Genomic DNA, 461373 nt, shown 5'->3' with positions numbered 1-461373 from the left:
GCTCGTGATCACGGAGATCGTTTGCAGCGGCGTCAAATCATTTTCAGAACAGTCTGCGGTCGCGATCCGCTTGAATTTGACATCAACGGATAACGAGAAGGCTACGCTGGTGATCTCGTTTTCAGGCGTCGCTCTTACACCGCGCTCTGACTACCTCGAGAAATCGAGTCTCGGTGCTTCGCTCGTCCGCGCTTTGGCCAAGCAACTGGGAGGCGATATTGAGAGCACGGAAAGCAATCCCGGCGCGGCAACCATACGCTTCTTCTTGCATGAGGAACCGGCCAATCCCGCCGACATCCGCAAGGAAGCATAAGCAGAATGGGCGCCCACTGTGACAAAGGTCATGGTAAGAAAAACACCAGGCAGCATCCGGCAAGCTTCGCTTCGCTGTGCAGAGAGGGTGCCGATTAATTAAATTGAGTTGAAGCCTTGCAGTTCTGCCGCTTAACTATATGACGGTTCGTTGCGTTCACTGCAAAGACCAAAGGCAGAAACGCCTGCGTTAGACGTCTGAGGGCGGATCTCTTGGGATGCCAGCGCCATGACGATGCATCCCGCTAAAGGCCAACAGGAGCCGCTGGGACAGCCGATACTGCTGAAGTGCTATGAGGGGGCAGATGCAAGGGCACACCATTTTGCTGGTTGAAGACGACGCAATTGTTCGTTTGATTGCATCGGAAGCATTGCAGGATTTGGGGTGGAAGGTTGACGAGGCCGGCAATTCGTCTGATGCGGCGAGCAAGTTTCGCGCACATGCTGATGATATAAAGGCAGCCATCATCGATATCGGTTTACCGGACCGGAAAGGAGACGATTTGGCGCGGGAACTCCGCCGGCTGAATGAGCAGCTGCCGATCGCGCTCGTGACCGGTTACGGTAAGGAAAGTGTGGAAGAAAACTTCAAAGACGATCCTCTCGTCGCCTATCTTGGAAAACCGTACGATCTGGACGAGCTGGAAGCTGTGCTGGAGAAGTTCGGTCTAAAATGTACATGCGATCAGTAACCGCTTCGTCAGAGGCGTGACGCTGCGTCCTCCGCACTGGGGGGCCAGCCTCAAGTGATTTGGAAAAATGACCATGGGATTTCTCGATGCCGCAGGCTTTGAGGCTGTAGCTAGGGCAGGCGCGGAATTTCTTGCCCTGCTGCCGTCTTTGCAATCTTCTCGGCGGTCTCCGACAATATCACCGGCTCGGGCACAACTGCCTGTGCGCGGTTGCTGGGGATGCTTAGGAGATGAATCAGCGCTGCCGGCCAAGCAAAGGCACCGTAAATCAACCAGGTTTCGACAGGTTGCCGTCGCCAATAGGCAATGCCGGCGACGAACAATCCCATCGCCACATTCAGTGAGGCCGCCAGAGCGCTGGCAAAATAGGGAATCTGCAAGATGAAAAGGAAAAAAAGGCATTCAATGATGAATGCCCCGATCGAAAGCGTTGTCAGCCCCAGCCAGAACATCGTGGTGCCTATCGCGTTAAAGAAGACGGGCATCAACACGACGGTCATCGAATGGTTCCATACCCGTAAAAATTAAGATCGCGTATAAAATGCATAAAATCTCATGCGCACCGGAACAGTATCGTCTTCCTTTGGTTACTGCGCAGCTATCCCGTCAGGAGAAGAGCTGTCATGCTGGCTACCGCGTCATCGCATCACCAAGTCCGGTCATTTTCGCGCAAAAAGGACGAGGAAAAAGAGACAGGCGTGACGGCTTTAACAGACGAGGTTTTGGCGGATGAGATCCGGCAACTATCAGACCAAGCCGCGCAAGGCCGTATCCTTTATGTGACCTCGGAAATTGAGGATTATGTGAAGACAGGCGGGCTGGGTGAGGTATCTGCCGCCTTGCCGCGGACGTTGCTGAAATTATGCGACATCCGCGTTCTTCTTCCGGGTTATCGCGAAGTCCTGGCGCGCCATCCGGCGATGGAGATCTTGGCGCATCTGCCTGCTGCGGCCGGCTTGCCCGCCTGCTCGATCGGCCGGGTGCAAGCACCCGATGGTCTCATCCTTTATATCGTCCGGTGCGATGAGCTCTATACACGCGATGGTACGCCTTACCAAGATTCCGAAGGCCGGGATTGGCAAGACAACGACATCCGCTTCGCCCGGCTCAGTCTGGCTGCGGCGGAGATTGGCGGCGGCCTTTCGGGGTTGGAGTGGACCCCGAACTTCGTCCATCTGAATGATTGGCCTTCTGCGCTGACATCGGGATATCTGAATTGGCGCGGCATCAACATCCCGACGATGCTGACAATCCACAATCTCGCTTATCAAGGCCTTTTCGATTACCAGCGATTGCGGACGTTGGATATTCCTCAGGAGGCCTTTCAGGTGGAGGGTGTGGAATTCTACGGCCGCCTCTCTTTCCTCAAAGCTGGTATCTTCTATGCCTCGCATATCACCACAGTCAGTTCGACCTATGCGGAGGAAATCACCTCGCCTGAATTCGGCTGCGGTCTCGACGGCTTGCTGCGCAAGAGAGCACAGGAGGGGCGGCTTAGCGGCATATTGAACGGTATCGACGAGAGCTGGGAACCGAAACAGCGAGCTGGCAAGCCGCTACGTGTAGGCGATTGGGCGTCCAAGAGACGGACTGCATCGCGGGTCCGCCAATCCTTCGGCCTAGCGGTATCAGAGGGGCCGCTTTTCGCCATCGTTTCGCGGCTGGTTCACCAAAAAGGCGTCGATCTTGTGCTGGAAGCCGCAGATCGACTGGTTGAGCAGGGCGGCCAACTGGTGGTAACGGGGCGTGGGGAGCCGCAATTCGAAGCAGCTCTAAAAGAATTGGCCACACGGCATCCCAAACATGTCGGTGTGAAGATCGGCTTCCAACAGCACGAAGCGACCAGGATGTTTGCGGGCAGCGATTTCCTCCTCATGCCGTCTCGCTTCGAGCCATGCGGCCTTAGCCAGATGTACGCTCAACGGTTTGGCTCCCTGCCCATTGCACATAAGACCGGCGGGCTGGCGGATACGATTGAAGATGGCCAAACCGGTTTTTTGTTCGCCGGGCCGACGCTGCCATCGTTCTTCGAGGCGATCAAACGCGGTCTGGATACCTTCGCCTCGAGCCGCCGGCTCAACAAGATGCGCCGCCAAGCGATGACGCGTTCCTTCAGCTGGCAGCAATCAGCCCTGCGCTATCAAGAGATTTACAACATGGAAGGCTGCGGTTGAGCGTTTGCACCGCCATCAAGGCGTCCTCGATCAGGGGTATCTTTTATCCGAACCTTTAGTATCCTTCGACCGACCCGATTCCCGGGCAGGAAAAAGAGATGCCGGTCCGGCTCTTCACAGTCGCGGAAATCGATCGCAATCTGCCGCTTTGGCGGCACGCCTTCCCATCCCTAGCTCATGGGCTGGCGCAATCGGAGAAACTGCCGGCGGCGCTGCGCCAGACCGGCCTGGCGCTTTGGCGAAAGAGCCGGCTGAGCGAGGCTTTGTCACTGCTGACCGCGGCCGTTTCGCTGGAGCCGGACAACCCACTGATCTGGGGCGAGCTCGGGGGCGTCTTTCAGGCATCGGGCCGATCGGCGGAGGCTGAAGATTGTATCCGCGCCTCGTTGGATCTGGATCATGAGCAGCCCCAGGCGTGGTTGCTCCTGGCTACTCTCAGCAGCGAGACCCAGCGGCATGATCTGGCGGAAGAGGCCTTTCTGAAGGCCCTCTCGCTGGCGCCGCATCTCGTGGAAGCATCGTTGGGTCTTGGTATCTTATACTTCGGGCAACGTCGTTTCGATGAAGCTGCCGCGCAGCTGCGGGTTGCGGCGGTGACGGGCGACATGCCATCGGCGCAAGCGCTGCTGGGCCAGGCGCTTTTCCTGACGGGCGATTTCGCTGGCGCCGGGGCTGCGCTCGCGGAAGCAATGCGCCTCATGCCGGATCAACCGCTGCTCCGGCAAAAATTGGCAATGGCGCGGTTCCTGGAGGCTGTGGCGGATACCTCTGTGGATGAAGCGATGACCGTGTATGACGGTACCGCCGGTGCGGACGGAGAAATTCCCGCCGCCATTACCGAAAAAGCATTTCATCTGTTGAGCGGCTTTGGCCAGCATGAGGCCGCTATCCGCGTCGCGCAATTCCGCTTGGCGAACCAGCCAAACGATCCGATGCAGCGTTATCTTCTGGCCGCAGTCAAAGGCGAAAGGATGCCCCAGGCGCCAGCCGACTATCTGCGGGCTTATTTCGATCGCTTCGCCGGCAATTTCGACAAGCAGCTTGTCGAGGTCCTGGGCTACAACGTTCCGGCGGCCTTGCACGCACTGATCGCTCCGGCTAATCGCCGCTTTCGACACATACTCGATATCGGCTGTGGAACCGGATTGTCGGCACCACTTTTTGTGCCGCTCGGCGATCGGTTGACTGGCGTCGATATCTCGCCGGGTATGCTGGAAAGAGCAGCGGAACGTCGGCTTTATGACGATCTCGTCGAGGCGGATGTTGTCGCTTATCTCGCGGCGGCGCCAAATGTCTTCGATCTGATCCTGGCCGCGGATTTGCTGATATATATCGGCGATATCGAGGCGCTGATGGCGAGAGTAGCCTCAGCCTTGGAATCTGGCGGTCTTTTTGCTTTCAGTATCGAAACGACCGATGAGGAGGATTATCGCCTGCTGCCCTCCGGCCGTTTCGCGCACCATCCGATGTATATCGATCGTGTGGCCGCCGGCGATTTTGTTCCCTGTCATGTGCAGCCGACCAGCATTCGGCTCGAAGCCAATAGACCAGTACCCGGCATGCTGTTCGTGTTGCAGCGTCGTTGACGCTCGCCAGGGCGCGGCGGTGGCGGGCTCGGCGAGCCGCGATGGCGAAGCCGGAGCAGGGCAGCGCCTGCCGCGAAAACCCAAATGCTGGTGATGACAACCGCGGGGAGGATTGCTGCAAGACAGGAAGCCAAGCAACAGATCAGCGCGCTCAGGAAATGTAAAATGGCGAAGGCATAACCATGGGTCGGCAGGAGCGAAAAGCGATTGAAAGCGATGGCTGTGACCAGCACGACGATGCTGATGGCAAAGAGTGTGCTGGCGTCCTGGTTGCTGGGCATGACGAGCCTCCAGCTTTAGCCGGGTCGTCCCGACGGATACCACGAGGCAAGGTCGTCCTTGCATCTCCAATCATTCTCTCTCGATTGCGAGATGTCAAATGCCCGGTTCGCTCTGTCGCCGACGTTCAACGGGCTCGATTTCAATATCTGGCGATGATGGTATACAGTGTCCTGACGGAAACGACCGAAGGATTTTATTTTGGCCGGCGATATCAAGCCCCTCATGGACCTGCGCATACGTGAAACACCGAAGACTTTGCGCGAGCTCGCACTGGATCGCATGCGTTCGGCCATCATGGAAATGCGGTTTCAACCCGGTGAACGACTGACCGAGCGTGACCTTTGCGCGCAGCTCGGTGTCAGTCGTTCTGTCGTGCGGGAAGTGATCCGGCATTTGGAAACCGAAGGCCTCATTCAAAATGTACCTTTTCAGGGGCCGGTGATCGCCCGCCTGGACCCGGATCAAGTTGCGGAAATTTATGACATCCGGTCAATGCTGGAATCGGCGGCGGCCCGGGCCGCCGCCGAACGGGCCACGGAGGCGCAGAAGGAAGAGCTGCAAAAAGCGCTGTTGCAGATCGATGCAGCCTATGAGCGGGAGGATTTCCGTGGGGCGCTGAATGCGACGACGCATTTCTACGAGATCATGTTCGAAAGCGGCGGCAAGGCGGTGGGATGGGAGATGGTCCAGCGTCTCAACGGGCGGATCAGTCGCTTACGCGCCATGACCGTGTCCTCGCCGGGGCGGAAGGTGGCCGGTATGATGCAATTGCGTAAAATTTGCGAGGCTATCCGCAAGGGTGACAGCGAGGCGGCAGCCGACGCTTGCCGCGACCACCTGAGGAACGCCGCAGAAATCGCGCAGGCGGTGCTGCGGGCGCAGCAGGAGGCGGCTCAAGATTCTGCTGTTGACCCAGGCTGATCGCTCTCCTTCCGCCGGGCGTCACGGCATGATCGACTTCACGGCTTGCTCATGATCGGATTGCGGATAGCTCGGCATCCAGGACAGATGCCCTGCAGGGGGAGGGATATGTCATGCCGCAGTCGGATTCCGTGCTGGCAACGGCCTATCGGTATTTTCTGTTCGTGGCCGAGGCTGGTTCCGTTCGCGCCGCCGCGCGTAATCTCAATGTCGCGGCTTCGGCGGTCAGCCGCCAACTGCTTCTGCTCGAAGCGCAGCTCGGCATCGAATTGTTCGAACGGCATGGCCGCAGCTTGACGCTGTCTGCCGCAGGGACAGTGCTGCTCAAAACGCTGAAGGTTTTGCAGACCGGTCATGAGGAAGCACTGGCCGTGCTCAGCGGCTTCCAGGAACTGAAGCGCGGGCGGATTCGCCTGGCCACGGTGGAAAGTATCGCCGTCACGATTCTGCCGGATCTCGTAACGGCTTTCAACCGCACCTATCCAGGCATCCAGATATCGATCACCGTCGCTGGATCCGACGCCGTCATTGAACTTGTCCGCGATCACGATGCCGATCTGGGCTTTGCTTTCAATCCGACGCGGCTTGAAGGGCTTGCGGTCGATTTCGAACAGGGTTTCCCCCTGGGTGCAACCATGGCGCCCAGCCACCCGCTGGCCGACAAAGCCAAGCTGACGCTGTCCGACTGCCTACGATTCCCGGTCGCCTGGCCGGCCCATGGCCTCAGCTTGCGGGCAATCCTTGATGAGGCCTTGACGGGTGCGAAAGCGGCCCATCGACCGCCGGAAGCAGCCTTCGAATGCAACTCGCTGCGCCTTATGGCTTCGCTGGCGCGAAGCGGCGGCTGTATCGCCTTTCAGACGCGGATCGGAATCGAACAGGACATTCACGCCGGTAGCCTTCTGTTCCGTCCGCTGGCCGACCGGGGCCTGCCGCCCGACCGATTGATGCTGGTCCCCCGGCCGAGACTGGCGAAGGGGACAGCTGCCAGCGTTTTTGCCGGGCTTGCTAGGCAATATCTTCAGAAAATGAACCGGCGAGGCTCGCTGTCCTGAATATTCGCACACATTGTCATCAAGACTATTCTTTTTCGAACAGCGATCTCATGGTTAAATAGACCTGATCGAAGGGCCCAGGCCGATAAGGGCAGTCAAGACAGGACGAAGAAACCGAGCAACTGAATGTCCGGCTTGAAGGTCCGGACGGGAGGAAAAGTGAGCCGCCTGACGACGCATGTCCTCAACGTGGCGACCGGGAGGCCAGCCGAGGGTCTCTCGATCGAGCTATGGGTGTTGCGTGAGACGTTCGATCTTATCAAACGCGTGACGACCAATGCCGACGGTCGGGTCGATGAGGCCTTGCTCGATGGTGATGCTTTCAAGATGGGTGTCTACGAGCTGCGGTTCTTTGCGGGCGAATATCTGCGCAAAGCAGGGACCGCATTGGCCGACCCGGCGTTCCTGGACGTCATTCCGGTTCGTTTCGGCATCGCCGATCCGGAGCAGCATTATCACGTGCCGTTGCTGCTCTCACCCTATGGCTATTCCACCTATCGCGGCAGCTGAGCCATGACCCGCAATACGATTCGCTTCATCCGGCGTGGCAAAGTGGTCGAAGTAACAGCATTTCCGCCGAGCCGCACCTTGCTCGACTATCTCCGTCTGGACGAAAAATCCCGTGGTACAAAGGAGGGCTGCAACGAAGGCGATTGCGGCGCCTGCACCGTGGTCCTCGGACGCTTGCGTGGCGGCCGGGTGTTTTATGAGCCGGTCAATGCCTGCATCCAGCTTTTGGGGCAGATCGACGGTACGGAATTGATTTCCGTCGAGGACCTCGCCGCCGGCGGTAGTCTGCATCCTGTGCAGCAGGCGCTGGTGGATCATCATGGCTCGCAATGCGGTTTCTGCACGCCGGGAATCGCGATGTCCTTGTTCGCGCTCTACCATCATGGCGAGGCCGCCACGCGGCAGGATATCGTCGATCAACTGGCCGGCAATCTCTGCCGCTGCACCGGATATCGCCCAATCATCGATGCAGCACAGCAAGTTTGCGATGGGAAGGCCTCGGATCGTTGGAGCAAGGAAAGTGACGCGGTCCGGACTCGCTTGGCAGCGCTGCAGGACGATACCGATATTGTTATCGGCGATGCGGATAGCTTCTTCGCGGCACCGGCGAGCGGCGATTCAGTGGCGGCGATGGCGGCCCGGCATCCGGATGCGACGATCCTCGCCGGCGCGACGGATGTCGCTCTTTGGATCACCAAGCAGATGCGTATCCTGCCGAAGATCATTCATCTCGGACGCGTCGCCGCATTGCATCGTCTGGAGAATCATCCCGACCGGCTGTCGCTTGGCGCCGCCGTCACCTATGCCGAAGCGGAAGCCGCGCTTTCGGCAATTGATCCCGATATCGCCGAATTGTTGCGTCGCCTGGGGTCGAAACAGGTGCGTGTATCGGGTACAATTGGCGGCAACATAGCCAATGGCTCGCCGATCGGCGATATGCCGCCCATTCTCATTGCCCTCGGGGCCAGCCTGACGCTTCGATACGATGCGGCATGGCGCATGCTGCCGCTGGAGGATTTTTTTGTCGCCTATGGCAAGCAGGACCGCCAACCGGGCGAACTGGTTTGGCGGATTGATGTGCCGAAGCTCCAAGCAAACGAAGCCTTCCGCTGTTACAAGATTTCCAAACGCTTCGACCAGGACATTTCGGCTGTGATGGGAGCGTTCAAAATTGCAGTGGAAAACAACTGCATCGCCAATGCCCGGATCGCGTTCGGCGGCATGGCGGCAACGCCGAAACGGGCCCTGGCAACCGAGCGCGCTTTGGTTGGCCTGAAACTCACGGAACCCGATTCCTGGAGCGGCGCTATCGCTGCCCTCGGCACAGACTATCAGCCGATCGGCGACATGCGGGCTTCCGCGGATTATCGTCGCGCGGTTGCTCACGGCCTGTTGCAAAAGGCGCTGAGCGAAATTGCCGGGGAGCTGACCGAAAGGACGCGGGTCCTTGGGCAGCGCGAGAGACAAGTGGTGGCATGAGATGACAAGCCGGCCGAGTCCGCATCAGACCGCCAGGATAGAAACCGAGACCGTCGGCTTGTCCTTGGCGCATGACAGCGCAATGCTGCATGTTCAGGGCTCAGCTGTCTATATCGACGATATCCGGGAACCGGAGGGCACGTTGCATGTGGCGCCGGGCTATGCCCCGGATGCCGCTTGCGGGCGCATTCTGTCCTTGTCGCTCGATGCGGTCCGTGCCGTGCCGGGCGTGCTGGCGGTGCTCACCGCCCGTGATATTCCCGGCGTCAATGACTGCAGCCCGTCCATTGGCGATGACCCGGTCCTGGCCGACGATCGCATTGCCTTTCACGGCCAGGTCGTTTTCGCGGTCGTCGCGGAAACCCGCGAGGTTGCGCGTCAGGCGGCGCGTCTCGGCAAGGTCGAGATTGCGGCCGAAACGCCGGCGGTCACGGTAGAAGATGCCCTGGCACGGCGGACGATAGATGTGCTGCCGGACTATGCCTTCAAGCGCGGTAATGTCACGAAGGCGTTGCGCGCATCCCAGACGCGGATCGAGGACAGCTTCCATATCGGCGGACAGGAGCATTTCTATCTTGAAGGTCAGGCCGCTCTCGCGGTGCCGGATGAGCGCGGCGGCGTGACGGTCTATTCCTCGACTCAGCACCCCACGGAAGTGCAGCATTGTCTCGCGAAGATGCTGGCGGTGCCTGATGCGGCGGTCACCTGCGAGTGCCGCCGCATGGGCGGGGGATTTGGCGGCAAGGAAAGCCAAGCGGCGCAATGGGCGGCTTTGGCTGCGCTCGCCGCCCGGATAACCGGCCGGCCGGCCAAATGTCGTCTTGATCGCGATGACGATATGGTCATGACGGGCAAGCGCCATGACTTTCGTGTCGATTACGCAGCAGGTTGCGATGAAACCGGCCGTCTGGCGGCCGTTGACGTGACCTTTCTGTCGCGCTGCGGTTACTCCGCGGATCTGTCTCAAGGTGTGAACGACCGTACCATGTTCCACGCCGACAATGCTTATTTCTATCCGCAGCTTCATATTCAATCGCGGCGCCTGCGGACTAATACGGTTTCCAATACCGCTTTCCGTGGCTTCGGCGGTCCGCAGGGTATGCTGTTTGCAGAGCGGATGATGGAGGCAATCGCCGTTCGCCTGAACCTCGACCCGCTCGATGTGCGCAAGCGCAATCTCTATGAAACCGGCCGCGACGTCACGCCCTACGGTATGAAGGTAACGGATAATATTGCATTGGCGATGATTGAGGAGCTGGAGGCGTCATCGGACTACCGGCGTCGCCGTGACCAGATCGCGCGTTTCAATGCCGGCAGCCGCTTCATCAAGAAAGGCATCGCCCTGACGCCGGTGAAATTCGGGATTTCCTTCACCCTGACGCAGATGAACCAGGCCGGCGCCTTGGTGCATGTATATACCGATGGCTCGGTGCATCTCAATCACGGTGGCACCGAGATGGGGCAGGGACTTTATGTCAAGGTGGCGCAGGTCGTCGCCGAGGAATTCGGTATCGATATTGATATGGTGCGCATCACCGCCACCACCACCGGCAAGGTCCCCAATACCTCCCCTACGGCCGCCTCTTCCGGCTCCGATCTCAACGGCATGGCGGCGCGCAATGCCGGCATGGTGATCAAGAACAGGCTCATCGAATTCGCCGTCAAGGAATGGAAGGTGGCGAGATCGGCAATCCGCTTTGAGCGTGGTCAGGTGATCATCGGCAATCATGCGATTGCTTTCGGCGATCTGGCAAAGAAGGCGCATCAGGCGCGCATATCTTTGTCCTCCACCGGCTTCTATGCCACGCCCGACCTCGTCTGGGACCGGGATAAGGCCAAGGGCCGACCTTTCTATTATTTCGCCTATGGTGCCGCCTGTTCCGAAGTCACCATCGATACGCTGACCGGCGAGATGACGGTCGATCGAGTGGATATTCTTCATGATGTCGGCCGCTCGCTTAACCCAGCCATCGATATCGGCCAGATCGAAGGCGGTTTTATTCAGGGCATGGGCTGGCTGACCATGGAAGAACTTGTCTTTGACGACAGGGGGCGGCTGCGGACACATGCCCCATCGACCTACAAGATTCCCTGTGCCTCGGACGTCCCGGCCGATTTCCGCGTCAAGCTGTTCGAAAGCGCCGGCAATCCGGCAGACACGATCTATCGGTCCAAGGCCGTCGGTGAACCGCCCCTCATGCTGGCGATCTCCGTGTGGTGTGCGGTGCTGAATGCCGTGGGGAGCATTCGGCCGGGCAAGATGCCGCCGCTGGAAGCCCCGGCGACGCCCGAAGCGATCCTGACCGCAGTCAAGGCAATGCAGACATGATGCTCTGGTCGACTATCCTGCGGGCAATCGAGACTGAGGGCCGTTGTGCCCTGGTGTCGGTCGTGAAGGTCGACGGCTCGTCGCCGCGCGAGGTCGGTGCGCGGATGATTGTTCGGCAGGATGACATCGCAGGTACGATCGGCGGCGGATCACTGGAATGGCAGGCGATGATCGCGGCCCGTGAGCTGTTGCCGGCCGGAGCTGCACATCGCCAGACGACGCATGCCTTGGGGCCGGATCTCGGTCAATGTTGTGGTGGCCGGGTCGAGCTGGTGACGGAGGTCTTCGATGCCAGCTCTTTGTCAACCGTCCGGGAATTTGCCGAGCGGGAACGCAAGGGAACCTTTACCGCCACCGGCCGGATCGGGAATGCCGATTTCATCGAAACCTTCGGGCGAAAGGCGCGGCCTTTGTTGCTCTTCGGCGCCGGCCATGTCGGCCGCGCCCTCATTTCCGCCCTGGCGCCGCTGCCATTCGAAATCGCCTGGATCGATTCCCGGACCGATATCTTCCCGGCGGAGATGCCGTCAAATGTCATGCCGCTCCGGCGTGGCGATCCGGTTGGCGCGCTCGCCGGCGCAGAATTCGGCAGCTTCGTCCTGGTGATGACCCATAGCCATGCGCTGGATTTCGAGATCGTTGAATCCGCCTTGCGCGACCGCCGCTTCGCTTATATTGGCCTCATCGGCAGCGCCACCAAACGGGCTCGCTTCATTAGCCGCTTGCGCGCAGCGAAGGTGCCCGATGACCGGATCGATGCCTTGATCTGCCCGATTGGCCTGCCCGGTCTGCAATCCAAGGAACCTGCCGTGATCGCCGCCGCGACGGCAGCGCAATTGCTCCTCGCCGATGAAGCGCTGCATCCGGTCATGCCGCGCAGCAAGACGGCCGTGCTGCGCGATGCCTGCTGCGGCGGAGACGGATCACCCTTCTGTGCGCCCTGCGCCGAAAGCGCAAACGCAATGATCAGGCCGGCAACGAGGGGAGCCAAAGCCGTCCGATGAGCCCGTTTTTTGCCGACTGGCTGAACCTGCTGATCCGGTGGGGCCATCTGATTGCCGGCATCGCCTGGATCGGGACGTCCTTCTATTTCGTCGCCCTCGATTTTTCCCTGAAACGACGCCAGGCTTTGCCGCAAGGCGTGGCGGGCGAAGCCTGGGAAGTGCATGGTGGCGGCTTCTATCAGGTTCAGAAATACACGGTGGCGCCGGCGCAACTGCCCGATGACCTGATCTGGTTCAAGTGGGAAGCCTATCTCACCTGGGTTACCGGCTTTCTACTGCTAATCGTCCAGTATTATCTGAATGCGACCGCCTATCTGATCGATCCGGGGGTTTTGCCGCTGGCGCCTTGGCAGGCGGTTTTGATCTCGGTGGCCGGCCTTGCCGCCGGATGGATGGTCTATGATCTTCTCTGCCGGTCTCCTTTGGGACAGCGCACGGCGCTGTTGGCAGTTCTGGTTTTCTGCCTGATCCTGGCCGCAGCTTACGGCTTCACCCATGTCTTTTCCGGTCGCGGCGCCCTTATTCATGTCGGTGCTTTCATCGGCACGATGATGGCAGCCAATGTCTTCATGGTCATCATTCCGAATCAGCGCAAGATCGTCGCATCCCTGCTTAAAGGCGAAGCGCCGGATCCTCGCCTCGGCGCGATCGGCAAGCAGCGATCCCTGCATAACACCTATCTAACCTTGCCGGTCCTGCTGATGATGATCTCGAATCATTATCCGATGATTACCAATCATCCGCAGGCCTGGATCATTGTCGGCCTGATCGTGATCGGCGGGGGCGCGTTGCGGCATTTCCTCGTGCGCCATGAAGTCGGCGATCCGCTGCGCCAACTGGCCTGGACCTTTCCCATCATCTTCCTCGCACTCTTCGCCGCGTTGATTCTGACGGCGCCCCAGGTCAGGCGGATTGCAGCGCATATCTCCGATCAGGATGCCCTGTCGATTACGCAAACGCGTTGCATCATGTGTCATTCATCGAAGCCGACGCAGCAAGGTTTCGCCGAAGCGCCGAAGGGGGTGAAGCTGGAGACTGTGGCCGAGCTGAAACGTTACGCGCCCCTGATCGATTTGCAAGCCGTCAAAAGCACCGCCATGCCCTTGGGCAATATTAGCGGGATGACGGCCGAAGAACGCAGCAGGCTCGGTCAATGGATCGCACAGCAATAGCGGCCTTGCCATGAAAACAATCGCCGACATCAATCGCATGACAGTAGAGGAATTCGTCGCCGCTTTCGGGGATGTAGCGGAACATTGCCCGTGGGTGGCGCGCAGCGCCGCAGAGGCACGTCCATTTGCCTCGCGGGATGCCATGATCGCCGCCTTTGAAGCTGCGTTGCACAGCTCGGATGAGGCGTCTCAGCTCGCCTTGATTCGTGCTCATCCCGATCTCGCGACGCGTGCCGAACTGACCACGGATTCCAGTCGCGAGCAGGCAGGTGCCGGTCTGGACAGCCTGACGCCGGAGGAATTTTCCCGCTTCACTGACTGCAATAAGGCGCATTGGGAGAAATACGGATTTCCCTTCATCTTCGCCGTGAAGGGGGCAAGCAAGCACGACATTCTGGCGGCCTTCGAAGCACGAAACGGCAATACGACGAGGGAGGAACGCGCTGTCACCCTGGACCAGATCTGCCGCATCTTCCGCTTCCGGATCGAAGATCGGGTGACGCTGTGATGCATGTCATCCGGGGACAACTCGTTAATTTCACCGATTCGACCGGCCAATATTGGCATGAGGAGCGGGGCGCGCTCGTCGCAGGTTCGGATGGTCGCATCCTTTGGCTTGGCCCATTCGACCTGATGCCGCGCTCTTATGAAAGCGCGGCGGTAAGCGATTACGGTGAGTGCCTGATTTTGCCTGGCTTCATCGATGCACATGTTCATTTTCCCCAGTATCGCCTTCTGGCTGCGCCCGGAAAGGATCTGCTGGACTGGCTTCGCCGCTTCACTTTTCCGGAAGAGGCGCGTTACAGCGACCCGGCCTATGGCGCAGCGACTGCCAGCGTGTTCATCGATCGGTTGTTCCAGCACGGCACCACCGCGGCTTCGGCATATTGCTCGGTGCATAAGGTCTGCGCCGACGCCCTCTTCGCCGAAGCAGAGCGCCGTAACATGTCGCTCGTGACCGGCAAGACCTTGATGGATCGCTTGGCGCCGGACGAGCTTTGCGACAATGCCGAAAGCGACATGCGCGAGACGGTCGAACTCTATAAGCAATGGCATGGTCGCAGCCGTCTGCGTTATGCGGTGACGCCGCGCTTCGCAATTACCTCGAGCGAAGGTCAGCTTCAGCGATGCGGCGAGCTGATGGCGGATCTGCCGGACGCCTTGCTTCAGACTCATCTGTCAGAAAGTCCCGCTGAGCTTGCCGCAGTGCGGGCGCTCTTTCCCAACGATCTGGATTATACCGCTATCTATGACCGCTTCGGACTTGTCACCGATCGCAGCTTGTTTGCCCACGGCGTCCATTTGTCGGAGCGGGAATGCCAGCGGCTGCATGAAGCTGAAGCGAGCGTCATTCACTGTCCGACGTCCAACAACTTCCTCGGCTCCGGTCTGATGCGCTTTGCACAATTGCGGGAACAAGCGCGCCCCGTTGCCTATGGCATCGCGACGGATGTCGGTGGTGGCACCAGCTATTCCATGTTGCAGACACTGGGCGAGGCTTACAAGGTCCAGATGTTGTCCGGTTATCGGCCGACGGCAATAGAGCTCTTCCATCTGGCGACGCGCGGCAATGCAGAAAGGTTGAAACTCGGCCATGAGATCGGCGCCCTGGAGAGGGGGAAATGGGCTGACCTCGTGGTGCTCGACCTGCGTGCCACGCCGGTTCTGGCCGATCGCGCCGATCTATCTCAATCGCTTGAGGATATGCTCTTCGCGCTCGCTTTGCTCGGCGATGATCGTGCCGTGCGGGCGACCTATGTTGCAGGGAACAAGGTTCATGAACGTCTATCCGCGTGACCTCAAGGGCTATGGCCGTGTGACGCCAAATCCGAATTGGCCGGGCGAGGCTCATGCCGCGGTCCAGTTCGTGCTTAATTATGAAGAGGGTGGCGAAAACAACATCCTCCACGGCGATGCGGCATCGGAGGCTTTCCTGTCGGAAATCGTCGGCGCCCAGGCCTGGCCGGGCCAGCGTCACTGGAACATGGAATCGATTTATGAATATGGCGCCCGCGCCGGCTTTTGGCGGCTTTGGCGTCTCTTCACCTCGCGGCGCGTGCCGGTCACCGTCTATGGCGTTGCCAGCGCCTTGCAGCGCTCGCCTGAGCAAGTGGCGGCAATGAAGGAGGCGGATTGGGAAATCGCCTCGCACGGGCTCAAATGGATCGAACACAAGGACATGCCACCCGATGTCGAGCGCGAGCAGATCCGCGAGGCAATCCGCCTACATCACCAGGTAACGGGGGAGCGACCGCTCGGCTGGTACACCGGTCGCTGCTCGATGAATACGACGCGGCTGGTGATGGAAGAGGGAGGGTTTCTTTATTCATCGGATTCCTATGCCGACGATTTGCCCTACTGGATCGACAGCGCCACGGGCGGCAAGCATCTCATCATTCCCTATACGCTTGATGCCAATGATATGCGATTTGCCACCCCTCAAGGCTTCAATGCGGGCGATCAGTTCTATGCCTATCTCAAGGACAGCTTTGATTGCCTTTATCAAGAGGGCAGAGCCGGGGCGCCGAAGATGATGTCAGTGGGGCTCCATTGCCGCCTGATCGGGCGGCCGGGGCGGGTGCAAGCGCTGGCGCGGTTCATCGACTATGTGCAGGGACATGAGCACGTCTGGCTGCCGCGCCGCATCGACATCGCACGGCACTGGCATGCGCATTTCAAGCCCTGATCGGGCGGTTATGCCAGCCGGCCGAAAATCCGCAGCCGCGACACGCCGCCATCGGGATAGATGTTCAATTTGACATGGCTGACCGGCCCGAGACCGGCGATCGTTTCACCGCTGAACGCATGGATCTGATCCGCCTGCAGCTTCTGCCTGGCCAGTAATTCCGGCCAGAACATGGCTTCGGTCACGACGGATCTTTCGGTCGCCGAGGCGACGAGTGCCGCCTGCAGCGAACAGGCATCGGGATAATTGCCCTTGTAATGGCAGGTATCGACCTCGATCCGCTCGACGATGCCCGGCGCACCCAGCTTGATGATGATCCAATCATTGCCGGGCTCGCGGCGGCGACGGGTTTCCCAGCCGTCGCCCATATTGACGCCGCGTCCGCTCGTCAACAGCGTCCAGACCGAACCGTAATGGGCATCGTTATAGGCGATGATGCGGCCGCCATTATTGGCGAGCGACAATTCATGTGTCGTATTGCGATCCTTGCCTTCCCAGGCTGGCACCGGCTCGCCATAGACCCGCAGCCGGGCGACGCCGCCATCGGGATAGATGTTGAGCTTGAGATGTGTCCAAGCCCATTCATTGCTGATGGCATGGAAATGATGCGCTGAGGGGCCAAGCGACACCGGTGCGAGGATCGGTGTCCAGATGGTCTTGTCGTCTGGATCCTCGGCGCTGACGCAGGCATCGATCGATGCCGCCGGCGGATAATTGCCGGTGAAATGGCTGGTATCGATGTCGACCCCGCGAATGACGCCTTTGGTACCGAGCTTAACGATGCAATAGTCATGGCCGCCATTGCGTCGCCGCCGCGATTCCCAGCCGTCCATCCATTTGCCGTGATCGTCATATTTATCGGCCTGGAAGACGGCGGACGTGTCTTGCAGCATACGGGACTTATCGGCGAAGAAATCATCGGTGGCATAAAGCGTCGTCGCGCCCAGCCGTGCGGAGGCGAGATTGATGGCATTGATGGCAAAGGCCGGCAAATCGCTCGTCGTCGCTACCATGATCCAACCACCGTCATTTGACCTCATCGAGTGAAGGTAGCAGGGGCCGGTACTTTGTCAAATCGGTGCGGCGCTGCCGATGAGGCAAAGCGCTAAGGGTGTGCGTGACCTTGTGGCGGCGGAACGACTATGCTTTGTTCTTTGCGGAATGCCGCCCGACGGGCGTCTCAAACAAGGACTGTGGAGGATGGAATGGCGAACAAGGAAGAACTGGTGACGATCCCGGCGCGCAAGGGCAAGGCGGCGCGGGTGGCGAAGGGCGGGCGCGTCAAGGTGATCAATACCCATGGCAAACAGGTAATCGATACCTGGGCTTTTAACGCGGCCGATGTGCGAGAATTCATGTCGATGGAGCATAGCCGCGCGCATCTGCTGAAGGTGATCCCCGCCGTCGGCGATGCCATGTTGACCAATCATCGCCGTCCCATCCTGACCATCGTCGAAGATACGACGCCGGGCATCCACGATACGCTGATCGCGGCTTGCGACAGCCACCGCTACAAGATGCTGGGCGTGCATGGCTATCATGAGAGCTGCACGGAAAATCTCGCCTTGGCAATGCGGGAGATTGGCGTGGAAGCACCCGAGACGCCGAGCCCGCTCAATCTCTTTATGAATATCCCCGTGGCGGCTGATGGCTCCCTTTCCTTCCAGGCGCCCGTCAGCAGCGCCGGCCAGTATGTCACCCTGCGCGCCGAGATGGATCTCATCATTGTCTTCTCCGCCTGCCCGCAGGATATCATCCCGGTCAACGACATGATGCCGACCGAGGCGCATTTCGCTATCCTCTGAGGCCGACACGGCAAGTAAAAGGCCCGGCAGATTGCCGGGCCTTTTGTTGCATGTGCTGGAGAGTCCGGCCTGCGATATGCGGCGGCACAGATTGGTTCGCTGGGCTTGGAGGCGGCTACCCCGGCTCTTGTGCCGGCGATCTTGCGGCCGCCATGACGGTTCATCTCCGTCACTCCATTCCTTTTCATTTTCTTGCCTTTCGTGACCATTGCCTGCCGCTCGAGGGCTTGATATATCACCGGTATATATCAACATCGCAGGTGAAGGCGTTAATGAGAGAAGGAGGATTCGGAACCGCATGACTCGCTCGAAAGGCGTACCGCAAGCCAAGATGCGCGCAATAGCGGCTGAGGCCGATGACGAGGGCATGACCTATCGTCAGGCAAGCCAGGTCGATCGTGCCTATCAGCGGCTTGAAGAACTTATCGTCACCTTAGAAATCGCGCCGGGCAGCATTTTGACTGAACAGATGCTGACGCAAATGCTGAATATCGGCCGCACACCGATCCGCGAGGCCTTGCAGCGTCTCGCATTGGAAGGCTTGGTGGTGATCCTGCCCCGCCGCGGCATCCTGGTCTCCGCTATCGATATGCGGAGCCAGCTTGAACTGTTGCGGCTGCGGCGCGAGGTCGAGCGGTTGATGGCGCGATACGCCGCCTTGCGCTGCACGGCATCGGAACGCCAGCATTTCTATAAACTTGCCGAGCAGATGAAACAGGCGGCGCGCGATAATGACGACGTCGATTTCATGCGGCTCGATCAGGAGCTCAATCTGCTGGTTGCAAGGGCTTGCCGCAATGAATATGCGCAGAAGGCGATCCGGCTGATGTCAGGTCTCTCACGGCGCTTCTGGTATCAGCATTATAAACAAGCATTGGACCTGCCGCGTTGCGCCGGGCTGCACGCCGGCTTGGCAGAAGCCATAGCCGGCGGTGATGGCGACGCCGCCGCTGCCAAATCCGATGCCCTGGTCGACTACATCCAGGAATTCACCCGCGCCACATTGGAAGAAGATAACCCCTGACAAAGGGTCTCGGTTGCCAAGCAGCGGCGACATGGCAACAGGTCGTGTTGATATGGCCAATTGCTGGTCATGGAAGGGTGTGAGCCGGCGACACAGTAATTCTCGACCACGCCGACATTACAGGGACAAGGCGGTCGGTCCCTACCGGCAGCTATTGGCCCGCCTTCATCTCCAGTGGTTCTACCGCGCCAAGCAAGCTGCCATGCAGCGAGCCGTCCTTATTGCTCCAGATCACCGCCGATTTGTCGATCGAGACCTGATAACAGTTTTGCTTGCCGGCCAGCATCTTCGACCAGGTGACGCAGACATCGCCCTCTTTATCCAGCATCCAGGTGCCGTGATCAGTGACGCCATTGGCATCCTGGTAAGTCGCCATGCCGCCCGGCAGGAAATAGGTGTTGAAGCGGACGCCATCGGCGTTTGTGCCGCTCAGCGTGTTGCGTTGGACGACGTTGATGAAATTATAGCCGCGCAACGGTTCGGCTTGCGCCGTGGCCGGCAGGATCAATGCTGCTAGTCCAAGCATCAGGATAGTCTTCTTCATCGAAGTCTCCCTCCTCTGGCCATGGAGTGACGCATCCTTTGCATCAAAGCATGCATTGCCGGAATCCTCCACAGGTAAAAGTGTTATTGTGTGGAATTAAGTGCTCAGATATTGCCTTCGCAGATGCCGGCGGAAAAATGCGGGATTTAATGCCTGGTCAGAGGCGTCGCGGAGCATCTCAGCCATGGGCCGGCTGGCGCCTTCACTGTGAATATGCTGGGTCAACCAGGATCGCAGGCCGGTAAAATCACCGACGGCAATGGCCTGTTCCAGATCAGGTAAAGCGCGCGACGCCGCGTCGAAAAGCTGTGCCGCGATCATCGCGCCGACCGCATAACAGGGGAAGTAACCCCAATAGACCGTGTACCAATGGATGTCCTGCAGACACCCTTCGCCGTCATGGCGGACCTCCACGCCAAGCAGGTCCCTGATACCGTCATTCCAGGCGCCAGGGAGATCGGCAACGGTGAGCTGGCCATCGATCAGGGCGCGCTCCAGCCGGTAGCGCAGAATGACATGCAAGGGATAGGTAACTTCGTCCGCTTCGAAGCGACGCGCGGAAGGGTTGATCCTTGTCAGCAGGCGATGGATATTCGCCGGCTCGAAAGCTGCTTCGTGGCCGGGAAATGTCTGGTTTGCGAGCGGCGATAGATAGCGGCAGAAAGCCGGATGCCGATAAAGCTGATTCTCGATCAGCAGGGATTGGCTTTCATGCAGGCTCATGCCGCGCGACCGGCCGACCGGTTGCAAGCGCCAGGCATGAGGCAGGTTCTGCTCATACAGCGCATGGCCGGTCTCATGCAGAATTCCCGGCAGAGACGTCAGCAGGAAGTCGTCATCCTGATAGCCGGTCGTGATGCGCACATCCGACGGTGTTTCCGTGCTGAAAGGATGCAGGCTGGTATCAAGACGGCCGTGACGAAAATCGAAGCCGAGACCGGCCATGATCCGTTCGCCCAGCGCCTTTTGCCGGTCCCGATCGAACGGTCCCGCGGTCGTAATCGCCGGTGCTTGATGGGCCTGATGTTCTTTGACTTCGGCAATGAAGTCGGGGGCGAAAGCCGCGTAATCGTCGAACAGGTGGTCGATCTCGGCGATCCGCGCCCCAGGCTCCCATTGATCCATCAGCGCCTCGAAAGGCAGACAGCCGAATTCCTCCGCCTTGGCTTGAGCGGCAAGACGATTGAGATGCACGACCTCGGCGAATACCGGGCGCAGGTCCGTGAAGCTGCCGCTGACTTTCACCCGATGCCAAGCATCGGTGCAAGCCGAACTGGCTTTGGACAAGGCCGCCACCAAATCGGCGTCCAGCGCCGTTGCATGAATCTGTAGCCGGCGCATCTCCGCCAGATTGGCGTTTTCCCAGTTATCCAGTCCGGTCCGATCGGCTTCGGCCGCGGTCAGCAGGTCATCGATTTCCGGCGCAGCGAGGAGTCCGTGGCCGGCCAGTTCGAGCGCGGCGTTCTGCTCGCTGCGTGCCGAGGCTCCACCGGCCGGCATCATCACTTCGCTATCCCATTGCAGGAGAAAGGCCGCCTCCCGCAGGGCCGACCAACGGCGAAAACGGCCGGCTAGCCGGCGATAGGCAGTAACGGACATGGCGCCGAAATCATCTGACATTGCACAGTTGACTATCTATCGCGGTTATCCGAAGGGCTTGCAATCCTTCGACCTAACTATCTGCGCCAAAATGCAAATATCCCGGGTGGCGGCATAGCGATAGGAAAGCTAGCCATAACTCCATAACAGAGTAGCCATTACATTTTTTTCGCTTCCAATCGACGGACGAAGTCACCAATGTCCCGGACCATTGAAATTCGAGTGTCACACATGGCCAGTTTTTGGGTGTAATGCCTGACAGGCGGGCCGCTATCTGGGGGACTTTCATGAAGACTTTGAATTTGAAGCGACGCCATTTCCTGGCGGGCAGCGCTGCCACCATTGGTCTTGGCATGGTCGGTTTGCCGACCGCCTGGGCCGAAGGCAAGACGCTGAAAATCCGCAATTATGCGGATATCCAGAATCTCGATCCGGCCTTCAACACCGCGCAAGCCGATGCCGTTATCACGGACAGCCTGTTGCTGGGCCTCGTCCGCATGAAGACCGGCACGGAATGGGGCTGGGAGAAGGAAGCGGCTGAGGAAATCGAGCAGGTCGATCCGACCCATGTCCGCTTCAAGCTCAAGTCCGGCCTGAAATGGTCGAACGGCTATGGCACCCTGACTGCCGAAGATGTCAAATACAGCTTCGAACGGGTCGCCAATCCGAAAGTGCAGTCTCCCTATATCGACGACTGGGCGACGCTGGATCATGTGGAAGTGCATGATGAATTGAGCGGCACCATTGTGCTCAAGGAGCCCTTCGCTCCGCTCTGGACGACGACATTGCCGGGCTGGGCGGGCAAGATCGTCAGCAAGGCGGCGATGGAAAAGTTGCCCGACCAGAAATTCACCACAACCATGCCGGCCGTCTCCGGTCCCTATATGATCAAGGAATGGGTGCCGAAGCAGCGCCTTACGCTGGTCCGCAACCCTGACTATACCGGCGGCGAAACGGCCTATTACGATCAGATCGAGGTCTATCCGATCGAAGACGAAAAGGCGGCGGAAATCGCCTTCGAATCCCGCGATCTAGATTTTACCGATATCAGCCTCAGCTCGCTCAAGACCTATAAGGACAAGGGCATGCAGGATGCGACGATCACCGAGCATCCGGCTCTGTCCTATGTCTGGTTCGGCCAGAATCAGGAAAACCCGGCGCTGAAGGATCCGAAGATCCGTGAAGCCATCCAGAAGGCGATCGATGTCAATACGGTATTGGATGCCGCCTATTTCGGGGCCGCGACCCGGGCGACCGGCATCATCGCGCCCGGCCTGGTCGGCCATCGCGAAGCCAATCTGACCAATTTCGATCCCGATGCGGCGCGCGAAGAACTGAAGGCCGCGGGCGCCGAAGGCTTGAAGCTGAAGCTCTCCTTCCTGAACAAAGCGGAATGGGTTGCCGCGGCCCAGGTCATCCAGGCCAATCTCGCCGATGTCGGCGTCGACGTGACCCTGGAACCGTTGGATTCCGGTACTTTCTGGACCATCGGCGATGAGAAGTCCGGCAATTCCTGGAAGGATCTGCAATTGCTGCTCGGCCGCTTCTCGATGAATCCGGATCCGGCCTGGGCGACCGCCTGGTTCACCTGCAAGCAGGTCGGTGTCTGGGATTGGGAGCGTTTCTGCAGCAAGGAATACGACCAGTTGCATGAATCCGGCCTGCGCGAACTCGATCCTGCCAAGCGGGGCGAGATGTATGTGAAGATGCAGGACATCATGGAAAAGTCGGGCAGCTATCTGTTCCTGACTCATGAAGCGACTGCGGCGATCTATCGTAACTCCGTCGCCCCGGCGCTGAAGCCGGATGGCACAGCGGTCCTTTGGCGCTTCGGGGCTGCTGCCTAAGCGTCTATTATCGGCAGACCGGTAATGGCGGTAGGGTATCGGCCCTGCCGCCATTGCCGCTTAAAGAATTGAGGCTCGGTGATGTGGCTTTACGCCCTGCAACGCTTTGGTATGGCGCTTCTGGTCTGCGTGCTGTCGGTCACGGTACTGTTCTGCATCGCCTATGTGATTCCCGGTGACCCCACCGCGATCGCGCTCGGCCCACGCGCGACGCCGGAAATGCGCGAGGCCCTGCGGATCCGCATGGGACTGGGCCAGCCTATCTATATGCAGCTTTATCACTTCTTCAGCAGCCTGCTGCGCGGCGATCTCGGTGTCGATGTCTGGAGCAATCGCCCGGTCATCGATATCGTCAAGGAAACCCTGCCGAAGACCATGATCTTGGCAGTGACCGGGCTTGGTTGGGCGGCCCTGATCGGCATACCGCTCGGCTGTTATTCGGCGGTACGCCGGAACAAGCTGGATGACCGCATCATCGGCATTTTCTCCATCGCGATGATTTCGACGCCGTCCTTTCTCACGGCCATCTATGCCCTTCTGGTTTTTGCCGTCACCTTGAACTGGCTGCCGGCGATCGGTGCCGGCGAACCCGGGAATTTCGGCGATCAGGTCGTGCATCTCATCCTGCCGGCTTTCGCCATCGGCTTTGCCTGGGTCGGCTATCTCTCGCGGCTGGTGCGCGCCACCATGCTGGAAGTGCTCAACGAGACCCATATCCGTTTCTCCCGCGCCTTCGGCCTGCCGGAATGGAAGATCACGCTGAAATATGCGTTGAAGATCGCCGTCCTGCCGACCATCACCTTGCTCGGCATGGCCTATGGCGGGCTGCTCTCCAGCGCCGTCTTTGCGGAAATCATCTTCAACCGTCCCGGCGTCGGCCAATCGGCCCTGGCGGCGGTAAATACCCGGAACTATCCGGTCATGATGGGCCTCACGCTGTCGACGATCTTCATTTTCACCATGTGTACGCTGATCGCCGATCTGCTGGTCGCCGCGTTGGATCCGAAGATCCGAAAGGGATTGTGATCATGGCAGTGGAACAATCGCAATCCGCGCGCCCGCGGCTAAGCATGCGCATTCCGGAATTCTTCAAGGATCCGGTCACCGTCTTCGCTTGCTGTATCGTCTTTGCCTTCTTTTTCCTGGGCTTCTTCGGCGAATACCTGGCGCCTTATAAGATTACCATGCTCGATATGGCCCATCGTTTCGCCAGCCCCAGCGCGGCGCATTGGTTTGGCACCGACAATCTGGGCCGCGATACCTTCTCGCGCGTGCTCGCCGGCACCCGTGTGGCGCTGACGGTCTCCATCCTGGCCATCGGCGCTTCCGTCTCCTGCGGCATCGTGCTCGGCCTGCTCGCAGGCTACGGACCGCGCTGGCTCGACAATCTGCTGATGCTGCTGCTGGATAGCATCTATTCCTTCCCTTATATCATGCTGGCTTTGGCGGCGATCACGCTGTTCGGCTCGAGTCAGTTTATCGTTGTTCTGGTGGTGGCCATCACCACCATGCCGACCTATGCCCGCCTGATCCGCACGTCGACTTTATCGGTGCGCAATCACGAATACATCCTGGCGGCACGGTCGATGAATATCGGGCATCTGCAGATCGTGCTGCGCCATATCTTGCCGAATGTGATCGGGCCGGTCTTCATCCTGGTCAGCATGGATATTCCCGTGGTCATCACCGTCGAGGCGGCGCTGAGCTTCCTTGGCCTTGGTGTGCCGCCGCCGGCGCCGAGCTGGGGCCGAATGCTGAATGACGGCTATACCCTGATCCGCCAGACGCCCTGGCTGGTCATTGCCGGCGGTATCCCGCTGATGCTGACGACGCTCGGTTTTACCCTCCTCGGCGAGAAACTGCGCGATGTGTTGGATCCCAAATTGCAGGTGCGTCGGGCATGAGTGGCAAAATGGAGATGGCAAAAAACGCGCCGGTACTGGAGATTAGAAATCTTTCCGTCGGTTTCAACGGCGCGCGTGGTCAAGCCATTGCGGTGAACGATGTCAGCCTCACCGTGCCGGCCGGCAAGGTGGTCGGCATTGTGGGTGAAAGCGGCTCCGGCAAGACGACCCTGATCTCCGCCGCTTTGGGCCTGATCAGCCGGCAGACAGCGGAAATCACCGGCGAAGTGAAATTCGAGGGCCGCGACATCCTGAATATGAGCGAGCGGGAGCTGCGGGCCATTCGCGGGACCGATATCGCCATGATCTTCCAGGATCCGATGACGGCGCTCAATCCGTCGATGTCGATCGGCACGCTGATGACCGATATTCAGTATCGCGACCAGGGCGTCAGCATGGCGGAGAAGCGGCGCAAGGCGGTCGAGATGCTGCGCCGCGTCGGCATTCCCGATCCGGAATCGCGCCTGACGCAATATCCCCATGAATTCAGCGGCGGCATGCGCCAGCGCATCTGCATTGCCATGGCGCTGCTGGGGCAGCCGCGCCTGCTGATCGCCGACGAACCGACGACGGCGCTCGACGTCACCATGGAAGCGCAGATCATCCACCTTCTGCGCAAGCTGCAGCAGGATTTCCACACGTCCATCGTCTTCGTGTCGCATAACCTCGGCATCATTGCCGAGATCTGCGATTACGTCGCCGTGCTCTATTCCGGCTGCCTAGTGGAACAGGGCGAGGTTGATCACATCTTCCATAACCCGCAGCACCCCTATACCAAGGCGCTGCTGGCCTGCGATCCGGCCTTGCTGCCGGAACATGTGACGGATTTTCCCGCCATCCCGGGCGAAGTGCCGGGACCGTTCGACCGTCCGGCCGGCTGTATTTTCCAAGCCCGCTGCAATCTCGCGGCGGATATCTGCCGTCAGGTATCGCCGCCTTTGCGGCCGGTCGAAGCCGATCATGCTGCGGCCTGCCATATGGCGAAAGGGGTCTGACATGTTGGACGTCAAGGATCTCCGCGTCCGTTTCCGCACCATGGGCAGCCTGCGAGCTTTGGTGAAGGGAAAGAAGGATCCTTTCATCGATGCGGTGTTGAATGTCTCGCTGTCGATTGCGCCGGGAACGACCCTGGGCTTGGTCGGCGAAAGCGGCTCGGGCAAATCGACCTTGGGCCGTGCCATCATGGGGCTCACCAAGACGGCCAGTGGCACGGTCACCTTTGACGGCCGAACCCTGATCGCCCCCGGCCTCGATCGGTCGCAGGAAATCCGCGCCCATTCGGCGATGATGTTCCAGGATCCGATCTCCAGCCTCAGCCCGCGCCTCCGGGTGCGCTCGCTGATCGCCGAAGCGCTCAAGATCCGCAACTGGCCAGCCGGCAAGATCGACGCAGAGGTCGATCGTCTGCTCTCGACCGTGGGCCTGCCGGCGTCGTTGCGCAGCCGTTATCCGCACCAGCTCTCCGGCGGACAGGCGCGCCGTGTCGGTGTGGCACGGGCGCTGGCTTTGCAGCCGAAACTCATCATCGCGGACGAACCGACCGCCGGACTCGACGTTTCTGTGCAGGGCGAATTGCTGAACCTGCTGCATCGGGTGCAGCAAGACACAGGCTGCGCGCTGCTGTTCATCACCCATAATCTCTCTGTGGCGCAGCATTTCTGCGATCAGCTGGCAATCATGTATCTTGGCCGCATCGTTGAAATCGGTTCGGCTGCGGACGTGGCCCGCCACGCACAGCATCCCTACGCCCATGGTTTGTTCTCGGCGCAGCCTTATCCCGATCCCCGGCGGCGGCGCACCGATATCCAACTGACCGGCGAAGTGCCCAGCCTGGCGCAGCGCCCCGGCGGATGCGATTTCCACACCCGCTGTCCGAAGGCCCAGCCGCGCTGTGGCCGGGAAATCCCACTGCTGGGCCAGGCCGTGCCGGGTGCCGACGTGGCCTGCTTCTACCCCGAGACGACGGCCTGCCACGCTGCGCCGCAAGATGTTATCATGGCTGTGAACGACGAAGGGAGCAGCCGCGATGACCGAAGCAGGGGCGAAGTGGAAGCATGACGGCGTGCGGGTCATGCCCGGCAATGCGCTGGACGGCAATACGGCCCAGACGCCGGGGATGGATCGCAAGGCTGCGATCAACTATGCCCGTGTCGGCGCGCAGAAACTCTGGGCCGGTACCGTTACCATTCATGCCAATGCGAAAACCGGCGCGCATCATCATGGCGCGCTGGAAAGCGTGATCTATGTCGTGCGGGGCAAGGCCCGCATGCGCTGGGGCGAGAATCTGGAATTCACCGCCGAAGCGGGGCCCCGCGATTTCATCTACGTACCGCCTTATGTGCCGCACCAGGAAATCAATGCCAGCCGCGAAGAAGTGCTGGAATGTGTGCTCGTGCGCAGTGACGGGGAAGCGGTTGTGGTGAACCTGGATATCGAGCCGGTGGAAAAGCCCGAAGAGGTCTTGTGGATTGATCCGATCCACAAGGGATGAAGATGTCGGCAGGTGAGGCGGCGCGGCCGAAGCCGCGCCGCCGAGCTCTTACTTCTTGCTCTTCGCCGGGGCCGGCGACAGATGGGATTCGATCAGCCAAATCTGCTGGTCGATGCCGCGGGAAATCTCCGTGAACAGATCGGCCGTGTCGGCATCGCCGAAACCGGCACTGTCGTCGATCGCCTTGCGGGCAGATTTGCCGAATTCTGCCAGCGCGGTCGTCAAGGCATCGATATGCGCAGCGCTGTCGGCGATGCCCAGAGGATAGGGCTTCAGGAAGGATTTTTTGGCGGCAGTCTGGACACCGCCTTCGGCCGTACCGCCCAGCGCGCCGGTCCGTTCCGCAATCATGTCATAAAAGCCCACCAGCTCGCCGGCGACTCGATCGAACAGCTCATGGATGCCGATGAAATTCTCGCCACGTACGTTCCAATGCGCCTGCTTGGTCTGCTGATGCAGGTCGATGGCAGCCGCAAGATGCTCGTTCAGCAGGGCAACCGATTTTGCCCGGACATTTTCTGACAAGGTATTCTTCGTGCGATACATAGTGGCCTTCTCCATCTTATTAGCTCGGCAAGGGAAACCCGCGACCGGTCGGCAGGGGAGGGCGATATGTTCCCTGCTCGTCGGGCTGACGTCAATCCTTCGTCGTAATGCCCGCGCGATAATCTACTGGTGCGCGACGCCTCGTCACAGATCGAGCTTCAGCCGGGCGGTCTTTGCCCGCGAACAGCAGACGGTTATACAGTTATTGGCAGATCGCTCTTCATCCGTGAGGATTTGATCGCGATGATCCGGCTCACCTTCCAGGACATTGACGATGCAGGTGCCACAAATGCCTTCCTCGCAGGCGCTGGGAATAAAAATCCCATTATCCCGCAGGACGTTGAGCAGGCTTTCATCGGCTCCCACGTTCAGGACCTTGCCGGAGCTCGCAAGCTCGACCTCGAACGCCTGATCGGGACCGGCCTCGGCAGGACGCAATTCGGGCGACGCGCTGAAGGCTTCGAAATGCACTCGGTCGCTCGGCCAATGCGCCGTCGCGGCCTTGACCGCCGCCATCAACCCGCCCGGGCCGCAGCAGTAAATCCGGCCATTGGTGCGGATTTCGCGCAAGAGCGCGGCAAGGTCTAGCCCCTTTTGGGGATCGCCGCCGTCATGCACGAACTCGACCTTTCCGGCAAACTCCGACTGCGCCAGCAAGTCGCGATAGGCGGTCATCTCGGCAGTGCGGGTGCAATAATAAAGCCGATAGGGCCGTCCCGCCCGGTTCAAGGCGCGGGCCATGGACAGCAGGGGCGTGATCCCGATGCCGCCGGCAATGAGGATATAGGTCTCGGCATCCAGCTTGAGTTGGAAATTATTACGGGGTGCATCGATTTTCAGCAGGTCGCCCTCCTTGACCTGGTCATGCATGAAATTGGATCCGCCGCGGCTGTCGAGCGATTTCAGCACGCCCAGCTCGTAGCGGTTGCCCTCTTCCGGATCGTTGCACATCGAATAGTGACGGATCACCCCGTTTGGCAGATGGACGCCGATATGGGCCCCGGCCGTGAAGGCGGGCAATATCTGACCATCCTGGCTGACCAATTCGAAACCCTTGATGCCCCCGGCTTCCTGCCAGATACGGGCGACACGAACCTTTATAATATCCATATGCGTCTTATGGTTTTATGACTGACACTGAACTTCGATATAGGACCTTGTGGACTTCCCGTCGATGCGAAAGAGCGACGGATGGACCAATCTCCGACAAGTCGGCATAATCTGGCAGCAAAATCCTACGGACAACTTGGAGAGGGCGCAGATTCATGGGTCAGGAACTCCAGATCAAGCCGGTCACGCCGAATTTAGGTGCCGAGGTTAGCGGGATCGATCTTCGCAAGGCCGATGCGGCCGCCATCGCGACGATCAACCGCGCCTTTGCCGACCATTCCGTACTCTTCATCCGGGACCAGGACTTGACGCCGGACGACCTTTTAGAGGCCACGCGTCGTTTTGGCACCGTCCTCCGCGTGCCCTATGTCAACGGCATGGAAAGTCATCCAGACATCATCGCCGTCCTCAAGGAGGCCGACGAGCGCAAGATTTCCACCTTCGGCGGGACTTGGCACAGCGACTTTTCGTTTCTGCCCCAGCCGCCGGCCGCGACCCTGCTTTATGCCATCGAATTGCCGGAACTGGGCGGCGACACGATCTGGTCGAGCCAGTATCTCGCTTATGAGACCTTGTCCGAGGGGCTGCAGCGCTTGCTCGATCCGCTGCGGGCCATTCACACCGGTTGGCCGCATGGAACGACGGGGCCATCGCCCGATGTGCCGGTCAGCCGCTCGATCAAGATGGTGCGCAATGACCCCTCGGCGGACCGCGAGACGGCCCATCCGGTGGTGCGCCGCCATCCGGTGACGGGCCGCAAGGCGCTGTTCGTCAACCCGGTCTATACCCAGCGTTTCGAGAACATGACCGTCGCGGAATCGAAGCCGCTGCTCGATTATCTCTACCAGCACAGCATACGGGCGGATTTCACCTGCCGGCTGCGTTGGCGGCCCGGCACTTTGGCGATGTGGGATAATCGCTCCACCTTGCATCTGGCGGTAAACGATTATGATGGCCACCGCCGCTTGCTCTATCGGACGACCACGATGGGTGAAGTGCCGGTCGCTGCTGGTCAAAATACTGGATCGGCCGTCGCGGCATAGCCTGCACGGTCAGGTTGGCGAAGCGGCGGGACTCAGTCTGCGCCGCTTTTTTCCGGCCCAGACGCGGTCGGCAATCAGTTTCAGGCCCATCATTGCCGATCCGGCGGCCAGTACCCACCAGCTCGGCCGGATGTGATGGGCGAAGCTGAGATTGGCGAGCAGAATGCGCTTGCCGCCAAGCCCGGTCATGAACTGGTACCAGGCGCTCTCGCCGAAAGCCGTGAGCAGCCCTGCCCATACTGCCAGGCCCAGTAAATGCCAGAGGGAGAGTGCGCGATCTCCGTTCAGCCGGTAGGCGAGGCGGTACGACATCAGCCAGATGAAGAAGCCGCTCATCAAGACCGGCTCGGTGACGTTGACTTTCGACTGCAGAAAGAAATGCACCAGCGCCGGGACCGTGATTGGATAGACGAGATAGTGCAAACGCTGCCAAGTCCGACCGCCCAGGCGGCGTAGCGCGCTGTCGGTTGATGTCGCGGCCAGCGTGCAAAGGCCGAGCAGAGCTGCAAAGCCGATTGTCAGATAGATCCGCGAGGCAATCTCACTGGCCACGAAGACCAGCCGATAATGTTGTTGCACGATGTAAAGAAACAAATGTATGGCGGCATAGCTGAAAGCCGCGACGCCCAGCATACGGCGCACCTGGATCAAGCGCGGCCACTGGCCGATCCGCCGGAAGGGTGTCACCGCAAGTGACAGCAGCAGAAAGCGCACCGCCCATAAGCCGATCTGGTGGAGGGCTTCGGTGACAGGCATCGCTCCCAGCGGCAAAGCGCCGGCCGAGGCATTGATGGCTGGCAGGGCGGGTGCGGCAGCGACTGTGCTGGATGCGGCATCGTACCGCCCCAAGGCCCAAGCGACGCCGATCCACAATCCCGGCAGCAAAATACCGCCGAAAATAGACGCTTTGAACCCGGAAAACTGCCGATTGCGATCGTACCAGGGCAACATGCACAACGCCTCTGCGAACGGACGAGAAGCCGTCCTTCGTACCTCATTCGTGCCGACGTTCCACCAGGTTACGGCCAGGCGCTTTAAGCTCCTCGCGTCCTTGTCTGCAACAGCCGGCTCCACGCGCCGAGATCGACCAGCAGCTTGCCGATCAGCTCGCGCGCCGTCGCATCCCGCAATTTGCCGGCTTCGTCGAATTTCGTCGTCGCATGGGCGATCATCACCTCCGGCCTGTTGAGCGGATGCATATCGAGGAAGACACAGATCTGGCGCAGATGATATTGCGCGCGTGCGGTTCCCAACATGCTGGGGCTGGCACCCATAATGGCGACGCCTTTACCAGCGAAAGGCTGGCTCGGCAGGCGCGACACCCAGTCGATGGCGTTCTTCAGGACACCGGGAACTGAATAATTGTATTCGGGCGTGACGAGAAGCAGCGCATCGGCCGCCTGGACTTTGGCGCCCAGCGCCTCAACCGAGGCTGGAAAGCCCTTTGCCTGGATGTCTGCATTATAAAGCGGAATATCGCCGATCGTCGCCGTCTCGATGCGTATGTCGCTTGGCGCCAGCTCGATCGCGGCTTGTAAGGTCGCCTTGTTGAATGATTTATCGCGCAGGCTGCCACATATTCCAAGCACCTTGACGGTCGTGTCACTCATCTCTGCTCTCCTTTCATTCAATCATTCTTCTCAGGTGGTAGGATCACCACAGTTGCCGTCTGGCCGGCAACTAATTTTACGCCGTCGGGTACGTGATCGATTTCGATGCGCACGGGAACACGCTGGGCTAACCTGACCCAGTTGAACGTCGGATTGACATTGGCCAACAAATTGGGGCTCGTGGTGCGCTCTCGATCGACAATGCCGCTGGCGATGCCGGAGACATGGCCTTCCAAGGGCTGGTTGATTCCCATCAATCGGATCGACGCCCGGTCGCCGACCTGGATGCGCGGCAACTTGGTCTCCTCGAAATATCCGCTGATATAGTAGGTCGAGCTGTCTGTCAGTGCCATGACGGCCGTACCGGCATTGACGTAATCGCCCCGCCGCAGCAAGAGATTGGTGATATAACCATTGGCCGGTGCGTGAACTTCCGTGCGGACCAAATTCAATTTGGCGACATCCAATGCTGCCTCCGCTTCGCGCCTATTCGCCTCGGCAACCTCGAGAGCCGATTCATATTGCTCGCGCTGAGCAACGGAAATCGACACAGTGCTCAATTTGGATACGCGATTGAGATCGCGCTGGGCCTGGGCCAGCGATGCCTTGCGGCTTTCAAGGGTCGCCTGCGCCTGGTTCAAGGCCAATTGGTAGCGGTCGCGATCGATCACGAAAAGAACATCGCCGGCCCGCACGGTCTGATTGTCGGTGACCCTGACATCGGTGACGAGGCCCGAGACGTCCGGCGCGATCTGAATGATTTCCACCCGCACGCGGCTGTCGCGGGTCCAGGGCTCCCTCATGTAATAATCCCAGAGATACCAGCCGCAGGCAACGGCTATCAACAGGATGATCAACGTCGTCAGCAGCCGCAGCAGGAGAAGGAGGCGCATCTTTATCTCCGCGACATCAGGAAGGTGATCGCGGCGAAGAAGATGACGAAGGTCGCGGCATCGAACAGGTTGCGATGCCAGATCAAGCGATAGAATCCGACCCGCTCCAGCAGCCGGCCCAGCAGCGTATTGGCCAGCAATGCCAATATGGCCCAGGCGAGGAAAGGCGTGATGAAGACGCCGCCGATATCGATCTCCTTGGTCATGCTGCCATAACTTCCTGTTTTGTCGCTAAGTCCATTGCAGGCTGCCTGCAGAAGAAAGCAGAATGGCTTTCCAGCAACTGCCGAATACCGCCCAACGCCATGACCGCCTGCATTGCCGGCGGTGTCAAGCTATCGCGGGAGATGTCGTCGATGGCAAGTCCCAGGGCCTGGCGGCTGCTATCCAACTGTGCGGATTTGCCATAGCTTCCACGGAACAATTTGGCCAGTTCGGCGCGTGCCCGCCGGATCGATTGCTTGGCGCTCGGCGGCAGGTCCGGCTCGGCGGAATTCAGCAGAAACAGATTCAGGCCAAGGCGCAAAGCAGCAAGACCACCGCGAATGGACTCGATCTGTGCATTCTCGGGGCGACGGCGCGTGACCAAGGTGTTCAGCCGGTCGAACATTTGAGCTTCGAAGGTATTGAGATCGAGGTCGCTGTCGCCAATGGCCGCATGGGCCAAGTCGCGGCGGATCGCGGCGATCAGGCGGAGAAGAATCACATCGCTGCCGGCGGAGCGGAAGATGCGCAAAAGCAGGGCGCCAGCACCGGTGCCGATGATCGTGGCGATGGCGCCATTGAGGAAGTCGTCGAAGGCGAATGTATAGTTGTTCTGGATGGTGATCGACGTGGTAAAGCCGAGCACGACGGGCAGGGCGCCGGGCGCCAAACTGGGGACGGCCAGCATCGTGCCGATCGGCAAGTAAAACATCGCCATGCTGGCGATCAGCAATGGCAGGCCGGAAATCGCCGGCAGGATGCCGAGAACAAAGATGCCGGCGATCAGGATGCCGATGAGGGTCCCTTTCAGAAATTTCACGGCAAGATCGCCCGGATTGTCGGATGCGGCGAACAACGCGCACATCACACCCGCCTGGATGACGGCGCCAGAACCGCTTGGCCAGGCGCTGAAAACCCAGAAGGTATTGCATAGGAGAATTGCGACACAGGCCCCGGCACCGCCGAGCAGTGCCATCATGTGATCGCGATGCACGGCGAGAGGGACCGGCGGTGTCGGTGCGCGGCGATGCTCCGCCACCAATTGCCTCAGATGGCGGCAATCGTCCCAGAAGCGCAGCAGATCTTTCAGCCGTGCAATCACGGTTGCCAGAAGCAGGAGATGGTGATCCTGGGTTACCGCCCGATCGGCTGGCATCGCTCGCTCGATATCGGCTCGCAATCCTTCCCGCAATGCGACATCGTCATCGCCCGCTGCTTGCCTGACATAGGCGGCAGCCCGTTCAAACAGGGAGAGGTGTGGCGTGATCAATGCCGGTTGTTCCCGGCGCAGCAGGGCGAGACGGTCCTCGATCGAGACCAGCACAGCCATTAAGCCATGCATGCGGCGTTGCAATTCAAAGATCCAGGTTTGGGTGTTGCGTAAAGCCGGCGTGTCGAAAACCGCATGCTCCCGCAGTGTATTGAGGGCCAGCGAATCGCTGAGCAACCGATGCTGGTCGGCCAATGCCGCTTCCTCGGTGCTATGTTGCAGCAGGACGTTGACGATGGATCGTTTGGCATCCTCCAGCCAACTGTCGATTCGGCGTTGCAAAGCGGTACCGGCGCTTAAGGGGAAAAACAGCTGATTGGCGACGAGGCCGCAGAGGATGCCGATAATGATTTCCTCGCATCGGGCAACGGCGATATCGAAGATCGCATCGGGCGTATCGACGGCGGGAAAGCAGATAATTGCCGCGGTATAGCCAGCCAGCATGAAGCTATAGCTCCGCGCAGTGCGGTCAAGCAGCGAGAAGTACACGCAAAGACCGAGCCACAGGGCCAGGACGAGAGACAGCAAGGCTGATGCTGATGACAGGTTGCCGAGGGCAATGACGGCAAAGGCACCGCCGACGACCGTGCCGAGAACGCGGTAGAGCGCCTTCGATTGCGTCATCCCCGCAAAAGGCTGGGCGACGATATAGGCGGTGAGCAATGCCCAGGAGGGTTTTTCGAGATCGAGCAGGAAGGAGATCGACATTGCCAGCATCGCGCCAGCAAAACTCTTCAGGGAAAAGATGATTTCTCTGAAGCCGATCGGCATGCTTCCGGAGGCCTTCCTGGGATATGTCGGTCAGGAACGGTACCCTATCACGGGTTATGGCGATAACAAAAGCGATGGCCGAAACGATGGAAGTTCGTCCCGGCCATCAACTTACGTCATTTTCTGGCTACGCTCGTAACCGGCTGGATAGGTTCACCTGGCTTACCACTTGATCTTGAAGCCGCCGGAGATGTTGTGAACCGTCTGGTCGGCACTGACGAAGGCGTCGTAGTCCGCCATCATAGCCACAGCACCGGAGATATCCGACGTGAAGCCAGCGCCGACAAGTGCACCATTTCGCGCGCTGTCGATACCCTTGACGGTGAAATCGCTGCCGGTCAGGCCGGACAGTTCCGTACTGATGCTGGATTGCGTATCGAGGAACTCATGCATCCAGCGGGCCCGCAGTTCCGGCACGAAGAACGTATGCTCGCCGGTCTGGAACTGCTGCGAGATGCGCAAGCCGAGACCACTCTTCAGGCTGTTCATGGTCGAGGCATCGGCCGCCAGATCGGCACCGCCGGCGCCATGTTCCTTGAAACTATCCTGGCGCAGCCAGGTATATTGCAGCGAGGCCAGGGGCTGCAGCGAAGCCTCGCCCAGTCTCAGGACGTAACCCGCTTCGCCGTAAGCAAGATGCGGTTGCCGCTGTAATCGGATTTCGCATGATCCGTGGTAGCGCCCAATACGATATCGCGGTCCGCCTTGTTGCGCAGATAGCTGTAATTGACGATGCCGTCCACATAGAAGGAACCGGTATCGTAGCTGCTATAGAGGCCGATGTCGTAAGAATCGATCTTGGCATCGTCGCTGCTGTCGTCGAAATTGGCGGTCGTCCGGGAATAGCCGATACTGATGCCGCCTAGCAGGTTCTCGGTCAGGTGATGATCGTAGCCGGCGGCGATGCCACCGGTCGAATAATTGTAGCCTGCGGTATTTGAATCGCCGTCCTGACTGCCGAACGTGCCATAGCCGCGCAACCAGAAATCATTGCTGATGGCCGGATGAGCATTGCCCGAAGCATCTGCCACCGAGACCGGCAGGGCAGCCAGTTCACTGTCCAAATCGCTGCCGAGATTACGGGCGGCGAGTTGCAGCCCGGTGAAGGAATTGGCCAGCGAGGCCGTCTGCGGATTGCCAGAGCGTACCGTACCGATCCGGCCGCTGATCGCTTGGCCGAACTGGCCGGCGGTTTCCATCGAGACATTGGTCAAGGACGAATGCGATTCGCCGGTCAGGCTGTCCATGGCTTTGGATAGCGAATGTGCGTCGAGACCGTTCAGTGTAGCGAGTAGCGGTGCATCGACGCCGGCATCCGATGCTTTGTCGAGAGCATCAGCAACCTCCTGCTGGTTATGGCCGCCATCCGACAGGTCATCGAAGGTCACGCCGCTGAGTTCGGCCTGGACCTCGAGGCTGTTGTTGCCGTTCGGCGTCATCGTGAATTTCAGGCGCGGCGCACTGGAGGTAACATCGGCGAAATCGCCTGTGATACCGCCATCCGCGGCGACGATGGTATAAGTACCGCCAACCTTGACGCCGCCCGCGGTGGACAGGACGAGATGGCCGTCGAGATTGGCGGCGCCGGTGGTGTGCAGAAGATCGCTGTCACCGGCCGCACTGATGCGTGCTTTATAGGTGGCGCCGCTGTCGAAAGTCACATTGCCGTCGACATCGAGCGTAGAGCCCGCTGCCGTCGTGCCGCCCTGGCCGAAGCTGCCGCCGTCCTTGACGGTCAGATCGCCAGTGAGCGGGCCGGTCGCGACGAGGGTGGCCGTATCATCGACCGTCATACCGTTGCTGTAGCTCTGCGCGCCGTTCAGTGTCCAGGTGCCGCTTTTCGCTTCGAGCACTTCGAAATTGAGCGGTGCGTCGAAGGTACCGTTTCCGCCTTCGAGGATGACGGTATCGGTATCGTCGCCACCATCGACCGAGCCGACGATGCGTGAGCCGGCGATGATCTCGAGCGTGTCGTTGCCCCCGCCCATATCGATGGCCATGCCGCTGCCGGCAGTGATGAGCCCGCCATTGATAATGGTATCATCCAGGGAACCGACCAGCGTGATGCCATCTGTGCCGGCTTCGATCGTGCCGAGATTCGTAATCTTCGTCACGCCGAAAGCAGCACCGCCGTTGCTGTCATCGACGAACACGCCGCGCTGGGCGCTGCGGATGACGGCCCCGGCGGCATTGTAAAGGTTGCCGCCGCCGAAAGCGACGCCATCGGCGATATTGATGTCGGTGGGGTTTCCGTCATGAACGCCGGTGGCCCCTTTTGCTTCAATAAGTCCGTAGTTTTTGACAGTGACGTCATTGGCACCCATCTCGCCGTCAATATCGACGCCATCGCCATCGCCGTCTTCAGCACCTGCGATGAAGTTGCCGGAAATGGTGCCGTAATTGACGACCGTGCCGTTGCCGTCGACATTCACGCCCGAACCGTTGCGGCCGATAATCGTGCCGCCCTTCTCGTTGAGCGTATTGACTTGGGCACCGGTGACGCCGGCATGTAAACCGTCAATCACGCCGCCGCTTTTATTGATGACCGTGCCGCTGAAATCCTGGAAATCGACGGCATCGCTCGACTCGTTGATGTCGCTATTCGTTGCGGTGATATGACCGTAATTGGTGACCGTGGTGCTCTGTCCCGGACGGATGCCGTCGGCATTATTGGCCTGAATGATGCCGGTTGCGGTGTTGATGATGTTGATCGTGGTTGTGCCCGTACCTGCTCCGGTGCCGGCATCATTCGCTAGCGCATTGAAGTCAACGGCTTGGCCGAATTCCGAAATGATGGTGCCACGATTCTCCAGCGTGACGGTGCCGCCATTGACGTCGAAATCGATCCGGACGGCGTCATCGTCCGAATGGATCAGCCCGGTTGTGTCGTTCAGAATCGAAACGTTTCGTGTCTTGCCAACCGCATCATCATTGGAGATGTCGATGCCGCGGACATCCTGGTCTTCATTGATGGCGAGAATTTTACCCGCATTGGTCAGGTTCAGTGTGGCGGTGTCGCCAATGGCGATGGCATCGTTGCCGTCGGAGCTGATGACGCCGCCGGCCTTATTGGTGATGCTGACCGAGCCGTTGCTCTCGAGCAACGAGCCGAAATCGATCGCCTGGCCCGCATCTCCGCCGCCATTGGAGGCAATCGTGCCGCTGTTCACCAGCGTGATCATGCCTGCGATGTCGAACTTGATTCGGATCGAATCGTCGAAGCCGATAATCGAGCCGTTATTGGTGAGATCGATCGAATAATCCGCGCCGCCGCCGCTGGAGGTATCGAAAGCGCGATCGGTCTTGGACTGGATGGTCCCGTTATTGGTGAGGGTCACTTTTCCAGATGTGCCGTCATCCCAGGTGACTGCCGTCTCGCTGTCGCTGTCCGCGTCGACGGAGAGCGTGACGCCCTTGCCGACCGTTCCTGTTTCGTCGCCGGTGATCGTCTGGCTGGTGGTGGAATCCGTGGTCAGGGAAAAATCATCCGCCAGCGCCAATGAGGGCACGGCGATAATAAAGAGAGAAAGCGCAATTCGACTCGATGTTGAGAGAAGTTCAAGCATGCCCTACCTGCTTAAATTTTAGTTAAAAAGGTGGGGGAACATACAAAGTCCTAATTGCGGATTTATGTCGGATTCAAAGTATCTCTGTGCGCCTTAAAATGTGAGGTTTAGCTGTCGAGCAGGATTTAATACCCTGAAGGCGGAGGGATATAAGCGAATATTCATATAAAGGCCTACGGCCTGCGGCTTGGCGAAGCTGTGCGCGGGCCTTTCAGGATGCGGTCGGTTCGAGAAGACGCAGGCGATAACCAACGCCGGGCTCGGTCTGCAAATAGGCCGGTTGCTGCGGGTCGTCTTCCAGCTTCTGACGCAATTGCCGGACATAGACGCGGAGATATTCGACGTCGTTGCGATGGGCCTCACCCCAGACCGCTGTCAGGAGTTGCTGGTGGGTGATGACCTTGCCGGCATGCTCCGCCAGGAAACGCAGGAGATCGTATTCCCGCCGCGATAATCGCAGTTCATTGCCGCGCAATTTGACGCTGCGCTGGAGGAAGTCGATGCTCAGATCGCCGTTCTGAAAAACCGGTCCATGGCCCTGTTCCTGGAGACGGTGGCGCAAGGCCGCACGGATACGGGCCAGCATCTCCTCAACCCCGAAGGGCTTCGTTACATAATCGTCGGCACCGTTATCCAGTGCCACGACCTTGCCGGATTCGTCGTTGCGGACCGAGAGAACGATGATCGGCACGGAAGAGGTGGCGCGCAACTGCCGGATCACATCCAATCCATCGAGATCCGGAAGGCCAAGATCGAGGATCACCAGATCAGGTTTCATCTGGCGGTTCAGGGTCAATGCGTCGGCCCCCGTCTCCGCCTGTTCCACCGCGAAACCCGCCGCGATGAGCGAACTGCGGAGGAAACGGCGAATGGCCGGTTCGTCATCGACGATCAGAATACGTGTCTCGTTGCTCATCTGTCAGTTGGTCGATTTCGCTGCGTGATACGGTTAATTTGCCGGGGAAAGCGATGATGATACAAGCACCGCTCCGGTCCGGTCGATTCTCGGCGAATATCTGCCCGCCCATCGCCTCGACGAAACCGCGGCAGATCGCCAGGCCGAGGCCGGTTCCCGCCCGCCGGCGATCGCCCCCATGAACGCGAAAGAACTTATCGAAAATGCGCTCAAGATCCTGGGGCGGGATGCCTGGACCTTCATCCATGACCTGGATGCGCAGATTGTCGTCGCTCAGCTGCGCCCTTATGGTGATGGCGGTACCATGCGGCGCGTATTTCGCGGCGTTATCCAGCAGGTTGAACAAGACCTGGCCGAACAGGATGGAATCCAGGCGTAGCAGCGGCAAATCCGGCGCGATCTCGAGAACCAGGCGATGATGCGTCAATAGGCGTGACGCAGCCCTGGTCGCCGCAAAGATCGTGTCTTCCGGATCGACCGGCCCGTCCTTGGGCCGGAGCGAGCCGGATTCCAGTTTCGTCATATCGAGAATATTGCCGACGAAGCGATTGAGCCGTTCCGCTTCCTCCTGGATGGTCAACAGCAATTCGTCCCGGGTTTCGCCATCAAAGCTTTTGCCGAAGGAACGCAGGCTGGTAACCGACCCGATGATCGAGGAGAGGGGCGTGCGTAGATCGTGCGAGATCGAGGTGAGCAGCGCCGACCGCAGGCGTTCCGTCTCGGCGATCACCCGTGCCTGATCGATATCGGTCGCCAGATTGATGCGCTCGATGGCAATGGCGGCCTGATCGCTGATTGCATCCAGGAGCCGCCGTTCATCGGGCGTCAGCAGTGGACCAGCCTGTTCCCGGTCGATACCCATGACGCCGACCAGCCCACGTTCGGTCCGCAAGGGGAGGAACAGGCGGCGCGCGCCAGGCAGGGTTTCGGCATCGCGTCCGGCTGGCTTGCCCTGTGTCCAGGCCCAGGTGGCGGCCGCCAGATCGGCCTCGTTCAATTCATCCTCCGGCGGATATCCCGCGCGGACCTGCAGGACGCCTTCCTCCGGCAGGAGCAGGATGACATGCAGCTTCAACATCGACGCGATCTGGTGGGCCGTTGCCCAGAGCAAATCATCCATCTCGCCGATCGCCGCGATCTTGCGGCTGAAACCATATAGCGCCGCTGTTGAAGCAGCCCGTTGGCGCGAGGCTTTCACTTCCAACCGCACCCGGGCTGCGAGTTGGCTGATCAGCACGGCAACGATCAGGAAGAAGATGAGGGCGACAATATTCGACGGATCGGAAACCGTCAGCGTGAAGAGCGGGCGGAGGAAGAAAAAATTATAGGCAAGCGTGCTGAGCAGCGAGGCAAACAGCGAGGGCCACAGGCCATAGCGGATGGCGCTGAACAACACGGCTGCCAGGAAGACCATCGAGATATTCGGCAGGCTGATACGTTCATTGATCGGAAAACCGATCGCGACCACCAATGCCACCATCGCCGTGCTGACGAGATAGGGCGTGAAACTGACCACCGATGTAGCGGGTGCGACATTGGTCGCTCGACCACCCTCCGCCTTTTCAATGGTGCGATCCATCGCGCTCTCGCCGGTGACGACGTGAACGCCGATATTGCCGGAACGACGCACCAGGTCATGTACCACGGAACCATGCAGCATTTCGAACCAGCGCGAGCGCCGGGACTTGCCGATGATGATCTGGGTGACATTGTTTTGTCGCGCATAATCGATGAGGTCGCTGGCGATGTGCCGTCCAGGAATGGTGACAGCGCTGCCGCCAAGATGTTCGGCCAGCCGCAGTGCGCTTGCGATACGATCACGATCCGCTTCGGATAGCGATTGATGACGTGTCGTTTCAATATAGATCGCTTCCCATTTCGCCTGCATGCGATCGGCTGCGCGCCGTGCGTGGCGGACCAGGCTGAGCGAGCTCGGGTGCTCATTGATGCACACGACGATTCGCTCACCGGCTGCCCAGGGACCATGAATGGCATGGGCCTGCATATAGGACAGCATCTGCTCATCGACGCGCTGGGCCGTGCGACGAAGCGCCATCTCGCGTAAGGCGGTAAGATTGCCCTCGGAGAAGTAATGGGTGAGGGCTCGATCAGCGACATGGCGCGTATAGATCTTGCCCTCGTGCAGCCGCTGGATCAGGTCCTTCGGTGTGAGGTCGATGACCTCGACTTCATCTGCCTGGTCGATGACGTGATCCGGCAGTGTTTCGCGTACGCGGACATGAGTGATCTGGGCGACGACGTCGTTCAGGCTTTCCAGATGCTGAATGTTGAGCGTCGTATAGACGTCGATGCCAGCCGACAGGATTTCTTCAACATCCTGATACCTTTTGGCGTGGCGGCTGCCTGGAACGTTGGTATGGGCGAGCTCATCGACCAAGACCAATTTAGGTTTGCGGGCGAGAATGGCATCGAGGTCCATCTCGCTTAAGGTGCGGTCGCGATAGGGAATTGCCTTGCGCGGCAGGATTTCCAGGCCCTCAAGCAAGGCCTGGGTTTCCACCCGTCCATGCGTCTCGACAAGGCCGACGATGACATCGACGCCTTCACGCTGTTTTGCCTTGCCGGCCAACAGCATTTCATAGGTCTTGCCAACGCCCGGGGCGGCTCCAAGAAAAATCTTGAGCCGCCCCTGATGTCGTTCGGTGCTGGTGGCAAGAAGCGCGTCCGCCGAGGGGCGTCTCTCGGTCTCTTTATGAACCGGATCTGACATCAGAGACGGCTTTCATCTTGTATCGTCTTTACTTCGTCAGTAGCGCGTCTAACGCCAGATTGAGGGATAGCACGTTCACGCGTTTCTCGCCAAGGAAACCAAGTTGACGCCCTCGGACCTGGCTTTCCACCAGGTTCCGCACTTGCTCGGCCGGCAGCCCGCGAGCCTGTGCAACACGGTCGATCTGGTATTCGGCCGCCTCCGGTGTGATGTCGGGATCGAGGCCACTGCCGGAGGTTGTAACGAGATCGATCGGCACCGTTTTGTTGTTGGCCTTCCGCAGTTCGGCGACGCTGTTGCCGATACGATCGATCAGAGCCTTGGATGTCGGACCCAGATTGGAACCGCTGGAGGCTGACGCGTCATAGCCTTGGCCGGCCGCCGAGGGGCGGCCATGGAAGTAGCGTTCGCCGGCGAATGTCTGGCCGATCAGGCTGGACCCGATCACCTTGCCGTTTTTCTCGATCAGGCTGCCATTTGCCTGATCCGAAAAGGCGACCTGTGCGATGCCGGTCACCGCCCAGGGGTAGGCGATGCCCAACAAGGCAGTCATCACCACCAGCATCAGAATGGCGGGGCGTAATTGCGATAACATAACCGGTCTCCTTAGACCTAAAGCAGGTTAGACCAAATGCAGGGCCGAAACGACGATGTCGATGGCCTTGATGCCGATGAACGGAACGATGATGCCGCCGATGCCGTAGACCAGGATATTACGGCGCAACAAAGCGGCAGCACCGCGCGGGGCATAATGCACGCCGCGCAACGAAAGCGGGATCAGCGCAACGATGATCAAGGCGTTGAAGATGATCGCCGACAGGATGGCACTTTCCGACGAACGCAATCCCATGATGTTGAGCAGGCCTAGCTGCGGCAGGAAGGCCGCGAACATTGCCGGGATGATGGCGAAATACTTCGCCACGTCATTCGCGATCGAGAACGTGGTCAAGGCACCGCGTGTCATCAGCAATTGCTTGCCGATCATGACGATCTCAATCAGCTTGGTCGGGTTGCTGTCGAGATCCACCATGTTGCCGGCCTCGCGGGCGGCCTGCGTACCGGTCTGCATGGCGACGCCGACATCGGCCTGGGCCAAAGCCGGGGCGTCATTGGTACCGTCGCCGCACATGGCCACCAGTTTGCCCTTGGCCTGCTCGTCGCGGATTAACTTCAATTTGGTTTCCGGCGTGGCTTGGGCAAGGAAGTCGTCGACGCCCGCTTCCGCGGCAATCGCGGCGGCGGTCAGGGCATTGTCGCCGGTGATCATCACCGTGCGGATGCCCATGCGGCGCAGCTCGTTGAAGCGTTCGCGGATGCCGCCCTTGACCACGTCCTTCAGATGGACGACGCCCAGGATACGGTCATCCTTGGCGACGGCGAGGGGCGTACCGCCGGATTTCGCAATGGTCTCGACGATATTGGTCAGTTCCGCCTGCGGCGTGTACTGGCCGGGTTTCAGCTGGCGGACATAGTCGATTACCGAATCCACCGCACCCTTGCGGATGCTCGAGCCGTCGATATTGATGCCGCTCATCCGGGTCTGTGCCGTGAAGGGCACGAACTCGGCGTGAATCGGCGCCATGTCGCGGCCGCGCAGGCCATATTTTTCCTTGGCCAGGACCACGATCGAACGCCCTTCCGGGGTTTCGTCCGACAGCGAGGAAAGTTGCGCCGCGTCGGCCAGTTCCTGCTCGCTGACGCCGGGCAGGGGGATCAGCGCGGACGCAACACGGTTGCCCAGCGTGATGGTGCCGGTCTTGTCGAGCAACAGCGTGTCGACGTCGCCCGCCGCTTCGACCGCACGGCCCGAGGTGGCGAGCACGTTGAACTTCACCAGCCGGTCCATCCCGGCAATACCGATCGCCGATAGCAGCGCGCCGATCGTCGTTGGAATCAGGGTGACGAAGAGCGCGATCAGCACAATGATCGAGATACTGCCGCCGGCATAAGCGGCGAAGCTCGGGATGCTGGCCGTCGCCAGGATGAAGATCAAGGTCATGCCGGCAAGCAGGATGTTAAGCGCGATCTCGTTCGGCGTCTTCTGCCGCTTGGCGCCTTCGACCAGCTTGATCATGCGATCGAGGAAGGTCGAGCCTTGTGCCGCCGTGATCTTCATCTTGATCCAGTCGGAGAGCACGCGGGTGCCGCCGGTGACGGCCGAACGATCGCCGCCGCTCTCGCGGATCACCGGCGCGGATTCGCCGGTGATCGCCGATTCGTCCACCGAAGCAATGCCTTCGATCACCTCGCCGTCGCCGGGAATGAGATCGCCGGCTTCCACCAGGACGATATCGCCCGGACCAAGAGCCAGCGCTGAGACGGTCTCATAGCTGGTATCCCCCACTTGGCGCAATTTCTTCGCCATCGCCTTGCTGCGGGTCTTGCGCAAGGCATCCGCCTGGGCTTTGCCGCGGCCTTCGGCCACCGCTTCGGCGAAGTTGCCGAACAGCACAGTCAGCCACAGCCAGAAAACGATCTGGGCGGAGAACATTACGGATTTGCCGGCCGCCAGGTCGCGCAGGACCAGGATAGTGGCGCCCACGGCCACCACCTCCACCGCGAACATCACCGGGTTATGCACCATTTTACGCGGATCCAGCTTCACGAAGGAATCGCGGACCGCCGCTTTCAAGATCTCGCTATCAAGGATCGAGATCTGTTTCGCTTTCTGCGTCATAATTTACTCCAGAGATTTCCTGTCAGCCTGGCTCAGAACAATTGTCCGTTCAGCATCATCAGATGCTCGACCACCGGACCCAGAGCCAAGGCCGGGAAGTATGTCAAACCGACGACGATGACGATCACGCCCAGCAGCAACGCGATGAAGAGTAGACCGTGTGTGGGGAAGGTGCCGGCGCTGGGCGGGGTGAGCCGCTTCGCTGCCAGCGATCCGGCGATCGCCATGGCCGGGATGATGATGAAGAACCGGCCGACAAACATCGTGATGGCGCCTGTCGTATTGTAGAAAGGCGTGTTGCCGGTGATGCCGCCGAACGCGCTGCCGTTATTCGCCGCGCTGGAGGTGAAGAGATAGAAGATTTCTGAAAAGCCGTGCGGACCGGCATTCAGAATACTCTTCAAGGCGGAGGGCAGGATGGTCGCAGTGGCGGTGAAGCCAAGCACGACCAGCGGCACGCAGAGCAGTGCCAGCATCGCCATCTTGACTTCACGCGCTTCGATCTTCTTGCCGACATATTCCGGCGTGCGGCCCACCATCAGGCCAGCGATGAAGACGGCGATGATGGCAAAGATCAGCATGCCGTAAAGACCGGCGCCGACACCGCCGATGATCACCTCGCCGAGCAGCATGTTAATCAGCGGCACCATGCCGCCCAAAGCGGTGAAGCTGTCATGCATGGCATTGACCGCACCGCAGGAAGCTGCCGTAGTCACTGTGGCAAAGAGCGCCGAATTGGCGGTGCCGAAGCGGACTTCCTTGCCTTCCATATTGCCGCCGGCCTGCAGGCTGCCCGCGAGCTGATCGACCGGCAGGCTGCTATAAGCAGGGTTGCCCTGGGCTTCCGCCCAGTAGCAGAACAAAGCACCGACAACGAACAGAACCCCCATGACGGCAAAGATCGCCCAGCCCTGCCGCTGGTTGCCGACCATGCGGCCGAAGACATTGGTCAAGCCCGCGCCGATGGCGAAAATCAGGACCATCTGCAATAGGTTCGACAGAGCCGTCGGATTCTCGTAAGGATGCGCGGCATTGGCGTTGAAGAAACCGCCGCCATTGGTTCCGAACACCTTGATCGCGACTTGCGAGGCAACCGGCCCCTGGGCGATCGTCTGCTGGGCACCCTCAATGGTGGTGGCCTGGACGTAGTCGCTCATGTTCTGCGGCATGCCTTGCCAAACCAGGAACAACGCTGCGACGAAGCAGACCGGCAGCATGATATAGAGTGTGCAACGCGTCAGATCGACCCAGAAGTTGCCGACTGCCTGCGCCTGCTTGCGGGCGAAGCCGCGAATGAGGGCCACGGCCAAGGCCACGCCGGTGGCGCCGGAAACGAAGTTGTGCACCGTCAGGCCCGCCATCTGGCTGAAATAGCTGAGCGTGCTTTCGCCGCCGTAATTCTGCCAGTTGGTATTGGTCGTGAAGCTGATCGCCGTGTTGAAGGCGAGATCAGGTGCCATGCCGGCGAAGCCGCGAGGATTCCACGGCAGATAGGCCTGCAGCCGCAGGATCGCATAAAGCGAGGCGAAACAGGCCAGGTTGAAGAGCATCATGGCGACGCCATAGACCAGCCAATGCTGATCCTCTTTTTCGCGTACGCCACAGATCCGATAGATGAGCTTCTCCAGCGGCACAAGGACCGGTGAGAGGAAGGTGCGCTGTCCGTCGAAGACCTTGGTCATGTAACCGCCCAGCGGTTTGACCAGCGCAACGATCAGAACGCAGAAAACTGCGATCTGCAAAAGACCATTGATTGTCATGATAGATGTGCCTTCGCTTCAGAGCTTTTCCGGCCAGAGCATGGCAATGCCCATGTACACGATCAGGCCGACGGTGATGATGGCGCCGATGGCGATATCAAGTGTTGACATGGCTGCCTCCTCACACCCGCGCACAGGCGAAAAGATAGATGATGCCAAGCACAAAGAGGCCGATACCGGCCCCCAGGAAAATCACGTCCAACATGTTAACCCCGAATTCATAGCGCCGACCTGGTCGGCTTTAGCGACAACGCAATCGGTTGCGACTGACGCGTATGAAAGGGTCGTTAAGGGAGCATAAGAAAGCGAGAGGGTTCGATATAAAGGGACGTAAAGACGGTATAAAGAAATGCGGAGCGTTCCTGCTAAGGCATTGCAGGACAACAGAAGAGCCACCCGTCCGCAAAGCCGCCATGCGGATTCAGATAAGCGAATTTGATCGCTAAATCAGTTGCCGTAAGTGGCGAAGGGCATCCCCAGTTCGTCTTGCAGGACGGAAACCCCTAACCCGGCCTCGTCACCAATGGAGATTTTACCATCGCGCGTTTGAGGAATGCCGGTGCCGTTGGGGCGGGTTACCCAGTTATGAAAATCGACCGTATGCAGTCGCTGTCCCGCCGGCGTGGAAAGCGATAGGTGAATCATCGCGGCGGTGTCGATCTCGGCGCCACCGGTGTCTTCGACCGTGACGGCCAGGCCCAGCTCCACCGCCACATCCCGGATGCGGGCGGCGCGGGTGACGCCACCAACCCGGGCGATCTTGATGGTGATGCCGTCGACAACGCGATCATGATGCGCCTGGAGCAGCGCCAGCAAGCAATCGATCGATTCGTCGAGGATCAAGGGGCGGTCGCAATCCGGTCGCAGCGCACGGCAGGCATCATAGGTGGCGCAGGGCTGCTCCAGGTAATAATCGAGATCTCGCGTAGCCCGCAAGAAGCGGCGCGCCTGATGGGTTGACCAACCGCCATTGGCATCGGCGAACAGGGTGACATCGCCGCCCACGGCGGCGCGCACGGCCGCCATGCGCTCGATATCCTCATCCGGGTCGAGCCCGACCTTGACTTGCAGCCGGCGATAGCCTTCCGCCAGATATTTCCGCGCACGTTCGGCCATCCACTCGGGTGCGGCCTGAGGGATCGAGCGATAGAGATCGACGCTCTCGCCGAACCGCCCGCCCAGCATCTCGGCCAGCGGTTGTCCCGCGCTCTTCGCAAATGCATCCCAACAGGCCATGTCGATGGCGGATTTGGCGTAGGGATGCCCCTTGAGATGCAGGTCCATGCGCCGGTTTATCGCTGTGACCTGCCGTGGATCCTGCCCGATCAGCAGCGGTGCGATTTCGATAAAGCCGGCCCGTGCGGCAGCGGAAAAGGACGGATCGTAGAAGGCGCCCAGCGGCGCCATTTCGCCCCAGCCGGTAACGCCGCTATCGGTGTCGAGCCGGACAACCAGAGAATCGAAGCCTTCAGCGCTGCGGCCCCCGGAACAGGTATAGGTGCCGTCCCGGAAGGGCTGGTCGAGGCGGTAGGCTGACAGGCGACGGATACGCATCCCGAATTCCAAGTTAAGTGAGCGGTCGTCCACCCTAACATTGCTGCCCGGCCACGCGATAGGGGCCTATCTCAAACCTCGGCCCATTGTCGCAGCAGGTTATGATAGCAGCCGGTCAGCATGATGATGGACGGATGATCCGGGTGATCGCGGGTCAGCTGGCCGATCGACATATCGAGGTCGAACAGCAAGGCGCGTTGGCCGGTATCGCGAATCATGCTCTGCACCCAGAAGAAAGAGGCGAGGCGCGATCCCCGCGTCACCGGCATGACATGGTGCAGGCTGCTGGAAGGATAGACGATCATATCTCCCGCAGCGAGTTTGACGGCATGGCTGCCATAAGTGTCCTCGACCACCAATTCGCCGCCGTCGTAACTGTCGGGTTCGGAGAGGAACAAGGTTGCCGATACGTCGGTCCGCAGCCGCTGACGCAGCAGATTGCTGCTGCGGATCGCGTTGTCGACATGGGAATCGAATTTCATGGCGCTGTCATAGCGGTTGAACAGCGGTGGAAAAATCTGCTGCGGCAGGACCGCCGAAATGAAGAGCGGATTGCGTTCCAATGCCTGCAGGACGAGATCGCTCAGTTCCCGGGCTGCCGGGCTCTCTTCCGGCAATTGCAGATTCTGTTTTGCCTTGGCCGATTGATGTCCGGCGGTGACCTTCCCGTCCACCCAGTCGGCGGCATCGAAAACCCGCCGGCAATGGGCGACCTGCTCCGGCGTCAGCACCTGGGGAATCTGGACCATCATGGCGCGGTTCTCCTTTAAAAGGGGCCGCCCGGCTGCAAGCGCAACCGGGCGGGACTGAATGCCGGCAATCGGGCGGGAACAGTCGGTATCAGAAGCGGAGATGCGCCGTCAAACTGGCCGATCGACCCGCCGCCGGCACGGCCCGGGAACCGGCAGATTCGGCATAATAGAGCTCGTTGGTGAGGTTATAGACGTTCAACTGCACGCCCATATTCTCGTTCCAGTCATAGCTCGCCATGGCGTCGAACCGCCAGAAGGACGGCACTTTGTTGGTATTGTCCGCATTGGTGTAAACGCCGCTCTGGAACGTTGCGCCGCCACCGACAGTCAGGCCATCGATGATCTGATAGCTGGTCCAGAGCGAGAAGCTGTGCTCTGGCGTATTCGTCAGTTCGTTGCCCAGCTGGTCTTCATCGCTGGTCTTGCGGATCTTGGATTTCATGAAGGTGTAGTTGGCGAAGATCTGCCAATCCTCGGCGATGCGGCCGGTAATGCCGGCGGCGACGCCCTGGACCCGCTGCTTACCGTCGAGCACCTGCGGGCTGGTGGCGACATCCGGATCTTCCGCGACGCGAGCATTGGTCTTGTCGACCCGGAAGACCGAGGCATTCAAGCCAAGCCGGGCATCGAACAGATCGATCTTGCCGCCGATTTCGTAAACATTGTTTTTTTCCGGATCGAGATCGACCGTCCCGTCGCTCAGCGTGCCGAATTCCGACGAGGGATTGGCCGACGTGCCATACATCGCATAGACGCTGGAATTTTCCGACGGATGCAACACCAGGCCGCCGCGATAGCTGTAGATATTATCGGTCTGGCTGAGCGTCACACGCTCGCCCGTGCCGTGGTTGACACTGTGGAAATCCGTGCTGTACCGGTCCCAGCGGAAGCCGCCAAGAACTTCCACATACTCGCCGATCTTGACCTGATCGGAGATATAGAGGGCGACATCGGTCAACTTGGTGTCGTTGGCGGTTTTCGGCGCCTTGGTCGTGTCGAAGTCGTCGTTATGGCTAGGATCGGCGAGATTGGTATTCGGTGTTCCATTGATGTTGTGACGCCCCTGATCGCGATCTTCCCGGGACGCTTCCAATCCGGCGACCAGCGAGTGGCTTAGGAAGCCGGTATCGAAATTTGCCTGCAGATTGGTTTGATTGACCAAGCTCCAATAATCCGTCTCTGTTTGGAAACGCCGGCGCTGAACCTGGATGTCGTCGAGCGGCGTGCCCTTCGCTGGCGTACCAACGACGGAAGGCGGTGTCGGCCGGGAAAAGCGATCGACGCTGCTATATCGCAATGTGTTGGCCAGCTTGATCTCATCGGTGAGTTCATGCTCGATCCGCGCCGTCCCGACATGGGCGGCGACCCGGGTGGTATCGGAATCCTCGATGCCATAGAAATTGCTCCGTTTGACCGGCGCCGGCTTGCCCCACAGGAAGGGAACGCCGTAATCCGGGATGCTATCCTCGCCCTGATAAAGATAATCCAGGGTAATGGTCGTCTTCTCCGATGGAGCGATGCGGATCGATGGCGCAACACCCCAGCGGTTATCCTGCACCACATCGCGGTCGGGCACTTCCGAATACTGGCCCATGGCGTTCAGCCGGACCTGGAACTTCTCTGAGAATTCGTGATTGACGTCCAAGGTCAGCCGGCCCAGCGGGGTGGTGCCACCGGTCAGCGTGGTGTCGATGAAGGACCCTTCCTTCGCTTCTTTTGTCACCATGTTGATGGCGCCGCCGGTCGAGCCACGGCCGAACAGAATCGACGACGGTCCCATATAGACCTCGGTCGCTTCCGTATTGAACATGTCACGCGTATACCAACCATTGTCACGGACGCCGTCTCGAAAGATGTCGTTGCGCGCCGAAAAGCCGCGAATATTGATGGCATCGCCCTGGGTGCCGCCTTCACCTGCCTGGAAGGTGATGCCGGAGACGTTGCGCAGCGAATCCTTAAGTGTGGTGACGTTCTGTTCCTTCACGATCTCCTGTGGGATGACCACGATGGTTTGTGGCGTATCCAGCAGATCGGTTGGCAACCGGTCCAGCTTCGGACTGGTCGTCTTGTAATCGGTCGATTCCTCCTTGTTCTGGTCGGCATCGACCTGAACGGACGGTAGATTGATCTGGTTGTTGTTGGTCGCGGCCGGTGCGCTCTGCGCCGCAGCGCCGGTTGCGACCAGGACCGATGCAAGGCTGCCCGCCACCGGTGCCATGCCGCTGCGCATCAGACCGCGGATCCCACCCAGATTATCGGTTGAAGCAGAAACGCCCTTACCGGTTTTACTCAGTATCCCCATTTGCCCTCTCCAATACGTGATGAGACGGGCGTCTTTTCCCTGGTGGCAAAATCCCCTATGCGCCGACGGCGCGACAACTCCCTCCTCAAGCCAAGACGTCCTGAAAACGGTCACCCCCGTGTGCCGATTTCTGGCCGCCACTCAGTCCATGATTGCGACGGCTGCTTTGTTCTGTTGGTTTTCAGCCTTCTTGCGGTTGCGGCGTTTCAGCAGCCACATGGTGATGCCTGTGACGCTGAAAAGCAGTGGCAGCAGGCCGCTGAAAAAAACCAGGATGCGCCAGATCCAGCCAAGGCCCGCGCTTTCATGCAGGGGCCGCTGCCAAGCGAGAATGCTTTCGCCGAGGCTGTAATCAGCTGGGCTGCGATTGACGAAAATCTTTTGTGACCACGGATCGATATAGAGCGTTGCCAAGGGCGTTCCATCGACTTGATCCGGTTGAGCCAGCATCAGGCGATAGGGCTGATCCTTCCGCTGCGGCAGGGCGATATTGCGAAGCACGGCTGACGGCGCGTTCTGCCGTGCCAGGTCGATGACCTGGTCGATATCGAGAGGCACCTCCCCTGCGATCGGCGAGGCCTTAAGCTGCATATCCTGGCTGCGCAGATCGCGGGCCGGGAAAATGCTACCGATGCCGGCTGTGATGGCTTGTGGGAAGGCGAGGTAGACACCGCTGAAGCTCACCACCATGAAGACAGCCAATCCCCAGATCCCGATGGCGCCGTGCAGATCGCGGTTGAATCGCAAGGGGCGGGTGCCCCATTTGACCATGAAAGCTTGCCGCCAACGTCCGTTGCGCGGCCACCAGATAACGGTCCCGCTTGCTCCCAATACCAGCATGACGACACCTAGCCACCCGACGATGGTCCGACCGTCCCGGCCGGCGATCAGCAGATTGGCGTGCAGCCGATGCACGATCTGCATGATGCCGTCACCGGATTGGCGAATATCCAGCACGCCCAGCGTGATTGGATCGAGGAGGATCTGCCCGCCACTGCCGGGTCCGCCGCCGGCACGCGGTGCCGACATGCGAATAATGGCCGGTTCGCCCAATTCCTGGGGCAGGGTAATAGCAACTACTTTTCTGCCCTCCATCGCCGAATTGGCAAGGGCTTTTTCGGCGACAGCGATCATGGTGCCGATCGGCTGCATCTCGCCGCCCGTCGCAGCATGTGGGATCGGGTTCGTCAGCGCGTCGATCTCTTCCTGAAAGACCAGGATGCTACCGGTCAGGCCGATCAACACAAGCGGCAGGCAGAGGATCAATCCACTCCAAAGGTGGATCTGGCCTAAGAGGCGGCGTGCGGAAAAGCTGGAGGCAGAAGATGTCTCTCGTTTGGCCATACTGTAACCCGTTACGAGGAGAGCGACCCGGCTCGTGCCGAATGGCTGCGTCCCGGCCGAGCGATACTGAACAGCGCATCTCTCGTCGCGACAACCCAACCGCCGGCATCAAGCGCAACCGGCAATCGAGCGGTGTCTAGCGGTAATGCGAATGATTATCAATTGCATTAATGTAAGGATTTTGTAAAGACAGCATTCCCGAACTAACAAGCTATTTTGAGATTGCGAATTGTTCTCATTTGCGATATCCAGCCCGGAACGCGATCGACCGGCCTGCCCGGTAGCCGGTCCGCGAGATCGCTTGGGGAACTGGCAGGGACAAATCCGGCGGTTCGGTCCGGCCGCTATATGCGCCGCCGCTGATCGCGGCAACCTGATCAAGGATGAAGGCAGTCACGATGATGAAAGCGGCGATGATCTCGATCGTCTTATTGGCGGCGGCCCTGTTCATACCAGCCACCGGCTGGGCAAAGGACCAGTCGTGGCAGCCGGCCGCCTCGGCAACGGCGAGCGAGAGCGCTACCCCGTCTCTGATGCCGGGACCGGACAAAGCGGCGACAGCACCAGCTGCCACGCCCGAGCCCATCGAAAACACCGTCCAATCTCGGCCCTGGACTTTATCTGAACCGTCTTCGCAGGATGCGGCTTCGCCCCAAGCATCTGAAGATGCGACGGACGATGAGCCTCTGGCGACGGCTTTGCTGCCCCATGACCTCTCGCCCTGGGGCATGTTCATGAATGCCGATATCGTGGTGAAAGCGGTCATGCTCGGTCTTGCTTTTGCCTCGGTCATCACTTGGACGGTTTTCCTGGCAAAGGCGGTCGAACTCTGGATCACGCGCGGCCGTACACTTGCAGCGCTGGGCCGACTGTCAGAGGCGCGCTCTCTTGGCGCTGCGGCCGAAGAATTGAGCCGCCTGCGTGGACCGGGCGTAACGCTCTTCAATGCGGTTCAGGCGGAGTTCCGCCTCGCGGGTGACGCATCGCCTGACGGATTGAAGGAACGCGTCGCATCTCGGCTGGAACGAGGTGAGGCTGCGACCGCGCGGTCGATGTGGCGTGGGACCGGCATCCTCGCCACGATCGGCTCGACAGCGCCTTTCGTCGGTCTGTTCGGCACGGTCTGGGGCATCATGAACAGCTTCATCGGCATTTCCAAGGCGCAGACCACCAATCTCGCCGTCGTCGCGCCCGGCATCGCCGAGGCATTGCTGGCGACCGCGATCGGTCTGGTGGCTGCGATCCCCGCTGTTGTCATCTACAATCTCTTCGCCCGGACCATCACCGCCAACCGGGCTTCGGTGGGGGATATGTCGGCAGCCATCCTGCGCCTGGTATCGCGGGAGCTGGATCGCAATGCCGCGCCTTATGCGAAGGCGGCGGAGTGAGGCATGGCTGTCCGTCTCGATCACGGTGACAGCGATCTCGCGGAAAACAGCGATATCAACGTAACACCTTTCATCGACGTCATTCTGGTTCTGCTGATCATCTTTATGGTCGCGGCGCCGCTGGCCACGGTAGACGTCCCGGTAGATTTGCCAGGCACTTCGGCAAAACCGCAGCCACGGCCCAGCAAGCCGCTCTTCCTCAGCGTGAAAGCGGATCTCTCCCTGGCGCTCGGCAACGATCCCGTGAAGCGCGACAATCTCGCTTCGTTTCTGGACGGCGCCACTAAAGGCGATAAGGAGCAACGCATTTTTCTCCGCGCCGACAAGACGGTCAGCTACGGCGACCTGATGTCGGTGATGAATGCCTTGCGTGATGCCGGCTATCTCAAGGTGGCGTTGGTCGGCCTAGAGAAGGCGACGCAATGACTGGACCAAAGGCGGCTGCTATGTCCATGGGGCCGCAGGAGCGGGGGCATGATAGGGGCAGAGAGCTCCTGCGCTGGGGCGCTTGCCTGATCGCAGTACTCGCGGTTCATGCCGCCGGGGCAGCGACGATACTCGATTGGAGCAAGCCGGCACCGCCGATGGCAGCGCCGCCGCCCGCCATCATGATCGACCTTGGCGACGCACAACCAGCACCTCCGCCGCCTCCGCCGCAACAGGTCGCGATCGAGCCCCCGCGTCCAACGCCGGCGATCGAGCCACCTACGCCGCCGCAGCCCGAGAGTCCAAAGGTCGAAGTCCCCAAGGTGGAATCCGAAGTTGCCTTGGATCAGGTGAAGCCGAAGCCGCCCGAGGCGCAGAAGAAAAAGAAGAAGAAAAGGGAAAAACCGAAACCGGCTGAGGCGCCACCGCCGCCGGTCCCGGTCAAACCGGTCGAGGACAGCAAGGAAACCGCGCAGGTGCCGATAAAGCCGGCCGAACAGGCGCAGGCCCAGAGCGAGGCCGCAGAGGCGGCCAAGAAAGAGGCTGAAATGGCCAGCTTGGCGGCAGCCATGGAAGCGCAGAAGAATTGGGAATCGCAGGTATCGGCGCATCTGATCAGCTTCAAGCGAAGCCCGCGCATGCGCCACCATCGGCCGATGACGGCCTATATTGATGTCGCGATCGACCGCCAGGGGCAGATTCTCAGCCGCGCGGTTGCGCAGAGTTCGGGCGATCACCGGCTCGATGATGCTGCCTTGGCCCTGGTGGACCGCGCCAATCCCTTGCCGCCGCCGCCGGCCGAATATGATGAGACGCGGCTGCATGCGATCAAGCTGCCGATCGTATTCATGCCGAAGTAGTTTCGGATCGGCCTACGCTCTGTACCTCACTCTGCGGTTGGCTTTTGCCGTCGCAACTGCTTGACCGTCGATTGCCGGGCCTTGCTCTCCAGCCGCCGCTGTTTAGCCGCCTTGCTCGGCTTGGTGGCCCGGCGCGGCGTTGGCGCGACGGCTGCGGCACGGATCAACTCGCTGAGACGGTCAATGGCATCCTGCCGATTGCGTTCCTGGGTGCGGAAACGCTGCGCCGTGATGACCAATATGCCGTCTTGGGTCATGCGCCGACCGGCCAGCCGCATCAAGCGAGTCCGCACATCCTCGCGCAAAGCCGGCGAATGGCGGACGTCGAAACGCAATTGTACGGCTGTCGACAGTTTGTTGACATTCTGGCCGCCCGGTCCTGAGGCCCGGATAAACCGCGTCTCGATTTCCGCCTCATCGAGGGCGATGCTATGGGTGATTCTGATCATGGCGCAATGTAACCAAATAAATTGGCCCGAATATAGCCAGCTACGGCACGCCGATAAAGAGCATAAAATCCAGCGTCCACAACTAAAAGCCTAGACAGGTGAGCGGTGAAATTTCCGCTTGCCAAGGGAAAGGTTATCTCTATTAATTTGATAGAGTATATAGTGATTGGGAGGCGGAGATGGCAGGGCCGTTGCGCAGATTACCGTCCTTGAACGCTTTGCGCGCTTTTTGGGCCTCGGCGCGCCATGGCAGCTTCGCGGCAGCAGCAGGGGAGCTGCATGTCACGGCGTCTGCAGTCAGCCTGCAAGTGCGCCAGCTCGAAGAGGAGCTTGGGGTGAAGCTCTTTCAGCGCACGCCGAAAGGACTTGTCCTCAGCCCGCAGGGGGCCGAGATTTTGCCGGGGGTCAGCGACGCATTTGCGCAATTGCAGGCCACGCTGCTGAAAGGGGATTGGACTGACGATACGCGGACGCTCAGCGTTTCCGTGGCCCCGTCCTTCGCGACGAAATGGCTCTTGCCGCGCCTCGATCGGTTTGTCGGTCAGCATCCGGATATCGATGTCCGCGTCCTTGCGACGATGGAACTGACCGATTTCGCGGCCGAGCCGATCGATCTTGCGATCCGCTACGGCCATGGCCGTTATCCCGGCCTGCAAGCCGATCTGCTGATGCGTGAAAGTGTGTTTCCGGTGTGCAGTCCTAAGCTGCTCGAAGGCCGGGACGCAGCGGATCTGCCGGCCTTGTTGCGGGCCGCGACGTTGCTGCATGACGACAGTCCCGATCAGGATCCCACTTGCCCTGACTGGAAAAGCTGGTTGAAAGCCTCAGGTATCAGCGAAGTCGACTGGCAACGCGGGCCGCGCTTCAATCAATCGAATTTCGTCCTGGAAGGGGCAGCCAATGGCCTTGGGGTTGCTTTAGCCAAAGCGTCATTGGTGCAGTATGACATCGCCGACGGTCGTTTGGTGCAGCTGGGCGACAGAGCGACGCCGATCGAGCTCGCTTATTTCCTGGTCTATCCGCCAGAGCGGGCCGCCAATGCGACCACCGCGATCTTTCGCGACTGGCTCATGGCGGAAATCGCACCCGGCGAAACGGCCGTTACAAGCCGGATAAAACATCGTCGCAAAAGCGATGCCGCTTGACGTCGCCGCGCTGCTGGCAATGATCGCCTGGAAAGTCGTTCAGCGAGTGATGAAATGCGCAGCGCCAATCCTGTTTATGCCGGCCTCGGCACCACCGTTTTCGAAACCATGTCGCGCCTGGCGCGGCAGCATCAGGCAGTCAATCTAGGCCAGGGCTTCCCTGACGATCGCGGCCCGGCGGCAGTACTGGAACGGGCCGCCAAGGCCCTATTGGAAGGATCGAATCAATATCCGCCGATGCTCGGCCTCCCGGAACTGCGTCAGGCCGTCGCCGCCCATGCCCAGCGCTTTTATGGCGTTGCCGTCGACTGGGAAAGCGAGACCATGGTGACCTCTGGTGCGACCGAGGCGCTGGCCGCAACCATCTTCAGCTTGGTGGAGCCGGGCGACGAGGTCGTTTTGATCGAACCTTTCTACGATGCCTATCTGCCGCTGGTGCAGCGCGCCGGGGCGATACCGCGTTTCGTCTCGCTGACACCGCCGCATTGGCGGCTGGAGCGTGCCGATCTCGTGGCGGCCGTGTCGCCGCGAACCAAAGCGATCATCGTCAACAATCCGATGAATCCCACGGGCCGCGTCTTCGATGTCGACGAGATGGCGCTCATCGCCGAAATCGCCGAAGGCGCTGATGCCTTCGTCATCGCCGATGAAGTCTATGAGCATATCGTCTTCGACGGTATGCACCATCGCAGCCTGCTGGCGCAGCCGGGTCTGCGCGACCGGGTGATCAAGCTGGGCTCTGCCGGCAAGACCTTTTCCCTGACCGGTTGGAAGGTCGGCTATGTCACCGCCGTACCGCACGTGCTCGGCGTCATCGCCAAGGCGCATCAGTTCCTGACCTTCACGACGCCGCCCAATCTGCAGATGGCGGTGGCCTATGGCCTGACGCAATCGGATGACTATTTCCGTGATCTTGCGGCAGACATGCAACGCCGCCGAGATCGCTTCATCGCCGGCTTGCAGCATCTCGGCCTCGACGTTCTGCTCTGCCAAGGTACCTATTTCGCCAATATCGATATCGCCAAACTGGGTCAAGCGACAGCGGGGCAGGCGGATGATGTAGCCTTCTGCCGCGACCTCGTCGAACGCCAGGGGGTCGCCGCCATTCCGCTTTCCGCCTTCTACAGTGCCCGCCCGGTGCGTTCCGTCATTCGTTTCTGCTTTGCCAAACAGGACCAAGTGCTCGACGCCGCTTTGGAGCGCCTTGCCGGATTGGCATAAAAATGGGCAGCGCCCAAAATCCCTGGAATGTGGCGCTGCCCGAGTTTAGGGCGATGGTTCTGGGAGGGGGGAGGACATCGCCCGGTGGTTAGACGACGTTGCTACCGCTCGTTGGCCGGCACCGGATGATCGACGAAGTGGCCGACCCGGTTGATCGCGGCCATTGCCTTCTGAAAGCCGTAGAATTTACTGCCGTCGAGCAGACGGAAACGCGGATCCAAGGCAGTGAAACGGTAATTCTTGACGCTGGATTTGCTGGCCTTTTCTTCCGTCAGAACGCCGACGACAGTTTCGTTATGATGAAGAGGGGTCTGGTGGACACGGCTTTGCATGATGTTCTCCGATGGAGCCATGACAGGAACTGAGCGATTGGGAGGGCCGACCACCCGACTGTCTCGGGCGGTCAGATATCGCTACATCGACGGCATACCGTCGAAGGCCGCCGCATGAAGTGAGTCTTGCACATGGCACGATCCCTGTCTGTGATGACGCTCATGTTTGCATCATCGCTATAGCCATAGATCGCTACCTGACCCTTTCGATCAACTGAGATTATCTGTCGTCCGAAGCAAGCATTGCTCGCGCTCTGCAGGCTAGCTGTCGGAGAGCATTTGCGCCACCAGAGCGCCGATGGCCAAGGACGCGGTGAGGCCGGGACTTTCGATGCCGAAGAGTTGTACCAGGCCCGGCTGTCCGTGCACTATCGGACCGTCAATGCGAAAATCAGCATCGCCTTCGCCGGGACCGACCAATTTGGGCCGGATACCGGTATAAGCCGGTTCCAAGGCACCGTCCGGCAGGTCCGGCCAATAACGCCGTATGGCGGGGTAGAAACGATCGGCCCGCGTCGGGTCGATGCGGTAATCCAGATTGCCCACCCATTCGACATCCGGGCCGAAGCGGGCACGCCCACCAAGATCGATGGTCAGGTGGATGCCCAGGCCGCCCGGCTCGGGCACCGGATAGATCAGTCGTTGAAACGGTGAACGTCCCTGCAAGGTGAAGTAATTCCCCTTGGCGAGAGCCTGGTTCGGGATGAGATGTTCCGGATAGCCGCGCAGCCGCCTTGCCAAATCCCAGGCGCCATGCCCCGCCGCATTGACCAAATATTTTGTCTTCAATTGCATGGGCATATCGCCGCCGGTTTCCAGGCGGTAGCCGTCGGCGACAATCTCGCCGCGCAGAACCGGCGTGCGGAAGGCGAAGGTGGCGCCGGCATTTTCAGCGTCACCCTGCAAGGCGAGCATGAAGGCATGGCTGTCGATGATGCCGGTGGACGGGGACAACAGGCCGCCACTGGCTTTCAGTGCAGGTTCCATTTTGCCGATTTCAGCGGCGTCCAGAAATCGCAGATTGTCGACGCCATTGGCGGCGGCGCGGGCGGCGATGGCATCGAGCTGGCCGAGCTGTGCCGGATGGCTGGCGACGATCAGCTTGCCCAGCCGTGCATGTGGCACGGCGCGGCTCGCGCAGAAGTCATAGAGCGCATCCCGTCCGGCCAGGCAAAGGCGGGCTTTCAGGCTGCCCTTGGCATAATAAATGCCGGCATGGATGACTTCACTGTTGCGCGACGATGTCTCGCTGCCGATGATCGGCGCTGCTTCCAGGCCAAGAACTTCCCGCCCCTGACATGCCAAGCCTCGGGCGATAGCAAGGCCGACCACCCCGGCCCCAACTACCACACATTCGACTTCATCCATTGTTCGCCCCGATACTGTCTGGCCGGGATAGTGTTCAGCAGTTCGTCACGCCCCCGTCGCACTCGGCCGCCTGCGACGGCGCAGATCCTGGACCGAAACGGCACCGGTCAGCAAGACCGCCATGCCATAAGTGGCAAGACCGATCAGGATCAGCACCGCCAAGGCGCCGATCCGGTTGATTTCGCTACCGTTCAGATAAGGCTGGCCCAGACGGATTGCGCCCCATAACACGGCCCCCATCAGCGCCGCGCTCAGGATCAGGCGGGGCGCTACGCGTTTGATCCTGGTATCAAGGCTCAGCAAGCCGCGCCGATGCAGACGCATATAAAGCATGGCGGCATTGATCCAGGCAGCGCCCGCGGTCCCGGCGGCGATACCGATATAACCGATGAAGTGAAACAGGCTGATGGCAATCACGATATCCGCGCCGACCGCGATCATGGCAAAGCGGAAGGGCGTCATCGTGTCTTCGCGGGCGAGAAAGCCCGGCGTCAATGCCTTGTTCAGCACATAGGCCGGCAAGCCGGCTGCCACGACTGACAAGGCGGCGGCCACCGCAAAAGTATCCTGGGAAGCGAAGGCACCGCGCTGGTAGACCGCGGCGATGACCGGATGGCTGGCGATGATCAATGCGACGGCCGCCGGGAGAGAGAGCGAAAGGCCAAGCTCGATCGCGCGGTTCTGAATGCGATTGGCATCCACGGGCTGACCGCTGCGCAGGGCGCGGGTCAGCGACGGCAACAGCACGACCCCGATCGCTGATCCGATCAGAGCCAAGGGCAGTTGATACAGGCGGTCGGCGTAATAGAGATAGGAGACGGCGCCGGCTTGCAACGTCGCCAGGATGGTGGCGATCGCCATGTTGATCTGATTGAGGCCGCCGCCGATCAGGCCGGGAACCATCAGCTTCATCAACCGGCGCACATCGGGGCCGAGCCGCGGCCGGCGAAGGCCAAGCCGCATCCCGGCCCGATGGCACGCCCATGCCAGCCAGACGAACTGCAGGACGCCGGCCAAGGTCACTGCCCAAGCCAGAATGATGCCGGCCTGCTCGTCACTATCTGTGGGAATCAGCAAGGTGCCGATCAGGGTCAGATTCAGCATGATCGGGGCGGCTGCGGCGGCGGTGAATTTATGCAACGAATTGAGGATCCCGCCTTGCAGGGCGCAAAGCGACATGAAGAGCAGATAGGGAAAGGTGATCGAGGTCAGCAGGACCGCGAGGCGGAATTTCTCGGGAAAGACATGAAAGCCCGGCGCAAAGACTCGCATCAGCCAGGGCATGGTCAGTTCCGCACCGATCGTTACCAGCAACAGAATGATCAGCAGGACCGAGAGGACCCGTTCAGCAAAGACTTTCGCTTCGCTTTTCCCCTGTTCCTCGATCCGCCGGGCAAACATCGGCACGAAGGCCGAATTGAAAGCGCCTTCCGCGAACATCTGGCGGAACAGGTTGGGTAGCCGCATGGCGACGAAGAACGCTTCCGCCACCGGACCGGTACCCAATTGATGGGCGATCATCATTTCACGCAGAAAACCCAGCGCGCGGCTGGTAAGGGTCAGGCCGCCGACGGTCGCGACAGATTTCAGGCTGAACATAGTACCCAGAGGCTGTTATCGATTACCCAAACAGAATAACATAACCATATCAAAGTCCAGGCTGCCTCAGGGCGAATCACCGGCTCCGTCAGTTCCTGGCAAGCTTTGGCGATCATAGAAGCGCTCGAAATTCGGCGAAATTGAGACTGGATTCGACCGGCGTCGGAATACTCCACGCGCTGGATATTCAGAGGCGACAAGAGGTTCAAGGATGACCGCTCTCGTAACAGGTGCAGCCGGCTTCGTCGGCTCCGCCGTGGTGCGTCAATTACTGGCGCGCGGCGAAACCGTGCGGGTCTTCATCCGGCCCAGCAGCGACCGGCGCAATCTCGAGGGTCTCAGACTGGATGTCGTGACGGGCGACCTGACCGACCGGCAGTCGGTCGAACGGGCGGTCCAGGGCTGCGACTCGGTCTTCCATATCGCTGCGGATTACCGCCTGTGGGTACCGAAACCCGCTGCAATGTTCGCGGCCAATGTTGAAGGCACCCGGCATATCATGCAGGCCGCCGCCGCGGCGGGGGTCCGGCGAATCGTCTATACCAGCAGCGTTGCCACGCTGGGACTCCCGGCTGATGAACTGCAGCCCGCCGATGAGGATACGCCGGCGACTGCCGACGACATGATCGGCCCTTACAAGCAATCGAAATATGCCGCCGAGGCCGTAGTGAAGCGCCTCATCGAGGACCAGGGCCTGCCGGTGGTGATCGTGCATCCCTCGACGCCGATCGGTCCGCGCGACAGCAAGCCGACGCCGACCGGCAAGATCGTGGTGGATGCCGCCCGCGGCCGCATGCCGGCTTTTGTCGATACCGGGCTCAATGTCGTGCATGTCGATGATGTTGCCGCCGGCCATCTATTGGCGATGGATCGGGGCAGGATCGGCGAGCGATACATTCTCGGCAGCGAAAACCTCACCCTGGCGCAGATTCTGGCGATCGTCGCCAAATTGACCCATCGGCCGGCCCCCCGCTTCCAGATCCCGCATGACGTGGTCATGCCAATCGCCGGGCTGGCCGAAGTCTGGGCGCGGGTCACCGGGGGCGAGCCCTTCGCCACCCGCGACGGGGTGCGGCTTGCGCGCAAGAAAATGTATTTCAGCAGCGACCGGGCTATGAGCCGGCTCGGCTATAAACCGCGGCCGGCCGAGGCGGCCCTTGCCGACGCTGTCGACTGGTTCAGCCGGAACGGTTATCTCCATTGAGGATCATTCCTCTGGAGTCGCTACATCATGAATCTGCGTACCGCCATCGGCTTGATGGTTGGTTTGGGTGTCATCGTCGCTATCGTGGCCAAACAGGATCTTACTGCCATCTGGGCGGCCGCGGCCCAGGCGGGCTGGGCGCTTATTCCCGCGTTGGGCTGGCGCGCCGCGTCGATCATTCTCGCCGCCAATGCCTGGCGCAGCCTGTTCGTGGCGCCCTTCCTGCCGCCGCATCGGCGGACCGCGCTGGCCCGCTGGATCGGTGAAGCGGTCAATACCCTGCTGCCGGTCGCTCAAGTGGGCGGTGACGTCATCCGTGGCCGCTTGCTGCGACACCACCTCGCCATCAGGGATCACGCACGGAAGGCACAAAGCAGCCGCGGCTCGCACGGTCATGGGATCCCTGGCGGCGTGTCGGTTGCCGCCACCGTCGTCGCCGATCTCACCCTCAATTTGGTGGCGCAACTCATTTTTGCCCTGCCGGGTCTCTGGCAATTATGGCGCAGCAACGATCTGACCGGCTGGCGTGCCCTCGGCTGTCTTGGGATCGCGGCCTTGCCGCTGGGGCTCCTGCTGCTGGCGCAATCACCGGGCGTGATCCGGGTGACGACCGGTCTCGCGCGACGGCTGGGCCTGATCAAGGAAGGCAAGACCAGTGGCCATCCCGGCCTCGGCTTCGAACAGGCGGTCTGGCATCTTTATGGCCGCCACCGGATCGTGGCGGTGGCGCTGGGCTGGCATCTGCTGGCCTGGACCTGCCGCGCCGGCGAAGTCTGGTTCCTCTTGCGCCTGCTCGGCCATCCGGTCGGCCTGCTCGATGCCGCGGCCATCGAAGGATTGCTCGGCGCCGTCCGAGCGGCCGCCTTCCTTTTGCCGGCCGGATTGGGCGTCCAGGAAGGCGCGTTGATCCTGCTTTGCGGCTGGGTCGGTGTGCCGCCCAGCTCCGCCCTGGCGCTGGCCCTGATCAAGCGGGCACGTGAATTGGCGGTTGGCTTGCCGGGGCTGCTGGCCTGGCTTGCCGCCGAGCAGGAGGTCCGGCGAGATACCCGCCGGATGAGCAGCGTCGCGGTCAAGGCCGACAAGGCACTTTGACTTCAGCCATGTGCGGCCTTGCATGTCTGCGAGCCGCTACGCGGCCATGCTTTCGTCGTGCGGCGTGATGTCGCGGACAGCATGGTCCCGGTACGCCATTTGCGCCGCCCGCTGCCAAGCGGGGAGAAGGTCGCTGCGCAATACCTCGATCCAGCTCGGCCAACTGGCGTCGATCCAGGCGCGGGCGGCCCTGCCGACCGAGTGTCGCCGTGCCGGCTCTTGCAGCAATGGCTCCGCGATTGACACCCAATCCGCCGGATTTTGGCTTGCCAGGACAAAGCCATCGGTGCCCGGCCGACTGATGAATTGCGCGCCGCCATGACTGGCGGCGACCAGTACCGGCAAGCCGCTGGCTTTCGCTTCCAGGACCACGTTCGGCGATACTTCCGTGGTCGAAGGGAAGAGGAAAAGATCAGCACTGGCATAGAGCCAGGCGAGGGTCTCCTGTGAGACATGGCCGGGCAGGCAGACCCGCTCGCCCAGCAGAGCGGCGATCCTGCCGCTATCCTCGCCATCGCCGACGACGAGAAGCTGGATATCTTCCCCTGCCTGGACGAGCTGCCGCGCCGTTTCGGCCACCACCATCGCGCTTTTGCTGGCATCCACACGCCCGGCGAACATCAGGACCGGCCGGCCCGCGGGGATGCCATAGAGCTGCTGCAATCTCGCCCGGTCCCGGTGGCGCGGCGCGAAACGCTCCCGATCGATACCGCGCCGCAGAAGAGCCAGACGGTTCGGTTCCAGGCTCGCCAGGAGACGCTGATAGTCTTCTGGCTTGGAGGCCAGAACCTGATGACAGCGGTGCAAGCGTTCGTCGATCGCCCGCGACAGGCGCGCGGCGATGTAGTCTTGCAGATGCAGCCGGTCGCTCAGCATGCCGCCGAGGCGCATCCCAGCCATCCGGCGGAAGATGGCGCTGGCATAGATCCGGGTGAATTGCGGGATATCCGTGTGGATCGAGGCCGTGAGACCGCTGCCGTGGCGCCGCGCATAGGACATGGCGCTGCGGCCGAAGCTGAAGAAATCGGTCGCATGGACCACATCGCTGTCGGCCAGGGCCGCCGCGACCGCCGGGTGAAACGGCGCGAGATCCGTATGCCCGGCACCTTGGTCCAGAAATCGCAGCCGCCGGGTGCTGAAGACCGCCGGATGCTCACTCAGGCGGACATGCCGGGCCAGATGCTCGACGCGGCTGGTCTTGCCAAGGAAATGCACCGTCAGATCCAGCTCTTCGGGCAGATGGATGGCAGCCTCGGCAAAGCGCTCCCAGCATTTAACATGGCCACCGGCCGTGTCACCGCGCTCCAATGTCACGAGAACAGCGACCCGCAAGGCGGAATTGCGGACCGCGCGATCGCATTTAGTCAAGTTGGCTCCTGAGGACGGACAAGGATGTGAGTACGGACAAGGATGGGCCGGCGGGCCGAAGTGAGGGCAGCTCGCGCTCGCAGCCGGGTGGCTTAACTCCGCCGGCTTACGGCAGACTGACTATTGTACGCTTCGTAGCGCGCGGCCGGCGCATGACCGGGCTTTTTGCCGCAGGTTGCTGTCCGGACAACACCACGCGAGCGGGCGAGCCCGCCGGATATCATCCATCCTGCTTCGCCTTACCTAAAGCCGCATGCCCGGTAACCTCCGACCCGGCATTGGCGGGCAGGCGGAGATAGACCAAGGCGGAAAAGGCAGCGATCAAGCCGACCGTCAGGAAGGGTATCAGGAAGCTGTCGGCGCGAATCTGGCCGCCGCTGCGCGCCGCCAGGGTAAGATGAAGCGACAAAGCGCCGATCCCCACGCCAAAACTAAGGGAAAGCTGCTGGGCGATGGCGGAAAAGCTGGTGGCTTGGCTTAACCGGTCGCGCGGCACTTCGGCTACGGTCAGCGAATTGATGCTGGTGAATTGCAACGAACGGAAGAAACCGCCAATCAGCAGCACCGTCAAGATCAGCAGACCCGGTGTTTCCGGCCTGAACAGGCCGTTGACCAGGATAAAGGCGGCACTGATCAGGGCATTGGCGACCAGGACTTGACGGAAGCCAAAGCGGCGCAGGATGCGTCCGGCCGTCAGCTTCATCAGCATGGCGCCCGCTGCCGAGGCGAAAGTCAGGCTGCCCGAGGTGAAGGCGCTGAGGCCGAAGCCCAGCTGCAGCATCATCGGCAGCAGGAAGGGTGTCGCCCCCACGGCGCAACGAAATAGAAAACCGCCGATCACGCCGGCCCGGAATGTGCCGATCTGCAACAGCGACAAATCGATCACCGGATACAGGCGGCGTCTTGCATGCAGGACGTATAGCAGCAGGGACGCCGCGCCGCCGATCAGCAGGGCATTGACGATACTTTGCGAGATGAGACCGCGCCCGATCGCCTCAAAGCCGAAGATCAGGCCGGTAAATCCGAGGCCGGTCAGGCAAAAGCCACGGAAATCGAAGGGTCGCACCGTGCTGTCCCGGACATCCTCGATGAACAAAGTGGCGAGGACCAGGCCCAGCAGGCCGATCGGGATGTTGATCCAGAAAATCCAATGCCAGGACACATAGGTGACCAGGAAGCCGCCCAGGGGCGGTCCGATGACCGGGCCGATCAGTGCGGGAAAGGTGAGATAGGCCATGGCCCGGACCAGTTCATGGCGCTCGACCGACCGCATCAGGACCAGCCGTCCGACCGGCACCATCATGGCGCCGCCAAGGCCCTGGAAAAGCCGCGCCAAGACAAAGCCCGTCAGCGATTGCCCAAGGCCGCAGAGCACCGATCCGGCCATGAAAATCACGATCGCCAGTCGGAAAATGAGGCGGGCGCCGAACCGGTCGGCCAGCCAACCGCTGATCGGAATGAAGACGGCCAGGCTGAACAAGTAGGAGGTAATCGCCAGATTCAGATGTAAGGGGCTGGTATTCAGCGCCTGGGCGATCGTCGGCAGAGCAGTGGCCAGGACGGTGGAATCCAGATTTTCCATAAAAAGCGTTGTGGCGATGATCAAGGGAACCAGCATCTGGCGCGAAGGTTTAATCGTCATGTTTTGTTAAACTTTTGAAAGACATCCTATTGTTAAAGGCAGAGCCGGGGGAGAAGTGCCGATATGATCTGCAAGTCATGCGATTTTGACAGCGGACGCGCAATTGCCAAGAAATCCCTGTTCATGGGGCATTTCCGCGTCGGCCGGATGCCGTCAACGCTCGAATTGATTTGCGTCCAAATCACCCCATAATAGAATATGGGAATATAGGCACCGACTGTCGAGGCCCTGATCATGAATCTGGCTTTGCGTGTTGCCGCCATCTATGCCGCCACTTCGGCCGTCTGGGTTCTGTTTTCCGACAGGCTGGTCGATCGCCTGCCTCCCGGTTTGATTTCCCAAGTCCAAACTTTCAAAGGCGTCGGCTTTGTCCTGATCAGTGCTGCGCTGATCTTTTATCTGATCGCCCGTCATGACCGTCATCGGCGGTTGCTTGATCTTGCTTTGGAAGCGCATCCTTCCGGTATTCTCATCGCCGACATGCAGCTGCGTGTCACCTATGCCAATTCCAGCATTACCGCGATCAGCGGCTATCGTCGCTCGGAACTGATCGGACGCAATCCACGGGTGCTGGGCTCCGACCTGACCCCGCCGGCGGTATTTGCGGCGATGCATCGCGCACTCGACCGGGGTGAAAGCTGGTCGGGCGAGTTCCTGAACCGGCGCAAATCGGGCGAGCTCTATTGGGCGGCTACCACGATCACGCCGCTGACCAACGGCGGGGGCCGGGTCATCAGCTATGTCGGTGCGATGACCGACGTCACCAGCGAAAAGCGCACGCAATCGGCGATGCTGGAAGCGAAGAATTTAGCCGAAGAAGCCAACCGCACGAAAAGCGACTTCCTCGCCAATATGAGCCATGAATTACGGACGCCGCTGAATGCCATCGTCGGCTTCACCGATCTCTTGCGACGCGGCTATGCCGGGGTGCTGACGCCAAGCCAGCAGGAATATATCGATAATATCGGCAAAAGCAGCGAGCATCTTCTCGGCGTCATCAATTCCGTTCTCGATCTCTCCAAGGTCGAACTCGGTCATTTCCGCGTGGAGCTCAGCGAACTGGAATTGAACCAGCTCGTCGGTGAATCCCTGAATATGTTGGACAGCATTGCCCTCAAGAAGGATGTTGCCATCCGCTTCCAACCAGCTCAGGAGCGCATCACAGTAATATCTGACCGTCAGGCGGTGCGGCAAATCATCGCCAATATCGTCGGCAATGCCATCAAGTTCAGTCCCCGCGGCAGCCATATCGACGTGATGACTGATCAACGGGCGGAAGAATTCATCATCAGCGTGGCTGACCAAGGGCCCGGTATGTCCAGCGAGCAGATGTCGCGCATCTTCGAACCCTTCCAGTCGCGCGCGGCCCATAACGCCAATCAGACCGAAGGAACCGGCCTCGGTCTATCCATCTGCCGCAAGCTGGTTGATGCGCTGAACGGCCATATCCGATTTTCCAGCCGTGAAGGTGAGGGAACCTCGGTGGTGGTCACGCTGCCCGCCAACCGGCAGCTTGCTCGCATTGCTTCCCCCGCCTCGTCATCCGCCAGCCCAAACCGAGCCACCGGTATCTGAGCTCACGCAGCCATCGAGCATTCAGCTTTTCCATTCCACGACCAACATCAGGCAGCCGGTCTCGGTACGAGTATTGTGATAGCTTCCCGGCGCGAAGCTCACGAAGTCGCCGGCTTTCAGGATGCGGCCATCGCTCTCTATCGCTTCACCGTCGATCACAAAAAATTCCTCATAGCCCGGATGCGTATGCGGCGTGGTGACGGCGCCCGGCAGCATCTTGAAATAATAGCTGCCGGTCGCGGTCTTGCGGTCATAGGTAACCGGCAGCCATTGGATCAATCGCAACTGATCCGGACCTTCGAGATCATAGGGGATGAAGTCCGCTTCATTGGTCTTGATCACGATCGGCTGCATGTTCGGCTCTCCCAGGCGGATTTTGCCGCAGTCTAGAAACAGCCGGCGCGCGGAGGCAAGGGCAATTCAACCGCGGCGATCAATGCGCTTCGCCGGTCACGACACCTTTCGGCAGGCGCAGCAGCGGCACCAGTAGAATGGCCGCCAGGAAAATCGCCGCCATGATCAGAGAGACATCGGCGAAGCTCAGCACCTGTGCCTCGCGTGACACCAGACCGGCAAGCTGCTTCAGTGCGCCCTGGTCGGCGGCCATCCCCATGCGTTCGCTCAAGGCCTGCGAGGTGCGGTCGAGATAGCCGGTCACATTGGGATTGGCGGCGGTCATCCGATCGATCAGACGCGACCAATGCAAATTGAGGCGGTCGTTCAGCAGGAAGTTGATGCCGGCGAGGCCGATCGCGCCGCCAAGATTGCGCATGAGGTTATAGAGACCGCTGGCATTTTTGAGCCGGGCCGGCGGCAAGGTCCCGAGGGCCGCCATGTTGACCGGCATGAACAGGAACATCAGGGCGAATCCGCGGACCGCCTGGGGGATGAAGAATTCCCAATAACCCCAATCGGCCGTCAGGAAATGCTGCAGGTAGACGCCGCCGCCGAACATGGCAAGACCGAAACACAGCACCATCCGCGGATCGAAGATGCGTGACAGCCTGCCAGCGACCGGTGCCGACATGAATTGGAAGACGCCGGCCACAAACATGATCACGCCGATCTGCATCGGCTTGTAGTCACGCACCCGCGACAGGAAAAGGGGGATCAGATAGACCGACCCGTAGAGACCGATGCCGATTACGAAACTGAAGATGCAGCCGAGCAGGAAGTTACGGTCGGCGAAGGCGCGCAGATCGACGATCGGTTCTTTCGCCGTCAGGGTGCGCCAGACGAAAAGCAGGCTGGCGACAATCGAGACGGCGACACAAAGCCGGATCGAATCATCGCCCAGCCAGTCGAGGCGCGTGCCTTCCTCCAGAACATATTCCATGCAGCCGAGGAACATCGCCATCAGGACCAGACCGGGCAGGTCCATCACCTTCAGGAGCCTCCAGTTCGGCTTGTCGAAATCGACCAGCAGCCAGACCGCGCTGGTCACCAGCACGCCGGGCACCACATTGATCAGGAACAGCCAATGCCAGGAGATCGCATCGGTAATCCAACCGCCCAATGTCGGACCCAGGGTTGGCGCCATTGTGGCGACCAGGCCGGTCAAGACCGACAGACTGCCGCGGCGGTTGGGCGGGAAAACCGAGAAAGTGGTGGCGAAGACGGTCGGGATCATCGCGCCGCCCAGAAAACCCTGGATGGCGCGAAAGATGATCATCGAATTGATGTCCCAGGCCATGGCGCACAGCGCGCTGCTGAAGGTGAAGCCGAAGGCCGAAAGGGTGAAAATGTACCGCGTCGAGAAGGTGCGCGAGAGATAGCCGGAGAGGGGGATCATCACCACTTCGGCAATCAGATAAGAGGTCTGGACCCAGCTCACCTCATCGGCGCTGGCGGCGAGGCCGGCCTGGATTTCGTTCAGCGAGCTGGAGACGATCTGTACGTCCAGGATCGCCATGAACATGCCGACCACCATGACGAAGAAGCCGATCCAGTCGCGCGCCGTCAATGGGCGCGGCGCCGGATCCGCCGCCGGGCGCGTCACTTCGGGAACAGCCTGGTCAGCCGTGGCGGTTGCCGTATCGTTCATGATGTGTCCGGCTACTATGCAGGGACCTAGTCGTTGCTGGCGCTGGCTTCGATCGGGCTGGCCTGGGCAGCACCGAACAGGCTGCCCTCGCTATCCTGGCCGATCAGCGTCTTATCGCCGCCTTTACCCGGCTCGCCCTGGCCCGGCTCCGGCGTGCCGGAGGTATCGACATTTGCTTCAACCGACAGGCCGGGCCGCAGCAGGCCATGCAACGGATTCTCTGCGGGCACCTTGATGCGGACGGGGACGCGCTGGACGATCTTCGTGAAATTGCCGGTGGCGTTTTCGGGCGGTAGCAGGCTGAACAATGCGCCGCTTGCCGGCGCGAAGCTCTCTACTTCCCCGATCAGCGGTGTCGACGGATAGGCGTCCACATCGATCTCGACCTTCTGGCCGGGGCGCATGCGGGTCAGCTGCGTCTCCTTGAAATTGGCGACGATATAAACCTCATTCGGCACCAGGGAGAGCAATTGCGTGCCGGACCGGACATAATGCCCCACCCGCACGCCACGATTGCCGACCACGCCATCGATCGGCGCCGTGATCACGGTCTTTTCGAGTTCATTGGCCGCCAATTTGGCCGTCGCCTCGGCTTCATGCAACTTGGTCTCGGCTTCCTTGCGCTGTGCCTTGATGACGATCAGCTGGGCCTCTTCGGCATTGATCGCGGCTCCACTGCGAATAACGTCGGCCTTGCCCTTCACCAAAGTGGCGTTGGCATCGTCATATTCCTGGCGCGAGATCACCTTGTCGGTGACCAGCTTGGCATAGCGGTCGAATTGCTGCTGAGCCCGCTTCGCCTCGGCATTGGCGGCCTCCAGCTGGGCCTTGGCCTGATCGACCCGGCTCTGCTGATAATTGATCTGGCTGTCGATCGTATCGATATCGGCCTTCGCCGTGGCAGCGGCGGCATTCGCTTTGTCCAGGCGGGCGCGGAAATCGCGGTCGTCGATCCGGACCAGGACATCGCCGGCCTTCACTGCCTGATTGTCGCCCACCAGGACCGCAGCCACATAGCCATCGATTTGCGGGGCGATTGCCGAAATGTCGGCCTCGACATAGGCATTGTCGGTATTCTGGATGAACCGGCCCTTGGTCCACCACCAATAGCCGCCGACCCCGGTACCGATTACGGCGGCAGGAATGATCAGGCTGATGGCAAGCTTCTTAATCTTTGGCATGGTCGTTGACCCGCTTCTTGAGTTACCTATCAGAGTGCAGTGGAATGGTGCGGCTGGCTGGGCGAAACTAAACCGTCCAGTTCAGTTGCTCTTGACATGCGCTTACAGGCGTCTAATGTCAAGACAGAACTGAACCGTTCAGTTTAATTCGCGCGGAGAAGCGTTTTGGCCGAGATCGCAACAAAGCTACCGGCAACCGGTTTTCCGGCTGCCGACCAGAGTCATGGAAAATATACCCAAGAGCCGCCTGTCAATGCGAAGGCCATGGCGATTATGACCGCTGCCAAGGAGTTGTTCCTGGAACACGGCTTCGGCGCGGTGAGCATGGATCAGGTTGCCCGTCAGGCAGGCGTGTCCAAGGCCACGGTCTATGCTCATTTCGTCAGCAAGGAAAAGCTCTTCGCGGAGATGGTGTTTCGTGCCTGTATCGCGAAATCCCATGCGGTCTTGCCGGTCCTTCAGGCCGATAGCAACATCGAAGGCGTGCTGCAAGAGATCGCCCATATCGTGGTCGATCATTTGCTCTCGCCCGAACCGCTCGCGGTCTATCGCATCATCATGGCAGAGGGCCCGCGCTTCCCGGAATTGCCGCGCGCCTTTTTTGGCAATGGTCCGCTACCGATGATCCGGAAGCTGACCGACTTCTTCGATGAAGCCAATCGTCTTGGCCTGCTGAATGTGCCCGATACGCGCCTGGCGGCCGAACAGATGGTCTGGCTGGTGCGTGGTCCGCTGGGCGTGCGCCGCTTGTTCACCACCGACGTGCCCTGTGATTTTCCAGATGAGGAAGACGTAATCAAAGGCGCTGCGCGCATGATCCACAGGACGTATTGTCCGCAGCCGACCTAATCAAATGCCGGCTCGTTTTCCAGCATCGCCCGTTCAGCTGTACTGACGGGCTCACAGGTCACATCGGGACCGGCATGCGGCCGCCGGCCGAAACGTGATCTGATATAACGGGCGGCGATCAGGGAGAGACGGGCGTTTCCCTCTGCGGCTGCTTCCCGCAGCAGCAGCGTAGCGCAAATGAGATCTGCCATCAGCTCGGTCATCGCGCCGATATGGCAAGGCCCGCTGGCGGGGACCGATCGCAGATGCTCCAGCGTTTGGTGATATGACCGCAGCGCCTGTTGTAGAGGCGGCACTGATGCGGCCATCTCGCCTCCGATTGATATCAGCATTGCCGAGACCTGACGTTCAAAAAGCCCGCCGGCATTGCTCTTGCCCAGGATCAGCCGCAGCACTTCAAGAGCCTGTATATTCGCTGGCCCTTCCCAAACCGGCAGCACCAGTGCGTCGCGCAGCAAGCGGGCTGTCGGATATTCCTCGGTATAGCCGTTGCCGCCCAGGATCTCGACAGCGCGACTGGCGCTGCGGACCGCATCTTCAGCGGTGCGGTATTTCGCCAGGGCGGTCAGCAACCGCAGCCAGACCTGCTGTCCAGCATCCTGCTGCGCCAGATCGAAGCTCTGTGCAGTCGCCAGTGCAAGCACCAGCGAGGCCATCCAATCGGCTTGGAGGTCCAGCAGTTGCATCTCGATGGCCGGATACGCGACGAGCGGCGCACCGAAAGCTTGGCGTTGCCGGGCATGGCCAAGCGCTTCAACGAATGCACGGCGCTGCACGCCGACGGCCGCCATGGCATTGTGAATACGGCTATAGCCCAAAGCCTCCATCATGATCCGCAGCCCCCGCTTCGGCGGTGCGACCTCGAAGCCGATGGCGCCTTGCAACTCGATCTCGCCTGTGGCGAGACCGCGCGTACCGAGTTTGTCCTTTAACCGCCGGACCCGGTATCGATTGAGGCTGCCGTCGTCCAATCTGCGCGGGACGAGATAGAGACCCAACCCGTCACTGCCGCCCGGCGCACCGGCCGGTCGGGCTGTTGCGAGCGCTAGATCGCTTGCCGCGTTGCTGCAAAACCATTTCAGGCCACGCAGCGCGAAACTGCCGTCGTTACGCGGCTCGGCAACCGTCGCATTGGCGCCGACATCGCTGCCGCCCTGGCGCTCGGTTGCCCAAGTTCCGCCGGTTGCGGCCGCGCCATCCATGCGGATGAGATCCGGCAAGTAGTGCGACTTGATCTCTTGCGGCGCGAAGCGATCCAGCACATAAGCCACGGCGCCGGTCAAGGTCACGGGGCAATGGATCGAGATATCCGCCTGCGCCAGCAGATAGCCCATGACAAAGCCCGGCAGAAACGCTGTGGGTTCCGACAAGGCGGCCGGCGCCGCGCTATAGGCCAGCCCGATCATGCCATGCCGGTAGGCATCCCGGTGTATCTCCGCATAGGCTGGATTATGCAGAACCTCGGTCATGAGCATGCCGTCAGCCTGCGGGTCCGACAGGACCGGCTTGCTGGTCAAGATCGGCGGCGCGAAGCGATCGGTATAAGCGGCGGCCTGATCAACATTATTGGCGACCCAGTCGCCGAATGCCGTCAGCCGCGGCGTATGCCGCTGCACGACCTCGCTCGCATGTCGCCGAAGCCAATACTGCAGCGAAGAATCGCCCTGATAGAAATTTCGCCGCCGGCCGGCGGCTGGGGATTGATCGTTCATGCGGCACTCCCGGCACGACCCATCGGCCGGCAGCTTAGCATGTCGAATGTCGGTTCCCCAACCTCAGGATATTTGCGGCGCAGGGATGCGTTGGAAACGCTGTCCGACCCCTTCGATCAGTGTCGCGAGGATGATCAGGCTGGATCCCAAGGCCTGGCGAGCACCGAAAGGCTCGTCGCTGAAAAGAGCGGAGGAGGCAGTGCCGATGACGATTTCCAGCGGAAACAACATGCCGACGAAACCGGGCGATAAGGTCCGCGCACCCCAGATCGCCACCAGATTGGAGGGAATGAAGATGATGAGGGCAATTGCCAGGACCCAGGGCGTGGCGAAGGCTAGAACCTCACCGCTCGGCATGGCACCGGCGACATCGCGCGGCAAGAGCAACAGAGCGATGAAGGAAATGATCAGGCCGCCGAGAAACATCGCAAAGCATTGCGTCATGGCGCGGCTTTCACGCTGCCGTGCCAGCAGGGTCGTGCCATAAGCCCAGCAAATGCCGCCAATCAGCGCCAGCCAGTCGCCCATATTGCTGGGCAGAGGCAGATGGCTGCCCAGGCCAAGGATAGCGGCCAAACCACCGAGACAGCTCGCGAGGGCGAGAATCCGGTAGATATTCAGCCGCTCGCCCAGCATCCAAAGGCCGAACAACGTGCCCCAGACCGGCGTCATGTAAAACAACGCCAACGTCTTCAAGATGTCGGTTAGCAGCAGGCTGATGAAATAAAACGCATAGCCGCCGCCTAGGCACAGCCCGATGAGGATGATCGGCCCTGTCAGGCGAAAACTGCCGCGATTCGGCATGTGTCGATGCCACAGGATCGGCACGAAGATCAGGCAAGAGAAGAGATGGATGCCGAAGGTGACCCAAGCGCCTTCCAGACCGTGCGATTCAAGGAAGCGCAACGGAATCCAGAAGACACCCCAGACCAGCCCAGCGGCAGCAACGGCGATGGCTGGCAGAATTTGCTGATTGCCTTGCATTCGGCACAGCCTCTTTATTCTCCCCACCACCCGTTGCTACAGGCCGTTGCTCGCCGTGGCAATCCACTCTCTGCTAAAGTCCTCCTATAGGCGTTCTAAATCGACCGGAGCGAGGCTTCGTTATTGTGCGGTATAGCCGCCATCCACCACCATCTCCGAGCCGGTCATGAAACTGGATTCGTCAGAGGCCAGGAAGAGCACCGCATTGGCGATATCGATCGGCTTGCCGAAATGGCCAAGCGGATGCAGCTTGGCCTTGCGATCCCATTCGCCCTGGTAATCGCCGAGATCCCTGAGATATTTTTCATGCTGCGGCGTATGGATATAGCCGGGATGGATCGAGTTGATACGGATCTTGTAGCCGGCCTGGGCGCAATGCAAGGCAGCTGCCTTGGTCAGCAGGCGGACACCGCCTTTGCTCGCGCAATAGGCCGCCAGCGGCGATTCGCCGATGATGCCATCGATCGATGAGAGGTTAATGATACTGCCGCCGCGGGTCTCTTTCATCAGCTTGACGCCAGCTTTGGTGCCGAGAAACACGCCGTCAAGGTTGATCTTCATGGTCCAGCGCCAATCTTCCAAGGTGGTGTCTTCGATATTGGCCGCGACGCAGATGCCGGCATTGTTGACCAGGATGTCGAGCCGGCCGTAAAGCCGTTTTACTTCGGCAATTGTCGCATCCCATTGATCGGGCTCGCCCACATCATGGCGATAAAAATTTGCGGTTCCGCCGTTTTCCGTGATGCGTTTGACGACGGCGCGGCCTTGTTCCTCATTGATATCGCTGACCATCACCTTGGCGCCTTCGCGCGCCAACAGCTCGGCCGTTGCCTGGCCCAGCCCCATCGCCGCTCCGGTGACCAGTGCTACCTTGCCGTCGACGCGCCCCATGACTTCCTCCCTGTGATATTTTCCTTCCCGCGATGGAACACCGAAGACGCGATCATCCGTTTGATGCATTGCGCCAGCGCACGGCGTATTTCGTCAAATCGCTGCCGCGTGCATGATCTTATTATCGAAAGCTGCAGAGAGCGCGGCGCTAAGCCGCCGGAACAGGGGAGCGATATGCGTTTTGCCGGCAAGCGTGTTTTGGTGACGGGAGGCGCCCGGGGGATCGGCGCCGCAACGGCTGCGGCCTTCCTGCGCGAAGGCGCCGTGGTCGCCATCGGCGCTCGCACCCAGCAATCCTTCGATGCCTTTGCCGCTGAACATCGGGGTGCCAGGATCATGCCGGCGCTCGGCGAGATTGGTACACAGAAGCAAGCGGCGACTGTCGTTGCCCAGGCCGTCACGGCATTTGGCGGCTTGGATGTCCTCGTCAATTCGGCTGGCTATTTCGCCGAAGTGAAGGTCGAGGATGTTGATCAAGCGCATTGGAACCAAACCATGGATACCAATGTCGCCGGCACGTTTTTCTGCTCGCAGGCGGCTTTGCCGGCACTGAAGGCAAGCCATGGCAATATCGTCAATGTCGCTTCGGATGCCGGTATCATCGGTTATCCGCTTGGTGCCGTCTATTCCGCCTCCAAGGCTGCCGTGGTCAACATGACGCGTGCCATGGTGCTGGAGCTGGCGCAGCAAATTCGCATCAACTGCGTCTGTCCCGGCAATGTCGATACCGACATGATCCGGCAGGCGGCCGAGGCGACCGGAGATCCAGCAACCTACCTTAAAGCGGCCCATGAGCGCTCGCCGATGAAGCGCATGGCGCGGCCGAGTGAAGTGGCCGACGCCATCCTCTATCTCGCTTCGACCGACGCCGGCTTCGTCAATGGCGCTATCTTGTCGATCGACGGCGGCGGGGTCTGCGGTTTCTGATCCTGTCCATATGTCAAGGCTGACCGGTTGGTCAGGGCCATCCGAGCCGGCCAAATTCAAAGTGCACCAACACCGCCACAGGAGCCGGCGCTGTGATCGATGGAATGCCGAAAAGCGTGCGCCAACTTGATGCATTCGGACATGGCTTGGCGAATCTCATCAAACGGCACCTCAGCCTCATGCCATAGATAAACGGTCAGCGGACCACTCTATTTATGCCGGACAATCAGAAGCCGGTGCGCCAGCCGCCTTCCCTCCTCGCCAGCCGTGAGGGAGGACGACCGCGGGGCGATGATGAACACGTTTCTGGGAGAAAATAATGATGATACCGGGCAAATTTTTGCAGTTTACCGCCGCCGCCGTGATCGCTTCGGCTCTGTCCACCTCAGCAATGGCGGCTGATCTCGGTGCCAAGAATGAACCGATCAAGCTCGCCATGCTCGAATGGACCGGCCAGCATGTCAGCAGCTATATCGCTGGGGCCATCCTGCAGAAGATGGGCTACAAGGTTGATTACGTGACGGCCGGTAATTTCCCGCAGTTTTCCGGTCTTGCCGATGGCACTCTCAGCGCCTCGGTCGAAATCTGGATGAACAATGTCGGGGACATTTTCCCGAAGACCCTCGAAGCGAAGCAGATCGAAGATCTCGGCCCGCTCGGCCTGGAAACCAGGGAAGGGTGGATCTATCCGAGATACATGACCGATGTCTGCCCAGGCCTGCCGGATTGGAAGGCGCTGGAACAGCCGAACTGCGTCCAGGCCCTGGCAACGCCGGAAACCTTCCCGAACGGTCGCCTGCTGGATTATCCCGCAGATTGGGGCTCGCGCGGCGCGGCGATCGTGGCGAACAACAAGCTTCCCTTGACGGCGATTCCGGCGGGTTCCGAAGGCGCATTGGTGGCAGAGCTTGAATCCGCCCTCGCTGCAAAGAAGCCGATCCTGATGATGTTCTGGGGACCGCATAGCGCGCTCGCGGATGCCGATGTCGATTGGGTGAAGCTGCCGCCTTGCTCCGGCGACAAATCCCAATGCATCACGCCACCCGACGTCGATAAAATTGTCTGGTCCGGCTTCGGCAAGAAATGGCCGGCTGCCTATGAGTTCCTGAAGCACTTTCAGATGAATGCCCATGAGCAGGAGCTCATGATGGCGCGGATCGAGAAGAAGGGCGAGAAGATTGAGGCGGTGACGGCCGAATGGGTCGAAAAGAACCAACCCATATGGCAGCTCTGGGTCGATGCGGCCCAAGCCTCCGGCAGCTAAGGCGACCTCGATCCCACCCACATGTTCATCCCGGGCGCTTCGTCGATGACTGCCGAAGCGCCCGGCAGATCCGGAGACACAATGAACCCTGGGACTGACGACCGGCCCGTCAAGCTCTCCTGCCGGAACTTATGGAAGATCTTCGGTCCCGATCCGCGCGGTATTCTAACCGCCCTCGATGGCTCGCTCGGCGATCGGACGGTATTGAACCATCGCCTGCATCAAAGCGGTCATCTCGCCGCTGCGATTGACGTCAATTTCGATATCCGCCTCGGCGAAATCTTTGTCATCATGGGACTGTCCGGTTCGGGCAAATCTACGCTCGTTCGTTGCCTGTCGCGCCTGATCGAACCCACCATGGGCGAGATCCTGCTGGATGGCGAGGATCTCCTCACCGTCAGCAAAGCGCGACTGATCGAGCTGCGCCGCCGCGCCATGGGCATGGTGTTCCAGAATTTCGGCCTGCTGCCGCATTTGACGGTGCGTGACAATGTCGCCTTTCCTTTGCGCATCCAGGGAATGAGCGAAACAGAGCGACTGTCCCGGGCGAAGGACATGATCGATCTCGTCGGATTGGGCGGCAAGGAGACAGCCTTTCCGCATCAACTGTCCGGTGGCCAGCAGCAACGTGTCGGCATCGCCCGCTCGCTCGCGGTGGGACCTGAACTATGGTTCCTGGACGAGCCGTTCTCAGCTTTGGACCCGCTAATCCGCCGCCAGATGCAGGACGAGTTCTTGCGCCTGCAACGCATGCTGCAGAAAACCATTATCTTTATTACGCATGATATCGCCGAGGCGTTCCGCCTTGCCGATCGCATCGCCATCATGCGTGACGGCGAAGTCATCCAGCTCGGACGGCCTGCCGAAATTGCCCTAAAGCCGGCAAACGATTATGTCGCCGACTTTACCGAGGAGATTTCGCTAACTCGCGTGATATCGGTTGCGGATGTGATGAGGCCCGCGGGCAGCGAAACCGCCAGCCTGCCGGCAAAACCGGTTTCATCGCGGCTCATGCTGGAGGAACTGGTGCCGCAACTGGCGGCCGGGGTCTCGGCCTTTCCGGTCGTTGATGATGGCGAGCGTCTTTTGGGTCATGTCGCCGCCGCCGACATCGTCGATATTCTGGAACGCGACCGGCTGCGCAGGCGCCGCGCATGATTGTCAGCGATCTTGCCTTGTCGCCGGCAACCTCGCGATCCTGGCGCCACGGGCTGCGGTTTTCGCTGCTGGCTTTCGCCTTCGTCGCGGTGTGCCTGCTGCTCCGCAGCCATCTGCCCTGGATAACTCTCTATCCGCCGACCTGGGTCCTTCCGATTGCCGCCTGGGTCAATCATGTCAGTGATTGGCTTTCCGCCATCCTGCAGCCGATCTGCCGGTCGTTCGCCTGGATGCTTGGCGGCCCGATGGCCTGGCTGCGCGGCTTCCTCGTCTGGCTGCCCTGGCCGGCGGTTGCACTGGCGACGACGCTTGTCGCCTATAAAGCCCAGGGCTGGCGATTGGCGCTGTTCGCCATCGCGGTTGTCGCTTATCTATTGCTGACCGGCTATTGGCCGGCAACAATGAACACGATGGCGCTGGTCGTCCTGGCGGTGCCGATCTCGGTCCTCGCCGGTTTCGGCCTGGGCGTGCTGGCTTTCGCTTTTCCGCGAGCCCGTGCAGTAATCGAAGCCGCGCTCGACTTGATGCAGACCGTGCCGGCTTTTGCCTATCTCATTCCGCTCCTTATTCTCTTCGGCTTCGGTCCGGTCGTCGGCTTGATCGCCAGCATTGTCTTCGCCGTGCCGCCGATGGTGCGCAACACGTTGCTCGGCCTCAACCAGGTCCCGCCGGTCATCAAGGAAGCGGGGCTGATGTCGGGTTGCACCGCTTGGCAGGGCTTCTGGCATACCGACGTGCCGACGGCGAAGCCGCAATTGCTCATGGGCGTCAATCAGACGACCATGGCGGCGTTCAGCATGGTGATCATTGCCTCATTGGCAGGCGGCTCGGCCGATATCGGATGGGAGGTCCTCAGCGCAGTGCGTCAGGCGGATTTTGGGCGCAGCCTTTTATCTGGCCTCGTCATCGCCCTGGTTGCCGTCTTGATCGACCGGATCACCCTCGGTTTTGCGAAAACCGGCGAGATATCAATGAGCCAGGCCGGCAAGCCGTCAGGCCGGCTCCTCTTGGTCATCCTATTCGCTGTTATGTTCAGCGGTATTGCGTTGCGGATGATGGTAGGCAATGCCGATTGGCTGTCCGGCTCTCTCCAGTTCATCAACATGAAGGCCCTGGATGATGGGATTCTCGCCTTGGTGCGTGATCATTCCGGTGCGATCGACAGGATCCGGAACGGCATCATTTCGTTTCTGATGCTGCCGGTCCGCGTCGGTCTGGAAAAAGCAGTGACACCCTTCACCTGGGGCGTGACGCTGACGCCGACAGGCATCGCGTTCTATGTTCTGCTGGTGGCCGTTGTCTCCTTGTTTGCTGGCCTGAAATGGAGCCGGCAAGCAGGTCTCACGGCGATCTGGATCGGTATTTTTCTCTATTTCGGCCTTACCACTTTCCCCTGGCCGGCTTTCATGCTGGTTGTGAGCCTGCTGGTTTGGCGCGTAGCGGACGGCCGGATAGCGCTGGCCGCCTTGGCCGCGATGGCTTTTGCCTTGCTGTCTGGCCTCTGGCTGCAGACGATGATGTCGATCTATCTCTGCGCCTTGGCGGTTTTGCTTTGCCTGTTGTTCGGTGGGGCGCTCGGTCTCTGGGCAGCGCAAAGCGACCGGGTCTCGGCCTTCATCCGGCCGATCAATGACGCGCTGCAGACCATGCCGCAATTCGTCTTCCTGATTCCGGCCTTGATGTTCTTCAAGGTCGGCGAATTGACCGCGCTGATCGCCGTCATGCTCTACGCCATTGTGCCGCCGATCCGCTATGTCGAGCATGGCTTGCGGCATGTGCCGTCCCATGTGGTGGAAGCGGCGGTGCAATCGGGTTGTACAGCGTCACAGCTGCTATGGCTGGCGAAGCTGCCGATGGCTCTACCGACGATAATGCTCGGCGTCAACCAAACCATCATGGCCGCACTTTCGATGCTGGCGATTTCCGCTTTGGTGGGAACCCGGGATCTTGGCCAGCAAGTGTATATCGCTTTGGGTAAGGCCGATGCCGGCATGGGCCTGACCGCCGGCCTGATGATCGCCCTGATCGCTATGGTCTCCGATCGCGCAATCCGCACCTGGTGTCTCAAGCGCCAAGCGCCCGCGTTGCGTGCTGGCTAAGCGGCGGCTGTTAGCGAAGGGTGGGCGATTGCAGGCTGGGCTGACTCTTGCCGGCAAGGTTGGTGACGCCCTTGCGACGGAAGACCGGCGCATTCGTCGTTTGACGACGGTCCGCGCTGGGCGAGCAGCCGAAGACACTGCGATAAACGCGCGAGAAATTTTCCAGCGATGTGAAGCCACACCCCATGGCAACCTCGGTTACCGGCAGATCCGTCTGTTGCAGCAACTGATGTGCCTTGGCTAGACGGATGCGGGTATATTCCCGCGTCAGCGTGGTGCCCAAGTGATGCTGAAAATGCCGCTGCAACTGCCGCTGCGACAAGCCCACCATGGCCGCGATCTCGCCGCAGGATAACGGCTCTTCAATTGCATCCCGCATGATCGCGACGGCGCGCCGGATCGCCTGGCCACCGCTTTCGGCCTTGTTGCCGTCGCTGCGGAGACCATCATCCCGCGCCTCGCTGGAACCTTGCTCTTGTGCGCCGGAGCGCTGGCGGCCCATCAGCATATGCTGGCCGATCTCCTCGGCAAGGTCGGCTTCGCCATGCAGGCTCATCCATTGCAGCATCATGTCCAGAATGGCGGTCGCCCCCGCACAGGTCAGGCGGCCGCGATCGATTTTGTAGAGAATGGGCTTCGCTTTCGTATTTGGATAGCGCTCCTGGAAGCCTTCCAGATTATCCCAATGAGCGGCCACCTCGTAGTCGTCCAACAGACCGGCGGCGGCGAGGATTTCGCTGCCCGTCTCGATGCCGCCGATCTCGACGCCAAAGCGCGCCATGCGCCGCAACCAGTTGGTCACCCGCTGATCCTTGGCATGCTGTTTCGGGTTGAAGCTCGCCAGCACGAAGATGGTCTGGAACGTGTTTTCCGCCGGCAGGCTGCCATCGACCGGTACCTGCATATTATTGCTGGCCCGAACCGGTGCTCCGTCCGCCGAGAGAATCGCCCATTCGAAGACCTGCTGTTGCGCCAGCCAATTGCCGACAAACAAGGTTTCCACGACCAAAGCGAGACCAAGATTGGAAAAATCCGGGCAGAGCAGAAAGGCGACTTTTCGCGGCATAGGACAACCCCTCACTTGAACCGCCCCGGTTCGGCGGCCTCCTTATCACGCTTCATTGCATCGCCGATGACAAGCCGGAACCTGACAAAAAGCGACGGCAATGGACGTTTTTTGTTAGATGGCAATTTTTAAACCACTGGCGGTTCCGCTGCGCAGCTTGGAATGCATCCGGCAAATTACGACATGGCACCGACGCCCGGCATCAAGTCGCGATCCGGCGGCGACAGCAGATTTCGCCTGGACAGATGTGCGGCATGACACGCGCTCAAAAAGGGCTGCAGTAATTGGGAGAACGACAATGTTGGCGAAGAAGACAACTTGGGAAATCGGCGATCCGCAAACCGCATTCACCTTGCCGGCGAAGTTCTTTTACGACCCAGAGATCTTCGATGAAGAGAAGCGGAACGTCTTTTTCAAGAGCTGGCACTGTGTCTGCCATGAAAGCGACGTGCCGGAGGCGGGCTCCTTCATCACCGAGAATATCTTTGAGCAGAGCGTCATTGTCGTGCGCGGCCGCGACAATGAAGTCCGCGCTTTCCACAATGTCTGCCAGCATCGCGGCAACCGTTTGATCACTGAACGTCGTGGCAAGGTCAATGTCGTCTTCCGCTGCGGTTATCATTCCTGGAGCTACGGGCTTGATGGCGCCTTGCGGGCCGCGCCGCGCAGCGAATGCTTGCAGGGCTTCGATAAAGGCGGCCACGGCTTGAAGTCGGTCCGGATGGAAATCTTCGCCGGCTTTGTCTTCATCAACTTCGACAACAACGCGCAATCAGTGGCCGAAATGTGCCCCGGTGCGGAAGCGGAGATCCGCCGCTTCATTCCCGATCTCGACAATATGCGCCTGATCGAGGAAGTCGATGTGTCGGTCAACGCGAACTGGAAAGTCATTCAGGAGAATTCGATCGAAGCCTACCACTTCGATCTGTCCGGCCCGGTGCACAAGCATCTCACCAGCCTGATCGACTACAAATCCTATACGCTGAAGGAATACGGCAATTGGTGGACCTATATGGCGCCGCCGAAAGCCGGGGTGACGGCGGCCTATGGCAAGGCGATCAACGGCGCCAGCTATCAAACCGACTGGTTCTTCAATATCGGGCTCTTCCCGAATACGACTTTTTATTGCTTCCCCTTCACCGACATGCTGGGGACCTTCATCATGATCCCGACCGGACCTGAAACTTCGCTCCTGCGTTTTGGCTATTACGGACCGAATGGCCAGATCCCGGAGCTGACCAAGGCCGGTATCCATTGGATGAATACTGAGCTCGGGCCGGAAGATATCGCGCTGAATCTGACGACCCAGAAGGGGTTGCATTCTTTCGGTTATGATCAGGGCCGTTATCTGGTCGATGCCGAGCGCAGCAACCAGAGCGAACATCTGGTGCATCATTTCCACAAGCTCTATTACCAGGCGCTGCGGCCCTGATAGCCCATCCCCGAGGTTGTTGCCGATTTAGCAAATTGTGATTTGAGCTCAGGGAGTAAGGCATGTCTGGTCCCGGCATTGGGAAAGACGCGAAGTTCGATTACGTCATTGTGGGTGCCGGATCGGCCGGCTGCGTTCTCGCAGCCCGCCTGACCGAAGATGCCGATCGCCGCGTATTGCTGTTGGAAGCGGGGCCGGCGGATAAAGGCTGGGAGATACACATGCCCTCGGGCATGGGCCGCCTGCTGTCCTCGACCAAGTATAATTGGGCCTATGTCTCGGACCCGGAACCCTATCTCGACAATCGCCGGCTGTCGCATCCGCGCGGACGTGTGCTTGGCGGGTCGTCCTCGATCAACGGCATGATGTATGTGCGCGGCCATGCCCGCGACTATGACCACTGGGCGCAATCCGGCTGCCGCGGCTGGAGCTATGCCGATATCCTGCCTTATTTCCGGCGCGCCGAAAGTCATATGAAGGGCGGCGATGAATATCACGGCAAGGACGGCCCGCTGCGCGTCTCTTCGCCGGATATCAGTGGCTCGCCGCTGGCCAATGCTTTCATCCAGGCGGGGCTCGAGGCCGGCTATCCCTATACGCCCGATGCCAACGGGCGGCAGCAGGAAGGTTTCGGGCCGATGGACCGCACCACCAGCAACGGCAAACGCTGGAGCACCGCACGGGGCTATCTCGCCCAGGCGCAAACACGCCCCAACCTCACGATCCGGTCGGGCGCCCTGACGTTGTCGGTGCTGCTGGAGGGGCGGCGTGCGGTTGGCGTCGAATATGCGCGCGAGGGAAAGACCGCAAAGGCTTATGCGGAGCGCGAAGTCATCCTTTGCGGCGGCGCCATCAATTCACCCCAATTGCTGCATCTCTCCGGCATCGGCCCGGCAGATCGTCTGAGATCTGCCGGCATCCAGGTGCGCCATGATCTGCCGGGCGTCGGTGAAAACCTCAATGACCACCCGGATGTTGTGATCCAGCACTGGTGCAAGGAACCGATCACGCTTTACAGCGTCACCAGGGGGCCGCGCAAGATAATGACAGGACTGCAGTGGTTTCTGTCGCAAAAGGGCGCAGCGGCCACGAATCATTTCGAGGCGGGCGCCTTCATTCGCAGCCGCGCCGGAATCGAGCATCCCGACCTGCAACTCACCTTCATGCCTTTGGCCGTCAAGCCGGGCACGGTGGATAGCGTCCCGGGCCATGCTTTCCAAGTGCATCTCGATCTGATGCGGGCTCATAGTCGCGGCTACGTCCGGGCGCGATCAGCTAACCCCAAAGAACCGCCGGCCATTCTCTTCAATTACATGAAAGATCCGCGCGACGTCGCTGATATGCGCCAGGGCGTCAGGCTGGTGCGTGAGATTCTGTCGCAGCAGGCTCTCACGCCTTATCGTGGCGACGAGATATTTCCGGGAATCGACGTGACATCCGATGATGCAATCGATGGCTGGGTGAAGCGGGCGGTGGAAACCTGCTATCATCCGGTCGGCACCTGCAAGATGGGCGGCGATACGGATCGCAGCGCCGTTGTCGACAGCGAATTGCGCGTGCATGGACTTCAGTCCCTGCGCGTGGTCGATGCCTCGATCATGCCCTCGATCGTCAGCGGCAATACCAATGCACCGACCATCATGATCGCCGAAAAGGCCAGCGACATGATCCGCAAGCGCAAGCCGCTGCCCCCGCAACCGTCGCCGGTCTGGATCAATCCGGCTTGGGAAACCGCCCAACGTTGATGCGCCAAGGCGCAGGAGGAAGTTATGAGCTTGGCCGTCATTGCCGATAACAATACCTCGGATGCCGATTTGGAAAGCCGGGGACGGATCGACCTCGCAGCGGCTTTCCGCTGGTTCGCCCGGCTGAACATGCATGAATCGGTTGCCAATCACCTGAGTTTCGCGGTCTCGCCTGCGGGCGACAGGTTTCTCATGAATCCGCGGAGCAAGCATTTCGCTCGGATGAAGGCCAGCGATCTATTGCTCCTTGCCACAAATGACAAAGATGCCCTGTCGCGGCCGGATGCGCCGGATCCGACAGCCTGGTACATTCACGGCCGCTTGCACGCCAAGCTGCCGCAGGCCCGGTGCGTCATGCATCTGCATTCGAAATATGCAACGGCCTTGGCCTGTCTCGAAGACAATAGGCTCTATCCGATCGACCAGAACACCATGCGCTTCTATGACGACATTGCCTATGATAATGCCTTCGGGGGCATGGCCCTGTCGGATGACGAGGGCGATCGGCTCGCTTCCGTCATCGGTACGAAATCGGTTCTGGTCATGGGCAATCACGGCGTGCTCGTCGTCGGCAAGACCGTGGCTCAGGCCTTTGATGCGCTCTATTATTTCGAGCGCGCGGCTGAAACCCTGCTGACCTGCTATGCTACCGGAAAGAAGCTGCAGATCGTCTCGGAAAATGTCGCGATTCTCACAGCGCGCCAATGGAGCGACTACACGCAGCTATCGGAAGATCATCTGCGTGAGGTCAAAGCCATTCTTGATGTCGAGGAGCCGGAATACAGATCCTGACGCCGCCTCAGCGCTTCAGCATCTGCTCGGCTATTTCCAGGTCGCGCTGAAACAGCTCAGTCCAGGATTTGGCAAAGCCGTCGTCCTCACAGACTTCCAGGAACTGCTGCAGCAGCGCTTTTTCGCCCTGGAAAGCATTCTCGAACTCCTCGTCGCTTTTTGCGGCAAGTTCGGCATTGAGCTTCTGCAGTTTCTTGAACGACCCTGCCCAGTCACTGGCAATGAAAGCCGCCAAGGACGCGTCCTTCGACAATGAGGCGGCATAGCTGTCCGTGGCCTGCAGCAAGGAGGCCAGCAATTTGCTCTCTTCCAGAAGCGCTTGTCTTCCCGATTCATAGCTCATGATCGTCTCCTCTGATGGAACGGATCAGCCTCGCACGTGATTGAGTCGCATCGCCAGACAGGATAAAGCCGCGCCGGATTTCATGAATTCCGACAGGTTGAAGATGCGCAGCTCCAATCCATGCTGCACGCTGATTTCCTCCAACCGCGCTATCTTTGCTTTCTCGCTTTCGTAGTAATCATGGGTCCGGCTGATTTCCGAAATCGGTGAATCACACAGTAGATATTGACCGATGATCAGGCTGTTGGTCAGACCCGATCGGACATTCTCGACCGACGCCTCCACCACATTGCATTCCCGCTCAATGGCACGCAGCGTCACTTCGTTCGTCCGATCCCGACACAGTATCACATTTTCCGCGTCGATGACGAAGAGGCAGCAATCTAGGTGATATAAATATTCATCGGCGATCCGATACGGGATTATTTTCATGCCGAAGGACTGGCTGAACCAAGCCAGAGCGTTCAGCGATGTGCGCAGCCCATGTGCGCCGATATAAATGTCGTCCCGCAGATATTTGAGATCGGCTTCGCCTTCGAAATAGAGTGCTTCTCCGTCGGCCCCCCTCTCCGGCGGAAGATGCACATGAAAATGCATCAGATTGAAAAAGTCGATGCCGACCGGCGCCTCGGCGAGACGCGGGGTTGAGCGAAACCGTGAAACGACGACAGTCTCATCTCTCAGATGCGGCAATACAATGCCAAGATTCGCGACATAAGCCTGATCCTGCAGTTTCGGTGTGCTGGGCAGGAGATAAACGACAGCGCGCTGGGCGAGGAAATGATAGAGCTCGGTAAATTGATGCAGTGCCTTCCTGTGATCAATCAGGCGTTCAGCATCGCTCATTTGCTGCATCAGGATATTATTCGGCTCGTCGGTCGCGAGCGATAGTGGCAGATTCATCAGCAGGGCAGGGCGATCAAGCGTTTTTAAACGCGGCGCGACGGTCCGCGGCATCATTGCGGCAATCCCACGCGGGAGAAAGCGGCGATCCAACGATCGATCTGCTGCGGCGTTTTATAAGGCAGCGTCTCTTCGACATATTTGCGGTGGGCGGCCATGGAGAAGCCCGGATCCAGCTTCAGAATTTCTTTGGCTATTCTTTGCGCATCGGCCATGCGATTGACTTTGGGATCTGCATAACAGGCGGCAAGGATGCGCAGCAGCCAGAGTTGTTCCTCCGATGGCTGTGCGTCGATGATTTTCTCCAGTGTCTCGATGCATTCCTGCGGCCTGCCCGCTTCCTGATATGCCCAGCCGAGATACTCGACATACCATTGATCGAAGAACGGGTTGCGCCTCATGGCCTCCTTGATCTGTGTGATGGCCTGTTCCGGACGGCCAATATAGATCAGCAGGCTTGCCATCTCGGCCAGTAGCTCGGCATCGTTGGGATTCATGTCGCGCGCCCGGTTATAGGCCGCTTCCGCCTGCTCGTGCTGCCAGCTATAAAGATAGGCCCAGCCAAGCACCCAATAGCTGCGGTAATCCTTCGGACCTAGTTGAACTGCCTTCTTGGCGAGGCCCAAAGCCTGATCGACGGCATTCTTGTAATCCTCGGTCCAGTCGTATTCGTAATCAAGTGCATAGGTCCAGGCGAGGCCCGCATAAGCGCGCGCATAGCCGGGATCGGCGTTGCGGGCGATTTCGAAAAGGCGCCGCGCCTCACGATTTCCCTCCGGCGTGAATTTGTACCATTCGTGCCAGCCCTGCATCAGGTAATCGTAAGCGATGAAGGTCTGGGGCGGCTTGTCGGAGACGCGCTTCAGTTCCGCCGCCGCCAACATACCCGTCGTGCCGGTCAGGGTGCCGGCGATGGAGGCGGCAACGTCATCCTGGATCTGGAATATCTTATCGACATTGCGATCGTAGCGTTCGGCCCAGATATGTTCGCCGGTCTCGGTATCGATCAACTGTGCGGTAACGCGCAGCGAATTTCCGGCCTTCTGGACGCTGCCCTCGACCACATAACTGGCGCCGAGTTCATCGCGGATCCGCTGCACTTTGACCGGCTTATCCGTGTAGATCGAGGATGAGTTGCGGGCGATGACATAGAGATCGGGGAATTTTGCGAGATTCGTGATGAGGTCTTCGGTGATGCCTTCAGCAAGATAAACTTGCCCCGAATCGCCGCTCAAGTTGTCGAAAGGCAGGATCGCGATTGAGGCCTTGTCTGGCGGCTGCAGGATCGGATTGCGATGCCAGGGCTGCCACCAGGCAATGGCGAGCGCTATTCCGGCGAGGACGACTATAAGCGCCGCCAATGCTCTTGGCCGCCGCCATTGCGGTATCGGGCGGCGGTGGACTGCCGGTCTGGTGCCGGGACCCGGGCGCATGCGATAGACTTTGATCGGCTCGGAGACATTCTTGACGTGGCGCTGGCCGATATAATCAAGATCGAGGTTTACCTGGTTATGAATGTGGTCGACCACCACGGCGGAAACGAAAATGGTGCCGGGATCGGCTAACGCTTGCAGGCGCGCCGCGACATTGACCCCCATGCCATAGACATCCTGTTCGGCAAAAATGACGTCACCGACATTCACGCCGATGCGGAATATGATCGGCCGTTCCGACGACGCGCTGGCATTCCATTCCTGCAAGCTGCGCTGGATTTCGAAGACGCATTTGACCGCATCGACCGCGCTCGCGAACTCGATCAGGGCCCCATCACCCGTGAACTTGAAAATATGCCCGCGATAGGCGGCGACCAGCGGCTCGACGATCTCCCGCATGCAGGCACTGAGGGCGACATGCGTCGCCGCTTCGTCGGCTTCCATCAATCTCGTATAGTCGACCACGTCCAGCGAGGCGATCGCTGCAAGGCGCCGCTCGGTTTTCATGATACCGCCGCCTGCAATTTTCGGGTCTTCCATGAGAGTCGTGCCTGGGCTCTTTTATGGAACGCGCCCAACGTCAAACTATAACCCGTTTCAATGAGGTAGGCGACCCTGCTGCAGGGCTGGGCGCATATCGGATTATGCACCTGTCCTGTGATTAAGGTCATGTGGGTGGCGTGCGGCCAAGCGAGCGATTGCGGTCCGCCAGCTAGGACTTGACACCAATAAGGGCAGCTCCGCTAAGGTCATGGCCGAACAGCGAGGAAGCTCCCATGGCGAAAGCGAGCAAAGCGAAGATCTATGTCGGGATTGGCGGCTGGGTCTACGAGCCCTGGCGCGGTCCCTTCTACCCCGACGGTCTGGCGCAGAAGCGTGAATTGGAATATGCCAGCCGGCAGGTGACCTCCATTGAGATCAATGGCACCTATTACGGCGCGCAGAAGCCCGAGAGCTTCGCCAAATGGCATGACGAGACGCCGGACGACTTCGTCTTCTCATTGAAAGGTTCGCGCTACATCACCAACCGCCGCGTGCTGGCGGAGGCCGAAGAATCCATCGAGCGCTTCTTTACCGGCGGCGTCATGCAGTTAAAGGACAAGCTCGGTGTGGTGAACTGGCAGTTCATGCCGACCAAGAAATTCGATCCCAAGGATTTCGAAGCTTTCCTCAAGCTTTTGCCAAAATCCGTCGAGGGGCGCGACATTCGCCATGCCGTCGAGGTGCGCCATGACAGTTTCAAGGTGCCGGATTTCATTTCTCTGGTGCGGGAATACGGTGTCGCGATCGTCATATCGGGTGATTCCCGGTATCCGCAGCTTGCTGATCTGACCGCACCCTTCGTCTATGTGCGGATCATGGGCACGACAGAAAAGGCGCCAGCCGGTTATAGCCCGGCTGCGCTCGACCGCTGGGCGGAGCGGGCGCGAATCTGGGCGGCCGGAGAAATGCCGGACGGGCTCGAGGCTGTAGACGGTAGCAAGGCACGTAAAATGCCCCGCGATGTCTATCTCTATGTGATCAGCGGTTTCAAGGAACGCAATCCGGCCGCGGCGAAGGCGTTGATCGAACGCTTAGGATAAGCACACGTGTGCAAGCGACCCGCATCAATAATCACGCGTTCTCACTCATTTGGATGAGGCGATTCCCCGTCAAGCTGTGCATCTTGGCTTGAATTGGAAATGCGCAAGGTGCGCGGCCAAGCGAAGCGGTCCTCGCAAGCTGTGGGCGGCGGCGTCAGGTGCTGGACGCGGCTGTCTGCTTATGGCCCGCCATGTAACAGCTAGAGGCGGTGGCAATGTCATCTGTGCTCTCTAAAGTTTATCACGAAATCGGCGCGGGCGGTTTTGCGCATAACGACCAGATCATGTTGTTCTTCCTGCGCGTTCATGCGCTCCTCACGCCCGATATGACGGTGATGGATTTTGGTGCCGGGCGCGGGCGGGTATCAGAGGCTTCGTCCGGTTTTTGCCGGGACTTCAAGATCCTCAAGGGAAAATGCGACAAGGTCATTGGCGTGGATATCGATCCGGCCGTGTTGGAAAATCAAACGGTCAATGAAGCCTGTGTGATAGATGCCGATGGACACATACCGCTGCCCGATCAAGCGGTAGACCTTGTCTTCTCCTGCGCAACTTTTGAGCACATCGAATATCCAGCAAAAACCGCTCAAGAGTTAAGCCGCGTCCTCAGGCCCGGCGGCTGGATCTGTGCCTGGACGCCGGCCAAATGGGGCTATGTGGCGGTCGGCGCCCGATTGGTGCCAAATGCCATGCATCATCATGCCGTCCGGATGCTGTCAAGTGGCGGCCGCCGTAGCGCCGACGTTTTTCCCACCTTTTACCGGCTGAATACGATCGGCGCCGTCCGGCGTCATTTCGTGCCGCTTGGCTTCACGGATTACAGCTACTATCTCGGCGGGTCCCCGTCATATTTCGCCAATCAAGCCGCATTAGCGCGCTTCTGGGCCGGCTACAATTCGCTCATGCCGCCACCGTTGAAAAAGAACCTGCACGTTTTTCTGCAGAAGAACCCCTAGCGATCAGCTCGCCTTCACGCTCTGGATAATGTCGAACCCTTCGAAGTGCGGATGACCGAGATAGAGAGACTTGTTATCGCCGGCATTGCGATGGGCCTGCCGAAAGGCTTCCGATTTCGTCCAGGCGTCGAAATCCGTACGCGACCGCCAGAGCGAATGGGAAGAAAAGAGCGTGTGATCATCGAAGGTTTCGCCGCGCAGCAGGTGGAATTCGACGAAGCCAGGCACATCTTCAAGATAGGTATCCCGGGAAAGCCAGACATTCTCGAAGTCCTTTTCTCTACCCCGAACGACCTGAAATCGGTTCATAGCGATAAACATACCCGTCTCCATTCAAATGAAGCCCGACAGTTGTCGAGGCCGCGATGGTGCCGGGAAAATATGCAGTCTGGCCTATGTGGCTGCAAGCCTCTCTTGGTTCCGGAAAACAGGGAATACCCGGCGGGATCCGAGACTGACCCTGTATGGAAGGCTAGAACTTGTATGCTGTAGAGAACATGACAAAGTCGACATCCTTGCCGCCGGCCGATTTGAGTGCGCTGCCTGCATCGAAATGAACATAGCTGGCCTTGACCTCAATGTGTCGATCGAATTGCCAGTCGACGTCCAACGCCACCTGGTTGCCCGTATAATGGCCGCCATGTCCCGCAGTGCCATCCACGGCACTGTTCGGTTCAATATAGATGGCATCGTTGGTTGTTGTGCGCCACAACGCATCCCAGCTGAGCGAGACGCTTACATTGTCGAAAGGCTGTATCGTAACGCTCGGCTGCACATCGAAGAAATTGCTCGGCGCGATGAGAGACGCCTCGCTGAAATAGCCAAGTCTGGGGAATAGCGGGTTAAAGGTCCCCAGTTTATGATCCTTTGCATCGGTGTCGCCGCTGGCGATATTGGCCTTCACTCCCAAACGGGGCTGCCATCGTACATTCTCGAATGTATAGCCGGTATCGGACGCCGCGGTCCACGCGCGGATATCCTCATTGTGGAAGCTGCCGAACTGACCCACGAACTCCCAGTTCCAATCGAAACCGGAGGTCTCACCGAAGATGCGGGTGCCCAAGGAATGCCGCGTCTCGTCACCCGGAATGTCACCGAAGCTCGCCTGGTTATTGTGGAATCCCAGATAATAGAGATCAAGGTTCAGACCGGGTATCGCTGGAACAGGAATTGTATTGTAGGTTCCCCAAAGCGCCTGATGGCTGTTGGTGTCATCGTCGAAGATATCCTCCCGCAGATTTACCGGTCGTACCGCGAGAGCGCTGAGTTTAACCCCGCCGATATTGTCGTCTAAGCGAAAGCCATCGAAACTCCGCCGCACATTTGGTGGTTCTCGGACGGAGACGAGGCGTTGCGTACCATAGAGAATTTCCTGCCGGCCAAATCGCAGGGTTGGATCAATATCACTGTCCTCCGCAATCGGAAGCTTTGCATCCAGGAATCCCTGTTGGAGATCAAGATGGTTGGCGTCTGTCGGTCCGAGAGGGCTGTCCTTCCACGCCTCCAGCGCACTTCCGAACTGGACAAAGCCTCGAAGAAACTCGCCCAGATGAAGATCAGCGTGCAGCAACAGGCGGTGAAAGAGGTAGGCGTCGCTGTGTTCTCCGTCCAAGGAAAAGTCCGGTGCGGAATAATATTCGAACCGCTCGCGCAACTCGCCGCCCAGGGTCAGATAAAAGTCGTGTGAATCCGACAGCGGGATGTACTTAATCGGGTCCCAGAAGTCGGTATGACGCGATTCATCCTGGAGATAGCGATAATCCTCCTCGAAACGCAGCGTTTTGTAAGCCGGCGGCTCAAAGCCATCTGCATTTGCCATAACGGGCAATAGACTTGCGGCGATACCAACGAAAACGAATGAAGGAAGCGAATTCTTAGTCATCAAATTGCGTGCATTTCTCGCTCTAGCTCGTCGCGATGGAAGAGCTTGCGGCAATTGAAAAGATAAGCGTGGGGTTTAGCTAAGCATACTTGGAGAGATAACCGTCCTGTCCTCATCTTTGCAAAGTCGGCAGGGGTTGTCTTGATTGAAGATGAGATTGCTTGACGAAAAATGCGATCTCAAGATCGGGCCACGGAATGAAATGCCGGGCGCCGATGTTCGGTGCTCCACCTAATGCCGCCTGAAGGAGGAACAGCAGGGGTAGGTGGCTCAAACCTTGTTCTGCCGCCGCCAAGCTGCAGGACTGATTCCCTCGGCCTTAGTAAAGGTCCGGGTGAAATGGCTCTGTTCCGTGAAGCCGCAACTGCTGGCGATTTCGGAGATCGTCTCCTCGGTATGGGCGAGCTTACTTTTCGCGAGATTGATCCGTTCTCGGATAATCCATTGGTGGGGCGAGAGGCCTGTCGATGCGAGGAATGCTCTGGAAAAATGTCCTTTAGAAAGGCCGACCAGATCGGCCAGTTCGTCAACGCTCCGATCTCGCTTCAGATCGCTACAAACGAAAGCGAGAACTTTGCGAATTTGCCAGGGCGCCAGACCCGAGATCGATGATTTATTCGGTTTATCCTTTTGTATTTCGTCTTGTATTTCGTCCTCAGCATCGGCGCGCGCTGAAGGAAAGGCGGAAGAGACGACGACGGAAGGTAGATTATTTGCACGATCGTCATATTTCTCGGTCTGGCTCGAGGCGTAATGATTGATGATATGCTCGACGATGATCACCCGAAGGGCTTTCAGGAAGGCTGGGTCGAACGTAACGCCGCGTGAAATCAATGAGATAATATTTTCGCCGAACGAATATAAAAAACTGTCCCGTACGACATGCATCTCACCCGCGCGTACGACGGCATTTAAAAAGCGCTTGGCATCAGCAAACTGTTCGTCCATGCCAATGTGAAGATTGACGAACTGCGCCGATTTGCGCCAAGTGACGGAATGGGGCTGCTGAAAAGGGACGATTATAGCGTCACCGCGATGCGCCAATGCGCCCGACCAGCAGCCATTCGATCGCTGCCAGGTGATCTCGACAGAGGTCTCCGATATGGGAATGGAGATCTGAATGTTGTTATGCGAATGTTCGCGAACTTCATAAGCTTCGCGAACAGATACCTTCACCCCGAAACGACTCTCTTCATCATAAATAAAATCCGAGAAGCCGCTACCGAGGGGTTTATCCTTTAGCGGAGTGGTAATCATGCTATGTTCCCTCGCGCTGTCCGGTGGGTCTTGGCCCTGTCCGGTCGCGATCGCTAAAGCTAAATATCCCTGGCCGTTACCGCCAAAGGTTGCGCCTCATTCATAACCAGCGCGGCTGCATATGATAATGCTTATCTCGGCTCGGCTTTGTCTAAAAATGATTTTGATTTGCTAATACTGACATTTTCTCGGCCGGTCATCATTCGTTGCCTTGCCGCCCCGATTCCATCTCTTCATGCTGCTGCTCTCGGCTCCGTCCTTCAGCCCTGTCCTCACGGCATTGATGCCGGAACGGGCCGGTGCTAGGTCCAAAGTCGGATCGAGACCCTCCGCGCGCCCTTCCCATGCGCTCATCTCAATGGAGTGAAATCAATGCCCATCGTCGCCAAACCTACGCCCGGCCCTGAGCTTCTGTCGCCCAAGGACCACCTTCTGATCATGATCGACTTCCAATCTCAGATGGCCTTCGCAACCCATTCAATCGATGCCGTCACATTGCGAAACAATGCGGCGCTGGTCGCCCATGCCGCGGCAGGATTTGGAGTGTCGACCATTTTAACGACAGTCGCCGAGAAGAGTTTCTCGGGCCCGATGTTCAGCGAGATAACGGATCCGTTCAAGGAACAAGCGCTTTTGGATCGTACATCCATGAACACCTGGGAAGATGAAGCGGTCATCAAGCGGGTGAATGAACACGGCAAGACGAGGATCGTCCTGGCGGGCCTATGGACCGGCGTCTGTATTGTCGGCCCGGCGCTCTCGGCGATCGCCCAGGGATTCGAAGTATATGTCATTGCCGACGCATGCGGCGATGTATCTACGGAAGCCCACAACAGGGCCATGGACCGGATGGTCCAAGCCGGCGCACGGCCGATGACGTCGCTGCAATATTTGCTTGAGCTCCAGCGTGATTGGGCTCGTGCGGAGACCTATGACCTCACCACGGGCATCGCCAAGCAGTTCGGCGGCGCTTATGGCCTTGGCGTGATCTACGCAAAGACCATGTTCGGTGCGCACGAAGGTTAACTCGGGAGGCGCCGGTCGCGAGGATCGGCGCCTTCATGACGTTAACGGGCAACGGAGGTGCGTATGAAGATGTACTTGGCGTCTCTCGCTGCAGGCGTCCTGGTCGGGATCATATACAGTGTCATCAATGTGCGTTCGCCAGCACCACCGGTTGTCGCACTCATTGGTCTTCTTGGAATCTTGGCTGGTGAGCAAATACCGCCCCTTGTGAAGTGCCTTCTTTCGCGTGAACTGACGGTCCAGTCATGGTTCGGGCATGTTGGGCCACATATGTTCGGCGACCTGCCGAAGGGGCCGAAGATAGAAATGACGACTTCCGATCCTGCGTCTTCAAAGGGCGATGACGCGAAGTCCTGATCTCGGCGGCTAGCCACCGTCCCTTCCCTCATTTTGGAGACACAGTTATGTCGCGTGAGATGGACCCGGAAATCATCTTCTATCACGGCCAAGTGACGACACTTGATCCCGCCAATCCCTCGGCCAATGCGGTCGCAATCAGCAATGGCCGTTTCACGCATGTAGGCCCCAATGACGACGTCATTCGCCTCGCCGGGCCGAAAACCAAACTGATCGATCTCGAAGGGCGGCGCGTACTGCCGGGCCTGATCGATAACCACTTGCATATCATCCGTGGCGGCTTGAACTACAATATGGAGTTGCGGTGGGACGGCGTACGTACCTTGTCCGACGCCATGGACATGCTCAAGAAGCAGGTGGCGGTGACGCCGCCGCCCCAATGGGTGCGCGTCGTCGGCGGATTTACGGAGCTCCAATTTGCCGAGAAGCGGCTGCCTACAATTGACGAACTGAACGCCGCCGCGCCGGATACACCGGTCTTTTTACTGCATCTTTATGACCGGGCCATCCTGAACGCCGCCGCTTTGCGGGTGGTCGGTTATACAAAGGACACGCCAAATCCGCCGGGTGGCGAGATCGTCAGAGACTCCTCAGGCAATCCGACAGGTCTGCTGCTGGCGCGGCCGAATGCAGGGATTTTGTATGCGACCTTGGCCAAGGGCCCGAAACTTCCCTTTGACTACCAGCTGAACTCGACCCGCCATTTCATGCGTGAGCTAAATCGTTTGGGCGTGACCGGCGCCATCGACGCCGGTGGCGGCTTCCAGAATTACCCGGATGATTACGCCGTCATCCAAAAACTCGCCGCGGAAGACCAGCTGACAATCAGACTGGCCTACAACCTGTTCACGCAGAAGCCTAAAGCAGAAAAGGCCGATTTCCTCAACTGGACAAAAACGTCGCAATACAAGCAGGGCGACGACTATTTTCGTCATAACGGCGCAGGCGAGATGCTCGTGTTCTCGGCTGCGGATTTCGAAGACTTTCGGGAGCCGCGACCGGAAATGCCCCCGGAGATGGAAGGGGATCTGGAAGAGGTGGTGCGCATCCTCGCAGAGAACCGCTGGCCATGGCGGATGCATGCCACTTACGACGAGACGATATCGCGCGCGCTCGATGTTTTCGAAAAGGTGAATCGCGACATTCCGTTAACCGGACTCAACTGGTTCTTTGACCATGCGGAAACCATTTCGGATCGCTCAATAGACCGCGTCGCGGCTTTAGGCGGTGGAATAGCTGTGCAGCATCGCATGGCCTATCAAGGCGACTACTTTGTCGAGCGCTATGGCAACGCAGCGGCAGAAATGACGCCGCCGGTCGCCAAAATTCTACAGCGGGGCGTAAAAACATCCGCCGGCACCGATGCGACCCGCGTCGCTTCTTATAATCCTTGGGTGGCGCTTGCATGGCTCATTACGGGCAAGACCGTGAGTGGGCTTACCATCTACCCGCGACGGAATTGCCTGGACCGGGAAACGGCTCTCCGAATGTGGACCGAGAAGGTGACTTGGTTTTCCAATGAGGAGGGAAAGAAGGGGCGCATTGAAGCGGGCCAACTCGCCGATTTGATGGTGCCCGACCGGGATCTGTTCAATTGCCCTGAGAGTGAAATAGCCGACATCACATCTCTTCTCACCGTTGTTGGCGGCAGGGTGGTCTATGGCGCCGGCGACTTTTCCTCCCTTGATGAGACCGACGTGCCGCCGCCGATGCCGGACTGGTCGCCGGTTCGCCAATTCGGCGGCTATGGGGCTTGGGGCGGCGCCTCGTCGCCCGATCAAAAGCTCAAGCGCCAGGCCTCCGTCGCCTGTGGTTGCCACAATAGCTGCGGCATTCATGGACATGACCATGTCCGCGCCTGGTCGGACCGCATACCGGCTGCAGACTTAAAGTCATTTTGGGGAGCTCTCGGTTGCGCTTGCTGGGCCATATAAGCGAGGAGAAACCAGGTCTGCAGCGGCTTGCGACATCGCCGGCCGTTTATTGGATTGCTCTTCTTGCGCTCTGCGGCGCCTATCTGCAGGGTGGCATCACGAAGGCACTCGACTTTCAGGCCGCCGTTGCGGAGATGGCGCATTTCGGGCTGGAACCCGCCCAGCCGTTTGCGCTCGCCGTCATCGTTCTAGAACTGGGTGCGTCATTCCTCATCCTAGCCGGCTTCTATCGCTGGATCGGTGCTTTGGCTCTGGCCGGGTTCACCGCTATGGCAGCTTTTCTGGCAAATGCATTTTGGCTGGCGGATGAGACGGACCGCCTGCGCCTGATGAATGCCTTCATGGAGCATTTTGGCTTGGCCGGCGGATTCATCCTCGTCGCTTGGCACGACATCAAGCAGGGCATCGCCAGGACGCGATCTTGAGCGCTCTTCATGCCGCCATCGTGCTGGCCCGATCAGCAGAAACGTAGCTTTGTTAAGGAAAGGATGGTCGTGTTCGATCAACGTCATGGGCCCTTGCCGCTATACTTACTTGCCTTGACGATATTGACCGGGCTGGTCGATGCAGCCAGCTATTTGGGTCTGGGGCACGTATTCGTGGCCAACATGACCGGCAATGTTGTCTTCCTTGGCTTCGCGGCGGCGCGAATAACGGGTTTTTCAGTCACTGCCTCGCTGGTCGCCATAGCGGCCTTCATGGCCGGCGCGCTTTGCGGGGGTGTGATCGGCCGGGCAAAGGATGGACATCGTGGGCGCATCCTGTGGATAGCGATAGGCATGGAGACGTGTCTAGCGGGGGCGGCACTTGTCATGATCCTCGAACGGGAGCGAATGGCGGCGGACCTATCCATACTGCTTATAATCGTCACGCTTTCGATTGCGATGGGGTTGCAGAACAGCATCGTACGGCGCCTCGCAGTGCCTGACCTTACGACAACCGTCCTGACACTGACGATCACGGGTTTGGCAGCCGATCGTGGCGCAGCAACCGGGGCAGTGACACGCCGATTCAGTTCCGTGATTTGCATGTTCGCCGGCGCTGCGGCCGGCGGTACGCTGATGCTGGTCCTGGATCTGAAGGCAACATTGATTGCGGCGTTTGTTTTGCTACTCGGCGTGTTTGTCACTGCCTTCGGGATACGGAATTCCACCGCAGCCTGGACCAAGATTCCGTGACGTGACCAGCGTGTAAAGTCTCCTCGACTTGTCGATCGATCGGCAGGCCGCGGGAGCCTTCCCGCAAGTGCATATTTTTGAAGGGACATGAGATGATGCAACATGTAAGCAAGCGCGCTGTCGTAAATGGCGTAAACCTGCACTACATCGTGGCCGGTCAAGGCCCCATTGTACTTGGTATGCATGGCTGGCCGCAGAATCACCGCGAATTCTTGCCTGTGATCGAGAGGCTCGCCGATCGCTATCGATTCATCGTTCCCGACATTCGTGGATATGCAGATAGCGACAAACCTTTCTCAGGTTATGAGCCGAAGACCGTTGCCCAGGACATGCTCGATCTTCTGGCGGTCGAAGGTGTCGAGCGATTCCATATTCTCAGTCACGACCTCGGCGGACCGCATTCGGTTGCGCTGGCTTATATGGCGGGCGACCGGCCGTTTTCCCTGGCGACGATCGAAACCCCGTTCTTCGGGCTGGATTTCCCCGGCTATGTTGATCCCCGCGTGCCGTATTGGCATCTGACCATGCATATGAACATGGATATTACTACCTTCCTGGTCGAAGGGCGCGAGGATCGCTATCTGCGGCACTTCTTCCGCGACTTCGCCTATAATCCCGAGGCGATACCGGAGGAAGAAATCCAGCGCTATGTTACCCAGATGCGCCAGCCAGGCAATCTGCGCGCCAGCCTCAATCACTATGGCTATATTCCGCAGATGGCGGAGCAAACGGCCGAGTTGGCAAAGAAGAAGCTCAAGGTGCCAATGCTGGCTTGGGCCGGTATCCGCTCGTTTGGAACACATTGCATCGACAGCGCGAAAGCGATCTCCGCCAGCGCGGAAGGCGGCGTGATCGAAGAATGTGGGCACTGGGTCTTCGAAGAAAAGCCCGACTTCATTTGCGAGCAACTGGCACGCTTCTGGCAAAAGTACGGCGAAACTAAATGATCCCCGGCCAGACATCGAACGTCACTAAATTTCAAGGTGTGCGCCGTCGCAGCCTTCCGTGCTGCCGCTGAGCGGCAGGGCGTCACGAAGGTTGCGACGGCTGTAATCCGGCGATCGCTTTCCTTTTTTTACAAGCGATTTAGTCCTTGGTATCGATGACGAGCTTCGTGTCATTGGTATCGACTACGAAAACCGCCAGCAAGCTCGCCGGTTCGGTGTCGCTGGCATTGGCGCTGACGCCATGACGGTCGCCCGGCATTTCGAAGAAGTTTTCACCTGCATGGTAGACTTTGACCGAGCCATCGTTGATCTGGCTGCGAATTGAGCCTGTCAGGACCGTCGCATAGATGAAGGCGGAGCGTGGATGGGTGTGTGCGTGAGATGAGCCGCCGGGGCCGTATTCAACCAACACCCCCTTCATGCTTTTTCCCGGTACATTCGGAAGTACATGGTCGAAGACCACGGTGACTTTGGCTTTTGTTCCAGAGTCCTGCGCGAAAGCCGCGCTCCAGCCAAGAGTGGCGAAAATGATGACCCAGAGAAGCCTGACGAGCATTTTTAAGCTCCTTGTTTGTGTTGCCCCCCTCTTTGGGAGAAGGCGCAATGACCTCATGGCCGCCTTTAGCGAGAATCGCACAACCTCGGTACCGATGAGGCCGGTACCTCCAATGACGACGATTTTCATCTTCGTTCCTCACATGCAAAGAAGATGGAGTGACGTTCAGCCGAGGTACCCTTCAATCGACGCCGGCTAAGATGGCTTTTGACGCGTCCGAATAGTCCTGGGTTCTATCCCAATATAGCTCAAATCGCGTCGCTTGAGTTGCCAAATTGGTCTCGGGCGTCGATTGGGTTACAGGTGGCTTTGTTCAAAGTGATTGTTTAATAATCGGAACACGAACCCGCCCTATGAAAGCCGTCGGTGGGAATCCACCTTGAAGACGACATCCTGGATAGTGGTGCTCTATTCGATCAATATTTCCACGATAGGAGTAAGCATTGGCACAAGATCTGTTCGAGAAAGGTCTCATAAAGCGCAAAGAGACACTGGGCGTCGACTATGTTGAGAAGAATCTCGCCCGTGCGGACGACTTCACGAGACCGTTCCAGGAAGCCATGACGGCATGGTGCTGGGGATTCGGTTGGGGGGACGAGGCGATCGACGCCAAGACAAGATCACTCATGAATCTGGCGATGATCGGCGCCTTGGGAAAGATGCATGAATGGGAAACGCATTGCCGGGGAGCAATCAATAACGGCGTCACGAAAGACCAGATTCGCGCCGCGATCCACGTAATAGGCATCTATTGCGGCGTTCCTCAAGCACTCGAATGTTTTCGTGTCGCCAGAGCGGTGCTTGAAGAAAAGGGAATGCTTTAGAAAAAGCGTCCGATGGAGATCGATCTGATCGTCGCTGCCGCAGGCATAGCTTCCTCGCTACATACATCGCCAATGAAAAATTACGATGGCCTTGGTGACTCGGATGTGGACTTTGAAGATAAAAGAGACCGCAACTCAAGAGCTGCCGCCTTCTTGCATCGAATAGCTAGGACTGGAGTTGGGCCTGTGTTCAACATTACCGGCGACCGCCTTGCTCACCGCCTATATCCACTCTAGCCGGTCAGCTGCTGAAGACGAACCGCGTTCCCGTATAAGATCGCAACAGCTTGTCTGGCATCTCTGCTTTGGCCATCTCGTAAAACGCTTCCCCCGTGCAATGCAGTGGAATGATATAATCTATGTCTAGTCCTTTGAGTGTCATGATCGTCTCCCGGACATAGTCTTGCTTGTAGGGGGCAAGATGGAAGCCGCCGATCACGGCATGCACTTTCTGAACGCCTGATGCCGTTTGCGCCTGTTTCACCGCATTGCAGACGCCGCGGTGACTGCAGGAAGTTAGCACGACCAGCCCGCGTCCTTTCACATTGAAGGCGGTCGCAATTTCGTGCCGGAACTGATCCGGGACGGTCGTCTTGGTCCGTTCGTCCTCGGGGAGTTGGTCGGCATAGCAGCCGACGCCATGATCCAGGCCGATTTTCATGGCCGTCGGTGACAGAAGTTTTTCGAAGCTGGTGAGCGCGATCTCGCCGGTCGTGAAGCCGTGATCTGCGACGAGTGAAGGTCCCTCTGCATAGGTCACTGTCAGATCCGCTTCCTCTAAGGCCTTACGGTCCAGCGCTCCGAAATTGCCTTTCACGGGCGGGGCCGTCCATTCACGGGAACAGAAGCATTCTTCGCCACCGATATAGAGCGGCAACTTGGGTTTCAGCTTGCCATGGTAGTGTCGAAGAAAGCCGACCAAACCGCCGAAATGATCATAGTGGCCATGGCTCAGCACGAGCGCGTCGAGACTGGCGGGATCGATGCCGACCAGATCTGTATTATTGACGAGGGCTTCCGGCGTGAAGCCGAAATCGACGAGAATGTTCCGTGTTTCAGTGTTCTGCTGCGTTTCGACATGCATCGATAGGCCGAACTCGCTGATCAGGGTGCGGTCCGGCGGTTTGTCGCTGCTGATGCCCCAGCCGAAATGCTGGATATCGATGCCCTGGGCCTTCGGACTGGGCGCTACAGCGAACTGGTAGCTGTCGGTCACGATGCGGACCGCCAGCTTATCGATTTCCGGGACAGATCCAGAGATCGATGCCGCTCGCGCTGCTGTCGCGCGGCTCAGAAGGGTTGTCAGGATGGCGCTGAACACGACGGCGCCGCCACCACACAGGACGTGGCGCCTGTCGAGCGGAATTTTATCATGGTCGTGATCAGCAGGCATGGCATCTACCTCCCTCGTATCACTTCTACTAACGAGAGGCGGGGCAGGTGGGGCGCTTCCAGGCCAAACATGCAAATACTGGCATCTGTGATCCGCCTCGAAGAACAAATTAACCATACCACGCGCGGCTTCTGGCCAGCAACCCAATCCCGCTGGAGGTCAACACCGAAATCACGCGTGTTAGCCGGCTAAAGCGGCCAGACGCTGTCACCAAACGGCAAAAGCTTCTGGGTAACTGTTTCAGAAACAGGAGGGTGACCTATGGCCAACCAATACCGAACCGATAGCCGCAGCTGGCTGGAAATCGAGCTCGAGGACGATTTGGACGACGAACTCGAACAGGCGATCGACGATGCTCGAGTTCCACCCGAGCTACGCGCTCTGCTCGAGAAGCATCAGAAAAGCACCCTTGATCGCCACGTTTATTTCAAAGAGCTGCTGCGTCTTCAGGGCGAACTTGTGAAGCTGCAGGACTGGGTCCGCTACAAGGGCCTCAAGATGGTGGTTTTGTTCGAGGGTCGGGACAGCGCCAGCAAAGGCGGCGCCATCAAACGCGTAACCCAGCGGATCAATCCGCGCAGTTGTCGCGTGGTGGCGCTGCCCGCCCCCTCCAATCGCGAGAAGACCCAATGGTACTTCCAGCGTTATGTGCCGCATTTGCCGGCCGCCGGCGAGATCGTGCTCTTCGACCGCAGCTTGTACATCGCGCCGGCGTTGAACGCGTCATGGGCTTTGCCGATGAAAGCCAGGTGGAAGCCTTCTTTCGCGACGTGCCGGAGTTCGAGCGCATGCTGGTGCGCTCCGGCATCATCCTCGTGAAGTACTGGTTCTCCATCACCGACGAGGAACAGCAACTGCGCTTCCTCATGCGCATTCACGACCCCATCAAGCAGTGGGAGCTCTCGCCCATGGACCTGCAATCCCGCGTGCGATGGGAGCAATATACCAAGGCAAAAGAAGAGATGTTCGAGCGCCCCAGCATTCCCCGAGTCGCCCTGGCACATCGTTGAGGGCAATGACAAGAAGCGGGCGCGCCTCAACCTCATTTCGCACCTGCTCTCGGTGGTCCCTTATGAGGAAGTGCCGCACGAGTCGGTGATGCTGCCAGACCGTGTCTTCAATCCGAATTATGAGCGCCGCACCCTGCCGGCTGAGCTGTATGTGCCCGAGCGCTATTGAGATAAAGGCGCCGGGCGCGATAACACGCCCGGCGCCGTCTTAGTTATTCCTTTAGCAACAAGAGAAATTTAGACGTCCAGATTCGCCACGTTCAGCGCGTTCTGTTGGATGAAATCGCGGCGCGGTTCGACGACGTCGCCCATCAGGGTCGAGAAGATCTCCTCGGCCTCGTCGGCATGGCTGATCTTGACCTGAAGCAGGCTGCGGACTTCCGGATCCAGGGTGGTTTCCCAAAGCTGTTCGGGGTTCATCTCGCCAAGGCCTTTATAGCGCTGGATGGTCAGACCCTTGCGACCGATCTCCATGACTGCCTCGGCAAGACCGATCGGGCCGTGCACCGCGATCTCCTTGTCCCGGGTCAGCAGCGTCGCGGCGCCGTCATAGGTTTCCATCAGCTCGGTTTTCATGCCATCCAGGCGATGGCATTCGGCGCTGCGAATCAAAGCGGCGTCGATCACATGCGAGGAGGTGACGCCACGCAGCCGGCGCTGGAAGGCGAGCCCGCCATCCTGGTCCGCAAGACCGGTCCAGCCGCGTTCATGGGCCGCCGAAAGTCCATCCAGTCTCTTGGCAATGGCGGCTGCGATATTTGGATCGCTGGCCGCTTGCGGATTGAGCGCGCCGGCGATGGCGGCCTGTTCGACCACATCGGCAGAGCCTACCTTGCGGATCACCGGCTGCATCAGGCTGCGGGCCTGGGCGGCGAGATCGACCAGGCGGCGGAGATCGGCGCTGGCGATCTGGTTGCCATTGGCAAGCCGCAACACGGCATCTTCCAGGCCATTGCCGATGAGATAATCCTCCATCGCCCGGTCGTCCTTCAGGTAACGCTCGGATTTGCCACGGGCGGCGCGGTAGAGTGGCGGCTGAGCAATGTAGAGATAACCGTTCTCGATCAGCGCCGGCATCTGCCGGTAGAAGAAGGTCAGCAGCAGCGTCCGGATATGCGAACCGTCGACATCGGCGTCGGTCATGATGATGATCTTGTGGTAGCGCGTCTTGGCGACGTCGAATTCCTCAGCGCCGATCCCGGTGCCGAGTGCGGCGATCAGCGTGCCGATTTCCGCCGAAGAAAGCATCTTGTCGAAACGGGCGCGTTCGACATTCAGGATCTTGCCGCGCAGTGGCAGGATCGCCTGATTCTTGCGATTGCGGCCCTGTTTGGCCGAGCCGCCGGCGCTATCGCCCTCGACGATGAAGAGTTCGGAGAGCGCCGGATCCCGTTCCTGGCAATCCGCCAGCTTGCCGGGCAGCGAGGATATATCCAGCGCGCCCTTGCGCCGGGTCAGCTCGCGCGCCTTGCGGGCGGCTTCACGGGCGGCCGCGGCCTCCACCACCTTGCCGACGATTTTCTTGGCTTCGGCGGGATGTTCTTCAAACCACTGGCTCAGCCGCTCGTTGACGATATTCTCGACCACTGGGCGCACTTCCGAGGACACCAGTTTGTCCTTGGTCTGCGAAGAGAATTTCGGGTCCGGCACCTTGACCGAGAGGACGCAGGTCAGGCCTTCGCGGGCATCGTCGCCGCTTAGCGTTACCTTTTCCTTCTTGGCGATGCCGCTATCCTCCGCATATTTGTTGATCTGGCGCGTCAGGGCACCACGGAAGCCGGCGAGATGGGTGCCGCCATCCCGTTGCGGGATGTTGTTGGTGAAGCACAGCATCGTCTCGTGATAGGAATCGGTCCATTCGAGCGACGCCTCGACCGTAATGCCATCCTTTTCGCCCAGCATGACGACCGGCTGATGCAGCGAGTTCTTGGCGCGGTCGAGATAGCGCACGAAGGCCTCGATGCCGCCCTCGTAATGCAACTCCACCTGTTTCGGCTCGACGCCGCGCGCATCCGTCAGGATCAGGCGCACGCCGGAATTCAGGAAGGCCAGCTCGCGCAGGCGGTGTTCCAGCGTGGCATAATCGAATTCGGTCTTGGTGAAGGTCGCGCACGAGGGCAGGAAGGTCACCTCGGTGCCGCGCTTCGGCTTGCCATCGACGATCGGTGCGTCGCCGACAACCGCCAGGGGCGCCTCGGCTTCGCCATGGCGGAAGCGCATGTAATGCTGCTTGCCGTCGCGCCAGATATTGAGGTCGAGGAACTCGCTGAGCGCATTGACGACCGAAACGCCGACGCCGTGCAAGCCGCCGGAGACTTTATAGGAGTTCTGGTCGAACTTACCGCCCGCATGGAGCTGGGTCATGATGACCTCGGCGGCGGAAACGCCTTCTTCCTTGTGGATGTCGACGGGAATCCCGCGGCCATTGTCACGCACCGTGACGGAGCCATCGCCGTTCAGCACGACATCAATGCGATCGCACCAGCCGGCGAGGCTTTCGTCGATGGCATTGTCGACCACTTCATAGACCATGTGATGCAGGCCCGATCCGTCATCGGTATCGCCGATATACATGCCCGGCCGCTTGCGCACCGCATCGAGGCCCTTCAAGACCTTGATCGAATCCGCGCCATATTCCGTGCCGTTACCGTTGGTCTCGTTCTCAGCCATGTCACCCACTCGATTCACAACTTCGTCCTTCAAACTAGGCTCGAAGGCACCGATTAAAACCACTCAATCCTGACCGGACGCCGCCGGTCGAAATGCACCAGTCGAAAGCTTAAAGTCGCTCCAACTGCAATCGTCCGTCGCTGACCGCGAAGCCTTGCGCGGCATCACCCAAAGGCTTGAACCAGTCCCGCTCCGTGCCGGTCAGCCATGCCTGTGTGCCCAGTGCCAAAACTTCCTCGAACAATGCCGCGCGGCGGCTGGCATCGAGATGCGCCATCGCCTCATCCAGCAGCAGGATCGGCGCCTCGCCGCGCAAATGCCGGGTCAAGCGCGCCTGGGCGAGGATGATCGACAACAGCAGGGCCTTCTGCTCGCCGCTCGAGCAATCGCCCGCCCGCAGCGGCAGATCGCCCAGCCGCCGGCCCAGATAGGTAACGGCAAGATCGCTGCGATGGGTGCCCCAGCGCGTCGTGCCACTGGCCGTATCTTCTGCGCGGGCGGCCCGTAGACAATCCCGCAGGCGGTCTTCGGCGGTCAAAGCCGGCATGTCCTGCAGCCAGCTCTCGACAGCGCCTTCGATGGCGAGCGAGGCCAGCGGAAAGGCGGTATGCGGCGCGCCGGCCGCCATGAAATCGTTCAGCCGCAGCACCGTTTCGTTGCGCGCGGCGGCGATGGCAACAGCGAGGCCGGCAATCTCTGCTTCCAAGCCATCCAGCCAGGCGGCAAGGTCGGCGCCGCCGGTTGCGACTTCGCCCCGCAGCAGCTTGGCGCGTTCCCGAAGCGTGGTTTCATAGCTACCGATGCGGCTTGCCTGATCGGCATCGATACTGGCTACCAGCCGGTCCAGGAAGCGGCGGCGCGATCCGGTGGCATCGCTCAGCAGCCGGTCCATCTGCGGCGTGAGCCAAAGGACCGACAGCACCTCGGCAAAGCTCGCCTGGCTGCGCACCGGTGCACCGTTCAGCCGATGTAAGCGGCGATCCCGCCCGGTCTGGGCGGGACCCAGTGGATCGCGTCCGGTTCCAAGCAAATGTTCGCCGCGCGGCAGGGTAATCCGGGCATGAACGGCCCAGGCCATGTCGCTCTGATTGCTACCGCCATGGTTGCCGCCGCGGAAATCGACTTCCGCCAGCTTCGCCTGGCGCAAACCGCTGCCGGGAGCAAAAAAAGAAATCGCCTCCAGCAGATTGGTTTTGCCAGCACCGTTATCGCCCCACAACACCACTGGCCGCGGATCGAGATCCAGCGACAATTGGCGATAGTTGCGAAAGGCGGTCAGGCTGAGATGGATGAAGCCTGTTGCTGCTCTCGTCACTGCACCGCTGTCCGTTGCCGCATCTGTTCCAGCGGCGATGACGGGCATGCGATCCTGGACTGGTCCCGGCAACGCCTCACACCCGCATCGGCATCAGGACATAGAGCGCCATCGCATCGGCCAGATCGCGCACCAGGGTCGGTGCGACGGAATCCGCCAGGACCAATTGCAGCCCATCGCCGTCGATCTGATCGGCGACATCCAATAGATATTTCGAGTTGAAGCCGATATCCAGGGGCGCGCCGTCATATTTCACTTCCAGCTCTTCCATGGCGGTGCCGTTTTCGGCGCTGGTGGCGGAAAGCGTGGCGACGCTGGGCCGCAGGCTCAGCTTCACAGCGCGAGACTTTTCGCTGGAAATCGTCGAAACACGATCGACCGCGTCGCGGAAGCTGCGGCGGTCGACTTCCAAGATCTTGTCGTTGCCGGTCGGGATGACCCGCTGATAATCCGGGAAGCTGCCATCGATCAGCTTCGAGGTGAGTACGATATCATCGAAGGCGAAGCGAATGCGCGAATCCGACAGCGAAACCTCGACCATGCCGTCGACTTCCTCGATCAGCTTGCGGATCTCGTTCACCATCTTGCGCGGCACGATGACGCCGGGGATGTTCTCGGCCCCTTCCGGCAGCGGCATCTCGACCCGCGCCAGACGGTGACCGTCGGTCGCCACCGCGCGCAGGGCCATCTGCTTGCCCGCCGAGAAGGCATGAAGATAGATGCCGTTCAGGTAATAGCGGGTTTCCTCGGTGGAAATCGCGAATTTCGTCCGATCGATCAGGCCGCGCAGATCAACCGCGGAAAGCGGGAAGCGATGCGGCAGGTCACTCGCGGCCGTGGCCGGGAAATCTTCCTTCGGCAGGGTCGCCAGGGTGAAGCGGGAGCGGCCGGCCTTCAAGGCCACCTGCGCTCCGTCGGTGCCCAGTTCCATCTGCACTTCAGCGCCGTCGGGCAGCTTGCGGACGATGTCGTACATCGTATGGGCCGGCACCGTGGCGGCGCCCGGGCTGACCACGCTGGCGGCGGTCTGTTCGACGATGGCCAAATCCATGTCAGTTGCCGTCAAGCTGAGGCGATCGCCTTTGGCTTCGACCAGCACGTTCGACAGGATGGGAATGGTATTGCGCCGCTCCACGACGCTTTGCACATGGGCAAGGGAACGCAGCAACGCAGTCCGTTCGATGGTCAGTTTCATGGCCACACACGCTCATCCGATTGGCCGTTCCGAAGGTTGCCGACAGCTTCCGGCCGCCGATCCCCCTGGACGGTCTTTTTCCTATATCCACCTTGCCGGAAGTACCGGGAAACCGCCGAAAGGGCGCGAAAATCGGGCGAATCAGGCCCCCGTTACAGCAAGTGCGGGATTATAGCAGCCGGAAGCAGATGCGACAGCTTTTTTCCCATATCTGAACTCGAACTCGCTGCGCAAAAGATGAAAATGGCGGAGGTTTTGCGCGAAAGGCGTTTTTACACCGCCAACCAAGCGTGCCGCATACCCGTAATCGTGGTCACAACCCCGTTGAGGCCCAATTTTGCCCTAAAATTGCCTAACTTGGCTGGTCATTACGACCGCAGATTAGCTTCGCTAAGTGGATAGACCAAGAATGACGGAATTGCGGTGGCGTCGCCGACCGGCGGCGGCAACAGGCGCCCGACTCTCCATCGGCCTCTTGACGACAGTCTTTCAGACCGCCGGTCTTTCGCCGGCAAGCCGCCTTTCTCGATCACTGCTCGCCGGACTGTTTTCGTGGGGTATTCTTTCCGTCGCACCGGTGCCGGCCTTGGCGCAGCAAGCGGCGACCCAGTCGGCTCCCGAGGCGCCAGTGTCCCAGCGGCCGGTCCCCCACAGGCCCGTCCTCCAGAGGCCCGTTCTTCAGAAATCTACCCAGGCGGCCAAATCTTCCCGCGCGGTGGAAATTACCGTGCGCCAAGGCGATACCTTGACGCATATCCTCGCCCGCCAGGGCATTGCGGCGACCGAACGCCAGGCGGTGCTGGAAGCCTTGGGCGATCTGTTCGATCCGGCGGGTTTGAAGGCCGGCGACAAAATCCGCCTGGCCCTGGACCGGCAGAACCACCGCAAGATCGTGCGAACCATCGCCCTGGCGACCGGCAAGACGGACGACCTGACCGTGGATGTCGAACCGGGGCAGGGCGCTCAGGCAACATCGCTCGAGCAGCCCGCCGCTTCTCGGACCGCCTTGCCCTCGTCGAATGCGAATGTGGAGCAGGAGATCGAGGAAAACCCCGAGTTCGATTCAAGCAATCAGCCCGGCGCTCAAATGGACGACCAGGCCGCACCTTCAGCCGGCCAATTCGTGGTCCGGCGGGTGGCTGGCATTGCCGGGCGCGACTTTCGCAGGGCGCTGGCCGCGACGCGATTGCCGGCGCCGCTCGTCAAGGAGGTGCTCCTGGCTTTCAAATATGACGCCGGTGCGCCGCGCGTGCCGCCGCAAAACGCCGGCTTTTCGGTGATTTATGAAGGGGTGCTCCAGGACGGGAAGTTCCAGGAGCCACAGCTTCGCTATGCCACGATGAATGACGGCCGGAAGACCCACCGGGTCTATCGCTACCAGACCGACGACGCGACGACCGCCTTCATTCACGCCAATGGCCAGGGGATCGCCTTCGTCGATCTCGATAAGCCGCTGCGTATCGATGCCAAGATCACCTCGCCCTATGGCTGGCGCATTCATCCGGTCTTTGGCGACCGCCGCTTCCATGAAGGGGTGGACTTCGGCGCCCCGAAGGGAACGCCGGTCGTGGCCACGGCGGATGGAAGGGTCGATGATATCGGCTGGCGTGGCAATTACGGCGAATATGTCCGCCTCGAGCACGACAGCAGCCTGGCGACCGCTTATGCTCATCTCGCCGGCTTCGCACGCGGCCTACGCAAGGGCAGCACGGTCAAGCGCGGCCAGGTGATCGGCTATGTCGGCCGTACCGGCGTTGCCACCGGCCCGCATCTCTATTACGAGGTCATTGTCGCCGGCAAACGCGTCGACCCGCTGAAAGCGCCGCCGGTCGTGTCGGTCAGCCTCACCGGGACACAGCTCGCCGAGTTCCAGAAATTCGTCGAACGGGCGCCGGAAGAATAATCGCGGCAGAATTACTGCCTGGCGGCTGGAGGGGGTCATCCCTCCAGCATGCGCTTCAGCAGATCGACATCCTCGGCAAAGCTGGAATCGCCGGCACAGAGCTCTTCCACTTTCTTCACCGCATGCATCACCGTCGTGTGGTCGCGGCCGCCGAATTTGCGGCCGATCTCAGGCAGTGACCGGGTGGTCAGCTGCTTTGCCAGATACATGGCGATCTGGCGCGGCCGGGCAACAGTGCGGGCGCGGCGCGGCGACTGCATATCGGCCAGCTTGATATTGAAGTGTTCGGCGACCCGGCGCTGGATTTCTTCAATGCTCACGCGCCGGTCATTGGCCCGCAGCAGATCCTTCAGCAGTTCCTGTGCCGATTCCAGCGTCACCGGCCGGCCGACCAGCGTCGCATGGGCGGTGATGCGGGTCAGGGCACCTTCCAACTCGCGCACATTAGAAGCGATGCGATGGGCTAGGAATTCCAGCACTTTCACCGGAATCTCGACACCGCTCTGCTCGGCCCGCGATTGCAGGATGCCGAGGCGCAGTTCATAGGTCGTTGGATGGATATCGGCAACCAAGCCCCAGCCAAGGCGTGAGCGCATACGCTCTTCGAGGCCCTCCAGATCCGATGGCGATTTATCGGCCGACAGGATCACCTGCCGGTTCTGATCGGCAAGAGCATTGAAGGTGTGAAAGAACTCTTCCTGGGTCGATTCCTTGCCGATGATGAACTGCACGTCATCCACCATCAGCACATCGACGCTGCGGAACTGCTCCTTGAAGGCCATGGTGCTCTTGTTCCGCAAGGCGCGGATGAACTGATACATGAACTTCTCGGCGGAAAGATAAATCACCCGCTTATGCGGCTTGCGCCGGCGGATATGCCAGGCGATCGCATGCATCAGATGGGTCTTGCCAAGTCCGACACCGCCATAGAGGAATAACGGATTGAAAGGAACCGTCTCAGCTTCTGCCACCCGATAGGCAGCGGCATGGGCAAGCTCGTTCGATTTCCCGACCACGAAATTGTCGAAGGTCAGGCGCGGGTCCAACGGCGCGCTGACATCGTCGAATCCGTCGATCTCGTCCCGCAGCATCACTTGGGGCGTCGCCAGAGCAGTATTGCCAGCGAAGGCAGGCGCTGCGCCACTGGCGATGCTGACCACGCGGCCGAGATTGGATGCGGCTCCGCTCGCCACGGCGAGCGAGGCAACAGCCATGGTCGGCGCTGGTTGACCCGCATCCTCAGCCTCCACCAGTGCATCCTCGCCGCCGGCTTCTTCCGGCGAGCTGGTCTTGCAGGCGCTATCGACGATCACCTCGACCGAGCGTATCTCCGGATTTTCCGTCGACCACAGCGCCTTGATACGGTCGCCATAATGGGTGGTGACCCAATCACGCATGAAACGCGATGGTACCGCGACCCGCAAATCGCCGCCGCGCCGGCCTGCCAAGGTCAAGGGCTTCAGCCAGCTGCGAAAGGTTGCTTCGCCGTATTCTGCGCGCAAGCGTCCACGAATGCGTGCCCATTGCGCGTTGAGCAGGGCATCGCTGTTCAGTTCCGACATCACTTTTCCCCGTAACGCTGCACCGATCAGGCCTGTCTATCCGCCCCCAACTGGACCTGATCGTGCCGTGTAACTGTGTAACCTAGTCTCTTAACTCGGGCCGCTTCCCGTCACGGCCTTCATCCGAGCCGACGCCCAGCGCCGGCCCCACCCTGATCAGCACCGGCTTCCCTAAGCCGGCCTCCCATTGATCCCCGCTAATCCTGAATCCAGGGAAGGCCCGCGACCTTCCATCCCCCTGTTGAACCCCGATGTCCTGCAGCATCGCGATCGCCCTCAAACCCGCCGGCGATGTTGAAGCACTGCGTATACCCCGCCGCCGTCATCGCCATGGCAGCCGCTTTGGAGCGGGCGCCGCTCCGACACAGAAACAGCAGCGGCGCGTCTTGCGGCATCTCGCCCAATTGCTCGGTCAGGCGAGAGGCGAAATCCGGATCCACCGCCATTTGCGGATAATGCTGCCAGCTATGCAGCAACACGACCTTGTCGATCGGCTGCAAGTCGGGGCGGCCTACAAAGGTCCATTCCGGCGCCGTGCGAACATCGACAAGCCGCGCCGCAGGGTTGCTGCTCAACAGCTCCCAGGCCTGGCTGGCTGTCACATCTCCGGCATATGCCATTTCTTCGCCTCACCCATTCTACTGGCGCGCCTAAAAGCGGCCTCTATTCACATCTGCTGGTCGCTATTGTTGCCTTAAATGCAACTTCATCCGTCAAACGCGGATCATAGGAAACCAGCAATTCGCTTATTAAAGATTGATCACAAAGCCTCGGCCCGAACGATTGTTCCAGGCATCAGGGCGACGAGGGCGCGATAGTCCCGAACCGCCCAATGGCGGCGTGGCACTACGCGCCCGGACTAGCGCGGATTGCAGTTTTTGGTAGAGGAAGGGAGGGCGCCATGGGGAATGCCAGGGCAATGAATAGCAGTGCGAGTCCGGAAATGATTGGCTTGTTGCATTTTTATCACTGCCCTTCTCGGACTTGGCGCCCCAACGCCTAGCGGCCTGTCGTGGCAATTACCCCACGATCTTGTTGTCAGCCGCAGCGCTTCGGGACCAAGTTCTTAATGTCCTGAAATTGTTGATGTTTTTATTGACCACGGATGTGTGATCAACGCTGCCTCACCCTTCGTATTCTTGGGGATAACTCTACGTTGCGCGGCTGCGGAAGGCAATATGATCGAATCGAGAACGCCAAAAAAGCGGAGTTCCATGACCGTTTTGTGTGAAAAAAGCCACAGTTATACATAGGCGCATGTGAGTTCGCCTTGGGTTGCGCTGCAACGCAAAGTGGCGAATATGGTTTACGAAGCAGGAAAAAACAATCGCTGCGGCCGTTAAGCCGCAGCGATTGTTTAAGCGGTAGGGACGGTTATATGAAGCGTCTGAAGTTAGCTCAGAGCGCTTTCACGCGCTTCGCCAAACGCGACACCTTGCGGGCCACCGTATTGCGATGCAGCAAACCCTTGCTGACGCCGCGGTGCATTTCCGGCTGGGCCGCCCTCAACGCGGCTTCCGCCGCCGTTTTGTCGCCGCTGGCGATTGCCAGTTCGACCTTCTTCACTTCCGTCTTGATCCGGCTGGTGCGGGCGCGGTTCCGGGCGGTGCGCGTCTCGGTCTGGCGAATGCGCTTCTCAGCCGATTTATGATGGGCCATGTTTTTGATCCGTCGAATTCGGTTATATAAGGGCGGTCAATTTTTCAGGGGCGGCTTATACAGGCCGCGAAGCCAAGCGTCAACCACCAGTGGCCCGCGGCAAGCCATGTCTCGGGCGGCATGGCTCGTTTTCGCCGATAGCGGTGGACATCGGCGCCTTGCCGGCTACATATAACCGAACCGAGGCCGGGCTGTCTTATCGAAGAGCTCGGCTTGCGAGCGAAAGCGGTGCCGATGGCACCGGAGAGACTGGATTTATCATGTCAGCCGCGCAACCTCAGTCCAGGCTAATAGCTGCCGATCCGGTCGCCGGATTGGTTAATGGCAGTTTGGCTACTGTTAGTGCGGGTGCGAAACTGCCCTTCAGCAAGATGCACGGGCTGGGCAACGATTTCGTGGTGCTAGATGCCCGCAAACACCCTCTGGTGCTCTGCGAGCATCAATTCCGGGCGATCGCCGATCGGCGCCGTGGGATTGGCTGCGACCAGGTGATTGTCCTGGAATCCGCGCGTCATCCGGATGCGGATCTTTTCATGCGCATTCGCAATCCCGACGGTAGCGAGGCCTCGGCTTGTGGGAATGCCACGCGCTGCATTGCCGCCAGGGTCATGGGTGAAACCGGCCGCGCCCATGCCGTCATCGAAACCGTTGCCGGTCTGCTGATGGCGGAACGAGAGCCGGGCGGTGAAGAAATTTCGGTCGATATGGGTGAGGCTCGCCTCGACTCGAGCGATATACCGCTGGCCGAAGCCTGCAATACGCTGCATCTGCCAATTGCACTCGGGCCTCTTCAAGACGGGGTCGCCGTCAGCATGGGCAACCCACATGCCGTTTTCTTTGTGCCCGATGTGATGACGATCGACCTGCCATCGCTCGGACCGCAGCTTGAACATCACTCTCTGTTCCCCGCGCGCGCCAATATTGAAGTGGTGCAGGTGATCGACCGCCGGCGGCTGCGCATGCGCGTCTGGGAACGCGGCGCCGGTATCACCCAGGCTTGCGGCAGCGGTGCCTGCGCTGTGCTGGTGGCCGCTGTGCGCCGGAACCTGACCGACCGCACGGCCGATGTCGTGCTGGATGGCGGCCGGCTCATTATCGACTGGCTCGATAATGGCCATGTGCGCATGACCGGTGCCTGGGCGCAAAGCTTCAGCGGTGAGATCGATCTGGCCAGGCTCTCGGATCGGGAGGGCGATCATGTCTGATGCTGCCGATGTCGCGGATATGACGGGGCCGCAGCAAACGGGGCAGCCGGGCGAGACGCAGCTGCTAACTTTCGGCTGCCGGCTGAACGCCTTCGAGACTGAGGTGATGCGCGGACATGCCAGCGCCGCCGGTCTGACCGATGCAATCATCGTCAATACCTGTGCAGTCACCGCCGAAGCGGAACGCCAGGCGCGTCAGGCGATCCGCAAGGCGCGCCGCGCCAATCCGGCTGCCCGCATCATCGTGACCGGTTGCGCCGCGCAGATCGCGCCGGCGAAATTCGCCGCCATGACCGAAGTCGACCATGTGATCGGCAATGAGGAGAAGCTGAAGGCGGAAACCTTCGCGGCGCTGAGCGGTCACGCACTTGAAGCGCCGGCCCGGGTCGCGGTTGCCGACATCATGGGCGTCAAGGAAACCGCCGGTCACCTGATCGCCGGCTTTGCCGAGCGCTGCCGCGCCTTCGTCGAGATCCAACAGGGTTGCGATCATCGTTGCACCTTCTGCATCATTCCTTTCGGCCGCGGCAATAACCGGTCGGTACCGGTTGGCGAGATCGTGACCCAGGTCCGCAACCTGGTTGCCGGGGGCGTGCGCGAGATCGTCTTGACCGGCGTCGATATAACTGGTTATGGCGCCGACCTTCCGGGCAAGCCGACCCTCGGCCAGTTGGTGCGGCGGCTGCTCAACCTGGTGCCGGATCTGCCGCGCCTGCGTCTTTCTTCGATCGATGTGGTGGAGATTGACGAGACACTGATGGATCTGATCGGTGATGAGGAGCGGCTGATGCCGCACCTTCATCTCTCGCTGCAAGCGGGCGACGATATGATCTTGAAGCGGATGAAGCGGCGCCACAGCCGTGCCGACGCCGTTCGCTTCTGCACGGAGGCCCGCCGACGGCGTCCGGATCTGGTCTTCGGCGCCGATCTCATCGCGGGCTTCCCGACCGAGACCGAGGAGATGTTCGCCAACAGCCTGGCCTTGGTCGAAGATTGCGGCCTTACTTTCTTGCACGTCTTTCCTTATTCGGCGCGAAGCGGGACGCCGGCCGCACGTATGCCGCAACTGCGGGGCGATATTCGCCGCGAGCGGGCGGCGCGGCTGCGAGCGGCCGGACAAGCGGCGCAGCAGCGCTATTTTGCCGGCCAGCTGGGCCGGACGGCGCAGGTGCTGGTGGAAAAGATCGAGGGTGATGGCAGCGCCTTCGGCCACAGCGATCATTTCGCGCCGGTCCGTCTCGCGCCGGTCTGTTCCACGATAGCGCCACAAGCTTTCATCGCGGGCGGCATTCTTGACGTTCGCTTCACCGCGCATGCCGACACTCACCTGATCGCCGAACCGGCGATCGCGGCAGCCGCTTAACCGATATCCGACAAGTTGATGGTATGACCGATACAAACGGCGAAACTGAAAAGCGCGGCTGGTTTTCACGCTTGAAGGCGGGCTTGAGCCGTACCTCGAACCGGGTCACCAGCAGCATCAGCGGCATCTTCACCAAGCGGAAGCTCGATCAGGAACTGCTGGATGAGCTGGAGGAAGCCTTGATCGCGGCCGATCTCGGTCCAGCCACGGCCGCGCGCCTCGTCAAGGTCCTGGGCAAGGACCGTTTTGATAAAGAGATCACCGAACAGGAAGTGCGGGAAATCTTCGCGGCGGAGATCGCCAATATCCTCCGACCCGTCGCACAGCCCTTTGCTTTGAAGTCGCTGAAGCCGCAGGTCGTCCTGGTCGTCGGGGTCAATGGCAGCGGCAAGACCACCACCATCGGCAAGCTGGCGAAGCAGTTCCAGGCTCAGGGCAAGAAGGTCATGCTGGCGGCCGGCGATACTTTCCGGGCGGCGGCGGTCGAGCAATTGAAGATCTGGGGCGAACGCAGCAACGTCCCGGTCGTGGCTCGGGAGACGGGCGGCGATGCTGCGGGCCTCGCTTACGACGCGCTGGCCCGGGCGAAGGCGGAGAATATCGATATCCTCCTGATCGATACGGCAGGCCGCCTGCAGAATAAGGCCGGGCTGATGGAGGAACTCGCTAAGATCATTCGTGTCATCAAGAAGCTCGATCCCGATGTGCCGCATGACACCTTGCTGGTGCTCGACGCCACGACCGGCCAGAACGCTCATTCCCAGGTCGAGATCTTCAAGGAAATGTGCCAGGTCACTGGCCTGGTCGTGACCAAGCTCGACGGATCGGCCAAAGGCGGCGTGCTCATCGCGTTGGCGGAGAAATTCAAGCTGCCGGTGGTCGCGGTCGGGGTCGGCGAGGGCGTTGACGATCTCCGCCCGTTCGAAGCCGAGGTTTTCGGCCGCTCGTTGATGGGTCTCTGAAGCGCGATTGCGGCAGTCAGCCGTTGGCGGCGCGCCGCAGGATGAGTTCAGACGCTTTTTCCGCCACCATGATCGTGGGCGCATTGGTATTGCCCGAGGTGACTGCGGGAAAAACCGAAGCATCGACCACACGCAACCGGTCGATACCAAAAACCAGCAGATTGGCGTCGACACCAGCCTCGCCCGGTAGACGCCCCATGCGACAAGTCGAGGTCGGGTGGTAACAGGTGCTGGCCCGGTTGCGGAAATCTTCCAGGATTTCCTCATCCGACAGGCCGGCGAGAGCCGGCGGCAAGGGCTCCTCGATAAGAGACTGGAACGCTCGCGTCGCCTCGATCCGTTGGATGAGCCGCCCACCGGCAATAGCTTTTGCCGCATCTTCGTTCGTCGCCAGATAATTGGGATGAATCAGCGGCGGCGATTCCGGGGCGGAATTCCGCAGGTCGATCCGACCTCGGCTGGTCGGGCGGCAGGGCTGGAAGCAAAGAATGAAGCCGGGAAAGGGATCTATCTCATAACGCCGCGCCCCGCCGCGGCCGACGGGCGAATAGGTGATCGGGTTGAAGTAAAGCTGCAGGTCGGGCCTTGCCGCTTGAGGCTGCGACCGCACGAAGCCGCCGCATTGATTGACGCTGAGGCTCAGCGGCCCGCGCCGCGTGGCGACATAACGAAGGCCGGCACGCAGCCTGCCAAATAGAGGCCGCAGCTCGTTGTTCAAGGTTCTCTGCCGCGACTTGTAGGAATAAGTCATCGCGAGATGATCCTGCAAATTGCCGCCGATCGCGGCATTTTCCGTGATGATATCGATGCCATGGCGGCGCAGCACCTCGGCGGGACCGATGCCGGAAAGTTGCAGCAGCTGTGGTGTATTGACGGCGCCGCCGCTGACGATGACCTCGGCCCGTGCCATCGCCCGGTGGGTCTGCCCGTCGCGGCGGTATTCGATGCCGACAGCGCGCCTGCTGTCGATCAGGATCCGTGTCACCAGGGCGTCGGTTTCGACTTTCAGATTGGGGCGGCGCATTGCCGGGCGCAGGAAAGCATCGGCCGCTGAACAACGCCGGCCATTCCGGACATTGATTTGATAGAGGCCGACACCCTCGGGTGCGGGGCCATTCATATCGTCGGTTCGCGGCAGCGCTATTTCCTTGGCGGCATCGAAGAAATATTGCTTCAGCGGATGCGCCTGATCGGTTATCTCGGAAACCGCTAGCGGTCCCTCGCCTGTCCGCCGTCCCTGCCGATCGGTGAAATGGGTGGAGCGATTGAAATAGGGCTCGACATCGGCCCAACCCCAGCCGGCATTTCCCATATCGCGCCAATCGTCGAAATCTTCCGGCAGGCCCCGCAGATAAACCGAGGCATTGATCGAGCTGGAACCGCCCAGCACGCGCCCACGCGGCCAATAGATCTTGCGATCGTTCAAGCCGGAAACCGATTCGGTTTCGTAGGCCCAGTTGACCCGACGATCGAAAAAGGTCTTGCCATAGCCGATCGGTACCTGGATCCAGAGCCGTCGGTCGGATCCGCCGGCCTCCACCACCAGGACGTTGTAACGGCCGTCCGCAGTCAGGCGGTTGGCCAAGACACAGCCGGCCGATCCGGCCCCGATGATGATAAAGTCGAAGCTCGTCATTCAGGTAACTCGGTCACAGGGAAGGGTTTCGACGCCACGGCGCGCCAATGATCGGTGAAGAAACAAGGGGATCGGAACGGAGGCATGCTTATCCGCGACCTGAATTGGAACCCCTCGGACATACGTCCGGACCTGCGCATGCTCGGCTCCTGCGCGGGCGCAACTGTGGCGCGCATCTATGCGACCATAGAGAGTTTCTATTTTTATGACAATTGGGTGGCGTGGCAATCTCTCGACAGAGATGTGGCCGCAGGCCCGTCACCTTTGCCGAGTTAAACGATGTCCGGGCCCCTCACCGTGCCGATCCGTCTCCTTGCCTCGTCCTCGGTCGGGGGAGGGCGGCCATGACGCTTTCTCTCGGGATGATCCTGATGATCCTGGCGGCGGCGCTCATGCACGCCAGTTGGAACGTCATGGTGAAAACCAGCGGCGACAAGCTGCTCAATACCGGCCTGATCATGGTGGGCCTGGGGTTTTGCGGTCTTTTTGCCTTGCCTTTTGTCGGCATCCCCGACGCCGCGAGCTGGCCCTTCCTGGCGGGCTCCTTGCTGACCCATCTCGTCTATTACATCGGTCTGTCGGGTGGATATCGGCATGGCGACCTCAGCCAGGTCTACCCGATTGCCCGGGGCTCCTCGCCGCTCCTGGTAGCGATTGCCGCTTGGCTCATCATCGGCGAGACGCTGACACCGCTGCAGATGGGTGGCGTTGCCGCCACGTCGCTCGGGATTATCAGCCTGACCTTCGACAAGCCGATCGACCGGGCGCACAGCTGGCGGCCGGTTCTGTTCGGTCTGCTGACCGGGCTCAGCATCATGAGTTACACGCTGTTCGATGGGCAGGGTGTCCGGCTGGCGGGCGACCGGCTCGGCTATATCATCTGGCTCTTCGTTTTGGATGCGCCGATGGTGACGCTCTATTGCCTGTGGCGGCGGCCGGCGGCACTCAGTTATTTCCGCGCGAAATGGAAATTCGGCCTGGTCGGCGGATTGCTGTCGGGCGGCGGCTACGGCATCTCGATCTATGCTATGTCCTTGGGCGGGCTGGCCAATGTATCGGCCTTGCGCGAAACCAGCGTTATTTTCGCCGCGTTGATGAGCACGTTCCTATTGAAGGAGCGCTTCCGCCATCGCCGCTATGCGTTGGTAGCGCTGGTCGCCGCGGGCGCCATCTTGCTGCACTGATCAGCCAAGCCGCCCGCGGGACAGGGCGTTCGAGATCTGTGGCGTCAGCTATGCAGGCGGCGCGGTTCCTTCAGCAGGTATTTGCCGCTGGCGACCAGGCCGGGCATCGACAGCGATTTGCGCGAACCGGGTTCATTGACGTTCTGCAGCACCACATGGGGTGTTGCATGCTGATCGGCGTAGCTGTGAATGACCCGCCATTCCGGGAAACGATTGCGCGGGAGGAAACCCGAGCTTTCAACCAAAACTGTGCCGATTTCAAAGGCAGCTTCGTCGCCGTTGATGGCACATGGGTCGGCGGGCTTCCGCCCGAATGGCAATGACAGCAGTTTCACGAGACACACTCCCCAAAGCCGCGTTTGGAAGGCATCGTGGGTTTCTGGGCCCATCGCCGGGATCGAAAGCTGTCTGGCGAACCTGGCCGATACACCGCTGGTTCCAAATGCGGGTTACAACGGAGTGTGATCTTTACAAAGAGTTATTAAAAAATAGTTGTGATTATATAGCAATTTAGGGAATGCCGTTAAGGCGGGCAGACAAGTCCATGCGCTAACTGGCGCAGTCGCTTTTGCCCGCTTATCCGGCAAAAGCGACTGGCAGGGAAAGTTAGCTATCGAAGCGGATTGAGGTGATGTGATCGCCCTTCTTGATCGAGTGCATGACATCGAGACCTTCGATCACCCGGCCAAAAACGGTGTGAACGCCGTCCAGATGCGGCTGTGGTTCCAAAACCAGGAAGAACTGCGAGCCGCCGGTGTCGCGACCGGCATGGGCCATGCTGAGCGAGCCTTCCAGATGCTTATGCGGGTTGCCCTCGGTCTCGCAGGCGATCCGCCAGCCCGGACCGCCAGTACCGACGCCTTCCGGGCAGCCGCCCTGTGCGACGAAACCGGGGATAACGCGATGGAAGGTCAGGTCATCGTAAAAACCGTCTTTAGCCAGGGCGGCGAAATTGGCCACGGTATTGGGTGCCGCATCGGGATAAAGCTCGATCACCATATCGCCGCGATCGGTCGACATGACGCAGCGCGTCAATTTCTTTAGTTCGGCCGGATCGATCTCATGCACCTTCAACGCACCGCGTCCCATTTTTCTCTCCTCATTAGCTTTGCCGAGACCGGACGTTGATCCGACCTCTTATGGCCGCTTCTGCGGCCGATAATGTAACCGGGCGACGAAACTATGCGATCGGTGCCGGTTTTGTCGACTCCCGATCAGTGTCACTTCCGTGATCGCGCCTGGATCATTTTCGACTCATCATACGCGCCAACAAGTCGATATCTCGATGCGAAATATCCAGGTAACGGGCGGTTTGTCTTTTTGCTGGCTTCGCAGTTCGGGATTCGACCCGCCCTGGGAGAGGTAAAACTGAGCCGAGCGTCCCGCCGAAGCGGGCGTCTCAGGGGTTCAAAGTCTTGCCTTCCTGACCAGCTCGCGAAATTCCGCCACCACATCCTGATAAATACCCCGTTTGAAGGGGACGATCAGGTCCGGCACCGTGTCGAACTCGGCCCAGCGCCAGGCGGAGAATTCGGGCGTCTCGGTTTTGATATTGATCTCGCTGTCCTTGCCGTCGAACCGGAATGCGAACCATTTCTGCCGCTGGCCGCGAAACCGGCCTTTCCAAATTTTCGGCACCAGATCGATCGGCAGGTCGTAATGCAGCCACCCCCGGCTTTCCGCGAGCAGGGTTGCCTTGTTGGTGCCGATTTCCTCCAGCATTTCGCGCCGAGCGGCAGTCAGCGGCTCTTCGCCGTCATCGATGCCGCCTTGGGGCATTTGCCAGGCCGGCCCGGGATTGTCGAGGCGCTGGGCGATAAAAACCTCGCCATGGGCATTGAACAGGACGATGCCGACACAGGGGCGGTAGGGCAGCTTGGCGATCGCTTCGGGCGTGAATTCCTTACTCATTCCCATCTTCCATAGCCGGGTGCTTGCCGTTGCCATCGCAGCGTGGGCTTGCTGCTGCTGGCTTACGCAAAATCGGCCGGCCAGCATCGCTGGCCGGCCGAGCAATACAGATATTTATGCCGTCAGTTCGACGAGCTCTGATTGCTGACGAGAGCGAGACCGCGCAGCAAATCAAGCGCCCGACCCAACTGGTAATCCAGCTCGGGCTGGGTGATCCGCTCCTTTTCCGAACCGATCACGGGCTTTTCCTTGCTCTGGTCCTTTTGCGAGGTCTTGGAGTCAGACTTGCCCGGGGTCTTGCTTTCCGGCTGCGCCGCGTTGTTTTCCGGCTTGTTCGGGACCGCATCCTCGCCGCTATCCGGCGCGGTGCCGCCCTTATTGGTAAGAGCACCCTTCAGGTCCGCTTCATGGCGGCTGTTATCCTCGGAGATCTGCTCGATCTTGGCCTGTTCGACGACGATATCCGGATCAATGCCCTTCGCCTGGATCGATCGGCCAGAGGGCGTGTAATAGCGCGCCGTGGTCAGGCGGATGGCGCCATGATTGGGGATGGGGATGACCGACTGCACCGATCCTTTGCCGAAAGATCTGGTGCCGAGAAGGATCGCCCGGTGATGATCCTGCAGCGCCCCGGAAACGATCTCGGAGGCCGATGCCGAACCGCCATTGATCAGCACGACGATCGGCTTGCCGTCGGTCAGATCGCCGGCTTCAGCGTTCCAGCGCTGGGCCTCGTCCGGATTGCGGCCGCGGGTCGACACGATTTCACCCTTTCCGAGGAAATCGTCAGAAACCGCGATCGCTTGATCCAGCAGACCGCCCGGATTGTTGCGCAGATCGAGCACCAGTCCCGCCAGTTTGCCCTTAGAGGCATCCTTCAATTTGGCGATGGCGTCGCGCAGGCCTGAATCGGTTTTCTCGCTGAAGCTGGAAATCCGCACGTAGCCGATATTGCCCTCTTCCAATTCCCAGCGAACCGATTTCACGGTGATGACGGCGCGCTTCAACGTGACCTCGAAGGGATCCTTGTTGCCGCGGACAATCATCAATTTGATGCTGGAGCCGATCTCGCCGCGCATCTTTTCGACCGCATCATTTAGGCTCATGCCCATGACCGGGTCGCCATCGATGCCGGAGATCAGATCACCGGCCTGGATACCGGCTTCCGCCGCCGGCGTGCCATCCATCGGCGAGACCACTTTGACCAACCCGTCCTGCATCGTCACTTCGATGCCGAGGCCGCCGAATTCGCCTTTGGTCTGCACCTGCATATCAGCGAAATCCTTGGCATTCAGATAGCTGGAATGGGGGTCCAGCGAACTCAACATGCCGTTGACGGCGGATTCGATCAGCTTGTCGTCGCTGACCGGTTCGACATAGCCGGTCCGTACCTTTTCGAAGACTTCGCCGAACAGGTTCAATTGTTCGTAGGTGTCGCTTTGCTTGCTGTCGGCGCTGACCAGATGCGGTCGGAGCGCGAAGGTGCCTAAGGCAATGCCGACGGACAGGGCGGTGGCGGCAAGGAGAGTCGATCGGAACATGCGTTTACTGACCTTCGCTGTTGTCTACACGGGTTAGGGTGCCGAACCAGGGCGCCGGATCGACCGGCTGCCCCTTATGGCGCAATTCAACATATAGTTTCGGATGGTCCTGGACGGACGTCCCTGGAGCATCGCCGGATGTTCCCTGGTCGGTCGCCGCAATGCCGGACGATCCCATGACACCCACCGGTTCGCCGGCAAGCAGCCATTGTCCGACAACTGCATCGACCCGACCTAATCCAGCAAGCACCGTATGATATCCGCCCCGGTGTTCAATGATCAATATTTGCCCGTAGGAGCGGAACGGCCCTTCGAACACAACTTTGCCATCGAAGGGGGCTATCACCTGGGCATTGGCGCGGGTGGCGAGCACAATGCCCTTGGTTTCGCCGAATTCCGTTACGGCGGCGCCGAAACTGGCTGCCAGGCTGCCCCGGACAGGTAACATGACGCCCTTACCGTTAGGGGGGAACGGCCGTGCTGACCTGGCCGATTTGATGTTGGCCTCCTTGCCCGCCGCAGTCAGTCCCGGCGTGCCCGCCGATTGCTCGCTTTCCGTCATATCGCCCGCCGGTGCCGCCGAGGATGGCACAGTTGAGGATGGCACGGGGATATTGTCATTTCGATTACCGGGCCGGCGGGCCGCCTTCTTGGCAGCTTCCTGTCGGGCAGCCTCGGCCTGGGCCGCTTCCTGCCGCGCCTTCTCGGCTTTGGCTGCTTCCTCCTGCTTGGCCCGTTCCAGCCGGTCCAAGAGATCTTTCAAGCTTTCGGCCTGGTCGGCCAGCAATTTCAGCCGGTCCTGGGCAGCGGCGCTTTCCGCCAGCGTTGATTTTTGCAGCCGGGATTTCTGCTCCACCATGGCGGCCAAGCGCTGGTTCTCTCCCGCCAGCTGGCCGAGGGTCTGGCCAAGCCGATCGCGGCGGTCGATGATCTGGTCATGAAGATCGTGCAGGTCGGCCAATTCGTCTTTCAGGGCCGCCGCGCGGCTGTCGAGCTGTGGTACCACCAGACCAAGTAGCCGCGCGGCCCGCGCCTGATCGATCGCCGACCGGTCGGCGAACAGGGCAGCCTGGGCCGGCTGCGCGGACAAGCGTTCGAGGGCGACCAGCGTCGTCGTCATCTGCGCCTGCTGCTTGGTCAGCGCCGCATCCTTGTCGCGTTCTTCCATGGTCAAGGTTTGCAAGGTCGCTTCCAATTCGGAGGCCTGCTCCTCAGCATTTTGCACCGCTTCCGCAGATTTGATCATCGCCGCCTGCAACTGGCTAATCTCGTTACCGAGGCTTGCAGCTTTTTCCTGCAATTCCTTGGCGTGCTCTTCGCCGTGCTGCATCTTCTGCTGCAAAGCTTGCAGATCGTCGGCCGATTGCGCCCATCCAGGGCACGGCAAAATACCGGCCATGCCGCATAGCAACGCTGCGCTCAGCCAGCGGCGGCGCATGATTGCTTACGCCGTGGCCTTCGCCGGATGACTCGCAGCGGCTTTGGCCGCCCCGCCGATCAAGGAATGGCCGGTCATCTCCGAGGGTTTCGGCAGGTTCAGCAATTGCAGCACGGTCGGGGCAACATCGGCGAGCTGTCCGTCCGCCAGTTTAACGTCCTGTCCCACAGCACCCGCCAGCACGAAAGGCACCCGGTTCAGCGTATGGGCGGTATGGGCCTCGCCGGTTTCCGAATCGCGCATCATCTCGGCATTGCCGTGATCGGCAGTAATGACGAGGGCGCCGCCCTTGGCTTCCACTGCCCGGCGCAAGCGGCCGAGGCAACGATCCACCGCCTCCACCGCCTTGATCGCCGCCTGCAGATTGCCGCTATGGCCCACCATATCGGTATTGGCGTAATTGACGACGATCATGTCGAAGCGTTCCGCCTCGATCGCTGCCACCAGCCTGTCGGTAACCTCATCTGCCGACATTTCCGGTTTCAGATCATAGGTCGCGACCTTCGGCGATGGCACCAGGATGCGTTCCTCGCCGGGGAACAGCGTTTCCTCGCCGCCATTGAAGAAAAAGGTGACATGGGCGTATTTCTCCGTCTCGGCGATGCGCAGCTGCTTCAGCCCCGCTCGTGAGACAACCTCGCCCAAAGTGTGGCGGAGTTCCGCGGGTGGGAACAGGCAGGGCATCAGCTTGGCGAGAGCGCTGGAATATTCCACCATGCCGAGGACCGCCCCGAACTTGACGATGCGTTTGCGCGGGAAGCCGTCGAAAGCCGGGTCAAGCAACACGGTCAAAATCTGGCGGGCGCGATCGGCGCGGAAATTCGCCATCAGCAGACCGTCGCCATCCTGCATGCCGGCAAAACCTTGGATTACCGTCGGCTTGATGAATTCGTCGGTCTCGCCGCGATCATAGGCTGCGGCGACCGCCGCCTTTGCATCGGCTGCGGTGAAACCGGCTTCGCCCAGGAAGGAAGCGTAGGCCAGTTCAACCCGGTCCCAGCGCTTGTCGCGGTCCATCGCAAAGTAACGGCCGCCCACCGTAGCAAAGCGCACGTTCTTGCATCCGCCCAGTGCGGTAGTGACATCGGCGACGTACTCGGCTGCGGAGGAGGGGGGTGTATCGCGCCCGTCCAAGAAACCGTGCAGCCAGACAGCTATGCCTGCCGCATCGAGGATCTTGGCCAAGGCGATCATATGCGATTGATGTGAATGCACCCCGCCCGGTGAAAGCAAACCCATCAGGTGACAAGCGCGGCCGCTCGCCTTCAGCTTGGCGATGAAAGTCGTCAGTTCCGGATTGGCGGCCAGCTCACCGCTGGCGATCGCCCGGTCGATCCGGGGGAGGTCTTGCATCACCACCCGGCCGGCGCCCAGATTCATATGCCCGACCTCGGAATTCCCCATTTGCCCGCTGGGTAGGCCGACATGCAGTTCCGACGCGTCGACCAGACTATGCGGGCAATCCTGCATCAGAGCGTGCCAGTTCGGTGTCTTCGCCTGGTCAACCGCATTATCCGCCAGCTCTTCGCGGTGCCCCCAACCGTCGAGAATGCAGAGAACGACCGGTTTCGGACGCTGGTTCGAAGAATTGGTTCCGCTCATGATCTGATCTGGTCTCTTGGATTTGGCTGTTTCGTTGGTTGTTGGCGGGTTTGCGGCGCCTAAGCTTACCGCGCAATATGTCAGGATTGTGGCTCTGTGGTCGGGCTTTAAGCCTCGATCCCAGAATAATCGTTAACGTCGGTAGCAGGCTACCCCATTTCAATCCCGATGATAAGGATGACCGGCCAGGATTTGCTGTGCGCGGTAGAGTTGTTCCGAGAGAAGGACGCGCACAAGTTGATGCGGCCATGTCATGGCGCCGAGCGACAGCAGGAGGTCGGCCTTTTCCCGCACCGCCGGATCATGGCCGTCGGCGCCACCGATCAGAAAGGCGATTTCCGCCGCGCCTTCATCCCGCCAAGCGCGGATCCGGGCTGCGAAGTCGCGGCTGCCCAACGATTTGCCGCGCTCATCCAGCACCACAACCACCTGCCGCCCGCCCTTATGGCCGGCCGCCAGGGCCGTCAGCAGCAATTCGCCCTCGCGTTTCTTCAAGGCCGCTGGCGGTAAAGGCCGCTTTTCCTCGACCTCTTGCACTGTCAGCGGCCAGGTCAGGCGCTGGCGATACTCCTCCACCAACATCGCTTCCGCCTTCGCCTTACCGCCGGCTTTCCCCACCGCCAGGATGCGCAGCTTCATGACAGCCTCGTTGCCAGTGAACGCATTGCCCGCAAAAAGCGGATCGGGCAGGTTGCCGTTTCAAAGCGTGAGGAGATCCGCATGACCGTGCACCGACCCGAAGCAAAGCGTAAAGCACTGCGCGACCTGATCGCCAATCCGCGGTGGCGGGTCAAGCTCTATATCGTCGCTGCGCTTTTCTCTTTGGCCGCCTGTGCCGCGCCAAGTCCGGTCGGCATGCCCGATCCTGCTGTTGTTCGCGCCAATCTCCTGAGCCTGGCGGACCAGGAATGGCGCGCCTTCGGGGAACAGGTCATCTATATCGATAACGGTCGCGAACGCATCGATCCGGTCGGCGCGTGGGAGGATGAACGCCGTGGGGCACCGCTGGTCGCGAAATACTGGGAGGCCGTCGGCGAGGACTATAGCGGCTATGATTGTGACAAGCCTTGGTCGGCGGCTTTCATCTCTTGGCTGATGCAGTCGGCCGGCGTGCCGGCGGAGATCTTTCCGCCCAGCGGTCTTCATGCCGATTACCTGCGCGCCGCGATTGCCCATTCGACCCAGGCAAATGCGCTTTTTATTCCTCATGATCCGACAGATTATCCGCCAAAGCCCGGCGACCTTATCTGCGCCAGCCGCGCCGGCACGAGGATCATCAGCTATCTGGACGTGCCGGCAGATGCCCTGCTGCATTGCGATCTGGTGGTGGAAACAGGGGCGGGGCGTCTGGTTTCGATCGGCGGCAATGTGCGGAATTCGGTTTCCAAGACTGTCCGCCCGATCGGCCCGGACGGCAGGCTGGCCGGTGCCGGGGATCGTCCCTGGTTCTTGGTGCTGGCACTGCGCAGCGCGCCCTCGCCAGTTGCCGTCAGCCGGCTAGCTGCGGTGGGGGCTGGGGTTAGGGCTGGGGCTGAATAGCCCGCTATCATCGGCAGCACCCCGCCGTTTCTCAAGTTCTTCGCTGTAACGGCGCAGCGCGTATTTCTCTGTTACATAGCCGATGATGCGCTTATCGTTGGCGTCATTCACCACGGGCAGAGTTTCGACCGCGGCAGTTTGGAAAAGCTGCAAGGCGGTGCGCAGGTTTTCCGCCGGCAGCAAAAAAGCCGGTTCGGCATGTACCAGATCGCGCACCGTCGCCTTGTTGGGGTCGGCAATGGTGTCGGGTGAATGGGCCTCGGCCACGTCGACCACCCCGACCAGACGGTTTTCGCCGTCCACCGCGAAGACCTGTCGCGTACTGCCCAGCAGGAAGGCTTGGCGCAACGTGCTGAGCGGGCTATCGGCGCGGATGATTTTCTGGTCGCGTCGCATCAGCCGGCCGATTTTCAACTCGTTGATCCAGCCGATATCCTCAGCGCTGCGGATCTTCATGCCGCGCAAATGGAAGCGCCAGGTGGCGAAGGAATAGCCGAACCATTGACGCACTGCGGCGGCGGCGACCACCACACCCACCATGACACCGATTGAGACCGAGAAATCGCCGGTCGTCTCGAGCACCAGCAGGATCATGGTGACGGGAGCGCCCACGATGGCTGCGGCCACGGAACCCATGGCCACCAGCGTATAGGCCTGCTGATCGGTCGCTATCCAGGGGAGCGCCCAGTGCATCAACATGGCAACCGCGCTGCCAAACAGGCTGCCAAGGAAAAGAGACGAGGAAAACAGGCCGCCGCGAAAGCCGGCGCCGATGGAAATCGCCGAGGCCAGGATTTTCGCAGCAACGAGGCCGATCAGGATCGGCAGGGCATAGCCTTCCTGGAGATTGTGGAGGATCGCGCCGTGGCCGCTGCCCAGGACCGGCGGGAAACCCATGGCGATTCCGCCGACGATCAGACCGCCGAGCATCGGCCGCAGCCAGACCGGCGTGCGCCATTGCTTGAACCAAGCCTCGGTACTGGTAACGCCCTTCATCACCAGGACCCCGAGCCCAGCACTGGCCAGTCCCAGCAGGGCGAAGGCGTAATAATCATGGGTCTGGAGTTGCAGCGCACCCTGGACGACGAAGACCGGTTCCGTCCCGAACAGCCAGCGGGCGGTGAAGCCGCCCATCAGGGCTGCGATGGCAATGGGCGCCAAGGTCGCCAGCGTATAACTGCCGATCACCAGCTCGAAAGCATAGAAGGCGCCCGCCAAAGGCGCGTTGAAGGCGGCCGCGATGGCCCCAGCTGAGCCACAGCCGACCAGCGTCCGCACATCTTCGCGGCGCAGTTTCAAACTAATGCCAAGACGCGATCCCAGGGCCGAGCTCAACTGCGTATAGGCCGCTTCCAGCCCGACTGAGGCGCCGAAGCCACCCGACAATACCGTGAGCAGCACCAAGCCCAGACTGTCGCGGAACGACATGCGGCCGCCGTAAAGCGCATTGGCCTCGATTGCGTCGACCACGTCGCGCGGGCGAAATTTCTTGAGTACCCAGGCGGTCACGCCGACGGCCAAGCCGCCGATCACCGGCAAGAGGAGAATGCGCCAGGGATCAAGTCCGACGGCATTGCTGAGACGTAGATCGGCCGGCACATTGAAAAGCAACTTATGCAAAAGCCCGACGCCCAGATTGAGCAGGGCTACCACCAGACCTGCGGCGATGCCGATCCCGCCGGCCATGACAAACCGGACCCCGCCGCTCTCGCGCGCTTCCGAACGCGAAAACGAGCGCAGCAGCAAATGCCGCCGAACGGCGATCTGTCGGCCCAAAGAAGAAAGGATGGATTTGGATTTGATCGGACGAAACTTCATGATCGGCGGACAAGACTCACACGCCACCGAAGGTAGCATGACAACTTAAACCCGGCCAGCATCGCGCAATTTTTTACTCTACACAGTTTCGTTGGCGTCTTGTTTCGGTGCACTGCCGTCACGGCAATATGGAAATCGATCCGGATCCCGGGCCATTACTAATCGATTGTTGCCAAGCCCATTGCGCGTCACACTGACAGGCAAAGCTGCTTGCGTCGCACCAAGTGAAGACGGTGCCACCCCTGGTTGCATCCTGCCGTCGCCGGCTTAGGTAAGGAAGCCCATATTCCCGGCCTTTCCTTACGCCGCTGTCAGAATCTGCGAAAGTTGGACTGTCAGCTACTTGCAATCGCGGCTTGTGCCGTAGTTCAGTATCCTTGCAGGAAGCGGGCAGCAAGCCCGCACATACGGGAGGAAACAATGGCACAGGCAAAAGCTCCCTCGGGGAGTAAAAGTTCGCGCCGCAAGTTTCTGAGCGGGGCGGCCTTGGCGGCTGCGGCGTCCGTCGCCACGCCCAGCATTGTCAAGGCGCAGGGTCCGATCAACATGCGCTGGCAAAGCACATGGCCGTCCAAGGATATCTTCCACGAATTTGCGCTCGATTACGCTAAAAAGGTCAACGACATGACCGGCGGCGATCTGAAGATCGAGGTGCTGCCGGCCGGCGCGGTGGTACCGGCCTTCGGTCTGCTCGATGCGGTATCCGAAGGCACGCTCGATGGAGGCCATGGCGTGCTGGTCTATCACTACGGCAAGCAGACCGCCCTGGCGCTCTGGGGTTCCGGCCCCGGCTTCGCGATGGACGCCAACATGCTGCTCGCCTGGCATAAATATGGCGGCGGCAAGGAATTGCTTGCCAAGCTCTATGCCTCGATCGGCGCCAACGTGGTCTCCTTTCCCTATGGGCCGATGCCATCCCAGCCGCTCGGCTGGTTTAAGAAACCGATCACGAAGGTGGACGATCTGAAAGGGCTGAAATTCCGCACCGTGGGCATTTCCATCGACGTCTTCACCGGCCTCGGCGCGGCGGTCACCGCCTTGCCGGGCGGCGAGATCGTCGCCGCGATGGATCGCGGCCTGATCGACGCGGCCGAGTTCAACAATGCCTCTTCCGACCGGGTACTCGGTTTTCCCGATGTTTCGAAGACCTGCATGCTGCAGAGCTATCACCAGAATGCCGAGCAGTTCGAGATCCTGTTCAACAAGGCGAAATTCGACACCTTGCCGGATCAAATGAAGGCCATCATCGCCAATGCCGTCGAGGCGGCCTCGCAGGATATGGCCTGGAAGGCGATCGACCGCTATTCGAAGGATTATGGGGAGATGCGCTCCAAGGACGGCGTCAAATTCTATAAGACGCCGGATGAAATCTTGAAGAAGCAGCTCGAAGTCTATGACGAGGTGGTGAAGAAGAAGGCGGCGGAAAATCCGCTCTTCAAAGAAATCCTGGAATCGCAGATTGCCTTCGCGCAGCGGGCGACGCAATGGGAGCACGACACCACCACCAACCGTCGCATGGCTTTCGATCATTATTTCGGCGCCGAGGGCGCGGCGAAAAAGATCTGAGCAATAGCCGCATCGGCGGGCAGCGGGCGGGCCTTGGCCGGCCGCTGTCCCGTCGCTGGTGCCTGTCGTGTTTCTCTTGCGGTCGGCTGGTGCGTATGAAGCTTCAGCGGTTTCTTTTGGCGGTCGATGATATCAGCATCTGGGTCGGCAAGGCAGCGGCTTGGCTCATCATCGGCTTGATGACGCTGGTCTGTGCCGAGGTCTTCAAACGTTATATCCTCAATATGCCGACCGCCTGGATCTTCGATGCCAGCAACATGTTCTACGGCACGCTCTTCATGTTGGCCGGCGCCTATGCTTTGGCGCAGAACGCCCATGTGCGCGGCGACTTCCTCTACAGCTCGATGCGCCCGCGCTGGCAGGCGGCGCTCGATCTCATCCTCTATATCGTCTTTTTCCTGCCCGGCATCGCCGCCTTGCTCTATGCCGGCTATGACTATGCCGCCTTGTCCTGGCACATCGGCGAGCATTCCACCACGACGGCGGAAGGCCCGCCGGTCTATCACTTCAAGACCGTCATTCCGATCGCCGGCGCGCTGGTGATGTTGCAGGGACTGGCGGAGATCATACGCTGCCTCGTCTGCCTGAAAACCGGCCAATGGCCCGCCCGGCGTAAAGACGTGGCAGAGATCGACGTGGTCGAGCAACAGCTTGCTCATAGCGAATATGTCGATGCCGAAACGCGCAAGGCCGCGATCAAGAAGGCGCAGCAGATCGATGAAGCGGCACGGCAGCGGGGGATGGGGGGAGATTTGCAGACATGAGCGATCCGGCGCTCGGCTTGACCATGCTTGGCCTTATCGTGGTTGTCATCATCATGGGCTTCCCCACGGCCTTCACCTTGATGGGCCTTGGCATGTTCTTCGGCTTCTATGCTTTCTATGATCCGACCGAACACTGGCTGGATAATCGCGTGTTCGACCTGATGGTCCAGCGCACTTACGGGGCGATGACCAATGATGTCCTCATCTCCATCCCCCTTTTCGTGCTGATGGGCTATGTGATGGAGCGTGGGGCGCTGGTCGATAAGATGTTCTACAGCATCCAGCTTGCCTTCAGCCGCACACCGGCCCCGCTTGCCGTTGCGACATTGATCGTCTGCACCTTCTGGGGCATTGCCAGCGGCCTGGTCGGTGCCGTCGTGGTCCTGATGGGGGTGATCGCCTTCAATCCCATGCTGCGGGCCGGCTATGACGTGAAGCTTGCCTCCGGCGTGATCACTGCTGGCGGCACGCTCGGCATCCTCATTCCGCCTTCGGTGATGATCATCGTCTATGCTGCCGTGGCCGGGCAGTCGGTGGTCAAGCTCTATGCCGCCGCCATGTTTCCCGGCTTTTTCCTGGCGCTACTCTATCTGGTCTATATTCTCGGCTGGGCGATACTCAATCCGAAGATCGCCCCGCCTTTGCCGCCGGAACAGACCCGCGTCCCGGTGCCGGACTGGATGGATAAGTTCCAGAACCTCTATTCGCGCAATATGCTGGGCGGATTGACCGCCGCTCTCTTCCGGCCGTCGCCCGCCCTGGCGCTGGAAGCCGAAGGCGGCCGGCTCACTTATCTCGCGCTGCTACGGAACTTCGGTGCCGCCCTCGTTCCTTTCGCTTTCACCGCCGCGATCTTCGCCCTTATCTGGTGGTATGCGGTGATTCACCCCCAAGCCGGAACAGCGAATGCGGCGCCGGAAGGCCTTGAGGAACTAGGCGGGCCGTCCGCGGATGCCGCGGCACCGGTCGTCGTCGGACCGACGACAGCCTTCTACATCGCCTTTGCCGTCATCGCCGTGCTCGCAGCCCTGGTGCTCTTTCGCTACTACCGCAACATGACGGCGGAAAGGCTGCAGCTCATTAAACTGCTGACAGCCTCGGTCATGCCGCTCGGCATCCTCACTATCGTGGTCCTGGCGGTCATCCTTTTCGGTATCACCACCGCAACAGAATCGGCCGCCGTCGGCGCCGCCGGCGCTTTCCTGCTGGCCTTGCAGGCCCGCACCTTGAACTGGCAGCGCACCAAGGAGGCGGTCTTCCTCACCGCCAAGACCACGGCGATGGTCTGCTGGCTCTTCATCGGTTCAGCTTTGTTCTCCGCTGTCTTCGCCATTCTCGGGGGCCAGGGGCTGCTGGAACAATGGGTGCTGTCGCTGGATATCACCCCGGTGCAGTTCATGATTCTCTCGCAGGCGATCATCTTCCTGCTCGGCTGGCCGCTCGAATGGACCGAGATCATCATCATCTTCGTGCCGATTTTCCTGCCGTTGCTGCAGCATTTCAACATCGATCCGGTGCTTTGGGGGGTCCTCGTCTTCGTCAATCTACAGGCGGCTTTCCTCTCGCCGCCAGTTGCCATGTCGGCCTTCTATTTGAAAGGAGTCTCGCCTTCGCATGTCACCATCAACCAGATCTTCGCCGGCATGATGCCCTATATGCTGATCGTCATCCTCTGCATGGTCATCATGTATATCTGGCCGGCGATCACCCTCTGGCTGCCGGAGTATTTGTATGGATGATTGGCTCGACGATCGCGCCTCAGCGCTACGATCCGGCCGGATTGGCGGCGCTGGGATAGGATGTCGTACGAGATTTCGCATTCTTTTGGGGGGTGCTTTTGTCTGTGATACTCGAGACGATTCTGATTCCATTCATGCGCCGCATCTCCCTTATCCTGTGCGTACTCGGGATGATCGTTGGATATCATTTCTGGGGACCCATCGGCGTTTTCGCCGCTCTTGCTCTATTTATCTTTTGTCACGTTCTGGCGGCGCGGTGGCAATTGGATGCTGAGGAACTGGAATATCTGCGGGAAAGACGATCAAGGGAGGATTTGGAACCGTGATAGTGCGGGCGATATGTTCGTGGCAGCCAGTGACGCTTCACGTTTTGCTTGGCGCTTTTGCCAGTGGCGACCTCTGACGCCCAAGCCAACCCTTCGCCGAGAGGGGTTGGCTCGGAGACTTCCACAGGGAGCTTGCGATCATCAACTCTGTAAGATCGCGCCCCGTTGCACGGCCTTGCTAGCGCGTCGTCGCAGCAGACTCCGGGCGGAATCCGCCATGACCAGCAAGCCGCCTGCAAGTATGACCACATCCTTCAGGACCAGCCGGCCGGCGCCGGAGAGATAGGGAAAGCCATGTTCTGCGTCGCCGAGCGCCGGCACCCAGGCTTCCGGCGTTGTCGCCAGGAAGGACAAGGTCACGAAAGGCGTCAGGAAGGCGAGCACGGCACCGAGGAAGCCGAGCGATACCGAAATGGGGTCAAGCAGAACCAGCATGCCGATGGTCAGTTCGACGGTACCCAGGCCAGCCGAGAAGCGATAAGTGTTGTTCTCTGTTTGCCAGGCCCGTTCCGCCGGAACCAATTGGCCTTCATGGGTCAGATGGCTCTTATACTGATCGGGATGGGCATAGAAGAATGACATGACCGGGCTGTTTGCCACGAAAGGCGTGATGCTATCCGCCTCATAGGGGACGAATTTCAAAGCGCCGATCCACAGGAAGACAATGGCGATGGCAAGGCGCATCAGATTGATGCCGATGCGGTCAGCCTGTGCGACGCGCGTCAGCACGGCATTCACGGTTAAATCGAGATATGTCATGACCAACTCCATGGGCTGGTGGGGAGGACCGGGATTATTCGGCCGTAACCTCGGCAAAGGCATCCAAGGTGCGCGCCGAATAGACCATGGCGGCGCCGGCATTGACGGCGATCGCGACACCCAGCGCTTCGGCGATCTCCTCGCGGCTGGCGCCGGCATCCGCAGCGGCTTTCGTATGGACGGTGATACAGCCGTCACAGCGAACAGTGACCGCGACAGCCAGCGAGATCAGTTCCCGGGTCTTCTCGCCCAGGAGATCGGCCTTCTTGCCGGCGCCGCTCAGGGTCTGATAGCCCTTGACGGTGTCCGGGCTCAGCTTGCCGATCTCGCCGATCCGGCCGAAAAGTTGCTGGCGATAGGCGTTCCAGTCATGCATCGACATTTCTGCTCTCCTGATATGGCGTCCCGGATTGGGATGCCGGTTCACAGAAGATAGATCCGATGGTAAGCAAGGTGGATGCTCGCGCGGTGCAAGCTGATGACCGGGCGGCTCAATCTTCGCAGGATGGCAGCCGTCATGAACAAGCGGGGCATGATTGAAAGCCGATCCGAGCCGGATGATGCGCTGAGCGGTCTGGCGCCGCTTTTGCGCGTGCGGCCGGAACTGGAAAGCCTTTGCCTGTTCGGCGCATATTGGGCTGCGCCGCATGGCCCAGCCGCGACGGGATGGGCGCCATTTCACCTGGTGATCCGCGGCACGTGCCGCCTTGAAGTGGCGGGGTTGCCGGCGGTCGTCCTGCAGGCGGGGGATATCGCCATTCTGCCGCATGGCGATGCCCATACGACGCGCAACGGCAATGAAACGCGCGGTCCGGCAAAACCGGCCGATCTCCAGAGCCATCATAATGGCGCGATCCTGGTCAAGACGACGGCGGGGGTGGAGACCGAAACCGAGCTGATCTGTGGTCGCCTGCGTTTCGAGCAACCGCATGAACATCTCATCCTCGCGACCTTGCCGCCGGTGATCGTGGTCCCGGCGGAGAAGGAAGCATCGGCAGGGTTCCATCACCTGATGCTGACGATCCGGGAAGAATTGGAGGTGGCCCGACCTGGCGCTCCCGCCATCGCAAGCGATCTCGCCAGCGCTTTGCTGGTCATGGCCTTGCGGGCGCATTTCGAGCGCGAACCGGCTGACCAGGGGCTTTTCGCCTTGCTGGGACAGCGCCAATCAGCCCGTGCCGTCGCTGCCATGCTGGGGGCGCTCGACCGCGACTGGACGCTGGATGATCTCGCGCAGCAAGCCGGCACGTCCCGGGCAACGCTCGTCAGGTTGTTTCAGAAATCGGCTGGTCTTGCGCCCCTGGCCTTCTTGACTGAATTACGTCTCGGCCTTGCGCGGCGGAAACTCCTGGCGGGCAATGACACCCTGGCGCAGATCGCCGCGGAGATCGGCTATCAGTCGGAAAGTGCCTTCAGCCGCGCTTTCCAACGCCGTTACGGTCAGCGTCCCGGTGAGATGCGGCGCGGCTGACTAGGATGCAACCACAGCTGCTTTCTTCATCGGATTGGCGGTCTCGGCCAGTTTTCTAATGTCGAAATTCGGCTCGGGCGGGCGGCCGTTGCGAGAGGTCTCGGCGAGTTCGCTGATTTCCTGCAGCTTGTTTTCGATGCTTTCCCGCATCTCCTTGTCGATCGCCATCGCCTTTTGCAAAAATTCCTTGGCCTGTTCCTGATCCAGCAGGCCGGCCTTCATCGCCGCCATCAGATTGGCCTTCACCTTATCGGCATTCATCAGGTCGACCAGGGTCAGGCCATAACCGTTGGGCACGCGGGTCAGGATCGCATAGACGTCGTTGGAGGGCAGACCGAACAAGCAGATGCCCAAGGCCCTGAGGTCGTTCTCCAGCATCGCGGCATGGAAGATGGTGTTGTTCTCCCTGTCCCGCTGTAGCAGCAGCGAGAGCAGGGGATTGGTCGGGGCCGGCGAGGTCTGATCCACCGGAATGTCCTGGCGCACCAATTCGCCGCGGACCGACTTCTTGATATGCATGTCGTCATGCAGCAGCAGCGAGACCATCTTGCGCATATGGCCGTATTTCTTGGCATAGAGCGCCTTCAGCAATACGCCCTGCAGCGATTTGTCCCGCCGTAACAGGCGGCGGCAGAGCAGCACCTGACGATAGGCTTTCTTGGTGACGACATCGGGTGCCGCCATCGCCGTCACCGTTTCGTCGACATTCTGCTGCAACAGGTTCAGCAGGTCTTCGAACATGCCGTCATTGGTGATGGAAATCAGTTTCAGGAAAGCAGTGCTGCCATCCTGCACATTTTTGTATTCGAAGAACAGGCGGCAGGTGGTTTCGCGCTGGGATTTGGTGGCCTGCGGCATCACCGCCTGTTTCAGCACATGCTGGCTCAGCAGGCCGCGATTGTCCGCGAGATCGCCGGCGAAGATCATGCTCATGAAATGGGCCCGGATCTTGTCTTCCTTGGCGCGCTCGGCGATCGCCCGGTCGATATGTTCGATGGAGAGATGCTTGGTCTGGATCAGGGCATTGATCGACTGCCATTTCGGTGTCGGCACCAGGATCTTGCCCAGCGGGCTGATGCCCTGCTTGTTGGCGCGGGAGAAGTCGACGTCCAGCGCCAGCAGGGTATGGGCGATTTTCATCGTCTCGCGGCCTTCATTGCCGCGCAGGGTATCGGCCAGGTAGTGCCAGATGCCGTTCTGTTCGCTATCCTCGTGGTTAAGGAAGGTGAAGACGCGTTTGCCCTGCTGCTTCTGCTCCCAATAGGATTTCGCGACTTCGAGGACAACCAGAGCTTCCAGAACGTCGTTCTCGCTCAGCTTGAACTGCAGGTAGTTTTCGCCTTTGGTGCCGAGCGCGTGATAGAGCTTGTCGCTGTTATCCTCGAATTTGATCCAATTGAGGAAAAACGATCCGAACTTCCCCATCGTCTTCCCGAATCGGGCGCGAATATCGGCATCGATCGTGGCGATGGTTGGTTTTGGTTGCGTGCTCACCTATCTGTCCCTCGGAATACCGGCTTAGCTAATGCCGGGATCGCTATGGCGCCCAGTCGCTACAACCTCGGATCACAAGAATCGAGGCCACGCCCCTCGGCCGGTACGGTCCTTAGGACCGCAAACTATGTCAATCAAGGTTAATGAATCGTTGTTGTGCCGATGAGCCTCCCGGCGGGAACCTTCGCGTTCTGTTCCGCTTGACCCGACTGGGCTGCTTCCCGGCTTCATCGTGCAAAAGGCGGCAGAATTGACTATGGGCGCTTTGCCGCTGGTGGCGATCATCACCGGCATCCTTTTCCTGGTGAATCTGGTGGTTTTCTTCGCCATCACCCGGCCGCGCCAGGGACCGATCACCAATCCCAAGCGCGGACCATAGGCGGCTCAAGCTGGCTTTTGATGCGGAGCCCCGATGCCACTCTCGGTGAACAGTGGTCCGGCTGTCGGGGCTGATACCGGCACTGGCACCCCCGGTATCGGACAGCCTATAGTCGGATCGATCTATTGAGAGCTCCGAGAGACCGCCGGTGTACGTTCCGACTGCTTTCCAAGAATCCGATCCCGCCGTCCTGCGCCAAATCATCCGGGAGGCGCGCCTGTGCAACTTCGTCACGGCGACGCAGGAAGGGCTGGTAGCAACGCCCTTGCCGCTTTTCCTCAATGCGGATGAAGGCGAGCATGGCGTCCTTTACGGCCATTTGGCCAAGGCTAATCCGCAGTGGAAGATGACGTCGATCGGCGATGCCCTGGCGATCTTCGTGGGTGGCCATGCTTACATCACCCCCTCCTGGTATGCCTCCAAGGCCAAGGATGAGAAGGTCGTGCCGACCTGGAATTACGAAGCCGTCCATGCTTACGGCCCGGCGGAGTTTTTCGAGGATGCGGATCGGCTGCTTGACGTGGTGACCCGCCTCACCAACCTGCATGAATCGGAACGCGCGAAGCCCTGGGCGGTCTCCGATGCGCCCGCAGACTATATTAAAGCGCAGTTGCGTGGGATCGTCGGAATCCGGATGCCGATCACCCGGCTTCAAGGCAAGCGGAAGATGAGCCAGAACCGCAACGCGGAAGACCGCGCCGGCGTGGCAAGAGGTCTCGCCGAAAGCGACCGCATGATGGACCGCTATGTCGGCGGTCTTATCCCCCTCGAAGATCGCTAGACCCTATGACCACCTCGTTTAGACCGGTGATCGCGCCGGAAGTCTCTGAATTGCGACCCGATTTCCGCCTGCTGAGCGTCGTTGCGCGAAATCTCGTCAACCGGGACGAGGATGGCGATGCCGCGGCTTTCCTCACGGATGCCTGCTCCCGCCTCGACGAAGCCCCATGGGCCGCAAGTCATCTGGCGGCCTGGCAGGAAACGTACAAAGCTTTCGGTGCAAAGCCGCAGCGCACGCCATGCTCGGCCGAGGCCTTGCGGAAACGCGTCGCAAAAGAGGGCCGCCTGCCACCCGCCAATGCGGTGGTCGATATCTATAACGCTGTCAGCCTGCGTTTCGCCGTGCCGGTGGGCGGGGAAAACCTGGCCGCCTATGTGGGCGCGCCTCGCCTCGCGCGGGCAACGGGCGTCGAACCGTTCGACACCGCAAAGGATGGTATCCCCGTTCAGGAACTGGTCGATGCGGGCGAGGTGATCTGGAAAGACGATCTTGGCGCGACCTGCCGCCGCTGGAACTGGCGGCAGGGGCGGCGCACGCGGATCGACGTGGATAGCCGCGATATCTGGTTCGTGCTCGAAGCGCTTGGACCGATGCCGGATACGGCGCTGGAAGAAGCAGGCGAGGTCCTCGTTCGAGAGCTGAAGCGCCTGTCGCCGGGTGCAACTTTCGAGACGGAGACGATCCGCGCGGTAGCGGGCTGACGCGCTTAACGCGCCTCAGCCCTATTGTCGGCGATACCGGTCCTCGGCCATCATCGGCACGGAAATCCGCCGGGCCCCGATTTGCTCAGGCCGCTAAATCCACCCTTGTTGCTTCATGCGGGGCTTCATCAGGTCCACAATGGCAGTCGCCGTATCTCTAGCGCCTCTCTCGATGTCTTGATTCATTTCGGTGACCACGCCCACCCCTGTGCTCACCGCGGCCGCCGTTGCGACACCGGAGAGGGCTGCGCCAATTGGCAAGGTTGCAGCGATGCCCGGTTTTTTTGAACTTTCGGCGCTCACCTCCACCGCACTTAACAGGATCTTACCGCCCGGCGTGATACGATAGGCCTGCGCCAAAACTTTCAATTCCGTTCCGCCGACACCAAAGCCGATGATCATGCGTCCCAGGCGGTTGCCTTCGTCAATGGTCAGGAATTGGCCCATGATGGCATAGCCATTTTCCATCTTGGGCGGTGGACCGGACCATCGTTGGGCCGGCAACCCCAGATCTTTCAATTGGGTAACCAGCTCCTGAGCCAACACACCGGCGATCTGATGTGCAAGCGCCAGATTCTCAGGAGTCGAATGAGGATTGTCGATAGCGACGGACAATGTATCGACCGCGGCGTTGTCAGCTGGAATTTCGCTTGTTGTGACCGCAAAGTCATAGACCAGGATCCGTTGCGGATATGGCAGCTTCGTATCCGTCGCTGCCTTCTGCACGTAATCCGTCGAGGTTGAGCCGCAGGCGCTGCATAGAAATGCGAGCGCCACAATAGCCATTCTGATATGAGTCATCTTCTTCCTCATTCATAAATTTCGGAAAAGCACAACTCTTACTGCATTCGGATACACACGCAGCGACGGTTGATCCGGTGCAATGTGCGAAGGCTGAAACACTTCAAAATCGCACGCTTCGGCGGCTTCGTTTTACTGTAACGCTGGCTTGGCGCCGCTCTCCAGTGCCAATCTAATTAGCGGCGTCACCTGCGGCCGGCGGCCGTGAATTTGGTCGACACGGTAACCGGCTCCGCATTGCCTCTAGAGCTAAAGGCTACATTTTTCGCAGAGAAATCCTACGCCCGTTCGACGACAGCTTGCAATGATCGGTCAATTTTTTGCTGCTGCCGAGGGTTCCGGTTACAGCAAACGATGCGCGCGAGCGCTTCGGGGTGACGCGCTAGCTGGGATGCGCTTACACTTAATGCGCCTCGGCCCAGTTATTGCCGACACCGGTTTCAGCAATCAGCGGCACGGAGATTTCGCGCGCCGGCTTGGGTGCGTCTTCCATCACCTGTTTGACCAAAGCGGCGGTTGCCTCGACCTCGGCTTCCGGCACCTCAAACAGCAATTCGTCATGCACCTGCAGCAGCATGCGGGCCTTGAGGCCGGCTCTGTCCAGGGCGTCGGGCAGGCGGGCCATCGCGCGCTTGATGATATCGGCGGCGGTACCCTGCAGCGGCGCATTGATCGCCGCCCGTTCCATGAAGGCGCGCCGCGCCGGATTCTTGTCGGCGATGCCGGGCATATAGCAGCGCCGGCCGAACAGAGTCGTCACATAGCCATGCTTGCGGGCGAAATCCTTGGTCCGCTCCATATATTCGCGGATGCCGGGATAGCGCTTGAAATAGGCCTCGATATAGGCCTTGGCCTCGCCTTGCGGAATGCCCAGCTGTTGCGACAGGCCGAAGGCCGAGATCCCATAGATGATGCCGAAATTGATCGCCTTGGCGCGACGCCGCACCATCGGGTCCATGCCCTCGATCGGAATGCCGAAGACCTGTGACGCGGTGAGGGCGTGGATGTCCTCGCCCTTGCGGAAGGCTTCCTGCAGCGCCGGAATGTCGGCCATCTCCGCCGCCAGGCGCAGTTCGATCTGCGAATAGTCGACCGAAAGCAGCTTCATGCCCTTTTCGGCGATGAAGGCGCGGCGAATTTTGCGGCCTTCCTCGGTGCGGATCGGGATGTTCTGCAGATTGGGCTCGCTGGAGGAGAGTCGGCCGGTCGTGGTCGCTGCCAGGGCGAAAGAGGTATGCACCCGGCCGGTCTTTGGATTGATCTCGTTCTGCAAGGCATCGGTATAGGTGCTCTTCAGCTTGGAGAGCTGCCGCCAATCCAGCACCTTTTTGGGTACCGGATGGCCGCTGGTCGTCGCCAATTCCTCCAGCACATCTGCGCCAGTTGCATAGGCGCCGGTCTTGCCCTTCTTGCCGCCCGGCAGCTTCAGATGATCGAACAACACCTCGCCCAACTGCTTCGGCGAACCGATATTGAAGTCGATCCCCGCCAGTTCACGGATTTCCCGTTCCAACTCCGCCATGCGGCCAGCGAAATCAGCGGAAAGCCGCTGCAATTCCGGTGCATCGATCTTCACGCCGACGCATTCCATCTGGGCGATCGCCGGGATCAGCGGCCGCTCGATGCTCTCATAAACCGTCAGGAGATGTTCCTGCAGCAATCTCGGCTTCAGCAGCCGGTGCAGCCGCAAGGTGACATCGGCATCTTCGGCGGCATAGGCCAGCGCCTTGTCGAGCGGCACCTTGTCGAAGGTGATCTGCGCCTTGCCGGTGCCTGTGACCTCGCTATAGGCGATCGGCTTATGGCCGAGATGCAGCTCGGACAGCTCATCCATCCCATGGCCATGGGCGCCGCCCTCCAGCACATAGGAGATCAGCATCGTATCGTCGACCGGGGCGACCTTGATGCCCTGGGTGGAGAAGATGCAAAGATCGTATTTGATGTTCTGGCCGATCTTCAGCACCGCCGGATCTTCCAGCAGCGGCTTCAGTGTCTTGAGCGCCACATCCATCGGGATCTGCTGCGGCTTCTCGCCGGCATCCAGCAGATCGCCGCCGCTGCCATGGCCGAGCGGGATATAGCAGGCGCGGCCCGGCTCCAGCGCCATGGAAATGCCGACCAGATCGGCGCGCTGCGTCTGCAGCGAGGTGGTTTCGGTATCGACGACGACCTGGCCGGCCTGCATGGCCGCCTCGACCCAGAGCTGCAGGCTCTCGATGTCCTGGACGAGCTGGTAATTGGCCGGATCGAAGGGAACGCTGACGGCATCGACCGCCGCCGGCGCGGCAAAGGTCGTCGCCGCCGTGACGGCGGCTGGATTGGTCGTCACGAGATTGGGGCTGGTGACGACATCCGGCGCCTTGCCCGGTGCGGCTTCGAGGTTTTGCGCTGCCAGGCTCTTGCCATGGCGGCTCTGCACGCGATTGATGGTGGTGCGGAACTCGTTGGTTTTCAGAAAATCCAGCAGAACCGTTAGATCCAGCTTGCGCCGAACGAAGTCCGCCAGCGGCACGTCGACCGGCACGTCGCGTTTCAGGCAAACGAGATCGCGGCTGATCCGGGCCTTGTCGGCATTCTGAATGAGATTGTCGCGCCGCTTCGGCTGCTTGATCTCGCCGGCTTTGGCGAGCAGCGTATCGAGATCGCCATAGGTATTGATCAGTTCGGCGGCGGTCTTGACGCCGATGCCCGGCACGCCCGGCACGTTGTCGATGGAATCGCCGGCCAGCGCCTGGACATCCACCACCTTGTCCGGCGTTACACCGAATTTCTCCATCACTTCGGCAGCACCGATCGGGCGATTCTTCATCGGATCGAACATCCGCACCTTGTCATTGACAAGCTGCATCAGGTCTTTGTCCGAAGAGACGATGGTGACATCCGCCCCGGCCGCCACGGCCTGTTCTGCATAGGTGGCGATCAGATCATCGGCTTCGAAGCCTTCCATCTGGATCGCCGGTACATTGAAGGCCCGGGTCGCTTCGTGAATCAGGCCGAATTGCGGGATCAGCTCCGGCGGCGGTTCCGGCCGGTGGCCCTTGTAATCGGCATAGATCTCATTGCGGAAATTGCGCCGCGCGGCGTCGAAGATGACAGCGATGTGGTCGGCATCGGTCTCATCCAGCAGCTTCATCAGCATATTGGTGAATCCGAGCACGGCGCCGACCGGTGTTCCATCCGGCCGGGTCAGCGGCGGCAAGGCATGGAAGGCGCGGAAAATATAGCCCGACCCGTCCACCAGATAGACATGCTGCGGCTTTTCGCCCGGCGCAATGGCGGGGGCGGCTTGCGGTATCGAGGTCGGCAGGGCTTGTCCGCTCACGGGTTGACCATTCGCTGGCTGTGCGCTCAATGAGCGTCAGCCATCTGCGCGCCCTGTTTCAGCACATAATGCCGGCCACAATAGGGGCAATCGATCTCGCCTTCCTTGCTGAGGGTCAGAAAGACCCGCGGATGGCCCAGGGCGCCGTCGCCCCCGTCACAGGCGATGGTGGGGCTTTCGACTTCGATCACTTCAACCGGATTCATGACGTCGCCACGTCCTTTACTGCTTATGTCAATTATTTCAAGGCAATAGCCCCGCGGATGCCGGTTGCTGCCGGGCGGGCGGGGCGTCATTGACCGTTTTCGGCGCCGATGATACCTGTGTCCGCCGTCGATAATCAACCATCGGCCAAACCCGCATTTTTTAGCTCGTGATGGCGATTCCGCAATGTCCGAACTTTCCGCGCCGGCCTCCTCCAATTCCTCGGTCACGGCTTTGCCAGACCTGGCGGTATCGATTCGCGGGCTTACCAAGGTCTATGGCGCCAGCGGGGCTGCCGGGGCTAAGAAGGCGCTGGATGATGTCGATCTCGACATTCCCCGTGGCAGCCTTTTTGCCCTGCTGGGACCGAACGGCGCCGGTAAATCGACCCTGATCAATATCCTCGCCCAGCTGGTGGTCAAATCCAGCGGCAATGTGAAGATCTGGGATATTGATCTCGACCGCGATCCGCGTCATGCCGCCGCCGCTATCGGCGTCGTGCCGCAGGAATTGAATGTCGATCCCTTCTTCACGCCCCAGGCCTTGCTCGATCTCCAGGCCGGCATGTATGGCGTGCCCAAGGCTGAGCGCCGGACCAAGGAATTGCTGGCGGCGCTGTCGCTCTCGGATAAAGCGAACTCCTATTCCCGCACGCTCTCGGGCGGCATGCGCCGCCGGCTGATGGTGGCGAAGGCCATGGTGCATAATCCGCCGGTCCTGGTACTGGACGAGCCGACGGCGGGCGTCGATGTCGAGCTGCGCCAGCAGCTATGGGCCTATGTGCGCGAGCTGAATGCGCGGGGCGTCACCGTGCTTCTCACCACCCATTATCTCGAAGAAGCCGAGGAGCTTTGCGACCGCATCGCCATCATCAATCATGGCAAGGTGATCGCGCATGAGACCAAGGAAGCCTTGCTCGGTCGTCTCGACAATAAGGAACTCTTGATCACGCTCGACCGCGATATTGAGCTCTCGCAACTGAGCGCCGATCTGGAGAAATTCCATACGGAAAAATTGTCATCCCGGCGCCTGCGCCTGCGCTACCGTCCCTCGCAAGTCATGGTCGATGAAATCCTCGGCGTGCTGCGGCAGGGAGGGCTTCAGATCGTCGATCTCAGCACGGTCGAAACCGATCTTGAAGACATCTTCCTGCAGCTGACCCGGCGCGGCGCCGGCGAATAAGCCCTGGACGTTCAATACTCCGTCGCGCCCGGCAGTTTGCGCCGCACCTGCATCACGGTTTCCGGGGCAATCGCCTGTGCCGCCGCGAATTCCAGCAGCAGCGGCTCCCAATTCAGCAAATAGTCGAGAACCAGGCCCAAAGCCGCCGGATCTTGCGCCAGACCGCGCAATTGCGTGATATCCAGCCCCGTCAGATTGAGGAACCGGCTCAGCCGCTCATCATCCGCCGCAAGAAAGGCCAAAGCCTGCAAGGCGAGGGTTTCGGCGTCGGGCACCTGGATTTTGGGGCGCATGGTCATTCCTTACACACTCTTGTGTCTACTCCCTTAGTCGGATCGTCCCAGTGATCGGTTGTGATGCGGCCGATACTGACATAAACTTTACAGAAGCATCCCCGTATTCCTAACGCGGCGCTTCTGCGCCGATGACAGCTAGACGGAGGAGATGATGACGGTCGCACATCTGCTGCGTGGCAAGCCTATCCGGTTGGTCACCATTCCATCCTACGAAACCCTCACCAAGGCGACGGAAATCTTGGCCCGCGAGCGGATCGGCGCCCTGATTGTAACCGCACCAGGCGGCGATCTCGCCGGCATTCTCTCTGAACGGGATATCGTCCGGGCGATTGCCAGGGACGGGACGGCAGCGGTGATGGCCAAGGTGAGCGATATCATGACGGCCGATGTCGTCTGCTGCTCGCCCGACGACACGGTCGATGCCGTCATGACCCTGATGACGGCCAAACGCTTCCGCCACGTCCCCGTCAAGGAAAACGGCAAGCTGGTCGGCATGATCTCGATCGGTGACGTGGTGAAGGCCAAGGTCGAGGATGCGGAGCGGGAAAGCGCGGATCTGCGCGCCTATATCGCCGGCACATAGTGCGCGCCACGCCTGTCCGGCGCCGATTGCCGCCCCGTGATCGCGCGCCGACAGGCGTGTTAACCAGTTGGCATTAGGCGATAATTCCATTTTATCTGGCTCTCTCCGCCGCCATCCCTCTAGGCTTGATGTCGCCCCCTGCCTCCTGTATGTTGCGCGCCACGCAATCGCGTTGCACCCGTAGCTCAGCTGGATAGAGCGTTGCCCTCCGAAGGCAAAGGTCGTACGTTCGAATCGTATCGGGTGCGCCAAAATTCCCGTTGAATATCAATGTATTGAGTATCGCCGCTTCAGAGAGGGCGGCGAATAAAGTGTCCAAGTGGGGAAGACGGAGTACCCGCACCAGACGAAAACCTTTGCCACAAGGAAGGGAGGCTCAGGCCTGGGCCACCGACATTGAGAGCAAAATGAACCGCAGCGAGTTCGTCGATCGGTCGACTGCAGAACGATTCACATTGGGCGATCTTCTGCGCCAATACAAAAACGACGTGACCGCGCGACGCCTTGGGCTCGAGGCTAGCCGAGTAAGGCGGCTCGCGTCGATCGCTTCCTGCGAGAAGAGCCAAATCTCTGTGCTCATGCAGTCGCCAATCTGACGCCAGAATTATTTGAAGACTACCGTGACCGTCGCCTGCAACAGTTCGGCACCCGCGGGGAACCGTGTAGCCGGGGCCAGTACAAAGCTGTCGAATTTGCTCAGAAGCTTAGGAAGACGGGACAGCAAGAAAAAACGCTGCGAAGCCTAAAGCTCCACCCAAGGCAAAAAGAAGATCTCTCTCCGCACGATCAAACGGAACTGACGCTTCTGAAAACCGCGATTGAGCATACAAAAGAAAGCTGGGTTAGAAAGAAAACCCTGTAGCAACGCGAATGTTAAACGGCCCACCGTAATCGACGAACGTGATGTTTGGCTTGAGCCGGAGCAACTCGTTCGCCTGATTGAAGAATGCTATAACGGAAAAATTCGTACTCAGGGCCAATCGTGGAAATGGCCCTTGAGGTCGGCCTATCACCGCGAGCGATTGCAGTGCTTCAAGCATTGCCGAAACTTGACGGACAGTTTCGGATGCTTGCGATGACAAGGACTCGCTGAAATCAGACTTCGAATCCGCAAGGAAGCGCGCCGGTGTTGAGCATTTTCGCCTTCATGGCCTCGCCATGAACTTACGTCGAGGTTTGTGGAAGTAGGTTGGAGCGACACGGAGGTGAGGTCCCAAACGGGGCACAGAGATCCGAAATCACTGCGTCGATATGCCAATATTCGCAAGAATTTCCTCACCGCAGAGCTTCGCGAACTCGTGAGAAAAAAAAGAAATGCCAACCTTGAAGTTGACCTTTTGCAGGAAAAAATCAGACAGCTTGAACAGGAGATTGCTCAACTTCAGGGCTCGGTCTCACCGTGATGAGAGCGCTTCCAGCGTGTATTTAGCTCATCGAGCTACTCGAGGCGTTTGGCGCATCTTCTGGAAATCCGGATGACTAGCACGCAAGTCGACCTGTTACTCCCTCAACCAACCTCAATCGCGAGAGTTGGATTGAAAGATGAGTTGAGATAGCTGGGGTAATAACCCCTCGGATCGCAGAGCACACGTGTTTTTCCGATTTGATAGTCCGATGAACTGTGAGTATGTCCATGTGCCCACAGATCAGGTTGGAGTGACTCCATTAGTTTATCCAACGAGGAAGCGTAAGAGCCGGATCCCTGTTCGGAGCTGGCAGCGATATCTTCGTAATGCAAGGTGGGGATTCATCGATAATGTACGGCAGCGATCAGCCGAATGGTCCGGATATTATCCTCGATGCGGATTCTGGTAACCGTCTGGTATGGAATGGATCACGGATTTCGGAAAAATGGGATCCAGTCGCAATCTCTTTCAGATTCCGCCGCCTTCTTCGATCTAACAATGATGGTTTGCAGAAAAGACGGGTTGGGTTGGCTCCGACGACGGGTTCCTCGCAATAGACGGGAAGCAAAATGGTTTCATCGACAATCTGACGGAGCTGTTTGGTAACGAGACCACGGTGGGTCTACGATCTTGTCAGAACTTGACGCAAACAATGACGTTGTCATGACCCTCCAAGATTGAATGGTGTCGGGAGGTCTGCAGCTGTAGAGGTCACAATCTCTTTTTCCAGTGGGCGAAATATAAACCGGGCCTTAGCCCCCTATTGGAAATGATGAAGCCCCCAGTCTCGAGCCAGGAGAAGACAGCAGTTAGTGCACGCCGAAAGCTACAACAGCAGGTAATACAGATTGATTTGACAGCGATCATAAGCTGAGTACTTGATTGTGCGATCTGCAGGACATGTGGGGGATGCCATGTTTGTCCCAGCACGACGCAAGCCTAAAAACCATGCGAGACGAGCTTCGCCATTTCGATCGGGAATGATAGCAACCATGCTTGTTGCCTTCTCGACATCAATGGCATGCGCTAACGGGAAAGATTATCGCGGCGCATCGCAGCCGCCGGAATATTCTGTAAGCGAGGCTGAAAAGCTGGACAGTGCAGCGCCGGGGGACGAGCCACAGGCGGGTCGCACCGAGCGGGGAACGCCGGTCAATAAGCGGATAGAGCTGTGTTTTCCGGCGGAGATGCGGAACGTATTCAATCAAATGGACAGAGTGCCGGATGGCAATGGAAACCTCGTTCCATTCAATTACACGGATGGTAACTCCATCTCTCCCGATGCAAGGAATGCGATCCGTGGCCGCAACACATGGGTCCTGTGGGGCGAAGGGAACGAGACGTTCTGGGGTTGGGTGCAGGAACAGGGATACGGGCTCGCCGATTTCCTCATCCTGATCGACTCGCGCAACCGCGCGGCCCGTTTCGCGAATAGCGGCCTGATCAATCAGCCGGGTTTGACCGCACAGACCGATCCGGCAAAAAAAATTCTTGGCCTATATATCGACCAGGCGGACGGAAAAAATATCCAGCTCCAGAACAACCAACCTGCGGATGACATCGATATCGGAACCGGCCGCATGGCACAGCGCGTGGAACCGCCTAGCGATCCCCAGCATCCGGCCGAAGCGTTTACACCTGGCGACCAGGAACTTTACAAGAAGACGCTCGAGCAACTGCCCAACGATGGTGCCGATCCTAATGTCTATGGTTATCCCACTGGCATTGTCGGGCTCCGCCTATTCCCGAATCCCGACTTCTTCGGCAACACGCAAGCGGCCGCCGCGGCGCGCGATTATTGGAAGAAGCGGGTCATTGATCAGGGCGATGACTATTACACTGACACGTCGATCAATGCCGATCGCAATCTCATAAGACCGTTCCGTGTCAGTATGTCCTGCGGTTTCTGCCATGTCGGTCCGCACCCGCTCGCTCCCCCGATGGATAACGAGAAGCCGGATTGGATAAATCTGTCAAATACCATTGGCAATCAATACTGGACGCCTGTCAAAATCTTCAGCAATCTGAAAAAGCCGGAAAGCTTTCTCTTCCAGTTTCTGGCGAGTCAGCAATGGGGCACCGTCGACACATCGCTTGTCAGCACTGACCACATCAACAACGCAAACACGATCACGCCGATTTTCGATGTGCCTGCGCGCCTCGAACGAGCGATGCTTAACCCACCGGAACGGCAAGGTGCCGAAAACCTCAAAGTTCCCGCCATCGAAGACCCGGCGGCCGGAACCAATCCGCGTCACATGCCACGCATTCTGCTGGATGGTGCCGACAGCATCGGTATTTTTGGCGCCTTATCTCGTGTCTATCTTAATATCGGCACATACTCCGAACAATGGAAGCGCCTGCATAACACGGTAGTAGGCTTCCGCCCGCAAAGCCCGTTCTCCGTCGCTGCCGCAGTCAAGAATTCGGTATACTGGCGCACCGCTGAAAAGTATCGGATCCCCTATCTCGCCGCTTATTTCACCTATAAAAGCAAGGTGACGGGCGAGAGCGTCACGGCGCCAATGCATCTGAGCGATGCGCCCGGAGGAAAACCGATCATCGACACAGAGAGAGGCCTCTCGGCCAAGGGACGGCAGATTTTCATCGACAATTGCGCGATCTGCCATTCCAGCAAGCAGCCGGCAGGTTTCGCTCTCCATTTTTCGCGCGACTGGATAAAACGGACCGATAGTCAGGCCGGTCAGGCTGCGCTTTGGCTTCCAATGGATTACACCGATTGGGATAGCTTTCTGAAGACGCCGGCCTATCAGGGCTATGTAAAGCAAATCGCTGCCATTGCTGGCTCTCCGTCGAATGACGCAGACCCATTTCTCAAGGACAATTTCCTATCCACGGATATTCGGATTCCGATCACGTTAGTCGGCACCAATTCCGGCCGCGCGGTGGGAACCAATGGCATGCGAGGGCAGATGTGGGATAATTTCACGTCGGAGGATTACAAGTCCCTTCCTGCCGTCGGCGAGGTTCATTTTTTCAATCCCTATTCGGGGGTGGCCGTCGACGCCTGGGGCAACAACGATTCTTATGCGCCGCCGGGCGGCGGTCCGGGCTATTACCGTCCGGCATCCTTGATCAGCCTCTGGGCCACTGCACCCTATCTGCATAACAATGCACTTGGTGTCTATACGCACGACCCCTCGGTCAACGGCCGGCTCAAGGCGTTTGAGGATGGCATCGACAAAATCCTATGGAAGAAGAATCGGGTGCCGGGGGCCGAGCACGCACCCGGCGATCTCCGCTGGGATGCGGAGGCTTTTGCTGCCGGTGATCCGGGCTTCATCTACCGGACGACACAGGACAGCTGGATAGACTTTCCCGCACGTTTCATCAGAGAGCTTTTCGTCGGTGTACTGGGCGATGGCTGGACCAGCTTCTTCACGACCTATCTCTGGTATCTACTCGCGGCCATCGCGTTGATCCTCGCGATTTTCGGCCGCACACGCCATGCCGGATTGGCGATCTCGCTGATTGCCATCGCTGCCGCACTTCTTCTGCGGGTTAGCAGGATCGATACGATATATCCGTTTTTATGGATCGCTCCCGCATTCGGTGCCGTGCTCGCTTTGGTTCTTTGGTTCGTCGTCCGGCGCCGCTGGGCCGGTGTCGTTACGTTCCTTGTGCTAAGTCTGGCATTTGTCGGCGTGAGCATCACGGCTAGGACTTTCCTCGATGGCGGGTTTGGCGGTCTGAAGGTCGGTCCCATTCCGAAGGGGACGCCGGTCAATCTGATCATGAATATAAATCCCCAGGCATCGTCGACTGACTTGGCAGACGCCGTCTTCGCCATTGGCCGCGGGCTTCTGCGGATTCGCCGGGACGGGCTGAAGGACGAGGCCGCGTTGAAGGCATTCGAGGCGGAAGCCGGGCTTGCCCTTCTGAAAGTCAGCAAGTGCCCGGACTTCGTGCTCGATCGCGGCCACTGGTTCGCGGAGCATCTGTCGGACGATGAAAAGCTGCAGTTGAAGGCCTTCCTGAAGACGCTTTAACGTTATATGGAGAGCGCCATCCATGGAGCCGATGCCTCTAGAGACCGGCGCCACCGGCTTGATCGATCTCGCGGGTGACCCAGCCAGGACACCGTTCGACTATATCGTGATCGGATCCGGTGCCGGCGGTGGGCCTCTGGCCGCCCGGCTCGCCCTCAATGGCCGCAGCGTTCTACTGCTTGAGGCGGGCGGCGATGTCGCGGTTGACAGCGCCGGTGAGCCACGCGAGGTACATCAGGTGCCGGCCTTTCACGGCGCCGCGACCGAGGACCCCGAAGCGGCCTGGGAATTTTCCGTTCGTCACTATGCCGATGACTTGGCCCAGGCAAAGGACACAAAATACAGCAGCAGCCACGACCCGTCTGCGAGTGGCGGCATCGGCAAGGGCGGCATTTTCTATCCACGGGCCGCCGCGATTGGTGGATGCACGTCGCATCACGCCATGATCGTTATCCGTCCGGATGACTCGGATTGGGATCGAATCGCGGAGCTGACCGGCGACGAAACCTGGCGCTCCGAAAACATGCAGGGCTATTTCCCGAAGATCGAACGCTGCCTTTATTACGCGGTCTATAAGGGTTTTCTGGGAAAGATTCTCGGAGGTGTCCTGCGCCTCATCCAGTATGTCGCCACCTTGATCAATCCGCGCAGCCAACTCGATCCCGGCGGCCACGGCTTCAATGGCTGGCAGCCGACCAGTTTCATCGATCCTTTTGTCATCGCCGGCATAGCCCGCAGCGACCGCACATTCCTGTCGCTCTTGGCGGACGTCATTTGGTCCGCACTCGCAGCCAAAAACGGCAAATCGATGCTCCAGCGCGCATTGGCCCGGTTGCAGATCATTCAGTTTCTTGACCCGAATGCACGCTCACCCATCCTCACCAGCCGCGCGCGTCTTTCGTTGATCTCGATCGGAACCGACGGCGCACAGCGCATCGGCGTGCGGGAGTGGCTGATGCAGGTTCGCCATGCTTTTCCCGAACGACTGGTCATCAAAACACATGCCCACGCTGTGCGGTTGATCTTTACCAACGATACACAGGATTCACCGCCGCGCGCGGTTGGCGTCCGGGTTGCCCTGGGAGAGCATCTCTATCGGGCAAGCCCGAAATCGGGCGACCACGCACAGATCGAGTATGCTGCATTCTACGCTCGGCAAGAAATCATCGTGGCGGGCGGCGTCTTCAATTCGCCACAGCTTCTGATGCTGAGTGGCATCGGTCCAGCCGCGGACTTGCGCCAGCTCGGCATCAAAGGACCTTCCGATGTGGCGGGAAAGGAGATTGCCGAAATTGTCGATTTGCCCGGTGTCGGCGCCAATCTCCAGGACCGCTATGAGATCTGTATTGTCAGCGAGACAAAAAAGCCCTTTACGACCTTGAATGGCGCGACCTTCGATCCGGATGATCAGAGTGACCCGCTCCTCAAGCAATGGCAACGGGATCGGACCGGCCTGTACGCGACGAATGGCGGTGCGCTCGCCATGATGTTCTCGCAGCCGGGCAACAACCCGTCCGCCGAGCCGGATCTCTTCGTCTTCGGCGCGCCAGCGGCATTTCGGGGCTATTACTGGGGTTGGTCGAAAGAGCTGCTCTGCCCGGTAAAAGGCGACGAGGCTATACAGCGCAATCTCTGGTCCTGGATCATCCTGAAAGCCCATACGAGCAACAGCCAGGGCAAGGTCTCGCTGCGAAGCGCCGATTTCCTTGACGTACCCGACATCAATTTCAATTCGTTCTCGGGGAGTGCGGCAGGCGTAAAAAAGGATATCGATGCACTCACTTATGCCGTTGCTCATATGCGGGAGATCAATGCCAAGATCAGGGTAATGCAGAACGAGATCCAGCCTGGCCAGCAGCTATCGGATGGATCGCCTGGCCTGGTCGATTGGATCAAAAACGAAGCTTGGGGGCATCATGCCTGTGGGACCTGCCGGATCGGCGCCGATCCTTGGCGCGCCGACCTGCGGCAGCTCGAAGATCGCGGCGCCGTGCTCGACAGCCGGTTCCGGGTTCATGGCGTCCGCGGCCTGCGTGTCGTCGATGCATCGGTCTTTCCCCACATTCCGGGCTACTTCATCGTCACGCCGGTCTTTATGATCGCTGAAAAGGCGGCGGACACCATCCTTGCGGATTCCGTCACCTATCCAAGCGCGCTGGCTTTTCGCGAAGCGGAGCGTATCCATATACGTCGTGCGGTGGCCGATCCTGGCGGCGATGTTGGCGAGGCGACTCCACATCTGCCTGCGGATTGCATCGGCCTCGCATTGTCCGGCGGCGGCATCAGGAGCGCCACCTATTGTCTCGGCGTGCTCCAGGCCATGGCAAGCCGCAATTTGCTGCGTCGCGTCGACATACTCTCTACCGTGTCTGGCGGCGGCTATATTGGCGGTTTTCTCGGGCGGCTTTATACCCGCCTGACCGAAGAGGTGGCGGACAAGGCCGGGCGCGTCCAGGAGATCTTGGCCGATAACAGCACAGCCGAGCTCTGGTGGTTGCGCCAGCATGCGGACTATCTCGGCGGTGCCGGCCGATCGGATATCGAAAACAGTCTGGCGGTTTTTGCCCGCAACCTCGCATCCGTGCATCTCGCCATTGGCGCTCTCTTCGTGGCGGCTTTTGGTGCCTTGCGATGGATTGCCGATCTCTATCTGCCGGCGGCAGGACAAGGTTGGCAAGTCATGGGGATCGACCTGTCGCCGTGGTGGATAGTCACCGGTGCCATGCTGGTCTTTGTTCTAATACCGCTCGCAGGCAGCTATTGGCTGACACCTGAAGCCGGCGCGAAACGCCCATACCCGGTCTCCAGCGTTCTGCTTTGGTTGGTGCTCGTTGGGGGGATGATTGCTCTTACCGGCCTACCCGATGCGCGATCCTTTGGCTTTCTAGGGGTGGCGATACTGCTGGCGACCTGGCTCTGGCAGGAGGTCGTGCGCTGGCGCATCGACATGGACGGGCTTGACCATCGTGCCGCTGCCTTAGTGCGCAACCGCATCACCAGGCTGCTCGGCGGTGCCATTCTCCTCTTTACGACAATGCTGCTTTTCCTGGCAATCGATTCCCTGGCCCGTGCGGCGTCGGCCGGATCGCTGGGACGGTGGGTCGGGGCGGTGATGCTCTTAATCGCGCCATTCCTGCCAGCGCTACGCACCGTTGCCATCTCACTGGTGCCAGGGCGCGTCACCGCGGTCGGCGGGCCGGTCAACCGGAAAACACGAATGTTGCTGTTTGCCGCTCTCGGCTTTGCCTTTGCCGCCCTTTTCGCGTTTGCCTGCGATACCGCCGCCCAGGCCGCCTTCGATACAAGCCGTGCGCTCGGCATCTGGACTGTCATTGTGACGATATCGGGCTCGGTGGTCCTCGGGCGGGCGACGAATTTTCTTAATCTCTCATCCTTGCACGCGGCTCTGGCGCAGCGATTGATCCGCACGTTTCTCGGCGCGTCGAATGATCGGCGCGTACATCCAAGCGGTACTGATGCGCCAAAGCCCGTGCAGATCGCTGATGAAAATGATGATGAGAGTTTCGGCCGCTATCATCCCGAGGAGCATGGTGGCCCCATGCATCTCATCAATGTGTGCATCAATCAAACGGTCGACGTTCTTTCCGGCCGCGAGCTGCGCCAGAATAAGGGCGTCTCGATGTGTGTCGGCCCGGCGGGCATCAATGTTGGGCGGCGCTATCATGCGATCTGGCAGGGGAATGATCTGCCCCAGACAAGCACGGCTACGGAGCCGGTCACCGCGCTACCGACCGTTCCGGATCCCCATGCCTTTCATGTCCTTGGCCGGTCGGATGGACATCCTGCACAGGTGGAGGAGCTCAGCCTCGGCAACTGGCTGGCCATCTCGGCAGCTTCGCTGGCGACCGGTATCGGGCGATATAGCAGTCTGCCGATTTCGCTGCTATTGGGGCTTGTCAATGTGCGCCTCGGCTACTGGTGGGACAGCTGCATCAAACCCGATGAAAGACCGGGACGCTATCCGCCCAGCCTCTGGCGTCGGTTCAAGTCCTTACCATCGACGATCTTCGGCGTGCAGGCGATGCTGCTGAACGAATGGCGGGGTCATTTTGATGGTCCGTCCGCCCGCCGCTGGTACCTGAGCGATGGAGGACATTTCGACAATACCGCGCTTTATGAACTCATCCGCCGCCAGCTGCCCTTCATCATCGCCGTCGATGGCGGCGAAGACGAGAATTATCACCTGAATGATCTTGCGGTATTGACGCGACAGGTACGCCTTGATTTTGGCGCCACCCTCGATTGGTTGCGACCCGTTGCCGACGAATCGGGAAATGCCTGGAACGCGTTGCTGAATGCCGCGAGTTCCCCGATACCGACTTGGATCCGGAAGCGGTTGCAACCCGAGGCGATCGGCGCAATAGAGGATATCAAGCGCAATAGCATCCATGGCGCGGCCCTGGCCCAGATTTCCTATGACGGTCAACCCGGCAAGATCACCTGGCTTCTGCTTGTTAAGGCTAATCTCGCACCGAAGATTGCGGTCGATGTGCGCAACTATGCCGCTGTGCATCCTCTCTTCCCAAACGAATCGACGCTGGATCAGTTCTTTGACGACGATCAATGGGAAAGTTACCGCCTGCTTGGTGAACAGGCGGGATTGATGGTATTCAGCTGACACTTTATGACCAGCGTCGCGCGATAGGGATGGGTCGGAAGATAGAGTGCGCTTCAGCTTCATCCCGCTACACAACATCACTTTCGTAACGGAAGCGATCGACAGACCGAAAGATCGGAGGCACGTCCGTGGTCTTCATATTGTCCCTCGCATCGGGCTTTGGTGCAATTGACGGGCGAGTTGCGTCGAGTGGCGATATGGGCCGGCGGTTGGCCGTGGCCGATGGAAATGATCAAAGCACTGGCTTGGCCGGCTGTGGTGCTGGTGCTTGCGTTGCGCTTCCGGCCGGAGCTTCAGGCATCGATTCTCCGGTTGTTGAAGTTTGGCAAAGACGGTTTCGAATTCGCCCCAGCTCAGTCTGCAGGAGTGGGTGTGGCCGCTCGCTGGCGGAGCCGTTGTATAGTTTGAGAAATGATTGCGATGTCCTACGCCATCAAGGCTGTTGTGGTCCAGGCCGGCACATTGGAGGGGCTGATGGGAGTGGCCGTCTTTGTCATCCTTGCGAAACATAGGACGACGACTGCCTTATCTGGTTTCCCCGCCGGCGATGCCGCCTGCCATAATCCTGGAGCCTGACGCGGTAGACGACGCTCTATTGCATGATCATTTGGAAGGCCGGCAATTCGCTTGAGATTTATGAATCGTCGACATCAAGCTTTTGCCAACATCGCTCGCCGGATTGCCGAGGGAAAGCGCGCTAGTCATGTGATTGGTGGCCGGGACAGTGCCCAGAGCCGACGTACAGCCATCATTGAGGAGAGATTGATGGAAACGTGCTGCCTGATCGTGAAAAGGCGTGGTTTCATATTCGCCTACATGGATCGAATATATGCAGTCCGCTCTATGCGTGACAGTGAGCGGCGTCCACCGGTCAACCTCCTCATCCGTTAAGGCGAGATCGGGCTGCAGAAATGAGCGTTGAAGGGGCCTCAGGTCGTAGAGGCCGCCGAGCAAGAGGCAGGTTGCGACGCGATAGTCAGGATGCGCATCGCGCTGGTCCACGAGCCAGCTGGCAAGGTGCGCCCCAGCGGAATGACCGCTGACGGAGGTCGAGAACGGATCGCCGCCACGGCTACCTATTTCTCTCGCGACCCAGGCAGTCGCTCGCCTGACCTGATCGATCAGGAGTGCCATTCTCTGTGTCGGCATCAGGGCATAGTCGAGGATGACGGCGATCGCTCCGGCGGCGGTCACGGTATCGGCGATATAGGAAAAGTCGTCTTTAGAAAACATCCGCCAATAGCCACCATGGATGAATATGTGGACAGGGAGACCGGCACGTCCCTGTCGAGCCGCGGGCGGAGGATAAAAGATGTCGAGTTTTTCTGCTGGCCCGTCTCCGTAGGGAACGTCAGTTTCGGATCTCAACTTCTGACGGGTTTGGCGGCTGGATTCCCCGAAGGCATCGACGACGTCGTCAAATTCCGCGACATGGTCGCGCGTTCGGAATGGGTCTTTCGATGCTTCGCTCAGCATGCTTCATGCCTCAGAAATTCGTCGCGATGTATTTTGCTTCCATGAACTCCAGCACGCCATGGACGCCGCCTTCCCGGCCAAGTCCACTTTGTTTCGTCCCACCGAAAGGTGCTGCTGGATCAGAGACGAGACCACGATTAAGAGCAATCATGCCGGATTCGAGCCTGCCGGCAAGGTCGAATCCACGCTTGAGGTCGGTCGTATAGATATAGCCGACAAGACCATATTCGGTCTCGTTGGCCGCCGTCATCATCTTGTCAGTGTCGTGGAAGCGGAAGAGTGGCGCGACCGGCCCGAAAATTTCCTCGCGGGCAATGGCGGCGTCGGCCGGGACTTCGCTAAGTACCGTCGGCGCGTAGAAATAGCCCGGACCCGGGAGTGGATGTCCGCCCAGAAGAACTTTAGCGCCACGTTCAACCGCGTCAGTGACGAGGCGATGGATTTTGGCGACAGCCGCAGCGGTAATCATGGGTCCGCAATTAGTACCGGCATCGAAAGCTCGGCCGACGACCAGCTTCGACATCCGCTCCACAAGGCCGGCCGCGAAGGCGTCATGGATGCCGGATTGGATGTAGAACCGGTTGGCGGCGGTACAGGCTTCGCCGGCATTGCGCATCTTGGCGATCATGGCGCCATCCAGAGCGGCATCGAGATCTGCGTCGTCACAGACGATGAACGGCGCATTGCCACCCAATTCCATTGAGCAGCTGAGCACGTTGCGTGCTGCCGTTGCGAGAAGCTCGCGACCGATCATGGTGGATCCGGTGAAGGAAAGCTTGCGGGTTCGTGGATCGTTCAGCATTGCTGCGACGACCGGGCCTGGCGTGTTTGTCGTCACCACATTGACGACGCCGGCGGGGACACCGGCCTCTTCATAGAGTGCTGCCAAGGCGTAGGCCGTGAGGGGCGTTTCGCTCGCAGGTTTAAGGACGCAGGTGCAGCCCGCCGCCAGAGCCGGTGCGATCTTGCGGGTAGCCATGGCGGCCGGGAAATTCCAAGGGGTGATCAGGACGGCGATCCCGATAGGCTGGTAATCGACGAGGATCCGGTTCTGGCCTGAAGGAGCCAGTCCCAGTTCGCCGCGAACACGCACAGCCTCTTCGGCGTTCCAGCGGAAGAACTCCGCCGCATAGGCGACCTCGCCCCGGGCATCCGGCAGTGACTTCCCGTTTTCCAGGGAAATCAACTTTGCCAAAAGCTCGGCCCGCTCCGTCATCAGTTCGAAGCATCGGCGCAGTATCTCGCTCCGCTTGCGCGGTGGCGTCAGGCGCCAGCCCGTCGCTGCCCTGGCAGCAGCGTCGAGAGCCTTCATGGCATCGCCGATATCGGCATCCGGGACACTCGCGATGACATCCGCCGTTGCTGGGTCAGCGACATCGATCCATCTGTCATTCCTAGGTGATCGCCACTGGCCGTCGATATAGAAGCCGCGTGCAGCACTTAACACTAGGCGATCGAGATCGGAAGCTGCTCTCGCAGGAGCGGCTGGCGGCAAGGTCATGGTGTCAGGCTCCGGTATGGGTGTCGAGCAACTGGCGGTCGCCGGCGAAAGCCGCGCCAACGAGGCTCTTCATGGCGTCAAGATCGATACTGCGCGGATTGTTCTTGATGAGGCGCGCCACGGTGATCGCCTGTTCCGCGGCCCATCCCTGCTGGTCCGCGGGGAGGCCCAGTGTTGCGAGGTCGGCTGGGATGCCGATATCGGCGAATAGTTGTGCGACGCCATCGATCGCGAGATCGGCCAGCATTGCATCGCTTCGGCCCGCACCGTCAATGCCCATGGCCCGGGCGACCTCGGCGAAGTCTTCGATGCAGGCTGGCCGGTTGTAGGCCATGACATAGGGCAGAAGCGTGGCAACTCCCATCCCATGCGCGGTATGGGTCAATGCGCCGATCGGATATTGGATGGCATGCGCGGCGGCCGTGCCGGCGGATCCGAATGCGCAACCTGCGGCCATTGCACCCATCATGACATCTGCGCGTGCCTCGGTGTCGCTGCCATCCGCAACCGCCCGTCGCAGACTGCGCGCCAGGAGTCTAATAGCGAGGAGGGCGAAGTGATCGGTCAATGCGCTTTTCCCCACAAAGACGTGTTGCTGGGCAAGCATGGCGTCTGCCTCGCGCCGCACCGTCGTGAAGGCCTCGATGGCGTGCGTCATAGCATCTGCGCCGGCGATTGCCGTCAGTTTCGGCGGGCATGTGAGCGTCAATTCGGGATCGCAGATGGCGATATGCGGGACGAGATGCGGGCTTGAAATGCCGATCTTCATGACGCGGTCAGGATCGGACAGGACGGCTACTGGCGTGACTTCCGATCCAGTTCCCGCCGTGGTCGGCATGGCGATGACCGGTAGTGTAGGGCCCGGCACTTTGAATTCACCGTAATAGTCTTCAACCCGACCACCATGGGCAAGAATGAGTGCAGCGCATTTGGCCATATCAAGACAACTGCCACCACCGATGCCGATAACTTGGTCCGGCCTCAAGAGCTTCGCCACGTCACAGCATTCGAGCACAGTATCGCGGGGAATATCGGGCTGGACCTGATCGTAAACCAGGGCCTCGACACCGGCTTGCTCCAGCGATCGCAGGAGGTGGGCAAAGGCCGGGTCCGCTGAAAAGCGGGAATCCGTGCAGATGAGCGCACGACGGCCGAGCCCGGCTGCGACCGAGCCTAAGGCATTCCGTTGGCCAATGCCGAAGAGGATGGTTCGCGGCAGTCGCAAAAGACCGAAGAGCGGACCGGCGGTTGACAGCTTAGACACGGGTTCCACGGGTGATGCCTCCTCATCTGCGTTGGCGACGGCGATTGGCCGCCTTGGATCAACATCCTAATTCGGGATTAGAATCGGATCGTATAGGATATCGGATTGCATTGTGCGAACAATCGTGGTAGCAAAAGCCGATGTCAAGAGGGATGCGAATGGCGCGACGGGTATCGACCGGCGATGCAGCCGGCACATCTGAAGATCAGAAACGACCGACCAATTTTATGGCGGCGAGTGCTGCGGAAACGTCCGCGGGCGAAAGCGCTTTCTCGCGCCCTGGCGGACTGGCCAGCAATGTCTACGAAGTCATCCTGGGCCAGATGATGTCGCTGAAGATCTCTCCCGGCGCTCGCATCACGGTCGATGCGCTTGTGCGGGAACTGAATGTGTCGCATACGCCGATCCGCGAAGCGCTCAATCGCCTGGAGGCAGACGGGCTCGTCGTGAAGACGCATCTGATCGGCTATAGCGCGGCGCCTCAGCTGACGCGCCGCCAGTTCGACGAACTCTACGAACTCCGATTGCTGCTGGAGCCGTTCGCGGCGCGCAAGGCCGCGATCGCCATGGATGAGAAAGCCATCGGCAAATTGGCGGAAATCGCTGATCGGATGACGCAGAAAAAGGGTGATGACGATGCGCGCGCCAGGTACAACCAATTTGCCCGGCAGGACGCCGCATTTCACGACCACATCATCATCGGCAGCGGCAATGAACTGTTCCGCGAGTCGCTCGCGCGCCTTCATATCCACTTCCATATCTTTCGGCTGATGTTCCATTCGCGCGTGACAGAGGAAGCCATTGAGGAGCATGCCCGCATCATTGAGGCGCTGAAGAGTGGCGACGGCGATGCGGCCGCGCTGGCGATGACCAGGCATATCCAAAGATCCAGGGACCGGCTTCTGCCGGCCTTCAGGTGAGGCGAGGTCACGGTGGCTCAGGGCTACGCCGGGTAATTGCCTGGCCGGCATTCGGCGAAGGCGTTCACCACGATTCCGGCGTGACGGGGACGGGCGAAGCCTGCATGCGGCCCGACTGAGAAGGCCGCGGCGTTTCTTGTCCGAAGGAGGCTGCTTGCTGTCCTGTAAGCGGTGGGGAGGATTTTGTGACGGCTGTGCTGACGGCAAATGGCCTTTCCAAGGCATTCGGAACGGTCAGCGTTCTGAACGACATCTCATTCGACGTCCGTCCCGGCGAAGTCCACGCCATTATCGGCGAAAACGGTGCGGGCAAGTCGACGCTGATGCGGCTGCTGGCAGGTCATGCGCAGCCGAGCCGGGGTGGACTTGAGTTGGATGGTCAACCGGTTTCCTTTTCCGGGCCGGCGGCGGCCGAGGCTGCGGGCATCGTACTGGTACATCAGGAGATCCTTCTCGCCGAAGGATTGAGCGTTGCTGAAAACCTTTTCCTCGGCCGGGAGATGGTCCGGCGCGGCATCATCGACGATGCGGCCATGAATAGGCTTGCCGCAGGAAAGCTCGCCGAGATCGGCTGCCAGGTGTCGCCCAAGGCACTGGTTCGACAACTGGCGCTCGCGGATCGGCAACTGGTCCAAATCGCGCGGGCATTGCTGGTACCACATCGTCTTGTCATCTTCGATGAGCCGACGGCTGTGCTGACGGGTGGCGAAGTAGAACGCCTTATGGGCATCATTCGTCGATTGAAGGATCAAGGTGTTGCAATCCTCTACATCTCGCATCGCCTGAACGAAGTGGAAGAGCTGGCCGACCGCATCACGGTCCTGCGCGACGGGCAAATGATCGGCACTTTCGACGCGGCCGGCCTGACGCAAGCCGACATGGCACGCCTGATGGTCGGACGTGATTTTTCCGCGCTGTATCCGGAACCGCTGACGCCACCTTCCGTCACGACGTCGGCAGAGATCCTGGAGGTCCAGGGGGCATGCGTACCGGGTTTCGTGAACGACGTTTCCTTTACATTGCGGCAGGGTGAAATTCTCGGCTTTGCCGGCATGATCGGTGCCGGCCGAACCGAGTTGTTCGAAGGGTTGCTCGGTTTAAGAGATGGGTATGCAGCGGCCTTGCGGCTGAACGGCCGGGATCTTCGCATCAGACGGCCAGGCGATGCCATTGCCGCAGGGATCGCTTACCTGACTGAGGACCGGAAGGGCAAGGGCCTGCTGCTGCGCCTCCGCCTTGCGCCCAATCTCACCCTAACCGCCTTATCGTGGATTCACCGGCGCCTGTTTCTCGACAAGCGCCGCGAGGCGCAAGTGCTTCAATCGGCTATCGACGGTTTCGATATCCGCGTGCGGCATTCCGCGATGCTGGCAGGACAGCTGAGTGGAGGCAACCAACAGAAGCTGCTCCTGGCGAAAATTCTCATGACGGACCCCAAGCTGGTCATCATCGACGAACCGACCCGCGGCATCGATATCGGCAACAAGAGCCAGATCTACGGATTCATCCAGAAGCTGGTCAAGGCCGGCAAGGGATGCATCGTGATCTCGTCCGAGATGCAGGAACTGATCGGCATCTGCACGCGCATCATCGTCATGCGCAACGGCCGCGTCAGTGGCGAACTGAGCGGCGGCAGCATGACGGAGGCCAATGTGGCGATGCTCGCGACCGGCGCCCACGATTTGCATCAGTCGCAAAACCACAATCAGCCCGAGCCATCGCGCGGGCCGATGGTGGCGGTCACTACCGGGCCAACCCTCGACCATTCCTTCTCTGTCCAGGGAGCAATGCAACCATGACGATAATGACAGCGGCTGGTGCTGGCGGCCGCGCGCGGCTCGTGCCAAACCTGACGACGGCCGGTCCCTTCCTGGCGCTCTTCATCCTGGTTTGTCTCGGCTATCTGATGAACCATGACTTCCTGGCAATGAGCAATGTGCTCAACGTCGTCACGCGCAGCGCCTTCACGGCAATCATCGCGGTCGGAGCAACTTTCGTCATATCTACAGGCGGCCTCGATCTCTCCGTTGGCTCAATGGCTGCCTTCGTCACCGGAATCATGATCCTTTTCATGAACATGATTGCCGGCGATATCGGTCTGTGGGCGATCCCGGCGGGCATGGCGGTGGTGGTCGTGGCGGGTTCACTCTGCGGCCTGCTCAATGGCGCGATCGTTACCTTAGGGAGGATCGAGCCATTTATCGTCACGCTCGGAACCATGGGCATTTTTCGGGCGCTCATCACCTATATGGCGAATGGGGGGACGATACCTATCGATGCATCGCTCCGGGAGGCTTACCGGCCGATTTATTTCGGTGCAATCGCCGGCATACCGGTACCTATCGTCGTCTCCGCAGCGGTCGCCATCCTTGCTTCCTTCGTTCTCTACAAGACGAAGTTCGGGCGCCGCTGCTCGGCTGTTGGGGCGAACGAGGACGTTGCCCGCTATTCAGGCATTTCGGTGCCGGCCATCAGGACGGCAGCTTTCGCCATTCAAGGCTTGTGCGTCGGCATCGCCGCTATTTGCTATGTGCCGCGTTTGGGCGCAGCGACGCCCACCACGGGATCGCTTTGGGAACTGCAGGTCATCACCGCGGTGGTGATAGGCGGCACGCCGCTGCGCGGCGGAACAGGCCGCATTTGGGGAACGATCGCCGGGGCAATCATCCTCGAAGTGATCGGCAATCTGATGGTGCTCTCAGACTTCGTCAGCGAATACCTGGTCGCTGCAGTGCAAGGTGTCATCATCATCATCGCGATGCTTGTCCAGCGGCTCTCTAAATAGAGGTGAACCATTCCGCGTCAATCCGGCGCCGAAAAATATCAATAAAAACCAACAGGAGGAAAGCATGAAAGGTTCTTTTTGGCGGAAGGCTGCCGCCTTCGGCGTGACGGCACTGGGACTGGCGACAGTCCAATCCGCGGCCGGCGCCGCAGAGGATACAACGATTGCCGTCTCGATCCCGGCAGCGGATCACGGCTGGACAGCCGGCATCGTATATCATGCGCAGCAGGCTGCGAAGGAGATCGAGGCCGCATTCCCACATATCAAAGTCATCGTCAAGACATCACCATCGGCCTCGGATCAGGCCAGTGCGCTGGAAGATCTGGTCGCTTCGCGCAAAGTCGATGCCTTGGTCATTCTTCCCTACAGTTCCGAGGAACTCACTTCGCCAGTGAAGGAGGTGAAGAAGAAGGGCACGTTCATCACCGTTGTCGACCGCGGCTTGACTGATCCGACGATCGAGGATCTCTACCTCGCCGGCGACAATATCGCCGTTGGACGGACGACGGCCGACTATATGAAACAGGCACTAGGCGGGAAGGGCGACATCGTCGTGTTGCGTGGCATTCCGACGGTAATCGACGATGAACGCATCAAAGGCTTTCAGGACGCACTGCAAGGATCAAATATCAAGATCCTAGAGATGCAATATGCCCACTGGAACAGCGACGAAGGCTTCAAGGTGATGCAGGACTTCCTCGCCAAGTACAATAAGATCGACGCGGTCTGGGCCAATGATGATGACATGCTGCTGGGTGTCCTCGAGGCGGTCAAGCAGTCCGGCCGCAAGGATATCAGGCTCGCCCTGGGCGGGAACGGCATGAAGCAGATGATCGAGAAGGTGAAGGCGGGCGACGCGCTGACGCCGATCGAGGTTCCTTATCCGCCCAGCATGATCAAGACGGCTATCTATATGACAGCGGCGCAGTTCAACGGACAGGCGCCGATTCGAGGCAAGGTAAAGCTGGATGCGCCGCTGATTACCAAGGAGAATGCTGACGAATACTATTTCCCAGAGTCGCCCTTCTGACGGCTGTCATCGGCTTTTAGCTAGTTGAAAATTTGGAGGAATTGAGATGCCGGGTAAGAAAATCCTGATGCTTGTTGGCGAATTTAGCGAGGAATATGAAATCTTCGTTTTCGAACAGGCGATGCACGCGGTCGGTCATACGGTGCATGTCGTCTGTCCGGACAAGAAAGCGGGCGAGAGGATCAAGACCTCGCTGCACGATTTTGAGGGGCATCAGACCTACACGGAGAAGCTCGGCCACGACTATATTCTGAACAAGACTTTTGCCGAAGTCCGACCGGAGGAATATGACGCCGTGTACTCGGCAGGCGGTCGCGGACCGGAATATATCCGCATCGACCCACGGGTCCAGAAGATCGTGCGTCATTTCCATGAAGCGCGAAAGCCGATCTTCACCATATGCCATGGGGTCCAGGTCCTGATCGCAGTCGATGGTGTCGTTCGCGGGAAATCCCTCTCCGGCCTCAAATATTGTGAGCCGGAAGTGACATTGGCCGGCGGCAAGTATGTCGACCTCGGACCTACCGAAGCCCACGTCGACGGCAACATGGTGTCAGCCGTCGGATGGACTGCGCTCGCAGCCTTCATGCGCGAATGCTTGAAGGTGCTGGGCACCGAAATTCATCACTCCTAGAATCTGTATCGGGCTCCTGATCGAAATGACCAGGAGCCCACGCCTAGGTCACTACGACATTCGATAGCCCGCGTACTTCCGTTAGTCAGTTCTTTTGAGGACAGCTTTTCGAGTTTGGCTGCGCTGATTCTTAAATAAACTGGCACAGTTGGCACATTTTTGGCACACTGACGCGCGATATGCCGGCGATGCCGAGCGATGCGTAGCAAAGGAAAAACCAATAATCGCATATCATGAATTAACAGAATGTTCGGCGTTGCCTCCGAAGCAAAGGTGACACGTTCGGATCGTGTTGGGTGCGCCATTGTTTTCAATGCAGTAGCTTGTGACCGGCGATGATTTCAGTTGCAGCTGATGCCGGCTGATCGCACATCTGCAGGCATCTGGCTCCATTGCGCATCTGTCCACGCCCGCTCGCAACCCGATCATTACGTGGATATGTCGCACGCTAAGCCGGGTTTGCCAGTGACGTGTGGGAGGAAAGTTATGGGTAAGCGCTTCGAAATCGGCGATCATGTCACCTGGAATTCCGAAGCCGGACATGTAAGCGGGCGCATCATCAAAATTCATCGGCAGGACGTGGATTACAAGGGCCACACGCATCATGCCAGTCCGGATGAACCGCAATATGAAATCAAGAGCGATAAGACGGATCACATTGCCTTGCATAAGGGCTCGGCACTAAAGAAAATCGGACCCTGATCCGGACAGCTGCGAACGAACCCGCCCCCTCTCGGGGCCATCTTCGTCGCGACAATCTTCGCTGCGCGGGACGGTTAGAACAAACTGCCTTGGTCGGGCGGATATGTGATCGACATCCCCTCGACACGCGCGAAAGGCGTCAGTTTGTGCATCCGATAATTCATTTCCGAAAGAATCTCGACTACAGGCACGCCGCGTAGATTGAGCGCATCCGCGACAAGGGAGCGGTGGCAGCGCCACGGTACAGCCTCGGCGCACATGATAGCGGTGCGCTTTTGACGGCTCATCCGAATGAGCGTTTCAAGCGCGTCGCGGAAGGCGGCGGTCTGCATATAATCGGCGTAGCCGCGGAAGCTTTTGTTTCGCCAGCCGGCATTGGGTGAGTCCTTCTGCGCATGGCGCAAGCCGCCCAGGGCTTTCATCGGCACATAGTCAATGCGGGCTGTCGCAAGGCTGCCGGGCAGCTCCTTGCTGTTGAATTGCGGGTTGTGGCGCGACCGTGGCACCGTGCGGATGTCAATGAGCTGCTCGATGCCGTAGGTTGTCAGTAAGGCGATGAAACGCTCGATCGGCAAGGTCGAATGTCCGACGGTGAAAATTGCGTCGTCGGGCCAGTGCGCTTCTTGCGGCGGAGGATGCTCGCTCATCGAAATCCGTTCGCTCGGATATTGCTAGTGTCGCCATCACCTTCCAACAGCAGGCTATCATAGCCTGGCCTATCGTGCATGCCCGACTCATGCAATTTCAGGACACGGCAGGCTCCAGCGGTGCGGTCAGGAACAAGCTCACGCGCAGACCTCCATGCGAGACCGGTCCAACTGGCGGTGCGAAGGGCAGGCCGGTTGCGTTGGCAAGTGATGCATCGGTCGTGATCAGCCCGACACGCCAGCCGACGAAGCGCGTAAGCAGGGTTTGGCCGAGCGATTGGTAAAGCGCATAAAGCGGCTTCTTGTCGCCGATCCGGGTGCCGTAAGGCGGGTTGACGATGACGAGGCCGGGCAGTCCGTCGGGCGCCACAAGATCGCTGATGGCGTGCCGCCGGAACTCTGTCAGGGCAGTGACACCGGCCCGTTCGGCATTGGCGCGGCTCATCTCGATGGCGCCGGCATCGCGGTCGCTGCCGTAGAAGCGGATGGCTGGCGCTGCACGGTCCGGCTTGGCGGGGCTTTTCTTCTCGCGCAGGCGCTGCCAGGCTTTTTTGTCGAAGGTGGCCAGCTGCTCGAAGGCGAAATGCCGCGAGCGGCCGGGTTTCAGGCCGGCGGCGATCTCGGCCGCTTCGATGACGAAGGTGCCCGAGCCGCACATCGGATCCAGGACGGGTGCCGTGCCGTCGAAGCCGCATTGGCGCAGGAAGAGCGCCGCCAGGGTTTCCCGCATGGGTGCCTTGGCGACGGCCTCCTTATGGCCGCGCTTATGCAGCGAGTCACCAGAGGTATCGAGGCTGATGGTGCAGAGGTCGTCCTCGATGCGTGCCTTGATGCAGATATCGGCCTCGGGCGACACGGGGGCGCCGAGGGTTTCCCGGATCGCCTTTTCGATCCGCTGTGCCGCCGCACCCTGATGATAGATCCGGGAGGCCTTGCAGGAGGCCTCGACGCGGAAGGGCACATCGGGGCGGAGAAAATCGCCCCAGGCCAATTTGCGGGCTCGCTTGTCGAGCTGGGCGAGGTGAAACGCCCGGAACTCGCCGATCCGCGCCAGCACCCGGCCGGCGCCGCGCAGCTCGAGATTGGCCCGCCAGACCTCGGGCCAGCCGCCTCTGACCGTCACCCCGCCTTTGACGGCGGCCGGCTCTCGAAATCCCTTCTCCTCTGCTTCGGCGCAAAGTACGGATTCGAGCCCGGGGGAGGTCACGATAAAAATTTCGAAATCGTCAGTCCTATTCATGACCCCTACATATCGCGGGGAAGCGTGCTCAGCGAGCCATTTTTCGGCACACTTCTCGAAACCCGTGCGCTTGAAATGCAATCCCGGCGAGCGCTCGGAAGCAATCGGATGTAGCGGCCTTTTGGCTTGCATTTGGATATCGAGTCCAAATAGATTGATATCCAATCCTGCTTCTTTAGGTAGCCTATCTGACACCAAAACACGGCGGAAAACGCTGGAAAGGGTGGTTAGGCGCGGGGAGACAGCGTGTGAGCGGACGCTCGGAGCAGATTGCAGCGACCATTTGCGAAGCGATTCTCGGCCATCGGTTGAAACCCGGCGCGAAGCTGGGCGAGCGCGATCTTGCCGATATTTTCCAGGTGAGCCGGATCGTCATCCGCCAAGCGCTGATTCGCTTGGCAGAAGACGGCCTGGTGACTGTCGAGCGGAACCGGGGCGCCTTCGTTGCCAAGCCCAGTCTGGCCGAGGCCATCGAGGTCTTCGAAACCCTGACCATGGTCGAGCAGGGGGTGATTGCCCAGCTCGGCAATCGGCCGCGCATGAGCCTGCTAACGGAATTGCGGGCCAATATCGAGCGCCAGAAAGCGGCCCTCGGCCAGGGCAATGAACAATTGGCCGGCGAATTCGGCCTGGAATTCCACGATCTCCTGGTATCCCTCACCCGCAACAGGGTGCTGATCGAGCTGCATGCGCAGTTGAAAAGACGGGCGCGGCTGCTCGAATCGCTCTATCGCTGCGACTTCGATCATTGCCAGCTTTGCGACGAGCACGAACATCTGGTGGCACTGTTCGATCGCCGCCAATGGGCCAAGGCGCAGCAATTACTCGATGACCATTACCGGCTGGTGGCGCGCGGCTACCGCATCGAAGATGATGTGGTGGCGCCGCAGCCATTGCATTTGGCATTCAACCAGCCGGTTCCGGAAAAGCCAGCCGACTTATCGGCCCGCGGCAAAAAGGCGGCGATCGCCGCACGCTACCGGCCCAACGGAAAATCATCGCACCGGATCAAGGGAGAAGCCTGATGAGCAAGTTGAAATCCTTCATCGAAGAGATGCCGAAATGCGAATTGCATGTGCATATCGAAGGCACGCTTGAACCGGAAATGAAGTTGCAGCTCGCCAAGCGCAACCATATCAAGCTGCCCTATAAGAACGAAAAGGCGGTCCGGGACGCCTATGATTTTGACGATCTCCCGTCTTTCCTGGCGGTCTATTACGAGGGCATGAGCGTCCTGCTGACCGAGCAGGATTTCTTCGATGTCACCTATGCCTATCTCAAGAAGGCGCGCTCGCAGAATGTCCGTTATACGGAGATGTTCTTCGATCCGCAGGCGCATACGGCGCGCGGCGTTGCCTTCGATACGGTGATCCGCGGCATCCGCCGGGCGCAGCGCCAGGGCGAGATCGAGCTTGGCATCCACTCGCAACTCATCATGTGCTTCTTGCGCGACTGGAGCGCCGAATTCGCGATGACGACCCTGCTCCAATCCCTCCCTTATAAGGAGTGGATCATCGGTGTCGGCCTCGATTCCGATGAGAAGAACAATCCGCCGATCAAATTCACCAAGGTCTTCAAGCGTGCGCGCCAGGAAGGCTATCTTCTCACCATGCATTGCGATGTCGATCAGGACAATTCCGTCAGCCATATTTGGCAGACCCTGCGCGATATCGGCGTCGACCGCATCGATCACGGCGTCAATTCGCTGGAAGATGAGAAGCTCTGCGACGAAATCAAGCGCCGCCAGCTGGCGCTGACCGTCTGCCCGATATCCAATGCCTATGTGACGGACAGCGCGAAATCCCAGGCGATTGCCGCGATGCTGGAAGCCGGCATGCGGGTCACGGTCAATTCCGACGATCCGGCCTATTTCCCCGGCTATATGACCGAAAATCTGAAGCGCGTCTGGAAGGATGTCGATATCGGCAAGCCGGAACTCGTGCAGCTCACCGAGAATGCTTTCGAAGGCTCCTGGCTGCCGCGTCAGGCCAAGGACCGCTATCTCGCCGAGTTGAAAGCCTACGCCGGCTAAACGGCGGCACCACAAGCAGGACCGAGACGCGACCCGCCGTTCAACGGCAGGCGCTCCGCAGGGGAATTTTGTCGATGGATCTAACCCAGCGTATCAAGGCCGGCCGGGCCGAATTGAAGGCCGATCTCGTCATCAAAGGCGGCAAATTGGTCAATGTGGTCTCCGAGGAGATCTATCCTGCGGATATCGCCATCTATGGCGACCGGATCGTGGCGACCGGCAAGGTGGATAATTACATCGGTCCGAAAACCGAGATCATCGATGCCGGCGGCAAATATCTTTGCCCCGGCCTCATCGATGGCCACCTGCATGTCGAATGTTCCAAATTGTCGATTACCTCCTTCGCCAAGGCGGTCGTTCCCATCGGCACAACCTCCATCATCTCCGGGCTGGACCAGATCCTGGTTGTTGCCGGCTTGCAGGGTGCGCGCGAATTCCTCGATGAGGCCAAAGCCGGTCCGTTGAAGGTCTTCTGGGGCGCCCCATGCAAGACGCCCTATACGCTGCCGCGCTCAAATGTCGGCCATTATTTCGGCCCGGAAGAGCATCGGATCGCCCATACTTGGCCGGAATGTATCGGTATCTGGGAAACCGTCCGGGAATTCGTGCAGGAACTCGACCCCGATGCCCTGCAGGCTTTGGCGATCGCCGAAGAGAACCGCATGCCGGTCTTCGGCTGCTCGCCGATGGCGCGCGGCACCAAGCTCAATTCCTATCTCGCTGCGGGCGTGCGTCTTGATCACGAAAGCTATACCGCGGACGAGATGCTGGAGAAGCTGCGCAACGGCATGTTCGTGGTGATCCGCGAATCCTCGATCTCGCATTTCCTCCAAGAAAATCTCCGCCTGGTCACGGAAATGGGGATTTCCGCGACGCGCCGGATCAGTTTCTGCACCGATGACGTCGTGGCGGCGGATATCCTCAAGCGCGGCCATCTCGACAATATGGTGCGCATGGCGATTGCGATGGGGATCTCGCCTTTGACCGCCATCCAGATGGCAACCATCAATTCCGCCGAGGCCTATCGTATCGATCATCTGGTCGGCTGCATTGCACCCGGTCGCATCGCCGATATCCTTATCGTCGACGATCTCCGGCAATTCCGTATCGAGCGGGTCGTCACCAACGGCAAGCTGGTCGCTGCCAATGGCAAGCTGACAGCACCGCTCAATCCGCCATCGCGTGGCGCGCATCTGACCAAGACCTTCAATGTCGATCCCATTGAGCCGTCGGAAATTGCGGTCAAGGGACGTGGGAGCGGCGCACAGCAGCCGGTCCTGGCGATGGCGGTGACGCCGGAACAGATTTTCGTCCGCAAGCGCCGGGATGTCACCCTGCCGATGCAGGCTGGCCTGGTGCAGGCCGATGTCTCGCAGGACGTGCAATATATCACCGTGGTCGAACGCTATGGCCGGACCCGCAACCGCCCGACGGCATTCGTCTCGGGCTTCGGCCTCAAATCCGGCGCCCTGGCGACCTCGACCGCGCCGGATGACAACAATATCGTCTGCGTCGGCGCCAATGCCGAGGATATGGCGGTGGCGATCAACCATCTCATCGCCAATAATGGCGGTCAGGTGGTGGTCGATAAGGGCAAGGTCGTCGCCTTCCTGCCATTGCCAATCGGCGGCCTGGTTGCCGATATCGAGCCCGCCGAGATGGCGCGGATCGAAGAGGAACTGGATGATGCGGCGCGCGCGCTGGGCTGCACGTTGCCTTGGCCCTTCATGTATATGTTCGTGCTGCAGATCACCGCGATTCCGGATTACGCCATCACGGATCTCGGTCCGATCGATTGCCTCGCCCTGAAGGTCTTCGATCCGGTGGAAGCCGCCTTCTGAGTATCAAGACGATCAGCAGTGAGACGCCAAAAAGACTCGACTGGGAGGACAGGATGTTGAAACGCTTTGCGACTTATATGGCCGCCCTCGCCATCAGCGCGATGGTCGGTACAGCCTCGGCCGACTCGCCGACGAAACTGCATATCGCCGCCGTCTTATCGGCCGGCAAGGAAGCGCCCTGGGAGAAGTCCCTGATTGATTCTTTCAACCGCATCATCGCTGCGAAGCCGCACGGGTTGGAAATCTCGGTCGATTATACCGAAAATGTCTACGACAATGCCGAGGAAGTCTTCCGCACTTATGCGGATACCGGTGAATATGACATTGTCTTCGGCGACACCGCCTATGCCGATGCGATCGACAAGGTGCGCGGTGATTTCCCCGATACCATGTTCGTCATGACCGGTTCAGGCAATCGCGGCCTCGGCGGCAATGCCTATTGGATCTTCATCCACAATCACGAGCCGACCTATGCCATGGGTGTGCTGGCCGGCGAGATGACGAAAAGCAACACGATTGGCGTGATCAGCACCTTCCCCGCCGAAGACACCAACGACCAGATCAATGCCTTCATCGCCGGTGCGAAAGAAGCCAATCCAGCGGCCAAGGCGAAGATCACTTTCATCCAGTCCTGGTTCGATCCGCAGAAGTCGAATGAGGCAACCACCGCCCAGGTGGCGGCGGGTGCCGATCAGATCTTCCAGATGTCCGGGGCTTTCGAGGTCTGCCAGCAGAAGAAGGTCGACTGCTACGGCAACTATATCGACATGTCGAGCGCGGCGCCCGATGCCATCCTCGCCTCGGCGGTCGCCAAATGGGACCCGCATCTCAACTGGCTGATCGATCAGTGGTGGCAGGCGAAGACCAGCGGCGGCAAATTCAACGCGCCCACCGAACCAACCTGGTTCGGCTGGAAGGATGGGGCCGGTGATATCGTCGTCAACAAAGCGCTGGAAGCCAAGATTCCGGCTGATGCCAAGGCGGCGATGGACAAGACCGCCGAAGCAATCAAGTCCGGCAGCAAGAAGGTGCAGCTCGACCTGTCCGAGCCGAAGGCAGAATAAGCCTTTGCTGGCGTGGGAGGATATAGGCAGGGCTGGAGACGGGCGGTGAACATGCCCGTTTCCCCGGCTCACGCCGACGCCACCACACCGCGTTTGCACGTGCAGCGCCTGACGAAACGGTTCGGTGCCCTGGTTGCGAATGACGCGGTTTCCCTAACGGTCATGCCCGGCGAATTGCATTGCCTGCTGGGGGAGAATGGTGCCGGGAAATCGACTTTATCCTCCTGCCTCTATGGGCTTTACCGGCCGGATGAAGGCGATATTTATGTCGATGGCAGGGAGATGCGTTTCGCATCGCCGGCCGATGCCATCGCCGCCGGCATCGGTATGGTGCATCAGCATTTCGTGCTGGTGCCGACCTTCACGGTTCTGGAAAACATTATTGTCGGCACCGGCTCCGGTTGGCGGCTGCCGGCAGCCGAGGCGCGACGGAAGGTCGAGGCAATCTGCCAGCGCTTGTCGCTCTCGCTCGATCTCGATGCCGAGGTCGGCGACCTCTCGGTCGGGCAGCAGCAATGGGTGGAAATCGTCAAAGCGCTTTATCTTGGCGCGAGATTGCTGATCCTGGATGAGCCGACAGCGGTTCTGACACCGCAGGAATCCGCTCTGCTTTTCGCCAGCCTACGCAAAATGCTGGCAGATGGTCTCTCGGTCATTCTGATTTCGCATAAGATGAATGAGGTCCTGCAGGCTGACCGCGTGACAGTGTTGCGCCGCGGGCGTGTCGTCGGCTCTGTGCGCACGGCCGATAGCAGCCGCCATGAACTGACCACCATGATGGTGGGGCGCGCTTTGTCGATCGTCGATGCCGGGGAACGCAGCCATGGTGGCGGCACCATTCTCTCTGTGAAGAATGTCTCTTTGCGCGATGCGCGCGGTGTTTCCCTGCTGCGTGACGTCTCGCTTGATTTCCGCGCCGGCGAGATTGTGGGGCTGGCCGGTATTGCCGGTAATGGACAACGGGAATTGTTCGAGGCGATTTGCGGGCTGCGCCCAATTGATGCTGGCGAAATAACGCTCGACGGGCAACGGCTGGATAGTTGCAATCCGCATGAGATCTACCGCATGGGTGTGGGTCATGTACCGGAAGACCGTTTCAAGGACGGCCTGGTGCCAGATTTCTCCATCGCCGAAAATCTCGTTCTCGGCGATCACCGCGAAAAACCTTGGCGGCACGGCCTGACGCTGGACGTTGGCCGTCTGCGCCAGGCGGCGAATGAAGCGATCAAGAATTTCTCAATTGCGTGCAATGGCGCCGAAGCGGTTGTCCGTCGCCTGTCGGGCGGCAACGCGCAGAAAGTCATTTTGGCGCGGGAGCTGGCCCGGGCCTCGCGTGTGCTTCTGTGCAACCAGCCGACGCGTGGCCTCGATGTCGGCGTGATCGAATATGTGCATCGGCAGATTCTGGAAAAACGCGATGCGGGTGCGGCCATCCTGCTTGCCAGCGAGGAGCTGGAAGATCTGATCGCTTTTTGCGACCGCATTGCCGTCATCTTTCGCGGTGAGATCATGGCAGTGTTGCCCGGCCGGCAAGCTGATATCGCCGAAATCGGCCGTCTGATGGCCGGCGGCACGGATGCGCGGGCCGCCGACAAAGGGATGAGCAACTGATGGCAACGACCGCAATCATGGGATACCGGGTCGAGCGGCGATCCACCCGGTCACCTTTGGCCTGGGCGCTGGCGCTCATTCTGGCCGGTGCCTGTGCGCTGCTCGTCTGCGCAGGCCTCTTCATCGCCGCCGGCGCCGATCCTTGGCAGGCTTTCGCGGCCTTGCTCAAAGGCGGCCTCGGCAGCAAGCGGGCCATTGCCGAAACCATGGTCAAGGCGACACCGCTTATCCTGACCGGACTTGCTTGCACCATCGCCTTCCGTGCCCGGCTGTGGAATATCGGCGCGGAGGGGCAGGTCTTTGCCGGCGCCATGTTCGCCTATTGGTGCCAAAGTACCCTTGGCGATGCACCGGCACCTATCCAGATCGCAGCTGTCATCGTCGGCGCCTTGATCGGCGGCGCCCTGCTGGGCGGGCTCGCCGGTATCCTGAAGGCGCGCTTCCAGGTCGATGAGGTGATTTCGACGGTGATGCTGAACTACATCATCGTCTATGCCCTGTCCCTGTTGTTGCAAAATGGGCCCTGGACCGAGGCCGGCAGTTTCTTCGAACAAACGGCGATGGTGCCGGATGCGGCGCAATTACCCATCCTTCTGGCAAAAACGCGCTTGCATCTCGGCTTCCTGTTCGCTCTCATCGTTGCAGCCTTCGTTCATGTCATGCTGCTGCGCTCATCGCTGGGCTACGAGATCCGGGCCGCCGGGTCCAATCTGCGGGCGCTGGAATTCCAGGGCGTGAAGATCACACGACTGATCATTGTCGTGATGGCGATCAGCGGTGCCGTCGCCGGGCTTGCCGGTGCTTTCGAGGTCTATGGCGTGCAACATCGGCTGAAAAGCGGCACGCTCGGTGGCCTCGGCTATACCGGCATCATCATCGCGATCCTGGGACAGCTCCGGCCTATGGGTGTGGTCGCGGCCGCCTTGGTGTTCGGCGTGCTGCTCAATGGCGCGACGTTGATGCAAATCAAATCCGGCGTGCCGTCGGCGCTCATCTATGCGGTCGAGGCGATCATCCTGATGTTCTTCCTGATTGCCTGGGCCGCGAGCGAGTTCCGGCTGCGGAGGTTGCACCATGTGGGGTGACCTGCTCAATCTCGGCATCATCGTCAGTGTCCTCGCCGCCACCATCCGGATCGCGACGCCGATCCTGTTTTCCGCTCTGGGCGAAGTGACCGCAGAGCGGGCCGGGGTCTACAATATGGGGATCGAAGGCACCATGCTGATGGGCGCCTTCATCGGCTGGCTGGCGACATATGAAAGCGGCTCCTCGCTGGTCGGCCTCGTCGCCGCTTTACTCGCCGGTGCCGTGATGAGCCTGATTTTCGCCGTCATGGTGATCAGCCTGAAGATCGACCAGATCGTGACCGGTCTCGCGCTCAATCTGCTGGGATCCGGGCTCTCGACTTATTGGTTGCGTGCGGCCTTTGCGGATATGGAAAAGGTACCCGGCATCAGCGTCCTCCGCACCTCGCCAGTTCCATTGCTGTCAGATATTCGGGTCATTGGCCCGATTCTCTTCAATCAGGGCCTCCTTACCTATCTTGCCTTCCTGCTGGTGCCGGTGATCTGGCTGTTCCTCTTCCGCTCCCGCCTCGGCCTGGAGATCCGCTGCATCGGCGAAAATCCCAAGGCGCTGGATATCAAAGGCCATAGCGTCGCCGCCCGGCAATATGGGGCGGTGATTTTCGGCGGCGCCATGGCCGGGCTGGGCGGGGCCTGCCTGACGATCGCGTCCACGGCGCATTTCGTGCCAGATATGGTCAATGGCCGCGGCTGGCTGGCCTTGGTGATCGTGATTGCCGGCGGCTGGCGGCCAGGCTGGATCCTCGCGGCCGCCTTGTTCTTTTCGTTCCTCGATGCGCTGCAATTGCAGATCCAAGGGGTCGGCATCGCGATCCCCTATCAGATTCTGTTGGCGCTCCCCTATATCGCGGCGATCGTCGCGCTGATGATCCGCCGGCGGGCCAGCCGGGCGCCGGCGATGCTGGGCGTGTCCTATCGCCGGGAATGAGCTGGGCGCAATGCGGAAAAGATAAAGGCGCGCCCAAGATGATCGCGCGGGCGCGCCTTCGCCTTTTATATGTGCTTCAATTGCCGAGGCTGAGCTGTGGAAAGAGATCGCGGCCTGCTGCTTCGAGAACCGCACCCGCCCGAACCAAAGCCGCTGCCGATTCCAGGCTCGGCGCCATGTAACGGTCGTTCTCCAGGAATGCCACTTCCTTGCGCAAGGCGGCGATGACCTGCGCCAGAGGCTTGCTGGTCTGCAAAGGAGCGCGCAGATCGACGCCCTGAGCGGCAGTCAGCAATTCGACACCGACGATGACTGAGAGATTGATGTTCATATCGATCAGGCGCCGCGCCGCGTGGGCCGCCATGGAGACGTGGTCTTCCTGATTGGCGCTGGTCGGCGTGGAATCCACGCTGCAGGGAGCAGCACGCTGCTTATTTTCCGACATCAGCGCCGCGGCCGTGACCTCGGCGATCATGAAACCGGAATTGACGCCAGCAGCAGGACTCAGGAAAGCCGGCAGACCGTAATTGAGTGCGGGATCGACCAGAGTGGCGATGCGGCGTTCCGAAATCGACCCGATCTCCGCAACGGCGAGCGCGATCTGATCGGCGGCGAAGGCGACCGGCTCGGCATGGAAGTTACCGCCGGAGACGATGCTGCCGTCACTGGTCAGGACCAGGGGATTATCGGTTACGGCATTGGCCTCGATCTGCAATGTTGCGCCGACATTGCGCAGGAGGTCGAGGCAGGCACCCATCACCTGCGGCTGGCAGCGCAGGCAATAAGGGTCCTGCACGCGGGTATCGTTGATCCGGTGGGAGTCATTGATGGGAGAGCCTTGGATCAGCGAAAGCAGGGTCTTGCCCGCATCAATCTGGCCGCGATGGCCGCGCAAAGCATGAATCTCCGGCCGGAAGGGGGAGAGAGAGCCCATGGCGGCATCGACGCTAAGCGCGCCCGTCGCCAGCGCCGTACAGGCAAGATCCCATGCATCGAACAGGCCGGCCAGGGCCATGGCGGTCGAACACTGGGTGCCGTTGATCATCGCCAGGCCTTCCTTCGGGCCCAGAATGATGGGGGTGAGGCCGGCGGCGGTCAATGCTCCGCGGCTCGGCATGCGGCGGCCCTGATAGACGGCTTCGCCTTCGCCCAGCATGGTGGCCGTCATATGCGCCAAAGGAGCGAGATCGCCCGACGCACCGACCGAGCCCTGGCCCGGCACCACCGGCAGTATACCGCGCGCCAGCATGTCTTCCAGAAGGGCGATCACCGCCCAGCGCACACCGGAGGCGCCGCGACCCAACGAGATCAGCTTAAGGGCCATCATCAAGCGGACGATGGCGGCAGGCAGCGGCGCACCGACACCGCAGGAATGGGACAGGATGAGATTGCGCTGCAGCAGCTCGGTTTCCGATGGTGCGATGCGCTTATTGGCGAGCTTGCCGAAGCCGGTATTGATGCCATAGACCGGCGCGTCGCCGGTGGCCGCTTCCTGAACCAAGCGGGATGAGGCCTCGACGGCCTCTTTCGCAGCCCGATCAAGCTGCACCTTCGGTGCGTCTCGATAGATCCTGCGAAGATCCGCCAGCGTGACGGATCCTGGCTGCAAGGTGATTCCCACCATTTTCATCTCTCCGGCTGCTTTGTCGTCTTGTGCGGGCTCCCGAGGCAACGGCATGTCCGTATTCTAGCTCGCCCCCGGACGCTATCGGCAATCGGATATTTTGTACAGACAAAATGACGAGTAGAACACACGATGGCTTCGTAAATTCAGCAATAAACTACCTTTCCGACAGATAATGTGCGGTCATTAACTTAGGATCGGCTCGCTTGTGGCGTGAAGTCGGCCGGAAATTAGCCTCGCGACCAACTCAACCTAGGATCAGCTCAGCTTTGCGGCCAATCCTGGCCCGTTTCCAGGTTGAACCTGCCTTTGATGGAAAACCGGTCCCCGGGATAGACCATATGGACAAAGGTGATCGGTTTGCCGCGATGAAAGGTCTGGCGATCGACCACCAGACAGGATGTGCCGAGCCTGACGCCAAGTTTCTGCGCCAGTTCCTCGGTCGCATTGGTCGCCCGGATCGCATGATCGACTTCCGACCAGGGGATATTCAGCAAAAGCCATTTGCTGGGCGGAATATCGGCAAAGGTCTCCTGCTCGATATCGGGGAAGGTGTCGTAATTGATGTAGCGGGTCTCCAACTGCACCGGCAAGCCGTCCGCCAGATGCAGTGTTTGCAGATAAAGCAGCTTGCTGCCGGACGGCAGCGCCGACCAGCGGATGCCGTTCTTGCCATTCCTCACGATCTTCCGTTCCAGGATGCGATATTCGTAGACTTGGCTGCTTTGCTCCAGATCATCAGCCACGTCCCGGAGAGGCAAGACGAAACGCTCCTGGAACTGCCAGGAGACGACGGTGCCGGCGCGCCGGTTGCGCTCGACCAATCCGTGCTTGGCGAGTTCGGTGATGGCTTTATTCACGGTCTGGCGCGAGGTCGAGAAGATATCGGTGAGTTCCGCCTCGGAAGGCAACCTTTCGCCCTGTTTATAGCGACCCTTCAGAATCTGTTCAGTGACGGCACGACCAATCTGCTTGAACAAAGGTCCCTGGCCATCCAGCACGAATTTTGGCGGTTTCTGCATTCTATCGTCGGTCTGCCTGTGATTGCGCCGGAAGGCCATGTGAACGTTATCTGTCGCGGCACAGAATTGGCCGTTTTAGCCGATGGATCAAGCCCGGTTCATCACCGGCTGTTTCGGCTCTGCTGCAGCGCCGCGGGATTTCAGCAGATTCTGCTCGACGCTTTCCAGATGCACCCGCATGGCGGCGGCGGCGCGCTCCATGTCGCGGTCCTCGATCGCTTCCACAATGGCCGCATGTTCGGCGAAACTATGGTGATCGGCATCCGGCTTGACTTTGTTTGCCCGCAACCGGCCCCAGACAACAGCCCGGCGGACCGCATTCAACGTGTCGAGCAAGGCAAGCATCAGCGAGTTCTGGGTTGCTTCGGCGATGATGCGGTGCAGGCGATTATCCCAGGCCTCGTATTGGCGCCAGGTTTGCGCCTGCCTCATCTTGACCAGACAACCGCGCATTTCCGCAATCTGGGCCGACGTCGCCATCAGCGCGGCGACGCGTGTCACTTCCGGTTCCAGGAGCAAACGTGTGCGCATCACTTCGGTCGGATTGGTGCGCCGGGTGATCGCGGCGATATCGGCCATCGTGTCGATCGGCCGGCTGCCAACGAACGTTCCTTTGCCGACATGGCGCCAGAGCTGGCCCTCGGCTTCCAGCACGGCCAGGGCCTTGCGCAATTCGGCGCGGCTGGTGCCCAGTGTCTGGCACAACTCCCGCTCCGGCGGCAGCCGGCTGTCGAGCGGAAGTTGCGACTGCGCGAGATAGGCCCGCAACTGGGTCAGGGCGCCCCCATGCTCTAAGCCTGTTGGTTCAAAGACCGCGTGTTCCGAGGTTGATACCGTCATGTGGTTTAACCAATTCCGTGATTGGTTTGAGACTATCTATTATCCGTCAGGCCCAATCAATAGTATTTTTCCGTTTTGTCGTTGACTCTCGCCTGCAACCAAATATAACCAATTTTAAATTGGTTTGTTCAAGCCCGATAAGAAAGACTCAACCGTAGGGAGGATGGCATGTTCAAACAGGTCAGGAGCATCACGCGTCGCTGTTCCATGGTGGGCATGGCGGCAGCGATTCTCGGCGGGGTAAGTGCCGGCGGGATAACGGGGGCATCGGCCGCCGATCCGGTCCGTGTCGCCTTTGGCGATATCGCCACGGTTGAAACGCTTAATTTCCTCATTGCACTGGAGCGAGCCAAGGCGCGTGGCGTGGACGTGCAGGTCACCTTCTTCAAATCGGAAGATGTCGCCGCCCAGGCCGTGGTGGGGGGTCAGGCGGATATCGGCGTGGGAACACCCTATGCACTCCTGCAAAAGGTGAAGGCGCCGATCCGCATGTTTTTCCAGATGAGTACCCTGCGCTTCTATCCGATCGTGAATACCGAATACTATAAAAGCTGGAAGGATCTGGACGGCCAGGAAGTTGCCGTGCATTCGCGCGGTTCCGGCACCGAAGCCATCATGAAGCTGATGGCCCAGCGCAATGGCATCACCTACAGCAATATCAGTTATATACCGGGCTCCGAAGTCCGCGCCGGTGCGCTGCTTCAGGGGAATGTCAAAGCATCCATCGTGGATGCTGCCGGGCATCGCATGCTCATGGAAAAAGCGCCGGGCAAATTCACCGTTTTGCCGGTCGAAGGTGTCAATGCCACCGACGAAGCGCTTTATGCCAATACCGAGTTTCTGGCGAAGAACGCGGCTTCGATCGATATCCTGGTTGAGGAATTGCTGAAGACCTGGCGCGAGATCAACGCCAAGCCGGCCAGCATCGCCGAACTTCGAAAGCAATATAATCTTCTGGCGGATCTGCCGGCCGATCTCGAACCGGAAGTGGTGCCGTATTACGAGGAATCCGTCGCGGCAGCCACCTTCCCCAGCAATGGCGGCAGCGAGGTATCGGTGAAGGACGATTTCGCCTTCTATGCGCTGGCCGGGCAGCTCCAAGGCGATCCGGCCAGCCTACAGGTGACGGATTTCTGGACTTTCGAGCCGCTGAACCGCGCGCTCGGTAAACTCGGCCGGCAGTAGGGGCGGCCGATGGAAGCCAGGTTTGATGGAACGGCTGGAGTGTCACGAGTACCAGCGATCGCCGATGCCGAACCCGGCCATGGCGGATCGCTGCTCTGGTGGCGCCTGGCCTCGATCGCCCTGCTTTGCGGCGCCTGGGAAGTCGCCGGGCGAATCCCCATCAACCTGGCTTTTCCACCCTTTTCCGATCGTATCGCCGCCTTTTGGGAGATGCTGTCAGACGGCTCCCTGGTGAAAGCCTATTTCTCTACCCTGCAGCCATTGGTGATTGGCGTTCTCGCTTCCGCTGTTATCGGCGTTTCGGCCGGAATCGCCATGGGCCTGCGCAAGAGCGTGGAGTGGGTCGGCGCGCCGGCCTTCATTGTGCTGCAAGCAGCGCCGGTGGCGGCACTGATCCCTATGATCACCTTTGTCTATGGCATCGGGCTCACGGCAAAGACGCTGGCCGTTTGCATCCTGGCGCTGCCGGTCATTGCGCTGAACAGCTACAAGGCGGTCAGCAACGTCAATCCATCACTGGTCGCCATGTGCCGCTCTTTTCTTGGATCAGGGCCGCAGCAAATCTGGAAGATCATCATTCCCGATGCCAGCCCGGTCATCTTCGCCGGCCTGCGGCTGGGTATCTCTGCCGGTTTCGTCGGCGTCATCCTGGCGGAATTGCTGATCACACCGACCGGTGTTGGCGATCTCATCACCTATCACCGATCGGTGGCGAATTATGCGCATATGTATGCCGTCATCGCCTCAATCATCGTTTTTTCGGCCATGACGCTCGCTGTCCTCCAGCGTGTTGAAACCACCTTGTTCCGGCCGGAAAAGAGAGGGGAGTGACATGATTTCCGCACGACGCATGACGACAACAGATATGAGAGTGGTTGAGCCAGATCGGTCGGGAGAGGTCATGACGCAGGTCGATAACATCGTCGAGGTGCGGCGGATCAACAAGGTCTATCCCGGCGGGCTTCTTGCGCTGCAGGATATCGATCTCGGCTTCCCACGCGGCGCCCTGACCACGTTGCTGGGTCCCAGCGGCTGCGGCAAGACCACGTTGCTGAAGATTATCGCTGGCCTGCTGGACGCAACTTCCGGAGAGATCTGGGTCAATGGCGATGTTGTTGCAGGTCCGGGGCCGGAACGCGCTTTCGTCTTCCAGGATTTCGCCCTGATGCCTTGGGCGACCGTGTTGCGCAACGCGGCCTTCGGGTTGGAACTGCGCGGCATGCCAAAACGGCAGCGGGAGCAGATTGCGCGCGATTACATCGCCCAGGTGGGGCTGACCGGGTTCGAGAACAAATATCCGCATGAGCTTTCCGGCGGCATGCGCCAGCGAGTCGGTCTCGCCCGCGCCTTGGCGGTCAATGCCGATGTCCTGCTGCTGGACGAACCGTTCTCTGCCGTTGACGAACAGACCCGCCGCAAATTCCAGGAAGACTTGCTGCGCTTGCGCGGGATCGAAAACAAGACCTTCATCTTCGTGACGCATAGTATCGAAGAGGCGGTCTATGTCTCCGACCAGATTATCCTGTTGTCGCCACGGCCGGGCCGCGTGTCGCAGATCGTCGCGCCGAAGATCGACCGGTCCGGCACGCCCGATGAAATCCGCCGCGACCGCCAATATCTCGATACGGTCGAAGAGATCTGGCAGGGTCTGCGGCTATATGTCGATTGAGGCGGCACGATGACACTATTCGGCATTCGTATTCCGATGATGGCATCGCTCCTGCTGTGGTGCATCGCCTGGGAAATCATCGGCCGGTCGGGCGTTCTAATGCTGGTGCCGCCCTTCAGCGGCGTCCTCGCCAGTCTGGGTGACTTGCTGAATTCGGCAAAATTCTACAGCGCCACCTGGACAACGCTCAGATGTTTCGCCATGGGCATGGCCTTCGCAGTCCTCGTCGGGATATCGCTGGGAGTCTTGATGGGACGGGTGAAGGCGGCCGACAATCTGATCGGCATGTGGGTCAACGTCTTCGTCAGCGCCCCCCTTTCCGCCCTGATCCCGGTCTTGATGATCGTTTTCGGCATGGGTGAAGCAACGATCATCGTCGCCGTCTTCCTGTTCGCCGTCTGGATCATCGCGCTCGATACCCGTGCCGGCGTCAAACATGTGGCGCCCTCCTTGATCGAGATGGCCAAGTCTTTCGGGGGCAAGCGGATCGATATCTACGCCAAGATCATCCTCTGGGCAGCCTTACCGGAAATCCTGGCCGGCATCCGGCTTGGCCTGATCCGTGGTGTCAAAGGTGTGGTGATCGGGCAGTTGCTGGTCTCGATCATCGGCTATGGCGAATTGTTCGAACTCTATTCCCGGAACTTCCTGATGGAGGAGTTCTGGGCCCTGACCATTCTGCTCTTCGCGTTCGCGATGCTGTTGGCAGAGGGAATGGAGCTGCTTGAAAAACGCGTCGAGTATTATGCAGGAGCAAGGCAATGACCGTGATGAATACCCGTACCGATTACCTCTTTACGCCGCCGGCCAATCCGGTCTTGCCGATCCGTGGCTCCAGCAAGGTCTTCCCAGTGCATCGGATCTATTGCGTCGGGCGGAATTATACCGAGCATGCGATTGAGATGGGGCATGATCCAAATCGTGAAGCGCCGTTCTTCTTTCAAAAAAATCCGGATAGCCTTGTGCTGTCGGGTGGTGACTTCCCGTATCCGGACAAATCGGGTGATGTTCATCACGAACTTGAAATGGTCGTAGCTTGAAATCCGGTGGAAAGGATATTCCCGCCGAGAAGGCCCTCGACCATGTCTTTGGCTATGCCGTCGGGCTCGATATGACGCGGCGTGACCTGCAGGGCGAGGCGAAGAAGGCCGGCCGGCCTTGGGAAGTCGGCAAGGCTTTCGAATATGCAGCACCCTGTTCCGAAATCGTCCCCGCGAGCGAGATCGGCCATCCCAGCAAGGGGAAGGTCTGGCTGAAAGTCAATGACACCCTCAAGCAAGAGGGCGATCTTAATCAATTGATTTGGAAAGTGCCGGAAATGATCAGCTATCTCTCCGGCCTCTTCGTGCTGCAGGCCGGCGATCTGATCTATTCCGGGACGCCTGCCGGCGTCGGTCCAGTGAAGCGCGGTGATGCTTTGGTAGGCGGTGTCGATGGCATCGGCGAGCTTCGGGTCCGCGTCGTTTAGGGAAGTTAGCTCGCTCGTCTCAGCGCATAAAGCCGCAGATTGCTGGCTTTGGCCGCGATACGGATGGCCGGCCGTTCGACGAGCCGGTGGAAAATTGCGGCCGCTAAGCCGGAACCGATCAGCACCAGGAGGCTCGCAACGACGGCGGCGGCCCAATGTGGCCAATGACGGCTCATCGCGATATAGGCTGAGCCGCCGACCGACCACAAAAGTGGAACATGGAGAAGATAGAGCCCGAAAGAGATACGCCCGAGGAACAAGGAGGGCGGCCGCGACAGGAAATCCTGCGCGCTGCGAGACAGAATGAGGCCGCCGACGATCAGAAGCGACCGGGCGGTCCATTGGCTCAGGTGGCCGGCCGGATCGGCGATCTCGCCGAGGCGCTGCATAAAGACGGGTAAATGCAGATCCAGCACCGGGTAGACGCAAGTCGCCAGAAAGATCATGCCGAGACCGGTGATGTCGCGCAGCATTCGATAGTGCTCTTCCTGGTCATCGCGAGTTGACAGATGACGCAGATCGCTGATCGCGACGCTGATGGCGAAGAGGGCACAGAAATTCAACAACCAGGCCGGTGTCGCAATCAGCGCAGCACCTGCGAGCGCGCAGGCCGCGAGCCGGGCGAAGCCGCTGCGCACAAAGAGGCAGAGAGCGAATACCAGAATGGAGCCGAGAAACTCGACGCGTATGGTCCAGAGTACCGGATCATGCAATGGCGTGTTCGGGCCGATGAAAGCGCCTAAGATCGCCTCGTGCAATACTTCCAGCAGATCAGGCCGATAACCGGGCGGAAACAGATCTTCGATCCAGCCCGACCCGGTCAAGCGACCGGTTTCAACCGTGCGATCGCCGAGCAGCGCGAAGAGCGTGAGGACCAGGATGCCGGCGGCGATGATGGGCAGACTGAGACGTAGCCAGCGTTTCAAGATCAGGCTCGTCAGGCCGGTTACAGGATTGGTAACTTCTGTTCGCTTGAGACCCTCGCTCAGCACGATCCCCGAAAGAATAAAGAAGATGGCGACAGCGAGCGGTCCGTCTGCCAAAAAGGAGAAGGGCCCGAGGATAGGCGAGATCGCATCTTTTTGTCCCTGCAGCTCAGGGGCGAAGGTCAATTCCAGATGATGCAGGACGACGACAAGCGCTGCCCAACCGCGCAACCCATCGAAATAATGCAGGCGGCGCATAGGCAGCTCCCTCGTACCGGCTCCATGTCAGATTATTGCGGCCTGCAGAATAGCGCGACAGCTCGCCGCACCGCTTCCGACCGCTCGAGATGTGAACGCTTTTGCACAAAGGCAGTTTCACGCAGACACGTGCTCGTGAATGAGAGCGCCGGATGCAAAGACCGTTTGACGGATCTGGAATCACAGCATTGGGAGATCGTACTTTCGCCCAAGCGCCATGATCGAATCTCTAACGATCATCGCGTGCCTCGCAAAAGAGGAGGAAGCCGGCGACGTGGTACTCATGACCTGGCGCGGCATCCTGGCCCTTGGGGGTATGCCATTGCGGATGCTGGAAGCCAGATGCATGAGTACCACCGCGGGATCGATCTCGTGATCGTCCCACCTCGGCCGGCAGGCGGTCGAAACCTGCCGACAGCTCGCCGGAACCTCCGCGAGGTCAGATTGTGCTGGGCTCGTTCATTGCCCGAGATTCACCTCGCCGACCGCTGCCCCCGATATTGCCTGATGCGGAATGCTCGCCGTGCCGGAAGTCGTGGAGACATTGGCTGCGCCCGAATTGTCGCGGACGTCACCGGTCGCCGCATTGCCGGAAAAGACAGGGATAGCCAAACCGGCGAGATCGAGGTCGACGGTGGTCGCGCTCAGGCTTTGATAGGAAACCCCATCGTTTCGGCCGTTGTAGGATTCACTATACACATCGCCGAAAGCATGCGCGGTGCTGTTGACCACGGTGTTGTTATCATCCGAAAACACATTCTTCGGATTCCCCGAGGCCCCCGACGCGCCCAACACACCCAGTGCCAGTGCCGACGCTCCGATTAAAAGCTTCGTCATGGTCTCCTCCCGATTTACGAAGCCAGCACGACGCAGGCCGGCTGTACGATGAGCCGCCGTTTTTATCCTGCGGCTTCTATGGCTCAGCGACCCGAGTATGAAACCATCAATCGAAGAGATGCGTCATCACTCAAACAAATGAGGTAATAGAAATTTGCATTATCGCTTCTTACTTGAAGCATCTTCCGATTTGATCATGGCAATTTGCGGTGCGCGCGGCCGATATGGGCGATCGGGCAGGTGTTTTCGCCGCCGATCGGAAGGGAGACTATAGCTTTCGATGAAGACGTCCGGGGTTCGGGAGTGCAAGGGGATGTTAAATGCCATGACCGTCCCGGCGTGATGCTCCTGGTTCCCCTTGGGATAAAGAGGATACAGCGCTGCGTAAGCGTTGCATGGACAGGCGACGGTCCTTAGCCGGAATCGGAATCCACGGCAGATAAGAAGCCAGCAGAGCTTGCTGACTGCCGGTTTTCTGGGAGTCGGCCAGCGACAACTGCGTGCGCTAGCGTCTGAATGGCTAGGGGGCGCGAATAGCGACGAGCGCGCGAAGCAACAGATGCACCAGATCTGCTTGGCGTTCGACGCCGGTTTTTTCAAATATGTGTCTGAGGTGAGTCCGCACAGTGTTCAGGCTGACATCGAGCTGCTCGGCGATATCATCCAAATGTGTCCCGTTCGCGATTAATCCCGCGACCCGCGCTTCGGCAGCAGTCAAACGGAATAACCGGCAAAGCGCCTGATCGTCGATCTGCACCTTTTGGTCGGGGCTCAAAATGAAGAAAACCGTGTGCATCCGGTCTTGGCCTTCGGCCAAAATATCCCAGGTCAGTAAGAAGAAATGTTGTTCGCCCATATTGGGCGGCAGCGTCAAGACGTGAGGTCGCGTCCCCTTTCCGCCAGGGCGTCCTGTCTTGGCGCGTGACAAGATATAGGTCTGCATATGCCGCAGCAAGGATCTGGCTTCATTAACGGCACGCCGCGCGTTTTCGTTCATGGACAAGCATGTCGCATGTTCGTCGAAGAAAATGATCCCGAGCGGAAGGCGATCGAGCAGCGTCGCCGCAGTGTTCACGCCGGCAGAGAGACGGTCGATCAGAAGGTGGAGATGAAGGCTTCGGGCGATATGCGGCAGCAGCGGCTGGAGCTGAAGTTCATCAGCCATGGAAAAACCGGGTTCATGCCGGCAGCCAACAGCAATGTAGCGCAACGCGCCGTCATGACGACTGCAGAGCCCGATAAGGGCCTGCGTCATGCCCAGGTCGTGGAACAAGCAAGGCTGGTCGATTGACATCGCCGTGACTGAAGGCGTTTCCAGCGTCAGAAGGTGCTGAAGCGTCGCGATCGGCAAGGCAGACCGCATCGAATTCTCTTTCGATGCTACCGGCATATCGGCCTTACCATCGGCATCTGCCGCCGGCTGAGTGCTTTCGCCCGCCTGAAGGTGAAAGGCATGAAGATGGTCCGCTTCGTCGCCGGATGCGAAGGTCGCGATCGTCGCCACTTTGCCATGCAATAAAGGCGTGACATGACCGAGAAAACGCATCCAATTCTGCGGCGCGCCGGTCACATCATATAGACTGCTCAGCAAGTCCCCGCTGTCATCGCTCCCAGCGGCATGATTTTGCTGATCTTCCTGGCGTTCCGGGACCTCTATCAAATCGCGCTTGAACAGGACGCTACGCATGAGTCACCCCCATCTGTGCGCTACCGAACCGCCTGAGCATGCAAGCCATCCCTCTCGCATCCCTGTCTTGCCGCCTGTCGATGGAACTCAACGAACCCCCAATGGTAATCTTCGACCTATGGTGTAGTAACTCTAACTGGAATATAGAGGCTTGCAAATAGGAAGCCATCCCGGAAACCACGTTCGCTCCGCCCGGAAACGAAAGATGTCCCTGTCCTACAAGGATTATCGTCGGGCGTTGGTGACGGGATGATGAAAAACCGCTGAGCAGGGCCGCAAGAAATTTGCATGCGATTAAAAGTAGCTCAACAGCAGCTAAAAAATTATATCTCGTAATAAGAGCGCCGAGAATAACGACGATGGCCTGGCAATCAAAGTCAATTAAATGTGGACGCCGTCACTCTAATAGACGCTTTTAAGAATTTTCCGGCCATATCTCGACTACAGTCCGGCTGGAAAATTTTGTTATCTCACACACCCATATGACCAAGGCTCATAAGCCCGTCAGCTCCCTGGCTAGCTGACGGTTGAACCAGTGCAACCCGCTGTTCAAACGGAAAGCGCAGGTGCCGGCTCGTTCGGCGTCGAGCATGAAAAGGTTCTCGCAGAGGACCAAATACAGGGAGGGATGACATTATATTTCGATCGAGCAACGCTAAAAAGAGGATGCCGTGGACCGCGCCACCTCTTGCCGATGCTTCATATCCTAGCTCAAGGTGTGGTTCGCTCGATCAGCGTGCCCAATTCTATAAATTGCGTCTAACGCGGCTAGGACCTCGCGCGGCCTTTTGTTGCCACGCGAGGACCGTAGCGTATCAAGCGGGCTTTTATCCCAGCATGAGCTGGTTCCAGCTCTCCTCGTAATCGCGAGAGTATTTCTCGGCTTCTTCCTCATTCAGGATGAGCATGTTCTTGATATTTTCGGGGGCCATCACGAGGATTTTCTGCGTGTCTGCATCGGCTTTAGCGGCAGCATCGGCTAAAACCGGCCCGTAAGTCTTAAGTGAGAGAAGCTTGCTTTGTGGTTCAACCTCCAGAGCATAATTGATGAGTTCATGAGCCACGTCACGATAGGGCGTACCTTTTGGAATCACCCACCAATTCGCCCAGGCAATACCGTCATTATAGGTATAGCCGATAGGGGCGCCTTCGGCGGTGGCGGCAAGGACGCGTCCGCTCCAAGCGGACGACAAAGCGAGCTCTCCCGTCGACAGCAACTGCGGCGGCTGCGCGCCTGATCCCCACCAGACCGAGACGTTCGGTTTGAGTTCTTTGACTTTGGCCAAGGCCATCTCAGCCTTTTCCTTCGTCACGGGAAACACCTCGTCCCGCTTCACGCCGGCCGCGAGCATGGCTGCTTCGTAATTATAGTAGAAATATTTGTAGAGACCTCGCGGACCGGGGAAGCGTTTTACATCCCAGAAATCAGCCCAGGATTGCGGCCCGGCATCCGCTGGGAAAGCTTTGGTCGACCAGGCGAAGATGGTCGCGCCGGTGGAGGTGGCGATTCCGTGGGAGGCCACGAATTGGGACGGGAGTGTTTTGGCATTCGGAATCTTGTTCATGTCCAGGACATCCAGGAAACCGTCGCGCGCACCTTGCCAGACGGTCCGGCCGCCAACATCGACCAGATCCCATTCCACGTTGCCGGCCTGGACCATGGCCTTGATCTTGGCGGTCTCCGTCGGCGAGGTGTTGTTGATGGTTATGCCTTTCATCGCGGCAAACGGATCCATGAAGGATGACTTCTCGGATGCCGACAAAGCACCGCCCCAAGATGTAAAGGTGAAAGGCCGATCAGCTCTCGCCCATTTCGGCAGCCCGGCCAGACCGAGTGCCGCACCTGCCCCTAACCCCGCCAACAAAAAATCACGCCTCTGCATGGCTTCCTCCCATTCTTGAAATTGTCGGTTATTAGGCTATCGGCACGACGCGTAGATGCTCGTCCTGCCAGTTCACGTGAATTGTTGCACCGCGCGCGACCGTTTCTCCGGTTAGTTGGCGTAGCCATAACCGTTCGCCCGCCGGCAATTCTAGCCGGAGCGCCGTCAACTCACCGAGATAGACGACTTCCATCACCATGGCTTCAACGGGACCGGCGTCATCCAGAAACAGATGTTCCGGTCGCATTAATAGGCGGGTGGTTTCGCCTGGCGTGAGCCGCGCGGGGGCGAGCGCCGAGACATGCCGGCGCAAGGCCGGCACTTCAACCTCTGCCCGACCGGCCTCTTGCGATACGAGCCGGGCCTCCAGCAGATTTGATTCACCGATGAAGCTGGCGACAAAGCTGTTCGCGGGATTGGCGTAAAGGTCGGCAACCTTGCCTATCTGCTCAATGCGGCCGTTGCGCATGACCGCCACCCGGTCCGACAGGATCAAGGCTTCCTCCTGATCATGCGTGACATAGAGAGTGGTCCGGCGGTGTTCTTCATGCAGCCGGCGCAGTTCAAGCTGTACGTTGCGGCGAAGCTGCCGATCAAGCGCGCCCAGCGGCTCATCCATCAGCAGGACATCCGGCTCGATGACCAGGGCCCGCGCCAAAGCGACCCGCTGCTGCTGGCCCCCTGAGAGATTCTGGATCGGCCGGGCGCCATAGCCGGCAAGCTCCACCAATTGCAGGGCAGCCTCGACACGCCGGGCAATTTCCGCTGCCGGCCGGCGGCGAACGGTCAGACCATAGCCGACATTTTCGGCGACCGTCATATGCGGAAACAAGGCGTAGCTTTGAAAGACCATGCCTATATTGCGATGCCGGGCGGGGAGGCGTGTGACATCGCGTGAGCCGATCCACAGGCTGCCGCCGCTCGGCTCGGCATAACCGGCAATAAGATTGAGCAATGTGGTCTTGCCGGAACCGGAGGGGCCGAGCAGGGTCAGGAATTCGCCCGCTTCGACGGAGAGGTCGGTCGGCTGCAGGGCAACCATCTCTCCATACGACTTGGTGGCGCCATCGAAACGCAAAGCCTGGCCAATGCCACTCATACCGTTACTCCATTGCGCTTGGCGCCGATCACTCGGGCGAGGATGAATAGGATCCCGGCGAGGAGAATCATCAGCGTCGCCGCGACGGCCACGACCGGCGTGAATTCGAGGCGGATCGATTCCCAGATCTTGACCGGCAAGGTCTTCGCGCCATAGCCAGCCATGAAGACGGCAATGACGACTTCATCGAAGGAAGTGATGAAGGCGAAGACAGCGCCGCCCACCAGGCCCGGCCTGATATTGGGCAGGGTGATGGTGCGGAAGATGGTCCAGGGGGTGGCGCCGAGCCCGGCTGCCGCCTGCAGCCAGCGTGAATCGACGCCACGCAGCGAGATGCCGATATTAATGACGACGAAAGGCAAGGCGAGAGCAGCGTGGCTGAGCGCCATGCCGATCCGTGTGCCATTCAGGCCAATATCGAGTGCGGTTCGATAGATGGCGACGGCGCTGACGATGACCGGCACGATCATCGGCGCCAGGAAAAGACCTGTCATCACAGCCCGCAGCCGTTGTGGCAGGCGCTGCAATCCGATCGCGGCCGGCGTACCGGCAATCAAGGCAATCAGCGTCGCGAGCACAGCGACCTGAACGCTGACCCAGAGGGCGCTCTGCCATTCGGTATCCCGGAAAAACGCTTCATACCAGCGCCACGACCATGCGGTTGGCGGGATCGTAATGAAGCTGGCCTGATTGAACGATGTCGGAATGACCGCCAGGATCGGCAGGACCAGAAACGCAATCACGAGATTAGCGCCGGCATAAGCGATCCATCGCAGCCGGGGAGATAACTGGCTCATTTCGCAAACATGCCCTTGTCGAGCGGCAGAAGCCGCATAGCCAGTCCCATCAGGACGAGAACGATTGCCAGCAGGATGATGGAGCCAGCGGCAGCGAGCGACCAGGCGAGGCGGTCGGTGACGAAGCTGGAAATCAGCATCGACAACGTCATGGCGTTCGCCCCACCCAACAGCGCCGGGGTGATAAAGAATCCAAGACACAGCAGAAAGACGAAGGTGCCGCCGCCGAAGAGGCCGGGCAGGCTGAGTGGCAGATAAACCCGACGAAAGGTATCGAATGGCGCGGCCCCGAGGCCGTCGCTCGCCTGTAGCAGCCGCCGGTCGATGCGATTCATCGCCGAGAACAGCGGCAGGACCGCATAGGGAAGGAGCACATGCGTCATGCCGATCAGGACACCGGTTTCGTTGAACAACAAGGCGAGTGGCTGATTGGTGACGCCGAGCCCCATCAGCAAACGATTGATCGGCCCATTGCGTTCCAGCAGCAGCATCCAGGAGAAGGTGCGGACCAGGACCGATATCCAGAAGGGAAACAGCACGCCGTACAGCATCAGCATGAAACCGATGCCTTTAAGGCGCGTCAGCACATAAGCGACTGGCCAAGCGAGAACGAGCGTCAGCAGCGTGACAATGGTGGCGACCAGGAGGGTATTGATCAGCACCCGCTGATAGACATTGCTGGAGAGCAGGGTCCATAGGCTTTCGGCGCCGCCTGCCTCTCCGGTGAAGGCCAGTGACAGCAGGCGGCAAAGCGGCGCGACGAACCATAGTAGAAGAAAAGCGGTCGCCGGAAGGATCAGGAGGAGGGCGTTAAGACGGTCACCCCGCACGTCACACCCATCCGGCGTAAGTCTCGAAACCGCGCTTGCGAATCTGTCCGGCGATGACCAAACGCTGGATTTCTGATGTGCCCTCCCAGATCCGGTCGACGCGGATATCGCGGTATAGGCGTTCCACCGGGTTTTCCCGCATATATCCGCGGCCCCCCAGAATCTGCAAAGCCTTATCGATCACCCGGCCTGCCATTTCCGAACAATACAGCTTCAAGGCGCTGGCACGGGCGTGGACCAGTTTCCGGTCGAGCTTCCGGTCGATCTCCCAGGCAACGCGGTAAAGCATGGTCTTCGCGGCGAATATTTCCACCGCCATATCTGCCAGCATGAAATCGATCGCCTGGAAATCGCGGATCGGCCGGCCGAATTGGACGCGATTGGCGGCATAGTCGTTGGCGATCTCGGCGGCCCGAATGGCAGCGCCGACGGTGTGCGAGGCGATCTGCAAGCGCGCTTCCACGAACCAATCCTTGGTCAGCTCGAAGCCTTGCCCGATCTCGCCCAGCACCTTATCGGCGCCGAGTTCGACATTCTCAAAACGCAGCTCGGCGTGATCGAAGGCAAAGTTATGCATGAATTTCGGCGAGCGGAGATGCACCAAACCGGCCGCCGGCTTGTCAACCAGAAACAGGGTTGGCTTATCGGGGTCGCCATCGACATGGGCGTGCGCGATGATAAAATCCGACGCATTGTAGGATGTGACGAACCACTTTTCCCCGTTCAACACCCAGCGATCGCCCTTGCGCGTCGCGCTCATTTCAACCTGCCGAGGATCGGAGCCGGCATTTTCTTCGGTGATGGCGAAGCAGCCGCGACGCTCGCCATGGCAAGCGGGTTGGAGATAGGCGCGCTTCTGTGCTTCGGTGCCGAATTTGAGGCTAACCGGTGGCCGCCAGACGCAGCTCCACAGGCCATTGGTGACCCGTCCAAGTTGTTCCTCGATGACGGTTTGCTCCAGCATCGTCAGCCCGAGGCCGCCATCTTCCTTGCTGTGATTGATGCCGGCGAAACCCCAATCGCGCACTTGCTGGCGAACAGCGGCGCGCCGATCCATCGGCAATTCGCCATGCTCATCGACCGCCAGCTCAAGCGGAATGAGCACTTGATCGCAGAAGTCGCGGGCTTTCACAGAAAGAGCTTTTTCCTGCGGCGATAGTTCAAGATCCATTCACATCCCCTGGTCACGATTATCGAGCGACAACCGATGGCACTCGAGCAAAAGCACGCAGACTTAGGGAAAGCGCGAAAGACACCGACTGACGCGGCCGGGTGGTGCGTCTGTCGCTCCCCTGAGCATATGCTCTTATGGCTCGGTCGAAACCGGCTTTCGATGAAGTTAAAAGTTTCGGCAAAGCGTGACACGTCGCTTAATTGTCAGTTGGATATGATGCGGAGGAATGCTGCAACGCGGCACAGGGCTTTTGCGACCATATTCTGAGGGACCAAAAGATGCCAGGGCGTCGTTTTTCCCATGGGTTAGCTTCTCTTGGACTTCTTCGCGTCCAGCCGATCCAGGCCGAGCCATGACTTGATGGAATGAGATGACGCGCCCGACCAGAGGTCCTTATGCCGAATTGGTGATTTCCATCGAACGGCTTGAGCGGAACCATCTCCGGCTGCCCCGTTTTAATTAAAAACAATTGTGGAGCGTAATGTCATGAGCCGTTCAATTCTCCTTGCGAGCTTGCTGCTAGTTGCGCCCCTGCTGCCGGCGGCGGCGCTGGCCCAAACCGGTGATACGACAACACCGACAATCACACCGACCACCAGCACGCTTCAGCCAAGCGGGACGGCCGGCAGCGGGACACCGAAAACCTTTCCGCCGGTCTCCGATTGCGCCGCTTTGGAACCGGCTGCGCGTACGGCCTGTGAAAGCCGCCGCCAACGCGCGGCCAAGGAAAGCCAAAACTACAATCCGGCATTGGATGCAAGCGGTCCAGGTGGTGGAACCGCGCCTGGCGCGTCGAGCGGAGGCGTTACCGGTACACTGCCAAGTACGAGCGGCGTCGGCAATTCGATGGGAACGCGCAATACGCTGAACAACAGCTCAGTTCCAAACACCCGGGGTGTCGGGAATCCAAATGCCGTCGGGAATCCAAATGCCGGGACCCCAAATGAAAGTGGCACCGGCATCTGCACCTCACCTGGCTCCACAGCGCCGCAATCGGGCTCTTCGGGCATTGGTGGCTCCAGCATCGGCGGCTCCAGCTCGGGCTCCAGTATGGGCGGCTCGGGCGGTAGCTCCGGCAGCAGCGGCTCGAGCGGTGGCAGCTCCGGCGGCGGGGGCGGCGGAGGCGGAGGCGGCAGCTGATGGCGAGCTGAACAGTGCTTTGCTTTCGACCTTGCCTCTCGACGTATGTCGCATGTTTTCATAAGCTCTGATTGTTCCGGAGAAGGACGGCAGGCCAACCAAGCAGATACGACGATGTGACCTGATCGGGGGAGGTGCATGGGATGGAGGCGGAGCCGATACTCGCCACGCGAAATCTGACGATCGCATTCGGCGGTTTTCGCGCGGTCGATGGTGTCAGCCTGATAATCAAACAAGGCACCATTCATGCGCTGATCGGTCCCAACGGTGCAGGAAAGACCACTTGCTTCAATCTTCTGACGAAATTTCTCGCCCCAACCAGCGGTTCGATTATCTATAAGGGCCGGGATATCACGTCATTGCGGGCGGCGGATATTGCCAGGCTGGGTATCGTCCGATCTTTTCAAATTTCCGCGGTCTTTCCTCATTTGACGGTCTTGGAAAATGTCCGCATCGCGTTGCAGCGCCAGCGCGGGGCTTCCTTCGATTTTTGGCGGTCTGAGCGAGCCCTCAAGGCGTTCGACAAACCGGCAATGGTATTGCTCGAAGATGTTGGCCTGGAGGATTTTGCGGGTCTGCCGGCCGGTCAGCTGCCCTATGGCCGTAAACGGGCTCTTGAAGTTGCGACAACCCTGGCTTTGGACCCTGACATGCTGTTGCTGGACGAACCGCTCGCTGGCATGGGACATGAGGATATCCAGCGGATGGCAGCCCTCATCCGCCACGTCGCGGCAAACCGCACCATTCTGATGGTCGAACATAATCTCTCGGTCGTTGCCGCCTTATCAGACCGGATCAGCGTTCTTGCCCGCGGACGCCTACTGGCTGAAGGCGATTATGCCTCAATCTCACAGGATCCCCAGGTGATCGAAGCTTATCTCGGAACCGGCCATGGGTGATGTCGCGTCGCATTCGTTGCTGCGAGTCGAGGGGCTGGACGCCTGGTATGGTGAATCACATGTCCTCCATGGGCTCGGTTTCGAGGTGCGCGATGGTGAGGTCGTAACATTGCTGGGCCGCAACGGCGCAGGCAAGACGACGACGCTACGCGCGATCATCGGCATTCTGCGCCAGCGGGAAGGATCGATTCAATTCGCTGGTCATGAAATCATCCGGGCATCGTCGGATGCCATCGCCCGTCTCGGCATCGGCTACTGCCCCGAGGAACGGGGCATTTTCGCGAGCCTGTCGGTGCGGGAGAATCTCCTATTGCCGCCGGTCATCCGCCCAGGCGGGCTTTCGCTCGACCAAATCTTCGCGCTCTTTCCGAATTTGCGGGAGCGTGTCGATAGCCAGGGGACCAAGCTGTCAGGCGGTGAACAGCAGATGCTGGCGATCGCGCGCATCCTGCGGACCGGTGCCCGGCTGTTGCTGCTTGACGAGCCGACAGAGGGCCTGGCGCCGGTCATCATCAAGCAGATCGGGCGGACCATTCATGAGCTGAAGCGGCAAGGCTTTACCATCGTTCTGGTTGAGCAAAATTTCCGCTTCGCCGCACAACTCGCCGACCGCCATTACATTGTCGAACAGGGGCGGGTGGTGGATATGATCGAGAATGCAGTGCTGGACCGGAATATCGACAAATTACACGCATATCTGGGAGTCTGAGATCTAGCGGCCCAATAAACAGGGAGGATTGGCATGAAATTGAGTGCGATCTTGTTAGCCGGCCTTTTTGCCGGCGCATTTACGACGGGTGCTCGCGCCGAGATAGATGTCAAAATCGGCATTCTCAATGATCGCTCCGGCGTCTATGCCGATCTCTCTGGCGAAGGTTCCGTCATCGCCGCCCGCATGGCCGTTGAAGATTTCAAAGCGACAGATAAGGGGATCAGGGTGAATATCGTCTCAGCCGATCACCAGAATAAGCCCGATGTGGGGTCGAGCATTGCGCGGCAATGGTATGATCAGGAGGGTGTCGATGCCATTTTCGACGTGCCCACATCCTCGGTCGCCCTTGCGGTTTCACAAGTGACACGCGAGAAGAACAAGATCTTCATCGATTCCGGGGCAGGTGCCGCGGATCTGACCGGGAAGCAATGCTCGCCCAATACGATTCATTGGACCTATGATACCTGGGCCCTCGCCAACGGCACGGGCGGTGCCATGGTGAAGCAAGGCGGCGACACCTGGTTCTTCATCACGGCGGATTATGCCTTCGGCCATGCGCTGGAGCGCGACACGACGGCACTTGTGGAAAAGTCCGGCGGTAAGGTGCTCGGCTCGGTCAAGCATCCCTTTCCCGGTAGCGACTTTTCATCCTTTCTGTTGCAGGCGCAAGCCTCCGGCGCCAAGGTGATCGGTCTAGCCAATGCCGGCGGTGACACCATCAACACCATCAAGCAGGCGGCGGAATTCGGCATTACCCAGGGCGGCCAGAAGCTCGCCGGATTGCTCATTTTCATCACTGATATCCACGCGCTCGGTCTGCAAGTGGCTCAGGGGCTGGTACTCACCGAGGCGTTTTATTGGGATTTGAATGACGCGACGCGGGCCTGGTCCAAGCGTTTCGCCGAAAGAAGCGACGGAAAGATGCCGAGCATGGTCCATGCAGGCGTCTATGCGAGTGTCCTGCATTATCTCAAAGCGATCGAGGCGACCAACAGCAAGGATGCGTCGGTCGTCATGGCGAAAATGAAAGAGATGCCAACCGATGATCCGCTATTCGGCAAGGGGCAGGTCAGAATCGATGGCCGTGTCACCCACGACATGTATCTCTTTGAAGTGAAGAAGCCCGAGGAATCGAAGGGAGACTGGGATTACTACAAACTGCTGGCGACCATTCCTGCCGCAGAGGCCTTCCGACCGCTCAATGAAGGCGGATGCCCGCTCGTCAAGTAACACTCGACAAAGCGCATGTTCACGATTCTCGGCATCCCATCCCAGGCCTTGTTCGGTCAGCTCCTTCTGGGGCTGATCAACGGCTCGTTCTATGCCTTGCTCAGTCTGGGATTGGCGATCATTTTCGGCTTGCTGAACATCATCAACTTCGCTCACGGGGCGCAGTATATGATGGGAGCCTTTCTGACCTGGATGCTGCTGAGCTATTTTGGGGTCGGCTATTGGTGGGCATTGCTGCTGGTGCCGGTTCTGGTGGGCATATTCGGCCTGGTGCTGGAGCGTCTGTTGATTTCCCGGCTGCATCACCTCGACCATCTTTATGGCCTGCTTCTGACTTTCGGCCTCGCCTTGATCATTCAGGGGCTATTCCGCATCCGATATGGTGTGTCGGGTCTGCCTTACGGAATCCCGCTGACCTTGGCCGGCGGTCAGAATCTAGGCTTCATGTTCCTGCCGAATTACCGGCTTTGGGTGATCCTGCTATCGCTATCGGTCTGCCTCGCTACGTGGCTGGTCGAGAAGACCAAGCTTGGCGCCTATCTGCGGGCCGCAACCGAGAATCCGACCTTGGTTCAGGCTTTCGGTATTAATGTTCCGCGTCTGATCACACTCACCTATGGCGGTGGCGTCGGGCTGGCCGCCCTCGCCGGTGTCATGGCGGCACCCATCTATTCGGTCAATCCCAATATGGGCGCCGACATGATCATCACCGTTTTCGCTGTCGTGGTGATCGGTGGCATGGGATCGATTGCAGGGTCCATCGTGACGGGCTTTGCCCTCGGCTTGATCGAAGGATTGACCAAGCTCCTTTATCCCGAAGCATCCTCGACCGTTATCTTCATCATCATGGCCATCGTCCTGCTGTTGAAGCCGGCTGGTCTCTTTGGGAGGCGCGTGTGACGAGATATACGCGCAGCTTCCTCATTCTAATCGCTTTGCTGGTGATTGGGCCTCACATTCTCTATCCGATATTCCTGATGAAGGTGCTGTGCTTCGCGCTTTTCGCCTGCGCCTTCAACCTCCTGCTCGGCTATGGCGGTCTGCTCTCATTCGGTCATGCCGCGTATTTCGGCATGGCGAGCTACGTCTGTGCCCATGCCGCGAAGATCTGGGGATGGCCGCCGGAACTGTGTATTCTTTTGGGCACATCTGCAGCCGCTCTACTTGGCCTGATCTTTGGCGCTTTAGCTATCCGTCGTCAGGGAATTTATTTTGCCATGATCACCCTGGCTCTGGCGCAGATGATCTATTTCTTTGCCCTGCAAGCAGGCTTCACCGGCGGCGAAGATGGCATTCAATCTGTTCCGCGCGGCAATCTTTTCGGCGTTATCAACCTCGCCAATGATCTGGCGCTTTATCATGTCGTGGCGTTGATTTTTCTCGGCGGATTCTGGATGATTTTCCGCATTGTCCATTCACCCTTCGGCCAGGTGTTGAAAGCCATTCGCGATAACGAATCAAGGGCGATCTCCCTGGGATATCGTGCGTCGCAATACAAATTGCTGGTTTTCGTCCTGTCGGCCGCGCTGGCTGGTTTGGCGGGCGCCACCAAGGTGATCGTTTTCCAGCTGGCATCGCTGACCGATGTGCATTGGATGATGTCGGGCGAGGTCATCCTGATCGTGCTGGTCGGCGGCATGGGAACGATTTTGGGGCCGGTCGTCGGTGCCTTTGTTATCGTCGCCATGGAAAATTATCTGGCGCCCTTGGGTGCCTGGGTGACGGTCATCCAGGGCCTGGTCTTCGTCGTCTGTGTCTTGCTGTTCCGACAGGGCATCGTCGGCCTTTTCCAGCGCCATCCTGCGAGATTGAAGAAATCCACTTGATGATAGATTGCGTTCCATTAGGTGGCCGATGCTGCAATCCGTCTCACCGAAACAGGATCTGAAGCAGGACAATCCGGAGGCGGCACCGATTGCGCAAAAGCCGAGGAAGTGGCAGTCGAGCTGGGCACCGCTGACGATCGAAGCCTTTCGTCTCATCTGGATTACCGATCTTTTCGCCAACCTCTGCACTTGGGCGCAATCCGTCGCGGCGGCCTGGATCGTCACCTCCAGTCATGCCAGCTCGACGACAGTCGCCATGATCCAAGTGGCCGCGTCTCTCCCACTGGTGATGCTGTCGATCGCAGCCGGCGTTCTCGCCGATAATTACGACCGGCGCCGGATCATGCTGATCGGCCAATCGATCGAGATGCTGGGCAGCATCGTCCTCACCGCGATGTCCTTCCTGCATCTCCTTAATCCCTTCTGGCTCATCCTGCTGACCTTCTGGGTATCCCTCGGCAGCGCAGTGACCGTTCCGGCCTGGCAGGCCGCTGTGGGCGAGCAGGTTCCCAAGACCATGGTAGCCGATGCGGTGCTGCTGAACAGCGTCAACTACAATGTCGCGCGTGCCGTGGGACCCGCGATCGGCGGTCTCATGCTAGCCGGGCTGGGGCCAGGCTGGGTATTCTGCGCCAATACACTGGCCTATATCGGCCTGTTGTGGGCCTTGTGGCGGTGGCGACGCCCACCTCATCAATGGCATCTGCCACCGGAGCGCCTCTACGAAGGCATGGTCGCGGCGTTGCGCTTCGCGCGCTATTCCAGCGTCACCCGCCTCGTCATGATCCGGTCGTTTTTCTTTGGCCTGACGGCCAGTTCGATTTGGGCGCTGCTGCCGCTCTTGGCACATCGGCTGCTGGATGGCGGCTCACTGGTTTACGGAGTGCTGCTCGGATCACTTGGCTTGGGCGCCATTCTTGGCAGTACCCAGGTAGGCTATGCGCGGCAAATTCTTGGCAGCAGCGCACTCATCAGCCTTGGCGGCGCGGTCTTTGGGCTTGTCTTGCTGACGGCCGGGCTCGCCACCTATCTGGTCGTGCTGGTGCCGGCTCTGATCATTGCCGGGGGCGCCTGGATCGCCGCTCTGTCGACTTATAATACGGCAGTCCAGGTCCTTGTGCCGGAATGGGTGAAAGCACGCGCCCTCGCACTCTACCAAACGACCCTTTATGGCGGCCTCAGTCTGGGATCGTTCCTATGGGGTGTGGTCGCCGATCTGTTCGGGTTGCAGGAAGCGTTCCTGGTATCCGGCGCGGCTATGGTGATAATCGCGGTTTTTGCTTATCGCCTGAAATTGCCGGAATTGACGGCCTTCGATGTCAGCGCGGCACGGCCGGCTCCAGCAGAACCTGAAAGGGTCGCGGGCGGGCTGGACATGCGACGCGGCGCGGTGCTCGTCATGATCGAATACACGATAAATCAGGACCAGCACCGGGCATTCCTGCGGGCGGTACGCGATCTCCGCCGGGTGAGGTTGCGCAATGGTGCGACGCGCTGGGCGCTCTATCGCGATGTCAATAGGCCCGAAATCTGGGAGGAGATCTATACCGTCGATAGCTGGCTGCAGCATCTTCGGATGCTGGACCGGCTAACGGTTCACGATCAGCAGATCATCGAACGGGTGGCTGGTTTCCATCGCAGCGATAAGCCGCCGGTGGTGCGCCGCGCTGTCAGTTACGTTGCGCGCAGCCTGTGATATGATCGGCGTGCGGGCGGCATTAGTCCCGCACGCCGATTGAACTCATTTCCTTTTACCGCCTTTGACGCAATAGACCCGATATTTGCCGTCTTCCACTTCGACACCGTGGGTGTCGTGGGTGAAGCCGGGGAAGAGATGGTCAAAGGCCTCCAACGATTTAAGATAGCCGAGCAACGGGCCATCCGCCGGCCCGGCATTTTCCCCCGGCATCATCAAGGGAATACCGGGCGGATAAGGAACAACACCGGTAGCCACGGTGCGGCCCACCATTTCGTCCAATGTCACCTGCTCGACATTGCCCCTCACCAACTGCTCATAGGCCTCTACGGGGCTAAGATCGGGGGTCGGCAGCGTTGCAAAACCCTTGGCCATGAATTCGGTGGTGCGCACCTTCTTCATGGCGGCGAACATCGAGCTGGCAAGATCGCGTAATCCCATGTCGCGATAGGTGGCCGGGTATGACGCAACAAGACCGGGCAGGACCTGTTCCAAAGGGGCGTTGGCATCGTAATCGCGTTTGAAATCAAGCAGGGCATTGACGAGCGTGCCCCATTTCCCCTTGGTGACACCAAGCGAGAACAGGAACAGGATCGTGAAGTCCGTTGTCTTTTCGACCACGATTCCCTGCTGTCCCAGATAGGCGGTCAGGACCGTTGCTGGAATGCCGTCTTTCCCGATGCCTCCACTTGGCGTCGCCCCTGGTGTCAGGATCGAGACTTTGATGGGATCCAACATGCAATAGCCGTCTTCGAGATCCCCGAAGCCGTGCCAGTCTTCATTCGGCCGCAAAATCCAGCAATTGGGATCACTCACCAGATGATCTTCTTCCGCCTCATGGAAAGAAACTTTCTTTTTGGACGCGGGATCCTTGACGCTCTCCGGCTGCCAGGCATCGAAGAACCAGTCGTTCTTCTTGGTGAACTCCGCGTATAGTCGCGCCAGCATCTGGCGGAAGGCTACGGCTTCGCGGATCGATTCGGTGGTCAAGGCCTCACCTGAATCATCCATCATTGCCGCGCTGACATCGTTCGACGCGATAATGGCATATTGCGGCGATGTGGAAGCATGCATCATGAAGGCTTCGTTGAAGCGTCCATGATCGATCGGACGCCGGCCGTCGCGTATATGAATGAAGGAGGCTTGGGACAAGGCGGCAAGCAGTTTGTGCGTCGACTGGGTGGTGAAAACCGTCGGGCCGTCCGGCTTGTGATCCTTAGGATCCCCATGCATGCCGAAACGATCGCGATAGATGGGATTGAACCGGGCATAGCCGTACCACGCTTCGTCGAAATGCAGGCGGTCGACCGACGCGCCGAGGATCTCCTCGACCCGGGTCACGTTATAGCATAGCCCGTCATAGGTTGAATTGGTGATGACGGTGTGTACCGGGGTCGGGTCGACGTCCTTGCGGACCAACGGATTGCTGGAGATCGCCCGTTTGAGCGCTTCAGCTGTCAGCCGTTCCGGTGGGATCGGGCCGATAATGCCAAGCTTGTTGCGGGTCGGCACCAGATAGGTGGGTATGGCGCCGGAGAGCGTCATCGCATGTTCGACCGATTTGTGGCAGTTGCGGTCGCAAAGCGCCACCTGGTCGCGGGTCACGCTGGCCATGAGGATGACGCGGTTCGAGGTCGACGACCCATTGGTCACAGTATAGCTGCGATGGGCACCGAAGACGCGGGCCGCATAACGCTCGCCTTCACCGATCGGGCCGGAATGGTCCAACAGAGAGCCAAGCTGGCCTACTGAAATCGACAAATCGGAACGAAACAGGCTTTCGCCGAAAAATTCGAAAAAAGCGCGACCCGCCGGCGCCTTCAGGAAGGCGGTGCCACCGGTATGACCCGGCGTATGCCAGGAATATTCATAGACACGCGAGAACCGTGCCAGGGCGCGGAACATGGGCGGCAAAACCTGTTCGCGATAACGCTGCATGGCGGCAACGATGCGACCGGCGACAAAATCCGTTGTATCTTCCAGGAGCCAGATGAAATCATCGGCCTCCTGCATGGCCTGGGTCGGGATTTTCGACGCTGTGCTGCGATCGGTCGTCAAAAAGATAGGGACCTTGGAGTTTCTCGCCCGGATATGGCCCAGAAGTGCCGTGACATCGGTGTGGTTCTTGTCCTCCTTGATATCCCAGTCGAGCAGCACGCATTGGATCGCTGTATCGGAAGCCGCAATCGCGCGGGCGTCATCCACGGTTACCGCTTCTACAATGTCTACATCGCGCTCGCGAAGCTCTTCCACTAGTGAACGGATTGCTCGTCCCAGCGCTGACTGCTGATTGAGTTCGTCATTGATGACCAGGGCATACATGCCAAGCCGCTGGCCCATGCGTTGATTCGTTGCTCGTGACATAGCAGAGGCTCCTGAATTGTTTTTAAATTCGACCTCTCCCACCTCCCGCTTATAAGTGGGCACGCAACTCACGCTAGAAGGGAAGCATCCATAGATGATGCGCAAAAACAAGAGGCTGCACGCCCCGCTCTGGGCTCTAACGTCCGCAATCTCGCTTCCCCAGTACCGTTTCGGACGTTAACCATCGCTTCCGCCGCTCTCCCGGCGGACGCACATGCATGGTGCAAGACTACACAGCCGCCGGCTCGTTGTCAGACGAATTCGGCTTGCGGCCCGCTGCTGCATCCGAGACATTGTCTCCAGTTGCGGCGACTTTCTTCTTCTTGCGCTCGACGGTGTCCGTCTGGGGTACTTCATCCTCTGGCTTCGGTTGCGGTGCCGTGACGGAGAAGGCGACCTCCCGTTTTTGCTGGTCATAGGTGCAACGGACACTGCTGCCTTCGGTGACCTCCCCCCGCAGCATGGACTTGGCCAATTTGCTTTCCAGAAGTTGCCGTATCTGGCGTTTCAATTCACGCGCACCGAATTCCGGCTGATATCCTTCTTCGGCCAGATAATCGACGAGACTGCCGTCGAAACTGAGATCGATATCCTGGGAGCGGGCCAGTTTGCGGACCCGCTCCAACTGCAATTGGACGATTTCTTTAATCTGTTCCCTGTCGAGCGCATGAAAGATGATGATCTCATCGATGCGATTGAGAAATTCCGGGCGGAAATGCTGACGCAGGGCCGACATCACTTGGCCACGTGTATCTCCCTCGCGATCGTCCCGGGTGATGAAGCCGGGCGGCCGGCGTCCCTGCACGATGACATCGGAAGCGAGGTTGCTGGTGGCGATGATCAGCGTGTTGGTGAAGTCCACTACACGGCCTTTCCCATCGGTGAGACGGCCGTCATCGAAGACTTGAAGCAGAACATTATAGACATCCGCATGCGCCTTCTCGATCTCATCGAGCAGAATGACACTGTAAGGGCGGCGTCGGACGCGTTCCGTCAGTTGTCCGCCTTCATCATAGCCGACATAACCTGGCGGCGCGCCGATCAGACGGGCGACGGCATGCCGCTCCATATATTCGCTCATATCGATCCGCAAAACGGCATCCTCGTCGCCGAAGACAACCTCCGCCAAAGCCTTGGCCAATTCGGTTTTGCCAACCCCGGTTGGACCCAGAAAAAGGAAGGTAGCGATTGGGCGGTCGCCTTGCTGCAAGCCGGCCCGGGACAAACGGATCGCATCGCTGACCGCTCGGATCGCCTCCTCCTGGCCGATCACCCGCTCATGCAGCCGCTCCTCCATCTTAAGCAGCTTGGCTTTTTCCTCCTCGGTCAGATCCGCAACGGGGATGCCGCTCAATTTGGAGACGATCTCGGCCACATCCGATAAAGACACCTCGGCCGTGCTGGTACCGATTTTCTGTTTCCACTTTTCCGTCATCTCAACAAGGTCTTTGGTCTTGGCCGTAATCTGTTCCTCAAAGTTCTTGGCACGGTCGAACCGCTTTCGGGCGCTGACATAGGCCTGCTCGCGATTCAGCTGGGCGATCTCGGCTTCCAGCTCCTGGATCTCCAATGGCCGTGATGTAGTCGACAGACGGACCCGGGCCGCCGCCTGATCGATCAAGTCGATGGCTTTGTCGGGCAGGAAACGGCCGCTGATATAACGATCGGAAAGTTCCGCCGCCCCCACCAGGGCTTCGTCCAGAATCGTGACCTTGTGATGTGCTTCCAGGCGGTCGCGCAGCCCGCGCAGGATATTGATCGTCTGTTCGATGGTCGGTTCGACGACGAAAACCGGCTGGAAGCGACGCTCAAGCGCCGAGTCCTTTTCAATGTATTTCTGATATTCGTTGAGCGTTGTGGCGCCGATCAAATTCATCTCGCCGCGCGCCATGGCCGGTTTGAAGACATTGGCGATATCGAGGCCACCTTCGCCGCCTCCCTGGCCTGCGCCGACAATGGTGTGAACCTCATCGATGAACAGCACCAAGCCGTCGCGCTGCGCGGTGATCTCATCCATCACCTGTTTGACGCGTTCCTCGAATTCACCGCGGAATTTGGCGCCGGCAACAAGGGAATTGATGTTCAATTCGATCAGCCGCTTATTACGCAGCACCTCGGGCACATCACCACCGATGATGCGCTGCGCCAATCCTTCGACAATCGCGGTTTTGCCAACGCCGGGTTCGCCGATCAGAACAGGATTGTTCTTCTTGCGCCGGGCGAGAATTTCCACCGTGGTCTCCACCTCTTTCGACCGCCCGATCACAGGATCGAGCTTGCCATCGCGCGCCAGCTTCGTCAGATCGCGGCTATATTTATCAAGCGTCGGCGTATTGGTGGGCGTGTTGATCTGGCCTTCTTCGGCGCCTTTGCCGACAATCCGCACCGTTTGTTGCCGCAAGGCCTGCGGTGTCAATCCGTATTTGCCAAGCAAGTTGCCAGCGAAACTGTCCGGTACCGAGGCCAAACCGATCAACAGATGTTCCGGGCCGACATAGTTGTGCCCCATTTCGCGGGAGCTCAGGAAAGCCTGGTCCAGCGCGCTCTTGACGCGGGGCGAGATGCCGATCGAGGCGACGCGGGCGGTATTTTCCGCTTCGCCTTTCTGCGCATTCTGCTCGATATAGCCGCGCAAATCCTCCGGCGAAATCTTGAATTGCTGGAGAATAGATCGAACGATATCGCTTTCCGTCAGTTCGTAGAGCAGGTGCTCGCTATCGACATCGCGCTTGCCGAACTGGGTGGCGCGCTCGGCTGCGCGCTGCAGGATTTCTTTCGCCTTCGCGCTGAAATGCTGTTCCAGATTGATCCCTTGCTGGTCGCCTGGACGTGTGCCGCGACGTGGCAAAGCGGGGTCCCCAGCGGGGGATTCATTCAGCAGGTCACTGAGAACACCGCTGCCGAATAATGCTTCGAAGGGAGATATCTGGCGCTGGTGCCGGGTCAATTGTGTGTAATGGAAGTCGCAGACGTCGAGTTGCCGTTGCCGTCCGTTCTGTACGACGGCAACGCGTACGGTTGCCGGCCGAACACCACAGATGTCGCAGAAATTCTGGGCCATGATCGCTCCCATGAAAAGAGATCACATGCGCGAGACTTGCACATCGCCTGATGACGAAGGCCCATGATAGCCGCAGGCGGACTGGATTTGGCAAGACATTACTTATGTGGCTTGGCCAGCTACCACATTCAGCTATGCCGACAACGGACTGACCCAAGAGTCCGGTGACGCAGACCGCTTGGATCTTTCGCGTTTCATTGCGCGGTCAGGCCGGTCCGAATGGCGATTTTTACGGCCTCGATCATCAAATCGAGGGGCAGAGATGGCAGGATCGAATCCGGTGAGATCAAGGTGAGCTCGTCAGGCTTTTCTTCTATCAGCATCGCTGCAACTTGCTGCGTGGCATAGGGCAAATGAATGAAACCGCAGCGGGGCTTTTGCGATTGGTCAGCGCAGATGCGCAGCGCAGAATACAAGGTGGCGTTGCAAAGATAGGCACCCGCGGTGTTGGACAGGCGGGCTGGGATGCCGCTTGCCAGAAGCGCCCGCTGAATCGCATCGCAAGGCAGGGTCGCTATACGTGCGGCCGGACCGGACGGCTCGATCGGGCTCGAACGCAATTTCAGTCCCGCATTATCCGCAAGATCGAAATCTGCGAGATTGAGGCCGATCCGCTCCAGGCGGATCATGTCCTCCCCGCCATAAAGGCCGAGGCTGAGGACCAGAACAGGTGCTGTCTCGCGGATCGATTTTTCAAGCCGCGCAGCGTGACCTTCGAAAGTCACCGGGAGGATTTCACTATGGATCCGCAAATCATCAATGCCGGCGCCGTGGAGCGCCTTGGCAATTTCCAAAGCGGGATTGAAAGTCAGGCCGCCAAAGGGTTCAAAGCCGGTCAACAAGACGGTGCGCGACATCGACGCCAATCCAATTGCTGTGATGAATTTCAGGGCACGGTAATGGTCTCGCGTCGCTCTGGCAATCAGTTACCGCTGCTGGCGGGCTTTCGCTTCAGCAGAAACAGGGCAAGGACGACACCAATCAAGGTTAGCAGGCCGAGCATCATCCAGGCATCGTTGATGGCGGCAACCAGGCCCGCCCGTTCCACCAGCGGCCGTACCAGTTCCTGGGTTGCTTCATCCGGAGCTGCGATCGGTTTGCCGACGAAGCGGTCGGTCGGCAGTCCGACGAGGCGGGCGGCGTTGGCATCGCCTGCCAGCAGGCGGCTGACAAAATGCTGGACATGTATCGGGGTCCGACCCCAGATCACCGTGTCGATCAAAGCAAGCCCGATTGCCCCGCCGAGGTTGCGCAACAGATTGAAGAGCGCGCTGGCATCGGGCACCCGGCTGGCCGGCAGATGGTTGAGCGCTAGCCGCGTTGGGGGCAGCAGGCAGAACATGATCGCTCCGCCGCGAATGACTTGGGGCCAGAACATGCCGGCGAAATCGGTTTCCCAGGTGGCGTAGTAGCTGAAACCGAGGCCGACGGCGAAAATCGCAAAGCCGATACTGCTCAGCAGACGCGCATCGAAACGTCGCTCAAGCGCCACCGCTACCGGTGCCACAAGGAGTTGGGCAACACCGGAAACCAGCATGATCTGGCCGATCTCAAAAGCCGAATGCAGGCGCACCAGAGAAAGGAAAACCGGCATCAGATAGACGGAGCCGTAGAGGCCGAAACCGAGAATGAAGCTGAGCGCACAACCGATTGAAAATCGGCGGTCGGCCAGCAGGCGGAGATCGACGATGCGATTTTCGGCAAGCCAGGTGCGGAAGATGAACAGCGAGCCGCAGGAAATCACGATCAGGAAGAGCATGATCGGTTGGAGCGACAACCAGCCATGATCCGGGGCCCGCTTGAGGCCGATCTCCAGGCTGGCCAAGGTGGCCGCGATCAGTGCGAGGGCGATCCAGTCAAGTTTCTGTAAGGGCTGTTCGACTCCGATACGGCCCGGCAGGCATGTCATGACGACAGCCAGCACCAGCACGCCCGGTGCGAGATTGATGAGAAAAAGCCAGTGCCACGAATAGGTGTCGGTGATCCATCCACCGACCAACGGACCGATGGTTGGTGCAAAGACGGCCAGGGTGCCGGCGATGGTGGTGGCGAGACCTTGAAGGCGAAACGGAAAGATCAGGAAAACCGCGGAAAAGACCAATGGGATAAGACAGCCGCCGGTAAGCCCCTGCACGATACGACAGGCAATCAGGCTCGCAAGGCCAGTGCTGAAGGCGCAGCCGAGAGAGGTCAGGGTGAAGCCCGCGATTGCCGCCAGACAGAGGGTCCGCAAGCCGAGCAACCGCGTGAGCCAGCCGGTCAGAGAAATGGAAATCACTTCCGCGATCAGATACGCCGTTTGTATCCAGCTCATATCCTCCGGCCTCATGCCAAGACCGGTCTGGATATCGGGCAGCGAGGTGGCGACGATCTGGATGTCGAGAACGGCCATGAACAGCCCCAGGCACATTGCGCTGAAGCCGAGCCAGAGGCGGGTGGAAGGTGCGGGCAGTATGAGCGTCGAGCTATCGTGCATGGATGAATCCGCGAACCGTATTCCCATTTCGTCGTTGCGGTTGATGCTCGCCCTATTTTCAGGAGGTTACGGTGCGGACCTGCACCCCGCATACTTGACTACGTTAATTCGATATTTATTCCAATCGCTGACGAAGCTTTTTCCGCCGACAAATTCTTTGCGGATGATAGAATAATCGGTGCTGCGCTGTCGTCTTAATCCCACGGACCTTGTTTTAGCCCGCGGCCACGGCCGCAAAACGCAGTGTGCCATATGACTCTGATCGATCAATTTAGGGACAGATCCCCCAAGGTATACCGTGCGGATGACCAGGACAGGGTCATTCTCGAATCCCGGTTGGACGCTGATCCGACCATTCTCTCCATTGCGACCAGCGTACCGCCTCATCGCCTGCTCCAAGGCGATGTCGAAATGATGGCGCCGGAGCTGTTCGACCAGCGACGATCGAATATCGAGCGGCTGATGCCGGTTTTCCAGAACGCCGGCATTTCCCAACGCTTTTCCTGCGTACCTCTCGATTGGTATCGCGAGCCGCACGGCTGGCAGGAGCGCAATCAGCTATATATCGATCATGCTGTCGACTTGCTGGAGCGGGCGGCGTCAGAAGCATTGATGAAAGCTGGCCGCCAAGCGAAGGATATCGCGGCCATCGTCGTCGCATCAACCACGGGTATCGCGACTCCCAGTCTCGATGCGCTGATCTTGAATCGCCTTAATCTGCCCAGCCATGTCCAGCGTCTGCCAATTTTCGGGCTGGGCTGCGGTGGCGGTGTCGTCGGTCTCGGCCATGCCGCAACCTTGGCGCGGTTGCAGACGGAGGGTGACGTCCTCTTCCTGGCGGTCGAGCTTTGCGGCCTCACCTTCCGCCAGGGCGACATGTCCAACAGCAATATCATCGCGGCGGCTTTGTTTGGCGATGGTGCGGCGGCAATGGTACTCGGTCGCCCGGGGTCACGGGGACCACGTCTCGGGCCCGCGGGTCTCCATACCTGGCCGGATTCGCTGGATGTGATGGGGTGGAATGTCTGTGATGATGGATTAGGTGTCATCTTCTCCCGCGATATCCCGACGATCGTCCGGCAGGAATTAGCAGCGGCGATTGCCGGCTTCCTCGCACATCACAAACTGGAACGGTCCGATCTTGACGGCTTCATTTGCCATCCAGGCGGCATGAAGGTGCTTGATGCTCTGGAAGACTGCCTCGATCTTCCACGCGGCAACCTGGCGGCCGCCCGCGAGATCCTGCGGGAATACGGCAATATGTCGGCCGTGACAGTACTCTTCGTCCTACAGCGTATGTTGGCCGGCGGCCTATCGGGACGATATCTGATGTCGGCGCTGGGACCCGGCTTCACGGCTGCGTTTCAGCTGATCGAGGCCTGATATGGCGATGGAGGGCGCCATTCTCTGGGCCATTCTCCTGCTGCTGTTTGTGACGATCCAGCGCGGCGCCGAGTTGGTCTATGCCAATTACAACACCAGGCGGCTCCGCACCGCTGGCGCTACTGAAGTGGGTGCCGGTCATTACCCGCTGATCGTCTTGCTGCATGGCGCCTGGCTCATAGCCTTGTGGCTTTGGGTGCTGTCGGGTGATGTGGAGCTGCAGCTTTGGGCTGTTGGCGCTTATCTCGTCTTGCAGGCTTTCCGTGTCTGGATCCTGGCCAGCCTTGGCAGCTTTTGGACGACGCGTGTGATCATTCCGGCAGAGGCGCCGCCTTTGGTGAGGCGCGGTCCCTATCGCTTCTGCCAGCATCCTAATTATGTGCTGGTCGTGCTGGAAATCGCCCTTTTGCCGCTGGCGCTTGGCGCCTGGCCGCTGGCGGTGATCTTTTCCATCGCCAATGCCCTGCTGCTCGCTTGGCGCATTCATGTCGAAGAGGCAGCCCTGACGCCGCGCCGGCCGCGCTCCACGACCTGACGAGAGTCACGGTCGGAATTGATCCACTCGCCGAGATTTCTTTCGTCGTGCACCGGCGCTGCCATAGCAGAGTCTCATCGCCGGCAACGGTGGATGATGACGGATGATCGCTTGCAGTTGATTGTTACTACGCTAGACTTGCCGCTCTTATCCCGGCTGTAAATCTACTGCACTTTCCCGTTTCGATCGTTCAGTTGTCAGGAGTCTGACGTGTCTCTCTTGTCTGACCTGCGCTCCCTTACCGCAAAGCAACGCAGTGCCGTCGTGGCCAGCTATCTCGGCTGGACCCTGGATGCCTTCGATTTCTTCATCATGGTCTTCGTGCTGAAGCATATCGCGACAGAGTTCAACACCGATGTGAAGTCGGCCGCCTTCGCCATCACCCTGACATTGGCGATGCGCCCGGTCGGCGCTTTGCTGTTTGGCCTCGCAGCGGACCGCTTCGGGCGGCGGCCGACTCTCATGGCCGACGTGCTGCTCTATTCCGTCCTTGAATTCGTTTCCGGTTTTGCACCCAGTCTGACGGTCCTCTTGGTGCTCCGCGCCCTTTACGGAATAGCCATGGGTGGCGAATGGGGCGTGGGGGCGTCTCTGACCATGGAAACCATCCCGCCGAAAACGCGTGGAATCATCTCTGGCGTATTGCAGGCGGGCTACCCGACGGGATATCTGCTGGCATCGGTGGTGTTCGGCCTGCTTTTTGATCATATTGGCTGGCGGGGCATGTTCATGATCGGTGCGTTGCCGGCCCTGCTCATTTTTTATATTCGCCGTCATGTCGATGAATCTCCAGCCTTCGTGGCGCGACAACATCTTAAGTCGCGGCCAAGCGTGCTGACCGTTGTTCGCCGCGAATTCGGCCTGCTGATCTATGCGGTCCTGCTGATGACGGCCTTCAACTTCTTCAGTCACGGCACGCAAGATCTCTATCCCACCTTCCTTGAGGTCCAGCATGAATTCTCGACCCAGACGGTGAGCTTGATCGCCATTGTCTATAATATCGGCGCGATTATCGGCGGGCTCGGTTTCGGCGCTTTATCAGAGAAGATCGGTCGCCGGAAGGCGATCATCATTGCGTCGGCTCTCGCTTTGCCGGTGATCCCGCTTTGGGCCTATTCCTCGACGCCGGTTCTGCTCGCGGTCGGCGCTTTCCTGATGCAGGTCGCAGTCCAAGGCGCCTGGGGCGTCATCCCGGTTCATCTGAACGAGCTGTCGCCAGATGAAATCCGCGGCACATTCCCGGGCGTTGCCTATCAGCTTGGCAATCTGTTGGCTTCCGTCAATGCGACCTTCCAGGCAGGACTGGCTGAGAGCAACAATAACAATTATGCCTTCGCTTTGGCTTTGGTTGCCGGCGTTGTTGCCGTCGTCGTCATTGTGCTGACTGCCTTGGGCAAGGAGGCGCGAGGCGTGGTTTTCGGAACCAATGCCGGCGAACAGCCGGCAAAATAGGCCTGGAAGGCAGTGCCGCGGAGATCCAGGACGCAGGTCGCGGCGTCAAAGGCGCCCAGCCTGCAGCCAGGAGGAGGGCGGATTGATATTTCAGTCCGCCTTATCATGTCAGGCCCTCAGGCTGTTCCGATTTTCAGGCCGATCGTGCCCATCACGATCAAACCGATCCAGAACAGGCGCATTGGATCGATTCCTTCACCGAACAGGACAATTCCAATCATGACGGTCCCGGCGGCGCCGATACCGGTCCAGACGGCATAGGCCGTGCCGACCGGCAAGACCAGCAGGCTACGGCCCAGAAGCAAGACAAGGCCACCCAACAGCAGCAAAGACAGAAGGCTCCAGCCGGGCTTGCTGAAGCCTTCGGCATATTTCAACGACACCGCCCAGAGCACATCGAGAAGACCCGCGGCCACCAGCATTATCCAAGCAACCGTCATGTTCATGAGCAAACCTTTTGCCGGTTATGTGCCGCTATATGGTGCAGATAGGCGCCGTGCCCGGCGAGAAAGCGGCGCAGGCGATCGGCATAATCCGGTACAACGGCTTGTTGAATGCTCGGTCGTTGTGACAGATGTTCCCGCCAGCGACGAAGCTTGCCCAAGCCGTCGAAAATGCCAAGATCGACGATCGTGTCGAAGACATCGAAATAGCGAAAGACCGGGCCGAAGGCAGCATCGACCAGACCGAAACGGCTGCCGGCAAACCAGGGGCCGCCATCCAGAACCTGCTCGACCTGGTCGAATTTCATACGCAACTCTTCAGCTTTGCACCGCAAGGTCTCGGCATTCTGCGCTGTCTCCAATCCCCAGATGGTAGCAAGAACCGCGGAGCCAAATTCGATCCAGGCCCGTTCCCGGGCGCGGCTCGCAGGATCGTCAGGATGCAGCGAGCGCGGGAAGGCCTCTTCCAGGTAATCGCAAATCACGGCGGATTCGAACAGGACCGTACTGTCGGCCAATTGCAGCAGCGGTACCTTGCCGAGCGGTGATAGCGCGCTGAACCAAGCCGGTTTCTCGGCGAGGTCGATATAGTCGCATTCATAGGGGATGTGTTTTTCCATCAAAGCGATGGCCACGCGCTGCACATAGGGGCAGAGCGGATGGCTGATTAGGCGGAGCTGGCTCATGGCTTGATCGTCACTATGCCGCTTTTTTCAAGCCTTCGGCCGCCATGGCTGCTTCCACGGCAGGGCGGGTTTCAATCTCGTTCATATAGCGCTGCAGATTGGGATAGGGCGCCAGATCGAGCGCGAGGTAATTGCTCCAATTGACGACGGTAAAGCAATAGGCATCGGGCAGGGTAAATGCGTTCCCCAACAGATAACGATGTGTCGACAGATGGTGGTCGAGATATCGGAAACGCCGGGCAAGTATCTCGCGCGCCGTATCCTTGGTCGCGCTGGCGCTTTCGGCGTGCCAGAGCGGGGTGAAGCTTTTATGCAGCTCGCTGTTGATGAAGCCCAGCCATTCCAGGACTCGATATCGCTCAATCCTTCCTTCGGCGGGTAGCAGGTTTCGCTCCGGTCGTTGTGCCGCCAGATATTGCAGCACCGCCGGACCTTCCGTCAGCAGGATGCCCTGGTCGATCTCCAGGGCAGGAACATAGCCTTTCGGGTTAATGGCACTGTAATCGGCGCCACCGGCAGTGATCTTGCTTTTGAGGTCAACTTTCTCCAGGTCCAGATCAAGGTCGAGTTCGTGGGCGATGATATGCGCTGCAAAAGAACAGGTGCCGGGGCTGTAATAGAGTTTCATATCGCGGTCTCCTAATGATGAAGCGTGACGGAGACCAAGATATGGCTTACAATTTTGCAATAAAATTTGTTATTTCGTAAATTGTACTTGCAAATATGCAAATAGATAAGAGATGGACGACTGGAATGATTTTCGCCTGATCCTGGCAATTTCCCGCAGCGGTTCGCTGACCGGGGCCGCACAGGGGCTCGGCATCAACCATTCAACGGCCTTTCGGCGGCTGAATACTGCCGAGGAGCGAATGGCGTCCGCCTCTTCGAACGCCTTCCCGGGGGCGTTTATCTCCCGACCGCTGCGGGCGAGCGCGTGGCGGAAGCGGCGGAACGGATCGAAACCGAGACGGCTTCGCTCGGTCGTGAGATTGCCGGTCGTGATCATCGCCTGACCGGCCAGCTTCGCGTCACCAGTTCCGATACGCTTGCCTCTCGGCTGGTGACCGGCCATTTCGCTCGGTTTAGGCAGATGCATCCGGGCATTGTCGTGGAACTGACCGTCGATAATCGCGTCCTCAGCCTGTCACGACGGGAAGCCGATATCGCCCTGCGGCCGGCCCGGCCAAGAGAAGGAGATCTTTTCGGTCGCAAACTGGCCGACATCGCCTGGGCGGTTTACGGCGCGCCAGCACTTCTCACCAGCCGGTCGCCATTTGAAAACCCGGCCAAGCTCGCCGATATGCCGATGATCGGCTGGAGTGCAGATGCCAATGGCATTCCGGCATCCGAATGGTTGGCGGCACTCGTCACGCCAACAGCATGGGTCTATCGTTCGAACAGCCTAGTTAACCAGTTCATGGCAGCAAAAGCCGGCATCGGCTTGGCGGTCTTGCCTTGCTATCTGGCCGATCCCGATTCCGAGCTGCAGCGCGCTATCGCTGCACCGATCTCCGAACTAATGCGCGAGTTGTGGATCGTAACCCATAGCGATTTGCGCCGTACCGCACGCGTGCGCGCTTTCTTCGATGTGGTTGGAGATGGGCTGGCATCCGAGCGCGCGCTTTTCGCCGGCGAATACCCGCGGCTAGGCTCACATCCTGGCGTTGTCGCCGCCGGCATATAAGCATACCGGTGATTGGCGCCGGGTGCTATGACTAGAGCCACAACGCCGTTCGTTTCTCAAATAGATCGAGGATGCATTGTGACAGCGCAAAAACTGATGACCGGTTTTCCGTCACCCGCCGAGCAACAAGTCTCGCTGGAAAACTGGCGCCGCCCGCCTTTCAATCGGTGGGCTTTCCATCATGTGCGGGAGATCCTGCCGACAGCCAATATCCGGCGTGGCACAGGTGCTCCCTTGGCTCTTCCCGCCGGCAATCGCAAGCTGGGCGATGTAGGGTTCCGCGGTCCCGATGGCCGCGACCGGACGCTTGCACAAATGCTGGAAGAAAGCACAACAGACGGATTCATTGTGCTGCAGCGCGGCCAAATCGTCGCCGAGAATTATTTCAACGGCTTCACTGAAAGCGAGCCGCATATCGTCTTTTCCGTCAGCAAATCCGTGAGCGGCACATTGGCGGGAATTTTGGTCGAAAAGGGACAACTGGATCCCGACGTCCCCGTAACGCGCTACATTCCGGAAGTAGCCAAGTCGGCCTATGGCGATTGCACGGTGCGCCATGTCCTGGACATGACGGTCAGCATCGATTTCGTCGAAGACTATCTCAATGTCGATGGCCCCTTCGCGCGGTATCGCGATGCAACCGGCTGGAACCCGATTTACGATCCGGCACGCCTTAATGATCTGCGAAACTTCCTCTCCAGCCTGCCGCGCGACCGCCATCCCCATGGCGAAAGATTCTATTACGTGTCGCCGAATTCGGATCTCCTGGGGTGGCTGATTGAGCGGGCAGCGAACCGGCCTTTCACCGCGCTGCTATCGGAACATATCTGGCAAAAAATGGGCGCGGAATATGACGCCTATGTCACGGTGGACCGTTTCGGTGCACCGCGCACCGCTGGCGGCATCTGCATCACCCTGCGTGATCTCGCGCGCTTCGGCGAATTGATGCGGCTGGGCGGTGCGATCGGTGGCAAGCAGATCGTACCGGCTGGCTGGGTCAAGGATATTCTGCAAAATGGCGACCCGGTCGCCTGGCAGAAGGGATCGATGGCGAAGTTCCTGCCGCAGGGACGCTATCGCAGCAAGTGGTACATGGTCGGAAATGAGACGAATGCCTACTGTGCCATCGGCATTCACGGCCAATGGATCTATGTCGATCCGGCCTCGGAAATGGTGATCGCCAAATTGTCGTCGCAGCCCTTGCCGGCCGACGATGCGATCGATCATTTGCTGCTCGCCGGCTTCGATGCAATTGCAAGATCGCTAAGAAACTGAAAAGCGTGGCGCGGCACTCGCAATTGTGCGAGTGCCGCATTCTCGTATCAGGCGTTGGAGCGCATCAAAGACTTGATGGCGGGACGGGGACGCCCGGATAATTCGGAAATTTTTCGGTCTTGGGCTTCCAGAGCCGCTTTAGCTGACGCCAACTCGTTGGTATAATCCAGTTCGTCGCTGTGGATTTTGCGGTTGGAACTGCGTGACCCGTCCTCATAGATAATATCGAAAGACAAAAGCGGGCTATCTTTTGTCTTCGGCTTTTTGCGGGACATACCATCTCCTCAATCACCTTGCGGCATAGATATCACTGCGCCATCTGGTGGTTCTATCGCGGATCAGTCTTTCTGTTCCGCAGCGTCGGCGCCGGGCTTTTTTGTCGCCTTGCGCAGCGCCGTTTGTTCTTGTTGTTCGCGGAGCTTCCGATCTTTCTTTTCTTGTTTTGCTCGGTTGCGGTCAGCGCGCTGCTGGCCATAATTTGGTTTTAGCGCCATTGCACCTCCTCCTTGCCCTTCGCCAAATCGTCAGGAAAGCTCGCTTTCGCGGACCACGCGTTCTTGCCCATCCTTGGAGCTCTTGATACGGTACTGACAATCCGCCGTCTCGCTGGGCAGCAATCGAACGATCTGATAGCTCCCGCGCGAGGTCGAGGCGTGATTCATGTTCGGGGTAAAAATGACTGTTTGCCCGATCTTGAATTTGTGTGGCGTCATGTTCCTCTCCTCTTTTGCGCGCGCCTATACCACCGGTGAGGCCGCAAGCAATACGCGGACTCTACCGGAGCCAACGCAAGTGAAATGGGCGAAATACAGTGCGGCAACGCCGTGCGGCGTTGCGCGCGCAAAAATTGTCTCGAAGATGCTTGCGGTTAATAGCAGCCGGGTTCGGTCACAGCTGCCTTGCGCCGGCGCACATTACCGGAGAGCGCCTGCAATTGCATCTACGAAATTGCTGAGCCGGTCTCTCGTCAATTTGCATCTTTCTGGTGCAAAACGATAGTGATCGTAATGAGATACGAGGCGTGGGCTCACTTTTTCTTTAACGGCACCGACCAGTCCGCGATCTTGGAATCATACGTCAGTTCGCCATAATCCTCGATCGAGAGGCATTGCTGAATCTCACCGCCGATGGTCAAGGGAAACAGCCCATAGCACACATGCAGGAAGTAACCTTCGCCGGTCGGCCAGTGATAGGTATTGACCGTGGCGCGGCCGCTGGCGTGACATTTGGCATAATCCTGCTGCAACTGATTCACCGACTCGGCATAGATGCCGACAGCGAATTCGTCGAGATACCGACCTGAAATATTCATGCCCGTCATCTGGTCGACAATCGTGCCGGTCAGCCGATACCGTACCCGGAAAGGATCCGGCTCGATCTCGACCAGCAGCAAATAGGGTAACAAGTCGGTAATGGCCGCAGGGTCGACCTGGTGCCGCTCGGGCGCTTGGCCGCCGGCCAGATTTTCCCAGTATTTCCGCAACCGGTCGATTCTCTCGGGATACTCGGTCATCGTCTCATCCATGGCTCCGATGGCCGTCCGTTCCCGGCGGAAATATCGGGAGGTCCCTTATATATCATCGCCCGGTCAGGTACTACCCCAACGGTCAATGCCCCGAATTGACGCAGCGGCAAGTTGATGCGCGTCATCCGGCATGCTCGAAGCTGCCTTGACCCCGGTGCTAAGCACTGTGCATGCTTTGATTGCCGAGCAGATCAAGCATGGGTGGCCTCAAGGGAGCTTGATTGATGGAACTCGATGCCGTTCTTCTGGCGCGCCTGCAATTCGCCTTCACCATCTCATTCCATATCCTCTTTCCCTCCTTCACCATTGGCTTGGCTAGTTACCTCGCTGTTCTGGAAGGACTTTGGCTGAAGACCGACCGGCGGGTCTATCGCGACCTCTATCGATTCTGGTCGAAAATATTCGCCGTATCCTTCGGCATGGGCGTCGTATCCGGTGTGGTCATGAGCTACCAGTTCGGCACCAATTGGAGCCGACTTTCGGATAGCGCCGGAAACATACTCGGTCCCCTGCTGTCCTATGAAGTGCTGACGGCCTTTTTCCTCGAGGCCGGATTTCTCGGCATTATGCTGTTTGGCTGGGACCGCGTGGGGCGTGGCCTGCATTTCTTCGCCACCTGCATGGTGGCAATCGGCACGCTGTTTTCCGCTTTCTGGATACTCTCGGCCAATAGCTGGATGCAGACGCCAAGCGGCTATGAGATTGTTGATGGCCGGTTCCAGCCGGCCAGCTGGCTGGCGGTCATCTTTAACCCGTCCTTTCCTTATCGCCTGGTACATATGACCCTGGCCGCTTATCTGACGACGGCCTTTGCGGTCGGCGCGGTCGGTGCGTGGCATCTGCTGTATCGCCGGTCGCGCGACAATGCCCGCCAGTTGGATGCCGCACGGGTGATGTTTTCGATGGCGATGTGGATGGCGGCCTTCGTCGCTCCGATCCAGATCCTGGCCGGCGACATGCACGGCCTCAACACACTGGAGCATCAGCCCGCCAAGATCGCCGCGATGGAAGGCCATTGGGAAACCAGCCAGGGCGCGCCGCTGCTGCTCTTCGGTCTGCCCGACATGCAGCGGGAGGAGACAAAATGGGCGGTTGAAGTTCCGCGCCTTGGCAGTCTCATCCTGACGCATGAATGGAACGGGACTTTGCGCGGGCTGAAGGAATGGCCGGCGGACGAACGGCCGAATGCATCGATCATCTTCTGGTCGTTCCGCTTGATGGTGGCGATTGGCGTTACAATGATGCTGCTGGGATTAACCAGCCTGGTTTTGCGTTGGCGCCGACGCCTCTACGAAACCAGATGGTTCCATACTTTCGCCTTGATGATGGGGCCGAGCGGCTTTCTCGCCGTGCTGTCCGGCTGGGTTACCACCGAAGTTGGCCGCCAGCCCTGGGTGGTCTATGGGCAGTTGCGCACCGCCAATGCGGTGTCCTCGGTGCAGGCCGTACATGTCGCCATTTCGCTCGGCTTGTTTCTGGCGGCCTATCTCATCGTTTTCGGTGTCGGCGTCTATTACCTGCTGAGGATGATGGCAACGGGACCGGTGCCACAGCTCGCCGACCAGCCACAGACGGGCGGGCCGGGTCAGCCGCAGCAGCCGATGCGACCTATTTCCGCGGCCTTAGATTCTTTGGAAGCAGGAGAATAGCCATGGACGGTCATTCCTTCGGCATCGACCTGCCGTTGTTATGGGCCATCATCATCGCTTTCGCTGTCTTCATGTATGTGGTGATGGATGGCTTCGACCTTGGTATCGGCATCCTCTTTCCCTTCATGCGCGGGAAAGAGGATCGCGATATCATGATGAATTCGGTGGCGCCGATCTGGGACGGCAACGAAACCTGGATGGTTTTGGGTGGAACCGGGCTCTTCGCCGCCTTCCCGCTCGCTTATGCGACGATCCTCCCAGCGCTCTATTTGCCTTTGATCCTGATGTTGATCGCCTTGATCTTCCGTGGCGTTGCCTTCGAATTCCGCTTCAAATCGAACCGGACACGCCCCGCCTGGGATGTCGCTTTCGCCACCAGTTCAACTATTGCCGCTTTCGTTCAGGGTGCGGCTTTGGGTGCCTTCATCCAGGGCTTCACGATCGTTGACCGGCAATATGCCGGCGGCGCCTTCGACTGGTTGTCGCCGTTCGCAATTTTCACCGGCTTGGCCCTTGTCATTGGCTATGCCGCATTGGGGTGCAGCTGGATGATTATGAAATCGGAGGGCGACCTTCAGGAACGCATGTTCCGAACCATGCCGGTGCTTGGTTTACTGCTGCTGCTTTTCGTGGCCGCGGTCAGTCTGTGGACGCCACTGCAGCATCCGGCGATCGCCGAGCGCTGGTTTTCGATGCCCAATCTCGTCCTGCTCTCGCCGGTGCCGATCCTGGTACTGGCGGTCGCCCTGGCGCTCTGGCGCGCCATCAGGCTGCAGCGCGAGGTCCAGCCCTTCATCCTCACATTATGCCTCTTTCTGCTGTCCTATATCGGCCTGGCGATCAGCCTGTGGCCGAACATCATCCCGCCGGAGATCAGCATCTGGCAGGCGGCGGCGCCGTCGGAGACGCAGGGATTTCTCCTGGTGGGCGTCCTGTTCCTGATCCCCATCATCCTCGGTTATACCGCCTATAGCTATTGGATCTTCCGCGGCAAAGTGCCGGCCCAAGGGGGCTATCACGGAACGGAGCATCATTGATGCGCTGGCGGCTGCCGAATAAGTCGCAATGGTTCTGGTTCGTCGGCTTATGGTGCGCCGGCGTTCTGGCAGTAACCCTGCTGGCTTATGCGGTGCGTCTCGTGACGCCGTGATCTTGCCTCGAGTAACCGGCAGCCAGTGAGAGAGGCCGGCTGCCGGAACCGTATCGATCAGACCTTCAGGATGAATTTGAGCGCGCGCAGGACTTCGAAATAATCGCTGGTTTCGAAGCCGACAGTGCGATTGCCAAGGTGGCGCGCGCCAGGATACCAGGACGTCGCATAAGCGTCGGTGGGGTTGTTGAAGGCGATTTCCAGCTTGAAGGCCGTCGGCAGGGTCAGGCGGCAGGCAGCGCGATTGCCGCGCAAAGCTTCTTCCGCCGTTGCCTCGATCACGCGGACCGCCTTTTGCGGCGCGATGCTGACAGTTGAGCGTCCGATACCTTCGCTGGTGGCGACGGTACTGATATTCGGATTGAGCGCCTTGACGTCCTCACCCAATCCTTTGTCGCCGCTGACCAGCACGACAGGCACATTATGCATGGCCGCCGCATAGCTGTGCAGCAGGAATTCGGATGCGACGACACCGTTCAAGGTGATGTGGCTAACGCGGCCGGTCATGGTATGGGCGAGCGGATTGCCTTCGGCACCGGCTTTCGAGTGATAGCCAATCAACATGACCGCATCGAAGCTGCTATCCAGTTCCTGCACCATGCTGAGCGGATGGCCGCTCCAGCCGCGGATGATCCGTACGCTCTCGGGCAGATCGGCAGTCAGGATGTTCCGTCCGCTGTCATGGGCATCCTTCAGCAGGATCTCGGTGGCGCCAGCGGCGATCGCCCCGTTGCAGGCGGCGATGGCTTCGCGCGTCATCTGTTCGCGGAATTCAGGATAGGTGGGATGGGTCTTGGTCGCTTCATCCCAATGCGTGATGCCGGCGATACCCTCGATATCGCAGCTGATATATACCTTCATAATGACTCCGATCTCCCCTGAGGCTCATGCTTGATGGCGATTGTTGTTTTCTGGCAGGCTCGGTCTGCATGCAGGCTATTCATAGCCAGCGCACGATGAGCGATCAATCCGGCTATTGATGGTCGGTTAAGTTTGGCTGGCGGGTTCGAGAATGCCGATGGCGAAGAGATGGCTGACCCCCTGGCTGTCATCGGAGAGCGGCATGGCAAAGCAATTGACCCGCTTCAACGTGCCGAAATGCGTAAAAACCGCCTTGTCGCAGGTATAGGGCGAGGCGGTGGCGGCGCAACGCCGCTTTACGTCGATGATCGGTTCGAAGGAGGGGAACTCCTTCAGAATATCCGAGAGGACGACGCCTTTGAGGCTGCCCCCGAAATTGGCCTCGACCGTGCTACCGGCCAGACGGTAACGGAAGTCCTGTCCACCCTCCAGCACATCCAGCAGCATGACGTTCGACAGGATACTTGCGACTGCGATGGGGTCGATTTCTTCCCGGCGGGGCAGGCGGCTTTCGGACAATCGCAACCAGTAATCATAGGCGAGGGGGAACAACGGATTGAGGGCAAGTGCCAATTCTTGCTCGCCCGGATCGCGGAAATCGTAGATCATTTCACGGCCGCTCAGGCTTCCTAATCCATCGCCCGGCTTTCCCCCTGCGGTCATCGGCTGCATAGTCGCGGTCGGCAGCCGATGCCGACGGTCGCATGACATGTTGTAGCGGTGAGTAACGTTAATCTTCCGGGACAACGCGGACCGCACCCCGGGAGGCGCTGGTGGTCAAAGCGGCATAGGCCCGAAGCGCTGTCGACACCTGGCGATTGCGCTTCATCGCCGGCTTCCAGCCGTCACGACCCTTGGCATCCATCGCCTTGCGCCGCTGTGCCAGAACCTCGTCGCTGACCCGCACATTGATCTTCCGCTGGGGGATATCGATATCGATCATATCCCCTTCCTCGATCAGCGCGATGGCGCCGCCTTCGGCGGCTTCGGGCGAAGCATGACCGATCGACAGGCCGGACGTGCCCCCGGAGAAACGACCGTCGGTGATCAAGGCACAGGCCTTGCCAAGACCTTTGGACTTCAGGTAGCTGGTCGGATAAAGCATCTCCTGCATGCCCGGACCACCCTTCGGACCTTCGTAGCGGATGACGACGACATCGCCCGCTTTGATCTTGCCGAAGAGGATGCCTTCAACGGCGGCATCCTGGCTTTCAAAAATCCGGGCCGGGCCGGAGAAGGTGAGGATCGACTGATCGACGCCGGCGGTTTTCACGATGCAGCCATCGACCGCAATATTGCCGTAGAGGACGGCGAGGCCGCCATCTTTGCTGAAAGCATTTTCGACATTGCGGATGACGCCCTTCTCACGGTCGAGATCGAGATCCTCGAAATAGCGGTCCTGGCTGAACGCAACCTGGGTCGGCACGCCGCCGGGCGATGCCTTGTAGAATTTGTGGACCTCGGCGGCATCGCTGCGTTTGACGTCCCATTTGGCGAGTGCGTCCGCGACAGTCTTGCTGTGCACCGTCGGCAGTTCCGTATGCAGCAGCCCGGCACGGTCGAGCTCGCCCAGGATGCCCATGATCCCGCCAGCCCGATGCACATCCTCGATATGCACGGTGCTGATTGCCGGTGCCACCTTGCAGACATTCGGCACGTGCCGGGACAGGCGATCGATATCGGACATCTGGAAATCGACCCCGGCCTCATAGGCGGCAGCCAGCAGATGCAGGACGGTGTTGGTTGAACCGCCCATGGCGATATCCAGCGTCATGGCGTTTTCGAATGCCTTGAAGCTGGCGATGGACCGTGGCAGGGCGCTCTGATCATCTTGTTCGTAATAGCGGCGGGTCAGCTCAACCACGGTGCGGCCGGCTTGCAGGAACAGCTCCTTGCGTGCCGCATGGGTCGCGACGATGGTGCCATTGCCGGGGAGGGCCAGGCCCAGCGCCTCGGTCAGGCAGTTCATCGAATTCGCGGTGAACATGCCGGAGCAAGAGCCGCAAGTTGGACAGGCGCTGCGCTCGATCTTGGCGACCTCTTCATCCGAAACCTTGTCGTCGGCGGCGGCGACCATGGCGTCAACCAGGTCGAGGGAATGCAGCTTGCCGTCCTTCAGCATCAGCTTGCCGGCTTCCATCGGGCCGCCGGACACGAAGACGGTCGGGATATTGAGACGGAGGGCCGCCATCAGCATGCCGGGCGTGATCTTGTCGCAATTGGAAATGCAAACCAGCGCATCGGCGCAATGCGCATTGGCCATGTATTCCACGGCATCGGCAATGACCTCCCGCGAGGGCAGGCTGTAGAGCATGCCGTCATGCCCCATGGCGATACCGTCATCGACCGCGATGGTATTGAATTCCTTGGCAACACCTCCGGCGGTCTCGATCTCGCGGGCCACCATCTGGCCGAGATCCTTCAGATGGACATGGCCGGGAACGAACTGGGTAAAGGAATTGGCGATGGCGATGATCGGTTTGCCAAAATCCGCATCCTTCATGCCGGTAGCGCGCCATAGGCCGCGGGCGCCAGCCATATTGCGGCCATGGGTGGATGTGCGGGAACGATACTGAGCCAAATCGACCTCCAAAACCGGTAGCCCGGGCGGGGTCTGTCTGCAACGGGACATGCAGTGCGGTCAGCCAAGGCCAATGACGGCCAACATACGACAATCAGCAGCAAGCGCAAGCCGCTCGCGAGCAGGGCTGGCATGCAGCTGTCCTGCGCGTTTCGGCTGTTTCAAGGCGGATTTCAGGAGGTTACCGAGGAACTGGCGAGGGACGGCTCCCGACCGGGTATCGGCATGGCTATGACCCGCTCCGGCGGAAAATGCAGCCTGACGACCGTGCCTTTGCCAAGCTCGCTTTCAATCTCGATGGAGCCGTCATGCAGCTCCAAGAGCTTGCGGCTGATTGCCAGGCCAAGGCCGGTACCACCGAAACGCCGGCTGATGGAATTGTCGCCCTGGCGGAATGGGGCAAACAGCTTCGGCAGGACATCGGGGGCGATGCCGATGCCGGTATCCCTGATCGCCACGTTCAGCCCGCCATTTCCCGGCAGGAGGACTTCGATATCGACCCGGCCGTTTTGCGGGGTGAATTTCACTGCGTTGGAAAGAACGTTCAGCAGGATCTGCTTGAGCGACCGGCTGTCGGCATAAAGTATCGGCGTGTCTGGCGGCGCGATGAAATTCAGCGTCACCTTGCCTTCATTCGCGCGGGTGCTGACCAGGCGCAGGCAATCCTGGACCGCATCGGAAATCGACAGTTGTTCTTCGTTCAGGACATGGCGGCCCGCTTCGATGCGCGACATGTCGAGAATATCGTTGATCAGTTCCAGCAGCAATTTGCCACTGGTATTGATGTCTTCGGCATAAGTCACATATCGCTCGGGGTTCGCGCCGAATGCCTGATCGCGGATCAATTGCGAGAAGCCAATCACGGCGTTCAAGGGCGTACGCAGCTCGTGACTCATATTGGCAAGAAACTCGGTCTTCGACCGGTTGGCCAGATCGGCCTCGTTCTTGGCCTGGATCAGCTCCTCCTCGCGTTGCCTTTGTTCGGTGATGTCCTGGACGACGCCGATTGCGTGAAGGATCTGCCCGGACTCATCCCGCACCCGCTGTGCGACAGAGCGCAAGGTGAGAACCTCACCATCCAGGCGGATGAAGCGGTAATCAAGGTTATACGAATCGATAGCGGTTCGCCCATAATCCTGGAAGGTCCGCAGCACCAGTTGCCGGTCTTCCGGATGGACATATAATTCGCAGAAGGTCTCGGTCTCGCTGTTGTAGTCTCCGGTATCGACCCCAAGCATCGCCCGGAGCCCATCGGAATAAGTCATCTTGCCATTGCCGGCATCGAGATTGTCGCCCGGCTGCCAGAGCCAATAACCAATCCTGGCCAGTCGATGGGCATGCTGCAGCAGGGTCTCGGTTTGCCGCAGGACCAGTTCATGATACCGCAAGTCGGTAATGTCCTGCACCATACCGATGATCTGCGTGGACGACGGTCTGCCATAGACATTGTCCTGAGCCGCCTGAGCTGGACTTGCGCCGGTTTCGAGCCCGATGCGCTCGCCCATCATGCGGATGATGCGAATGCCACCATCGCTCCGCAGGATACGGAATTCTGCCGACAGGACGGGCGCGTCGCGATGCCAGAACTGCTGCATTTTCTCTAAGGTCTGCCGCTGGTCCTCCGGGGCGACGAAGCGGCTGACAAAGCCATCGATGGCGAGACCGTTGAGGACGGCTGATTGCGTGCCGAAAATCTCTGCTGCTTCTTCCGAATATTGCAGCACGTAAGCCTCTTCGGAGGCTTCTGCCCGGTCGGCATGCCAATGCCCCATGCTGGCAATGCGCAGCGCGTTTCGAAGCTGGTTTTCGGTGCGGCGGAGAGAAACCTCCGATTTATGCATCGTCGTGACATCCTGGGAGATACCCAGGATCATCAGCAGCCGACCTTCCGCTGTTAGCCGTTTCTCACCGGCATCGGAAATGTACCGCACCGATCCGTCAGGGAAAATCAGCCGATAGACGCGCTGATAGGTCAGATCCGGTCCTTCGACGAAAGCGCGATAGGAGCGATAGACGAAGTCGCGGTCGTCAGGATGGATCAGGCGCTCGGCGAAGTCAGTTTCCGGCATGTTGAGCTCGGCGGGGGGCAAGCCGAATATATCTGCGGCATTGTCGGAATAGACATATTGCCCATCGTCATAGCTTTTTGGGTTCGGCGCCGGCTCGAAGTACCAGTGGCACATGCGCGCGATGCCTTGCGCGCGGTCCATCAAAGTTGCATGACGTTCCAGAGAAAGCTGGGTCCGCCGGATATCGGTGATGTCCTGAATGATGCCGATAGATTGGGTCAGGTGGTCGACGCTGCCCGGCAGACGCTTGGTGCCTTCGCGAATATACCGGATTTCACCGACCGCCTTATTGATACGATATTCGATCAAATATTGATCGGCCGTTTCGTTGTTGAACGCACGATAATGCTGGCGGGTTGCGGCGCGGTCGTCCGGATGGATGAAGGTTTCGATAAATTCGTCCTGGTCCGCCGGCAGATCATCGACCGCTATGCCCAAAACCTCCGCCATCTGGGCGCGGAAGGAAAAGGCAGCAGCCTCGACTGGACCGAATTCCGGACTGTGGAAATAATAACGCATACCGGCCATACGCTGCGCATGATTCATCGCGGCCAGACTGCGTTCTTCCAGCTGCCGGGCTTGGGCAGCCGCCGTGATGTCTTCGCCGAGGCCGATCACCAGGGAGATGCGGCCGGATTTGTCGAGGATCGCCACATTCGACCAGCGATAGAGCCGCTTCTCGCCGTTTCGGGCAATCAGATAGTTGTCATGGCGATTGGGATAATCCTGCGGGTTTTGCGACAGGAAAGTTGCCCGTACTTCCTCGCGCTCCTCGGGCAGGAGGATCGACAGCCAGATTTCCTGATCCATCAATTCGACGAGCGAATAGCCGAGTTGCCGCTCCGCCGTGTTATTGACACGGACGATCTGACCCTCCCGGTTGCGCACGAAGATAAGCACCTCGGCGGAATCGATGATCAGGTTGGTGAAATCGGCCTGCGCCAGCAAGGAACGCTCATTGGCGATGATCTTGCGGCCGAGATAGAGCGTAATGGCAACCAGAACCAGACCGGCAGCCAAAATGACGCTGGCGACGATGCTTGCCTGCAGAATCCAGCTGTGGATGACGCCTTGCCGCGTCGTCATGGCAATGGCGAGAATAGGCAAATTCGGAACCGGCCTCGCCGCTACATAATTGAGCATGCCGGATTCGGTGACGAGGTCGAAGGATTCCATGCCGGCATCCGTGCCGGCTTCCGCCAGGGCCTGGGGCAACTGCACCCGCAGGGCTTCCGCGACTGCAGCGGCCGGCATCGTTTTCGCCGTCAAGATCCGGCCATCCCGCTGCACCAGCAAAATATTGTCGCTCGGTGCCGGCGCGATGGAGCGATAGAACTCGCTGAGCAGTTCGGAGTTCAACAGAACGGTGATCAGGCCCTTCAACCGACCATCGCTATTGCGCACGACGCGCGTCACCGGGATGCCGACCCCCTCGACCGTGAAGCGGAAAGCATCCCCGACAAAGGCGTGCGCCTGGGGATTCCTCAGGTAGTCCTGATAGAAATGGTTTGAATCGAAACCATAGATGGGATCGTTGAAATCCCGCGTCACCATCCGCCGCGTGCCGGTCTGATCACTGAAGATCACGCCTTTCATCAGCGGCGTGCCGAGCAATCGCGGTCGGATTTGTTCCTGGAGACGGTTTACATCCGCCCGGTTGATATCCGACGTCCCTTCCAGCAGGCGAACACCGCTATCGAGCAGGGCATCGATCTGCTCGGTATCGCGGTCCATCTGCTGCGCCACCGAAATGGCCAACTGGGCAAGCCGTGTGCGGGTCGTCTGGATTGCCGAATAATCGATCAGCCAGATGGCACCGCCGGCAAGCAGAAGGGTCACGACGACCAACGGCACGATGACCCTGACCCGGACGCGCTCGATCGGCCAGGGATTGGGCCATCGGGCGGCACGGTCAAGAATGCCCCCGGCCAGAATGCCCCCGGCAGCATGGGCGAGGGTGTCGCCATGGCTCTGTTGGTTTGCCGGTCTCTGAAGCACGGGATCAGACTTGCTCATGGAAGGCTGTGGCCGCCTCGGATCGGTTCCTAACTTTCGGAACATCGTGGCAAACAATGCTTTCCAATAAGTTTATAAGAAAATTTGACTGCAACCGCGTTGCAAATTTGTAGCTAAAGCACGAGTCGGGAGCATGCTCCCAACCAGCAATGGATTGTTTTCCCAGCATTTTTTTGCGGAGAAACGCTTGGACGCTCTGGTAGCCGATGTCACAGTGCGCCATATTTTCAGGCGATGGCGTGACGGGCCCCCCAAGAGCCGGCGCGCCATCTTTTCGCGAGAACCGCGTTTGAGCGCATACCGATAGCGCCCGGCCTTTTGGCGCTTCTCTAACCCAACTTCTCTAACCCCAAGAGGAGAGAGAACATGCGCAGGAAAGTTGCCTTCGAAGAACTGCTGGAACTCACCACGCCCATTCAGCTGTCGGACGGCCGGGAGGGCTACATCCTCGGCCGCTATTGGAATATTCGGGCGGGCAGGCAGGAATACGACCTGCACCTGAACGACAACAATGATTTGCGAGGCATCACCGCCGACCAATTCCGGGTCATCGGCCAGCCGCGCCGGGATGTGCTGCGCGTCGCCTAAAAATTAAGTAGCAGCCGGCGCTCCGACCGGCAGCAGCCAGGCCTGGCTTGGCGGAACGGCCGACAATGTGTCGACAGCCGAAGAGAGGCTCTCTGCACCATATTCATGGAGTGTAAAGGCTATTCTGCTATGCCTCCGCAAAAGAGGGCAATGCAGGAACAAAACATGGGATTCTGGGCGAAATTTTTCGGGACCACGGCCAGCAAAAAGTCTCCCCCTGCGCCGGGCACGGCGAAAACGGCGGACGATCTGATGGCGCAACGCCAAGCCCTGGCAAACCGGCTGTTGACGCCGGAACGGCAGGAGCGTTTGGCCCAGGCGATGCAGGTCCAGGCGGCCAAGCAACGGTTGAACCGCAACCTGGCGTCAGATCAGGGGCAGCAGCATTTGACCAGTGCTCTGCGCGACCTGCTGAAAAAGGATTAAAGAAGCAGTAGCCTAGGGCTTGCAGGGATGAGTGGTCGGGTCCGGGATGTCACCCATGCGAGCCTGGATCGTGCTGGCGCGGCTGCGGATATAGGCGGTGGGTTTGCTTGGTGACCAGCGCCGCGGATTTGGCAGGACCGCGGCCAGAAGAGCTGCTTCACGGCGTGTCAACGCCTTGGCAGGTTTGTGGAAGTGAACCTGGGCGGCGGCTTCCGCGCCGTAGATGCCGGGACCCCATTCCACCACATTGAGATAGATTTCCAGAATGCGTTTCTTGCCCCAGAAAAACTCGATCAAGGCCGTGAAATAGAACTCGATCGCCTTGCGAATATAGGTGCGGTCGGGCCAAAGAAAGACATTCTTGGCGGTCTGATTGCTGATCGTGCTCCCGCCACGCATGCGCGGCGAGTGCTGATTGCGCTGCCAGGCGTTCTCCATCGCCGTCCAGTCGAAACCATTATGTTGGCAAAAACCGGAATCCTCGGCAGCGATGACGGCGCGGGGCAGATTCGGCGATATCTCGTCATAAGATACCCAGTCTTTGTGCAGGCCGTTCCCATCCACCAGACGCAGCAACATCAACGGCGTCACCGGCGGTGGCACCAGGCGGTAAACCACACTCAGCATGATGGAACAGCCTATTGCCAGGACAACAAGCCGTAGCAAAAGCCGGCCGAGACGAAGCGGGCGGGCTTTGGGCGTCTTTTCGGGAATGCTGGGCATCACCAGGTTATCGGCCGTAGGCGGCATCGCCGATTGCGACGGATCGGTCGGCTGCGCCGGGCGAAGCTCGCCATCGGCATCCGTATCCGGCTCGGCAGTATCGGGAGACAACCCGGGTTCGTCTTTCATGCCCATTTGATAGCGGGGCCGACGCCTGTGAACAAGGCTTGCTGTTGTAAAGCTTGCTGTTCTCCCGGCCGGATCGGTTAAATTGCAGGCGGGTTCTGCCAAGGCCGAGATCGCCGCAGGAGGTTAAATGGTCGTGACAACTCAGGCGCTGACGGTTTGCGATGTCGGAATTGATGCAGTGCAGCTCTGCCGCGGCGTCACGGCGATGTTTGCCGATTTGGGTTTCGCGGCGGTGGGCGAATTACCCTTGCCGAATGGGCGGCGCGCCGATCTGGCGGCGATCGACGATCAGGGGCAGATCATCATTGTCGAAATCAAGAGCTGCCGCGCGGATTTCCAGACCGACCGCAAGTGGCGGGACTATCTGGAATTCTGTGACCGCTTTTTCTTCGCTGTGGCCCCGGATTTTCCCCGGGACATCCTGCCCGGGGAAAGCGGCCTGATTCTGGCTGACCGGCATGGCGCCGCCATCATTCGTCCGGCCCCGGCGACACCGCTGCATAGCGCCCGCCGCCGCGCTCAGATCCTGCGCATTGCCCAGACTGCCTGCCGGCGGCTGATGCGGGTCGATCTGGCTGATCCGGCTCATCAAACGATTGCCATTTGAAAAGACCGAAGCGCCGATCCCTTTATCGGGACCGGCGTGATTCGTGTTCACCGGCTTTGGCTTAGACGGTTGCTTCTTGCGGCATCGACATGGCGCCGAGATCGGCCCGTCCGCCGTGATTGTCGATATAATTGACGAGAGCCGCGATGACGCGCCGGTCGAAAGCCTTGCCCGAATCCTTCAGCAATCGCTCGATGGCGTCGTCGATATCCAAGGCGGCGCGGAAGGCGCGATTGCTGGTCATACCGACCAGGGCATTGGCGACGGCGATGATGCGGGCGGTCACCAGGATTTCTTCCCCGGCGAGGGCAGGCGTTCCGGTGCCGTCCCAGCGGGCCTGGGCCTGACGCAGCGTATCGACGACCGGGCCGTCGAACTCGATATCCCGCAGCAGGTCGGCACTCATCTGGATGCTGTTGCGAACCAGATTGAGCTCGTCCTGGGTCAGGTTGCTGGTCTTGGCGAGCAGATCGCTGGGGATCAGGATCTTGCCGAGATTGAGAAGATTGCCGGCGATTTCGGCGGTTTCGATCTCGGTTTCGGTCAAGCCCATTTCGACGGCGGTTGCCCGCGCGACCGCTGCCACCCGGGTCGAATGGTTGGCGGCGAAGGGATCGCGCTTATCGACCACCTCGACCAAAGTCTTGACCAATTGCTGTAAGGTACGAGAGCGGCGCTCGCGTTCGGTGACGACATCGGTGATATCGCGTTCGACAGTCAGCACATCATCGCCCATGCCGGCATGGCCGCGCAGCGGGATCTGCTCGGTCTGCACCACCTTGAGCTTGTTGTCCTGCTCCTGCCGTGCAACATCGGTGATGCTGGTGCCGAGTTCACGGACCTGCTTGCTGAGATCGACATACCGCTTGGCAGCAGCAGGCCCCAAGACGGCATTCACTTCCTTGCCCAACAGATCGCCAGACGACAGATTGGCCTGTCGCGCCGTCTGGGCATTGGCGAAGCGATAACGATTTTGGCTGTCGAGGATGAAGATGCTGGTGGGCTGGCTGTCGGTGACGAGCTGCAGCAGTTCCTTCTGCTCCTCAAATTTTCTGGCTACTGATTTGAATTGTGCGGCAGCCAGGCTGGCGCGGCGCGAGGAGCCGTGACGCCAGACGGCGATGATCGCAATCGCCAGGATCAAGAGTGCGAGGCCCAGATAAGTCGCCAATTGCCGGAAGCGGGCATCGGCCGCACCCAGAGCTTCCTGGTAACTCACCGTATACATCAAGACCCAGGGCACCTGGGACAAGTTGCGCGAGGTAACCAGCACATCCTTCGCCCCGTAATCCCGGCGATCCGTGGCGAAGCTGTTGACCTTCTCCACAGCGAAAGCGGCGTCGAGCTTGGGCGTGGCGATATCCATCTCCAATCCCAGCGGTGAGATCGGCTGCTTCTCGTCGGCGATGGGCGACAGATAGACCACCTTGTCTCCATTGCGTTGAAGCAGCGCAGTGACGGCGGTCTGGCTGGTCTCGCCCGGTTGGCGTAGCAGCGGGAAAAGCTCGTTGCCGATTTCCTTCACGCCGACGATCCGCCCGATCTGCGAGGTCGCGGCATTATCTGACTGCACGGCGTAGAGCGGCACGACGAAAACCAGGCTGGGATTGCCGCGGCTGTTGAGATACATCGGGCTGATGCCGGTATCGCCGGCGCGGACATTCAGCACGAAATCCTTCACCTGCCCATCGAAAGGCGGCGCGTCGGCCGAGGTGGCGATCAGGCCGCCCTGCATGTCGGTAATCAACAGGCCGGTGACGCTAGCCGGCTGTTCGTTGGCTTTAACCGGTTGGGACTTGTTGCTGCTGAAACCGGTACGCTCGGCAGTCACCGTGAGCAGATTGCGGAGATATTCCTTGAAGCCGGCGCTCTCATCCTGCTGGTTGGGGTCCTGCTTGCCGGTTGTCGCCGCTGCGTTGAATTCGGCGATGGAGCTCACATAGAGCTGAACCGACTCGTTATCGGCGATGCCCATCAGGTCCTTGGTCTGCCGGTCGAGCCAGCGACTGACCTCCGCCGCCCGGCTGTCGGCGATGATCCCCATGCGCACTTGCCACTGGGTCTGTTCCTGTTGCTGCTCCTGGCGCACGAATTGGTTGATGGCCCAGATGCCGGCCACCGCCAGCAACGCCAGCAATAAGATAGGAAACAAGATGCGAAAGTCGAATTTCGGGCGGGCCCGAGTGTCGTCAAACAATCCGGCATTCTGTCCACCGCCCGAACCGGCCGGGGATGGGGGGTTGCCATGGCTATCCGGCTGGTCGGATCCGATCGTCACGGTCACTCTCCTGCTGTTCCTCAACTCCGCGCACCCCGACATTTCTAGTCAGACGGTGTTCGGCAACCTTGCCCGATTCGGGATGGTCGTCCCAGGCCTCGTTGGCATGGCGCGATCTTTAGTCGAATTTTATCACCATACTCACAGGCCACCAATTAACGAATAATTAATGCTCTCTTGAGCCAATCTGGCCAAAGTGCCGACTTAGCATAACGAATATCAGATATATTGTCCGTAAGGGGCACATTAGATACAACCGAAGCGGTAGAAGGCCTTTTCCCCTGTGACAGGATCCGGATGTTCGCCTTGCTGACCATCGTCCTGATCGGCGGTATCGGGATGGCCGGCTCCTGCGCCATCGCTCTTCGCTTGCGCCGATGGCGCAGCCTGCTGCCCCTCCTGATGGCACCCTTTGTCCTGTTGCTGTTGATCCAACCGGCGCAGCCCGCGGCGGCGCGCAGCTATCCGAAACTTTTCGGCACCTTCGAGCTTCCTTCCAGCAATATGAAGAAGTTCCCCAAATGGACCGCGATGCTGAAACGGTGGAAGGATGGCGTGGCCTGCAACGGGCCGACCTGCAGCACCAAAGGCTGGAACGAGTTGATCGGCAGATTGAAGGGAAAGGACCTGAAAACCCAACTGAAGGAGGTCAATCGCGAGATGAACCTCCATCCCTATATCCTCGATATCAATAATTGGGGACAGGAGGATTATTGGGCGACGCCCTTCGAATTTCTAAAAAAGAACGGGGATTGCGAGGATTTCGCGATTTCCAAATACATGGCGCTGAAAGCCCTGGGCGTGCCGATCGAAGATATGCGTGTCGTCGCCCTGCGCGACCTCAACCTTGGTATCGGCCATGCCATCCTGGTGGTCTATGTCGATAACGTGCCGATGGTGCTGGATAATCAAATCGGCACTGTCGTGCCGGCCAGTTCCATCAAGCACTATCAGCCGGTCTATTCGATCAATGAACAAAGGTGGTGGCTGCATACCCGGTGATACAGGCTAAATAGCTGTAAGCGCCGAATTCTTGGCCCGCCATTAGCACAAAATTTATCTTGTCCCATTAACGTTCGCCGGTTTGCGCTGGAATGATGGGATCGCATGGTCGAGTGGTTCAAGGATACGCGGACGCTATCCGCTGAAGAGGTTTTGCTGGATTATGCCCGGCGTCTCGATCGTCATCGTGCCGGCTGGCAGGCAGTGGAAATCAAGGTCTCGCTGCTGCGGCCCCATCATCAACGCCCCCAGCATCTGCGCATCATCGCCAAAACGCTGGAACCGCTGGTCAAGAAATACGATGCCGGTATCTATCCGATCTACAACAACAATGTGATTGTCCTGGCGAAGGGCGCCACCATCGCCGATATCGACGCCTGCATCCTGAAGGTCAGATTTCTGTTCAGCGAGGATCCGCTTTTTGCCGTGCACGGCGCGGAGCAAAGCGAGGAAGATTTCTGCACCTGGTACGATCTTAACACCGCCTATGCGGACTTTTTCGCTCGCGTCGAGCAGATGAATGACGGCCGCAAGCAGGTTTTGTGCGCAGCCGAAACGGCGCAGCGCCATCTCGACAGCCAGACGCCTGCCAGCAGCGGCGCCGTCCTCGATCTCAACAATCTGGAAGCCCTGGAACGCGCCATTGTGCGGGCCGATCTCGCGAATGTGCTGCGGCGACAGGATATCTGCGCGGTGATCCCCGGTAACCGACCGGCCGTGGTCTTACATGAGATCTTCTTTTCCATGCGCTACCTGGCGGATACGGTGCTGCCCGGCTACGACGTTACCTCGGATAAATGGCTGTTCCAGCATCTGTCGCGGGTGCTGGATCAGCGCATGCTGGCCTTGCTGGCGCAACGCGAATATCGCGACATGCTGAACCATGCCAGCCTCAACCTGACTCTGGCGACCGTGCTCGGCCGCGACTTTCTGGAATTCGATCGCCTTACAAACCAGAAGGACCGGGGTGCGATCTCCATCGAACTTCCGGCGATCGAAGTGTTTTCTGACCCCGGCGATTATCTCTTCGCCCGCGATTTCCTGAAGGAACGCGGCTACAAGCTGATGATCGATGCGGTGCCGCATCTGATGTTGCCGCTGATCGATCGCAAGCTGCTCGGTTTCGATCTGGTGAAAGTCATCTGGACACCGGCCTTCATCGATCATGTCAAAGGCCGGCATGCCGGCGAACTGCGCGATGCCATCGACCGGATCGGCCGTGAGCGCGTCATTCTCTGCCGGGTCGATCATCAACAAGCGATCGATATCGGCCAGGATCTCGGCCTGTCGCTCTATCAGGGACGACTGATCGATAACATGCTGCAGGCGCGTCCGGCCTCGGAGCGGGTGGGGCTGCCGCGCTAATGGTGGCGCAAAAGACTTGGCAGGCGCTGGTGGAAGACTAGAATCGCCATTCCGCAGTGTTCGAAGGCCGATAATAAATGGCGCATCTCTCATTCCGCGTGGATCTCGCAACCGGTGGCCGGTTGGGGCCGGGCAAGCGCCGGCTGTTGCAATTGATCGACGATCTCGGTTCGATCTCGGCAGCGGGGCGCTCGATGGGGATGTCGTATCGGCGCGCCTGGCTGCTGGTTGAGGAAGTGAATGGCGCCTTTCGCGAACCGCTGGTCGAGAAGGCACCCGGCGGCAGCGGCGGCGGCGGCGCCGCGCTGACCTCAGCGGGCCGCGATGTCCTGGCCTGGCTTGCCGATATTGATACCAGGGCCCAGGCGGCGGCGGCGGCGTCGCTCAAAAGGCTGGATGCCCTGGCAGCGGCAAAACCAGACTCCGCGAGCCGGAAATGACAAAGGCCGGCGCCGCCGTTGCGGAGCCGGCCGTATTTTGCCTGTTATCCGTTACTTCAGCGGCGTGAAGCCATAGCCGGCAAAGATCTTGGTCGCTGTCTCGCTGCGCAGGAAATCGGCATAGGCCTTCGCGAGATCCGCACCGCCATCCTGGCGGCCGGCGGCGTATTTCGTGACGGCCGCCGGATATATGATTGCGGGATGGCTGTTTTCGGGGAAGGTGTCGACGACCCGCACGCTTTTGTCGAGCTTGGCATCGCTTTCATAGACAATTCCCATCTTCGCTTCGCCGAGCGAGACCAGCTTCAGGGCCGCGCGTACATTGGCCGCAGCGACGACGCGGTCCTGGACCTTGTCCCAGATGCCGAGATTTTCCAACGCGGCCTTGCCGTATTTACCGGCGGGAACGCTCTTGACCTCCCCCATGGCAAGACGGCCATCGCCCAGTGTTTGATGCAAATCCACGGAGGGGGCCAGTTTGATCTTCACCGGATCATCGGCCTTGGCGACCAAAGCCAGCCGGTTGCCCAGCAGATTGTGCTCTGTTCCCTCGGCGACCAATTGGCGGTTGGCGATATATTTCATCCAGTCCAAATCGGCGGAAATGAAGATATCCGCCTGGGCGCCGGCTTCGATCTGTTTCGCCAAAGCCGAGCTGCTGGCATAGGAGGATTTCAGGACAGCGGGGTATTTGGCTGCGAAGGCGGCATTCACATCGTCGATCGCATTCTGGAGGCTGGCGGCGGCAAAGATCGTCAGGCGGACAGGCTCGTCGGCTCGGACCGAGACATGGATACCGGTCGTCAATCCGGCAGCGATCGCCAAGATGCCGGCGATGCGGGCGACCAGGTGCCGGCGCGTGAACGGCTTCATCATTCCTTCAACGGTTTGATTCTGTGACTGGCGCATAATGGCTCAGGCCTTTGCTTGGTTCCGTTGTTCCCAATCGGATATAACGCCCAACGAACAAAGGCAACCAGAAATTACCGCCTGGAATTGCAAAGGCTTAATGGCGGGCCCACCGTCAGCTGACCAATGGTCAGTTCTTGGGCGCGTATTTCGCCAGGATGCGCTGCAGGGTACGTCGATGCATGCGTAAGCGCCGCGCCGTTTCCGAAACATTGCGATCGCATTGTTCGAAGACTCGCTGGATATGCTCCCAGCGTACCCGGTCCGCTGTCATCGGTTGTTCGGGCGGCGGCGGCAAAGCGGTCTTGTTCTGCAGCAAGGCGGCCTCGACCTGATCGGCATCCGCCGGTTTGGGCAGATAATCGGCGGCGCCCTGCTTGATGGCGGCGACGGCGGTGGCGATGTTGCCGTAACCTGTGAGGATCACAACTCGGCAATCGGGATTGCTCTTATGGATCTCGGCGACGACATCAAGGCCACTGCCATCGGTCAATCTGAGATCGATGACGGCAAAGCGGGGCGATTGTGTCTTGGCCGTGGCGATTCCGGCCATCACCGATTCCGCTTGTTGCACCGCAAAGCCGCGGCGTTCCATGGCCTGGGCAAGACGCTGGCGGTAAGGCGCATCATCATCAACGATCAGAAGTGTCTTGTCGGAATCTTCAGTCATTCTCGAGGCTCTCTCTTGGCCAGGTCACGCGAACTTCGGCACCGTGATAGCTGTTGTTCTGGAAACCGACGGTGCCGCCCGTCCGCTCAATCAGGTTCTGTGCGATGAAAATGCCAAGCCCCATATGATCGCCGGGGCGGCTTTCAGTATCACCGCGGGCTGCGCTGGATAGATAGGGATCGCCCAGCCGGGCCAGCAATGTATCGGAAAAGCCGGGACCGTCGTCGCTAACGACGATCGACAGCCATTCACGGCTCCAGGCGACATTGACCTTGACTTCCCGTTGGGCAAATTCGATGGCGTTCTGCATCAGATTGCCGAAGGCATGCAGGATTTCCGGTCTATGTGGGACCAGCGGCACATCAGGATCGACCGGATCGGGCTTGGTTTCGATGCGCAAGGCGACATGCGGCTGCTGATGCGGCGCGGCAGCCAGTTCCACCATCAAGGTCGCGGGGATCATTTCGAAGGGATGTTCGCCGCTCTCTGCCGGCCGGCTGGACAATTCCTTCAAAATCTCACGGCAGCGGGCGCTTTGGCTGAGCAGCAGATCGACATCCGAGCGAAAGGGGCTGTCATTGGGCAGATCATGCGCCAGCTCCTTGGCGATCACGGAGATCGTGCCCAGCGGACTCCCTAGTTCATGGGCTGCAGCGGCTGCCAACGCACCTAAGGAAGACAGGCGCTGTTCGCGATCGAGTGAAGCCTGCGCTTCGCTGAGTGCATCGGACATGCGGCGCATTTCTTCCGCCACCCGGAACACATAGAAGGTGATGAAGATGACAGCCAAAGCGAGGGCGATGGCCAAAGCGATCAGAAGAATTCGCGGCAGGACAAAGGTGCCGTCGCCCCAGGGCAGCGGCATGTGATAGATCGCCAATACATTGACGCTGAGGATCGATAGCGCGGCGAGACCCATCGTGCTACGCAGGGATAACGCGGCAGCGGCGACCGTCACCGGTGCTAGGATCAGCACTGAAAAGGGATTATGCAACCCGCCGGTCAGATACAGTAGGACCGCGAGCTGAACGATATCGAAGGCAAAGAAAAAGGCTGCCTCGCGGTCTGTCATCAGTCTTTGCGATTGTCGGCGCCTGATCTGACCCAGCAGATTAACCAGCGCCAAGGCGGCAACAGCGATCAAACAGGGCAAGAGCGGGAGTTGATAGCCCAGGCCGAATTGCACCACGAGCAATGCAGCGGCCTGGCCGGCAACGGCGATCCAGCGGATGACGGCAAGCGTTCGCACCCGCAAACGGCCGCGACTGCTGCGCGTCGGTCTCGGCTGGAATGTTGCCGTGGCTGTGGTCACGCTCATCATCAACCTTTATAAGAATTGGCAGGGCTTTGTTTGGCAAGCCCTTGCCGGACCCCTCGGACAAGCAAGGCTGTAACCTCAATCATGGCTCAAAAGACACCGACATCGGACCCTCTGTCCACCCGGCCTGGATCGGCACGCCGCATTTTACCGGGCGCCGAGCCGGAAAAGGTGCCCGCGATCCAGGTATCAGGCCTGGTAAAGACCTTCGGAGCGGTAACGGCGGTCAATGGCATCGATTTCACCGTTCCGGCGGGTCAGACAGTGGCGTTGCTGGGCGGCAACGGAGCCGGCAAAACCACCACGATTTCAATGCTGCTCGGCCTGCTTCAGCCCAGCGCCGGCACCATTCGCCTGTTCGGCGAGGATCTGGCGAGCCGACGCCACTATCTGTTACCGCGAATGAACTTCTCCTCGCCCTATGTCGAATTGCCGCACCGTCTCACGGTGCGGCAAAACCTGGAAGTTTTCGCCAGGCTCTACGGGCTGCTGGACCGGGCCGTCCGGATCAAGGCGGTCGTCGAGGAGCTGGAACTGAGGGCTTTGGCCGACCGGCGCGTCGGCACCTTGTCGGCCGGCCAGAAGACGCGGGTGGCTTTAGCCAAGGCGATGCTGAACCTGCCGGAGCTGCTTTTGCTCGACGAGCCGACCGCCTCGCTCGACCCCGACACCGCCGATTGGGTCCGGGCCTATCTGGAAGGTTATCAGGCGCGGCACGGCGCGGCGATTCTGCTCGCTTCTCACAACATGGGCGAGGTCGAGCGGCTGGCCGATCATGTCCTGATGATGCGCCAGGGCTGCATCGTCGATGCCGGCGCGCCGCAGGATCTCATCGAACGCTATAGTCGCCAGAATTTGGAAGAGGTGTTCCTCGATATCGCGCGGGACCGCCGCGCTGGCTTTTCGGCTGGCCGCGGCGAAGCCGATCTGCTGAGCGGTGGGCCGCCCTCGGACCGCGACATCGGACCGAATTGAAAGGCATGCCGAGATGACCGCTGACCGACATATGTCCGCAACGCCGCGCTTTCGCGATTCTGCGCTCAGCCGGATCGCCGCAATGGTGCTGCGGCATTTCTATGTGCTGCGGACATCCTGGCCTCGGTTGATCGAAATGGCCTATTGGCCGACCATGCAGATGATCATCTGGGGCTTCTTCAGCACCTTCCTTTATGCCCATAGTTCCTGGCTGGCCAATGCCTTCGGCGTGTTGATCTCCGCGGTCATGTTATGGGACGTGCTGTTTCGCAGCCAGCTCGGCTTCTCCCTGTCCTTTCTTGAAGAATTGTGGTCGCGCAATTTGGCCAATCTTTTCTGTAGCCCGCTGCGGCCAATCGAGCATATCGCTGCGTTGATCGTCATGGCGCTGGTCCGGGCGCTGATCGGTGTGCTGCCGGCAATGCTCCTGGCGATTCCGTTTTACGGCTATTCGATCTTTTCGATGGGACTGCCGCTGGGGGCCTTTTTCTTCAATCTTCTAATCATGGGATGCGGTCTGGGGCTGATCGTCTCGGCGATGATCCTGCGTTTCGGTCTCGCGGCGGAAAATCTCGCCTGGTTCCTGGTCTTTATGCTGGCGCCGATTTCATGCGTCTATTATCCGGTCGAGGTCCTGCCGGATTGGTTGCGCGTGATATCCTGGTCGCTGCCCTCGACCTATGTCTTTGAGGGCATGCGGGGTGTGCTGTTCGATCACGTCTTCCGTTGGGATTATTTCGCTGCGTCGATTGGCTTGAATGCCTTGCTGATGAGCGTCGGGCTTGGCATCTATCTCTATGCTTTCGCCCTGGCGAGGCGGCGCGGCCTGTTACTGCAGGTCGGTGAGTAGACTGCGGAGCTATGAGCCCCGCAGCATTCGCACAACGCCGAGAAGCGCGATACCGCCCTGCAGGACTTTGCTTGCCGTACCGGCCAGCCTGACCACGGTACCGGCAGTAACGAGGGTGCCTGCGGTCATGCCAAGGGCGGTGAGTATAGGATGGTCATCGAAGAAGTGTCGGACGCGGTAGACTGTCCGGTCAACTGGCGCGGTTAAAATCAGGTACTCGCTCGCCGCCGCCGCGATCTCCCGGCGTTGCCTTTCCGCTTCATTCTGCAGGGCGGCAATCGCCGTTTCATGCTTAATCATCTAGTCGCGCTCGCCCAATTTTGGCGTGTTGGGAGATTGCCCGGTCAAGGCTATGTAATCCCGTCGCAGGGCGTCTATTGTCGCCGCAAAGGGCGGGGCCTGCCGTTGAATCTTTCGCATAAGTGTGACGACCAAAGCAACCGCCACGATCCAGTAGAAAGCGGCGACGGCGCAGACCGCTGCCAGCCGATGGTTGTCCCAGAAGTAAACAATCACCACGGCAGAGGTGAAAACGAGGCCGAGCAAAACCGCGAAGCTCGCGGCAACGCCAAGCGCCGCCATGCTCCCCAGTTTCGCGCGCTCGGCCGACATTTCGACAAGCAGCAGCTCGGCGCGGGTCTGAACGCCGGCGATGATCGCGCTGAGCATACGCCCGCCGACTCCCAGCAAACGGGCTGCGGGGCCGGCGGGAATAGCTTCGGGTCCGCGGGGGTCGGTGGCCATAGAGACCGCCTGAATCAGCGACGGCTGACCAAGAGGCCTAAAAGGAACCCGACGCCGACACCCAATCCGACGGCGGTCCAGGGATTTGTGTGAACATATTCATCGGACTTGGAGGCAACGTCCTTCGCTCGCTGGAGCGTACCGCGTTCGAAATTACCGAATACTTCCCTGGCTTGTTTTAGCTTCTCTGCCGCCTGGTCACGGAGCTGGGCGAGCTTTTCCGTCCCCGCGCCGCCGGAAGCCAACAATTCGTCAAACGAAGCGGCCAAAGAACGGAATTCTTTCATCACCTGGTCTACCGATTCCTGGGCCGATCCGGATTGCGTGGAACTGCTATGTGTGGAGGAATAAGTCTCTCGTGCCATTGCTTTCCTCGAATGTCGTTGAATCTCGTTAAGCGCGGCGTACTCTAACAACGACTTTTCCGCTTGAGAGTTCCACAGGACCCGACAAAGTTGCTGAATGAGGCAACGCGACGGCTCCTCACGACGCCGTGAAAAAGCCTTTAGAAGGAAATGGTACCGCTCAATCCGCGCCGCCATTTGGCCGCAAGCCGATTGCTCGATTTGACTTCGCCGGCGCCTGCGATTCGGCCCAGGCGATGAATCGCGCCTCGCAGTCCATCCAATGGCACGGGCGCGATGATATCGAGATCCAAGATCTGCCAGATCGCCCCGCCCTTCTTGATGTCGATTTGTCCCACAATTGCATCTCGGTACAGGATCGGGAGGGCGAAGTAGAAGCGACGCTGGTGTTGCGGCGTGTAAGCCTCGAATTTGTAAGTGAAACCGAATAGCTCGGTCAGGCGCCGCCGGCTGAACAGCAAATTGTCGAGAGGCGGAAGAAGGCGGACGACATCATCCTCAAGCGTCGCACGGGACGCGAATGCATCGATGTCGCTTTGCAAAGCAAGATGCATTTCCTTGCCGTCAAAAGGGATCGGCACGATCAGGCCGCGTTCCCGAGCCTTGGCGACCAGCAGTCTTGCCATAGGCAGGCCTCCGCCCCGCCAGGAACCGATATGATGGGCCGTGCGTTCCGCAAGTTGCTGCGGCGTCGCCAGTTTCAGGACCGAGAGCGCCGATTGCACGAAGAACAGACCGCTTTTGCGGCGCCACTCCGGCACCGGCCGCAGCAACTCCGGGGCGATACGCTCGGTCAGATCGAACAGGCGATGGAAGTGGGTGGTCCGGCCTGCAATCTGCACCTTGTCGAGATAGAAAAGATATTCCAGCGCCTTGGTTGTTGCCTTGATGGTGTTGAAGCCGCCGGTCACGCGTTCCGACTGGAAATCGGCGGGCGAGACGGGGCCATGCTCGGCGATATGCCGGGTAAGGCGCCGCATCAGCGGCCGCATCTCAGCCAGACGGTCGGCGCTGATGGTCTTTCCGAAATCCTTGAGAAACCAAGGCAGCCAATCCCGGCGGGTGGCGAAAATCGGATAATGTGTCTCCAGCATGCCGCGGGCGTCGTAGAGCAGGCGGTAGAAATCCGCCACCGGAGCATCGGTCCGCGCCGCCCAGGCGATCTCATGATTACGCAGTCCTGTGACGCGGATGGAATCGATCTGGATCATGCCCAGATCCTGCGCTGACCGCGCCGCCATATCGGCCGCCCATAAAGGCCCGCGCAACCCCAGCCGATCCAGCAGAAAAGCGCGCAGCATCGGATCGGCTGTTACAGGGTCGCTCATCAATCGCTCTCCGCCACGGCGCGACGGCACTGTGGCGTCGAGCCCCCTTCTTAATCCTTATTGCTGACACCGGCTTCTGCGAAACTCGCCATGCCGCTGTGGCACATCGCAGCCGCGCGAATCAGCGGGATTGCCAGGGCTGCGCCCGAACCTTCGCCGAGACGCATGCCAAGATCAAGCAGCGGCTGTTTGTTCATCTTCGCCAGCACCTTGCGATGCCCCGGCTCGGCCGAACAATGCGCCACCAGGCAGTGATCCAGGGCATGACTGTCAAGCTTAAGCAGCGTGGCCGCTGCAACCGTACTGGCGAAGCCATCCAGCAGGACCGGTACGCGGGCCATGCGTGCGGCAATGACCGCGCCGGCGATCGCCGCCAATTCATGGCCGCCGAGGCATTGCAGGATGGCCAGGCCGTCTTCGAACCGGTCGCGGTGGCGCGCCAGGCCGAGATCGATCACCTCGGCCTTGCGGCTTAGGGCGGAGCCATGAATGCCGGTCCCCGGCCCGGCCCATTCCTGCCCGGTCCCGCCGAATAGGGCCGCAGCCATGGCGGCGGCGCTGGTCGTATTGGCGATGCCCATCTCGCCGACGCAGAGGAGATCGACGCCCGGCTCGACCGCCATCATCCCGTAAGCCATGGCCCGGGCCGTCTCTTCCTCGGTCAGGGCGGGCCCTTGGGTGAAATCGGCCGTCGGCTGGTCCAGGCACATTTCATAGACGCGCAGATCGGCATCGGCGTTCTTGCAAAGCTGGTTCACGGCAGCGCCGCCGGACTGGAAGTTCAGCACCATCTGGGCGGTGACTTCCTTGGGATAGGCCGAGACGCCGAGATCCGCCACGCCGTGATTGCCGGCGAAGACGGCGACGCGGGGATGATTGACGGCCGGCGGATGCTTGCCCTGCCAAGTGGCGAGCCATTGGGTGATTTCTTCCAGCCTTGCCAGAGCGCCGGTCGGCTTGGTCAAAAGCGCTTCACGGGTGGCGGTCCGGGTGGCGGCTTCGAGATCCGGGCCGGGAAGGTCGCGCAAAATCTGGCGGATCTCGGCGAAACTGGCGACAGGTTGGCGATCCAACATAGGCTCCATATGCGAGGGTGGTGTTTTTAATCTGGCGCTGTGATAGACCCGGTCGCGGCGGCAGGCAATATGAGGCATGCCCAATGACGCGTGCCCGTCAGGCGCAGGCTAGATTGCGTTGACCCTCAGGTCCTGCACTTGCCCAGCCGCGACATAACTGCGACCAATGGATCGAGCCGATGACCCAGGACAGACCGCAGGACGATGATCAGAAAGGTCAGGACCCAGCCCTTGAAGGTGAGCCGGCCGAGCAGGACCCAGGTCAGCCCTCTGCCGAAACCGCCGTTTCGGCAAGCCACATCGATCGGACGGGCGCCGCCGTAGAAGCCGACGCGACGGCAACCGAATCGCATCCGGCCGCTCATGACACAGCGACGGGCAATGAGAGTGCGACGGCTGAGGCCGGGCGGACGGCTAGTGAGCCGCCGCGCAAACCAGCATCCCCAACCGCTTCCGCTTATGACCGTTTCGCCAGGTTCTGGTGGCGCGATCTGCTGGCGGCACTGGGCTTTTTCACCCGGTTGCCGGTCCGGGCACCGGCCATACCCCTCTCGGAGGCAGTGAGGGCCTTTCCGCTGGTGGGGGCACTCGTCGGCCTGATCGGGTTGCTGGCCTATATTTTTGCTCTGCGCCTTGGTCTTTCCGTCTTGCTGGCTGCTGTCCTTGCCGTCACCGCCACTGCCGTCCTCACGGGTGCGTTGCATGAGGACGGCCTGGCCGACCTCGCCGATATGCTGGGGGTGCGCGGGGACCGGGAGCGCAAGCTCGCCGTCATGCGCGACAGCACGATCGGCAGTTACGGCGTACTCGCGCTGGTGATTGCGACCCTATTTAAAGTGGGAGCCATCGCCGATCTTGCGGTGCTGCCGCAGGTTGCCAGCGCGATGATCTCCGCGCATGTGCTGAGCCGTGCCGTCCTGCCGGTGGCGATGCGGTCGCTGCCTTTGGCGCGGCCCAATGGCTTGGCTGTCCATGCCGGGAAGCCCCCGGCAGATAGCATGTATTGGGCCCTTGGCCTGGGCGTCGTCATTGTGCTGCTGGTTGGCGGGCCCGGTGCGGCGATCGTGGCCACAGTATCGGCGTTGGTTACCGCTTTCCTGGTCGCCAAACTCGCCCAGCGCCATATCGGCGGTTATACCGGCGATGTCCTGGGCGCGATCCAACAAGTGGTCGAGGTCGCCGTCCTGATCAATTTCGTGACCTTTAGCTGATGCGGTTGGAATGACACAGACAGTTACCCGTTGGTGGTTGGTGCGTCATGCCCCGGTGGTGGGGGCGCATGGCCGTATTTACGGCCAGGATGACCTTGATTGCGACTGTTCCGACGCCGCGCTGTTTGCCGAGCTTGCCATCTTGCTGCCGACCGAACCGGTCTGGCTGGTGACGCCGTTACGCCGAACCCATGCCACCGCTGACGCCATCCACCTGGCTTCTGGCGGCATGAAACCTGAGATAGCCATCGAGCCGGATTTGGCGGAACAGCATTTCGGTGACTGGCAGGGTTTGACCTATGCCGATTTGGAGGCGCGACGGGACGGTGTCTATCATCGCTTCTGGCACGCACCGGCGGATCATGCACCGCCGAACGGTGAAAGCTTCCGTGATGTCATCGCCCGGGTTAGCCGAGCGATCGATCGCCACACCCGGCAGCATCCTGGCCGCGATATCGTTGCCGTCACCCATGGCGGCGCGATACGGGCGGCCCTGGCCGTCGCGCTTGAGCTTGATCCGGAGCGGGCCCTGGGCTTTTCCATCGATACCTGTTCAATCACCCGGATTGACCGTATCGACGGTGCCGGCGAGGGAGCTTCCTGGCGAATTGTCGCCGTCAATCGGCATCCGCAAAATCTGGCACGCTAGACCTGTCCACTCAAATTCAGTCGGATTGGGCTTTCAGTCTCCTATTGGCACAGCGAAAGGTTTTTGCCATAGGCTTGCCATAATTTCCTCCTAGCCAGATTCGCGAAGTCATTGCATGACACCGAGTCGGACGATATCTCTTGCGCGCATCATCCGAAGCAATCCAACCGAATCGCCGGAGGTATGATATGAGCCTTGATCGACGCGCGTTCCTGATCGCCGCAGCTGCCGCAGGAACATGCAGTTTCGTGCCGCCAGCTTTGGCGCTCAGCGATCAGCAGGAACTGGTCGAAAAATCGCGAATCAGCTTCGAGAAGCTGATCACCTCGCCCGATTTTTCGCAGCTGCCCAGCTATGTGAAGCGGGCCAAGGCTGTCATGATCTTCCCCAGCCTGTTCCGCGCCGGCGTCATCATCGGCGGGGAAGGCGGATCGGGGCTGCTGATGGTGCGGGATCCGCAGCGTGGATGGAGTCAGCCGGCCTTCTATACACTCGCTTCTGGCAGCATCGGCCTACAGCTCGGCGGCCAGACCAGCGAGGCGGTCTTCACGATCATGAGCGACAAAGCGCTCAATGCCGTGCTGGACAACCAGATGAAGCTCGGCGGCAATGTCTCGGCCGCGGCCGGTCCGGTCGGCCAGGGCATGGGAGCGGATACGACGACGAATTTCGGGTCCGATGTCTATAGCTTTGCCAAGACCTCAGGGCTTTACGGCGGCATTTCCTTCGAAGGATCCGGCATCGTGAAGAAGGACGATTGGAACAAGGCCTATTACGGCCAGGGCGCCACCCCCTATGCCATCGTGATCCAGCGGAAGTTCCAGAACCCGAATACCCAGGCATTAATCAGCGCACTCGCACCCTATTGATGCTGCCTTATTGCCCGGGCCTGTGGTCGCGCCTTTCTCTTCCCAGGTTAGGTCAAGGAAGCCCGCCAGCAGCCCCCCTGCGACATAATTCCGCGTCGTTCACGGGGCACTGGCGGCAGGCGCTAGGCCGGCAGTATGGTAGGCCGCGTGCAGGCTTGGGTAACCAGCCTGGGTAGACAGCGAGAAAGCCTAAATGCCGAAATCGGGAATGGCGCGCGGCCTGGTGATTGCCTGTCTTGTGGCAATTCTGGGTCTCTGCGGCCTTGTTTCTTGGAAACTCTATCAGCGCAGCGTTGGCGCCGAAGCCGGAAGCGTGGCCATCGGCGGGCCGTTCTCCCTGACCGACCAGGACGGCAAACACGTGACCGAGGCCGATCTGAAAGGCAAATTGTCGCTGATCTATTTTGGCTACACCTTCTGCCCCGATGCCTGTCCCACGGCTTTGGGCACCATCACGGCGGCACTGAACAAGATGGGGGCGGATGCCGATCAGGTGACACCGGTTTTCATCACCATCGATCCGGAACGCGATACCCAGCAGGTGATGAAGGAATATGCCAGTAACTTTCATCCGCGTCTGCGCGCCCTGACCGGCAGCGTCGACGAGGTCACAGCGGCGGCCCATGCCTATAAGATCTATTTCACCAAGGAGGGTGGCACCGATCCGCAAAACTATCTGATGAACCACAGTACCCTGATCTATCTGATGGATCGGGATGGCAAATACCTTGCGCATTTCGGGCCGCAGGCCACGCCGGACGACATCGCCACGGAAGTGCGGAAGTATCTTTGATGTATCTTCCGGTGACCACGACCTCGATTTACGCGGTGCTGCTCGCAATCTTGTTTCTGGCGCTCTGTTTCCGGGTCATGTCGGAACGACGGCGGGCCCATGTGTCGTTTGGCGAGGGAGCGAGCGAAACGCTGAGGCGCCGCATCCGTGCCCAGGCGAATTTCGTCGAATATGCGCCGATCACCCTGATACTCATGGCATTGCTTGAATTGCAGGGGGCCGGAAGCTTCATGCTCAATCTGATCGGGCTACTGCTCCTGGCCGGCCGGGGGACCCATGCTCTGGGACTCGGCAGCGTACCTGAACAGCGGCTACTGCGGATCATCGGCATCGCCTTGACCATTCTGGCGATCGTGCTGGCGGTCATCGCTCTCCTGGCCATCGCGATTTTCGGGTAGTCGCAAAAATTCGTTTCAAAACAAGGCCTTCAGCAGCCTCTCCGGCTATTCCTCATACGTTAATCAAAAAACACAATTCTGCACTGCAGCAAAATATTCTTGCGCACCGCGGAACCCGTACTTACCGTTTATAAAGGTCGGAGGCCGACACTTATCGTCAAGGTAGCGGCGAGAGTACCGATTTGGTTGCGCGGCCCGCATGACGGTGCCGTTAGCCGGTGAGCCTAGAACGGATCGGGATTTGAAAATGCTTTATCAGGCGATCGATGCCCAATTGCTGAGTTTGACACCGGCCCGCATGGTCGCGCGATATTGGCAGCATATGCTGACGAATCCCATGATGCCGGCTTCCTATACGGCGGCGGGGCGTGCCACGGCGGCGATGTGCGAGATCTTCGACCGCACGACGAAGCGTCACTGCAAGCCAAGGTTCGGGTTGCACCACACCTTGGTCGGCGGCCAAGAGGTCACGGTCAAGGAAACCGTGGTACTGCAGAAGCCGTTCTGCAATCTGCTGAATTTTCGCCGCGACTTGCCTGCGACGGTCGCGCAGCCGCAGCCGAAGGTTCTGGTGGTGGCGCCAATGTCCGGCCATTACGCGACCCTGCTGCGGGGAACCGTGGAAACGCTTCTGCCTGACAACGATGTCTATATCACCGACTGGGCCGACGCCCGGCTGGTGCCGTTGTCCCAGGGCGGCTTCGATCTTGCCGATTACATCGATTATATCCTCGATTTCATCCGCCATCTTGGCGCCGAAACCCATGTCATCGCCGTTTGCCAGCCATCGCCACCGGTCCTTTCCGCGGTTGCACTGATGGCCGCGGCCGGCGATCCGGCGCGGCCGCGTTCGGTAACCTTGATGGGTGGACCGATCGACACCCGCGTCAATCCCACCGAGGTCAACGAGCTATCGGCAAGCTATCCCCTCGACTGGTTCGAGCGCACCATGGTGCATGCGGTGCCGCTGTGGCATCCGGGGGCGCTGCGGCGGGTCTATCCCGGCTTCTTGCAGCTGGGCAGCTTCGTCTCGATGAATCCCGATCGCCATGTGGGATCGCATCTGGAATTCTTCCAGAACCTGGTGAAGGGCGATGGCGAAAGCGCCGATACGCATCGGCGCTTCTACGATGAATATCTCTCGGTCATGGACCTGTCGGCGGATTTCTATCTCGATACCGTGCGCCATGTGTTCCAGGAGCACAGCCTCGCCGAGGGCACGTTCCGGCATCGCGGCGTCCTGGTGGAGCCGGCGGCGATCGAACGGACCGGGCTGATGACCATTGAAGGTGAGCTGGACGATATTTCCGGTGCCGGCCAGACCAAAGTGGCGCATGATCTTTGCCGCAACCTGCCGGCGGATAAAAAAGTTCACCACCTGCAGAAAAATGTCGGCCATTACGGTATCTTCAATGGCCGCCGCTGGCGCCAGGAGATCTATCCCCGGTGGCGCCAATTCGTAATGGCCCAGGGCGGTTGATCGCAAACGCGGTAGGTCGACAGATTACGATCGAGGCCGCTCGTGGCGGCGCCTGGCCGCTATGCCGAGGATAACATCATGGCCGAGAATCTTCCCTTCTGGAAAACCACCAAGCTGGGGCAAATGTCGCGAGTGCAATGGGAAAGCCTGTGCGACGGCTGCGGGAAATGCTGCCTCAACAAGCTGATCGACGAGGATACCGAAGAACTCTTCTTCACCAATGTCGCCTGCCGGCAGCTCGACCTGCGGAATTGCCGGTGCAAGGATTACGTTCACCGGCATGAATTGGTGCCCGATTGCATCAAGCTAACGCCGCGTAATGTCGGAAAGATCGACTGGCTTCCGGAAAGCTGCGCCTATCGCCTGATCCGCGACGGCAAGGACTTGCCATGGTGGCACCCTTTGGTTTCAGGCGATCCAAAAACAGTGCATCGGGCTGGCATGTCCGTACGCGGCCGCGCCGTGACCGAAACCAAGGCTGGTCCGCTGGAAGATCACATCGTCGACTGGGCTTAACGAAAGCCGCTTCAGGTCGCGAAGATCTGGCTCATATCCTTGAAGGATTTGAATTCCAGGGCATTGCCGCTGGGATCCAGCAGAAACATTGTTGCTTGTTCGCCGACCTGCCCCTTGAAGCGGATATGCGGCTCGATGATGAATTGGGTTTCGGCCTTTTGCAGCCGATCGGCCAGATCCTGCCACTTATCCCAGTCGAGGATGGCGCCAAAGTGGCGAACCGGGACCTGATCGCCATCAACTTCATTGCGTTTGGCCAGGCCGGTTTCCTCAGGCCGCAAATGGGCGGAAATCTGATGGCCGAAGAAATCGAAATCGATCCACTTCTCCGCCTGCCGGCCGATCCGGCAACCGAGCAGATCGACATAGAAACGCTCCGTCGCGGCAAGATCGGCGACCGGGAAGGCCAGGTGGAACGGCGGCATGATGGTTGATGCTGGCGGCATGGCATGGCTCGTCAATGGTTCGCTGCGATCGCTGGAATCGTGCGCCGCGATGGCGGCAGCTTGCCGGCCAGCATACAATCGAGCCGATCCGGCGCAAGCATCGGATAGAGAAAGCGGCGAGAGCGGCCTAAATCGGTGATCCATGAGCAAAGTGAAACCCACAACACAGGATACCGACATGCTGCCCCAGCTACAGGAAGCCGGTGAGACGGGCGGTCTGGCCATGGCGCGCCGCGCGGTCGCCTATATCGAACAACGTGTTGCCAGCTTTCCGGAAGGTCCGGTGACGTTGGATGAGCTGGCTGCTCATTGCGGCCTCAGTCCATGGCATCTGCAGCGTCAGTTCAAACGGCTGACCGGCGTCACCCCCAGGCAATATGACGATGCCTTACGGCTGAAACGCTTGCAGACGGGTCTCAAGGCCGGCAATGGCGGAGTCGCGGGGGCCACCTTCGATGCAGGCTATGGCTCATCCAGCCGGGTCTATGAGCGGGCTGACGCGGCACTGGGCATGACACCAGCCAGCTACGCCAAGGGCGGCCGCGGGGCCAGCATCACCTATGGCATCGCGTCATCCGCTCTCGGCCTCATCCTGGTGGCGGCAACGGAACGCGGCTTATGCCGCGTCGAATTGGGCGATCGGGAAGCGGACCTGATCGCCAATCTCCAAGCGGAATTTCCCGCAGCGTTGGAGATCGAACGAAACGATCGGACAGTCGAAATCTACATGGCGGAATTGATGCGCCGGATGCGCGGCGATCTGCCGCATGCCGATCTGCCGCTCGATATCCAGGCCACCGCGTTTCAGCGCCGGGTCTGGGAAGAGCTGAACCGCATCCCCCGCGGCGAGACGCGCTCTTACGGCGAAATTGCTGCCGCGATCGGCCAGCCGGGCGCTGCCCGGGCTGTGGGGCAGGCCTGCGGAGCCAACCCTGTCGCGCTGGCGATCCCATGCCACCGCGCTTTGCGTAATGATGGAAATATTGGTGGCTACGCCTGGGGAATCGAGCGAAAACAGACCCTTATTTCGGCCGAAAGAGGTCAAGTTTATAGGAATAAGAGCGCGAGATTGAAAAAAGGCGTAAGTGGTTGAATCGGGGCTTCTAGGGAGCCTAGACTGCCGGCATCAGATCTCTTCAGCAATCGATGTAGGCATGCGCAAAGTCCCGAAAAATCGCGAAAAAATCGCACACAAGAAGGAGAGTGCGAAGTCCCCGAAAGGGCGTTCGCGAAACCGCCCGATGGCGGAAGCCACGGATGTGCAGATGCTCAGTTTCACGGCTCGCAGCGTTCCCCTTGTCTTTCAGCAGAACAATCGCGCGCGGCGCATCATCATGCGTCTCGATTATGGCTCTTCGCGTATCGTTGTGGTCTTGCCAAAACGCACATCGCGTGATGAGGGCAAGCGCTTCGTGCTTTCGAACAAGGAATGGATCGCAGAGCGACTGGACCAATTGCCGGAGACGGTGCCCTTTGAACATGGCGCTGTCATTCCCTTTCTCGGTGTCGATCATCGTATCCGTCATCGGCCGAATGCACGCGGAGTCGTCTGGTGCGAGGATCAGGAGATTCACGTCGCGGGGCAGGAGGCGCATCTACGCCGCCGCGTTGCCGATTGGCTTAAACTGGAGGCGCGCCGCGAGATCGAAATGCGCGCGCATGCCAAGGCGGAGCAGATCGGCCGCAAGATCAAGCGCATCACCATCCGCGATACCAAGAGCCGGTGGGGTAGCTGCACCAGCGAAGGTGAACTGTCTTTCTCCTGGCGTCTCATCCTGGCCCCCCGGCATGTCCTGGACTATGTCATCTCCCATGAGATCGCCCATCTCAAGGAGATGAATCACGGCCCGCGTTTCTGGAAGCTGTGCGGCGAATTGTGTCGGACCGTCAATGCGTCGCGCGAGTGGCTCGAAGAGAACGGGACCGAGCTCTACCGCTACGGCCGATAATCTGCTTTAGCCTCACTGCTATCGCCTGGCGCGGGCATCCATGACGTATTGCAGTATCCATAACCCCCGAGCGCAGGCTAGGGGTCAGTCGGGAATCTCCGAAAAATAGCGAACGATATACGGCGATGTGTGGGCTTCATGCATCCGTCATTAATCTGTCGCTGAACACAGGTACGGTCGGCGCGCTGACGATTGATTGGGGCTCCGCACCATGCATTGAGACGATCGGTCGTAGCCGATGGAGCAACCCATGACTGCAAGTCCGCGGCCCGACTGGCAAATGAGGCGCGCTGTAGATACGGAGCGGCCGTCTGCCCGCTGGCAAACTGCTGTTGAGAGCGCAAGCAACGCTCGGCAACATGCCGGCGCAGCGATCGGCAACCGGCTCGGCGCCAACGACTGTGAAGTCCAGGCTAACGATTTAGCAACTCCTTCGGGCGCAGATATTGCAGCGCCCGGTAACGCCCCGGTTCCCCCCAGCTTTCCCCAGATCCATCGTGGTATGCGCGGATTTGACCAGATGCCTGAATTAGCCACGGCAAACCAGCACCGGTTCTCGGTCGAACCGGAAATGGATGAAATCCGGATCACGCGCTATACAGCTCGGGATGTGGCGCTGCCTGCGCCCCCGATCAGCGCTGATTTGACCGGCGGCGAGGTGTTGGATCTGTTTTCCGCCCATCCGTCGTTGCCGATCTTTGCTGTCGTGGGGCCTGATGACGAGCTGATCGGCGTGATCGAGCGAGACCGGCTGCTGTTTCAATTCTCCCAGCCGCTCTGGTACGACGTTTATAATCGCCGGCCGGTCGCACCCCTGATCAATACCCGCCCTTTGGCGGTCGATATGGCGACGACAATCGATCAGTTGAAAGCGATGATTGCGTTTGATCACCCCGAGGCCATCGGCACCGGCTTTGTCATCACCGAGAATGGCCGGTATGCGGCGATCGGCACGATGATGGTGCTGCTGGAACGGACGGTCGAACAGGCGCATCTCCATGCCGCGGAGCTGGAGACTGCGCGCCGCCATGCGGCCTCGGCCAACAAGGCGAAATCGCAGTTCCTGGCGACGATGAGTCACGAATTGCGGACTCCGCTGAACGCTATTATCGGTTTTTCCGAACTTCTGATGATCGATGCCTCGGTCGGCAAGATGCCAGACCGGCTCACCGAATATCTCGACGATATCCGCAGCAGCGGACAGCATCTGCTATCCTTGATCAACGACATCCTCGATTATTCGAAGCTGGAAGCCGACCGCATGGAGATCGTGCAGGAACAGGTCTTCCTGCCGGCGCTGATGATGGCGGCGACCCGTATCGCCTCCGGCCAAGCGACTAAGTCGGAGATCACGCTGGAACTATCGCCCTTGCCGCAGGTGATGCTGATGGGTGATGAGCGGCGTCTCCGTCAGGTTCTGATCAATCTGCTCTCCAATGCGATCAAATTCTCGCCGTTGCAAAGCAAGATCGACCTTGCCGCCGAGATCGACGGCGCCGGTCAGTTGGTCATCTCCGTGACCGACCGGGGCATCGGCATTTCGTCGGAAGATCTCAACCGCATCTTCATGCCGTTCGTGCAGGTGTCCAACACGCTCAACCGCACCACCACGGGAACCGGCCTTGGCCTTTCCTTGAGCCGTCTGCTGGTGGAACGCCATGGCGGCCGCCTGGAATTGGAAAGCGAGGTCGGAAAAGGAACACGCGCGATGATCATCCTGCCGCCGGAAAGGCTTCTGCCGGCCGGGCAATCGACAATTAACTAATTGGGAAAACCGCCTTTCGCGGGGAAACTTGGTTAAAATCGACGTCGCCGCCATTGTTTCCGAACCGTTGCATCCGAGAAAAGGCTGCGCCATGATCTGGGTTTATCGACCATGAGCGGCCGATGCCGGTGCAAACTGGCGCGGCCGTCTCTACATGCGGGGTTAGGAGGCCGTGGCCGATATGCATGTTCTCGTCATTCAAAACGATCATTCATCGCCGGTATCCCTGGTCGGTGATTATTTGATGGCGGCAGGTGCGAAGCTCAGCACCATCCTGCCGCATGACGGCGATAAGCTGCCGGCCGCACCCGGCGATTACGATGCAGCCGTCATTCTCGGCGGACCGCAACATGCCGGTGATGACAAGAACTTCCCCGCCTTCCCGCCCATGCTCGATCTCTTGCGCGCCTTTCACGAGCAAGCCAAGCCGATGCTCGGTCTATGCCTTGGCGGTCAGTTGCTGGCGCGTGCCTTCGGCGCCCAGGTTCGCCGCAATGACGAATTCGAATATGGCTATTTGCCCATCGATATCACGGCGGACGGGCAGAACGACCCGCTGCTGACCGGGCTCGCACCGCGTCAGCGGATCATGCAATGGCATGAGGATACGTTCGGGATCCCTGAGAAGGGCGTCCGCTTGATGACCGGCAGCACCTGCGAAAACCAGGCCTTCCGCTTCGGTCAGACCACTTACGGCTTCCAATGTCACTTCGAGGTCTCGGAAGACCAGGCGCGACATTGGATCGAGAGTTTCGGCCATGTCATCATGAAACGTTTCGGCGATGTCAAAGGCACCGCTGAGTTGGCGCGCGCCAGCGACGAACTCAAAAAGTATGGTCGGCGTGCGGCTGATTTCTGCCGCGTCGTGACCCAGCGCTGGACGTCGGTCATTCAGGAGCGCCGGGGCAAGGCCGCCTGAGCGAGCAGGCGGCGCAAGTCACCGCGTCACGCAGCGGCAGCCGGGCGGGTTCCTAACCGGCCGATTGCCGCATCGAGCGCCAGCAAGCGTTCGAATTCCTCGACATGCAGCTTCTCGATCAGGCGGTTGTCGACGACGCAAATGCCTTTGCCGGCGGCGCGGGCTTCCTGCCAGGCTTCCACAACCTTGCGGGCCATGGCGAGTTCCTTTTCCGAGGGGGCAAAGGCGCGGTTAGCGATATCGATCTGCTTGGGATGGATCAGCGTCTTGCCGTCAAAGCCCATATTGCGGCCCTGCTCGCAGGTGAAGGTGAAGCCTGCCTCGTCCTCAAGATCGAGATGCACGCCATCCAGCACGTCCAGGCCATGGGCGCGGGCGGCCAGCACGGTCAGCGACAAGGCGGTATAGACGCTGTCGCGGCTGGCCGTATGGCGGGCGCGCAATTCGCGGGTCAGGTCCGAGGTGCCGGCGACGATACAGGCCAGGCGATGGCTGGACGCAGCGATGGCATCGATATGCAGAATGGAGCGCGGGGTTTCCGCCATGATCCAGACCGGCAAGCTTGCCGGGGCACCGGCCCGGTCTAAGGCGGCAACGGCCATGCGGACATCCGTGGGAGATTGAATCTTGGGAAAAAGCACGGCATCGGCGCCGGATTTGGCCATGGCCAGCACATCCTCGCTGCCCCAGGGCGTGTCGAGGCCATTGACCCGGACGACGATTTCGCGATGACCGAAAGAGGCCGAGCGCACAGCCTCAACCACCATCTCGCGGGCGGTTTCCTTGGCCTCCGGCGCGACTGCATCCTCCAAATCGAGGATCAAGCCATCGGCCGGCAACGTTCGGGCTTTTTCCAGCGCCCGGGCATTGCTGCCCGGTAAATAGAGGACGGAACGGCGCGGGCGGATACGGTGCAGCGAAGGCATCATGGAAACTCTCTCCAGGCCGACTCGGCGGCTCGTTCTTTTTTGCGATTGCGATATTGCATAAGCTAAGTGCGCGGCGATGCCGCTTCTAGACAAAAAAGCACCGATTTTCGCCAATGAAGCGACTTCCTGCTGGCTGGGCCTCAATAATTTGTTAACGCGGCGTGTCTAGGGTAACGTCCTGTCATCTGGCTGGCGCCGCGCTGATGCCTGTTGCCTGTTCTTTATGGAGTTGCACAGATGGATGTCTCTTCGGTCGGCCATACCACGGCAAATGCCCTGCACGGCCTGAAAAAGGCAGAGAAGCAGTTGACCGACACGGCGCAGAACGTGGCCGCCGGCTCCCTCGATCCAAAGGATGCGGTCTCGCTGAGCGAAGCGGCGAATGCGGTCAAAGCCAATGCTGCGGTGGTGAAGACCGATGGCGAGATGACGAAATCGCTGCTCGATATCGTCAGCTGATCTTTAACCCGTAGCCGTTCGGAACGACCCATGGATATCGCCGCCGCTGGTGCCGCCGCCGTTCAGATGAGCAATGCGCAACGGGCGCAGCAAGTTTCGATCGCCAGTATGCGCCAGGCAAAGGTTCAGGGTCAGACCCTGACGAATCTGCTGGCCCAGGCAGCTGCGCTTGATCCGGCGCCGATAGTTGGTGCGGCGGCGGGTGCGGCACCCAGCTCGGGCGATGGCGCGGCATCGACGCCGCAGATTGATCTTGGCGATGCGCCGCCCAATCCCAACCTGCCGCGCGGCTCCTTGGTCAATATCCTCGTTTGATCTGCCCTCTCCTTATCGCGTATCGCTCTTTGTTGTTTCAAACGGCGATCCATGCGCCTGCCCGATTGGGGATGGCGGCCGACTCGTAACGGGTGGCAGAGTAAATACGGGCCGCTATGCCCTCCGATACCGCGATGAGGAATGAGATGACGACAGAGCCCCAATCGGCCCTGCTGGAACAGGCAATGCGTGCGATTGCACGTATCGATCTGGCAGGCGCCCGGCGGTATTGCGAGGAGGCATTGCACCAGCAACCGGGTGACGCTGCTGCCATGCATCTCATGGGCATCATGATTCACCACGAAGGCGGCAAAGCGCACGAAGCGCTCGGCTGGCTGGAGCGAGCCGCCGCCCATGATGCGACGAACAGCAAATATCAGAATAGCTGCGGGGTCCTGCTATTTGAAATGGGCCGTTTCCAGGAAGCGGCCCAGGCATTTTATCGCTCGACCAATCTCGATGGCGGAGACGGCCTGATCTGGAACAATCTCGGGAATGCGTTGCTGCGGCTGGGACAGGCCGAGGATGCCGAGCGTTGCTTTCGTCAGTCGCTGGCGGTAATGCCCGGCCTGATCAGCGCCATCAATAATCTCGGCCTTGCTTTGAAGTTCCAGGGGCAATTGGAGAAAGCCGCGATCTGCTTTCAGGAAGCGGCGTTGCATCAGCCCGGTTTTGTGGACGCCCATTTCAATCTCGGCGAGCTCGCTTATTATACTGACGACATGGAAGCAGCGACGCGCTATTTCCGGCGCGCCATTGAAATCGACCCCAATTGCCGGCCGGCTTATGCCTCGCTGGCACAGGTGCTGCACGATCAGGAGAAGCCGGCGGAAGCGCTGGCGCTGTTACAGGATGCGGTGCGGCGTTTTCCTGACGATGCGGATCTGGAATTCGCCTTGCGCCTGCAGCTCTCCAGCATGGTACCGGCCTGGCATATTCCAATGATCAACGATACCGAACGCAACAGGGCCTATGACGCGGCCTTGCGAGCGGCGGTGAGTCCGGGCGATTTGGTGCTGGAAATCGGTACGGGTTCCGGCCTGGTCTCGATGATGGCGGCACGGGCCGGCGCCGGGCAGGTCGTGACCTGCGAAGTCTTGCCGGCTTTGGCAGAGGCGGCGGTGGAAACCGTCGCCCGCAACGGCTTTAGCGACCGCATCAAGGTGATCCCCAAGAAATCCACCCAGTTGGAAGTGGGGACCGATTTGCCGGAGAAGGCGGATGTCTTCGTGTCCGAACTGGTCAATATCGGCATGTTGGCGCCCAACATGCTGCAAGTGCTGAGCCATGCGAGGCAAAAGCTGGTCAAGCCGGAAGCGAAGATCATCCCGGCGGCAGCGCGTGTCTATGGCGCCTTGCTGGAGTGTCCACATCTGGCCCGCATCAATCCGGTGCATGAGATCGAGGGATTCGATCTCAGTTATTTCGACCGTTTTCGCTCGCCCGCCTATGCGCAGATCGATCTCGCTGCCGATCCGCACCGGTTCCTGTCGGCCCCCTTTACGGCGCTGGATTTCGATTTCTGCACTGAAATGCCGATGCGGGACCAGCGGCGCCTGCTGATTTCCGTGCGGGAGACCGGCGTGGTGCATGGCATTGCCTTTTGGTTCGATCTCTTCATGGATAACACCACGACCTACCATTCCAGCAGCGTCAGCCGAACCAACCATTGGAAACAGGCCGCAGAATTTTTCCTCGCGCCGATTGCCGTCGCGCCGGGGGATGAATTGGCCGTCGAGGTCGGCTATGACAATACCCGGATCTGGTTCAAGCCGATCCGATAGTGGCGATATGGGGCATAGGAGTACCGGGACGATGAAAGGGCGGGTCAATTGGGTCGAAGGCAATACCTTCGTCGCGGAAAGCAATAGCGGCCATGCGGTGGTGATGCATGCGGCCCCGGCGCCGGACGCACCGACCATTGCACCGAGCCCGATGGAATATGTTTTGCTGGGCGCCGGCGGGTGCACGGCGTTCGATGTGGTGCACATCCTGAAACGCGGCCGGCACGACGTCCAGGGATGTGATCTGCGGTTGGAGGCGGAGCGCGCGACTGAAGACCCCAAGGTCTTCACCAAGATCCATTATCATTTCATTGTCAGCGGCCGGAATTTAAAACCTGACACGGTGGAGCGAGCGATCGCTCTGTCAGCTGAGAAGTACTGCTCGGCCTCCATCATGCTGGAAAAGACCGCGACCATTACCCATGATTTCGAAATCATCGATCTGGGATGATCAGAAAACGGTTGCCCAAATGACGGGCTCGGCATTTCCGCCGGGCCCGTCTTTCGAAGTCGTCAGTGGCCGCTCATGAAATTGGTCCAGAGGCGGGTAATCGCACGCAGGCCCTGATCGCTTTTCGCTTCCATCGGCAGCAGACGCTGTAGGATCTCATCGGTCGGATAGGTGACCGGGTCGTTGCGGATATCCGTGGCCACTAATGTGTCCGCCGCCGTATTGGCATTGGCGTAGTGAACGAAGTTGGTGATGCCGGCAATGACATCCGGCCGCATCAGGTAGTTGATGAAGAGCAGTGCATTTTCGTAATGCGGCGCATCCGACGGAATGGCGACGGCATCAAGGCCGAGGAATGAGCCTTCTTTCGGCACCATATAGGTGAGCTTGATGGGTGACTTGGCGGTGGCAATGGCATCGGTGGCTAGGCGGAAATCTCCGGACCAGATGATGGCAACACAGGCTTCGCCATTGGCGAGGTCGTTATAGATGCCGGGTCCGATCTTCTTCATATAGGGCCTGATCTTCGCCATCATTTCCTGTGCCGCTTTGAGATCGGCGGGATCGGTCGACAGTGGATTCTTGCCGAGATAGCCAAGCGCCATGCCGACGATCTCTTCGGAGGAATCCACCATTTCGATGCCGCATTGGCTGAGCTTCTCGGCATTGGCCGGATCGAAAATCAGAGCGGCGCTATCCAGCGGTGCATCCGGCAAAATCTTCTTCACCTTGTCGACATCATAGGCAATGCCGGTCGACCAGCGCATATAAGGAACCGCATGCTCGTTGCCCGGATCGTATTGGGCCAATACTTTCATGATTGTCGGGTTGAGGGTTGCCGTATTGCTGAGCTTCGATTTGTCTAGCTTGTGGAAGACACCAGCCTTGATCATCTTGCCCATGACCCAGGCCGAGGGGAAGACGACGTCGTAATCGCTGTGCCCGGCCAGCAATTTCGCATAGAGCGAGTCATAGCTCTCAAACAGGTCGTAGCGGACCTTGATGCCTGTCTCTTTCTCAAAATTGGCGATCGTATCCGGCGCGACATAATCGGACCAGTTATAGACATTCAGCACCTTGTCCTCGGCCGAGGCCACGGCGCTGAACGCCGACACCGCCAGACCTAAAGACAAGGCCGCAGAACACAAGAAACGCAACATCATCAAACTCCCCTGAATGGTATTTGTCCCTGCCGCCGTTGTTAGGGCCGCCGTCCGCCCGGACATAAAATCGTGCTCTCCCCGGATTTTTTTAACGTCGCGGCAGCATCGCATGACAAAAATCGCGAAGTCCAGTATTTTTGAATCAATGTTCAAATGGAAGTTACCCGGATATGCTTGAACCTGCGGATGGGCTGCGTTATTCAGGCTTCGCCGGGGTAAAGGAAAAGACGTTACGTGGCCAAGCAGGAAATGAACGGTCAGAAGGCCGGGGAATCGCAGCCGAAAGAGCAACAGCCGAGAAGCCAGCAGGCCAAGGGACAGCGCAAGCGGCGGCATCTGATTGAAGCGGCTATCCGGGTCGTTGGCCGGAAAGGTGTGGCGCGTGCAACCATCCAGGATGTGGCAAAGGAAAGCGGCCTTTCCGTCGGGCTGGCGAATTTCTATTTCGCCGGCAAGGAAGAATTGTTCAGTGCCGCGTTCCAGGATCTGGCGGAAGAATATGAAGCTGTCTGGCGCAAGCGCACGGACGGGCTCAGGGAGCCGCGGGAGATTCTCGATGCGATGGTCATCGCCGCTTTCGATTCGGTCGTTTTCAGTCAGCCGAAAGCGGCTGCCTGGTTTGCCTTCTGGGGTGAAGCCTGTCACGGCGATTCCAGTCTTCAGGCGATCGACCGGATCGAAAAGCGCTGCGCCGACGAAATCCTGCGCCAATGCCGGAATCTCGCGCGCCAGCATGGCCTCTCGCCGACCCAGGCCCGGCAGATCGGACTTGGGCTGGGGGCGATGATCGAGGGACTCTGGTCCGCTTCTGCCGTGCCGGGCAGTTCGATGAAGGCGAAAACCGCGATCCAGATCTGCCGCGATTACATCGCTGCATCATTTGCGAAAGCGGCTGCTAGTCGGGAAGTGGCGGGCCATATGGGACGGCAAACGGCAAAGCGCCAGCGGCTGGCCGCGCCGGACTGAGCTTTATTCGCCCAACATCTCGCGCGCTGTTTCGATATCGGGCGGGACGACTTTTTTCGGCTGGAAGAGCAGCGAGCGTTTTTGCGCCGCTTCGATCTGGGCCTGGGTCATGAGCGCGCCGACAGTATCGCGCTGCTTCATCAGGTTATAGCGCTCGACGCTGCTGGGCAGATTGGCAATGGCGATGTTGTACCACATGTAAGCCTTGCCGAGATCGAGCGGTGTTCCCTTGCCTTGTTCATAAAGCTGCGCGGTGGGCGCATAGGCCTGCATGAGGCCCTGGTTGGCCGCCTTCTCGAACCACTCCAGGGCCCGGCGATAATCCTGCGGCACGCCTTGGCCGGCGAAATAGACATTCCCCATCAGCCATTCCGCCACTGGATGGCCGAGCTTGGCGAGACGGGCGAAGACCGGCACGGCAGCTTGATAATCGCCTTTGCGATAGGCCTCCCAGGCGACATCGGCGCCCTGTTCCAAGGGGCGCCAGCTATGCCGCTCTCCATCGACGATCACGTCGAGGGAACTGGCGGCGCTGCCGGTCGGATTTGGGCTGGCCTGGGTGCTGGCCTGCGCGGTATTGGCCTGGGCCACGGCAATGCCAGGCAGCGACAGAGCGAAACTGGTGACCAGGCTGCCGAGGAAAGCGGCGATGAGAGGGCGATATCTGCGTGGCTTGGACATGATCGGTTCCAGGATGTCTCCCAGGGGTCTCTGTGGGTCTCGCTATCGGCCCGAATAGGCTTTCCTCATAACGCCGCGAGCCTGGTTAATAAATCGTTGCCAGCAGGGCTGCGGGACGGCAGCATCACAGCAAAACAACAATCCAGGGGAGTTTCTCATGGCGGCCGCCCGCAAAGTTATCATCACCTGTGCGGTGACGGGTTCTATTCATACGCCCACCATGTCGCCTTATCTGCCGTTGACCCCGGACCAGATCGCGGCCGATGCCATTGCGGCGGCCGAAGCCGGCGCCGCCATCCTGCATCTCCATGCGCGGGATCCCAAGGACGGCCGTCCGAGCCCCGATCCGGCCATCTTCATGGAGTTCTTGCCCCGCATCAAGCAATCGACCGATGCGGTCATCAATGTGACGACGGGCGGGGGAAGCAACATGACCGTCCAGGAGCGTCTGGCCGCGCCCATAGTGGCGAAGCCGGAAATGTGCTCGCTTAACATGGGATCGATGAATTTCGGGCTCTATCCGCTGCTCAACAAATATCAGGCGTTTCAGCATGACTGGGAACGCGAGCATATCGAGAGAAGCCGCGACTTCATCTTCCGCAATACTTTCGGTGACATCGAACACATCCTGCGGGAACTCGGCGAAGCGCATGGCACCAAGTTCGAGTTCGAATGCTACGATGTTGGCCATCTTTATACCTTGGCGCATTTCCTCGATCGTGGCCTGGTCAAGCCGCCGCTTTTCGTCCAGACGATCTTCGGCATTCTCGGCGGTATCGGTGCCGATCCGGAAAACCTGCTGCAGATGCGCCGCATTGCCGACAAATTGTTCGGCCAGGATTATCACTGGTCCATCCTGGCGGCGGGCCGGCACCAGATGGGTTTCGTCACCATGGGGGCGATCATGGGCGGCAATGTCCGGGTCGGTCTGGAGGATTCGCTCTATCTTGGCAAAGGCGAATTGGCGCACAGCAATGCCGATCAGGTCCGTCGTATCCGCACCATTCTGGAAAACCTGTCCCTGGATGTCGCCACACCGGCCGAAACCCGGCAATTGCTGGCGTTGAAGGGAGCCGATCTCACGGGATTCTGACCGGCTGCATCGGCTTGTAAACCCGCCCAGTCGACTTATATGCAGGACGGCAGGCGCAGAATTGCGCCGCCATGAGCGTCGCGAGGAGATTGCGTCAATGGCGGGTGAGCAAACGGGGCGGGAAGTCGTCCTCTATGATCCCGAGAAGCTGGAACGGGACCAGAAGACGGTTGAAGCCGGCTTTTGGCGGAAGGTGCGCCGTTTCGCCAGCAAGCTGCCATTCCTCGACGAAGCGGTAGCAGCCTATTACTGCGCGATTGATCCCGCGACGCCGTTGCAGGTCAAGGCCGTTCTGTTCGGCGCGCTTGCCTATTTCATCATCCCGATCGATCTCGCGCCCGATTTCCTGGCTTGGTTCGGCTTCACCGATGATGCGGCCGTTATCTATGCAGCCGTCCGCAGCGTCGCCCGGCATATCAAGCCGGAACATCAGGCGCGTGCGCGGGAAAGCCTGGAACGTCTCGCCGAATAAAGCTCTTTTTCAGGCCGCTTCGACTACTTTCAGGAAAACATCGACTTCCTGCCGCAAATGCCGGCCAAGCTCGCTTAGCGCATCGGCCGCGTTGAAGACCTGATGTGCGCCCGATCCCGTTGTTCCGGCGGCGCGCGAGAGATCCTGAATGGTGCTGGAAACCGTCGCGGTGCGGGCAGCGGCCGCCTGCATATTGGCGGCGATGCCCTTGGTCGCCCCGTTCTGGTTTTCCACCGCATCGGCGATGGCGCTGGACAGGCCGGTCATCTGTTGAATGATCGATAGGACATCACCAGTGGAATTGGCGACACTGCTGCAGGCACTGCGGATTTCGCTGATACGCTCGCCGATTTCCGCGACGGCGCGGCCTGTTTGATCCGCCAGGCTGCGGACCTCGCCGGCGACGACCGCAAAGCCGCTGCCGGCTTCGCCGGCCCGGGCCGCTTCAATCGTGGCGTTGAGCGCCAGGAGATTGGTTTGGCGGGCGATGTCACGGATCAGATCGGTGATTTCGCCGACCCGTTCGGGCGGCGCCGGTCAAAGCGTCCATCTGCTCATGGGTGATCCGCCCGCGATCGATTGCGGTATTGGAGATCCGGTGAGATTCCCGGACATGGCGGCTGATTTCCGCCAATGAACCTGCCAGTTCTTCCACGGCAGAGGCGATGGCGCCCACATTGGTGCTGGCTTCGGCAGAGGCGCCGGCGACAGCATCGGCCTGACTGGTTGCGGCACCCGCCGTTTCCTTCAGATCGCTGGCCGAGCCATGCAACTGTTCGACCGCCTGGGCGACATGCCGGACGATGCTTTCGATCTGTTGGCCGAAGCGATACACGGCCTCTTCCAAACGCTGCTGCCGCGCTGCATTGGCGGCGGCAGTGGCGTGTTGTGCCGCGACGAGGTGATGGTTTTCCTCAAGCTTGTTGCGGAACACCAGCACCGCCGTTTCGATCCGGCCCAATTCATCGCGATAATGAGTGCCGATAGCGGCGATATTGGTCTGGCCGGATGCGAGAGTCGTGACGCTTTCGGATAGAATACGCACGCGCCGCACCAGCAAGCGGCCAAGCCAAAAGCTGATCAATGTCATCGCCAGCAGGCCCAAGGCGGCACCCATGGTCAAGCCCAGCTGGATGCGCCCGCTGTATTGATCTGCAGCGTTCTGGCGCTGCTGCGACGCGTCCTGCAGCTGTTTCTGCAGCGAGACGAAGGGGCCTTGCAGCGCCAGGAAGGCTGTGTCGGCGTCGAGAATCTTTTTCATCGCCGAAGCTGAGCCGAGCGACGCCAGATCGGTCACCTTTCTCAGAATCTCGTGATAGGCGGCGATATCGGCTTTGACCTTCTGCAGGCCATCGACCGAGGGCATGGCCGCGGCGAGCTTGGCGACCGTTTTCTCTGCGGCGGTGATATGACTTTCGATTTCGCTCACCGCCGCATTCATGTCGAGCTGGCTTGCATCCATGAAATTGGTGGAGTTCGTGCCCTGTGCGGTGATGCGATAGAGCAAGGCATGGGTGGTGGATATTTCGCGGAAAGCCTGGGCGACGCTGATCACCAGCTCCTGATCGTCACCCATGTTGCGGAGATAGCTAGCTTGCGTGGGAAACCCGAGGGCGCAGGCGGCAAGAAGGCCGATTGTCACGAGAAAAGCCAAAGCAGGCGCGATCAGGAGTTTGGTGACCATCGGTCGATGATGCAGCCACGTTGCAGCGCTCATTTTGCCTTCCTCAGTAGCCGTCACCATATGGCTTTGCCAGATGGCGGTTGTTAAATCGGCGCCCCAGATAAAAGCGCACTGTTACGACACAGCTGATAAATCGATGACTCTTCGGAAAACGCAGTCTTCTATATATTTACGTGTGAGTTTTTCCTCCACCTCGCGCAAATTGCTGGTATGGATTTTGTGAGCTTGGGATGCGATTTGAGGTCGCGGGTAGGCCAGTTTGACAGGAAACAGTCTTTAGGATCGGGGTGATGCGGCCGACCGCAACCATCCCGGATTCGGCTTGTCAAAGGCCGATTGCGACCGCAGATTAGGCGCCCGCCGCGCTACATCGGGGCGTTACATTGCGCCGGATTCAAAGAACACGAACAAGGACTGATGACTGAAATGACCGATATGTTGTGGCAGCCGACGCCCGATCAGATCCTCGATACCAATATGACACGCTTTCGGACGCAGGTGGCGCGCGACTGGCTGATTGATTTGCCGGATACCGCGGCGCTCTGGCAGTGGTCAGTCACGGAGATCGAGCAGTTCTGGCTGTCGCTCTGGCGCTTTTCGGAAGTCATCGCTGATGGTCCCGGTCAAGCGGTTCTGGTCGACGGCCACAAGATGCCGGGTGCGCAGTTTTTCCCCGAGGCGCGATTGAATTTCGCCGAGAACCTGCTGCGCTATTCCCACGTGCCGGCCAATGCCGATAAAGACGCGATCGTCTTCTGGGGCGAGGACAAGGTGAAGCGCCGGCTCAGCCATGCCGAGCTGTGGGATAGGGTGTTACGCCTTGCCAGCCATTTGCGCTCGCTGGGCCTCCAGCCGGGGGACCGCGTGGCTGGCTTCATGCCGAATATGCCGGAAACGGTGATCGGTGCCTTAGCAGCTTCGGCAATCGGTTGCACCTGGTCCTCCTGTTCGCCGGATTTCGGCGTCCAAGGCGTGCTCGATCGTTTCGGCCAGATCGAGCCGCGCGTGCTGCTGACGGCGGATGGCTATTGGTATAACGGCAAATCGCATGACAGCCTCGGTCGTGTCGCGGAATTCCTGAAGGGCCTGCCCACCGTCGAGCAGGTCATTGTCGTTCCCTATCTGGCGGGCAGGCCGGATATCTCCGCTTTGCCGAAAGCTTTGCTGATAACCGATGCGCTAGAGCAGCAGCCGGCGCTGGGCGATGCCGAGTCTTTCGAATTCGCGCGCCTGCCGTTCAATCATCCGCTCTACATCATGTATTCCTCCGGCACGACCGGTGCGCCGAAATGCATCGTGCATGGTGCGGGCGGCACGCTGCTGCAGCATTTGAAGGAGCATAAGCTGCATGGCGATGTGAAGCCGGGCGACCGCGTGTTCTACTTCACGACCTGCGGCTGGATGATGTGGAACTGGCTGATCTCCGGCCTGGCGAGCGGCGCGGCCTTGATGCTGTATGACGGCTCGCCATTTGCGCCGGACGGCAACATCTTGTTCGATTATGCCCAGGCGGAGAAGTTCACGCTCTTCGGGACCTCGGCCAAATATATCGATGCCTGTGCCAAGGCCGATATCCAGCCGATCCGCACCCATGATCTCTCCAGCGTGCGAATGCTGGCCTCGACCGGGTCGCCGCTGGTGCCTGAAAGCTTCGACTATGTCTATGAGAAGGTGAAGAAGGATCTCTGCCTCGCGTCGATTTCCGGCGGTACCGATATCATCTCTTGCTTCCTGCTGGGCAATCCGACCGGCCCGGTCTGGCGCGGCGAGATTCAAATGCGCGGGCTCGGCATGGCGGTTGAGGTCTGGAATGACGAGGGCAAACCAGTGCGGGGAGAGAAGGGGGAGCTGGTCTGCACCAGGCCGTTCCCGGCCATGCCGATCGGTTTCTGGAACGATCCCGACAACAAGCGCTACAAAGCGGCCTATTTCGAACGTTATCCCAACATCTGGCATCATGGCGACTATATCGAGCTGACCGAGCATGGCGGCATCATCGTCTTCGGCCGCTCCGATGCGGTGCTCAATCCCGGCGGTGTGCGCATTGGCACTGCGGAAATTTATCGTCAGGTCGAGCAGTTGCCGGAGGTCATCGAGAGCATCGTCATCGGCCAGGACTGGCAGCATGACGTCCGCGTGGTGCTGTTCGTGCGGCTGCGTGAAGGCGTCAAGCTGGATGAGCAGTTGATGGCGAAGATCAAGACGCAAATCCGCAACAACACGACGCCGCGCCATGTGCCGGCGAAGATTATCCAGGTGGCGGATATCCCGCGCACCAAATCCGGCAAGATCGTCGAACTGGCGGTGCGCGACATCGTGCATGGCCGCCCCATCAAAAACAAGGAAGCGCTGGCCAATCCGGAAGCGCTGGATCTTTACAAAGATCTGCGGGAATTACAGTCATGACCAAAGGCTTGCATTATACCGTCAATCCCCTGCTCGGGCGGGTGGCGGCGCCGCCGATTGCAGAAGCCCATGGCTGGATCAAGGGCCGCGATTTCCCCGCCGACAAACCGCTCATCGATGTCTGCCAGGCAGTGCCCGGTTATTCGCCGCCGCCGGCGATGACCGATCATCTCGCCGGCATCATCGGCGATCCGGCGACCTCGCGTTATACCGATATCGAAGGCATGCCGCTTCTGCGCGAGGCGCTGGCGGCAGATATCACCCGTGTCTATGGCGGCAAGCTGTCGGCGGGGAATGTGCTGATCACCGCGGGATGCAATCAAGCCTATTGCCTGACCACCCTCTCGCTCGCCAAGGCGGGCGAGGAAATCATCCTGCCGCTGCCTTACTACTTCAATTATCAAATGTGGCTGGACATGCAGGGCATCCGCGCCAAGCATGTTGCCTTCCGGCCGGATAATGGCGGCGTTCCCGATCTTGACGAGATCACGGCGGCGATCGGCCCAGCCACCCGCGCGTTGCTGATCATCTCGCCCAACAATCCGACCGGCTCCGTCTATTCGCCAGACGTGTTGCGCCGCTTCTATCAGCTGGCGAAATCGCGCGGCATCGCTTTGATCCTGGATGAGACCTATCGCGATTTCATGCCGCATGACGATGCGCCACATGATCTCTTCCAGGATCCCGACTGGCCCGGCACGCTCATCCATCTCTATAGCTTCTCCAAGGTCTTTTGTTTGACCGGCTACCGCGTCGGTGCCTTGGTGGGGGCGCCGGCACTGGTCGAGGAAGTCGGGAAGGCGATGGACACGGTGGCGATCTGCGCGCCACGTATCGGGCAATTGGCGGCCATCCGTGGCCTCAATGCCCTCAGCGATTGGCGCCGCAGCAACACGCTGCTGATGCGCGATCGCCTCAAGGCATTGCAATCGGCGCCCAGCCGCAACGATCTCGGTTATGAACTGATCAGTGCCGGTGCCTATTTCGCCTATGTGCGGCACCCGCATCGCGGCCAAAGTGCGGCCGAGGTGGCGCGTCGCCTGGTCGAACAGCAGAACTTGCTGGCCTTGCCGGGTGCGATGTTCGGCCCGGACCAGGAAGACTATCTGCGCGTCGCCTTCGCCAATGTGGAGAAGGATTGGATGCCGGAGATTGCGGCGCGGTTGGCTGCCGACGCGGCGTCCTGATTGGGGACCTGTCGGTACTCTATGTGCCGAGGTTGTGCAGCTTCGGCGTTACAAAGAGCACCAGCAGCCAGTTGCCGGCGAGGATGCAAAAGACCATGAAGAACAGCAGCACATAACGTTGCAAATCGGCTTCCTGCCGGCCGGTCAAGCCGCGCACCTGACGCAATGTGCTGGAAAAGCGGTCGGCAATGAAAGACAGTTTCTGGCGCTCGGTCGCCTGCCAGAACTGATAGATCATCAGCGAGTAGATGCCACCGATACTGGACAGGATGCTGAGCCCCAAGGCCGTCTTAAGGGCGAGCGAGGACGGGCCCAGATAATTGCTGTAGATGCCAAGCGCGATGAAGATCAACAGCACGCCACCCATCGTATGCCATTGCTGAGCCTTGGCAAACCGGATGCTGTGGGCGCATTCGGTATACATCATCAGCAATTCGGCATGGGTGCTTTCGGCCAGCTCGCTGGGTTGATCGGGGAGTTCTTCAACATTGTCGACGCTGTCGGCGGCCTCTTTCTGCTTCGCCATGCCGCATCCTCTTTCTGCATTCAATCATATGCACCGGAATAGGCATTCAGACTGCGCCGAAAGAATTAATGAACATTAAACAGATCGATTCAGCACGCAGAGATCAAGCGGCGGCAGGACGTTGCCGCATCTCGACCAAAATATGGCCCATCACCGCGAGGACGACGAGTGCGCCGCCGAGCAGGGTCGTGGCGGTCGGCACTTCGCGGAAGGCGAGCCAGACCCAGATTGGTGCGAGCGGGGTATCCAATGCGCTAATTAGCGCCGATTCCGTTGCCGAGATCAATTGCGTTCCGGTAGTGAGCAACAGCAATCCCAAGCCAAGTTGTGTGACACCGAAAAGCGCCAGATGAAACAGGTCGATATGGCTCGCGGCCATGGGCGTCGCCAGAGGAGCGATGATGAGACTTGTCAGGAAGGATGAGACGCAGGAAACCGACACCATATCCGATTGCTTGAACTTCCTCACCGCCACCATCATCGCCGAGATTGCGCAGACCATGCCCAGCGCCAGCAGGCTGCCATAGAAGTTAGCGGCGCTCGCCGCATTGCCGACCATGATAACGATGCCGAGACAGGCGATGGCACTTGCTATCAGCGTCGCGCGGCTTGCCCGTTCACCGATCGCGAGCCAAGCGAGTAAAGCAGTCACGAAAGGTGCAGCGGCGAAAAGCAGCGCTACATCCGCCACGGTGGTCAGACGTAGCGCATTGATGAAGAACATCATGCCCATGGTGGAAAGTGCGGCGATCATCAGGCCGGGCCATCCCATCCCGCGCAAGACGATGAAACTACGCCGGCCGTTTTGCCAAAACAGGATGGCCGCGATAAAAAGCCCGGCAAAAATGCCGCGCCAGAACAACAGCGTCCATACATCCAGCGGAATGAGGCGGGTGAAGTAGCCGGCCGTGCTATAGGCGACAGCCGAACCGGCCACCATCAAAATGCCAAGCCGATGACGATTTGCCTGCTCCATGAGTTCGCTTTCCCATGATTTTGTTTTTTGCCGTCTTGATGCTGACAATAGTGACAGTCTACTGACATCGTGGTGTCAGCAGGTTTTTGCTAGGGTTAGCCATGCGCCGGGCAGATCGTCTCTTCGATATAATCCAGGCTTTGCGGGTCGCCAAGGCGCCGCTGACCGCGGCCGAACTGGCGACGCAGCTCGAGGTCACGGTGCGCACGGTCTATCGTGACATCGCCACGCTGCAGGCGCGGCGCGTCCCGATCGAGGGTGCCGCCGGGCTCGGTTACATGCTGCGCCAGGGCTTCGATCTGCCGCCGCTTATGTTCACGTTGGATGAAATCGACGCCATCCTCGTCGGTGCGCAACTGATCCAGCGGACGGGCGATCCAGGGCTGCAGGCAGCAGCACGCAGTGTGTTATCCAAAGTGACGGTCGCCTTGCCCGATCACCTGCGTCATCATCTCGATGTGCCACCGATCTACGTCTCGCCTTTCGGCGCGAGCGTGCCCTCATCCATTGATTTGAACGATGTGCGGCAAGCAATCCGCAGCCGGCAGAAGATGGCAATCGACTATATTGATGGCGACGGCGTTGAGACGAAGAGAATTATCTGGCCGCTCGCCGTTGCTTATTTCATCGAAGCGACCCTGGTTTGCGGCTGGTGCGAGTTGCGGCAGGATTATCGCCATTTTCGCGCCGACCGGATCAAAAGCGGACAACTTCTCGGGGAGACCTATCCGGCCGATGACGGCCGGCTGTTACAGGACTGGCTGACCCAGGTCGGGCAACCGCAGCCGGAAAGGATGCGCGAAAGTAGCGGCGGCAAAAAATAACGGCGTCAGAAAAACTGACGCCGCCGTAATCGCTTTCGCAATCGATCAATACATATGCTGGCCACCATTGATCGACAGGGTCGATCCGGTGATGAAGCCCGCATCATCCGCAACCAGGAAAACCACGGCGCGGGCGATTTCCTCGGGCTTGCCGAGACGGCCCACGGGAATCTTGGCAATGATCTTTTCCAGCACAGCCTCCGGTACGGCGCGTACCATCTCGGTATCGATATAGCCGGGGCAGATCGAATTGACGGTGATGTTCTTGGCAGCGCCTTCCTGTGCCATCGCTTTCGTGAAACCATGGATGCCGGCCTTGGCGGCGGAATAATTGACCTGGCCGAACTGGCCGGCCTGGCCGTTGATCGAGCCGACATTGACGATGCGGCCGAAGCCGCGCTCGCGCATGCCCTCGATCACACTGCGGCACATGTTGAAGCAGGATGTAAGATTGGTCCGCAGGACATCGTCCCATTGCTCGGTCGCCATGCGATGCATCGTGGCATCGCGGGTAATGCCGGCATTGTTCACGACAATTTCGACCGGGCCGAGATCCTGCGCGATCTTTGCCAGCGATTCCTCGCATTGCGCCAGGTCGCCAACATCGAACTTGTAAACGGGAATGCCGGTTTCCTTCTGGAACGCCTGGGCCGCGTCGTCATTTCCGCAATAATTCGCCGCGACCTTGTAGCCAGCGGCTTTCAGGGCTGTCGAGATCGCCGCCCCGATACCACGCGTACCACCAGTCACAACTGCCACTCTACTCATGAGTACCTCCCTGCGACGGTAACTCCGCGATCCTCGTCGCTAATCTGTTTGATTGATGCCTACCTCGCGGCAATCTTTAACTAGCGCAACTAGCGGCCGGTCGATGGTCAACGCTCGACACAGAGCGCAATGCCCATGCCGCCGCCAATGCAAAGCGTCGCCAGGCCCTTCTTGGCGTCGCGCTTCAGCATTTCATGCAGCAAGGTCGTGAGTACCCGGGCGCCGGAAGCGCCGACCGGATGGCCGATGGCGATGGCGCCGCCATTGACATTGACCTTGGCAGGATCCCAGCCCATGTCCTTGTTGACCGCACAGGCCTGGGCCGCGAAGGCTTCATTGGCTTCGATCAGGTCGAGCTCGTCGGGTTTCCAACCGGCTTTCGCCAAAGCGGCGCGGCTGGCCGGGATCGGACCGGACCCCATGACCGCCGGATCGACACCGGCGGTGGCCCACGACACGATACGGGCCAGCGGCGTCAGGCCGCGCTTCGAGGCCAGCGCGTCGGACATCAGCACCAGTGCCGCAGCACCGTCATTGATGCCGGAAGCATTGCCGGCGGTCACGGTGCCATTTTCCTTCAGGAAAGCCGGCCGCAATTTCTGCAAGGCATCGATCGTGGTGCCATGCTTCGGATATTCATCGGCATCGACCGTGACATCGCCTTTGCGGGTCTTGATGGTGACCGGCACGATCTCATCCTTGAATTTGCCGGCCTTCTGCGCCGCTTCCGCCTTGTTCTGCGAGGCGAGGGCGAATTGATCCTGTTGCTCGCGGGTGATCTGCCAGCGCTGGGCCACATTCTCGGCAGTGACGCCCATGTGATAGTGGTTGAAGGCGTCGGTCAGGCCGTCATGGATCATGGTGTCGATCATCTCGGCCGAGCCCATCTTCACGCCGTTGCGCAGATGGATGCAATGCGGCGCCTGGCTCATGCTTTCCTGACCACCAGCAACGACGATTTCCGAATCGCCGTTTCGGATCGCTTGATATCCGAGCGCGACGGCGCGCAGGCCCGAACCGCAAAGCTGGTTGATCTGATAGGCGGTACGCTCGGCCGGGATGCCGGCAGCCATCGCCGCCTGGCGGGCGGGGTTCTGGCCGGTGCCTGCCGTCAGGATCTGACCCAGGATGACCTCGGTGACGTCGCCAGCTTCGAGCTTGGAGCGCTTCAGCGCTTCGACAATCGCTACCTTGCCAAGTTCATGGGCTACCAGGCTGGACAGCGATCCGTTAAAGGAACCGACTGGGGTGCGGGCGGCGGCCGTGATGACGACGTCGGTCATGAAAGACTCCCTAGAATTCCGTTGCTGCAACTATCTTTACTGCCAACTGTGCAGTGCAACATGAACGGTAGGGACTCCGCCCGGCAAGCGCAAGGCGTAACTTATCCTATGCGCTGCGGCAAAACCGGGTCCTGCGCCAAAAGCCCGGTCCAGACGGTCGCATGGCTTCGGGGCGACGGTTTACGGGCCGCCAGCGACGTCACGCATCCAGCTTGCGATCTGCGGCCAAATTGCCGTTTTCGCGCGGGCCCCGACCATCATGCCGATATGCCCCGCGGCCGGCGTTTCGATCCGGCAATTCGGCAGCAAACGGCCCAGCGCCAAGGCACTGCCGGGCGGGACGATCCGATCACTGCTCGGCACCATCGCCAGACAGGGGATGGAAAGCTGTTTGGGGTCGATGGCCGTTCCCGCGACCCGCCATCCGCCGCGCATGGTCGTATTGTCGCCATACCAATTGATCAGGCATTCGCTGGCGACGCGCGTTACCAGCGGTACGCCATCATTGAGCCAATCCTCCAGCGCCACGAACCGGCCCGCAGCGGCACTGCCGGTGGGGTCTTGGCGATCGAGAGCGGCAAAATTCTGAAACTTGCGCGTCACGAGAAACGGATCGAGCAAAGCGAAGAAGACTTGCAGCAGATCGACCGGCAATTCATCGAGGATCTGCAATGCCGGTTCCAGTTGCCGGCCCAGCGCGGCGACCATGCGCGCATGTCCCACGGCCTCAGCATGGAAATCCCAAGGCGTTGCCAAAAGGGCGAGGCCGGCCAGATCTTTCGCAGCGGGATCGTTGCCGGCCCGGTAAAGCTGGCTTGCGGCCAAAGCCAACAGTCCGCCCATGCAATAGCCGATGACGATTATCGGCCCGCCTTCTTGCTGCCGCACGATATCGAGTGCTCTACACAGGCGTCCGGCAATGTAATCGCTCAAGGTGAAATCGCGCTCCAGGGAACCGGGTGCATCCCAATCCACCACGAAGGGGTGGAAGCCGGCTTCGGCGAGATAATCGAGAAAGCTGATCGAGGGATCGAGGTCGAGAATCTGATAGCGATTGACCAGCGAGGGAACGACAAGAACGCGCGGTGCAATGCGATTTTCTGCCGACGCGGTCTTGCGACGATAATCCAGCAAGCGCGTGCTGCCCTCCGACCAGAGCACCGCTCGAGTTCGCTCGGTCGGACTGCTGTCGGTCCGCCGATAAGCCAATACGCCGGTCAGGAAAGCATCGAGCCGACGATGACCTTCCTCAGTCAGCGCCTGTGCCAGCGCGGCTGGATCGGCGGCGTCGAGTTGTGGTCCCAGTTCCGCCAGCATTTCTTTCAGGCTTGGCGGGATCGGTAGCGGCGGGTGATTTGCGCTTGCTGCGCGGTCTGGCCGGCCGCTTTGCGCTTCCTGTTCCTTCAAGTTCTGCCAGACGAGATTGAAGCCCGGCAAGATGAGCGCGGAGTTGCTCCAGCTCGCCAGGGCCAGGCTGAGATGCAGCGGCAGCGGGCGCGGTCCCAGCCGGCGCATCGGACGGTTGTCGGCTTGTCGGTTGCTCTGCACCCTGTTGTCCTCCGGCCGGCTTTGGCTGGTGCGGGTTTGCGGCATATGTCTCGGCTGCATGCCGGGCGGCATCGACTTGCGTTGCGAAGGCCTTCTGCCAGGCTTCCATCATGGCAAAGGGATTGCCGGGCATTTGTGGTGCCGTGGGATTGGCGTTAGGCATTGTCATTTGTGGCATGACCGCCGCCAGACGGGCCAATTGCTGGGCGACCGCCGGATCGGCAGCCAGGGCCGATAGCTGATCCTGCCACAGATCAAGCAGCTTTTTCGCCAGATCGGCCGGGTCTATCGTCCGTTTATTTTCCGTCATAGCCGCATCATAGGCATGGGCGGCCTCCCTTCGCAATGCAGCTACCGCATTGCCAAAGCCCGGGCAAAACCTGCTATGCTCGCTCCAAGCCGGCCTTATGGGGAGGCACCGGCGATTGCGCAGGGAAGGAATGAATTCGATGGCTGTCGGCAGCGACACTGGCAACGACACGGCACCGGTTCGGATCAAAAAATATGCCAACCGGCGTCTCTATAACACGGCAACCAGTTCCTATGTGACGCTTGACTATCTTGCACAGATGGTGCGCGAAGGGCTTGATTTCACCGTCGAGGATGCGAAGACGGGCGAAGACATCACCCGCTCGGTGCTTACCCAGATCATCGTCGAAGAAGAGGCAAAAGGGCAGAACATGCTGCCCATCAATTTTTTACGGCAATTGATCAGTCTCTATGGCGACAATCTGCAATTGCTGGTTCCGCGCTATCTGGAACAAAGCATGGAAAGCTTCGCGCGCAATCAGGAGCAGTTTCGCGACTACATGAAGAACAGCTTCGGCGGCATGCTGCCTTACGAACGCCTAGAAGAAATGTCGAAGCAGAATATGACCTTCTTCGAACAGGCGATGCGCATGTGGACGCCGTTCACCATACCGGGCACCGCGCCGGGTAGCAACAACGCGCAGGAAAAGCCGCGTAATCCGGCAGCGACACCGGAGAAGGCGGCACCGGCCTCGGACGAGTTGTCGGACCTGAAATCGCAAATGCAGGCTTTGCAGCAGCAACTGGAAAATTTGAGCAAGAATGGCGGCAAAAGCGAATAAGGCTGCCAAATCTCGGCTTGTCGGGCTGCATGGATTTGGATGTGAGGAAAGCAAAACGCCGCCGGATACCGGCGGCGTTTTCGTTTCCGCTTCTGGACTTGCTACGCGTTCCCCAAAGTGGTCAGCGATTTTGACGGCGCCGGCTGGTCGCGGTCTTTGTTGAGCGAGCGCTCCAGCCAGTTCAAGAGCCGCGTCAGGACGAAGACCAGGGTTACATAGATGAGGCCGGCGGCGATCAGCGGCTCGTAAATGCGGAAGGTTTGTTTCTGGATCCAGCGCGCGGTGCCGAGCACATCCATCACCGTGATGGTCGCCGCGAGGGAGGTCGATTTCAGCAACAGGATGGTTTCGGTGCTCATCGTCGGCAGGCAGATCCGGACCGCGCGCGGCAAGGTGATGCGACGCAGGACCAGCCAGGGTGACATGCCGAACGCTTTGCCGGCTTCAATCTCGCCATGCGGGACCGCCTGGATGGCACCGCGCAGAATCTCTCCGGTATAACCCGCGGTATTCAGGCTCAGCGCCACGATGGCATACCAGAAGCCATCGCGCAGATAGGGCCACAGGAAGCTATGGCGCACCCAGGTCCCGGGCAGGATCTCGCCCAGTCCGTAATAGATGAGGTAGATCTGCACCAGCAGTGGCGTGCCGCGCATCAGCAGGATGTAGAGATAGCTCGGCGTCCAAAGCAGCGGATTGGCGGAGACCCGGGCCAGCGCAATCGGTACGGCCATCAGATTGCCGACCACGCAGGACACAACGGTCAAGCCCAGCGTTACCGGAACGGCCTGGAGCAGTTTTGGCAGGACGATGGTGAAGATGAAGGTGACAGCATCGAGCATCATACTTCCCCTAACGCCGCAGCCCGCGATTAACGCGTCTTTCCAGGATCGCCAGGACCAACATGGAGGCGACGGTCAGGAACAGGAAGCAGGCGGCCGTCATGCTGTAGAAAAACAGATAGTCCTTGGTGGCGCCAGCGGCGGTGGAACCGGCATTCAGCAATTCCTGGACGCTGCCAACGACGACGATCAGGGCACTGTCCTTGGTGATATTCAGCCACTGATTACCCATGCCCGGCAGAGCATAGCGCAGCATCAGCGGAAACAGGATCCGGCGGAAGCGCAAGGGTGGCCGCATGCCGAAAGACCGGGCGGCTTCCATCTGGCCTTTAGGGACGGCGAGAATTGCGCCGCGCAAGATCTCGGTCATATACGCGCCGTAGATGAAGCCGAGGGCGCCGACGGCGGCGGCGAAGCCACTGATCTGGACGTCCTCGCCGGCGATGCCAATTCCGACCAATATGGCCTTCAAGGCGGAGGTGCCGCTGTAATAGAGCAGCAGGATCAGCAGCAATTCGGGGACCGCCCGGATCAGCGTCGTGTAGACATCGGCGATGTGATAGAGGACGCGATTGCCATGCAGCTTGGCGCCGGCACCCAGCAGACCGAAACAAAATCCGACGAAATAGCTGCAGACGGAAATCTGAATGGTCAAGGCGAGGCCGCGAAGCAATTCGTCGCCCCAGCCGGTATCTCCATAAGCCAAGAGTGACCAAGCGGATTGGTCTGGCATCATGCCTCTTCTTCCCCTGTTGAGCTTTTATACATTCGCCGGTTCAATCGCCGGGCTGGCTGTTTTCTTGCCTCTTGTTGAGCGACTGTCAAGCAATACGGCGACCGCCTTTGAAATCCTCGCCCAACCGGCCGCCATTGGAAACGAAAAAGCCAGCGACTCACGGGAATCGCTGGCTTTTTTTATGACGGCCTTCCTTATGCGTCCGGCGCGTTCAAACGCCGGTCAGCTCCCGTAAATGTCAAAGTCGAAGTATTTTTTCGCAATTTCGTTGTATTTTCCGCTATCGCGCACGGCCTTGATACCCTCATTGAGTTTCGCCTTGAGTGCTTCGTCACCCTTGCGAAGGCCCCCGCCGACGCCCGCGCCGAGCAGCGGATTGTCCGGGATCACGACCTTGACTTCCATCTTCTTACCTTGCTCGGACTTCAGAAAGTCGGCCAAGGCGACCGAATCGGCCATGATCAAATCGACACGGCCGGCAACGAGGTCGGCATTGGCGTTATCCTGCGTATCGTAGACTTTGACTTCGGCATCCTTGCCAAAATATTTTTGGATGTAGTTTGCATGAATGGTCGAGGTCTGCACGCCGATGATCTTGCCTTTGGCATCGGCGGGGTTGGCGATCTTGCCGCCCTTGCCGTCGGGATCGTCGATGATGCCGATCTTCACGCCATCGTCTTTCGGTCCGATGATTTCAGCCGGGCTGTTGTAGTATTTGTTGGTGAATTCGATCACTTGCTCGCGTTCCGGCGTAATCGACATCGACGCCCAGATGACGTCGATTTTTTTCTCGTTGAGCGCCGGAATGATGCCGTCCCAGGCAATCGGGACCAGCTCGCATTTTGCACTGATTGCTTCGCAGACCGCATTCATCAGATCGACCTCGAAGCCCACCCATTTGCCGGCGGAATCCTGGCTCGCGAAAGGCGGGTAAGGTTCCTGGGCAAAGCCGAATTTGATGACATCCGGCGTCGCCGTTGCCTGTTGTGTATCGGCCGGGGCCGGGGCGGATGTGTTCGCAGCTTGCTGTTCGGTGGTCGGTTGCTGGCTGGGCTGCGCCTGCTGTTGGGCCTGTTGCTGCTCGTTGCTCTTATTGTCGCATGCCGTCAGAAGCAATGCTGCCAGTCCGATTGCAGCGATCTGGCCGGTCCGAATGGAACGAAAAATCATGTTTCTCCCCTAATGCTGAAGCCGGTGCATCCGATGCTCCTGACAGAAGCGGCCATAAGGCCTACGAGCTTCTCTAAATTGTGGAGAGCGGAGCGGTATAATCCGGTCCAGATTCCTTAGCACAGGCGCGGCTCTATTGAAAGAAATCCTCCCAATAGGGCCGCATCCCTGGATAGCCGTTAAATTGCCGGCTTATTTACCGTAGATATCGAAATTGAAGTATTTGTCGTTGATCGTTTTATAGACGCCATCGGCCCGGATGGCCTTGATGGCGGCCGAGATTTCATCCTTTAACGGATCCCCCTTGCGGACCGCGGCGCCGATATTGGCCCCTGACGTCGGATCGACGATCGGATCGCCCTTCACTTCGAAGTCCTTGCCCTGAGCGGTCGTCAGGAAGCCCTGGATGAGAGCGATGCTATCGGCGAGATCGAGGTCGATACGGCCTGCAGCGAGATCGGCATTGACCTGATCCTGCTGCTCATAGGCTTTGATTTCGACCACATCGCCATAATTCTTCTGCACCCAGTTCTGCTGTGCGGTGGCCGTCTGAACACCGACGATCTTGCCTTTCAAGCCGTCTTTGGAAATATCGATCTTGTCGCTTTTCGGGCCGACGAAAACGATCGCGGTTTCATAGTATTTGTCGGAGAAATCAACGGCCTGTTGCCGCTCTGGCGTGATGCCCATCGAATTGAAGATGACATCGATCTTGTTTTCATTCAGGGCCGGGATAATGCCATCCCAGGCAATCGGGACCAGCTCATAATCCCTCCCCATCTGCTTCATGATGGCGGCGATCAGGTCCACTTCGAAGCCGGTCCAGGTCCCTGCCGCATCCTTGCTCCAGAAGGGCGGATAAGGTTCCGGGGCGAAACCGACCCGCAGCTTGTCGGCCGCTTCGGCCTGATGCGGCGCTTGGGCCACAACCATGCCGGTGACCAAGGCGAAGCCAGCAGCAAGAATTTGGCGGCGACAAAGCCGCCCTTTCGTGAACATCGAGATGCCTCCCTTACATCCGGCCCCCTGACGGCCGATTCCTTAGCAAGATTATTCAATCAGGGCTGTGTACAGCTTAGCAGGCGACAGCCGGCTTCGCCAGAGTGGGCTCAATTTCGGACAAGAAAATCCTCCAGCCGGTTCATCGCTTCCGCCAGGCGGGCCTCGCTCTGGGCATAACAGAGGCGGAGATAGGATTCGCCACCGATCCCAAAGGCCGTCCCCGGCGCCAGGCCGACCCGGCCTTCCGTCACCAGCTTTTTGCAGAAAGCGAGCGGATCGCCCATCTCGGCGATTTGCAGCATGAGATAGAAGGACGCGTTGGTCGGGATGACCGATACACGGTTCATCGCGGGCAACCGGGCCAGCACCAGATCGCGGCCAGACTTGCAGCGGGCGACCATCGATTTGACGAAGCTTTCCCCATGCCGGATGGCGGCGACACAGCCCCATTGCAGGAAGGCTTGGCCGCCCGAGGTGTTGAATTCCGTCAGCCGGTCGAAGACGGCCGATATACCGCGCGGCATGACAATCCAGCCGACCCGCCAGCCGGTCATCGCCCAGGTCTTGGAAAAGCTGTTGACAACGAAAACCGGATCTTCAGGCGCGGCGATCTCCAAAAACGAGGGCGCGACCGGACGGTCATAGACCAGGCGGTTATAGACTTCGTCAGCGATGATCGCGATGCCGCGGCCGCGGGCAAAATCAAGCAGCGCCTGGCGCTGCTCGGCCGGCATCACCCAGCCGGTCGGATTCCCGGGCGAGGCCAGATAAATCGCCTTGGTCTTGTTGTCGCAGGCGGCGAATAAACGCTCGAGGTCGAGATGCCAGCCGGTGGAATCGCCATGCAGCGGCACCTGCCGCGCCTCGCCGCCCATGATCTCGATACAGGCAAAAATATTCGGCCAGACGGGCGTGATGCAGACCGCGTTATCACCAGTGCCGATCAGCGTCTGGATGATCAGCATCATGGCATTCATACCGGCGCTGGTGACCGCGATGCGTTCATCGGCAATCTCGATGCCATAGAGCATGCGATGATAGTCGATCAGCGCCTGGCGCAGTTCCGGAATGCCGCGCTTTTGCGTGTAGAAGGTCTGGCCCTCACGCAGGGCCGCCGCGGCGGCATTGCAGATGAAATCCGGCGTCGGCTGATCGCCTTCGCCGACCCAGAGCCCGATCACATCTGGAACGGTAAAACCCATCTTCCAGACATCGACGATCTGCGAATCCTTCAGCTCGGCGATTTCCGGCCGGATGGAAAAAGGTTTGTCTGACGTCATGTTGACTCTTTCGAAGCTTAGGATTGAGCTGGCGAACCGATGCGACGCAGCCTGACGGCACCACGCCGCCGCAAAACCAGCAAATTGCCGCAGAGGACCAGCGCGATGCCGATGACGGCAAGGATGGTCCAATGATAATTTTCCACGAAGGTGCTGATACCCAGTGCGACGATGGGGAAGAGGACCGTCGTATAGGCTGCCTGCCCGGCACCGAGGCGCTGCACCAGCGTCAAGTAGCAGGTGAAGCCGATCACGGAGGCGAACAAAGCGAGCATGAATAGCGAGATGCTGTAGCTTGGATGCGGATCGTAGGCGAAAGAAGCGCCGCCGATTACTGCCAGCAGCAGAGAACCGATCGCGCCATAGGCCATGCCGATCGTATTGCTCTGAATGACCGGAATTTCCTCAGCCTTCAGTTTGACGCTCACCATATTGCCGAGCGATGCGAGGAAGGTTCCGGCCAACGACAGGAGCAGGCCGATCATGGCGGTCGAACTGGCATCGAAACCGGCAATCTCGGGCCAGAAGACACAGGAAAGTCCGATCAGGCCAAGCAGTGCTCCGGCGCCGACCCGCCGGTCGATCGGGTGACGGAAAAGAATCGCGCCATTGATGAGATTCATCACCGTCATGGTGGAAAAGACAATAGCCATCAGTCCGCTGGTCAGATAGCCGGCAGACCAGTAGAACATTAGATAATTCAGGCAAAACAACGTCAGGCCCTGCGCCGCCATGAGCAAATGCGCGCGCCAGGAGAACCGCAGGGAGCGCCGCGTTGCCAGGCAAAATCCCGCCAGCATGACGCTGGAGAGCAAAAACCGATAGGCAATCGACAATTCGGGCGCAACGACACCGAGCTGATATTCGATGCCGATCCAGGACGATCCCCAGATCAGAACAACGAGGAAATAAAGCAGGCCGGTCGACATCGCGCATATCCTTCAGGGCAGATGGTCCATCAACTTAGCCGCGACTGGCCGCTGGGAGCAATCCGGGGGCCCGGATGAATGCTTTGCTTGGCCATTTCTTGACAGGCGGCCTGGGCGCTCGGCATAAGCGCCCAGTGGAGCGAAAGCGATCGGCTGCTCAGGGACAATACCGGACAAGCGGGGATGATCTTCATGGCGACACCAAGTTCGATGCGTCCTGCTGCGGCGAGAGGAAACCGTCTTCGCGCGACGCTGATCGGCGGCATCGCCGTGCTCCTCTGGGCAACCCTGGCCTTGTTCACCAGCTCCACCGGAGCCGTGCCGCCATTCCTGAAACTGGCGCTCACTTTCGGCATTGCCTTTCTCTGCGCCGTGCTGCGCTGGCTTTGGCTGGTTCATAAAAACGGCATCGGTGCGCTCGGATTTTTGCGCCAGGCCTGGCCGGCCTGGGCCATTGGCATCGGCGGGCTGTTCGGTTACCACTTCTTCTATTTCAATGCGCTGGATCGCGCGCCGCCGGTTGATGCCAGCCTGATCGCCTATCTATGGGCATTACTGATCGTGCTGCTATCGGCTTTGCTGCCGGGCGAAAAATTGCGTTGGGAACATCTGGCCGGCGCGGCGCTGGGCCTGGCGGGGGCGGCCCTGCTGATCGTTCAGCGCGGCGGTGGGGGGCTTAGCTTGAGCGGCGCTTACGTCGTCGGCTATCTCTTCGCACTGGCTTGCGCGTTCACCTGGTCCGGCTATTCATTGCTGAACCGGCGATTTGGGAGTGCCTCGACTGATCTGGTTGGCGCTTTTTGCGGGGCGACGGCCTTGCTTGGCCTGATCGCGCATCTGCTTTTCGAAGAAACGATTTTGCCGGCGGGTGCCGCGCAATGGGGCGCCATCGTCGCGTTGGGCCTGGGGCCGGTCGGCCTTGCCTTTTTCGTCTGGGATTACGGTGTCAAGCACGGAGACATCAAAGCGCTCGGCGCCTGTTCTTACCTCTCGCCGCTCATCTCCACCGGATTGCTGATCCTGTTCGGCAAGGCGGAAGCCAGCCTGGCGGTCGGCCTTGCCTGCCTGTTGATCGTCGGTGGTGCGGTCCTGGCATCGCGGGATCTCTGGATGCGCCGTCCCGTTCGCGCCTGATCGTGAAGACAGGCGCGGACGGAGGACGGTATCAATCATGGGGCCTGGTGCTGGCGAGTGACGGCCGGGCTGAGAAGCTCTTATGCCATGCCGCGAGATGGGGATGGCCGTTGCGCCAGTTCTCATCGCTGAAACGGAAGTCGAGATAATCGAGCAGGATGGCAACCGTCAGATTGCCGATATCCGGTTGCTCGCCAAGCTGGCCGGCTTCCGCTTCGAAGGCGGCGAGACCGCGCGTGACGCGGGCTTTCTGCGCCGCATCCCAATCGCTTGAACGGAGATTTTCCGGGCGGCGTCGTTCATACATCCGCAGGACAGCGGCATCCATCATGCCATCCGCCAGGGCCTGGCGGCGCAAGGCAGTCCAGCGCCGCGGGCCAGCCATTGGGAAGAGCGGCGCTCCCTTATGGCAATTGTCGAGATATTCGCAGATCACCGGCGAGTCGTAGAGCTTCTCGCCGTTGTCGAGGATGAGGACGGGGATTTTGCTGAGGGGATTGTCCTGTGCCAGGCCGCTTGCCGAATCGGTCGTCACCGTCTTGACCAGTTCCAGCGCCGCTTCCTGTCCAGTTTCCAGGGCGACGACCCGGGCTTTGCGGGCAAAAGGGCTGGTCGTGGAGAATCGTAATTTCATGTAGGCGTCCTTCAGAATGAGTCCTTGGCAGCGCGGATCGCGCCGAAAATCGCGGCGGGCTCTTTGCCCACGGCGGCGAAACGTTGCATCAGCGACTTCTCATCGGCGCGGAGGAACGGGTTGCAACGCCGTTCGAGGTCGAGTGTCGAAGGAACCGTCGGCCGGCCGGCGGCGCGGGCCTCTTTGACCTCTGCCGCGCGCCGCGCAAGATCGGCATTATCTGGCTCGACTGTCATCGCGAAGCGGCAGTTGCTTTCGGTATATTCATGCGCGCAGTAGACCCGCGTTTGCGCCGGCAATCCCCGCAGTTTCAGCAGCGATGACCACATCTGTTGCGGCGTGCCCTCGAACAGCCGGCCGCAACCGATCGAGAACAGAGTGTCGCCGCAGAAAAGAGCCTGTGAATCGGCAAAATAATAGGCGATATGGCCGCTGGTATGGCCGGGCACGAAGAAGACCTGGGCATGATGGCCGGCGAAATCGGCGCCGCTCGCTTCATCGACGGCTTCATCCAGGCCGGGGATGCGGGCGCGATCATAAGCGGGGCCGATCACCTTGGCGCCGGTTGCACGCTTGATTTCAAGATTGCCGCCGACATGATCGCCGTGGTGATGAGTATTAAGGATATGGGTGATCTGCCAGCCCCGGCGGCCGGCAGCCTCCAGGACCGGCCCGGCCACCGCCGGATCGACCACTGCGGTTGCGCCGCTGGAAGGGTCATGTGCCAGGTAAACGTAGTTGTCGCTCAGCACCGGAATCTGCACGATCTCCAATGCGGTTTTGTTGTCGGCTGTCGGCATCGCGGACCTCGTCAATTTCTACCCGCAGGATAGTTTGGGATATGCCATAATCAACCACTGACATAGCAAGTTTGTTCGGAAATACCGGCTTCATGTGGCAAGACGTCGTCGATTTACGGGATTTCTACCGCACCGAGTTGGGAAAGGTAGCACGGCAGCTCTTACGCGCCCGGATTCGCGCCATGTGGCCCGATTTGCAGGGGCAATCACTGTTGGGGCTCGGCTATGCGACGCCCTATTTGCGGCAGTTCATGGGGGAAGCGGAGCGCGTCCTGGCGGCCATGCCGGCTGCCCAAGGGGTTCTTCCCTGGCCGGGAGATGCGCCGGGCGTTGTCACGCTGACGGACGAGACCGAACTCCCTTTTCAGGATTATTCCATCGACCGCGTGTTGATGGTGCATGCCTTGGAAGCCGGCGATCACCAAAGCGACATGCTGCGGGAGGTCTGGCGGATCCTGTCCGGCGGCGGGCGGGTGCTGGTTGTCGTGCCCAATCGGCGTGGCCCTTGGTCGCATTCGGATAAGACGCCCTTTGGTTTCGGCCAGCCCTTCACCACCGGCCAGGCAACGCGCCTGCTGCGGCAGCATTCCTTCACGCCGCTGCGAGTCGATCGGGCGTTGTTCTTCTGGCCGTTCCGGTGGCGCACCTGGCTGCGCACGGCGCCCGGCTGGGAGCGGATCAGCCTGCGCTGGCTCCAGGCCTTTTCCGGCGTGATTGTCATCGAGGCGACGAAGCAGCTGTATGGCGCAGTGCCAACCAAGCAGGTCCGTAAGCGCGCCCGCATCACCTTGCCGCTGCCGCAGCAGGCGGTTCCCACCGCCCGCCGCCTATGCGTGCCGGAGGATCAGGGCGCCTGACGAGCGGTAAATCCCGCTTTCCGGCATGTCGATGATTTCGTTGCCTTCCCCAGTTGCTCAGCTTTGCGCCAAGGGCGGAGCCGGGAGGGGCATTTCGCCCTTTGCAATTCTGCCGCCCTGCGTCTATCACTGAGCCGCAGAACCAGATCGGGGCCGATTTCGGTCCGCGATGCAGTCTCGGTCGTGCCTGTTGCAGCGTGATTCGGGGGCGGACTGGTTCGGCAATAATCTGAATGGCAACAACGGATTAGGCGGGTCGATCGCGAATGCCCAGTGTAGAAGAAAAGTTGGCAGCCTTGCGCCAAGAGATCGATGCCGTGGACAATCAGCTGCACGACCTGCTGATGCGCCGGACCGATTTGGCAGTGCAGGTCGGCAAGGTCAAGGCCGAAAGGCAGCCGGTCGGCAAGAACGCAGCCGACGGTGCCAAATTCATCCGCCCCGCCCGGGAAGCCCAGATTCTGCGCCGTCTGGTCGCGCGCCATACCGGTAAATTGCCCAAGGCGGTGATCGTGCGGCTCTGGCGGGAACTGATTTCCGCCCTGCTGCAGGTTGAAGGCCCATTTGCAGTCGCTGTCTATGCTCCCGAAAACGAGCCAGGCTTCTGGGATGCCGCGCGCGACCATTATGGCAGCCGGGTGCTGATCACCGGCTTTGACCGGGTCGGTCAAGTCCTCGGCGCCGTCCAGGATGGCCAGGCGACAGTCGGTGTGCTGCCAGTGCCGCGGGAGGACGATACCGATCCCTGGTGGCGGCATCTGACGGCGCAAAATTCCGGTGCGCCGCATGTCATGGGACGCCTTCCCTTCGGCGATGCCGGTAATCAGCGCGGCAATCCTGTCGAGGCTTTGGTGGTTGGCCACGCGCGGAACGAACCGACCGGTCACGACCGCAGTCTTCTGGTGGTCGACCCGGGTCGAGAGATCAGCCGCTCAGCCCTGAAGGCGGCGCTGACGAAATCCGGCCTGACGACCACTTTGTTTTCCGGCTGGCGCAGCCCGGATCTCGGCCAGGATTTGCATCTGGTCGAGCTGGAGGGCTTTTTCTCCCCCGGACCGCTGCCGATGCGTGATGAAAATGGTGTTGAGAACGGTTTCGCCCCGCTCAACCGCGGCCAGTTCGAGAATGCGCATCTGACCGTTATTGGCAGCTATGCGGTTCCCTTCGCACGCCAGGAATTGGCGTCGCACTGAAGCTGCTTGGAAGCCCGACTGACCGCTAAAGCTCGAATGGTCGGGGGCTCGGCGATTGAGAAAGGATCATCCGTCATGAGTTTGGTCGTGCGTCCCGGCATTCTAGACATCGCCGCCTATGTACCCGGCGAACATTCGCTGCCGGGCAGTGGCCCGATCTATAAGATGTCGTCGAATGAGAGCGCGATCGGGCCCAGCAAGAAAGCGATCGAGGCCTTTGCTGCCGATGCGGCTGTGTTGCATCGCTATTCGGATGGCGGAGCTGTCAAACTGCGCGAGGTGATCGCCAAGAGTATCGGCGCCCAGGCCAATGAGATCGTCTGCGGCGCGGGCTCCGACGAGATCCTGCAATTGCTGACCCGGGCCTATGCCGGTCCTGGCGACGAGGTGCTCTATTCGCGCCACGGTTTCCTGGTCTACCCAATCTCTGCGCAGGCGGTGGGCGCGACACCGGTCGCGGCGCCGGAGCGAGATCTCACCACCGATGTCGATGCCCTGCTTGCCAAGGTGACGCCGCGCACCCGGATCTGCTTTGTCGCCAATCCGAACAACCCGACCGGCAGCTATATCTCGAGCGCGGAAATGCTGCGCCTGCGCGAGGGCTTGCCGGACAATGTCCTGCTGGTGATCGACGCCGCCTATGCCGAATATGTCGGCAAGGCCGATTACAGCGCCGGCCACGAACTGGTGCGGCAGTTCGATAATGTCGCCGTTGCACATACTTTCTCGAAGATCTATGGCCTTGCTACCTTGCGTCTCGGCTGGGTGCATTGCTCGGCTGAGACGGCCGATGTACTCAACCGCATCCGCGGCCCCTTCAACACCTCAGGACCGGCCCAGGCGGCCGGGATTGCTGCCCGGCTCGACGAGGCGCATGTGGCGGCGGCCAAAGCTTACAACGATTACTGGCTGCCCTGGCTGAGCGACCGGGTGCGGGAGATCGGCCTGAAGGCTTATCCCAGCGTGTGCAACTTCCTGCTGGTTGGCTTCCCGAGCGATCCCAAGCTGAGCGCCAATGCGGCCGATGCCTTCCTGAAAACGCGGCGCGTGCTGGTGCGAAAAATGGGGGCCTATGGCCTGCCCGATTGTCTGCGCATTTCGATTGCCGAGGAACCGGCTTTGCGCGTCTGCGCCGACGCGCTGAGCGATTTCGTCAAACAGGCGGCCACACAATGACGGTCCTGTTCGATAAAGTCTGCCTGATCGGCATCGGCCTGATCGGGTCTTCTCTGTCTCATGCGATGCGCGCCGGCAAACTGGCCGGCCGGATCGATGTCTATGACCACGACGCCGAAGCCCGGACGGTCACGGTCGAGTTGGGTCTGGCTGACCAAGTGCATGATAATGTCGCCGGTGCCGTGATGGATGCCGATCTCGTCATCCTTTGCGTGCCGGCGGGCGCGGTCGCCGATCTGGCACCGGAAATCGCCAAATCCCTGAAGACTGGTGCCATCCTCAGCGATGTCGGCTCGGTCAAGCAGGCGGTTGTGCGGGATCTCGGCCCGCATGTGCCGGACAAGGTTCATTTCATCCCCGGCCACCCCATCGCCGGCACCGAATATTCGGGCCCACGCGCCGGTTTCGCCGATTTGTTCAAGGGGCGCTGGTGCATCCTGACGCCGCTGCCGGGGACCGATCCAAAAGCCATCGAGCGTCTGCAACTGCTGTGGGAAAAGATGGGCAGCCAGGTCGAACTGATGGAGCCCGGGCACCACGACCAGGTCCTGGCCATCACCTCGCATCTGCCGCATCTGATTGCCTATACGATCGTCGGCACGGCGACGGGTTTGGAAGAAACGACGCAGCGCGAAGTGATCAAGTTCTCCGCCTCCGGCTTCCGCGATTTCACCCGCATCGCCGCCTCGGATCCGATCATGTGGCGCGATGTTTTCCTCAACAATCGCGAAGCGGTCCTGGAAATGCTGGGACGTTTCACCGAGGATCTCACGGCCTTGCAGCGCGCCATTCGCTGGGGCGAAGGTGAGAAGCTGCAGGAATGGTTCACCCGGACCCGGGCGATCCGCCGCAGCATCATCGACGCCAAGCAGGCTTGAGAATAAGAGTGGGTAGAGCGACATGACGAGCCGCCGCAAAACCTGCGCCGATATGGCGGAAGTGCGGGCATCGATCGATGCCATCGATCGCGAACTGGTCGCCATCCTGGCCGACCGTTTGCATTTCATTGCCGAGGCCGCCCGGATCAAGCCAAGCCGCGATCAGGTACGGGACGACGAACGGGTCGAGGATGTTTTGGCCAAGGTCCGTGCCGCTGCTGCTGAAGAGGGCATCGACCCTGAGCTGATTGCCGGGGTCTTTCGTGAATTGGTGGAGCGCTCGATCGCCCACGAATTTGCGCTTTTCGATCAACGCAACCGATAGGAAATTAAATCACTTATCGGCCCTCGTGACCCATCTGGCCGCGCTCCATCGGCGCGGCCGTAACGAAAAGATAAAATTTCACTTGCTTGTGCAGGCGTTTTCCCATAAGTCGCGCCTGTTGACGCACACGCACGTGCCTATGGCCCAGGTGGTCGATCGGTCAGCCGATCTGCGATACCGCCGGATTCCAGTGGTTATGCAACGACGGGGCGTCCTTTTTGGCGTAACCGGCACGCCGGCCGTTTGATCTTCCCGCCAGTGGATGGAGCGGGAAGGGCGCGGGCGGGTCGATTTCCCGAGAGGGGGCAGTCGATGATGACGACACGGTGGGACCGATCCCAATTGCCATATGCCCGAATCCATCGGGCTCTCCGGATTCAGCCAAGTCTGATCAATGCCGCTGCTGTCTGCGCGCTCCGCGCGCTGGGATCGCAGGCGGCGCCCCGGTCGCCGCTTCTACGCATCTGATTGCGCCGGCGACAAATTTCGCGCGGTGCCGATGGGATGAATCCCGTGCGCCGCGCCGTTTTGCGTTTCACCTATTTGCTTCACGCTTTCACGAATATGAGGTCAAGAATGGCAAAAAAATTCCCCTTTGCCGGGCGCATTCTGATGATCGGCTATGGCTCCGTCGGCCGTTGCACCATGCCGCTGCTGGAAAAGCATTTCGATATGCCGCTCAATCGCATCACCGTGGTCGATGGCGATGATCATAGCGCCGATATCGCGCGTTTCACGCAGAAGGGCGTCAACTATCTGATCCAGCCGATCAAGCCGGATAATCTGGAAGCCACGCTGTTGAAATATGTCGGCAAGGGTGATCTCATCATCAATCTATCGGTCGAAGTCTCGTCCTTCGACATCATGCAGTGGTGCCAGAAGAACGGTACGCTTTACATCGACACCTGCATCGAGCCCTGGGCCAATTACTACGACAACAAAGATATTCCGGAAGAAGAGCGCACCAATTATTTCTTGCGTCACAAACTGCTAGAAGCCCGTAAGAGCTGGCCCAAAGACGGCCCGAGCGCCTTGGCCACCCATGGCGCCAATCCCGGCCTCGTCAGTCACTTCGTCAAGCAGGCACTGCTCGAGATCGCCAAGTTCACCGGCAAGCCAGTCAGCGCGCCGACCGACCGCGAGGGCTGGGCGAAGCTCATGCAGTCGCTGGGCGTCAAGGTGATTCACGTCGCGGAACACGATCTGCAGGTCACCAATGTACCCAAGCGGCCCGGCGAGTTCTGCAACACCTGGTCGATCCACGGCTTTGTTGGCGAAGGCGCCCAGCCGGCGGAACTGGGCTGGGGTACGCATGAAAAGCGTTTGCCGGCTGACGCTGCTGAGCACAAGGTGGGTTGCAAGGCGGGGATCTATCTGCGCCAGCCGGGTTGCACCACCGAAGTGCGTTCCTGGACGCCGCAGGGCGGGCCAATGATCAGTTATCTGATCACCCATGGCGAATCGATTTCCACCGCCGACTATTACACCGTCTATGAGAACGGCAAGGCGGTCTATCGCCCGACCGTGCATTACGCCTATCACCCTTGCGACGATGCGGTTCTTTCGGTGCGCGAATTCCAGGCACGCGCCTTCGAATTGCAGCCGAAGATCCGCCTGCTCAATGAAGAGATCGTCGAAGGCATTGACGAGCTCGGCGTGCTGTTGATGGGTGATTTCGGTGCCTATTGGTATGGCTCGCAGCTCTCCATCGACGAAGCGCGCGAATTGCTCGGCCCGGATTACAACGCGACCTCGATCCAGATCGCTTCGCCGGTCCTGGCCGGCGCCATGTGGTTGATCGAGAATCCCAATCGTGGGGTCGTCGAACCGGAAGAGATCGATTTCACCTACATCCTCGATATCTGCCGGCCCTATCTCGGCCCGGTGGTCGGCGTGCGGTCCGATTGGACGCCGCTCCAGGATCGCAACAAGCTCTTCCCCGAAGCCAATCTCGATACCAGCGATCCCTGGCAGTTCGAGAATTTCCGCATCCGGCGTTAAGTCGAGGAATCGCTGGTTATCTGAGCGGATCGCCCTCGAAGAAGAAAAGCCCCATCCGCGATGTCGGATGGGGCTTTCTCTTGTAGCGTCGCCGTTCTAATAAAGTAGGAACCAGATCAGAAAGGAACGGATCATGCAGCTCGATCAGTTTCCGAGATTCCCGCTCGCCCATCTGCCGACACCGTTGGAGCCGTTGACGCGGCTGCAAGCTGCTCTCGGCGGCCCCCGTCTTTATATCAAGCGCGATGACTGCACCGGCCTTGCCACCGGCGGCAACAAGACACGCAAGCTGGAATTCCTGATCGGCGACGCGCTGGCGCAAAAGGCGACAACGGTCATTTCGGAAGGCGGCATCCAATCCAATCATGTGCGCCAGACTGCAGCGGCAGCAGCGAAGGCTGGGCTGAAGTGCCATCTAGTGCTGGAGCGCAATGTACCGATCGATCGGCCGGTTTATACCGCCGGCGGCAATCTGCTGCTGGACCGCCTGCTGGGTGCAACTATTCATTATTGCGATCCTGGCGAAACGCGGGCGACGCGAAGCGTCAAGGTGATGGAGGAAGTGCGCCGGGCAGGGGAGGCGCCATATTACATCCCAACTGGTGGCTCAAATGCGATCGGTGCGCGCGGCTATGCGGCATCGATGGTGGAGCTGGAGCAACAGGCCGGATCGCAGGGGCTTAGGATTGACCACATCGTGGTGGCCAGTGGATCGGGCGGCACGCAAGCCGGGCTGATCCTCGGCAAAGCAGTGACGCAAAGCAAGGCCACGATCATCGGCATCGATGTCGATCACGACCCGGAGCCGCTGATGGCGGCGGTGCGGAAGATCGTGCAAGAGGGGGCGGCGGAGCTTGGTCTCGGCAAGATCGCTGACGAGGATTTCCAGCTTATCCCAGGCTATGCGGCGCCCGGTTATGGGATGCCCAATGCCGGCATGATCGAAGCCGTCGAGTTGCTGGCGCGGCTGGAGGGCATTCTTCTCGATCCTGTCTATGCCGGAAAGGCCATGGCCGGTCTGATCGACATGGTGCGCCGGGGACGTTTCGGGTCGGAAGAAACGGTTGCCTTCATTCACACGGGCGGAACGCCGGCACTCTTTGCCTACGCCGATATCTTCGCATAACTGGCCGTCATTGCGGCCAGGGGATTGGCGCAAGCCGCATCAGGCGCAAAGGTCCGAAGCTCACGATACTGTCCTGGATGCTGAAGCTCAGGGTGACTTCGGGCCGGCCATTGGTGCCCGGTTTCGCCAGACCGGCGACAACCATTTTCGCCGTTTGCGCATCCTTGCCGACGATCTGCCCGCGCGCGATCATCAGGTCGATCAATTCGCCGAGGCCCGTTGCCGTGACCTTGCTCGCGCCAAGCGGTTGCAAATTCTGGTCCAGCGCAAAGGTGCCGGAACCGGTCAAGCTGAGTGGCCCCTGGGCAAAATCGAAACGCGCGACATCGACGACCCCGCCGATATCCCGCCAACGCGTCAGAATCTCCGTCACGGAATGGGCAGCCTGATCGTCCGCCGCGGCCTCTAAGGGACCCCGTATGGTTCCCCGCAGCCCGGCCTGCAGGATAGGCCCGGGCAGCAATTCGGTCGGACCTGCCGGCAAATCGATATTGGTTGCGGCCAAGGCGATGTCAGCTGCCGGATCATTGAAGTTGCTGGGAGGCGTGGGCGGTAGGGCCAGGCCCAGATGCAAGCTGCCAAGGCCGATCGCATTCTTGCCGTTATCCAATTTACTCCTTCCCGCATCGACCGACAATGCGGCGAGGACGCCGTTGCGCAGATCTACCTGCCCGGCAGCACGGTTGGCGGTGAGCCTGACACCCGCCGTGCCGTTGGTGTTGGTTTCGAGCGCGATCTCCGGCAGGATGACCGTCACGGGTCCGTCCGCCGCAAAACGGATCAAGGTGAGATCGAGCGGCGACAGATTGAGCCTGAGGGCGGCTGTGCGGACGGAAAGATCCGTGCCGCTCCATCTTCCCAATAGGCTGATATCGGAAAAATCCGCAGTAAAGGTGAAGGGGAAGCCGTGGACCTTGCCGCCTTGATATTGCACAACGGCACCCTGGGCACGCTGTTCCGCGGTCCAGGCGGCGATGCCGGCCTCCAGTTGCCGGGCGACCTGCCACCAATAAATGCCGTAGCCGGCGATCAGAAGGATGGCCAGGCAGATTGGCAGAAGAAGCCGGATAACAAGGCGGCGACGCGGGGTCATTGTGCGGCGTGTCTCCCATTGATATGGTTGAGCCGACAGCTAGGAGGCGGTGTCTCAGGTTGTCCAGCAAATTCGACCCACTGACGACAAGGGGCTGGTCACGTTTTCGCGGCAGAATATCCGGCCCGGATTATCGGAACCATGAGCGATATAACCGCGCCGCGGCTTGATGCCGCGTCGCCCAAATTCCTGCAGACGATCGCCCCAGGCTTGTTTGTGTTGCTCTGGGCTACCGGCTTTCTCACCGCCAGATTCGGTATTCCCTATGCCGGTGCGATGACACTCCTCACGCTGCGTTTCGGTTTCGCCGCCGCGATGATGCTTGTGGTTGCGCTGGCGACGGGCGCCCGGTGGCCACGATCGCCGAAGGTCATCCTGCATCTCATCGTCACCGGTATCTTGTTGCAGGCCGTCTATCTCGGCGGTTGTTATGCGGCGATCTATGCCGGGATGCCGGCCGGCATGGCGGCGCTGATCGCCGGCTTTCAGCCGATCCTGACGGCGGTCCTGGCGGGCCCCTTGCTGCAGGAACATCTGCGCGGGCGCCAATGGTTCGGGATCCTGCTCGGCTTCTGCGGGCTAGTGCTGGTGATTTGGGATAAGCTGCAGCTTGACCTCAGTCATCTCTGGGGTCTCTTCTTTGCCGTTCTCTCACTGCTCGGCATCACCGGCGCGACGCTTTACCAGAAGCTGTTCGTGCCGAAGGTCGACCTGCGCAGCAATGCGGTCATCCAATATGCCGCAGCGACGCTCACGCTTCTACCGGTGATCGGCTGGCTCGGCGTCGGTGAGGTGCATTGGGAATTGCCGTTCATTCTTTGCATGATCTGGATGGTGGTCGTGCTCTCTGGCATCTCGATCGCCTTGCTGACCTGGATGATTCAGCGCGGCGCGGCCTCGAAGGTGAGCAGCCTTTTCTATCTTACCCCGCCGGCCGCCGCCTTCGGCGCCTATCTGTGCTTCGGCGAAACCCTCGGCTGGCATGCGCTGCTTGGCATGGTCGTGGTTGCTGTCGCCATCGCCCTGGTGAACCGCCGATGAAATACAGGCCGGTCGCGAGCATGAGCGAGCAGGAACTGATCGAAAGCCGGCGCATCGTGCCGGAGATTGGTAAGGACTTTTTCGTCTTCGCCTATGGGTCATTGATGTGGCGGCCGGATTTCCCCTTTGCCGAGATCTGGCAGGCAACTCTGTTTGGCTATCACCGGACCTTTTGCATTCTCTCGACGCATTATCGCGGATCCTCTGCATGCCCCGGCCTGGTGCTGGGGCTGGACCGGGGCGGCATGTGCATCGGCCGTCTCTACCGCGTAGCCGCAGCGGATGCGCCGGCGGTCGCCACCTATTTGCATGAGCGTGAGATGATTTCCGGTTGCTATCTGCCGAAATGGGTCAATGTGCGGCGGGAGGACAGCGTGCGTCAGACGGCCCTGGCTTATGTCGCCGATCCGCATCACGAACAATATGCCGGCAAACTGGAAGACGATGCGATCATCGAGATGATCGTCAAGGCCTGCGGCTCGGCCGGCAAGAATATCGATTATCTGCGCAATACCGTTTGCCATCTCGATGAGCTCGGTATCCGCGAAACCCGCCTGCATCGCATTCTCCGGCAGGTCGACAGGCTGACCGGCGACGCCGGCTGAAGGATACCGTTATCCGCTCGTAACTTGCCGCGTCTTGGCAAAGAGGGCGGGGCTCGCCTATCTTGCCGGCTGTACAATTTGCCGGAGATATCATGGCTGCGACCGATCACCCGCGCGGATCCTATTACGCCGCATCCGCCAATCCCTTTGCGGCTTTGCCGCCGTTGACAGGGGAAATTGTCGCGGATGTCTGTGTCGTCGGCGGCGGATTCACCGGCCTTTCCGCGGCGCTGCATCTTGCGGAACGCGGCTATAAAGTGGTGCTTCTGGAAGGTGCAAAAATCGGTTGGGGCGCATCGGGCCGGAATGGTGGCCAGATCAATACCGGGCTGCGCAAATCGCCGGTCGATCTGATCGCATCCTATGGCCTGGAACGAGCCAAGGCGTTGTTCGGCTTGGCGGAAGAAGCGCGCGGCATGATCCGCGAGCGTGTCGCCCGGCATCAGATCGCCTGCGATCTCAAATCCGGCACCATGCTGGCGGCCAGCAAACAGCGCGACCTCGCCTGGATGCAGGATGAAATCGACAGCCTGGAAAATCAGATCGGCTATCATCAGGCGCGCTTGCTCGATAGGGCGGAAACGCGACGTATCATCGGCTCCGATCTCTATCACGGCGCGATCAGTGATGAAGGAGGCGGCCACCTGCATCCCCTGAATTACGCATTGGGCCTTGCCCAGGCTGCCATCGCGGCCAGTGCCAGTTTGCATGAACAAAGCAAGGTGACGCGGATCGACAATGCGGCCACTGGCCATGTCGTGCATACCGGCGAGGGGCAAGTGCGCTGCACTTATGTCGTGCTCGGCTGCAATGCCTATCTTGGCGGGCTTGAACCGCGTATCGCCGGCAAGATCATGCCGATCGCCAATTACATCATCGGCACGGAACCTTTGTCGGAAGCGGAGGCTAAAGACCTGATCGCCAATGATGCCTGTGTCTGCGATACGAAATTCGTCGTCAGCTATTATCGCCTGTCGGCCGACAGGCGCTTATTGTTCGGTGGCGGCGAGACTTATTCCTTCACGCCGCCGGTCGATATTCCCGGTTTCGTTCGCCCCTTCATGCTGCGGGTCTATCCCCAATTGGCCAGGAAGCGGATCGATTACGGTTGGGGCGGGATGCTGGCGATCACCATGAACCGGCTGCCGCATATGGGCCGGATCGGCAATCTCTTCTATGCCCAAGGCTATTCCGGCCAAGGGGTCGCGGTGACCGGCATTGCCGGCAAGCTGATCGCCGAGGCCGTTTCCGGCACGGCCGAGCGCTTCGATGTGTTCGCCGGCCTGAAACATCAAACTTTCCCAGGCGGCACTTTGTTGCGCCATCCGCTGCTGGTTCTCGCCATGCTGTGGTATGCGATGCGGGACCGGCTCTAACTGAAGGGACGCAGCCATGCGCATTCTTGTTCTCGGTGCCGGTGCTGTGGGCGGCTATTTCGGTGGCAGGCTGGTGGAAGCAGGGCGGGACGTAACCTTCCTGCTGCGTCCGCACCGGGCGGCCCAGATCGCCCGGCAGGGGCTTATCTTGGAAAGTCCGGTCGGCAATGCCACTTTGCCGGTCAAAGTCGCGACCGACGGAAGTGCCGCGATCGGCAGCGACGTCGTCATCCTGGCTTGCAAGGCTTACGATCTTGAAACCGCGATCGCCGCGATCGAGAAGCCGGTACAGGCAGGTGCTGTTGTTCTGCCCCTCCTGAATGGCTTGGCGCATATCGACCGCCTGCGGCGCGCCTTCGGCCAGGAACGCGTGATCGGCGGCATGTGCCAGATCCTCGCGACACTCAGCAGCGATGGAACGGTGCGCCATCTCGATAAGGGCGCAAGGCTGGTCTATGGGCGTTTTGCCGAGCAGATCGAGCGGCAATCGCTCGCGGTGCTCATGGAAAAGCTTGACCGGATCTTTACCGATGTCAATTTCACCGCGAAGCGCGGCGAGCCGATCGAACGCAGCCTCTGGGACAAGTGGCTGATGCTGGCGACACTCGCGGCCGCGACCAGCCTGATGCGCGGATCGATCGGCCAAATCATGGCCAGTGATGACGGCGCCAAGCTGATCGGCGGAATACTTGCGGAAACCGTCAGCGTTGCTCGTGCGGCCGGCTATCCGCCCAGCGAAGCCTATCTGGAGACCGTTCGCCGGATCGTGCTGGAGCCCGGTTCACCCGCCAAGGCGTCGCTGTTGCGCGATATTGAGAAAGGCGGGCGGATTGAAGGCGCGCATCTGATCGGCGATATGCTGCGGCGGGCACAGGCATTCGGTTTAGAGACGCCCTTGCTCCAGGTGGCCAATTGCCACCTGCAAGTCTACGAAGCCAATCTGCAGCCGTCTTAATCGCCACCGAGAATCTCCAGACCGACGGCATACCAGCGCCCATTGCCCTGATCGACGGTGATGAAGGCGATGCGTTCACCTTCATCGAGATGCCGTCGTCCCGCCGCCACGACATCGCTGATATGGACGAAAAGATCGGGGCCGGCTTCATCGGGTTTGATGAAGCCGAAGCCCTTTTTCTCGTTGAACCAGAGAACCGTACCGGTCGCCACGATCTTATTTGCCGCTGCCGGCAACATCCTGCGTGTCGCGCGTCAGATAATAGGCACCAATGATCGGCAGGAAGGTGATTGCCATGACGATGATCGCCGCGACATTGGTAACCGGCCGTTGATGCGGGCGGATCAACTCATTGAGCATCCAGATCGGCAAAGTGCGCTGCTGGCCGGCGGTGAAGGTCGTGACGATGACTTCATCGAAAGACAAAGCGAAGGCCAGCATGCCACCGGCGAGAAGGGCAGTCGCAAGATTGGGCAGGATGACATGGCGGAAGGTCTGAAAGCTGTTCGCGCCGAGATCCATCGAGGCCTCGATCAGCGCCGGTGATGACCGGCGCAATCTGGCGATCACATTGTTATAGACGACGACGATGCAGAAGGTCGCGTGGCCGAGCACGATGGTCCAATAGGTGAAGGGAACGTCACCCAAGGCAAAGGCGGACCGCAAGGAAATGCCGGTGACGATGCCGGGCAGGGCGATCGGCAACAGGATCAACAACGTGACGGATTCCTTGCCGAAGAAATTGAACCGATACATTGCCGCCGCGGCACAGGTACCAAGAACCATGGCAATCATCATGGCGACCAGTGCTACGCGCACGGAGAGCCAGAGTGCATCCCAGAAATCGGCGCGCGCAAAAGTCACGCTGAACCATTCCGTGGTCAGGCCGGGCGGCGGGAAGGAATAGCTCTTATCGTCGGTGGTGAAGCCGTAGAGGATGATGAAGAGGATCGGCAGGTTGAGGAACAACACGCCGAACCAGGCGGCGGCGGTGAGGCCGAATCCGGCCTTGGCCGAGCTGCGATCCGCGACGAGGCGATTGGGGGCCAGGAGACGATCAGAGCGCATCGAAAGCTCCCAAGCGTTTGGCGATGGCGAGATAGACCGCCATGATGGCGATGGGCACCATGGCGAAGGCGGCGGCCATGGGAATATCGCCGGAGGTTCCCTGGAACTGATAGACCGCCTGGCCGATAAAGGGCCGCGACGAGCCGATCAATTGCGGAATGATGTAATCGCCCAGCGTCAACGAAAAGGTGAAGATCGAACCGGCGGCGACGCCTGGAATGGCGAGTGGCAGGATCACCTTGCGGAAGGTCTCGCCCGGCTTGGCGCCAAGGTCGCTGGAGGCCTCGACGAGCGATCTTGGCACTCGTTCCAAAGCTGCCTGAACCGGCAGGATCATATAAGGCAGCCAGATATAGACGAAGGTGATCATCGTGCCGAGATAGGAGGTCGATAGGGACGAACCTTCAATCACCGGCAAACTCAAAATCCAATCCAAAAAGCCGCCGAGGCCAAGTTGATTGAAAATCCAGTGAATGGCGCCTTCCTTGGCCAGGATCAGCTTCCAGGCGTAAACGCGCACCAGATAGTTCGACCAGAGCGGCAGCATGACGGCGACGTAGAACAGAGCCTTCATGCGCTTGTCGGCATAGCGCGCCATGTAATAGGCAAGGGGAAAAGCGATCATCGCGGAAATCACCGTAACGACGGCCGCCATGCCGGCGGTGCGCAGGATGATCGAAAGATTCGTTGCCGAAAAGAGCCGCAGGTAATTGCCGATGGTCGGCTTCATCACCACCTGGCCGGTGAAATCATCGAGCTGGAAAAAGCTCTGCAACAGCAAGGAAAAGAGCGAGCCGAGATAGATGATGCCGAGCCAGAGCAATGGCGGCACCAGCAACAACAGTAACAGCAGGCGCGGCCGGGTATAGAGATAGGTAGAAAGGCGCCCCAGCGAAGAAGGTGTGCGGATGGTTTCGGTCAAGCTGGCCATGGTCGCCTCAACCCTGGAAACGCATCAGATCTTTGGCGTTCCACCAGAGCAGCACGGACTCGCCCTGGTTCGGCAAATATGAGCTGTCGCGGTTCTGCAGCATGACGGTCAGGTCCCCACCATTGGCCAGCGCCACTTCATAGCGGCTGCCGGCGCCGAGATAGAGGACGGATTTGACCGTCCCGGCCGTCGACATGGCACGATCCGCATGGCTCCTCGGAACACCATTGCCGGCCGGTTCGACATGTATCTTTTCCGGTCGGATAGAACAGGCGCCGGATTCGCCGGTCAGCCTCGCAGCGAAGTCGCCGTTCAGCAGATTGGAAACACCGACGAAGCCCGCAACAAATGCCGTCTTCGGCCGTTCGTAAAGCTCGCTCGGCGGTGCCATCTGTTCGATGCGACCTTGATTGAAGACGGCGATGCGGTCGCTCATTGACAGGGCTTCGCCTTGATCATGCGTAACATAGATGAAAGTGATGCCGACCTGCCGTTGGATCGCCTTCAACTCGACTTGCATCTGTTCGCGCAGTTTCAGATCGAGGGCGCCCAGCGGTTCATCGAGAAGCAATACGCTGGGCCGGTTGACCAACGCACGCGCCAGGGCGACGCGTTGCCGCTGGCCGCCCGAAAGCTGCGAGGGCTTGCGGTTGCCGAAACCGGCCAGCGCCACCATCTCCAGCGCCTCTTCGGCACGGCGCTTCCGTTCAGCCCCGGGAACCTTCTTGATCATGAGGCCATAGGCGACGTTTTCAGCGACCGTCATGTGCGGAAACAGCGCATAGTCCTGGAAGACCGTGTTGACGTCGCGATCATAGGGCGGAACGCCGACCATCGACCTGCCATGCACCGAAATGCTGCCACTGGTCGGGTGTTCGAAGCCGGCAATCAGGCGCAGGCAGGTGGTTTTGCCTGAACCGGACGGGCCCAGCATGGCGAAGAACTCGCCGTCCAATATCTCGAAACTGACATTGTCCACGGCTTTCACCGCGCCGTAATGGCGCGATACCGATTGGAAGGTTACGGCGATGGAAGATCTGGCATTGCTCATGATAGCGATCGGGGAATCCTATGATCCGTCGTTGAAGATAAGGTTTTTGAATTGAGCGGTCAGAAAATACAATGGGGGCGGATCATGGCTGATCCGCCCCCAGATCGCTAGCGGTCTTACTGGCCGCTTTGGATCGACTGATAGGCCGCGACCCAGTCCTTATAGGGCACGCAGGCGTCACTGCCGCTGCCGCATTCCTTAGTGGGGGTCTTCCAGAAGTGGATCAGGTTGAAGAGCTGCGAACCGTTATTGCGGCAGCCAACTTCGCCGATGATCTCTTCCTTGCAGGCCGCCGGGACCGCCGGAACACTGCCGAACCAGGCGGCGACGCCGGCCTGGGTCTTGGGGCTCAGGGAATGGGCCAGCCACTTATAGGCACAGTTCGGATGCGGCGCATCGCTGTGCATCATCGTGGTATCGGCCCAGCCAGTGGCGCCTTCCTGTGGGATGGTCATGCCGATATTGACCTTGCCGGCGGAACGCAGCGTATTCACCTGATAGGGCCAGGAGGTCGAAGCAACAACACCTTCAGAGGTGAAGTCATCGACCTGGGCGGCGGCGTCGCTCCAATATTTCGTCACCAGCTGGCGCTGGCCGCGCAGCAATTCCACCGCCGCGTCGAATTGCGGCTGGGTCAGTTCATAAGGGTCCTTGATGCCGAGTTCAGGCTTATGCGACATCAGGTAGAGCGCCGCATCGGCAATATAGATCGGCCCGTAATAAGCTTCCACCCGGCCCTTGTTGGACTTGCCGTCCGGCAGCTTCTGCGGCTCGAACACCACGCTCCAGCTCTGCGGCGCGTTCTCGAAGACCTTCTGGTTGTACATCAGGACGTTCGGGCCCCACTGCCAGGGCACGCCGTAATGCTTGCCATCGACCGTATGCCACGGCGCCGATTGCAATTTCGGATCGATGTTGTCATAGCCGGGAATCAAAGCGGTGTTGATCTCCTGGACGGTGCCGCCCTTGATCAGCCGCAGCGAAGCATCGCCCGATGCGGTGACCAGGTCGAAGCCGCCGCCATTCATCAGCGACACCATTTCGTCCGAGCTGCCGGCGGTCTTCACCGTCACCTTACAGCCGGTTTCCTTCTCGAAATCGGTAACCCAGTCGTAATTCTTGTCGGATTCTCCGCGCTCGATGTAGCCCGGCCAAGCGACGATCGCCACTTCGCCTTCGCCGTCACCGATAGCCTTCAGCATGTCGGCCATCGCCGCGCCGCTCATCGACAGGACGCCGATGGTCGATGCCAGGGCGGACGCCACCAGCCTCGCCGAATAGGACATAATGCCTCCTCGAAAGATGTTTCCCAGATCTGCTCAGCCGCTCGGGTTGCCGACCGTTTCGCCCTCAATCTGAAACGATCCACCGATGGCTGCGGCGCCGCGTCTTGAGCTTGCACGTACGCCTGACAGGCAAAACCCTAACGCGGCGTTGGGGGAATGTAAAACCGGAAAAGTAGTGAGCTGTCCTCACTCAGGCCGGGCTCATATGACTGCCGATTTTTGGAAATCCGCCAAGGACTTGCCAAGGACGTCGCGGTCGAGGTCGCGGGTGATGAAGACAAGGCGCGATCGCCGATCCTCGCTCGGCCATGCCGGCAGCACGACGGCCGGATGAAACAGATGCTGCACGCCATGAACGGCGACAGGTTTGTCTTCACCGGCAACGTTCAGGATTCCTTTCACCCGCAGCAGATTGGCGCCCTGCGTCGTCGTGAGCATTTCGATCCAGGCGACGAAGCGATCCCAATCCAGCGGTGCGTCATGCGTGAGGCAAAAGGCGCGGATGTGATCGTCATGGCGATTGACGTCATGCGCGTGATGATGATCGCCGGTACGATGGTGGTCATGACCGCCATGCGTATCATCATGATCCGGTGCGTTGTAAGCCTCTTCACGCAGCCAGCGCTGCACATCAAGGCTCTTTGTTTCAGGATCATAGAGGCCGGCATTGAATAAATGCCTGGCGTCGACCTGACCCTGGACGATGCGATAAATCGGTGCCGCCGGATTGAGATCGCGCAGGCGCTGTTCGAGCTTTTGCAGCGTAATCTCATCCATTAAATCGGTCTTGGTCAGCAAGAGGCGATCGGCCACGGCAGCCTGCTTCACCGGTTCCGGCTGGCGGTCCATCTGCGCCATGGCATTGACCGCATCTACCGTAGTGACGACGCCGTCCAGGCGATAGAAGGCGGAAAGCAAAGGGTCGCCGATCAGGGTATGCAGGATGGGCGCGGGATCGGCAAGGCCGGTGGTCTCGATCACCAGCCGGCGGAAGGGGGGAATTTCGCCGCGATCGCGCTGCTTATAAAGTCGCCGCAAAGTATCGATGAGATCGCCGCGCACGGTGCAGCACAAGCAGCCGGAAGAAAGCAGGATCGTATCTTCGCTGGCCGCCTCGACCAGCTCATGATCCAGGCCGATCTCGCCGAATTCATTAATGACGACGGCGGTATCGGCCATCCAATCCTGGGTCAGGAGATGGCGGAGCAAGGTCGTCTTGCCGGAGCCGAGGAAGCCGGTGATCACCGAAACCGGAAGCTTATCCAGCGTTTTCTCCTTCACCGGAGCCTCGGACGTTTGCGCTGCGCTGTCGTTCATATCGCCTCCACCCGCTTCAAGCCGTGCAGTGCGAACAGCGCCAGCGAGAACAGAATGATCGCGCCACCCTGATGAACCGTCGCCAGTGACACCGGCACTACCAGCATCAAGGTCGAGATGCCGAGGCCGATCTGCAGGATGACGCCGAGGATGAGATAATAGGCGCGGAATTGCAGCCGGTCCGGCAGACCGCCGCGACAGACGCGGATGACAAAAGCAAAGAGCGTTAGGGCAACGATCATTGCCATCAGCCGGTGCATGAATTGCGCGGTTCCCGGATTTTCGAAGAAATTGATCCACCAGGGTGATTGGAAGAACAGATCATCGGCGATGAAATGTTCGCCCATCATCGGGAAGTTATTGTAGATCAACCCGCCATGCAGGCCGGCGACGAAGCCGCCGAGGCCGATTTCCAGGACGATGAAGGCCAGCATGATCCAGCCATGCCGGCGCAGGCTCCTCGCCGGTGCTTGCCGCGCTGCCAAGGGTGACGGCTGCAGCAGATCCAGCGCCGACCAGAGAATGTAGCCATAGATCAGCAGCGCCAACAGCAGATGCGCGACCAGCCGGTACTGGCTCACACTGGTGCGATCCTCGAAACCGCTGGCGACCATGACCCAGCCCATCAGGCCTTGCAGGCCGCCCAGCACGAACATGGTGATGAGCTTGCCGCGCCAGGCTTTGCGGATCCAGCCCTTCACCAGGAACCACAGGAAGGGCGCCAGGAAGACGAAGCCGATCAGCCGCGCCCAGACCCGGTGGATATACTCCCACCAGAAAATGCCCTGGAACCCGGCCAGGGTCATGTCCGCATTGATGTCCTTGTACTGCATCGTCTGCTTGTAGAGGTCGAAAGCGTGGGTCCACTGCGCCTCGTTCAGCGGCGGAATGAAACCGATGATCGGCTTCCACTCCATGATCGACAGGCCGGAGCCGGTCAACCGGGTCACCGCGCCGATCAGGAACTGGCCCAAAATCATGAAGCAGATCACCAGCAGCCAGACGCCGACCGCCCGATCGCCCGGAAGGCTGGCGGGCAGTGGCTGGGCATTGCCGGCACGGTTGGCGGAAACGGTCTGGGTCAGGCTCACAATTAACCTCGGCACGGGCCACCAGCGGTACAATCGGCGCAAAGATAGCGCCATGACCCGTAAAGGCCAGTAGAAAAGCGGATAATGGACGGGACTGACTGACGCAGCCGTCTGATAGGATTTACTTAACTTACGGCTGGCGGCGATATTTTTCCGGGAGCAAACTTGCGACTGGCACTCGCCTCAGTCGTGATCCGCCATTTGCCGGCTCCGCCAGAATGACGGCACAGCCGGCGGCGAAATCGGTCAGCATTTCCCGGCAAATGCCGCAGGGCGAAACAACCTTGCAATCACGGTGTTGCTCGCGCGGCCGGGGATGGCGGAGCGAAACGATGGCGTCGATCGCGGTTTCCCCGGCGGTCAGCGCCTGTCCCAAGGCGACGGCCTCGGCACAGACGGAGGCCCGGCCGACATAGGTGTCGAGATGCAGCCCGGTATAGATGCGCCCGGAGGCACCGCGTACTGCCGCCGCGATATGATGCCGGTTTTCGGTATAGCGCGCCATGATCAGCTGACGGGCGGCTTCGATCAGGGCCTCATCGGCCTCGGTCAGTGCCTCTCCATCGAGCGCCGGCTGCGTCTCGCCAGATCGGCCTTTCAGCAATTCCTGCATCATTTCCTCATCTTGACGGGCAGGCATCCTGCGGCCCCCGATCCCAAGGGTCAAGACCAGTCATGGAAAATGAAGAAGGCAGCACTGCAGATCAGGGCAAAGCCCACCAGATGATTCCAGCGGATCGCTTCGCCCAGATACAGCCAGGAGAAGATGCTGAATACCAGCAATGTGACAATCTCCTGGATGGTCTTGAGTTGTGCTGCCGAATAGTAGCTGCTGCCAAAGCGGTTGGCGGGCACCGCCAGGCAATATTCGAAGAACGCGATGCTCCAACTGACGACGATGACCAGAAAAAGTGGGGCGCTTTTGAATTTCAAATGACCGTACCAGGCGAAGGTCATGAAGATGTTCGACAGCAGCAACATGCCGATCGGCAGCAACGCAGCTTGCATATTTTCCTCGGTAATATGTTTCGAATTTACGGATGGGCTTGTTTCAGAAATAGGTGTGCACCGCGCCCGTGACGCTCCAATTGTCATCAACCAGGGGAATGACGCGCCATTTGTCGAAAGTCGTGCAAGGGTGGGAAATGCCGCAGCAGATCAGGTCACCAACCTGCAGATCGGCGGGTTCCGGCAGATGCAGATAGGCGTGCTGATCGTTCATCTGTTTGATCTGCCATTGCCGGTCCAGAGGTGTCGTCTCGGTCGAGCCCGTACGGCCACGCAAAACCGGGATCGGCAATCCGGCATCGTGGGAAGCATCGCGCTTGCCCATGGTCAGGAGCGCCAAGCCGGGTTCCGGGCGCGACTGCACGCAGCTCCAGATGAAAAGGCCTGGCTGCAACGATCCCAGTTGCTGCGCCAGATCACGTGGCAGGCGTCGCGCCAGTTCCGGAAAGCCATCGTCATAGAGACCGGAATCATGGGTCAGATAGCAGCCGCTGCGAATGACGATGCGGGTCGGTCCGGGATCGCGCATCTCCTTCAGCCGGTGCGCGACGATATCGAAGAAGGATGAGCCGCCGGCGCTGATGATGGCTTCGGCCTCATGCGCAAAGGCTTGACGCTCGCGACAGAGCATGAAGGCTTCGGCCATCAAATCCAGGAAGGCGGTAACCCGGGCCTCGGTTTCAGCCTGACTGGCGCCGTGGATCATGCCTTCAAATCCGGCCACGCCACGCAGCTTGATCTCCTTGACCTTGGCGATGGCATGAAGAACGGTGACGGCATCGGCGATGCTGCGGCAACCGGTACGGCCGCCTTTGACACCCATTTCGAGCAGGACATTCAGAGATAAATCGTGATAGCCACGCAACGCTTCCGCCAGTAACCCGACACCGCTGGCGGAATCGACATAGCAATAGAAATCCAGGTCCGGCGTGGACCGCAGCAAGCTGAGTATCTGGGCAATATTCGCCGCGCCGACCAATTGGTTGGCCATCAGGATGCGCCTGATTCCCGCTTCCGCACAGACGATCGCTTGCTGGGCGGTGGCGACCGTAATACCCCAGCAGCCATCGTTTAACTGCTGGGCAAAAAGCTGCGGCGCCATGGTGGTTTTACCGTGCGGCGCGAGCGAGACGCCTGTTGCCGCGAGAAAGCGCTGCATCCAATTGCTGTTGTGCCGCAGCGCTGTTTGTTTGAGGACCGCGACGGGAAAGGGCAGGTCGCCGGCCAGAACATTCCAGGCGGTTTCAGCCAGCTTCGACGCTTCTGCCGCTCCGGGAACGCCTTTGCTGCGCCAATCCAATTTCATGGCGCCAAGTTCGCGCAGTTGCTCACCGATGATCTCGGCATTGGCGGCTTGGGATCGCTTTCCTGCTTGTATCACGCCTTCATCTCCGTATCGGTATGGTATTCTTCAGTCAAGCGGGTGATAACCCGCTCTGCAACGCTTTGAACCCGGGACAACCAGGCAAAAATCGTTTCGACATTATCGGCCGTTGCCGAAATATGGCGAGCCAGATCCGCAAGGCTGCTGGCGCCGATCCCTTGGGCATCCGTTGCCAGACTCTCCAAGGCATGTTGGCAGGCATCGTAGTCGCCAAGGTCGATCGCCGTGTGAAGGCGGCGTAAGTCATGCTGGATGTCGCCGGCCCAAGTGTTCACCATATGACGAAAATCAGCGTTGCGAGGCCGATCTGACAATGCTGCAAATTCGCTCGTGTCGGTGGTGACGAGTCGGGGGGCTGGCGACTGCTGCGTCCATTCGGGCAGCCGGGCGCCGGCCCCTCCGTTGTTCGCGCCATTTGCCGTGCTGAGATGCCGTGAAATCGTCTCCAGCAATTTAACCGCGCGGACGGGCTTTTCCAGATAGTCACTGAAGCCGGCGGCCATGAAGCGCTCGCGGCTTCCCGTCATGGTATCTGCCGTCAGCGCGATAATGGGCGTCTGCGCCCGGTTGTCATCGCGTTCGCGAATCCATTGCATGGCGGTGACGCCATCGACTTCCGGCATTTGTACATCCATCACGATGATATCGAAATGATCGCGTGCGACCGCGGCCAAAGCTGCCCTGCCGTTCTCGACTGTGGTGACCCGGTGGCCGGCGCGACTCAGCATTTCCGTGACCAAGGCCCGGTTCACGGCATTATCTTCAACCACCAGCACATGACATGGTTCAAAGCTTTTGGCGCCGTTGAACGCCGAGGAGGTACCGGCCTCCGTAGAGGCAGTGCTTTCGATGCAAGGCAAGATCACCTGGAAAGTGCTGCCGATGCCGAGCTCGCTGGTAACTGTAATCAGGCCGCCCATCAATTCGATGAGTTGCTTGGAGATGGTGAGGCCGAGACCGGTACCGCCGAAGCGTCGGGTGATGGAATCGTCGGCTTGCCGGAAGCGCTCGAACAAATGCTCGATTTGTGACGAGGCGATGCCGATGCCGGTATCGGCGACATCGATGACGAGATTATGGCTCGGAACGCACGCTGTTTCCGCGGCAAGTTCGTCACCTTGCCGTTCAAGGCATTTCAGGCGAATGACTACATCGCCGGCCTGGGTGAATTTGACCGCATTGCCGACCAGATTCATGAGGATCTGCCGAAGCCGCGTCGGATCGCTGCGGATATGCCGGGGTACATTGCCGTCGATCTCGGCGGAAAGGCTGATGCCTTTGCTGGCCGCTCTGGCAGAGAAAAGAGCCACGATTCCTTCCACCAGAGCCGGGAGGTCGCAATCGATGATATCGAGCGTCAAGCACCCCGCTTCCAGCTTCGAGACGTCAAGTATGTCGTTGATGATGATCAAAAGCTCTTCCGCGGAGGCAAGGGCGGTATTGCCATAGCGCCGCTGATCAGATTCCAGTGGCGTGTCGAGCAACAGGCTGAGCATGCCGATGACACCGTTCAGCGGCGTTCGAACCTCATGACTGACGGTCGCAAGAAAAGCCGACTTCGCCTCATTTGCCGCTTCCGCTTCCCGGCGCTGCAAATTGAGATCACGGGCCAGCCGGGTCAGGGAGGCCGTCTGATGTTCCAGCTCCTCGCGCGCGTTGATCAGATCGGTCAGATCCGTATGCGTGCCGACCAGACGCATGACGTGTCCATTTTCGTCACGGCGCACCGATAGTCGACATAGGATATGCGCGATATGCCCCTGCTTATGGCGGAATCGCATCATGCAATCGCTATGGGTTGCCTGACCGCGATCAATCTCCGCAAATAGGGCAGATGCCGTCTGCCGATCTTCCGGGAGGATCAGACGTTCCCAGGTCTCCAGCTGGTTGGGGAGTTCCTTGTCCTCATATCCCAACTGCTCCTTCCATCTGGGTGACAGCCATAAGTGGCGTGTCGCACGGTGGAAATCGAACAATCCGTCATTGCTGCCATGTACCGCCAGGGATAGAAACTCCTCGCGATCGCGCAAGGTTTCTTCCGCCACGTCTTTCTGTCGCGCCAATCCGCCGAGTAATTGATTCGTGACGTTTAGGGAAAGGATCAGAAGTTGGATGACGAGGATAGCCGTTTCCGGTCCGCCATAGCGAAACGGCCCGATTCCCCATCGTGCGACCACGATGCTTTCGATGGCGAGCAACAAGGTGATGGCGCTGGACAAGCGCAGATCCAGCCGAATTGACGCCCAGGCCACCAGCGGGAAACACAGGAAGGCGACCGCATCCGTTTGATTCAAGTGCTGGAGGATTTCGAGCCGTTGTAGGCCGAGAACAATGATCGACAGCAACCCAAAAATGATGCCGGCTTCGATCAGTGCCGCGGAGTCCAGCGACGGCTTGGCCGGCCGTTCCAGCCAGACGAGAGTTGCCGCGCTCAACATCAACACGCCGCCGGCATTGCCGAGCCAGAAGGTTTCCATGGCAGGCCAAAATTGCGGCCAGGGAATCGAACCGGTCGTCGCAAAAAGCAGGATGGTAAAAAGACTGTTGAGCAAGGGGCCAACCGAAGCCCCCAACAGCATCAAGGCCACCACGTCGCGAAATCTCGGCAGAGCGGAATCGAAAGCGGCGAAACGGCGCAGCAAATAGGCAGAGAGCATCGGTTCGATTGTCGCGCTGAGAGCTGCTCCCAGACTGGCGCCGAGCGGTGTCGGAAATGGTGGCCACAATAATTGCGCGGTGAGGAAGGCGGCGAATATGGCGACCCCGGCGCGGTTGCCGAAACGCAAGGTCATGGCCAGGGCGACGCCGCTTGCCGGCCAGACCGGCGAAATACTGTCTGGCAAGGCCATCATCACGCCGATCTTCGTGGCGATCAGATAGCTGACATAAGTCATTAGGTAGGGCGCCCAGTAAGAAGGCGTCCAGCCAAATTTTCGCGCAGATATGGGGGGCATGGCGCGGTCTTGCCGGGCATTTATCCCCGCTGGACCGTCAGCTGTCCCCCTCACGTGCCGAAGGATATGGCGAAACCAATGAGTAACCGACATGGCCGCCACAATACACGGCGCACCTGACGGGGATAAGGCCGGAATCTGGGAGCGGATGTCGATCCGGCAGGCGGTATCGAGACCGCAGGAAGTGGCAGTCAATAAGAACCCATGGGGAGGATCGGGGTCTCCCCATGGGTTAGGGATGATGCAGTTGTCAGGGAGAAATCGACGACCGCAGGACCGTTATATTGAAAATGAGAATGATTTGCAAGTCGGTTTTGCTGCGCCGCTATAGCAAGCTGCCGCAAGGCTGACGGGTCAATTCCGGTGGATGGAGCGAGGCGGGGATGCCGACCCTTTGATGCGCCGGTGACATGCCAAATTTCCATGGCGGTACGAGGGTAACTCATGCCGGTGCGGTGGTGACGTTTTCCGTTAACGCATGTTACCCTGTTTGCATGAAAGACCTGGGTAACATGAAAGACCACGATTCCACCGACCTGCTGGTGCAGGAAATTTCGCTCGCCGCGCTGCCGCGCGATCCGATCGCTTGGGTGCAGGCCTTCGCCGATTTGCCGGGGCTTGTCTTTCTGGACAGCGCACGCCCGGGCGGCGCCCTCGGACGTTATTCGTTCCTCGCTGCCGATCCGATCCATATGATCGAGGCGAAGGGCAATCAGGTGCGCCTCGACGGCGCGGTGGTGCGGGCCGAGGATCCGTTCCAGGCGATACAGCGAATACTTCGCCGTTATCCTGTCTCACCACGGCCGGACCTGCCGCCGTTCCAGACCGGTCTCGCCGGATTTTTCGGCTACGATCTGCGGCACCATCTTGAGCAGGTCCCGCCCCATGCAGTCGACGACCAGCCCTTTCCTGATCTGATGCTCGGCCTCTATGACGTCGTTCTTGCTTTCGACCACGAGGTGCAGCGCTGTTTCATCATGTCGAGCGGCCATCCGGCAGAAGGTGCGGCGCGTCGGCAGCGGGCCCAGGCACGCCTGGATGCCGCGATCGCACGTTTGCGTGCCACCCAGCAGCCGCGCCGTCCGAGCTTTTGGTCGATCGAACCGCAGCCCGACCTGGGGCGAGAAAGGGTGGAGGCGATGGTGCGCCGGAGCATCGACTATATCGAGGCCGGCGATATCTATCAGGCCAATGTCACGCACCGTTTTCGCGCCGCTTTGCCGGTGGGTTTCGATCGCCTGGCGCTTTATGATGCCTTGCGGCGGCGGAATCCCGCGACTTTTGCCGCTTATCTCGATTTCGGCGACACGGCCATCCTGTCTTCCTCGCCGGAACGCTTTTTGAAATTACGCGACGGCAAGGTGGAGACGCGGCCGATCAAGGGAACGCGGCCACGCGGCCGGACTCCCGCCGAGGATGCGGCGGAGGCAGCAGCGCTTCTGGCCAGCGAGAAGGATCATGCCGAGAATCTGATGATCGTCGATCTGCTGCGGAATGATCTCAGCCGGGTTTGTGAAATCGGTTCGGTAAAAGTCCCCGTGCTTTGCGGCCTGGAGAGCTACGCCACGGTGCATCATTTGGTGTCGGTCGTCACCGGCACGATGCTTCCGGCGCATGATGCCGTCGATCTGCTGCGCGCGACCTTCCCGGGCGGTTCCATCACCGGCGCGCCGAAAATCCGCGCGATGGAGATCATTGCCGAACTGGAGCCGAACCGTCGCGGTCCCTATTGCGGGTCGATCGGCTATCTCGGGGCTGACGGTTCCATGGATACCAGCATCGTCATCCGCACCTATTGCATCCTGGAGAATGAGCTGAGTTTCCAGGTAGGTGGTGGCATCGTCGCGGATTCCGATCCGGCTGCGGAATACCGGGAAACCCTGGACAAGGCACGAGCCCTGATCGAGACACTGCGCGATGGTGATCACGGTGATGATCTGGCGCGCCGGCGCAATAATGGCACGGCTGCTTAAGCGATGACCGCACCGGTAGGCGAGGCCATGGAGCGGCAAGATCTGGTCTGGTTGGACGGCATCCTGCTGGATCGCCCCGCCGCGCGTATCGATCCCGCCGATCGCGGATTGCTGCTCGGCGATGGCCTGTTCGAGACGGTGCTGGTGCGTATGGGACAGGCGGAGCATCTGGAACTACATCTCCAGCGCCTCGCCCGGAGCGCCGACCTGCTGGGCATTCCTTTACCGCTCGATGCGCCCGGCATCGCCGTTGCGGTCGATGACCTGCTCGCGGCCTTGGGGTTGCGGCAGGATCTGGCAGCGTTGCGCATCACCTTGACGCGCGGGATAGGGCGCCGCGGCTTGTTGCCGCCGGACGAGCCGCAATCGCATTTGCTGATGACGGCGGTCCCCTATCATCCGCCCGCCCAGACCGCCTTGGCCGCCTCTATTGTCGATATCAGGCGCAATGAAGGATCGCCATTGTCGCGACTGAAAAGCCTCAACTACCTGGACAATGTGCTGGCCCTGCAGCAAGCGGTGGCGAGAGGAGTCGACGAAGGTTTGATGTGCAACAATGCAGGGGCCATCTGCTGCGCCAGCCGGGCGAATTTCTTTATCATCCGCGGGCGCCGGCTGCAAACGCCGCCGCTTAGCGACGGTGTTCTCGATGGCATTCAGCGGCATCTCGTTCTGCAACACGCCGCTGCCGCGGGATATGAGGTCTTCGAAAAGACGCTGCTGCCCTCCGACCTGCCGGGGATCGATGAAGCCTTCGTCACCAATAGCCTGATGGGTCTGATGCCGCTCTCACAAATCGACGATCTGGCATTGCCGGAATCGACGAGGGCTCAGGAATTGCGCGTCCTGCTGGAAAATATCGTCATCGACTGAACCGCCGGCCGTTATTCTTCCAACGCCATCTGCGCCTCGAGCCAGGCTTCTTCCGCTTCAGCCAGCCGACGCTGCACATCGGCATGTTTCTTCTGCCATTCGGCGACACGCTCGGCCGGCTCGCTGTAGAAGTTGGGATCGGCCAGCTTGTCCTCGATCAGCTTCAGCGCCTGGGTGTATTTCTCGACGGCGATGCCAGATTGCTCTGCGGTCTTCTTAAGCTGCGATCTTCCACTGCGATCGCCAGCGGCCTGTCGCCGCTGTTCCTTGCGGTTGGAATCCGCCGGTGTCGAACCGCGCGCGGCGGATTGGTTGGCGCTTTCCAGCAATTTCCGGTAATCGTCGAGATCACCCTCGAACGGCCGGCAGGTTCCATCTTTCACCAGCCAGAGCCGGTCGATGGTCAGCTCGATCAAGGTCGGATCGTGGCTGATCAACACGACCGCGCCGGCAAAGTCGTTGATGGCCTGCACCAGAGCGCGCCGGGAATCGATATCCAGGTGGTTGGTCGGTTCGTCCAGCAGCAGGATATTCGGCGCGCTATGGCTCATCAGCGCGAGCAGCAGCCGGGCTTTTTCGCCGCCGGACAGATGGGCGATCTTGGTCTCTACCTTTTCGACGCCGAAATCGAAACGACCGAGATGCGCACGGCATTGCTGGGCGGTGAGATTTGGCGCCAGCCGCTCCATCGTCTGCAGCGGTGTCGCCTGCAAGTCGAGTTCCTCGGCCTGATGCTGGGCGAAATAGCCGACCCGCAATTTCGATGACCGGCGCATCTCGCCGCTCATGGCGGCGAGACGTCCAGCCAGCAGCTTGACGAAGGTCGATTTGCCATTGCCGTTCGAGCCCAGGAGGGCGATGCGGTCATCCGGATCCAGCCGCAGATCGAGGCGCTTCAAGATCGGCTTGTCCGGCTCGTAGCCGACATCGACCTTGTCGAGCGTGATCAGCGGCGGCGGCAATTCGGCCGGCACCGGGAAATCGAATTCGATGCCGCGCTCTTCCACCGTCGCGGTGATTGGCGGCAATTTGGCCAGCGCCTTCAGCCGCGACTGCGCCTGGCGCGCCTTGCTGGCCTTGTAGCGGAAGCGGTCGACGAAAGCCTGCATATGCTTGCGCTGCGCTTCCTGCTTGGCGGCCGTGGCCGATTGCAGCGCCAGCTTTTCGGCTCGGGTTCGTTCGAAGGTATCGTAATTGCCGCCATAGAGCGTGAGCTTCTGGTCATGCAGATGGACGATGCGATCGACCGCCTTGTTCAGCAGGTCGCGGTCATGACTGACGATTAGGATCGTGTGGGGATAGCGCCGCAGATAATCTTCCAGCCAAAGCGTCGCTTCGAGATCGAGATGGTTGGTCGGCTCGTCGAGCAGCAGGAGATCCGGCGCCGAGAACAGCACCGCCGCCAAGGCTACGCGCATCCGCCAACCGCCGGAAAAATCGGCGCAGGGCCGGGCCTGGGCCTCGGCATCGAAGCCGAGGCCATGCAGGATCTCGGCCGCACGGGCCGGCGCGGCATGGGCGCCGATATCGCTCAGCCGTTGATGGATGTCGGCGATCCGCGAGGGATCGCTGCAATGCTCCGCCTCGGTCAGGAGGGCCGCCCGCTCGGTATCGGCAGCCAGGACCGTGTCCAGCAAGCTCTCCGGACCGCTCGGGGCCTCCTGGGACAGCATGCCGATGCGGCTGTTGCCGGCCATGCGAATCTCGCCCGAATCCGCCTGCAATTGCCCGGAAATCAGCTTCAGCAGCGTCGACTTGCCAGTGCCGTTGCGGCCTACCAGCCCGGCTCGCTGACCGGCGGAAAGGCTGAGTGAGGCGCCGCTCAGAATGGAGCGGCCGGCAATGCGATATGTCAGGTCCGAAATGGTCAGCATTGAAGGAAGGCTCTCGGCACTCGCTGGCTATATGCTCAGGCCTCTACGCCCCAAACTGGGAGCGGCCGAAGAGCTGGTAACAGTGGTTAACGTGCGATTGTTGCATTGCAATGGCAGCATTGCGGCTCGGGACCGAACTCTATATAAGCCTGCGCCAGTTACGCAATGAGGAGTCTGTTGACGATGGCAACCGAACGTACCCTGTCGATCCTGAAGCCGGATGCGACCCGCCGCAATCTGACCGGCAAGATCAATGCCCGTATCGAGGAATCGGGCCTGCGCATTGTCGCGCAGAAGCGCATTCAGCTGACCAAGGCGCAGGCGGAAAAGTTCTACGAAGTTCATGCCCAGCGCCCGTTCTACAACGACCTGGTGAGCTTCATGACCAGCGGCCCGGTCGTCGTTCAGGTCCTGGAAGGCGACAATGCCGTAACGAAGTATCGTGACGTCATGGGCGCCACCAATCCGGCCAATGCCGCTGCCGGCACGATCCGCAAGGATTTCGCGGAGTCGATCGAAGCCAATTCGGTGCACGGCTCGGATTCGGCCGAAAACGCCAAGATCGAAGTGGCCTATTTCTTCAGCGGTCTCGAACTGGTCGGTTGAACCGGCTCACGCTGCCCGGGTTCACAGCCCCTTAGGCGAATGAAAAAGGCGCCGGAGCGATCCGGCGCCTTTTTGTTTGTCCTTGAGCCGTGTTCAGTAAGCAAAAGCAACAGCAACGGCAACCGAGATGGCGGCCAGGATGGCGCCCCAAAGCATCAGCTTGCAGAAGCCGTTCCAGGTCTGCTGACGACTGGCCAGAATCTGATCGTTGATCGAAGACGACATGGTGTGCTCCCGAGAAACTGAAAACGATATGGCCGAATTTTTACCCGAGGGCCGGGCCGCTTGCAATCCCGGCGAGAGGGCACGGATTCGACACTGGATGGAATCAGGCCTGGAGGCCCGAATCATATCGGCGGCGGATTGATCAGACAGTCGGAAGTCGCTGCCTGCTCGACCTTGGCAACTTCTCCCTCCACCTGGACTTTGCCTGCGGCAATCAACCGCAGGGCGTGCGGATAAAGCTGGTGTTCCGCTGCCAAGACCCGGTCCGCCAGGCTGTCGGGTGTATCGTCCGGCAGGACCGGCACGGCAGCCTGGGCGATGATTGGGCCGGTATCCATCTCGGGGCGCACGAAATGCACGGTGCAGCCATGCAGTTTCAGGCCCCGGTTCAAAGCCCGCTCGTGGGTATGCAACCCCTTCAATGCGGGCAGCAGAGCAGGGTGGATATTGATCATTCGATTGCGCCAGGCATGGATGAAATCGTCCGTCAGCAGGCGCATGAATCCCGCCAAAGCCACGAGTTCCGCACCGGCCGCGCGGATGCGGGTGTCCATTGCTGTATCGAAGCTGGCCCGGTCCGGGAATTGCCGGTGATCGATCACTTCGGTTCTGACGCCGGCCTTTTCTGCCCGCGCCAGGCCGGCTGCGTCGGACCGATTAGACAGGACGAGAACGATCTCGATGGGGCTATCGGCAATAGCCGGGCCGAATTGATCGAGAATCGCCTGCAGATTGCTGCCGCGACCTGAAATCAGCACGGCCAGTCGCAGCTTCTTCGTCATCGGAGGAGAGCCTTACGGCCAGGAATCGGTCTTGGTGACGATGCAACCCGCAGCGCCGGCGGCGCGTCGGCTGATCTTGCCGATCTGGTGCACGGTTTCACCATGCTGCTGCAGGATCGTGCTCACTTTCTCTGCCTGGTCCGGTGCCGTCACCAGGATCATGCCGATGCCGCAATTGAAGGTCCGGCTCAGTTCCTGCGCCTCGATCCCGGCGGTCTTGGCCAGCCAGCGGAAAACCGGCGGCAGCGACCAGGCGCCAGCATCGATTTCGGCCTGCAGATTGTCCGGCAGAACACGGGGGATATTCTCCAGCAGGCCACCGCCGGTAATATGCGCCAAAGCTTTCACGGCGCGCGTCTCGCGGATCGCGGCGAGGCAGCTTTTCACGTAGATCCGCGTCGGGGTCAGCAGGGCCGCACCCAGCGACTTTCCAGGCGCGAAAGGTGCGGGCGCGTCATAGCCGAGACCGCTGCGCTCGACGACCTTGCGAACCAGTGAATAGCCGTTGGAATGTACCCCGCTTGAGGCGAGGCCCAGGATCACATCGCCCTCGGCGACCATGTCGCCGGTGATCGCCTGGCCGCGCTCCACCGCGCCGACGGCAAAGCCGGCGAGATCGTAATCGCCCTTGGCATACATGCCGGGCATTTCTGCTGTCTCGCCGCCGATCAGCGCGCAACCCGCCTGATGACAACCATCGGCAATGCCTTTGACGATGGCCGTGCCGGCGCTGACATCCAGCTTGCCGGTCGCGAAATAATCGAGGAAGAGCAGCGGTTCTGCGCCCTGGACCACCAGGTCGTTGACGCACATCGCGACGAGATCGATGCCGACAGTGTCGTGCTGACCGGCATCGATGGCGACCTTCAGCTTGGTGCCGACGCCATCCGTCGTCGCCACCAGAATGGGATCGCTGTAACCTGCGGCCTTGAGATCGAAGAAAGCGCCAAAACCACCCAGGCCCGCAGCTGTACCGCTGCGCGCGGTCGCCTTGGCCAATGGCTTGATCGCTTCGACCAACGCATTGCCGGCATCGATATCGACCCCGGCATCGCGATAGGTCAGGCCATTGCCGGCTTCACCGCGTCCCTTGCTGCTTGCGCCGCTGGTTATGGCATCCTCCATGGTTTCGGGCTATAAGGCTCGGCTGGACAATACTGGTTTCGGGGCGGTTTGCAATGGGTGTGACAGTTATCGCCGGGCAGTCGACAGGGCGTTGCAACCGACGCCGCCGACATGCATTTTTTCTGGCAAGCGGGCTATGTGCGGCACTTTTCGGCGCTTTGCCGGCAGTGGTCCTGCCCGCTGTTATCAGCCCGGCTTTGGCGCAGCAGGCCGATCTTTATACTGCCAACGGCATCACGGTGGATCTGACCGGCAATATCGCCACCTTGCGCGATCAGGCGCTGGTGCAGGGCCAGCGCCTCGCCTTGCAGAAGGTGATCAGCAATATCGCACCGCCCGACCGCGCCGCCAGCCTGACGCTGCCCGATGACAACACGATCGGCAGCTGGGTGCAGGATTTCGAGATCGAGGACGAGAAGACCTCGGCGACCCACTATATCGGCCGATTTACCTTCCGTTTCCTGGCCCAGCCGGTTCGCGACTTCCTGGCGCAAAGTGGCGTCGATTTCGCCCAGGCGCCATCCAAGAAGATGCTGGTGGTGCCGATCTTTACCGACGAAACGGGAACGAGCGTTCTTTGGGGTGCCAATAATCAATGGCTCCATGCCTGGGCAACACGCCCCGCCTCAGGCGGCCTGGTGCCACTCGTCGCGCCGACTGGCGATCTCGAGGATAGCAATACGGTGAGCGCAACCCAGGCCCTGGCGGGCGATCGCGGCCGGCTGGGACAATTGGCGCAGCGCTACGGCGCCGGCGACATCCTGGTGACTGAGGCGAAATTGTCTCCGGCGGGGCAGGATGGGCAGCGCGGCTTGAATATCAGCGTGACGCAATATGGCGTCGGCGGCACCCGGACCTATCAGGAAACGCTCAGCGGACCGGCGGATAACGTCGATCAGCTCCTGGCACAAGGGGCCGATCGCGTCGCTGCGCAGATCAATCAGGCCTGGAAGAGCGAAAATCTGCTGAATCCCAATCAGCAGCATGAAATGACGATCGACGTTCCGGTCGCCAATCTCAAGCAATGGGTTGAAATCAAGAAGCGCCTGGCTGGCGTCAACTTATTGCGAAGCGTCCGCCTGGTCAGCTTGAAGCCTTCAATGGCGGTGATTGACGTTTCCTATGTCGGTGACGCCGCGCAATTTTCGCGGAGCCTGACGCAGAACGCCCTGGTGTTGAGCGATACCGGCAGCGGGTCGGGCACGCTTGCTTTGGCGCCGGGAAACGCGGCGGTACCGGTCGCCGCACCCTCCAACACGCAATCCAATGAAACGGCGCCTGCCGCAGCTGCGCCGGATGGGGGCGCGCCTGATGCTGCGCCGTCCGACCAGCCGGCTGTCTCCGATCAACCGGCGGTGCCGCAGTGAGCCCAGCGCGGCAGATACGAACCTGGCTGATCGCTCTAGCCGTCTTTATCGTCCTGCTTTACTTGCTGCGCGGCATCCTCTTGCCGTTCGTCGCCGGCATGGCGATGGCTTATGTCCTGGATCCGTTCTGCGACCAGCTGGAGCGCTGGGGATTATCCCGCACTTGGGCAACCAGTGTGGTCACAGTGATTGCTCTTCTCGTGGTCGTGATCATCCTCTTGTCGCTGGCGCCTGTGCTGCTGCAGGAGATCAGTAATTTTCTTTCCAGCTTGCCTGATCTGGTGCATCGCGCTCAGGAGCGTTTAATACCTATCTACGAAGCTTTCCGGCATCGCTTCAATCTGCCGCCGGTCTCCGAGTTGAACACTATAGCGCAATCGCGGCTCGGCGCGGCGGTCAATTGGCTGGCGCAAGCGGCTCAACAATTGCTGGGCCAAGGTCTCGCCTTGGCCAATTTGCTGTCACTCGTCTTCATCACGCCCGTAGTCACCTTCTATCTGCTGCGGGATTGGGACGTACTGGTCGCGCGTATCGACGGTCTGCTGCCGCGCCAGCACCTGCTCGCGATCCGCAGCCAATTCCGCGAGGTCGACCGCACATTGGCCGGGTTCGCTCGCGGCCAGGCGATGGTGTGCTTGACGCTCGGTGTCTTCTACGCTGTGACCCTGGCTCTCGTCGGCCTGCCTTTCGGTATCGTGGTTGGTCTCCTCGCCGGGTTGCTGACTTTCATCCCCTATGTCGGCGCGATGACTGGCTTCATCACGGGCATCGCCATTGCTTTGGCACAGTTTTCCGATTGGACGCATATCGCCATGGTGGCCGGCGTGTTCCTGGTCGGTCAGATATTGGAGAGCAATCTCCTGACCCCCAAGCTGGTTGGCGACCGGGTTGGATTGCATCCGGTCTGGATCATTTTCGCCTTGCTCGCGGGTGGCGCGCTTTTCGGGTTTCTCGGTTTGCTCTTGGCCGTCCCGGCGGCTGCGGCGATCGGCGTGCTGGTGCGTTTCGCCGCCGCGCACTACCGGCATAGTACGCTTTATCTAGGGCCGGAAGCGGCGCCGTCTGGCACCATCCTGAGACCGGACCAGCCAGAAGAGTAATCGCAATGACTGGTGCCCAGCTTGCTCTCGATCTGCCGTTTCGCCCGGCGCTCGGCGCCGCCGATTTCGTCGTCTCCGACAGCAATCGCGATGCTGTCGCCTGGCTCGACCGTTGGCCCGACTGGCCGGGCCGGGTGCTCGCCATTCACGGCCCGGCCGGTTGTGGCAAGACTCATCTGGCGCATGTCTGGCAGGCCCGATCATCGGCGCAGTTTCTCACAACGGCGGATGCCTCGGTCCTGCCACACCGGGCCTCGGTGATCCTGGAAGAAATCGGCGATATGGTATTGCCGCAGGAGAAACAGGTCGCCTTATTCCATTTCCTCAACCGGCTGCGCGAGCAGGAGGGCTATTTGCTGTTGCTCAGTCAGGTTGCACCGGCACGCTGGCCGGCGACGCTGCCGGATCTCGCTTCCCGGCTGGCAGCGATCCCGGCGATCGCCGTTGCAGCGCCTGACGACAAGCTACTCTCCGCCATTCTGATCAAGCATTTTGCCGATCGTCAGCTGACGGTCAGCGATGACGTGATCAATTTCCTGACTCGCCATATTGAAAGATCTTTCGCCGCCGCTGCCCAAAGCGTGGCGGCGGTCGATCGGGCAGCTCTCTCCAGCCGGCGGCGGGTGACTTTACCCCTGGTGCGGGAAATCATCGGCCGGGATAGCGACATGGATCAGGACGCTTAGCGCTGTCGCGGATAAAGCTGCCAGTGGTGCTGAATGAAATCGGCAATGGCGGCGATATCATTGAGATTGATCAAAGGCAGCTGGGTTTCCGGCACCGGGGCGTCCGAAAGGACGGCAACGAAGCTGGGATCGCCGGTTGACAGCAGGGGTTTGCCGAGCGCCGGACGGTAGATCTCCAGCTTGTCATGCGGGTCACGCTTGAAGCCTTCGATCAGCAGCAGGTCCACCGGCGTCATGTGCCGCATCAGCTCGACCGAACTCGGTTCCGGCTCGCCGCGATGTTCGTGCATCAAGGCCCAGCGATGTTCCGACGACACCAGAACTTCCGTGGCGCCGGCTTCACGATGCCGGTGGGAGTCCTTGCCGGGTTTGTCGACGTCGAAAGCGTGATGGGCGTGTTTCATGGTGGAAACCTTGAGCCCGCGCGAAACCAGCTCAGGAATCAACCGCACCATCAATGTCGTCTTGCCGGCACCGCTCCAGCCGGTCAGGCCGAGAATTTTCATCTCGTGTTCGTCACCAGATCACTGCAATGGTCAGACTCTTGATCAGGCAGCACCGCCGCCCCGGTCGTCGACCGCCATATGGCGCAGGCCGACCTGCAGATAGTCGTAACCGGTGATCAGGGTCAGCGCTGCCGCGATCCAGAGCAGGATTTCGCCGATCAACTCGCAGTCGATCTGTGCCGGACCGAAGGCACCGATAATGAGAAAGCCGAGCGCCAGCATCTGCGCCATGGTTTTCCACTTCGCCAAGATGCTGACAGGGACGCCGACCCGCAATTCCGCCAGGAATTCCCGCAAGCCGCTGACCAGGATTTCACGGCACAGGATGATCAGCGCCGCCAAGGTTGCCCAGCCGGCAATATGATGAGTCGCGACAAGCACCAGGATGATCGCAGCGACCAGCAACTTGTCCGCAATCGGGTCCAGGAAACGGCCAAGCGGCGACACCTTCTCCATCCGGCGCGCAATATACCCGTCGAAGAAATCGGTAATGCAGGCGATGGCATAGAGAATCAACGCCAGCCAGGACCAGAACGGTGCGTTCATGTACATGAACGCGACGATTAGCGGAATCGCAGCAATCCGCGACAAGGTCAGAATGTTCGGCAAGCTCGTCATGGTGGCTGCATCCCTTGGCAAACGTCGCCGCACCATAGCAGGAAGACCCTAGCCTGTCATATAGCCTGGACGTCGCAGACTGGCCGTTATTCGCCCTGATCAACCGCCGTGAAAGTGGTCGTATATTTTGCGCGCGACAGCTTCGCTGATGCCCTCGACTTCGCAGAGATCGGCGAGACCGGCACGGGCCACCGCCCGGGCCGAGCCGAAATGCAGCAGCAGGGCCTTTTTGCGCTTGGCGCCGATGCCAGGCACCTCATCGAGCAGTGATTGGCCGATCTGTTTTGACCGCTTGGCGCGATGGGTGCCGATCACGAAGCGATGTGATTCATCGCGCAGTCGCTGGAGGTAATAGAGAACCGGGTCCTTCATGTCCAAGCTGAATGGGTCGCGGTCGGGCATGAAAAACCGTTCGCGTCCGGCATTGCGGTCCGGCCCCTTGGCGATCGCCGCCACGGTGACGTCGCTAATGCCCAATTCGGCGAAGACATCCAATGCCGCCTGCAACTGCCCTTGCCCGCCATCGATCAGGACCAGATCGGGCCAAGTGCCGCGCTGGCGGTCTGGATCTTCCTTCAATGCCCGACCGAAGCGGCGCATCAGCACCTGCCGCATCATGCCGTAATCGTCGCCGGCAACGATATCTTCGGTCAGGCCGGGGATTCCCGTAATCGCTGACGGATCACTGAAATCCGGTGCATCCTCTTCGGCCACCTGCAACAGGCCACCGGGCTCTTCGGTGGGGCTAGCCTCTGCCGTGGCAGCCTTTTCGTGATTGTCGTTACCGGGATTCTTCTCGATATGCTGCCTGATCGAGAACTTGCGGTATTGGTTTTTCAGGAAGCCTTCAGGTCCGGCGACGATCATGGCGCCATAGGCATTGGTGCCGGAGATATGGCTGTTGTCATAAACCTCGATCCGCTTCGGTGCCTGTTCCAGACCGAAGACGGATGCCACCCCACGCATCAATTTCTGCTGTGAACTGCTTTCTGCGCTGCGGCGAGCCAAAGCCTCGCGTGCGTTCAGCAAGGCATGTTCGACTGGTTTGCGCTTATCGCCGCGTTTCGGCTCGACGATCTCCACTCTGCCGCCGGCCCGCAGGCTGAGCGCATCGGTCAGCAGATCGGCTTCTGCCGGCATGTCGCTCACCAGGATCATGCGGGGCGGCGTTTTGTTTTCGTAAAACTGCCCCATGAAAGCGGCAAGAATGTCGGGCAGGGCGGCCTGCTTGTCGTGAGCCGGGAAATAGGCCCGGCTGCCATAATTGCTGCCGTTGCGGAAGAAGAAGACCTGGATGCAGCTCTGCCCGCCTTCCTGCACGGCGGCAATGATATCGGCTTCTTCGATATCGATCAGGTTGATGTCCTGGCGCGATTGGATCATCGTCAGCGCCTGGATACGGTCGCGCAGTTTGGCAGCGCGTTCGAATTCCAAGGCGTCGCTGGCGCTCTGCATCTCCTGGGCCAGCCGGTTCTGCACATCGCGGCTCTTCCCGGTGAGAAAATCGCGCGCTTCGCGCACCAGCTCGGCATAGTCCTCCTCACTGATGCGCTTCACGCAGGGGGCGGAACAGCGCTTGATCTGGTATTGCAGGCAAGGCCGGGTCCGGCTTGCAAAAATGCTGTCGGAACACGGGCGCAGCAGGAAGGCGCGCTGCAAGGCAACGATGGTCCGGTTCACTGCACCGGCCGAGGCGAAGGGGCCGAAATATTCGCCGGGGCGGTTGCGGGCGCCACGATGTTTGGCAATCTGCGGCGCCGGATGGTCCGCCGTGATCAGGATATAGGGGAAGCTCTTATCATCGCGCAGCAGCACGTTGTAACGCGGCATATAGCGCTTGATCAGATTGGCTTCGAGCAGGAGCGCTTCCACCTCGGTATGGGTGGTGACGAATTCCATGGTCGCGGTTTCGGCGATCATCCGCTGCAGGCGCATCGGCTGCCGATAGGGCTGGGTATAGGAAGTAACCCGCTTCTTCAGGTCCTTCGCCTTGCCTACGTAGAGCACATCGCCCTGGGCATTCAGCATGCGATAGCAGCCTGGACTGCCCGGCAGGGTACGGGCCTTCTCGCGGATGACAGCGACGCCGGAGGCAAGCCGGCCGGATAACACCGGAAGCTCCGCCTCGTCCTGATCTTCAGGATCGGCCGTCTCGACGGCGGCTTCGAGTCCAGATTCCACCTCCGGCTCGAATTCCGGTTCACCTGGACCAGTCTTCTCCCGGCCGCCGCTCGTATCGTCCTGCATGATCATGGTTAATCGTCTTCATCGTCGTCAGGGGGCCATACGGGTCCCGGAGGAATGTCGCAAAATCGTCACATAAATATGGACCATTCGCAGATTCGGCGATCTGCAAGTTAAGGCTACGTCGCTTCCTCGACAAGTTCCTCAGATATCCACGATTCCTGTGGATAATTCTGTCAGTAACATTTGGGGCAGTTTCTCCAGGCGCCGGAAAACCGCCATTTTCCCTATATGCCCAAAATTTAGGCACGAAATTCTAAGTTATTGAATAATATAAAAATTTAATGAGGCCCAGGAAAAGAAAGAGTCACAAAAGCGAATCGCCTTGACTCTGTAAACGACTTCGGACTCGAGCACGCTTGGTGTGAACAACTTCTGTCAGGAAGGGCAGCAAGGGCGCTGATTGCATTGGCTTTTTGCGCCCTTGCTTTAACAATCGCTGGAATCCGACCGAAAAGCTTGAAAACGACATTCGAAGTCAGCGCGCAAGGCGCTGACGTTCAATTTCCACTCCGACCGCCTCGGCTTCCGCAAAGACATCGAGCTTTTCCACGCGGACCTTCGCCTGTTGCACCCGATGGTCCTGCAGGCAGAGCGCGGCGATGCGCTCGGCTAAGGTCTCCACCAGATTAATATGCTCGACGCCAATCATGTGTTTGATGCCGGTGATGATCTGGTCGTAACAGACCACATTGACATGTTCGTCGTTGATCGCCGGGTGTTCGGTGCAGGTCAGTTCAAGATTGATGCGAACCCGCTGTTCGCCCAGTTTCTCATGGCTGTAAACGCCGATGCGACATGGCAGGACCAGATCACGCACGAAGACTTTCAGGGTGCGCTGGTTGGCAGACGCCGGTAACGGCGTGATTCGTTCAGCTTGGCTCATAGGCTTGAAGGCCCTCCTCAGGCCTTAAGTAGACGCCGCACCCTGGGGCTGGATTAGAGGGCCGCACTCTGGGGCCCATCAAACAAGACGCTGTTACGCGCCTGACGAAACGAACGTCCAAATCGATCCCGGCGACGGCCGGTATATCGGCGAAGCTCGTCATCCGGCTATTCCTTTGGCTGGAAGCCTTTGCCCGGCACTTGCCAGCCGAGATGCTCGCCACCATCCAAGGCGATCATCTGTCCGGTCATCGACCGGGCGGACAGAATATAAAGGGCCGCCGCGGCAATTTCCTCGGCGCTGGCGCCGTGGCCGAGCGGCATGGCTGCCGATTGCGCGGCGAATTGTTCCGCACTCTGGCGCGGGCTCGCCAAGGTCGGGCCCGGGCCGATGGCATTGACCCGGATCTTCGGTGCCAAGCCCAAAGCCAGCGTGCGGGTCAGTGTCCACAGACCCATCTTCGCTACCGTATAGCTAAGGAAATAGGGCGTGAGTTTCCAGACCCGCTGATCGAGCATGTTGATGATATTGCCCTCGGCATCTTCGGGCAGTTGCCGGGAAAAAGCCTGTGACAGGACCAGCGGGGCGCGCAGATTGGTCTCGATATGCCGGTCCCAGCTGTCCCGGGTGGCGGTCTCCACCTTATCCATCTCGAATACCGAGGCATTGTTCACCAGGCAGGTGACCGGACCGAGCTTTTCCGCTGCCTGCGGCAGGATCGTCTCTACTTCACTCTCACGGCTAAGGTCGGCCTGAATGAGCATAGAACGGCGACCCAGACGGCGGATTTCCGCAGCCGTCTCTTCGGCCTCGTTTGCCGATCGATGGTAATGAACCGCGATATCCCAACCCTGTCCTGCCAAAGCCAGGGCGATGGCGCGGCCGAGGCGCTTGGCCCCGCCTGTCACCAGCGCGATTTTCTGTATCGATTGTGCAGCATTTTGCGACATGGCCGGCATCCTGCCAGATATCCCCGGCGATGCAAGGTCGGGGGCGTCGCCTTTTGCTCTGCCGCCGCCTTCTCGCCAGTCTTTTCACGGCGACCTGTTAACTATAGAAAGAGCACGTAAAATGCCTATCTAAGTCAGAGTCCTGACAGAATAGGGCGGGATAAAGCGGTCCGGCTGGTTTCACGGGCAATCGATTTGCAGCCTGGATCGGCGGTCGCACTGGATTATTAAGCCGGGGCGGCACATTTACTGGGGGCGTTCGTTTTCGGACAATCCGGTCATGCGGCACTGGCATATGCCGACCAGCAGGTGGAGCTGGCCGTCGCCAGTGTCTGTTGCGGTGGCTTTACGTCGCGGAAACCGGTCGGTCAGATCGACACGACTGGGATGAAGGGTAGGTACGATTTCGCATGACCCATCTGGCGGGCTCATCGGTTCTTTGTTTTTCGGCTGGCGCTACGCCGCTCCCCGCTAGCATTGGCGTCTGCACCGGATGGTCACGTGAGTGCCAATGACCGAGCTTGAAGAACGCCCCGCCAAACTGTCCGATGCCTGGTTCAGCCGGTGGTGGCCGATGGCATCACGCTTTTTGGTGCCGCTGCTGGCAGTAGGGCTTTTCGCCCTCGCCGTCTGGACCATCCACCACAGCGTAGCGACGATCCGCTTTTCGCAGATTCGTCATGAGATTGGCGCCATTCCGGTGCGCACATTGCTGATTGCCTGTGGCCTGACAGTGTCGAGCTTTCTCGCCTTGGCCCTCCAGGACTATGTCGCCCTCTGTTCGACGGGCAAGCGCATCTCCTTCCGGCGCGCAGCCCTAGGTTCCTATATCGCCCAATCGGTCGCGCATTCGACCGGCTTTTCCATCCTCATCGGCGGTGCGCTGCGGGCGCGCTACTACATGGCGGAAGGATTGACCTTCGCCGATACGATGAAGGTGCATCTCTCCTTTTCCGCCACCTTCGGCATGGCGACCTGCATCCTGCTCGGGCTTTCCTTCGTGCTCGATCCCAGCCTAGCGGAAACGCAAATGTCGATGATCCCGCAATGGTTGGTGCGGACGGTCGGTGTGCTCTTGTTGTCGGGACCCGCGGCTGTCTTCATCTGGCGCATGGTTCATGTCGGTCCGTTGCGCCTGTTCGGCCGCCAGGTCGATATGCCGGATACCCGCCATCTGCTGCCGCAGACCCTGCTCTCGCTGGTGGATGTGGCCTGTATGGGCGCTGTGCTCTATGTCTTCCTGCCGGCCGGCCTGCATATCAGCTATCCCACGCTGATCGGCCTGTTCGCCATCGCCATGACGATCGGTGTCACCAGCCACGTTCCCGGCGGCCTCGGCGTCTTCGAAGCGACGATGCTGCTGCTGATACAGCCCGCCCCGGCGGTTCTGCCGGCAATGGTCAGCGGCCTGGTGATGTTCCGTTTCGTCTATTATTTCCTGCCGCTTGTTTTCGGTGGCGTGGCCGTCGCCATTGCCGAGGTGACGCGCCATCGCGGTCGCCTGCGCGAATTGACCGAAAGCTTTGCCCAATATGGATCAAGTTCCGCGCCGCTGGTCTTCGGCCTGTTGACCTTCCTTGCCGGCGCAGTGACTCTCGCTTCCGACGCCTTGCCCTCGTCGGGGTGGCGATTGATGTGGGTCAGCACCTATTTCCCCCAGGCCGTCATCGAGACCGCCCATGTGCTGGTGGCGATGATCGGCGCCGCCTTGCTGCTCCTGGGACGCGGTTTGTCGCGGCGTTTGGTTGCCGCCTGGTGGTTGACGGAAATTCTGCTCGCTCTGGGGGCGGCGCTGGCGCTGGTCAAGGGATTGGAATATGAGCTCACGGCCCTGTTAGGCCTGCTGTGCCTCGCCTTGCTGCCTTGCAAATCGGAATTCTACCGGACCGCGCGGTTGATCGATCAGCGTTTCACCGCCGGCTGGATCATGGCAATCCTTCTGGTCGTGCTGGGAATGGGCTGGCTGCTGACTTTCATCTACCGCCATCTCGACTATAACCAGATGGCCCTGATGGAATTCGATTTGCGCCGGGATGCGCCACGTTCATTGCGCGCGGTCGTGGCCGCCTTGCTGACCTTGGCCATGATCGCCCTGTGGCACGGCATTGGTTTGCTGCAACGGCCAAAGCCGAACAAAGCGGTGGATTTGCGCCGCATCCGCTCCATTGTCGGCAATGCCTCGCGGGCCGGGGCCCATCTCGCTTTAACTGGTGACAAGCGCTTCCTCTTCGGGCCGGATGACAACAGTTTCATCATGTATGCCCAGCGCGGCCGCAGCTGGATTGCAATTGGCGATCCGGTCGGACCGCGATCTGCCTGGATCGATCTTATCTGGGATTTCCGCGATCTGGCCGATCGCGACCGGGGCGAGGTGGCTTTCTTCGATATCCGGTCGGACTGCCTGCCGCTTTACCTCGATCTCGGCCTGCAGGTGACGGAGATCGGCGAACGGGCCCGCGTGTCTTTACTTGATTTCACGCAAGAGGCGCTGGCGCCTGCCTTGCGCGAGGCCCATGCCGAGATGGTGGCGCGCGGTGCGGTTTGCGAATTTCATCCGGCGGACACTGTCGACCAGATCATGGCAGACCTGGCGACGATTTCCGATGCCTGGCTGGAGCAGCATCAGGCGAAGGAGCAGCACGTGACGCTCGGCTTCTTCTCGCGGGACTATATCGCGCGCTGCCCCGTTGCTGTGCTGCGGCTCGATGGCCGGATCGCCGCCTTCGCCAATCTATGGTGCGGCGGCGACGAGGAATGTTCCGTGGACCTGCTCCGCTACGCGCCGGATGTTCCCGCCTCGGTGATGCCGATGCTGCTGATCGAGGTGATGAATTGGGCCAAAGCAAAGGGATATCGCTGGTTCGATCTCGGCATGGCGCCCGTGCCGGCCCAGCCCGATCATCACTTGTCGCCGCTTTGGGGGCGGCTGGATCGACACGCTTTCCATCACGGTTACAATTTGCCGGATTGGCAGGCCCTGCAGGATTTCAAACAGGGCTTCTCTCCTGTTTGGGAAGCGTCCTATCTCGCTTATCCGATCGGTAAACTGCCGACCACGCTGATCGATATCGCCGCTCTCATCACCAGCGGTCGGGCTAAAAACTAGATTTCACCAGAGCGAGATCGATTTGGCCGCGCTTCGGTTTGCCGCACCCAAGTGACGAAAGCTGCGGCCAAAGGCGATAACGCGGCGCCATCGAGCTGGGCGAGGACGACCTGCTGTGGGGTCAGCTTTTCCACGATCGGCCGGCAGGCGATCGGCAACCCGTCGTAACTACGATCGCCGGCCGGACGGGTGCAGGAAAGCGCGACACCGCAGCCATGGGCAACCAAGCCGCGCTGCATCTCGAAAGTCTGCGTATACTGGCTGATCTGCGGCTGATGGCCATAGGCCCAGAACAGCGACATGAAATATTCCCGCGACTGCGCCATGTCTTCCAGGATCAGGGGTTCCTTGGCGAGGGCGGCAAGGGACACCTTGCGCCGCTTGGTCAAAGGATGATTTGGCGGCAGCAAAGCATAAGGCGGCAATTCAGCCAGGACCCGGCGGTTCATCTCCCCAGTGGTGCCGAGCTCATAAGTGATAGCCAGTTCGGCCCGCCCCTGCAGCAGGCTGTCCCGCACTGCCGCGAAATCGCCTTCGATCAGATTGAGGTTGATATCGGGATGCTGGCGACGGAAGCCGGCCAGTAGCCGTGGGACAATATAGGGTGCGAGATCCTTGAAGCAGCTCAGCGAGAGGCGCCCTTTCAGCGGACCCGGGCGAGCAGCGGCGCCGCTCGAGATTCCGTTGGCGAGACTGAGCAGATCGCGTGCCTGGTCCAACAAGCGCCGTCCGGCCGGCGTAAGAAAAAGACCGCGCCCTGCCTGTCGATGAAACAGTTTTTCTCCCAGCAGCTCCTCCAACTGGCTGATTGCCATGGAGACCGCCGGCTGTGCCACATGCCGCGCCCGCGCCGCCGCGCTGACATTTCCGTGCTCTGCCGTAGCGACGAAATAATCGAGCTGCCGAAAGGTGAAGGGTATCATCTAAACCTTATGCCAAAGCATCAATATCATATATTTCTCATGATAGCACGGTTGCGGCAATGATGGCGCCAAGCAATGAGACGAGGATTGCAATGATTGCTGCCGATATTGGCCCGGACCAGATCGCTGCCTATCAACGGGATGGTGCGCTCCTGCTACGAGGCGTCTTCCCCGATTGGATCGATATCCTGCGCGAGGGCTGCGCCAGCAATATGGCGGCACCCGGCCCCTATGGCGCCGAGAACGTCCGACCTGGCGAAGGCGGCGGCCGATTCTTCGACGATTACTGCAACTGGCAGCGCATTCCCCAGTTCGAAAACTTTATGCGCGACTCGCCGGCTGGCGAAATTGCCGGTCGTCTGATGAGCAGCTCGGCCTCACAGATTTTCCATGACCATTTGCTGGTCAAGGAGCCGGGAACGGCAAAGAAGACGCCCTGGCATCAGGACATGCCCTATTACTGCGTGACCGGCATGCAGACGGCGAGCTATTGGATCCCGCTCGACCCGGTGACCGAGGCAAATACCCTGCGTCTGGTGCTCGGCTCGCATCTCTGGCCGAAACTGGTGCGGCCGAAACGCTGGGCCGGCGGGGAAGACTTCTATGCCAATGACGAAGACTTCATGGATATGCCCGATGTGGAATCGGGCGCGTTCGATATCCTCGCGCCGGCAATGGAGCTGGGCGATGCTATCATCTTCAATTACCGCACGGTGCATGGTGCTGCCGGCAATACCGGTACCGGCCGGCGGCGTGCTTTCTCAGCACGGTTTCTCGGCGATGATGCGGTCTACATCCAACGCCCCGGACGCACCTCGCCACCTTTTCCCGGCATCGACCAGCGCGATGGTGAGAAGCTGCGTGAGGATTGGTTTCCGACAGTTTGGCGCAGCAGCAATGCGGTAGACGCCTAACTCGTCACGTCGCTTACCTAGTTAGGCGGCGACTGGCGCGGCCAGCGCCTCAAGGAGATCCAGGATGGCGCGCGGATCGATGCGTAATTGCAATCCACGCTGCCCGCCATTGACGTAAACATACTCGTTGCCAAGTGCCGTCTCTTCGATGACGGTTCGTACCTTGCGCGTCTGGCCCAACGGGCTGATACCGCCGACCTTGTAACCTGTCATGCGCTCGGCATCGGCCGGCTTCATCATTTGGGCGGATATGCCGCCGACTGCGGCTGCAAGCTTCTTCATCGCCACTTCCCGATCGGACGGCAGGATGACGCAGACCGGCTTGCCATCAACGAGGGCCATCAGCGTCTTAAGCACGCGGCTAGGAGCCTCGCCGATTGCCGCCGCAGCTTGCAGCCCGATACTGTCCGCATCGGGATCGTAATCGTAGCTTTGAAGCGAAAGGCGATGCCAGCTTTCTGCAGCATCTGTGTCGCGCGTGTCACCTTCGACATGCTGTCTTCATTCGAAAGCGTTCTGCATCAGGTCAACGGCGCTTGCGCGGCCCCTTCTTGCCGGCATTGGAGCCGGCACGGCCCCCGACCGAGCGGCCCCGCACCGTGCTGCCCATCGATGGTTTGCCCGGCTTGTCGCGGTTGTTATAGGGCGAGCCGGGGGCGGAGAGCTTGCTGCCGCCGTTGTAATCGACCGGGATGCCAAGATCGATCGCTTCCAGCCGCTTGATCTCGTCACGCAGCCTCGCCGCTTCCTCGAATTCCAATTCGGCGGCGGCGGTGCGCATTTTCTTCTCGAGATCGGCGATGGTCGCCTTCAAATTGTGGCCGATCAGATGCGATTCGCCGGCGAGGCCGGTATCGACGGTGACGTGATCGCTTTCATAGACCGATTGCAGGATATCGCCGATCTGCTTCTTAACCGATTCCGGCGTTATGCCATTGGCGGCGTTATAGGCCTGCTGTTTCTCGCGGCGGCGGTCGGTCTCATCGATCGCATATTGCAGGCTTTCCGTCATAGTATCGGCATAAAGGATGACGCGGCCATCGACGTTACGCGCCGCGCGGCCGATGGTCTGTACGAGCGAGGTCTTCGAGCGCAGGAAGCCTTCCTTGTCGGCATCCAGGATGCAAACAAGGGCGCATTCCGGAATGTCCAATCCCTCCCGCAGCAGGTTGATGCCGATCAGCACGTCGAAGGCGCCCAGCCGCAGGTCGCGGATGATCTCGATGCGCTCCAGCGTCTCCACATCCGAATGGATGTAGCGGACGCGAATGCCCGCTTCGTGCATGTATTCGGTCAGGTCCTCGGCCATCCGCTTGGTCAGCGTGGTGATAAGGACGCGTTCGCCCTTGGTCGCCGCGTCCTTGCATTCGGCGATGACATCATCGACCTGATATTCGGTCGGGCGGATGATGCAGACCGGATCGATCAGGCCGGTGGGGCGGATCACCTGTTCGGCAAAGACACCGCCGGTCCGCTGCAATTCCCAGGCGCCGGGCGTCGCTGAAACATGCACAGTCTGCGGCCGCATGCGCTCCCATTCCTCGAATTTAAGCGGCCGGTTGTCGCAGCAGGAGGGCAGGCGGAAGCCGTATTCGGCCAACGTCGATTTGCGCGCATAGTCGCCTTTGAACATGCCGCCGATCTGCGGCACGGTGACATGGCTTTCATCGGTGAAAAGCAACGCGTCTTCCGGCAGATACTCGAACAGGGTCGGCGGCGGCTCGCCGGGACGCCGGCCCGTCAGATAGCGCGAATAGTTTTCGATGCCGGCGCAGCTGCCCGTCGCCTCGATCATTTCCATGTCGAAATTGACCCGCTGTTCCAGGCGCTGGGCCTCCAACAGCTTGTTCTCGGCATTCAATTCCGCCAGGCGGATCTTCAGCTCCTCGCGGATCAGCTTGATCGCCTGGGTCAGGGTCGGCTTCGGCGTGACATAGTGGCTGTTGGCGTAGATCTTGATCTCATCGAGCTGCGCCACCTTCTCCCCGGTCAGGGGATCGAACTCATAGATCGCTTCGATCTCATCGCCGAACAGCGACAGGCGCCACGCGCGGTCCTCCAAGTGGGCTGGGAACAGTTCCAAACTGTCGCCTTTGACCCGGAAGGTGCCGCGATAGAAGGCCGCCTCATTGCGCTTGTATTGCAGCTCCACCAATCGCCGCAGCAATTCGTTGAGATTCACCATATCGCCGGTCTTCAGCGTGATGGTCATGGTGGAATAGGTTTCCGGCGCGCCAATACCATAGATGCAGGAAACCGAGGCGACGATTACCACGTCGCGCCGTTCGAACAAAGAGCGCGTCGCCGCATGGCGCATGCGATCGATCTGTTCGTTCAGCGAGGATTCCTTCTCGATATAGGTATCGGTGCGGGGCACATAGGCTTCCGGCTGGTAATAGTCGTAATAGGAGACGAAATATTCCACCGCGTTCTCGGGGAAGAAGCTCTTCATCTCGCCATAGAGCTGCGCCGCCAGGGTCTTGTTCGGCGCCATGATCAAAGCCGGCCGCTGCACCTTCTGGATGACATGGGCCATGGTGAAGGTCTTGCCCGAGCCGGTCACGCCGAGCAGCACCTGGTCGCGGTCCTGCTGTTCGATGCCCTGGATCAGTTCGGCAATGGCCTGCGGCTGGTCGCCGGCTGGCTTGTAATCCGAAACCAGCTTGAACGGCTTGCCGCCGGTCGGCTGGGCGGTTGTGATCGGGCGTTCCTCGATGATCGGATCGACATGAAGCGGTTGTTTCATAGGTCGGTTATAACCTGTTGGTATCGAGGTTTGAAGATGTCCCGCCGAAGACGGGCCTTGTGCCTGATGCAGGGCTGGCGACTTGTCAGTTGCGTGTCATTTGTCACTTGCGCGTCAGTTGCCGCTGCAGGATCTCGAACAGGCGGAGATTGCTGCTCTGGGCGACATTGAACCGCATGAAGCCGGCACAGCTCCGGGTGACGCTGAACACGTCACCCGGCGCCAAGACGATATCGTGTTGCAAGGCTGCCTTCGCAAGGGCGGCGGAATCGTGCCCGTCCGGCAGATGCATCCACAGGAACATGCCTTCGCCCGGTTGAAGCCAGGGCGTGAAGCCGCAGCCTTCCAGCCGCCTTTGGCATTGCGCCATGGCCTGGCGCAGGCGGCGGCGGATCGTTTCGACATGTTTGCGATAGCTGCCATCGATCAACAGCCGGTGCACCAGCTGCGCCGAAGCGTCGTTATTGCCGAAACTTGTCGCCAGCTTGATATCGGTCAAGGCCACCATGCGGTCGGGATGGGCGACAATGAAGCCGCAGCGGATTGCGGCCGAAAGCGTTTTGGAAAAGCTGCCGAGATAGATCACCCGGCGCAACTGATCGAGCGAGGCGAGGCGCGGCCCGGGGTGTTCCTGGAAGTCGAGGAAGATGTCGTCCTCGATGATGACGAAATTATGCGCCTCGGCCAGTTGCAGCAGACGGTGAGCCGCGGCCGGGCTGAGGAGGCCGCCGGTCGGATTATGCAGGGCCGCATTGGTGAGATAGAGCTTCGGCCGATAACGCGCGGCCAGTTGCGTCATCTGGTCGAGATCGGGACCGTCCGGCCGGCGCGGTACGCCAACCACCTCGACCCGGTGGCAGCGCAGATTAGCGAGGAAGTTGAAATAGCAGGGATCATCGACCAGCACGGTGTCGCCCGGTTGCAGCAGATAGCGATGCAGCAGGTCGATCGCCTGGCTGCCGCTATCGGTCAGCATGATCATATTGGGCTCGGCGGGGATATCGATGCCGGCAAGGCGCCGGCTCAGCTGTTGGCGCAGCGGGGCGTAGCCCAGCGGCCGGCTATATTCCAGCAACTGGCTCTGCGGCGCGCCGGCCAATTGACGGAGCGCGCGGCGCAACTGCTCTTCATTCATCCAGCTTTGCGGCAGCCAGCCGCAGCCCGGTTTCTGCGTCTTGCGATCGACCGTCAGGGCTTGGCGCATGATCCAGACCGGATCGATCGCCTGGTCGCGCTGGTCAACGGGCTCGCTGAGATCGAGGGCAGGACGCTGGCCGGCGACGAAAAAGCCGGAGGCCGGACGGGAGATCAGATAGCCCTGCGCGACCAGCCGGTCGTAGGCCTCGATCACGGTGAATTTGCTGACGCCCGCGATGCCGGCGAGTTGGCGGATCGACGGTAGGCGTACGCCGGGCAGCAGGTGCCGCTGGTCGATCCGTTCGGCGATCGCCTGGGTAAGCTGGTCGATCAACGGGCGATTCTCGCCCCGGTCCAATGTCAGTTCCAGCATAACGGTCCACCTTTGGTTCAGGCCGGATTGTAGCGGAATGCTGGCGAACGCTCCTTGCCAAATTTATAAACTGTACCGGTCCAGTTGCCGGTACAGCGTCATGCTGTTCTGGATTGCCGACCCTGTCGGGTCGGCTGGCGGACTGGCTATCTGGCCCAATGCATCAGATAGGAGCGCACTTTGCCTCACGATAAAGATCCCCGGCCCGCCAATGACCAGCATATTTGGGCCGGCCTTGCCTTCGGCTTCGTCGGCTGCGCTATTTTCGCCGGTTCCTTGCCGGCGACCCGTCTGGCCGTCAGTGCCTTCGACCCTGTCCTGGTGACCGCCGGTCGTGCTGCGATCGCCGGTCTGATGAGCGTGGGCCTGCTTGCCTTGCGACGGCAGGCCTGGCCGGGTCTTCGGCTGTGGGGACAGCTGGTCATCGTCGCGATCGGTGTGGTGGTGGGTTTCCCGCTGTTCAGCGCCTATGCCGTGCAGCTGGTGCCGGCGAGCCACGGGATCGTCTTTGTCGGCCTGCTGCCGCTGATGACGGCGACCGCAGCGGTTTTGCGCGGTGGCGAACGGCCGAAGCCGCTCTTCTGGCTTTTCGCGATTGGCGGGGGACTGATCATCATGGCCTATGCCCTGATCCAGGGCTGGCGCGACGGCCACGACCTTCGTCTGCAGCCGGCGGACTTCGATATGTTGCTGGCGGTGCTGTTGTGCGGTCTCGGCTATGCCGAGGGGGCGGTGCTGGCGCGGCGGCTGGGATCCTGGCAGGTGATCTGCTGGGCACTCGTCCTGTCGCTCCCGGTCATGCTGCCACTTTTCGTCTGGCTCTGGCTGGAAACGGGGGAGAGCCTGGCCCATGTGGCGGAAGCCGGCCCCGGCCCGTTGCTCGGCTTTGCCTATGTCTGCCTGTTCAGCATGTTTATCGGTTTCTTCTTCTGGTATCACGGGCTGAAATTGGGCGGCATCGCTCGGGTCGGCCAGTTACAGCTCATCCAAGGCTTCCTCGGATTCGGCCTGGCCGCGCTCATCCTGGGCGAAACTGTGCCGCCGAGCGCGCTCATCGCCGTGGGACTCATCGTCTGCTGCATTTTGGGTGCCCGTAAATTTGCTTAATTCCGCCTCTCAGCTTGTCTCCGCGGTTTTTGGGGGGAGATATGCCCCTAATGCGGTTGCGCCTTTGGGGCGCCGGCAGTAAGGTCCGGGCCGTTTTGGGGCCGCCGCCTGTTCGAGACGGCCGCCGCCGCGCCAACCGCCTGAGATCGAGAGCAAGATGTCTTTCATTTCCGATCGCCTGAACCGCATTAAGCCGTCACCCACGATTGCCGTCACCATGAAAGCCCGCGAGCTGAAGGCCGCCGGCCGGGACGTGATCGGCCTTGGCGCTGGCGAGCCCGATTTCGATACCCCGGAAAACATCAAGGCCGCGGCCATCGCCGCCATCAATGCGGGCGACACCAAATACACGAATGTCGACGGCACCGATGCGTTGAAGAAAGCGATCTGCGCCAAGTTCAAGCGCGAGAACAATCTCGACTACAAGCCGGAACAGGTGACGGTCGGCACCGGCGGCAAGCAGGTGCTCTACAACGCCTTGATGGCGACCCTCAATGAAGGCGACGAGGTCATCATCCCGGCGCCCTATTGGGTCTCCTATCCGGATATCGTTCTGCTGGCCGATGCGAAGCCGGTGATCGTCGCTTGCAATGCCAATCATCAGTTCAAGCTACAGGCCGAGGATCTGGAAAAGGCGATCACGCCGAAGACCAAGTGGCTGATCCTCAATAGCCCCTCCAACCCGACCGGTGCTGCCTATAGCCGCGATGAATTGAAGGCCCTGGCCGATGTGCTTCTGAAGCATCCCCATGTCTGGGTGCTGACTGACGATATGTACGAGCATCTCGTGTATGACGACTTCAAGTTCACCACCATCGCCGAGGTCGAGCCGAAGCTCTATGACCGCACGCTCACCATGAACGGCGTGTCGAAGTCCTATTGCATGACCGGCTGGCGTATCGGCTACGCGGCCGGCCCCGTGCAGTTGATCAAGGCGATCGCCAAGGTGCAGTCGCAATCGACGTCGAATCCGACCTCGATCAGCCAGGCGGCAGCGGTCGAAGCACTCAACGGCCCCCAGGATTTCATCGCCAAGCACAATGTCAGCTTCAAGGCGCGCCGTGATCTGGTGGTCGACATGCTGAATCAGGCGCCGGGCCTGCATTGCCACAAGCCGGAAGGCGCCTTTTACGTCTATCCATCCTGTGCCGGGGTCATCGGCAAGACCACCCCGCAGGGCAAGAAGATCGAAACCGACGACGATTTCGTCACCTACCTGCTGGACGCAGAAGGTGTGGCGGCGGTGCAGGGCTCGGCCTTCGGCCTGTCGCCCTTCTTCCGTATCTCTTATGCGACCTCGACCGAGGCGCTGACAGAAGCCTGCACCCGCATCATCCGGGCCTGCAAGGCGCTGAAATAAGCGCTGGTACAAAACGCGCATCGCAGAAGGGCCGGGCCGAAATCCGGCCCTTCACGTTTTCGTGAGTTGTAAGACAGGCGGCAGGGTTCCCATTCTTAACTAGCTGCGCGACAACGTTTTTATAAGGACCTGATCCCATGCTCATCCGGGTTCCGCGCGGCTGGGAAATTGCCGAGTCACAAGCCACTCCCGAAGCGATTTATCTCCGGCGTCGCCGATTTCTGTCAGGCATGGTTGCCGGCGGATTGGTTGGGTCTGCCTTGCCCGGCCTTCTGATGCAGTCAGTCCGCGCCGATGACGTCGATCCCTCGGCCGGGCTCTATCCAGTGAAGCCCAATCCGACCTATCAGTTGGACGGGCCGATGACACCGGAGCAATTGGCGAGCCATTACAACAACTATTATGAATTCGGTGATTCGAAGGACATCGCCACGGCTGCCCAAGCGCTGCCGATCCGGCCGTGGAGCGTCACCCTCGACGGGATGGTGGAAAAGCCGCAGACCATCGCGATTGACGATCTGCTGAAGGCGATGCCGTTGGAGGAGCGCCTCTACCGGCACCGCTGTGTCGAAGCTTGGTCGATGGCGGTGCCGTGGAGCGGCTTTCCGTTGAAGGCGCTGGTCGCTTTCGCCAGACCCTCGGCTGGGGCGAAATATCTTCGTTTCGAAAGCTTCAGCAATCCCGATGTGGCGCCGGGCCAGACCGCCGACTGGTATCCCTGGCCCTATATCGAAGGCGTCACGCTGGAGGAGGCAGCCAATGAACTCGCCTTCGTCTCGACTGGGCTCTATGGCAAGCCGCTGCCGAAACAAAATGGCGCGCCGATCCGACTCACCCTGCCGTGGAAATACGGTTTCAAATCGGGCAAGGGCATTGTCCGCATCAGCTTCACCGACGGGCGCCCGCATACCTTCTGGGAAGCGATCCAGTCATCGGAATACGGCTTCTGGGCCAATGTGAATCCGGATGTGCCCCATCCGCGCTGGAGCCAGGCCAGCGAACGCGATCTCGGGACGGGGGAGCAGCGGCCGACCAAGCTCTTCAACGGTTATGCCGAACAGGTCGCCGCGCTTTACACCAATCTGCAAGGTGAAGAGCTGTACAGATAGGCGTCCATATCCGGGTTTCAGCATTTGGCAGGCCGGTCGGCCTGCCTTTTTTCTGAGGCTGCTCGGGCGGGTTGTCACGCTATACTACAGCCGCTCGACCGGGTGTGCGACGCCCCGGTGGCGGGAGGGTGGCGCCTGACAGCGGATGACAACCGGCCTCTCAATGCTCTTCTGCCCGTTGCCTTAAGCAGGAGGCTATCGTGATATCACGCCCGTCCATCGATCTGGTCCGTCACGTCCTGGTCGTGCTGGTGATCAGCCTGATGATCGCCGGCAGCCTCTGGGTGATGCGTCCTTTCCTGCCGGCATTGATCTGGGCAACAATGATCGTCGTCGCCACCTGGCCGCTGCTGCTCAAGGTGCAAGCAGCTTTCGGCGATAAGCGACTCTGCGGCGTCATCGTCATGACCCTGGCAATGTTGCTGGTGATCGTGCTGCCCTTCACCGCCGCCATCCTGACGCTGCTGGAACATGCAGGCACCATCGGGCGACTGGTGACCGGGCTGCCGACCTATAGCCTGCCGCCGCCGCCAGATTGGGTACCGGGCATTCCTTTGATTGGGGAAAAGGTCGAGGCCAGGTGGCAGGAACTTTCGGCGGCGGGTCCCGGCAGTTTGCTGGCGCATCTTCAGCCTTATGCCGCGGAAATCCTCAACTGGATCTGGAGCAAAATCGGTTCGGTCGGCATCCTCCTTCTTCATCTGCTGCTGACGCTGATCATTGCGGTCATTCTCTATGCCCGCGGTGAATTTGCGGGGCGCGCTGTCATCCGTTTCGCTCGCCGCCTGAGCGGTGACCGGGGCGAATTTGCCGTGCGGCTGGGCGGTCAGGCGATCAGGGCCGTCGCCCTTGGCATTGTCGTCACCGCTATCGTGCAGTCTCTGCTGGGGGGCATCGGTCTATGGGTTGCCGGTGTGCCCTATGCGGCCTTGCTCTCCGCGATGATGATGATGCTGTGTATCGCCCAGGTCGGTCCGTTCTTGCCGCTGATCGTTGGCGTCGCATGGCTGTACTGGCAGGGGCAGGATATTTGGGCAACCGCCCTGATCGGCTGGACGATCCTGGTCGGCATGCTGGATAACATCATGCGACCGCTCTTGATCAAACGCGGCGCCCACCTTCCGCTTCTCCTTATCCTTTGCGGCGTGATCGGCGGCATGTTCGCCTTCGGCTTGGTCGGCCTCTTCGTCGGCCCGGTGGTCCTCGCGGTCACTTACACGCTGCTGCAGGCCTGGATAAACGAAGCGGTGGACAACCCACTGTCGGTCCCCGATCGTGCGCAGATCGATCCCCGTGCGGAGCCAAATCGCGTCAATCTGCCGGTTGCGCCGGATTCCCCAACCGGCACGGCCCAGTAAGGAGGCGAGGATCAGACAAGCCACCGGGCCGGGGCCGCGCAATTGGCACCTAATGAATTCGCCAAGAAAAAACCCCCGGCCAAACGGTCGGGGGCAAGTTAAACAGGGAGGCTTTACGTCTGGGAGACGTAGGATCCGAAGACCCTCTATCCGGGCGTTGCACCCGAATACACATGGAAGCCAAAGGCTTCCCACACCGCAGAGAACACGGCCTTGCAAGGCTAGTTCCTGCAAAAAACAAGTTGTTGCAAAAACGCCACAGACTTGTTGCTAAATCACACGTTGACAGGATAAGAAATTCGCGAACCGCTACCAGAAAGAAAATCACAGGCGGCCCATGCATGCGCCGCATGGCTAATTAATCAAGTTAAGTCAAGTAGTTAGGTCAAAAATGATGGTGGCATTTAAGCTTGGTAAATGCAGGATCATGGCATTTTTTGCATGGCATTTTAGGTATTGTCGCCTGGGCATGGGCAAGACCCACGCTTGAAATCGGCTCGACTCGCGCGACATGAACTGCGCGGCGCAAACGAAGGCAGCCTTTTTTCCGGAGCCATGAATGATTTATTTGCTCGCCATCTTCTTGCCGCCCTTGGCTTTGCTGCTTTATGGGCGGATTTTTCAGGCGGTGCTCAATCTGCTGATTTGCATCGTCGCTTTGGTGACGGGCTTTATCTGGCTCTTTCTGGCGGGTGGACCGGGCCTGTTTATCTGGTCTATCGCCGTCATTCATGCGGTGCTGGTCATCAATTCGGCCAAGCAGGATCGCCGCGCCCGGTTGATCGCCGCCTCGATGAGGCAATCACAGCAGCCCTAAGGTTCGCAACAGTCGATTTGACCTTGCCAGAGCAAAGCCCCGGCCGCCGGCCGGGGCTTAAACGGAGCGACGGATGCTGTTCAATTGCCGCTGCGCTTCACTGCGGCCGAGAGCTCCGCATTACGCTGCCGCAAGCTGCCTGCGCCCGGCGCCTTGGGCAAAGTGGTGACCGGGCAGACCGCGCGGACGCGGTCGTGGAAATCCTTCAAGGCGACTTCATAAGACGAAAGCGGGCCGGCCTCATAGCCGCGTGACCCGATGCCGAGCTGCACGCGTTCGCAAAGCTCCCGGTCTTCGGCGCCGACCTGGCGATTGATGCGACCATTGAGATAGCGCAACACCCTCTGCTCGCGATTCTCCTTCGGCCGGCGGTAGACCGGATAACGCACGACACAAGTTTCGGCACCGCGCGGCAGGATCTGGAACACATCCATGCTATCGGGATAGATGTCGATACCGATATTGGGCGGCAGGGTGAAGAAGTACCAAGTGCGGCGGATCTCCTCGGGGAGATCGCGCAGCACTTCCGGCGCCATCTGCTGATAGAAGCGCTCGACCCAATTCGGTGACGGCTTGTCCTTCAAGACACTCTTGCTGCCGGCAACGCCGTGGACATTTATGAAGCCTTGCAGATCATTGTCCAGCATCCGGTGATAGCCGGGATGGCCAAGCGGGATATGATAATTCTCCAGATTGTTGTCGACGCCGACCTTCCAATTGCACTGCCAGATATCGGTCCAGGGCTCATCCACCGGTACCATGTCTTCCAGCCGGTAATCGGCGACCAGATCGACGTAGTCGCCCCACATCTCCTTCAGGCTTGGCCCACCGGGAATGACGCGGATGAAGACCAGGCCAAGGACGACTTCCAGCTCGACCGGCCTCAGGCCGAATTCCTGCTTATCAAGCCCGGGGAAAGTATGTTCCGCCGGCACAGCCGCGAGGCTGCCGTCGAAGTTATACGACCAAGCGTGATAGGGGCAGACCAGGCGATGCTTGCAGGTGCCGCTGCCATCGAGCAGTTTGGCGCCGCGATGGCGGCAGACATTCATGAAGGCGCGTAGTGCCTTGTCCTTGCCGCGCATCACGATGATCGAATCGCGCATCAGATCCAGCGTCGCGAAGTCGCCGGGATTTTTCACCTGGTTGATGTGGCAGACGAACTGCCAGGACGGGAGGATCAGGCGTTCATATTCCAGTTCGATCAGCTCGGCATTGCGATAGGTCCAGGCAGGCAAGGCACGCGGCAGGCCGTTTCCCTCATTCCGGAAATTCGCCGGGGTGGTGATGCTGGTCGTTGCCGCCTGGGTTGCCGTCATATCCGATCTCCCTTGTCGTATTCATCCGATTGTCGTGAACTGATGTGGCCTGCAGTCAGTCATGCTTGTCGCCGGCGAAAGAAGCCGAGGCAGCAGTCAATGCGAATTCGTTGGGGAACAGGCCGGCGAGATAGGCCTGCGCCACGCGATGCGCGCGCTGCCGGTCGAAAGTTTCACCGGATACCATGATGTCCTGCCACTGGCCGTCGAGCAGCCCGGCGAGGCCGAGCGCGACAGCTTCCGCATCGAGATGGCGATAGCCGCCCGTCTCGATCAACTGCTGCACCAAACCGGTCAGGTCGTTCTGATAGGCATTGTCCAGCGTGCCGACCCGGTCGAGATAGACGCGGCGCGCCTGGGCCTCGCCCCAGAAGGCAGACCAGACCGCGACCCGGTCCGGATTGCTGACCTGGGGGTTGAGCGAAACCTCGATCAGCGCGGTCAGAGCGGCAACCGGATCCGACCCCGCCTTGCTCAGGGCTTCACGCCGGGCAATTTCGAAATCCTCGGCCACGAGATCGAGTGCCGCGACCAGCAGCGCCTCCTTGCTCTTGTAATGCAGGATCACGGCGCCGACCGAGACGCCGGCTTCGGCCGCGACACGCTGTACGGTGGTGCCCGACAGGCTGTGGCGGGCAATCGTTCTGATGGTGGCATCAAGGATCGCGGCATGGGTGCGCTCATGGTTGCGCTGCGTGCCGGCGCGGCTACGCCGGCCGCGTCGCTCAGTTCCATCCTGGTTGATAACTGCCTGCATGGGTCCGATCCGCCGGAGACCAGTTAAATAAATGAACGTTCATTTATTTAAAGCGAAGCGCTCAGAAATGTCAAGGTGCAGGCGATACCCATAAGAAAAGGGCGAAGCCTGTAGGCGGTCGCCCTTTTTGAAAAAGTCTCGATTCCACAAGCTGAGAAGCCGGCTTTACCCGGTTAATTTGCCTTCGGCCACCTTCCGCAGCAGGAAATCGCGGAAAACCTGGATGCGTTTTGAGGACCGCAATTCCTCTGGATAGACGAAATAGCTGTCGATCCGAGGGCCCTGCATCTCCGGCAGAATGCGAACGAGGGCGGTTGATTCCTGCGCCATATATTCCGGCAGGGAAGCGAGGCCAAGCCCGCTTTGTACCGCCCGCAGGATGGCATAGACGCTGTTGACCTTCAGGATCGGCCGGCGCTGGCCATCGCGCTTGGCGCTGGTATGGAGCAGCCAGTCGATATCCTTGACCGGCGGCTTGGTTGTGTCGTCGCCATAGACGATGATCCGGTGATTGTCCAAATCCTCCGGGCTCTTCGGAATGCCATGGCGCTTGATATAAGCCGGCGAGGCATAGACGTTGAGATGCACCGTCATCAGGTGGCGCTGGATCAGTTCCGGCTGGCGCGGCGGCGCCATGCGGATGGCGACATCGGCTTCGCGCATGGAAAGGTCGAGTTCGCGGTCTTCCAGCACCAGGTCGACCTGAACATCGGGATAGAGCTCGATGAACTCGCCAAGGACCGGGGTCAGCCAGGACGATCCAAAAGCCTGGGTCGCGGTGACCTTCAACTGGCCTTTCGGCTTGTCCTTGCTCTCGGTCAGCTGCGCCTCGGCCATCGCCAGCTTGGAGAAAACCTCATGGGCGGTGCGGTAGAGCAACTCGCCCTGTTCCGTCAGGATCAGGCCGCGCGCATGGCGATGGAACAAAGCAACATTGAGGCTCTCTTCCAGCGAACTGATCTGCCGCGAAACGGCCGACTGACTCAGATTTAAGGTTTCCCCCGCATGCGTGAAGCTGCCAGCCTCGGCCACGGCATGGAAGATACGCAGTTTATCCCAATCCATTCGATCACCGATCGGCCGCGAAGGCCGCGTTGCGCGATCGCCTTACTCCGCGGCGACCGCGTGTTCCCCCTCATTGGCCGCCAGGAAGCGCTCCGCCTCCAAAGCCGCCATGCACCCCATGCCAGCCGCCGTCACGGCTTGCCGATAAACCTTGTCCTTGACGTCACCGGCAGCAAACACCCCGGGAACCGAGGTCGCCGTGCTATCCGGCTTGGTGACCAGATAGCCTTCATTGTCGAGCGGTAGTTTGCCCTTGAACAATTCCGTCGCCGGGCTGTGGCCGATCGCGACGAAGAAGCCGTCGCAGGGAATCTCCTGTGTTTCGCCGGTCTTCACGTTGCGGATCTTGACCCCGGTGACGCCGGCCGGATCACCGCCGCCGAGAACTTCCTCGACGGCGCTGTCCCAGATCACATTGATCTTCGGATTGCGGAACAGCCGGTCCTGCAAAATCTTTTCCGCCCGCAGCGTGTCACGGCGATGGATCAGCGTGACCTTGCTGGCATGATTTGTCAGGTAGATTGCTTCCTCAACGGCCGTATTGCCGCCGCCGACGATGCAGACTTCCTTCTCGCGGAAGAAGAAACCGTCGCAGGTGGCGCAGGCCGATACGCCGAAGCCGCGATATTTCTGTTCGGATTCCAGCCCCAGCCAGCGCGCCTGGGCGCCGGTGCAGATGATCAGCGTGTCGCCGATATAGATATCGCCGGAATCGCCAACACAGTGATAGGGGCGGCGGCTGAGATCGACCTCGACGATCGTATCGAACATCATGCGCGTACCGACATGCTCGGCCTGCTTCTGCATCTGCTCCATCAGCCAGGGCCCCTGGATGACGTCGGCGAAGCCCGGATAGTTTTCGACATCGGTGGTGATGGTCATCTGTCCGCCCGGCTGCAGTCCCTGGACCAGAATCGGCTGCAGATTGGCGCGCGCCGCATAGATGGCGGCGGTAAAGCCGGCCGGGCCGGAACCAATGATGACGACTTTGCTGCGATGTTCCGTGGCCATGAAACGATCCTGAACGAGACGATTTTGGCGCCCGAAGACGCCATCCGATGCTGTCGAAGCCCCCGATTCCACCCGATTCCGGAGCCTTGGCTAACATAAGGGGGTGAGCCATTAGTTACAAGGCAACTGCGCGATCCATCGCCTCGAGCTTTAAGATAATTTTCCCGTGGTGGCTGCCGCGAGGCCTCAGACCCACCCTTGTTGCCGCGATGTTACTTATAATATAGTTGCGCGAAACGCCGTGTGAGACAGGGGCTTTCTTTCATGCGCCGGGCAAAACTGGACAAAATCGATCTGCGCATTCTGGCGGATCTGCAAGCTGATGGCCGCATGACCAATGTGGAATTGGCCCAACGTGCCGGCATTTCGGCGCCCCCTTGCCTGCGCCGGGTGCGGGCGCTTGAGGAGGCCGGCTATGTGCGCGGATATCATGCCGAGATCAATCCGGAAGCCCTGGGCTTCGGCGTCACGGTTTTTGCCCATGTCGGCCTGAACAGCCAGGCCGAACATGATCTCAAAGCCTTTGAGGCGCTGGTGCAGACCTGGCCGTTGGTCCGGGAATGCCACATGCTGGCGGGCGAAACCGACTTCCTGCTGAAGGTCGTAGCCCATGACTGGGATTCCTATCAAAAATTCCTGACCACCTGCTTGACCCCCGCGCCGAATGTCAGCCACGTCAAATCCGCATTGGCGATTCGTACCAGCAAGCAACAGCCCGGCGTCCCGATCGAAGCGGATGAGCCGCGGGACGCGACGCCGCACCACAATCTCGATCCTAAAGCGGCGGAATAGCCGGCGTTATCTTTTCCGTGCGCGCGCATTTGCTGCGGCCGGTTTTGTTGTCGGCGCTTTTGCTGCTTCCCTCTTGAGGCGTTCGATCTCCGCTTCCAGCGCCTCGATATGTTTCAACATCCCGGCATGGGCGGCTTCGACGTCATCGACGCTGAAAAGCTGTGGGATATAGGCCGGGCAATTGACGTCCCAGGCCTCGACGGTGATCCGGATGGCGCGGCGGAGCGGCTTGCGCCACGCCTCCGGCGTGACGGCGGCCAAGAGCTTCGGATCGTCCTCGACGAGTTTGGCTGTGCCCCAGATCTTCAGCCGGCGGCGCTGGCTGTAATCCATGAAAAAAAGCTGGACCCGGGGATTCTCGCTGAGATTGCCGAGGCTGATATATTGTTTATTGCCGTCGAAATCCGCGAAGGCCAGGGTCTGCGGGTCGAGGATCTTGATAAAGCCGGCCGGCCCGCCACGGTGCTGAATATAAGGCTGAGCAGCCTTCGAGGCTGTCGCCATATAGAAGGACACGCGACTGCTGAGATAGCTGGCAAGTGCCGGCGTGATGCTGTTGCGGCCGACGCTATGTTGCAGTTCAGCATTTATCTCGACCGCCTTGTATTTCCGCTGCATCGCCAAGACAGCGTCGCTATAGGCGATCTCGGTGAAATTCTTCGCCATTTCAATCTCTTCTGCACGTTGTAGCGACATGCTACGGGATGGTTCGGGAGGCGAGAAGCGCCCAAGGCCGCTGGGAAGTGCCAATTTTGCCGCGTTTGCTGCCGGAAGTAATATTGGCTGTCTTCGCGTAAGGATTGCGTCCGCATGCGAAACGCCTTGGATTGCGGGTCGCACGCTGTCATGTTCGGGGCGGAAAATGACAGTTCCCGGCGATCGATAGAAGTCCGGCCGGAAATGAGGAAAGAATGCAACGCGACGCCCGACTTGCGGAAATCGTCACGCTGGTGCGCCAGCGCGGTTATATGTCGATCGAATCCCTGGCACAGCATTTCGATGTAACGCCGCAGACCATCCGCCGCGACATCAATGACCTCTCGGCGCAGGACCTGCTAGAGCGGCACCACGGGGGTGCAGGGCTCAATTCCAGCGTCCACAACACGGCCTATGCCGCACGTCAAGTCCATGCCTTGACGGAAAAGCGCCGGATTGCGCGGCTCTGCGCCGCGCATATTCCGGTCGAGACATCGCTTTTCATCAATATCGGCACCACCAATGAAGAAGTGGCCCGGGCGCTGCTGCATCACAGCGGTCTTCGGGTGATCACCAACAATCTCAATGTGGCGGCGATTCTCTGCGAGAACCGCTCTTCCGAAGTCATTGTCGCCGGCGGGGTGGTGCGGTCGGTCGATCGTGCCATCATCGGCGAAGCGACCATCGATTTCGTCCGGCAGTTCCGGGTCGATCTCGGCATCATCGGTATCAGTGGCATCGATGGCGATGGCACGCTGCTCGATTTCGATTATCGCGAAGTTCGGGTCGCCCAGGCCATCATCGAAAATTCCCGTCAGGTTTTCCTGGTGGCCGACCATACCAAGTTCGAACGCCGGCCCATGGTGCGGCTGGGCCATCTCAGCCAGCTCAGCGCCGTCTTCACCGATCAGGCACCGCCGCCGGCAATCCGTGAACTCCTCGCCCAGCACGACGTCCAGCTGCATATCGCCGACGAAGATTAGGACCCCATCAGTACCCAGCCAGAGCTTCCTCGCCAGATTAGGCGATGGGCGAAGCTGCAGCCGTCGTGGTTATGTTCATTATCGAAAATAAGGCATTAAAATATTTTCGATAGAGAAAATAAGCTGGTTATGTTACGACAAAATTGAATGGATACAGCCTCAAGGAAGGCAATAAGGCGCGGGCATGACACAGGATACGGTCGATCTGCTGGTCGTCGGCGGCGGCATCAACGGCACGGGCATTGCCCGGGATGCGGCGGGCCGCGGGCTGAAAGTGCTGCTGGCAGAGCAACGCGATTTGGCCAGTGCGACCTCATCGGCCAGCACCAAGCTCATTCATGGCGGCCTGCGCTATCTGGAGCATTATGAATTCCGCCTAGTGCGCGAGGCGCTGAGCGAACGCGAAGTGTTGTTGGAAAGCGCGCCGCATATCATCTGGCCGCTGCGCTTCATCCTGCCGCACGAAAAATCGCTGCGCCCCGCCTGGATGATCCGGATCGGGTTGTTCCTCTACGATCATCTTGGCGGCCGCAAGCGCCTGCCCGCCTCGAAGCGGGTCGATCTGAGGACGGGACCGCTTCAATCGGGCCTCAAGGCGGAATACCAGATCGGCTTTGCCTATTCGGATTGTTGGGTCAACGACGCGCGTCTGGTGGCGCTCAATGCTTTGGATGCGCGGGAACGCGGCGTTGAGGTCCTGACCCGCAGCCCGGTTCTTTCAGCCAAACGCGAGGGCAAAGGTTGGATCGTGGAGATTGGCGGCGATGCCATGATCGGCAACCAGCCGCGGCTGGTCCGGGCGCGTGCCCTTGTCAATGCAACCGGTCCCTGGGCAGGCAGTTTCATCGATCAGCAGATCGGCGGAAAGCGAGATGGCCAGCTTCGTCTGGTCAAAGGCAGCCATATCATCGTGCCGCGCCTCTATCAGGGCGAACATGCCTTCATCCTGCAGAATGAAGATCGCCGCATCGTCTTCACGATTCCATATGAGGGGCACTTCACCCTGGTTGGGACCACCGACGTCGCTTACGAGGGCGACCCCGCCGGCGTGAAAATTTCACCGGAGGAAGTTGACTATCTCTGCAATGTCGTCAATCGGCATTTCAAGCATCACGTCACGGCTGCCGATGTGGTCTGGAACTATGCCGGTGTACGCCCGCTCTTCGATACCGACGGCAGCGAAAGCGCTTCCGCCATATCCCGCGACTATGTGCTGGATCTGGAGGATGGCGAAGGTGGTGCGGTCTTGCTGAACGTGTTTGGCGGCAAGATCACGACCTACCGCCGTTTGGCGGAACATGCCTTGCAGAAGCTGCAGCCCTTCTTTCCGCAAGCCGGCGGCGACTGGACGGCAAAAGCGCACCTGCCGGGTGGCGATATCGCCAATGCGGATTTCACCTCCTTCGAGGCCGGATTGGCCCAGCGCTTCACCTGGCTGCCATCCGAAATGCGCCATCGCCTGGCGCGCGCTTATGGCACCCGGATCGATCGGATCATCGGCACGGCATTATCCCTGGATGGGCTGGGAACGCATTTCGGCGGTGATTTATATGAATCCGAAGTGCGCTATCTGATCGATCAGGAATGGGCACGCAGCGCTGATGACGTTCTCTGGCGTCGCTCGAAGCTTGGCCTGCATCTGCCGGTCGAGGCGCAGGATAGATTGCGCGCCTGGTTCGCAGCAAATTAAGATCGCTTTTGCCGAGGGATTACGAGGCCAATGTTCCCGCATGCTTCGCCGTCGCCTGTTCTGGCGAGAACACCTGGCCAAGCAATTTGAACTCGTCCTCGCGGGGACTGGTGGCGCGCCAGGCGAGGCCGATCTGCCGGGTTGGGGTTTCGTCGTCGAACCGTCGGGCAACCAATTCGCCACCCTTCAGCAATTGCGCATTGACCGCCATCTCCGGCAGCAGCGTGACACCGAGGCCATTGGCCGACATCTCCACCAACGTGGTGAGGCTGGTGGCGGTGAAATCGATGGCCGGACTGCGCTGCGTCAGCCGGCAGGCGCTGACTGCCTGATCGCTCAGGCAGTGGCCCTCGGCCAGCAGTAGCAACGGCACTTGCGCCAAGTCCTGCATGGTCAGCGGTTTCTTCGTGGCCAGCGGATGATCTCGCTGGCAGACCAAATAAAACGCGTCGTCGAAAAGCGGCAATGTAGCCGCACTGCCGCAGTCGAAAGGCAATGCCAGCAGGACGAGATCAAGTTGCCCTTCGTCTAACTGGTCAAGCAGCCGTGCCGTCTGGTCTTCGGTCAGGTACAGCTTCAGTTTCGGATAACGTTTCCGCAGGATCGGCAGGACCTTCGGCAGCAGGAAGGGGGCGATGGTCGGGATGACGCCTAAACGCAGCGGCCCCGCCAGCGGTTCGCCAGCGGCGGCCGCAAGTTCCACCAGAGCGGCCGCTTCGCCCAGCACGCGCTGGGCCTGATTGGCGATGACCTGGCCCAAAGCGGTGAAAACCACGCTGCGGTTGGTCCGTTCGACCAATGTGACACCAAGCTGCGCTTCCAGCTCTTTCAGACCGGCGCTCAGCGTCGATTGAGACACGTAACAGGCTTCCGCCGCCCGGCCGAAATGCTGGTATTCGTGGAGCGCTGTCAAATACCGCAGTTGTTTGAGGCTATTCAGAGGACTCGCCATGATCGATTTTTCCGATTAATAATCTTAAGATAAGTCGTTTTTGAAATCGATCAAGAGCTGATGGGCGAAGCCGCGGCTGGTGCGACGGGGCTCATGTAAAAATAGCGAAACCGTAGCTTCCTCAGGCCAAAGCTGCATGGCAGAACGAAGATGCGACATGTCGGCCAAGCTGGTATCGCATCGGCAACCTGCTATAGTCGCGCCGATCGGTTCGGCCCTATTGGGGGACGGGCCGGCGCCGTTGTGGGCGCTATTTTCTGCTGGTTCAGGGGGCAAGACTGGGTTTGGCCATGCTCCGGCGCCGTCGCGGGTAGCGCCTGTTGTAGCCAAGAAGGAGCCTCTCATGCCCACCAATGCCAGCCTGCATCAGCGCCGCAATGCCGCCGTTCCGCGCGGTGTCGGCAATGCTTACGGCATCTATGCCCAGCGCGCCTCCAATGCGGAAATCACCGATGAAGAAGGCAAGCGCCTGATCGACTTCGCCGGCGGCATCGCGGTCTTGAACACCGGTCACTGCCATCCGAAGATCGTGGCGGCGGTGAAGGAGCAGGTCGACAAGCTGTCCCATGCCTGCTTCCAGGTGACACCGTATGAAACCTATATCCGGCTGGCCGAGCGGCTGAATGATCTGGTGCCGATCAGCGGCAATACCAAGACGATCTTTCTGACCACCGGCGCCGAAGCCGTCGAGAATGCCGTAAAGATCGCGCGCGCTCATACCAAGCGCGCGGCGGTCATCGCTTTCTCCGGCGCTTTTCATGGCCGCACCATGCTCGGCATGGCCCTGACGGGCAAATATGCGCCATATAAGGTCGGCTTCGGCCCGTTCCCGACAGACATCTATCACGTGCCGTTCCCCGATCCGGCGCTGAAGGATAACGGCGCTGCCTCGCTGAAGGCGCTGGACACCCTGTTCAAGGCCGATGTCGGTCCCGACAATGTCGCTGCCATCATCATCGAGCCGGTGCAGGGCGAAGGCGGCTTCAATGTGGTGCCGTTCGATTTCCTGCGTGCTCTGCGCGACATCTGCACCAAGCACGGCATCGTCTTCATCGTCGATGAAATCCAGACTGGCTTTGCGCGGACCGGCAAGATGTTCGCCATCGAACATGCCGGTATCGAACCGGATCTGATGACCATGGCGAAGAGCCTGGCCGGCGGTTTTCCGCTTTCCGCGGTGACCGGCCGCGCCGAGATCATGGATGCGCCGGCCCCCGGCGGTCTCGGCGGCACCTATGCCGGCAGCCCGATCGGCTGCGCCGCCGCGAATGCGGTGCTCGATGTGATGGAAGAAGAGAAGCTCGTCGAGCGCGCCAATGTCATCGGCAAGAAGATGATCGATCGTCTTTCCGACATGAAGCGCCGCAATACCTTCGGCAACCGTATCGGCGATATCCGTGGCCTGGGCGCCATGGTCGCCTGCGAGCTGGTGAAGGCGGATGGATCACCCGATGCCGATCTTACGAAGGCAGTGACGGCCAAGGCCGGCGAAAACGGTCTGGTGCTGTTGAGCTGCGGTGTTAACGGCAATGTGCTGCGTTTCCTGATGCCGCTGACCGCGCCGGACGCGATCATCGACGAAGGTTTCTCGCTGCTCGAAAAGACCATTGGCCAGGCGGTCGAAGCGGGTGCCAAGGTTGCCTGATCGACTTAGCGCATTTTAAGCGAAGTGGTTACCGGTCGCCTGAAGAAACTGCGCTTTCATAAAGGTCTAGGCCGCAATAACAAAAAGGCCGCGATAGGTATCCATCGCGGCCTTTTCTTGTCTGCTTTCGAGGCTTACAGCCTCGACTTCTGATGCAGCAGGTCGATCAACGCCTGCACATTACCGTTGTTCTTCTGGATCACCGAGGCAAATTCCTGGCGGTGGGTGTCCGAGAGGCTCAAGCCTTCGACCCGAAAGTCGAGAATGCGCAGCTGGCTGTTGACGGTATCGATGATCCAGTCCACGCGGACCGGGTCTTCGTTGTTCAACTGCACGACCGTATAAGCCGTCGTGCGGCCATTCCCGTCGTCATGAATGCGCTTTATGTCCAGTTTGTGGCCGGAATATTTGACGAAACGCTTGCCATAGGTGACCGACAGGTAGTCGGAGAAGGCGCTGATGAATTCCGTCCGCTGTTCCGGCGTCGCCTTGCGCCAATAGCCCGCCAGGACATATTTGGCGATGGCGGGCATATCGAAATACTGGTCCAGGACGGGACGCAGCTTGGCGATGCGCTCGGCATCGGTCTGCTGCTCGGACATTTCCTGAATGGCTTGATTGCTCAGCTTGGTGATGAAGTCTTCAACAGTCGCGTTATCGGCCTGTGCGCGGCCATTGCCGGCAATCAGGCTTGCGATTGTCAGGAAACCGGCAACCAGGACTGTAAGGACGTGGCGTCGACCGATCATACTGCCCATTCTGCTCTCTCCCTGGATCTCACTGCGCATCCGTCACCTGACCGGCTTCCGGGACTGCGCCGTCACCTGGAATCATGTTTTCCGATGTTACGGCCGGCGTCAAATCATCCGACTCCCGGCCGTTCCGGATCGCGTCATTGCGCTGCTGGCGATACAGGCTGCGAATGGTCGCATAAAAATCGATCGAGCCTTTCTTCAGCTCGTCGAGAGCCTGCATATTGCGCGCCCGCGTATCGACGGTATCGAGGCCGCTACGGATCGTATTTATATAGCCGACGTCGTAGATGTAGCCGACCCAGGTAAGGGGATCGAGCACCTTGTCGACGCCGCGGCCCGCTAGGTCACGCGGATTTGAAGGGCCGATCACCGGCAGCGTCAGATACGGGCCTTCCCCCGTACCCCAGACCGCCAGGGTCTGGCCAAAATCCTCGTCATGATAGTTGTAGCCCATCATCTTGGCGACATCGATCAAGCCGCCGATGCCAAGGGTGCTATTGATGACGAAGCGCATGCTGGTATCGCCGGCACGGCTGCCTTCGCCCTGGAAGAGGTCGTTCGCCAGGATGACTGGCGAGTTCAGGTTCCGCAGCGCGTTGCGGATGCTGTCCTTCGCCACGGTGGGCAAGGCGATGTTGTAATAACCAGCGAATTGCTTGAGCAGGATTTCGTCGAAGAAGTTATTCAATTCGAAGAAATACCGATTCATCGGCTCCAGCGGGTCGTTGGCTTCATTGTAAGCCTGGACCGCTGCTTCATCATTGGGGTCCGGCTTCGTCGCGCACCCGCTCACCAAGGTCAAGGCGATAACCCCCGCTACCGCCGCCCGGCCAAACACCTTCATATCAATCATGGATTCCCAACCTTCTTCCCGGTAGTCCGGTGTCCTTTTCGGTTCCAAGTCCGACGAGCCGTTCCACCGTCCCCAATGCAGCGCCAACCGATCAGCGCTGGGCCCCGTTTGATCATACCCTCGGCATCCCCATTACAGGCTTATGCAGAGTCACAGCAACTGATTAATCAACCGTGAGTGACCCCCGTCTCATTCGCGAAATTGCCGCCGCAAAAGGCAGCCGAGGAGAACGGCGTTGTTAGCATAACTATCGCGAAACAGCTAGTTGTCCGGATGGCGCGTCGCCGCAGAGCGATACCGGCGGACCGATGGCGACACTTTAACTTGTGGGAAGCAACCACGACTGCACCGCGGCTGAATAAATTCCTGGAAGTCAGCTCCCTGGCTCAACCGGATGCGAGAACCCGCTCTGCATGATGGCATGCGACTTCGCGGCCGGCTACCGGTCGCAATTCGGGGCGCTCGACACTGCATTCGGCTGTCGCGAAGGGACAGCGTTTGTGGAAGGCACAGCCGGAGGGCGGATCGATGGGAGAGGGCAATTCGCCCTTCACCGTGAGACGCCGGGACCTTGCCTCCGGATCCGTGGACGGGGTCGCGGCCAGCAGGGCCTGGGTATAGGGGTGGACGGGCCGGGCGAAGATCGCCGGCTTACTGCCTTGCTCGATAGGGCGGCCGAGATACATCACCATGACATCGTCGGCAATGTGCCGCACCACGCTGAGATCGTGGGAAATGAACAGATAAGCAAGATTGTATTCGACCTGCAGATCCATCAGGAGATTGAGCACCTGCGCCCGAATCGACACGTCCAAAGCCGAAACCGGTTCGTCGGCGATCACCACTTTGGGCCGCAGCATCAGGGCGCGGGCGATAGCGATGCGCTGTCGCTGGCCGCCGGAGAACATATGTGGATAGCGGTTGTAATGTTCCGGCCGCAGCCCGACCTTGGCGATCATCACACGGGCGGCGTCAGCCCGCTCTTTGGCACCGAGATCGGTATTGATCTCCAATGGTTCTTCGAGGATGCGGCCGACTTGCTTGCGAGGATTGAGCGATCCGTAAGGGTCCTGAAACACCATCTGCACCTTCGGGCGCAGTTGTTGGAGGGTCTCCTTATCAGCCCCGACCACCTTGCTGCCATCGATCGTCAGCTGGCCGGCCGTCGGCGGCTCGATCATCGCCATCATGCGGGCCAGGGTGGACTTGCCGCAGCCCGATTCACCGACCACAGCCAGGGTACGACCCGGCAGCAGGGTGAAGCTGGCGCCGGCCACGGCGCGCAGGGTTAAAGCCGGTTTGAAGAGACCGCGCGAAATCTGGTAGTGCCGCTGCACGTCTCGTGCTTCGAGGACCGGCACCGATGGATCGGCGGCCGTAGGGGCATCCGTCGTCATGGCAACTTCGCTCATGGCCGCACCTCCGCGGAGGCGGGGTGATTTGACTCCGGCCGATACGGATTTGATCGATGCGGATCCGGGCGAACGGAAGGTTGCCCACCGATCAATGGATAATGACAACGCACGAGCTTCGCCGGATCGGGATTTTCCGGCAGCGGCGCCAGCAGCGGGCGTTCCGCCCGGCAGCGTTCGTCGGCATAGGCGCAGCGCGGATGGAAGACGCAGCCGACAGGCCGGTCGCCGATGCCGGGCACCATCCCCGGAATCGTGTTCAGCCGCAAATGCTCTTCACTGCGTTCCGGCAGGGCCTGGAGAAGGGCCGCCGTATAGGGATGATGCGGGTTTGCAAACAGGCTGTCGACCGGCTGTTCCTCGACCTGCTGGCTGGCGTACATGACAGAGACGCGTTGCGCGGTTTCCGCGACCACGCCCATGTCGTGAGTGATCAATACCAGTCCCATGCCGCGCTCGCGCTGCAGCGATACCAGCAGATCCAGGATCTGCGCCTGGATGGTGACATCGAGCGCCGTGGTCGGTTCGTCGGCGATCAGCAGGCGCGGATTGCAGGCAATGGCCATGGCGATCATCACGCGCTGACACATGCCACCGGAAAGCTGATGGGGGAAAGCGGACAATCGGGATTCCGCCGCCGGGATGCCGACCTGCTCCAGGAGCTCAATGGTGCGCCGCCGGCGCTCGGCCCGGCTGCCGCCCTCATGCGCCTTCAAGGCTTCCATGATCTGGAAACCCACCGTGAAGCAGGGATTAAGGCTGGTCATCGGCTCCTGGAAGATCATCGCTATATCCTTGCCGACGATCTTGCGTCTTGCGCGCGGGCTGAGGGCCAGCAGATCGATGCCGTCGAAGGTCATGCGATCGGCCTTCACCTTGCCGGGCCAGGCGATCAGCCCCATCACCGCGAGCATGGTGACGCTTTTGCCGGAACCGGATTCGCCGACCACGCCCAGCAATTCGCCGCTTTCCAACGTGAGGTCGATGCCATCGACCGCGCGGAAAGGACCGCGATGAGTTTGAAACTCGACCGACAAGTTGCGGATATCCAGGAGCGGCGCGGATATGCGGGCCATGATCCGTCTCCTCAACGCTTCAGCTTGGGATCGAGCGCATCGCGCAGACCATCACCCATCAGGTTGAAGGCAAGCACGGTGACCAGGATGGCGATACCGGGATAGGTGACGACCCAAGGTGCCGTCTGCAGGAATTGCAGCGATCCGGCCAGCATCGTGCCCCATTCGGGTGTCGGCGGCTGGGCGCCGAGGCCGAGGAAGCCGAGGGCGGCGGCATCGAGGATCGCGGTGGAGAAGCTGAGCGTCGCCTGGACAATCAACGGCGCCAGGCAATTCGGCAGGACGACATTGAACATCAGCCGGGCCGTGCCGGCGCCCGAAACGCGCGATGCGGTCACATAATCCTTGGATAATTCGCCCATCACGGCTGCGCGGGTGAGCCGGGCGTAATGCGGCACATAAGTAATGGCGACGGCGATCATGGCATTGGTGAGGCCGGGGCCCAGAATGGCGACGATCACCACCGAAAGCAACAGGCTTGGCATCGCCAGAACGATATCCATCAGACGCATGATGGCGATATCGGGGCTGCCGCGGAAGAAGCCGCTCACCAGGCCAAAACCGATGCCGAGTGCCAGCGACAGAGTGACCACGATCAGGCCGATCAAGAGGGAGAGACGGGAGCCATAGATCAGTCGTGACAACAGACAGCGGCCAACGTCATCGGTGCCCAACGGGAAGGCCCAACTACCGCCTTCCTCCCAGGCCGGCGGCTGCAGGATGCGGTCGCGGAACTGCTCGATCGCCCCGTGTGGTGCGACGACATCGGCAAAAACCGCGCAGAGGACCAGCAGGCAAATAACGATCAAGCCCAGCATGGCGCCCTTATTGGCGCGCATCGAGAGCCAAATCTCACGGCGCGGGGAAATCACCTGTCCGACCGGTGCCGGCGCATTGGTCGGGGGCAGGTTGACGGGGATGTTGGCGGCGTTATCGGTCATGGCAATGCCCCATCAACGCTTATGCCGGATGCGAGGATTGAGCAGGCCATAGGCCAGATCCACCAGCAGATTGACGATGATGACGATTGTGGCGATCAACAGGATACCGCCTTGCAGCGCCGGATAGTCGCGACGATAAATCGATTGTACCAGCCAATGGCCGACACCGGGCCAGGAGAAGACATTTTCCGTCAGGATGGCGCCGCCCATCAGCGTCCCGACCTGCAGGCCGATCACCGTGACGACCGGAATCAACGCGTTGCGCAAGGCGTGTACGTTGACGACGCGAAACGCGCTGAGCCCCTTGGCGCGGGCCGTGCGGATATAGTCTTCGCCGAGAACTTCCAGCATGGATGAGCGGGTCATCCGGGCGATCACCGCCAGCGGAATGGTTCCAAGCACGATGGTCGGCAGGATGAGATGGGAGAGCGACGACAGGAAAGCGCCCGTCGGATCATCCTCCGAAAGAAGGGAATCGATCGTCATGAAACCGGTGACGGGGTCGAAGTAATAATCGGCGCTGAGACGACCATTGACCGGGGTCCAACCCAGGTCGACGGAGAACGTCAGAATCAGCAGCAGGCCCCACCAGAAGATCGGCATGGAATAGCCGGTCAGGCTGATGCCCATCACCACATGATCGACGGTGGACCCGCGCTTGGTGGCGGCCAATATGCCGGCCGGTAAGCCGACCGCCACGGCGAACAGCATGGCGCAGAAGGCTAGTTCCAGAGTCGCCGGAAACAGCGTCAGGAATTCGCTCAGCACGGGATTATGGGTGACCAGCGAGATGCCGAGATCGCCCCGCATGACCTGCCCGACATAATCGAAGAACTGCACGTAAAGCGGCCGGTCGAGGCCCATTTCATGCAGCAATTGCGCATGCCTCTCCGGCGCGATGCCGCGCTCCCCGACCCGGACTTCGATCGGGTCGCCTGGCACAAGGCGGATCAGCATGAAGGCGAGAAAGACGATCCCGAGGAAGGTCGGGATGACCAGACTGACACGAGTCAGAAGAAAACGAATCATCGGCCGCTATAAAAAAGAAACATGGCGGGGAATATCCCCGCCATGTCGTGTCCTAATCAGTCGGTCTTGTCGACATGGGTGAAGATCATGATGCCCAAGGGATGGACCTTGAAGCCGGTGACCTTCTTGCTCATGGGAACGGAAACGACCGAGTGAGCAATCGGAACCCAGGGCACTTCCTGATGGAAGATGACCTGAGCCTTATTGTAGAGCTCCTTGCGCTGCTTGATGTCGGGATTGACGCGCGCCTTCACCAGAAGATCGGTGAATTCCTTGTTGCACCATTTCGCGACGTTCTGTCCGCCTTGACGGGCGGCATCGCAGCCGAGCAGCACGAACATGAAGTTGTCGGGATCGCCGTTATCGCCGGTCCAGCCGAACTGCGCCATCTGGTGATCGCCATTCTGCATCCGCTTGCGATATTCGCCCCATTCATAGGAGACGATATGGGTGGTGACGCCGACCTTGGCCAAATCCGCCTGCATCATTTCGGCCATGCGCTTGCCGTCCGGATTATAAGGCCGCTGTACCGGCATCGCCCAGAGATCCGAATCGATGCTGGTCACGCCAGCTTCCTTGAGCAGCGCCTTGGCCTTTTCCGGGTCATAAGGATAGGGCTGGATATCGTTGTTATAGGCCCAGATTGTCGGTGGGATCGGGTTCTTCGCCGGTTCGCCCTGACCCTGATAGATGGCATCGATCAAGGCTTTCTTGTCGATCGCCATGTTGATCGCCTGGCGGACGCGCACATCGTCGAAGGGCTTCTTCTGCACATTCATCGCGAGATAGGCGATGTTCAGGCCCGGCTGCTGCAGCACCTGCAGCTTCGGATCGGCTTGCAGCGCCTTGATATCCGTCGCATTGGGATAAGACATGATATCGCATTCGCCGGCTTGCAGCTTCGCCTTGCGTACCGCAGCGTCGGTGGAAATCAGGAAGACGAGATTATCGATCTTCGGCTTGCCGCCCCAATAATCCTTGAATGCCTTGTAGCGGATCTGGGCGTCCTTCTGATAGGTGACGAAGCTGAAGGGACCGGTGCCGATCGGATCCTGGTCGACCTTTTCCGGCGTGCCCGCCTTCATCATCGCATCCAAGTATTCCTTGGAATGGATCTGCGCGAAATTCATCGCGATATCTGGCAGGAAGGTCACATTGGCTTCGTTGAGCACGAAACGAACGGTGTGATCATCGACCTTGTCGATCGACTTCAGCAGGTCGGGCATGCCCATGTCGTTGAAATAGTCGTAGGCGCCGCCGGAGACCTTGTAATACGGATCGTCCTGCTTCCACATGCGATTGAAGGTGGCGATCACGTCATCCGCATTGAAATCGCGGGTCGGCTTGAAATTCTTGTTGCTATGGAATTTGACGTTCTTGCGCAGATGGAAAGTATAGGTCTTGCCGTCCGGCGCGATATCCCACTTTTCCGCGACGCCGGGAATGACTTTCGTCGTGCCGGGTTCGAATTCGACCAGTCCATTGAAAACCGGCTGCGCCGCGTCAAAGGATGTGCCGGTCGTATTGATTTGCGGATTGAAATTTTCGGGGCTACCTTCAGAGCAGTATTTCAGGGTCTTTTCTTTTGCTTCGGCAGCATTGAACTGCGCCGTTGCCGCAAAGCACATAGCCAGGACGGCGGTCGCCGCCACCCCCAACAGCTGACGTTTCATGAACTGTCTCCCAATGACTATCTTGTGACCGCCGGCGATTTTCCCTGTTCTTGCCGGGGTCATGGAAAAGCCTAGTCACGTTGCGGAAGTGAAGTCAATTCTTCGAAAGGGAACATTGCCAAAAAGCGGGACGGGACGGGAACGGGCCGGCAAAGCGCCGCCAGATCCGGCGAAGTGGTGGCCGCGCATTAAGGGCCCTTCGTCCATGCGAATCACGGGTGCTCTTACTCACTTGCCATCAGGCATCTTGACCATAAAGTCGGGTCCAGCCATTTTGCCGCCATGACCCAGGATCTTTGCATGACTGAAGCCGTCATTGACGCCCCTTTCGTTTCGACCAGCCTGAAGGTCCGGCCGGAATGGATCGATAGCAACGGCCACATGAACGTGGCGTTTTATCCACGTGCTTTCGATCTCGCATTCGATGAGGTTTACGTCCGGCTGGCACTCGGCCAAGAGATGGTCAGCACCGCCAATACCTCGACCTTCGCCTCGGAAATGCACCTGACCTTCCAGGGTGAAGTCTTCGAGGGCGACCCCTTGCGCATCACCACGCAACTGGTCGGTCTGAATGCCAAAAAATTCCATTGGTTCCAGGCGATGTATCATGGCGAGAAAGGCTATCTCGCGGCGACATGCGAATGGATGATCCTGTTCGTCGATATGCTTCAGCGCCGCGTATCGCCCATGCCCGATGACGTCAAAGCACGGCTGGACCGGGTCTTGGCGGCCCATAGTCAATTGCCGCCACCCCCTGAAGTGGGGCGTTACATCTCGATGCAAAATCGCCGCCGCGCCGGTTAAAGCGCGGCGGCCCATCTTCCATCAATCTTCGAGCAACAGGCCAGTCCGATAGGCGAGGCTCTTTGAGCCGACCACCTTGGCGATGGAATCGCCCGGCGCCACCAATTTATGCATGCTGCGCGACAGCACCTTGCCGTCGGTCTGGCAACGGATAAGCTGGCGCGCTGCCGCCTGATCATCAGCCAGCGGATCGATCAGTTCGGCGATGACGTCGCCGGTGCGGACCTCCTGTCCCAGTTGTACCTTATAGGCCAGAACGCCGGCGGCGGGCGAGCGCACCACATCGCAGGCATCCAGCATGGTCGCCTGGCAGCGCGGCGACGGCACGTCCCGCGCCTTGCCGGCGATCAGGCCGCGCCGCTGCAGGAAGGTATAAAGCGCATCGGCATCCTTTTCGCCGATCTCGTCGAAGACATCGGCCCGGCCGCGGAATTCCACCGTTGCCGCAAGGCAGGCCGCCGGCACCGGATAGCCGGCGCCGACAGCTTCCTGCAGCTTGGCCCAGGGCGAGGAAAAGACCTCATCGAAAGAGGCCCCGCCGGAATCTGCTGCCAGCAGCACGGCTTCCGCACCGATCAGCGCGGCCAGGTCCTGGCCGTCGGGCCAATGGTCGGGGATCAGGAAGAGATGTACGTGGGAATCATCATCGCAATGCAGATCGAGCACGAAATCCGCGTCATAGGCCAGCCGCGATAATTCCAGCCGCAGGACGGATAGTTCACCGCTGGCCGTCATTGCCGCGAGCTTGTCGCCGATCGCCTGACGCACCACAGCGACATTGCTGGCGGCATCGGTGCCGAGCTTGCCGGCGGTCGCCTCGATGAGGCCGGCGAACAGATCGGGCCAACGGCGATTGAAATTGCCGCCGCCCCGCAATTCATAGCGACCGGCATGTATCCCATTCACCACCTGGTTCGAGCCGATCGGATTGGCGACCGGCACGACGATGATTTCGCCCTGGATTTCACCGCGCTTATCCGCTTCGTCCAGGCGCCGGATCAGATGATGCGCCGCCATCATGCCGGGGATTTCATCGGCATGCAGCGAGGCCTGCAAATAGGCCTTGGGCCGCGCACCCGGCGTGCCGTAGCGATGAACCTTCAAATATCGATCGGTGCCGGGGCTCATGCTCGGCAGGGCGATGCGGTCAATGCGTTTGCTCATGATAAATGCTAGCTTCCATCCGGCTATTTCAACTGGCGCAAGGGTGGCGAGGGATGACCAGACTGTCAATGTCACGCGAATCAGAGAATCGTTCCGCGCTGCAGCAACTGTTTGTTGCGATCGATCAGCTCCTGTCATCTGCGCCGGACGTAACCGTAGCGTTCCGCGCTTTGGTGCCGCAAGCGACGGGCGGTGTTGGAAGCGACGGTACCGGCACCGAAACGCTGCCGGTTCAGCAATTTTGGCCGGCCTGTCTGGCGGCGGCCGAGAAGGAGGGGCATCCCACTGTCGCATCGGCGGCGCGAGCCTTGCTTGATCTGACCCCCTCCTTTCGCTGGCAGCAGAACCCGAATTATCGCGCGACGCCGCCCTCGCCGCAGTTCCTGGCCAATTACGGCTATGTGGAGATCTGTGGCCCGTCCGGCTTCCAGGCGACGCCGGACCTGCGATTGGGGGTGCTGGTTCTGGGGCCGCACAATTTCTATCCGCCACACCGTCATCCGGCAGAAGAAATCTATCTGCCGCTCAACGCCGGGTTCTGGCAGCGCGGCGAAGATGAGGTGGCGGCAGGAAGCTGGCAGGAGCGTGAAGCCGGCAGCGTCATTCATCATCCTTCCTGGATGCCGCATGCGACCCGGGCCGGGGCCAATCCCTTGGCGGCCATCTATCTCTGGCGAGGCGAGGTGGCAACGGCGGCCAAGCTGGATTGACCCAGGTTGATCCGCTGACACCTGATGGGCCTTGCCTATCCCGATATGAACAAATGACGAATTCTCTACTGACCCTGGTCGGCCTGGCGATGCTATAAGACCGGCCATGAGCGATTTTCGAGATTCATCCGAACCCGGCCTGATGCGGCCCGACATGCCGTTACCGCCTTATTTTGCCGGCCTGAACGAGCGCCAGCGGGAAGCTGTGCTTGCGCTTGATGGGCCGGTCCTGGTTTTGGCCGGCGCCGGCACCGGCAAAACCCGCGTCCTGACAACCCGGCTGGTCCATCTGCTGATGACAGGCAAGGCGCGGCCCGGCGAAATTCTTGCCGTCACCTTCACCAATAAGGCGGCGGCGGAAATGAAGCACCGGATCAGCGACATGATCGCTCGGCCGGTCGAAGGCTGGTGGCTGGGCACCTTCCATGCTTTGGCGGCGCGGATCCTGCGTGCCCATGCCGAACTGGTGGGGCTGACGCCGAATTTCACCATTCTCGATACGGATGACCAGCTCCGGCTGATCAAGCAGCTCATGCAGGCGGAAAATATCGACAGCCAAAAATGGCCGGCCCGGGTCATCCTGGGTGTCATCGAGAGATGGAAGGATCGCGGCCTCCCGCCGGATAAGGTCAGCCGGGCCGAACAGGCGGAATTGGGCGGCGGTCGCCTGCTGGATCTCTACCGGGATTACCAGCAGCGTCTGGCGACCTTGAATGCCTGTGATTTCGGCGATCTGCTGCTGCATAACATCACCATCTTCACCGCCCATCCGGATATCCTCAGCCGCTACCAGCAGCGTTTCCGTTATATGCTGGTGGATGAGTATCAGGACAGCAATGTGGCGCAATATTTATGGCTGCGCCTGCTGGCCCAGACCCATCGAAATCTCTGCGTCGTCGGCGATGACGATCAGTCGATCTATGGCTGGCGCGGTGCCGAGGTCGAGAACATCCTGAAATTCGAAAAGGATTTCCCGGGAGCCAAGGTCATCCGCCTGGAGCAGAATTATCGCTCGACGCCGCATATCCTCGGCGCCGCCTCCGGCCTCATTGCTCACAATGCGGATCGGCATGGGAAGACGCTTTGGACCGATAAGGACGAAGGCGAGAAAGTCGTCGTCGCCGCCGCCTGGGACGGGACGGAGGAAGCCCGGCAGATCGGCGAGGAGATCGAAAGCCTGCAGCGCCGGCAGGTACAGCTCGGCGATATCGCCATATTGGTGCGGGCCGGTTTCCAGACGCGCGAGTTCGAAGAGCGTTTCATTACGCTCGGCATTCCCTATCGCGTGATTGGCGGCCCGCGTTTTTATGAGCGCCAGGAAATCCGCGATGCGCTGGCTTATCTGCGCATAATCAATCAGCCGGACGATGCTTTGGCTTTCGAACGCATCGTCAATGTGCCGCGTCGCGGTATCGGTGACAGCACCATGCGGCAATTGAACGATCTCGCCCGGCGCTTGGAAGTGTCGCTGCCGGAAGCGGCGCGGCGCATCGTCGAGACAGATGAATTGAAGCCGGCGGCACGTCGCTCGCTCGGGACGCTGATGCAGGATTTTGCCCGCTGGCGAAGCATGGCCGATACCTTGCCGCAAGGCGAGCTGGCCCAGCAGGTGTTGGACGAATCCGGCTATACCGCGATGTGGCGCAATGACAAGTCAATTGAAGCTCCGGGACGGCTGGAGAACCTGAAGGAACTGGTCCACGCCATGGAGGAATTCGACAGCCTCGGCGGCTTCCTGGAACATGTCGCCCTGGTGATGGAGAATAGCGGCGGCGAGCCGGGCGAGATGGTGACCATCATGACCCTGCATGGCGCCAAAGGCCTGGAATTTGACATCGTCTTCCTACCTGGCTGGGAGGAGGGGCTTTTCCCGCATCAGCGGTCGCTGGATGAGAATGGCATGAAGGGGCTCGAAGAGGAACGCCGGCTGGCTTATGTCGGCATCACCCGGGCCCGGCGCCGCGCGACAATCTCCTATGCCGCCAACCGGCGGATTCATAACCAGTGGCAAAGCGCCCTGCCGTCGCGCTTCTTGGCGGAGTTACCGAAGGAACATCTGGATCGCCGTGACACTAATCTGTTCCAGCAGTCGCGGATGAATCAGGATGCCGATTGGCAAAGCGGTTGGGGTGGCGGCTGGAGCGGTGGGGTCAGTGATCCGAGTGGCGGCTGGCGCGGTCGGAATGCCGGCGGCCAGGCCGGCTATGGTCCGGGCATGCGCCGGCGCGAACGCGTCATCGATATCGAGCCGGATGCCGTGATGCTGGTGAAGCGCGGCGCCAGCCATCAGGCCGGTGACCGGGTATTCCATCAGAAATTCGGCTATGGCCGTGTGGTTTCGGCCGATGGCGACAAGCTGGAAATCGACTTTGATAAAGCCGGTCTGAAAAAGGTCATGGCCGGCTTCGTGGTCCGCGCCGACCGGGCGTCTTGACGACATTGCTGGAAGATTTTGGGGGATTTGAATGACGAGTCTGTGGTCGATCATCCTGGAACTGCCCTATAAGCCGGCGGAAGAGGATCGGCAGCGTCTCGAATTGGCGTTGGAGCCGTTCGGTGAGGCTTTGTCGAGTTTCGAGGTCGATGATGGCAAGGCGTGGAAGATTGAGGTTTTCGGTGAGAGCAAGCCCGCCCGCCGTCTGGTCGATGCGGCTTTGAAGCCGCTCGGCAAGTTCAAGGCTGCGATCGCACCGGTGCCGGAAAAGGACTGGGTGGCGGAAAGCCAGAAGGGCCTGCCGGCCCTCTCCGCCGGCCCATTCTTCATCCACGGCTCGCATCACACCGGCCGGCTCCCGAAGAACAAGATCGTCTTTGAAATCGATGCCGGCATGGCCTTCGGTACCGGGCGGCATGAGACCACCCGCGGCTGTTTGCTGGCGCTTGGCCGCCTCGCAGAAAGCGGCCAGAAGTTCCGCAAGCCGCTCGATATTGGCACCGGCACCGGGATCCTCGCTTTTGCCATGGCCCGGCTTTTCAAAGTGCCGGTGATCGGTGGCGATAATGATAAGGATTCGGTCCGGGTGGCGCGGGAGAATGCAGCGCTGAACGGGCTCAAGCGCGAGGTGAAGATCCTGCTCTCCGACGGCTATCGCGCGGCAGCGATCCGTAGCCAGGCGCCCTTCGATCTGGTCTGCGCCAATATTCTCGCCAATCCCCTGATCGAGCTGGCGCCGTCCTTGGCGAAGGTGCTCGGCCGCAACGGCCGGGCGGTGCTGTCGGGCTTGCTGCGCAGCCAGGAGAAGGATGTGCTGGCGGCCCATGAAGCCCAGGGCCTGGAACTCGATTTCCGCCTGCGTCTCAAGGACTGGTCGGTCCTGGTGGTGAAGCGCCGGGTGAAGACGGCTGCGGGCAAAAAGCCGGCCAGCAAGAAATCGGTAGTCAAGAAATCCATGACGGGGAAATCAGCCGCCAAGGTCAAGGCTAAGGCTACCAAGAGGAAAGTCGCGCAAAAGAAAACGGCGGCCGGAAAACCGGGCCGCCGTTCTTGAGGTACTCAGGGTAATCTCGTAATCGGTACTCATCTTCTCATACGCGGTACGCGGGTACGCAGGTAATCCGAAACTCGTACGCTTACTCTTTACTCTTACTCATACGCCTACTTTGATCCGCGCCGGGTCCGTGGAAAGACCCGGCTGCCCTGAGGCAGGCTGCTTAGGCAGCGCGCGGGGAATGGTCGTTGGCCGCGTTGATATTGGCCGGAGCCACGGTCTTGCGGGCGATTTCGCCAGCGAGCCAGTCGATGTCGCCACGCACGATGCCGATATCAACCAGCATGCGGTCATCCAGCTTGGAGAGCTGGCGCGCAGTCGCGCGGGCCCGGTTCCAGGCACGCAGCGGCGCGACGATATCCTGTTCCGTCGCGGCGAGCAGCGCCGGAACCCGCTCGGCCTTGGCAACGTCGAGCTTGCGAACATAGCTTGCAATCTCGTAGCGGCTGAGGCCGATATCGGCCAGCATGCGGTCGTCCAGCGCCATCAGCGTGTTATAGATATGGCGGCGGTGCAGGAAGTGCAGCACCGGCTGCACGAACACACCATAGACCGCGCGGCTGAAAGCCTGGAACAGGGTCGGTTCGCCCGAAACCTTGGTCGCCTTCTCGGCAACCTGGGTGATTTCGGTGCGGTTGACACCGATATCCGCCAGCATGCGGTCGTCGAGCAAAGCCAGTTCTTGAGCAACGCCAGCCCGGGCAATGGCCCGGCGGGCAGAGTTTACCACGGTCCGCGCAAATTCAACGATCGCGCTGGTCGCCGTCACCCGTGTGGTCATGGTCGGCGCGAACGCCACCGAACCAGCCACCTTCTCATTTGTCATCATCCGATACATGATTATCTATCCATCCGATTTATCGCGTCTGCAGCCCAATTGCCGCCAACGATCGATGCACTTTATATATGTTAAAGGCGGGTTTTGAGGCAGGGGGTTCGCCGCATCGCAGCAATGCAGCCCGCGCATGAAGAAGCGTGCGTAAAGGTGATTAAGGTCACTTTTGGCACATGACTGGGCGTCTCAGAGGCGCTTGGAGAAGCCAGCGGCCGGGCGGATGTCGGCCCAAGGAGAGAATATGTCGGTTTGCCGAGAAAAGTATCAAGGCGATGAATCGCTCGAATTATTGTTAAAAAAAGGCCGATCTTTCTTTACCTTAGACGAATTGTCGCAGGTAATTCCGGGAATCGCTGCGGCGCCACAAGGGGAATTTGCGGACGATTGGATACATTTGGTGGTGCCCGAAGCAAGTCCGGCCACTAGCGCTCAGCTCCACGCATACCTCGACCTGTGGAAAACCGCAAATGGCGGTATGCGTGACGCCAAAACCGCGGAACGTCTTGCTGCACTGCAAAAGGAGCTAACCTGCCGACGCCTGGATGGCTTCGTTATCCCCCGCGCAGATGAACATCAGGGTGAATATGTGCCGAAGCGGGCCGAGCGGCTCGCCTGGATCAGCAATTTCACCGGCTCGGCCGGCCTGGTGATCGTGCTCAAGGACCGAGCGGCGATCTTCGTCGATGGCCGCTATACCATTCAGGTGCGGGAACAGGTCGATACCAGCTTGTTCGATATCCGCCACATCACCAATGAACCACCGGAAGCCTGGCTCGCCGAGCACCTGCCAAAGGGCGGCAAGCTCGGCATCGATCCCTGGCTGATCACCGCCGATGCCGCCCAGCGATTCCGCGCAGCGGTGCAGCAGCTGGGCGGGGAGCTCATCTCCTGCGACAGCAATCCCCTGGACGCCGTCTGGCCCGATCAGCCGGCGGCCCCGATCGCCCCGGTCTGGCCGCATGACCTGCGCTATGCCGGCCGTGGCTCGGCCGATAAGCGGCAGGAACTGGGGGCCAAGCTGGCGGCCCAGGGACGCGACGCCGCGGTGCTGACGGCGCCGGATTCGATCTGCTGGTTGCTGAATATCCGCGGCGGTGATGTGCCGCGCACACCTTTCGCTCTCGGCTTTGCTATCTTGCACCAGGACGGGCGGGTCGATTTGTTCATGGATCGCCGCAAGTTCCCGCCGGCGACCTTGGCGCATCTCGGCAACCAGGTAACCCTACACGCACCGGACGCTTTCATCGGCGCGCTCGATGCGCTGGGTGCGGCGAAGGCCAAGGTGATTGTCGATGCGGCGACGGCCGGCATCGCCGTCTCCGACCGCCTGCGGGCTGCCGGCGCGGCGGTCACGGTCGGCGAAGATCCCTGTGCCCTGCCGAAGGCGGCCAAGAACCCGGTCGAAATCGCCGGTACGCGGGCGGCCCATCGCCGGGACGGCGCTGCCATGGTGCAGTTCCTTGCCTGGCTCGATGCCGAAGCGCCTGAGGGGCATCTGACGGAGCTGGCGGCGGTGGCCAAGCTGGCCGAGTTCCGTCGCCGCAACGATCTCTTCCGTGATTTCAGCTTCGATACCATCTCGGGCGCTGGTCCCAATGCCGCCATCCCGCATTACCGGGTGACACCCGAAAGCGACCGGCGGATCGAGCGCGACGCCATCTATCTCGTCGATTCCGGCGGTCAGTATCTCGACGGCACCACCGACATCACCCGGACGATCGTGGTGGGCAAGCCGACGGCCGAGATGAAGGACCGTTTCACCCGGGTCCTTAAAGGCCATATCGCGCTTGCCACCGCCAAGTTCCCGCGCGGCACGACCGGTAGCCAGCTCGATTCACTGGCCCGCCGGCCCCTCTGGGATGCCGGGCTGGATTTCGATCACGGCACCGGGCATGGCGTTGGCAGCTATCTCTCGGTGCATGAAGGTCCGCAACGCATCTCCAAAGTGCCGAACCGTATCGCCTTGGAGCCGGGTATGATTCTCTCCAACGAGCCCGGCTATTACAAAGCCGGCGAATACGGTATCCGCATCGAGAATCTGATCGTGGTTCAGCGCGATCCTGAGAGCGAGATGCTGTCTTTCGAAACCATCACCTTCGCCCCGATCGACCTCGCTTTGGTCGAGACTTCGATCATGACGCCGGACGAGATCGCCTGGCTCAATGCCTATCATGCGGAGGTGCGGGAGAAACTGCTGCCGCAGCTCGACGAGGCAACGGCTGCCTGGCTGCAAACAGCGACGCGGGCGATCTGAGCGATGAACTCGTGTGCTAAGCGGCAGTCCTCATTCTGCGCAGGATCTGCCGCTGCACATCGACATAGCCAGGCGCCGTCACCTTCAACTGATGGCGGATCAGTTGATTGAGATGCGGCAGGGCATGGAAGGGCACCGAGGGAAAGGCATGATGCTCGGTGTGATACGGCATGTTCCAGGCCAGGAACCGAATCGCCGCGTTGGTATAGGTGGTGCGGGTATTGGCCAGCATGTCGTCGCTCAGCGGGCACAAGGCATGTTCCGCCAGCAGATACAACCGCAGAAAGGGCTGGCCCAGGAGGGCCGGCAGCAGCCAATAGAAAAGCGCGAAGGCGCTTTGCGCCGCTAGCGAGACGATGAACACCACCCCATAGATCGCCAGCACGAGCCGCGCCTCCCGGATGATATCCAGCCTTTGCTTGTCGCCGTTGTAGAAATTGCCTTCGACCCTGCCTCTCGCATGATCGATGAGCGCACGGCTCTGCCCGGCCCAATAGGGCAGGCCGCTGACATGCCAGAGCCATTGCCGCATCGTGCGTGGCTTTGGAAAGGCGAGTTCCGGATCCCGCACCGGATCCTGGGTGAAGCGATGATGGGCAAAATGAAAGGCGCGGAAGTAATCGCGCGGCAGCAGCAAGAGGCAGCCGATGACAAAGGCAACACCGTCATTCCAGCGCCGGCTGGCAAAGGCGGTGCGATGGATGCATTCATGCAGCGGCGTGAATAGGAAGATGAGCACGATGCCATGCAGCAGCATGGCGGGCAGCACCCACCAGCTTCCCAGGCTCTGCCAGACCAACAGACCCGTTGCCAGCAGGACGGCGAGATGCGCCAGCAATTGCCGCAAACCGGCCTGGTCCGACCGTTCGGACAACTCCCGTAACAGCTGATGATCGACGATCTTGGTGCGGACGAAGTTATCCGGCATGCGCTTCCGTCTTCGATGGCCATCACTTTCTTCATGATGGCGCTATCACCGCACGCTGTCCAGAAAGCTTAACTTGCCGGCGCCGTTCATTTGGCGTCACCAAAGCAAGCAGGACGAGGAGGAGCGACGCTGCCGTGATTACACCGTAGATTGGCGTGAAGCTGCCCATCAGCGATTTCGCATAGCCGCCGGCAAGGTTGCCCAGAAAGCCGCCAAGCCCCAGCGCGATATTGCCGATGCCGAACAGCAGGGTGGCCGTATCGCCGCGATAAATCGCACTGACATAAGCCGGCACCAGCCCGAAGATCGGATAGAAAGCGAGACTGAACAGCACGCCGGCAAGATGCATCATCGCTGGTACCGGTGGCAGCAGATGCGACATGGCGAAGATAGTCGCCGCGGCGGCGGCCAGCAGCAGATAAGTGATTAGCATCGCCCATTTGACCGAAATCCGATCGGCCAGCCAACCGAGAGCAAACCCGCCGACCATACCGACCCCGCCGATCAAGCTCCAGAGCCGGGCCGACATATCGACGGTCCAGCCGAGATCCTCTCGCATCAGCGGCACCAAATAGGTTTGGAATGGCATGCAGGTGAAGCCGTTGAGAAACATCGTGACGATGAGCAGCAGGCCGAGCGGCTGCAAGACCTCACGCAATCGGTCACGGAAGCCATCCAGCCGTGGCGGGTTGCCTCGCGCCTCATGCGGCGTCCCTTCCGCAGCTGCCGGCAGCCGGCGGAGACGCAGCCAGCCGGCGGTGAAGAGCATCAGGGACAAGACAGCAACGACCAGCCAGACACTGCGCCAGCCCCAGGCGGCGACCAATGGCGGCACGATCAGACCGTTGAGGAAAACCCCGTAGCTGGTGCCGCTGGACATCAGGCCGAGCGCCTTGGCCTGATGGCGTGCCGGGATTGCTTGTTGGCAAACCGCGACCATTGGCACCCAGACGGCCGCCGCACCGGCACCCATGACGGTCAGCAACAGGCCCAGCATCGGTGTACCGAAAAGCTGCGACATCGCCAGCAGGCCGATGGAAGTCGTGGCCAGGGCGCCGAGGATCAGGCGCATCGCGCCGATGACCGGCGAAAGGACGCCGCTGAGCAAGGCGGCGATGAGAAAGCCGATCTGTGCGATGCCGGTCACCAGGCCGACCGTGGTGTAGTCGAAACCAAGATCCTGCCGCATCTCCGCCACCAGCGAGGCGAAAAGATAGATGCCAAAACCATAAGTGACGGCCACGAAGGCGGTGAAAAACAGGGTGATTTCCAAGGCGGTTGGTTGGCGTTTCATCTCTGGTCTCTCCGCCTCAAGTCATTTGTCGATGCCTTCAGCTTGACAAAGCCGCCCTCTTCGCCACAAACGAGTTCCAGGGTCATTTGAGACAAGCAGGACTTATGCGAGCGCGGCTGACACGATCGACCTTTCCCGGCAGTGCGGCTTTGCGCAGTTTCGAGAGCGCCGGCCGTCTGTTGAGCTTCAAGCGCGCCGCTCAGGAACTCAATGTCACCGAAGCCGCCATCAGCTTCCAGATACGGCAATTGGAAGAGGAACTGGGTGCTGAGCTATTTGAGCGCGGACACCGTCAGGTCAAACTGACACCGGCCGGGCGCGCCTATCTCGGCACCGTGCAGCAGGCGCATCGCGACCTCATGATGGCGACGCTGTCTCTCACGGGGCAGGAAAAGGCGCAGGTCCGGGTCAGCACGATGCCGGCCCTGGCGGAACATTGGCTTGTGCCGCGCCTCGGAAGTTTCATGCGACGCCATCCCGATATTGCCGTCTCGGTTCTCGCCTCCAGTGACCTGGTGGATCTCGATCGTGACGAAGTAGATGTCGCCATCCGCTATGGCAGCGGCCACTGGTCGCGCGCCGAGATACGGCATCTGATGGATGAAACCATCCTGCCGGTGGCGCATCCGAAGATCGCCCGCAAATTAGCCCGGCGGAAGATCGATGCCTCGACCAACATACCGCTTATATCGAATCTTCAGCATCCGGATGAATGGGCGCATTTTCTCCCCGACCTGCCAGGCGGCCGCCATGCGGCGGGGCTGCTTCGGCTGGAGACCTCGGTCTTGGTCTTGCGTGCGGCGGTGGAGCAACTGGGTATCGCCATCGGCCGACGACCTTTCGTTGACGATTTCATCGCGCGCGGCGAATTGGTGCCGCTGACCGATCAGGAGCAGCCAACCGGCAAAGGTTATTTCATCCTGACGCCAAAAGGCCGGAAGGGCATGCGACCGGAAATAGCGCATTTCGTGGATGCGCTCTGCGAATTTGCGGCGGCAGGACCGGAGAAAACCTAATCGCCGATCAAAGCCAACCAGTCTTCCTCGCTGAGGGTCTGTACGCCAAGCACCGCCGCCTTGGCGGCCTTCGACCCGGCATCTTCACCCACGACGACATAATCGGTTTTCTTCGATACCGATCCAGCAACCTTCGCGCCGAGACTTTCAGCCCGCGCCTTCGCCTCATTGCGGGTCATGCGTACCAGCGTGCCGGTGAAGACCACAGTCTTTCCGGAGATCGGGCTGCTGGCCGTCGCGACAGGTGCGAAGTCTTCGACCTCGATTTGCTTAAGGAGATCATCGAGGACTTCCTGATTGTGCTTCTCGGCAAAGAACTCGATCAGGTCTTCCGCCATCGACGGTCCGATGCCGTTGATCTCGCTAAGGTCCTGTCGCGCCTCGCTGCCGATGGTCTGCGCTTCCTTCATTGCCTTTCGCAAAGCATCGAAGGACAAGTAGTGCCTCGCCAGCAGTTTTGCCGATACTTCACCGATCTGCGGGATGCCAAGGGCATAAATGAAGCGCGGCAAAGGCACGCGCCGCCGCTCCTCAATGGCTGCAACCAGATTGTCGACCGATGTCTGGCCCCAGCCTTCCCGTTCCAACAGCTCCTTGCGGTGGTTCTTCAGGCGGAAGATGTCGCCTGGCGATTTCAGCAGGCCGTCCGTATGGAAGGCTTCGATATGTTTGTCGCCGAGGCCGTCGATGTCGAAAGCACCGCGCGACACGAAATGCTTCAATCTCTCGACCGCCTGCGCAGCACAAATCAAGCCGCCGGTGCAACGCCGTGCCACTTCGCCTTCTTCGCGCGTGGCGTGGCTGCCGCAAACGGGACATTTATCCGGGAAATGATAGGAGCGGCCACGCCCCTTGCGGTCGGCATCCACAACTTCGACAATTTGCGGGATTACGTCGCCGGCACGTTGCACCACCACTTTGTCGCCGACCCGGATATCCTTTCGGGCGATCTCGTCTTCATTATGCAGGGTGGCGCGCGCGACGACCACGCCACCAACGGTGATCGGCTCCAATTCGGCTACCGGCGTCAGTACGCCGGTGCGGCCGACCTGGATGGTGATCTTATTGAGGGTGGTGATGGCTCGTTCCGCCGGAAACTTATGGGCAATGGCCCATCGCGGGGCGCGGCCAACGAATCCCAGGCGGTTCTGCCAATCACGCCGGTCGACCTTATAGACGGCGCCGTCGATATCATAAGGCAGGTCCGACCGGTCGGCGCCCAGGTCCTCGTAGTATTTGATCACCCCATCGAGGTCGCTCACCAATTCACGTCGTGGGTTGATGTCGAATCCCCAGTCTTGCAATTGGTCGACAAAGGCATGATGCGATCCTGGCTGGTCCGGCCATCCTTCGACCTCGCCATAGGCATAGGCGAAGAATTTCAATGGCCGCCTTTTGGTGATCTCCGGATCGAGCTGACGCACGCTGCCGGCGGCGGCGTTGCGCGGGTTGGCGAAGATCGACTCGCCGGCCGCGGCGCGCTGTTCGTTCAATTTGGCGAAACTCGCCCGGGCCATATAGACCTCGCCGCGGATCTCGATCAGCTTCGGCGGGGATTTGTCTTTCAGCTTCATCGGGATGCCGCTGACATGGCGCAGATTGGCGGTGATGTCCTCGCCGACCGCGCCATCGCCGCGCGTCGCACCTTGAACGAAATTGCCGTCCTCATAACGCAGATTGGCGCTGAGCCCGTCGATCTTCGGCTCGAGCGCGAGCGGAATGCTGGTATCGACGCCGAGGCCGAGGAACCGCCGTATGCGATTCAGAAAGTCGTCGACGTCTTCGCGGGAAAAGGCATTGTCCAGCGACAACATGGGCCGTCGATGAGTGACTTTGGCGAAGGCTTCGGCCGGAGCGGCGCCGACCCTTTTGCTAGGGGAATCTGCCCGGATCAGTTCAGGAAAGCGTGCCTCGACCGCCCGGTTGCGCTGGACCAGGGCGTCATAATCCGCATCGCTGATTTCCGGCGCATCCTTCTGATGATAGAGCTTGTCATGATGTGCGACTTCCGCCGCAAGCCGTTCGAGCTCCCGCGCCGCTTCGGGTTCCGTCAGTCGCTCGACAGCCACCGGAGCCGTTCCTGGGGCCGTTTCTTTTGCCGGCTTTTTGCTCATGACCTTACCTCGATGCGATGCGGCCAGTCCTTTGCCGGCCGGGAAATAATTCGATGGGCTGCGATCCTAGCTGGCGCTGGCCAGCAGTTTGGTCGCGGCAGCCCTGGCCTCGTCCGTGATCGTGGCGCCGGACAACATGCGGGCAATTTCCTCGCGCCGGGCGGGCTCGTCCAAGGGGCGCACGGTCGTGGTCGTTGCCGTCTTGCTGCCGCTTTTTTCGACACGCCAATGTTGATGGCCGAGTGCCGCCACTTGCGGCGAATGGGTGATGACCAGCAATTGGACCGCCTTGGCCAGACGCTTCAGCCTTTCACCAACGGCTGCCGCGGTCGCACCGCCGATCCCGGCATCGACCTCGTCGAAGACCAGCGTGGGGACCGGTTGGTTGGCCGCCAAGGTGACTTTCAATGCGAGCATGAAGCGCGCCAATTCGCCCCCCGAGGCGATGCGGTTGATCGCACCCGGCGGGGCGCCAGGATTGGTCGCTACCTCGAAGGTGACGCGGTCCCAGCCGGTCGCCGACCAGTGTTCTTCCGGTGCCGTTTCGATCCGGGTCGCAAAACGCGCCTTCTCGAGCTTCAGCGGTGCCAGCTCGGCATTGACGGCGGCGTCCATCGCTTTCGCAGCCTTCTGGCGGGCCTTGCTCAAAGCCGATGCGGCATCGATATAGAGTTTCCGGCTGGTCTCGACCTCGCCCTGAAGCTTGGCCATGTTCTGCCCGCGATCATCGAGATTGGCCAGGCGCTGCGTCAGCTTCGCCAAGAGATCGGGCAGGGCCTCGACCGGCACCTGATGTTTCCGCCCGAGATCGCGCAGCAGATAGAGACGCTCTTCGATCCTATCCAGGCGCTTGGGATCGGCATCGAGATCGGCGGCCATATGCTGGAGCTGAGAGATTGCCTCAGCCAGTTCGATGCTGGCGCGATCCAGCGCCGCCACGACCGGCTGCAATTGATGCGTTGCCTGATCACCCAGCCGGTCGCCGAGACGGTCCAGCCGCCGCTGCGCCGCAGCGATGGCGCGATCGGCACCCTTGTCGCCGGCCAGTTCCACATTCACCGCGTCGATGGCTTCGATCAGTTGGGCGCGATTGGCCAGCAAAGCGCGTTCGGCCACCAGCTCGGTTTCCTCGGCCGGCAGGGGATGGGCTAGTTCCAGCTCCTCGACGGCATGGCGCAGATAATCTTCATCGGCCTTGGCACGGTCGAGTTCCGCCTGGGCGGTTTCATAGGCAGCAACCGCGTCGCGCCACCGGCGATGCGCCGCGCCGCAAACCGCCGCCTTGCTCTCATTGCCGCCATAACCGTCGAGATGCCGCTGATGGGTGGCGGGGTCGAGCAAGCCCTGGGCTTCGAACTGACCTTCTATCTCGATCAAGGCATCGCCGAGCCGGCGCAGCAGGCCGATACTGACGGGCTGATCATTGACGAAGGCGCGGGAGCGCCCATCGCTGCCCAATTGCCGCCGCAGGATCAGGCCGCCATCGATATCGATTTCCTGTTCCGCGAGGATGGCAAGTACCGGATGGTCATCGGCCAGGTTGAATTCCGCCGTGACGCTCGCCTGCGATGCACCCTGGCGCACCAAGCCGGCATCGGCGCGGGCGCCTAAAGCAAGGCCGAGGGCATCGAGCAGGATCGATTTGCCGGCGCCGGTTTCACCGGTCAGAACGGTGAGGCCGGCATCGAAGGCCAGATCCAGCTTTTCGATCAGCACCACATTTTGGACGGTGAGTGCGACCAGCATGAAGAGGCTCTTAGAAGGTCCCGTTCAGCCAGGAACCTTCCTTCTGCTCGGGTTTCAGATTCTTGGCTTTCAGGAGCTTATAAGCATCCTCATACCACTGGGAACCGGGATAGTTATAGCCGAGCACGGCTCCTGCGGCTTGGGCCTCCTCCGTGACGCCCAAGGAGAGATAGGCTTCGACGAGGCGTTCCAGGGCTTCCGGCACATGGGTCGTGGTCTGGTATTTCTCGACGACCGTGCGGAACCGATTGATCGCCGCCAGGAACTGGTCACGCGTCAGATAATAACGGCCGATCTCCATTTCCTTGCCGGCGAGGTGGTCGCGCACCAGATCGAGCTTCAGCGCGGCGTCGCGGGCGTAATCGGTATTGGGGAAACGGGCGACGACATCGCTTAGTGCGCGTAACGCCTGCTCGGTATTGCCTTGGTCGCGGGTCACGTCAGCGATCTGCTCGTAATAGCAGAGGGACCGGAGATAATAGGCATAGGCGGCGCTGCGGTTGCCGGGATGGAGTTCGATGAAGCTTTCCAGGATCGGCAGCGCGTCGTCGTATTCGTCCACGACGTAATGGGAATAGGCGGACATGATCTGCGCCTGGGTTGCCCATTGCGAATAGGGATGCTGGCGCTCGACTTCGTCGAACAGGCGTGCGGCCGCATGGGGCTCACCGCCTTCCAGCGTATCCATCGCGCTATTGTAAAGCTGCTCCGCCGGCTGATCGGCGATATCCGGTTCGTGGCTGGAACAAGCGGCGATCATGGCAGCGCAGGCGAACGCAGGTAGAAGCCGCCAGAGGTACCGAGAATGCATCGCCGTGATCCGCCATCTTGTTAATTTTTGGTCGCCCGAACTATAGGCGGTGCCGGGTCCGGGCTCAAGCCCGGCAGGATCGCCAAAATCGGCCGATTTTTGAGAAAAATTGCCCGCGGCGCCGCCGCGGGCAAAGTTCTGAGACACCTATCGTGGCCGGCCGACTCGCGCCGGCCGGCCGGGTGAAACCAAGCCGTCACATCGTTCTGTCGGAAACGAGGTGACGGCCGGTCTCGGTCAGTTCGCCTGACGGCGCAGGAAGGCCGGAATATCCAGCAGATCTTCCTCGGCCCGGCTGGCGGACATGCGCTCTGTCGGCTCGAGCTGCAGCTGCGGCTGCTGCATACGGGGTTCAGCCCGGACCTCCGGCTGGCGGAGTTCCGGCTGCGCCATGCCGGGCTGGCTCGGCATCTGATGACCGCCCATGTGATGACCACCCGCTGGATGGCTGTTCACCGGCTGATGCGCCGCCTGGCTCGGGGCGGCTTGCGTCTGCGGTCGCGCAAAGCTCGGCGGACCGTAAGTCGGCTGGCTCAGCCGCGGCGCCTGAGGGGCCGGGCTGGCTGGACGCTGGTCGACCGGCCGGCTGGCTGGCTGGCTGGTGAAACGGCTGGTCACCTTCTCGAAGAGGCTTGGCGCGCGCCTGCGTTCCGGGGCCGCTTCGGTGACAGGCTGCGGGGTGACCGGCTCGGCGATGAAGGCCTGCGGCCGGGTGGCTGCCTCAACCGCCGGCGGGGCGACAAAGGTCTGGCGCTCAGCCTGGCGTTCGACCTGACGTTCCGGCATGCGGACCATCGCGGGTTCCGACTGCAGGGCGGTTGCACCGATGGAAGCCGGCATCGGGGCCGAGGCTGTTGCCGGAGCGGCCGAGGTGGCGGGCTGGGCAGCATAAGCCTGGGCCATGCCACGGGCATGCAGGGCGCTGGCGGTCATCGGTTGCGGCACATTGGGCTGCTGCATCGAGGCCTGGGCCACCGGTTGGGCCATCATCGGCGCGGGGGCCGCCGCTTCCCGGTAACCCGACCGGTCGTCGCCGGCATCGTTGCCTGAGGGCTGCGGATTCGGGTTGCGGGCGACGAGGCTGAGATTGGCCATGGTCGGGCGCGGCTGGGCCTGAACCTCGGCTTCGATGCCGGTTGCCACGACCGAGATGCGGATCTTGCCTTCCAACGACTGATCGAAGGTCGAGCCGAAGATAATATTGGCTTCGGGATCGACTTCGTCGCGGATGCGGTTGGCCGCTTCATCCACTTCGAACAGGGTCATATCCATGCCGCCGGTGATGTTGATAAGCACACCGCGTGCGCCCTTCATGCTGACTTCGTCCAGCAGCGGGTTGGAGATGGCCGCTTCGGCGGCGGCGATGGCGCGGTTCTCGCCGCTGGCTTCGCCGGTACCCATCATCGCCTTGCCCATCTCGCTCATCACCGCACGGATATCGGCGAAGTCGAGATTGATGAGGCCGGGCATGACCATCAGATCGGTGACGCCGCGCACGCCGGAATGCAGCACTTCGTCGGCCATTTTGAAGGCATCGGCGAAAGTGGTCTTTTCATTGGCGATGCGGAACAGGTTCTGATTGGGGATGATGATCAGCGTGTCGACATATTGCTGCAGATCCTGGATGCCCTGTTCGGCCATCCGCATGCGGTGCGAGCCTTCGAAATGGAACGGCTTCGTCACCACGCCGACGGTCAGGATGCCCTGTTCGCGGGCGATCTGGGCGATGACCGGTGCCGCACCGGTGCCGGTGCCGCCGCCCATGCCGGCGGTGATGAAGGCCATGTTGGAGCCGGCCAGCTGCTCAGCGATATCGCGGATCGCTTCTTCCGCCGAAGCCCGGCCGATATCGGGGCGGGCACCGGCGCCAAGACCCTTGGTCACCGTGGCGCCGAGCTGGATGCGCCGCTCGCACAAGGATTGCTGCAAAGCCTGGGCGTCGGTATTGGCGACCAGGAATTCCACGCCTTCAAGCTTGGAACGGATCATGTTGCTGACGGCATTGCCGCCCGCGCCGCCGACGCCGACCACGGTGATCTTTGGCCGGATGTCGAAGGGATCCTGCGGAAGTGAGAGATTCAATGTCATAGGTGCCTCCAATGTTGCTCACTGGTTATGGTCAGAAATTATCCCTCAGCCATGAACCGATGCGTCCCATGACACCCGTTGCCTGGATGTCCGAGCTGCGCGTCGGTTTTGGCTGTTCGGATTCGCTTTGTAGGGCATAGGTCAAAAGACCCGCCGCGGTTGCAAAGGCCGGCCCGTTGGTTGCATCCGCCAGACCGTGGATGCGGATGGGACGACCCATGCGAACTTGTTTGTCCAAGACGAGAGCGGAGAGCTCGCGCACACCGCTCAATTGGCTGGCGCCCCCGGTCAGCACGACGCGCCGGCCGGCAACCTTGTCGAAACCGCTCGCTTCGAGACGCGAGCGAACCAATTCGAAGGTCTCTTCGAGACGCGGCTGGATGACGCCGATGAGGATCGATTTCGGCACCTGGTTGGTCAGGCCGCTTTCTTCCTCGCCGACTTGGGGGACATGAATGATCTCGCGCTCGTCGGCCGGACTGGCGATGCAATTGCCATAGAGCGTCTTCATCCGCTCGGCATGCACCAGCGGTGTCGACAGGCCACGGGCGATATCGTTGGTGACATGGCCGCCGCCGATCGGCACCGAATCGGTGAAGACCGCATGGCCATCGAAAAACACGGACAAAGTCGTCGTGCCGGCGCCCATATCGATGACCGTGACGCCAAGATCCATCTCGTCGTCGACCAGCGTGGAAAGGCCGGCGGCATAAGGTGAGACGACCAGCGCCTTGATATCAAGGTGGCAGCGGCCGACGCAGGTGGTCAGATTCTTGACGGCGCCGGCGGCGGCTGTGACGACATGCATGTCGACACCGAGGCGGTCGCCGTACATGCCGCGCGGATCGCGGATGCCCTTCGAGCCATCGATCGAATAGCCGACCGCGATTGAATGGATGAGGCGGCGTTCATGCGATCCGTTGATCTGGCTGCCCTGCAGCAGCACCCGGTGCAGATCGTGATCGCCGATCTCACGACCGGAAATCGGCACTTCGACGCCGACCGTCTGGGATGCCGGATAGCCGCCGGAGAGGTTCACCACCACGTCCTGGATCGTTTCGCCGGCCATCTGCTCGGCGGCGTGGACGGTAGTCAAGATCGCCATCTCCGCCTGTTCCATATCGATGATGGCACCGCCGCGGACACCGCGCGAAATATGATGGCCGATGCCGACGACAGACGGCCTGCCGTCATCGCCGATGCGGGCGATGAAACAGCAGATCTTGCTGGTGCCGATATCGATGGCAGCAATCAGACCATTGCGGGGCGCGACGCGCGGTTTCTTCATCGGGATTTACCTTGTTCCCTTTGTCTCATGTCTCGTTGCTTTTGCTCTTGCGGGCCGGCTTCTCGGGCGGCTGCGGATGTGCTTGCCGCACGACAACCTGATTGGGCAGGCGCAAGTCGACGATCGTGATGTCCTTGTCCAGCAACTGCTGCTGCCGTTGCAGTGCCGCCAGGCGATGCCAGGCGCTGGCAGGATCTTCTTCCGGCAGCTTCACATCGACATTGCCGTTGAGTCGCAAATTCCAGCGCCGCTCGCCGACGAAGACCGCGGCAGTTACCTGGCGCTGCAGATCCGGTTCGCTCGCCATCATCTCCAGCAGCTTGCCGGCATGCCGCGGCGCTTCATCGCCGACGATCACCAGCAATTTTGCGTATTTCTGCAGATTGTCGGTCTCGATCACCTTGCCGTCGCGGCTGACCAGATAAAGCTGTTGCTGGCGCTGCCACAGTGCTAGCGGCTCGGCCTCGGTGATCTGCACGACAAGCTTGTTGGGGAAACGCCGCTCGACCGTCGCTGCCGCCACCCAGGGCAGAGCGGTCAGCCGTTCGCGCGTCGCTTGAATGTCGATGCCCAACAGGGGTGTGCCCCGCTTCGCACCGATTGCATTCAGCACTTCTTCCTGCGAGGTTTCGCTGCGGCCCGTCACCTGCACTTCATCCAACGCAAGGCCGGAGGCCGCTGTCGCTTCAAGGAACGAGTGGCCGAGATTGCCACCGAGCTCGGCGAACCAGCCGGACTGGGCGCCCCAAAGACCGAAACCGCCAAGAACGCCGGCAATGCCGAAAGCGATGCCGCCGCGCACCATCAGGCGCTCCAACCGGCTGCGCGGCCGCTTCCGCAGCGGCGGACGCGCGACCGCACGTCCTGCGGGGGCCTTGCCCCGGCCGACCGTCGCGGCGCTCACCGGATTGTTGGCGGTCAATGATCGCATGCAGCGTTCTCCACCATCCAACTGACCAGTTCCGGATAGGACATGCCGAGCGCGCGCGCCTGTTCGGGCACCAGCGACAGCGGCGTCATGCCGGGTTGCGTGTTGATTTCCAACAGATAGAGATGTTCCGGCCCGCCGCCGGTCGTATCGTCATAGCGGAAGTCGCAGCGCGACACGCCGCGGCAGCCGATGCTCTGATGCGCCACCACCGCCATCCGCATCGCCTCCGCCGTCACCGCTTCCGGCAGCGGGGCAGGGCAGAGATGCACCGTTTTGCCGCCGGTATATTTGTTGGTGTAGTCGTAGAAGCCGCTATGGGGCCGCAATTCGGTGACCATCATGGCACGGTCGCCATCCTTGCCGCCGATCACCGCGACGGTGAGTTCGCGGCCGGGAATGAAGCGTTCGACCAGCAGCGGCATGTCATCGGACCAGTTGGCTTCGGCAAAGGGATCGTTGTCGCCGATGCGGGCGATGCAGACACCGACGCTGGAACCTTCATTCGCCGGCTTCACCACATAGGGACGGGCCATCACGTCACCGCGCATGACCGCCGCCTTGTCGAGGATGACGCCTTCCGGGCAGCGCAGGCCGGCAGCAGCGAAGACCCGCTTCGCCATCGGCTTGTCCATCGCGATGGCTGAGGCCATGACGCCGGAATGCGTATAGGGAATGCCGATGAAGTTGAGCACGCCCTGGATATTGCCATCTTCGACCCAACGGCCATGCAACGCATTGAAGATGACATCAGGGCGCTGCGCCTCGATGGCGGTGATGAGGGCTTTGAGGTCCTTGCCGACATCGATGGTGGCGACGGTATAGCCGGCCTCGCTCAAGGCGGCCGCGCATTCCGCGCCGCTCGTCAGAGAGACTTCCCGCTCCGCCGAAGGACCACCCATCAATACCGTTACGCGCTTCATGCCTGATCCTTCATCGCAATCGCATTCGGTGCATCGGCGGCAAGACCGATGCGCTTGATTTCCCATTGCAGGTTGATGCCGCTATGTTCTCGCACCCGGCGGCGCACTTCCTCGCCCAATGCCTCGATCTCGGCCGCGGTGGCGGTGCCGGTATTGATCAGGAAGTTGCAATGCTTCTCCGAGACCATGGCGCCGCCCACCTTCAGGCCACGGCAGCCGGCGGCATCGACCAGTTCCCAGGCCCGCTGCGGGGTCGGGTTGACGAAGGTGCTGCCGCCGGTCCTCGCCCGGATCGGCTGGCTCTCGACGCGGCTGCGCTGAATCTCCTGGATGCGTTCGTGTACCGTCGCGGGACTTTCCGGCGCACCGACGAATTCGGCGCCGACGAAAATCCAATCCTCGGCGATCGCCGAATGCCGATAGGTGAAGCCCATGGAAGACCGGTCGAGGCGACGAAGATGACCGCTTTCATCGATGGCGGTTGCGCTTTCCAGCACGGCGGAAACGTCACTACCATAGGCGCCCGCATTCATGCGCAAGGCGCCGCCAATCGTGCCGGGAATCCCCGAGAGGAATTCCAGCCCGCCGAGGCCGGCATCACGCGCTGCCAGCGCGACATTGAGGTCGAGGGCGGCCGCGCCGGCGATGACGCGATCAGCTTCGATGCGGATGTCGGCGAAAGCACGCCCGAGGCGGATGACAACGCCGGGAATGCCCCCATCACGCACCAGCAGATTGGAACCGACGCCTAGCACCGTCACCGGAATATCGGCGGGCTTGGCGGCGATGAAAGCGCGCAGGTCTTCGAGGTCGGCCGGCTTGAACAGCACCTCGGCCGGACCGCCGACGCGGAACCAGGTGACATTGGCCAGCGACGCGCCCTCGGTCAGGCGGCCACGCACCGGCGGTAGCCGATCAAGCAGGCCGGATGTCCGCATCGCCGCCATCATGGTTGCTTCCTGCCGTAAAGGGTAGCCAGTTCGCCCGGCAAGGCATGGGCCCAATAGGTAATGCTGCCGGCACCCAGGCAGACCACCATGTCGCCGGGATGCGCCATCGGCGCCACGGTTTCGGCCAGTTTCTTTGGATCGGATAGATGACCCGCATGACGATGGCCGCGCTCACGCAAACCGGCGGCGAGGGCTTCGGCATTGATGCCGGGGATCGGCGCTTCGCCGGCCGGATAGACATCGGCGACGATGACCGCATCGGCATCGTTGAAACAGGTGCAGAAGTCGACGAAGAGGTTCTGCAGCCGGCTGTAACGGTGCGGCTGGACGACGGCGATCACTTTTCCATGGCTCGCCTGGCGCGCGGCCTTGAGCACCGCGGCGATCTCCACCGGGTGATGGCCGTAATCGTCAATCACCGTGACGCCATTGACCTCGCCGGTGCGGGTGAAACGGCGCTTCACGCCGCCGAAGCCGGCAAGCCCTTTGCGGATCTTGTCGTCATCGATGCCCATCTCATGCACCACGGCGATCGCCGCCAGGCTGTTCTGCACATTGTGCTGGCCGACCATCGGCAGATGCAGGCCGGTGATCGTATGTTCGGTGTCGCGAATGCGATCTGTGATCACGACGTTGAAGCTGGCGCCGCTCGGATCCATTTTGAGATCGGCCGCCCGCACATCGGCCTGGGGCGAGAAACCGTAGGTGATGATGCGCCGGTCCGCGAGACGCGGGATCATCGCCTGCACCACCGGATGGTCGATACACAAGGCCGCGAAACCGTAGAACGGAATGTTCCGGACGAAATCCTCATAGGCCTTGTTCATTGCTTCGACCGTGCCGTAATGGTCGAGATGCTCGGGGTCCATATTCGTCACAATGGCGATGACGGCCGGCAGTTTCAGGAAACTGCCGTCGGATTCATCAGCTTCCACCACCATCCAATCGCCGGCGCCCAAGCGTGCATTGGTCCCGTAATTGTTGATGATACCGCCATTGATGACGGTGGGATCGAAACCGGCGGCATCGATCAAAGCGGCGACCAGCGAGGTCGTCGTGGTCTTGCCATGGGTGCCACCGATGGCGACCGACCATTTCAGGCGCATCAGCTCGGCCAGCATCTCGGCGCGGCGCACCACCGGGAGCCATTTCGCGCGGGCTGCGACCACTTCGGGGTTGTCCGGCTTCACGGCGGTGGAAATGACCACCACCGAGGCATCGGCCAGATTTTCGGCACGATGGCCGAATTCCACCGGCACGCCGATCTCCTGCAGGTGCTTGGTGACATAGCTTTCATTGAGATCGCTGCCGCGCACCTTGTAGCCGAGATTGTGGAGAATCTCGGCAATGCCGCTCATGCCGATGCCGCCAATGCCGACAAAGTGGATGACGCCGATATCGAGAGGAAGGGCGCGCATCAGTGTTGCTCCAATTCTTGGACGGTGCCGGCCGGCAGCAGGCCGGTCACCAGATCGGCCAGCGCGCGTGCGGCATCGCGGCGGCCGAGGCGCCGCGCCGCATCCGCGGCGGCGGCCAGCTTGGCCGGATGTGTCATGAAATCTTCCAGGCGCGCAGCGAGGCCCGACGGATCGAGGTCGCGTTGCGCTACCGCCCAGCCCCCGCCAGCATCGGCCAGAGCCGAGGCATTGGCCATTTGGTGATCATCGATGGCGCCGGGCAGGGGAATCATCAGCGCGGGACGGCCTGCCGCGGCAAGCTCGGCGACGGTCGAGGCGCCGGCGCGCGATATCAGCAGATGTGTCTGGGCAAGACGCGCCGGGATGTCGCGGAAGAAAGGCTGTAATTCCACGGCAAGGCCCATGTCGCGATATTGCGCCGCGACCCTTTCCAGATCTTCGGCGCGGCATTGCTGTGTCAGCTGCAGGCGCCGCCGCAGATCCTGCGGCAGCAAAGCGATGGCCGGCGGGACCAATTCTCCGAAGACCCGGGCGCCGAGGCTGCCGCCGACGACGAGCAGGCGGAACGGGCCCTCGCCCGTCGGCGCGATATAAGGCTCCGCGGCGATGGCGGCAATATCGGGCCGCACCGGATTGCCGGTAACGATACGATGTGCCGCCGATACCTGTTCGAGAAACTTCACGCGCTCGAAACTGGTGGCGACGCTGCTGGCCCGCTTCAGCAGGAACCGATTGGCGCGGCCGGCCACGGCATTCTGTTCGTGGAGCACCGTTCGCACGCCGGCATGCTGCGCCGCCAGCAACGGCGGGACCGAGGGATAGCCGCCGAAGCCGACCGCGACGGCCGGACGCAGGCGCTTCACGAGGCGCCGCGATTGCAGATAGCCGATACCCAGGCGCAGAACATTTTGCAGCCGAGCGGCGGCCCCCTTGCCGGCAACACCGCCGGCAGCGATATGATGAAGGCCGACCTGCGGCAATTTCGCACCGAAACCCTGGCCCCGCTCATCGGTCACCAGGTCGACGGCAAGGCCCCGCCCCAGCAACTCATGCGCCAGCGCTTCGGCGGGAAATAAATGTCCGCCGGTGCCGCCTGCCGCCAGCAGGATGCGCGCCGTACCGGGTTGCATGGAAGCTGCCGTCATAGATCGACGCTCCCCGGGAATCGCTTGCGGGTGAAAGCGAGCAACATGCCGACCGTCAGGGCAATCGCCATGATTGACGAGCCGCCATAGGAGATGAAGGGCAGGGTCATGCCCTTGGTCGGCATCAGATGCAGGCTGGAGGCCATATTGATGACCGCCTGCAGGCCGAATCCCGTGACGAGACCCGTTACCGACAACAAAATGAAGAGATTGTTCTCGCCCACCATGCGCAGCAGGGACCGCAACACGATGAAAGCGAAGATCGCGACGATCAGCAGGCAGACGATCAGGCCGAATTCTTCGGCGGCGACGGCGAAGACGAAATCGGCATGAGCGTCCGGCAGTACCAGTTTCACGGTACCTTCGCCCGGGCCGCGGCCATAGAGACCGCCATTGGAAAAAGCTTCGAGCGCGCGGTCGATCTGGTAGTTGTCGCCGGCCTTCGGATCGAGGAACTGATCGATGCGCTCGGTGACATGGGGGAAGGTGAAATAAGCGATGACCAGACCGCCGACGCCGACACCAATGCCTGCGACCACCCAGATGATGGGCAGGCCGGCGATGAAGAACTGCGCAAACCAGGTCAGCGTCACCACCGAGGTCATGCCGAGATCGGGCTGCTTCATCAGCAGGCCGACCACCACCACATAAGCGGCGATGGAGATGAGATAACCGGGAACGCGCTTGTCGCTATGTTGCAGCGAGAACATCCAGGCGGCGAAGACGGCAAAAGTCGGCTTGAGGAATTCCGAGGGCTGCAGATTGAGCGGGCCGATATTGATCCAGCGCGTAGCGCCCTTGATTTCCTGGCCGAACAGGATGGTCAAGATCGTCAGGCCGAGGAAAATGAAGAATCCGATCACGCCCATGCGCCGGACCTGGCGTGGCGACATCACGGAAACGCCGATCATGATCGCCAGCGCCACCGGCAGCATGGCGTAGTGATGGCGCACAAGATAGAAGCTATCGAGACCGATCCGCACTGCGACGGCCGGGCTGGCGGCCAAAACCAGGATGGCGCCGATGAACATCAAGGCAAGAATGGCGCCCAGGGTCCAGCGGTCGACTGTCCACCACCATTGGCCCAGTTGACTGCGGTCGGTGCGAGAGAAAGTGCTCATGCCTTGCCTCCCGCCAATTGCGCAACAAGGCCCCGGAAGTGGTCACCGCGGACTTCGAAATTCGGATACTGATCCCAGGAGGCGCAGGCCGGCGAGAGCAGCACTGTCGCGCCGTCGCGATTTTCCTTCTGCGCCAGCACATGGGCCGCTGCCAGCGCCTTATCCAAGGTGCCGCATTGGGTTGCCGGCACGGCGCGGCCAAGCTGCTTGGCGAAGGCGGGTGCTGCTTCGCCGATCAGGAAAGCGTGGCGGATGCGGGGATAGAAGCTCTCCAGTCCGGCAAGACCGCCTTCTTTGGCGCGGCCGCCGATGATCCAGTAGATATTTTCGTAGCAGGCTAAAGCCTTGCCGGCCGCATCGGCATTGGTCGCCTTGCTGTCATTGACATAGCGGACCTTGCCAATGGTCGCGACCAGTTCCTGGCGATGGGCGAGGCCCGGATAGCTCTTCAGGCCGGCGACGATCTGGTCGCGGCTAAGGCCGAGGCCACGGGCCGCGACATAGGCGGCGGCGGCATTCTGCCAATTGTGACTGCCGGGCAGGGTGGCGATGGTGGTCAGGTCGATGATCTTCTCGCGCTTGCCGTCGATATCGTCGATCAGCTGGCCCTTCACGGCAGAGACGCTTTTCGCCAAGGTCTTCTCAGCCGAGATTGGGATCAGCCTGCGGCCGGCATCCTTCAAGTCGCCATAGATCTTCCGGCAATGCTCGTCATCGACGCCGATGATACCGACGCCGCCACGCTTCTTGGCGGCCAAAGCGAGTGTCTTGGCGGCGATGTATCCCTCCATGCCGCCATGACGATCGAGATGGTCCGGCGTGATGTTCAGCAGAATGGCGATATCGGCAAAGACAGTCGGTGTGATTTCCAACTGATAGGACGACATTTCGAGGACATAAATGCCGTCCAGCCCCATCGGTTCCAGCGACAATGCCGCCTGGCCAAGATTTCCACCAATTTCGCATTTCTTGCCGGCCTGCCGCAGCAGATGGCCGATCAGGGTCGTGGTGGTGGATTTGCCATTGGTGCCCGTGATGGTGACATAGCGGGCGCCGGGTTGAGCCTGGACCAGAAGCTCGATATCGCTGATCACCGGCACATTCGCCGCCTTGGCCAAAGCGGCCACCGGATGCGGCTTCGGATGGAGATGCGGGATGCCGGGGCTGATCAACAGGAAGCTGATCTGCGACCAGTCAGCCTTGGTCAGGTCGACCAGCCAATCTCCATTGATCGCCGTGCGCGCAGCTTCATTGTCATCCCAGGCCCAGACGGTCGCGCCACTCGCAGCCAGGCTGGCCGCAGCGGTGCCGCCGGAACGACCGAGGCCGAGAACGGCCACGATCTTGCCGTTGAGATTGGGGATGCGAAGCGCAGCGGTCACGACGGTCTCACCTCAATTTCAAGGTGGAAAGGCCGATCAGCGCCAGCACCGCGGCGACGATCCAGAAACGGATCACCACGGTCGGCTCTGCCCAGCCTTTCTTTTCGTAATGGTGATGCAACGGCGCCATGCGGAAGACCCGCTTGCCGGTGGTCTTATAGGAAAGAACCTGGACAATGACGGAGACCGTCTCGACGACGAAGAGCCCGCCGATGATGGCGAGCACCAGTTCATGCTTGGTGATGACGCTGATGGCGCCGAGCGCGCCGCCCATCGACAAGGAACCGGTATCGCCCATGAAAACCATGGCGGGCGGCGCATTGAACCAGAGGAAGCCGAGGCCGGCACCGCAGAGGGCGCCGCAGAACACCGCGAGCTCGCCGCTACCCGACACGAAATGTACCTGCAGGTAATTGGCGAAAACGGCATTACCGACCAGATAGGAAATCAAGGCGAAACAGGCGGCCGCGATCATGACCGGCACGATGGCGAGCCCGTCGAGGCCGTCGGTCAGGTTGACCGCATTGGAGGCGCCCACCATGACGAAAGTGCCGAAGGGAATGAAGAACCAGCCCAGAGGGAGCACCACTTCCTTCAGGAAGGGGACGGCAAGGCCGGTATTGAGCGGCGCCTCGGTAACGCGGGTGACGGCATAGGTCGCGATCAGGCCGATGGCGATCTGGCCGGCCAGTTTCAACTTGCCCGGCAGGCCTTTGGTATTGCGCTTGGTCAGCTTCAGGAAGTCGTCGCCAAAACCGATCAGGCCATAGCCGATGGTCACCCCGAGGACAATCCAGACATAGGCATTGCCGATATCGGCCCAAAGCAGCGTGGTGATCGTCGCCGAAAGCAGGAACATCAGCCCGCCCATGGTCGGCGTGCCCTTCTTGGTCAGCAGATGCGATTCCGGTCCATCGGTGCGGATCGGCTGGCCATCGCGCTGCAGCTTTTTCAGCCAGCGAATCATGCCGGGGCCGATCCACAAAGTGAGGACAAGAGAGAACAGGATCGCACCGCCGCTGCGGAAGGTGAGATAGCGGAAGACGTTCAACACCTTCCAGTCTTCCGCCAACCCTGCCAACAAGTGATAAAGCATTTCCCCGCAGCCCCCTACTGCCCGTTCGCCGCCCGCTTTGCTGTGTCAGCGCCGCCGATTCCCCTTGCGGCGCTGACACTGGCTCCCCCAAAGACGCGTGTTTCTTGCGCGGATGATCCAGCGGATGATCCCAGTGCGCGGATGGCCGCCACGATCGGCGCCATGCGCGTGCCCAACGACCCTTTGACCAGAACCGTGTCCCCGGCCTGTATTTCGCGGCCGATGATCGCTGCCAGCATGTCCGAATCGGCATAGTGCCCAGCTTGCATGGCGGCCGGCAGCCGATCATAGAGTTCGTGCATCAGCGGCCCGACGAGGAAAGCGCGGTCGATGCAAGCGGCAATCACATCGGCAGCAAGGTTCTGGTGCAGGACGCCCGCCTGCGGTCCCAATTCACGCATATCGCCCAGAATGGCGATGCGGCGGCCTTCGGCCTTCGGCGTCATGCCGAGCAGGTGCAGGGCGGCGCGCACGGCCACGGGGCTTGCATTGTAGGATTCGTCGATCAGGACGATCTTGCCGTTCGCCAAGGCCACGACTTCACGCTTGCCGCGTCCCTTGACGGTCTCAACCCGGGCAAAAGCACCCAAGGCCGTGTCGATATCGGCACCCAGCGCCCGGACCGCGCCAAGGACGGCAAGGCTATTGATCGCCAGATGCAGGCCAGGCGCCGCGGTGCGGTAGCTTACCCTGCGGCCGAAGAGTTCGGCTTCGATCCGGTTACCGTCGGCGTGAACCTCGCAGGAGATCAGCCGGATATCGGCATCCGAGGCTTTGCCGAAACCGAGAATGGTGGCGATGCCGCGCGCATGCGCATGCTGGGCCAGCCGTTCGAAATGGGGATTGTCGCTGGGCAGCAGGGCCGTGCCATCGGGCTCCAACCCATCGAAGATCTCCGCTTTGGCATCGGCGATCTCAGCAGTGGATTTGAAGAATTCGAGATGCGCGGCGTCGATGGTGGTGATGATCGCGACCTCAGGCCGGACCAGCTTGGCCAAAGGAGAAATCTCGCCGGCATGATTCATGCCGAGTTCGAAAATACCATAGGTCACGTCGCGCGGCATGCGCGCCAGGCTGAGCGGCGCGCCCCAATGATTGTTGAGATTGCCGGTGCTGGCATAAGTCGGCGCGCCGGCGGCGAGCACGGTCAGCAGCGCTTCCTTGGTACTGGTCTTGCCGACGCTACCGGTTACCGCAGCGATGCGGGCCGGCGTGCGGGCACGTGCGGCGCGGCCGAAATCCCACAAGGCCGCCATCGTATCGCTAACCAGCAAGGCTGGCGCGCTTTCGGGGAGATCAGCCGGGCGATGATCGATGACGACCGCGGCGGCACCCGCAGCTGCGGCGCGCGCGGCGAAATCATGTCCGTCGAAGGTCGGTCCTTTGAGCGCAATAAAAAGATCGCCCGGCGCGATCGACCGACTGTCGATCGACACACCGGTCGCCCGGAAAGTCGCTGTCGCCTGGCCGCGCGTGGCGATCGTCGCCTCCGCTTCAGTCCAGAGAACCTGTGTCGTGTTGGCGTGGCTCACGAGGCCTCGCTTTCAAGCGCCAGCGCGACGTCACGCGCCACCTGGCTGTCGTCAAAATCGTGCTTCACATTGCCGACGATCTGATAGGTCTCATGACCCTTGCCGGCGATGATGAGCACATCGCCTTTGCCAAGTTCCCGCATAGCATGGCGAATCGCTTCGGCGCGATCACCAATTTCAATCGCGCCCGGTGCAGCAGCACAAATTTCAGCGCGAATCGCAGCGGGATCTTCTGAACGCGGATTGTCGTCAGTAACAATGACGCGATCGGCAAGCCGCGTGGCGATCTCACCCATGATCGGCCGCTTGCCACGGTCGCGATCACCGCCGCAGCCAATCACTACTGCTAGTTTGCCAGTGGTGTGAGGACGCAAGGCAGTCAGCACGGCTTCAAGCGCACCGGGCTTATGCGCATAATCGACATAGACAGCGCCACCTGATGGTGTAGTTGCAACATGCTCGATGCGTCCGTGCACGCCCGTCAGCCGGCCGACAAGTTGCGCAACCACGGCAGGCTCCCCGCCACTGCCGATGACGAGGCCCATGGCGGTCAGCAAATTATAAGCCTGGAATAGACCAGCGACGGGAAACTCGATGTCATGGCGCGTGCCGAAGAGATCGATCTCCAGCATCTGGCCGGTGCTGGTCGGGGTCTGCTTGATCAATCTGATATCGCTGCCCTTCGCACCGACGGCGATCAGGCGATGATGCGCGCGGCGGCTGACGGCGAAGACATCTTCCGCAACTTCCATATCGGCATTGACCACGGCGGTCCCGCCGGCCGGCAGAAGGTCGGCGAACAGGCGCAGTTTCGCCTGGAGATACGCCTGCATGTTGCCGTGATAGTCGAGATGATCGCGCGATAGGTTTGTAAAGGCCGCTGCCGTGACCTGCACGCCGTCGAGTCGATACTGGTCAAGCCCATGGCTGGACGCTTCCATGGCCAGATGATCGATGTTCTTGAAGGCAAGCTCGGCGAGGATACGATGCAGCTCCACCGGATCAGGCGTGGTCAATGAATCGGGTAGTTCATAGCCGGGCGCCGTCAACCCGATCGTGCCGAGGCTGGCAGCGCGATGACCGAGCAGCGACCAGAGCTGGCGGGTGAAGACAGTTGTCGAGGTCTTGCCGCTGGTTCCCGTGACCGCTGCTATCGTCTTCGGCTGCGCCCCGTTGAAACGGGCAGCCAGCAAAGCGAGCGCGCGGCGCGGATTGGCCGCCGTCACATGGGCGACATGCGGCGGCAGATCGAGAATCGGTTGATTCTCCGGCGACAGAATCGCGCTGGCGCCCTGGGCGAGAGCGGCGGAAATAAAATCGCGACCATCGGCCTTGCTGCCGGGCAAGGCTGCGAACAGAAAGCCCGGTCGGACATGACGGGAATCGGCCGTCAGACCGGAAATGTCGATCGCCGCTGCCGGACTGCGCAATGTCACAATCGAGTCGAGACCGCCAATCAGCTCATTCATCTGCAATGGACGCTCCTGGATCCGTGTTTTGCGGCGGTCCGGTCACATCCCCCTGATCGTCGATTGAGACCTTCGATTGAGTCGCAGGCGTGGCGCCGTTGGCCGTCGCTTTGACCTGCGTAACCATCGAATGTGGCTTTTTGGAGTCTGGTGAATCATAGTCGGCGACAAGCGCCGCCAGCGGGTTTTGCGACGCCGGATCGTCCGGCGAGATCGGCGCCATGCTGTAAAGCGGGGCCATTCGCTGCACTAAAGCGCCGGCCACCGGGGCGGCCACCCAACCGGCAGTCGCATAACCGTAGCTATGTTCGTTGGGAACGGGTTCATCGACCAAAGCGGCAACGGCATAGCGAGGATTGTTGGACGGGAAGGAGCAGACAATCACCGCCATGCGCGCATTCTTCGCATAGGTGTGGCCCTCGAGTTTATCCGCCGTACCGGTCTTGCAACCGACGAGATAACCGGGCGCATCCGCTTTCTTGGCGGTGCCCTCCTGGACCACCGTGCGCATCAAGGCGCGCATATTGACCGAGGTCTGATCGGAGATGACATGTTCGCCGGCCGGGATCTGATCTGGCTGGCGTTTCAGAATGGTGGGGGCCCGCATATCGCCGCCATTGACCACGGCGGAGATACCGGTGATCAGCTGGGCCAGGCTGACAGCGATACCGTGACCATAAGCAATGGTCATGGTGTTGATGCGCTTCCAGTTCTTGAGGCTGGGAACCATCGGCGGGCCGACTTCCGGCAATTCGATCGGCGATTTTTCCAGCATGCCGAAGCGGCGCAGATAGGTTTGCTGGGTTTCCGTGCCGAAATCGTCGGCCATTTTGGCGGAGCCGATATTGGAAGAATAAGCGTAGATCTCCGGCACCGTCAGGAAACGGTTCTTGCCGTGATAATCGCTGATGGTGAAGCCGCCGATCCGGATCGGCTTGGAGGCATCATAGCCGCCGGTCATCGAGACGGTACCGCTATCGAGCCCGATCGCCGTATTGAAGGTCTTGAAAGTGGAGCCCATTTCGAACACGCCGAGCGTGGCGCGGTTGAAACGAGCATCCGCTGAAGCGGCGCCCGGCTGCGAGGGATCGAAATCCGGCAGCGAAACGAGGGACAAGACCTCGCCGGTCTTCACATCCATCACCATGCCGGCGCCGCCGATGGCGTGGAAATCCCGGATCGCATTGCTCAGCTCTTCATGCATGATGTGCTGAACGCGGATATCGATCGATAATTGCAGCGGACGCGTGCCGCCATTCAAGGCATCATCGAAAGACCGCTCCACGCCGGCAATGCCCTTGCCGTCAATATCGGTGAAGCCAACCAGATGCGCGGTCAGGTTTCCCTGCGGATAGATGCGCTTGGTCTCATACTGAAAATAGAGGCCAGGAATGCCGAGGTTATTGACGGACTGCTGCTGCTTGGGCGTGAGGTTGCGCCACAGCCAGATGAAGGCCCGGTCGCTCGACAGCTTCGTCGCCGTCGCGGTCGGATTGAGGTCCGGCAGAATAGGCGCCAGCTGCCTGGCAACATCATCCGGATTGGTGATCTGCCGGGGATTGGCATAAAGCGAGGCTGTGGTGAGGCTGGTGGCGAGGACAACGCCGTTGCGATCAACTACATCGGCGCGGCCGGTCGAGGCGATCTTTTGATGCGCGGCGCCAGTATCATCTTCGCCCGGCAGCAAGGTGACGGCCGCCAGACGGGCGGTGATGACCAGAAAGGCAACGCAGAACAGGCCAGCGCCCAGCATCAGCCGGGTGTGACCCATTTCCAGGACGCGCTTCTGCCGGCCTTCCGGCTCGGCTTCCAAAGCCATCGGGTTGATCACCGGCTGCGACCGCTGCGCCGAGAAGTTATCCGCGCGCCTATGATCGTTACGCCGCTTCATTGGTCACCCGCAGCGGATGCGTCGGGCGCATCTTGTGCCCGTTGCATATCAGCCAAAATGGCATCGATCACTTCATCCGAACCCGGTTTCTTCGCCGTGGCTGCCGGCTGTTTGACCGCGGGTTTGGCTGCGGGTGTAGCTGCCGGCTTGGCGCTGACCTTGATCGCCGCCGGTCGATCCTGTGGTTTGCTGAGCTGCGCACTCACCGGAACGATGGTCGGCGCGGCCGTGGGCAGCGATTCCGGAAGGGCTGCTTTTTGCGTCTGTATGGTCGTGCCGGCCGCCGTGCTCGCCGCCGCCGGTTGCTGGTGCGGTGTGACAGCCGAAACCATGGGAGGCGTTGGCGCCTGTTCGGGCTGCGACAATTGCGGCGCAGTTTCCGGTGCCGGCGCGGCCGGTGCATCAGCCGGCCGTAGCGGCAGGTCGGCGAAGTTCTTGATCTGGCTGGCCTGCGTTGGCAGGAGATCGGTGTGGCGCCGGGCGAGATCGGCCAGCCGCACCGGGTCGTTGAGATAGCTCCATTCCGCTTCCAACACGTGGATGCTGGAAAGATTGCTATCGATCTGGCGCTTCAGGTGCCGCAATTCGGTTTCCTTGGCCTGAACGTTGTACTTCACCTGAAAGAGGCCGACACCGAGCAAGGCTAGGACGAGAATCCAGATGACGACGCTGATCCGGATCATGCGGCACCTCCCGCCGGATGCGCATCCGCTAGACGTTCGGCAATCCGCAGACGCGCGGAACGTGCGCGCGGATTGCGGGCGATCTCAGCGTCGCTGGGTTCTATGCCGCCCGGCGAGATCAGACGATAACGCGGCGCTTCTGCCTGTGGTGTTTCCGGCAGATGCCGCGATCCGCGCGGCGCGCTGGTGCTGCGGCTGCGCAAGAAAGCTTTGACGCGGCGGTCTTCCAGCGAATGGAAGGAGACGATGGCGAGACGTCCGCCCGGTGCCAAAATGGCATCGGCGGCTTCAAGACCGCGATCAATCTCGCCCATCTCGTCATTGACCGCGATGCGCAGCGCCTGGAAGGTGCGGGTCGCGGGATCAATGCGATTGGCTGGCGTTGGGCCGATCGCGCGGCGCACGATCTCGCCCAGTTGCTGGGTCGTTGTAATCGGTGCCAAAGCACGCGCCGCGATGATCGCCTTGGCCACCCGACGCGCCTTCTTTTCCTCACCGAAGGTGAAGATCAGATCGGCCAGCGGTTGCTCAGCCATTTTATTGACGAGATCGGCAGCTGTTTCCCCTTCCTGTTCCATGCGCATGTCGAGCGGCCCGTGGAAACGGAAGGAGAAGCCGCGCTCGGCCTGGTCGAGCTGCATCGAGGAGACGCCGAGATCGAGCGTCACGCCCTGTACCTGGTCGATGCCCTGTGTGGCGAGCAGTTTTGCCATATCGCCGAAACGTCCCTGCAAAATATGCAGGCGGCCTTTGAAACGATCCAGCAATGGCTGGGCGTCGCGCACGGCACCGGGATCGCGATCGATGGCGAAGACGGTGCAATTGGCCGCTTCTAAAATGGCGCGGCTATAGCCGCCGGCGCCGAAAGTGCCATCGACATAGATGGCGCCGTCACGCGGCGATAAAGCGGAGACCACCTCCGACAGCAGAACTGACTGATGCGGGCTGGCGGGTGAGGACATTATGTCGGCCATTACGCACCTCCACCCGGCCCGCCTGGCGCCTGCCGCAAGGTTCGGCCCTTTTCCAGGGCACGGCGGCGCGCCTCGGCCTTATAGGCTTCGAGCTTGGCAGGTTCCCAGATTTCGAAGCCGCTGCCGCGACCGACAAAGGCTGCCGCTTCGGTGATGCCGGCATGGGCGGCAAGGCTTTCGGGCAGCATGATGCGGCCTTCGCCATCGAACGGCAGTTGTTTGGCATCAGCGAAAAGCGTGGCGGTCAGGTCGTCATGCTCATCGGAAAACAGGTCGACCTGGGTCATGCGGTCGGTCAAAGCCTGCATCCAATCCATCCCGGCGCATTGGATGGCGGCGTATTTGAAAGATGGAAAGGCGACGATGCCCTGGAAAGCCTGATTCGCCAAGGCAGCACGGAACGTCGCGGGGACGGAGATACGGCCCTTCTTATCGATCTTGTTGATGAAGGTATCGATGAACAGGGCCATCGAGTTTCCCGCTGCCGTCCCATAGATGGCTGGCGTCGCCACACTTGTTTTAAGCACCGGACACGGCCCGCCGCTGCCGTCCGGTAAATCTCGATCGTTAATGGGATATCATGGGATGGTATGGGCGTCAATGGGAAGAGCCCGTAAATCTCTGGAATAGCTTGGAAATTTCCGTTTCCTCGCGAAAACGTGACTCCTTGAAGTTGCATTTTTTCAATGAGTTACGCGGCCTCGCTGAGAAAGAAAGTTAGCTTGATGCCGGCTGTGGCGTAGTCCGCTGATTTTTCAACTTTCTTTTGTACCGGGAATGTTCTCATGCTTTCCGTAACAGCGGTGTAATTTCCGGAAATACACGCATCAATTGATGCCAGATGGCCTGTAAGCCGGGTTCTGTCCGGGGCCGCTGGACGAACGATATGGCCGGCTTTCGCCGGTCATCACTCCCGCCCGACCGCGACCCGTGGATGACTATTCATCTGGGACGCCCGTCGCCGGACGCCTCGCGCGACCTACCCGAGGATCGGCGCGGAAAGGCGCCTGAACCGGTTGCCCGGTTCCTGTCCTCCTATCTGGTCTTGCTCCCGGTGGGGTTTACCCTGCCACTGGCGTTGCCGTCAGCGCGGTGCGCTCTTACCGCACCTTTTCACCCTTACCGGCCCTGCGCCCATTGCTGGCCGCCGCCGGCGGTATAGTCTCTGTGGCACTTTCCCTGGGATTGCTCCCGCCGGGCGTTACCCGGCACCGTCCTTCCGTGGAGCCCGGACTTTCCTCCCTCCGCGCCAAAGCGAGGAGAGCAGTCATCCGGCCATCTGGCAGTGCCTAGCTAGGCCTTGAAGCCGGGCGTGTCAATGCCGGTCGCGTCAAGGCCGGCTGCTTGCAGCAGGCCCTTGAGGATCGAGGCTGAGGCGGGCTCGAAGCGGCCGGTGAGATGTTGCGGCCGGAAATGCCTTTCGAAAGCCAGGATCGCCGCATGATGGGCGGTTTCCGGCATCGCGCCGGCCGGCCCCTGGATATCGTAGCCATATCTAGCGAGCGCTGCGAGGAAGGTCGCTTCATCCCAATCGGCGATGATGGGTTTGGGCCACAGGCCGATGCCGCGCGACGCCAGCAAGGCCCAATTGAACAACTCGCCGGGATCCTGTTTGCGCATCGGCGCGACATCGGAATGGCCGAGGACACGGCTCGCCGGGATGCGATGCTGGGCGATGATCTGTTGCGACAGGGCAATGACCGCCTGCATCTGCACTTCAGGAAAGGGCCGATAGCCCCAGTCGTGACCCGGATTGACGATTTCGATGCCGATCGAGCGGGCATTGATATCGCGGGCCCCGGCCCAGGAACTGACGCCGGCATGCCAAGCGCGTTTTCCCTCCGGCACCAGAGAGAGGATGGAACCGTCTTCGTCCACCACATAATGGCTGCTGACCCGGGCAGCGGGATCGCGCAGCCGGGCGATCGCTTCGTCGCCGCTCTGCATGCCGGTGTAATGGAGCAAGAGCATATCGATCGGCCCGCCGGCCGGGCGATCATCGAAATTGGGAGATGGCAAATCGATCAATTGCATGGCGCTGCCCCGACTAAGATTGGTTCGTACTAGGCACCGGGGCCAACCGGTTGTGCGACGGCCTGCGGCCGGCGCAGGACCAGGATGGCGAGGCCGACGAGCGTAATCGCGGTTCCGACAATCAGCCGCCCGCCGACCGGTTCGCCCAAGAGCACCACGGCGGTAGCGGCACCGAAAACCGGTTCCATCAAGGTGAATGGCATGACCAGCGACATCGGATAACGGCGCATCATGCCATACCAGATGCCATAGCATAATGTGGTGACGATCAGAACCTGATAGACCATGGCCGACCAGCCGCGCCAATCCGCCGTGCTGATCGCCTGCCACTGGCCCTGTTCGAGCAGCAGCGACATGACGAAGGTCATCGGTGCCGCGAGCAAGCCGGTCCAGGCATTGAGCCGCCATCCATCCATGTGATCGCTGAGTTTCTTGATCTCCATATTGGCGACGGCCCAGGCAATGGCGGCAATGAGGATCAGGCCGGCGCCGCGCAGCCCGCCGGTGAATTGCGGCGTGCCGACGATCAGGGCGATGCCGGCAAAGGCGATCGCCATGCCGGACCAGCGTCGCCAGCCCATGCGGTCGCCCTGGAAGAAGATCGCCAGCAGGGCCGAGATCGGCACCTGGATTTGAATGATGATCGAGGTGGTGGCGGCATCGGTCAGCAGAAGGCCGGTGAACAGCGTGGCCCAGTGAACGACGCCAAGCAGAAAACACAGCCGCAGCAAGGCTGGCAGATGCGCGCGCTTCGGCAAGCCGACCATCGGCACCAGCAGGAGGGCGACCAAAGCCAGCCGGATACAAACGAAGAAAAGCGGCGGCCAATGACCAAGGCCCATTTTGGTGACGGCAAAATTGGCGCCCCACAAGGCCTGCGCCAGGATCATCAGCAGCACATGGCTTGGGAGCATGATCAGCCGGCCGCCAGTTCAGCGCGTTTTTCTTCCAGTTCCAACCAACGGGTCTCAGCCTCGGCAAGCGCCGTCTTCTTGCCGGCCAGCAGATCGCTGGCCTTGGCGAATTTCTGCGGATCGCGGCTATAGAGATCGGGATCGGCCAAGGCGGTTTCGATCACCTGGATCTCCTTTTCCAGAGTGGCGATCCGGCCCGGCAGATCGTCCAGCTCACGTTGTTCCTTGGAGCTCAGCCGTTGCGGTGCACGTGCCGGCGGCGGTGCTTTTTCGGTCGCCGGCTTTTTCGCCGCCTTGTCGCTGGCCACGGCTTTCGGTTCAGGTCGCTGGATCAGGTAATCGCTATAGCCGCCGGGATATTCGGCCACCTCGCCATCGCCTTCGACCGCGATCACGCTGGTGACCAGGCGATCGAGAAAATCGCGATCATGGCTCACCAGCAGCAAGGTGCCATCGTAATCGGACAGCACTTCCTGAAGCAGGTCGAGCGTATCCATGTCCAGATCATTGGTCGGCTCGTCGAGCACGATGAGGTTGCTGGGCTGCGCGAAAAGCTTTGCCAGCATCAAGCGCGCGCGCTCGCCGCCCGACAAAGTCCGCACCGTCATCGTTGCCTGTTTGTCATTGAACAGGAAGTCCCGAAGATAGGCGACGACATGGCGCTGCTGGCCCCGTACATCGATCGAATCGCCCCCGCCCGGCGCCAGGGTCTGCCACAGCGTTTTGTCGAGATCGAAAACCATGCGCCGCTGGTCGAGATAGAGCGGCATGAGATTGGTGCCGAGGCGGATCGTGCCGGAATCCGGCTGCATCTGGCCGGTCAGCAATTTCAGAATGGTGCTCTTGCCGGCGCCATTGGGGCCGATCAGGCCGAGCCGGTCGCCGCGCTGAATCCGCGTTGAGAAACCATCGACGATCGTAACCTCGCTGCCGTCCGGCCGGATGAAACACTTGCTGATATCGATGGCCTCGATCACCAGTTGGCCGCCGCTTTCGGCTTCCGACAAGGCAAGCTTCGCCTTGCCGCGCGCCTTCAGCGCTTCGGCCCGTTGCTTGCGAAGGGCAAACAAGTTGCGGCGGCGGCCTTCATTGCGGGACCGGCGGGCGGTGACGCCGCGCGCCAGCCAGTATTCCTCCTGCTCGATGCGCTTTTGCAGCCGGTAATTTTCCGCCGCTTCCTGCTCGATGATGCCGTTGGACCAGTCTTCGAACTTCGCAAAGCCGTCATCCAGCTCGAACATGCGGCCGCGATCGAGCCACAACAGCCGTCGCGTCAATTTGGTCAGAAAGGTGCGATCGTGGCTGATCATCAGGATGCCGCCGGGAAAGGCCGCCAGTTCTTCTTCCAGCCATTCAATCGTGGGCAGGTCGAGATGGTTGGTCGGCTCGTCCAGCAGCAGCAGATCCGGCCGCCTTACCAGGACACGTCCCAAGGCTGTGCGGCGGCCTTCACCGCCCGACAAGGTGGAGATATCGCGGCTGCCATCCAGATCGAGATGATCAAGAACCGCATCGATGCGATAGGTTTCGCCTTCGGGATCGGCCAGGCCGGCACCGATATAGCCAGCGACCGTTCCGCCAAGCGAAAGGTCGGGGTTCTGCGGCAAATAGCCGACCGTTATGCCCGGCTGCAGGAAGCGCTGGCCGCCATCCAGTTCGACCTCGCCGGCCAAAGCCTTGAGGATTGTCGATTTGCCAGAGCCATTGGCGCCGACCAGGCAGACCCGCTCGCCTTTGCCGAGGCTCATGGTGATATTGGCGAAAAGCGGCCGCCCGCCGAAGGTGACGGTGGCATTGCGCAAAGTGAGTTGGGGGGGTGCTACGGGCATATAGGATTAAGTCTCAATTGATGCCGCGTTCCTTGGCGATCTTGTCATAGGCGGCATTGATGCGGGCAAGCTTCTCCGTCGCCAGATCGACGAAATCAGCCGGCAGGCCTTGTGCGATCAGCTTGTCCGGATGGTTGTCGCGGACCAGTTTGCGCCAAGCCTGCTTGATGTCGTCATTCCCCGTTTCGCGGGTTACGCCGAGAATAGTGTAGGGATCTGCCTTGTCCGGGCCGACATTGGCTTCCCGGATACGGGCGAAATCGCCTTCGGTGAAGCCGAAAATCTCGGCAACGCGCTGCAGATAGTTCAATTCGGCTTCATGCACATGACCATCGGCGCGAGCGATATGGAACAGGCCGTCAAGCATTTCTTCCAAAACAGGATGTTTCGGCTGGAACATCCGGGCCACCTGACGGGCATAGGTTTCGAAGCCGAAAGTGTCGCGCTTCGCCAGATCGAAGATTCGCGCCACGTTCTTAAGCTCGGCCGGCGGGACATGGAAAACTTCCTTGAAGGCATCCACCTCGGCGCGGGTGACCACACCATCGGCCTTCGCCATTTTGGCGCCGAGCGCGATGGCCGCCACGGTGAAGGCGACCTGGCGGGTTGCCGATCGGTCGTCGCTGTCCGAATCAGGTGGCGGTAATTGTTCATGTTCGACTGTCACATCGACGGCATGTCCCGCCAGCGCGCCAATCAGCGCCCCAATCGGCCCGCCAATGGCGAAGCCGGCAGCGCCGCCGATGATTTTGCCCCAAACGCTCATGATACTCCCAAACAGCGGCCAATATTAGTGGCCCCGGCGAACATATCGGCTCGGCGCCGGTTTTTCCAGCCGGGGAGCGATGTCTTTTGTCGCGCCAGGGATGCGTGAGAGCCATGGAGGCGCCGCGCCTGTTTCAAGGGCTGCATTTTCATGGCACCCGGCTATAAGTCCGATATGATCGGCTTGTGTGCGTTATGGGGAAGAACATGGCGAAGTCAGTGGAACAGCAGATGAAGCAAAAGCAGGCGGGCAAGTGGCAATTCTGGATCGACCGCGGCGGCACCTTCACTGACGTTGTAGCCAAGCGTCCCGATGGCAGCTTAGTGACCCATAAGTTGTTGTCGGAAAACCCCGAACGCTACCGAGACGCGGCGATCCAGGGCATCTGTGACCTGCTTCAGTTGCAGCCCGGCGAGGCGCTGCCGGAAGATGTCCAGGCGATCAAGATGGGGACCACGGTTGCGACCAATGCGCTGCTCGAGCGCAAGGGTGAGCCGACATTGCTGGTGACGACCAAAGGTTTCCGTGACGCCTTGCGGATCGCCTACCAGAACCGGCCGAAGATCTTTGCGCGCCGCATCCTTTTGCCGGAACTGCTTTATGCCGGAGTGATCGAGGTCGATGAGCGGGTGACGGCCAAAGGCGAGGTGATCCGTCAACTCGATCTTGCCGCCGCCAGGCGTGAGATGCAGGCTGCCTATGACCGGGGGTTGCGGGCCGTCGCCATCCTGCTGATGCATGGCTACCGCTTCACGGGGCACGAGAAGCAGCTCGCCGATGCCGCCGCCGCGATCGGCTTCACGCAGATCTCGGTCAGCCATCAGGTCTCGCCGCTGATGAAGCTGGTCAGCCGGGGCGACACCACCGTGGTCGATGCCTATCTCTCACCGATCCTGCGGCGCTACGTGGATCAGGTGGCGAGCGAGATTGGCAATCAGACGACGCGGCTGATGTTCATGCAGTCGAATGGGGGCCTGACCGATGGCCATAGCTTTCAGGGCAAGGACAGCATCCTTTCCGGCCCCGCGGGCGGGATTGTCGGGGCGGTGCAGACGGCCGCCATGGCCGGCTTCAGCAAGATCATCGGTTTCGACATGGGCGGTACATCGACGGATGTTTCGCATTACAACGGGGCCTATGAACGCAGCTTCGATGCCCAGGTCGCCGGCATTCGCATCCGCGCGCCGATGATGCAGATTCATACCGTCGCCGCGGGCGGCGGTTCGATCCTGTTCTTCGACGGCTCCCGCTTCCGCGTCGGCCCGGAATCGGCCGGCGCAAATCCGGGGCCGGCCAGCTATCGCCGTGGCGGGCCGCTGGCCGTCACCGATTGCAATGTCATGCTGGGTCGCCTCAATCCCGATTTCTTCCCCAAGGTCTTCGGCAAGGATGGCAATCTGCCGCTCGACCGTGATGTCGTGGTGCAGAAATTCGTGGCGATGGCAGCGGATATTTCCGCCAAATCCGGCAAGAATATGTCACCCGAAGAGGTGGCAGAGGGCTTTTTGAAAATCGCCGTCGCCAATATGGCCAATGCGATCAAGGAAATCTCGATCCAGCGCGGCTATGATGTCAGCCACTACACCTTGGCTTGTTTCGGCGGGGCCGGTGGCCAGCATGCCTGTCAGGTCGCCGATGCGCTTGGCATGACGCGTATCTTCCTGCATCCCTTCGCCGGCGTTTTGTCGGCCTATGGCATGGGTCTCGCCGATATCCGTGCCTTGCGGCACCGCACGGTGGAAGCATCCTTGGATGCCAACTTACTGTCGCGGCTTGAAAGCGATCTCGATGCGCTTGCCGCAGAGGCCGTTGCAGAGGTCGAGGCGCAAGGTATCGCACCGGAGCAGATCACGCTGCTGCGGCACGTGCATGTGAAATATGCCGGCACCGATGCCGCTCTGGTGGCGGAACACGGCGATCTCGCAACCATCAAAGCGAATTTCGAGGAAGAGCACCGGCAGCGTTACGGTTTCATCGTGCCGAATAAGCCGCTGATCGTCGATTCGGTCAGCGTTGAGGCGATCGGGGCCACCGAGGCCGTCAGCGATCCCACCCTCACTGACGTTAGCAAGGCCGATGCCGAGCCGAAAGCGCGTGTGCCTTTCTGGGCGGAGGGGCAGGAATTGTCGGCACCGGTCTTCGACCGTATCGGCTTGCGGCCCGGACAGTTGGTCAATGGCCCGGCCATCATTCTCGATCCGACCAGTACTACCGTCGTCGAACCCGGCTGGCGCGTGCATCTGACAGAGCTTGGCCATCTCGTTGTCGAACGGTACCAGGCGCTGCAGCGGCAAGCGGCCATCGGCACCAGCGTCGATCCGGTGATGCTGGAGATCTTCAACAATCTGTTCATGTCGATCGCCGAACAGATGGGCTCCACTCTGGAAAAGACCAGCCATTCGGTGAATATCAAGGAGCGTCTGGATTTCTCTTGCGCCGTCTTCGATCAGCAAGGCCGGTTGATCGCCAATGCGCCGCATATGCCGGTGCATCTCGGATCGATGGGCGAATCCGTCGAGAGCATCATTCGGGGCAATCTCGACGTATCCGGCCGAACCACCATGAAGCCAGGTGACGTCTACGTGCTGAATGCGCCCTATAACGGCGGCACCCATTTGCCTGATGTCACCGTGGTGACGCCAGTCTTCGATGAAGCGGGACGGGATATTCTTTTCTATGTTGCCAGCCGCGGCCACCATGCGGATATCGGCGGCATCACGCCGGGTTCGATGCCGCCGGACAGCAAGACGGTGGAAGAGGAGGGCGTGCTGATCGATAATTTCAAGCTGGTCGATCAGGGGCGCTTCCTTGAAGCCGAATTGCGGGTTTTGCTCGCAACCGGTCTCTATCCGGTGCGCAACCCCGATCAGAATGTCGCGGATCTCGGCGCGCAGGTGGCGGCCAATGAAAAAGGCGTTCAGGAACTGCACCGGATGGTGCGCGACTTCGGGCTGGATGTCGTCCATGCCTATATGGGACATGTGCGCGCCAATGCGGCGGAACAGGTGCGACGGGTGATCGATCGCTTGAAGAACGGCGCCTTCACCTATGAGATGGATGATGGCGCGAAGATCGCCGTCACCGTCACGGTCGATCATGGGAAGCGCAGCGCGATCATCGATTTCACCGGCACCTCGGCGCAATTGCCGAGCAATTTCAATGCACCGTCGGCGGTGGCCAAGGCAGCGGTCCTCTATGTCTTCCGGACGCTGATCGACGACGAAATCCCCATGAATGCCGGTTGCCTGGAACCGTTGGAGATCATCATCCCCGATGGCAGCATGCTGAAGCCGGCTTATCCGGCAGCGGTGGTCAGCGGCAATGTCGAAACCTCGCAATGCGTGACCGATGCGCTTTACGGCGCCATGGGTGTCATGGCGGCCGCCCAAGGCACGATGAACAATTTCACCTTCGGTAACGAAAAATACCAGTATTACGAAACCATCGCCGGCGGGTCCGGTGCGGGGCCGGATTTCGATGGCACCGATGCGGTTCAGACCCATATGACAAATTCACGTCTCACCGATCCGGAAGTGTTGGAATGGCGTTTCCCTGTTTTGGTGGAGGATTTCCGCATCCGGCGCGGCAGCGGCGGCAAAGGAAAGCATCGCGGCGGCGATGGCGTGGTCCGGCGCATCCAGTTCCGCGAGGCGATGACCGCGGCGATCCTGAGCGGCCATCGGGTGATCCATCCCTATGGCATGGCGGGCGGCGAGGCCGGCGCTTTGGGACGCAATACCGTCCAGCGTGTCGATGGCCATATCGACGTGCTCAACGGGACTGATCGCACCGAGATGCGGCCAGGCGACTGCTTTGTGGTGGAAACCCCGGGAGGCGGAGGCTACGGTAAAGCAAAAGCGTGATTGAGGAAACGCCAATGGCACAGGAAGCACGCCGTCTCGCCGATCCAACGGCGCTGATCGCCGCTCTGACGGCGTTGTTGGGTGATAATCGGGTCAGCACCAATCCCGGCATTCTCGACCGCCATGGCCATGACGAATCCTATCATCCGACCCATGCGCCGGATGTCGTCGTCTTTCCGCAATCGACGGAGGAGGTGGCGCAGGTCATGCGCCTGGCGCGCCGTCACGCGGCGCCAGTCATCCCCTTCGGCGTCGGCACGTCCCTGGAAGGGCATGTCGCGGCCTTGCAAGGCGGTGTCAGTGTCGATCTCAGCGGCATGAACCAGATCATCGAGGTCAATGGCGATGATCTCGATGTGCAGGTCCAGGCGGGCGTTACGCGCAAGCAGCTCAATGCTCATCTCCGCGATGCGGGCTTGTTCTTTCCGATCGATCCCGGGGCCGATGCGACGATCGGCGGCATGACCTCGACCCGGGCCAGCGGCACCAATGCCGTCCGCTATGGCACGATGCGCGAGAATGTATTGGGCCTGACCGTCGTCTTGGCTGACGGCCGTGTGATCAAAACGGGTGGCCGGGCGCGGAAATCGGCAGCCGGCTATGACCTGACGCGACTGTTCGTCGGTTCGGAAGGCACGCTCGGCGTCATCACCGAGATCCGCTTGCGGCTCTATGGCATTCCCGAAGCGATTGCCGCTGCCGTTGCCCCGTTCCCGACGATCGGCGAGGCGGTCAATACGGTCATCCGCATCATCCAGTCCGGCATTCCCGTCGCTCGGATTGAATTGCTGGACGAGGTCCAGATGGATGCAGTCAACCGCTATTCGCAGCTCGATTATCCGGTGGCGCCGACCTTGTTCTTCGAATTCCACGGCAGCGAGGCCGGCGTCACCGAGCAGTCCGATGCGGTGAAAATGATCGCCTCCGATTTCGGCGGCACGGATTTCCGCTGGAGCACCCGGGCGGAGGAACGCAACAAATTATGGCAGGCGCGGCATGACGCCTATTATGCCGGCATCAATCTGCGTCCGGGCGCCAAAGGTTGGCCGACCGATGTCTGCGTCCCGATCTCACGTCTCGCGGATTGTATTGTGGCAACCAAGGCCGATATCGCTGCAAGCGGTCTGTTGGCGCCAATCGTCGGCCATGTCGGCGACGGCAATTTCCACACCAACATGATTATCGATCCGGCGAATCCCGCGGAGCTGGCCGCGGCGGAAGCTTTCAACCAGCGCCTGGTCGCGCGGGCGCTGGAGATGGGCGGTACTTGCACCGGCGAGCATGGGATCGGCTACGGCAAGATCGCCTTCCTCGAACAGGAACATGGCGCCGAAGCCGTCCAATTGATGCGCCTTCTGAAACAGTCGATCGATCCGGATAACCGGCTCAACCCAGGCAAGATTTTCCGAAATTAGTTTCGCGAAGAGCGGCTTTGCTCAGTCACTTTTCCCGCATGACGGCGCGCCAGCCGATATCGCGCCGGCAGAAACCTTCCGGCCAGTCGATGAGATCGACAGCGCGATAGGCCTTCTCCTGCGCTTCTCGGACGGTCTTGCCAAGGGCTGTCACGGCCAGGACGCGGCCACCATGGGCTTCGATCTCACCCTTGTCATTGGCCTTGGTGCCGGCATGGAAGACCGTGACATCCGCCAGTTTCTTGGCCTCGTCGAGCTTGCGGATGATGCTGCCAGGTTTGGTCTTGCCAGGATAGCCATTGCTGGCCATGACGACGCAGAGGGCGGCTTGGTCATACCACCGTAGATCAAAATCCTTCAGCGTGCCATCGCGCGCCGCCACCAGCGCCGGCACCAGATCGGATTTCAACCGCTGGCACAGGACCTCGCATTCGGGATCGCCGAAACGTGCATTGAATTCGATCAGGCGCGGCCCGTTGACCGTCGCCATGATGCCGGCAAAAAGCACGCCCTTGAACGGCCGGCCTTCCGCCGCCATGCCCCGGACGGCAGGTGTGATGATCAAGTTCATGATGTCACGCTCAAGCTCGGCGGTCGCAATGGGAGCCGGTGCATAAGCGCCCATGCCGCCGGTATTGAGGCCGGTATCGCCGTCGCCGACCCGCTTGTGATCCTGGGCCGAACCCAGCGGCAAGGCATGAATCCCATCGACCAAAGCAAAGAAGCTCAATTCCTCGCCATCGAGAAATTCTTCAATGACGACTTCCGCCCCGGCGGCGCCGAATTGTCCGGCAACGAGAATGTCATCAATCGCTCTATCTGCTTCCGTGTGATCGGCGCAGATGATGACGCCTTTGCCGGCGGCGAGCCCATCTGCCTTGACGACCAAAGGCGTCGAAAGGGTCCTGGCGAAATCCTTTGCTGCGGCCGGGCTACTGCAGCGACGATAGGCCGCAGTCGGAATGTTGTATTTGGCGCAGAGATCTTTCATAAAACCCTTGGAACCCTCGATCTCCGCCGCTTTCGCGGTGGGGCCGAAAGCCGGGATTCCATTTTCCTCAAGGCGGTCGACCAGGCCGGCGACCAGCGGGGCTTCGGGGCCGACGACCACCAGGTCGATATGCTCGTTGCGGGCCAGATCGACCAGAGCGTCTACATCTTCCGCCTTGACCGGCACACAAGTAGCTTCCTCGGCGATGCCGGCATTGCCCGGGGCGCAGAACAATTTGTCGCAGAGCGGCGAGGCAGCGATCTTCCAGCACAAGGCATGTTCTCGACCGCCGGACCCAACCACGAGAATGCGCATATGAAAAGTCCCTTTGACGAAGCTTACGGGTAATCAGGTAGGTGACCTGAAGGCCTCGGATAACATACAATATTTTGCCATGACAGAGATTCGACAACCTGACCAGCCGGCGACGGAACCGCCCGTCTCATCCGCCCACAATCTCGCCGAATACTCGGTCAGCGAATTGGCCTTTGCCATCAAGCGGACCCTGGAAACCGGCTTCGATCGCGTCCGCGTCAAAGGCGAGATTTCCGGCTTCAAGCGCGCCGCTTCGGGCCACCTTTATATGGTGCTGAAAGACGAAAATTCAGGGCTGAAAGCGGTCTGCTGGAAAGGCGTCGCCGGGCGCCTGGGAATTCGCCCGGAAGACGGGATGGAAGTCGTCGCGACAGGCCGCATCACGTCCTATGCCGAACGTTCGGAATATCAACTGGTTATCGAGCGGCTGGAACTGGCAGGCATCGGCGCATTGCTGAAAATGCTGGAAGACCGGCGGCGCAAATTGGCCGCCGAAGGCTTGTTCGACGCCGAGCGCAAACGCAGGCTGCCGCTCTTGCCGCAAGTAATCGGTGTCGTGACCTCGCCGACAGGGGCCGTCATTCGCGACATTCTGCACCGGTTGGAGGATCGCTTTCCCCGCCATGTCCTGCTTTGGCCTGTCCTGGTCCAGGGCGAAGGCGCAGCCGGTCAGGTAGCGGCAGCCATTCGCGGTTTTAATGCTCTGCCGGAAAACGGCCCGGTCCCGCGACCCGATTTGCTGATTGTGGCGCGGGGTGGCGGCTCGCTGGAAGATCTGATGCCCTTCAATGAGGAAATCGTCGTGCGGGCGGCGGCAGAAAGCCGGATACCACTGATCAGTGCAGTCGGGCATGAAACCGATACGACGCTGATCGATCATGCCGCCGATCGCCGGGCGCCCACACCGACGGCGGCGGCGGAAATCGCTGTTCCCGTGCGGGGCGATCTCCTCGCCGAACTCGGCCAGTGCAGTCAGCGTTTGGCCTCGGCGCTCACTCGCCGCCTGACGGAGGGCCGACTGGCAGTGGAGGGCCTTGGTCGCGGCTTGCCGGATCCACAGCGCCTCATTCAAGAGCGGGGACAGCAGCTCGACCAATGGATCGATCGCTGGCTCAATGCAAGGCTGACAAATTTCGATCGGCGCCGCGATCTGCTGGCCAACCTGTCGGCGCGCTTGCGTACACCGCGCGAACAGATCGACGCAGCCGGTACGGCCTTGCGTCATGCGGGCGAGAGATTGTCCGCCTGTTTCGCCCATGGGCTGGATCGTCACGGACGGCAACTCGACAAGGTCGCGCATGGCCTCAGGCCGGTTCTACTTGCCAATCTGATCGAGCGCCGCCGGACGGCGCTGGATCATGCGGCGGCCCTGCTCGACAGCTATTCTTATACCGAAATTCTGAAACGCGGCTTCGTGCTGGTGCGCGATACCGACGGGACGCCGGTCGGCGCAGCCAGCCAGGTTGCTACCGGACAGGCCTTGCATTTGCAATTCCATGACGGCGTGGTCGATGTGGTTGCCGGCGGCGATGCCGTCTCCGACAGTCCATCGTCCCAAGCTGCGCCATCATCGTCCACTGCGGCGGCAGCATCGCGTCGGCCGGCCAAGAAAGCGACGACGCCGGGCGATTCCTCGCCTCAAGGGTCATTGCTTTGATCAAGCCGTTTCGTCTGCTCGCCCTGGCGGGATTCGCCTGCCTGCTGCCGCAACTGGCTTCAGCCGTCGATATCAGGGGTGAGCTGGTCCAAGGCGGGCTTGCCATCGGGCAGGCGAAACCAGGCGATCGCATTGAGCTCGACGGGCAGGAGATCAAGGTCGCGCCGGACGGGCTCTTCGTCTTCGGTTTCGGACGCGACGCGCCGGCCGAGCACAAGCTCACGCTCATCCAGCCGGACGGCAAATCCAGCCAACAGATCCTGATTGTGCGGTCGCGGCAATTCGACATCCAGCACATTGATCACCTCGACCAGAACCAGGTAACGCCTGATCCAGCGACACAGGCACGGATTGTTGCCGACATCAACCAAGTGCGGGATGCGCGCCTTGCTGCGAGCGATAATCGCGACTTTCAAACGCCCTTCATCTGGCCGGCCAGGGGGCCGATCAGCGGCGTCTATGGCAGCCAGCGCATTCTCAACCGGACGCCGAAATCACCGCATTTCGGCGTCGATATCGCAGCGCCCGAAGGCAGCCCGGTCATTGCGCCGGCTGGCGGTGTGGTTACGCTGTCGGCGCCGGGCATGGTGCTGATGGGCAATGCCGTTGTGCTCGATCACGGCTTCGGCGTCTATTCGACCTTCATTCATCTCAACGATATCGCGGTGAAGCCGGGACAGCGCATCGCCCAAGGCGATCTCATCGGCCATGTCGGCAAGACCGGCCGGGCAACGGGACCGCATCTTCATTGGGCGCTCAACTGGCTTGGCGTTCCCTTGGATGCAGCCTTGCTCGTGCCGCCGATGGCGCCCCTCGCTCAGCAGTGATGCCGTCGCGAGAGGGGTCCGACGTCAATCGAGTTTCTCTGCGTTCCCGGCCAGCACCTCACAGAGATCCGCACCGTCATGGAACGCGGCAAGGTCCGGCGGATAGCCGATGCCGCCGCGCAATTTCGGATCGGCGATCGGCTGGCCGATCACTTGGCGAAGCGGAATGACCCCGGCCCAGCAATCCAGCGCATAGTCCTCGTCGTCGTCCTTCGGACCGCCGGTACGGGTCTTGGCGGCTGCTTCCTCGATTTCCATGCGGATCAGGGTGGTCGCCTTCAGCTCCTGGACATTGTTCGGACGCAGGCTGGCGCGGCGGCCGGGAAAAAGGCGATCGATGAAGCGATCCAATTCCCTGCTCTTTTCCGCTGGATCCTCAACGATCTGCGCCGTGCCAAATGCCATGACCGAGCGATAATTAAGGGAGTGATGAAAGCCGGAACGGGCGAGAACGAAGCCGTCGATATGGCTGACCGTCACGCAGACAGGCAATCCGGGGGATTGCCTGCGCAACATCCGGCTGGCCGAGGAGCCATGCCAGTACAGCACCCGTCCGGTCCGCCAATAGGAGGTCGGCGTCACATAAGGATGGCCGTCGATGACATAGGCGATATGGGCAATGAATCCGGCATCGAGCAAAGCGAAGACGGATTCCTCGTCATACTTGCCCCGCTCATGCAGGCGTTTGACGCGGGAGCGGTCGGTCGGCGTGAAGCTGTTCATGATCGGTGTTGTCCTAAGCGGTGAGTCGGCGATATCCTGCGCGATATACCGGTTCCATCAAAAGCGCCGAAATGATAAAAATATAGGAACCAGTATATCGTATTTTGGAGTTTCCATGCCCCGCCGTGCCGGCATCGGCAGCCTGCTGATGCCGCATCTCGATCCCGCCTTGCCGGAGCCCTTGTTTCGTCAGCTTTACGGCGAATTGCGCCAGGCTATTCTCGGCGGCCGTCTAACGCCCGGCGCCCGCATGCCGGCCAGCCGCGCGTTTGCCGATGAGCTCGCGGTTTCCCGCAATACCGTTCTCGGTGCCTATGAGCAATTGCTGAGCGAAGGCTATTTGGAGATGCGGCCCGGCTCCGGCACCTATGTGGCTGCCGACCTGCCGGACTTGCTGCCCGACCGCACCGGCAAACGGCCGATCGGCGAGGAAAAAGCACAAGGGCAATTGGCCGGCTGGGCCCGGCGCGCCGCAACGTTGATCGATCCGGAGGCCAATTCGCGGCAATCGCGCGATCACATCCCAGGCTCGGTCTGGACACCTTGCTTCATTCCAGGCTTGCCCGATTGCAGCGATTTTCCCTTCGCTGCCTGGTCGCGGCTATTGGCTAAGAGCTGGCGCGATCCCGAGCGGGCCTTGGTGATGGGCGGCGATCCCGGCGGTTACCTCCCCTTGCGCGAGGCGGTCGCGGATTACCTTCGGCAAGTGCGCGGCGTCGATTGTGCGGCGGAAGACGTATTGATCGTCAGCGGCATCCGGCAGGCGGTCGATCTCACCTGCCGGCTATTGATCGATCCGGGCGATCCGGTCTGGGTGGAGCGTCCGGGCTTTCCGGGCCTGCGCGCCGCCATCGCCGCCCAAGGCGCGCAGCTGATCCATGTGCCGGTGGATGACGAAGGACTGGATGTCGCCGATGGTTTGCGCCAGGCGGCAAGAGCCAGGCTCGCTTGCGTGGCGCCTTCCCATCAATATCCGCTTGGTGTCGTGATGTCGCTGCAACGCCGTCTGGCCCTGCTCGCCTGGGCGCGGGAAGCCAAAGCCTGGATTTTGGAAGACGATTACGACAGCGAATACCGTTACGCCGGCCGGCCCTTGGCGGCTTTGCGCAGCCTCGATGAAGACGGCCGTGTCATTTACATGGGATCGCTGTCGAAACTGCTTTTTCCCAGCCTGCGGCTCGGCTATCTGGTGACGCCGCCGCAACTGACGGCAGCTTTTCGCCATGCACGATCAGTGATCGACGACCAGCCGTCGATGTCGACGCAGCCGGCGCTCGCCGCGCTTTTCCAGAGCGGCCTGTTGGCGGCTCATGTGCGGCGCATGCGCAAGCGCTATGCGCGGCGACAGCAACTGCTGTTGCAGGCAGCGGCCAAACATCTGGAGGGGCAGATCGAATTGCGTCCGGATGAGGCCGGACTGCATCTGGTCGGGCAGCTTGTTGGCGCTGCGGCGCAACGTTTCGATGACGAAACCGCATCGCATCACTTGCGGCAAGCCGGCTTGGTGGTTCCGCCGCTATCCCGCTATGATGTCGGCCCGCGGCTCCGGCGCGGGTTGATGTTCGGCTATGCGGCGGTACCGGACATGCGGATCGAACCGGCCATCGCCTTGGTCGCGAAAATGCTGAAACCATGAGGGATGCATGTCGCAGATGAATACTTCCGGCCGGCTGCTCGCAGCCTTGTTGCTGCTTCTCGCCGCCGGTTGCAGCAGCAACTCCGGTTCTGGCCGGATGCAATCCACGGCGGCGCAAACAGCATCGTTGTCTCAGGCGTCAGCCGGTCAATCGGCACAGACCGGGCTTCATAACGGGCCGAAACATTGGGTCGCCCTGCTGGTCGCCGGCGATGATTCCGCGCCGGTCTTCGACAACGCTGTCAACCGCATCAAGGCCATGCTCGCGCAAACTAATGTCGTGGCGACGCAAGCGATGTCTTCGGATTTCACCAAAACACCGGCCGATCAGATTGCCACCGTGGCGCGCATGGATGACGCGCTGAGCCGCTTGCCGATAGACGACGATACCGGTTGCTTCGTTTTCGTCACCTCCCATGGGGGACGGCGTGGGCTGCTGATGGCCAACGATCTCGATAGCCAGCGATTTCTGACGCCGGGGGATTTCGGCCGCATGCTGGATGCGCGCTGCGGCAATCATCCAACGGTCGCCATCGTCTCCGCTTGTTTCAGTGGCATCTTTCTCGATCAGATGACGATGGCGCCAAATCGCATTATCCTGACCGCTGCCCGCCGCGACCGGCCTTCTTTCGGATGTAGTGCCGAAGAAACCTATACCTATTACGATTCTTGCCTAATCGATAATTGGCAAAGGGCGCAAAGTTTCGGTCAGCTGCATCGGGACATTTCACGCTGCGTGCATGATAAGGAAGTCAAGCTGGGCGTGAAGCCGTCGGAACCGCAAGCCTATTTTGGCTCGGCGATCGGCGACGTGCCGTTGCCGCGGTAAGGCCCATCGCATTAGGATCGTTGCGACGACAAGGATAGCCAGTCATGTCCGGTGCATGATAGGACTTCGTGTGCGCGATGATCGTTGTGATGCCGATGTCCAAAGTCACCAAGCATTTGAGTTTATTTTTCGCGACGCTACTGCTCGGTTTCGTCATCAGCGGCAAAGACGGTCCGATCGCGATCTATCTCGGCTATTTCAGTTTCGGCTATCTGGCGCCGATGCTTCTGCTGCGCTCGGGTCGGAAATATACCGCCCTGGTGCTCTGGACTTTCCTGCTGGTGATTTTCGCCTTCGTTTTCGAGGCGGACCGCATGATGTGGCCCGATTATCGGCCGACGCGCGACGGCATCGCCGTGCTCTGCGCAGTGCCGATGCTGGCCATGGTACTTGGCTGTGGTTTCATGCTGATCGACCGATTGATGCGGGTGGAGCGGCCACTGGAGAAAGCCGGTGAGGGCAAGGCTTATAACCCGCACGCCAGTCCTGGAATAGCGGCGGCGGCGAAAACCGACAAGGCTTATCCGCCACTGCTCGGTTTTTGGTTTCTGTGGCCCTTGGGCGCTTTGGTGGTGGCGGTTCTCGACGGCAATCGCTGGGACCGCATGCGCTATGACAACAGCCTGCTGGTCAGCATGTTCGGGCCGCCACTGATCGCCACGCTGGCTTTCTTTCTCTATCGTTATTTGCGGGATCGCCAGCGGGCGCGGCAGGCGGCCGCCTTAGAGACCCGGGCGCCCGGGCCTCTAGACGCATCCACCGGCGGAACCCAAGCCGGCTGAACTACAGCAATCATCAACCGCACTTGCTGTAGCCGCAGGAGGTGCAGAGATCGCAGCCCTCCTGACGGATCAGCGAGGGAGAATTGCATTTCGGGCAATGCGCCAAGCGGCGGCCGCCGGCATCGCCGTTGCCCTGGCCATCAGCCAGATTGGCGACTTTGCGGGCGGCCATATGTTCAATCTCTTCGCGGTCCTTGGCTGGATCCGGCATGAAGCCGATATCGATCATATGACGCTCGATCACTTCGCCGATCGCCGCCAGCAGCGATGGCACATATCGCCCCCCGACCCAGGAACCGCCGCGCGGATCGAAGACGGCTTTCAACTCCTCGACCACGAAGGACACATCGCCGCCACGGCGGAAGACTGCACTGATCATGCGGGTCAGGCCGACCGTCCAGGCATAGTGTTCCATGTTCTTCGAGTTGATGAAGACCTCGAACGGGCGCCGCCGGCCATCCTGGATGATATCGTTCAAGGTGATATAGATCGCGTGGTCGCTTTCCGGCCAGCGCACCTTATAGGTTTGCCCCGGCAGCGCTTCGGGCCGATCCAAAGGCTGGGTCATATAGACGACGCCACCCGCCTCGAACACATCTTTCGCTTTGTGTTCCGGCTTGACCTCCAGCGGCAGTTCCGGTTGTGCGGTCTCTTTCGGTTTCACTTCCAGGACGGCGCCGGTGATATCGTTCGGCCGGTAGGTGGTGCAGCCTTTGCAGCCGGTTTCGTAGGCTTGGACATAAACGTCTTTGAAGGCTTCGAAGGGCAGATCGACCGGGCAATTGATGGTCTTGGAAATCGAACTGTCGATATAGGCCTGCACAGTCGCCTGCATCACCACATGGTCAGCCGGCGTCAAGGTCTGGGCATCGACAAAGTAATCCGGCAGGGGTGCGTTTTCCCCTTTCAGGCGGCGGAACAGCCGGTAGGCATAGTCGGTCACTTCCTCCGCTTGGCGCGTACCGTCCGGCAGCAATACATTGCGGGTATATTTAAAGCTGAAGACCGGTTCCAAACCCGACGAGACATTGTCGGCAAAGAGTGAGATCGTGCCGGTCGGGGCGATCGAGGTCAGCAGTGCATTGCGGATGCCATGAGCGGCGATCGCCTCCTGCACGTCCTGATCCAATTCACAAATGCTTTCACCCTGCAGATAGCCGTCGCGTTCGAAAAGCGGGAAGGCGCCTTTCTCCTTCGCCAGCTCGACCGAGGCGAGATAGGCAGCGCGCTGCAGGGTTTTCATCCATTGCCGGGTCAGATCGATCGCACGCCGGCTGCCGTAACGCGCCTCACACATGATGAGCGCATCGGCAAGGCCGGTCACACCAAGACCGATGCGGCGCTTCGCCTTGGCTTCATGATGCTGTTGCGGCAATGGAAAGTTCGAGGTGTCGACAACGTTGTCCATCATGCGGACGGCGATGCGCACCAGCTCTTCCAGTGCCGGGACATCCAGTTCCGCATCCGCCTCGAAAGGATTGCGGATCAGCGTCGTCATATTGATCGAGCCCAGCAGGCAGGCGCCATATGGCGGCAGAGGTTGCTCGCCGCAGGGATTGGTGGCGCTGATGGTTTCGCAATAATGCAGGTTGTTGCGCTGGTTGATGCGGTCGATGAAGATCACGCCCGGCTCGGCATAGGCGTAGGTCGCCCGCATGATCTTGTCCCACAATTCGCGCGCTTGGACGACGCGGAAGGTGGTGCCGCCGAATTTCAATTCCCAGGGCGCGTCTTCCTTGACCGCGCGCATGAAGGCATCCGTCACCAGGACGGAGAGATTGAACATCCGAAGCCGGCCGGCTTCACGCTTTGCCTCGATGAAGCTTTCGACATCCGGGTGGTCGCAGCGCATGGTCGCCATCATGGCGCCGCGACGATGGCCGGCCGACATGATGGTGCGGCACATGGCGTCCCAAACATCCATGAAGGAAAGCGGGCCTGATGCATCAGCGCCGACGCCCTTCACCGGCGCGCCCTTGGGCCGCAGGGTGGAGAAGTCATAACCGATGCCGCCGCCCTGCTGCATGGTGAGAGCGGCCTCGCGGAGGTGTTCAAAAATACCGCTCATATCGTCGGGCACGGTGCCCATGACGAAGCAGTTGAATAGGGTGACGTTCCGTTTCGCACCAGCACCCGCCAGGATCCGTCCGGCAGGGAGGAATTTGAAGCCTTCCAGCGCGCTGTAGAACTTGTCGCTCCAGGCAGCGCGGACATCCGGCGCCTCGCCCTCGGCGATCGCATCGGCCACGCGGCGCCAGCTATCTTCGATCGTCTTATCCACCGGCGTCCCGTCCAACGCCTTCAGCCGGTATTTCATGTCCCAGATCTGCTGCGAAATCGCCGCTACCTGCGCCATTCCAGTCACCCAATTTGTCTTTATGTCATATAGGAAGGGGCGCTGCGGCTGGCCACAGCGCGAACGCCGATTTTACCACAGCTCGTTCTTATTTTGTTTTCAATTTTGTTCCAGGTTTATCACTGTTTTATCCACCGGTGATTTCTCTGTAAGATACTGAAATATAAACATAAATAGAGATATCCACAGACACGCTGCGGCTGTGGATAGTTCCATCCACGGCCGGCTGGGCTGCGACTCGAACAATGGCTGAAGGAAATCAGTTTGCGGACGTCACCAGACGGTCCGTGGCGCTTTCAATACGGCTTTCCAGCTCGCGCATGAAGGTCTTGCGATCGAGGCCCGGCGGAATGGCGGGGAGATATTCGACAGTGATGGTGCCAGCCCGCTTCAGGAAGGCTTTGCGGCCCCAGAACAGTCCGGAATTCAGCGCAACGGGTACCACCGGCACCTGCAACTGCGTATAGAGGGCGGCGATGCCTGGCTGATAGGGTTTGCTCTGGCCGGGGGTTACGCGGGTGCCTTCGGGAAAGATCACCAGCGATTGGCCCGCAGCAAAGGCGTCTCGCGCCTGACGCACCATTTGCTTCAAGGCGGCTGCCTTGCCGCTGCGGTCGACGGCGATCATCCCGACCTTGCGCAGATACCAGCCGAAGACCGGGATCCAGGTCAGTTCCCGTTTGAGGATGAAGGCAGGATGATGCAAAGCGAGCGAGAGATAAAGCGTCTCCCAGGCCGATTGATGCTTCACCGCGACGATGGCCGGGCCAGCTGGATAATGTTCGGTGCCGAGCACGCGGTAGCGCAAGCCAACCAGCACGCGCAGCAGCCAGAAATTGCCTTTGATCCAGATGCGGCCCGCCCTCAGAACCCAGGCGCGGGGGCCCAGCAATAATGGCAAGCAGACCACATGCATGATCGTGGTCCAGGCGATATAGGCGAGGTTGAACAGCAGGGCCCGCAATTTCATCATGGTCTGGATCAGGACCGTTTGAGGCCAGCCAGCAGCGACTGGACCGATGTCATCAGATTGCCGATGGAGCTTCGGACAGAGGACATGGCCGAATGCGTCGCCATCTGGGCAGTCCAGACCTGTGCCCGCGCCACGGCAACCAGATACTTATGATATTCGTTAATCAGCAAAGCCAGGATGCGCGGTTTGACGAACCAGTAGGCGTCGCGGATTTCCGGTGGGAAGACCGGATTGGGCACGACCTGCAAGCCGGGAAGGGCGCGGCGGAATTCCAGCAGGCTGCGATTCATATGATAATTGGCAGTGACGAGCCGGATCGAGGCGATCTTCTGCCCGGTGATCCATTGGGCGCTTTCCACCGCATTGCCTACCGTATTCTGCGCCCGGTCGACGGTTACACAGCATTTCATCGTCGCTTCGTCCGGCATGGTTCCGCCGGCTTCCGCCACCTTGCTGGCAACTTGGTTAAGATCGACGTTCGAGGCAATGCCGGAGATATAAAGGCGCGGCGCCAGGCCTCTGCTCAGCAAATCGAAGGCTTCGCTCAACCGCTCGCCACCGCCGGTCAGGACCACAATGGCGTCCGTCTTGGTTTCCGGATCCCGCACCTTGCCCGGGATCGAGGCGGCAAAAATCAACAGCCCGAAGAACCATGCCGCCACCACCAGCAAAACGGCATGCATGAAGCGCCGCGCTGCCGATGGCCGGTAGTGATGCGGTTCCCGGAAGTTAAGCCGTCGTTCCCCTCTTTTCATGGCGCTGGGTTTTAGCAGGTTGAGGTTGCAATGTCATGAGCCGCTATGGTGGGCGGTTGGGCCGGTCGCCAGCCCGAGAGTCTGGCCGAAATTCTGGACTAGAGACTCCGGTTAATCGAGCGCAGAACCGTCCAGCGTGCCGTCAGCATGGCCAGCAGCGCCATAGCCAATGGCAGGATGGCGAGGGCCGCCCAGTGCCAGGGCGTCAGGCCGAGTCCGCTTGTCAGCCCTTGCATCAGACCATGACCCGCCATAACTCCGCGATCCTCGCCCATATCGGCCATATCGAGCACCGTGCTGCCCAAAACCGGCTTCATTGCGATCAGCGTCAGTACCGCAAGAGCAGTGCCGATGATTCCGCCCATCAGGCTGACGCGTAGCGACTGGGTTTGGAACTGCCGGGCGATATAGCTGTCCTGTGCCCCAACCAGATGCAGAATCTCGATAACCGGTTGATGAACCGCAAGACCGGTTCGGGTGACGAAAATGACGGTCGCTGCCGCCGTGGTCAGGACCAGGATGACCAGGAAGACCGCCAAAGCCTGCATCGAGCGCAGAAAATGCAACGCGTCGTCAACCCAATCGCCATGATCGTCGATCCGCGTGTCGGGGACGATGGCGGTCAGGCGGTTGCGCAGATCGGCACGGTCGATGACCGCATCTTGGTGTGCCGTGACGGCGATCATGGTGGGTAAAGCGACGTCGAGTTCGCCCACCGTGTCGCCCAGCCAGGGTCGCAGCAGCCGTTCCAGCTCGGCGTGTTCCAGAACCGTTGCCCCTGTCACGCCCGGCGTCGCGGTTATCAAGTCGATGACCGCATCCAGGCGGTCGGCGCGCGCTTTGGTGCCGAGTGTTGGATCGATCGGCAATTCGACGGTCAGGTTGCCGGCCAGGCTGGTCCGCCAGTTATCGGCAAGCTGATCGATCATCAGGCTGCATCCCACCATGAGGGCAGAGAGATAAACCAGGAAACCGAGGATCCAGGGGAGGAAGCGGGCCGCCGGGTCCCCATGCAATGGCAGGTCTGAGCGTCGCCAAGCCATCTAATTCGTCCGGATATCAGTCATTGGCGGGGTTGCCTGCCGTGGCAATCGCAGGCCGCGCTTGAGACGAATTAGGCGGCATCGGATCGAAGGCCCTGACAGTATTATTCTCGATGCGCAATTGACGGTGGGTAAAACGACTGACCAGGCGATCGTTGTGGGTGGCGATGACGACGGTGGTCCCCATCTTGTTCAGCTCTTCGAACAGATACATCAGGCGCACGCCGATAACGTCATCGACATTCCCGGTCGGCTCGTCGGCCAGCAACAGGCTAGGACGCGAAATCACTGCCCGGGCGATGGCCAGGCGTTGCTGCTGACCGCCCGACAGGGTCGCCGGCAAATCGTTCAGGTGATCCGCAAGACCCACCCAGCCCAGTAACTCGGTGACATGCTTGCGGATCTCGCTCTCGCGCAGACCCGCAATCCGCAACGGCAAGGCGACGTTGTCGAGCGCCGACAAATGGCCGATCAAGCGGAAATCCTGAAAAACGACGCCGATTCGCCGGCGCAGGGCCGGCAGATCTTGCCGCCGCAGGGTGGCGATGTTGCGCCCGAAGAGATCGACCAGGCCGCTCGCCGGCGTCATCGCCAGGTACATCAATTTCAGCAAGGAGGATTTGCCGGCGCCGCTGGCCCCCACCAGGAAATGGAAGGAGCCCGGCGCCAAGGAAAAAGAGATATTTTGCAGGATGTTCGGCCCGGCGCCATAGCGCACCGCGACGTCTTCAAACAGCACCAAGGGGGCAATCCGTCCGCAGGAATTCCAATCGGCCGTAAGATGGCATAGCAGATAGCGGCTCGTCCAGGCGGGCGAGGTTACAGCATCGCCGATTCGCCCGTAACTTGCAGATGGTCGATCGAACGGCGACTCGGGCATTTTGATGATAACCGAGCGCCCTGCTTGCGAGGTCGCTTCCTCAGACTTATAAAAGTGCCAGATCCTAAAGGAGCATTGTCGAGTCGTGATTGTCAGTTGCCCAACTTGTGGAACGAGCTTCACGGTCGACGATTCCCTGATCGGACCGGCGGGGCGAAAGGTCCGTTGCGCGAAATGCGATCATCGCTGGCGGCAAATGCCGGTTGCGGCCGAGGCGCAGGATACCTCATCGTCTGGCCCCGATTTCGCCGATCAAATTAGCGACGCTGCCGCCGATCCCTTCGCTGCGCTGGCAGAGCCGAGGCAGGCCGCTGGCGACGCGCGAGTCGGTGAGATCCCTGTCAGCGATGTCCCCCTTGGCGATGCCACCGTCATGGAGCCGGTACTGGGAGGCCCCGGCATGCCGGACATTCCCTCCGGCCTCATAAGACCCCGGGAAGCAAGGCCAAGTGGCCCGATCACCGTACCGCCGAAAATGCCGCCGATGGAGCGGCCGAAGCGGGGCGGCTACCGCAGCCTGTTGCTGTTGCTCGGTGTTATCCTTGGCTTGCTTGCTGTTGCATTCTTTCTGCGCGACATGATCGCCCGATCGATTCCCGGTGCCGAGGAGCTCTATAGCCTGATCGGGATTCAAACCGGCAACCCAGCCGAGGATCTGGAAATCTCCAATATCAAGATCGTCAAGCGCGACGTGAACGATCAGCAGGCGCTGGAGATCTCGGGCGATATTTTCAATATCTCGAAGTATCCGATTCACGCCCCGATGCTGCAGGCGACGCCCAAGAATAAGGACGGCCAGATATTGTCGCCGTCCCATAGCTTCCGTCTGGAGCAACAGACATTGGAGCCGGGAGAAACCGTGTCTTTCCGCACGGTATATGAGGGCCTGCCCGACAACACCGCCAGCGTAACCGTCAACTTCGCAGAATAAGCGAAGCGCACCAGTCCACGTTTTATTAATAGCCTCGCTGCATACTGGGCGCAGGCGAATCGGCCCGTCATGAGGCGGCCTGGCGAAGGACACAGACTACGTGCGGAATTGGAATAAGTACGACCGCTTTTTCAACGTTTTGTTTACCACGCCGGTCAACGGGGCGCCTTGTGGTCGTGGTTGCCACGCGCCATATAATTGCCGGGCTCTCGGTAACCGGCCGGAAGCTTGGCGGACTCACGGGGATGTGATGGTGCGAGCTTGACCGGCATGGCATCTTTGATCGGCGGCGGTTCGGTTAATAGTCGGTCCAGGCGCTCGCGAAGTGGCGTGCAAGCCCAAGATGGTGATCACGTGGCTGAGATTTTGTTGGCGGAAGATGATGAAGCGGTACGAGAGTTTGTCTCTCGCGCCTTGTCTTATTACGGGCATCAAGTGACAGCGGTGCCCGATGGGGGCTCCGCGCTTGAAGCGCTGGAGAAATCGCCTTTCGATTTAATGCTGACGGATATTGTCATGCCTGGGCTGGACGGTATCGCCTTGGCTCTGAAGGCAACCAAAGTCCGGCCGGCGATGCCGGTGGTCATGATGACGGGCTTTGCCTCGGAGCGGCAGCGGGCCCATAATCTCGACGCGCTGATCGACCGCGTCGTAGCCAAGCCCTTTTCTCTGAAAGAAATCTGCGCTGCCGTCGACGATGCGCTGGCAAGCCGCAGAGGGGTGCCGGCTTAACCCAAGCCGAGCGCCGCCGGGCGTTCTCTAAATCTTGCCGAAAGAAACCCGTCAGAACTGTCGCAGCAGGCGATCGATATAGTCGCGTTCCAGCTTGGGACGTGACGGATCGTTCCTCCGCTGGCGCAATTCCTCAAAAATTTGCCGGCTGCGCTGCGCGGGGTCCTGGTCCGGCACCTTGACACCCGTCGTCTCGGTCGCATTCGAACCCGAATCTTCTGACCCCGGCGCCGCCCGCCCGAAGGGATCCATCCGATCGCGTTTGCCAGGACCGGTCTGCTGGCCGCCTGATTTCTGACTGAGCATCTGTCCAAGCTGGCCCAGGCCTTGTTGCAAGTGGCTGAGCGCCTCGTTCTGTGAATTTGCCGCGCTGTCGAGATCGCCTTCGCGAAAAGCCTCCCCGGCACCGCGCATCGCTTGTTCGGCTTGGCCCAGGCCCTGCGGTAAGTTGCCGGTCGCGTTACCGACATCCTGCATCAACTTACCGAGCTGGTGGCGCAGGGCCTCCTGATCGGCAGCGCTCATGCCGGAATCGCCTTCTTGGCCTTGGCCACCTTGACCGTTCTGATCGCGCTGCATCCGGAAAGTCTGCTCCAGCAGTTTCTGCTGTTGCTGCATGATGCGGCCGAGATCGTTCATCATCTGCTGGTTCTGCCCGTTCCCCGCAGACATGCTGGGCATGCCAGCCTGCAGGTTTTCCAGCATCTGCTGCAGCCGGTTCAACATCTGCTGGGCAGATTCTTTCGCGCCGTTCTGCGCCATTCGCCGGGCATTGTTCAGCATATCGTTCAAATCCTGCTGCGTTAGCCGGGTGCTGTTGGGATTGACGGGACCGAGCTTCAGTCCCTTCTCCACGGCGCGCTGCAATTGCTGCTGCAGATTCTGAAGATATTGATTCATGGCCTGCTGCAGCTTGTTCATCAGGGCCTCTATTTCCTCCGGCGAGGCATTTCGCGCCAAGGCGTCCTCAAGCTCGCGCTGCAAGCGCCGCAAGTCGCGCATGGCGAGGCTTGTCCCCCCATCCTCGATGGCAAGAGCGGTATCCCAAAGCAATTGCTGCAAATTCTCGCGCCCGGTCTGGTCGATGCCCAGGCTATCGATCAACTGCCGCCAGGCAAGATTGATGGCGAGATAGGCCGCGAGGTTATGGTCATAAGTCTCGGGCTGCTCGCCGATCGTGAAAAGCTCGCGCGCAATGGCGAGCAGGCCTTTGCGATCATCCAGACGTGCTTCGGTCAGTTGCTTGCGGGCGGCAATCAAGGCACGCGCGACGGGATGGAAGAACTGTCGCTCCGGCAAGGTCAAAGCGATCGGCGCGGTTGCGCCGATTTGACCGAGCGCATCGCGCGCGACCAGCCGCATCTCAACCGGCAAACCGGCCCAAGGATGTGAGGTCAAATCGAGATAGCTGGAACCTGTGGCCTTCTTGGAGTCCGAAGATTGCAGGGGAAGGCTGGTTTCGATGGTTTGCCCGTCGCGCTGGATGAAAGCGCGCAGATCCTTGACCCCGTAATCGTCAGAGGCGCGATATTCCAGGCGAAGGACACCGCGATCCGTCGCGCTGGGATTGCCGGCGAATTCGGCTGTCGGGGGGCGATCGGCAACAATGCGGATATGCCAGTCAGCCAGGGTGCTGCCGGCCGCGCGAATGCCAATCCCGTTGCCCTCGGTCAGCTTGGTTTCGATCCGCTGGGTGAGCGGGTCGAGCATCCGGAAATCGCTGGACTGATTATTGGCGGTCAGGACGGCTTTGGCACCGACACCTTCGGCCTGAACCAGCAATTTGCTGCCCGTCGGCACCGACAAGATGGCATCACCGGCCGCCGATCCCGTCGTCAGACTGATGGGCGGCAGGCCGGTATATTCGGGCGGCGTGATCCAGGCTTCGACGGTCACCTTCTCGCTGCTGGCATAGCCCGCGAAATTCGGTGTCAGGGCTTGCAGCAAGCGGCGCGGCCAAAGGTCACCTGCCCCGATGATGGCAATCACCAGCAGCAGTAGCAGCAGCCCCCGCAAGGCGTAGGGATCGCGCGATGACCAGTCGCCACGGGGCGGTGCCACGCGAAGCCGACCGATGGCCGCCAGGAGACGCGCGCGATGTTGTGCCCAGAGCGCGGCGAGGCCCGGATCGTCTTTTCCGGCCGAGAGGGCATCGTTCAAATGGGTCAGCGGTCGATGCGGCAGATTGCTGTCACGTTCCAGGCGACGGATGGCAGCCTCGCGGCCCGGCCAGGTGAAGCGACGCAACTGCAACCAGCCGGTGCCGACCAAGGTCAAAAAAGCCGCGGCCAACAGCGTGGCATGGAGCCAGGCCGGCAAGTAGCGGAACAGCCCGAACAATGCGGCTGTAAGGAAAATGCCGAGAATGAAAACGAGAGTCAGGCTGAGCGGTGCCAGCCGTTCCAGGATCAGGAAAGCGCGCGCAAGCCACAGATAGGGGCGCACATGTCCAGGCAGCACCGCATGGGGACCACCCGCCCGCGCCTCCGGGCCTCCGCTCTGCCGGTCTCTATCCTGCGGTTCGGCTTGTCGTTGCATCATCACGCAGCCTTCAGGTTGCGGCCGTCACCGTCTCGATCCTAGCTCGGCCGTAGCTGCCCTCAGTCGCCTTCACCAGCCGATAGCGGCTCCCGACAGTCTACAGCCAGCTAGGTACGCTGTCTTGCCCGATGATTGCGTCATAAGTTGGGCGTGGCCGCACCACCTGGAACGCATCGCCCTTCACCAGAACTTCGGCCGGCGGCAGCCGGGTGTTGTAGGTGGAGGCCATGACAGCGCCGTAAGCACCCGCCGAACAGATGGCAACCAGATCGCCGGCTTGCAATGGCGACATCGCGCGCTGTTCGGCAAAGCGATCACCAGTCTCGCAAACCGGACCGACAATGTCGACCCGGCTCACGGGGTCGTCATTGGAAGGCTGCATCACCGGAATGATGTCGTGATAGGCGTCATAGAGGGTAGGGCGGATCAGATCGTTCATCGCCGCATCCAGGATGACGAATTTGCGGCTGACACCCGATTTTACATTGATGACGCGTGTAATCAGCAGGCCCGCATTGCCGACAATGCTGCGGCCCGGTTCCAGCTCGATGGCGCAGCCAAGCGGCGCGATGATCTCGCGGACAGCCGCCGCATAGTCCTTGAGATCGATGGTCTGTTCGTTGCGATAAGCGATGCCGATGCCGCCGCCGAGATCGACCCGTTCCACCGGCAGGCCGGCGCGGCGCAAGCTGGTCACCAATTCGGCAATGCGGCTAAAGGCCGCCCGGTAAGGGGTGAGATCGGTCAGCTGCGACCCGATGTGACAGGAGATGCCGGCGACGCGGATGCCTGGCAGCCGGGCTGCGCGGGAATAGATCTGCGCCGCATGATCGATATCGATGCCAAATTTGTTTTCCGACTTACCGGTCGAAATCTTGGCATGGGTCTTCGCATCGATATCCGGATTGATCCGCAGCGCGATCACCGCCTGCTTGCCCAGGGATTTTGCGACCTCGCTCAGCGTATCGAGCTCGCTCTCGGATTCGACGTTGATCTGATGGATGCCGGCCTTCAACGCCTCGGCAAGTTCGTCGCGGGTTTTGCCGACACCGGCGAATACGATCTTGTCGGCCGGAATGCCGGCCTTCAAAGCGCGATACATCTCGCCGAGGGAAACCACATCGCCGCCAGCGCCGAGCCGTGCCAGGGTAGCGACAACCGCTTGATTGGAGTTTGCCTTCAGCGAGTAATAGACCTTGGCATCGAGATCCTGCAGGGCCGAGACATAGGCCTGGTAGTGATCGGTAATGGCAGCGGTCGAATAGCAATAGAATGGGGTGCCGACTTCCTCGGCCATCCGGGCGACAGGCACATTCTCAACATGCAGCTGCCCGTTCAGATAGGGAAAGTGAGTCATGATCGTATCGTGTTGCCGAGGACAAGCGGGCTGGATCAATTGAAGACGCCGGATTGCGGGTCGGTGTTCCTGGGATATTGCGCGGGGAAACCATCCTGCTTCTTGTCGGGCAGAACTGGCTCACCGTTCCTGCCACAGCCAGCCAGGCTGCCAACGGCGATGACAGCCAGCATTGGCAAAAGAATGCGGCGGACGACAGTCTTTGACATGGTCATAGGAAACGCTCCTTGGCTGCGCCAATCGCACGGCGCACATTATCCGGCGCCGTGCCGCCAAAGCTTTTGCGGCTGGCGACCGATTGATCGACGCCGAGCACGTCGAAAACGGCAGTGGTGATTTTCGGTTCGATCTGCTGCATCTCGGCCAGCGGCAATTCATGCAATTGGCAACCGGCAGCTTCAGCCTTGGCAACGATCGAGCCGGTGACGTGATGAGCGTCGCGGAAGGGCAGGCCCAGAACCCGGACCAGCCAGTCGGCGAGATCGGTGGCGGTCAGGAAGCCGCCCTTCGTGGCCTCGCGCAGCCGGGCTTCGTTGACGGTCATGTCGCGGATCATGCCGGCCGTTGCCGCGAGGCAGAGCGCGATCGTATCGGTGGCGGCGAAGGTCGGCGCCTTATCGTCCTGCATATCCTTGCCATAGGCCAATGGCAGGCCTTTCAGGATGATCAGCAACTGATTGAGAGAGCCGATCACCTGGCCAGCCTTGGCCCGCACCAATTCGGCCGCATCGGGATTGCGCTTTTGCGGCATGATCGACGAACCGGTGGTGAAGGCATCACTCAAGGTGATGTAGCGGAAGCCGTCGCTCATCCAGATGACGATCTCTTCGGCCAGGCGCGACAGATGTACGGCGAGGATGGAAAGACCGCTCAGATATTCCAGCGCGAAATCCCGGTCCGAGACCGCATCGAGCGAGTTGGCTGACGGCCGGTCAAAGCCCAAAGCTGTCGCCGTCGCATGGCGGTCGATGGGGAAGGAGGTCCCGGCAAGTGCTGCGGCGCCGAGCGGGCATTCATTAAGGCGCGCCCGACAATCCGCGAGGCGGCCGAGATCGCGGCCGAACATCTCGACATAGGCCATCAGATGATGGCCGAAGGTAATCGGCTGGGCTGGCTGCAGATGGGTGAAGCCCGGCATCACGGTGCCGGCATGCTGTTCCGCCCGATCGAGCAAGGCGGCGACCAGATCGCGGGCAGCGGCACTGACCTCATCGATGGCGCGGCGAGTCCATAGCTTGAAATCCGTCGCGACCTGATCGTTGCGCGAGCGGGCCGTATGAAGACGCCCTGCAGCATCGCCGATCAGCTCGCGCAGGCGGGCCTCGACATTCATGTGGATGTCTTCAAGAGCCGTCTTGAAGGTGAAGCGCCCGGCCTCGATTTCGGCCTTCACGGCATCCAGGCCATTGATAATCGCTTTGCCATCGGCGGGTGTCAGGATGCCTTGCTTGGCCAGCATGCGGGCATGCGCTTTCGACCCTTCGATATCCTCGGCATAGAGCCGCTTATCGATATCGATGGAGGCATTGATCTGCTGCATGATCGCGGCCGGGCCGGCGGCGAAGCGGCCGCCCCACATCTTATTGGCGTCGCCATCGGTCATGGTCAGCTGCGCCGCCTGTTTCTTCTCGGACTTGGTCGTCATGAATGAAAATCGGGCCTTTCCATCGTCCGGCTGCAAACGCAGCCAGGGTCCGGGGCGACTTTAACCTGTTTGACACGGCCACGCCACAACCGCGCTTGCCGGTTCCTGTCTGGTTTCCCTGGTTTGATGGCCGGCTGCGCCCTCCGGTCGCGGGGCGACCGGCACAGGAGATTGGCACAGATGGCCTTAGAGCCTATATGCTGAACCAGGTCTGGCGCCTCGCATGCCGGGCAGATGGTCGCCAGTGACGGAGGAATACAGGTGAAGGGTCGGTATCTGGGCTTTGTTCTGGGAGTCTTGCTCGTGGCCATTGCCGCGGCGCTGGTGGTCTACGGCAATATCGGCGGTCTGATGAGCAGCAAGACCGCGTCGCAGCAGCCCGCCGGGGCGGCATCCACCCAGACGATGGTCCCCGCCGGGACAGCACCGGCCAGCACCGGCCAGAGCGCCGGCAACGATATCCAGCCGGGCTTCTTCCAGAAATTGACACCGGCGCCGGATCTTGCCGGGGTCGTTGTCACCGACGCGGAAGGTAAGAATGTCGATCTCGGCAGCTATAAGGGAAAAGCGCTGCTGATCAATGTCTGGGCGACCTGGTGCCCGCCTTGCGTGGCGGAGATGCCGTCGCTCGACCGTTTGCAGGCACAGCTCGGCAGCGACAACTTTGCCGTCGTGCCGGTCGCCGTCGATGAAAACAGCCTCGATAAGGTTAAGCAGTTTCTGGCCGATCATCAGCTCGACAAATTGCCGGCGCTGCTCGATGCAAACCATGCCTTGGACGGCGTGGTGAAAATCGCCGCCTTGCCGACCAGCCTGTTGGTTTCGCCGGAGGGAAAGATTCTCGCCCGCTTCACTGGCGAGAATAAATGGGATTGCGGCAAGGCCCTGGCAGCGGTGCAAAACTTCGCCAAGGACGGGGCGATTACGGAAGAGATGCTGGAGCCCTGTCCGAACTAAGGGCCGCATCCGACGGAACGTGCAGCCCTACAGGTATCCGATTATCGGGTCGGGATGGGCGTTTCGCCGCTGTAATCGTAGAATCCCCGGCCGACCTTCTTGCCGTACCAGCCGGCTTCGACATATTTCACCAGCAGCGGGCAGGGACGATACTTGCTGTCGGCCAGGCCGTCATAGAGGACCTGCATCACCGCCAGGCAGACATCAAGGCCGATGAAGTCCGCGAGTTCCAGCGGGCCCATCGGATGGTTGGCACCGAGCCGCATGGCGGTATCGATCGAATCCACCGAACCCACGCCTTCATACAGCGTGTAGACGGCTTCATTTATCATTGGCAGCAGGATGCGGTTGACGATGAAAGCCGGGAAGTCTTCCGAGGAAGCGGTGGTCTTGCCCAGCTTCTCGGCGAGCGTCTTCACGGCGGTATATGTTTCGTCATCGGTCGCGAGGCCGCGAATCAATTCGACCAACTGCATCAGCGGCACCGGATTCATGAAGTGCATGCCGATGAATTTGCTGGGACGGTCGGTGGCGGCGGCGAGGCGGGTGATGGAGATTGAGGAGGTGTTGGAGGCGAGCATGGCTTCCGGCTTCAGAACCGGACACAACGCCTTCATGATCTCTTTCTTGATTTCTTCCTTCTCGGTCGCGGCTTCGATGATGAAATCGCAATCCTTGAGAAGTTCGTAGCTCTGGCCGGTGGCGATCCGACTGAGAGCTGCTTGATGATCGTCCTCGGTGATGAAGCCGCGCTTCACCTGGCGGCTCATATTGGTGTCGATCGTCTGCAGTGCCTTCTTGAGCTGTGCTTCGTTGATGTCGATCAGTTTGACGTCGAATTTCGAAAGTGCACAGACATGAGCAATACCATTACCCATCTGGCCCGCGCCGATAACGCCAACCTTCTCAATCATCGCGACACCATCTTCAGTTAAAAATCTGCCGGCGGACCCCCCAAGGATCCGCCGGCGTCATCGTTCTTATTTGGACAATTCGTTGGTCAGTTCGGGCACGGCCTGGAACAGGTCGGCCACCAGACCATAATCGGCGACCTGGAAGATCGGTGCGTCTTCATCCTTGTTGATGGCGACGATCACCTTGCTGTCCTTCATGCCGGCGAGATGCTGAATGGCACCGGAAATGCCGACGGCGATATAGAGTTCCGGGGCGACGATCTTGCCGGTCTGGCCAACCTGATAGGTGTTGGGCACGAAACCGGCATCGACGGCGGCGCGGCTGGCGCCGACGGCGGCGTTCAGCTTATCGGCCAGGCTGTCGAGCAGCTTGAAGTTGTCACCATTCTGCATGCCGCGGCCGCCGGAGACGACGACGCGGGCCGAGGTCAGTTCCGGACGTTCCGACTTTGCCAGTTCCTGGCCGACAAAGCTGGAAAGACCACTATCGCCGGCGCCCGCGACCTTTTCGACCGCGGCCGAACCGCCGGAGGCGGGGGCAGCGTCAAAGGCCGTGGCGCGCACCGTGATGACCTTCACTTTGTCACCCGATTGCACGGTTGCCATGGCATTGCCGGCATAGATCGGCCGCACAAAAGTATCGGCGTTTTCGACGCCGCTGATTTCGGAAATCTGCTGCACATCGAGCAAAGCTGCGGCGCGCGGCATGACATTCTTGCCGGTCGCAGTCGCGGTCGCAACCAGATGGCTGTAATTGGCGGCCAGACCGACCAGCAGTTTTGCCAGATTTTCCGGCAGGCGATTGGCATAGGCAGCATCATCCGCCAGCAGCACCTTCGCGACGCCGCCGATCTTGGCGGCTTCATCGGCGACAGCCGCGGCATTGCTGCCGGCGACCAGGATATGGAGTTCACCGCCGATCTTCTGCGCCGCGGTCACCGCGTGCAACGTGGCCGGGTTCAGCTTCGCATTGTCGTGTTCAGCGATAACAAGAACGCTCATGGAATGATCCTCAACTCAAATCCGTCGGTGACGGTCAGATGACCTTGGCCTCGTTGCGGAGCTTGTCGACCAGCTCGGCAACCGACTTGACCTTGATACCGGCCTCGCGCTTCGGCGGCTCGGCCACCTTCAGCGTCTTCAGGCGCGGCGCGGCATCGACGCCCAGCTGCTCCGGCGTCAACGTGTCGATCGGCTTCTTCTTCGCCTTCATGATGTTCGGCAGGGAAGCGTAACGCGGTTCGTTGAGACGCAGGTCGGTGGTCAGCACGAAGGGCATCTTCACCGTGATGGTTTCCAGGCCGCCATCGACTTCGCGGGTGACATTGGCGGTGCCGTTGTCGTTGACCACCAGTTTCGAGGCGAAGGTCGCCTGGGCGCTGCCCAACAGGGCCGCCAGCATCTGGCCAGTCTGGTTGGCGTCGTCGTCGATTGCCTGCTTGCCGAGAATGCAAATCTGCGGCTGTTCCTTATCGACCACCGCCTTCAGCAGCTTGGCGACGGCCAGAGGCTGCAATTCGACATCGGTCTGAACGTGAATGCCGCGATCGGCGCCCATGGCGAGGGCGGTCCGGATCGTCTCCTGGCACTGTGTCGGCCCCAGGGAGACGGCGATCACTTCGGTCGCCTTGCCGGCTTCCTTCAACCGCACCGCTTCTTCGACGCCGATTTCATCGAACGGATTCATCGACATCTTAACATTGGCCGTCTCGACGCCCGTGCCGTCCGCTTTCACCCGGACTTTCACGTTATAGTCAACGACCCGCTTAACTGCGACCAGAACTTTCATCTCGCAAATCTCGGTTCAAGAAGGTTCAACACATTGCCAGCGGACTGGAGAACCCATGGAAGGGCGGGGACCAGTTCGCTCCCGCTTGTGAGCAACCGGACATTTCTGCCGGGCTGAATTTCGCAGGCGCACAATAAGGGCGTGACATGATCGTGTCAACGTTACCCCCGGACTTGTCCGAATGCGTCCGGCTTGTGCATTTTCGCGAAATTTTCCTGCATTTCCGCTGGCTCCGGCCTGCTCTCCGACTTCCCATAAGGAGCGGGGGCAGAGCGTTGGCGTCACGTCGCCCAAGGTCGAACGCCAGGGGTCAGGCCGTAATGTTAAGGCTCAGGCTGACGTCAACTGTTAGCTGGGTCAGGGTCACCGTGGCGATCGCTGTTCCTGCTATCTCCGGCGCATCGCCGGGCGAGTATTTCCTGGCCGGCGTCAGTGATGGCACGGGTCATCTCCTGTTCGGCAGCTTCGACGGACCGGCTCAATTCCCGGAAGAACTGATCGTCATCGTTCCGTTCACCGGGCCTGCGCTTGGCCCGGGCAGTATTGGATAGGGCGAGCAAACCTTTGGCCTGGGCAATGGCGGTGCCGGCATCGTCGTTCAGGCTGCGCAGCGCTTTCTGGCCCCGGGCCTGCGGATCTTCATCCGCGGATGGTTCCTGCGCATAAACCGGCAGGTCCTCCTGCGCCCTCATCGGGCTGGAATCGGAAGCCAGGCCGGGTGGCAGCATCACCGCCGGCTCATCGCCCGGGCGATCGCGGCGGTGATCGCCGGTGGTAGCGGCAGGGGCGGATTTCGGCAAAGTCTGGCTGCGACAGCTTTCGCTCCGCGTCGTCAGTTGAAACAATCCTTGCCCAGCAATCATGGCGGTTGCTCCCTCGACCACCGATAATGCCATGATCAGATTGATTTCCTAATGAAGACTTAAGGAGATGACTAGGCGGCTTGCTTGCCGTGCGAAGCGTAATTGGACGCGGTATGACGACCGGCTTCGCATTGCCGGGCATAGGTGATCAGGTGATGGGCGACCAGGCCGATATGGATCAGATCCTCGATCCGCCCCTCCCGGAGCAGCGGCCATGCCATGCCCCAGAAAACGCGCCGGTAATCGCCAAGCAGGCCGACATGCAGGAAGATGTTCGAAAGGCAGGTGAGGGCCTTGCGGATGTTCGCCGCGTTGAGCCGGGCGGCGGTCACCGGTGGCTTGATGCGATTGGGAAACGTATGCCGGACATTATGGGCAAAGCGGGCATAGACCGCCTCCGGCCTGTAGGCATGGCGAACGCATTGCAGCCAGCTTCCCACCACATCCTGGTAAGGCAGGGTGAAGGCGACATTCGATTCCCGTGCTGTGTCATCGACCAAACGGCCGGCGGCGGCGAGCCGGTCCCAGAGGGGAGTGCGCGGCAAAGCCTGCAGCAGATTGATGGTCAGGACGGGGATCTGCGAGCGGTCGACAAAGTCGTTAACACGGCCTGCCGTCTCGACCGTATCGGTATCGAGGCCGAGGATGATGCCCGACACCACCTCAAGCCCGTAACTGTTGAGGATTTCGATGCCTTCCAGCATCGGCACGGTGAGATTCTGTTGCTTCGCAATCGCCTTGAGCGCGCCCAATTCGGGGGTTTCGATACCGCAAAAGACTGTGTGGAAATAAGCCTCGCGCATGAGCGCCAGCAGGTCCGGCAGTTTGGCGATATTAAGCGTTGCTTCGCAGGCGAAATGCACCGGGTAGCCGCGCTCCTTCTGCCAGGCGACCAGATGCGGCAACAACTCTCGCACGGCCTTGCGATTGGCGATGAAATTGTCATCGACGAAATAGATGCAGCCGAAAGGTCCCCGCACGATCATTGCGTCCAGCTCTGCCAAAACCTGCTGGGGTTTCTTCAAGCGAGGTTGCCTGCCATAGAGTGCGGGGATATCGCAGAATTCGCAGCGATAGGGGCAGCCGCTGGAGAACTGCACCGATCCCAGCATGTAGCTGCCGCGTTCGATGAGGTGATAGGCCGGGATCGGAAAATCCGTCAGCGGCAGGCGTTCCCGAGTGGCGATGATTTGCTGGGCGGGAGGCGGGGCGGCATCGGCGTCCAGCCGCTCGATCAAGGCGTCGGTGGCATCGCCGATCTCGCCGAGATGAAGATAATCAAAGTCGGGATATTTTTCCGGGCAGGCGGAGGCAGAGGGGCCGCCAAGCACGCTACATCGCCCAGCCGCACGAGCGCGCCGGGCGATGTCATGGATGGCGTCGCTTTGCACATGCATCCCACTGACCAGCACGATTTCCGCCCAGCTAAAATCGCGCTGCGTCGCCATGTGGACGTTCTCGTCGATGAAAAGGATGTTCCAGGCTTCCGGAAGGTAGCCCGCAATGACGAGAATGCCCTGCGGTGGCATGAAGGCGCGGACCCCCATCAGGCGATACGCATATTCGAAGGTCCCGAAAGAGGGCGTGTAGCGAGGGAAAACGCAGAGAACGCGGCGAGCGTTGCGGACCTGAACCGGGCTTTTCATCGATCTGGCCAGCCTCGCTCTCATGCTGAGGGTTAAGAGCCTGCGATCAACAACTTCCGAAATCAATCACATTCCAAATCTGTGAAATGCACCTTTCAACGGCACCGGCGGGCGGCGGACCGCCATCCACCACTGGCAGCACGCTACGAGCCTGCTCGACGTGCACATCCTTGATAGCGACTAGCTAAACAATGTCGGGGCCAGACCGATCCCGCGCTTTTTTCTTATGCCGATTTTTCTACCGTGTGATGGCTCAGCCGATCGATATAAGCGATGCCGATGGCCGACAGGATAAAGACCGTATGAATGACCGTCTGCAGGATGACACCGGTCATCGTATAGGAACTTTCCTCTCCACTGCCGATATTGCCGGCCTCGATGAAGGTCCGCAGCAAATGGATGGAGGAGATGCCGATGATCGCCATGGCCAGCTTAATCTTCAACACACTGGCATTCACGTGGTCGAGCCATTCCGGCTGGTCGGGATGATTTTGCAGGCGCAAGCGGGAAACGAAAGTCTCGTAGCCGCCGACAATGACCATCATCAGTAGATTGGAAATCATCACCACATCGATCAGGCCCAGGACAACCAGCATGATCTGCTGTTCGCTGAAAGTTGTTACATGCAGGACGAGATGCCAAAGCTCTTTCAGGAACTGAACGACATAGATGCCCTGCGCAACAATGAGGCCGAGATAAAGCGGCAATTGCAGCCAGCGAGAGCTGAAGATGATGGCCGGCAGCGGCCTTAGATTGACCGATCGCTGAGGTGCCTGTGTCTTGCCGATTTGCGACATGAAGAATTGTGCTCCCACTGATGTGGCTGCCGGTTCCGGGAGCAAAATAGATAAGGAGAACAGGACGGCCGGACAAGCCGTGCACGGACCTTTTCACTGACCGAAGCGTTTGGTTAGCGGTTCTTGCCCGGTACCCAGAGCACGTCGCGCGCACCCCGATCGTTGACAAAGCGGGAGAGGACGAAGAGATGATCGCTGAGGCGGTTGATGTACTTGATGGCCTGGGGATTGACGGGACCTTGTGCGGAGAGGGCGGTGATGTCGCGCTCGGCCCGGCGGGCGATGGTGCGGGCGAGATGCAGATAGGCGGCGGCCGCCGTGCCGCCGGGCAAGATGAAGGAGTTCAGCGGCTGCAACTCGCCGTTCATCCGATCAATCTCCTGCTCCAGGCGCTCGACCTGGGCTTCGATGATTCGCAGCGGCGGATAGTCGACCGGATCTTCGGGCGTGCAAAGATCGGCGCCGAGATCGAACAGATCATTCTGGATGCGGCCCAGCATGGCATCGATCTCAGCCTGATCGGCGGTATGAACTCTGGCGATACCGATTGCGGCATTGGCTTCATCGACCGTGCCATAAGCGATGACGCGGGGATCGTGTTTCGCCACCCGCTTGCCGGTGCCCAGCGAGGTTTTTCCCTTGTCGCCGCCCTTGGTATAAATCCGGGTCAACTGCACCATGATGCGGTCCGATCTCCGTCAGGCTTCAGCGCACGATCAGGTAGCCGACAAAACTCAGAACCGTCAGGCCCTGGAAGATGACGCGATAGCGCATCAGCTTGTTGCCATGACGTTTATTGAAATCGCTGCCCTTGGCCATGCTGAATAGACCCACCAGCAAAGTGACGAGCGTGGCGACGGCAAAAATCGCCGTCAGGGTGATGAAGATCGTTTGCATCGGGGGACTATATCCTCTCCTTTAAGACAGGGACAAGCTAAACAGGGGCCGGGGATCGGCTCGGGTGGCGAAGCCGGTGTAAACTTGACAGAGCCAGCCGGCGAGGCGTCACTTGGCCGCAGCGTCGGGCTGAAACCTTGGGAGAGAAGAGGCGAGCATGCGGACACTGAGCTTGAAAAATGGCGACCGGGTGCCGGTCCTGGGCCTTGGGACCTGGCGGATGGGCGAGCAGGGCCAGCAGCGGTCAGCGGAAGTCAAGGCGCTTCAAGCCGGCATCGATCTTGGCATGACCCTGGTGGATACCGCTGAAATGTATGGCAATGGCGGCGCCGAAGAGGTGGTTGGAGAGGCGATCCGAGGCCGCCGCGATCAGGTCTATCTGGTCAGCAAGGTCTTGCCGGGCAACGCCAGCCGCAAAGGAACCGTGGCCGCCTGCGAAGCCTCACTGAAACGGCTGGGCACCGACCGGCTCGATCTCTATCTCCTGCATTGGCGCGGGAGCTACAAATTGGCCGATACGCTCGCCGCCTTTCAGGATCTGCTGAAGGCGGGCAAGATCAAGGCTTTCGGTGTCAGCAATTTCGATCTCAGCGACATGCAGGAATGGCTGAGCCTGGCGGAGGGTGACCGCTGCGTCGTCAATCAGGTGCAATACAATATTGCCTCGCGCGGCATCGACTTCGATCTGCTGCCCTGGTGCCGGAAGCAGGATATCGCCGTCATGGCCTATTGTCCCTTGGCGCAAGGCGACATCCCCGCTGAAAACGGCCTGGCGAAAGTGGCCCAGCGCCATGGCGCGACCCCGGCCCAGATCATGCTGGCCTGGTGCCTGCGGCACCCGAATGTCCTCGCTGTGCCGAAATCGAGCCAGCCGCAGCGCCTCGCGGAAAATGCCAAGGCAGCGGAGATTTCCTTGTCGGCCGAAGATTTAGCTGATCTTGATCGGGATTTCCCGGCACCGAAACAGGCGGAACCGCTGGCGATGACCTAACTGCCGCCAAGCCGGCACGGAAATTTGCTTGGCAGGCTGAAACCATCACCCCATATCGAGCGAATATGCAGGTGACAGCAGAGATAGGATGAGGACGCAGATGATATGGTCCGTTCCCAAACACAAATTGGAAATGCCGAAACCCGGTGAGGCTTTGCCAGGCCGCGCCCAGGCCATGACCGTGGCGCCGACGCATCTGGTGACCGGTGGACGCATCGTTCCGCCTTTCCCGACCAGCAGCGAATTGGCCTTGTTCGGCCTCGGCTGCTTCTGGGGGGCGGAGCGCAAATTCTGGCAGCTTCCCGGCGTGCTTGCCACGGCGGTCGGCTATGCCGGCGGCTTCACCCCCAACCCGACCTATGAGGAAGTCTGCACGGGTCGTACCGGCCATAATGAGGTTGTGCGGGTCAATTACGATCCGGCTGAGATCAGTTATGACACCTTGCTGAAGACGTTTTGGGAAAGCCACAATCCGACCCAAGGCATGCGCCAGGGCAACGATGTCGGCACCCAATACCGGTCCGGCATCTATGCGACTTCGCCGGCGCAGCGCGCCGCTGCCGAGGCCAGCCGGGATAGCTATCAACGGCAATTGTCAGCTGCGGGCTTCGGCGCCATTACCACGGAAATCATCGATGCGCCGGAATTCTATTATGCCGAGGATTATCACCAGCAATATCTGGAGAAAAATCCGAATGGCTATTGTGGTCTTGGCGGAACCGGCGTCGGTTGTTCCATCGGTCTCGTCACGCCCGCCTGAGGCCCGTTTATAAAAGCACCCGGCTGTTGAGGCGATGGCGCAGCAGGACGAGGCGGTCATTTCCCCAGAAGACGTCATTGCCGATGACGAAGCTCGGCACACCGAAGATGCCAAGCGCCACGGCATCGGCGAGATGCTGTTGATGCAGCTGGACCGTTTCGGGCTCATCGATGGCGGCAACGATCTTGTCGCCATCAAGGCCGGCCCGTTTGGCGATATGGGCGATATCGCCATCGCTTTTGGGTGTAGCCTGATCCTGCATGACCGCGCCAAAAAGCGCGAAGCTCATGATCTGACCTACGTCGAAACGCAAGGCGGCCACGGCCGCTAAGGCGATCCGGTCCCAGATACCGTCCCAATCCGGCTCGACCAGGGGCACCTTGTAGTAGTTGGCCCAGCGATGCACATCGACGTTGCGATAAGTGGCGTCATATTGGCCATTCCGGGCGCGCCCGTCATAAGGATGATCGCCCCGTGCTTTCATCAACGCATCGAATTGCAACGGCTTCCAGCCAATGGTGACGCCAAACTCCGTCTCCAAAGACGGGATTTGTGTGGCAGCCAGATATGAATATCGGCTGTCGATGGCGTAATAAAAGTCAACCTGCATGTGAGGCAGCCTCTTCAGCCGGCTCAAAACCGACGAGCAGCAAGCGGGAATCCGCGGCCAGCGAGGTCAGCGTCAGCAGGGGCGCTTCGCCCGTGGCGAGATCGAGCCGCAGGCTATCCCAGGGTTTCAGGGAATGGCCGTCATCCTCGAACTTGATATCGAAACTGCCGAGCAGGCAGAACAGCACGGTCGTCCGGCCCGGCGGGCTGAAGATCAAGGGATGGTTCGGCAGCGGCGTAATGATATTGAGCTGGGCCGAATATCGAACGTCATGCATAACATTGAACACGATGCAACGGCCATTCCGCAGGCGACAGGTTGTCGGCTTGTCGCCGCTGAACCGCGCCGGCATATGCCGCTCATGCACCACGATCCCCGGACCTCCGGTAATGTCGAGATCGAAGCCCTCGCCATCCAACAAGGTGATGATCCGCTCGACCCCTTTCCCATAGACGGAAAACGGGCCGTCCCGGTCGATTTCCGCTAAAGCGACGCGCCAGGTGAAATCATCGGCACTGCCGGCGACCGCTGGCTCGACGGCAATATCCATCGCCTGGCCGCCACCATTGCGCCAGGGTACACGGCGATAATTGGCAAAAGGGAGGGACGTAATTTGCATCTATCTCAGTTCCGCCCGCTGAGAAGGCCGCGGGCCACCACTTGCGCCTGAATTTCCGCAGCCCCTTCAAAGATGTTCAGGATGCGGGCATCGCAGAGCACCCGGCTGATCGGATATTCCTGAGCATAACCGTTGCCGCCGTGAATTTGCAGGCCATTATCCGCGTTACTCCAGGCGACGCGTGCCGCAAGCAGTTTCGCCATCCCGGCCGGGATATCACAGCGCCGGTCGCTGTCCTTTTCGCGCGCGGCGAAATAAGTGAGCTGGCGCGCCATCATCGTTTCCACCGCCATCCAGGCCAGCTTGCCGGCGATGCGCGGGAAGGAAATCAGCGGTTTGCCGAATTGGATGCGCTCACAGGCATATTTCAAACCGAGTTCCATGGCACATTGCGCCACGCCCACCGCCCGGGCGGCCGTCTGAATGCGCGCCGATTCGAAGGTCGCCATCAACTGCTTGAAGCCTTCGCCTTCGGCGCCGCCCAGCAGGTTTTCGGCCTTGACCTCGAAATCGTCGAAGCCGAGCTCATATTCCTTCATGCCGCGATAGCCGAGGACGGGGATTTCCCCGCCGGTCATGCCTTTGGCCGGGAAGGGGTTCTCCGGCGTGCCGCGCGGCTTTTCGGCGATGAACATGGAAAGGCCGCGATAATCCTTGCTCTCCGGATCGGTGCGGGCCAACAGGGTCATGACATCGGTGCGGGCGGCATGGGTGATCCAGGTCTTATTGCCGGTGATGCGATAGATGTCGCCGTCCTTAACCGCCCGGGTGCGCAGTGAGCCGAGATCCGATCCAGTATTGGGTTCGGTGAAAACTGCCGTCGGCAGGATTTCGCCGGAAGCCAGCTTCGGCAGCCATTTCCGCTTCTGCGCCTCGGTGCCACCGAGCCGAATCAGTTCCGCGGCAATTTCCGAACGGGTGCCGAGGGAGCCGAGGCCGATATAGCCGCGCGACAGTTCTTCGGTGACGACGCACATGGCCAGCTTGCCGAGGCCGGCGCCGCCGAATTCTTCCGGCACTGTCAGGCCGAAGACACCCATCTCAGCGAGCTGCTGAACGACCGTCAGCGGGATGAGATCGTCCTTGAGATGCCATTGATGCGCGGCTTCACGATGATCTTCAGCAAAGCGACGGAACTGCTCCTGCACCATCAGCAGCGTATCGTCATCCAGGGCCGCTTCGCCAAAATTGCCTTCCGCGATGAGCTCGGCGAGGCGTGATCGGGCAATGCTGCTATTGCCCTGCTCGATCAGATTCCGGGCCGGATCGAGATGAGCCAGCTCATGTGCGGTCAGGCCAAGATCGCTTGGCCGGACAATCTCGCCTTGGCTCATCGCCAGCCCGCCCCTGAGTTGGGCCAGATATTCACCGAAGCCGATTTGCAGGATCAATTGCTCGGTTTCGCGCAGGCGGTCGCTCGCTTGCAGGCGTTCCGCCCAGTCCAGCATCTGCCGCAGGGCTTCGACATAGGTGGCCATCCAGGCAAAGCCGTGGGCGGCGAATTGAGCCGCGTCGAAGGCGCGCGCATCGATCTTGCCGCCGCTCGTCACATCGGTGACCAGACGTGATCTCGCGGCGTCCAGCATGGTTTCGGCGGCCGTCAATCCTGCCCGGCAAGCGGGCAGAAGGCTGTCGATCACGGCGGCCGGCGCCGCCGTTTTCACTTGCGCATGGGGCATGAAGTGGTCCTCAGCCCTCGATCACATCTTCCAAAGTGCGGCAGCCAGGGCGCTTGGCCTGCACCAACACCGCCATATTGCCCGGCTTGTGCTGGTTCTTCCACATCTTGGTATGGGCCATCGGAATGTCGTTCCAGCCGAATACTTCCGACATGCAAGGATCGATACGGCGCTCGACCACCAGATTATTGGCCTGGGCCGCTTGCAGCAGATTGGCGAAATGGCTGCCCTGGATGCGTTTTTGCCGCATCCAGACAAAACGCGCATCCATGGTCAGGTTGTAGCCGGTCGTGCCGGCGCAGAAGACCACCATGCCGCCACGTTTCACCACGAAGCAAGAAACCGGGAAGGTCGCCTCGCCGGGATGTTCGAAGACGAAGTCGACATCGACTCCCTTGCCCGTGATATTCCAGATCGCCTTGCCGAATTCACGGCACTTTTTCATATAAGCGTTGTAGCCCTCGGTGTCGTCGACATCGGGTAACTGGCCCCAGCAATCGAAGTCGTTGCGGTTGATGACGCCTTTGGCGCCCAGCGCCATGACGAAATCGCGCTTGCTCTCATCGGAAATGATGCCGATCGCATTGGCGCCCGCGGTGGCAATGAGCTGGATCGCCATGGAGCCCAGGCCGCCGGAGGCACCCCAGACCAGCACGTTGTGGCCGGGCCGCAGGATATGCGGACGATGGCCAAACAGCATGCGATAGGCAGTTGCCAGGGTCAGCGTATAACAGGCGCTCTCTTCCCAGGTGATATGCTTGGGGCGCGGCATCAATTGCTGGGCCTGCACGCAGGTGAATTGCGCGAAGGATCCATCCGGTGTCTCATAGCCCCAGATGCGTTGGCTGGGCGAGAACATCGGGTCGCCGCCGTTGCATTCCTCGTCATCGCCGTCATCCTGATTGCAATGGATGACGACCTCATCGCCGACCTTCCAGCGCTTCACTTTCGAGCCGACGGCCCAGACGATGCCGGACGCATCGGAGCCGGCGATATGGAACTCCGCCTTATGCACGTCAAAAGGCGAGATCGGCTTGCCGAGGCCGGCCCAGATGCCGTTGTAATTGACGCCGGCGGCCATCACCATCACCACGACCTCGTTGCTGTCGGGCTTTGGCGTCTGCACCACCTCGACCTGCATCGCCTGTTCCGGCGGGCCGTGGCGCTCGCGGCGAATGGCCCAGGCATACATTTTGGAGGGTAGATGGCCGAGGGGCGGAATCTCGCCGATTTCATAAAGGTCCTTCACCGGCCGGCCCCCGGCGTTCGCGCCGCCGGGCGTCGCGCTGGTACCTTGATGCAGTGGAACAACCTTCGCCGTATCGGTCATCTTTTCATTCCCCTTGTTCTTGTCGATGTCGCTGCTTCTTCGCGGTCGCAGCATTACGGCCATGATGCCTTCGCAGATGCGGAAGCGCAACGATGATTTGTCATAAATGTGCGTTACCGGCAACAGCGACGCATCAATTGAGCGTGACGCATGGAGTTATTGTAATTTTATTTCTCTCGGCCGCCATCACCCAGACTGACCGATCATCTTCCCGCCAACAGATTGCCAGAAATGCGCGAGCGCCGTTGTCTAAAATCGACCGGATTCGGTCACAATGGGTTGAAGTTCCCGCATGACGGGGCTGAAACCGTTGTCATTGTTGCGACGCACCATCCTGCTAGGATAAGGGCGTTCATCTTCCTTAATCCCCTCGACTTCGGATCGATCAATGTCGCTGCCGCTTCTTGCTCTGGCCATTGCCTCCTTCGGCATCGGCACCACCGAATTCGTCATCATGGGATTGCTGCCCGACGTGGCGGCCGATCTTGGGGTCACTATTCCGGCCGCCGGGCTGCTGGTTACGGGCTATGCGCTGGGTGTGGTTGTGGGCGCACCGATCATGGCCATGATCACCAATCGGCTGCCGCGCAAGACCACGCTGATCGGCCTCACCTGCGTCTTTATCATCGGCAATCTGCTCTGCGCGATTGCGCCGACTTATGGATTTCTCATGGCGGCGCGTGTCGTCACCGCTTTCTGCCATGGGGCTTTTTTCGGCATCGGCGCTGTCGTTGCGGCCGATCTCGTGCCGCCCACACAACGGGCAAGGGCAATTGCCTTGATGTTTGCGGGGCTGACCATCGCTAATATTCTCGGGGTGCCGGCGGGCACGGCGCTGGGCCAGATGCTCGGCTGGCGGGCGACTTTCTGGGCCGTGGTCGGTATCAATTGCATCGCCGCCATCTCGCTCGCCATCTGTCTGCCGGCAAGGATCCGTCACGAGGCGGGCAGCCTGTCGCGCGAGTTCCGGGTGCTCGGCGATGTGCAGGTCCTGCTGGCTATGGCAATGAGTGTTGTCGCTTCCGCCAGCCTGTTCAGCGTCTTCACGTACATAACGCCGTTGTTGCGGAATGTAACGGGCCTTGATCCGAGGACGGTGGCAGGCGTGCTTATTCTCTTCGGCGTCGGGATCACTGTCGGCAATATTTTCGGCGGCCGTCTCGCGGATTGGAAACTGATGCCGTCCTTGATCGGCATGCTCGGGTCGCTGGCGGCTGTGCTCGCGATCTTCGCTTTCACCAGCCACTTCACTTGGCCGGCGATTGTCACGATCTTCGTCTGGGGCATGATCGATTTTGCCTTGGTATCGCCGCTGCAGATTCGCGTTGTGGATAAGGCGCGCGACGCGCCCAATCTCGCCTCCACGCTGAATCAGGGTGCCTTCAATCTTGGCAATGCGAGCGGCGCCTGGATTGGCGGTACAGCGCTGACATTAGGTCTCGATTATGCGGCTTTGCCATGGGTAGGTGCCGGCCTCGCCCTCTGCGCGCTTCTCCTATGCCTCGCTTCGCGAAGCATCGATCGGCGGCGTGCCGTCGCCAGTCTCGCACCGGTCTAAACAAGCCTCTCAGAGGTGGAATGCAGGCAAAAAAAGCCGGCCCTGGGAGGCCGGCTTCCAGCACAGATCTCGAAGGTCACGAGCCGGACGAGATCCAATCCGGATAGTTGGGAAATGGCCGGCTGGGACCGGCTCTGGGACGCGCATATCGGACTTCGGTCATGTTGGGGGCTCGACGGCGAAGTCCGTGGCGCTGGTGAAACGATCTAGCTCCTCTGTAGTGGTTGCGATCGCTAAATTTAACGACTGAAAGCCGCTTAGCTCGCATACGCGAGGATGCAGCTAACTGTCTCGCTCTAAGCTAGGAGGGGAGGGCGCCGTTAGGCTTGCATCAAAACTGTGACAAAGCTGTGACGTAACTGGCGAAATAAGAAAGCGTTCTCGTCACAAGGATTGCGGTCAGCTGGTTGGCGCCGCGACAGGAAGCCGTACCGTTACCTTCAGGCCGCCCTCGGCGCGGTTCTCGGCGATGACGGAGCCGTCCATCAGCTCGACATTGCGTCGAACAATCGCCAAGCCGATACCGAAATGCGTGTCGGAACCCAGAACCTCGCCGTTGACGAAGGCGGGGCTTTCGCTGCGATGGGAAAAATGCCGTTCGAAGATACGTTCCAGGTCTTCCTGCGCAACGCCGGGACCCTGATCTTCAATGGTCATGCGGGCGACACCGCCTTTGGATTGCAACTGTACCCGCACTGTTGCACCGGCGGGGGAAAAGCTGATGGCGTTATCCAACAGGTTTTCGACAACTGTTTCGATTGCTTCTTCCGTCCCGGCGACCCGCACGCGCTGGCTCGCGGTCACTTCGACACGCACGCGTTGATGGGCCGGGAGGGTTCCTTGCGAATCGTTGAAGCCGCGCGTCATGTTTTGCAGCAGAGCACTGAGATCGACCGCCTGACGCGGTGCATTCATCAGTTCGGCGATGGTCTCGTCCACCCGGCGGGCGGCGGCGACCAGGCCGTCCAGCCGGGTAATCGCCCGGTCGATAACCTGCACGGCATGTTGACCGCGCGGCTCATTCTCGGTCAGCCGTCGGAGCGGCTCGAGGGATTGGGCGATTGCCGCCAGCGGCGCCTTGAAGGCATGGGCATTCTCCTCCGCGGCATCCCGGATGCTGCGGGCCGAGGCGTGGAGGGTGGCGACCAGCCGATCGAACTCGCCAGCCACGGATGCCAGTTCGGGCACGGGCGAGGCTTCTGCGAAGGATCGGCCGACCGGCGTGCGGCCGCGGCGAATCTGCCGGGCGAGATCGGCAAAGCGCCGCAAGCTCAACCACATGGTGCCGCCGAGGATCAGGAACAGAACGGCGATCAGGCCATAAAACAAAGCGGCCAAACGGACAGCCGGCGTCTGGGCGAAAGGTTGTGTCAACGAGGCGCCGGCGAGATCGCTCTGGGCGTAAGCGGTGATGACGGCCCAGCAACCGAGATCGGTATAGAAGGGCGTGATCGAGGTGAGCAGCTCGATCTGACCCGATGGGGTGGTGAACTGGGTGGAAAGTGGCTGATTTCCCCCGCAGCTCTGTTCGACATGGGAGAGAACGCCGGTATCGGTAAGGCTCTGCTGCTCGGCCTTTAAATAGCCAGCATCGACATGCGGACTGGAGGCGACATAATAGAAGCTGTCGCCTTGGCCGGTCGGGCGCAGCAGCAATTTGATGCGCAATTCGCCGCGGCCCAGTTCATCGACCACCTTCGCGGCCTCGACCACAGCTTTGGGACCCAAAGACCGCAACCCGGTTTCCAGGCTTTGCGCGACCAGCCGGCCCTGGATCTGCAGATTTCGCAGCAGCAATTCCTGGCGTTCGCGATCCGCGTTTTCGAACCGGCCATAGAGGATCGCCGGCACAACCAGAAAGACAATGGCCAGCAGCAGAAGCTTTGCGGTGAGCGATCCCCCAAAAAGCCGCAAAACTCTATGCATTGCCCGACTTCCACCGATAGCCGTAACCGGGGTAATTCTCGATGGCGGTGAAACCGCTATCCGCTTCGGTGAATTTCTGTCGGATCCGTTTCACCAGGGCGCGAACATTGGCACGGTAGCCTTCCGGCCCGGCCCCGGCGATGAAATTTTCCCCCCGCATGGTGTCGTAGATTTCACGATAGCTAACATCGCGCCCGGATGTGGCCAGCAGTTCCACGGCCCGAAATTCGCCCAGGGTCAACTCGACGACTTTGTCGCGCCACGTAACGCGATGCTGTGCGCTGTCCAGGGTCAGGGCACCGATATTGGCTGGCGCTGCCGGGCTGGTCGAAGGATTGGCGGGCAGCGCGCCGAGGATCCGTTCAATGCGGTGACGCAAAATCGCGAAGCTGCGGGTCTTGCCGACGAAATCCGCAGCACCTTCGCGCAAGGCGGATTCTTCATAAAGCACGTCGTCGAGGGAAGTCAGGAACAAAGCCGGCGTGGCGATGCCCAAGTCTCGTAGTTCCTTCAGCAACTCGAAACCGGTCATGCCCGGCATCTTCCAGTCCAGGATAAATAGATCGGCCTCAATGACATTTTGCTTCAGGTGCTGAAGCAGGGCATCCGGTGCCGGAAAATCGCTGACCTCATATTCGGCTTCGCGCAGATTGCCGACCAGCAAGGGACGAAAAAGATCGTCATCATCGACAACGACAATGATTGGGGGCGCGGCTTTAGACATTGCGGAACTTGTCGTAACAAACCTGTATAGCGTTGTTGTCCGTCGATTCCGGTTTTATTTCATAGGTCAGGACCCGACGTTCACCCGTCTTAACGTCGTAGAATAGAAAAAGGTCCAAGGCACATCCCTCTTTCCGGTAAGACCAGACCGTGGTCGATCCCTCGTTCCGGGTGGTCGCGGGATCGCCCACCAGCGACCGGATGCCGGCCTCGTTCTGGCCGATCATGTCATTGGGCTGGCCGGCTGCCGGGGGCGGGGGTGCCTCTTCCGTCGGTTCAGGTGTTGCTGGTTCGCTCGGTGCCGCTGCTGCCGGATTGGACGTGGTCTGTTTTTTTGCTTTTGGCTTGGTCGCCTTGGTTCGGGTCGTCGAGGGGCTGGAAGCAGGTTTGCCCCGGGTGACGCTGGGCTCCCCGGCTTTCGACGCCTGTTGGGCCGGCATCGGCTCCACCGGCAGCCACGGAAAAACAGAACTGTCGCAACCGGCCAGCGACAAAAGCACGAGACTATGGCTCACCAGCCGGCAGCGACGAAGCCAGGCCGACCGCGCATCTGATCGGCTCAAGGGGCGGGATATCGAGGGTGGTGTCGGATCTTGCATGTCCGTATTCTTGCTTAACTACCGAGGAACGGCAATGGACGGCATTTTTAACCTTCTTGTGTAACCGAAATCCACAATTGCCTGATCCAGGACAACCTGAAGTGGATACCCACGGGAGATGCTGCACAATACTTTGCGCTTCACAAGGGGATATCGACGCATAGCGGCCGGGTCACGCAACGGTGATACAGCCGATCTTGCCGGCGCCTGTTGACAATCGTCCTGCTGCATGAATACTTCCCTCCGTTCGTGGTGATTTGAACCGGATTGCGGCCACGTTAAACAAGCAGCTAAAAGGTCAAGAGGCATATCACCTCGACCTGTCCGGTCGAGGTTTTTTTGTGCCCAGTTAGTGCCCGGGCGAATCGATGCCCGGCGGGAGAAGCGAGAATGACGGTCAAGCGAGACATCCAGCCAAATTGGCGCCCGGCAACCCGCCTGGTGCATGGCGGCCAGTTGCGGTCGCAATATAAAGAAACATCCGAAGCCATTTTCATGACGTCCGGCTATGTCTATGAAACCGCCGAGGAGGCCGAAGCGGCGTTCGACAACAGCCAGCCGCGTTTCGTCTATTCCCGTTTCGGGAATCCCACCGTCTCGATGTTCGAAGAGCGCATGGCGCTGCTCGAAGGTGCTGAAATGGCGCGGGCGACGGCCAGCGGGATGGCGGCGGTATTCGCTGCGCTGGCATGCCAAGTGAAGGCGGGTGACCGGGTGGTCGCCTCCGATGCGCTATTTGGTTCCTGTCAGTATATCGTCGGGGAAATCCTGCCCAAATGGGGCGTGGAGACAGCCTTTGTCGACGGGCGGGATCTCAATCAATGGCGCGATGCCCTCTCCAAGCCGACCAAGGCAGTGTTCCTCGAGACGCCGTCAAATCCCGGTCTGCGTCTGGTCGATGTGCCCGCGGTGGCCGAACTCGCCCATAAAGCCGGCGCCTGTGTGGTGGTCGACAATGTCTTCGCGACGCCACTGCTGCAGCAGCCGCTGAAGCAAGGCGCGGACGTCGTGGTCTATTCGGCGACCAAGCATATCGACGGCCAGGGCCGGTCGCTGGGTGGTGTCATCCTCGGCAGCCGCAAGTTCATCGAAGAAACCTTGCAGCCGTTCCTCCGCCATACCGGCCCATCGCTTTCGCCGATGAATGCCTGGATCCTGTTGAAGGGTCTGGAGACGCTGGAACTTCGGGTGCAAAAGCAAAGCGCCAATGCCCTCAAGATCGCGCAGAAGCTGCAGGGACACAGCAAGCTGAAGCAGGTTCATTATCCTACGCTGGACAGCCATCCCCAGGCGGAATTGGCACGCCGGCAGATGGCGGCGGGCGGTACGATGGTCGGTTTCGACTTGGCCGGCGGCAAGGCGTCCGCCTTCCGTTTCCTGAATGCGCTGAAGCTGGTGCTGATCTCCAACAATCTCGGTGATTCGAAGTCTCTGGCGACCCATCCGGCGACCACCACGCATCAGCGGCTGACGGTGGAGCAACGGGCGAAGCAGGGTATCGACGAGGGCATGATCCGTCTTTCGATCGGACTTGAGGATGTCGATGATCTGCTCGATGATCTGCTCGAGGCGCTGAAGGCCGCTTAACGCGAAGCTGCGCAAGCAGCAGGCTATAATGTCGGCTGGCGCCTGGTACCGGAAAGGGAAGGTAGATGGCGCCGGCCGATAGGGATCACGCCGATAAAATTCTCGAAGGCGGTTGTCTCTGTGGTGCCATTCGCTATCGCCTCACACCTGACCACGCGACCACCGATTATTGTCACTGCGATATGTGCCGCCGCTGGAGCGGCGCGCCGGTCTCGGCTTGGGCCCAGGTGCCGGTCGATCAGTTTGAGATCACCAAGGGCCGCGCCGCCACCTTCAAGTCATCCGGCATAGCCTCTAGGCATTTTTGCCGAGACTGCGGTACACCGATTTATATGACCGATGACGAGCAGCGCTCTGTCGGCGTGATGTTGGGTACTCTGGACGATGCGAATGCTCTGGCGCCAAGTAGTCATGGCTGGGCATCGAAGCAAGTTTCTTGGCTCGCTTTGTCCATCACCTGCCGCGCTGGCCGGAAGATCCGCCTTACGACGCCGACTGACCGCCGGATAAGAGCCGGATGTCGTTTCCGCGTTATTCAGGCAGCCGCGCTGTCTTGCCGTCACCTTTCTTCCCCCGCTATATTGCGGTGCAGCATGAGGATGGGGAGAACAGACATGAAGAAACCGGCCGACGAACGGGCAAAAAACCAGAGATCCAAGCGGGATCAGCCCTGGCTATTCCGGACCTATTCCGGTCATTCCTCAGCGCGGGCCTCTAACCAGCTCTATCGCACCAACCTCATGCGCGGCCAGACTGGTCTCAGCGTTGCCTTCGATTTGCCGACTCAGACCGGCTATGACGCCGATCATCCCTTGGCCAAAGGCGAGGTGGGCAAGGTCGGCGTGCCGGTCAGCCATCTCGGCGACATGCTGGCGCTGATGGATGGCTTGCCGCTCGATCAGATGAATACATCGATGACGATCAATGCCACGGCGCCCTGGCTGCTTGCGCTTTATGTGGCAGCGGCCGAGCGCCAGGGTGTTTCGCGCTCGGTGCTGCAAGGCACGGTGCAGAATGACATCATCAAGGAGTACCTGTCGCGGGGCACCTATATCTTCCCGCCGCAGCCGAGCCTGAAGCTGATCACCGATGTTATCAGCTTCACCTATCGCGAAATTCCGAAATGGAATCCCACCAATGTCTGTTCCTATCACCTGCAGGAGGCGGGCGCGACGCCGGAGCAGGAATTGGCCTTCGCGCTGGCAACGGCAATAGCTGTCCTGGATCATGTCCGCGACAGCGGCCAGGTGCCGGCGGAAGATTTCCCCCAAGTCGTCGGCCGCATCAGTTTCTTCGTGAATGCCGGTCTGCGCTTCATCACTGAGATGTGCAAGATGCGCGCTTTCGGCGAATTGTGGGATGAGATCTGCCGAGATCGCTATGGTGTCGAGGACACCAAGCTGCGCCGCTTCCGCTACGGCGTTCAGGTCAATAGCCTTGGCCTGACGGAACCGCAGCCGGAGAATAACGTCTACCGCATTCTGCTGGAAATGCTGGCGGTGACTTTGTCGAAGGATGCGCGCGCCCGAGCGGTGCAATTGCCGGCCTGGAACGAGGCGTTGGGCCTGCCGCGCCCCTGGGACCAGCAATGGTCCTTGCGTCTGCAGCAGATCGTCGCCTTCGAAACGGATCTGCTGGAATATGGCGACATCTTCGACGGATCGCATGCGGTCAAAGCGAAGGTCGATGAATTGAAGGAAGCGGCGCGCGAGGAATTGTCGCGCATCGAGGCGATGGGTGGCGCAGTCGCAGCGGTGGAAGCCAGCTATATGAAACAAAAGCTGGTCGAATCGAATGCGCGTCGTCTGGCTGCCATTGAAAGTGGCGATCAGGTTGTGGTGGGCGTCAACAAATTCACCGAAAGCGCACCATCGCCGCTGGTTGCCGGTAGCGATGGCGGTTTCCTGAAAGTGGATGACGCGGCGGAAAACGAACAAATCGCCCAATTGCAGCAATGGCGCGGCAATCGCGACGCCGGTCTCGTCAAAGCCGCACTGGACCGGCTTGAAGCCGATGCGCGCAGCGGGGCTAATATCATGGAAGCCTCGATCGCCGCCGCTCATGCCGGTGTCACGACCGGCGAATGGGGTGAGACCTTGCGTCGGGTCTTCGGCGAATACCGGGCGCCGACCGGCGTCGGCCGGGCGATGACCGAAGTCAGCCGCGCCGATCTAGATGATGTCCGCAAGCGCGTGAACACAGTATCCGACCGCCTTGGCCGGCGCATCAAGATGCTGGTCGGCAAGCCGGGACTGGATGGCCACTCCAACGGTGCAGAGCAGATCGCCGTGCGGGCCCGCGACGCCGGCATGGAAGTGGTCTATGAAGGCATTCGCCTGACGCCGGCGCAGATCGTCAATGCAGCGCTCGAAGAGGGCGTGCATGTGATCGGGCTTTCGATTCTTTCCGGCTCGCATGTCGCTTTGGTGCGCGAGGTGATGGAGCGGTTGGCGAAAGCCGGGCTGCAATCGGTGCCGGTGGTGGTTGGTGGCATTATTCCGCCATCCGATGCCGCGCAATTGACAGCTTTCGGTGTTGCCCGGGTCTATACGCCGAAGGATTACGACGTGACCGCCATCATGGCGGATATCGTCAACCTGGTGGAGGAGGTCGCGCCCAGGGCGGCTTGATCCACGCCACAGGACCCATGTCGCCGGATCAACGCCGAGGGTGAGACCTAGATTTTGAAATATATCGCACATCGCGCCCCGGCGCCGCGCTTCCCCACGGAGTTTCGCGCCCGATTTCGCGAGCTGCTGCGGTGGCGGCGCGATGTGCGGCATTTCCGCACCGATCCTCTACCGGTCGGTCTGGTTGATGAATTGCTGGACCTTGCCTGTCTCGCCCCATCGGTTGGCAATGCCCAGCCCTGGCGGTTCGTCACTGTCGACGATCCAGCGAATCGCGCCGCCATCGTCACCAATTTCGAAACTGCCAATCGCGAAGCTCTGGCCGGCTACGGCGGAGAAAGAGCCCAGCTCTATGCCAGCCTGAAGCTGGCCGGCCTGCGCGAGGCGCCCCGCCATTTTGCCGTCTTCTGCGATACCGAGACCGAACAGGGGCAGGGCCTCGGACGCCGCACCATGCCAGAGACCTTGCTCTATTCGACGGTACTTGCCATTCATACGCTGTGGCTCGCCGGCCGCATTCATGGGGTCGGCCTCGGCTGGATCTCGATACTCGATCCCGAGGCGGCGACCGCGACGCTGAAGGTCCCAGGAACCTGGCGTTTCGTTGCTTATCTCTGCCTGGGCTGGCCGGCCGAGGAACATGACACGCCGGAACTGGAGCGGACCGGCTGGCAGGCGCGGGCGGAAGTCTGCCGCCAAGTGCTGCAGCGCTGAGACAAGCGGCGCTATTGCTGAAGGATCAGCATCTGATTCTCGACCCGCCAGGATTTCAATTGATTGAGGAACCGCATGCCCAGCAACGACTGGGACATCGGCGCCTCATTCACCGAGGCCGGCAGATGGCCAATGACGATGGCGCCGAGGGCAATCTCATCCAATGTGACTGGCGCGGCGCGGACAACGCCATTGGCCGTCTCCGCCCGCTGCGTGAAGCGCAGTTTATCGGGATCGAATCCGATCCGCTGGGCATCGAGCATGGTCAACACCACATCGGTCGCGCCGGTATCGACCAGGAAGGTGACATAGGTGCCGTTGACCCGGGCATTGACCTGATAGTGGCCGTCGCGATTGACGGCAAAGCGCATTTCGCCTTTTCCACTGACCGTACCGTCGCTGTTCGCGCTGACCGTCGTATAGCCATGGCCGGGAACCAGCACCGCCAGCAGACGCTGGCCGATCGCCATGGCCTCGACACGATAGGCGTAGACCCAAACCAGGACTAGGAAGATCAGGACCCAGGCGGCCAAGGCGCGCAAACTGCTGCCAGGCCGACTGCGCAAGCGCAGGACGACGCTGCTGCCGAGCAGCACAAGCCAGCCCAGAGAGGCGAAGAGCTGCATCTGGTTGTCGTCATTTTGCAAAGCATCGGGGAAGGCGCTGTTCAGCAGGAAAATCAGCGCGGCAGTCGCGACGATCAGGATAACCGCAATCATCCAAGCGCGCATGCGCGCCAACTCCATCCGAAAATTGCCTGGTAGGCAGGGCTCGTCCGTTAGCACCAGGATAGGCTGAGTTGCCAGGAGGGACAAGAAGCTAAGGAAAGGGGGCTAAGGACAGGCGATGGAGGGAAACTTGATTGGAAAGGACTACCTTCGACGGTCCCCGTGATGGCCGACAGTCGAAAATGTCAGGCCGGTTTGCCGTTTCGCAAAGGATCGTTGCAATTCGCGGCAACAGGCAAACGGCTGGGCAACAGCATAAAGAGCCGTTTCAGCGTGGCCATGTTTAAAACGTGACGTTTTTGTCGTTGCATTTGTCGGCTCCTGGATTAGGGTCGGTTCCGGATCCCAAATCTGTTTCGACCGGCACGGCCACCAATATCGCGGATCGTCATGGCAGGGGCATGACCGGATTGCGACAGCCTCGTGGCATTGGCCTTCGATACCCTGAGGGCGTTGTGAAAGGGCCCCGGCTTGAATCACGCAAACTTCCCGACACCGGCAATTTCCGAAAAGACAGTGGACAAGTGCGCTGCCCGTCCGAGCTTGATGCGTCAGTTTCGCCGCTACCCGCCTGTCGATTTCGCCCGATATCTGAAATTCATCGTCGCCGATCAACATGTCGGCTGGGTTCGCCGGACCAGGATGGACCATTTGGCCGCCTTCCCGAAGGTCTTTGCCATCGGCAATGACCGGGTGGCAATGCAGGATGGCCTTGCCGATTTCGAGAGCCGCAGCGCAGCCATGGCGGAGGTTCTTGCTGCCTGGCGCGAGGCCGGGCTTGTCACCGGTTGGCGAAACGAGCTTTTTCCCGTCAACCGGGGATTCGGCCAGCCGCCATTGCTTTGCATGGAACGGGCGGGGACACCGCTTTTCGGCATTCTCAGCTACGGCGTCAATATCAACGGGCTGGTTGGCCAGGGTCGGGATCTGCATCTGTGGATCGGCCGTCGCGCCGCGCATAAGCCGGTGGATCCCAATATGCTGGATCTGGTGGTTGGCGGTGGCCAGCCGATGGGGATCACCGTCTGGGATAATCTCGTGAAGGAATGCTGGGAAGAAGCCGGCATCGAAGCCGAGATCGCCCGGCAGGCAAAGCCGGTTAGCCTGACCACCTTGACGATCGAGGCCGGTGAGGGGCTGCGCGTCGGCTTGCAGTTCAATTACGATTTGCATCTGCCGGCGGATTTCATGCCGAACAATATGGACGGCGAGGTTGTTGCATTCCAGTTGATGCCGGTTCAGTCTCTCATCGAGAACCTGCTGAACACGGACGAATTCAGTTACGATATTGCCCTAGTGAAGATCGACCTTTTGATCCGCCACGGCTATCTTGGACCCGACGATCCCGATTATCTCGATCTGGTGGCCGGATTGCGCCGTCCCATAGCTTTTGATCCATTATGAGTTTTCTTGAGCGTCTGCATCATTGCACCATCAGCGATCTAACTGGATTCCGCCCCTGGTCCATCGGCAAGGCACAGATCGGCTGGCTGCGGGATGACGTCGCCGATACGTTGAGGCGCTATCCCAGTGTCTTTGCGGTTGGCGATGATGCCGTCGTCCTGCAATCGCACCTGGCGGATTTTGATCATCGCACCGCCGCGGTCGGCGAAGTGGTCCGGGCCCTTGCGGAACTCGGCATCGTGCAGGGATGGCGCAACGAGTCATTCGCTGTGGTCGCCGATTATGGCCAGCCGCCCTTGCTGCGTCTCGAACGCGCTGCCGTGCCGGTCTTCGGCGTCCGGGCCTATGGCGTTCATATGAACGGCTATGTACGGGATGGCGAGCGGATCAAGCTTTGGGTCGGCCAGCGTGCACCTGACCGTCAGATCGAACCTGGAAAACTCGATAATCTGGTCGCGGGCGGTGTGCCCTTCGGACTGGATCCGATGACCAATCTTGTCAAGGAATGTGCCGAAGAAGCGGGGATCGAGGAGGCGATGGCACGGCGGGCGATCCCGGTCGGCGCGATGTCGTACCGTATGCTGCATCAAGGCTTCCTGCGACAGGACACGCTCTTTCTTTACGATCTCGAATTGCCGGCGGATTTCCTGCCGACCAATATCGATGGCGAGATCGCTTCGTTCCGTCTGATGGAGCTGGAAGAAGTGGCGGCGATTCTGAGCGACAGCGAAGCCTTCAAGTTCAATGTCGCTCCCGTGGTCATCGATTTTCTTGTCCGGCACGGCTATTTCAAACCGGATCAGCCCGGCTATGCCGATCTGGCGATCGGCCTGTCCGCCTTTCAGACGCCGCGGTAGCGACCCTACCTTCTATTCGCCCGAGCATACCTGGCGGATCGACCAGCTTTATTTGAAGTCGGTGAGTTCCTGCATATGCGGGACCACTTCGAACCAGCCATCCCAGATCATCTTGCAGGCGACATAGAAGATCACTGCCAGACCGATATAGGCGATCCAGTGATGCTTCTTGAGGAGCTTGGCGATCAAGGTCGCGGCGGCGCCCATCAGGCCCACAGAGAGAACGAGGCCGAAAATCAGCACCCAAGTATGTTCCCGCGCGGCACCGGCGACGGCGAGGACATTGTCGAGAGACATCGACACATCGGCCACCACGATCTGCGTGATCGCTTGCCGCAGCGTCTTGCCCGGTGTCGCACCCGGCAGGACTTCCTGTGGCTCCGACAACTCGATACTTTCATCCGTGCTGAGATGCTCGCGGGCTTTCAGTTCAAGCCGCTCGCGGCGCTGCTGCATCAATTCGCGCCAGAACTTCCAGCAAACCCATAGCAGAAGAATGCCGCCAGCCAGGGTCAGACCTATAATCATCAACAGCTGGTTGGTGATCAGGGCGAAGATCACGCGCAACAAGGTGGCAGCAACGATGCCGATCAGGATGGCGCGGTTGCGTTGCTGGCGCGGCAAGCCGGCCGCAGCCATGCCGACAACGATGGCATTGTCTCCGGCTAGAACCAAATCCACCAGGATAACCTGGCCCAGCGCGATCAGCTCCGGCAGGAAGTCGTTGAATGTCGGCATCAGCTACTCGGTAATCAGTTAAAATCAGCTTCTTATTTGACCGATGCGGGTTTCCCCGCTTGCTTCCGAATCTCGGCGGCCGTCAGGCCGTCCTCCCGCATCTGGCGCAAGCTCAGCGCCCCGTCCCGTTTTGACAGTCGCTGCCCCTGAGCATTGGTCAACAATAAGTGGTGGCGATATACAGGAACTGCAAGTCCTAGAACAGCCTGCAACAGGCGATGGACATGGGTGGCGGAGAAAAGATCGACACCCCGTGTGACCAGGGTTACTCCCTGCAAATGGTCATCCATGGTCACACACAGATGATAGCTGGCAGGCGCATCCCGACGGGCCAGAACTACATCCCCCAGCAAGTCCGGTTTGACGGTAACGGTGCCCTGTTCCTGATCCTCAAAAGCCAAAGGGCCTGCCAGGGCAGCGGCCTTGCCGCTGTCGAAGCGTAGGGCATAGGGATCGCCCCTTGCCTGGCGTTCCTCGACGATATGCGCTGGCAGATACCGGCAGGTGCCGGGATAGATCGGCCCCTCGGATGACGGAACATCATGCGGCGCCGAGGCCGCCGCCAGGATGTCCTTTCGACTGCAAAAGCAGGGATAAATGAGACCGCGCTCGCCAAGCTGCGCCAGGGCTCCCCGATAGTCATCGAGATGATCCGATTGCCGCCGGATCGGTCCGTCCCAGTCCAATCCAAGCCAGCCGAGATCCTCAATAATGGCTTGCTCGAATTCCGGCCGGCAGCGTGCCGTATCGATGTCCTCGATCCGCAGAAGAAAACGTCCGCCGGCCTGTCGCGCCGCTTGCCAGCCGATCAGCGCGGAATGGAGATGGCCGAGATGCAAATATCCGGTGGGGCTGGGCGCGAATCGGGTGACAATCATCGTGCTGTTTCAATCTCTCGGCGTATCGGCCCTTTTTCACTTCTCAGCCATAGGCAAGATCGCATCGTACTGCAACAATTCTGCCGCCGCGGCCGGTGATCGTGCGGCGTTCGTCGCTAGGCAGGACGGATAATTGGTCTTAGAAAGAGTGCAGACAGACTGCGGAGAGATGGGGAAAAGATGCTTGAATTGCAGGGCCCGGAACAGCCGCCGCGCAGCGGCGCTGCGCCAAAGAAACTGGTGGTATTCCTTCACGGCTATGGTTCCAATGGGGATGATCTGATCAGCCTGGCACCTTACTGGGCCCCGCTGCTGCCGGATGCGGCCTTTCTCTCTCCAAATGCGCCGTTTCCTTGCGAGATGTCGCCCTATGGCTTCCAGTGGTTCAGCCTCGATAATCGCGACATGCAGATGAAGCTCGGTGGCGTGAAGGCAGCGGCCGGCATTCTCGACGCTTTCCTCGATGCGCAGCTCGCGCGATTCGGGTTGCAGGATAAAGATCTCGCTTTGGTCGGCTTTTCCCAGGGGACGATGATGTCGTTGCATGTCGGCCCGCGACGCGCCAAAGCGGTTGCCGGCATCGTCGGCTATTCCGGCGCTTTGATCGGCCCCCAGGAATTGCCGGAAGCTGTGCGCGCCCGTCCGCCGGTCCTGCTGGTGCATGGCACAGCCGATCCGGTGGTGCCGTTCGACGCCATGGCTCAGGCCGAAGCGGCATTGAAATCGGTGGATATCACAGTGACGACCGAGATTCGTCCGGGGCTGCCGCATTCCATCGATGAAATCGGGTTGCAGAAGGGTGCGGCTTTCCTGCAGGCGCGGCTTGCCGACCGATAAGGCGGGCCTCCGCATGTTACAACTCATCAGAGATCGCGTGACAACATCGTGATCTTTATCGTGCGTATTTGACCCACATCTTGTGTTTTGTTCTAAAGCTGATTATCTGTTAAACCTTAGCGATGGAACGTGGCGGCCAGCCGTAACGCATCCGCTGGCGCCGCCTCTCCGTGGAGGTGTGACAGCGTGTTGGCTTCGCCTGAATCCTGTCCGGCCCTGGTTCTCAATGCCGACTTCCGGCCATTGAGCTACTTCCCGCTGTCCTTGTGGCCGTGGCAGGAAGCGGTGAAGGCGGTCTTCCTCGAGCGGGTCAACATCATTTCGGAATATGAACAGGAAGTGCATAGCCCCAGCTTCACGATGCGGCTTCCTTCCGTCATCTCGCTGAAAGAATTCATTCCGCAATCACGTCGGCCAGCCTTCACGCGGTTCAATGTTTTCCTGCGCGACCGTTTTCGCTGCCAGTATTGCCGCGAACATTTTCCGACTCATGAGTTGACATTCGACCACGTGATTCCCCGCTCCAAAGGCGGCCGGACGTCCTGGGAGAACGTCGTCACGGCGTGCCAGAGCTGCAACCTGATCAAGGGCGACCGGCTGCCGCACCAGTCGGGCATGCTCCCCAGGCGGAGGCCAGTGCAGCCGACGACATTCGAGCTGCAGGAGAATGGAAGAGCCTTCCCGCCAAACTATCTGCACCATAGTTGGCGGGATTTCCTTTACTGGGATATCGAGCTCGAGACCGAGACGCTCTGACAGCTGCCGGCCACCGCTATTGTATCGCGATCCTGACTTGCCGATGACGAGCTTCGATATTTCGCGGCGCATGGCGCGGCTGCGTTGTTCGGGGGTGCCGGCTTCGTCCTGTTGCCCGGGATCAGCCATTTCGCGCCGTTGCAGCGGCCGGCCAGTTCAGTGGCGCGATTCGCAAATTCCTCGAGCGGGTATTGTCCTGCCCAATGCTCGCGCCGGAGAGGCAATCTTAGATTCGTTCGGCCAGCCAGATGGCCAAGCGCGAGCCCGCTTTGATGGCGCCGGTCAGCAAAGGATAGGCGGTCGCTTCTTCCGCACCACGTTCCATGCCGATATCCCGGTGCTCGACCTCCTCGGCGCGAAAGCGCTCAATGGTCGATTTCAGCTCGGCTTCATCCTCGCCCAATTGCGCCTGCTGCTGCCGATAATGCTCGTCGATCACTTCCTCGACCGCGACCGTGCAGGCCATCGCGGCTTTGGGCCCCATCATGGCGGTGGCGGCACCCAGCATGAAGCCGGCGACATTCCAGATCGGATGCAAGGCTGACGGTCGTACCCGCCGCGCGACCAGCATTTTCTCGAAGGCCTTGAGATGGGCCAGTTCCTGCTCATGCATATGGCGAATGATGCCGGCTTCCGGATGGTTCTTGAGAACCGACAACTGGCCTTCATAGATCCGGCGCGCGCCGAATTCGCCCGCGTGGTCGACGCGGATCAGTCGTTCGATCAGTTGCTCGCGGGTCAGGTCGCCGGGGAGTCGGTTCTCCGCCGTCTGCTGTCCCGTTGGCGCTATCGGTGGCGATTGTTCCGTTGCGGCCGGTGCTTGATTTTCTGTCTCTGACATCATGTTCTCACTTCGCAGCGCTTAGGCTGCGCCGGACACCAAGGAAGGTCAAGGCCGCCAAAGCAAGCGCATAAAGGATATTGTAACCGGCCATGGAAATCCCGAACATTTCCCAGGCGGCCACGTCGCAGCGAACCAGCGGTGCATTCAGGATCGCTTCGGTCAACTCCTCGGTCGAGGCACCGGCGGTCGAGGCACCGACGCAGGCCGTGCTGCCCTCCCACCATTTGTGCTCGACGCCGACATGGAAGACGGCAATACCGGCGACGACCAGCAATGCCAGACCCATCAGTGCCAGCAGTAAACCACGGCGCTGGGGCCGGTCGTTCTGCGTGATGGTCACGAGGCCGAGAATGATCACCGCCCAATAGCCGTAACGCTGCATGTAGCACAATTCGCAGGGCGCCAGGCCACCGGCATATTGCGCCAGCCAGGCAATGCATAAGGCAGCCAAAGCCCCGCCGGTGACAAACCAGGTGATGGCAGGTGTCTCGATGAAGCGGGACCGCGCAGCAGGCATGTCGATGACCCTCTTTGTCAGAACACGTAGCGGAGGGCGATGACCCCGCCGATCAGAGCGACGGCGAAAACCGTTGTCACCATTGTCAGGCGCTTTTCGATGAAATTTCGGATCGGTTCCCCATAGCGATAAAGCAGGGCCGCGAGCAGGAAAAACCGAACGCCGCGCGTGAGAATTGAGGCGAGAATGAAAACGGTCAGATCGAAATGCGCAATGCCGCTGGCGATGGTCACGATCTTATAAGGTATCGGCGTCAGGCCTTTGATGAGGATCACCCAGAGACCGTAATGAGCGAACATGTCATGAAAAGACTCCATGGCATGTTGGAGCCCGTAGAATTGGACGATCTTCAAGCCGAGCGTTTCACTGAAACTATAGCCGATGGCGTAGCCCAGCAATCCGCCGAGAACCGAGGCGACGGTACAAGTGGCGGCGATCGCCCAAGCGCGCTTCCGATTGGCCAGGACCATGGGAACCAGCATGACGTCCGGCGGAATCGGGAAGAAGGAGCTTTCCAGGAAGCTGACCGCTGCCATGACCCAGAGGGCGCGCGGATGTTCAGCCAGCGAGATGATCCAATTATAGAGTCGACGCAGCAAAACCCGGCTCGCAAATGAATGACCATACCCGTGTCAGGGCAGCGGAACGGCACCCATCGGCAGGACGATGATGGTGTAGCAGCTTTGCCACCGGCTGTCATGGACAGCGGGCAAGCGCGGCGAGCGGCAAGCTGCCGCGCTTCGCGGTCGCTCGAGAGGGAGGCCTCAGTGCAGGGTAAGGAAATCGTTTACCTGGCGCCATCCCGGCGCGCGGAGGAGCGCATTGCTGGTGACCGAGATTGAATGCAGCTTGCCATCCAGGCTGTGAGACCAGAAGTTGAGGAATTTGCGCAGGACTGGAAAATGCGGGGCAAGATCGTAATCCTGCCAGACATAGGTTTGTAGCAGGCCGGGATGATCCGGCATGTGATAGAGGATCTCCGCAGTGGTCAGGCGGTAATCGCGGAGTTGGAGCGTGAAATCTCGATCGGCCCGGGGAGCCTGCCCCAGGCTGACTTCTCTGGGATCGGATTGTCGGTTACTGGACGGACGATGGGTCATGAGCGGCCTCCGGATAAACGTGGAAACGACACGACGCTGTTAATCTTATCTGCAGTATCTGCCCCTGGTCATTAACGAAGTCATAAAATCACAATATTTTCAGTACGTTAGCATCAGTCCAGGGAGAGTGCTGCTAAGTGAGCGCGGGCGGGGGCGCGCAACGCCATGCAAATTTCTCGGATGTGCCCTTGACGAAATGTGGGGGTAAGCCTAAATCGTCAGCACTCGCCTGCGGTGAGTGCTAATGGGCTCAACCCGTCAAACCGGGAGCCAGGAGGCGCCGCAGGGTTCCGGGATTTTTTTAACGCAAACGGAGGATCTCCATGAAGTTCCGCCCGCTCCACGACCGCGTTCTGGTGCGTCGAGTTGAATCGGTCGAAAAGACGGCCGGTGGCATCATCATTCCCGATACCGCCAAGGAAAAGCCGCAAGAAGGCGAAGTTCTGGCTGTCGGTGCCGGTAACAAGGCCGAAGACGGCAAGGTCACGCCGTTGGACGTCAAGGCTGGCGATCGCATCCTGTTCGGCAAGTGGTCGGGTACCGAGGTCCGCGTCGATGGCGAAGACCTGCTGATCATGAAGGAATCGGACATCCTCGGCATCATCGAGGGCGCTGCTTCCGGCTCGAAGAAGAAGGTCGCCTAACGGCGCCCCTTCGTCCCGACGATAGAAATTCTAGACAGAGGTTTTAAAGATGGCTGCTAAGGACGTCCGTTTTAGCGGCGATGCCCGCGAGCGTATGCTGCGTGGTGTCGACATTCTCGCCAATGCGGTGAAAGTCACCCTCGGCCCCAAGGGCCGCAATGTTGTGATCGACAAGGCCTTCGGCGCTCCCCGCATCACCAAGGACGGTGTGACGGTCGCGAAGGAAATCGAACTTGCCGACAAGTTCGAAAACATGGGCGCCCAGATGGTGCGCGAAGTTGCCTCCAAGACCAACGACCTCGCCGGTGACGGTACCACCACCGCGACCGTGTTGGCTCAGGCGATCGTGCGCGAAGGTGCCAAGGCGGTTGCCGCCGGCATCAACCCGATGGATCTGAAGCGCGGTATCGACAATGCCGTCGAAGCCGTCGTTGAAGACGTGAGGAAGCGCGCGAAGAAGGTTTCGACCTCCGACGAAATCGCCCAGGTCGGCACCATCTCGGCCAACGGCGAGCGCGAAATCGGCGACATGATCGCCAAGGCGATGCAGAAGGTCGGCAATGAAGGCGTCATCACGGTTGAAGAGGCCAAGGGCCTGGAAACTGAACTCGACGTCGTCGAAGGCATGCAGTTCGACCGCGGCTATCTCTCGCCGTATTTCATCACCAACGCCGAGAAGATGACCACGGAGCTCGACAGCCCGTACATCCTGCTGCACGAGAAGAAGCTCTCGGGCCTGCAGGCGATGCTGCCGGTTCTCGAAGCGGTCGTGCAGTCGGGCCGTCCCCTGCTGATCATCGCTGAAGACGTCGAAGGCGAGGCTCTGGCCACGCTCGTCGTCAACAAGCTGCGTGGCGGTCTGAAGGTCGCTGCCGTGAAGGCGCCGGGCTTCGGCGATCGCCGCAAGGCGATGCTGGAAGACATCGCCATCCTGACCGGTGGCCAGGTCATCTCCGAAGACCTGGGCATTAAGCTGGAGAGCGTCACGCTCGACATGCTGGGCAAGGCCAAGAAGGTCGTCATCAC

General features: G+C 60.2%; 411 protein-coding genes, 1 tRNA gene, 1 other RNA gene, 4 pseudogenes and 1 riboswitch (1 of these 418 only partly in view). Of the genes and pseudogenes, 192 read left to right on the top strand and 225 right to left on the bottom strand.

Annotated elements, in window-relative coordinates:
- On the top strand, positions 1 to 313 hold the end of the coding sequence (locus SMD27_RS02070) for a cache domain-containing protein (protein ID WP_320506679.1). Its footprint begins 1427 nt before the window's first position; only the last 313 of its 1740 coding nucleotides appear in the window; its start codon lies off the left edge, out of view; the stop codon is at positions 311 to 313.
- 304 nt (positions 314 to 617) lie between these two features.
- Positions 618 to 1004 carry a response regulator gene (locus tag SMD27_RS02065; protein ID WP_320506678.1) on the top strand — a complete coding sequence of 129 codons (387 nt, stop codon included), beginning with the start codon at positions 618 to 620 and terminating at the stop codon, positions 1002 to 1004.
- A 110-nt stretch (positions 1005 to 1114) separates the two neighbouring features.
- Here the strand turns inward: SMD27_RS02065 and SMD27_RS02060 are convergent, their stop codons facing one another.
- A complete protein-coding gene (locus SMD27_RS02060) occupies positions 1115 to 1504 on the bottom strand; it encodes a hypothetical protein (RefSeq protein WP_320506677.1) in 390 nt (129 codons plus the stop codon).
- A 198-nt stretch (positions 1505 to 1702) separates the two neighbouring features.
- Between SMD27_RS02060 and glgA the strand changes: the two genes are divergently transcribed.
- From glgA to puuE, 12 genes are all read left to right on the top strand, one after another.
- Positions 1703 to 3178: a glycogen synthase GlgA gene (gene glgA, locus SMD27_RS02055; protein ID WP_320506676.1), complete on the top strand. Its 1476-nt coding sequence runs from the start codon at positions 1703 to 1705 to the stop codon at positions 3176 to 3178.
- Between the two features lie 98 nt (positions 3179 to 3276).
- A complete protein-coding gene (locus SMD27_RS02050; protein ID WP_320506675.1) occupies positions 3277 to 4764 on the top strand; it encodes a tetratricopeptide repeat protein in 1488 nt (495 codons plus the stop codon).
- 480 nt (positions 4765 to 5244) lie between these two features.
- Positions 5245 to 5967 (top strand): GntR family transcriptional regulator, encoded by a 723-nt coding sequence (locus SMD27_RS02045; RefSeq protein ID WP_320506674.1) that lies wholly within the window; start codon positions 5245 to 5247, stop codon positions 5965 to 5967.
- A 113-nt stretch (positions 5968 to 6080) separates the two neighbouring features.
- Positions 6081 to 7022: a LysR family transcriptional regulator gene (locus SMD27_RS02040; RefSeq protein ID WP_320506673.1), complete on the top strand. Its 942-nt coding sequence runs from the start codon at positions 6081 to 6083 to the stop codon at positions 7020 to 7022.
- 159 nt (positions 7023 to 7181) lie between these two features.
- Positions 7182 to 7532 carry a hydroxyisourate hydrolase gene (gene uraH, locus SMD27_RS02035; protein WP_320506672.1) on the top strand — a complete coding sequence of 117 codons (351 nt, stop codon included), beginning with the start codon at positions 7182 to 7184 and terminating at the stop codon, positions 7530 to 7532.
- 3 nt (positions 7533 to 7535) lie between these two features.
- Positions 7536 to 9011 carry a xanthine dehydrogenase small subunit gene (xdhA, locus tag SMD27_RS02030; RefSeq protein WP_320506671.1) on the top strand — a complete coding sequence of 492 codons (1476 nt, stop codon included), beginning with the start codon at positions 7536 to 7538 and terminating at the stop codon, positions 9009 to 9011.
- Position 9012: 1 nt separating this feature from the next.
- Positions 9013 to 11340 (top strand): xanthine dehydrogenase molybdopterin binding subunit, encoded by a 2328-nt coding sequence (gene xdhB, locus SMD27_RS02025; protein ID WP_320506670.1) that lies wholly within the window; start codon positions 9013 to 9015, stop codon positions 11338 to 11340.
- Positions 11337 to 12344, top strand: coding sequence for a xanthine dehydrogenase accessory protein XdhC (gene xdhC / locus SMD27_RS02020; RefSeq protein ID WP_320506669.1), 1008 nt, complete (start codon positions 11337 to 11339; stop codon positions 12342 to 12344). The genes xdhB and xdhC overlap by 4 nt, the downstream gene beginning before the upstream one ends.
- On the top strand, positions 12341 to 13516 hold the full coding sequence (locus SMD27_RS02015) for a urate hydroxylase PuuD (RefSeq protein WP_320506668.1): 1176 nt from the start codon (positions 12341 to 12343) through the stop codon (positions 13514 to 13516). The genes xdhC and SMD27_RS02015 overlap by 4 nt, the downstream gene beginning before the upstream one ends.
- Positions 13517 to 13526: 10 nt before the next feature.
- Positions 13527 to 14024 (top strand): 2-oxo-4-hydroxy-4-carboxy-5-ureidoimidazoline decarboxylase, encoded by a 498-nt coding sequence (uraD, locus tag SMD27_RS02010; RefSeq protein ID WP_320506667.1) that lies wholly within the window; start codon positions 13527 to 13529, stop codon positions 14022 to 14024.
- Entirely contained in the window at positions 14024 to 15313 is a 1290-nt protein-coding gene (gene guaD, locus SMD27_RS02005; protein WP_320506666.1) for a guanine deaminase, read from the top strand. Before uraD ends, guaD begins: the two co-directional genes overlap by 1 nt.
- Positions 15294 to 16202 (top strand): allantoinase PuuE, encoded by a 909-nt coding sequence (gene puuE, locus SMD27_RS02000; protein WP_320506665.1) that lies wholly within the window; start codon positions 15294 to 15296, stop codon positions 16200 to 16202. Before guaD ends, puuE begins: the two co-directional genes overlap by 20 nt.
- 8 nt (positions 16203 to 16210) lie before the next feature.
- Here the strand turns inward: puuE and alc are convergent, their stop codons facing one another.
- Positions 16211 to 17215, bottom strand: a complete 1005-nt coding sequence (gene alc, locus SMD27_RS01995) for an allantoicase (RefSeq protein ID WP_320506664.1) — start codon at positions 17213 to 17215, stop codon at positions 16211 to 16213.
- A gap of 192 nt (positions 17216 to 17407) precedes the next feature.
- Between alc and SMD27_RS01990 the strand changes: the two genes are divergently transcribed.
- Complete coding sequence (locus SMD27_RS01990; RefSeq protein WP_320506663.1) at positions 17408 to 18007, top strand: urea carboxylase-associated family protein; 600 nt, start codon at positions 17408 to 17410, stop codon at positions 18005 to 18007.
- Between the two features lie 298 nt (positions 18008 to 18305).
- A complete protein-coding gene (locus tag SMD27_RS01985; protein ID WP_320506662.1) occupies positions 18306 to 19031 on the top strand; it encodes a GntR family transcriptional regulator in 726 nt (241 codons plus the stop codon).
- Between the two features lie 151 nt (positions 19032 to 19182).
- Here SMD27_RS01985 and SMD27_RS01980 read toward each other — a convergent pair whose 3' ends face one another.
- Together SMD27_RS01980 and SMD27_RS01975 are read right to left on the bottom strand one after the other, a co-directional pair.
- Positions 19183 to 19575, bottom strand: a complete 393-nt coding sequence (locus SMD27_RS01980) for a hypothetical protein (RefSeq protein ID WP_320506661.1) — start codon at positions 19573 to 19575, stop codon at positions 19183 to 19185.
- 96 nt (positions 19576 to 19671) lie between these two features.
- Positions 19672 to 21195 (bottom strand): carboxypeptidase M32, encoded by a 1524-nt coding sequence (locus tag SMD27_RS01975; protein ID WP_320506660.1) that lies wholly within the window; start codon positions 21193 to 21195, stop codon positions 19672 to 19674.
- Between the two features lie 266 nt (positions 21196 to 21461).
- Between SMD27_RS01975 and SMD27_RS01970 the strand changes: the two genes are divergently transcribed.
- The 6 genes from SMD27_RS01970 to SMD27_RS01945 all read left to right on the top strand — a co-directional run bounded on the left by SMD27_RS01970 (position 21462) and on the right by SMD27_RS01945 (position 27416).
- Entirely contained in the window at positions 21462 to 23021 is a 1560-nt protein-coding gene (locus SMD27_RS01970) for an ABC transporter substrate-binding protein (protein WP_320506659.1), read from the top strand.
- 81 nt (positions 23022 to 23102) lie between these two features.
- A complete protein-coding gene (locus SMD27_RS01965) occupies positions 23103 to 24047 on the top strand; it encodes an ABC transporter permease (protein WP_320506658.1) in 945 nt (314 codons plus the stop codon).
- Between the two features lie 2 nt (positions 24048 to 24049).
- Positions 24050 to 24925 carry an ABC transporter permease gene (locus SMD27_RS01960; RefSeq protein ID WP_320506657.1) on the top strand — a complete coding sequence of 292 codons (876 nt, stop codon included), beginning with the start codon at positions 24050 to 24052 and terminating at the stop codon, positions 24923 to 24925.
- Positions 24922 to 25920, top strand: a complete 999-nt coding sequence (locus SMD27_RS01955) for an ABC transporter ATP-binding protein (protein ID WP_320506656.1) — start codon at positions 24922 to 24924, stop codon at positions 25918 to 25920. The genes SMD27_RS01960 and SMD27_RS01955 overlap by 4 nt, the downstream gene beginning before the upstream one ends.
- A 1-nt stretch (position 25921) precedes the next feature.
- A complete protein-coding gene (locus tag SMD27_RS01950; protein ID WP_320506655.1) occupies positions 25922 to 26983 on the top strand; it encodes an ABC transporter ATP-binding protein in 1062 nt (353 codons plus the stop codon).
- Positions 26952 to 27416, top strand: coding sequence for a cupin domain-containing protein (locus SMD27_RS01945; RefSeq protein WP_320506654.1), 465 nt, complete (start codon positions 26952 to 26954; stop codon positions 27414 to 27416). Before SMD27_RS01950 ends, SMD27_RS01945 begins: the two co-directional genes overlap by 32 nt.
- A 48-nt stretch (positions 27417 to 27464) precedes the next feature.
- Here SMD27_RS01945 and dps read toward each other — a convergent pair whose 3' ends face one another.
- Positions 27465 to 27977 carry a DNA starvation/stationary phase protection protein Dps gene (dps, locus tag SMD27_RS01940; RefSeq protein WP_320506653.1) on the bottom strand — a complete coding sequence of 171 codons (513 nt, stop codon included), beginning with the start codon at positions 27975 to 27977 and terminating at the stop codon, positions 27465 to 27467.
- A 129-nt stretch (positions 27978 to 28106) separates the two neighbouring features.
- Entirely contained in the window at positions 28107 to 29072 is a 966-nt protein-coding gene (locus SMD27_RS01935) for a PDR/VanB family oxidoreductase (protein ID WP_320506652.1), read from the bottom strand.
- 155 nt (positions 29073 to 29227) lie between these two features.
- Between SMD27_RS01935 and SMD27_RS01930 the strand changes: the two genes are divergently transcribed.
- A complete protein-coding gene (locus tag SMD27_RS01930) occupies positions 29228 to 30115 on the top strand; it encodes a TauD/TfdA dioxygenase family protein (RefSeq protein WP_320506651.1) in 888 nt (295 codons plus the stop codon).
- A 9-nt stretch (positions 30116 to 30124) separates the two neighbouring features.
- Here the strand turns inward: SMD27_RS01930 and SMD27_RS01925 are convergent, their stop codons facing one another.
- From SMD27_RS01925 to SMD27_RS01845, 17 genes and pseudogenes are all read right to left on the bottom strand, one after another.
- Positions 30125 to 31066: a protein-methionine-sulfoxide reductase heme-binding subunit MsrQ gene (locus tag SMD27_RS01925; RefSeq protein WP_320506650.1), complete on the bottom strand. Its 942-nt coding sequence runs from the start codon at positions 31064 to 31066 to the stop codon at positions 30125 to 30127.
- 83 nt (positions 31067 to 31149) lie between these two features.
- Positions 31150 to 31725 carry an NADPH-dependent FMN reductase gene (locus SMD27_RS01920; protein ID WP_320506649.1) on the bottom strand — a complete coding sequence of 192 codons (576 nt, stop codon included), beginning with the start codon at positions 31723 to 31725 and terminating at the stop codon, positions 31150 to 31152.
- A gap of 17 nt (positions 31726 to 31742) precedes the next feature.
- The gene (locus SMD27_RS01915; protein WP_320506648.1) at positions 31743 to 32618 is read right to left on the bottom strand and encodes an HlyD family secretion protein; all 876 of its coding nucleotides are present in this window, start codon (positions 32616 to 32618) and stop codon (positions 31743 to 31745) included.
- 2 nt (positions 32619 to 32620) lie between these two features.
- Entirely contained in the window at positions 32621 to 32824 is a 204-nt protein-coding gene (locus tag SMD27_RS01910) for a DUF1656 domain-containing protein (RefSeq protein WP_320506647.1), read from the bottom strand.
- The gene (locus tag SMD27_RS01905; protein WP_320506646.1) at positions 32821 to 34863 is read right to left on the bottom strand and encodes an FUSC family protein; all 2043 of its coding nucleotides are present in this window, start codon (positions 34861 to 34863) and stop codon (positions 32821 to 32823) included. The genes SMD27_RS01910 and SMD27_RS01905 overlap by 4 nt, the downstream gene beginning before the upstream one ends.
- Before the next feature lie 162 nt (positions 34864 to 35025).
- Positions 35026 to 36062: pseudogene (locus tag SMD27_RS01900) on the bottom strand (autotransporter outer membrane beta-barrel domain-containing protein).
- A gap of 2578 nt (positions 36063 to 38640) precedes the next feature.
- Positions 38641 to 39345, bottom strand: coding sequence for a response regulator transcription factor (locus SMD27_RS01895; protein WP_320506645.1), 705 nt, complete (start codon positions 39343 to 39345; stop codon positions 38641 to 38643).
- Positions 39311 to 42076 (bottom strand): sensor histidine kinase KdpD, encoded by a 2766-nt coding sequence (locus SMD27_RS01890; RefSeq protein ID WP_320506644.1) that lies wholly within the window; start codon positions 42074 to 42076, stop codon positions 39311 to 39313. Before SMD27_RS01890 ends, SMD27_RS01895 begins: the two co-directional genes overlap by 35 nt.
- A gap of 28 nt (positions 42077 to 42104) precedes the next feature.
- Positions 42105 to 42671, bottom strand: a complete 567-nt coding sequence (gene kdpC / locus SMD27_RS01885) for a potassium-transporting ATPase subunit KdpC (RefSeq protein WP_320506643.1) — start codon at positions 42669 to 42671, stop codon at positions 42105 to 42107.
- A gap of 27 nt (positions 42672 to 42698) precedes the next feature.
- On the bottom strand, positions 42699 to 44753 hold the full coding sequence (gene kdpB, locus SMD27_RS01880) for a potassium-transporting ATPase subunit KdpB (RefSeq protein WP_320506642.1): 2055 nt from the start codon (positions 44751 to 44753) through the stop codon (positions 42699 to 42701).
- Positions 44754 to 44785: 32 nt separating this feature from the next.
- The gene (gene kdpA / locus SMD27_RS01875) at positions 44786 to 46513 is read right to left on the bottom strand and encodes a potassium-transporting ATPase subunit KdpA (protein WP_320506641.1); all 1728 of its coding nucleotides are present in this window, start codon (positions 46511 to 46513) and stop codon (positions 44786 to 44788) included.
- Positions 46514 to 46531: 18 nt separating this feature from the next.
- A complete protein-coding gene (locus SMD27_RS01870; RefSeq protein ID WP_320506640.1) occupies positions 46532 to 46624 on the bottom strand; it encodes a potassium-transporting ATPase subunit F in 93 nt (30 codons plus the stop codon).
- 336 nt (positions 46625 to 46960) lie between these two features.
- Positions 46961 to 48067, bottom strand: a complete 1107-nt coding sequence (locus tag SMD27_RS01865; RefSeq protein WP_320506639.1) for a mandelate racemase/muconate lactonizing enzyme family protein — start codon at positions 48065 to 48067, stop codon at positions 46961 to 46963.
- Between the two features lie 71 nt (positions 48068 to 48138).
- Entirely contained in the window at positions 48139 to 48819 is a 681-nt protein-coding gene (locus SMD27_RS01860; protein WP_320506638.1) for a Fe2+-dependent dioxygenase, read from the bottom strand.
- Between the two features lie 88 nt (positions 48820 to 48907).
- Positions 48908 to 51121 carry a TonB-dependent receptor gene (locus SMD27_RS01855; RefSeq protein WP_320506637.1) on the bottom strand — a complete coding sequence of 738 codons (2214 nt, stop codon included), beginning with the start codon at positions 51119 to 51121 and terminating at the stop codon, positions 48908 to 48910.
- Between the two features lie 141 nt (positions 51122 to 51262).
- Positions 51263 to 52465 carry a PepSY-associated TM helix domain-containing protein gene (locus tag SMD27_RS01850; RefSeq protein ID WP_320506636.1) on the bottom strand — a complete coding sequence of 401 codons (1203 nt, stop codon included), beginning with the start codon at positions 52463 to 52465 and terminating at the stop codon, positions 51263 to 51265.
- 235 nt (positions 52466 to 52700) lie between these two features.
- The gene (locus tag SMD27_RS01845; protein ID WP_320506635.1) at positions 52701 to 53051 is read right to left on the bottom strand and encodes a hypothetical protein; all 351 of its coding nucleotides are present in this window, start codon (positions 53049 to 53051) and stop codon (positions 52701 to 52703) included.
- Between the two features lie 112 nt (positions 53052 to 53163).
- On the opposite strand from SMD27_RS01845, the gene exbB reads away from it, so the two are divergent.
- From exbB to SMD27_RS01830, 3 genes are read left to right on the top strand one after another with little or no spacing between them, the layout of a single operon-like run.
- Positions 53164 to 53853 carry a tonB-system energizer ExbB gene (gene exbB, locus SMD27_RS01840; protein ID WP_320506634.1) on the top strand — a complete coding sequence of 230 codons (690 nt, stop codon included), beginning with the start codon at positions 53164 to 53166 and terminating at the stop codon, positions 53851 to 53853.
- Positions 53854 to 53856: 3 nt separating this feature from the next.
- A complete protein-coding gene (gene exbD / locus SMD27_RS01835; RefSeq protein WP_320506633.1) occupies positions 53857 to 54279 on the top strand; it encodes a TonB system transport protein ExbD in 423 nt (140 codons plus the stop codon).
- Positions 54276 to 55139, top strand: a complete 864-nt coding sequence (locus tag SMD27_RS01830) for an energy transducer TonB family protein (protein WP_320506632.1) — start codon at positions 54276 to 54278, stop codon at positions 55137 to 55139. The genes exbD and SMD27_RS01830 overlap by 4 nt, the downstream gene beginning before the upstream one ends.
- Before the next feature lie 26 nt (positions 55140 to 55165).
- Here the strand turns inward: SMD27_RS01830 and arfB are convergent, their stop codons facing one another.
- Entirely contained in the window at positions 55166 to 55588 is a 423-nt protein-coding gene (gene arfB / locus SMD27_RS01825) for an alternative ribosome rescue aminoacyl-tRNA hydrolase ArfB (protein ID WP_320506631.1), read from the bottom strand.
- A gap of 179 nt (positions 55589 to 55767) precedes the next feature.
- On the opposite strand from arfB, the gene gcvA reads away from it, so the two are divergent.
- Together gcvA and SMD27_RS01815 are read left to right on the top strand one after the other, a co-directional pair.
- Positions 55768 to 56733, top strand: a complete 966-nt coding sequence (gene gcvA, locus SMD27_RS01820) for a transcriptional regulator GcvA (RefSeq protein WP_320506630.1) — start codon at positions 55768 to 55770, stop codon at positions 56731 to 56733.
- Between the two features lie 54 nt (positions 56734 to 56787).
- Entirely contained in the window at positions 56788 to 57954 is a 1167-nt protein-coding gene (locus SMD27_RS01815; RefSeq protein WP_320506629.1) for an aminotransferase, read from the top strand.
- 101 nt (positions 57955 to 58055) lie between these two features.
- Here the strand turns inward: SMD27_RS01815 and SMD27_RS01810 are convergent, their stop codons facing one another.
- From SMD27_RS01810 to murJ, 3 genes are all read right to left on the bottom strand, one after another.
- Entirely contained in the window at positions 58056 to 58286 is a 231-nt protein-coding gene (locus tag SMD27_RS01810) for a hypothetical protein (protein ID WP_320506628.1), read from the bottom strand.
- A 261-nt stretch (positions 58287 to 58547) separates the two neighbouring features.
- On the bottom strand, positions 58548 to 59654 hold the full coding sequence (locus tag SMD27_RS01805; RefSeq protein ID WP_320506627.1) for an NAD(P)/FAD-dependent oxidoreductase: 1107 nt from the start codon (positions 59652 to 59654) through the stop codon (positions 58548 to 58550).
- A 45-nt stretch (positions 59655 to 59699) separates the two neighbouring features.
- Positions 59700 to 61253: a murein biosynthesis integral membrane protein MurJ gene (gene murJ / locus SMD27_RS01800; RefSeq protein WP_320506626.1), complete on the bottom strand. Its 1554-nt coding sequence runs from the start codon at positions 61251 to 61253 to the stop codon at positions 59700 to 59702.
- Positions 61254 to 61464: 211 nt separating this feature from the next.
- Between murJ and hpnA the strand changes: the two genes are divergently transcribed.
- Together hpnA and SMD27_RS01790 are read left to right on the top strand one after the other, a co-directional pair.
- Positions 61465 to 62457 (top strand): hopanoid-associated sugar epimerase, encoded by a 993-nt coding sequence (hpnA, locus tag SMD27_RS01795; RefSeq protein ID WP_320506625.1) that lies wholly within the window; start codon positions 61465 to 61467, stop codon positions 62455 to 62457.
- 27 nt (positions 62458 to 62484) lie between these two features.
- Entirely contained in the window at positions 62485 to 63549 is a 1065-nt protein-coding gene (locus SMD27_RS01790) for a lysylphosphatidylglycerol synthase domain-containing protein (RefSeq protein WP_320506624.1), read from the top strand.
- 36 nt (positions 63550 to 63585) lie between these two features.
- Here SMD27_RS01790 and SMD27_RS01785 read toward each other — a convergent pair whose 3' ends face one another.
- A complete protein-coding gene (locus tag SMD27_RS01785; RefSeq protein ID WP_320506623.1) occupies positions 63586 to 64917 on the bottom strand; it encodes a glycosyltransferase in 1332 nt (443 codons plus the stop codon).
- Positions 64918 to 65137: 220 nt separating this feature from the next.
- On the bottom strand, positions 65138 to 66559 hold the full coding sequence (locus SMD27_RS01780) for an MFS transporter (RefSeq protein ID WP_320506622.1): 1422 nt from the start codon (positions 66557 to 66559) through the stop codon (positions 65138 to 65140).
- Between the two features lie 234 nt (positions 66560 to 66793).
- On the opposite strand from SMD27_RS01780, the gene SMD27_RS01775 reads away from it, so the two are divergent.
- Entirely contained in the window at positions 66794 to 68134 is a 1341-nt protein-coding gene (locus SMD27_RS01775) for a PAS domain-containing sensor histidine kinase (RefSeq protein WP_320506621.1), read from the top strand.
- Positions 68135 to 68155: 21 nt separating this feature from the next.
- Here SMD27_RS01775 and SMD27_RS01770 read toward each other — a convergent pair whose 3' ends face one another.
- The 3 genes from SMD27_RS01770 to SMD27_RS01760 form a co-directional block, all read right to left on the bottom strand.
- Positions 68156 to 68488, bottom strand: a complete 333-nt coding sequence (locus SMD27_RS01770; RefSeq protein ID WP_320506620.1) for a cupin domain-containing protein — start codon at positions 68486 to 68488, stop codon at positions 68156 to 68158.
- 79 nt (positions 68489 to 68567) lie between these two features.
- A complete protein-coding gene (locus SMD27_RS01765; RefSeq protein WP_320506619.1) occupies positions 68568 to 70178 on the bottom strand; it encodes a DHA2 family efflux MFS transporter permease subunit in 1611 nt (536 codons plus the stop codon).
- Between the two features lie 26 nt (positions 70179 to 70204).
- Complete coding sequence (locus SMD27_RS01760) at positions 70205 to 71359, bottom strand: HlyD family secretion protein (protein ID WP_320506618.1); 1155 nt, start codon at positions 71357 to 71359, stop codon at positions 70205 to 70207.
- Between the two features lie 264 nt (positions 71360 to 71623).
- Between SMD27_RS01760 and SMD27_RS01755 the strand changes: the two genes are divergently transcribed.
- Entirely contained in the window at positions 71624 to 72208 is a 585-nt protein-coding gene (locus SMD27_RS01755; RefSeq protein WP_320506617.1) for a TetR/AcrR family transcriptional regulator, read from the top strand.
- Here SMD27_RS01755 and SMD27_RS01750 read toward each other — a convergent pair.
- The 3 genes from SMD27_RS01750 to SMD27_RS01740 all read right to left on the bottom strand — a co-directional run bounded on the left by SMD27_RS01750 (position 72205) and on the right by SMD27_RS01740 (position 75795).
- Positions 72205 to 73920 carry an acyl-CoA dehydrogenase family protein gene (locus SMD27_RS01750; protein ID WP_320506616.1) on the bottom strand — a complete coding sequence of 572 codons (1716 nt, stop codon included), beginning with the start codon at positions 73918 to 73920 and terminating at the stop codon, positions 72205 to 72207. The two genes, SMD27_RS01755 and SMD27_RS01750, sit on opposite strands and share 4 nt — an antisense overlap.
- Positions 73921 to 73983: 63 nt before the next feature.
- Entirely contained in the window at positions 73984 to 74904 is a 921-nt protein-coding gene (locus SMD27_RS01745) for a DMT family transporter (RefSeq protein WP_320506615.1), read from the bottom strand.
- Between the two features lie 120 nt (positions 74905 to 75024).
- Complete coding sequence (locus SMD27_RS01740; protein ID WP_320506614.1) at positions 75025 to 75795, bottom strand: glucose 1-dehydrogenase; 771 nt, start codon at positions 75793 to 75795, stop codon at positions 75025 to 75027.
- Positions 75796 to 75969: 174 nt separating this feature from the next.
- Between SMD27_RS01740 and SMD27_RS01735 the strand changes: the two genes are divergently transcribed.
- The 4 genes from SMD27_RS01735 (at position 75970) to SMD27_RS01720 (ending at position 81243) form a co-directional block, all read left to right on the top strand.
- Positions 75970 to 76722, top strand: coding sequence for an SDR family NAD(P)-dependent oxidoreductase (locus tag SMD27_RS01735; RefSeq protein ID WP_320506613.1), 753 nt, complete (start codon positions 75970 to 75972; stop codon positions 76720 to 76722).
- A 319-nt stretch (positions 76723 to 77041) separates the two neighbouring features.
- The gene (locus tag SMD27_RS01730; protein ID WP_320506612.1) at positions 77042 to 77986 is read left to right on the top strand and encodes an ABC transporter substrate-binding protein; all 945 of its coding nucleotides are present in this window, start codon (positions 77042 to 77044) and stop codon (positions 77984 to 77986) included.
- A gap of 81 nt (positions 77987 to 78067) precedes the next feature.
- The gene (locus tag SMD27_RS01725; RefSeq protein WP_320506611.1) at positions 78068 to 79144 is read left to right on the top strand and encodes a quaternary amine ABC transporter ATP-binding protein; all 1077 of its coding nucleotides are present in this window, start codon (positions 78068 to 78070) and stop codon (positions 79142 to 79144) included.
- Positions 79141 to 81243, top strand: coding sequence for an ABC transporter permease (locus SMD27_RS01720; protein ID WP_320506610.1), 2103 nt, complete (start codon positions 79141 to 79143; stop codon positions 81241 to 81243). Before SMD27_RS01725 ends, SMD27_RS01720 begins: the two co-directional genes overlap by 4 nt.
- A 10-nt stretch (positions 81244 to 81253) precedes the next feature.
- Here the strand turns inward: SMD27_RS01720 and SMD27_RS01715 are convergent, their stop codons facing one another.
- Complete coding sequence (locus SMD27_RS01715) at positions 81254 to 82309, bottom strand: GlxA family transcriptional regulator (RefSeq protein WP_320506609.1); 1056 nt, start codon at positions 82307 to 82309, stop codon at positions 81254 to 81256.
- 298 nt (positions 82310 to 82607) lie between these two features.
- On the opposite strand from SMD27_RS01715, the gene SMD27_RS01710 reads away from it, so the two are divergent.
- From SMD27_RS01710 to SMD27_RS01700, 3 genes are all read left to right on the top strand, one after another.
- Positions 82608 to 83741, top strand: a complete 1134-nt coding sequence (locus SMD27_RS01710; protein ID WP_320506608.1) for an aromatic ring-hydroxylating oxygenase subunit alpha — start codon at positions 82608 to 82610, stop codon at positions 83739 to 83741.
- Positions 83742 to 83803: 62 nt separating this feature from the next.
- Positions 83804 to 85486, top strand: coding sequence for a choline dehydrogenase (locus SMD27_RS01705; RefSeq protein WP_320506607.1), 1683 nt, complete (start codon positions 83804 to 83806; stop codon positions 85484 to 85486).
- 24 nt (positions 85487 to 85510) lie between these two features.
- Positions 85511 to 86278, top strand: coding sequence for a class II aldolase/adducin family protein (locus SMD27_RS01700; protein ID WP_320506606.1), 768 nt, complete (start codon positions 85511 to 85513; stop codon positions 86276 to 86278).
- Between the two features lie 7 nt (positions 86279 to 86285).
- Here the strand turns inward: SMD27_RS01700 and SMD27_RS01695 are convergent, their stop codons facing one another.
- Genes SMD27_RS01695 through SMD27_RS01685 form a run of 3 tightly spaced genes read right to left on the bottom strand, consistent with a single transcriptional unit; the run spans position 86286 to position 89497 of the window.
- Positions 86286 to 86621 carry a hypothetical protein gene (locus SMD27_RS01695; protein ID WP_320506605.1) on the bottom strand — a complete coding sequence of 112 codons (336 nt, stop codon included), beginning with the start codon at positions 86619 to 86621 and terminating at the stop codon, positions 86286 to 86288.
- 24 nt (positions 86622 to 86645) lie between these two features.
- Complete coding sequence (locus tag SMD27_RS01690) at positions 86646 to 87581, bottom strand: dimethylarginine dimethylaminohydrolase family protein (RefSeq protein WP_320506604.1); 936 nt, start codon at positions 87579 to 87581, stop codon at positions 86646 to 86648.
- On the bottom strand, positions 87578 to 89497 hold the full coding sequence (locus tag SMD27_RS01685; protein ID WP_320506603.1) for an adenylate/guanylate cyclase domain-containing protein: 1920 nt from the start codon (positions 89495 to 89497) through the stop codon (positions 87578 to 87580). Before SMD27_RS01685 ends, SMD27_RS01690 begins: the two co-directional genes overlap by 4 nt.
- Positions 89498 to 89733: 236 nt before the next feature.
- Between SMD27_RS01685 and SMD27_RS01680 the strand changes: the two genes are divergently transcribed.
- Both SMD27_RS01680 and SMD27_RS01675 read left to right on the top strand, forming a co-directional pair.
- The gene (locus tag SMD27_RS01680; protein WP_320506602.1) at positions 89734 to 90540 is read left to right on the top strand and encodes a DUF72 domain-containing protein; all 807 of its coding nucleotides are present in this window, start codon (positions 89734 to 89736) and stop codon (positions 90538 to 90540) included.
- Positions 90541 to 90755: 215 nt separating this feature from the next.
- Positions 90756 to 91496, top strand: a complete 741-nt coding sequence (locus SMD27_RS01675; protein WP_320506601.1) for a class I SAM-dependent methyltransferase — start codon at positions 90756 to 90758, stop codon at positions 91494 to 91496.
- Between the two features lie 3 nt (positions 91497 to 91499).
- Here SMD27_RS01675 and SMD27_RS01670 read toward each other — a convergent pair whose 3' ends face one another.
- From SMD27_RS01670 to SMD27_RS01660, 3 genes are all read right to left on the bottom strand, one after another.
- Positions 91500 to 91817: an antibiotic biosynthesis monooxygenase family protein gene (locus SMD27_RS01670; protein WP_320506600.1), complete on the bottom strand. Its 318-nt coding sequence runs from the start codon at positions 91815 to 91817 to the stop codon at positions 91500 to 91502.
- Positions 91818 to 91968: 151 nt separating this feature from the next.
- Positions 91969 to 93378 carry an alginate export family protein gene (locus tag SMD27_RS01665; protein ID WP_320506599.1) on the bottom strand — a complete coding sequence of 470 codons (1410 nt, stop codon included), beginning with the start codon at positions 93376 to 93378 and terminating at the stop codon, positions 91969 to 91971.
- Positions 93379 to 93648: 270 nt separating this feature from the next.
- A complete protein-coding gene (locus tag SMD27_RS01660; protein ID WP_320506598.1) occupies positions 93649 to 94635 on the bottom strand; it encodes a helix-turn-helix domain-containing protein in 987 nt (328 codons plus the stop codon).
- Positions 94636 to 95007: 372 nt separating this feature from the next.
- Here SMD27_RS01660 and SMD27_RS01655 point away from each other — a divergent pair, with 372 nt between their 5' ends.
- From SMD27_RS01655 to SMD27_RS01630, 6 genes are all read left to right on the top strand, one after another.
- On the top strand, positions 95008 to 95661 hold the full coding sequence (locus SMD27_RS01655; RefSeq protein WP_320506597.1) for a hydrolase: 654 nt from the start codon (positions 95008 to 95010) through the stop codon (positions 95659 to 95661).
- A 63-nt stretch (positions 95662 to 95724) separates the two neighbouring features.
- Complete coding sequence (locus SMD27_RS01650) at positions 95725 to 96018, top strand: XapX domain-containing protein (RefSeq protein ID WP_320506596.1); 294 nt, start codon at positions 95725 to 95727, stop codon at positions 96016 to 96018.
- A gap of 47 nt (positions 96019 to 96065) precedes the next feature.
- The gene (locus SMD27_RS01645; RefSeq protein ID WP_320506595.1) at positions 96066 to 97952 is read left to right on the top strand and encodes an amidohydrolase; all 1887 of its coding nucleotides are present in this window, start codon (positions 96066 to 96068) and stop codon (positions 97950 to 97952) included.
- Positions 97937 to 98377, top strand: coding sequence for a DoxX family protein (locus tag SMD27_RS01640; protein WP_320506594.1), 441 nt, complete (start codon positions 97937 to 97939; stop codon positions 98375 to 98377). The genes SMD27_RS01645 and SMD27_RS01640 overlap by 16 nt, the downstream gene beginning before the upstream one ends.
- 63 nt (positions 98378 to 98440) lie before the next feature.
- Positions 98441 to 99130 carry a YoaK family protein gene (locus tag SMD27_RS01635; RefSeq protein ID WP_320506593.1) on the top strand — a complete coding sequence of 230 codons (690 nt, stop codon included), beginning with the start codon at positions 98441 to 98443 and terminating at the stop codon, positions 99128 to 99130.
- Positions 99131 to 99222: 92 nt separating this feature from the next.
- Positions 99223 to 100077 carry an alpha/beta fold hydrolase gene (locus tag SMD27_RS01630; protein WP_320506592.1) on the top strand — a complete coding sequence of 285 codons (855 nt, stop codon included), beginning with the start codon at positions 99223 to 99225 and terminating at the stop codon, positions 100075 to 100077.
- A 139-nt stretch (positions 100078 to 100216) separates the two neighbouring features.
- Here the strand turns inward: SMD27_RS01630 and SMD27_RS01625 are convergent, their stop codons facing one another.
- Positions 100217 to 100762, bottom strand: a complete 546-nt coding sequence (locus SMD27_RS01625; RefSeq protein ID WP_320506591.1) for a cupin domain-containing protein — start codon at positions 100760 to 100762, stop codon at positions 100217 to 100219.
- 314 nt (positions 100763 to 101076) lie between these two features.
- Here SMD27_RS01625 and SMD27_RS01620 point away from each other — a divergent pair, with 314 nt between their 5' ends.
- The gene (locus tag SMD27_RS01620; RefSeq protein WP_320506590.1) at positions 101077 to 101457 is read left to right on the top strand and encodes a carboxymuconolactone decarboxylase family protein; all 381 of its coding nucleotides are present in this window, start codon (positions 101077 to 101079) and stop codon (positions 101455 to 101457) included.
- A gap of 241 nt (positions 101458 to 101698) precedes the next feature.
- Here SMD27_RS01620 and SMD27_RS01615 read toward each other — a convergent pair whose 3' ends face one another.
- The gene (locus SMD27_RS01615; RefSeq protein WP_320506589.1) at positions 101699 to 102850 is read right to left on the bottom strand and encodes an MBL fold metallo-hydrolase; all 1152 of its coding nucleotides are present in this window, start codon (positions 102848 to 102850) and stop codon (positions 101699 to 101701) included.
- A gap of 261 nt (positions 102851 to 103111) precedes the next feature.
- Between SMD27_RS01615 and SMD27_RS01610 the strand changes: the two are divergent.
- Together SMD27_RS01610 and SMD27_RS24315 are read left to right on the top strand one after the other, a co-directional pair.
- Positions 103112 to 103860 (top strand): annotated as a pseudogene (locus SMD27_RS01610) (hypothetical protein).
- Entirely contained in the window at positions 103793 to 104029 is a 237-nt protein-coding gene (locus SMD27_RS24315) for a hypothetical protein (protein WP_452094348.1), read from the top strand. The pseudogene SMD27_RS01610 and the gene SMD27_RS24315 overlap by 68 nt, the downstream one beginning before the upstream one ends.
- 68 nt (positions 104030 to 104097) lie before the next feature.
- Here the strand turns inward: SMD27_RS24315 and gyrB are convergent, their stop codons facing one another.
- The 3 genes from gyrB to dnaN all read right to left on the bottom strand — a co-directional run bounded on the left by gyrB (position 104098) and on the right by dnaN (position 109040).
- Entirely contained in the window at positions 104098 to 106530 is a 2433-nt protein-coding gene (gene gyrB / locus SMD27_RS01605; protein WP_320506588.1) for a DNA topoisomerase (ATP-hydrolyzing) subunit B, read from the bottom strand.
- 109 nt (positions 106531 to 106639) lie between these two features.
- Positions 106640 to 107893, bottom strand: coding sequence for a DNA replication/repair protein RecF (recF, locus tag SMD27_RS01600; protein ID WP_320506587.1), 1254 nt, complete (start codon positions 107891 to 107893; stop codon positions 106640 to 106642).
- A 28-nt stretch (positions 107894 to 107921) separates the two neighbouring features.
- The gene (gene dnaN / locus SMD27_RS01595; protein ID WP_320506586.1) at positions 107922 to 109040 is read right to left on the bottom strand and encodes a DNA polymerase III subunit beta; all 1119 of its coding nucleotides are present in this window, start codon (positions 109038 to 109040) and stop codon (positions 107922 to 107924) included.
- Between the two features lie 727 nt (positions 109041 to 109767).
- Between dnaN and SMD27_RS01590 the strand changes: the two genes are divergently transcribed.
- Positions 109768 to 110943, top strand: a complete 1176-nt coding sequence (locus tag SMD27_RS01590) for a M23 family metallopeptidase (RefSeq protein WP_320506585.1) — start codon at positions 109768 to 109770, stop codon at positions 110941 to 110943.
- Positions 110944 to 110978: 35 nt separating this feature from the next.
- Here the strand turns inward: SMD27_RS01590 and dnaA are convergent, their stop codons facing one another.
- From dnaA to rpsT, 3 genes are all read right to left on the bottom strand, one after another.
- On the bottom strand, positions 110979 to 112505 hold the full coding sequence (gene dnaA, locus SMD27_RS01585; protein ID WP_320506584.1) for a chromosomal replication initiator protein DnaA: 1527 nt from the start codon (positions 112503 to 112505) through the stop codon (positions 110979 to 110981).
- A 197-nt stretch (positions 112506 to 112702) separates the two neighbouring features.
- A complete protein-coding gene (locus SMD27_RS01580; protein ID WP_320506583.1) occupies positions 112703 to 113125 on the bottom strand; it encodes a rhodanese-like domain-containing protein in 423 nt (140 codons plus the stop codon).
- 778 nt (positions 113126 to 113903) lie between these two features.
- Positions 113904 to 114164, bottom strand: coding sequence for a 30S ribosomal protein S20 (gene rpsT / locus SMD27_RS01575; RefSeq protein ID WP_320506582.1), 261 nt, complete (start codon positions 114162 to 114164; stop codon positions 113904 to 113906).
- Positions 114165 to 114535: 371 nt separating this feature from the next.
- Between rpsT and dapF the strand changes: the two genes are divergently transcribed.
- From dapF to ftsY, 3 genes are read left to right on the top strand one after another with little or no spacing between them, the layout of a single operon-like run.
- Complete coding sequence (dapF, locus tag SMD27_RS01570; RefSeq protein ID WP_379991196.1) at positions 114536 to 115369, top strand: diaminopimelate epimerase; 834 nt, start codon at positions 114536 to 114538, stop codon at positions 115367 to 115369.
- Complete coding sequence (mtaB, locus tag SMD27_RS01565; protein ID WP_379990937.1) at positions 115362 to 116732, top strand: tRNA (N(6)-L-threonylcarbamoyladenosine(37)-C(2))-methylthiotransferase MtaB; 1371 nt, start codon at positions 115362 to 115364, stop codon at positions 116730 to 116732. The genes dapF and mtaB overlap by 8 nt, the downstream gene beginning before the upstream one ends.
- Before the next feature lie 23 nt (positions 116733 to 116755).
- Positions 116756 to 117694, top strand: coding sequence for a signal recognition particle-docking protein FtsY (gene ftsY, locus SMD27_RS01560; RefSeq protein WP_320506580.1), 939 nt, complete (start codon positions 116756 to 116758; stop codon positions 117692 to 117694).
- Between the two features lie 16 nt (positions 117695 to 117710).
- Here ftsY and SMD27_RS01555 read toward each other — a convergent pair whose 3' ends face one another.
- On the bottom strand, positions 117711 to 119330 hold the full coding sequence (locus SMD27_RS01555; RefSeq protein ID WP_320506579.1) for a GMC family oxidoreductase: 1620 nt from the start codon (positions 119328 to 119330) through the stop codon (positions 117711 to 117713).
- Positions 119331 to 119674: 344 nt separating this feature from the next.
- Between SMD27_RS01555 and SMD27_RS01550 the strand changes: the two genes are divergently transcribed.
- Positions 119675 to 120514: an EamA family transporter gene (locus SMD27_RS01550; protein ID WP_320506578.1), complete on the top strand. Its 840-nt coding sequence runs from the start codon at positions 119675 to 119677 to the stop codon at positions 120512 to 120514.
- Between the two features lie 44 nt (positions 120515 to 120558).
- Here the strand turns inward: SMD27_RS01550 and SMD27_RS01545 are convergent, their stop codons facing one another.
- From SMD27_RS01545 to rlmH, 7 genes are all read right to left on the bottom strand, one after another.
- Positions 120559 to 120849 carry a hypothetical protein gene (locus SMD27_RS01545; protein WP_320506577.1) on the bottom strand — a complete coding sequence of 97 codons (291 nt, stop codon included), beginning with the start codon at positions 120847 to 120849 and terminating at the stop codon, positions 120559 to 120561.
- 271 nt (positions 120850 to 121120) lie between these two features.
- Positions 121121 to 121603, bottom strand: a complete 483-nt coding sequence (locus SMD27_RS01540; RefSeq protein ID WP_320506576.1) for a peptidylprolyl isomerase — start codon at positions 121601 to 121603, stop codon at positions 121121 to 121123.
- 318 nt (positions 121604 to 121921) lie between these two features.
- Positions 121922 to 122425 carry an RNA pyrophosphohydrolase gene (locus SMD27_RS01535; protein ID WP_320506575.1) on the bottom strand — a complete coding sequence of 168 codons (504 nt, stop codon included), beginning with the start codon at positions 122423 to 122425 and terminating at the stop codon, positions 121922 to 121924.
- Between the two features lie 122 nt (positions 122426 to 122547).
- On the bottom strand, positions 122548 to 123966 hold the full coding sequence (locus SMD27_RS01530; protein WP_320506574.1) for a S41 family peptidase: 1419 nt from the start codon (positions 123964 to 123966) through the stop codon (positions 122548 to 122550).
- 4 nt (positions 123967 to 123970) lie between these two features.
- Positions 123971 to 125404: a murein hydrolase activator EnvC family protein gene (locus tag SMD27_RS01525; RefSeq protein ID WP_320506573.1), complete on the bottom strand. Its 1434-nt coding sequence runs from the start codon at positions 125402 to 125404 to the stop codon at positions 123971 to 123973.
- A 6-nt stretch (positions 125405 to 125410) separates the two neighbouring features.
- On the bottom strand, positions 125411 to 127006 hold the full coding sequence (gene gpmI / locus SMD27_RS01520; protein ID WP_320506572.1) for a 2,3-bisphosphoglycerate-independent phosphoglycerate mutase: 1596 nt from the start codon (positions 127004 to 127006) through the stop codon (positions 125411 to 125413).
- Positions 127007 to 127165: 159 nt separating this feature from the next.
- Positions 127166 to 127645 carry a 23S rRNA (pseudouridine(1915)-N(3))-methyltransferase RlmH gene (gene rlmH, locus SMD27_RS01515; protein WP_320506571.1) on the bottom strand — a complete coding sequence of 160 codons (480 nt, stop codon included), beginning with the start codon at positions 127643 to 127645 and terminating at the stop codon, positions 127166 to 127168.
- 81 nt (positions 127646 to 127726) lie between these two features.
- Here rlmH and SMD27_RS01510 point away from each other — a divergent pair, with 81 nt between their 5' ends.
- On the top strand, positions 127727 to 128545 hold the full coding sequence (locus SMD27_RS01510; protein ID WP_320506570.1) for a DUF2272 domain-containing protein: 819 nt from the start codon (positions 127727 to 127729) through the stop codon (positions 128543 to 128545).
- Here the strand turns inward: SMD27_RS01510 and SMD27_RS01505 are convergent.
- Positions 128504 to 130363 carry a chloride channel protein gene (locus SMD27_RS01505; RefSeq protein ID WP_320506569.1) on the bottom strand — a complete coding sequence of 620 codons (1860 nt, stop codon included), beginning with the start codon at positions 130361 to 130363 and terminating at the stop codon, positions 128504 to 128506. The genes SMD27_RS01510 and SMD27_RS01505 overlap by 42 nt on opposite strands.
- Positions 130364 to 130783: 420 nt before the next feature.
- Between SMD27_RS01505 and SMD27_RS01500 the strand changes: the two genes are divergently transcribed.
- The 3 genes from SMD27_RS01500 (at position 130784) to SMD27_RS01490 (ending at position 134432) form a co-directional block, all read left to right on the top strand.
- Positions 130784 to 131929, top strand: a complete 1146-nt coding sequence (locus SMD27_RS01500) for a TRAP transporter substrate-binding protein (RefSeq protein WP_320506568.1) — start codon at positions 130784 to 130786, stop codon at positions 131927 to 131929.
- Positions 131930 to 132024: 95 nt separating this feature from the next.
- Entirely contained in the window at positions 132025 to 132693 is a 669-nt protein-coding gene (locus SMD27_RS01495; protein WP_320506567.1) for a TRAP transporter small permease subunit, read from the top strand.
- Positions 132690 to 134432, top strand: coding sequence for a TRAP transporter large permease (locus tag SMD27_RS01490; RefSeq protein WP_320506566.1), 1743 nt, complete (start codon positions 132690 to 132692; stop codon positions 134430 to 134432). Before SMD27_RS01495 ends, SMD27_RS01490 begins: the two co-directional genes overlap by 4 nt.
- A 467-nt stretch (positions 134433 to 134899) precedes the next feature.
- Here the strand turns inward: SMD27_RS01490 and rclC are convergent, their stop codons facing one another.
- Together rclC and SMD27_RS01480 are read right to left on the bottom strand one after the other, a co-directional pair.
- Positions 134900 to 135517: a reactive chlorine resistance membrane protein RclC gene (rclC, locus tag SMD27_RS01485; protein WP_320506565.1), complete on the bottom strand. Its 618-nt coding sequence runs from the start codon at positions 135515 to 135517 to the stop codon at positions 134900 to 134902.
- A 34-nt stretch (positions 135518 to 135551) separates the two neighbouring features.
- Complete coding sequence (locus SMD27_RS01480) at positions 135552 to 135899, bottom strand: carboxymuconolactone decarboxylase family protein (protein ID WP_452094341.1); 348 nt, start codon at positions 135897 to 135899, stop codon at positions 135552 to 135554.
- 135 nt (positions 135900 to 136034) lie between these two features.
- On the opposite strand from SMD27_RS01480, the gene SMD27_RS01475 reads away from it, so the two are divergent.
- Positions 136035 to 136988 carry an AraC family transcriptional regulator gene (locus SMD27_RS01475; RefSeq protein WP_320506564.1) on the top strand — a complete coding sequence of 318 codons (954 nt, stop codon included), beginning with the start codon at positions 136035 to 136037 and terminating at the stop codon, positions 136986 to 136988.
- Here SMD27_RS01475 and SMD27_RS01470 read toward each other — a convergent pair whose 3' ends face one another.
- Entirely contained in the window at positions 136989 to 138482 is a 1494-nt protein-coding gene (locus SMD27_RS01470; protein ID WP_320506563.1) for a hypothetical protein, read from the bottom strand.
- Positions 138483 to 138738: 256 nt separating this feature from the next.
- Between SMD27_RS01470 and SMD27_RS01465 the strand changes: the two genes are divergently transcribed.
- The 3 genes from SMD27_RS01465 (at position 138739) to SMD27_RS01455 (ending at position 140343) form a co-directional block, all read left to right on the top strand.
- Positions 138739 to 138861 (top strand): hypothetical protein, encoded by a 123-nt coding sequence (locus tag SMD27_RS01465; RefSeq protein WP_320506562.1) that lies wholly within the window; start codon positions 138739 to 138741, stop codon positions 138859 to 138861.
- Between the two features lie 148 nt (positions 138862 to 139009).
- A complete protein-coding gene (locus SMD27_RS01460) occupies positions 139010 to 139642 on the top strand; it encodes an FMN-binding negative transcriptional regulator (protein ID WP_320506561.1) in 633 nt (210 codons plus the stop codon).
- A 5-nt stretch (positions 139643 to 139647) separates the two neighbouring features.
- Entirely contained in the window at positions 139648 to 140343 is a 696-nt protein-coding gene (locus SMD27_RS01455; RefSeq protein ID WP_320506560.1) for a B3/B4 domain-containing protein, read from the top strand.
- A 93-nt stretch (positions 140344 to 140436) separates the two neighbouring features.
- Here SMD27_RS01455 and SMD27_RS01450 read toward each other — a convergent pair whose 3' ends face one another.
- The 3 genes from SMD27_RS01450 to SMD27_RS01440 all read right to left on the bottom strand — a co-directional run bounded on the left by SMD27_RS01450 (position 140437) and on the right by SMD27_RS01440 (position 144672).
- A complete protein-coding gene (locus SMD27_RS01450; RefSeq protein ID WP_320506559.1) occupies positions 140437 to 141144 on the bottom strand; it encodes a DUF4410 domain-containing protein in 708 nt (235 codons plus the stop codon).
- A gap of 403 nt (positions 141145 to 141547) precedes the next feature.
- A complete protein-coding gene (polA, locus tag SMD27_RS01445) occupies positions 141548 to 144466 on the bottom strand; it encodes a DNA polymerase I (protein WP_379990929.1) in 2919 nt (972 codons plus the stop codon).
- Positions 144467 to 144492: 26 nt separating this feature from the next.
- Positions 144493 to 144672, bottom strand: a complete 180-nt coding sequence (locus SMD27_RS01440; protein ID WP_320506558.1) for a zinc-finger domain-containing protein — start codon at positions 144670 to 144672, stop codon at positions 144493 to 144495.
- A 184-nt stretch (positions 144673 to 144856) separates the two neighbouring features.
- Here SMD27_RS01440 and SMD27_RS01435 point away from each other — a divergent pair, with 184 nt between their 5' ends.
- Positions 144857 to 145852 (top strand): ABC transporter ATP-binding protein, encoded by a 996-nt coding sequence (locus SMD27_RS01435; protein ID WP_320506557.1) that lies wholly within the window; start codon positions 144857 to 144859, stop codon positions 145850 to 145852.
- 11 nt (positions 145853 to 145863) lie between these two features.
- Here SMD27_RS01435 and SMD27_RS01430 read toward each other — a convergent pair whose 3' ends face one another.
- Complete coding sequence (locus SMD27_RS01430; protein WP_320506556.1) at positions 145864 to 146145, bottom strand: DUF3572 family protein; 282 nt, start codon at positions 146143 to 146145, stop codon at positions 145864 to 145866.
- 151 nt (positions 146146 to 146296) lie between these two features.
- Here SMD27_RS01430 and SMD27_RS01425 point away from each other — a divergent pair, with 151 nt between their 5' ends.
- The 4 genes from SMD27_RS01425 (at position 146297) to SMD27_RS01410 (ending at position 156786) form a co-directional block, all read left to right on the top strand.
- Positions 146297 to 146731 (top strand): CBS domain-containing protein, encoded by a 435-nt coding sequence (locus SMD27_RS01425; RefSeq protein WP_320506555.1) that lies wholly within the window; start codon positions 146297 to 146299, stop codon positions 146729 to 146731.
- Positions 146732 to 146905: 174 nt separating this feature from the next.
- Positions 146906 to 146982: transfer RNA gene (locus tag SMD27_RS01420), tRNA-Arg, on the top strand.
- Between the two features lie 2363 nt (positions 146983 to 149345).
- Complete coding sequence (locus SMD27_RS01415; RefSeq protein WP_320506554.1) at positions 149346 to 152147, top strand: hypothetical protein; 2802 nt, start codon at positions 149346 to 149348, stop codon at positions 152145 to 152147.
- 22 nt (positions 152148 to 152169) lie between these two features.
- Positions 152170 to 156786, top strand: coding sequence for a GMC oxidoreductase (locus tag SMD27_RS01410; RefSeq protein WP_320506553.1), 4617 nt, complete (start codon positions 152170 to 152172; stop codon positions 156784 to 156786).
- A 603-nt stretch (positions 156787 to 157389) separates the two neighbouring features.
- Here SMD27_RS01410 and SMD27_RS01405 read toward each other — a convergent pair.
- The 3 genes from SMD27_RS01405 to SMD27_RS01395 are packed head-to-tail and all read right to left on the bottom strand — an operon-like array spanning position 157390 to position 161036.
- Complete coding sequence (locus SMD27_RS01405; RefSeq protein WP_320506552.1) at positions 157390 to 158262, bottom strand: alpha/beta hydrolase; 873 nt, start codon at positions 158260 to 158262, stop codon at positions 157390 to 157392.
- A 10-nt stretch (positions 158263 to 158272) separates the two neighbouring features.
- Positions 158273 to 159763 carry an NAD-dependent succinate-semialdehyde dehydrogenase gene (locus tag SMD27_RS01400; RefSeq protein ID WP_320506551.1) on the bottom strand — a complete coding sequence of 497 codons (1491 nt, stop codon included), beginning with the start codon at positions 159761 to 159763 and terminating at the stop codon, positions 158273 to 158275.
- A 4-nt stretch (positions 159764 to 159767) separates the two neighbouring features.
- Positions 159768 to 161036, bottom strand: a complete 1269-nt coding sequence (locus SMD27_RS01395) for an iron-containing alcohol dehydrogenase (RefSeq protein ID WP_320506550.1) — start codon at positions 161034 to 161036, stop codon at positions 159768 to 159770.
- 149 nt (positions 161037 to 161185) lie between these two features.
- On the opposite strand from SMD27_RS01395, the gene SMD27_RS01390 reads away from it, so the two are divergent.
- The 6 genes from SMD27_RS01390 (at position 161186) to SMD27_RS01365 (ending at position 167098) form a co-directional block, all read left to right on the top strand.
- On the top strand, positions 161186 to 161947 hold the full coding sequence (locus SMD27_RS01390; protein WP_320506549.1) for a GntR family transcriptional regulator: 762 nt from the start codon (positions 161186 to 161188) through the stop codon (positions 161945 to 161947).
- Between the two features lie 185 nt (positions 161948 to 162132).
- A complete protein-coding gene (locus SMD27_RS01385) occupies positions 162133 to 163746 on the top strand; it encodes a sugar ABC transporter ATP-binding protein (RefSeq protein ID WP_320506548.1) in 1614 nt (537 codons plus the stop codon).
- Complete coding sequence (locus SMD27_RS01380; RefSeq protein WP_320506547.1) at positions 163743 to 164732, top strand: ABC transporter permease; 990 nt, start codon at positions 163743 to 163745, stop codon at positions 164730 to 164732. The genes SMD27_RS01385 and SMD27_RS01380 overlap by 4 nt, the downstream gene beginning before the upstream one ends.
- Before the next feature lie 64 nt (positions 164733 to 164796).
- On the top strand, positions 164797 to 165762 hold the full coding sequence (locus SMD27_RS01375) for a substrate-binding domain-containing protein (protein WP_320506546.1): 966 nt from the start codon (positions 164797 to 164799) through the stop codon (positions 165760 to 165762).
- Between the two features lie 46 nt (positions 165763 to 165808).
- Positions 165809 to 166396: a DJ-1/PfpI family protein gene (locus SMD27_RS01370; protein WP_320506545.1), complete on the top strand. Its 588-nt coding sequence runs from the start codon at positions 165809 to 165811 to the stop codon at positions 166394 to 166396.
- A gap of 486 nt (positions 166397 to 166882) precedes the next feature.
- Positions 166883 to 167098: a hypervirulence associated TUDOR domain-containing protein gene (locus SMD27_RS01365; protein WP_320506544.1), complete on the top strand. Its 216-nt coding sequence runs from the start codon at positions 166883 to 166885 to the stop codon at positions 167096 to 167098.
- 74 nt (positions 167099 to 167172) lie between these two features.
- Here SMD27_RS01365 and SMD27_RS01360 read toward each other — a convergent pair whose 3' ends face one another.
- Together SMD27_RS01360 and SMD27_RS01355 are read right to left on the bottom strand one after the other, a co-directional pair.
- Positions 167173 to 167673, bottom strand: coding sequence for a DUF488 domain-containing protein (locus SMD27_RS01360; RefSeq protein WP_320506543.1), 501 nt, complete (start codon positions 167671 to 167673; stop codon positions 167173 to 167175).
- A gap of 169 nt (positions 167674 to 167842) precedes the next feature.
- Positions 167843 to 168985, bottom strand: coding sequence for a THUMP domain-containing class I SAM-dependent RNA methyltransferase (locus SMD27_RS01355; RefSeq protein WP_320506542.1), 1143 nt, complete (start codon positions 168983 to 168985; stop codon positions 167843 to 167845).
- 248 nt (positions 168986 to 169233) lie between these two features.
- Here SMD27_RS01355 and SMD27_RS01350 point away from each other — a divergent pair, with 248 nt between their 5' ends.
- From SMD27_RS01350 to SMD27_RS01320, 7 genes are all read left to right on the top strand, one after another.
- Positions 169234 to 170010 carry a GntR family transcriptional regulator gene (locus tag SMD27_RS01350; protein ID WP_320506541.1) on the top strand — a complete coding sequence of 259 codons (777 nt, stop codon included), beginning with the start codon at positions 169234 to 169236 and terminating at the stop codon, positions 170008 to 170010.
- Positions 170010 to 171017 (top strand): adenosine deaminase, encoded by a 1008-nt coding sequence (locus tag SMD27_RS01345; RefSeq protein WP_320506540.1) that lies wholly within the window; start codon positions 170010 to 170012, stop codon positions 171015 to 171017. The genes SMD27_RS01350 and SMD27_RS01345 overlap by 1 nt, the downstream gene beginning before the upstream one ends.
- 74 nt (positions 171018 to 171091) lie before the next feature.
- On the top strand, positions 171092 to 172858 hold the full coding sequence (locus SMD27_RS01340; RefSeq protein ID WP_320506539.1) for an adenine deaminase: 1767 nt from the start codon (positions 171092 to 171094) through the stop codon (positions 172856 to 172858).
- A gap of 53 nt (positions 172859 to 172911) precedes the next feature.
- Positions 172912 to 173922, top strand: a complete 1011-nt coding sequence (locus SMD27_RS01335; protein ID WP_320506538.1) for a BMP family ABC transporter substrate-binding protein — start codon at positions 172912 to 172914, stop codon at positions 173920 to 173922.
- A 51-nt stretch (positions 173923 to 173973) separates the two neighbouring features.
- Entirely contained in the window at positions 173974 to 175533 is a 1560-nt protein-coding gene (locus SMD27_RS01330; protein ID WP_320507529.1) for an ABC transporter ATP-binding protein, read from the top strand.
- Positions 175533 to 176618, top strand: a complete 1086-nt coding sequence (locus SMD27_RS01325) for an ABC transporter permease (protein WP_320506537.1) — start codon at positions 175533 to 175535, stop codon at positions 176616 to 176618. The genes SMD27_RS01330 and SMD27_RS01325 overlap by 1 nt, the downstream gene beginning before the upstream one ends.
- On the top strand, positions 176608 to 177546 hold the full coding sequence (locus tag SMD27_RS01320) for an ABC transporter permease (RefSeq protein WP_320506536.1): 939 nt from the start codon (positions 176608 to 176610) through the stop codon (positions 177544 to 177546). The genes SMD27_RS01325 and SMD27_RS01320 overlap by 11 nt, the downstream gene beginning before the upstream one ends.
- A 76-nt stretch (positions 177547 to 177622) precedes the next feature.
- On the opposite strand, the gene hutH is transcribed toward SMD27_RS01320, so the two are convergent.
- From hutH to SMD27_RS01305, 3 genes are all read right to left on the bottom strand, one after another.
- Complete coding sequence (gene hutH, locus SMD27_RS01315; protein WP_379990921.1) at positions 177623 to 179170, bottom strand: histidine ammonia-lyase; 1548 nt, start codon at positions 179168 to 179170, stop codon at positions 177623 to 177625.
- 263 nt (positions 179171 to 179433) lie between these two features.
- Entirely contained in the window at positions 179434 to 180192 is a 759-nt protein-coding gene (locus SMD27_RS01310) for a UTRA domain-containing protein (protein WP_320506535.1), read from the bottom strand.
- 87 nt (positions 180193 to 180279) lie between these two features.
- Complete coding sequence (locus SMD27_RS01305) at positions 180280 to 181032, bottom strand: FadR/GntR family transcriptional regulator (protein WP_320506534.1); 753 nt, start codon at positions 181030 to 181032, stop codon at positions 180280 to 180282.
- A 168-nt stretch (positions 181033 to 181200) separates the two neighbouring features.
- On the opposite strand from SMD27_RS01305, the gene SMD27_RS01300 reads away from it, so the two are divergent.
- The 6 genes from SMD27_RS01300 to SMD27_RS01275 all read left to right on the top strand — a co-directional run bounded on the left by SMD27_RS01300 (position 181201) and on the right by SMD27_RS01275 (position 185354).
- Positions 181201 to 182217, top strand: a complete 1017-nt coding sequence (locus tag SMD27_RS01300) for an ABC transporter substrate-binding protein (RefSeq protein ID WP_320506533.1) — start codon at positions 181201 to 181203, stop codon at positions 182215 to 182217.
- A gap of 39 nt (positions 182218 to 182256) precedes the next feature.
- Entirely contained in the window at positions 182257 to 183048 is a 792-nt protein-coding gene (locus SMD27_RS01295) for an ABC transporter permease (RefSeq protein ID WP_320506532.1), read from the top strand.
- 70 nt (positions 183049 to 183118) lie between these two features.
- Entirely contained in the window at positions 183119 to 183886 is a 768-nt protein-coding gene (locus tag SMD27_RS01290) for an ABC transporter ATP-binding protein (RefSeq protein ID WP_320506531.1), read from the top strand.
- Between the two features lie 9 nt (positions 183887 to 183895).
- A complete protein-coding gene (locus SMD27_RS01285; protein WP_320506530.1) occupies positions 183896 to 184651 on the top strand; it encodes an ABC transporter permease in 756 nt (251 codons plus the stop codon).
- Positions 184648 to 184926, top strand: a complete 279-nt coding sequence (locus SMD27_RS01280; RefSeq protein WP_320506529.1) for a fumarylacetoacetate hydrolase family protein — start codon at positions 184648 to 184650, stop codon at positions 184924 to 184926. Before SMD27_RS01285 ends, SMD27_RS01280 begins: the two co-directional genes overlap by 4 nt.
- On the top strand, positions 184923 to 185354 hold the full coding sequence (locus SMD27_RS01275) for a fumarylacetoacetate hydrolase family protein (RefSeq protein ID WP_320506528.1): 432 nt from the start codon (positions 184923 to 184925) through the stop codon (positions 185352 to 185354). The genes SMD27_RS01280 and SMD27_RS01275 overlap by 4 nt, the downstream gene beginning before the upstream one ends.
- 5 nt (positions 185355 to 185359) lie before the next feature.
- Here SMD27_RS01275 and SMD27_RS01270 read toward each other — a convergent pair whose 3' ends face one another.
- The 8 genes from SMD27_RS01270 to SMD27_RS01235 form a co-directional block, all read right to left on the bottom strand.
- Complete coding sequence (locus SMD27_RS01270; RefSeq protein ID WP_320506527.1) at positions 185360 to 186538, bottom strand: acyltransferase family protein; 1179 nt, start codon at positions 186536 to 186538, stop codon at positions 185360 to 185362.
- 459 nt (positions 186539 to 186997) lie between these two features.
- On the bottom strand, positions 186998 to 187375 hold the full coding sequence (locus tag SMD27_RS01265; protein WP_320506526.1) for a hypothetical protein: 378 nt from the start codon (positions 187373 to 187375) through the stop codon (positions 186998 to 187000).
- Positions 187376 to 187895: 520 nt separating this feature from the next.
- Complete coding sequence (locus SMD27_RS01260) at positions 187896 to 188921, bottom strand: helix-turn-helix transcriptional regulator (RefSeq protein ID WP_320506525.1); 1026 nt, start codon at positions 188919 to 188921, stop codon at positions 187896 to 187898.
- A 968-nt stretch (positions 188922 to 189889) separates the two neighbouring features.
- The gene (locus tag SMD27_RS01255; RefSeq protein ID WP_320506524.1) at positions 189890 to 190945 is read right to left on the bottom strand and encodes an ABC transporter substrate-binding protein; all 1056 of its coding nucleotides are present in this window, start codon (positions 190943 to 190945) and stop codon (positions 189890 to 189892) included.
- Positions 190946 to 190976: 31 nt separating this feature from the next.
- On the bottom strand, positions 190977 to 192044 hold the full coding sequence (locus SMD27_RS01250) for an ABC transporter ATP-binding protein (protein WP_320506523.1): 1068 nt from the start codon (positions 192042 to 192044) through the stop codon (positions 190977 to 190979).
- Positions 192041 to 192841, bottom strand: a complete 801-nt coding sequence (locus SMD27_RS01245; protein ID WP_320506522.1) for an ABC transporter permease — start codon at positions 192839 to 192841, stop codon at positions 192041 to 192043. Before SMD27_RS01245 ends, SMD27_RS01250 begins: the two co-directional genes overlap by 4 nt.
- Positions 192838 to 193671 carry an ABC transporter permease gene (locus SMD27_RS01240; protein WP_320506521.1) on the bottom strand — a complete coding sequence of 278 codons (834 nt, stop codon included), beginning with the start codon at positions 193669 to 193671 and terminating at the stop codon, positions 192838 to 192840. The genes SMD27_RS01245 and SMD27_RS01240 overlap by 4 nt, the downstream gene beginning before the upstream one ends.
- A gap of 1 nt (position 193672) precedes the next feature.
- Positions 193673 to 194842 (bottom strand): acyl-CoA dehydrogenase family protein, encoded by a 1170-nt coding sequence (locus SMD27_RS01235; protein WP_320506520.1) that lies wholly within the window; start codon positions 194840 to 194842, stop codon positions 193673 to 193675.
- A 489-nt stretch (positions 194843 to 195331) separates the two neighbouring features.
- Here SMD27_RS01235 and SMD27_RS01230 point away from each other — a divergent pair, with 489 nt between their 5' ends.
- From SMD27_RS01230 to SMD27_RS01200, 7 genes are all read left to right on the top strand, one after another.
- A complete protein-coding gene (locus SMD27_RS01230) occupies positions 195332 to 195985 on the top strand; it encodes a hypothetical protein (RefSeq protein ID WP_320506519.1) in 654 nt (217 codons plus the stop codon).
- Positions 195986 to 196128: 143 nt separating this feature from the next.
- Positions 196129 to 196884 (top strand): ABC transporter ATP-binding protein, encoded by a 756-nt coding sequence (locus SMD27_RS01225; protein WP_320506518.1) that lies wholly within the window; start codon positions 196129 to 196131, stop codon positions 196882 to 196884.
- On the top strand, positions 196877 to 197593 hold the full coding sequence (locus SMD27_RS01220; RefSeq protein ID WP_320506517.1) for an ABC transporter ATP-binding protein: 717 nt from the start codon (positions 196877 to 196879) through the stop codon (positions 197591 to 197593). Before SMD27_RS01225 ends, SMD27_RS01220 begins: the two co-directional genes overlap by 8 nt.
- Positions 197594 to 197626: 33 nt before the next feature.
- Positions 197627 to 198826, top strand: a complete 1200-nt coding sequence (locus SMD27_RS01215) for an ABC transporter substrate-binding protein (protein WP_320506516.1) — start codon at positions 197627 to 197629, stop codon at positions 198824 to 198826.
- A gap of 15 nt (positions 198827 to 198841) precedes the next feature.
- The gene (locus SMD27_RS01210; protein WP_320506515.1) at positions 198842 to 199726 is read left to right on the top strand and encodes a branched-chain amino acid ABC transporter permease; all 885 of its coding nucleotides are present in this window, start codon (positions 198842 to 198844) and stop codon (positions 199724 to 199726) included.
- Positions 199723 to 200652, top strand: coding sequence for a branched-chain amino acid ABC transporter permease (locus tag SMD27_RS01205; RefSeq protein ID WP_320506514.1), 930 nt, complete (start codon positions 199723 to 199725; stop codon positions 200650 to 200652). Before SMD27_RS01210 ends, SMD27_RS01205 begins: the two co-directional genes overlap by 4 nt.
- 28 nt (positions 200653 to 200680) lie before the next feature.
- Complete coding sequence (locus SMD27_RS01200) at positions 200681 to 202348, top strand: MFS transporter (protein ID WP_320506513.1); 1668 nt, start codon at positions 200681 to 200683, stop codon at positions 202346 to 202348.
- 45 nt (positions 202349 to 202393) lie between these two features.
- Here the strand turns inward: SMD27_RS01200 and SMD27_RS01195 are convergent, their stop codons facing one another.
- The 4 genes from SMD27_RS01195 to SMD27_RS01180 all read right to left on the bottom strand — a co-directional run bounded on the left by SMD27_RS01195 (position 202394) and on the right by SMD27_RS01180 (position 210249).
- Complete coding sequence (locus SMD27_RS01195; protein ID WP_320506512.1) at positions 202394 to 204712, bottom strand: Orn/Lys/Arg family decarboxylase; 2319 nt, start codon at positions 204710 to 204712, stop codon at positions 202394 to 202396.
- Positions 204713 to 204941: 229 nt separating this feature from the next.
- Positions 204942 to 207773, bottom strand: coding sequence for an ATP-dependent Clp protease ATP-binding subunit (locus tag SMD27_RS01190; RefSeq protein ID WP_320506511.1), 2832 nt, complete (start codon positions 207771 to 207773; stop codon positions 204942 to 204944).
- A gap of 194 nt (positions 207774 to 207967) precedes the next feature.
- Entirely contained in the window at positions 207968 to 208630 is a 663-nt protein-coding gene (locus SMD27_RS01185; RefSeq protein ID WP_320506510.1) for a pyroglutamyl-peptidase I family protein, read from the bottom strand.
- Positions 208631 to 208695: 65 nt separating this feature from the next.
- Complete coding sequence (locus SMD27_RS01180; RefSeq protein ID WP_320506509.1) at positions 208696 to 210249, bottom strand: DHA2 family efflux MFS transporter permease subunit; 1554 nt, start codon at positions 210247 to 210249, stop codon at positions 208696 to 208698.
- A gap of 336 nt (positions 210250 to 210585) precedes the next feature.
- On the opposite strand from SMD27_RS01180, the gene SMD27_RS01175 reads away from it, so the two are divergent.
- From SMD27_RS01175 to SMD27_RS01165, 3 genes are all read left to right on the top strand, one after another.
- The gene (locus tag SMD27_RS01175; RefSeq protein ID WP_320506508.1) at positions 210586 to 211632 is read left to right on the top strand and encodes a type III polyketide synthase; all 1047 of its coding nucleotides are present in this window, start codon (positions 210586 to 210588) and stop codon (positions 211630 to 211632) included.
- Position 211633: 1 nt separating this feature from the next.
- Positions 211634 to 212167 carry an isoprenylcysteine carboxyl methyltransferase family protein gene (locus tag SMD27_RS01170; RefSeq protein ID WP_320506507.1) on the top strand — a complete coding sequence of 178 codons (534 nt, stop codon included), beginning with the start codon at positions 211634 to 211636 and terminating at the stop codon, positions 212165 to 212167.
- Between the two features lie 210 nt (positions 212168 to 212377).
- Positions 212378 to 213619, top strand: coding sequence for an MFS transporter (locus SMD27_RS01165; protein WP_320506506.1), 1242 nt, complete (start codon positions 212378 to 212380; stop codon positions 213617 to 213619).
- A 116-nt stretch (positions 213620 to 213735) separates the two neighbouring features.
- On the opposite strand, the gene SMD27_RS01160 is transcribed toward SMD27_RS01165, so the two are convergent.
- From SMD27_RS01160 to gstA, 3 genes are read right to left on the bottom strand one after another with little or no spacing between them, the layout of a single operon-like run.
- Entirely contained in the window at positions 213736 to 214059 is a 324-nt protein-coding gene (locus tag SMD27_RS01160) for a DMT family transporter (protein WP_320507527.1), read from the bottom strand.
- Between the two features lie 2 nt (positions 214060 to 214061).
- The gene (locus tag SMD27_RS01155; RefSeq protein ID WP_320506505.1) at positions 214062 to 214748 is read right to left on the bottom strand and encodes a glutathione S-transferase family protein; all 687 of its coding nucleotides are present in this window, start codon (positions 214746 to 214748) and stop codon (positions 214062 to 214064) included.
- A 13-nt stretch (positions 214749 to 214761) separates the two neighbouring features.
- Positions 214762 to 215376, bottom strand: a complete 615-nt coding sequence (gene gstA / locus SMD27_RS01150) for a glutathione transferase GstA (protein ID WP_320506504.1) — start codon at positions 215374 to 215376, stop codon at positions 214762 to 214764.
- A 112-nt stretch (positions 215377 to 215488) separates the two neighbouring features.
- Between gstA and SMD27_RS24095 the strand changes: the two genes are divergently transcribed.
- From SMD27_RS24095 to SMD27_RS01140, 3 genes are all read left to right on the top strand, one after another.
- Positions 215489 to 215761 carry a helix-turn-helix domain-containing protein gene (locus tag SMD27_RS24095; RefSeq protein WP_379990912.1) on the top strand — a complete coding sequence of 91 codons (273 nt, stop codon included), beginning with the start codon at positions 215489 to 215491 and terminating at the stop codon, positions 215759 to 215761.
- A complete protein-coding gene (locus SMD27_RS01145; protein ID WP_320506503.1) occupies positions 215683 to 216432 on the top strand; it encodes a LysR substrate-binding domain-containing protein in 750 nt (249 codons plus the stop codon). The genes SMD27_RS24095 and SMD27_RS01145 overlap by 79 nt, the downstream gene beginning before the upstream one ends.
- Positions 216433 to 216510: 78 nt before the next feature.
- Entirely contained in the window at positions 216511 to 217707 is a 1197-nt protein-coding gene (locus SMD27_RS01140; protein WP_320506502.1) for a serine hydrolase domain-containing protein, read from the top strand.
- A gap of 47 nt (positions 217708 to 217754) precedes the next feature.
- Here the strand turns inward: SMD27_RS01140 and SMD27_RS01135 are convergent, their stop codons facing one another.
- The 4 genes from SMD27_RS01135 to SMD27_RS01120 form a co-directional block, all read right to left on the bottom strand.
- Positions 217755 to 217982, bottom strand: coding sequence for a hypothetical protein (locus tag SMD27_RS01135; RefSeq protein WP_320506501.1), 228 nt, complete (start codon positions 217980 to 217982; stop codon positions 217755 to 217757).
- A gap of 63 nt (positions 217983 to 218045) precedes the next feature.
- The gene (locus SMD27_RS01130) at positions 218046 to 218201 is read right to left on the bottom strand and encodes a hypothetical protein (protein ID WP_320506500.1); all 156 of its coding nucleotides are present in this window, start codon (positions 218199 to 218201) and stop codon (positions 218046 to 218048) included.
- A gap of 30 nt (positions 218202 to 218231) precedes the next feature.
- Positions 218232 to 218420 (bottom strand): hypothetical protein, encoded by a 189-nt coding sequence (locus SMD27_RS01125; protein WP_320506499.1) that lies wholly within the window; start codon positions 218418 to 218420, stop codon positions 218232 to 218234.
- A 314-nt stretch (positions 218421 to 218734) separates the two neighbouring features.
- Complete coding sequence (locus SMD27_RS01120; RefSeq protein ID WP_320506498.1) at positions 218735 to 219220, bottom strand: PAS domain-containing protein; 486 nt, start codon at positions 219218 to 219220, stop codon at positions 218735 to 218737.
- Between the two features lie 236 nt (positions 219221 to 219456).
- Here SMD27_RS01120 and SMD27_RS01115 point away from each other — a divergent pair, with 236 nt between their 5' ends.
- The gene (locus SMD27_RS01115; protein WP_320506497.1) at positions 219457 to 220881 is read left to right on the top strand and encodes a cytochrome ubiquinol oxidase subunit I; all 1425 of its coding nucleotides are present in this window, start codon (positions 219457 to 219459) and stop codon (positions 220879 to 220881) included.
- A 2-nt stretch (positions 220882 to 220883) separates the two neighbouring features.
- Entirely contained in the window at positions 220884 to 221918 is a 1035-nt protein-coding gene (cydB, locus tag SMD27_RS01110; protein ID WP_320506496.1) for a cytochrome d ubiquinol oxidase subunit II, read from the top strand.
- Positions 221919 to 222088: 170 nt separating this feature from the next.
- On the opposite strand, the gene SMD27_RS01105 is transcribed toward cydB, so the two are convergent.
- The 4 genes from SMD27_RS01105 to SMD27_RS01090 form a co-directional block, all read right to left on the bottom strand.
- Entirely contained in the window at positions 222089 to 222892 is an 804-nt protein-coding gene (locus tag SMD27_RS01105) for a M55 family metallopeptidase (protein WP_320506495.1), read from the bottom strand.
- 126 nt (positions 222893 to 223018) lie between these two features.
- Positions 223019 to 223501, bottom strand: a complete 483-nt coding sequence (locus SMD27_RS01100) for a PAS domain-containing protein (RefSeq protein ID WP_320506494.1) — start codon at positions 223499 to 223501, stop codon at positions 223019 to 223021.
- A gap of 121 nt (positions 223502 to 223622) precedes the next feature.
- A complete protein-coding gene (gene ilvD, locus SMD27_RS01095; RefSeq protein ID WP_320506493.1) occupies positions 223623 to 225473 on the bottom strand; it encodes a dihydroxy-acid dehydratase in 1851 nt (616 codons plus the stop codon).
- A gap of 173 nt (positions 225474 to 225646) precedes the next feature.
- Positions 225647 to 229558: a PAS domain-containing protein gene (locus tag SMD27_RS01090; protein WP_320506492.1), complete on the bottom strand. Its 3912-nt coding sequence runs from the start codon at positions 229556 to 229558 to the stop codon at positions 225647 to 225649.
- A 366-nt stretch (positions 229559 to 229924) separates the two neighbouring features.
- Here SMD27_RS01090 and SMD27_RS01085 point away from each other — a divergent pair, with 366 nt between their 5' ends.
- Positions 229925 to 230146 (top strand): hypothetical protein, encoded by a 222-nt coding sequence (locus SMD27_RS01085; protein ID WP_320506491.1) that lies wholly within the window; start codon positions 229925 to 229927, stop codon positions 230144 to 230146.
- A gap of 150 nt (positions 230147 to 230296) precedes the next feature.
- Positions 230297 to 230572, top strand: a complete 276-nt coding sequence (locus SMD27_RS01080) for a hypothetical protein (protein WP_320506490.1) — start codon at positions 230297 to 230299, stop codon at positions 230570 to 230572.
- A 12-nt stretch (positions 230573 to 230584) separates the two neighbouring features.
- Here SMD27_RS01080 and mtgA read toward each other — a convergent pair whose 3' ends face one another.
- Positions 230585 to 231424: a monofunctional biosynthetic peptidoglycan transglycosylase gene (gene mtgA / locus SMD27_RS01075; protein ID WP_320506489.1), complete on the bottom strand. Its 840-nt coding sequence runs from the start codon at positions 231422 to 231424 to the stop codon at positions 230585 to 230587.
- Positions 231425 to 231551: 127 nt separating this feature from the next.
- On the opposite strand from mtgA, the gene SMD27_RS01070 reads away from it, so the two are divergent.
- Entirely contained in the window at positions 231552 to 232031 is a 480-nt protein-coding gene (locus SMD27_RS01070; RefSeq protein WP_320506488.1) for an MmcB family DNA repair protein, read from the top strand.
- Positions 232032 to 232092: 61 nt separating this feature from the next.
- Here SMD27_RS01070 and SMD27_RS01065 read toward each other — a convergent pair whose 3' ends face one another.
- The gene (locus tag SMD27_RS01065) at positions 232093 to 234309 is read right to left on the bottom strand and encodes an HD-GYP domain-containing protein (RefSeq protein ID WP_320506487.1); all 2217 of its coding nucleotides are present in this window, start codon (positions 234307 to 234309) and stop codon (positions 232093 to 232095) included.
- 297 nt (positions 234310 to 234606) lie between these two features.
- Between SMD27_RS01065 and SMD27_RS01060 the strand changes: the two genes are divergently transcribed.
- The 3 genes from SMD27_RS01060 (at position 234607) to SMD27_RS01050 (ending at position 237116) form a co-directional block, all read left to right on the top strand.
- Complete coding sequence (locus SMD27_RS01060) at positions 234607 to 235311, top strand: transglutaminase-like cysteine peptidase (protein WP_320506486.1); 705 nt, start codon at positions 234607 to 234609, stop codon at positions 235309 to 235311.
- 105 nt (positions 235312 to 235416) lie between these two features.
- Complete coding sequence (locus tag SMD27_RS01055) at positions 235417 to 236676, top strand: hypothetical protein (RefSeq protein ID WP_320506485.1); 1260 nt, start codon at positions 235417 to 235419, stop codon at positions 236674 to 236676.
- 77 nt (positions 236677 to 236753) lie between these two features.
- Positions 236754 to 237116, top strand: coding sequence for a winged helix-turn-helix domain-containing protein (locus tag SMD27_RS01050; RefSeq protein WP_320506484.1), 363 nt, complete (start codon positions 236754 to 236756; stop codon positions 237114 to 237116).
- Positions 237117 to 237167: 51 nt separating this feature from the next.
- Here SMD27_RS01050 and modA read toward each other — a convergent pair whose 3' ends face one another.
- The 3 genes from modA to SMD27_RS01035 all read right to left on the bottom strand — a co-directional run bounded on the left by modA (position 237168) and on the right by SMD27_RS01035 (position 240013).
- On the bottom strand, positions 237168 to 237992 hold the full coding sequence (modA, locus tag SMD27_RS01045) for a molybdate ABC transporter substrate-binding protein (RefSeq protein ID WP_320506483.1): 825 nt from the start codon (positions 237990 to 237992) through the stop codon (positions 237168 to 237170).
- A 163-nt stretch (positions 237993 to 238155) separates the two neighbouring features.
- The gene (locus tag SMD27_RS01040; protein ID WP_320506482.1) at positions 238156 to 238695 is read right to left on the bottom strand and encodes an ActR/PrrA/RegA family redox response regulator transcription factor; all 540 of its coding nucleotides are present in this window, start codon (positions 238693 to 238695) and stop codon (positions 238156 to 238158) included.
- Positions 238688 to 240013 carry an ActS/PrrB/RegB family redox-sensitive histidine kinase gene (locus SMD27_RS01035; protein ID WP_379991191.1) on the bottom strand — a complete coding sequence of 442 codons (1326 nt, stop codon included), beginning with the start codon at positions 240011 to 240013 and terminating at the stop codon, positions 238688 to 238690. The genes SMD27_RS01040 and SMD27_RS01035 overlap by 8 nt, the downstream gene beginning before the upstream one ends.
- A gap of 84 nt (positions 240014 to 240097) precedes the next feature.
- On the opposite strand from SMD27_RS01035, the gene SMD27_RS01030 reads away from it, so the two are divergent.
- Positions 240098 to 240988, top strand: a complete 891-nt coding sequence (locus SMD27_RS01030; RefSeq protein ID WP_320506480.1) for an ABC transporter ATP-binding protein — start codon at positions 240098 to 240100, stop codon at positions 240986 to 240988.
- Positions 240989 to 241001: 13 nt separating this feature from the next.
- Positions 241002 to 241838, top strand: a complete 837-nt coding sequence (locus SMD27_RS01025) for an ABC transporter permease (RefSeq protein WP_320506479.1) — start codon at positions 241002 to 241004, stop codon at positions 241836 to 241838.
- A 9-nt stretch (positions 241839 to 241847) separates the two neighbouring features.
- On the opposite strand, the gene SMD27_RS01020 is transcribed toward SMD27_RS01025, so the two are convergent.
- The 5 genes from SMD27_RS01020 to cobT all read right to left on the bottom strand — a co-directional run bounded on the left by SMD27_RS01020 (position 241848) and on the right by cobT (position 245351).
- On the bottom strand, positions 241848 to 242138 hold the full coding sequence (locus tag SMD27_RS01020) for a hypothetical protein (RefSeq protein ID WP_320506478.1): 291 nt from the start codon (positions 242136 to 242138) through the stop codon (positions 241848 to 241850).
- Positions 242139 to 242582 carry a phage holin family protein gene (locus SMD27_RS01015; protein WP_320506477.1) on the bottom strand — a complete coding sequence of 148 codons (444 nt, stop codon included), beginning with the start codon at positions 242580 to 242582 and terminating at the stop codon, positions 242139 to 242141. It abuts the gene before it with no gap.
- Positions 242583 to 242596: 14 nt separating this feature from the next.
- Positions 242597 to 242998: a DUF883 family protein gene (locus SMD27_RS01010; RefSeq protein WP_320506476.1), complete on the bottom strand. Its 402-nt coding sequence runs from the start codon at positions 242996 to 242998 to the stop codon at positions 242597 to 242599.
- 89 nt (positions 242999 to 243087) lie between these two features.
- Positions 243088 to 244275: a DNA glycosylase AlkZ-like family protein gene (locus SMD27_RS01005; protein WP_320506475.1), complete on the bottom strand. Its 1188-nt coding sequence runs from the start codon at positions 244273 to 244275 to the stop codon at positions 243088 to 243090.
- Between the two features lie 50 nt (positions 244276 to 244325).
- The gene (cobT, locus tag SMD27_RS01000) at positions 244326 to 245351 is read right to left on the bottom strand and encodes a nicotinate-nucleotide--dimethylbenzimidazole phosphoribosyltransferase (RefSeq protein WP_320506474.1); all 1026 of its coding nucleotides are present in this window, start codon (positions 245349 to 245351) and stop codon (positions 244326 to 244328) included.
- A 179-nt stretch (positions 245352 to 245530) separates the two neighbouring features.
- On the opposite strand from cobT, the gene cobS reads away from it, so the two are divergent.
- The 7 genes from cobS (at position 245531) to SMD27_RS00965 (ending at position 251267) form a co-directional block, all read left to right on the top strand.
- Positions 245531 to 246562 carry an adenosylcobinamide-GDP ribazoletransferase gene (cobS, locus tag SMD27_RS00995; RefSeq protein WP_320506473.1) on the top strand — a complete coding sequence of 344 codons (1032 nt, stop codon included), beginning with the start codon at positions 245531 to 245533 and terminating at the stop codon, positions 246560 to 246562.
- Positions 246563 to 246572: 10 nt separating this feature from the next.
- Entirely contained in the window at positions 246573 to 247211 is a 639-nt protein-coding gene (locus tag SMD27_RS00990; RefSeq protein WP_320506472.1) for a histidine phosphatase family protein, read from the top strand.
- A gap of 188 nt (positions 247212 to 247399) precedes the next feature.
- On the top strand, positions 247400 to 248080 hold the full coding sequence (locus tag SMD27_RS00985) for a lipid-binding SYLF domain-containing protein (protein ID WP_320506471.1): 681 nt from the start codon (positions 247400 to 247402) through the stop codon (positions 248078 to 248080).
- 193 nt (positions 248081 to 248273) lie between these two features.
- On the top strand, positions 248274 to 248873 hold the full coding sequence (locus SMD27_RS00980; RefSeq protein ID WP_320506470.1) for an SCO family protein: 600 nt from the start codon (positions 248274 to 248276) through the stop codon (positions 248871 to 248873).
- Positions 248873 to 249271 carry an MAPEG family protein gene (locus SMD27_RS00975; protein ID WP_320506469.1) on the top strand — a complete coding sequence of 133 codons (399 nt, stop codon included), beginning with the start codon at positions 248873 to 248875 and terminating at the stop codon, positions 249269 to 249271. The genes SMD27_RS00980 and SMD27_RS00975 overlap by 1 nt, the downstream gene beginning before the upstream one ends.
- A 247-nt stretch (positions 249272 to 249518) precedes the next feature.
- Positions 249519 to 250751: a polyhydroxyalkanoate depolymerase gene (locus tag SMD27_RS00970; protein ID WP_320506468.1), complete on the top strand. Its 1233-nt coding sequence runs from the start codon at positions 249519 to 249521 to the stop codon at positions 250749 to 250751.
- Between the two features lie 78 nt (positions 250752 to 250829).
- Positions 250830 to 251267, top strand: a complete 438-nt coding sequence (locus SMD27_RS00965; RefSeq protein WP_320506467.1) for a YcgN family cysteine cluster protein — start codon at positions 250830 to 250832, stop codon at positions 251265 to 251267.
- A gap of 11 nt (positions 251268 to 251278) precedes the next feature.
- Here the strand turns inward: SMD27_RS00965 and SMD27_RS00960 are convergent, their stop codons facing one another.
- Positions 251279 to 251713, bottom strand: a complete 435-nt coding sequence (locus SMD27_RS00960) for a VOC family protein (protein ID WP_320506466.1) — start codon at positions 251711 to 251713, stop codon at positions 251279 to 251281.
- Positions 251714 to 251855: 142 nt separating this feature from the next.
- Between SMD27_RS00960 and SMD27_RS00955 the strand changes: the two genes are divergently transcribed.
- The 4 genes from SMD27_RS00955 (at position 251856) to SMD27_RS00940 (ending at position 256346) form a co-directional block, all read left to right on the top strand.
- Positions 251856 to 252806, top strand: coding sequence for a bifunctional transcriptional activator/DNA repair enzyme AdaA (locus tag SMD27_RS00955; RefSeq protein ID WP_320506465.1), 951 nt, complete (start codon positions 251856 to 251858; stop codon positions 252804 to 252806).
- Between the two features lie 148 nt (positions 252807 to 252954).
- On the top strand, positions 252955 to 253662 hold the full coding sequence (locus SMD27_RS00950) for a M48 family metallopeptidase (RefSeq protein ID WP_320506464.1): 708 nt from the start codon (positions 252955 to 252957) through the stop codon (positions 253660 to 253662).
- A 520-nt stretch (positions 253663 to 254182) separates the two neighbouring features.
- The gene (locus SMD27_RS00945; RefSeq protein ID WP_320506463.1) at positions 254183 to 255427 is read left to right on the top strand and encodes an ATP-binding protein; all 1245 of its coding nucleotides are present in this window, start codon (positions 254183 to 254185) and stop codon (positions 255425 to 255427) included.
- Between the two features lie 181 nt (positions 255428 to 255608).
- Positions 255609 to 256346, top strand: coding sequence for a type 1 glutamine amidotransferase (locus SMD27_RS00940; RefSeq protein WP_320507526.1), 738 nt, complete (start codon positions 255609 to 255611; stop codon positions 256344 to 256346).
- 26 nt (positions 256347 to 256372) lie between these two features.
- On the opposite strand, the gene SMD27_RS00935 is transcribed toward SMD27_RS00940, so the two are convergent.
- Positions 256373 to 257275, bottom strand: coding sequence for an HpcH/HpaI aldolase/citrate lyase family protein (locus SMD27_RS00935; protein ID WP_320506462.1), 903 nt, complete (start codon positions 257273 to 257275; stop codon positions 256373 to 256375).
- Between the two features lie 237 nt (positions 257276 to 257512).
- Between SMD27_RS00935 and SMD27_RS00930 the strand changes: the two genes are divergently transcribed.
- From SMD27_RS00930 to SMD27_RS00915, 4 genes are all read left to right on the top strand, one after another.
- Positions 257513 to 257734 (top strand): hypothetical protein, encoded by a 222-nt coding sequence (locus tag SMD27_RS00930; protein ID WP_320506461.1) that lies wholly within the window; start codon positions 257513 to 257515, stop codon positions 257732 to 257734.
- A 30-nt stretch (positions 257735 to 257764) separates the two neighbouring features.
- Entirely contained in the window at positions 257765 to 258049 is a 285-nt protein-coding gene (locus SMD27_RS00925; protein WP_320506460.1) for a hypothetical protein, read from the top strand.
- A gap of 146 nt (positions 258050 to 258195) precedes the next feature.
- Positions 258196 to 259833 (top strand): tetratricopeptide repeat protein, encoded by a 1638-nt coding sequence (locus SMD27_RS00920; RefSeq protein ID WP_320506459.1) that lies wholly within the window; start codon positions 258196 to 258198, stop codon positions 259831 to 259833.
- Between the two features lie 31 nt (positions 259834 to 259864).
- Positions 259865 to 260284 carry an OsmC family protein gene (locus tag SMD27_RS00915; protein WP_320506458.1) on the top strand — a complete coding sequence of 140 codons (420 nt, stop codon included), beginning with the start codon at positions 259865 to 259867 and terminating at the stop codon, positions 260282 to 260284.
- A gap of 62 nt (positions 260285 to 260346) precedes the next feature.
- Here SMD27_RS00915 and SMD27_RS00910 read toward each other — a convergent pair whose 3' ends face one another.
- The gene (locus tag SMD27_RS00910; protein ID WP_320506457.1) at positions 260347 to 261447 is read right to left on the bottom strand and encodes a polyamine ABC transporter substrate-binding protein; all 1101 of its coding nucleotides are present in this window, start codon (positions 261445 to 261447) and stop codon (positions 260347 to 260349) included.
- A gap of 234 nt (positions 261448 to 261681) precedes the next feature.
- Between SMD27_RS00910 and betI the strand changes: the two genes are divergently transcribed.
- On the top strand, positions 261682 to 262413 hold the full coding sequence (gene betI / locus SMD27_RS00905) for a transcriptional regulator BetI (protein WP_320506456.1): 732 nt from the start codon (positions 261682 to 261684) through the stop codon (positions 262411 to 262413).
- Positions 262414 to 262416: 3 nt separating this feature from the next.
- Here the strand turns inward: betI and SMD27_RS00900 are convergent, their stop codons facing one another.
- Positions 262417 to 263094 (bottom strand): tetratricopeptide repeat protein, encoded by a 678-nt coding sequence (locus SMD27_RS00900; RefSeq protein ID WP_320506455.1) that lies wholly within the window; start codon positions 263092 to 263094, stop codon positions 262417 to 262419.
- A 157-nt stretch (positions 263095 to 263251) separates the two neighbouring features.
- Here SMD27_RS00900 and SMD27_RS00895 point away from each other — a divergent pair, with 157 nt between their 5' ends.
- Positions 263252 to 264187 (top strand): BKACE family enzyme, encoded by a 936-nt coding sequence (locus SMD27_RS00895; protein ID WP_320506454.1) that lies wholly within the window; start codon positions 263252 to 263254, stop codon positions 264185 to 264187.
- 97 nt (positions 264188 to 264284) lie between these two features.
- Positions 264285 to 264659, top strand: coding sequence for a YkvA family protein (locus SMD27_RS00890; protein WP_320506453.1), 375 nt, complete (start codon positions 264285 to 264287; stop codon positions 264657 to 264659).
- A gap of 9 nt (positions 264660 to 264668) precedes the next feature.
- On the opposite strand, the gene SMD27_RS00885 is transcribed toward SMD27_RS00890, so the two are convergent.
- On the bottom strand, positions 264669 to 265127 hold the full coding sequence (locus tag SMD27_RS00885) for a methyl-accepting chemotaxis protein (protein WP_320507525.1): 459 nt from the start codon (positions 265125 to 265127) through the stop codon (positions 264669 to 264671).
- 22 nt (positions 265128 to 265149) lie between these two features.
- On the bottom strand, positions 265150 to 266376 hold the full coding sequence (locus tag SMD27_RS00880; RefSeq protein ID WP_320506452.1) for a methyl-accepting chemotaxis protein: 1227 nt from the start codon (positions 266374 to 266376) through the stop codon (positions 265150 to 265152).
- 393 nt (positions 266377 to 266769) lie between these two features.
- Here SMD27_RS00880 and SMD27_RS00875 point away from each other — a divergent pair, with 393 nt between their 5' ends.
- Positions 266770 to 268749, top strand: a complete 1980-nt coding sequence (locus tag SMD27_RS00875) for an acetoacetate--CoA ligase (RefSeq protein ID WP_320507524.1) — start codon at positions 266770 to 266772, stop codon at positions 268747 to 268749.
- Entirely contained in the window at positions 268746 to 269936 is a 1191-nt protein-coding gene (locus tag SMD27_RS00870; RefSeq protein ID WP_320506451.1) for an aminotransferase, read from the top strand. The genes SMD27_RS00875 and SMD27_RS00870 overlap by 4 nt, the downstream gene beginning before the upstream one ends.
- A 19-nt stretch (positions 269937 to 269955) precedes the next feature.
- On the opposite strand, the gene SMD27_RS00865 is transcribed toward SMD27_RS00870, so the two are convergent.
- A complete protein-coding gene (locus SMD27_RS00865; RefSeq protein WP_320506450.1) occupies positions 269956 to 270462 on the bottom strand; it encodes a hypothetical protein in 507 nt (168 codons plus the stop codon).
- Positions 270463 to 270565: 103 nt separating this feature from the next.
- Positions 270566 to 271438: a DMT family transporter gene (locus SMD27_RS00860; RefSeq protein WP_320506449.1), complete on the bottom strand. Its 873-nt coding sequence runs from the start codon at positions 271436 to 271438 to the stop codon at positions 270566 to 270568.
- Between the two features lie 101 nt (positions 271439 to 271539).
- Between SMD27_RS00860 and SMD27_RS00855 the strand changes: the two genes are divergently transcribed.
- Complete coding sequence (locus SMD27_RS00855) at positions 271540 to 272262, top strand: helix-turn-helix transcriptional regulator (RefSeq protein WP_320506448.1); 723 nt, start codon at positions 271540 to 271542, stop codon at positions 272260 to 272262.
- A gap of 45 nt (positions 272263 to 272307) precedes the next feature.
- On the opposite strand, the gene phbB is transcribed toward SMD27_RS00855, so the two are convergent.
- The 3 genes from phbB to SMD27_RS00840 all read right to left on the bottom strand — a co-directional run bounded on the left by phbB (position 272308) and on the right by SMD27_RS00840 (position 275861).
- Complete coding sequence (phbB, locus tag SMD27_RS00850; protein ID WP_320506447.1) at positions 272308 to 273030, bottom strand: acetoacetyl-CoA reductase; 723 nt, start codon at positions 273028 to 273030, stop codon at positions 272308 to 272310.
- Between the two features lie 107 nt (positions 273031 to 273137).
- Positions 273138 to 274313 (bottom strand): acetyl-CoA C-acetyltransferase, encoded by a 1176-nt coding sequence (locus SMD27_RS00845; RefSeq protein WP_320506446.1) that lies wholly within the window; start codon positions 274311 to 274313, stop codon positions 273138 to 273140.
- A gap of 180 nt (positions 274314 to 274493) precedes the next feature.
- Complete coding sequence (locus tag SMD27_RS00840) at positions 274494 to 275861, bottom strand: alpha/beta fold hydrolase (protein WP_320506445.1); 1368 nt, start codon at positions 275859 to 275861, stop codon at positions 274494 to 274496.
- Positions 275862 to 276310: 449 nt separating this feature from the next.
- Here SMD27_RS00840 and phaR point away from each other — a divergent pair, with 449 nt between their 5' ends.
- A complete protein-coding gene (gene phaR / locus SMD27_RS00835) occupies positions 276311 to 276952 on the top strand; it encodes a polyhydroxyalkanoate synthesis repressor PhaR (RefSeq protein WP_320506444.1) in 642 nt (213 codons plus the stop codon).
- A gap of 101 nt (positions 276953 to 277053) precedes the next feature.
- Here phaR and SMD27_RS00830 read toward each other — a convergent pair whose 3' ends face one another.
- On the bottom strand, positions 277054 to 277797 hold the full coding sequence (locus tag SMD27_RS00830; protein WP_320506443.1) for an ABC transporter permease: 744 nt from the start codon (positions 277795 to 277797) through the stop codon (positions 277054 to 277056).
- A 7-nt stretch (positions 277798 to 277804) separates the two neighbouring features.
- A complete protein-coding gene (locus tag SMD27_RS00825) occupies positions 277805 to 278530 on the bottom strand; it encodes an ABC transporter permease (protein WP_320506442.1) in 726 nt (241 codons plus the stop codon).
- On the opposite strand from SMD27_RS00825, the gene SMD27_RS00820 reads away from it, so the two are divergent.
- Positions 278529 to 278765 carry a hypothetical protein gene (locus tag SMD27_RS00820; RefSeq protein WP_320506441.1) on the top strand — a complete coding sequence of 79 codons (237 nt, stop codon included), beginning with the start codon at positions 278529 to 278531 and terminating at the stop codon, positions 278763 to 278765. The two genes, SMD27_RS00825 and SMD27_RS00820, sit on opposite strands and share 2 nt — an antisense overlap.
- On the opposite strand, the gene SMD27_RS00815 is transcribed toward SMD27_RS00820, so the two are convergent.
- From SMD27_RS00815 to SMD27_RS00800, 4 genes are all read right to left on the bottom strand, one after another.
- The gene (locus SMD27_RS00815) at positions 278753 to 279700 is read right to left on the bottom strand and encodes a transporter substrate-binding domain-containing protein (RefSeq protein WP_320506440.1); all 948 of its coding nucleotides are present in this window, start codon (positions 279698 to 279700) and stop codon (positions 278753 to 278755) included. The two genes, SMD27_RS00820 and SMD27_RS00815, sit on opposite strands and share 13 nt — an antisense overlap.
- A gap of 192 nt (positions 279701 to 279892) precedes the next feature.
- Entirely contained in the window at positions 279893 to 280699 is an 807-nt protein-coding gene (locus SMD27_RS00810) for a transporter substrate-binding domain-containing protein (RefSeq protein ID WP_320506439.1), read from the bottom strand.
- Positions 280700 to 280809: 110 nt separating this feature from the next.
- The gene (locus SMD27_RS00805) at positions 280810 to 281982 is read right to left on the bottom strand and encodes a pyridoxal phosphate-dependent aminotransferase (protein WP_320506438.1); all 1173 of its coding nucleotides are present in this window, start codon (positions 281980 to 281982) and stop codon (positions 280810 to 280812) included.
- A gap of 17 nt (positions 281983 to 281999) precedes the next feature.
- Positions 282000 to 282911: a DMT family transporter gene (locus SMD27_RS00800; protein ID WP_320506437.1), complete on the bottom strand. Its 912-nt coding sequence runs from the start codon at positions 282909 to 282911 to the stop codon at positions 282000 to 282002.
- A gap of 192 nt (positions 282912 to 283103) precedes the next feature.
- Here SMD27_RS00800 and yddG point away from each other — a divergent pair, with 192 nt between their 5' ends.
- The gene (yddG, locus tag SMD27_RS00795) at positions 283104 to 284045 is read left to right on the top strand and encodes an aromatic amino acid exporter YddG (RefSeq protein ID WP_320506436.1); all 942 of its coding nucleotides are present in this window, start codon (positions 283104 to 283106) and stop codon (positions 284043 to 284045) included.
- A 31-nt stretch (positions 284046 to 284076) separates the two neighbouring features.
- Here the strand turns inward: yddG and SMD27_RS00790 are convergent, their stop codons facing one another.
- Both SMD27_RS00790 and gloB read right to left on the bottom strand, forming a co-directional pair.
- The gene (locus tag SMD27_RS00790; RefSeq protein ID WP_320506435.1) at positions 284077 to 284679 is read right to left on the bottom strand and encodes a glutathione S-transferase; all 603 of its coding nucleotides are present in this window, start codon (positions 284677 to 284679) and stop codon (positions 284077 to 284079) included.
- 11 nt (positions 284680 to 284690) lie between these two features.
- The gene (gene gloB, locus SMD27_RS00785) at positions 284691 to 285479 is read right to left on the bottom strand and encodes a hydroxyacylglutathione hydrolase (protein WP_320506434.1); all 789 of its coding nucleotides are present in this window, start codon (positions 285477 to 285479) and stop codon (positions 284691 to 284693) included.
- A gap of 92 nt (positions 285480 to 285571) precedes the next feature.
- Here gloB and SMD27_RS00780 point away from each other — a divergent pair, with 92 nt between their 5' ends.
- From SMD27_RS00780 to SMD27_RS00750, 7 genes are all read left to right on the top strand, one after another.
- The gene (locus SMD27_RS00780) at positions 285572 to 286336 is read left to right on the top strand and encodes a class I SAM-dependent methyltransferase (RefSeq protein ID WP_320506433.1); all 765 of its coding nucleotides are present in this window, start codon (positions 285572 to 285574) and stop codon (positions 286334 to 286336) included.
- A 266-nt stretch (positions 286337 to 286602) separates the two neighbouring features.
- A complete protein-coding gene (gene pheA / locus SMD27_RS00775) occupies positions 286603 to 287529 on the top strand; it encodes a chorismate mutase (RefSeq protein WP_320506432.1) in 927 nt (308 codons plus the stop codon).
- 75 nt (positions 287530 to 287604) lie between these two features.
- Positions 287605 to 288705, top strand: coding sequence for a pyridoxal phosphate-dependent aminotransferase (locus tag SMD27_RS00770; protein WP_320506431.1), 1101 nt, complete (start codon positions 287605 to 287607; stop codon positions 288703 to 288705).
- On the top strand, positions 288702 to 289583 hold the full coding sequence (locus SMD27_RS00765) for a prephenate/arogenate dehydrogenase family protein (RefSeq protein WP_320506430.1): 882 nt from the start codon (positions 288702 to 288704) through the stop codon (positions 289581 to 289583). Before SMD27_RS00770 ends, SMD27_RS00765 begins: the two co-directional genes overlap by 4 nt.
- A 22-nt stretch (positions 289584 to 289605) precedes the next feature.
- Positions 289606 to 289908, top strand: a complete 303-nt coding sequence (locus SMD27_RS00760; RefSeq protein ID WP_320506429.1) for a chorismate mutase — start codon at positions 289606 to 289608, stop codon at positions 289906 to 289908.
- A 576-nt stretch (positions 289909 to 290484) separates the two neighbouring features.
- Positions 290485 to 291909: a homospermidine synthase gene (locus tag SMD27_RS00755; protein WP_320506428.1), complete on the top strand. Its 1425-nt coding sequence runs from the start codon at positions 290485 to 290487 to the stop codon at positions 291907 to 291909.
- Positions 291910 to 292042: 133 nt separating this feature from the next.
- Complete coding sequence (locus tag SMD27_RS00750; protein ID WP_320506427.1) at positions 292043 to 293035, top strand: D-cysteine desulfhydrase family protein; 993 nt, start codon at positions 292043 to 292045, stop codon at positions 293033 to 293035.
- Positions 293036 to 293042: 7 nt separating this feature from the next.
- On the opposite strand, the gene SMD27_RS00745 is transcribed toward SMD27_RS00750, so the two are convergent.
- A complete protein-coding gene (locus tag SMD27_RS00745; RefSeq protein WP_320506426.1) occupies positions 293043 to 294128 on the bottom strand; it encodes a DUF2125 domain-containing protein in 1086 nt (361 codons plus the stop codon).
- Positions 294129 to 294269: 141 nt separating this feature from the next.
- Between SMD27_RS00745 and SMD27_RS00740 the strand changes: the two genes are divergently transcribed.
- From SMD27_RS00740 to SMD27_RS00725, 4 genes are all read left to right on the top strand, one after another.
- Positions 294270 to 295169: a DMT family transporter gene (locus SMD27_RS00740; protein WP_320506425.1), complete on the top strand. Its 900-nt coding sequence runs from the start codon at positions 294270 to 294272 to the stop codon at positions 295167 to 295169.
- Positions 295166 to 295774, top strand: a complete 609-nt coding sequence (locus SMD27_RS00735) for a gamma-glutamylcyclotransferase (protein ID WP_320506424.1) — start codon at positions 295166 to 295168, stop codon at positions 295772 to 295774. Before SMD27_RS00740 ends, SMD27_RS00735 begins: the two co-directional genes overlap by 4 nt.
- Before the next feature lie 92 nt (positions 295775 to 295866).
- Complete coding sequence (locus SMD27_RS00730; RefSeq protein WP_320506423.1) at positions 295867 to 297150, top strand: NAD(P)/FAD-dependent oxidoreductase; 1284 nt, start codon at positions 295867 to 295869, stop codon at positions 297148 to 297150.
- 16 nt (positions 297151 to 297166) lie between these two features.
- On the top strand, positions 297167 to 298105 hold the full coding sequence (locus SMD27_RS00725; protein WP_320506422.1) for a ketopantoate reductase family protein: 939 nt from the start codon (positions 297167 to 297169) through the stop codon (positions 298103 to 298105).
- Here the strand turns inward: SMD27_RS00725 and SMD27_RS00720 are convergent.
- The 11 genes from SMD27_RS00720 to SMD27_RS00670 form a co-directional block, all read right to left on the bottom strand.
- Complete coding sequence (locus tag SMD27_RS00720; protein WP_379990892.1) at positions 298102 to 298344, bottom strand: cold shock domain-containing protein; 243 nt, start codon at positions 298342 to 298344, stop codon at positions 298102 to 298104. The two genes, SMD27_RS00725 and SMD27_RS00720, sit on opposite strands and share 4 nt — an antisense overlap.
- Positions 298322 to 299173, bottom strand: a complete 852-nt coding sequence (locus tag SMD27_RS00715; RefSeq protein ID WP_320506421.1) for an ABC transporter permease — start codon at positions 299171 to 299173, stop codon at positions 298322 to 298324. The genes SMD27_RS00720 and SMD27_RS00715 overlap by 23 nt, the downstream gene beginning before the upstream one ends.
- Entirely contained in the window at positions 299163 to 300104 is a 942-nt protein-coding gene (locus tag SMD27_RS00710; protein ID WP_320506420.1) for an ABC transporter permease, read from the bottom strand. Before SMD27_RS00710 ends, SMD27_RS00715 begins: the two co-directional genes overlap by 11 nt.
- Before the next feature lie 7 nt (positions 300105 to 300111).
- Positions 300112 to 301155: an ABC transporter ATP-binding protein gene (locus SMD27_RS00705; RefSeq protein WP_320506419.1), complete on the bottom strand. Its 1044-nt coding sequence runs from the start codon at positions 301153 to 301155 to the stop codon at positions 300112 to 300114.
- Between the two features lie 116 nt (positions 301156 to 301271).
- Positions 301272 to 302441 (bottom strand): ABC transporter substrate-binding protein, encoded by a 1170-nt coding sequence (locus tag SMD27_RS00700; RefSeq protein WP_320506418.1) that lies wholly within the window; start codon positions 302439 to 302441, stop codon positions 301272 to 301274.
- 201 nt (positions 302442 to 302642) lie between these two features.
- Positions 302643 to 303758, bottom strand: a complete 1116-nt coding sequence (locus SMD27_RS00695; protein WP_320506417.1) for a CobW family GTP-binding protein — start codon at positions 303756 to 303758, stop codon at positions 302643 to 302645.
- Entirely contained in the window at positions 303755 to 304849 is a 1095-nt protein-coding gene (locus SMD27_RS00690) for a COX15/CtaA family protein (protein ID WP_320506416.1), read from the bottom strand. Before SMD27_RS00690 ends, SMD27_RS00695 begins: the two co-directional genes overlap by 4 nt.
- A 130-nt stretch (positions 304850 to 304979) precedes the next feature.
- Positions 304980 to 305489, bottom strand: a complete 510-nt coding sequence (locus SMD27_RS00685; protein ID WP_320506415.1) for a cytidine deaminase — start codon at positions 305487 to 305489, stop codon at positions 304980 to 304982.
- Positions 305490 to 305512: 23 nt separating this feature from the next.
- On the bottom strand, positions 305513 to 305857 hold the full coding sequence (locus tag SMD27_RS00680) for a DMT family protein (protein ID WP_320506414.1): 345 nt from the start codon (positions 305855 to 305857) through the stop codon (positions 305513 to 305515).
- Positions 305858 to 305900: 43 nt separating this feature from the next.
- Complete coding sequence (locus tag SMD27_RS00675) at positions 305901 to 307238, bottom strand: amino acid deaminase (protein WP_320506413.1); 1338 nt, start codon at positions 307236 to 307238, stop codon at positions 305901 to 305903.
- Positions 307235 to 310135, bottom strand: a complete 2901-nt coding sequence (locus tag SMD27_RS00670; RefSeq protein ID WP_320506412.1) for an ATP-binding protein — start codon at positions 310133 to 310135, stop codon at positions 307235 to 307237. Before SMD27_RS00670 ends, SMD27_RS00675 begins: the two co-directional genes overlap by 4 nt.
- Positions 310136 to 310707: 572 nt before the next feature.
- Between SMD27_RS00670 and pabB the strand changes: the two genes are divergently transcribed.
- Together pabB and SMD27_RS00660 are read left to right on the top strand one after the other, a co-directional pair.
- Complete coding sequence (gene pabB / locus SMD27_RS00665; protein WP_320506411.1) at positions 310708 to 312168, top strand: aminodeoxychorismate synthase component I; 1461 nt, start codon at positions 310708 to 310710, stop codon at positions 312166 to 312168.
- A 3-nt stretch (positions 312169 to 312171) separates the two neighbouring features.
- Entirely contained in the window at positions 312172 to 313041 is an 870-nt protein-coding gene (locus tag SMD27_RS00660) for an aminotransferase class IV (protein WP_320506410.1), read from the top strand.
- 11 nt (positions 313042 to 313052) lie between these two features.
- On the opposite strand, the gene SMD27_RS00655 is transcribed toward SMD27_RS00660, so the two are convergent.
- The gene (locus tag SMD27_RS00655) at positions 313053 to 314915 is read right to left on the bottom strand and encodes an ABC-F family ATP-binding cassette domain-containing protein (RefSeq protein WP_320506409.1); all 1863 of its coding nucleotides are present in this window, start codon (positions 314913 to 314915) and stop codon (positions 313053 to 313055) included.
- A gap of 183 nt (positions 314916 to 315098) precedes the next feature.
- Between SMD27_RS00655 and ndk the strand changes: the two genes are divergently transcribed.
- Positions 315099 to 315521 (top strand): nucleoside-diphosphate kinase, encoded by a 423-nt coding sequence (gene ndk / locus SMD27_RS00650; RefSeq protein ID WP_320506408.1) that lies wholly within the window; start codon positions 315099 to 315101, stop codon positions 315519 to 315521.
- A gap of 93 nt (positions 315522 to 315614) precedes the next feature.
- Here ndk and SMD27_RS00645 read toward each other — a convergent pair whose 3' ends face one another.
- The 3 genes from SMD27_RS00645 to purM all read right to left on the bottom strand — a co-directional run bounded on the left by SMD27_RS00645 (position 315615) and on the right by purM (position 317653).
- A complete protein-coding gene (locus SMD27_RS00645; protein ID WP_320506407.1) occupies positions 315615 to 315746 on the bottom strand; it encodes a hypothetical protein in 132 nt (43 codons plus the stop codon).
- 122 nt (positions 315747 to 315868) lie between these two features.
- On the bottom strand, positions 315869 to 316528 hold the full coding sequence (gene purN, locus SMD27_RS00640; RefSeq protein WP_320506406.1) for a phosphoribosylglycinamide formyltransferase: 660 nt from the start codon (positions 316526 to 316528) through the stop codon (positions 315869 to 315871).
- A 12-nt stretch (positions 316529 to 316540) separates the two neighbouring features.
- Positions 316541 to 317653 carry a phosphoribosylformylglycinamidine cyclo-ligase gene (purM, locus tag SMD27_RS00635; RefSeq protein ID WP_320506405.1) on the bottom strand — a complete coding sequence of 371 codons (1113 nt, stop codon included), beginning with the start codon at positions 317651 to 317653 and terminating at the stop codon, positions 316541 to 316543.
- Positions 317654 to 317706: 53 nt separating this feature from the next.
- On the opposite strand from purM, the gene SMD27_RS00630 reads away from it, so the two are divergent.
- The 3 genes from SMD27_RS00630 to SMD27_RS00620 are packed head-to-tail and all read left to right on the top strand — an operon-like array spanning position 317707 to position 320806.
- The gene (locus tag SMD27_RS00630; protein ID WP_320506404.1) at positions 317707 to 319020 is read left to right on the top strand and encodes a DUF2066 domain-containing protein; all 1314 of its coding nucleotides are present in this window, start codon (positions 317707 to 317709) and stop codon (positions 319018 to 319020) included.
- Positions 319017 to 320120 (top strand): AI-2E family transporter, encoded by a 1104-nt coding sequence (locus tag SMD27_RS00625; protein ID WP_320506403.1) that lies wholly within the window; start codon positions 319017 to 319019, stop codon positions 320118 to 320120. The genes SMD27_RS00630 and SMD27_RS00625 overlap by 4 nt, the downstream gene beginning before the upstream one ends.
- A 5-nt stretch (positions 320121 to 320125) precedes the next feature.
- A complete protein-coding gene (locus SMD27_RS00620; RefSeq protein ID WP_320506402.1) occupies positions 320126 to 320806 on the top strand; it encodes an HdaA/DnaA family protein in 681 nt (226 codons plus the stop codon).
- Here SMD27_RS00620 and mobB read toward each other — a convergent pair.
- The 5 genes from mobB to SMD27_RS00595 all read right to left on the bottom strand — a co-directional run bounded on the left by mobB (position 320803) and on the right by SMD27_RS00595 (position 326010).
- On the bottom strand, positions 320803 to 321312 hold the full coding sequence (mobB, locus tag SMD27_RS00615) for a molybdopterin-guanine dinucleotide biosynthesis protein B (RefSeq protein ID WP_320506401.1): 510 nt from the start codon (positions 321310 to 321312) through the stop codon (positions 320803 to 320805). The genes SMD27_RS00620 and mobB overlap by 4 nt on opposite strands.
- A 42-nt stretch (positions 321313 to 321354) precedes the next feature.
- Positions 321355 to 321930, bottom strand: a complete 576-nt coding sequence (gene pgsA, locus SMD27_RS00610; RefSeq protein WP_320506400.1) for a CDP-diacylglycerol--glycerol-3-phosphate 3-phosphatidyltransferase — start codon at positions 321928 to 321930, stop codon at positions 321355 to 321357.
- Positions 321931 to 322029: 99 nt separating this feature from the next.
- The gene (gene uvrC, locus SMD27_RS00605; RefSeq protein ID WP_320506399.1) at positions 322030 to 324177 is read right to left on the bottom strand and encodes an excinuclease ABC subunit UvrC; all 2148 of its coding nucleotides are present in this window, start codon (positions 324175 to 324177) and stop codon (positions 322030 to 322032) included.
- A 475-nt stretch (positions 324178 to 324652) separates the two neighbouring features.
- Positions 324653 to 325060, bottom strand: coding sequence for a dihydroneopterin aldolase (locus SMD27_RS00600; protein ID WP_320506398.1), 408 nt, complete (start codon positions 325058 to 325060; stop codon positions 324653 to 324655).
- 167 nt (positions 325061 to 325227) lie between these two features.
- Positions 325228 to 326010: an SDR family oxidoreductase gene (locus SMD27_RS00595; RefSeq protein WP_320506397.1), complete on the bottom strand. Its 783-nt coding sequence runs from the start codon at positions 326008 to 326010 to the stop codon at positions 325228 to 325230.
- A gap of 511 nt (positions 326011 to 326521) precedes the next feature.
- Between SMD27_RS00595 and mprF the strand changes: the two genes are divergently transcribed.
- Positions 326522 to 329116, top strand: coding sequence for a bifunctional lysylphosphatidylglycerol flippase/synthetase MprF (mprF, locus tag SMD27_RS00590; RefSeq protein ID WP_320506396.1), 2595 nt, complete (start codon positions 326522 to 326524; stop codon positions 329114 to 329116).
- Here the strand turns inward: mprF and SMD27_RS00585 are convergent.
- Positions 329113 to 330039: a LysR family transcriptional regulator gene (locus SMD27_RS00585; RefSeq protein WP_320506395.1), complete on the bottom strand. Its 927-nt coding sequence runs from the start codon at positions 330037 to 330039 to the stop codon at positions 329113 to 329115. The two genes, mprF and SMD27_RS00585, sit on opposite strands and share 4 nt — an antisense overlap.
- 92 nt (positions 330040 to 330131) lie before the next feature.
- On the opposite strand from SMD27_RS00585, the gene SMD27_RS00580 reads away from it, so the two are divergent.
- Positions 330132 to 330953: a phytanoyl-CoA dioxygenase family protein gene (locus tag SMD27_RS00580; RefSeq protein WP_320506394.1), complete on the top strand. Its 822-nt coding sequence runs from the start codon at positions 330132 to 330134 to the stop codon at positions 330951 to 330953.
- Positions 330954 to 330974: 21 nt separating this feature from the next.
- Here the strand turns inward: SMD27_RS00580 and SMD27_RS00575 are convergent, their stop codons facing one another.
- The 3 genes from SMD27_RS00575 to SMD27_RS00565 all read right to left on the bottom strand — a co-directional run bounded on the left by SMD27_RS00575 (position 330975) and on the right by SMD27_RS00565 (position 335209).
- Positions 330975 to 331310, bottom strand: coding sequence for a YbaK/EbsC family protein (locus SMD27_RS00575; RefSeq protein WP_379990886.1), 336 nt, complete (start codon positions 331308 to 331310; stop codon positions 330975 to 330977).
- A 169-nt stretch (positions 331311 to 331479) separates the two neighbouring features.
- Entirely contained in the window at positions 331480 to 333699 is a 2220-nt protein-coding gene (gene uvrB, locus SMD27_RS00570; protein WP_320506393.1) for an excinuclease ABC subunit UvrB, read from the bottom strand.
- Between the two features lie 103 nt (positions 333700 to 333802).
- Positions 333803 to 335209 (bottom strand): aminotransferase-like domain-containing protein, encoded by a 1407-nt coding sequence (locus SMD27_RS00565; RefSeq protein ID WP_320506392.1) that lies wholly within the window; start codon positions 335207 to 335209, stop codon positions 333803 to 333805.
- A gap of 180 nt (positions 335210 to 335389) precedes the next feature.
- On the opposite strand from SMD27_RS00565, the gene SMD27_RS00560 reads away from it, so the two are divergent.
- The 5 genes from SMD27_RS00560 to SMD27_RS00540 all read left to right on the top strand — a co-directional run bounded on the left by SMD27_RS00560 (position 335390) and on the right by SMD27_RS00540 (position 340960).
- Entirely contained in the window at positions 335390 to 336316 is a 927-nt protein-coding gene (locus SMD27_RS00560) for a DMT family transporter (protein ID WP_320506391.1), read from the top strand.
- Between the two features lie 157 nt (positions 336317 to 336473).
- On the top strand, positions 336474 to 337676 hold the full coding sequence (locus tag SMD27_RS00555) for an aspartate transaminase (protein WP_320506390.1): 1203 nt from the start codon (positions 336474 to 336476) through the stop codon (positions 337674 to 337676).
- A gap of 137 nt (positions 337677 to 337813) precedes the next feature.
- Positions 337814 to 338785 (top strand): protein-methionine-sulfoxide reductase catalytic subunit MsrP, encoded by a 972-nt coding sequence (gene msrP / locus SMD27_RS00550; RefSeq protein ID WP_320506389.1) that lies wholly within the window; start codon positions 337814 to 337816, stop codon positions 338783 to 338785.
- Positions 338786 to 338985: 200 nt separating this feature from the next.
- Entirely contained in the window at positions 338986 to 340143 is a 1158-nt protein-coding gene (ydiK, locus tag SMD27_RS00545; RefSeq protein WP_320506388.1) for an AI-2E family transporter YdiK, read from the top strand.
- A gap of 559 nt (positions 340144 to 340702) precedes the next feature.
- Positions 340703 to 340960 (top strand): hypothetical protein, encoded by a 258-nt coding sequence (locus SMD27_RS00540; protein WP_320506387.1) that lies wholly within the window; start codon positions 340703 to 340705, stop codon positions 340958 to 340960.
- 80 nt (positions 340961 to 341040) lie between these two features.
- Here the strand turns inward: SMD27_RS00540 and SMD27_RS00535 are convergent, their stop codons facing one another.
- The 4 genes from SMD27_RS00535 to trxB all read right to left on the bottom strand — a co-directional run bounded on the left by SMD27_RS00535 (position 341041) and on the right by trxB (position 345112).
- Positions 341041 to 342279: an aromatic ring-hydroxylating oxygenase subunit alpha gene (locus SMD27_RS00535; protein WP_320506386.1), complete on the bottom strand. Its 1239-nt coding sequence runs from the start codon at positions 342277 to 342279 to the stop codon at positions 341041 to 341043.
- A 55-nt stretch (positions 342280 to 342334) separates the two neighbouring features.
- Positions 342335 to 343036, bottom strand: coding sequence for a TetR family transcriptional regulator C-terminal domain-containing protein (locus tag SMD27_RS00530; RefSeq protein ID WP_320506385.1), 702 nt, complete (start codon positions 343034 to 343036; stop codon positions 342335 to 342337).
- Between the two features lie 165 nt (positions 343037 to 343201).
- Positions 343202 to 344101: a LysR family transcriptional regulator gene (locus SMD27_RS00525; RefSeq protein ID WP_320506384.1), complete on the bottom strand. Its 900-nt coding sequence runs from the start codon at positions 344099 to 344101 to the stop codon at positions 343202 to 343204.
- A gap of 42 nt (positions 344102 to 344143) precedes the next feature.
- A complete protein-coding gene (trxB, locus tag SMD27_RS00520; RefSeq protein WP_320506383.1) occupies positions 344144 to 345112 on the bottom strand; it encodes a thioredoxin-disulfide reductase in 969 nt (322 codons plus the stop codon).
- A gap of 264 nt (positions 345113 to 345376) precedes the next feature.
- On the opposite strand from trxB, the gene SMD27_RS00515 reads away from it, so the two are divergent.
- Positions 345377 to 345904 carry an Lrp/AsnC family transcriptional regulator gene (locus SMD27_RS00515; protein WP_320506382.1) on the top strand — a complete coding sequence of 176 codons (528 nt, stop codon included), beginning with the start codon at positions 345377 to 345379 and terminating at the stop codon, positions 345902 to 345904.
- 6 nt (positions 345905 to 345910) lie between these two features.
- Here SMD27_RS00515 and SMD27_RS00510 read toward each other — a convergent pair whose 3' ends face one another.
- A complete protein-coding gene (locus SMD27_RS00510; RefSeq protein ID WP_320506381.1) occupies positions 345911 to 346570 on the bottom strand; it encodes a pyridoxamine 5'-phosphate oxidase family protein in 660 nt (219 codons plus the stop codon).
- A 245-nt stretch (positions 346571 to 346815) separates the two neighbouring features.
- Here SMD27_RS00510 and SMD27_RS00505 point away from each other — a divergent pair, with 245 nt between their 5' ends.
- Positions 346816 to 347583 carry a DeoR family transcriptional regulator gene (locus tag SMD27_RS00505; protein ID WP_320506380.1) on the top strand — a complete coding sequence of 256 codons (768 nt, stop codon included), beginning with the start codon at positions 346816 to 346818 and terminating at the stop codon, positions 347581 to 347583.
- A gap of 184 nt (positions 347584 to 347767) precedes the next feature.
- Positions 347768 to 349273 carry a glycerol-3-phosphate dehydrogenase gene (glpD, locus tag SMD27_RS00500; protein ID WP_320506379.1) on the top strand — a complete coding sequence of 502 codons (1506 nt, stop codon included), beginning with the start codon at positions 347768 to 347770 and terminating at the stop codon, positions 349271 to 349273.
- 19 nt (positions 349274 to 349292) lie between these two features.
- On the opposite strand, the gene SMD27_RS00495 is transcribed toward glpD, so the two are convergent.
- Entirely contained in the window at positions 349293 to 350225 is a 933-nt protein-coding gene (locus SMD27_RS00495; RefSeq protein ID WP_320506378.1) for a hydrogen peroxide-inducible genes activator, read from the bottom strand.
- A 343-nt stretch (positions 350226 to 350568) separates the two neighbouring features.
- On the opposite strand from SMD27_RS00495, the gene gabT reads away from it, so the two are divergent.
- Positions 350569 to 351870 carry a 4-aminobutyrate--2-oxoglutarate transaminase gene (gene gabT / locus SMD27_RS00490; RefSeq protein ID WP_320506377.1) on the top strand — a complete coding sequence of 434 codons (1302 nt, stop codon included), beginning with the start codon at positions 350569 to 350571 and terminating at the stop codon, positions 351868 to 351870.
- A 134-nt stretch (positions 351871 to 352004) separates the two neighbouring features.
- Here the strand turns inward: gabT and SMD27_RS00485 are convergent, their stop codons facing one another.
- From SMD27_RS00485 to SMD27_RS00455, 7 genes are all read right to left on the bottom strand, one after another.
- Positions 352005 to 352628 carry an MlaC/ttg2D family ABC transporter substrate-binding protein gene (locus SMD27_RS00485; RefSeq protein ID WP_320506376.1) on the bottom strand — a complete coding sequence of 208 codons (624 nt, stop codon included), beginning with the start codon at positions 352626 to 352628 and terminating at the stop codon, positions 352005 to 352007.
- 19 nt (positions 352629 to 352647) lie between these two features.
- On the bottom strand, positions 352648 to 353478 hold the full coding sequence (locus tag SMD27_RS00480; RefSeq protein ID WP_320506375.1) for an MlaA family lipoprotein: 831 nt from the start codon (positions 353476 to 353478) through the stop codon (positions 352648 to 352650).
- 386 nt (positions 353479 to 353864) lie between these two features.
- The gene (locus SMD27_RS00475; RefSeq protein WP_320506374.1) at positions 353865 to 354890 is read right to left on the bottom strand and encodes a peptide ABC transporter ATP-binding protein; all 1026 of its coding nucleotides are present in this window, start codon (positions 354888 to 354890) and stop codon (positions 353865 to 353867) included.
- Positions 354887 to 355966 (bottom strand): ABC transporter ATP-binding protein, encoded by a 1080-nt coding sequence (locus tag SMD27_RS00470; protein ID WP_320506373.1) that lies wholly within the window; start codon positions 355964 to 355966, stop codon positions 354887 to 354889. The genes SMD27_RS00475 and SMD27_RS00470 overlap by 4 nt, the downstream gene beginning before the upstream one ends.
- An 11-nt stretch (positions 355967 to 355977) precedes the next feature.
- Positions 355978 to 356907 carry an ABC transporter permease subunit gene (locus tag SMD27_RS00465; RefSeq protein WP_320506372.1) on the bottom strand — a complete coding sequence of 310 codons (930 nt, stop codon included), beginning with the start codon at positions 356905 to 356907 and terminating at the stop codon, positions 355978 to 355980.
- Positions 356908 to 356919: 12 nt separating this feature from the next.
- Positions 356920 to 357936, bottom strand: coding sequence for an ABC transporter permease subunit (locus SMD27_RS00460; protein WP_320506371.1), 1017 nt, complete (start codon positions 357934 to 357936; stop codon positions 356920 to 356922).
- Between the two features lie 56 nt (positions 357937 to 357992).
- Positions 357993 to 359609, bottom strand: a complete 1617-nt coding sequence (locus SMD27_RS00455) for an ABC transporter substrate-binding protein (RefSeq protein ID WP_320506370.1) — start codon at positions 359607 to 359609, stop codon at positions 357993 to 357995.
- Positions 359610 to 359909: 300 nt separating this feature from the next.
- Here SMD27_RS00455 and SMD27_RS00450 point away from each other — a divergent pair, with 300 nt between their 5' ends.
- Positions 359910 to 360413, top strand: coding sequence for a thioesterase family protein (locus SMD27_RS00450; RefSeq protein WP_320506369.1), 504 nt, complete (start codon positions 359910 to 359912; stop codon positions 360411 to 360413).
- Between the two features lie 21 nt (positions 360414 to 360434).
- Here the strand turns inward: SMD27_RS00450 and SMD27_RS00445 are convergent, their stop codons facing one another.
- Positions 360435 to 361577, bottom strand: a complete 1143-nt coding sequence (locus tag SMD27_RS00445; RefSeq protein WP_320506368.1) for a succinylglutamate desuccinylase/aspartoacylase family protein — start codon at positions 361575 to 361577, stop codon at positions 360435 to 360437.
- Between the two features lie 68 nt (positions 361578 to 361645).
- On the opposite strand from SMD27_RS00445, the gene SMD27_RS00440 reads away from it, so the two are divergent.
- The 3 genes from SMD27_RS00440 (at position 361646) to SMD27_RS00430 (ending at position 365775) form a co-directional block, all read left to right on the top strand.
- Positions 361646 to 362287 carry a dimethylsulfonioproprionate lyase family protein gene (locus SMD27_RS00440; protein WP_320506367.1) on the top strand — a complete coding sequence of 214 codons (642 nt, stop codon included), beginning with the start codon at positions 361646 to 361648 and terminating at the stop codon, positions 362285 to 362287.
- A gap of 106 nt (positions 362288 to 362393) precedes the next feature.
- Entirely contained in the window at positions 362394 to 364721 is a 2328-nt protein-coding gene (locus SMD27_RS00435; protein WP_320506366.1) for an ATP-dependent helicase, read from the top strand.
- A 31-nt stretch (positions 364722 to 364752) separates the two neighbouring features.
- On the top strand, positions 364753 to 365775 hold the full coding sequence (locus tag SMD27_RS00430) for a 50S ribosomal protein L11 methyltransferase (protein WP_320506365.1): 1023 nt from the start codon (positions 364753 to 364755) through the stop codon (positions 365773 to 365775).
- 163 nt (positions 365776 to 365938) lie between these two features.
- Here SMD27_RS00430 and SMD27_RS00425 read toward each other — a convergent pair whose 3' ends face one another.
- Positions 365939 to 366613, bottom strand: a complete 675-nt coding sequence (locus SMD27_RS00425; RefSeq protein WP_320506364.1) for a DUF1127 domain-containing protein — start codon at positions 366611 to 366613, stop codon at positions 365939 to 365941.
- Positions 366614 to 367085: 472 nt separating this feature from the next.
- Between SMD27_RS00425 and SMD27_RS00420 the strand changes: the two genes are divergently transcribed.
- Positions 367086 to 368864: an aminopeptidase P family protein gene (locus tag SMD27_RS00420; RefSeq protein WP_320506363.1), complete on the top strand. Its 1779-nt coding sequence runs from the start codon at positions 367086 to 367088 to the stop codon at positions 368862 to 368864.
- Between the two features lie 16 nt (positions 368865 to 368880).
- Here SMD27_RS00420 and SMD27_RS00415 read toward each other — a convergent pair whose 3' ends face one another.
- Together SMD27_RS00415 and SMD27_RS00410 are read right to left on the bottom strand one after the other, a co-directional pair.
- A complete protein-coding gene (locus SMD27_RS00415; RefSeq protein WP_320506362.1) occupies positions 368881 to 369792 on the bottom strand; it encodes a fatty acid desaturase in 912 nt (303 codons plus the stop codon).
- Between the two features lie 31 nt (positions 369793 to 369823).
- On the bottom strand, positions 369824 to 371086 hold the full coding sequence (locus tag SMD27_RS00410; protein WP_320506361.1) for an MFS transporter: 1263 nt from the start codon (positions 371084 to 371086) through the stop codon (positions 369824 to 369826).
- A gap of 104 nt (positions 371087 to 371190) precedes the next feature.
- Here SMD27_RS00410 and SMD27_RS00405 point away from each other — a divergent pair, with 104 nt between their 5' ends.
- Positions 371191 to 372102 (top strand): LysR substrate-binding domain-containing protein, encoded by a 912-nt coding sequence (locus SMD27_RS00405; protein ID WP_320506360.1) that lies wholly within the window; start codon positions 371191 to 371193, stop codon positions 372100 to 372102.
- Here SMD27_RS00405 and ligA read toward each other — a convergent pair.
- From ligA to SMD27_RS00285, 24 genes are all read right to left on the bottom strand, one after another.
- The gene (gene ligA / locus SMD27_RS00400; protein ID WP_320506359.1) at positions 372099 to 374216 is read right to left on the bottom strand and encodes an NAD-dependent DNA ligase LigA; all 2118 of its coding nucleotides are present in this window, start codon (positions 374214 to 374216) and stop codon (positions 372099 to 372101) included. The two genes, SMD27_RS00405 and ligA, sit on opposite strands and share 4 nt — an antisense overlap.
- Before the next feature lie 66 nt (positions 374217 to 374282).
- Entirely contained in the window at positions 374283 to 375962 is a 1680-nt protein-coding gene (gene recN / locus SMD27_RS00395) for a DNA repair protein RecN (RefSeq protein ID WP_320506358.1), read from the bottom strand.
- A 10-nt stretch (positions 375963 to 375972) separates the two neighbouring features.
- Positions 375973 to 376773 carry an outer membrane protein assembly factor BamD gene (locus tag SMD27_RS00390; RefSeq protein WP_320506357.1) on the bottom strand — a complete coding sequence of 267 codons (801 nt, stop codon included), beginning with the start codon at positions 376771 to 376773 and terminating at the stop codon, positions 375973 to 375975.
- Positions 376774 to 377010: 237 nt separating this feature from the next.
- Positions 377011 to 378861, bottom strand: coding sequence for a cell division protein FtsZ (gene ftsZ / locus SMD27_RS00385; RefSeq protein ID WP_320506356.1), 1851 nt, complete (start codon positions 378859 to 378861; stop codon positions 377011 to 377013).
- Between the two features lie 31 nt (positions 378862 to 378892).
- Positions 378893 to 380149: a cell division protein FtsA gene (ftsA, locus tag SMD27_RS00380; protein WP_320506355.1), complete on the bottom strand. Its 1257-nt coding sequence runs from the start codon at positions 380147 to 380149 to the stop codon at positions 378893 to 378895.
- Positions 380150 to 380174: 25 nt separating this feature from the next.
- A complete protein-coding gene (locus SMD27_RS00375; protein WP_320506354.1) occupies positions 380175 to 381080 on the bottom strand; it encodes a cell division protein FtsQ/DivIB in 906 nt (301 codons plus the stop codon).
- Entirely contained in the window at positions 381068 to 382000 is a 933-nt protein-coding gene (locus SMD27_RS00370; protein ID WP_320506353.1) for a D-alanine--D-alanine ligase, read from the bottom strand. The genes SMD27_RS00375 and SMD27_RS00370 overlap by 13 nt, the downstream gene beginning before the upstream one ends.
- Positions 381997 to 382950: a UDP-N-acetylmuramate dehydrogenase gene (gene murB, locus SMD27_RS00365; RefSeq protein ID WP_379990875.1), complete on the bottom strand. Its 954-nt coding sequence runs from the start codon at positions 382948 to 382950 to the stop codon at positions 381997 to 381999. The genes SMD27_RS00370 and murB overlap by 4 nt, the downstream gene beginning before the upstream one ends.
- Complete coding sequence (gene murC / locus SMD27_RS00360) at positions 382947 to 384368, bottom strand: UDP-N-acetylmuramate--L-alanine ligase (RefSeq protein WP_320506352.1); 1422 nt, start codon at positions 384366 to 384368, stop codon at positions 382947 to 382949. Before murC ends, murB begins: the two co-directional genes overlap by 4 nt.
- Positions 384368 to 385513, bottom strand: coding sequence for an undecaprenyldiphospho-muramoylpentapeptide beta-N-acetylglucosaminyltransferase (gene murG / locus SMD27_RS00355; protein WP_320506351.1), 1146 nt, complete (start codon positions 385511 to 385513; stop codon positions 384368 to 384370). Before murG ends, murC begins: the two co-directional genes overlap by 1 nt.
- Entirely contained in the window at positions 385510 to 386634 is a 1125-nt protein-coding gene (gene ftsW, locus SMD27_RS00350; RefSeq protein WP_320506350.1) for a putative lipid II flippase FtsW, read from the bottom strand. The genes murG and ftsW overlap by 4 nt, the downstream gene beginning before the upstream one ends.
- The gene (gene murD, locus SMD27_RS00345; RefSeq protein WP_320506349.1) at positions 386631 to 388016 is read right to left on the bottom strand and encodes a UDP-N-acetylmuramoyl-L-alanine--D-glutamate ligase; all 1386 of its coding nucleotides are present in this window, start codon (positions 388014 to 388016) and stop codon (positions 386631 to 386633) included. The genes ftsW and murD overlap by 4 nt, the downstream gene beginning before the upstream one ends.
- A gap of 7 nt (positions 388017 to 388023) precedes the next feature.
- Positions 388024 to 389112 (bottom strand): phospho-N-acetylmuramoyl-pentapeptide-transferase, encoded by a 1089-nt coding sequence (gene mraY / locus SMD27_RS00340; RefSeq protein ID WP_320506348.1) that lies wholly within the window; start codon positions 389110 to 389112, stop codon positions 388024 to 388026.
- A 14-nt stretch (positions 389113 to 389126) separates the two neighbouring features.
- The gene (locus tag SMD27_RS00335) at positions 389127 to 390644 is read right to left on the bottom strand and encodes a UDP-N-acetylmuramoyl-tripeptide--D-alanyl-D-alanine ligase (RefSeq protein ID WP_320506347.1); all 1518 of its coding nucleotides are present in this window, start codon (positions 390642 to 390644) and stop codon (positions 389127 to 389129) included.
- A complete protein-coding gene (locus tag SMD27_RS00330; protein ID WP_320506346.1) occupies positions 390641 to 392113 on the bottom strand; it encodes a UDP-N-acetylmuramoyl-L-alanyl-D-glutamate--2,6-diaminopimelate ligase in 1473 nt (490 codons plus the stop codon). Before SMD27_RS00330 ends, SMD27_RS00335 begins: the two co-directional genes overlap by 4 nt.
- Positions 392106 to 394004: a peptidoglycan D,D-transpeptidase FtsI family protein gene (locus SMD27_RS00325; protein WP_320506345.1), complete on the bottom strand. Its 1899-nt coding sequence runs from the start codon at positions 394002 to 394004 to the stop codon at positions 392106 to 392108. The genes SMD27_RS00330 and SMD27_RS00325 overlap by 8 nt, the downstream gene beginning before the upstream one ends.
- A complete protein-coding gene (gene ftsL, locus SMD27_RS00320) occupies positions 394001 to 394687 on the bottom strand; it encodes a cell division protein FtsL (RefSeq protein WP_320506344.1) in 687 nt (228 codons plus the stop codon). The genes SMD27_RS00325 and ftsL overlap by 4 nt, the downstream gene beginning before the upstream one ends.
- Positions 394684 to 395661, bottom strand: a complete 978-nt coding sequence (gene rsmH, locus SMD27_RS00315) for a 16S rRNA (cytosine(1402)-N(4))-methyltransferase RsmH (RefSeq protein WP_452094340.1) — start codon at positions 395659 to 395661, stop codon at positions 394684 to 394686. The genes ftsL and rsmH overlap by 4 nt, the downstream gene beginning before the upstream one ends.
- A complete protein-coding gene (gene mraZ / locus SMD27_RS00310) occupies positions 395661 to 396131 on the bottom strand; it encodes a division/cell wall cluster transcriptional repressor MraZ (protein WP_320506343.1) in 471 nt (156 codons plus the stop codon). The genes rsmH and mraZ overlap by 1 nt, the downstream gene beginning before the upstream one ends.
- Before the next feature lie 363 nt (positions 396132 to 396494).
- Positions 396495 to 396944, bottom strand: an RNA gene (gene rnpB, locus SMD27_RS00305) — RNase P RNA component class A.
- A 10-nt stretch (positions 396945 to 396954) separates the two neighbouring features.
- The gene (locus SMD27_RS00300; RefSeq protein WP_320506342.1) at positions 396955 to 397695 is read right to left on the bottom strand and encodes an N-acetylmuramoyl-L-alanine amidase; all 741 of its coding nucleotides are present in this window, start codon (positions 397693 to 397695) and stop codon (positions 396955 to 396957) included.
- Positions 397696 to 397724: 29 nt separating this feature from the next.
- On the bottom strand, positions 397725 to 398609 hold the full coding sequence (locus SMD27_RS00295; RefSeq protein WP_320506341.1) for a DMT family transporter: 885 nt from the start codon (positions 398607 to 398609) through the stop codon (positions 397725 to 397727).
- Positions 398610 to 398611: 2 nt separating this feature from the next.
- Positions 398612 to 400438 (bottom strand): ABC-F family ATP-binding cassette domain-containing protein, encoded by a 1827-nt coding sequence (locus SMD27_RS00290; RefSeq protein ID WP_320506340.1) that lies wholly within the window; start codon positions 400436 to 400438, stop codon positions 398612 to 398614.
- A gap of 13 nt (positions 400439 to 400451) precedes the next feature.
- Complete coding sequence (locus SMD27_RS00285; RefSeq protein WP_320506339.1) at positions 400452 to 401204, bottom strand: TerB family tellurite resistance protein; 753 nt, start codon at positions 401202 to 401204, stop codon at positions 400452 to 400454.
- A 206-nt stretch (positions 401205 to 401410) separates the two neighbouring features.
- Between SMD27_RS00285 and SMD27_RS00280 the strand changes: the two genes are divergently transcribed.
- Entirely contained in the window at positions 401411 to 405067 is a 3657-nt protein-coding gene (locus SMD27_RS00280) for a hydantoinase B/oxoprolinase family protein (protein WP_320506338.1), read from the top strand.
- Between the two features lie 14 nt (positions 405068 to 405081).
- Positions 405082 to 406482 (top strand): FAD-binding oxidoreductase, encoded by a 1401-nt coding sequence (locus SMD27_RS00275; protein ID WP_320506337.1) that lies wholly within the window; start codon positions 405082 to 405084, stop codon positions 406480 to 406482.
- Between the two features lie 25 nt (positions 406483 to 406507).
- Here SMD27_RS00275 and purD read toward each other — a convergent pair whose 3' ends face one another.
- Complete coding sequence (gene purD / locus SMD27_RS00270; protein WP_320506336.1) at positions 406508 to 407788, bottom strand: phosphoribosylamine--glycine ligase; 1281 nt, start codon at positions 407786 to 407788, stop codon at positions 406508 to 406510.
- A gap of 79 nt (positions 407789 to 407867) precedes the next feature.
- On the opposite strand from purD, the gene xseA reads away from it, so the two are divergent.
- Together xseA and SMD27_RS00260 are read left to right on the top strand one after the other, a co-directional pair.
- Positions 407868 to 409445, top strand: coding sequence for an exodeoxyribonuclease VII large subunit (gene xseA / locus SMD27_RS00265; protein ID WP_320506335.1), 1578 nt, complete (start codon positions 407868 to 407870; stop codon positions 409443 to 409445).
- Positions 409442 to 410272 (top strand): M23 family metallopeptidase, encoded by an 831-nt coding sequence (locus tag SMD27_RS00260; protein WP_320506334.1) that lies wholly within the window; start codon positions 409442 to 409444, stop codon positions 410270 to 410272. The genes xseA and SMD27_RS00260 overlap by 4 nt, the downstream gene beginning before the upstream one ends.
- 24 nt (positions 410273 to 410296) lie before the next feature.
- Here SMD27_RS00260 and SMD27_RS00255 read toward each other — a convergent pair whose 3' ends face one another.
- Complete coding sequence (locus tag SMD27_RS00255) at positions 410297 to 410995, bottom strand: pyridoxamine 5'-phosphate oxidase family protein (protein ID WP_320506333.1); 699 nt, start codon at positions 410993 to 410995, stop codon at positions 410297 to 410299.
- Positions 410996 to 411110: 115 nt separating this feature from the next.
- Between SMD27_RS00255 and pdxR the strand changes: the two genes are divergently transcribed.
- The 3 genes from pdxR (at position 411111) to SMD27_RS00240 (ending at position 414242) form a co-directional block, all read left to right on the top strand.
- On the top strand, positions 411111 to 412631 hold the full coding sequence (gene pdxR / locus SMD27_RS00250) for a MocR-like pyridoxine biosynthesis transcription factor PdxR (protein ID WP_320506332.1): 1521 nt from the start codon (positions 411111 to 411113) through the stop codon (positions 412629 to 412631).
- Between the two features lie 7 nt (positions 412632 to 412638).
- Positions 412639 to 413460 (top strand): C13 family peptidase, encoded by an 822-nt coding sequence (locus SMD27_RS00245; protein ID WP_320506331.1) that lies wholly within the window; start codon positions 412639 to 412641, stop codon positions 413458 to 413460.
- Positions 413461 to 413549: 89 nt separating this feature from the next.
- Positions 413550 to 414242, top strand: a complete 693-nt coding sequence (locus SMD27_RS00240) for a hypothetical protein (protein WP_320506330.1) — start codon at positions 413550 to 413552, stop codon at positions 414240 to 414242.
- A 13-nt stretch (positions 414243 to 414255) separates the two neighbouring features.
- Here the strand turns inward: SMD27_RS00240 and SMD27_RS00235 are convergent, their stop codons facing one another.
- The 5 genes from SMD27_RS00235 to ftsE all read right to left on the bottom strand — a co-directional run bounded on the left by SMD27_RS00235 (position 414256) and on the right by ftsE (position 420111).
- Positions 414256 to 416598 (bottom strand): adenosylcobalamin-dependent ribonucleoside-diphosphate reductase, encoded by a 2343-nt coding sequence (locus SMD27_RS00235; RefSeq protein WP_320506329.1) that lies wholly within the window; start codon positions 416596 to 416598, stop codon positions 414256 to 414258.
- 259 nt (positions 416599 to 416857) lie between these two features.
- Positions 416858 to 417571 carry a lysophospholipid acyltransferase family protein gene (locus SMD27_RS00230; protein ID WP_320506328.1) on the bottom strand — a complete coding sequence of 238 codons (714 nt, stop codon included), beginning with the start codon at positions 417569 to 417571 and terminating at the stop codon, positions 416858 to 416860.
- Positions 417572 to 417579: 8 nt separating this feature from the next.
- Positions 417580 to 418254, bottom strand: coding sequence for a YdcF family protein (locus tag SMD27_RS00225; protein ID WP_320506327.1), 675 nt, complete (start codon positions 418252 to 418254; stop codon positions 417580 to 417582).
- 170 nt (positions 418255 to 418424) lie between these two features.
- Positions 418425 to 419369, bottom strand: coding sequence for a cell division protein FtsX (locus SMD27_RS00220; protein WP_320506326.1), 945 nt, complete (start codon positions 419367 to 419369; stop codon positions 418425 to 418427).
- Positions 419370 to 419385: 16 nt separating this feature from the next.
- Positions 419386 to 420111 (bottom strand): cell division ATP-binding protein FtsE, encoded by a 726-nt coding sequence (gene ftsE, locus SMD27_RS00215; protein ID WP_320506325.1) that lies wholly within the window; start codon positions 420109 to 420111, stop codon positions 419386 to 419388.
- A 223-nt stretch (positions 420112 to 420334) separates the two neighbouring features.
- Between ftsE and SMD27_RS24090 the strand changes: the two are divergent.
- From SMD27_RS24090 to SMD27_RS00205, 3 genes and pseudogenes are all read left to right on the top strand, one after another.
- Positions 420335 to 420433, top strand: a pseudogene (locus tag SMD27_RS24090) (MJ0042-type zinc finger domain-containing protein); the annotation flags it as partial.
- Positions 420434 to 420445: 12 nt separating this feature from the next.
- Positions 420446 to 421180, top strand: a complete 735-nt coding sequence (locus SMD27_RS00210; RefSeq protein ID WP_379991186.1) for a DUF3426 domain-containing protein — start codon at positions 420446 to 420448, stop codon at positions 421178 to 421180.
- Positions 421181 to 421450: 270 nt separating this feature from the next.
- A complete protein-coding gene (locus SMD27_RS00205; protein ID WP_320507520.1) occupies positions 421451 to 421912 on the top strand; it encodes a response regulator in 462 nt (153 codons plus the stop codon).
- A 51-nt stretch (positions 421913 to 421963) separates the two neighbouring features.
- On the opposite strand, the gene SMD27_RS00200 is transcribed toward SMD27_RS00205, so the two are convergent.
- The 4 genes from SMD27_RS00200 to argH form a co-directional block, all read right to left on the bottom strand.
- Entirely contained in the window at positions 421964 to 424453 is a 2490-nt protein-coding gene (locus tag SMD27_RS00200; protein ID WP_320506323.1) for a DUF4175 domain-containing protein, read from the bottom strand.
- 97 nt (positions 424454 to 424550) lie between these two features.
- Entirely contained in the window at positions 424551 to 425810 is a 1260-nt protein-coding gene (gene lysA, locus SMD27_RS00195; protein WP_320506322.1) for a diaminopimelate decarboxylase, read from the bottom strand.
- A 35-nt stretch (positions 425811 to 425845) separates the two neighbouring features.
- Positions 425846 to 426025 (bottom strand): lipoprotein, encoded by a 180-nt coding sequence (locus tag SMD27_RS00190; RefSeq protein ID WP_320506321.1) that lies wholly within the window; start codon positions 426023 to 426025, stop codon positions 425846 to 425848.
- On the bottom strand, positions 426022 to 427413 hold the full coding sequence (gene argH, locus SMD27_RS00185; protein WP_320507519.1) for an argininosuccinate lyase: 1392 nt from the start codon (positions 427411 to 427413) through the stop codon (positions 426022 to 426024). The genes SMD27_RS00190 and argH overlap by 4 nt, the downstream gene beginning before the upstream one ends.
- A 303-nt stretch (positions 427414 to 427716) precedes the next feature.
- On the opposite strand from argH, the gene SMD27_RS00180 reads away from it, so the two are divergent.
- Positions 427717 to 428412: a TlpA disulfide reductase family protein gene (locus tag SMD27_RS00180; RefSeq protein ID WP_320506320.1), complete on the top strand. Its 696-nt coding sequence runs from the start codon at positions 427717 to 427719 to the stop codon at positions 428410 to 428412.
- 41 nt (positions 428413 to 428453) lie between these two features.
- On the opposite strand, the gene SMD27_RS00175 is transcribed toward SMD27_RS00180, so the two are convergent.
- The 8 genes from SMD27_RS00175 to SMD27_RS00140 form a co-directional block, all read right to left on the bottom strand.
- Positions 428454 to 429326, bottom strand: coding sequence for a 3-hydroxybutyryl-CoA dehydrogenase (locus tag SMD27_RS00175; protein WP_320506319.1), 873 nt, complete (start codon positions 429324 to 429326; stop codon positions 428454 to 428456).
- A 66-nt stretch (positions 429327 to 429392) separates the two neighbouring features.
- On the bottom strand, positions 429393 to 430328 hold the full coding sequence (locus tag SMD27_RS00170) for an electron transfer flavoprotein subunit alpha/FixB family protein (RefSeq protein ID WP_320506318.1): 936 nt from the start codon (positions 430326 to 430328) through the stop codon (positions 429393 to 429395).
- A 34-nt stretch (positions 430329 to 430362) separates the two neighbouring features.
- Positions 430363 to 431115 (bottom strand): electron transfer flavoprotein subunit beta/FixA family protein, encoded by a 753-nt coding sequence (locus SMD27_RS00165; RefSeq protein ID WP_320506317.1) that lies wholly within the window; start codon positions 431113 to 431115, stop codon positions 430363 to 430365.
- A gap of 341 nt (positions 431116 to 431456) precedes the next feature.
- The gene (locus SMD27_RS00160; protein ID WP_320506316.1) at positions 431457 to 432011 is read right to left on the bottom strand and encodes a hypothetical protein; all 555 of its coding nucleotides are present in this window, start codon (positions 432009 to 432011) and stop codon (positions 431457 to 431459) included.
- A 38-nt stretch (positions 432012 to 432049) separates the two neighbouring features.
- Complete coding sequence (locus SMD27_RS00155) at positions 432050 to 433624, bottom strand: B12-binding domain-containing radical SAM protein (RefSeq protein WP_320506315.1); 1575 nt, start codon at positions 433622 to 433624, stop codon at positions 432050 to 432052.
- A gap of 224 nt (positions 433625 to 433848) precedes the next feature.
- The gene (locus tag SMD27_RS00150; protein ID WP_320506314.1) at positions 433849 to 434421 is read right to left on the bottom strand and encodes a TIGR00645 family protein; all 573 of its coding nucleotides are present in this window, start codon (positions 434419 to 434421) and stop codon (positions 433849 to 433851) included.
- Between the two features lie 113 nt (positions 434422 to 434534).
- On the bottom strand, positions 434535 to 435101 hold the full coding sequence (locus SMD27_RS00145) for a cob(I)yrinic acid a,c-diamide adenosyltransferase (RefSeq protein WP_320506313.1): 567 nt from the start codon (positions 435099 to 435101) through the stop codon (positions 434535 to 434537).
- A 25-nt stretch (positions 435102 to 435126) separates the two neighbouring features.
- Positions 435127 to 435318 carry a twin transmembrane helix small protein gene (locus SMD27_RS00140; RefSeq protein ID WP_320506312.1) on the bottom strand — a complete coding sequence of 64 codons (192 nt, stop codon included), beginning with the start codon at positions 435316 to 435318 and terminating at the stop codon, positions 435127 to 435129.
- Positions 435319 to 435475: 157 nt separating this feature from the next.
- Between SMD27_RS00140 and SMD27_RS00135 the strand changes: the two genes are divergently transcribed.
- Both SMD27_RS00135 and msrA read left to right on the top strand, forming a co-directional pair.
- Positions 435476 to 436309 (top strand): aldo/keto reductase, encoded by an 834-nt coding sequence (locus tag SMD27_RS00135; RefSeq protein WP_320506311.1) that lies wholly within the window; start codon positions 435476 to 435478, stop codon positions 436307 to 436309.
- A 100-nt stretch (positions 436310 to 436409) separates the two neighbouring features.
- A complete protein-coding gene (gene msrA, locus SMD27_RS00130) occupies positions 436410 to 437069 on the top strand; it encodes a peptide-methionine (S)-S-oxide reductase MsrA (RefSeq protein ID WP_320506310.1) in 660 nt (219 codons plus the stop codon).
- A 7-nt stretch (positions 437070 to 437076) separates the two neighbouring features.
- On the opposite strand, the gene SMD27_RS00125 is transcribed toward msrA, so the two are convergent.
- The 4 genes from SMD27_RS00125 to ccrA are packed head-to-tail and all read right to left on the bottom strand — an operon-like array spanning position 437077 to position 441307.
- Positions 437077 to 437679, bottom strand: coding sequence for a 2-hydroxychromene-2-carboxylate isomerase (locus tag SMD27_RS00125; RefSeq protein WP_320506309.1), 603 nt, complete (start codon positions 437677 to 437679; stop codon positions 437077 to 437079).
- Positions 437669 to 438298: a HutD/Ves family protein gene (locus SMD27_RS00120; RefSeq protein ID WP_320506308.1), complete on the bottom strand. Its 630-nt coding sequence runs from the start codon at positions 438296 to 438298 to the stop codon at positions 437669 to 437671. The genes SMD27_RS00125 and SMD27_RS00120 overlap by 11 nt, the downstream gene beginning before the upstream one ends.
- Positions 438299 to 438303: 5 nt before the next feature.
- On the bottom strand, positions 438304 to 439977 hold the full coding sequence (locus SMD27_RS00115; protein WP_379990858.1) for an acyl-CoA dehydrogenase family protein: 1674 nt from the start codon (positions 439975 to 439977) through the stop codon (positions 438304 to 438306).
- A gap of 10 nt (positions 439978 to 439987) precedes the next feature.
- The gene (gene ccrA / locus SMD27_RS00110; RefSeq protein ID WP_320506307.1) at positions 439988 to 441307 is read right to left on the bottom strand and encodes a crotonyl-CoA carboxylase/reductase; all 1320 of its coding nucleotides are present in this window, start codon (positions 441305 to 441307) and stop codon (positions 439988 to 439990) included.
- Between the two features lie 388 nt (positions 441308 to 441695).
- On the opposite strand from ccrA, the gene SMD27_RS00105 reads away from it, so the two are divergent.
- Positions 441696 to 442865, top strand: a complete 1170-nt coding sequence (locus SMD27_RS00105; RefSeq protein ID WP_320506306.1) for an MFS transporter — start codon at positions 441696 to 441698, stop codon at positions 442863 to 442865.
- Between the two features lie 399 nt (positions 442866 to 443264).
- On the opposite strand, the gene SMD27_RS00100 is transcribed toward SMD27_RS00105, so the two are convergent.
- The 3 genes from SMD27_RS00100 to SMD27_RS00090 are packed head-to-tail and all read right to left on the bottom strand — an operon-like array spanning position 443265 to position 446077.
- Positions 443265 to 444791 carry a sensor histidine kinase gene (locus SMD27_RS00100; protein WP_320506305.1) on the bottom strand — a complete coding sequence of 509 codons (1527 nt, stop codon included), beginning with the start codon at positions 444789 to 444791 and terminating at the stop codon, positions 443265 to 443267.
- The gene (locus SMD27_RS00095) at positions 444784 to 445515 is read right to left on the bottom strand and encodes a response regulator transcription factor (protein ID WP_320506304.1); all 732 of its coding nucleotides are present in this window, start codon (positions 445513 to 445515) and stop codon (positions 444784 to 444786) included. The genes SMD27_RS00100 and SMD27_RS00095 overlap by 8 nt, the downstream gene beginning before the upstream one ends.
- Positions 445508 to 446077 (bottom strand): hypothetical protein, encoded by a 570-nt coding sequence (locus SMD27_RS00090; RefSeq protein WP_320506303.1) that lies wholly within the window; start codon positions 446075 to 446077, stop codon positions 445508 to 445510. Before SMD27_RS00090 ends, SMD27_RS00095 begins: the two co-directional genes overlap by 8 nt.
- A gap of 275 nt (positions 446078 to 446352) precedes the next feature.
- Positions 446353 to 446427, top strand: a riboswitch (SAM riboswitch).
- Between the two features lie 76 nt (positions 446428 to 446503).
- On the opposite strand from SMD27_RS00090, the gene metZ reads away from it, so the two are divergent.
- From metZ to bluB, 4 genes and pseudogenes are all read left to right on the top strand, one after another.
- Positions 446504 to 447700 carry an O-succinylhomoserine sulfhydrylase gene (gene metZ, locus SMD27_RS00085; RefSeq protein ID WP_320506302.1) on the top strand — a complete coding sequence of 399 codons (1197 nt, stop codon included), beginning with the start codon at positions 446504 to 446506 and terminating at the stop codon, positions 447698 to 447700.
- Positions 447701 to 447765: 65 nt separating this feature from the next.
- A pseudogene (locus tag SMD27_RS00080) lies at positions 447766 to 448113 on the top strand (GFA family protein); the annotation flags it as partial.
- A 201-nt stretch (positions 448114 to 448314) separates the two neighbouring features.
- Positions 448315 to 450330: a protein meaA gene (locus SMD27_RS00075; protein WP_320507517.1), complete on the top strand. Its 2016-nt coding sequence runs from the start codon at positions 448315 to 448317 to the stop codon at positions 450328 to 450330.
- Positions 450331 to 450384: 54 nt separating this feature from the next.
- Positions 450385 to 451044 (top strand): 5,6-dimethylbenzimidazole synthase, encoded by a 660-nt coding sequence (gene bluB / locus SMD27_RS00070; protein WP_320506301.1) that lies wholly within the window; start codon positions 450385 to 450387, stop codon positions 451042 to 451044.
- An 11-nt stretch (positions 451045 to 451055) separates the two neighbouring features.
- Here the strand turns inward: bluB and SMD27_RS00065 are convergent, their stop codons facing one another.
- Positions 451056 to 451775: a retropepsin-like aspartic protease family protein gene (locus tag SMD27_RS00065; protein WP_320506300.1), complete on the bottom strand. Its 720-nt coding sequence runs from the start codon at positions 451773 to 451775 to the stop codon at positions 451056 to 451058.
- A 543-nt stretch (positions 451776 to 452318) separates the two neighbouring features.
- Here SMD27_RS00065 and SMD27_RS00060 point away from each other — a divergent pair.
- Positions 452319 to 453176: an NUDIX hydrolase gene (locus SMD27_RS00060; protein ID WP_320506299.1), complete on the top strand. Its 858-nt coding sequence runs from the start codon at positions 452319 to 452321 to the stop codon at positions 453174 to 453176.
- Complete coding sequence (locus tag SMD27_RS00055; RefSeq protein ID WP_320506298.1) at positions 453173 to 454033, top strand: DUF4743 domain-containing protein; 861 nt, start codon at positions 453173 to 453175, stop codon at positions 454031 to 454033. Before SMD27_RS00060 ends, SMD27_RS00055 begins: the two co-directional genes overlap by 4 nt.
- Positions 454034 to 454081: 48 nt before the next feature.
- On the opposite strand, the gene SMD27_RS00050 is transcribed toward SMD27_RS00055, so the two are convergent.
- Both SMD27_RS00050 and gluQRS read right to left on the bottom strand, forming a co-directional pair.
- Positions 454082 to 454771, bottom strand: a complete 690-nt coding sequence (locus SMD27_RS00050; protein WP_320506297.1) for a TerC family protein — start codon at positions 454769 to 454771, stop codon at positions 454082 to 454084.
- 32 nt (positions 454772 to 454803) lie between these two features.
- Positions 454804 to 455649, bottom strand: coding sequence for a tRNA glutamyl-Q(34) synthetase GluQRS (gluQRS, locus tag SMD27_RS00045; protein WP_320506296.1), 846 nt, complete (start codon positions 455647 to 455649; stop codon positions 454804 to 454806).
- A 180-nt stretch (positions 455650 to 455829) separates the two neighbouring features.
- Here gluQRS and SMD27_RS00040 point away from each other — a divergent pair, with 180 nt between their 5' ends.
- Both SMD27_RS00040 and SMD27_RS00035 read left to right on the top strand, forming a co-directional pair.
- Complete coding sequence (locus SMD27_RS00040; protein WP_320506295.1) at positions 455830 to 456486, top strand: alpha/beta hydrolase; 657 nt, start codon at positions 455830 to 455832, stop codon at positions 456484 to 456486.
- 186 nt (positions 456487 to 456672) lie between these two features.
- Positions 456673 to 457242 carry an HNH endonuclease gene (locus SMD27_RS00035; protein WP_320506294.1) on the top strand — a complete coding sequence of 190 codons (570 nt, stop codon included), beginning with the start codon at positions 456673 to 456675 and terminating at the stop codon, positions 457240 to 457242.
- A 226-nt stretch (positions 457243 to 457468) separates the two neighbouring features.
- On the opposite strand, the gene SMD27_RS00030 is transcribed toward SMD27_RS00035, so the two are convergent.
- From SMD27_RS00030 to SMD27_RS00015, 4 genes are all read right to left on the bottom strand, one after another.
- Positions 457469 to 458083 (bottom strand): demethoxyubiquinone hydroxylase family protein, encoded by a 615-nt coding sequence (locus tag SMD27_RS00030; protein WP_379991184.1) that lies wholly within the window; start codon positions 458081 to 458083, stop codon positions 457469 to 457471.
- A gap of 7 nt (positions 458084 to 458090) precedes the next feature.
- The gene (locus tag SMD27_RS00025; RefSeq protein ID WP_320506292.1) at positions 458091 to 458603 is read right to left on the bottom strand and encodes a disulfide bond formation protein B; all 513 of its coding nucleotides are present in this window, start codon (positions 458601 to 458603) and stop codon (positions 458091 to 458093) included.
- Positions 458604 to 458620: 17 nt separating this feature from the next.
- Positions 458621 to 459202 carry a YqaA family protein gene (locus SMD27_RS00020; protein WP_320506291.1) on the bottom strand — a complete coding sequence of 194 codons (582 nt, stop codon included), beginning with the start codon at positions 459200 to 459202 and terminating at the stop codon, positions 458621 to 458623.
- 165 nt (positions 459203 to 459367) lie between these two features.
- Positions 459368 to 459703: an usg protein gene (locus SMD27_RS00015; RefSeq protein ID WP_320506290.1), complete on the bottom strand. Its 336-nt coding sequence runs from the start codon at positions 459701 to 459703 to the stop codon at positions 459368 to 459370.
- Positions 459704 to 460026: 323 nt separating this feature from the next.
- Between SMD27_RS00015 and groES the strand changes: the two genes are divergently transcribed.
- Positions 460027 to 460347, top strand: coding sequence for a co-chaperone GroES (gene groES, locus SMD27_RS00010; protein WP_320506289.1), 321 nt, complete (start codon positions 460027 to 460029; stop codon positions 460345 to 460347).
- 49 nt (positions 460348 to 460396) lie between these two features.
- The coding region (groEL, locus tag SMD27_RS00005; RefSeq protein WP_320506288.1) for a chaperonin GroEL at positions 460397 to 461373 on the top strand (977 nt) is incomplete at its 3' end.

It is taken from the genome of Dongia soli, assembly GCF_034044715.1.
Taxonomy (GTDB): Bacteria; Pseudomonadota; Alphaproteobacteria; order Dongiales; family Dongiaceae; genus Dongia_B; species Dongia_B soli.
This window is presented reverse-complemented; position numbering and strand designations above follow the sequence as displayed.

Excerpts from the sequence above, each read along its gene's own strand:
- SMD27_RS01475 (WP_320506564.1), top strand. The coding sequence starts at position 136,035 with ATGAACAAGCGGGGCATGATTGAAAGCCGATCCGAGCCGGATGATGCG.
- SMD27_RS00695 (WP_320506417.1), bottom strand. The coding sequence starts at position 303,758 with ATGAACGACAGCGCAGCGCAAACGTCCGAGGCTCCGGTGAAGGAGAAA.
- SMD27_RS00125 (WP_320506309.1), bottom strand. The coding sequence starts at position 437,679 with ATGCAGGTTGACTTTTATTACGCCATCGACAGCCGATATTCATATCTG.
- SMD27_RS00900 (WP_320506455.1), bottom strand. The coding sequence starts at position 263,094 with ATGTCCAAGCCACGCAGATATCGCCCTCTCATCGCCGCTTTCCTCGGC.
- SMD27_RS01155 (WP_320506505.1), bottom strand. The coding sequence starts at position 214,748 with ATGAGCCAGCTCCGCCTAATCAGCCATCCGCTCTGCCCCTATGTGCAG.
- SMD27_RS00325 (WP_320506345.1), bottom strand. The coding sequence starts at position 394,004 with ATGAAGCGGCGTAACGATCATAGGCGCGCGGATAACTTCTCGGCGCAG.
- kdpC (WP_320506643.1), bottom strand. The coding sequence starts at position 42,671 with ATGTTATCGCAATTACGCCCCGCCATTCTGATGCTGGTGGTGATGACT.
- SMD27_RS00660 (WP_320506410.1), top strand. The coding sequence starts at position 312,172 with ATGACCGCACCGGTAGGCGAGGCCATGGAGCGGCAAGATCTGGTCTGG.
- SMD27_RS00630 (WP_320506404.1), top strand. The coding sequence starts at position 317,707 with ATGGGTGTGACAGTTATCGCCGGGCAGTCGACAGGGCGTTGCAACCGA.
- SMD27_RS00455 (WP_320506370.1), bottom strand. The coding sequence starts at position 359,609 with ATGAAACGTCAGCTGTTGGGGGTGGCGGCGACCGCCGTCCTGGCTATG.
- SMD27_RS00425 (WP_320506364.1), bottom strand. The coding sequence starts at position 366,613 with ATGTATCGGATGATGACAAATGAGAAGGTGGCTGGTTCGGTGGCGTTC.
- SMD27_RS01625 (WP_320506591.1), bottom strand. The coding sequence starts at position 100,762 with ATGAAAATCGTCGTCATTGGAGGTACCGGCCTCATCGGTACCGAGGTT.
- SMD27_RS01810 (WP_320506628.1), bottom strand. The coding sequence starts at position 58,286 with ATGCAAAGCCGTGTCCACCAGACCCCTCTTCATCATAACGAAACTGTC.
- SMD27_RS00140 (WP_320506312.1), bottom strand. The coding sequence starts at position 435,318 with ATGCAAACGATCTTCATCACCCTGACGGCGATTTTTGCCGTCGCCACG.
- SMD27_RS00970 (WP_320506468.1), top strand. The coding sequence starts at position 249,519 with ATGCTTTATCAGGCGATCGATGCCCAATTGCTGAGTTTGACACCGGCC.
- ndk (WP_320506408.1), top strand. The coding sequence starts at position 315,099 with ATGGCAACCGAACGTACCCTGTCGATCCTGAAGCCGGATGCGACCCGC.
- SMD27_RS01500 (WP_320506568.1), top strand. The coding sequence starts at position 130,784 with ATGGCACAGGCAAAAGCTCCCTCGGGGAGTAAAAGTTCGCGCCGCAAG.
- SMD27_RS01680 (WP_320506602.1), top strand. The coding sequence starts at position 89,734 with ATGGCGAAAGCGAGCAAAGCGAAGATCTATGTCGGGATTGGCGGCTGG.
- SMD27_RS01970 (WP_320506659.1), top strand. The coding sequence starts at position 21,462 with ATGAAGACTTTGAATTTGAAGCGACGCCATTTCCTGGCGGGCAGCGCT.
- alc (WP_320506664.1), bottom strand. The coding sequence starts at position 17,215 with ATGGTAGCGACGACGAGCGATTTGCCGGCCTTTGCCATCAATGCCATC.
- SMD27_RS01400 (WP_320506551.1), bottom strand. The coding sequence starts at position 159,763 with ATGACCTTGCCGCCAGCCGCTCCTGCGAGAGCAGCTTCCGATCTCGAT.
- phaR (WP_320506444.1), top strand. The coding sequence starts at position 276,311 with ATGGCTGTCGGCAGCGACACTGGCAACGACACGGCACCGGTTCGGATC.
- SMD27_RS00670 (WP_320506412.1), bottom strand. The coding sequence starts at position 310,135 with ATGACTTATGTCAGCTATCTGATCGCCACGAAGATCGGCGTGATGATG.
- mprF (WP_320506396.1), top strand. The coding sequence starts at position 326,522 with ATGACCGAGCTTGAAGAACGCCCCGCCAAACTGTCCGATGCCTGGTTC.
- SMD27_RS01120 (WP_320506498.1), bottom strand. The coding sequence starts at position 219,220 with ATGACCGAGTATCCCGAGAGAATCGACCGGTTGCGGAAATACTGGGAA.
- SMD27_RS00175 (WP_320506319.1), bottom strand. The coding sequence starts at position 429,326 with ATGATTGAGAAGGTTGGCGTTATCGGCGCGGGCCAGATGGGTAATGGT.
- xdhA (WP_320506671.1), top strand. The coding sequence starts at position 7,536 with ATGACCCGCAATACGATTCGCTTCATCCGGCGTGGCAAAGTGGTCGAA.
- SMD27_RS01310 (WP_320506535.1), bottom strand. The coding sequence starts at position 180,192 with ATGCAGAAACCGCCAAAATTCGTGCTGGATGGCCAGGGACCTTTGTTC.
- SMD27_RS00765 (WP_320506430.1), top strand. The coding sequence starts at position 288,702 with ATGACGGTCCTGTTCGATAAAGTCTGCCTGATCGGCATCGGCCTGATC.
- argH (WP_320507519.1), bottom strand. The coding sequence starts at position 427,413 with ATGACCGATGGCGACGCCAATAAGATGTGGGGCGGCCGCTTCGCCGCC.
- SMD27_RS01745 (WP_320506615.1), bottom strand. The coding sequence starts at position 74,904 with ATGCAAGGCAATCAGCAAATTCTGCCAGCCATCGCCGTTGCTGCCGCT.
- SMD27_RS00935 (WP_320506462.1), bottom strand. The coding sequence starts at position 257,275 with ATGATGCCTTCGCTGCACCGTATCCGCCCGCGCCGTTCCGTCCTCTAT.
- SMD27_RS00155 (WP_320506315.1), bottom strand. The coding sequence starts at position 433,624 with ATGAAAAGCCCGGTTCAGGTCCGCAACGCTCGCCGCGTTCTCTGCGTT.
- SMD27_RS01760 (WP_320506618.1), bottom strand. The coding sequence starts at position 71,359 with ATGCCAAAGATTAAGAAGCTTGCCATCAGCCTGATCATTCCTGCCGCC.
- murJ (WP_320506626.1), bottom strand. The coding sequence starts at position 61,253 with ATGTTCAGCCTGAAATCTGTCGCGACCGTCGGCGGCCTGACCCTTACC.
- SMD27_RS00200 (WP_320506323.1), bottom strand. The coding sequence starts at position 424,453 with ATGATGCAACGACAAGCCGAACCGCAGGATAGAGACCGGCAGAGCGGA.
- SMD27_RS01975 (WP_320506660.1), bottom strand. The coding sequence starts at position 21,195 with ATGTCAGATGATTTCGGCGCCATGTCCGTTACTGCCTATCGCCGGCTA.
- purM (WP_320506405.1), bottom strand. The coding sequence starts at position 317,653 with ATGGAGGATGCCATAACCAGCGGCGCAAGCAGCAAGGGACGCGGTGAA.
- SMD27_RS01980 (WP_320506661.1), bottom strand. The coding sequence starts at position 19,575 with ATGAAGAAGACTATCCTGATGCTTGGACTAGCAGCATTGATCCTGCCG.
- SMD27_RS01770 (WP_320506620.1), bottom strand. The coding sequence starts at position 68,488 with ATGCAGCCGATCGTGATCAAGACCAATGAAGCGGACTTCATCCCCTAT.
- SMD27_RS01225 (WP_320506518.1), top strand. The coding sequence starts at position 196,129 with ATGGAGGCGGAGCCGATACTCGCCACGCGAAATCTGACGATCGCATTC.
- SMD27_RS00925 (WP_320506460.1), top strand. The coding sequence starts at position 257,765 with ATGGATATCGCCGCCGCTGGTGCCGCCGCCGTTCAGATGAGCAATGCG.
- SMD27_RS01505 (WP_320506569.1), bottom strand. The coding sequence starts at position 130,363 with ATGAAGTTTCGTCCGATCAAATCCAAATCCATCCTTTCTTCTTTGGGC.
- SMD27_RS00820 (WP_320506441.1), top strand. The coding sequence starts at position 278,529 with ATGCCTCTTCTTCCCCTGTTGAGCTTTTATACATTCGCCGGTTCAATC.
- rclC (WP_320506565.1), bottom strand. The coding sequence starts at position 135,517 with ATGACATATCTCGATTTAACCGTGAATGCCGTGCTGACGCGCGTCGCA.
- SMD27_RS01245 (WP_320506522.1), bottom strand. The coding sequence starts at position 192,841 with ATGAGCCAGTTATCTCCCCGGCTGCGATGGATCGCTTATGCCGGCGCT.
- SMD27_RS01780 (WP_320506622.1), bottom strand. The coding sequence starts at position 66,559 with ATGACGATTAAACCTTCGCGCCAGATGCTGGTTCCCTTGATCATCGCC.
- SMD27_RS00150 (WP_320506314.1), bottom strand. The coding sequence starts at position 434,421 with ATGTCGCAAATCGGCAAGACACAGGCACCTCAGCGATCGGTCAATCTA.
- dnaA (WP_320506584.1), bottom strand. The coding sequence starts at position 112,505 with ATGTCGGAACTGAACAGCGATGCCCTGCTCAACGCGCAATGGGCACGC.
- murG (WP_320506351.1), bottom strand. The coding sequence starts at position 385,513 with ATGACGGCAGCTTCCATGCAACCCGGTACGGCGCGCATCCTGCTGGCG.
- SMD27_RS01050 (WP_320506484.1), top strand. The coding sequence starts at position 236,754 with ATGGCGCATCTCTCATTCCGCGTGGATCTCGCAACCGGTGGCCGGTTG.
- SMD27_RS00725 (WP_320506422.1), top strand. The coding sequence starts at position 297,167 with ATGCGCATTCTTGTTCTCGGTGCCGGTGCTGTGGGCGGCTATTTCGGT.
- SMD27_RS01985 (WP_320506662.1), top strand. The coding sequence starts at position 18,306 with ATGACTCGCTCGAAAGGCGTACCGCAAGCCAAGATGCGCGCAATAGCG.
- SMD27_RS01060 (WP_320506486.1), top strand. The coding sequence starts at position 234,607 with ATGTTCGCCTTGCTGACCATCGTCCTGATCGGCGGTATCGGGATGGCC.
- SMD27_RS00585 (WP_320506395.1), bottom strand. The coding sequence starts at position 330,039 with ATGATACCCTTCACCTTTCGGCAGCTCGATTATTTCGTCGCTACGGCA.
- lysA (WP_320506322.1), bottom strand. The coding sequence starts at position 425,810 with ATGACTCACTTTCCCTATCTGAACGGGCAGCTGCATGTTGAGAATGTG.
- SMD27_RS00880 (WP_320506452.1), bottom strand. The coding sequence starts at position 266,376 with ATGAGCGCTGCAACGTGGCTGCATCATCGACCGATGGTCACCAAACTC.
- SMD27_RS00685 (WP_320506415.1), bottom strand. The coding sequence starts at position 305,489 with ATGCCTGCCCGTCAAGATGAGGAAATGATGCAGGAATTGCTGAAAGGC.
- SMD27_RS01160 (WP_320507527.1), bottom strand. The coding sequence starts at position 214,059 with ATGACGGTTGCTTGGATAATGCTGGTGGCCGCGGGTCTTCTCGATGTG.
- dps (WP_320506653.1), bottom strand. The coding sequence starts at position 27,977 with ATGGAGAAGGCCACTATGTATCGCACGAAGAATACCTTGTCAGAAAAT.
- SMD27_RS01635 (WP_320506593.1), top strand. The coding sequence starts at position 98,441 with ATGGTCGTGTTCGATCAACGTCATGGGCCCTTGCCGCTATACTTACTT.
- rlmH (WP_320506571.1), bottom strand. The coding sequence starts at position 127,645 with ATGAAGCTGCGCATCCTGGCGGTGGGGAAAGCCGGCGGTAAGGCGAAG.
- SMD27_RS00405 (WP_320506360.1), top strand. The coding sequence starts at position 371,191 with ATGCGAGCGCGGCTGACACGATCGACCTTTCCCGGCAGTGCGGCTTTG.
- SMD27_RS01220 (WP_320506517.1), top strand. The coding sequence starts at position 196,877 with ATGGGTGATGTCGCGTCGCATTCGTTGCTGCGAGTCGAGGGGCTGGAC.
- recF (WP_320506587.1), bottom strand. The coding sequence starts at position 107,893 with ATGCCCGTCATCGCCGCTGGAACAGATGCGGCAACGGACAGCGGTGCA.
- SMD27_RS01070 (WP_320506488.1), top strand. The coding sequence starts at position 231,552 with ATGGTCGTGACAACTCAGGCGCTGACGGTTTGCGATGTCGGAATTGAT.
- SMD27_RS01055 (WP_320506485.1), top strand. The coding sequence starts at position 235,417 with ATGGTCGAGTGGTTCAAGGATACGCGGACGCTATCCGCTGAAGAGGTT.
- SMD27_RS00965 (WP_320506467.1), top strand. The coding sequence starts at position 250,830 with ATGGCCGAGAATCTTCCCTTCTGGAAAACCACCAAGCTGGGGCAAATG.
- SMD27_RS00830 (WP_320506443.1), bottom strand. The coding sequence starts at position 277,797 with ATGATGCTCGATGCTGTCACCTTCATCTTCACCATCGTCCTGCCAAAA.
- SMD27_RS01270 (WP_320506527.1), bottom strand. The coding sequence starts at position 186,538 with ATGCGCCGCCTGCATTATTTCGATGGGTTGCGCGGTTGGGCAGCGCTT.
- SMD27_RS00435 (WP_320506366.1), top strand. The coding sequence starts at position 362,394 with ATGAGCGATTTTCGAGATTCATCCGAACCCGGCCTGATGCGGCCCGAC.
- SMD27_RS00245 (WP_320506331.1), top strand. The coding sequence starts at position 412,639 with ATGTCGCAGATGAATACTTCCGGCCGGCTGCTCGCAGCCTTGTTGCTG.
- SMD27_RS00375 (WP_320506354.1), bottom strand. The coding sequence starts at position 381,080 with ATGCGATCATTGACCGCCAACAATCCGGTGAGCGCCGCGACGGTCGGC.
- SMD27_RS00095 (WP_320506304.1), bottom strand. The coding sequence starts at position 445,515 with ATGTCTAAAGCCGCGCCCCCAATCATTGTCGTTGTCGATGATGACGAT.
- SMD27_RS01200 (WP_320506513.1), top strand. The coding sequence starts at position 200,681 with ATGCTGCAATCCGTCTCACCGAAACAGGATCTGAAGCAGGACAATCCG.
- gloB (WP_320506434.1), bottom strand. The coding sequence starts at position 285,479 with ATGCCGACAGCCGACAACAAAACCGCATTGGAGATCGTGCAGATTCCG.
- SMD27_RS00105 (WP_320506306.1), top strand. The coding sequence starts at position 441,696 with ATGTCGCTGCCGCTTCTTGCTCTGGCCATTGCCTCCTTCGGCATCGGC.
- SMD27_RS00860 (WP_320506449.1), bottom strand. The coding sequence starts at position 271,438 with ATGGAGCAGGCAAATCGTCATCGGCTTGGCATTTTGATGGTGGCCGGT.
- ftsY (WP_320506580.1), top strand. The coding sequence starts at position 116,756 with ATGACCGATACAAACGGCGAAACTGAAAAGCGCGGCTGGTTTTCACGC.
- SMD27_RS01180 (WP_320506509.1), bottom strand. The coding sequence starts at position 210,249 with ATGCACGATAGCTCGACGCTCATACTGCCCGCACCTTCCACCCGCCTC.
- SMD27_RS00230 (WP_320506328.1), bottom strand. The coding sequence starts at position 417,571 with ATGATGAAATTGCGGGCCCTGCTGTTCAACCTCGCCTATATCGCCTGG.
- ftsW (WP_320506350.1), bottom strand. The coding sequence starts at position 386,634 with ATGAGCACTTTCTCTCGCACCGACCGCAGTCAACTGGGCCAATGGTGG.
- SMD27_RS00895 (WP_320506454.1), top strand. The coding sequence starts at position 263,252 with ATGGCGGCCGCCCGCAAAGTTATCATCACCTGTGCGGTGACGGGTTCT.
- SMD27_RS01845 (WP_320506635.1), bottom strand. The coding sequence starts at position 53,051 with ATGGGCTCGGGCGTGGCAGCTGGTGCTGTCGCCGCTTTGTCCGGTCCC.
- SMD27_RS00115 (WP_379990858.1), bottom strand. The coding sequence starts at position 439,977 with ATGCCCCATGCGCAAGTGAAAACGGCGGCGCCGGCCGCCGTGATCGAC.
- SMD27_RS00790 (WP_320506435.1), bottom strand. The coding sequence starts at position 284,679 with ATGAAATTACGATTCTCCACGACCAGCCCTTTTGCCCGCAAAGCCCGG.
- SMD27_RS00480 (WP_320506375.1), bottom strand. The coding sequence starts at position 353,478 with ATGATTGATATGAAGGTGTTTGGCCGGGCGGCGGTAGCGGGGGTTATC.
- SMD27_RS02015 (WP_320506668.1), top strand. The coding sequence starts at position 12,341 with ATGAGCCCGTTTTTTGCCGACTGGCTGAACCTGCTGATCCGGTGGGGC.
- SMD27_RS00145 (WP_320506313.1), bottom strand. The coding sequence starts at position 435,101 with ATGGTGCAGTTGACCCGGATTTATACCAAGGGCGGCGACAAGGGAAAA.
- SMD27_RS00060 (WP_320506299.1), top strand. The coding sequence starts at position 452,319 with ATGCGTCAGTTTCGCCGCTACCCGCCTGTCGATTTCGCCCGATATCTG.
- gabT (WP_320506377.1), top strand. The coding sequence starts at position 350,569 with ATGCCCACCAATGCCAGCCTGCATCAGCGCCGCAATGCCGCCGTTCCG.
- SMD27_RS01925 (WP_320506650.1), bottom strand. The coding sequence starts at position 31,066 with ATGTTGCCCTGGTACGATCGCAATCGGCAGTTTTCCGGGTTCAAAGCG.
- SMD27_RS01490 (WP_320506566.1), top strand. The coding sequence starts at position 132,690 with ATGAGCGATCCGGCGCTCGGCTTGACCATGCTTGGCCTTATCGTGGTT.
- dapF (WP_379991196.1), top strand. The coding sequence starts at position 114,536 with ATGCACGGGCTGGGCAACGATTTCGTGGTGCTAGATGCCCGCAAACAC.
- SMD27_RS01855 (WP_320506637.1), bottom strand. The coding sequence starts at position 51,121 with ATGGGGATACTGAGTAAAACCGGTAAGGGCGTTTCTGCTTCAACCGAT.
- SMD27_RS00050 (WP_320506297.1), bottom strand. The coding sequence starts at position 454,771 with ATGCCGACATTCAACGACTTCCTGCCGGAGCTGATCGCGCTGGGCCAG.
- SMD27_RS01535 (WP_320506575.1), bottom strand. The coding sequence starts at position 122,425 with ATGAGTAAGGAATTCACGCCCGAAGCGATCGCCAAGCTGCCCTACCGC.
- SMD27_RS01105 (WP_320506495.1), bottom strand. The coding sequence starts at position 222,892 with ATGAAGGTATATATCAGCTGCGATATCGAGGGTATCGCCGGCATCACG.
- SMD27_RS01905 (WP_320506646.1), bottom strand. The coding sequence starts at position 34,863 with ATGCCGATCGGCTTCAGAGAAATCATCTTTTCCCTGAAGAGTTTTGCT.
- SMD27_RS00170 (WP_320506318.1), bottom strand. The coding sequence starts at position 430,328 with ATGAGCGTTCTTGTTATCGCTGAACACGACAATGCGAAGCTGAACCCG.
- SMD27_RS00120 (WP_320506308.1), bottom strand. The coding sequence starts at position 438,298 with ATGCAAATTACGTCCCTCCCTTTTGCCAATTATCGCCGTGTACCCTGG.
- SMD27_RS01725 (WP_320506611.1), top strand. The coding sequence starts at position 78,068 with ATGAACCCTGGGACTGACGACCGGCCCGTCAAGCTCTCCTGCCGGAAC.
- SMD27_RS01960 (WP_320506657.1), top strand. The coding sequence starts at position 24,050 with ATGGCAGTGGAACAATCGCAATCCGCGCGCCCGCGGCTAAGCATGCGC.
- purN (WP_320506406.1), bottom strand. The coding sequence starts at position 316,528 with ATGACGAAGAAGCTGCGACTGGCCGTGCTGATTTCAGGTCGCGGCAGC.
- ligA (WP_320506359.1), bottom strand. The coding sequence starts at position 374,216 with ATGAGCAAAAAGCCGGCAAAAGAAACGGCCCCAGGAACGGCTCCGGTG.
- SMD27_RS01660 (WP_320506598.1), bottom strand. The coding sequence starts at position 94,635 with ATGATTACCACTCCGCTAAAGGATAAACCCCTCGGTAGCGGCTTCTCG.
- SMD27_RS01015 (WP_320506477.1), bottom strand. The coding sequence starts at position 242,582 with ATGGCCACCGACCCCCGCGGACCCGAAGCTATTCCCGCCGGCCCCGCA.
- SMD27_RS01190 (WP_320506511.1), bottom strand. The coding sequence starts at position 207,773 with ATGGCCCAGAATTTCTGCGACATCTGTGGTGTTCGGCCGGCAACCGTA.
- SMD27_RS00240 (WP_320506330.1), top strand. The coding sequence starts at position 413,550 with ATGCCGATGTCCAAAGTCACCAAGCATTTGAGTTTATTTTTCGCGACG.
- SMD27_RS00920 (WP_320506459.1), top strand. The coding sequence starts at position 258,196 with ATGACGACAGAGCCCCAATCGGCCCTGCTGGAACAGGCAATGCGTGCG.
- SMD27_RS01250 (WP_320506523.1), bottom strand. The coding sequence starts at position 192,044 with ATGAGTGGCATTGGCCAGGCTTTGCGTTTCGATGGCGCCACCAAGTCG.
- puuE (WP_320506665.1), top strand. The coding sequence starts at position 15,294 with ATGAACGTCTATCCGCGTGACCTCAAGGGCTATGGCCGTGTGACGCCA.
- cobS (WP_320506473.1), top strand. The coding sequence starts at position 245,531 with ATGACCCAGGACAGACCGCAGGACGATGATCAGAAAGGTCAGGACCCA.
- SMD27_RS01715 (WP_320506609.1), bottom strand. The coding sequence starts at position 82,309 with ATGCCGCGAAAAGTCGCCTTTCTGCTCTGCCCGGATTTTTCCAATCTT.
- SMD27_RS00390 (WP_320506357.1), bottom strand. The coding sequence starts at position 376,773 with ATGCATTCTCGGTACCTCTGGCGGCTTCTACCTGCGTTCGCCTGCGCT.
- SMD27_RS01465 (WP_320506562.1), top strand. The coding sequence starts at position 138,739 with ATGGGCGCTTTGCCGCTGGTGGCGATCATCACCGGCATCCTTTTCCTG.
- SMD27_RS00555 (WP_320506390.1), top strand. The coding sequence starts at position 336,474 with ATGTCTTTCATTTCCGATCGCCTGAACCGCATTAAGCCGTCACCCACG.
- SMD27_RS01440 (WP_320506558.1), bottom strand. The coding sequence starts at position 144,672 with ATGAATCCGGTTGAAGTGATCGAAGTCGAAAGCCCCACCATCGCCTGT.
- SMD27_RS01495 (WP_320506567.1), top strand. The coding sequence starts at position 132,025 with ATGAAGCTTCAGCGGTTTCTTTTGGCGGTCGATGATATCAGCATCTGG.
- SMD27_RS01790 (WP_320506624.1), top strand. The coding sequence starts at position 62,485 with ATGAATCTGCGTACCGCCATCGGCTTGATGGTTGGTTTGGGTGTCATC.
- SMD27_RS01695 (WP_320506605.1), bottom strand. The coding sequence starts at position 86,621 with ATGAGCTATGAATCGGGAAGACAAGCGCTTCTGGAAGAGAGCAAATTG.
- SMD27_RS00975 (WP_320506469.1), top strand. The coding sequence starts at position 248,873 with ATGTATCTTCCGGTGACCACGACCTCGATTTACGCGGTGCTGCTCGCA.
- mtgA (WP_320506489.1), bottom strand. The coding sequence starts at position 231,424 with ATGAAAGACGAACCCGGGTTGTCTCCCGATACTGCCGAGCCGGATACG.
- SMD27_RS00745 (WP_320506426.1), bottom strand. The coding sequence starts at position 294,128 with ATGACCCCGCGTCGCCGCCTTGTTATCCGGCTTCTTCTGCCAATCTGC.
- SMD27_RS00710 (WP_320506420.1), bottom strand. The coding sequence starts at position 300,104 with ATGGCCAGCTTGACCGAAACCATCCGCACACCTTCTTCGCTGGGGCGC.
- SMD27_RS00460 (WP_320506371.1), bottom strand. The coding sequence starts at position 357,936 with ATGATTCGTTTTCTTCTGACTCGTGTCAGTCTGGTCATCCCGACCTTC.
- phbB (WP_320506447.1), bottom strand. The coding sequence starts at position 273,030 with ATGAGTAGAGTGGCAGTTGTGACTGGTGGTACGCGTGGTATCGGGGCG.
- cobT (WP_320506474.1), bottom strand. The coding sequence starts at position 245,351 with ATGTTGGATCGCCAACCTGTCGCCAGTTTCGCCGAGATCCGCCAGATT.
- SMD27_RS01320 (WP_320506536.1), top strand. The coding sequence starts at position 176,608 with ATGTGGGGTGACCTGCTCAATCTCGGCATCATCGTCAGTGTCCTCGCC.
- SMD27_RS01375 (WP_320506546.1), top strand. The coding sequence starts at position 164,797 with ATGAAAGGTTCTTTTTGGCGGAAGGCTGCCGCCTTCGGCGTGACGGCA.
- pabB (WP_320506411.1), top strand. The coding sequence starts at position 310,708 with ATGAAAGACCACGATTCCACCGACCTGCTGGTGCAGGAAATTTCGCTC.
- SMD27_RS00165 (WP_320506317.1), bottom strand. The coding sequence starts at position 431,115 with ATGAAAGTTCTGGTCGCAGTTAAGCGGGTCGTTGACTATAACGTGAAA.
- SMD27_RS01415 (WP_320506554.1), top strand. The coding sequence starts at position 149,346 with ATGGACAGAGTGCCGGATGGCAATGGAAACCTCGTTCCATTCAATTAC.
- msrA (WP_320506310.1), top strand. The coding sequence starts at position 436,410 with ATGATATGGTCCGTTCCCAAACACAAATTGGAAATGCCGAAACCCGGT.
- SMD27_RS01710 (WP_320506608.1), top strand. The coding sequence starts at position 82,608 with ATGTTGGCGAAGAAGACAACTTGGGAAATCGGCGATCCGCAAACCGCA.
- SMD27_RS01100 (WP_320506494.1), bottom strand. The coding sequence starts at position 223,501 with ATGATCTACGATTTCCGCGATCCGGGCGAGCAAGAATTGGCACTTGCC.
- SMD27_RS00330 (WP_320506346.1), bottom strand. The coding sequence starts at position 392,113 with ATGAATGAGCTGATTGGCGGTCTCGACTCGATTGTGACATTGCGCAGT.
- SMD27_RS01750 (WP_320506616.1), bottom strand. The coding sequence starts at position 73,920 with ATGAACGATCAATCCCCAGCCGCCGGCCGGCGGCGAAATTTCTATCAG.
- SMD27_RS01945 (WP_320506654.1), top strand. The coding sequence starts at position 26,952 with ATGACCGAAGCAGGGGCGAAGTGGAAGCATGACGGCGTGCGGGTCATG.
- SMD27_RS01450 (WP_320506559.1), bottom strand. The coding sequence starts at position 141,144 with ATGACTCATATCAGAATGGCTATTGTGGCGCTCGCATTTCTATGCAGC.
- cydB (WP_320506496.1), top strand. The coding sequence starts at position 220,884 with ATGGACGGTCATTCCTTCGGCATCGACCTGCCGTTGTTATGGGCCATC.
- SMD27_RS00980 (WP_320506470.1), top strand. The coding sequence starts at position 248,274 with ATGCCGAAATCGGGAATGGCGCGCGGCCTGGTGATTGCCTGTCTTGTG.
- SMD27_RS01755 (WP_320506617.1), top strand. The coding sequence starts at position 71,624 with ATGGCGATTATGACCGCTGCCAAGGAGTTGTTCCTGGAACACGGCTTC.
- SMD27_RS01655 (WP_320506597.1), top strand. The coding sequence starts at position 95,008 with ATGCCCATCGTCGCCAAACCTACGCCCGGCCCTGAGCTTCTGTCGCCC.
- mraY (WP_320506348.1), bottom strand. The coding sequence starts at position 389,112 with ATGCTTTATCACTTGTTGGCAGGGTTGGCGGAAGACTGGAAGGTGTTG.
- SMD27_RS00210 (WP_379991186.1), top strand. The coding sequence starts at position 420,446 with ATGCCGGTTGCGGCCGAGGCGCAGGATACCTCATCGTCTGGCCCCGAT.
- SMD27_RS01260 (WP_320506525.1), bottom strand. The coding sequence starts at position 188,921 with ATGCGTTTTCTCGGTCATGTCACGCCTTTATTGCATGGCAAAGTGGCG.
- metZ (WP_320506302.1), top strand. The coding sequence starts at position 446,504 with ATGACGGTCAAGCGAGACATCCAGCCAAATTGGCGCCCGGCAACCCGC.
- SMD27_RS01540 (WP_320506576.1), bottom strand. The coding sequence starts at position 121,603 with ATGGGACGCGGTGCGTTGAAGGTGCATGAGATCGATCCGGCCGAACTA.
- SMD27_RS00075 (WP_320507517.1), top strand. The coding sequence starts at position 448,315 with ATGAAGAAACCGGCCGACGAACGGGCAAAAAACCAGAGATCCAAGCGG.
- SMD27_RS01090 (WP_320506492.1), bottom strand. The coding sequence starts at position 229,558 with ATGAGCAAGTCTGATCCCGTGCTTCAGAGACCGGCAAACCAACAGAGC.
- SMD27_RS00485 (WP_320506376.1), bottom strand. The coding sequence starts at position 352,628 with ATGGGCAGTATGATCGGTCGACGCCACGTCCTTACAGTCCTGGTTGCC.
- SMD27_RS00510 (WP_320506381.1), bottom strand. The coding sequence starts at position 346,570 with ATGGCGAAGAATTTCACCGAGATCGCCTATAGCGACGCTGTCTTGGCG.
- SMD27_RS01265 (WP_320506526.1), bottom strand. The coding sequence starts at position 187,375 with ATGACGAAGCTTTTAATCGGAGCGTCGGCACTGGCACTGGGTGTGTTG.
- SMD27_RS01645 (WP_320506595.1), top strand. The coding sequence starts at position 96,066 with ATGTCGCGTGAGATGGACCCGGAAATCATCTTCTATCACGGCCAAGTG.
- SMD27_RS00580 (WP_320506394.1), top strand. The coding sequence starts at position 330,132 with ATGATTGCTGCCGATATTGGCCCGGACCAGATCGCTGCCTATCAACGG.
- SMD27_RS01950 (WP_320506655.1), top strand. The coding sequence starts at position 25,922 with ATGTTGGACGTCAAGGATCTCCGCGTCCGTTTCCGCACCATGGGCAGC.
- SMD27_RS01005 (WP_320506475.1), bottom strand. The coding sequence starts at position 244,275 with ATGAGCGACCCTGTAACAGCCGATCCGATGCTGCGCGCTTTTCTGCTG.
- SMD27_RS00055 (WP_320506298.1), top strand. The coding sequence starts at position 453,173 with ATGAGTTTTCTTGAGCGTCTGCATCATTGCACCATCAGCGATCTAACT.
- purD (WP_320506336.1), bottom strand. The coding sequence starts at position 407,788 with ATGCGCATTCTCGTGGTTGGGTCCGGCGGTCGAGAACATGCCTTGTGC.
- SMD27_RS00620 (WP_320506402.1), top strand. The coding sequence starts at position 320,126 with ATGACTGGTGCCCAGCTTGCTCTCGATCTGCCGTTTCGCCCGGCGCTC.
- SMD27_RS00440 (WP_320506367.1), top strand. The coding sequence starts at position 361,646 with ATGTCACGCGAATCAGAGAATCGTTCCGCGCTGCAGCAACTGTTTGTT.
- SMD27_RS00870 (WP_320506451.1), top strand. The coding sequence starts at position 268,746 with ATGACCAAAGGCTTGCATTATACCGTCAATCCCCTGCTCGGGCGGGTG.
- SMD27_RS01870 (WP_320506640.1), bottom strand. The coding sequence starts at position 46,624 with ATGTCAACACTTGATATCGCCATCGGCGCCATCATCACCGTCGGCCTG.
- SMD27_RS00530 (WP_320506385.1), bottom strand. The coding sequence starts at position 343,036 with ATGCAGGCAGTTATCAACCAGGATGGAACTGAGCGACGCGGCCGGCGT.
- SMD27_RS01665 (WP_320506599.1), bottom strand. The coding sequence starts at position 93,378 with ATGACTAAGAATTCGCTTCCTTCATTCGTTTTCGTTGGTATCGCCGCA.
- SMD27_RS01040 (WP_320506482.1), bottom strand. The coding sequence starts at position 238,695 with ATGACTGAAGATTCCGACAAGACACTTCTGATCGTTGATGATGATGCG.
- SMD27_RS01330 (WP_320507529.1), top strand. The coding sequence starts at position 173,974 with ATGCCCGTTTCCCCGGCTCACGCCGACGCCACCACACCGCGTTTGCAC.
- SMD27_RS00825 (WP_320506442.1), bottom strand. The coding sequence starts at position 278,530 with ATGATGCCAGACCAATCCGCTTGGTCACTCTTGGCTTATGGAGATACC.
- SMD27_RS00370 (WP_320506353.1), bottom strand. The coding sequence starts at position 382,000 with ATGAAGCGCGTAACGGTATTGATGGGTGGTCCTTCGGCGGAGCGGGAA.
- SMD27_RS00960 (WP_320506466.1), bottom strand. The coding sequence starts at position 251,713 with ATGCCGCCAGCATCAACCATCATGCCGCCGTTCCACCTGGCCTTCCCG.
- xdhC (WP_320506669.1), top strand. The coding sequence starts at position 11,337 with ATGATGCTCTGGTCGACTATCCTGCGGGCAATCGAGACTGAGGGCCGT.
- SMD27_RS00910 (WP_320506457.1), bottom strand. The coding sequence starts at position 261,447 with ATGATGTTGCGTTTCTTGTGTTCTGCGGCCTTGTCTTTAGGTCTGGCG.
- SMD27_RS01705 (WP_320506607.1), top strand. The coding sequence starts at position 83,804 with ATGTCTGGTCCCGGCATTGGGAAAGACGCGAAGTTCGATTACGTCATT.
- SMD27_RS01965 (WP_320506658.1), top strand. The coding sequence starts at position 23,103 with ATGTGGCTTTACGCCCTGCAACGCTTTGGTATGGCGCTTCTGGTCTGC.
- SMD27_RS01355 (WP_320506542.1), bottom strand. The coding sequence starts at position 168,985 with ATGAATAGGACTGACGATTTCGAAATTTTTATCGTGACCTCCCCCGGG.
- SMD27_RS01345 (WP_320506540.1), top strand. The coding sequence starts at position 170,010 with ATGAGCAAGTTGAAATCCTTCATCGAAGAGATGCCGAAATGCGAATTG.
- SMD27_RS00525 (WP_320506384.1), bottom strand. The coding sequence starts at position 344,101 with ATGGATTGGGATAAACTGCGTATCTTCCATGCCGTGGCCGAGGCTGGC.
- SMD27_RS01850 (WP_320506636.1), bottom strand. The coding sequence starts at position 52,465 with ATGGCCAAACGAGAGACATCTTCTGCCTCCAGCTTTTCCGCACGCCGC.
- SMD27_RS00225 (WP_320506327.1), bottom strand. The coding sequence starts at position 418,254 with ATGCATGCCGTTTTGCTGGTGGTGGCGGCATGGTTCTTCGGGCTGTTG.
- glpD (WP_320506379.1), top strand. The coding sequence starts at position 347,768 with ATGACACAGGATACGGTCGATCTGCTGGTCGTCGGCGGCGGCATCAAC.
- SMD27_RS00950 (WP_320506464.1), top strand. The coding sequence starts at position 252,955 with ATGGCGGAAGCCACGGATGTGCAGATGCTCAGTTTCACGGCTCGCAGC.
- SMD27_RS24095 (WP_379990912.1), top strand. The coding sequence starts at position 215,489 with ATGGACGACTGGAATGATTTTCGCCTGATCCTGGCAATTTCCCGCAGC.
- SMD27_RS01195 (WP_320506512.1), bottom strand. The coding sequence starts at position 204,712 with ATGTCACGAGCAACGAATCAACGCATGGGCCAGCGGCTTGGCATGTAT.
- SMD27_RS00280 (WP_320506338.1), top strand. The coding sequence starts at position 401,411 with ATGGCGAAGTCAGTGGAACAGCAGATGAAGCAAAAGCAGGCGGGCAAG.
- SMD27_RS00255 (WP_320506333.1), bottom strand. The coding sequence starts at position 410,995 with ATGAACAGCTTCACGCCGACCGACCGCTCCCGCGTCAAACGCCTGCAT.
- SMD27_RS01340 (WP_320506539.1), top strand. The coding sequence starts at position 171,092 with ATGGATCTAACCCAGCGTATCAAGGCCGGCCGGGCCGAATTGAAGGCC.
- SMD27_RS00030 (WP_379991184.1), bottom strand. The coding sequence starts at position 458,083 with ATGTCAGAGACAGAAAATCAAGCACCGGCCGCAACGGAACAATCGCCA.
- SMD27_RS00805 (WP_320506438.1), bottom strand. The coding sequence starts at position 281,982 with ATGACGTCAGACAAACCTTTTTCCATCCGGCCGGAAATCGCCGAGCTG.
- SMD27_RS00445 (WP_320506368.1), bottom strand. The coding sequence starts at position 361,577 with ATGAGCAAACGCATTGACCGCATCGCCCTGCCGAGCATGAGCCCCGGC.
- SMD27_RS01480 (WP_452094341.1), bottom strand. The coding sequence starts at position 135,899 with ATGTCGATGCATGACTGGAACGCCTATCGCCAGCAACTTTTCGGCCGG.
- SMD27_RS00535 (WP_320506386.1), bottom strand. The coding sequence starts at position 342,279 with ATGACGGCAACCCAGGCGGCAACGACCAGCATCACCACCCCGGCGAAT.
- SMD27_RS00290 (WP_320506340.1), bottom strand. The coding sequence starts at position 400,438 with ATGCCCGTAGCACCCCCCCAACTCACTTTGCGCAATGCCACCGTCACC.
- SMD27_RS00855 (WP_320506448.1), top strand. The coding sequence starts at position 271,540 with ATGCGCCGGGCAGATCGTCTCTTCGATATAATCCAGGCTTTGCGGGTC.
- kdpB (WP_320506642.1), bottom strand. The coding sequence starts at position 44,753 with ATGACGCAGAAAGCGAAACAGATCTCGATCCTTGATAGCGAGATCTTG.
- dnaN (WP_320506586.1), bottom strand. The coding sequence starts at position 109,040 with ATGAAACTGACCATCGAACGGACTGCGTTGCTGCGTTCCCTTGCCCAT.
- SMD27_RS01895 (WP_320506645.1), bottom strand. The coding sequence starts at position 39,345 with ATGAGCAACGAGACACGTATTCTGATCGTCGATGACGAACCGGCCATT.
- SMD27_RS01530 (WP_320506574.1), bottom strand. The coding sequence starts at position 123,966 with ATGTTCCGATCGACTCTCCTTGCCGCCACCGCCCTGTCCGTCGGCATT.
- SMD27_RS01290 (WP_320506531.1), top strand. The coding sequence starts at position 183,119 with ATGACGCAGGTCGATAACATCGTCGAGGTGCGGCGGATCAACAAGGTC.
- SMD27_RS00800 (WP_320506437.1), bottom strand. The coding sequence starts at position 282,911 with ATGTCGACCGGCCTGCTTTATTTCCTCGTTGTTCTGATCTGGGGATCG.
- murB (WP_379990875.1), bottom strand. The coding sequence starts at position 382,950 with ATGATGGCGGCGATGCGGACATCCGGCCTGCTTGATCGGCTACCGCCG.
- SMD27_RS01210 (WP_320506515.1), top strand. The coding sequence starts at position 198,842 with ATGTTCACGATTCTCGGCATCCCATCCCAGGCCTTGTTCGGTCAGCTC.
- SMD27_RS00420 (WP_320506363.1), top strand. The coding sequence starts at position 367,086 with ATGCGTGACGCCAAAACCGCGGAACGTCTTGCTGCACTGCAAAAGGAG.
- SMD27_RS01030 (WP_320506480.1), top strand. The coding sequence starts at position 240,098 with ATGGCTCAAAAGACACCGACATCGGACCCTCTGTCCACCCGGCCTGGA.
- SMD27_RS01510 (WP_320506570.1), top strand. The coding sequence starts at position 127,727 with ATGACCGTGCACCGACCCGAAGCAAAGCGTAAAGCACTGCGCGACCTG.
- SMD27_RS00720 (WP_379990892.1), bottom strand. The coding sequence starts at position 298,344 with ATGTTGCCGGCAGCGGCAAATAAGATCGTGGCGACCGGTACGGTTCTC.
- SMD27_RS00065 (WP_320506300.1), bottom strand. The coding sequence starts at position 451,775 with ATGCGCGCTTGGATGATTGCGGTTATCCTGATCGTCGCGACTGCCGCG.
- SMD27_RS01990 (WP_320506663.1), top strand. The coding sequence starts at position 17,408 with ATGGCGAACAAGGAAGAACTGGTGACGATCCCGGCGCGCAAGGGCAAG.
- SMD27_RS01720 (WP_320506610.1), top strand. The coding sequence starts at position 79,141 with ATGATTGTCAGCGATCTTGCCTTGTCGCCGGCAACCTCGCGATCCTGG.
- SMD27_RS01305 (WP_320506534.1), bottom strand. The coding sequence starts at position 181,032 with ATGACGGTATCAACCTCGGAACACGCGGTCTTTGAACCAACAGGCTTA.
- SMD27_RS01080 (WP_320506490.1), top strand. The coding sequence starts at position 230,297 with ATGCAGGAACAAAACATGGGATTCTGGGCGAAATTTTTCGGGACCACG.
- SMD27_RS00875 (WP_320507524.1), top strand. The coding sequence starts at position 266,770 with ATGACCGATATGTTGTGGCAGCCGACGCCCGATCAGATCCTCGATACC.
- SMD27_RS00135 (WP_320506311.1), top strand. The coding sequence starts at position 435,476 with ATGCGGACACTGAGCTTGAAAAATGGCGACCGGGTGCCGGTCCTGGGC.
- SMD27_RS00940 (WP_320507526.1), top strand. The coding sequence starts at position 255,609 with ATGCATGTTCTCGTCATTCAAAACGATCATTCATCGCCGGTATCCCTG.
- SMD27_RS01135 (WP_320506501.1), bottom strand. The coding sequence starts at position 217,982 with ATGTCCCGCAAAAAGCCGAAGACAAAAGATAGCCCGCTTTTGTCTTTC.
- SMD27_RS01380 (WP_320506547.1), top strand. The coding sequence starts at position 163,743 with ATGACGATAATGACAGCGGCTGGTGCTGGCGGCCGCGCGCGGCTCGTG.
- SMD27_RS00285 (WP_320506339.1), bottom strand. The coding sequence starts at position 401,204 with ATGAGCGTTTGGGGCAAAATCATCGGCGGCGCTGCCGGCTTCGCCATT.
- modA (WP_320506483.1), bottom strand. The coding sequence starts at position 237,992 with ATGATGAAGCCGTTCACGCGCCGGCACCTGGTCGCCCGCATCGCCGGC.
- SMD27_RS01235 (WP_320506520.1), bottom strand. The coding sequence starts at position 194,842 with ATGGATCTTGAACTATCGCCGCAGGAAAAAGCTCTTTCTGTGAAAGCC.
- SMD27_RS01285 (WP_320506530.1), top strand. The coding sequence starts at position 183,896 with ATGACACTATTCGGCATTCGTATTCCGATGATGGCATCGCTCCTGCTG.
- SMD27_RS00735 (WP_320506424.1), top strand. The coding sequence starts at position 295,166 with ATGAAATACAGGCCGGTCGCGAGCATGAGCGAGCAGGAACTGATCGAA.
- pheA (WP_320506432.1), top strand. The coding sequence starts at position 286,603 with ATGCCCAGTGTAGAAGAAAAGTTGGCAGCCTTGCGCCAAGAGATCGAT.
- SMD27_RS01425 (WP_320506555.1), top strand. The coding sequence starts at position 146,297 with ATGATGACGGTCGCACATCTGCTGCGTGGCAAGCCTATCCGGTTGGTC.
- SMD27_RS01805 (WP_320506627.1), bottom strand. The coding sequence starts at position 59,654 with ATGGATGAAGTCGAATGTGTGGTAGTTGGGGCCGGGGTGGTCGGCCTT.
- rsmH (WP_452094340.1), bottom strand. The coding sequence starts at position 395,661 with ATGGCCGACATAATGTCCTCACCCGCCAGCCCGCATCAGTCAGTTCTG.
- SMD27_RS00515 (WP_320506382.1), top strand. The coding sequence starts at position 345,377 with ATGCGCCGGGCAAAACTGGACAAAATCGATCTGCGCATTCTGGCGGAT.
- yddG (WP_320506436.1), top strand. The coding sequence starts at position 283,104 with ATGGCGACACCAAGTTCGATGCGTCCTGCTGCGGCGAGAGGAAACCGT.
- SMD27_RS01765 (WP_320506619.1), bottom strand. The coding sequence starts at position 70,178 with ATGAACGATACGGCAACCGCCACGGCTGACCAGGCTGTTCCCGAAGTG.
- SMD27_RS00015 (WP_320506290.1), bottom strand. The coding sequence starts at position 459,703 with ATGACCCATCGTCCGTCCAGTAACCGACAATCCGATCCCAGAGAAGTC.
- xdhB (WP_320506670.1), top strand. The coding sequence starts at position 9,013 with ATGACAAGCCGGCCGAGTCCGCATCAGACCGCCAGGATAGAAACCGAG.
- SMD27_RS00465 (WP_320506372.1), bottom strand. The coding sequence starts at position 356,907 with ATGACCGATAACGCCGCCAACATCCCCGTCAACCTGCCCCCGACCAAT.
- SMD27_RS01670 (WP_320506600.1), bottom strand. The coding sequence starts at position 91,817 with ATGTTTATCGCTATGAACCGATTTCAGGTCGTTCGGGGTAGAGAAAAG.
- SMD27_RS01730 (WP_320506612.1), top strand. The coding sequence starts at position 77,042 with ATGATGATACCGGGCAAATTTTTGCAGTTTACCGCCGCCGCCGTGATC.
- pdxR (WP_320506332.1), top strand. The coding sequence starts at position 411,111 with ATGCCCCGCCGTGCCGGCATCGGCAGCCTGCTGATGCCGCATCTCGAT.
- gluQRS (WP_320506296.1), bottom strand. The coding sequence starts at position 455,649 with ATGATTGTCACCCGATTCGCGCCCAGCCCCACCGGATATTTGCATCTC.
- SMD27_RS01300 (WP_320506533.1), top strand. The coding sequence starts at position 181,201 with ATGTTCAAACAGGTCAGGAGCATCACGCGTCGCTGTTCCATGGTGGGC.
- mobB (WP_320506401.1), bottom strand. The coding sequence starts at position 321,312 with ATGAAAATTCTCGGCCTGACCGGCTGGAGCGGTGCCGGCAAGACGACA.
- SMD27_RS01365 (WP_320506544.1), top strand. The coding sequence starts at position 166,883 with ATGGGTAAGCGCTTCGAAATCGGCGATCATGTCACCTGGAATTCCGAA.
- SMD27_RS01735 (WP_320506613.1), top strand. The coding sequence starts at position 75,970 with ATGCGTTTTGCCGGCAAGCGTGTTTTGGTGACGGGAGGCGCCCGGGGG.
- SMD27_RS01185 (WP_320506510.1), bottom strand. The coding sequence starts at position 208,630 with ATGTCGCGCACCGTCTTGTTGACCGGCTTTGAACCCTTTGGCGGCCTG.
- SMD27_RS01085 (WP_320506491.1), top strand. The coding sequence starts at position 229,925 with ATGCGCAGGAAAGTTGCCTTCGAAGAACTGCTGGAACTCACCACGCCC.
- kdpA (WP_320506641.1), bottom strand. The coding sequence starts at position 46,513 with ATGACAATCAATGGTCTTTTGCAGATCGCAGTTTTCTGCGTTCTGATC.
- mraZ (WP_320506343.1), bottom strand. The coding sequence starts at position 396,131 with ATGGCCCTGTTCATCGATACCTTCATCAACAAGATCGATAAGAAGGGC.
- mtaB (WP_379990937.1), top strand. The coding sequence starts at position 115,362 with ATGTCTGATGCTGCCGATGTCGCGGATATGACGGGGCCGCAGCAAACG.
- ftsA (WP_320506355.1), bottom strand. The coding sequence starts at position 380,149 with ATGAAGAAACCGCGCGTCGCGCCCCGCAATGGTCTGATTGCTGCCATC.
- SMD27_RS00985 (WP_320506471.1), top strand. The coding sequence starts at position 247,400 with ATGAGCCTTGATCGACGCGCGTTCCTGATCGCCGCAGCTGCCGCAGGA.
- SMD27_RS00220 (WP_320506326.1), bottom strand. The coding sequence starts at position 419,369 with ATGGCTTGGCGACGCTCAGACCTGCCATTGCATGGGGACCCGGCGGCC.
- SMD27_RS01525 (WP_320506573.1), bottom strand. The coding sequence starts at position 125,404 with ATGCGCCGCCGCTGGCTGAGCGCAGCGTTGCTATGCGGCATGGCCGGT.
- SMD27_RS00680 (WP_320506414.1), bottom strand. The coding sequence starts at position 305,857 with ATGCAAGCTGCGTTGCTGCCGATCGGCATGTTGCTGCTGTCGAACATC.
- SMD27_RS01815 (WP_320506629.1), top strand. The coding sequence starts at position 56,788 with ATGCGCAGCGCCAATCCTGTTTATGCCGGCCTCGGCACCACCGTTTTC.
- gcvA (WP_320506630.1), top strand. The coding sequence starts at position 55,768 with ATGGCAGGGCCGTTGCGCAGATTACCGTCCTTGAACGCTTTGCGCGCT.
- SMD27_RS01115 (WP_320506497.1), top strand. The coding sequence starts at position 219,457 with ATGGAACTCGATGCCGTTCTTCTGGCGCGCCTGCAATTCGCCTTCACC.
- SMD27_RS01630 (WP_320506592.1), top strand. The coding sequence starts at position 99,223 with ATGATGCAACATGTAAGCAAGCGCGCTGTCGTAAATGGCGTAAACCTG.
- SMD27_RS00655 (WP_320506409.1), bottom strand. The coding sequence starts at position 314,915 with ATGCTGACCATTTCGGACCTGACATATCGCATTGCCGGCCGCTCCATT.
- SMD27_RS00990 (WP_320506472.1), top strand. The coding sequence starts at position 246,573 with ATGACACAGACAGTTACCCGTTGGTGGTTGGTGCGTCATGCCCCGGTG.
- SMD27_RS02065 (WP_320506678.1), top strand. The coding sequence starts at position 618 with ATGCAAGGGCACACCATTTTGCTGGTTGAAGACGACGCAATTGTTCGT.
- SMD27_RS00845 (WP_320506446.1), bottom strand. The coding sequence starts at position 274,313 with ATGACCGACGTCGTCATCACGGCCGCCGCCCGCACCCCAGTCGGTTCC.
- SMD27_RS01390 (WP_320506549.1), top strand. The coding sequence starts at position 161,186 with ATGGCGCGACGGGTATCGACCGGCGATGCAGCCGGCACATCTGAAGAT.
- SMD27_RS01255 (WP_320506524.1), bottom strand. The coding sequence starts at position 190,945 with ATGCAGAGGCGTGATTTTTTGTTGGCGGGGTTAGGGGCAGGTGCGGCA.
- murC (WP_320506352.1), bottom strand. The coding sequence starts at position 384,368 with ATGCGCGCCCTTCCTCTCGATATCGGCGTCATCCACTTTGTCGGCATT.
- SMD27_RS01865 (WP_320506639.1), bottom strand. The coding sequence starts at position 48,067 with ATGCGTATCCGTCGCCTGTCAGCCTACCGCCTCGACCAGCCCTTCCGG.
- SMD27_RS01325 (WP_320506537.1), top strand. The coding sequence starts at position 175,533 with ATGGCAACGACCGCAATCATGGGATACCGGGTCGAGCGGCGATCCACC.
- SMD27_RS00205 (WP_320507520.1), top strand. The coding sequence starts at position 421,451 with ATGGCATCTTTGATCGGCGGCGGTTCGGTTAATAGTCGGTCCAGGCGC.
- SMD27_RS00780 (WP_320506433.1), top strand. The coding sequence starts at position 285,572 with ATGTGGCAAGACGTCGTCGATTTACGGGATTTCTACCGCACCGAGTTG.
- groES (WP_320506289.1), top strand. The coding sequence starts at position 460,027 with ATGAAGTTCCGCCCGCTCCACGACCGCGTTCTGGTGCGTCGAGTTGAA.
- pgsA (WP_320506400.1), bottom strand. The coding sequence starts at position 321,930 with ATGACGAGCTTGCCGAACATTCTGACCTTGTCGCGGATTGCTGCGATT.
- SMD27_RS01405 (WP_320506552.1), bottom strand. The coding sequence starts at position 158,262 with ATGCTGAGCGAAGCATCGAAAGACCCATTCCGAACGCGCGACCATGTC.
- SMD27_RS01025 (WP_320506479.1), top strand. The coding sequence starts at position 241,002 with ATGACCGCTGACCGACATATGTCCGCAACGCCGCGCTTTCGCGATTCT.
- SMD27_RS01860 (WP_320506638.1), bottom strand. The coding sequence starts at position 48,819 with ATGATGGTCCAGATTCCCCAGGTGCTGACGCCGGAGCAGGTCGCCCAT.
- ccrA (WP_320506307.1), bottom strand. The coding sequence starts at position 441,307 with ATGACCGATACGGCGAAGGTTGTTCCACTGCATCAAGGTACCAGCGCG.
- SMD27_RS00475 (WP_320506374.1), bottom strand. The coding sequence starts at position 354,890 with ATGAGCGAAGTTGCCATGACGACGGATGCCCCTACGGCCGCCGATCCA.
- uvrB (WP_320506393.1), bottom strand. The coding sequence starts at position 333,699 with ATGAAACAACCGCTTCATGTCGATCCGATCATCGAGGAACGCCCGATC.
- gstA (WP_320506504.1), bottom strand. The coding sequence starts at position 215,376 with ATGAAACTCTATTACAGCCCCGGCACCTGTTCTTTTGCAGCGCATATC.
- arfB (WP_320506631.1), bottom strand. The coding sequence starts at position 55,588 with ATGATCAGAATCACCCATAGCATCGCCCTCGATGAGGCGGAAATCGAG.
- hutH (WP_379990921.1), bottom strand. The coding sequence starts at position 179,170 with ATGGTGGGAATCACCTTGCAGCCAGGATCCGTCACGCTGGCGGATCTT.
- uraD (WP_320506667.1), top strand. The coding sequence starts at position 13,527 with ATGAAAACAATCGCCGACATCAATCGCATGACAGTAGAGGAATTCGTC.
- SMD27_RS00770 (WP_320506431.1), top strand. The coding sequence starts at position 287,605 with ATGAGTTTGGTCGTGCGTCCCGGCATTCTAGACATCGCCGCCTATGTA.
- SMD27_RS00705 (WP_320506419.1), bottom strand. The coding sequence starts at position 301,155 with ATGAGCAATGCCAGATCTTCCATCGCCGTAACCTTCCAATCGGTATCG.
- SMD27_RS00300 (WP_320506342.1), bottom strand. The coding sequence starts at position 397,695 with ATGCAATTGATCGATTTGCCATCTCCCAATTTCGATGATCGCCCGGCC.
- SMD27_RS00815 (WP_320506440.1), bottom strand. The coding sequence starts at position 279,700 with ATGATTTTTCGTTCCATTCGGACCGGCCAGATCGCTGCAATCGGACTG.
- SMD27_RS00915 (WP_320506458.1), top strand. The coding sequence starts at position 259,865 with ATGAAAGGGCGGGTCAATTGGGTCGAAGGCAATACCTTCGTCGCGGAA.
- SMD27_RS00865 (WP_320506450.1), bottom strand. The coding sequence starts at position 270,462 with ATGGCGAAGCAGAAAGAGGCCGCCGACAGCGTCGACAATGTTGAAGAA.
- SMD27_RS01370 (WP_320506545.1), top strand. The coding sequence starts at position 165,809 with ATGCCGGGTAAGAAAATCCTGATGCTTGTTGGCGAATTTAGCGAGGAA.
- SMD27_RS01230 (WP_320506519.1), top strand. The coding sequence starts at position 195,332 with ATGAGCCGTTCAATTCTCCTTGCGAGCTTGCTGCTAGTTGCGCCCCTG.
- SMD27_RS00025 (WP_320506292.1), bottom strand. The coding sequence starts at position 458,603 with ATGCCTGCTGCGCGGTCCCGCTTCATCGAGACACCTGCCATCACCTGG.
- SMD27_RS00100 (WP_320506305.1), bottom strand. The coding sequence starts at position 444,791 with ATGCATAGAGTTTTGCGGCTTTTTGGGGGATCGCTCACCGCAAAGCTT.
- SMD27_RS00730 (WP_320506423.1), top strand. The coding sequence starts at position 295,867 with ATGGCTGCGACCGATCACCCGCGCGGATCCTATTACGCCGCATCCGCC.
- SMD27_RS01920 (WP_320506649.1), bottom strand. The coding sequence starts at position 31,725 with ATGAGTGACACGACCGTCAAGGTGCTTGGAATATGTGGCAGCCTGCGC.
- SMD27_RS01615 (WP_320506589.1), bottom strand. The coding sequence starts at position 102,850 with ATGCCTGCTGATCACGACCATGATAAAATTCCGCTCGACAGGCGCCAC.
- SMD27_RS01130 (WP_320506500.1), bottom strand. The coding sequence starts at position 218,201 with ATGGCGCTAAAACCAAATTATGGCCAGCAGCGCGCTGACCGCAACCGA.
- SMD27_RS01335 (WP_320506538.1), top strand. The coding sequence starts at position 172,912 with ATGTTGAAACGCTTTGCGACTTATATGGCCGCCCTCGCCATCAGCGCG.
- SMD27_RS01215 (WP_320506516.1), top strand. The coding sequence starts at position 197,627 with ATGAAATTGAGTGCGATCTTGTTAGCCGGCCTTTTTGCCGGCGCATTT.
- SMD27_RS01955 (WP_320506656.1), top strand. The coding sequence starts at position 24,922 with ATGAGTGGCAAAATGGAGATGGCAAAAAACGCGCCGGTACTGGAGATT.
- exbD (WP_320506633.1), top strand. The coding sequence starts at position 53,857 with ATGGCTGTCCGTCTCGATCACGGTGACAGCGATCTCGCGGAAAACAGC.
- trxB (WP_320506383.1), bottom strand. The coding sequence starts at position 345,112 with ATGGCCACGGAACATCGCAGCAAAGTCGTCATCATTGGTTCCGGCCCG.
- SMD27_RS01690 (WP_320506604.1), bottom strand. The coding sequence starts at position 87,581 with ATGATGCCGCGGACCGTCGCGCCGCGTTTAAAAACGCTTGATCGCCCT.
- SMD27_RS00450 (WP_320506369.1), top strand. The coding sequence starts at position 359,910 with ATGACTGAAGCCGTCATTGACGCCCCTTTCGTTTCGACCAGCCTGAAG.
- SMD27_RS01410 (WP_320506553.1), top strand. The coding sequence starts at position 152,170 with ATGGAGCCGATGCCTCTAGAGACCGGCGCCACCGGCTTGATCGATCTC.
- SMD27_RS00295 (WP_320506341.1), bottom strand. The coding sequence starts at position 398,609 with ATGCTCCCAAGCCATGTGCTGCTGATGATCCTGGCGCAGGCCTTGTGG.
- SMD27_RS00410 (WP_320506361.1), bottom strand. The coding sequence starts at position 371,086 with ATGAAACGCCAACCAACCGCCTTGGAAATCACCCTGTTTTTCACCGCC.
- gyrB (WP_320506588.1), bottom strand. The coding sequence starts at position 106,530 with ATGGCTGAGAACGAGACCAACGGTAACGGCACGGAATATGGCGCGGAT.
- SMD27_RS01550 (WP_320506578.1), top strand. The coding sequence starts at position 119,675 with ATGACGCTTTCTCTCGGGATGATCCTGATGATCCTGGCGGCGGCGCTC.
- SMD27_RS00755 (WP_320506428.1), top strand. The coding sequence starts at position 290,485 with ATGGCAAAAAAATTCCCCTTTGCCGGGCGCATTCTGATGATCGGCTAT.
- SMD27_RS00600 (WP_320506398.1), bottom strand. The coding sequence starts at position 325,060 with ATGAGCCAAGCTGAACGAATCACGCCGTTACCGGCGTCTGCCAACCAG.
- SMD27_RS01435 (WP_320506557.1), top strand. The coding sequence starts at position 144,857 with ATGTCCGAACTTTCCGCGCCGGCCTCCTCCAATTCCTCGGTCACGGCT.
- SMD27_RS00890 (WP_320506453.1), top strand. The coding sequence starts at position 264,285 with ATGGCGGGTGAGCAAACGGGGCGGGAAGTCGTCCTCTATGATCCCGAG.
- SMD27_RS00430 (WP_320506365.1), top strand. The coding sequence starts at position 364,753 with ATGACGAGTCTGTGGTCGATCATCCTGGAACTGCCCTATAAGCCGGCG.
- SMD27_RS00930 (WP_320506461.1), top strand. The coding sequence starts at position 257,513 with ATGGATGTCTCTTCGGTCGGCCATACCACGGCAAATGCCCTGCACGGC.
- SMD27_RS01650 (WP_320506596.1), top strand. The coding sequence starts at position 95,725 with ATGAAGATGTACTTGGCGTCTCTCGCTGCAGGCGTCCTGGTCGGGATC.
- SMD27_RS00760 (WP_320506429.1), top strand. The coding sequence starts at position 289,606 with ATGACGAGCCGCCGCAAAACCTGCGCCGATATGGCGGAAGTGCGGGCA.
- SMD27_RS01915 (WP_320506648.1), bottom strand. The coding sequence starts at position 32,618 with ATGCGCCTCCTTCTCCTGCTGCGGCTGCTGACGACGTTGATCATCCTG.
- SMD27_RS00810 (WP_320506439.1), bottom strand. The coding sequence starts at position 280,699 with ATGTTCACGAAAGGGCGGCTTTGTCGCCGCCAAATTCTTGCTGCTGGC.
- hpnA (WP_320506625.1), top strand. The coding sequence starts at position 61,465 with ATGACCGCTCTCGTAACAGGTGCAGCCGGCTTCGTCGGCTCCGCCGTG.
- SMD27_RS02060 (WP_320506677.1), bottom strand. The coding sequence starts at position 1,504 with ATGACCGTCGTGTTGATGCCCGTCTTCTTTAACGCGATAGGCACCACG.
- SMD27_RS00565 (WP_320506392.1), bottom strand. The coding sequence starts at position 335,209 with ATGCTGGAACTGACATTGGACCGGGGCGAGAATCGCCCGTTGATCGAC.
- SMD27_RS00495 (WP_320506378.1), bottom strand. The coding sequence starts at position 350,225 with ATGGCGAGTCCTCTGAATAGCCTCAAACAACTGCGGTATTTGACAGCG.
- SMD27_RS00040 (WP_320506295.1), top strand. The coding sequence starts at position 455,830 with ATGCTTGAATTGCAGGGCCCGGAACAGCCGCCGCGCAGCGGCGCTGCG.
- uvrC (WP_320506399.1), bottom strand. The coding sequence starts at position 324,177 with ATGCAGGACGATACGAGCGGCGGCCGGGAGAAGACTGGTCCAGGTGAA.
- SMD27_RS01740 (WP_320506614.1), bottom strand. The coding sequence starts at position 75,795 with ATGGGGCGCGTCGACGGCAAGGTAGCACTGGTCACCGGAGCGGCGATG.
- SMD27_RS01700 (WP_320506606.1), top strand. The coding sequence starts at position 85,511 with ATGAGCTTGGCCGTCATTGCCGATAACAATACCTCGGATGCCGATTTG.
- SMD27_RS00540 (WP_320506387.1), top strand. The coding sequence starts at position 340,703 with ATGATTTATTTGCTCGCCATCTTCTTGCCGCCCTTGGCTTTGCTGCTT.
- SMD27_RS01580 (WP_320506583.1), bottom strand. The coding sequence starts at position 113,125 with ATGGCATATGCCGGAGATGTGACAGCCAGCCAGGCCTGGGAGCTGTTG.
- SMD27_RS00160 (WP_320506316.1), bottom strand. The coding sequence starts at position 432,011 with ATGGCATTATCGGTGGTCGAGGGAGCAACCGCCATGATTGCTGGGCAA.
- SMD27_RS00415 (WP_320506362.1), bottom strand. The coding sequence starts at position 369,792 with ATGCCGGATAACTTCGTCCGCACCAAGATCGTCGATCATCAGCTGTTA.
- guaD (WP_320506666.1), top strand. The coding sequence starts at position 14,024 with ATGCATGTCATCCGGGGACAACTCGTTAATTTCACCGATTCGACCGGC.
- SMD27_RS01035 (WP_379991191.1), bottom strand. The coding sequence starts at position 240,013 with ATGAGCGTGACCACAGCCACGGCAACATTCCAGCCGAGACCGACGCGC.
- xseA (WP_320506335.1), top strand. The coding sequence starts at position 407,868 with ATGACAGAGATTCGACAACCTGACCAGCCGGCGACGGAACCGCCCGTC.
- SMD27_RS00740 (WP_320506425.1), top strand. The coding sequence starts at position 294,270 with ATGAGCGATATAACCGCGCCGCGGCTTGATGCCGCGTCGCCCAAATTC.
- SMD27_RS00645 (WP_320506407.1), bottom strand. The coding sequence starts at position 315,746 with ATGTCGTCTTCGATCAACGATCAGATTCTGGCCAGTCGTCAGCAGACC.
- SMD27_RS01020 (WP_320506478.1), bottom strand. The coding sequence starts at position 242,138 with ATGATTAAGCATGAAACGGCGATTGCCGCCCTGCAGAATGAAGCGGAA.
- SMD27_RS01910 (WP_320506647.1), bottom strand. The coding sequence starts at position 32,824 with ATGACCAAGGAGATCGATATCGGCGGCGTCTTCATCACGCCTTTCCTC.
- SMD27_RS00190 (WP_320506321.1), bottom strand. The coding sequence starts at position 426,025 with ATGACCATGTCAAAGACTGTCGTCCGCCGCATTCTTTTGCCAATGCTG.
- SMD27_RS01935 (WP_320506652.1), bottom strand. The coding sequence starts at position 29,072 with ATGGATATTATAAAGGTTCGTGTCGCCCGTATCTGGCAGGAAGCCGGG.
- rpsT (WP_320506582.1), bottom strand. The coding sequence starts at position 114,164 with ATGGCCCATCATAAATCGGCTGAGAAGCGCATTCGCCAGACCGAGACG.
- SMD27_RS01685 (WP_320506603.1), bottom strand. The coding sequence starts at position 89,497 with ATGGAAGACCCGAAAATTGCAGGCGGCGGTATCATGAAAACCGAGCGG.
- SMD27_RS02040 (WP_320506673.1), top strand. The coding sequence starts at position 6,081 with ATGCCGCAGTCGGATTCCGTGCTGGCAACGGCCTATCGGTATTTTCTG.
- SMD27_RS02050 (WP_320506675.1), top strand. The coding sequence starts at position 3,277 with ATGCCGGTCCGGCTCTTCACAGTCGCGGAAATCGATCGCAATCTGCCG.
- SMD27_RS00275 (WP_320506337.1), top strand. The coding sequence starts at position 405,082 with ATGGCACAGGAAGCACGCCGTCTCGCCGATCCAACGGCGCTGATCGCC.
- SMD27_RS00945 (WP_320506463.1), top strand. The coding sequence starts at position 254,183 with ATGCCTGAATTAGCCACGGCAAACCAGCACCGGTTCTCGGTCGAACCG.
- ftsZ (WP_320506356.1), bottom strand. The coding sequence starts at position 378,861 with ATGACATTGAATCTCTCACTTCCGCAGGATCCCTTCGACATCCGGCCA.
- SMD27_RS01555 (WP_320506579.1), bottom strand. The coding sequence starts at position 119,330 with ATGACGAGCTTCGACTTTATCATCATCGGGGCCGGATCGGCCGGCTGT.
- SMD27_RS00595 (WP_320506397.1), bottom strand. The coding sequence starts at position 326,010 with ATGTCGCAAAATGCTGCACAATCGATACAGAAAATCGCGCTGGTGACA.
- SMD27_RS00700 (WP_320506418.1), bottom strand. The coding sequence starts at position 302,441 with ATGTCCTATTCGGCGAGGCTGGTGGCGTCCGCCCTGGCATCGACCATC.
- SMD27_RS00715 (WP_320506421.1), bottom strand. The coding sequence starts at position 299,173 with ATGCGCTCTGATCGTCTCCTGGCCCCCAATCGCCTCGTCGCGGATCGC.
- SMD27_RS01430 (WP_320506556.1), bottom strand. The coding sequence starts at position 146,145 with ATGCGCCCCAAAATCCAGGTGCCCGACGCCGAAACCCTCGCCTTGCAG.
- gpmI (WP_320506572.1), bottom strand. The coding sequence starts at position 127,006 with ATGAGCGGAACCAATTCTTCGAACCAGCGTCCGAAACCGGTCGTTCTC.
- SMD27_RS01830 (WP_320506632.1), top strand. The coding sequence starts at position 54,276 with ATGACTGGACCAAAGGCGGCTGCTATGTCCATGGGGCCGCAGGAGCGG.
- SMD27_RS01170 (WP_320506507.1), top strand. The coding sequence starts at position 211,634 with ATGGCGATGGAGGGCGCCATTCTCTGGGCCATTCTCCTGCTGCTGTTT.
- msrP (WP_320506389.1), top strand. The coding sequence starts at position 337,814 with ATGCTCATCCGGGTTCCGCGCGGCTGGGAAATTGCCGAGTCACAAGCC.
- SMD27_RS01125 (WP_320506499.1), bottom strand. The coding sequence starts at position 218,420 with ATGACGCCACACAAATTCAAGATCGGGCAAACAGTCATTTTTACCCCG.
- SMD27_RS01930 (WP_320506651.1), top strand. The coding sequence starts at position 29,228 with ATGGGTCAGGAACTCCAGATCAAGCCGGTCACGCCGAATTTAGGTGCC.
- recN (WP_320506358.1), bottom strand. The coding sequence starts at position 375,962 with ATGCTGGTCGCACTCACCGTCCAAAATGTGGTGCTGATCGAAAAGCTG.
- SMD27_RS00505 (WP_320506380.1), top strand. The coding sequence starts at position 346,816 with ATGCAACGCGACGCCCGACTTGCGGAAATCGTCACGCTGGTGCGCCAG.
- SMD27_RS01890 (WP_320506644.1), bottom strand. The coding sequence starts at position 42,076 with ATGTCAGATCCGGTTCATAAAGAGACCGAGAGACGCCCCTCGGCGGAC.
- SMD27_RS01775 (WP_320506621.1), top strand. The coding sequence starts at position 66,794 with ATGAATCTGGCTTTGCGTGTTGCCGCCATCTATGCCGCCACTTCGGCC.
- SMD27_RS00235 (WP_320506329.1), bottom strand. The coding sequence starts at position 416,598 with ATGGCGCAGGTAGCGGCGATTTCGCAGCAGATCTGGGACATGAAATAC.
- SMD27_RS01675 (WP_320506601.1), top strand. The coding sequence starts at position 90,756 with ATGTCATCTGTGCTCTCTAAAGTTTATCACGAAATCGGCGCGGGCGGT.
- SMD27_RS01455 (WP_320506560.1), top strand. The coding sequence starts at position 139,648 with ATGACCACCTCGTTTAGACCGGTGATCGCGCCGGAAGTCTCTGAATTG.
- SMD27_RS00955 (WP_320506465.1), top strand. The coding sequence starts at position 251,856 with ATGAGCAAAGTGAAACCCACAACACAGGATACCGACATGCTGCCCCAG.
- SMD27_RS00750 (WP_320506427.1), top strand. The coding sequence starts at position 292,043 with ATGCAGCTCGATCAGTTTCCGAGATTCCCGCTCGCCCATCTGCCGACA.
- SMD27_RS01280 (WP_320506529.1), top strand. The coding sequence starts at position 184,648 with ATGACCGTGATGAATACCCGTACCGATTACCTCTTTACGCCGCCGGCC.
- SMD27_RS00470 (WP_320506373.1), bottom strand. The coding sequence starts at position 355,966 with ATGGCCCGCATATCCGCGCCGCTCCTGGATATCCGCAACTTGTCGGTC.
- ftsL (WP_320506344.1), bottom strand. The coding sequence starts at position 394,687 with ATGATCCGGATCAGCGTCGTCATCTGGATTCTCGTCCTAGCCTTGCTC.